This window comes from Flavobacterium antarcticum DSM 19726 (assembly GCF_000419685.1).
GTDB lineage: Bacteria > Bacteroidota > Bacteroidia > Flavobacteriales > Flavobacteriaceae > Flavobacterium > Flavobacterium antarcticum.
This window is the reverse complement of the sequence record NZ_ATTM01000002.1, coordinates 1-461,373: the sequence shown is the minus strand read 5'-3', so window position 1 is coordinate 461,373 and position 461,373 is coordinate 1. Positions and strand designations below refer to the sequence as shown.

At 35.1% G+C, this 461,373-nt stretch carries 427 protein-coding genes, 5 tRNA genes, 1 other RNA gene, 2 pseudogenes and 2 riboswitches (1 of these 437 only partly in view); of the genes and pseudogenes, 203 read left to right on the top strand and 232 right to left on the bottom strand.

All coding sequences use genetic code 11. The annotated features are described in order from the left end of the window. From YWA_RS0105175 to YWA_RS0105160, 4 genes are all read right to left on the bottom strand, one after another. On the bottom strand, nt 1–804 hold the 5' portion of the coding sequence (locus tag YWA_RS0105175; RefSeq protein WP_026718602.1) for an efflux RND transporter permease subunit. It extends 2,289 nt beyond the left edge of the window; only the first 804 of its 3,093 coding nucleotides appear in the window; its start codon is at nt 802–804; its stop codon lies off the left edge, out of view. Nucleotides 805–855: 51 nt separating this feature from the next. After that, nucleotides 856–1,908: an efflux RND transporter periplasmic adaptor subunit gene (locus tag YWA_RS0105170; protein WP_022827436.1), complete on the bottom strand. Its 1,053-nt coding sequence runs from the start codon at nt 1,906–1,908 to the stop codon at nt 856–858. A gap of 101 nt (nt 1,909–2,009) precedes the next feature. Further along, complete coding sequence (gene recG / locus YWA_RS0105165; RefSeq protein ID WP_022827435.1) at nt 2,010–4,112, bottom strand: ATP-dependent DNA helicase RecG; 2,103 nt, start codon at nt 4,110–4,112, stop codon at nt 2,010–2,012. Between the two features lie 125 nt (nt 4,113–4,237). Beyond that, nucleotides 4,238–4,630 (bottom strand): hypothetical protein, encoded by a 393-nt coding sequence (locus YWA_RS0105160; protein WP_022827434.1) that lies wholly within the window; start codon nt 4,628–4,630, stop codon nt 4,238–4,240. Between the two features lie 69 nt (nt 4,631–4,699). Between YWA_RS0105160 and YWA_RS0105155 the strand changes: the two genes are divergently transcribed. From YWA_RS0105155 to YWA_RS0105145, 3 genes are read left to right on the top strand one after another with little or no spacing between them, the layout of a single operon-like run. Continuing rightward, entirely contained in the window at nt 4,700–5,245 is a 546-nt protein-coding gene (locus YWA_RS0105155) for a DUF1697 domain-containing protein (RefSeq protein WP_022827433.1), read from the top strand. A 36-nt stretch (nt 5,246–5,281) separates the two neighbouring features. Next, a complete protein-coding gene (locus YWA_RS0105150) occupies nt 5,282–7,360 on the top strand; it encodes a M1 family metallopeptidase (protein WP_022827432.1) in 2,079 nt (692 codons plus the stop codon). Further along, nucleotides 7,357–8,256, top strand: a complete 900-nt coding sequence (locus YWA_RS0105145; RefSeq protein ID WP_022827431.1) for a patatin-like phospholipase family protein — start codon at nt 7,357–7,359, stop codon at nt 8,254–8,256. The genes YWA_RS0105150 and YWA_RS0105145 overlap by 4 nt, the downstream gene beginning before the upstream one ends. Nucleotides 8,257–8,333: 77 nt before the next feature. On the opposite strand, the gene cphA is transcribed toward YWA_RS0105145, so the two are convergent. Next, nucleotides 8,334–10,958 (bottom strand): cyanophycin synthetase, encoded by a 2,625-nt coding sequence (gene cphA, locus YWA_RS0105140; protein ID WP_026718601.1) that lies wholly within the window; start codon nt 10,956–10,958, stop codon nt 8,334–8,336. 258 nt (nt 10,959–11,216) lie between these two features. Between cphA and YWA_RS0105135 the strand changes: the two genes are divergently transcribed. From YWA_RS0105135 to YWA_RS0105120, 4 genes are all read left to right on the top strand, one after another. After that, the gene (locus tag YWA_RS0105135) at nt 11,217–12,113 is read left to right on the top strand and encodes a cyanophycinase (protein WP_022827429.1); all 897 of its coding nucleotides are present in this window, start codon (nt 11,217–11,219) and stop codon (nt 12,111–12,113) included. Between the two features lie 40 nt (nt 12,114–12,153). Next, entirely contained in the window at nt 12,154–12,996 is an 843-nt protein-coding gene (locus YWA_RS0105130) for an isoaspartyl peptidase/L-asparaginase (protein ID WP_022827428.1), read from the top strand. A gap of 164 nt (nt 12,997–13,160) precedes the next feature. Next, the gene (locus tag YWA_RS0105125; RefSeq protein WP_022827427.1) at nt 13,161–13,817 is read left to right on the top strand and encodes an HAD family hydrolase; all 657 of its coding nucleotides are present in this window, start codon (nt 13,161–13,163) and stop codon (nt 13,815–13,817) included. A gap of 5 nt (nt 13,818–13,822) precedes the next feature. Beyond that, complete coding sequence (locus YWA_RS0105120; protein WP_022827426.1) at nt 13,823–14,509, top strand: HAD family hydrolase; 687 nt, start codon at nt 13,823–13,825, stop codon at nt 14,507–14,509. A 35-nt stretch (nt 14,510–14,544) separates the two neighbouring features. On the opposite strand, the gene YWA_RS0105115 is transcribed toward YWA_RS0105120, so the two are convergent. From YWA_RS0105115 to YWA_RS0105105, 3 genes are read right to left on the bottom strand one after another with little or no spacing between them, the layout of a single operon-like run. Then, the gene (locus YWA_RS0105115) at nt 14,545–15,831 is read right to left on the bottom strand and encodes a cryptochrome/photolyase family protein (protein ID WP_022827425.1); all 1,287 of its coding nucleotides are present in this window, start codon (nt 15,829–15,831) and stop codon (nt 14,545–14,547) included. A gap of 10 nt (nt 15,832–15,841) precedes the next feature. Next, on the bottom strand, nt 15,842–16,534 hold the full coding sequence (locus YWA_RS0105110; protein ID WP_022827424.1) for an SDR family NAD(P)-dependent oxidoreductase: 693 nt from the start codon (nt 16,532–16,534) through the stop codon (nt 15,842–15,844). Nucleotides 16,535–16,543: 9 nt separating this feature from the next. Continuing rightward, entirely contained in the window at nt 16,544–17,008 is a 465-nt protein-coding gene (locus YWA_RS0105105) for an SRPBCC family protein (RefSeq protein WP_022827423.1), read from the bottom strand. Nucleotides 17,009–17,151: 143 nt separating this feature from the next. On the opposite strand from YWA_RS0105105, the gene YWA_RS0105100 reads away from it, so the two are divergent. Further along, on the top strand, nt 17,152–17,997 hold the full coding sequence (locus YWA_RS0105100) for a DUF2911 domain-containing protein (RefSeq protein ID WP_022827422.1): 846 nt from the start codon (nt 17,152–17,154) through the stop codon (nt 17,995–17,997). Nucleotides 17,998–18,059: 62 nt separating this feature from the next. Here YWA_RS0105100 and YWA_RS0105095 read toward each other — a convergent pair whose 3' ends face one another. The 8 genes from YWA_RS0105095 to YWA_RS0105060 all read right to left on the bottom strand — a co-directional run bounded on the left by YWA_RS0105095 (nt 18,060) and on the right by YWA_RS0105060 (nt 26,855). Further along, nucleotides 18,060–19,799, bottom strand: a complete 1,740-nt coding sequence (locus YWA_RS0105095; protein ID WP_022827421.1) for a sodium:solute symporter — start codon at nt 19,797–19,799, stop codon at nt 18,060–18,062. A gap of 114 nt (nt 19,800–19,913) precedes the next feature. After that, a complete protein-coding gene (locus tag YWA_RS0105090) occupies nt 19,914–22,418 on the bottom strand; it encodes a PIG-L family deacetylase (RefSeq protein ID WP_022827420.1) in 2,505 nt (834 codons plus the stop codon). Nucleotides 22,419–22,519: 101 nt separating this feature from the next. Next, the gene (locus tag YWA_RS0105085; RefSeq protein WP_022827419.1) at nt 22,520–24,454 is read right to left on the bottom strand and encodes a BamA/TamA family outer membrane protein; all 1,935 of its coding nucleotides are present in this window, start codon (nt 24,452–24,454) and stop codon (nt 22,520–22,522) included. A gap of 116 nt (nt 24,455–24,570) precedes the next feature. After that, on the bottom strand, nt 24,571–24,942 hold the full coding sequence (locus YWA_RS0105080) for a hypothetical protein (RefSeq protein ID WP_022827418.1): 372 nt from the start codon (nt 24,940–24,942) through the stop codon (nt 24,571–24,573). Next, the gene (locus tag YWA_RS0105075; RefSeq protein WP_022827417.1) at nt 24,929–25,291 is read right to left on the bottom strand and encodes a hypothetical protein; all 363 of its coding nucleotides are present in this window, start codon (nt 25,289–25,291) and stop codon (nt 24,929–24,931) included. The genes YWA_RS0105080 and YWA_RS0105075 overlap by 14 nt, the downstream gene beginning before the upstream one ends. 14 nt (nt 25,292–25,305) lie before the next feature. Then, on the bottom strand, nt 25,306–25,638 hold the full coding sequence (locus YWA_RS14690) for a YtxH domain-containing protein (RefSeq protein ID WP_022827416.1): 333 nt from the start codon (nt 25,636–25,638) through the stop codon (nt 25,306–25,308). A 101-nt stretch (nt 25,639–25,739) separates the two neighbouring features. Continuing rightward, nucleotides 25,740–26,393: a porin family protein gene (locus YWA_RS14685; RefSeq protein WP_022827415.1), complete on the bottom strand. Its 654-nt coding sequence runs from the start codon at nt 26,391–26,393 to the stop codon at nt 25,740–25,742. 27 nt (nt 26,394–26,420) lie between these two features. Next, nucleotides 26,421–26,855, bottom strand: a complete 435-nt coding sequence (locus tag YWA_RS0105060) for a hypothetical protein (protein WP_022827414.1) — start codon at nt 26,853–26,855, stop codon at nt 26,421–26,423. 290 nt (nt 26,856–27,145) lie between these two features. On the opposite strand from YWA_RS0105060, the gene YWA_RS0105055 reads away from it, so the two are divergent. From YWA_RS0105055 to YWA_RS0105030, 6 genes are all read left to right on the top strand, one after another. Further along, the gene (locus tag YWA_RS0105055) at nt 27,146–28,168 is read left to right on the top strand and encodes a quinone-dependent dihydroorotate dehydrogenase (protein ID WP_026718599.1); all 1,023 of its coding nucleotides are present in this window, start codon (nt 27,146–27,148) and stop codon (nt 28,166–28,168) included. A 76-nt stretch (nt 28,169–28,244) separates the two neighbouring features. Further along, the gene (locus YWA_RS0105050) at nt 28,245–29,108 is read left to right on the top strand and encodes a hydroxymethylglutaryl-CoA lyase (RefSeq protein WP_022827412.1); all 864 of its coding nucleotides are present in this window, start codon (nt 28,245–28,247) and stop codon (nt 29,106–29,108) included. A gap of 50 nt (nt 29,109–29,158) precedes the next feature. Then, complete coding sequence (locus YWA_RS0105045; protein ID WP_022827411.1) at nt 29,159–31,087, top strand: tetratricopeptide repeat-containing sensor histidine kinase; 1,929 nt, start codon at nt 29,159–29,161, stop codon at nt 31,085–31,087. Between the two features lie 84 nt (nt 31,088–31,171). Beyond that, nucleotides 31,172–32,644 (top strand): IMP dehydrogenase, encoded by a 1,473-nt coding sequence (gene guaB, locus YWA_RS0105040; RefSeq protein WP_022827410.1) that lies wholly within the window; start codon nt 31,172–31,174, stop codon nt 32,642–32,644. Nucleotides 32,645–32,962: 318 nt separating this feature from the next. Beyond that, nucleotides 32,963–34,747 carry a 30S ribosomal protein S1 gene (gene rpsA / locus YWA_RS0105035; protein ID WP_022827409.1) on the top strand — a complete coding sequence of 595 codons (1,785 nt, stop codon included), beginning with the start codon at nt 32,963–32,965 and terminating at the stop codon, nt 34,745–34,747. A gap of 137 nt (nt 34,748–34,884) precedes the next feature. Beyond that, nucleotides 34,885–35,445: a fasciclin domain-containing protein gene (locus YWA_RS0105030; RefSeq protein ID WP_022827408.1), complete on the top strand. Its 561-nt coding sequence runs from the start codon at nt 34,885–34,887 to the stop codon at nt 35,443–35,445. Nucleotides 35,446–35,549: 104 nt separating this feature from the next. On the opposite strand, the gene YWA_RS0105025 is transcribed toward YWA_RS0105030, so the two are convergent. Both YWA_RS0105025 and clpB read right to left on the bottom strand, forming a co-directional pair. After that, nucleotides 35,550–36,620, bottom strand: a complete 1,071-nt coding sequence (locus YWA_RS0105025) for a PAS domain-containing sensor histidine kinase (RefSeq protein ID WP_022827407.1) — start codon at nt 36,618–36,620, stop codon at nt 35,550–35,552. Nucleotides 36,621–36,820: 200 nt separating this feature from the next. Next, complete coding sequence (clpB, locus tag YWA_RS0105020) at nt 36,821–39,415, bottom strand: ATP-dependent chaperone ClpB (RefSeq protein ID WP_022827406.1); 2,595 nt, start codon at nt 39,413–39,415, stop codon at nt 36,821–36,823. Between the two features lie 137 nt (nt 39,416–39,552). On the opposite strand from clpB, the gene ytxJ reads away from it, so the two are divergent. Further along, nucleotides 39,553–39,939 carry a bacillithiol system redox-active protein YtxJ gene (gene ytxJ, locus YWA_RS0105015; protein ID WP_022827405.1) on the top strand — a complete coding sequence of 129 codons (387 nt, stop codon included), beginning with the start codon at nt 39,553–39,555 and terminating at the stop codon, nt 39,937–39,939. Between the two features lie 66 nt (nt 39,940–40,005). Here ytxJ and YWA_RS0105010 read toward each other — a convergent pair whose 3' ends face one another. Further along, the gene (locus tag YWA_RS0105010) at nt 40,006–41,466 is read right to left on the bottom strand and encodes a nicotinate-nucleotide adenylyltransferase (RefSeq protein ID WP_026718598.1); all 1,461 of its coding nucleotides are present in this window, start codon (nt 41,464–41,466) and stop codon (nt 40,006–40,008) included. A 92-nt stretch (nt 41,467–41,558) separates the two neighbouring features. On the opposite strand from YWA_RS0105010, the gene YWA_RS0105005 reads away from it, so the two are divergent. After that, entirely contained in the window at nt 41,559–42,323 is a 765-nt protein-coding gene (locus tag YWA_RS0105005; protein WP_022827403.1) for an MBL fold metallo-hydrolase, read from the top strand. Nucleotides 42,324–42,332: 9 nt separating this feature from the next. Further along, complete coding sequence (locus YWA_RS0105000) at nt 42,333–42,836, top strand: hypothetical protein (RefSeq protein WP_022827402.1); 504 nt, start codon at nt 42,333–42,335, stop codon at nt 42,834–42,836. A 13-nt stretch (nt 42,837–42,849) separates the two neighbouring features. Here YWA_RS0105000 and YWA_RS0104995 read toward each other — a convergent pair whose 3' ends face one another. From YWA_RS0104995 to YWA_RS0104980, 4 genes are read right to left on the bottom strand one after another with little or no spacing between them, the layout of a single operon-like run. Continuing rightward, nucleotides 42,850–43,509 carry an alpha/beta hydrolase gene (locus tag YWA_RS0104995; protein WP_022827401.1) on the bottom strand — a complete coding sequence of 220 codons (660 nt, stop codon included), beginning with the start codon at nt 43,507–43,509 and terminating at the stop codon, nt 42,850–42,852. A 2-nt stretch (nt 43,510–43,511) separates the two neighbouring features. Continuing rightward, the gene (locus tag YWA_RS0104990) at nt 43,512–43,835 is read right to left on the bottom strand and encodes a DUF4870 domain-containing protein (protein WP_022827400.1); all 324 of its coding nucleotides are present in this window, start codon (nt 43,833–43,835) and stop codon (nt 43,512–43,514) included. A 2-nt stretch (nt 43,836–43,837) separates the two neighbouring features. Further along, nucleotides 43,838–45,091 carry a dihydroorotase gene (locus YWA_RS0104985; RefSeq protein ID WP_026718597.1) on the bottom strand — a complete coding sequence of 418 codons (1,254 nt, stop codon included), beginning with the start codon at nt 45,089–45,091 and terminating at the stop codon, nt 43,838–43,840. Then, nucleotides 45,088–47,013 carry a vWA domain-containing protein gene (locus YWA_RS0104980; protein WP_022827398.1) on the bottom strand — a complete coding sequence of 642 codons (1,926 nt, stop codon included), beginning with the start codon at nt 47,011–47,013 and terminating at the stop codon, nt 45,088–45,090. Before YWA_RS0104980 ends, YWA_RS0104985 begins: the two co-directional genes overlap by 4 nt. A gap of 187 nt (nt 47,014–47,200) precedes the next feature. On the opposite strand from YWA_RS0104980, the gene YWA_RS0104975 reads away from it, so the two are divergent. Both YWA_RS0104975 and dnaK read left to right on the top strand, forming a co-directional pair. Then, nucleotides 47,201–48,310: a lactonase family protein gene (locus YWA_RS0104975; RefSeq protein WP_022827397.1), complete on the top strand. Its 1,110-nt coding sequence runs from the start codon at nt 47,201–47,203 to the stop codon at nt 48,308–48,310. Between the two features lie 143 nt (nt 48,311–48,453). Then, nucleotides 48,454–50,343, top strand: coding sequence for a molecular chaperone DnaK (gene dnaK, locus YWA_RS0104970; protein ID WP_022827396.1), 1,890 nt, complete (start codon nt 48,454–48,456; stop codon nt 50,341–50,343). A gap of 152 nt (nt 50,344–50,495) precedes the next feature. Here the strand turns inward: dnaK and pepT are convergent, their stop codons facing one another. The 12 genes from pepT to YWA_RS0104910 form a co-directional block, all read right to left on the bottom strand. Further along, the gene (gene pepT / locus YWA_RS14680; protein WP_022827395.1) at nt 50,496–51,863 is read right to left on the bottom strand and encodes a peptidase T; all 1,368 of its coding nucleotides are present in this window, start codon (nt 51,861–51,863) and stop codon (nt 50,496–50,498) included. Between the two features lie 122 nt (nt 51,864–51,985). Beyond that, nucleotides 51,986–53,107 (bottom strand): ABC transporter permease, encoded by a 1,122-nt coding sequence (locus YWA_RS0104960; RefSeq protein WP_022827394.1) that lies wholly within the window; start codon nt 53,105–53,107, stop codon nt 51,986–51,988. Between the two features lie 54 nt (nt 53,108–53,161). After that, entirely contained in the window at nt 53,162–54,268 is a 1,107-nt protein-coding gene (locus YWA_RS0104955; protein ID WP_022827393.1) for an ABC transporter permease, read from the bottom strand. Nucleotides 54,269–54,305: 37 nt separating this feature from the next. Next, nucleotides 54,306–55,040 (bottom strand): ABC transporter ATP-binding protein, encoded by a 735-nt coding sequence (locus YWA_RS0104950; RefSeq protein ID WP_022827392.1) that lies wholly within the window; start codon nt 55,038–55,040, stop codon nt 54,306–54,308. 1 nt (nt 55,041) lies between these two features. Beyond that, complete coding sequence (locus YWA_RS0104945) at nt 55,042–55,959, bottom strand: ABC transporter ATP-binding protein (protein WP_026718595.1); 918 nt, start codon at nt 55,957–55,959, stop codon at nt 55,042–55,044. A 47-nt stretch (nt 55,960–56,006) separates the two neighbouring features. Beyond that, nucleotides 56,007–56,885 (bottom strand): HlyD family secretion protein, encoded by an 879-nt coding sequence (locus YWA_RS0104940; RefSeq protein ID WP_022827390.1) that lies wholly within the window; start codon nt 56,883–56,885, stop codon nt 56,007–56,009. Nucleotides 56,886–56,909: 24 nt separating this feature from the next. Then, nucleotides 56,910–58,160 carry a TolC family protein gene (locus tag YWA_RS0104935; RefSeq protein WP_022827389.1) on the bottom strand — a complete coding sequence of 417 codons (1,251 nt, stop codon included), beginning with the start codon at nt 58,158–58,160 and terminating at the stop codon, nt 56,910–56,912. A gap of 2 nt (nt 58,161–58,162) precedes the next feature. Further along, nucleotides 58,163–58,774: a TetR/AcrR family transcriptional regulator gene (locus YWA_RS0104930; protein WP_022827388.1), complete on the bottom strand. Its 612-nt coding sequence runs from the start codon at nt 58,772–58,774 to the stop codon at nt 58,163–58,165. Nucleotides 58,775–59,140: 366 nt separating this feature from the next. Then, nucleotides 59,141–61,402 (bottom strand): acyl-CoA dehydrogenase family protein, encoded by a 2,262-nt coding sequence (locus YWA_RS0104925; protein ID WP_022827387.1) that lies wholly within the window; start codon nt 61,400–61,402, stop codon nt 59,141–59,143. A 64-nt stretch (nt 61,403–61,466) separates the two neighbouring features. After that, nucleotides 61,467–61,952, bottom strand: a complete 486-nt coding sequence (locus YWA_RS0104920) for a nuclear transport factor 2 family protein (protein ID WP_022827386.1) — start codon at nt 61,950–61,952, stop codon at nt 61,467–61,469. Continuing rightward, nucleotides 61,952–62,473 (bottom strand): hypothetical protein, encoded by a 522-nt coding sequence (locus YWA_RS14675; protein WP_022827385.1) that lies wholly within the window; start codon nt 62,471–62,473, stop codon nt 61,952–61,954. Before YWA_RS14675 ends, YWA_RS0104920 begins: the two co-directional genes overlap by 1 nt. A 10-nt stretch (nt 62,474–62,483) precedes the next feature. Continuing rightward, nucleotides 62,484–62,951 (bottom strand): hypothetical protein, encoded by a 468-nt coding sequence (locus YWA_RS0104910; RefSeq protein WP_022827384.1) that lies wholly within the window; start codon nt 62,949–62,951, stop codon nt 62,484–62,486. Nucleotides 62,952–63,164: 213 nt separating this feature from the next. On the opposite strand from YWA_RS0104910, the gene YWA_RS0104905 reads away from it, so the two are divergent. From YWA_RS0104905 to YWA_RS0104895, 3 genes are all read left to right on the top strand, one after another. Continuing rightward, nucleotides 63,165–65,204 (top strand): dipeptidyl-peptidase 3 family protein, encoded by a 2,040-nt coding sequence (locus YWA_RS0104905; RefSeq protein ID WP_022827383.1) that lies wholly within the window; start codon nt 63,165–63,167, stop codon nt 65,202–65,204. A 121-nt stretch (nt 65,205–65,325) separates the two neighbouring features. After that, nucleotides 65,326–66,111 (top strand): sulfite exporter TauE/SafE family protein, encoded by a 786-nt coding sequence (locus tag YWA_RS0104900; RefSeq protein WP_022827382.1) that lies wholly within the window; start codon nt 65,326–65,328, stop codon nt 66,109–66,111. Between the two features lie 41 nt (nt 66,112–66,152). Beyond that, complete coding sequence (locus tag YWA_RS0104895; protein WP_022827381.1) at nt 66,153–66,773, top strand: class I SAM-dependent methyltransferase; 621 nt, start codon at nt 66,153–66,155, stop codon at nt 66,771–66,773. Between the two features lie 75 nt (nt 66,774–66,848). Here YWA_RS0104895 and YWA_RS0104890 read toward each other — a convergent pair whose 3' ends face one another. The 31 genes from YWA_RS0104890 to YWA_RS0104740 all read right to left on the bottom strand — a co-directional run bounded on the left by YWA_RS0104890 (nt 66,849) and on the right by YWA_RS0104740 (nt 93,955). Then, complete coding sequence (locus tag YWA_RS0104890; protein ID WP_211214218.1) at nt 66,849–69,353, bottom strand: cation-translocating P-type ATPase; 2,505 nt, start codon at nt 69,351–69,353, stop codon at nt 66,849–66,851. A gap of 89 nt (nt 69,354–69,442) precedes the next feature. After that, nucleotides 69,443–69,934 carry a hypothetical protein gene (locus tag YWA_RS0104885; RefSeq protein WP_022827379.1) on the bottom strand — a complete coding sequence of 164 codons (492 nt, stop codon included), beginning with the start codon at nt 69,932–69,934 and terminating at the stop codon, nt 69,443–69,445. A 566-nt stretch (nt 69,935–70,500) separates the two neighbouring features. Continuing rightward, nucleotides 70,501–71,421, bottom strand: coding sequence for a DUF6252 family protein (locus tag YWA_RS0104880; protein ID WP_022827378.1), 921 nt, complete (start codon nt 71,419–71,421; stop codon nt 70,501–70,503). 275 nt (nt 71,422–71,696) lie between these two features. Continuing rightward, entirely contained in the window at nt 71,697–72,950 is a 1,254-nt protein-coding gene (locus tag YWA_RS14670) for a serine hydrolase domain-containing protein (RefSeq protein WP_022827377.1), read from the bottom strand. A gap of 284 nt (nt 72,951–73,234) precedes the next feature. After that, nucleotides 73,235–73,579, bottom strand: a complete 345-nt coding sequence (gene rplT, locus YWA_RS0104870) for a 50S ribosomal protein L20 (RefSeq protein ID WP_022827376.1) — start codon at nt 73,577–73,579, stop codon at nt 73,235–73,237. A gap of 175 nt (nt 73,580–73,754) precedes the next feature. Beyond that, nucleotides 73,755–73,952, bottom strand: coding sequence for a 50S ribosomal protein L35 (gene rpmI / locus YWA_RS0104865; RefSeq protein ID WP_022827375.1), 198 nt, complete (start codon nt 73,950–73,952; stop codon nt 73,755–73,757). 105 nt (nt 73,953–74,057) lie between these two features. Continuing rightward, complete coding sequence (gene infC / locus YWA_RS0104860; RefSeq protein WP_084682995.1) at nt 74,058–74,609, bottom strand: translation initiation factor IF-3; 552 nt, start codon at nt 74,607–74,609, stop codon at nt 74,058–74,060. Between the two features lie 22 nt (nt 74,610–74,631). Beyond that, complete coding sequence (gene thrS, locus YWA_RS0104855) at nt 74,632–76,578, bottom strand: threonine--tRNA ligase (protein WP_022827373.1); 1,947 nt, start codon at nt 76,576–76,578, stop codon at nt 74,632–74,634. 378 nt (nt 76,579–76,956) lie between these two features. Continuing rightward, the gene (locus YWA_RS0104850) at nt 76,957–78,747 is read right to left on the bottom strand and encodes an ABC transporter ATP-binding protein (protein WP_022827372.1); all 1,791 of its coding nucleotides are present in this window, start codon (nt 78,745–78,747) and stop codon (nt 76,957–76,959) included. A gap of 120 nt (nt 78,748–78,867) precedes the next feature. Further along, nucleotides 78,868–79,551: a DUF421 domain-containing protein gene (locus YWA_RS0104845; protein ID WP_022827371.1), complete on the bottom strand. Its 684-nt coding sequence runs from the start codon at nt 79,549–79,551 to the stop codon at nt 78,868–78,870. Between the two features lie 23 nt (nt 79,552–79,574). Next, nucleotides 79,575–79,775 (bottom strand): hypothetical protein, encoded by a 201-nt coding sequence (locus YWA_RS0104840; protein WP_022827370.1) that lies wholly within the window; start codon nt 79,773–79,775, stop codon nt 79,575–79,577. A gap of 12 nt (nt 79,776–79,787) precedes the next feature. Beyond that, nucleotides 79,788–79,946 carry a hypothetical protein gene (locus YWA_RS15655; protein WP_022827369.1) on the bottom strand — a complete coding sequence of 53 codons (159 nt, stop codon included), beginning with the start codon at nt 79,944–79,946 and terminating at the stop codon, nt 79,788–79,790. Nucleotides 79,947–80,050: 104 nt separating this feature from the next. Then, nucleotides 80,051–80,995 (bottom strand): L-histidine N(alpha)-methyltransferase, encoded by a 945-nt coding sequence (locus YWA_RS0104830; RefSeq protein WP_022827368.1) that lies wholly within the window; start codon nt 80,993–80,995, stop codon nt 80,051–80,053. Between the two features lie 7 nt (nt 80,996–81,002). After that, a complete protein-coding gene (egtB, locus tag YWA_RS0104825; protein ID WP_084683008.1) occupies nt 81,003–82,208 on the bottom strand; it encodes an ergothioneine biosynthesis protein EgtB in 1,206 nt (401 codons plus the stop codon). A gap of 143 nt (nt 82,209–82,351) precedes the next feature. Further along, a complete protein-coding gene (locus YWA_RS15650) occupies nt 82,352–82,510 on the bottom strand; it encodes a hypothetical protein (protein WP_022827366.1) in 159 nt (52 codons plus the stop codon). A 22-nt stretch (nt 82,511–82,532) separates the two neighbouring features. Beyond that, a complete protein-coding gene (locus YWA_RS14665) occupies nt 82,533–82,862 on the bottom strand; it encodes a DUF488 domain-containing protein (protein WP_157505301.1) in 330 nt (109 codons plus the stop codon). 34 nt (nt 82,863–82,896) lie between these two features. Continuing rightward, nucleotides 82,897–83,061, bottom strand: coding sequence for a hypothetical protein (locus YWA_RS15645; protein ID WP_022827365.1), 165 nt, complete (start codon nt 83,059–83,061; stop codon nt 82,897–82,899). An 87-nt stretch (nt 83,062–83,148) separates the two neighbouring features. Then, nucleotides 83,149–83,613, bottom strand: a complete 465-nt coding sequence (locus tag YWA_RS0104805; protein ID WP_022827364.1) for a hemerythrin domain-containing protein — start codon at nt 83,611–83,613, stop codon at nt 83,149–83,151. Then, on the bottom strand, nt 83,613–84,335 hold the full coding sequence (gene ric / locus YWA_RS0104800) for an iron-sulfur cluster repair di-iron protein (RefSeq protein ID WP_022827363.1): 723 nt from the start codon (nt 84,333–84,335) through the stop codon (nt 83,613–83,615). The genes YWA_RS0104805 and ric overlap by 1 nt, the downstream gene beginning before the upstream one ends. A 48-nt stretch (nt 84,336–84,383) precedes the next feature. Continuing rightward, nucleotides 84,384–84,788 carry a hypothetical protein gene (locus tag YWA_RS0104795; RefSeq protein ID WP_022827362.1) on the bottom strand — a complete coding sequence of 135 codons (405 nt, stop codon included), beginning with the start codon at nt 84,786–84,788 and terminating at the stop codon, nt 84,384–84,386. A gap of 4 nt (nt 84,789–84,792) precedes the next feature. Next, nucleotides 84,793–85,062, bottom strand: coding sequence for a hypothetical protein (locus tag YWA_RS0104790; protein ID WP_026718591.1), 270 nt, complete (start codon nt 85,060–85,062; stop codon nt 84,793–84,795). A gap of 8 nt (nt 85,063–85,070) precedes the next feature. After that, nucleotides 85,071–86,066: a cbb3-type cytochrome c oxidase subunit II gene (locus YWA_RS0104785; RefSeq protein ID WP_022827360.1), complete on the bottom strand. Its 996-nt coding sequence runs from the start codon at nt 86,064–86,066 to the stop codon at nt 85,071–85,073. A 10-nt stretch (nt 86,067–86,076) separates the two neighbouring features. Further along, nucleotides 86,077–87,840, bottom strand: a complete 1,764-nt coding sequence (locus YWA_RS14660) for a cbb3-type cytochrome c oxidase subunit I (RefSeq protein ID WP_022827359.1) — start codon at nt 87,838–87,840, stop codon at nt 86,077–86,079. Between the two features lie 48 nt (nt 87,841–87,888). Continuing rightward, nucleotides 87,889–88,323, bottom strand: a complete 435-nt coding sequence (locus YWA_RS0104775; RefSeq protein WP_022827358.1) for an RrF2 family transcriptional regulator — start codon at nt 88,321–88,323, stop codon at nt 87,889–87,891. Nucleotides 88,324–88,542: 219 nt separating this feature from the next. Further along, nucleotides 88,543–88,755 (bottom strand): HU family DNA-binding protein, encoded by a 213-nt coding sequence (locus tag YWA_RS0104770; RefSeq protein WP_022827357.1) that lies wholly within the window; start codon nt 88,753–88,755, stop codon nt 88,543–88,545. 36 nt (nt 88,756–88,791) lie between these two features. Then, a complete protein-coding gene (locus YWA_RS0104765) occupies nt 88,792–88,998 on the bottom strand; it encodes a dodecin family protein (RefSeq protein ID WP_022827356.1) in 207 nt (68 codons plus the stop codon). A gap of 317 nt (nt 88,999–89,315) precedes the next feature. After that, the gene (locus tag YWA_RS0104760; protein WP_022827355.1) at nt 89,316–91,610 is read right to left on the bottom strand and encodes a DNA topoisomerase 3; all 2,295 of its coding nucleotides are present in this window, start codon (nt 91,608–91,610) and stop codon (nt 89,316–89,318) included. Nucleotides 91,611–91,814: 204 nt separating this feature from the next. Continuing rightward, a complete protein-coding gene (locus tag YWA_RS0104755; protein ID WP_022827354.1) occupies nt 91,815–92,198 on the bottom strand; it encodes a DUF3037 domain-containing protein in 384 nt (127 codons plus the stop codon). After that, on the bottom strand, nt 92,176–92,958 hold the full coding sequence (locus YWA_RS0104750; RefSeq protein WP_022827353.1) for a HipA family kinase: 783 nt from the start codon (nt 92,956–92,958) through the stop codon (nt 92,176–92,178). Before YWA_RS0104750 ends, YWA_RS0104755 begins: the two co-directional genes overlap by 23 nt. Before the next feature lie 64 nt (nt 92,959–93,022). Continuing rightward, nucleotides 93,023–93,217 carry a DUF3185 family protein gene (locus YWA_RS0104745; protein WP_022827352.1) on the bottom strand — a complete coding sequence of 65 codons (195 nt, stop codon included), beginning with the start codon at nt 93,215–93,217 and terminating at the stop codon, nt 93,023–93,025. Between the two features lie 183 nt (nt 93,218–93,400). Next, nucleotides 93,401–93,955, bottom strand: coding sequence for a porin family protein (locus tag YWA_RS0104740; RefSeq protein ID WP_022827351.1), 555 nt, complete (start codon nt 93,953–93,955; stop codon nt 93,401–93,403). Between the two features lie 353 nt (nt 93,956–94,308). Between YWA_RS0104740 and cls the strand changes: the two genes are divergently transcribed. Continuing rightward, the gene (cls, locus tag YWA_RS0104735) at nt 94,309–95,763 is read left to right on the top strand and encodes a cardiolipin synthase (RefSeq protein WP_022827350.1); all 1,455 of its coding nucleotides are present in this window, start codon (nt 94,309–94,311) and stop codon (nt 95,761–95,763) included. A gap of 3 nt (nt 95,764–95,766) precedes the next feature. Here cls and YWA_RS14655 read toward each other — a convergent pair whose 3' ends face one another. Then, a complete protein-coding gene (locus YWA_RS14655) occupies nt 95,767–96,561 on the bottom strand; it encodes a hypothetical protein (RefSeq protein ID WP_022827349.1) in 795 nt (264 codons plus the stop codon). 403 nt (nt 96,562–96,964) lie between these two features. On the opposite strand from YWA_RS14655, the gene YWA_RS0104725 reads away from it, so the two are divergent. Next, complete coding sequence (locus YWA_RS0104725; RefSeq protein ID WP_022827348.1) at nt 96,965–97,507, top strand: ferritin; 543 nt, start codon at nt 96,965–96,967, stop codon at nt 97,505–97,507. A 69-nt stretch (nt 97,508–97,576) separates the two neighbouring features. On the opposite strand, the gene YWA_RS0104720 is transcribed toward YWA_RS0104725, so the two are convergent. Beyond that, nucleotides 97,577–98,575, bottom strand: a complete 999-nt coding sequence (locus tag YWA_RS0104720) for a metal-dependent hydrolase (RefSeq protein WP_022827347.1) — start codon at nt 98,573–98,575, stop codon at nt 97,577–97,579. Nucleotides 98,576–98,763: 188 nt separating this feature from the next. Here YWA_RS0104720 and YWA_RS0104715 point away from each other — a divergent pair, with 188 nt between their 5' ends. The 12 genes from YWA_RS0104715 to YWA_RS15515 all read left to right on the top strand — a co-directional run bounded on the left by YWA_RS0104715 (nt 98,764) and on the right by YWA_RS15515 (nt 111,319). After that, nucleotides 98,764–99,798, top strand: coding sequence for an META domain-containing protein (locus tag YWA_RS0104715; protein ID WP_022827346.1), 1,035 nt, complete (start codon nt 98,764–98,766; stop codon nt 99,796–99,798). 256 nt (nt 99,799–100,054) lie between these two features. Beyond that, the gene (locus YWA_RS0104710; RefSeq protein ID WP_022827345.1) at nt 100,055–100,501 is read left to right on the top strand and encodes a c-type cytochrome; all 447 of its coding nucleotides are present in this window, start codon (nt 100,055–100,057) and stop codon (nt 100,499–100,501) included. Between the two features lie 15 nt (nt 100,502–100,516). Next, nucleotides 100,517–101,854: a cbb3-type cytochrome c oxidase subunit I gene (locus tag YWA_RS0104705; RefSeq protein ID WP_022827344.1), complete on the top strand. Its 1,338-nt coding sequence runs from the start codon at nt 100,517–100,519 to the stop codon at nt 101,852–101,854. 98 nt (nt 101,855–101,952) lie between these two features. Further along, entirely contained in the window at nt 101,953–102,738 is a 786-nt protein-coding gene (locus YWA_RS0104700) for a CbbQ/NirQ/NorQ/GpvN family protein (RefSeq protein ID WP_022827343.1), read from the top strand. A gap of 10 nt (nt 102,739–102,748) precedes the next feature. Continuing rightward, nucleotides 102,749–104,512 (top strand): nitric oxide reductase activation protein NorD, encoded by a 1,764-nt coding sequence (locus tag YWA_RS0104695; RefSeq protein ID WP_022827342.1) that lies wholly within the window; start codon nt 102,749–102,751, stop codon nt 104,510–104,512. A 1-nt stretch (nt 104,513) separates the two neighbouring features. Continuing rightward, on the top strand, nt 104,514–105,482 hold the full coding sequence (locus tag YWA_RS0104690; protein WP_022827341.1) for a DUF438 domain-containing protein: 969 nt from the start codon (nt 104,514–104,516) through the stop codon (nt 105,480–105,482). Continuing rightward, on the top strand, nt 105,473–106,045 hold the full coding sequence (locus YWA_RS0104685; protein WP_022827340.1) for a cytochrome c oxidase subunit 3: 573 nt from the start codon (nt 105,473–105,475) through the stop codon (nt 106,043–106,045). Before YWA_RS0104690 ends, YWA_RS0104685 begins: the two co-directional genes overlap by 10 nt. Nucleotide 106,046: 1 nt before the next feature. Continuing rightward, complete coding sequence (locus YWA_RS0104680) at nt 106,047–106,286, top strand: cytochrome C oxidase subunit IV family protein (RefSeq protein ID WP_051126919.1); 240 nt, start codon at nt 106,047–106,049, stop codon at nt 106,284–106,286. A gap of 301 nt (nt 106,287–106,587) precedes the next feature. Further along, nucleotides 106,588–107,913, top strand: coding sequence for a D-serine ammonia-lyase (locus YWA_RS0104675; protein WP_022827338.1), 1,326 nt, complete (start codon nt 106,588–106,590; stop codon nt 107,911–107,913). Between the two features lie 148 nt (nt 107,914–108,061). Continuing rightward, nucleotides 108,062–108,733: a 7-cyano-7-deazaguanine/7-aminomethyl-7-deazaguanine transporter gene (locus YWA_RS0104670; protein WP_022827337.1), complete on the top strand. Its 672-nt coding sequence runs from the start codon at nt 108,062–108,064 to the stop codon at nt 108,731–108,733. A 970-nt stretch (nt 108,734–109,703) separates the two neighbouring features. Then, nucleotides 109,704–110,447 carry a hypothetical protein gene (locus YWA_RS0104665; protein ID WP_022827336.1) on the top strand — a complete coding sequence of 248 codons (744 nt, stop codon included), beginning with the start codon at nt 109,704–109,706 and terminating at the stop codon, nt 110,445–110,447. Between the two features lie 710 nt (nt 110,448–111,157). Beyond that, complete coding sequence (locus YWA_RS15515) at nt 111,158–111,319, top strand: TM2 domain-containing protein (RefSeq protein WP_022827335.1); 162 nt, start codon at nt 111,158–111,160, stop codon at nt 111,317–111,319. 1,047 nt (nt 111,320–112,366) lie between these two features. Here the strand turns inward: YWA_RS15515 and YWA_RS0104650 are convergent. From YWA_RS0104650 to YWA_RS0104640, 3 genes are read right to left on the bottom strand one after another with little or no spacing between them, the layout of a single operon-like run. Beyond that, complete coding sequence (locus YWA_RS0104650) at nt 112,367–113,035, bottom strand: DNA-binding transcriptional response regulator (protein ID WP_022827333.1); 669 nt, start codon at nt 113,033–113,035, stop codon at nt 112,367–112,369. Nucleotides 113,036–113,044: 9 nt separating this feature from the next. Continuing rightward, a complete protein-coding gene (locus YWA_RS0104645; RefSeq protein ID WP_022827332.1) occupies nt 113,045–114,751 on the bottom strand; it encodes a tetratricopeptide repeat-containing sensor histidine kinase in 1,707 nt (568 codons plus the stop codon). A gap of 54 nt (nt 114,752–114,805) precedes the next feature. After that, entirely contained in the window at nt 114,806–115,015 is a 210-nt protein-coding gene (locus YWA_RS0104640; protein WP_022827331.1) for a hypothetical protein, read from the bottom strand. A gap of 344 nt (nt 115,016–115,359) precedes the next feature. Between YWA_RS0104640 and YWA_RS15310 the strand changes: the two genes are divergently transcribed. The 7 genes from YWA_RS15310 (at nt 115,360) to YWA_RS0104600 (ending at nt 125,873) form a co-directional block, all read left to right on the top strand. Continuing rightward, nucleotides 115,360–116,247, top strand: coding sequence for a hypothetical protein (locus YWA_RS15310; protein ID WP_022827330.1), 888 nt, complete (start codon nt 115,360–115,362; stop codon nt 116,245–116,247). A 508-nt stretch (nt 116,248–116,755) separates the two neighbouring features. Further along, nucleotides 116,756–119,185 carry a TonB-dependent receptor gene (locus tag YWA_RS0104625; protein ID WP_245557696.1) on the top strand — a complete coding sequence of 810 codons (2,430 nt, stop codon included), beginning with the start codon at nt 116,756–116,758 and terminating at the stop codon, nt 119,183–119,185. A 12-nt stretch (nt 119,186–119,197) separates the two neighbouring features. Further along, nucleotides 119,198–120,553 (top strand): hypothetical protein, encoded by a 1,356-nt coding sequence (locus YWA_RS0104620; protein ID WP_022827328.1) that lies wholly within the window; start codon nt 119,198–119,200, stop codon nt 120,551–120,553. A 105-nt stretch (nt 120,554–120,658) separates the two neighbouring features. Further along, nucleotides 120,659–122,137, top strand: a complete 1,479-nt coding sequence (locus YWA_RS0104615; RefSeq protein ID WP_022827327.1) for an ankyrin repeat domain-containing protein — start codon at nt 120,659–120,661, stop codon at nt 122,135–122,137. 63 nt (nt 122,138–122,200) lie between these two features. After that, nucleotides 122,201–122,686: a DUF2271 domain-containing protein gene (locus tag YWA_RS0104610; RefSeq protein ID WP_026718585.1), complete on the top strand. Its 486-nt coding sequence runs from the start codon at nt 122,201–122,203 to the stop codon at nt 122,684–122,686. A 7-nt stretch (nt 122,687–122,693) separates the two neighbouring features. Then, nucleotides 122,694–124,892, top strand: coding sequence for a PepSY domain-containing protein (locus tag YWA_RS0104605; RefSeq protein ID WP_022827325.1), 2,199 nt, complete (start codon nt 122,694–122,696; stop codon nt 124,890–124,892). 9 nt (nt 124,893–124,901) lie between these two features. Beyond that, nucleotides 124,902–125,873 (top strand): FAD:protein FMN transferase, encoded by a 972-nt coding sequence (locus tag YWA_RS0104600; RefSeq protein ID WP_022827324.1) that lies wholly within the window; start codon nt 124,902–124,904, stop codon nt 125,871–125,873. Nucleotides 125,874–126,148: 275 nt separating this feature from the next. On the opposite strand, the pseudogene YWA_RS15870 reads toward YWA_RS0104600, so the two are convergent. Together YWA_RS15870 and YWA_RS0104590 are read right to left on the bottom strand one after the other, a co-directional pair. Continuing rightward, nucleotides 126,149–126,757 (bottom strand): annotated as a pseudogene (locus YWA_RS15870) (DUF6607 family protein); the annotation flags it as partial. Nucleotides 126,758–126,962: 205 nt separating this feature from the next. Then, the gene (locus tag YWA_RS0104590; protein WP_262493608.1) at nt 126,963–127,619 is read right to left on the bottom strand and encodes a sensor histidine kinase; all 657 of its coding nucleotides are present in this window, start codon (nt 127,617–127,619) and stop codon (nt 126,963–126,965) included. A 235-nt stretch (nt 127,620–127,854) separates the two neighbouring features. Next, nucleotides 127,855–127,953, top strand: a riboswitch (TPP riboswitch). Nucleotides 127,954–128,068: 115 nt separating this feature from the next. Between YWA_RS0104590 and thiS the strand changes: the two genes are divergently transcribed. From thiS to moeB, 8 genes and pseudogenes are all read left to right on the top strand, one after another. Then, nucleotides 128,069–128,272 (top strand): sulfur carrier protein ThiS, encoded by a 204-nt coding sequence (thiS, locus tag YWA_RS0104585; RefSeq protein ID WP_022827322.1) that lies wholly within the window; start codon nt 128,069–128,071, stop codon nt 128,270–128,272. A 47-nt stretch (nt 128,273–128,319) separates the two neighbouring features. Then, nucleotides 128,320–130,179 (top strand): phosphomethylpyrimidine synthase ThiC, encoded by a 1,860-nt coding sequence (thiC, locus tag YWA_RS0104580; protein WP_022827321.1) that lies wholly within the window; start codon nt 128,320–128,322, stop codon nt 130,177–130,179. Nucleotides 130,180–130,212: 33 nt separating this feature from the next. Further along, on the top strand, nt 130,213–130,800 hold the full coding sequence (locus YWA_RS0104575) for a thiamine phosphate synthase (RefSeq protein ID WP_022827320.1): 588 nt from the start codon (nt 130,213–130,215) through the stop codon (nt 130,798–130,800). Then, entirely contained in the window at nt 130,793–131,572 is a 780-nt protein-coding gene (locus YWA_RS0104570) for a hydroxymethylpyrimidine/phosphomethylpyrimidine kinase (protein ID WP_022827319.1), read from the top strand. The genes YWA_RS0104575 and YWA_RS0104570 overlap by 8 nt, the downstream gene beginning before the upstream one ends. A gap of 15 nt (nt 131,573–131,587) precedes the next feature. Next, on the top strand, nt 131,588–132,241 hold the full coding sequence (thiE, locus tag YWA_RS0104565) for a thiamine phosphate synthase (protein WP_022827318.1): 654 nt from the start codon (nt 131,588–131,590) through the stop codon (nt 132,239–132,241). A gap of 3 nt (nt 132,242–132,244) precedes the next feature. Further along, a pseudogene (locus YWA_RS14640) lies at nt 132,245–133,017 on the top strand (thiazole synthase). After that, entirely contained in the window at nt 133,010–134,131 is a 1,122-nt protein-coding gene (gene thiH, locus YWA_RS0104555; RefSeq protein ID WP_022827317.1) for a 2-iminoacetate synthase ThiH, read from the top strand. Before YWA_RS14640 ends, thiH begins: the two are co-directional and overlap by 8 nt. Nucleotides 134,132–134,142: 11 nt before the next feature. Beyond that, nucleotides 134,143–135,198: a molybdopterin-synthase adenylyltransferase MoeB gene (gene moeB / locus YWA_RS0104550; RefSeq protein WP_022827316.1), complete on the top strand. Its 1,056-nt coding sequence runs from the start codon at nt 134,143–134,145 to the stop codon at nt 135,196–135,198. 265 nt (nt 135,199–135,463) lie between these two features. Here the strand turns inward: moeB and trhA are convergent, their stop codons facing one another. Both trhA and YWA_RS0104540 read right to left on the bottom strand, forming a co-directional pair. After that, entirely contained in the window at nt 135,464–136,102 is a 639-nt protein-coding gene (gene trhA, locus YWA_RS0104545) for a PAQR family membrane homeostasis protein TrhA (RefSeq protein WP_022827315.1), read from the bottom strand. A 102-nt stretch (nt 136,103–136,204) separates the two neighbouring features. Beyond that, nucleotides 136,205–136,771: a YceI family protein gene (locus YWA_RS0104540; protein ID WP_026718582.1), complete on the bottom strand. Its 567-nt coding sequence runs from the start codon at nt 136,769–136,771 to the stop codon at nt 136,205–136,207. 1,109 nt (nt 136,772–137,880) lie between these two features. Here YWA_RS0104540 and YWA_RS15640 point away from each other — a divergent pair. Continuing rightward, nucleotides 137,881–138,039, top strand: a complete 159-nt coding sequence (locus YWA_RS15640) for a hypothetical protein (protein WP_022827313.1) — start codon at nt 137,881–137,883, stop codon at nt 138,037–138,039. Nucleotides 138,040–138,157: 118 nt separating this feature from the next. Here the strand turns inward: YWA_RS15640 and YWA_RS0104530 are convergent, their stop codons facing one another. Then, nucleotides 138,158–139,120 carry an HNH endonuclease gene (locus YWA_RS0104530; RefSeq protein ID WP_022827312.1) on the bottom strand — a complete coding sequence of 321 codons (963 nt, stop codon included), beginning with the start codon at nt 139,118–139,120 and terminating at the stop codon, nt 138,158–138,160. Nucleotides 139,121–139,127: 7 nt separating this feature from the next. Further along, the gene (gene dndC / locus YWA_RS0104525; protein WP_245557699.1) at nt 139,128–140,438 is read right to left on the bottom strand and encodes a DNA phosphorothioation system sulfurtransferase DndC; all 1,311 of its coding nucleotides are present in this window, start codon (nt 140,436–140,438) and stop codon (nt 139,128–139,130) included. A gap of 642 nt (nt 140,439–141,080) precedes the next feature. On the opposite strand from dndC, the gene acnA reads away from it, so the two are divergent. Then, nucleotides 141,081–143,879: an aconitate hydratase AcnA gene (acnA, locus tag YWA_RS0104520; RefSeq protein WP_022827310.1), complete on the top strand. Its 2,799-nt coding sequence runs from the start codon at nt 141,081–141,083 to the stop codon at nt 143,877–143,879. A 389-nt stretch (nt 143,880–144,268) separates the two neighbouring features. Beyond that, nucleotides 144,269–145,075: a T9SS type A sorting domain-containing protein gene (locus YWA_RS0104510; RefSeq protein ID WP_022827308.1), complete on the top strand. Its 807-nt coding sequence runs from the start codon at nt 144,269–144,271 to the stop codon at nt 145,073–145,075. A 325-nt stretch (nt 145,076–145,400) separates the two neighbouring features. Here YWA_RS0104510 and YWA_RS14635 read toward each other — a convergent pair whose 3' ends face one another. Further along, nucleotides 145,401–145,733, bottom strand: coding sequence for a GNAT family N-acetyltransferase (locus tag YWA_RS14635; protein ID WP_316928395.1), 333 nt, complete (start codon nt 145,731–145,733; stop codon nt 145,401–145,403). 603 nt (nt 145,734–146,336) lie between these two features. On the opposite strand from YWA_RS14635, the gene YWA_RS0104500 reads away from it, so the two are divergent. The 4 genes from YWA_RS0104500 (at nt 146,337) to YWA_RS0104485 (ending at nt 151,301) form a co-directional block, all read left to right on the top strand. After that, on the top strand, nt 146,337–147,461 hold the full coding sequence (locus YWA_RS0104500) for an NADH-dependent flavin oxidoreductase (RefSeq protein ID WP_022827307.1): 1,125 nt from the start codon (nt 146,337–146,339) through the stop codon (nt 147,459–147,461). Nucleotides 147,462–147,820: 359 nt separating this feature from the next. Beyond that, a complete protein-coding gene (locus tag YWA_RS0104495) occupies nt 147,821–148,189 on the top strand; it encodes a hypothetical protein (RefSeq protein ID WP_022827306.1) in 369 nt (122 codons plus the stop codon). 111 nt (nt 148,190–148,300) lie between these two features. Continuing rightward, nucleotides 148,301–149,155 carry a hypothetical protein gene (locus YWA_RS0104490; protein ID WP_022827305.1) on the top strand — a complete coding sequence of 285 codons (855 nt, stop codon included), beginning with the start codon at nt 148,301–148,303 and terminating at the stop codon, nt 149,153–149,155. 157 nt (nt 149,156–149,312) lie between these two features. Continuing rightward, nucleotides 149,313–151,301, top strand: coding sequence for a TonB-dependent receptor plug domain-containing protein (locus tag YWA_RS0104485; RefSeq protein WP_022827304.1), 1,989 nt, complete (start codon nt 149,313–149,315; stop codon nt 151,299–151,301). A gap of 647 nt (nt 151,302–151,948) precedes the next feature. Here the strand turns inward: YWA_RS0104485 and YWA_RS0104475 are convergent. From YWA_RS0104475 to YWA_RS0104440, 9 genes are read right to left on the bottom strand one after another with little or no spacing between them, the layout of a single operon-like run. After that, on the bottom strand, nt 151,949–152,383 hold the full coding sequence (locus tag YWA_RS0104475) for an RrF2 family transcriptional regulator (RefSeq protein WP_022827302.1): 435 nt from the start codon (nt 152,381–152,383) through the stop codon (nt 151,949–151,951). A 60-nt stretch (nt 152,384–152,443) separates the two neighbouring features. Continuing rightward, nucleotides 152,444–153,766 (bottom strand): cbb3-type cytochrome c oxidase subunit I, encoded by a 1,323-nt coding sequence (locus YWA_RS14630; RefSeq protein WP_022827301.1) that lies wholly within the window; start codon nt 153,764–153,766, stop codon nt 152,444–152,446. Further along, nucleotides 153,766–154,197: a c-type cytochrome gene (locus YWA_RS0104465; protein WP_022827300.1), complete on the bottom strand. Its 432-nt coding sequence runs from the start codon at nt 154,195–154,197 to the stop codon at nt 153,766–153,768. The genes YWA_RS14630 and YWA_RS0104465 overlap by 1 nt, the downstream gene beginning before the upstream one ends. A gap of 11 nt (nt 154,198–154,208) precedes the next feature. Continuing rightward, nucleotides 154,209–155,741 (bottom strand): L-aspartate oxidase, encoded by a 1,533-nt coding sequence (locus YWA_RS14625; protein WP_022827299.1) that lies wholly within the window; start codon nt 155,739–155,741, stop codon nt 154,209–154,211. Nucleotides 155,742–155,746: 5 nt separating this feature from the next. Then, on the bottom strand, nt 155,747–156,673 hold the full coding sequence (gene nadA / locus YWA_RS0104455; protein WP_022827298.1) for a quinolinate synthase NadA: 927 nt from the start codon (nt 156,671–156,673) through the stop codon (nt 155,747–155,749). 39 nt (nt 156,674–156,712) lie between these two features. Then, complete coding sequence (locus tag YWA_RS0104450) at nt 156,713–157,180, bottom strand: RrF2 family transcriptional regulator (protein ID WP_022827297.1); 468 nt, start codon at nt 157,178–157,180, stop codon at nt 156,713–156,715. Continuing rightward, complete coding sequence (locus YWA_RS0104445; RefSeq protein WP_022827296.1) at nt 157,181–157,915, bottom strand: anaerobic ribonucleoside-triphosphate reductase activating protein; 735 nt, start codon at nt 157,913–157,915, stop codon at nt 157,181–157,183. It abuts the gene before it with no gap. Next, complete coding sequence (nrdD, locus tag YWA_RS15850) at nt 157,863–158,024, bottom strand: anaerobic ribonucleoside-triphosphate reductase (RefSeq protein ID WP_157505300.1); 162 nt, start codon at nt 158,022–158,024, stop codon at nt 157,863–157,865. The genes YWA_RS0104445 and nrdD overlap by 53 nt, the downstream gene beginning before the upstream one ends. Next, nucleotides 158,005–160,122, bottom strand: a complete 2,118-nt coding sequence (locus YWA_RS0104440; protein ID WP_022827295.1) for a ribonucleoside triphosphate reductase — start codon at nt 160,120–160,122, stop codon at nt 158,005–158,007. The genes nrdD and YWA_RS0104440 overlap by 20 nt, the downstream gene beginning before the upstream one ends. Before the next feature lie 213 nt (nt 160,123–160,335). Here YWA_RS0104440 and YWA_RS0104435 point away from each other — a divergent pair, with 213 nt between their 5' ends. Then, the gene (locus YWA_RS0104435; protein ID WP_022827294.1) at nt 160,336–160,548 is read left to right on the top strand and encodes a hypothetical protein; all 213 of its coding nucleotides are present in this window, start codon (nt 160,336–160,338) and stop codon (nt 160,546–160,548) included. 64 nt (nt 160,549–160,612) lie between these two features. On the opposite strand, the gene YWA_RS0104430 is transcribed toward YWA_RS0104435, so the two are convergent. After that, nucleotides 160,613–161,443: an endonuclease/exonuclease/phosphatase family protein gene (locus YWA_RS0104430; protein ID WP_022827293.1), complete on the bottom strand. Its 831-nt coding sequence runs from the start codon at nt 161,441–161,443 to the stop codon at nt 160,613–160,615. A 309-nt stretch (nt 161,444–161,752) separates the two neighbouring features. Between YWA_RS0104430 and YWA_RS0104425 the strand changes: the two genes are divergently transcribed. Further along, a complete protein-coding gene (locus YWA_RS0104425) occupies nt 161,753–162,454 on the top strand; it encodes a hypothetical protein (protein WP_022827292.1) in 702 nt (233 codons plus the stop codon). On the opposite strand, the gene YWA_RS0104420 is transcribed toward YWA_RS0104425, so the two are convergent. After that, nucleotides 162,455–163,279, bottom strand: a complete 825-nt coding sequence (locus YWA_RS0104420) for a hypothetical protein (RefSeq protein ID WP_022827291.1) — start codon at nt 163,277–163,279, stop codon at nt 162,455–162,457. A 287-nt stretch (nt 163,280–163,566) separates the two neighbouring features. On the opposite strand from YWA_RS0104420, the gene YWA_RS0104415 reads away from it, so the two are divergent. Next, nucleotides 163,567–164,202, top strand: a complete 636-nt coding sequence (locus YWA_RS0104415; RefSeq protein ID WP_022827290.1) for an NAD(P)H-dependent oxidoreductase — start codon at nt 163,567–163,569, stop codon at nt 164,200–164,202. Nucleotides 164,203–164,311: 109 nt separating this feature from the next. Here the strand turns inward: YWA_RS0104415 and YWA_RS0104410 are convergent, their stop codons facing one another. Further along, complete coding sequence (locus tag YWA_RS0104410) at nt 164,312–164,710, bottom strand: DUF2452 domain-containing protein (protein WP_022827289.1); 399 nt, start codon at nt 164,708–164,710, stop codon at nt 164,312–164,314. Nucleotides 164,711–165,029: 319 nt separating this feature from the next. Between YWA_RS0104410 and YWA_RS0104405 the strand changes: the two genes are divergently transcribed. Further along, a complete protein-coding gene (locus YWA_RS0104405) occupies nt 165,030–165,653 on the top strand; it encodes a TlpA family protein disulfide reductase (RefSeq protein ID WP_022827288.1) in 624 nt (207 codons plus the stop codon). A 92-nt stretch (nt 165,654–165,745) separates the two neighbouring features. Here YWA_RS0104405 and YWA_RS0104400 read toward each other — a convergent pair whose 3' ends face one another. Then, nucleotides 165,746–169,603 (bottom strand): T9SS type A sorting domain-containing protein, encoded by a 3,858-nt coding sequence (locus tag YWA_RS0104400; RefSeq protein ID WP_022827287.1) that lies wholly within the window; start codon nt 169,601–169,603, stop codon nt 165,746–165,748. A gap of 511 nt (nt 169,604–170,114) precedes the next feature. Here YWA_RS0104400 and YWA_RS0104395 point away from each other — a divergent pair. From YWA_RS0104395 to YWA_RS0104380, 4 genes are all read left to right on the top strand, one after another. Next, nucleotides 170,115–171,392 carry a DUF445 domain-containing protein gene (locus YWA_RS0104395; RefSeq protein WP_022827286.1) on the top strand — a complete coding sequence of 426 codons (1,278 nt, stop codon included), beginning with the start codon at nt 170,115–170,117 and terminating at the stop codon, nt 171,390–171,392. Between the two features lie 102 nt (nt 171,393–171,494). Continuing rightward, nucleotides 171,495–172,340, top strand: coding sequence for a thioredoxin family protein (locus YWA_RS0104390; protein ID WP_157505299.1), 846 nt, complete (start codon nt 171,495–171,497; stop codon nt 172,338–172,340). Between the two features lie 126 nt (nt 172,341–172,466). Beyond that, nucleotides 172,467–173,813, top strand: a complete 1,347-nt coding sequence (locus YWA_RS0104385; RefSeq protein WP_022827284.1) for an SLC13 family permease — start codon at nt 172,467–172,469, stop codon at nt 173,811–173,813. A 107-nt stretch (nt 173,814–173,920) separates the two neighbouring features. Continuing rightward, nucleotides 173,921–175,174 carry an NAD(P)/FAD-dependent oxidoreductase gene (locus YWA_RS0104380; RefSeq protein WP_022827283.1) on the top strand — a complete coding sequence of 418 codons (1,254 nt, stop codon included), beginning with the start codon at nt 173,921–173,923 and terminating at the stop codon, nt 175,172–175,174. Nucleotides 175,175–175,208: 34 nt separating this feature from the next. Here the strand turns inward: YWA_RS0104380 and YWA_RS15845 are convergent, their stop codons facing one another. The 7 genes from YWA_RS15845 to YWA_RS0104345 form a co-directional block, all read right to left on the bottom strand. Next, a complete protein-coding gene (locus YWA_RS15845; protein ID WP_262493605.1) occupies nt 175,209–175,340 on the bottom strand; it encodes a hypothetical protein in 132 nt (43 codons plus the stop codon). Nucleotides 175,341–175,524: 184 nt separating this feature from the next. Further along, complete coding sequence (locus YWA_RS0104375; RefSeq protein ID WP_022827282.1) at nt 175,525–176,331, bottom strand: SRPBCC family protein; 807 nt, start codon at nt 176,329–176,331, stop codon at nt 175,525–175,527. Nucleotides 176,332–176,561: 230 nt separating this feature from the next. Next, entirely contained in the window at nt 176,562–177,023 is a 462-nt protein-coding gene (lysM, locus tag YWA_RS0104370) for a peptidoglycan-binding protein LysM (protein WP_022827281.1), read from the bottom strand. A gap of 369 nt (nt 177,024–177,392) precedes the next feature. Next, entirely contained in the window at nt 177,393–178,355 is a 963-nt protein-coding gene (locus YWA_RS15300) for an MlaD family protein (RefSeq protein ID WP_022827280.1), read from the bottom strand. A gap of 39 nt (nt 178,356–178,394) precedes the next feature. Then, on the bottom strand, nt 178,395–179,129 hold the full coding sequence (locus YWA_RS0104360; RefSeq protein ID WP_022827279.1) for an ABC transporter ATP-binding protein: 735 nt from the start codon (nt 179,127–179,129) through the stop codon (nt 178,395–178,397). After that, nucleotides 179,129–179,890 carry an MlaE family ABC transporter permease gene (locus YWA_RS0104355; protein WP_022827278.1) on the bottom strand — a complete coding sequence of 254 codons (762 nt, stop codon included), beginning with the start codon at nt 179,888–179,890 and terminating at the stop codon, nt 179,129–179,131. Before YWA_RS0104355 ends, YWA_RS0104360 begins: the two co-directional genes overlap by 1 nt. 224 nt (nt 179,891–180,114) lie before the next feature. Then, nucleotides 180,115–181,191 (bottom strand): AI-2E family transporter, encoded by a 1,077-nt coding sequence (locus YWA_RS0104345; RefSeq protein WP_022827276.1) that lies wholly within the window; start codon nt 181,189–181,191, stop codon nt 180,115–180,117. Nucleotides 181,192–181,602: 411 nt separating this feature from the next. Here YWA_RS0104345 and YWA_RS0104340 point away from each other — a divergent pair, with 411 nt between their 5' ends. Then, nucleotides 181,603–182,487, top strand: a complete 885-nt coding sequence (locus YWA_RS0104340; protein ID WP_022827275.1) for a L,D-transpeptidase — start codon at nt 181,603–181,605, stop codon at nt 182,485–182,487. 401 nt (nt 182,488–182,888) lie between these two features. Here YWA_RS0104340 and YWA_RS15630 read toward each other — a convergent pair whose 3' ends face one another. Then, nucleotides 182,889–183,065: a hypothetical protein gene (locus YWA_RS15630; RefSeq protein ID WP_022827274.1), complete on the bottom strand. Its 177-nt coding sequence runs from the start codon at nt 183,063–183,065 to the stop codon at nt 182,889–182,891. A 145-nt stretch (nt 183,066–183,210) separates the two neighbouring features. Here YWA_RS15630 and YWA_RS0104330 point away from each other — a divergent pair, with 145 nt between their 5' ends. Beyond that, nucleotides 183,211–183,780 carry a hypothetical protein gene (locus tag YWA_RS0104330; RefSeq protein ID WP_022827273.1) on the top strand — a complete coding sequence of 190 codons (570 nt, stop codon included), beginning with the start codon at nt 183,211–183,213 and terminating at the stop codon, nt 183,778–183,780. Nucleotides 183,781–183,782: 2 nt separating this feature from the next. Here the strand turns inward: YWA_RS0104330 and mnmE are convergent, their stop codons facing one another. Continuing rightward, complete coding sequence (gene mnmE / locus YWA_RS0104325) at nt 183,783–185,183, bottom strand: tRNA uridine-5-carboxymethylaminomethyl(34) synthesis GTPase MnmE (protein ID WP_022827272.1); 1,401 nt, start codon at nt 185,181–185,183, stop codon at nt 183,783–183,785. Between the two features lie 331 nt (nt 185,184–185,514). Here mnmE and YWA_RS0104315 point away from each other — a divergent pair, with 331 nt between their 5' ends. The 3 genes from YWA_RS0104315 (at nt 185,515) to YWA_RS0104300 (ending at nt 189,923) form a co-directional block, all read left to right on the top strand. Further along, entirely contained in the window at nt 185,515–186,354 is an 840-nt protein-coding gene (locus YWA_RS0104315; protein WP_022827271.1) for a universal stress protein, read from the top strand. Between the two features lie 58 nt (nt 186,355–186,412). Continuing rightward, on the top strand, nt 186,413–188,179 hold the full coding sequence (locus YWA_RS0104310; protein WP_022827270.1) for a MutS-related protein: 1,767 nt from the start codon (nt 186,413–186,415) through the stop codon (nt 188,177–188,179). Between the two features lie 373 nt (nt 188,180–188,552). After that, entirely contained in the window at nt 188,553–189,923 is a 1,371-nt protein-coding gene (locus tag YWA_RS0104300) for an NAD-dependent succinate-semialdehyde dehydrogenase (RefSeq protein ID WP_022827268.1), read from the top strand. An 87-nt stretch (nt 189,924–190,010) separates the two neighbouring features. On the opposite strand, the gene dnaN is transcribed toward YWA_RS0104300, so the two are convergent. The 5 genes from dnaN to YWA_RS0104275 all read right to left on the bottom strand — a co-directional run bounded on the left by dnaN (nt 190,011) and on the right by YWA_RS0104275 (nt 194,828). After that, the gene (dnaN, locus tag YWA_RS0104295) at nt 190,011–191,129 is read right to left on the bottom strand and encodes a DNA polymerase III subunit beta (RefSeq protein WP_026718572.1); all 1,119 of its coding nucleotides are present in this window, start codon (nt 191,127–191,129) and stop codon (nt 190,011–190,013) included. A gap of 100 nt (nt 191,130–191,229) precedes the next feature. Next, entirely contained in the window at nt 191,230–192,894 is a 1,665-nt protein-coding gene (gene gldG / locus YWA_RS0104290) for a gliding motility-associated ABC transporter substrate-binding protein GldG (RefSeq protein WP_022827266.1), read from the bottom strand. Beyond that, nucleotides 192,894–193,619 (bottom strand): gliding motility-associated ABC transporter permease subunit GldF, encoded by a 726-nt coding sequence (gene gldF / locus YWA_RS0104285; protein WP_022827265.1) that lies wholly within the window; start codon nt 193,617–193,619, stop codon nt 192,894–192,896. The genes gldG and gldF overlap by 1 nt, the downstream gene beginning before the upstream one ends. A gap of 51 nt (nt 193,620–193,670) precedes the next feature. Continuing rightward, on the bottom strand, nt 193,671–193,967 hold the full coding sequence (locus YWA_RS0104280) for a putative quinol monooxygenase (protein ID WP_022827264.1): 297 nt from the start codon (nt 193,965–193,967) through the stop codon (nt 193,671–193,673). Nucleotides 193,968–193,979: 12 nt separating this feature from the next. Continuing rightward, the gene (locus tag YWA_RS0104275; RefSeq protein ID WP_022827263.1) at nt 193,980–194,828 is read right to left on the bottom strand and encodes an SAM hydrolase/SAM-dependent halogenase family protein; all 849 of its coding nucleotides are present in this window, start codon (nt 194,826–194,828) and stop codon (nt 193,980–193,982) included. Nucleotides 194,829–194,932: 104 nt separating this feature from the next. On the opposite strand from YWA_RS0104275, the gene YWA_RS0104270 reads away from it, so the two are divergent. Together YWA_RS0104270 and YWA_RS0104265 are read left to right on the top strand one after the other, a co-directional pair. Next, the gene (locus YWA_RS0104270) at nt 194,933–195,883 is read left to right on the top strand and encodes a PhoH family protein (RefSeq protein WP_022827262.1); all 951 of its coding nucleotides are present in this window, start codon (nt 194,933–194,935) and stop codon (nt 195,881–195,883) included. A 91-nt stretch (nt 195,884–195,974) separates the two neighbouring features. Beyond that, nucleotides 195,975–196,934, top strand: a complete 960-nt coding sequence (locus YWA_RS0104265; protein ID WP_026718571.1) for a phosphoribosylaminoimidazolesuccinocarboxamide synthase — start codon at nt 195,975–195,977, stop codon at nt 196,932–196,934. A gap of 79 nt (nt 196,935–197,013) precedes the next feature. On the opposite strand, the gene YWA_RS0104260 is transcribed toward YWA_RS0104265, so the two are convergent. From YWA_RS0104260 to YWA_RS0104210, 10 genes are all read right to left on the bottom strand, one after another. Continuing rightward, nucleotides 197,014–198,363, bottom strand: coding sequence for a DEAD/DEAH box helicase (locus tag YWA_RS0104260; protein ID WP_022827260.1), 1,350 nt, complete (start codon nt 198,361–198,363; stop codon nt 197,014–197,016). Between the two features lie 64 nt (nt 198,364–198,427). Then, on the bottom strand, nt 198,428–198,799 hold the full coding sequence (locus YWA_RS0104255) for a response regulator transcription factor (protein WP_022827259.1): 372 nt from the start codon (nt 198,797–198,799) through the stop codon (nt 198,428–198,430). An 8-nt stretch (nt 198,800–198,807) separates the two neighbouring features. Further along, complete coding sequence (locus YWA_RS0104250; protein WP_245557695.1) at nt 198,808–201,033, bottom strand: DUF4838 domain-containing protein; 2,226 nt, start codon at nt 201,031–201,033, stop codon at nt 198,808–198,810. A gap of 82 nt (nt 201,034–201,115) precedes the next feature. Beyond that, nucleotides 201,116–202,381 carry a YaiO family outer membrane beta-barrel protein gene (locus tag YWA_RS0104245; protein WP_022827257.1) on the bottom strand — a complete coding sequence of 422 codons (1,266 nt, stop codon included), beginning with the start codon at nt 202,379–202,381 and terminating at the stop codon, nt 201,116–201,118. Further along, nucleotides 202,378–204,762 (bottom strand): LTA synthase family protein, encoded by a 2,385-nt coding sequence (locus YWA_RS0104240; RefSeq protein WP_022827256.1) that lies wholly within the window; start codon nt 204,760–204,762, stop codon nt 202,378–202,380. The genes YWA_RS0104245 and YWA_RS0104240 overlap by 4 nt, the downstream gene beginning before the upstream one ends. Nucleotides 204,763–204,774: 12 nt before the next feature. Continuing rightward, a complete protein-coding gene (locus YWA_RS0104235) occupies nt 204,775–206,205 on the bottom strand; it encodes a glycosyltransferase family 2 protein (RefSeq protein WP_022827255.1) in 1,431 nt (476 codons plus the stop codon). Between the two features lie 2 nt (nt 206,206–206,207). After that, nucleotides 206,208–207,308: a hypothetical protein gene (locus YWA_RS0104230; protein ID WP_022827254.1), complete on the bottom strand. Its 1,101-nt coding sequence runs from the start codon at nt 207,306–207,308 to the stop codon at nt 206,208–206,210. 31 nt (nt 207,309–207,339) lie between these two features. Then, complete coding sequence (locus YWA_RS0104225; protein ID WP_022827253.1) at nt 207,340–207,708, bottom strand: response regulator transcription factor; 369 nt, start codon at nt 207,706–207,708, stop codon at nt 207,340–207,342. Nucleotides 207,709–208,060: 352 nt separating this feature from the next. Next, on the bottom strand, nt 208,061–208,822 hold the full coding sequence (locus YWA_RS0104215) for a TIGR02757 family protein (RefSeq protein WP_022827251.1): 762 nt from the start codon (nt 208,820–208,822) through the stop codon (nt 208,061–208,063). 4 nt (nt 208,823–208,826) lie between these two features. After that, nucleotides 208,827–209,489: an ABC transporter ATP-binding protein gene (locus YWA_RS0104210; RefSeq protein ID WP_022827250.1), complete on the bottom strand. Its 663-nt coding sequence runs from the start codon at nt 209,487–209,489 to the stop codon at nt 208,827–208,829. 227 nt (nt 209,490–209,716) lie between these two features. On the opposite strand from YWA_RS0104210, the gene msrA reads away from it, so the two are divergent. Together msrA and YWA_RS0104200 are read left to right on the top strand one after the other, a co-directional pair. Continuing rightward, a complete protein-coding gene (msrA, locus tag YWA_RS0104205) occupies nt 209,717–210,361 on the top strand; it encodes a peptide-methionine (S)-S-oxide reductase MsrA (RefSeq protein WP_022827249.1) in 645 nt (214 codons plus the stop codon). 39 nt (nt 210,362–210,400) lie between these two features. Continuing rightward, complete coding sequence (locus YWA_RS0104200; protein ID WP_022827248.1) at nt 210,401–210,691, top strand: hypothetical protein; 291 nt, start codon at nt 210,401–210,403, stop codon at nt 210,689–210,691. 8 nt (nt 210,692–210,699) lie between these two features. On the opposite strand, the gene YWA_RS0104195 is transcribed toward YWA_RS0104200, so the two are convergent. The 5 genes from YWA_RS0104195 to YWA_RS0104175 form a co-directional block, all read right to left on the bottom strand. Next, nucleotides 210,700–211,014 carry a DUF6787 family protein gene (locus YWA_RS0104195; protein WP_022827247.1) on the bottom strand — a complete coding sequence of 105 codons (315 nt, stop codon included), beginning with the start codon at nt 211,012–211,014 and terminating at the stop codon, nt 210,700–210,702. Nucleotides 211,015–211,044: 30 nt separating this feature from the next. After that, entirely contained in the window at nt 211,045–211,461 is a 417-nt protein-coding gene (locus YWA_RS0104190) for a DUF6146 family protein (RefSeq protein WP_022827246.1), read from the bottom strand. Nucleotides 211,462–211,582: 121 nt separating this feature from the next. Continuing rightward, the gene (locus YWA_RS0104185; RefSeq protein WP_022827245.1) at nt 211,583–212,536 is read right to left on the bottom strand and encodes an NAD(P)-dependent oxidoreductase; all 954 of its coding nucleotides are present in this window, start codon (nt 212,534–212,536) and stop codon (nt 211,583–211,585) included. 31 nt (nt 212,537–212,567) lie between these two features. Continuing rightward, nucleotides 212,568–213,641, bottom strand: coding sequence for a 3-phosphoserine/phosphohydroxythreonine transaminase (gene serC, locus YWA_RS0104180; protein WP_022827244.1), 1,074 nt, complete (start codon nt 213,639–213,641; stop codon nt 212,568–212,570). A 31-nt stretch (nt 213,642–213,672) separates the two neighbouring features. Beyond that, the gene (locus tag YWA_RS0104175; RefSeq protein WP_022827243.1) at nt 213,673–214,731 is read right to left on the bottom strand and encodes an acyl-CoA reductase; all 1,059 of its coding nucleotides are present in this window, start codon (nt 214,729–214,731) and stop codon (nt 213,673–213,675) included. A gap of 115 nt (nt 214,732–214,846) precedes the next feature. Between YWA_RS0104175 and YWA_RS0104170 the strand changes: the two genes are divergently transcribed. Further along, on the top strand, nt 214,847–215,197 hold the full coding sequence (locus tag YWA_RS0104170) for a 4Fe-4S dicluster domain-containing protein (protein ID WP_022827242.1): 351 nt from the start codon (nt 214,847–214,849) through the stop codon (nt 215,195–215,197). Nucleotides 215,198–215,324: 127 nt separating this feature from the next. Here the strand turns inward: YWA_RS0104170 and YWA_RS0104165 are convergent, their stop codons facing one another. Both YWA_RS0104165 and YWA_RS0104160 read right to left on the bottom strand, forming a co-directional pair. Next, on the bottom strand, nt 215,325–215,705 hold the full coding sequence (locus YWA_RS0104165; protein ID WP_022827241.1) for a RidA family protein: 381 nt from the start codon (nt 215,703–215,705) through the stop codon (nt 215,325–215,327). 17 nt (nt 215,706–215,722) lie between these two features. Continuing rightward, nucleotides 215,723–218,500: a putative LPS assembly protein LptD gene (locus YWA_RS0104160; protein ID WP_022827240.1), complete on the bottom strand. Its 2,778-nt coding sequence runs from the start codon at nt 218,498–218,500 to the stop codon at nt 215,723–215,725. Between the two features lie 34 nt (nt 218,501–218,534). Here YWA_RS0104160 and YWA_RS0104155 point away from each other — a divergent pair, with 34 nt between their 5' ends. The 8 genes from YWA_RS0104155 (at nt 218,535) to YWA_RS15295 (ending at nt 228,020) form a co-directional block, all read left to right on the top strand. Continuing rightward, nucleotides 218,535–219,704 (top strand): N-acetylmuramoyl-L-alanine amidase family protein, encoded by a 1,170-nt coding sequence (locus tag YWA_RS0104155; RefSeq protein WP_026718568.1) that lies wholly within the window; start codon nt 218,535–218,537, stop codon nt 219,702–219,704. Nucleotides 219,705–219,755: 51 nt separating this feature from the next. Continuing rightward, a complete protein-coding gene (locus tag YWA_RS0104150) occupies nt 219,756–220,715 on the top strand; it encodes an MlaD family protein (protein WP_022827238.1) in 960 nt (319 codons plus the stop codon). Between the two features lie 13 nt (nt 220,716–220,728). Continuing rightward, entirely contained in the window at nt 220,729–222,057 is a 1,329-nt protein-coding gene (locus YWA_RS0104145) for a (Fe-S)-binding protein (protein ID WP_022827237.1), read from the top strand. 87 nt (nt 222,058–222,144) lie between these two features. Beyond that, nucleotides 222,145–222,936: a (Fe-S)-binding protein gene (locus YWA_RS0104140; protein ID WP_022827236.1), complete on the top strand. Its 792-nt coding sequence runs from the start codon at nt 222,145–222,147 to the stop codon at nt 222,934–222,936. Between the two features lie 40 nt (nt 222,937–222,976). Then, nucleotides 222,977–223,459: a hypothetical protein gene (locus tag YWA_RS0104135; protein ID WP_022827235.1), complete on the top strand. Its 483-nt coding sequence runs from the start codon at nt 222,977–222,979 to the stop codon at nt 223,457–223,459. 7 nt (nt 223,460–223,466) lie between these two features. Beyond that, nucleotides 223,467–226,373: a glycoside hydrolase family 3 N-terminal domain-containing protein gene (locus YWA_RS0104130; protein ID WP_026718567.1), complete on the top strand. Its 2,907-nt coding sequence runs from the start codon at nt 223,467–223,469 to the stop codon at nt 226,371–226,373. 79 nt (nt 226,374–226,452) lie between these two features. Next, nucleotides 226,453–227,589, top strand: a complete 1,137-nt coding sequence (bshA, locus tag YWA_RS0104125; protein WP_022827233.1) for an N-acetyl-alpha-D-glucosaminyl L-malate synthase BshA — start codon at nt 226,453–226,455, stop codon at nt 227,587–227,589. Further along, nucleotides 227,586–228,020, top strand: coding sequence for a protease complex subunit PrcB family protein (locus tag YWA_RS15295; protein WP_157505297.1), 435 nt, complete (start codon nt 227,586–227,588; stop codon nt 228,018–228,020). Before bshA ends, YWA_RS15295 begins: the two co-directional genes overlap by 4 nt. Nucleotides 228,021–228,098: 78 nt before the next feature. Here the strand turns inward: YWA_RS15295 and YWA_RS14605 are convergent, their stop codons facing one another. The 3 genes from YWA_RS14605 to YWA_RS0104105 all read right to left on the bottom strand — a co-directional run bounded on the left by YWA_RS14605 (nt 228,099) and on the right by YWA_RS0104105 (nt 231,293). Further along, a complete protein-coding gene (locus tag YWA_RS14605; protein ID WP_022827231.1) occupies nt 228,099–228,440 on the bottom strand; it encodes a DUF5763 domain-containing protein in 342 nt (113 codons plus the stop codon). 218 nt (nt 228,441–228,658) lie between these two features. After that, nucleotides 228,659–230,059 (bottom strand): di-heme oxidoreductase family protein, encoded by a 1,401-nt coding sequence (locus tag YWA_RS0104110; RefSeq protein ID WP_022827230.1) that lies wholly within the window; start codon nt 230,057–230,059, stop codon nt 228,659–228,661. A 64-nt stretch (nt 230,060–230,123) separates the two neighbouring features. Further along, complete coding sequence (locus tag YWA_RS0104105) at nt 230,124–231,293, bottom strand: imelysin family protein (protein ID WP_022827229.1); 1,170 nt, start codon at nt 231,291–231,293, stop codon at nt 230,124–230,126. A gap of 186 nt (nt 231,294–231,479) precedes the next feature. Here YWA_RS0104105 and YWA_RS0104100 point away from each other — a divergent pair, with 186 nt between their 5' ends. The 4 genes from YWA_RS0104100 (at nt 231,480) to YWA_RS0104085 (ending at nt 237,673) form a co-directional block, all read left to right on the top strand. After that, complete coding sequence (locus tag YWA_RS0104100; protein WP_022827228.1) at nt 231,480–232,703, top strand: DUF4856 domain-containing protein; 1,224 nt, start codon at nt 231,480–231,482, stop codon at nt 232,701–232,703. Nucleotides 232,704–232,767: 64 nt separating this feature from the next. Then, nucleotides 232,768–233,883, top strand: coding sequence for an imelysin family protein (locus YWA_RS0104095; protein ID WP_022827227.1), 1,116 nt, complete (start codon nt 232,768–232,770; stop codon nt 233,881–233,883). A 6-nt stretch (nt 233,884–233,889) separates the two neighbouring features. Next, nucleotides 233,890–235,257, top strand: coding sequence for an HTTM domain-containing protein (locus tag YWA_RS0104090; RefSeq protein ID WP_022827226.1), 1,368 nt, complete (start codon nt 233,890–233,892; stop codon nt 235,255–235,257). A 4-nt stretch (nt 235,258–235,261) separates the two neighbouring features. Continuing rightward, nucleotides 235,262–237,673, top strand: coding sequence for a TonB-dependent receptor domain-containing protein (locus tag YWA_RS0104085; protein WP_026718565.1), 2,412 nt, complete (start codon nt 235,262–235,264; stop codon nt 237,671–237,673). On the opposite strand, the gene YWA_RS0104080 is transcribed toward YWA_RS0104085, so the two are convergent. From YWA_RS0104080 to YWA_RS0104055, 6 genes are all read right to left on the bottom strand, one after another. Then, a complete protein-coding gene (locus YWA_RS0104080) occupies nt 237,670–239,631 on the bottom strand; it encodes a heavy metal translocating P-type ATPase (RefSeq protein ID WP_022827224.1) in 1,962 nt (653 codons plus the stop codon). The two genes, YWA_RS0104085 and YWA_RS0104080, sit on opposite strands and share 4 nt — an antisense overlap. 54 nt (nt 239,632–239,685) lie before the next feature. Further along, complete coding sequence (locus tag YWA_RS0104075) at nt 239,686–239,946, bottom strand: heavy metal-binding domain-containing protein (protein WP_022827223.1); 261 nt, start codon at nt 239,944–239,946, stop codon at nt 239,686–239,688. A 26-nt stretch (nt 239,947–239,972) separates the two neighbouring features. Then, on the bottom strand, nt 239,973–241,166 hold the full coding sequence (locus YWA_RS0104070) for an efflux RND transporter periplasmic adaptor subunit (RefSeq protein ID WP_022827222.1): 1,194 nt from the start codon (nt 241,164–241,166) through the stop codon (nt 239,973–239,975). Nucleotide 241,167: 1 nt separating this feature from the next. Then, the gene (locus tag YWA_RS0104065; protein WP_022827221.1) at nt 241,168–245,511 is read right to left on the bottom strand and encodes a CusA/CzcA family heavy metal efflux RND transporter; all 4,344 of its coding nucleotides are present in this window, start codon (nt 245,509–245,511) and stop codon (nt 241,168–241,170) included. Between the two features lie 94 nt (nt 245,512–245,605). Then, on the bottom strand, nt 245,606–245,932 hold the full coding sequence (locus tag YWA_RS0104060; RefSeq protein WP_022827220.1) for a DUF6660 family protein: 327 nt from the start codon (nt 245,930–245,932) through the stop codon (nt 245,606–245,608). Between the two features lie 121 nt (nt 245,933–246,053). Beyond that, nucleotides 246,054–246,395 (bottom strand): hypothetical protein, encoded by a 342-nt coding sequence (locus YWA_RS0104055; RefSeq protein WP_022827219.1) that lies wholly within the window; start codon nt 246,393–246,395, stop codon nt 246,054–246,056. A gap of 230 nt (nt 246,396–246,625) precedes the next feature. Between YWA_RS0104055 and ung the strand changes: the two genes are divergently transcribed. Next, nucleotides 246,626–247,300, top strand: a complete 675-nt coding sequence (ung, locus tag YWA_RS0104050; protein WP_022827218.1) for a uracil-DNA glycosylase — start codon at nt 246,626–246,628, stop codon at nt 247,298–247,300. Between the two features lie 121 nt (nt 247,301–247,421). Here ung and YWA_RS0104045 read toward each other — a convergent pair whose 3' ends face one another. From YWA_RS0104045 to nhaC, 20 genes are all read right to left on the bottom strand, one after another. Next, entirely contained in the window at nt 247,422–248,228 is an 807-nt protein-coding gene (locus tag YWA_RS0104045; protein WP_026718563.1) for an SDR family oxidoreductase, read from the bottom strand. 630 nt (nt 248,229–248,858) lie between these two features. Next, nucleotides 248,859–249,104 (bottom strand): DUF4288 domain-containing protein, encoded by a 246-nt coding sequence (locus tag YWA_RS15290; RefSeq protein ID WP_022827216.1) that lies wholly within the window; start codon nt 249,102–249,104, stop codon nt 248,859–248,861. Nucleotides 249,105–249,124: 20 nt separating this feature from the next. Next, a complete protein-coding gene (locus YWA_RS15840) occupies nt 249,125–249,256 on the bottom strand; it encodes a hypothetical protein (RefSeq protein WP_022827215.1) in 132 nt (43 codons plus the stop codon). A gap of 123 nt (nt 249,257–249,379) precedes the next feature. After that, the gene (locus tag YWA_RS0104030; protein ID WP_022827214.1) at nt 249,380–249,802 is read right to left on the bottom strand and encodes a hypothetical protein; all 423 of its coding nucleotides are present in this window, start codon (nt 249,800–249,802) and stop codon (nt 249,380–249,382) included. Between the two features lie 477 nt (nt 249,803–250,279). Continuing rightward, the gene (locus YWA_RS0104025; RefSeq protein ID WP_022827213.1) at nt 250,280–251,212 is read right to left on the bottom strand and encodes a hypothetical protein; all 933 of its coding nucleotides are present in this window, start codon (nt 251,210–251,212) and stop codon (nt 250,280–250,282) included. 21 nt (nt 251,213–251,233) lie between these two features. Further along, nucleotides 251,234–252,082 (bottom strand): substrate-binding domain-containing protein, encoded by an 849-nt coding sequence (locus tag YWA_RS0104020; RefSeq protein ID WP_022827212.1) that lies wholly within the window; start codon nt 252,080–252,082, stop codon nt 251,234–251,236. Between the two features lie 52 nt (nt 252,083–252,134). Further along, nucleotides 252,135–252,668, bottom strand: a complete 534-nt coding sequence (locus YWA_RS0104015; RefSeq protein WP_022827211.1) for a GNAT family N-acetyltransferase — start codon at nt 252,666–252,668, stop codon at nt 252,135–252,137. An 11-nt stretch (nt 252,669–252,679) separates the two neighbouring features. Then, nucleotides 252,680–253,546, bottom strand: coding sequence for a nucleoside phosphorylase (locus YWA_RS0104010; RefSeq protein WP_022827210.1), 867 nt, complete (start codon nt 253,544–253,546; stop codon nt 252,680–252,682). Between the two features lie 74 nt (nt 253,547–253,620). Next, a complete protein-coding gene (locus YWA_RS0104005; protein WP_022827209.1) occupies nt 253,621–253,953 on the bottom strand; it encodes a translation initiation factor in 333 nt (110 codons plus the stop codon). A 141-nt stretch (nt 253,954–254,094) separates the two neighbouring features. Next, on the bottom strand, nt 254,095–254,490 hold the full coding sequence (locus YWA_RS0104000) for a GxxExxY protein (RefSeq protein WP_022827208.1): 396 nt from the start codon (nt 254,488–254,490) through the stop codon (nt 254,095–254,097). Nucleotides 254,491–254,657: 167 nt separating this feature from the next. Next, nucleotides 254,658–255,608, bottom strand: a complete 951-nt coding sequence (locus tag YWA_RS0103995; protein WP_022827207.1) for an isopenicillin N synthase family dioxygenase — start codon at nt 255,606–255,608, stop codon at nt 254,658–254,660. A 284-nt stretch (nt 255,609–255,892) separates the two neighbouring features. Beyond that, a complete protein-coding gene (gene trxA / locus YWA_RS0103990) occupies nt 255,893–256,192 on the bottom strand; it encodes a thioredoxin (protein WP_022827206.1) in 300 nt (99 codons plus the stop codon). Between the two features lie 3 nt (nt 256,193–256,195). After that, nucleotides 256,196–256,390, bottom strand: a complete 195-nt coding sequence (locus tag YWA_RS14595; protein WP_040472101.1) for a hypothetical protein — start codon at nt 256,388–256,390, stop codon at nt 256,196–256,198. A gap of 58 nt (nt 256,391–256,448) precedes the next feature. Further along, a complete protein-coding gene (locus YWA_RS0103980; RefSeq protein ID WP_022827204.1) occupies nt 256,449–257,042 on the bottom strand; it encodes a hypothetical protein in 594 nt (197 codons plus the stop codon). Further along, the gene (locus YWA_RS0103975) at nt 257,029–257,526 is read right to left on the bottom strand and encodes an RNA polymerase sigma factor (protein WP_022827203.1); all 498 of its coding nucleotides are present in this window, start codon (nt 257,524–257,526) and stop codon (nt 257,029–257,031) included. The genes YWA_RS0103980 and YWA_RS0103975 overlap by 14 nt, the downstream gene beginning before the upstream one ends. Before the next feature lie 145 nt (nt 257,527–257,671). Next, nucleotides 257,672–258,523: an alpha/beta fold hydrolase gene (locus YWA_RS0103970; protein ID WP_022827202.1), complete on the bottom strand. Its 852-nt coding sequence runs from the start codon at nt 258,521–258,523 to the stop codon at nt 257,672–257,674. A 165-nt stretch (nt 258,524–258,688) separates the two neighbouring features. After that, nucleotides 258,689–258,946, bottom strand: a complete 258-nt coding sequence (locus YWA_RS0103965) for a DUF6952 family protein (protein WP_022827201.1) — start codon at nt 258,944–258,946, stop codon at nt 258,689–258,691. A gap of 6 nt (nt 258,947–258,952) precedes the next feature. After that, nucleotides 258,953–259,267, bottom strand: a complete 315-nt coding sequence (locus tag YWA_RS0103960) for a thioredoxin family protein (protein WP_022827200.1) — start codon at nt 259,265–259,267, stop codon at nt 258,953–258,955. A 75-nt stretch (nt 259,268–259,342) separates the two neighbouring features. Next, nucleotides 259,343–259,981 carry a peroxiredoxin gene (locus tag YWA_RS0103955; RefSeq protein ID WP_022827199.1) on the bottom strand — a complete coding sequence of 213 codons (639 nt, stop codon included), beginning with the start codon at nt 259,979–259,981 and terminating at the stop codon, nt 259,343–259,345. Nucleotides 259,982–260,086: 105 nt separating this feature from the next. Then, the gene (gene nhaC / locus YWA_RS0103950) at nt 260,087–261,562 is read right to left on the bottom strand and encodes a Na+/H+ antiporter NhaC (protein ID WP_022827198.1); all 1,476 of its coding nucleotides are present in this window, start codon (nt 261,560–261,562) and stop codon (nt 260,087–260,089) included. Nucleotides 261,563–261,737: 175 nt separating this feature from the next. Between nhaC and YWA_RS0103945 the strand changes: the two genes are divergently transcribed. Then, nucleotides 261,738–263,303, top strand: a complete 1,566-nt coding sequence (locus tag YWA_RS0103945) for a L,D-transpeptidase family protein (protein WP_022827197.1) — start codon at nt 261,738–261,740, stop codon at nt 263,301–263,303. 73 nt (nt 263,304–263,376) lie between these two features. Here YWA_RS0103945 and YWA_RS0103940 read toward each other — a convergent pair whose 3' ends face one another. Further along, nucleotides 263,377–264,579 (bottom strand): aminotransferase class I/II-fold pyridoxal phosphate-dependent enzyme, encoded by a 1,203-nt coding sequence (locus YWA_RS0103940; protein WP_022827196.1) that lies wholly within the window; start codon nt 264,577–264,579, stop codon nt 263,377–263,379. A 157-nt stretch (nt 264,580–264,736) separates the two neighbouring features. On the opposite strand from YWA_RS0103940, the gene YWA_RS0103935 reads away from it, so the two are divergent. Both YWA_RS0103935 and lpdA read left to right on the top strand, forming a co-directional pair. After that, nucleotides 264,737–265,195, top strand: a complete 459-nt coding sequence (locus tag YWA_RS0103935) for an Lrp/AsnC family transcriptional regulator (protein WP_022827195.1) — start codon at nt 264,737–264,739, stop codon at nt 265,193–265,195. Nucleotides 265,196–265,289: 94 nt separating this feature from the next. After that, nucleotides 265,290–266,693, top strand: a complete 1,404-nt coding sequence (lpdA, locus tag YWA_RS0103930; protein ID WP_022827194.1) for a dihydrolipoyl dehydrogenase — start codon at nt 265,290–265,292, stop codon at nt 266,691–266,693. Nucleotides 266,694–266,766: 73 nt separating this feature from the next. Here lpdA and YWA_RS0103925 read toward each other — a convergent pair whose 3' ends face one another. Next, nucleotides 266,767–267,672 (bottom strand): DUF4349 domain-containing protein, encoded by a 906-nt coding sequence (locus YWA_RS0103925; protein ID WP_026718561.1) that lies wholly within the window; start codon nt 267,670–267,672, stop codon nt 266,767–266,769. 521 nt (nt 267,673–268,193) lie between these two features. Between YWA_RS0103925 and YWA_RS0103920 the strand changes: the two genes are divergently transcribed. The 15 genes from YWA_RS0103920 to YWA_RS0103850 all read left to right on the top strand — a co-directional run bounded on the left by YWA_RS0103920 (nt 268,194) and on the right by YWA_RS0103850 (nt 283,952). Beyond that, nucleotides 268,194–268,661, top strand: coding sequence for a hypothetical protein (locus YWA_RS0103920; protein WP_022827192.1), 468 nt, complete (start codon nt 268,194–268,196; stop codon nt 268,659–268,661). Between the two features lie 242 nt (nt 268,662–268,903). Next, nucleotides 268,904–270,469, top strand: a complete 1,566-nt coding sequence (locus YWA_RS0103915; protein ID WP_022827191.1) for a hybrid sensor histidine kinase/response regulator — start codon at nt 268,904–268,906, stop codon at nt 270,467–270,469. A 13-nt stretch (nt 270,470–270,482) separates the two neighbouring features. After that, complete coding sequence (locus YWA_RS0103910) at nt 270,483–274,049, top strand: response regulator (RefSeq protein WP_022827190.1); 3,567 nt, start codon at nt 270,483–270,485, stop codon at nt 274,047–274,049. A gap of 19 nt (nt 274,050–274,068) precedes the next feature. Then, nucleotides 274,069–274,434, top strand: coding sequence for a response regulator (locus YWA_RS0103905; protein WP_022827189.1), 366 nt, complete (start codon nt 274,069–274,071; stop codon nt 274,432–274,434). A 4-nt stretch (nt 274,435–274,438) separates the two neighbouring features. Then, complete coding sequence (locus tag YWA_RS0103900; protein ID WP_022827188.1) at nt 274,439–275,248, top strand: CheR family methyltransferase; 810 nt, start codon at nt 274,439–274,441, stop codon at nt 275,246–275,248. After that, the gene (locus YWA_RS0103895; RefSeq protein WP_022827187.1) at nt 275,230–275,811 is read left to right on the top strand and encodes a chemotaxis protein CheB; all 582 of its coding nucleotides are present in this window, start codon (nt 275,230–275,232) and stop codon (nt 275,809–275,811) included. The genes YWA_RS0103900 and YWA_RS0103895 overlap by 19 nt, the downstream gene beginning before the upstream one ends. A 96-nt stretch (nt 275,812–275,907) precedes the next feature. After that, the gene (locus YWA_RS0103890) at nt 275,908–276,444 is read left to right on the top strand and encodes a pyridoxamine 5'-phosphate oxidase family protein (RefSeq protein ID WP_022827186.1); all 537 of its coding nucleotides are present in this window, start codon (nt 275,908–275,910) and stop codon (nt 276,442–276,444) included. A 140-nt stretch (nt 276,445–276,584) separates the two neighbouring features. Beyond that, nucleotides 276,585–278,492, top strand: a complete 1,908-nt coding sequence (gene acs, locus YWA_RS0103885; RefSeq protein WP_022827185.1) for an acetate--CoA ligase — start codon at nt 276,585–276,587, stop codon at nt 278,490–278,492. Nucleotides 278,493–278,618: 126 nt separating this feature from the next. Beyond that, nucleotides 278,619–279,749 carry an NAD(P)/FAD-dependent oxidoreductase gene (locus YWA_RS0103880; RefSeq protein WP_022827184.1) on the top strand — a complete coding sequence of 377 codons (1,131 nt, stop codon included), beginning with the start codon at nt 278,619–278,621 and terminating at the stop codon, nt 279,747–279,749. Beyond that, a complete protein-coding gene (locus YWA_RS0103875) occupies nt 279,746–280,459 on the top strand; it encodes a methyltransferase domain-containing protein (RefSeq protein WP_022827183.1) in 714 nt (237 codons plus the stop codon). Before YWA_RS0103880 ends, YWA_RS0103875 begins: the two co-directional genes overlap by 4 nt. Then, entirely contained in the window at nt 280,456–281,508 is a 1,053-nt protein-coding gene (locus tag YWA_RS0103870) for a type III polyketide synthase (protein ID WP_026718560.1), read from the top strand. The genes YWA_RS0103875 and YWA_RS0103870 overlap by 4 nt, the downstream gene beginning before the upstream one ends. A 2-nt stretch (nt 281,509–281,510) precedes the next feature. Continuing rightward, nucleotides 281,511–281,942, top strand: coding sequence for a 3-hydroxyacyl-ACP dehydratase FabZ family protein (locus tag YWA_RS0103865; RefSeq protein WP_022827181.1), 432 nt, complete (start codon nt 281,511–281,513; stop codon nt 281,940–281,942). A 3-nt stretch (nt 281,943–281,945) separates the two neighbouring features. Further along, entirely contained in the window at nt 281,946–283,223 is a 1,278-nt protein-coding gene (locus tag YWA_RS0103860) for a beta-ketoacyl-[acyl-carrier-protein] synthase family protein (protein ID WP_022827180.1), read from the top strand. Then, nucleotides 283,216–283,461 carry a phosphopantetheine-binding protein gene (locus YWA_RS0103855; protein WP_022827179.1) on the top strand — a complete coding sequence of 82 codons (246 nt, stop codon included), beginning with the start codon at nt 283,216–283,218 and terminating at the stop codon, nt 283,459–283,461. Before YWA_RS0103860 ends, YWA_RS0103855 begins: the two co-directional genes overlap by 8 nt. Next, complete coding sequence (locus YWA_RS0103850) at nt 283,458–283,952, top strand: 4'-phosphopantetheinyl transferase family protein (protein WP_022827178.1); 495 nt, start codon at nt 283,458–283,460, stop codon at nt 283,950–283,952. The genes YWA_RS0103855 and YWA_RS0103850 overlap by 4 nt, the downstream gene beginning before the upstream one ends. On the opposite strand, the gene YWA_RS0103845 is transcribed toward YWA_RS0103850, so the two are convergent. From YWA_RS0103845 to YWA_RS0103825, 5 genes are all read right to left on the bottom strand, one after another. Next, nucleotides 283,938–284,531: a 3'-5' exonuclease gene (locus YWA_RS0103845; RefSeq protein ID WP_022827177.1), complete on the bottom strand. Its 594-nt coding sequence runs from the start codon at nt 284,529–284,531 to the stop codon at nt 283,938–283,940. The two genes, YWA_RS0103850 and YWA_RS0103845, sit on opposite strands and share 15 nt — an antisense overlap. A gap of 1 nt (nt 284,532) precedes the next feature. Continuing rightward, nucleotides 284,533–286,446, bottom strand: coding sequence for a DUF294 nucleotidyltransferase-like domain-containing protein (locus YWA_RS0103840; protein WP_022827176.1), 1,914 nt, complete (start codon nt 286,444–286,446; stop codon nt 284,533–284,535). Nucleotides 286,447–286,725: 279 nt separating this feature from the next. Next, nucleotides 286,726–286,799 (bottom strand) — tRNA-Arg (locus YWA_RS0103835). A gap of 150 nt (nt 286,800–286,949) precedes the next feature. Next, nucleotides 286,950–287,090: a hypothetical protein gene (locus YWA_RS0103830; RefSeq protein ID WP_026718559.1), complete on the bottom strand. Its 141-nt coding sequence runs from the start codon at nt 287,088–287,090 to the stop codon at nt 286,950–286,952. Between the two features lie 68 nt (nt 287,091–287,158). Further along, on the bottom strand, nt 287,159–288,238 hold the full coding sequence (locus tag YWA_RS0103825) for a glutaminyl-peptide cyclotransferase (RefSeq protein ID WP_022827174.1): 1,080 nt from the start codon (nt 288,236–288,238) through the stop codon (nt 287,159–287,161). 88 nt (nt 288,239–288,326) lie between these two features. Here YWA_RS0103825 and ffs point away from each other — a divergent pair. Continuing rightward, an RNA gene (gene ffs / locus YWA_RS15510) (signal recognition particle sRNA small type) lies at nt 288,327–288,424 on the top strand. 188 nt (nt 288,425–288,612) lie between these two features. Beyond that, the gene (locus YWA_RS0103820) at nt 288,613–289,416 is read left to right on the top strand and encodes an SDR family oxidoreductase (protein WP_022827173.1); all 804 of its coding nucleotides are present in this window, start codon (nt 288,613–288,615) and stop codon (nt 289,414–289,416) included. Nucleotides 289,417–289,540: 124 nt separating this feature from the next. Here the strand turns inward: YWA_RS0103820 and YWA_RS0103815 are convergent, their stop codons facing one another. Continuing rightward, nucleotides 289,541–290,419 carry a Brp/Blh family beta-carotene 15,15'-dioxygenase gene (locus YWA_RS0103815; RefSeq protein ID WP_022827172.1) on the bottom strand — a complete coding sequence of 293 codons (879 nt, stop codon included), beginning with the start codon at nt 290,417–290,419 and terminating at the stop codon, nt 289,541–289,543. Between the two features lie 109 nt (nt 290,420–290,528). On the opposite strand from YWA_RS0103815, the gene YWA_RS0103810 reads away from it, so the two are divergent. Together YWA_RS0103810 and fsa are read left to right on the top strand one after the other, a co-directional pair. Continuing rightward, nucleotides 290,529–291,269 carry a bacteriorhodopsin-like gene (locus YWA_RS0103810; protein WP_026718558.1) on the top strand — a complete coding sequence of 247 codons (741 nt, stop codon included), beginning with the start codon at nt 290,529–290,531 and terminating at the stop codon, nt 291,267–291,269. 138 nt (nt 291,270–291,407) lie between these two features. Next, on the top strand, nt 291,408–292,064 hold the full coding sequence (gene fsa, locus YWA_RS0103805; RefSeq protein ID WP_022827170.1) for a fructose-6-phosphate aldolase: 657 nt from the start codon (nt 291,408–291,410) through the stop codon (nt 292,062–292,064). Between the two features lie 70 nt (nt 292,065–292,134). Here the strand turns inward: fsa and YWA_RS0103800 are convergent, their stop codons facing one another. The 6 genes from YWA_RS0103800 to YWA_RS0103775 form a co-directional block, all read right to left on the bottom strand. Continuing rightward, nucleotides 292,135–293,406, bottom strand: a complete 1,272-nt coding sequence (locus YWA_RS0103800) for an adenylosuccinate synthase (protein ID WP_022827169.1) — start codon at nt 293,404–293,406, stop codon at nt 292,135–292,137. Nucleotides 293,407–293,450: 44 nt separating this feature from the next. Next, nucleotides 293,451–293,927: a Fur family transcriptional regulator gene (locus YWA_RS0103795; RefSeq protein WP_022827168.1), complete on the bottom strand. Its 477-nt coding sequence runs from the start codon at nt 293,925–293,927 to the stop codon at nt 293,451–293,453. A gap of 149 nt (nt 293,928–294,076) precedes the next feature. Beyond that, nucleotides 294,077–295,846 (bottom strand): sensor histidine kinase, encoded by a 1,770-nt coding sequence (locus YWA_RS14590; protein ID WP_022827167.1) that lies wholly within the window; start codon nt 295,844–295,846, stop codon nt 294,077–294,079. Between the two features lie 3 nt (nt 295,847–295,849). Continuing rightward, nucleotides 295,850–296,302, bottom strand: coding sequence for a response regulator (locus YWA_RS0103785; protein ID WP_022827166.1), 453 nt, complete (start codon nt 296,300–296,302; stop codon nt 295,850–295,852). A gap of 11 nt (nt 296,303–296,313) precedes the next feature. Next, nucleotides 296,314–296,874 (bottom strand): helix-turn-helix domain-containing protein, encoded by a 561-nt coding sequence (locus YWA_RS0103780; RefSeq protein WP_022827165.1) that lies wholly within the window; start codon nt 296,872–296,874, stop codon nt 296,314–296,316. A 199-nt stretch (nt 296,875–297,073) separates the two neighbouring features. Continuing rightward, a complete protein-coding gene (locus tag YWA_RS0103775) occupies nt 297,074–298,339 on the bottom strand; it encodes an NAD(P)/FAD-dependent oxidoreductase (protein ID WP_022827164.1) in 1,266 nt (421 codons plus the stop codon). Nucleotides 298,340–298,533: 194 nt separating this feature from the next. Between YWA_RS0103775 and YWA_RS0103770 the strand changes: the two genes are divergently transcribed. Next, complete coding sequence (locus YWA_RS0103770) at nt 298,534–299,742, top strand: multidrug effflux MFS transporter (protein ID WP_022827163.1); 1,209 nt, start codon at nt 298,534–298,536, stop codon at nt 299,740–299,742. On the opposite strand, the gene YWA_RS0103765 is transcribed toward YWA_RS0103770, so the two are convergent. After that, the gene (locus YWA_RS0103765; protein ID WP_022827162.1) at nt 299,739–301,277 is read right to left on the bottom strand and encodes a DEAD/DEAH box helicase; all 1,539 of its coding nucleotides are present in this window, start codon (nt 301,275–301,277) and stop codon (nt 299,739–299,741) included. The genes YWA_RS0103770 and YWA_RS0103765 overlap by 4 nt on opposite strands. A gap of 89 nt (nt 301,278–301,366) precedes the next feature. Further along, nucleotides 301,367–301,882: a DUF6155 family protein gene (locus YWA_RS0103760; protein WP_022827161.1), complete on the bottom strand. Its 516-nt coding sequence runs from the start codon at nt 301,880–301,882 to the stop codon at nt 301,367–301,369. An 84-nt stretch (nt 301,883–301,966) separates the two neighbouring features. On the opposite strand from YWA_RS0103760, the gene nhaA reads away from it, so the two are divergent. The 3 genes from nhaA to YWA_RS0103745 are packed head-to-tail and all read left to right on the top strand — an operon-like array spanning nt 301,967 to nt 304,896. Then, entirely contained in the window at nt 301,967–303,331 is a 1,365-nt protein-coding gene (nhaA, locus tag YWA_RS0103755) for a Na+/H+ antiporter NhaA (RefSeq protein ID WP_022827160.1), read from the top strand. A 2-nt stretch (nt 303,332–303,333) separates the two neighbouring features. Beyond that, complete coding sequence (locus YWA_RS0103750) at nt 303,334–303,609, top strand: DUF3817 domain-containing protein (protein ID WP_022827159.1); 276 nt, start codon at nt 303,334–303,336, stop codon at nt 303,607–303,609. After that, on the top strand, nt 303,610–304,896 hold the full coding sequence (locus YWA_RS0103745; RefSeq protein ID WP_022827158.1) for a mechanosensitive ion channel family protein: 1,287 nt from the start codon (nt 303,610–303,612) through the stop codon (nt 304,894–304,896). A gap of 47 nt (nt 304,897–304,943) precedes the next feature. On the opposite strand, the gene YWA_RS15755 is transcribed toward YWA_RS0103745, so the two are convergent. After that, nucleotides 304,944–305,111: a hypothetical protein gene (locus YWA_RS15755; RefSeq protein ID WP_022827157.1), complete on the bottom strand. Its 168-nt coding sequence runs from the start codon at nt 305,109–305,111 to the stop codon at nt 304,944–304,946. 219 nt (nt 305,112–305,330) lie between these two features. Between YWA_RS15755 and YWA_RS0103735 the strand changes: the two genes are divergently transcribed. The 4 genes from YWA_RS0103735 (at nt 305,331) to fumC (ending at nt 309,001) form a co-directional block, all read left to right on the top strand. Next, the gene (locus YWA_RS0103735; RefSeq protein ID WP_022827156.1) at nt 305,331–305,786 is read left to right on the top strand and encodes a hypothetical protein; all 456 of its coding nucleotides are present in this window, start codon (nt 305,331–305,333) and stop codon (nt 305,784–305,786) included. 14 nt (nt 305,787–305,800) lie between these two features. Further along, nucleotides 305,801–306,367 carry a cytochrome b/b6 domain-containing protein gene (locus YWA_RS0103730; RefSeq protein ID WP_022827155.1) on the top strand — a complete coding sequence of 189 codons (567 nt, stop codon included), beginning with the start codon at nt 305,801–305,803 and terminating at the stop codon, nt 306,365–306,367. A 485-nt stretch (nt 306,368–306,852) separates the two neighbouring features. After that, nucleotides 306,853–307,407, top strand: a complete 555-nt coding sequence (locus YWA_RS0103725) for a hypothetical protein (protein ID WP_157505296.1) — start codon at nt 306,853–306,855, stop codon at nt 307,405–307,407. Between the two features lie 196 nt (nt 307,408–307,603). Continuing rightward, nucleotides 307,604–309,001 (top strand): class II fumarate hydratase, encoded by a 1,398-nt coding sequence (gene fumC, locus YWA_RS0103715; RefSeq protein ID WP_022827152.1) that lies wholly within the window; start codon nt 307,604–307,606, stop codon nt 308,999–309,001. Nucleotides 309,002–309,056: 55 nt separating this feature from the next. On the opposite strand, the gene YWA_RS0103710 is transcribed toward fumC, so the two are convergent. Beyond that, nucleotides 309,057–309,758, bottom strand: coding sequence for a DUF1003 domain-containing protein (locus YWA_RS0103710; RefSeq protein ID WP_022827151.1), 702 nt, complete (start codon nt 309,756–309,758; stop codon nt 309,057–309,059). Between the two features lie 12 nt (nt 309,759–309,770). Further along, the gene (gene corA / locus YWA_RS0103705; protein WP_026718555.1) at nt 309,771–310,847 is read right to left on the bottom strand and encodes a magnesium/cobalt transporter CorA; all 1,077 of its coding nucleotides are present in this window, start codon (nt 310,845–310,847) and stop codon (nt 309,771–309,773) included. 145 nt (nt 310,848–310,992) lie between these two features. On the opposite strand from corA, the gene YWA_RS0103700 reads away from it, so the two are divergent. The 3 genes from YWA_RS0103700 (at nt 310,993) to YWA_RS0103690 (ending at nt 313,233) form a co-directional block, all read left to right on the top strand. Further along, nucleotides 310,993–311,274 (top strand): TIGR03643 family protein, encoded by a 282-nt coding sequence (locus YWA_RS0103700; protein ID WP_022827149.1) that lies wholly within the window; start codon nt 310,993–310,995, stop codon nt 311,272–311,274. A gap of 61 nt (nt 311,275–311,335) precedes the next feature. Further along, a complete protein-coding gene (hutI, locus tag YWA_RS0103695; RefSeq protein WP_022827148.1) occupies nt 311,336–312,583 on the top strand; it encodes an imidazolonepropionase in 1,248 nt (415 codons plus the stop codon). 200 nt (nt 312,584–312,783) lie between these two features. Then, nucleotides 312,784–313,233, top strand: coding sequence for a hypothetical protein (locus YWA_RS0103690; protein ID WP_022827147.1), 450 nt, complete (start codon nt 312,784–312,786; stop codon nt 313,231–313,233). 78 nt (nt 313,234–313,311) lie between these two features. Here the strand turns inward: YWA_RS0103690 and YWA_RS0103685 are convergent, their stop codons facing one another. Further along, nucleotides 313,312–314,202 (bottom strand): type IV pilus inner membrane component PilO, encoded by an 891-nt coding sequence (locus tag YWA_RS0103685; protein WP_022827146.1) that lies wholly within the window; start codon nt 314,200–314,202, stop codon nt 313,312–313,314. A gap of 148 nt (nt 314,203–314,350) precedes the next feature. Between YWA_RS0103685 and YWA_RS0103680 the strand changes: the two genes are divergently transcribed. Beyond that, nucleotides 314,351–315,397: a formimidoylglutamase gene (locus tag YWA_RS0103680; RefSeq protein ID WP_022827145.1), complete on the top strand. Its 1,047-nt coding sequence runs from the start codon at nt 314,351–314,353 to the stop codon at nt 315,395–315,397. Here the strand turns inward: YWA_RS0103680 and YWA_RS0103675 are convergent, their stop codons facing one another. Beyond that, nucleotides 315,398–317,260, bottom strand: a complete 1,863-nt coding sequence (locus tag YWA_RS0103675) for a mechanosensitive ion channel domain-containing protein (protein WP_022827144.1) — start codon at nt 317,258–317,260, stop codon at nt 315,398–315,400. 236 nt (nt 317,261–317,496) lie between these two features. Between YWA_RS0103675 and YWA_RS0103670 the strand changes: the two genes are divergently transcribed. From YWA_RS0103670 to YWA_RS0103600, 15 genes are all read left to right on the top strand, one after another. Next, complete coding sequence (locus tag YWA_RS0103670) at nt 317,497–318,105, top strand: flavin reductase family protein (protein ID WP_022827143.1); 609 nt, start codon at nt 317,497–317,499, stop codon at nt 318,103–318,105. Further along, the gene (locus YWA_RS0103665; RefSeq protein ID WP_022827142.1) at nt 318,105–320,438 is read left to right on the top strand and encodes an oxidoreductase; all 2,334 of its coding nucleotides are present in this window, start codon (nt 318,105–318,107) and stop codon (nt 320,436–320,438) included. The genes YWA_RS0103670 and YWA_RS0103665 overlap by 1 nt, the downstream gene beginning before the upstream one ends. A gap of 11 nt (nt 320,439–320,449) precedes the next feature. Continuing rightward, nucleotides 320,450–322,054 carry an AMP-binding protein gene (locus tag YWA_RS0103660; RefSeq protein ID WP_022827141.1) on the top strand — a complete coding sequence of 535 codons (1,605 nt, stop codon included), beginning with the start codon at nt 320,450–320,452 and terminating at the stop codon, nt 322,052–322,054. Nucleotides 322,055–322,088: 34 nt separating this feature from the next. Continuing rightward, the gene (locus YWA_RS14585; protein ID WP_022827140.1) at nt 322,089–323,672 is read left to right on the top strand and encodes an FMN-binding glutamate synthase family protein; all 1,584 of its coding nucleotides are present in this window, start codon (nt 322,089–322,091) and stop codon (nt 323,670–323,672) included. Between the two features lie 160 nt (nt 323,673–323,832). Then, on the top strand, nt 323,833–324,258 hold the full coding sequence (locus tag YWA_RS0103650) for an acyl-CoA thioesterase (protein ID WP_022827139.1): 426 nt from the start codon (nt 323,833–323,835) through the stop codon (nt 324,256–324,258). 106 nt (nt 324,259–324,364) lie between these two features. Further along, nucleotides 324,365–325,345 carry a carbon-nitrogen hydrolase family protein gene (locus tag YWA_RS0103645; RefSeq protein ID WP_022827138.1) on the top strand — a complete coding sequence of 327 codons (981 nt, stop codon included), beginning with the start codon at nt 324,365–324,367 and terminating at the stop codon, nt 325,343–325,345. Between the two features lie 57 nt (nt 325,346–325,402). Continuing rightward, nucleotides 325,403–326,512: a cupin domain-containing protein gene (locus YWA_RS0103640; RefSeq protein ID WP_022827137.1), complete on the top strand. Its 1,110-nt coding sequence runs from the start codon at nt 325,403–325,405 to the stop codon at nt 326,510–326,512. 15 nt (nt 326,513–326,527) lie between these two features. Next, complete coding sequence (locus tag YWA_RS0103635; protein ID WP_022827136.1) at nt 326,528–327,706, top strand: retropepsin-like aspartic protease; 1,179 nt, start codon at nt 326,528–326,530, stop codon at nt 327,704–327,706. 11 nt (nt 327,707–327,717) lie between these two features. After that, nucleotides 327,718–327,903 (top strand): hypothetical protein, encoded by a 186-nt coding sequence (locus YWA_RS0103630; RefSeq protein WP_022827135.1) that lies wholly within the window; start codon nt 327,718–327,720, stop codon nt 327,901–327,903. 3 nt (nt 327,904–327,906) lie between these two features. Then, nucleotides 327,907–328,815, top strand: a complete 909-nt coding sequence (locus YWA_RS0103625; protein ID WP_022827134.1) for a fumarylacetoacetate hydrolase family protein — start codon at nt 327,907–327,909, stop codon at nt 328,813–328,815. Nucleotides 328,816–328,894: 79 nt separating this feature from the next. Beyond that, complete coding sequence (locus tag YWA_RS0103620; protein WP_022827133.1) at nt 328,895–329,647, top strand: maleate cis-trans isomerase family protein; 753 nt, start codon at nt 328,895–328,897, stop codon at nt 329,645–329,647. Nucleotides 329,648–329,796: 149 nt separating this feature from the next. After that, a complete protein-coding gene (locus tag YWA_RS0103615) occupies nt 329,797–330,714 on the top strand; it encodes a DnaJ C-terminal domain-containing protein (RefSeq protein ID WP_022827132.1) in 918 nt (305 codons plus the stop codon). Nucleotides 330,715–330,716: 2 nt separating this feature from the next. Continuing rightward, nucleotides 330,717–331,007 (top strand): chaperone modulator CbpM, encoded by a 291-nt coding sequence (locus tag YWA_RS0103610; protein WP_022827131.1) that lies wholly within the window; start codon nt 330,717–330,719, stop codon nt 331,005–331,007. Nucleotides 331,008–331,101: 94 nt separating this feature from the next. Then, nucleotides 331,102–331,533, top strand: coding sequence for an SRPBCC domain-containing protein (locus tag YWA_RS0103605; RefSeq protein WP_022827130.1), 432 nt, complete (start codon nt 331,102–331,104; stop codon nt 331,531–331,533). A gap of 116 nt (nt 331,534–331,649) precedes the next feature. After that, complete coding sequence (locus tag YWA_RS0103600; protein ID WP_022827129.1) at nt 331,650–331,844, top strand: hypothetical protein; 195 nt, start codon at nt 331,650–331,652, stop codon at nt 331,842–331,844. A 32-nt stretch (nt 331,845–331,876) separates the two neighbouring features. Here YWA_RS0103600 and YWA_RS0103595 read toward each other — a convergent pair whose 3' ends face one another. The 4 genes from YWA_RS0103595 to YWA_RS0103580 all read right to left on the bottom strand — a co-directional run bounded on the left by YWA_RS0103595 (nt 331,877) and on the right by YWA_RS0103580 (nt 336,914). Beyond that, entirely contained in the window at nt 331,877–332,263 is a 387-nt protein-coding gene (locus YWA_RS0103595) for an acyl-CoA thioesterase (protein WP_022827128.1), read from the bottom strand. 2 nt (nt 332,264–332,265) lie between these two features. Beyond that, complete coding sequence (locus tag YWA_RS0103590) at nt 332,266–333,276, bottom strand: beta-ketoacyl-ACP synthase III (protein ID WP_022827127.1); 1,011 nt, start codon at nt 333,274–333,276, stop codon at nt 332,266–332,268. A 138-nt stretch (nt 333,277–333,414) separates the two neighbouring features. Continuing rightward, nucleotides 333,415–333,610, bottom strand: a riboswitch (cobalamin riboswitch). Between the two features lie 125 nt (nt 333,611–333,735). Further along, nucleotides 333,736–334,776, bottom strand: a complete 1,041-nt coding sequence (locus YWA_RS0103585) for a PLP-dependent cysteine synthase family protein (RefSeq protein WP_022827126.1) — start codon at nt 334,774–334,776, stop codon at nt 333,736–333,738. Between the two features lie 77 nt (nt 334,777–334,853). After that, on the bottom strand, nt 334,854–336,914 hold the full coding sequence (locus YWA_RS0103580; RefSeq protein WP_026718551.1) for a S9 family peptidase: 2,061 nt from the start codon (nt 336,912–336,914) through the stop codon (nt 334,854–334,856). 145 nt (nt 336,915–337,059) lie between these two features. Here YWA_RS0103580 and YWA_RS0103575 point away from each other — a divergent pair, with 145 nt between their 5' ends. Next, the gene (locus YWA_RS0103575; protein WP_022827124.1) at nt 337,060–337,383 is read left to right on the top strand and encodes a YbaB/EbfC family nucleoid-associated protein; all 324 of its coding nucleotides are present in this window, start codon (nt 337,060–337,062) and stop codon (nt 337,381–337,383) included. 450 nt (nt 337,384–337,833) lie between these two features. After that, complete coding sequence (locus YWA_RS0103570; protein ID WP_157505295.1) at nt 337,834–338,547, top strand: XAC2610-related protein; 714 nt, start codon at nt 337,834–337,836, stop codon at nt 338,545–338,547. 240 nt (nt 338,548–338,787) lie between these two features. On the opposite strand, the gene YWA_RS0103565 is transcribed toward YWA_RS0103570, so the two are convergent. Next, nucleotides 338,788–339,918, bottom strand: coding sequence for an IS91 family transposase (locus YWA_RS0103565; RefSeq protein WP_022827122.1), 1,131 nt, complete (start codon nt 339,916–339,918; stop codon nt 338,788–338,790). After that, on the bottom strand, nt 339,902–340,816 hold the full coding sequence (locus YWA_RS0103560) for a tyrosine-type recombinase/integrase (protein ID WP_026718550.1): 915 nt from the start codon (nt 340,814–340,816) through the stop codon (nt 339,902–339,904). The genes YWA_RS0103565 and YWA_RS0103560 overlap by 17 nt, the downstream gene beginning before the upstream one ends. A gap of 250 nt (nt 340,817–341,066) precedes the next feature. On the opposite strand from YWA_RS0103560, the gene YWA_RS0103555 reads away from it, so the two are divergent. After that, nucleotides 341,067–342,140: a carboxypeptidase-like regulatory domain-containing protein gene (locus tag YWA_RS0103555; protein WP_157505294.1), complete on the top strand. Its 1,074-nt coding sequence runs from the start codon at nt 341,067–341,069 to the stop codon at nt 342,138–342,140. A gap of 76 nt (nt 342,141–342,216) precedes the next feature. On the opposite strand, the gene YWA_RS0103550 is transcribed toward YWA_RS0103555, so the two are convergent. The 9 genes from YWA_RS0103550 to YWA_RS0103510 form a co-directional block, all read right to left on the bottom strand. After that, a complete protein-coding gene (locus tag YWA_RS0103550) occupies nt 342,217–342,696 on the bottom strand; it encodes a GbsR/MarR family transcriptional regulator (protein ID WP_022827119.1) in 480 nt (159 codons plus the stop codon). A 59-nt stretch (nt 342,697–342,755) separates the two neighbouring features. After that, on the bottom strand, nt 342,756–344,369 hold the full coding sequence (locus YWA_RS0103545) for an efflux MFS transporter permease (protein WP_022827118.1): 1,614 nt from the start codon (nt 344,367–344,369) through the stop codon (nt 342,756–342,758). A gap of 4 nt (nt 344,370–344,373) precedes the next feature. Further along, nucleotides 344,374–345,465: an HlyD family secretion protein gene (locus YWA_RS14580; protein ID WP_022827117.1), complete on the bottom strand. Its 1,092-nt coding sequence runs from the start codon at nt 345,463–345,465 to the stop codon at nt 344,374–344,376. Between the two features lie 27 nt (nt 345,466–345,492). Further along, a complete protein-coding gene (locus YWA_RS0103535; RefSeq protein WP_022827116.1) occupies nt 345,493–346,815 on the bottom strand; it encodes a TolC family protein in 1,323 nt (440 codons plus the stop codon). Between the two features lie 39 nt (nt 346,816–346,854). Beyond that, nucleotides 346,855–347,700: a universal stress protein gene (locus YWA_RS0103530; RefSeq protein WP_022827115.1), complete on the bottom strand. Its 846-nt coding sequence runs from the start codon at nt 347,698–347,700 to the stop codon at nt 346,855–346,857. Nucleotides 347,701–348,020: 320 nt separating this feature from the next. Continuing rightward, nucleotides 348,021–348,800: a glucose 1-dehydrogenase gene (locus tag YWA_RS0103525; protein ID WP_022827114.1), complete on the bottom strand. Its 780-nt coding sequence runs from the start codon at nt 348,798–348,800 to the stop codon at nt 348,021–348,023. A gap of 227 nt (nt 348,801–349,027) precedes the next feature. Further along, nucleotides 349,028–349,489: a hypothetical protein gene (locus YWA_RS14575; RefSeq protein ID WP_022827113.1), complete on the bottom strand. Its 462-nt coding sequence runs from the start codon at nt 349,487–349,489 to the stop codon at nt 349,028–349,030. Between the two features lie 345 nt (nt 349,490–349,834). Then, nucleotides 349,835–350,473: an HdeD family acid-resistance protein gene (locus tag YWA_RS0103515; RefSeq protein WP_022827111.1), complete on the bottom strand. Its 639-nt coding sequence runs from the start codon at nt 350,471–350,473 to the stop codon at nt 349,835–349,837. Between the two features lie 269 nt (nt 350,474–350,742). Continuing rightward, the gene (locus tag YWA_RS0103510; RefSeq protein ID WP_022827110.1) at nt 350,743–351,234 is read right to left on the bottom strand and encodes a GbsR/MarR family transcriptional regulator; all 492 of its coding nucleotides are present in this window, start codon (nt 351,232–351,234) and stop codon (nt 350,743–350,745) included. Between the two features lie 335 nt (nt 351,235–351,569). On the opposite strand from YWA_RS0103510, the gene YWA_RS0103505 reads away from it, so the two are divergent. Then, nucleotides 351,570–352,550, top strand: coding sequence for a tRNA dihydrouridine synthase (locus YWA_RS0103505; RefSeq protein ID WP_022827109.1), 981 nt, complete (start codon nt 351,570–351,572; stop codon nt 352,548–352,550). Nucleotides 352,551–352,784: 234 nt separating this feature from the next. Here YWA_RS0103505 and YWA_RS0103500 read toward each other — a convergent pair whose 3' ends face one another. Further along, the gene (locus YWA_RS0103500; protein WP_022827108.1) at nt 352,785–353,807 is read right to left on the bottom strand and encodes a threonine aldolase family protein; all 1,023 of its coding nucleotides are present in this window, start codon (nt 353,805–353,807) and stop codon (nt 352,785–352,787) included. Nucleotides 353,808–353,971: 164 nt separating this feature from the next. Between YWA_RS0103500 and prfB the strand changes: the two genes are divergently transcribed. Together prfB and YWA_RS0103490 are read left to right on the top strand one after the other, a co-directional pair. After that, nucleotides 353,972–355,070, top strand: a protein-coding gene (prfB, locus tag YWA_RS0103495) for a peptide chain release factor 2 (RefSeq protein WP_157505293.1) whose coding sequence is annotated in 2 segments (ribosomal slippage) — nt 353,972–354,034 and nt 354,036–355,070 — 1,098 coding nt in all. Because the reading frame shifts where the segments join, the coding sequence is not laid out codon by codon here. 53 nt (nt 355,071–355,123) lie between these two features. Continuing rightward, nucleotides 355,124–355,852, top strand: coding sequence for an energy transducer TonB (locus YWA_RS0103490; protein ID WP_022827106.1), 729 nt, complete (start codon nt 355,124–355,126; stop codon nt 355,850–355,852). Between the two features lie 227 nt (nt 355,853–356,079). Here the strand turns inward: YWA_RS0103490 and YWA_RS0103485 are convergent, their stop codons facing one another. Further along, entirely contained in the window at nt 356,080–356,973 is an 894-nt protein-coding gene (locus tag YWA_RS0103485; RefSeq protein ID WP_026718548.1) for a phospholipase A, read from the bottom strand. Between the two features lie 179 nt (nt 356,974–357,152). Here YWA_RS0103485 and lpxD point away from each other — a divergent pair, with 179 nt between their 5' ends. Beyond that, entirely contained in the window at nt 357,153–358,166 is a 1,014-nt protein-coding gene (lpxD, locus tag YWA_RS0103480) for a UDP-3-O-(3-hydroxymyristoyl)glucosamine N-acyltransferase (RefSeq protein WP_022827104.1), read from the top strand. Nucleotides 358,167–358,384: 218 nt separating this feature from the next. Further along, nucleotides 358,385–361,708, top strand: a complete 3,324-nt coding sequence (locus tag YWA_RS0103475) for a CotH kinase family protein (RefSeq protein ID WP_022827103.1) — start codon at nt 358,385–358,387, stop codon at nt 361,706–361,708. A gap of 42 nt (nt 361,709–361,750) precedes the next feature. Here YWA_RS0103475 and YWA_RS0103470 read toward each other — a convergent pair whose 3' ends face one another. From YWA_RS0103470 to YWA_RS0103460, 3 genes are all read right to left on the bottom strand, one after another. Next, the gene (locus YWA_RS0103470) at nt 361,751–362,170 is read right to left on the bottom strand and encodes a PH domain-containing protein (RefSeq protein ID WP_022827102.1); all 420 of its coding nucleotides are present in this window, start codon (nt 362,168–362,170) and stop codon (nt 361,751–361,753) included. Nucleotides 362,171–362,269: 99 nt separating this feature from the next. Then, a complete protein-coding gene (locus YWA_RS0103465) occupies nt 362,270–363,325 on the bottom strand; it encodes an inorganic phosphate transporter (protein WP_022827101.1) in 1,056 nt (351 codons plus the stop codon). A gap of 33 nt (nt 363,326–363,358) precedes the next feature. Beyond that, entirely contained in the window at nt 363,359–364,003 is a 645-nt protein-coding gene (locus tag YWA_RS0103460) for a DUF47 domain-containing protein (protein WP_022827100.1), read from the bottom strand. Between the two features lie 196 nt (nt 364,004–364,199). Here YWA_RS0103460 and YWA_RS0103455 point away from each other — a divergent pair, with 196 nt between their 5' ends. Continuing rightward, nucleotides 364,200–365,828, top strand: coding sequence for an acyl-CoA carboxylase subunit beta (locus tag YWA_RS0103455; RefSeq protein WP_022827099.1), 1,629 nt, complete (start codon nt 364,200–364,202; stop codon nt 365,826–365,828). Nucleotides 365,829–365,895: 67 nt separating this feature from the next. Here YWA_RS0103455 and YWA_RS0103450 read toward each other — a convergent pair whose 3' ends face one another. Both YWA_RS0103450 and YWA_RS0103445 read right to left on the bottom strand, forming a co-directional pair. Further along, nucleotides 365,896–366,363: an RES family NAD+ phosphorylase gene (locus YWA_RS0103450; protein WP_022827098.1), complete on the bottom strand. Its 468-nt coding sequence runs from the start codon at nt 366,361–366,363 to the stop codon at nt 365,896–365,898. Next, entirely contained in the window at nt 366,363–366,863 is a 501-nt protein-coding gene (locus YWA_RS0103445) for an antitoxin Xre/MbcA/ParS toxin-binding domain-containing protein (RefSeq protein ID WP_022827097.1), read from the bottom strand. Before YWA_RS0103445 ends, YWA_RS0103450 begins: the two co-directional genes overlap by 1 nt. A gap of 182 nt (nt 366,864–367,045) precedes the next feature. Between YWA_RS0103445 and YWA_RS0103440 the strand changes: the two genes are divergently transcribed. The 10 genes from YWA_RS0103440 to YWA_RS0103395 all read left to right on the top strand — a co-directional run bounded on the left by YWA_RS0103440 (nt 367,046) and on the right by YWA_RS0103395 (nt 376,783). Next, nucleotides 367,046–368,635: a S41 family peptidase gene (locus tag YWA_RS0103440; protein WP_026718546.1), complete on the top strand. Its 1,590-nt coding sequence runs from the start codon at nt 367,046–367,048 to the stop codon at nt 368,633–368,635. After that, nucleotides 368,625–370,253 (top strand): M1 family metallopeptidase, encoded by a 1,629-nt coding sequence (locus YWA_RS0103435; protein WP_022827095.1) that lies wholly within the window; start codon nt 368,625–368,627, stop codon nt 370,251–370,253. The genes YWA_RS0103440 and YWA_RS0103435 overlap by 11 nt, the downstream gene beginning before the upstream one ends. A 69-nt stretch (nt 370,254–370,322) precedes the next feature. Further along, nucleotides 370,323–370,721 (top strand): hypothetical protein, encoded by a 399-nt coding sequence (locus tag YWA_RS0103430; RefSeq protein WP_022827094.1) that lies wholly within the window; start codon nt 370,323–370,325, stop codon nt 370,719–370,721. A gap of 98 nt (nt 370,722–370,819) precedes the next feature. Continuing rightward, entirely contained in the window at nt 370,820–371,905 is a 1,086-nt protein-coding gene (gcvT, locus tag YWA_RS0103425; protein WP_022827093.1) for a glycine cleavage system aminomethyltransferase GcvT, read from the top strand. A gap of 188 nt (nt 371,906–372,093) precedes the next feature. Then, nucleotides 372,094–372,807, top strand: coding sequence for a YebC/PmpR family DNA-binding transcriptional regulator (locus tag YWA_RS0103420; protein WP_022827092.1), 714 nt, complete (start codon nt 372,094–372,096; stop codon nt 372,805–372,807). Between the two features lie 159 nt (nt 372,808–372,966). After that, complete coding sequence (gene porX, locus YWA_RS0103415; protein WP_022827091.1) at nt 372,967–374,520, top strand: T9SS response regulator signal transducer PorX; 1,554 nt, start codon at nt 372,967–372,969, stop codon at nt 374,518–374,520. 24 nt (nt 374,521–374,544) lie between these two features. Continuing rightward, entirely contained in the window at nt 374,545–374,961 is a 417-nt protein-coding gene (gene tsaE, locus YWA_RS0103410; protein ID WP_022827090.1) for a tRNA (adenosine(37)-N6)-threonylcarbamoyltransferase complex ATPase subunit type 1 TsaE, read from the top strand. Between the two features lie 82 nt (nt 374,962–375,043). Continuing rightward, nucleotides 375,044–376,237: an alanine dehydrogenase gene (locus YWA_RS0103405; RefSeq protein ID WP_022827089.1), complete on the top strand. Its 1,194-nt coding sequence runs from the start codon at nt 375,044–375,046 to the stop codon at nt 376,235–376,237. A gap of 36 nt (nt 376,238–376,273) precedes the next feature. After that, nucleotides 376,274–376,648, top strand: a complete 375-nt coding sequence (locus YWA_RS0103400) for a DUF4258 domain-containing protein (RefSeq protein ID WP_022827088.1) — start codon at nt 376,274–376,276, stop codon at nt 376,646–376,648. 60 nt (nt 376,649–376,708) lie between these two features. Continuing rightward, nucleotides 376,709–376,783 (top strand) — tRNA-Val (locus YWA_RS0103395). Nucleotides 376,784–376,950: 167 nt separating this feature from the next. Here YWA_RS0103395 and YWA_RS0103390 read toward each other — a convergent pair. Further along, entirely contained in the window at nt 376,951–377,649 is a 699-nt protein-coding gene (locus YWA_RS0103390; protein ID WP_022827087.1) for a hypothetical protein, read from the bottom strand. Between the two features lie 277 nt (nt 377,650–377,926). Next, the gene (gene ychF, locus YWA_RS0103385; protein WP_022827086.1) at nt 377,927–379,021 is read right to left on the bottom strand and encodes a redox-regulated ATPase YchF; all 1,095 of its coding nucleotides are present in this window, start codon (nt 379,019–379,021) and stop codon (nt 377,927–377,929) included. A gap of 179 nt (nt 379,022–379,200) precedes the next feature. Here ychF and YWA_RS0103380 point away from each other — a divergent pair, with 179 nt between their 5' ends. Further along, entirely contained in the window at nt 379,201–379,740 is a 540-nt protein-coding gene (locus tag YWA_RS0103380; RefSeq protein WP_022827085.1) for a hypothetical protein, read from the top strand. Nucleotides 379,741–379,804: 64 nt separating this feature from the next. Here YWA_RS0103380 and YWA_RS0103375 read toward each other — a convergent pair whose 3' ends face one another. From YWA_RS0103375 to YWA_RS0103355, 5 genes are all read right to left on the bottom strand, one after another. Beyond that, nucleotides 379,805–380,170 (bottom strand): methylglyoxal synthase, encoded by a 366-nt coding sequence (locus YWA_RS0103375; RefSeq protein WP_022827084.1) that lies wholly within the window; start codon nt 380,168–380,170, stop codon nt 379,805–379,807. A gap of 2 nt (nt 380,171–380,172) precedes the next feature. Next, complete coding sequence (locus YWA_RS0103370) at nt 380,173–381,024, bottom strand: N-acetylglucosamine kinase-like protein (protein ID WP_022827083.1); 852 nt, start codon at nt 381,022–381,024, stop codon at nt 380,173–380,175. A 425-nt stretch (nt 381,025–381,449) separates the two neighbouring features. Further along, on the bottom strand, nt 381,450–382,454 hold the full coding sequence (gap, locus tag YWA_RS0103365) for a type I glyceraldehyde-3-phosphate dehydrogenase (protein ID WP_022827082.1): 1,005 nt from the start codon (nt 382,452–382,454) through the stop codon (nt 381,450–381,452). A 64-nt stretch (nt 382,455–382,518) separates the two neighbouring features. Beyond that, entirely contained in the window at nt 382,519–383,505 is a 987-nt protein-coding gene (gene pfkA, locus YWA_RS0103360; RefSeq protein ID WP_022827081.1) for a 6-phosphofructokinase, read from the bottom strand. A gap of 162 nt (nt 383,506–383,667) precedes the next feature. Then, nucleotides 383,668–388,179 carry a translocation/assembly module TamB domain-containing protein gene (locus YWA_RS0103355; RefSeq protein ID WP_022827080.1) on the bottom strand — a complete coding sequence of 1,504 codons (4,512 nt, stop codon included), beginning with the start codon at nt 388,177–388,179 and terminating at the stop codon, nt 383,668–383,670. A 124-nt stretch (nt 388,180–388,303) separates the two neighbouring features. On the opposite strand from YWA_RS0103355, the gene tsaD reads away from it, so the two are divergent. From tsaD to YWA_RS0103325, 6 genes are read left to right on the top strand one after another with little or no spacing between them, the layout of a single operon-like run. Next, complete coding sequence (tsaD, locus tag YWA_RS0103350) at nt 388,304–389,326, top strand: tRNA (adenosine(37)-N6)-threonylcarbamoyltransferase complex transferase subunit TsaD (protein WP_022827079.1); 1,023 nt, start codon at nt 388,304–388,306, stop codon at nt 389,324–389,326. Nucleotides 389,327–389,328: 2 nt separating this feature from the next. Continuing rightward, nucleotides 389,329–390,039 carry a 16S rRNA (uracil(1498)-N(3))-methyltransferase gene (locus YWA_RS0103345; RefSeq protein ID WP_022827078.1) on the top strand — a complete coding sequence of 237 codons (711 nt, stop codon included), beginning with the start codon at nt 389,329–389,331 and terminating at the stop codon, nt 390,037–390,039. A gap of 3 nt (nt 390,040–390,042) precedes the next feature. Further along, on the top strand, nt 390,043–390,681 hold the full coding sequence (locus tag YWA_RS0103340; protein ID WP_022827077.1) for a DUF4159 domain-containing protein: 639 nt from the start codon (nt 390,043–390,045) through the stop codon (nt 390,679–390,681). Between the two features lies 1 nt (nt 390,682). Next, nucleotides 390,683–391,774, top strand: coding sequence for an AI-2E family transporter (locus YWA_RS0103335; RefSeq protein ID WP_026718545.1), 1,092 nt, complete (start codon nt 390,683–390,685; stop codon nt 391,772–391,774). A 1-nt stretch (nt 391,775) separates the two neighbouring features. Beyond that, nucleotides 391,776–392,960: a class I SAM-dependent methyltransferase gene (locus tag YWA_RS0103330; RefSeq protein ID WP_022827075.1), complete on the top strand. Its 1,185-nt coding sequence runs from the start codon at nt 391,776–391,778 to the stop codon at nt 392,958–392,960. Continuing rightward, the gene (locus tag YWA_RS0103325) at nt 392,957–393,529 is read left to right on the top strand and encodes a hypothetical protein (protein ID WP_022827074.1); all 573 of its coding nucleotides are present in this window, start codon (nt 392,957–392,959) and stop codon (nt 393,527–393,529) included. The genes YWA_RS0103330 and YWA_RS0103325 overlap by 4 nt, the downstream gene beginning before the upstream one ends. Here YWA_RS0103325 and YWA_RS0103320 read toward each other — a convergent pair. After that, nucleotides 393,526–394,164, bottom strand: a complete 639-nt coding sequence (locus tag YWA_RS0103320) for a M15 family metallopeptidase (protein WP_040472095.1) — start codon at nt 394,162–394,164, stop codon at nt 393,526–393,528. The two genes, YWA_RS0103325 and YWA_RS0103320, sit on opposite strands and share 4 nt — an antisense overlap. 227 nt (nt 394,165–394,391) lie before the next feature. Between YWA_RS0103320 and YWA_RS0103315 the strand changes: the two genes are divergently transcribed. From YWA_RS0103315 to YWA_RS14570, 5 genes are all read left to right on the top strand, one after another. Further along, nucleotides 394,392–394,478 (top strand) — tRNA-Ser (locus tag YWA_RS0103315). Between the two features lie 12 nt (nt 394,479–394,490). Then, a tRNA-Pro gene (locus YWA_RS0103310) sits at nt 394,491–394,565 on the top strand. 29 nt (nt 394,566–394,594) lie between these two features. Beyond that, nucleotides 394,595–394,668 (top strand) — tRNA-Arg (locus YWA_RS0103305). 218 nt (nt 394,669–394,886) lie between these two features. Continuing rightward, complete coding sequence (locus YWA_RS0103300) at nt 394,887–395,864, top strand: c-type heme family protein (RefSeq protein WP_022827072.1); 978 nt, start codon at nt 394,887–394,889, stop codon at nt 395,862–395,864. Nucleotide 395,865: 1 nt separating this feature from the next. Further along, the gene (locus YWA_RS14570; RefSeq protein WP_022827071.1) at nt 395,866–396,087 is read left to right on the top strand and encodes a hypothetical protein; all 222 of its coding nucleotides are present in this window, start codon (nt 395,866–395,868) and stop codon (nt 396,085–396,087) included. Here YWA_RS14570 and YWA_RS0103290 read toward each other — a convergent pair. Continuing rightward, on the bottom strand, nt 396,084–396,845 hold the full coding sequence (locus YWA_RS0103290) for an XRE family transcriptional regulator (protein ID WP_022827070.1): 762 nt from the start codon (nt 396,843–396,845) through the stop codon (nt 396,084–396,086). The two genes, YWA_RS14570 and YWA_RS0103290, sit on opposite strands and share 4 nt — an antisense overlap. A 99-nt stretch (nt 396,846–396,944) precedes the next feature. On the opposite strand from YWA_RS0103290, the gene dinB reads away from it, so the two are divergent. From dinB to YWA_RS0103270, 4 genes are all read left to right on the top strand, one after another. Continuing rightward, the gene (gene dinB / locus YWA_RS0103285; RefSeq protein ID WP_022827069.1) at nt 396,945–398,126 is read left to right on the top strand and encodes a DNA polymerase IV; all 1,182 of its coding nucleotides are present in this window, start codon (nt 396,945–396,947) and stop codon (nt 398,124–398,126) included. Nucleotides 398,127–398,263: 137 nt separating this feature from the next. Beyond that, nucleotides 398,264–401,320, top strand: coding sequence for a DNA polymerase III subunit alpha (locus tag YWA_RS0103280; protein ID WP_022827068.1), 3,057 nt, complete (start codon nt 398,264–398,266; stop codon nt 401,318–401,320). A 100-nt stretch (nt 401,321–401,420) separates the two neighbouring features. After that, nucleotides 401,421–401,711, top strand: coding sequence for a hypothetical protein (locus tag YWA_RS0103275; protein WP_022827067.1), 291 nt, complete (start codon nt 401,421–401,423; stop codon nt 401,709–401,711). 87 nt (nt 401,712–401,798) lie between these two features. Further along, nucleotides 401,799–402,758, top strand: a complete 960-nt coding sequence (locus tag YWA_RS0103270; protein WP_022827066.1) for a lipid A deacylase LpxR family protein — start codon at nt 401,799–401,801, stop codon at nt 402,756–402,758. A gap of 95 nt (nt 402,759–402,853) precedes the next feature. Here the strand turns inward: YWA_RS0103270 and YWA_RS0103265 are convergent, their stop codons facing one another. Both YWA_RS0103265 and YWA_RS0103260 read right to left on the bottom strand, forming a co-directional pair. Further along, on the bottom strand, nt 402,854–404,317 hold the full coding sequence (locus YWA_RS0103265; protein WP_022827065.1) for an AAA family ATPase: 1,464 nt from the start codon (nt 404,315–404,317) through the stop codon (nt 402,854–402,856). 153 nt (nt 404,318–404,470) lie between these two features. Next, a complete protein-coding gene (locus tag YWA_RS0103260; RefSeq protein ID WP_026718543.1) occupies nt 404,471–405,589 on the bottom strand; it encodes a vWA domain-containing protein in 1,119 nt (372 codons plus the stop codon). 112 nt (nt 405,590–405,701) lie between these two features. Between YWA_RS0103260 and YWA_RS0103255 the strand changes: the two genes are divergently transcribed. After that, nucleotides 405,702–406,271 (top strand): pentapeptide repeat-containing protein, encoded by a 570-nt coding sequence (locus tag YWA_RS0103255; RefSeq protein WP_040472080.1) that lies wholly within the window; start codon nt 405,702–405,704, stop codon nt 406,269–406,271. On the opposite strand, the gene YWA_RS15835 is transcribed toward YWA_RS0103255, so the two are convergent. From YWA_RS15835 to glyA, 4 genes are all read right to left on the bottom strand, one after another. Continuing rightward, the gene (locus tag YWA_RS15835) at nt 406,268–406,390 is read right to left on the bottom strand and encodes a hypothetical protein (RefSeq protein ID WP_022827062.1); all 123 of its coding nucleotides are present in this window, start codon (nt 406,388–406,390) and stop codon (nt 406,268–406,270) included. The two genes, YWA_RS0103255 and YWA_RS15835, sit on opposite strands and share 4 nt — an antisense overlap. A 12-nt stretch (nt 406,391–406,402) precedes the next feature. Further along, nucleotides 406,403–406,900 (bottom strand): GNAT family N-acetyltransferase, encoded by a 498-nt coding sequence (locus tag YWA_RS0103245; protein WP_022827061.1) that lies wholly within the window; start codon nt 406,898–406,900, stop codon nt 406,403–406,405. A 200-nt stretch (nt 406,901–407,100) separates the two neighbouring features. Continuing rightward, entirely contained in the window at nt 407,101–407,694 is a 594-nt protein-coding gene (miaE, locus tag YWA_RS0103240) for a tRNA-(ms[2]io[6]A)-hydroxylase (RefSeq protein WP_022827060.1), read from the bottom strand. 84 nt (nt 407,695–407,778) lie between these two features. Continuing rightward, nucleotides 407,779–409,053, bottom strand: coding sequence for a serine hydroxymethyltransferase (gene glyA, locus YWA_RS0103235; protein WP_022827059.1), 1,275 nt, complete (start codon nt 409,051–409,053; stop codon nt 407,779–407,781). 110 nt (nt 409,054–409,163) lie between these two features. Here glyA and fahA point away from each other — a divergent pair, with 110 nt between their 5' ends. Both fahA and YWA_RS0103225 read left to right on the top strand, forming a co-directional pair. Beyond that, the gene (gene fahA, locus YWA_RS0103230) at nt 409,164–410,447 is read left to right on the top strand and encodes a fumarylacetoacetase (protein WP_022827058.1); all 1,284 of its coding nucleotides are present in this window, start codon (nt 409,164–409,166) and stop codon (nt 410,445–410,447) included. 116 nt (nt 410,448–410,563) lie between these two features. Next, on the top strand, nt 410,564–411,742 hold the full coding sequence (locus YWA_RS0103225; RefSeq protein ID WP_022827057.1) for a hypothetical protein: 1,179 nt from the start codon (nt 410,564–410,566) through the stop codon (nt 411,740–411,742). A 199-nt stretch (nt 411,743–411,941) separates the two neighbouring features. On the opposite strand, the gene bcp is transcribed toward YWA_RS0103225, so the two are convergent. Further along, nucleotides 411,942–412,394, bottom strand: a complete 453-nt coding sequence (gene bcp / locus YWA_RS0103220; RefSeq protein WP_022827056.1) for a thioredoxin-dependent thiol peroxidase — start codon at nt 412,392–412,394, stop codon at nt 411,942–411,944. A 34-nt stretch (nt 412,395–412,428) separates the two neighbouring features. Here bcp and YWA_RS0103215 point away from each other — a divergent pair, with 34 nt between their 5' ends. After that, a complete protein-coding gene (locus tag YWA_RS0103215; RefSeq protein ID WP_022827055.1) occupies nt 412,429–413,103 on the top strand; it encodes an endonuclease III domain-containing protein in 675 nt (224 codons plus the stop codon). 12 nt (nt 413,104–413,115) lie between these two features. Here the strand turns inward: YWA_RS0103215 and YWA_RS15750 are convergent, their stop codons facing one another. After that, nucleotides 413,116–413,259: a hypothetical protein gene (locus YWA_RS15750; RefSeq protein WP_169627248.1), complete on the bottom strand. Its 144-nt coding sequence runs from the start codon at nt 413,257–413,259 to the stop codon at nt 413,116–413,118. Nucleotides 413,260–413,306: 47 nt separating this feature from the next. Continuing rightward, nucleotides 413,307–413,891 carry an RNA polymerase sigma factor gene (locus YWA_RS0103205; protein ID WP_022827053.1) on the bottom strand — a complete coding sequence of 195 codons (585 nt, stop codon included), beginning with the start codon at nt 413,889–413,891 and terminating at the stop codon, nt 413,307–413,309. A 272-nt stretch (nt 413,892–414,163) separates the two neighbouring features. On the opposite strand from YWA_RS0103205, the gene uvrA reads away from it, so the two are divergent. The 7 genes from uvrA (at nt 414,164) to YWA_RS0103165 (ending at nt 423,341) form a co-directional block, all read left to right on the top strand. Further along, nucleotides 414,164–416,965, top strand: a complete 2,802-nt coding sequence (gene uvrA / locus YWA_RS0103200) for an excinuclease ABC subunit UvrA (RefSeq protein ID WP_022827052.1) — start codon at nt 414,164–414,166, stop codon at nt 416,963–416,965. A gap of 63 nt (nt 416,966–417,028) precedes the next feature. Next, complete coding sequence (locus tag YWA_RS0103195; protein ID WP_022827051.1) at nt 417,029–417,895, top strand: DUF4238 domain-containing protein; 867 nt, start codon at nt 417,029–417,031, stop codon at nt 417,893–417,895. A 224-nt stretch (nt 417,896–418,119) separates the two neighbouring features. Continuing rightward, a complete protein-coding gene (locus tag YWA_RS0103190) occupies nt 418,120–418,635 on the top strand; it encodes a hypothetical protein (protein ID WP_022827050.1) in 516 nt (171 codons plus the stop codon). A gap of 341 nt (nt 418,636–418,976) precedes the next feature. Continuing rightward, a complete protein-coding gene (locus YWA_RS0103180; RefSeq protein ID WP_040472093.1) occupies nt 418,977–419,798 on the top strand; it encodes an SRPBCC family protein in 822 nt (273 codons plus the stop codon). A gap of 364 nt (nt 419,799–420,162) precedes the next feature. Next, nucleotides 420,163–421,257: a porin family protein gene (locus tag YWA_RS0103175; protein WP_211214217.1), complete on the top strand. Its 1,095-nt coding sequence runs from the start codon at nt 420,163–420,165 to the stop codon at nt 421,255–421,257. 166 nt (nt 421,258–421,423) lie between these two features. Then, complete coding sequence (locus tag YWA_RS15285; protein WP_022827046.1) at nt 421,424–422,440, top strand: tetratricopeptide repeat protein; 1,017 nt, start codon at nt 421,424–421,426, stop codon at nt 422,438–422,440. A gap of 10 nt (nt 422,441–422,450) precedes the next feature. Beyond that, nucleotides 422,451–423,341 carry a tetratricopeptide repeat protein gene (locus YWA_RS0103165; protein WP_022827045.1) on the top strand — a complete coding sequence of 297 codons (891 nt, stop codon included), beginning with the start codon at nt 422,451–422,453 and terminating at the stop codon, nt 423,339–423,341. 28 nt (nt 423,342–423,369) lie between these two features. On the opposite strand, the gene YWA_RS0103160 is transcribed toward YWA_RS0103165, so the two are convergent. The 4 genes from YWA_RS0103160 to YWA_RS0103145 form a co-directional block, all read right to left on the bottom strand. Next, entirely contained in the window at nt 423,370–424,833 is a 1,464-nt protein-coding gene (locus YWA_RS0103160) for an oligosaccharide flippase family protein (RefSeq protein WP_022827044.1), read from the bottom strand. Between the two features lie 6 nt (nt 424,834–424,839). Next, complete coding sequence (locus YWA_RS0103155) at nt 424,840–426,126, bottom strand: glycosyltransferase family 4 protein (protein WP_022827043.1); 1,287 nt, start codon at nt 426,124–426,126, stop codon at nt 424,840–424,842. Nucleotides 426,127–426,159: 33 nt separating this feature from the next. After that, the gene (locus YWA_RS0103150; RefSeq protein ID WP_022827042.1) at nt 426,160–428,610 is read right to left on the bottom strand and encodes a YfhO family protein; all 2,451 of its coding nucleotides are present in this window, start codon (nt 428,608–428,610) and stop codon (nt 426,160–426,162) included. Nucleotides 428,611–428,687: 77 nt separating this feature from the next. Beyond that, nucleotides 428,688–428,981, bottom strand: a complete 294-nt coding sequence (locus tag YWA_RS0103145; protein WP_022827041.1) for a DUF4834 family protein — start codon at nt 428,979–428,981, stop codon at nt 428,688–428,690. 133 nt (nt 428,982–429,114) lie between these two features. Here YWA_RS0103145 and YWA_RS0103140 point away from each other — a divergent pair, with 133 nt between their 5' ends. Beyond that, a complete protein-coding gene (locus tag YWA_RS0103140) occupies nt 429,115–430,083 on the top strand; it encodes a transporter (RefSeq protein ID WP_022827040.1) in 969 nt (322 codons plus the stop codon). Next, nucleotides 430,083–431,201, top strand: a complete 1,119-nt coding sequence (locus YWA_RS0103135; protein ID WP_022827039.1) for a hypothetical protein — start codon at nt 430,083–430,085, stop codon at nt 431,199–431,201. The genes YWA_RS0103140 and YWA_RS0103135 overlap by 1 nt, the downstream gene beginning before the upstream one ends. A gap of 1 nt (nt 431,202) precedes the next feature. Here YWA_RS0103135 and YWA_RS0103130 read toward each other — a convergent pair whose 3' ends face one another. Beyond that, a complete protein-coding gene (locus tag YWA_RS0103130) occupies nt 431,203–432,738 on the bottom strand; it encodes a YifB family Mg chelatase-like AAA ATPase (RefSeq protein ID WP_022827038.1) in 1,536 nt (511 codons plus the stop codon). Nucleotides 432,739–432,871: 133 nt separating this feature from the next. Between YWA_RS0103130 and YWA_RS0103125 the strand changes: the two genes are divergently transcribed. The 6 genes from YWA_RS0103125 (at nt 432,872) to YWA_RS0103100 (ending at nt 440,500) form a co-directional block, all read left to right on the top strand. Beyond that, nucleotides 432,872–434,074, top strand: a complete 1,203-nt coding sequence (locus YWA_RS0103125) for an NAD(P)/FAD-dependent oxidoreductase (RefSeq protein WP_022827037.1) — start codon at nt 432,872–432,874, stop codon at nt 434,072–434,074. Nucleotides 434,075–434,099: 25 nt separating this feature from the next. Next, nucleotides 434,100–434,477 carry a PH domain-containing protein gene (locus YWA_RS0103120; RefSeq protein ID WP_026718540.1) on the top strand — a complete coding sequence of 126 codons (378 nt, stop codon included), beginning with the start codon at nt 434,100–434,102 and terminating at the stop codon, nt 434,475–434,477. Between the two features lie 120 nt (nt 434,478–434,597). Beyond that, nucleotides 434,598–435,698, top strand: a complete 1,101-nt coding sequence (locus YWA_RS0103115; RefSeq protein ID WP_022827035.1) for a T9SS type A sorting domain-containing protein — start codon at nt 434,598–434,600, stop codon at nt 435,696–435,698. Between the two features lie 99 nt (nt 435,699–435,797). After that, nucleotides 435,798–437,099 (top strand): anthranilate synthase component I family protein, encoded by a 1,302-nt coding sequence (locus YWA_RS0103110; RefSeq protein ID WP_026718539.1) that lies wholly within the window; start codon nt 435,798–435,800, stop codon nt 437,097–437,099. A 24-nt stretch (nt 437,100–437,123) separates the two neighbouring features. Next, a complete protein-coding gene (gene tilS, locus YWA_RS0103105) occupies nt 437,124–438,431 on the top strand; it encodes a tRNA lysidine(34) synthetase TilS (protein ID WP_022827033.1) in 1,308 nt (435 codons plus the stop codon). Further along, a complete protein-coding gene (locus YWA_RS0103100) occupies nt 438,431–440,500 on the top strand; it encodes a protein-disulfide reductase DsbD family protein (protein ID WP_022827032.1) in 2,070 nt (689 codons plus the stop codon). Before tilS ends, YWA_RS0103100 begins: the two co-directional genes overlap by 1 nt. Before the next feature lie 86 nt (nt 440,501–440,586). Here YWA_RS0103100 and YWA_RS0103095 read toward each other — a convergent pair whose 3' ends face one another. Both YWA_RS0103095 and YWA_RS14560 read right to left on the bottom strand, forming a co-directional pair. After that, nucleotides 440,587–441,942 (bottom strand): FAD-dependent oxidoreductase, encoded by a 1,356-nt coding sequence (locus YWA_RS0103095; protein ID WP_022827031.1) that lies wholly within the window; start codon nt 441,940–441,942, stop codon nt 440,587–440,589. 120 nt (nt 441,943–442,062) lie between these two features. Then, nucleotides 442,063–442,536, bottom strand: coding sequence for a hypothetical protein (locus tag YWA_RS14560; RefSeq protein ID WP_022827030.1), 474 nt, complete (start codon nt 442,534–442,536; stop codon nt 442,063–442,065). Nucleotides 442,537–442,690: 154 nt separating this feature from the next. Between YWA_RS14560 and YWA_RS0103085 the strand changes: the two genes are divergently transcribed. The 3 genes from YWA_RS0103085 to msrB (YWA_RS0103075) are packed head-to-tail and all read left to right on the top strand — an operon-like array spanning nt 442,691 to nt 444,457. After that, nucleotides 442,691–443,554 carry an alpha/beta hydrolase gene (locus YWA_RS0103085; protein WP_022827029.1) on the top strand — a complete coding sequence of 288 codons (864 nt, stop codon included), beginning with the start codon at nt 442,691–442,693 and terminating at the stop codon, nt 443,552–443,554. A 9-nt stretch (nt 443,555–443,563) separates the two neighbouring features. Then, nucleotides 443,564–444,061 (top strand): peptide-methionine (R)-S-oxide reductase MsrB, encoded by a 498-nt coding sequence (gene msrB / locus YWA_RS0103080; RefSeq protein ID WP_022827028.1) that lies wholly within the window; start codon nt 443,564–443,566, stop codon nt 444,059–444,061. Nucleotides 444,062–444,067: 6 nt separating this feature from the next. After that, nucleotides 444,068–444,457, top strand: coding sequence for a peptide-methionine (R)-S-oxide reductase MsrB (gene msrB, locus YWA_RS0103075; protein WP_022827027.1), 390 nt, complete (start codon nt 444,068–444,070; stop codon nt 444,455–444,457). A 62-nt stretch (nt 444,458–444,519) separates the two neighbouring features. Here the strand turns inward: msrB (YWA_RS0103075) and YWA_RS0103070 are convergent, their stop codons facing one another. Then, complete coding sequence (locus YWA_RS0103070) at nt 444,520–445,209, bottom strand: SIMPL domain-containing protein (RefSeq protein WP_022827026.1); 690 nt, start codon at nt 445,207–445,209, stop codon at nt 444,520–444,522. A 50-nt stretch (nt 445,210–445,259) separates the two neighbouring features. After that, nucleotides 445,260–445,898, bottom strand: coding sequence for a rhomboid family intramembrane serine protease (locus YWA_RS0103065; RefSeq protein WP_022827025.1), 639 nt, complete (start codon nt 445,896–445,898; stop codon nt 445,260–445,262). A gap of 105 nt (nt 445,899–446,003) precedes the next feature. Here YWA_RS0103065 and YWA_RS0103060 point away from each other — a divergent pair, with 105 nt between their 5' ends. Beyond that, entirely contained in the window at nt 446,004–446,888 is an 885-nt protein-coding gene (locus tag YWA_RS0103060) for a lysophospholipid acyltransferase family protein (protein WP_022827024.1), read from the top strand. Between the two features lie 56 nt (nt 446,889–446,944). Here the strand turns inward: YWA_RS0103060 and YWA_RS0103055 are convergent, their stop codons facing one another. The 5 genes from YWA_RS0103055 to YWA_RS0103035 all read right to left on the bottom strand — a co-directional run bounded on the left by YWA_RS0103055 (nt 446,945) and on the right by YWA_RS0103035 (nt 451,515). Continuing rightward, the gene (locus tag YWA_RS0103055; RefSeq protein WP_022827023.1) at nt 446,945–448,435 is read right to left on the bottom strand and encodes an aminotransferase class V-fold PLP-dependent enzyme; all 1,491 of its coding nucleotides are present in this window, start codon (nt 448,433–448,435) and stop codon (nt 446,945–446,947) included. A 145-nt stretch (nt 448,436–448,580) separates the two neighbouring features. Continuing rightward, on the bottom strand, nt 448,581–448,868 hold the full coding sequence (gene yajC, locus YWA_RS0103050; protein WP_022827022.1) for a preprotein translocase subunit YajC: 288 nt from the start codon (nt 448,866–448,868) through the stop codon (nt 448,581–448,583). 25 nt (nt 448,869–448,893) lie between these two features. Next, on the bottom strand, nt 448,894–449,373 hold the full coding sequence (locus YWA_RS0103045) for a DUF1573 domain-containing protein (RefSeq protein ID WP_022827021.1): 480 nt from the start codon (nt 449,371–449,373) through the stop codon (nt 448,894–448,896). Nucleotides 449,374–449,386: 13 nt separating this feature from the next. Next, on the bottom strand, nt 449,387–450,292 hold the full coding sequence (nusB, locus tag YWA_RS0103040) for a transcription antitermination factor NusB (RefSeq protein WP_040472089.1): 906 nt from the start codon (nt 450,290–450,292) through the stop codon (nt 449,387–449,389). Nucleotides 450,293–450,408: 116 nt separating this feature from the next. Beyond that, nucleotides 450,409–451,515, bottom strand: coding sequence for a Glu/Leu/Phe/Val family dehydrogenase (locus YWA_RS0103035; protein ID WP_022827019.1), 1,107 nt, complete (start codon nt 451,513–451,515; stop codon nt 450,409–450,411). A gap of 200 nt (nt 451,516–451,715) precedes the next feature. On the opposite strand from YWA_RS0103035, the gene YWA_RS0103030 reads away from it, so the two are divergent. Then, a complete protein-coding gene (locus YWA_RS0103030; RefSeq protein ID WP_022827018.1) occupies nt 451,716–453,479 on the top strand; it encodes an ABC transporter ATP-binding protein in 1,764 nt (587 codons plus the stop codon). Between the two features lie 69 nt (nt 453,480–453,548). After that, nucleotides 453,549–453,932 (top strand): PUR family DNA/RNA-binding protein, encoded by a 384-nt coding sequence (locus YWA_RS0103025; protein ID WP_022827017.1) that lies wholly within the window; start codon nt 453,549–453,551, stop codon nt 453,930–453,932. Between the two features lie 69 nt (nt 453,933–454,001). Here YWA_RS0103025 and YWA_RS0103020 read toward each other — a convergent pair whose 3' ends face one another. Further along, complete coding sequence (locus YWA_RS0103020; RefSeq protein ID WP_026718537.1) at nt 454,002–454,349, bottom strand: tRNA-binding protein; 348 nt, start codon at nt 454,347–454,349, stop codon at nt 454,002–454,004. Between the two features lie 80 nt (nt 454,350–454,429). On the opposite strand from YWA_RS0103020, the gene YWA_RS0103015 reads away from it, so the two are divergent. Both YWA_RS0103015 and YWA_RS0103010 read left to right on the top strand, forming a co-directional pair. Next, nucleotides 454,430–454,984 carry a thioredoxin family protein gene (locus YWA_RS0103015; RefSeq protein WP_022827015.1) on the top strand — a complete coding sequence of 185 codons (555 nt, stop codon included), beginning with the start codon at nt 454,430–454,432 and terminating at the stop codon, nt 454,982–454,984. 36 nt (nt 454,985–455,020) lie between these two features. Beyond that, complete coding sequence (locus YWA_RS0103010; protein WP_022827014.1) at nt 455,021–455,398, top strand: hypothetical protein; 378 nt, start codon at nt 455,021–455,023, stop codon at nt 455,396–455,398. A gap of 108 nt (nt 455,399–455,506) precedes the next feature. Here the strand turns inward: YWA_RS0103010 and YWA_RS0103005 are convergent, their stop codons facing one another. The 3 genes from YWA_RS0103005 to YWA_RS0102995 all read right to left on the bottom strand — a co-directional run bounded on the left by YWA_RS0103005 (nt 455,507) and on the right by YWA_RS0102995 (nt 458,331). Beyond that, a complete protein-coding gene (locus YWA_RS0103005; protein WP_026718536.1) occupies nt 455,507–456,037 on the bottom strand; it encodes a hypothetical protein in 531 nt (176 codons plus the stop codon). Between the two features lie 133 nt (nt 456,038–456,170). Next, the gene (locus YWA_RS0103000; RefSeq protein ID WP_022827013.1) at nt 456,171–457,103 is read right to left on the bottom strand and encodes a peptidylprolyl isomerase; all 933 of its coding nucleotides are present in this window, start codon (nt 457,101–457,103) and stop codon (nt 456,171–456,173) included. Nucleotides 457,104–457,131: 28 nt separating this feature from the next. Beyond that, complete coding sequence (locus YWA_RS0102995; protein ID WP_026718535.1) at nt 457,132–458,331, bottom strand: MFS transporter; 1,200 nt, start codon at nt 458,329–458,331, stop codon at nt 457,132–457,134. A gap of 221 nt (nt 458,332–458,552) precedes the next feature. Between YWA_RS0102995 and YWA_RS0102990 the strand changes: the two genes are divergently transcribed. The 3 genes from YWA_RS0102990 (at nt 458,553) to YWA_RS0102980 (ending at nt 460,506) form a co-directional block, all read left to right on the top strand. Then, nucleotides 458,553–458,927, top strand: a complete 375-nt coding sequence (locus tag YWA_RS0102990) for a hypothetical protein (RefSeq protein WP_022827011.1) — start codon at nt 458,553–458,555, stop codon at nt 458,925–458,927. Between the two features lie 195 nt (nt 458,928–459,122). Further along, nucleotides 459,123–459,869, top strand: coding sequence for a DUF6602 domain-containing protein (locus YWA_RS0102985; protein ID WP_022827010.1), 747 nt, complete (start codon nt 459,123–459,125; stop codon nt 459,867–459,869). A 10-nt stretch (nt 459,870–459,879) separates the two neighbouring features. Beyond that, a complete protein-coding gene (locus tag YWA_RS0102980; RefSeq protein ID WP_022827009.1) occupies nt 459,880–460,506 on the top strand; it encodes a DUF4145 domain-containing protein in 627 nt (208 codons plus the stop codon). Between the two features lie 169 nt (nt 460,507–460,675). Here YWA_RS0102980 and YWA_RS14555 read toward each other — a convergent pair whose 3' ends face one another. After that, nucleotides 460,676–461,122: a hypothetical protein gene (locus tag YWA_RS14555; protein WP_022827008.1), complete on the bottom strand. Its 447-nt coding sequence runs from the start codon at nt 461,120–461,122 to the stop codon at nt 460,676–460,678. After that, nucleotides 461,112–461,373, bottom strand: a 262-nt coding sequence (locus tag YWA_RS0102970; protein WP_022827007.1) for an IS3 family transposase, incomplete at its 5' end; no start/stop codon positions are given. The genes YWA_RS0102970 and YWA_RS14555, both read right to left, overlap by 11 nt.

Genomic DNA, 461,373 nt, shown 5'->3' with positions numbered 1-461,373 from the left:
ATTTTCAGCTTCTAAAGCTGCTTTTCCAACATCAATTAAACGAACCACTCTGTCGCCATCTGCTAGAATAATGATGTTATTGAACTCGTCTTCTGTAGAAAGATTGCCTAATGTTTTAACGGTTAATTCAGTGTTGGCTCCGGTTAATTTCCCTGAAGGAAGTTCCACGTTTTGTGCATTCAAAGCCGTTCGAACATCCGAAGTCGTCAATCCGTATGAAGCTAATTTTGAAGGGTCAATCCAAAGTCGCATCGCGTATTTTCTCTGTCCCCAAATTTGAACACTACTCACGCCAGGAATCGTCTGAAGTCTTTGTGCAACTACATTTTCAGCATAATCCGAAAGTTCAATTACGTTCTTATTATCACTTTGAATGGTCATCGTAATAATCGCATCTGAATTGGCATCGGCCTTGGAAACTACCGGTGGCGCGTCAATATCTTGTGGCAAACTGCGAATCGCTTGAGAAACTTTATCTCGAACGTCATTCGCCGCTTCTTCTAGATTTTTATCTAAATTGAATTCGATATTAATATTGCTCGAACCTTGATTACTCGAAGAAGTTATATTCCGAATTCCATCAATAGAGTTGATTGCTTTTTCTAGCGGTTCAGTGATTTGAGATTCAATAATATCCGCATTGGCACCCGAATAATTGGTGCGAACTGAAATTTGAGCCGGGTCAATGGATGGGAATTCTCGAACGCCAAGATAGGTATAACCAATAATTCCGAACAGCACGATGGCAAGGTTCATCACAATGGTCAAAACCGGACGTTTAATACTTAAGGTAGATAAACTCATTAGATTTTAGATTTAGGATTTTAGATTTAGGATTTGACCTAGTTTGAAAATCTATTTTTGAAGTTTCACTTTTACAGGACTGTCGTTTTTCAACGTCATTACACCAGAAGTCAAAATAGTGTCACCTGCTTTCAGGCCTGAAGTAATTAGAATATCTTTATCGGTTCGAGCACCTGTTTCTACAATGATTTCTTTTGCTTTTCCGTTTACAGAAACAAATATTTTCTTACCATTTTGAATTGGAATCAAAGCTTCTGTCGGAACTAAAAGTGCGTTTTCTAGCTTTGCAAGCGGTAAACTCACATTTGCAAATGTTCCAGGAATTAGTTTTCCTTCTTTATTATCAGCAATTGCACGAATTTTTAATGTTCGAGTTTCAATTTCAATTTCGGGTTCGATTGCGTAAATTTTAGCATTGTATACTTCTTTTGAGCCTGAGGTCGTGAAAGTTAACGTTTGATTGACTTTCATGGTTTGGGCGTATTTTTCCGGAATAGAGAAAGTTATTTTCAGCTGATTGGTGTTGACCAACTTCGCAATCATCGTAGTAGGAGAGATGTAACTTCCTTTAGAAATGGAACGCAAACCTATTTTTCCTGAAAAAGGTGCACGAACGGTAGTTTTAGAAAGTTGTGCTTGAATGAGTTGCACTTGGGCTTGAGCCGATTTGTAGTCTGCAGTGGCAATGTCAAATTCTTCTTGACTAATTGCTTCTTTATCCAATAACAATTTTGCACGACGGGCATTTTCAGAAGACAAACCTTGAGCAGTTTGTACTTTTCGTAATTCAGCACGAAGTTCAATATCGTTGACTTTTATAAGTGCCTGACCTTTAGTCACGGAGCTTCCTTCATCAAAATTAATTTGTTCCACGACACCAGAAACTTCGGAACGCACTTCAATTTGTTCATTCGCTTCTAAAGTTCCCGTGAGACTTAAATTATCTGCAAATTCTTGTGGTTGTAACACTTTTCCGAAAACAACCGTTGGACCTTGCTTGAAGTTGGGGTCTTTTTTATCTTCTTTATTAGCGCTAATTCGGTAAAAAATTAAGGTTCCCAAACCTATAATGATTAAGGCGTAAACTAAGTATTTTATCTTCATGTGGAAATTTAAGAGGTGAAACAGACAAAACTAAAGGTTATAAATTGGAGTCTTTTTTAAGTTAGACTTTTTTTAACAAATGTTGTGTGTTAAAATTTGCTCTAACTTATATAATTCCAAATATTTTGCTTTTTAGCCATTTCAATGAACACTTTTCGTAAAGTTTCGTGTTCAGGTTTAACAAGTGGTGCGTCCGCTTTTAAGATCTTCAACGCATGATGACGTGCTAATTCTAAAATTTCTCGATCTTTGACTAAATCGGCAATTTTTAAGTTTAAAATACCGCTTTGTTGTTTACCCATAATATCTCCAGGACCGCGAAGTTTTAGGTCGACTTCTGCAATTTCAAAACCGTCATTTGTTCGCGTCATCGTTTCCATCCGTACTTTACTGTCTTCTGATAATTTATACGAAGTCATCAAAATACAATAACTTTGTTCTGCACCACGACCTACACGACCGCGAAGTTGGTGGAGTTGCGAAAGTCCAAAACGTTCGGCACTTTCAATAATCATTACACTTGCATTTGGTACATTCACGCCAACTTCAATCACCGTTGTAGCAACCATAATCTGCGTTTTTCCCTTGATGAATCGTTGCATTTCAGACTCTTTTTCAGCCGGTTTCATTTTGCCATGCACAATAGAAATTGCGTAATCTGGAAGTGGAAAATCTCTTGAAATGCTTTCGTAACCGTCCATCAAATCCTTGTAATCCATTTTTTCTGATTCTTGAATCAGTGGATAAACGATGTAAATTTGGCGTCCTTTGTCAATTTCATCGCGTATAAATTTCCAAATTCTCAATCGATTTGAATCAAAACGGTGTTCGGTTTGAATGGGTTTTCTTCCCGGAGGCAATTCGTCAATCACTGAAATGTCTAAATCGCCATACAAACTCATCGCCAACGTTCTTGGAATTGGCGTTGCCGTCATCACCAAAACGTGTGGTGGAATGGTATTTTTCTTCCAAAGTTTAGAACGTTGCTCGACGCCAAAACGATGTTGCTCGTCAATAATTGCCAATCCTAAATTCTTAAATTTAACTTTATCTTCAATTAAGGCGTGTGTTCCAATTAAAATATCCAAACTTCCGTTTTCTAGTTCTTCGTGAATAATTCGGCGTTGTGCAATTTTCACGGAGCCGGTTAATAGTTTGATATTTAAACCCAAAGGAGTTGCTAATTCTGAAAGTCCAACAAAATGTTGGTTGGCCAAAATTTCTGTTGGCGCCATTAAACACGCTTGAAAACCATTGTCTAAAGCCAAAAGCATACTCATCAAAGCCACAATCGTTTTTCCGCTTCCAACGTCGCCTTGTAAAAGTCGGTTCATTTGAGCGGGATTTCCCATGTCATTCCGGATTTCTTTCAATACTCTTTTTTGAGCGCCAGTCAAATCAAATGGTAAATGTTTGCTGTAAAATTCATTGAAATAAGTTCCAACGCTTGCAAACTGATGTCCCTTTATTTTATGCTTGTGAATCAGATTCTTCGTAATCAATTGCATTTGAATGAAAAATAATTCTTCAAATTTCAATCTGAATTGGGCTTTCGCCAAATCTTCCGTGCTTTGCGGAAAATGAATGTTGAAAATCGCCTTATTTTTTGAAACCAACTTGAGTTCGTTGATTAAATAATCGGGGAGTGGATCTATGAAATTTAATTGCGGTTCTGAAAATAACTGTTCCATCATTTTTACCAATGTTCTGTTGGTAACTCCTCGGTTTGAAAGTGTTTCAGTTGACGGATAAACGGGTTGCATTGCGGAACGTAAGCTTTGTTGGTGTTCAGCTAACAATTCAATTTCGGGATGTGGCATGTTGAAAACGCCATTAAAAGCGGAACATTTACCGAAAATTACTACATCAGTATTCAATTTCAAATTTTCCTTAACCCATTTCTGACCTTGAAACCATACAAGTTCCATTTGACCCGTTTCGTCTTTAAAAGTCGCTACTAATCGTTTGCCCCGTTTTTGTTCAATGGTTTTTAAATTCGTGATTTTGCCCATTAATTGTACTTCAGCATTTGTTGGCGTCAGTTCATTAATTTTATAATAACGGGTTCGATCAATGTATCGATTTGGAAAAAGCAAAGATAAATCGCCGTACTTGTATATTCCCAATTCTTTACGAAGCAGTTCACCCCGATTGGGGCCAACGCCTTTTAAAAATTCAATAGGATTTTGTAATACGTGACTCATTTATTCGCTTTCTGAACTAGATTTTTATGCGAAGCGAAGATAGATTTTAATTGGTGAATTTGAAAATTGAGGATTGTAAAATAACCTTATAAATTACCTGTTTCTATTTTTTAAACATAGAAGTATTATTGGTCTCTTTTTCCGAAAACACCTTCTGCAATCATAATTATATCGGACTCTTTCGAAGATTTATTTAAACCATTTGAACCCAAAACATCACCGATAGCATCGCCAACTTCTACTTTACGACTGCTAATTTCGTTGTTGCAGACAATATGTGCTTTAATTCCATTTTTATAAGTTTCCACATTTAAATAGCAATCTCCTTTGCTTTTTAATTCTGCAAGTAAAGATTTTAATTCAGTTAAAGCTTCGTTTTTAAGTTCTTCGTTATTCATTTTAATTGGTAATTTGGTTTTCGTAAATTTAGCATATAATTTTCTTTTTGCTGTGAAATGTGAAATCTTTAACGCTTTTCTTAAGTGACTTTCTAATTGGCGTTTAAGAATGAATTGCATACATTTCTGTTTTAATACAGAATTTTAGTTTCGAAAAACTTTATATTTGAAATTCTAAAATATAAATCAATGCAAACTCACCTTATTCTACTTCGAGGAGTCAATGTTTCTGGCCACAATATGATGAAAATGGACGCGCTTCAAAGCATGCTCGAATCTGTTGGATTTCAAAATGTGCAAACTTACATTCAATCCGGAAATGTATTTGTAGATTCGGAAGAAGAAAGTGCTGCTTCTGTTGGTTTTAAAATCAAACATGAGATTTTCAAAGCATTTGGTCATGAAGTTCCTGTGGTTGTGGTTAGCAAAGAAGACTTGGAAAAATGCTTGAAAACCAATCCATTTTTAAAAGAAAAAGACGTCGATACAAAAAAGTTATACGTCGCCTTTTTATCTAATACGTTGCGAACAGAAAGTGTCAATGATTTAAAAATCAGTCAGTTTAAACCTGATGAAGCAATCATAGATGGCAATAAAATTTTTATTAAATACGCAGTTGGCGCTGGTAAAACAAGATTGGATCAAAAATATATTGAGAAGAAGTTAAATCTAATTGCTACGATTCGAAATTGGAATACGGTAACGCAATTATTGAAAATGTATGAAGAACGTTAACCACGTAATTTTGTAACTTTGGTATTATTAACTTCTATGATGAAATTACAATCCTATCTTTTACTTTTAATTCCTTGCTTAATTTTCGGGCAACAAAACACAAAAGTTGATTTTAAAACAGCAACTTCAAACCTGACTTTAAACTTTGACCAACAATCGATTTCGGGAACTGTTTCGTATGAATTTGAAGTAAAATCTTCCATTGATACGATCAGAATTGATGCGATAAATATGAATTTCACCAATTTGAAAATCAACAATAAGGTGGTTGTTTTCAAAAATTCAGGCAAAGAATTGCAACTATTTAAAGGGTATAAAAAAGGGAAAAACACACTTACGTTTGAATATAAGGCGACTCCAAAACAAACGCTTTATTTTGTAGGTGAAGGTGATGGAAAACAAATTTGGACGCAAGGACAAGGTAAATATACGAGTCATTGGTTGCCCAGTTTTGACGACGAAAATGAAAAAGTAATTTTCAACAATACAATTACTTTTGAAAATGGTTATGAAGTCGTTTCTAACGGCGTTTTGGCAGCAAAATCTATAAAAGATTCATTAATTATTTGGAACTATCAGATGACGCATCCGATGAGTTCGTACTTGGTAATGATGGCGATTGGTAAATTTCAAAAGGAAACGAAAGTAGCAAACTCCGGAACGCCTTTAGAATATTACATCGCGCCAAACGACGTCTCTAAATTTGAGCCAACTTACCGCTATAGCCAACAAATTTTCGACTTTTTTGAAAATGAAATTGGCGTTCCTTATCCTTGGGAAGTATATCGTCAAATTCCGGTAAAAGATTTCCTATATGCTGGAATGGAGAACACTACTTCAACCCTTTTTGCGCAAGATTTCGTCGTTGATTCTATTGGATTTAATGACAGAAATTACATCAATGTAAATGCTCATGAGCTTGCTCACCAATGGTTTGGCGATATGGTTACTGCAAAATCTGGGGAACACCACTGGCTTCAAGAAGGTTTTGCAACGTACTATGCTTTATTGGCGGAAGAAAAAGTTTTTGGAAGTGAACATTTTAATTTTCAACTGTATGAAATTGCTGAAAGATTGATTGGCGCTTCTAGAACAGATACGATTCCAATATTAAATCCGAAAGCAAGTTCGTTGACTTTTTACCAAAAAGGAGCTTGGGCTTTGCATTACTTACGTGAAAATGTAGGTCACGAAAATTTTCAAAAAGCAGTAAAAAGTTACTTGTTGAAATACCAATTTAAAAATGTAGAAACGGATGATTTTCTAGCAGAAATCAATAAAGTTTCTGATTTTGACACCCAGAAATTCAAAAAAGAGTGGTTGGAAAGTGCTGTTTTTCAAACCAAAGATGCGTTGGCTGTTTTGAATAAAGGTCCGTTTATTCGTGCTTACTTTGAAGTTTCAGGATTGAGTGAAAAATCTTTTTCAGAAACCGAATTCACGTACAGAAACTTGCTGAAAGGAAATGGTTTTTATCCTTTGAAAGAAGAAGTAATTTACCAGTTGCAGTCCGTTCCTTACGAAAATAAGAAGGAGTTATTAAAGTTTGCGATGCAAAATAGCGGTATTCGAGTTCGACAAGCGATTGCGAAAACTACACGCGAAATCCCTGACGATTTCAAAAGCAATTATCTTACGTTTTTTGAAGATGCATCTTATATCACTAGAGAAATTGCATTGAATAAATATTGGTCGGATTTTCCCGAAGAACGTATTTCAGTATTGAATAAGTCTCGGAATTGGGTTGGCTTGAATGATAAAAACTTACGCGTTCTTTGGCTGACTTTGGCTTTGGCTACAAAAGATTTTGAACAAGACAAAAAGGTTGCTTATTACGAGGAATTATTAGATTATGCGACGCCAAATTATGAAAGTAATTTGCGTCAAAACGCGGTTACAAAATTGTTGTTTTTGGATAAAAACGATCAGAATACTTTGAAATATTTAGTGAATGCTTTGGTAAGTCACAAATGGCAGTTTGTGAAATTTGCCCGAGAAAATATTAGAAACTTATTAAAAAGTGACATTCATAGAACATTTTTTGAAAAAATGGTACCGCAACTTCCTGAGCGAGAAAAAATACAGTTGGAACGATTAATTACTGAGAAAATATGAGAGCTTTAGTCATTTCAGGTGGAGGAAGTAAAGGTGCATTTGCTGGAGGTGTTGCACAATATCTGATGGAAGTTAGGGGAAATCAATATGACTTATTACTGGGTACTTCTACAGGTAGCTTGCTGATTCCGCATTTGGCTTTAGGCAAAATAAATAAAATTTACGAAATCTACACGAGTGTAAATTCGGACAATATTTTTAATGTTTCTCCCTTTATTATCAAGGAAAAAGACGGCGTTGATATTGTAACGATTAATCACGTTAACGTTCTGAAACAATTTGTTAAGGGACGGCGGACATTTGGCGAAAGCCGACGATTACTGAAATACATTAAAGATAATTTTTCGTTGACAGAATTCAACCAACTTAAAGCGTCGAGTTGTGATATCGTGGTTACGGTGACGAACATTACTTTAAATCAAGTGGAATATAAATGCATTCGCGATTTTGAGTACGAAGAATTTTGTGAATGGATTTGGATTTCTTGCAATTACATTCCGTTTATGAGTTTGGTTAAAAAGGGTAATTACGAATACGGCGATGGAGGATTTTCAAACTTAGTGCCCATAACCGAAGCAATAAATCGTGGTGCTACGGAAGTGGATGTTGTAATTTTAGAAACCGAAACACAAACTGCTCCTCGGGTCATCGGTAAAAATCCATTTTCATTAATGGTCGATTTGTTTGGAACACTATTAGATCAAGTTGAAAAGCATGATATTGCCATCGGAAAATTAACGGCAACAAGCAAAGGAGTTAAGCTCAATCTTTTTTATACACCTACAAAATTAACGGATAATGCCTTGATTTTCAATAAAAGCAAAATGAAAATGTGGTGGCATCAAGGATACGAATATGCTCAAAATAAAAATGAGGATATGAGTGACCACCGATAAATTTTTAAAAATAAAACAGCATTGATTTCACTTTATGGGATATAAAATCAAATCAATGCTGCTCAATATAACTGTTTTTAAATTACGCCTTCTTCATTTTCTTTGTCTAAATAATGCTGCACAATTTCAATAGCATTTGTCACCACATCACTTAACGCCGTAATAAAAGTTCCTTCTTCTGCACTATTAATAGCGTGTCGGATGGCTTCAACTTCTTTAGGAATAATTTCATACGTGACGTTATTGCCGCTAAGCGAAATTCCTTCCAAGATTAAATCAATCAATTCTTGTTCCGTTCGGCCGCGTAAGTGTTTTTCTTGGCGAATGATGATGTGATCAAACATTCGACCTGCGATTTTGGCACATTCCTTAATGTCTTCGTCACGGCGATCGCCAACACCTGCTATAATTCCAATTTTTTTATTAGCATCAACAGAACTCAAGAAATCCTCAACGCCTAAATACCCCGAAGCATTATGAGCGAAATCGATCAATACCTTGAAACGTTTGAACTCAAAAATATTCATTCTTCCCGGCGTTTGTGCCACTCCCGGAATGAAAGTTTGCAAGGATTGACTGATATCTTCCGTTTTGAAACCCCATAAATAACTTGCCAAAGTTGCGGCAAGTGCGTTTGCAATCATGAATTTTGCTTTACCGCCCATCGTTAAAGGAACTAATGAAACACGTTCGACACGGATTTTCCACTCGCCTTTTTTAACGGTTAAATACCCGTTTTCATAAACAGCAACAATTTTCCCTTCTTTGGATAGTTTTTTTACAAAAGGCTGCTCTTCATCCATGCTGAAATAAGCCACATTGCATTTTAATTTTGATCCGATTTCAATACACTCCGGATCATCTGCATTTAAAACTGCCCACCCGTCTTTTTTTACGCTTTCAGCAACAGTGCTTTTTACACGTGCCAAATCTTTTAAGTTGTGAATGTCGCTCAAACCTAAATGATCTTCTTGGATATTTGTAATTACTGCAATATCACAGCGACTGAAGCCCATTCCTGAACGAAGAATTCCACCGCGTGCTGTTTCTAAAACTGCAAATTCTACTGTAGGATCTTTCAAAACATATTCCGCTGAAAGTGGACCAGTTGTATCGCCTTTTTCCATCAAATGATTTTGAATGTAGATTCCATCAGAAGTGGTAAAGCCCACTTTAAACCCGTTGTTTTTAACAATATGTGCTAGAAGTCGGGTAGTTGTAGTTTTTCCATTCGTTCCCGTTACGGCAATAATTGGAATCCGACTTGGTTTTCCCGGAGGATAAAGCATATCGATTACTGGTGCGGCAACGTTTCTTGGCAATCCTTCAGAAGGAGCCAAGTGCATTCTGAATCCTGGAGCTGCATTTACTTCTAGAATACAACCTCCATTATCTTTTAAAGGTTGCGTCAAATTTTCTGCCATAATATCCACTCCACAAATATCAAGTCCGATGATTCGTGAAATACGTTCTGCCAAAAATATATTTTCCGGGTGCATCATATCGGTGACATCAACAGAAGTTCCACCTGTACTTAAATTTGCAGTTGATTTTAAATAGATGATTTCACCACTCTTTGGGATGCTCTCCAACGTAAGTTCCGCTCTTTTAAGCAAATCTAACGTATCACGGTCTACATCAATTTGCGTGAGTACATTTTCATGTCCATAGCCTCGACGTGGATCTTCGTTTGTAATGTCAATAAGTTCTTGTAAAGTAGATTTTCCGTTTCCAATTACGTGAGCCGGAACTCTTTTTGAAGCCGCTACTAATTTATTATCAATCACTAAAACTCGGAAATCGAATCCCGTAATAAAACGTTCTACAATCACTCTTCGACTGTATTGTTGAGCATAAGCCAATCCGGCAACTGCATCTTCCCAATTTGTAATATTGATTGAAGCGCCTTTTCCATGGTTTCCGTCTAAAGGTTTTAAAACAATAGGATAACCAATTTTATCAACCGTTGTTTCCAAATCTAATAAATCAACGCAAATGCTTCCTGCCGCTACAGGAACTGAAGCCAAATCAAGAAGTCGTTTTGTTTCTTCTTTATTACAAGCGATATCAACCGCGATGCTGCTTGTTTTACAAGTTATTGTTGCCTGAAAACGCATTTGATTGATTCCGTAACCCAGCTGAACAAGTGAATTATTTCCCAGACGAATCCATGGAATGTCTCGCGAAACGGCTTCTTCTACAATACTTCCGGTACTTGGGCCTAAACGGACACGTTCTCTGATTTCTCGCATTTCTTGAATGTCTGCTTCAAGATCATATTCCGTTCCTGCAATTAAAGCTTCTGCAATTCGTACGGAAGATTCTGCAGCAAAAATACCTACGTTTTCTTCTGTGTAACTAAAAACCACGTTATAAATTCCGGGCGTTTTCGTTTCTCGCGTTCTACCGAAACCCGTTTCCATTCCTGCTAAAGTTTGGATTTCTAATGCAATATGTTCAATCACGTGACCCATCCAAGTGCCACGACGTACTCTGGAGAAAAAACCGCCTGGTTCTCCTTCAGAACAACGGTGTTCAAACATTGTGGGAAACATTGCTTCAATACGTTCGGCGAAACCATCAATTTTATCTGTTGGAAATTCTTCCATTTTTTCCAAATCAAGACGCATTTGGATTAGTTTTTTACGTGAAATACTCCATATATTAGGACCTCGTAAAACTTGTACTTTTAAAATTTTCATTGAATTTGCGGTTTTTTGGGTTTGTCGGACTAAATTACAATTTGAAATGGATTTCAAAAAAATTTAGTTTAGAAAATTAGTTAAATAAAATAAGTTTTCTGCATTTTTTCTATTTAATTTTAATCAAAGTGAATAAATTACAGTTTTCGTTTTGTAAATGAATAATAGGTCGTATTTCGTTAAGGATTACTTATAAAAACAGCGGTTATATTTGGTCATTTTCAAATTTTCGTTACTTTTACAAATTAACAAAGACACATGGAAATTAAAGGAAAGCTAATAATAATTGGAGGAGCAGTAGATAAAGGAAGTTTTACAGAAGGACACTTTGACCAAGACGTTACAAAAAATCTTAATTTTTTTGAGACTGGCATTTTGAAAAGATTAATCGATGAATCAAAACACAAGTCGGAATCACGTATTGAAATCTTGACAACCGCTTCAAAAATACCCAAAGAAGTTGGAGCAGAATATGTGAAAGCATTGGCACATCTGGGTGCTGATAATGTAGGCGTTTTTGATATTACGAAAAGAGAACAAGCAGCAGATCCAGAAATTATTGCACGATTAGAAAAAGCAGATGTAATTATGGTTACCGGTGGCGATCAATTGCGATTGACTTCTATTTTGGGAGGGACTTTGTTTCAAGATTTATTGCTAAAAAAATACCAAACGGAAGAGTTTATTTATGCTGGAACTTCTGCAGGTGCAGCAGCCGCTTCTAATAATATGATCTATCAAGGAAGTAGTTCTGAAGCTTTGCTTAAAGGTGAAGTGAAAATTACAGGCGGAATGGGTTTAATAGGTGGAGTAATAATCGACACGCATTTCGTGCAAAGGGGTAGAATAGGCCGTTTATTTCAAGCAGTTGTTAGTAATCCTAGGATTTTAGGAATTGGTTTAGGAGAGGACACGGGATTGCTTATTAAACATAACTCTACGATGGAAGCCATAGGTTCTGGCTTAGTAATCATCGTAGATGGTCGTGAAATTAAAGATACAAATTTAACGCAAATAGAATTAGGTCAGCCTATTTCAATCAATCACTTGGTAACGCATGTTTTAAGCAAGTACGATACGTACGATATTAAATTAAACAAAATGCACATCAACGCGTCCCAATATGCGGATGATTTAGGTGTTCCAACCGATTAATTACAAGTGAAATTTTAGAACATCATAATTAGAATTTACTATGAAAATTATTATACACGGCGGTTTTTTTTCAGAATCGTCCACCAATAATGAAACTAAAGTAGCGAAGCAAGTAGCGCTTTTGCAAATTGCGAAAGAAGGACATGCCTATTTACAAAATCATTCCGCTTTAGAAACGGTAATTTATACCGTGAGTTTACTGGAAAATAATTCGCTTTTTAATGCAGGAATTGGTTCGCAAATTCAAAGTGATGGAAAAATCCGAATGAGTGCTTCAATTATGGACGGAACTACTTTAAAAATGAGTGGCGTTATTAATATTGAAGAGGTGAAAAATCCTGTTTTTGTAGCCCAACACTTATTGGATTGTGAAGATAAAGTTTTGGGTGGAAGTGGAGCAACTGCTTTTGCACGCAAAAATGGATTTGAAGTATTCTCTACCGAAATTCCGCAGCGAAAAGCAGAATACGAAGCGAAAGTTTCAGGAAACGGACAAGGAACTGTGGGTTGTGTCGCTTTTGATCGTGAAGGAAAAATTGCCGTAGCCACTTCAACAGGAGGAAAAGGCTTTGAAGTTCCTGGTAGGATTTCTGATTCGGCGACCGTTGCAGGAAATTATGCAAACGAATTTTGTGGCGTGAGTTTGACCGGAGTAGGTGAAGATATCGTAAGTGGTGCGGTTGCGGCAAAGATCGTAACTCGTGTAACGGACGGTTTTGAAATGAAAGAGGCTTTCGCCAAAACTTTTCAGGAATTGAAACCAATTGACGGTTTTGCAGGAGCCATTGGTATCGATAAAGACGGAACTATATTCCACCAAGATTCGCATCCAACTATGGTTTTTGCAAGTTATGACGGAGAAAATTCAGAAGTTTTTCAATAGAACTTTTTTTAAAATATATTTTAAGCCTGATGATTTATTTTGTCAGGCTTTATTTTTGATTTTACATTAGCTTTCGTAAAAATATAATTTCATTGCAAAAGCAAGTTGGCAGTTGTATCAGTAAAACGTACCTTTGCCGCTTCAAATAACAACACAACTTTCAGATGATTAACACAGTAATTTTTGACATGGATGGCGTAATCGTGGACACAGAACCCGTTCACCGTTATGCTTATTTCAAACATTTTGACGAACTAAATGTTGCGGTAACAGACGAAATGTTTGCTACTTATACGGGAAATTCAACGCGAAATGTATTTCAAAAATTAAAAAGTACGTTCGAAATCAATCACGAAGTGGAAGATTTAATTCAGCGAAAAAGAGCTATTTTTAATGATGCTTTTGATACCAAAGAAGATTTGTGTTTAATTGAAGGCGTTGAAGATTTAATTAAAAATTTGCATGCGAACGGCTTTGAATTAATCGTCGCTTCTTCTGCTTCGAAAGTGACTATTGAGCGTGTTTTCAAAAGATTTCACCTGCATCAGTATTTTTCTCACATTGTCAGTGGAGAAGATTTTCCTAAAAGCAAACCACATCCAGCTATTTTTCTGCATGCGGCAAGTCTGTCAAAAAATCCCAAAAATGAATGTATTGTTATCGAGGACAGTTGGAACGGAATTGAAGCTGCTGTTGGCGCTGGCATCTTTTGTGTAGGTTATAATAGTGCAAATACGAAAATGCAAGATTTATCTAAAGCAAATATCATTGTGAATCATTTTGACGAACTGACTTTGGACCAAATTAAAAATTTAAAATAATTGCCTTGATAAAGACTGTGATTTTTGACATGGATGGTGTTCTGGTAAATAGTGAACCGCTTCACCATCAAGTTTGTAAAATTCAATTTAGAAATCTGAAAATCGATGTTTCTGATGAATTGTTCGCCACATTTACAGGCAGTTCAAACAAGATGATTTACAAGAAATTGAAAAATCATTTTAATTTGGATTCAAACGTTACCGAATTAATCGCTGAGAAGAACAGATTGTTCATTAAAGCGTTTGACGAAGATTCTACACATGCTTTAATTGCTGGTGTTAAGGATTTAATAATAGAATTACACGAAAATGGAATGCAACTTATTGTAGCTTCTTCTTCTGAAATGGAAATCATCGATGCTATTTTCGAACGGTTTGAGTTGAATAAATACTTTTCGCACAAAGTAAGTGGTGCGGATTTTCCTGAATCAAAACCCAATCCGGCTATTTTCTTGAAAGCAGTTGAATTATCCAATCATTCAAAGTCAGAATGCATCATTATTGAAGACAGTACGAACGGAATAAAAGCCGCGAATTCAGCAGAAATTTATTGTATTGCTTACAAAGCTGCTGAGGTCAATTCGCAAAATCAATCACTGGCAGATGAAATTATTTATAGTTATAAAGAATTAAATTACGATACTATTCGACAAATTTATTCAAAAATTAATCCGAATAATTCACAGAATTAATTAGTGAAAATTTGTGAAATTCGTGGCTAAAAACACTATCCAACAGCTTCTTTATAGGTTTTCAAGCAAAGTTCTCTTGCAGTTTTATGGTCCACAATTGGATTGGCATATTGAAGTGTTTCTAATTCCGGAACCCATTTCTTAATGTACTTCAAATCCTTGTCAAACTTCTTGACTTGCTCTGTTGGATTAAAAATACGGAAATACGGAGCTGCATCAACGCCTGATCCTGCAGCCCATTGCCAGTTTCCAACATTACTCGACTGTTCGTAATCTAATAATTTTTGGGCAAAATACGTTTCACCCCAACGCCAATCAATCAACAAGTGTTTCGTTAGAAAACTTGCCACAACCATCCGAACGCGATTGTGCATGTATCCTGTTTTATTTAATTGCCGCATCCCAGCATCTACAATGGGATAACCCGTTTTTCCCTGACACCATTTTTCAAATAATTTTTCATCATTTTTCCATTGAATGGCATCGTATTTTGGACGAAAACTTTGGTGAACTGTATGCGGAAAATGCCACAGTATTTGCATGAAGAACTCGCGCCAAATCAATTCTTTTAAATACGTTTCCTCTTGAAATTTTGCTGCATATTGGACTAATTTCCGAACGCTAATTGTGCCAAAACGAAGATGAACACTTGCGTATGAAGTTTGATCTATTGCCGGAAAGTTTCGGGTTTCATTATAATTTTCAATAATTTTTTTTGAAATGTCGTATGGTTTTACCTTGATTTTTGAGGCTTTAAAGCCAATTTCTTCTAAACTCAAAAATGGGTAGGAGTGCGTTGAAATATGCTCTAATAAACCTTCTGAATCATAGTTTACAATCGGATTGTTTTTCAACTTTTCTTTCCACTTATTTGAGAATGGTGTATACACAACATAAGGCAGACCATCGTCTTTAACTACTTCATTTCTTTCAAAAACAACTTGGTCTTTAAAGGTTTTAAATTCAATTCCTTTTTCGTTAAAAAAATTATTTAATTCGCCGTCTCTTTTTAACGCATAAGGTTCGTAATCGTGATTGGTGTAAACTGCTTTTACGTTATTTTCAGTTGATAATTTTTTAAAAACAACCGCAGGAGTTCCATAGAAAACCGCTAAAGACTTTCCGATTTTTTTAAGTTTAGAATTGATCTCGAAAAGCGATTCGTGAATAAAAGTTACACGAGGATCGCCTTTTGGCAACTCGTCTAAAATTGTTTTATCAAAAATAAAAATTGGTAAAACAGCTTTAGAATCTGATAAAGCTTCAAATAAACCATGATTGTCGTCTAATCTTAAATCTCTTCTAAACCAAAAAATCGTCATTCGTTGTTTTTTATATATTTAAAGTGGACATTCCTCCATCTACGTGAAATATTTGTCCGGTAATCCAAGAAGAATCATCGCTTAACAGAAATTGCGCCATTTGAGCGATATCTTGTGGTTGCCCTACTTTTTTCAAAGGGTGTCTTTCCGCAGAACGTTCCATTTTAGCCTCCGAATTTAAGAATTTTTCTGATAATGGCGTATTCGTTATGGAAGGAGCAATTGTATTTACTCTAATTTTTGGTGCAAATTCAGCAGCAATTGCTTTTCCAAACCCTTCAACAGCTGCTTTTGCACCTGCAATACTTGAGTGAAAAGGCATTCCTGTTGATGCAGCGACACTGCTAAATAAAACTACACTTGATTGAGAAGATTGTAATAATCGAGGTAAAATAGTTTGCACTATTTTTACCATGTGTAAATAATTAATTTCTAAGTCTTCTTGAAAATGCTCGATTTTCAAATTTTTAAAAGGTTTCAAATTAATGCTTCCAGGACAATACACAAATCCGTCTAGAACTTCAGGTAAAGAATCTAAATCTAAAGTGTCCGTTGCTGCATCAAATGTAAGATGTTTCACATTCAAATCTGCTAAATCTCCGGTCGTTCTTGAGGCAACAATTACATTGTGCTGTTGACTTAAATTTTTTGCGATTTCTAAACCAATTCCTTGTGAACCGCCAATTAAAAGTATGTTTTTCATAGTGTTGTTTTATTTTATAACTCCGAAAAGTTCAATTAATTTTTTTCTTTTGTATTCAAAAATTTCATCCAACTTTGGTTGAACCAAAAAAGGATGTACGAGTTGGCCAAGAATTCCCATTGGTACTTTGTAGTCAATAATGTCTTCCATTTCTACGCCACCGGGAATTTCTCTTATAAAATGTTTGTGGTGCCAAAAAGCGTAAGGACCAAAGCGCTGTTCGTCAACAAAATATTTTTTATGTTCTACATGCGTGATTTCTGTCACCCATTTTGCTTTAATTCCCATGATTGGAGTGACAATATACTGTATGAGTTGGCCAGGATACATCGCTCGATCTGCTCCGGAAATTATATTAAAACCCATGTAAGAAGGAGTTATTTCTTTTAGATTTCTGGGATTAGATAAAAAGGCCCAAGCTTCATCTATTGAAATGGGAATATTTTGCTTGCTACTTTTACTATAAATTTTCATAAAATAAATTTCAGTAAAAGTAGTTATAATGTTTAATCTTTGATGTGCTTAATTAAACAAAAAAGCTTCTTTATAATAATTTTAACTTTTATACTTCACTTAGAATACTATCTTTGAAATCTAAACTTTATAAGATTTACAACATGAAAAAAATGATCAGTACGTTATTGATGGCAGTCGTTTGTTCGACAGGCTTTTCTCAGGTTAAAACACCACAGTCAAGTCCTAAAGCAGTGATTTCTCAATCAGTGGGTTTAACGGATGTTTCTATAGATTACAGTCGTCCAAGTGCAAAGGGAAGAACTATTTTTGGTGATTTAGTTCCTTTTGGAAAATTATGGAGAACAGGTGCGAATGCTAATACAATTATTACCTTTTCAGACGATGTAATGATTGATGGTAAGGCTTTACCAAAAGGAAAGTATGCATTATACACGATTCCAAAAGCGGATATGTGGGATGTTATTTTTTACAAAGACACAGACAATTGGGGAAATCCTGAAAATTTTGACGAAGCAAAAGTAGCTTTGAAAACAACTGCAAAACCACAAATGTCGAACAATAAATTAGAGACGTTTACAGTTGCAATGAACAACTTGGATAATAATTTTGCTCACCTTGAAATTTCTTGGGAAAAAACGTTAGTTCCTGTTCGAATTGATTTTCCAACGGATAAAATTGCAATGGCAAGTATTGACAAAGCGCTAAACGGACCAACAGCAGCTGATTATTATGCAGCAGGAACGTATTATTTCCAATCAAATGGTGATATGAAAAAGGCGTTGGAGTATGTGGACAAAGCTTTAGGAATGAGCCCTCAAAAGGCATTCTGGCAATTGAGACAAAAATCATTAATTCAAGCAAAATTAGGTGATAAAAAAGGAGCTATCGAAACAGCAAAACTTTCTTTAGCTGCTGCTGAAACTGCAAAAAATAATGATTACGTTAAAATGAATAAAGACAGTATTGCTGAATGGAGCAAGAAATAATTTATTTTACTATACAGAAAAAGCGGCTATTACAGCCGCTTTTTTTATGCTTTAAAATGAACTTATGTAGTTGCAATCTGTTCCGGTTCTATAGAATTATCATCCTTGAAAAGTACTTGAAACAATACTGAAAAGATCAATGTCAATACCGCTCCAATAAAGTTTAACCACAGATAACCTAGTTTTTCTTGTCCGCTTGGATAAATGTGAATTGCGAAGTAGTAGATGAAGAATATTGTTAATTGGCTTAACGCGGCTCCCCAAAATATCGCTCTTCCTTTGACATATTTCACATAGAAACCGACAAGGAAAATCCCCAATACAGTTCCATAAAATATGGATCCAATGATGTTGACTAACTGGATTAGATTTTCAAAAAGCGTTCCAAAGCAGGCAAATAGAATCGCAATTATTCCCCACATTATCGTAAATAATTTAGATGCGGTGACAAAATGCTTATCGGATTTAGGCTTTTTTAAATTACGCTTATAAATGTCAATTACGGTTGTAGAAGCCAATGAACTCAATCCAGAAGCGGTGGAAGACATTGCCGCACAAAGAATAACAGCCAATAATAACCCAATCATTCCTTTGGGTAAAAAGTTTACAATAAAATGTATAAAGACATAATCGGCGTCGCTTGTTTTTTCCTTGTCTTTTGCCTTTCCAATAATAACTTTCGCCTCGTCACGGATGCTTCGTTCCTTCTCGTTTAACGCAATTATCCGATTTTTTAAAACCTTATTTTCTCGGTCTAAATTAAGTTGAGAAGCATAGGCCAAAGTGACTTCTTTCTTTTCGGTAGAAACTTTTACTAAATCATTTTCTAATTTTTCATAATCTCCCGCATATATTGAATTTTCAACCGCTTGTTTACTGTTTGGATTGAAGTTTATTGGCAAACTTTGGAACTGAAAAAACACATAAACCATTACTCCAGTAAGAAGTATGAAAAATTGCATCGGTACTTTCAAAAGACCGTTGAAAACTAATCCCATCTGACTTTCGCGGATTGATTTTCCAGACAAATAACGTTGTACTTGCGATTGATCGGTTCCAAAATAAGAAAGCGCTAAGAAAAAACCTCCTGTAATTCCACTCCAAAACGTATACCTACTTTTTGTGTCAAATGAGAAGTCGATAATGTTCATTTTATCGTTTACTCCTGCAATTTGAAGCGCATTTGAAAAGGTAACTTCTTCAGGTAAATAGCTCAATATGAGGTAAAATGCAATGAACATTCCCGACATAATGATGAACATTTGCTGTTTTTGAGTGACATTAACAGCTTTCGTTCCACCTGTAAACGTGTAAATTATCACCAGTGTTCCGATGACAATGATCATTTGGGTCAAATCCCAACCTAAAATCGTGGATAAGATAATGGCTGGAGCGTAAATTGTCAATCCGGTTCCTAAACCACGTTGAATTAAAAATAAAATCGCAGCCAAGGACCTCGTTTTTAAATCAAAACGTTGTTCAAGATATTCGTAGGCTGTGTACACTTTGAGTCGGTGGTAAATAGGAATAAACGTATAGCATATTACAACCATCGCTAATGGTAATCCAAAGTAAAACTGGACAAATCCCATTCCATCATTGAACGCTTGACCTGGAGTAGAAAGAAAAGTAATGGCGCTCGCTTGTGTTGCCATCACTGAAATTCCTACCGTATACCATGGTGTTTCGTTATTTCCTAAAATATAATCTTTTACATCTTTGCTTCCTTTGGTTTTCCAAACACCGTACGAAACAATAAATATTAAAGTGATACTGAGTATAATCCAATCTAATTCCTGCATAATTTAAGAAAAGTAGGTCATTATAATGTAAAAAATCAGAATATAAATGGCATTAGCAACAAGTACTAATGTGTAATTCTTTTTCCATGTTTTTATTTTTTGTGGCTCCATATATTAATTTGCATTTTTCAGGCTGATTAAATTGGCAAGCAAACGATGTGCTCCAGAAACTCCCGCAGGTAATTCTCTAAAAAAGCTTAATCCCGTGTAAATATAATATCCTTTTCCGTAAGGAGCGACTAATAATGCACCGTTTTTTGGTGTTTCATTTTCGTCGTGCGAAGAAATTATAGGAGTAAAGGCTTCGTCCCATTGATCAGGATAATATAAACCTTGTTCTTGAACCCAATTTTCAAAGTCATTGGTATTTATTTTATTTGGATAATTTAGAACATAATGGTTTGGCGCTAAAAATGTAACGGTAGCATCTTCTTCAGTCACACGGTCTCTTGAAACTCGCAAGGGAAATGGAGCAATTTTATCCGTAACTAATTTGCCCGTCGTATTGTATTGTACAATCATTGTTTTACCCGAATGAACTAATTCCAACAAGATAGGTTGTTTGAATGCTAATTCTTCAATGGTATTGTAGGCACGAATTCCCACCATAATTACATCAAAGTTCTGCAAGTATTCTTTTGAAATTTCAGTAGGTTTGACGATTGTCACAGCATAACCCATGTGCTGCAAACTTGTAGGAACTTCGTCTCCGGCACCCATAATGTAGGCGATTTTTTCACTACCCGTTTTTATGTCTAATTTTATAAATTTCCCCACAGAAGGCTGAAGAACCTGCTGATTTGAAATATGATCGTAGTTGATCATGATTTTTTCTTTGTCAAATGTGGCGTTGTTTACCGTTGCAACAGCTTTAACTTCAATTTCACTACTTGCTTTTGGAGGTGTTACTTGAAAAGTGTAGGTTTTGGACTGATTTTTCAATTCAATTGAAAACGGCATACTTTCGGGAGTCACTTTCCAATCTTTTGGGAGTTGTAATTTTAATTCACCATTCGTATTTGCCGCACCTGATTGTACTTTAACAGCAACCGTTTGTTTTGAATCAGTACTGAAAATTTTTACCTTGTCAACAAAACTTGTGGTTACGAGTGGTTCAATATCAAAAGGACGGTACACTTCACCTTTTACAGGATCGTTAAATTTGTAAATAACCGTTCGCTCAAATGGAATTAAAACGCCGTTGATTTTTACATTAAAAATTGTTTTTAGTTGTCTAATAATATCTGGTTTTCCAATATTTTTTTGATCATCAACACGATACATTCCTACAGTTCCTTGCTCTTTGAGCCAATATGGAGCAGTATACTCTAAGTTCTTTGGTAAATGAACTTGTAACGGAAAACTCTCATTCACATTATTTTTTAAATCTATATTTTGATTGAAAACGGTATTTTCTGGGAGAACGGTGATACTTTCTAGTGTCATTTTAACAGCACTGCGGTTTATCGCTTCAACGGTCAAATTAATATCTGAGTTTGGAGTTGAAGATTGATTTTCGGCAACAGTTTCTAAGTAAAGTCCTGCACAAGCAGCAATAATGTCTTTTATTTCTGACGTCTTAACCGTTTTCCAATGTTCGTTTTTTAAACTTTGTATCAGTTGGTACACTTTTGTCAAATCAGAAATACTTGCAGACGGATTTTTAAAATCATAGTTTTCTGCTATTTTTGAAACAAGAATGCCAATTGATTTTCCACCTTCAACGCGATTCCAAGAAGTGTCGATCCCTTCAAATAAATTGGTTTTGTCAGTTGGTTTTTCACCTTTAATAAATTCCAAATATTCCATATCATCACCTCGGACTCCAGAAGTTCCAAATCCTTGTGATTGATGACGGCTTCTGCTTAAAGCGGCAATTTCTTGATTGGATTTACCTAAAGCTTCATAAAACGTTCCTGTCGATAAATTGACCAAATTCGTTTTATCTGCCGAATCAAATTTATCCTTCGTGCCATAAAACCACCACGAAGTATTGAAATACATACGTTTTGGTTGCCAAGGTTGAACCAAATCTAATTGGCTAGGGAAAACAGTTTTATTGTTGGTTAAATCAAAAGCTTCTTGCGCCAATAAAGCCGATGAAGTATGATGACCATGAGTAGTTCCCGGAGTTCTATAATCAAATCGAGTCACAATTACGTCGGGTTGAAACTGTCTGATCACGAAAATCATATCGGCCAGCACTTCTGCTTTATTCCAAGTTTTCAAGGTTTCAGTTGGTACTTTTGAATAACCAAAATCATTTGCACGAGAGAAAAACTGTTCGCCTCCGTCTACTTTCCGAGCTTCAATTAATTCTTGAGTTCGAATAACGCCTAAAAGTTCCCGCAATTCTGGGCCAATTAAATTTTGTCCGCCGTCGCCACGCGTTAATGAAAGATAGCCTGTTCGTGCTTTTTGGGCATTCGACATATAGGAAATTAAACGCGTGTTTTCATCGTCGGGATGTGCGGCAATGTAAAGTACAGAACCTAGAAAATTTAGCTTTTCGATTTTAGCATAAATTTCAGCAGCATTATATTTTGCCGGGGCTTGTGCGTTAATTTGTAATGAAAAACATAGCAAGAAAAGCACAAATAAAGTAGAGCGTGATTGCATTCTAAATGGAATAGTAAGGTTAGAATGCCAAATATAAGAATTTAAAGAAAGTTAGAATTGTTTTGAAAAACCTTTAACATTACATTTCAAATTGTAGCATTTTATTGATAGGAGACGGTTCGTGGTTTTCCCAGCTCAAAATCTTGGAAGCCAAAATCAGTAGTTTCAAAAGAATTGGTTTGGAATATGTTGTAGCCTTGACCCGGAATTGAGGGATAATACGCCAATGAAAACTGAAATGAATTAAATACTAAAAAGTCGTTACTGATAATTATTCCCGTTACAAAAGACGCATAAAGCGGACTTTTATGTAAGCCGCGTTTTTCATTTCCAAGAAGTGCGGTAGTCATGTTGAAATAAGGATTCACACGAAAACCCCAAAGATTCCACGGAGAATAAAATTGCGTTTGTAGTGACAATACTAATTTTTTTGTCCCAAAAAGTTCGGTGTTGTAACCTCCAATTCCATAGGTATTTGTTCCAGCATAACCGGCACCATATTCACCTTGAAAACCACTTCGTTCATTAATACTAATTTGATCGTCTTTAATGTTTAAACGATTCCACCCCAATACAACTTGCGGTTTTACAAATTGACGCATTTTCCACCGTTCGCCTAATGGGATTAAATTTGTAAAATAATTGGCTTGAAAAGTAAATGCCGATTGTTCTAATTTTTTATCATTAAAAAAGGTTCCATATTCGAAGTTTGTACTTAAGTAACCAAATTTAAAATAATTTCCAAACGATGCTCGAGCTCCTAAATAGAGTCGGCCTTCATGGTTTTTCTGTTGGTAACCAGCTGTAAGGTTGTAAATTTTTCCAATGGGAACATCTTCAATAATTCCATAATTAAACAAATATTGGTCCTCAACGAACTGTCGGGAAGAGATACCAAATCCTGCCATTACGAAGTTTTCGCCGGAATAAAAATGCGTAGGATCATATTCAAGGGTCGGTGATTCGATATATCCGGTATGTAAAAATCGAGTCGCTAAAATAAAATTTGTAGTTCGATCTGCCTCTTTATTTCCTTTGAACAATTGAAAAGAGCGACCTGCCCAAATATCGTTTGAATTATACTTGAAATTTTGATTTGCAAAGTCGCCGGAAGAATTTGCTAAAGAATCCATTTGAAATTGTTGATCCACATAAAAACCTCCTGCCCATTTGGTAAAAGGAGAGAAAAACCGGCGTTCCATATTCAGACTTTTACCGTAACTTCCATCTAATTCTAAGCGGTATTCAATCGTTGTTCGAATATAAGTACTTTTAATTGTAGGTACAATCAGTCGTGTAGCATAACCGGTGATTCCAGAACTGTTCTCGTGGGTAACTTTATTGCTAAAATCAACACCTGAGCCGAAGAAATTTCGGTCAATTAACTCAAAGCGAGTTCGATTTGGTGATATGGAACCTTTTGGAATTATACTCCAAGAATCTAAAACGCGTACGGTAACGTCAACGGAATCAGAATTTTTACTTGCCAATTGAGCAGTAATTTGCACTTGGCTTACGAAACGTTGATTACGAATCAATCGCTCTGTTTCCCGAACAAGTAACGAATCAAGTGGTGTATTCTTTTTTAATAAAGTAAGGTTCCGAATGGCAAATTCCTTTGATTTTAAATGCAACTTGTTCCCTGTTTCTTCTGCCCAATTTTTAGGCTTTTTGGTCGTGTCTGCCACTGAGTAACCAAAAGGATCTAGGGTTTCGATGTTTATATTTCGGATGATCTTTCCTTCGTATTTTTTATATACTTTATTCTTAGGACGTCGAATGGGATTTGAACTTTTTGTTGACGTTCCTTCGAAAATAGCTTTGTGTAATAATTTAGTAAATTTGCTTTTTTTACTAAATTTTTCAATGTTTTTGTAAAGTGTAGTGTCCTTGGTTTCCTCCTCAACTTTTGCGGTACGCTTTATTATCTTCGTTTGTGTAGTATCTTTTACCTTGTCTTTTTCTTGTGCAACGGTAACACTCGAAAAAAGAGCTAATGCAACCACGAATGAATATAATGAAATTTTATTTATCATTAGAGTAGGAAATAGAAGTAAAATTTGGGGTAAAAAAAGGCACTATTACGGCGCGTCCAAGATAATTTAATTACAAAGAAAAAAACCGATTTCTATAAAAAAAACCGGTCTTCACTTTATGTATTTTTAAATTCATCTTCTTCAGGTAATTTCTTGATTACAAATCCGGAAACTGCTGCTTGAATTGCGGTTCCTAAAAGCCGCTTCATTATTCCGGCATTCGAACCCACTAATAGTTTTTTGGTTAAAAAACCAGTAGCTAAACCAATTCCAGTTTTCAATAATCCATTTTTGAAACCAGTGGATTGTACTGTTTCTCCAATGTTAGATAATCCGTCGTGAATTTTCTCTTTAACAATGTTGACCGGATTTAACTCATGTAAAGTTAATTCGGCGGTCTTTTTTAAAATTTCTAATTCTATAACACGTTGTGCTTCTAGATTACGGATGGCTTCTGCTAAACTTTTGTCGCTATTAATTGTGTACATTGTCTTTCTTTTTAAAAGTTTGATTAATAATGAAATCATTTAGTTTGCTTTCCAACCATGCACGACGATTCATCGCGATAATGATTGCAACTAAAGCGTAAAAACCTCCTAGTGCAAAGAAACCATAATACGTTTTTCCAAGTACTTCACCTAAATAAAGTGCTAAACCTACTGAAATTAAAATGAAGAATAAAGCAATAATAAGAGCAATAATCATTCCTGATGCAATTGTTGCAAACACATCTGTGATTTTATCAATCGCTTTCAGTCGATATAATTCTAAGGAGGTTTTTGTATATGATTCCACCTTCTCAAAAAGCATTTCTATTAATATTGCTTTATCTTTCATAATAGTACATTTAATTATTTAACTTGATTAGCAGCTCTGATTTTAGCTTCGTGGGCTAAATCTTTTCCACCTGAGTATAATTTTGAAGCATCGTCTTTAGCATCTTCTGCTAAATCTTTTCCATGTTCAAACAATTTTGAAGCATCTTTTTTTACGCTTTCCACTTTTGATGTTAAAGCACTGATAATGTCTTCATATTTTGCTTTGATATCTTCAACAGAATCTTTGCTTTTTTTAGCAATTTTCTTGCGAGTATCTTTTCCTTTTTCTGGAGCGAATAAAATTCCTAATATTGCACCTGTTGCTAATCCTGCGATTGCACCTAAAACTACTTTTCCTGAGCTCATAATGTTTGTTTTTAAAATTAGTATTTTTTTTTAATATTTTGAAAGATATAGCGGTCTTTCGGTTTTTTTTCTTTTTCAATAACAATTTCTCCCACTGTTCTTTAGAAACGGTATCCTAAAGTAACTTGAAATAATTGATTTTTATAGTTGATATCACTAGTATTGTTATCCTTGTTCATTTTGCTTAAATCCCATGATCCACGAGCAGAAATAAGGAAGTTTTGAACTGTGAAATCCACACCTGCAGAAATCCCTACAGTAGCTCTGTTGTTGTCATCTTCTAAATCTTTTTCATTTACAGCACTTAAAGATCCAAGTTCGTATTTTGAACTCAATAAGTATGAAAATTGTGGCCCTGCAAGAATACTAATGTTTTCTGTAGGTTTGATTTGTAAATGAATTGGCAAATCTAAATAGTTGAACGTTGCTTTATAGTCAATTCCTATAACTTCACCTTTGAATCCTTTTTGTGAATACATCAATTCAGGTTGAACACCAATTAATTGATTTAAAGGAATGGAAACAAATACTCCACCTGCGAATCCAGCTTTTCCGTCTGCAACAAAATCGTTACCACTTTCGCTGTACACGTTAGAATAGTTCATTCCCGCTTTAATTCCTACTTTTAGTTCTTCTCTAGCATCCATATTGTAAGGAGTACTGCTAGTTGTTTGATCTTGTGCAATAGTTGATTGTGAAGCGAATAATGCAACTGCAAATACAGGAGCGATAAATAATTTCTTTAAAGTTGTCATAATTGTATAAAATTTAATTTTGGGGTTTTATTTTCTGTTTTCTAATTCTTGAAACTCACGTTCTAAAGCATCTGCATTTTCTTGCAAATCACTTTTGAAAGTTTCATAACTTGATTCATCATAAGATGTGTAGGCATCAAGTTTTGATTTTAAAGCTTCATTTTTAGTTTGTAAATCGTCAATTCGAATCGTGTATTCTTCTTTTTCTTTCGAAGTACCTTTAATCTCTTTGACTCTTAAATCGCGAATCTTTTTGTTGTTACTAGATATTTTTTCGTAAACATCTAATTTAAATTTCTCCAAAGCTTCCGCAGCCGCATTTTTCGACTCCATCAAATCGACTCGGGCGTCTAAAACTTCTTCTTGAGTGTCCTTAACATTCGTTTCTGCATCCTTACAACTTGTAAGTGAAACTGCAAAAAACGAAGCAAGCATTCCTAAAGTTAAAACTGATTTTTTCATAGCGTTTTTTTAATTCTATAGGTTATTAAATCTATAGTACAAAGATGCTACGCTTTCCGACCAAAACTTTTACAGTACTTTTTTTATAGTTTATAATATTTAAACTTCTACGTGAAAATCGCCTTTTTATACGGTTCAATAAGGTGTATATAATGTAATAACAAATTTGTCGGATCGTTTTTCAATAGAAAAAAAACACGTATTAAAAGGGAGTTGCAAATTATTTGTTTAAAATACTCGTTCGTTTGCTGTGCGAATTTGTGTATTTTTGCGCAACTAACAACTGCAACATGTACAAACAACTCATTCGACCACTTCTATTTAAATATGATCCTGAGGAAGTGCACTACTTTACTTTTTCGTTGATTCAGAAATTATCAAAAATCCCAGGAGTTAATGCACTTTTTAAAAGTATGTATGAAGTCAAGGACACTCGATTGGAACGTGAAGTTTTTGGGCTGAAATTTAAAAATCCTGTAGGTTTAGCTGCGGGATTTGATAAAGATGCGAAATTGTATAAAGAACTCTCTAATTTTGGTTTTGGATTTATAGAAATTGGAACGTTGACACCAAAAGGGCAAGAAGGAAATCCTAAGAAAAGATTGTTTCGTTTAAAAGCAGATCAAGCAATCATCAACCGAATGGGTTTTAATAACGGTGGTGTTTTAGAAGCTGTGGAACGTCTAAAGAAAAATAATGGTGTATTAATAGGAGGAAATATTGGCAAAAACAAATTAACTCCAAATGAAGAAGCTGTTTCAGATTATGAAATCTGTTTTGATGCTTTATACGACTACGTTGATTATTTTGTTGTGAATGTGAGTTCACCAAATACACCCAACTTAAGAGCATTGCAAGATAAAGAACCGTTGCAAAAGTTATTGCAAACGCTGCAAAACAAGAACAATACCAAATCGAAAGCAAAACCAATTTTACTAAAAATTGCTCCGGATTTAACGGATGAACAATTGTTAGACATTATTGATATTGTCAATACCACTAAGATAGCGGGTGTTATTGCTACTAATACTACACTTTCTCGAGAAGGTTTGCAGTCTGAAAACAGAGACGAAATGGGTGGCTTGTCTGGAAAACCGTTGACAAAGCGTTCCACAGAAGTAATTCGATTTTTAGCAGACAAAAGCAATCGTTCGTTTCCAATTATTGGAGTGGGAGGAATCCATTCTGCGGATGATGCAATTGAGAAATTGGATGCTGGAGCCAGTTTAATCCAACTTTACACCGGTTTCATTTACGAAGGTCCTGCATTAATTAAGGAAATCAATAAAAAGATTTTGGCGACAAAAAAATAATTTTAGGTTTTTTTAAATCTTCAATTATCTAAAAAATCGATTTCGTAATTTTCAATACTTTACTATCTTTGGCACAATGAAGTCAATAAAAATTATAGAATGTCCGCGTGATGCCATGCAAGGTATTAAAGCATTTATTCCAACTGCGGAAAAAGTGGCCTATATTCAGTCGCTTTTGCGTGTCGGATTTGATACCATTGATTTTGGAAGCTTCGTTTCTCCAAAAGCGATTCCGCAAATGGTAGACACAGCGGAGGTTTTAGCGCAACTTGATTTATCACAAACTTCCAGTAAGCTCCTGGCAATTATTGCCAATACTAAAGGAGCGGAACTGGCTTCTCAACATAAAGAAATTCAGTATTTGGGTTATCCTTTTTCTATTTCTGAGAATTTTCAGATGCGAAACACACACAAAACCATAGCAGAATCATTAGTGACTTTACAAGAAATCTTAGATATTGCTAACGCCACTAATAAAGAAGTAGTTGCTTATCTTTCTATGGGTTTCGGAAATCCATACGGTGATCCTTGGAACGTAGAAATTGTAGGCGAGTGGACCGAACGTTTGTCAAATATGGGCGTTAAAATTCTTTCCTTGTCTGATACGGTTGGAAGTTCCACGCCTGAAATTATTGAATATTTGTTTTCGCATTTGATTCCACAATACCCACAAATTGAATTTGGAGCACATCTTCATACGACTCCAGACCGGTGGTTTGAAAAAGTAAATGCAGCATACAAAGCCGGTTGTTTAAGATTTGACGGAGCCATTCAAGGTTTTGGAGGTTGCCCGATGGCTAAGGATGATTTGACTGGGAATATGCCGACAGAAAAATTACTGTCCTACTTTACTGCCGAGAAAGCAAACACTCATACAAGCCCAATGTCATTTGAAAGTTGTTACAATGAAGCAACAAAAATATTTAGTAAATACCATTAGTAAAAGATAAAACTTTGTATCTTTAATAAATTTAATCGCAATTTATTTCTGTGAAAAAGCTTAATTTGAATGTAAAACATGTTGCAAAATCTCTTTTATTGAAGAGGTATTTTACGTTATTAATCATTCTTATTTTTGTCTTCAACACGCAAGCAGCCGTTACTTTTCAAAAACCGGAACAGAAAATTGATCAGCTGTTACAGCAAGCGGATGACTTAAAATACGAAGATTTTGACGCTGGGTTTGCAAAATTAAAAGAGGCACAACATTTAGCCCAAGAGCTCAAAAGCGACGAAAAACTTGGTGATGTTTATACCATGTTTGGAATCTATTACTACAGAAAGGGAACTTACGATCATTCCCTACAGATGTATTTGAAAGCGATACAAATTCATGAAAAGTACCATAATGAGAAATCACTTGCACGCTCACTTAACGGTGTTGCACTCATTCAAAGCGCCTTCAATCAGCTGGAAGAATCAATAATTACGTTCGAGAAATCGGTCGTTTTAGATCTTAAAAATAATAATTATCAAGGGATCGCAAGAAGTTATTTTAATATCGGAATTGCGCAAACAGATCTGAAGCAATACGACTTAGCAGCTAAGAATCTCAAAAAAGCACTTACTTATTCTAAGAAAAATAATTTAAATCAGGTCAACCACATGGTCGAAAGCCGTTTAGGAGACATCATGTTGGTTAAAAATAAGAAAGACTCTGCGTTTTATTATTATAATTTAGTTTTTAGTAATCCAAAGCAATTGCCAAATAATTGGGAAACTACCTATGTTCACGCAAGTTTAGCAAACGCTTATTTAACAATTGGTGAGTACGATAATGCTGAAAAAAATGGCATAATAGCATATGAAACAGCAAAAAAACTCAATGCAAATTGGGATCTATCTCGTGCCGCAAAAATACTTGCTGAGATTTACGAGAAGAAAAATAACACCGCAAAAGCATATAGTTTTCTTCAAATTAATAACGCAATAAACGACAGTTTGTACAGCGAACGACGCATCAACGACGTTAATTATCTTCAATTGAAAAGTAAAGAAGTTGAAAACGTAAAACTTAAAGCGAAAAATGAATTAAGCGCTCAAAAAGTTAAAAGAGACCAAATAATCATCTACTCATTTTTAATTCTGATTTTGTTTTTAATTGGAATTATATTTTTAAGACGCAGAAATGCAAGACTTAAAGACGTTTTTAATGAGGAGTTGCGTGTAAAAAATGCCGACATCGAAAATCAAAAGTTGTTGATTAGTCAACAAAACACAGAATTGATTGCCTTAAACGATACTAAAAATAAATTATTTTCGATTGTTTCTCACGATCTACGTTCGCCTATTGCAAATATTGTGCAAATGCTAGAACTTCAAAAAGACGATTCTTTAACGCCAGAATTGCAACAAGATATCTTTGATCAATTGCATTTGCAGACTGTAGCCACTTCAAACATGTTGAATAATTTATTACAGTGGGCCAATACCCAAATGGATGGTCAAATTGTCAATTTTGAGGTAATTGATATATACGAACTTTCAAAAAGTGTTCTAGAATTGTACATTTTAGAAATGAATAAAAAAAATATTACGTTTTCAAATGAGCTTCCCTCAACAGCACTTTTTATAAGTGCAGACAAAGGACAAGTTCGCGTGATTATTCAAAATATTATTGCAAACGCAGTAAAATTCACAGATGAAAATGGAACGATATCCTGCAGTTATTCTGAAAACGGAAATTTCATCAATGTGCATATAGCCAACTCTGGAGCAAGTATCGAAGAACGTCGAATTACTGAGATTTTAAAAAGCGACAAACGCATCTATTCGGAGCTTGGAACTTCTTTTGAAGAAGGGACAGGATTGGGGCTGCTTTTAGTAAAACAGTTTATCGCAAATAATAAAGGAACCCTTGATATTAAAAGTGGGGAAGAAGTAGGGACTGAATTTATTATTTCTTTTATGAAAAATTAAAAAATATTTTTATTTATTTTTAGTATATTTGCACGCAATTTAACCACAACTCTGAAATTACTTTCAGTATAACTACAACTGGCAATGATTGCACATCAAACAAAAATTATTGGAGAAGGACTTACGTACGACGATGTTTTATTAGTTCCCAATTTTTCTAGCGTACTTCCAAGAGAAGTCAATATTCAAACAAAATTTTCACGAAATATTACCTTAAACGTTCCTATTGTTTCTGCAGCAATGGATACCGTTACTGAAAGTTCTATGGCAATTGCTATGGCTCAAGAAGGCGGAATCGGTGTTTTGCATAAAAACATGACGATTGAACAACAAGCGGCAAAAGTACGTCGTGTTAAACGTGCAGAATCAGGAATGATTATCGATCCAGTAACTTTGCCATTAAATTCAACTGTTGCAGATGCTAAAAATGCGATGAAAGAATATGGTATTGGTGGAATTCCGATTGTTGATGAAAACAAGAAATTGAAAGGAATCGTTACAAATCGTGATCTGCGTTTCGAAAAAGTAGGGACGCGTCCAATTGTTGAGGTAATGACTTTTGAAAATTTAGTGACTGCTGCGGCAGGAACTTCATTAAGTGAAGCTGAAATTATTTTGCAAGGGCATAAAATCGAAAAACTTCCTGTTGTAGACGATAACAATGTTTTAGTTGGTTTAATAACTTTTAGAGATATCACAAAACTAACGCAGCGACCTAGTGCTAACAAAGACGTTTACGGAAGACTAAGAGTTGCAGCTGCAATTGGAGTAACGGGTGATGCAGTTCAACGTGCTGAAGCTTTGGTGAATGCTGGAGTAGATGCTTTAATTATTGACACCGCTCACGGACATACGCAAGGAGTTGTGAATATTTTGAAAGAAATAAAAGCAAAATTTAGTGCTATAGATGTAATTGTAGGAAACATCGCCACGCCAGAAGCAGCTAAGTTTTTAGTTGAAAATGGAGCAGATGGTGTAAAAGTTGGAATTGGACCTGGTTCAATTTGCACGACAAGAATTGTAGCAGGTGTTGGTTTTCCACAATTTTCTGCAGTTCTAGAAGTTGCCGCTGCAATCAAAGGTTCAGGAGTTCCCGTAATTGCTGATGGTGGAATTCGCTATACAGGTGATATTCCCAAAGCAATTGCTGCAGGAGCTGATTGTGTAATGTTAGGTTCACTTTTAGCCGGAACGAAAGAATCTCCAGGAGAAACCATTATTTTTGAAGGTAGAAAATTCAAGTCGTATCGGGGAATGGGCTCTGTTGAAGCGATGCAAGAAGGTTCGAAAGACCGTTATTTTCAAGATGTGGAAGACGATGTGAAGAAATTAGTTCCCGAAGGTATTGTAGGTCGTGTGCCTTATAAAGGAGAACTAAATGAAAGTATGCAACAATTCATTGGTGGACTTCGTGCCGGAATGGGTTATTGTGGCGCAAAAGATGTTCCTACTTTGCAGGAAACTGGTCGTTTTATCAGAATTACAGCAAGCGGAATCAATGAAAGTCACCCACATAATGTGACCATTACTAAGGAAGCGCCAAATTATTCAAGATAATATTTTTCCAAATTAGATATAAAAGTCCGACAGTATTGTTGGACTTTTTTATTTCTAGAAATCTTTTTGGTCCTAAATTGATACTCATATTTTTCACTCTTTGTCAAAGATTTGCACGTATTTAAAATTATTTCTGTTCAATATAAATTTCATCATCTATATTGTTTTGTAATTCAAAATATAAGTTTTACTTTTGCACACCTTTTAGCGAATAGCGTTTCCATTAGGTATCAAATATTTAAGTAAAACAACTTCTGTTTTTTTCTTATCGCATTAAGAAACGCAAGGAATGCAGAATACAAATTTTTATCAGAACATATGTCTGACGTTAACAAATCACAAGAAGAGTTTTTAGCAAATTTTGACTGGCACAATTTCCAAGAAGGAATTGACTTAGTTGATGAAAAAAACTTACAAGAATTTGAAGAATTAGTAGCAAAAACTTTTATTGCAACTGATCAAGAAGAAGTAGTAGAAGGAATCGTTGTTAGACTTACAGACAGAGATGCTATCGTTGATATCAACGCTAAATCTGAAGGTGTAATTTCTTTAAACGAATTCCGTTACAATCCAAACTTAAAAGTAGGTGACAAAGTAGAAGTATTAATTGACATCCGTGAGGACAAAACAGGTCAATTAGTATTATCTCACAGAAAAGCACGTACAATTAAAGCTTGGGATAGAGTAATTTCTGCAAACGAAACAGGAGAAATCGTTAATGGTTTTGTAAAATGCAGAACTAAAGGTGGTATGATCGTTGACGTTTTCGGAATTGAAGCGTTTTTACCAGGATCTCAAATTGATGTTAAACCAATTAGAGATTACGACGTTTACGTAAACAAAACAATGGAATTTAAAGTTGTGAAAATTAATCACGAATTTAAAAACGTTGTTGTATCTCACAAAGCGCTTATCGAAGCGGATATTGAAGTACAGAAAAAAGAAATCATCGGTCAATTAGAAAAAGGACAAGTATTAGAAGGTGTTGTTAAAAACATTACTTCTTATGGTGTGTTTATTGACTTAGGTGGTGTTGATGGATTGATTCACATTACTGACCTTTCTTGGTCAAGAATCAACCACCCAAGTGAAGTTCTTGAATTAGATCAGAAATTGAACGTTGTAATCCTTGACTTTGATGACGAGAAAACAAGAATTCAATTAGGATTGAAACAATTGAACGCTCACCCATGGGATGCTTTAGATGCTAACCTTGCTGTTGGTGATAAAGTAAAAGGTAAAGTAGTTGTTATCGCTGATTACGGTGCATTTATTGAAGTTGCTGAAGGTGTTGAAGGTTTGATCCACGTTTCTGAAATGTCATGGTCAACTCATTTACGTTCTGCTCAAGATTTCGTAAAAGTAGGTGATGAAGTTGATGCAGTTATCTTAACTTTAGATAGAGACGATCGTAAGATGTCTTTAGGTATCAAACAATTATCTCAAGATCCTTGGACTGATATCACTTCTAAATACCCTGTAGGTTCTAAACATTCAGGTATCGTTAGAAACTTTACAAACTTCGGTATTTTCGTAGAATTAGAAGAAGGAATTGATGGATTAATCTACATTTCTGATCTTTCTTGGACTAAGAAAATCAAACACCCATCTGAATTTGTAAACGTTGGAGAAAAACTTGACGTTGTAGTTTTAGAGTTGGATGTTGACGGACGTAAATTATCTTTAGGTCACAAACAAACTACTGCTAATCCATGGGACAAACATGAAGAAGCTTTTGCTGTAGGAACAATCCACAACGGTGAAATCTCTGAAATTGTTGACAAAGGAGCTACTGTAGATTTCGGTGATGATGTTGTTGCATTTATTCCAACACGTCATTTAGAAAAAGAAGACGGTAAAAAATTGAAAAAAGGCGAAACTGCTGATTTCAAAGTAATCGAATTCAATAAAGAATTTAAAAGAGTAGTTGCATCTCACACTGCTATCTTCCGCGAAGAAGAAGAGAAAAATGTGAAAGCAAACTCTGATAATAACAATAGTAATAGTTCTTCAAACAACAACAATGCACCTGCTTCTACTTTAGGAGACAGTAACGACATTCTTGCTGCATTGAAAGCTAAAATGGAAAAAGGAGGAAACTAATTTTCTGACTTTATTTCAATCAAATGAAGGCCTCACAGAAATGTGAGGCTTTTTTTATGCATAATTTTTAAAAATTTAAAACCATATCAAATCCATTCCCGTAAATGACTGTATAAACATCTAATAATAGAAATATCATGAAAAACAAAAATTTATTTAGCGTTGCAGTTTTCACAATTGCATTAGCATTCGGAACAAGTTCTTACGCACAAAAAACAGTTACCGTTGGAGGAGCTCCGATGTATCCAACTAAAAACATTGTTGAAAATGCAGTGAATTCAAAAGACCATACGACTTTAGTTGCAGCAGTAAAAGCAGCAGATTTAGTAGAAACTTTATCAAGCAAAGGACCATTCACAGTTTTCGCACCAACAAATGCAGCTTTCGATAAATTACCTAAAGGAACGGTTGAAACTTTGGTAAAACCAGAAAATAAAAAAATGTTGCAAAGCATTTTGACTTACCACGTTGTTGCAGGAAAATTGAATGCGAAAGACATCGCTAAAGCAATTAAAAAAGCCAATGGAAAAGCAATGTTGAAAACCGTTCAAGGCGGAACATTAACAGCTTGGATGATGAGTAAAGATTTATACATCACGGATGAAAATGGAAATAAAGCAAAAGTTACAATTGCAGATGTGAACCAATCAAATGGTGTAATTCATGTGATTGATGCAGTAGTTACTCCAAAAGCATAATGAAAAAGGTTTGATTTAAGGTTGATTGAGAAAGGGACTTGTAGTAATACAAGTCCCTTTTTTTTATTGTAATTATTTGAAATATTATCGTTAATGAAAATGAATTAACTCTTAAAAGAAATTGTAAATTGAGTTCCCACATTCACTTCACTTTCTACTGTAATTTGCCCTCCCAAACTGGTGATGTGATTGTGTACTAAATAAAGTCCAATTCCTCTACTGTCCACATGATTGTGAAATTTTTGATGCAGTCCAAATATTTTATCTTTCACAACTTCCATATTAAATCCCAAACCATTATCTGCAAAGATGAGTTGATATGTTCCATTGTGAATCTTCGAGGTAATTGAAATCTTAGGTTTTATATTTGGTTTTGCATATTTGATCGCATTTGTCGTAAGATTTAATAGTACGCTTTCAAGATTAGACTTGTTAAAGGATATGTTTTCAAAAGCAGAAAAATTGGTTGTGACGCTGGTACCTGAACTTTTGACTAATGAATTAATTGAAAGCAATACAGAATTTAAAGCTTTATTTAGATTCACAGGTTCTAGTTCTGCATTCAAATTATCACGTTGAATAAATAAATCAAGGTACTCGTTTAAAGTTTCTTTTAGATTTCCGCTGGTAGTTTCTAACATTTTTATAAACTCTAATGTTTCACTATCGTCAATTTTAGAAACATCTAACAAGCTGAAAATTGAAATTAAATTATTAACCGGAGATCTCAAGTCATGTGAACTCGTGTACGTTAATTGTTTTAAATCACTATTAATTCGAGTAATAGTGGTAAGTAGCGAATTACGTTCTTCCTCTAAAATTTTTTTATGCGTGATATTTTTAGCGATTGCAAAAACAAGTTCTTCTTCGCTAACAGGCATTGAAGTCCATGCCAACCAAACGATTTCGCCGCTTTTAGTCACATATCTATTCTCAAAATTTTGTAAAGTACTATTTTTAGTTAAATGCTTTCGAACATTCGCTGTTGTATCTCGGTCATCCGGATATATAAATTCGTTTATGGGTTTAGATAGTAATTCTTCTTCCGTAAATCCTAACAATTCAGATACCGAATTATTTACTTTTTTAAAATAGCCATCAAAACCTGCAATACAAAGTAAATCAGGTGAGATATCAAAGAATCTCTTGAAAATAGTATTGTTTTCTTCAGTCATTTGTCAAAAATAGTTTACGCTTCTTATTCTAATATATTCTTCCTCGCAATTTTACGTAAGGTAGAAGTTTGTGTTGAAAAAAATATCTTTTTCTTGGTTTATTGTTGCCGCTTATGCAAATTAAAAATCGCAAAAAAATTTAAATTAAAAAAGGACTTATGCTTAATTGCAAAAGTCCTTTTCAACACTATAAATTTTAATTACTGATTTCTAAAAACCAACTTTCCATCAAAAGCGTCCAGTAAAATAATACTGTCTGTTGAAATTTGATTACTCAAAATCTCTTTTGAAAGTGGATTCATTACGTCACGCTGAATAACTCTCTTCACTGGTCTTGCGCCAAATTCAGCATCAAAACCTTTCTCCGAAAGATAAGCCACGGCTTCGGGCGTTGCATCAAAAGTAATTCCCTGTTGTGAAAGCATCTTACTCACCGATTTCAACTGTAATCCCACGATTTTCTGGATGTTACTTTGAGTTAAAGGCGTAAACATTACAATCTCATCAATTCGGTTAATAAATTCTGGTCTGACCGTTTGTTTCAATACATTCAGTACTTCCACTTTTGCTTGTTCCGTTGCATCTTCGATTGCGACTTTAGAAGTTGCTTTTTCAAATTTCTCTTGAATAATTGCACTTCCCATATTCGAAGTCATAATGATAATCGAATTTTTAAAGTCGGCCAAACGTCCTTTGTTATCGGTCAATCGACCTTCATCTAAAACTTGCAGCAAAATATTAAAGGTGTCCGGATGTGCTTTTTCAATTTCATCTAAAAGAATAACGGAATACGGTTTTCTCCGAACGGCTTCCGTTAATTGTCCACCTTCATCATAACCCACATATCCAGGAGGTGCTCCAACTAAACGGCTCACGCTGTGGCGTTCTTGGTATTCGCTCATGTCAATTCGCGTCATCGCATTTTCATCATCGAATAAATATTCTGCTAAGGCTTTCGCCAATTCCGTTTTTCCAACACCAGTTGTACCCAAGAATAGGAACGTTCCAACAGGTTTCTTCATATCCTGTAAACCGGCACGACTTCTACGTACCGCATCAGCTACAGCCGTAATTGCTTCTTCTTGACCTACAACTCTTTGGTGCAATTCATTTTCAAGATTCAATAGTTTCTCACGTTCGCCTTGCAACATTTTCATAACAGGAACACCCGTCCATTTTGCCACCACTTCAGCAATATCCTCACGAGTAACTTCTTCTTTAATGAGAGAAGTTTCATTTTGATTCTCAGCTAATTCCTTTTGCAAAACATCAAGTCGCTCTTGCGTTTCCTTCATTTTTCCGTAACGAATTTCAGCTACTTTTCCGTAGTCGCCGTCGCGTTCTGCTTTTTCTGCTTCGTATTTTAAATCTTCAATTTCGGTTTTAACGGTTTGAATAGAATCTACAAAATCTTTCTCAGTTTTCCACTTCGTAAAAATTTCGTTTCTGTCTTCTTTCAGGTTGGCTAAATCCAAATGCAAACCTTTCAATTTGTTTTCGTCTTTTTCCCTTTTAATTGCTTCGATTTCAATTTCCAACTGCATGATTTTGCGATCCAAAACATCTAATTCTTCTGGTTTTGAATTGATTTCCATTCGCAATTTGGAAGCTGCTTCATCCATTAAATCAATCGCTTTATCCGGTAAAAATCGGTTGGTAATATATCGTTGCGAAAGTTCTACTGCAGCAATAATTGCATCATCTTTGATTCGGACTTTATGGTGTGTTTCGTACTTTTCTTTAATTCCACGTAGAATTGAAATAGCACTTTCAGTATCTGGTTCATCCACCATTACTTTCTGAAAACGACGCTCTAAGGCTTTATCTTTTTCAAAATATTTCTGATATTCGTCTAGAGTTGTTGCTCCAATTGCTCTTAATTCACCTCTTGCCAAAGCAGGTTTCAAGATATTCGCAGCATCCATCGCGCCATCGCCACCACCAGCTCCAATTAAAGTATGGATTTCGTCGATGAATAAAACGATGTCACCGTCGGCAGAAGTTACTTCCTTCACTACCGATTTTAGTCGTTCTTCAAATTCCCCTTTATATTTTGCACCAGCAATCAAAGCTCCCATATCTAAGGAGAAAATAATTTTGTCCTTTAGATTATCTGGTACGTCGCCATCTACAATTCGATGTGCCAAACCTTCTGCAATCGCGGTTTTACCAACTCCTGGTTCACCCACTAACATTGGGTTGTTTTTCGTTCTACGCGTTAAAATCTGCAAAACCCGTCGAATTTCTTCATCTCGTCCTATCACAGGATCAAGCTTTCCGTTTCGAGCTAATTCATTTAGATTTTTAGCATATTTATTTAACGAATTATACGTTTCTTCAGCCGATTGTGAAGTTACTCGTTCTCCTTTTCTTAATTCTTCGATCGCGCTTTCTAATCCTTTTCTGGTTACTCCTTGATCTTTTAAGGCTTGAGCAACTTTGCTTTTTGATTGGAAAATGGCTAAAATTAAATGTTCAATCGAAACGTATTCGTCAGCACCTTTTTTAGCAATAATTTCTGCTTCGTTTAAAGTAGCATTCGCTTCGCGCGAAAGGCTGATTTCGCCTCCAGAAACTTTTGGAAACGATTCAATCATTTTATCCAAGATTTGCTTGAATAAATCGACATTTACATTTAGTTTCTTGAGTAGGTATGGAGCGACATTTTCGTCTACTTCAAAAATAGCTTTGAAAATGTGTTCGTTTTCAATCTGTTGTTGGCCTCCCATTTGAGTCAACATCTGAGCTTTTTGAATCGCCTCTTGGGATTTGATTGTAAAATTGTTAATGTTCATATGTTGTGTCTTATATTTAAATTATATTTTTCTAACTTTGATAACAGAACGTCAATTTATATTCCATAGTAAAGTTAGCGCCATTTTGGTACTTTTTATTTTGAATTTAACGACAAATTGGCATAAAAACTGACAAAATGGGTATATTTGGAGGAATGTTTGCGAAAAGCGAAGGAAAAGAAAGTTCAAAATTAGCATGGAATTATTTAGAGTCCATGGAAGATTTAGATCATGCAGAACAACAATCAAACGAAAAAGTGGTAGTGCTTTTTAAACACAGCACAAGATGCAGCATCAGCCGATTTGTGTTGAAAAGTTTTGAAAATACATACGCGATTCCAGCAGATAAAATGGAAATTTATTTTTTAGATTTAATTGAATACCGACCTATTTCAAACGAAATTGCAGCACGTTTTGACGTCACGCATCAATCGCCTCAGATGATCGTATTGAAAGACGGTAAGTCAATTTATGACGCTTCGCATGAAAGTATTGATGCAAGTTCATTAGAACAGTTTGCTTAAATCAATTTCAAAAAAAATCTCCAAAACTTTTTAAAGCGTTGGAGATTTTTTTATTCTAATCTGAAATTAATTTGTCTTTTCAAGTAATTTAGTTTCACCATAACCAAAAAGGTGGTGTTCTTTAATTAACTCTGCAATACCTTGAGGAAGCATTCCTTCCCAGCCAAGTTTTCCTTTGCTAATCATTTTCAGCACTTCACGTGAGAAAATTTGAAGGTGATTTTCGTCTACCTCTTCTATATCAATTACTTTTCCGTTGAATTTAAAGAATTTATACAATTCCTTCATTCTTGGATGTACCTTTAAATTTTCAGAATTGATCAATTGTCCTTCTTCGTCAATCATTGGATATAAGAATACTTTCAAATCTCGGTAGAACAATTTTCCAAAAGCTTCCAGTATTCCACCGCTTAAATGACGGTAATATTTTTCGTCAAAAATATCTACTAAATTATTTACTCCCATTGCTAATCCCATTCGGGCTTTGGTGTAATTAGAGAAATATTCAACCACTTTATAATATTCTTGGAAATTAGATATCATAACCGTGTGGCCTAACGAACATAAAAGTTCCGCTCGATCCATAAAATCACGTTCGTCAATTTCACCTTCAGAACGCAAGTTGGAAAGTGTAATTTCAAAAATTACCAAAGTATTTTTTTCATCGACCTTATTTTCTTGGACAAACATCTTATACGATTTCTCATACATATCAATGTTTACTTTGGTCACAGGTCTGAAGCTTCCTCTCAAAGCAAGAATATTCTTCTTATATAAAATGGAAGCAGGAAGAATGTTTTGTCCATCCGGATTGAACATTACCGCGTCAGTCATTCCGTTTTTAACCAGCTGTAAACTCATCAATCGGTTGTCGACTTCGCTAAAAAGAGGACCTGAAAAGTTGATGGTATCAATTTCCAACTGATCTTTGTCTAAATGATCGTATAAATAACGCAATAATCTTTTAGGATCGTTGTATTTGTAATATGCACCATAAATTAAATTCACCCCTAAAACTCCTAAAGTTTCTTGTTGCAAACGCGCATCCATTTCTTTAAATCGAATGTGAATGATAATTTCGTTATAATCTGCAGAAGGATCTAATTGGTACCGAATTCCAACCCAACCATGGCCTTTAAATTGCTTTGCAAAGTCGATAGTTGCTACTGTATTTGCATAACTAAAGAACATTTTATTAGGATGTTTCTCACGATTAAGTCTTGCTTCTATTAAGTTGACTTCGTGCGAAAGCATTTTTTTCAAACGACTTTCAGTTACATAACGACCGTCTGTCTCGATTCCATAAATAGAATCGCTAAAATCTTTATCGTAAGCCGACATTGCTTTAGCAATAGTTCCAGACGAACCACCTGTTCTAAAAAAATGCCGAACAGTTTCTTGTCCTGCACCAATTTCGGCAAAAGTACCGTAAATGTTTTCGTTCAGATTAATTCGAAGTGCTTTGTCTTTGATAGAAGGGATTTGTTCGATGACTTTATCACCTTTCAATATTATTTCAGTATCCATGAAAATAAGTTGCATTTTAATAAGTAACAAAGTTAGTAAAATAGGGCATTATAGAACGAATTTTATCTTATTTTTGTAAAAAATTATCACTTTTGAACGTTTATTTTTTAGGTACTGGAACTTCTCAAGGCATTCCTGTGATAGGATGCACAGATGCTGTATGTAAAAGTCTCGATCCAAGAGATAAAAGACTTCGCGTTGCCGTTTGGGTTTACGATGAAAACTTTTCAATTGTGATTGATTGTGGTCCTGATTTTAGGTATCAAATGCTACAATCGGGTTGCAGTCGTATGGACGCTTTGCTTTTTACCCATGAACATGCGGATCATACTGCCGGTTTGGACGACATTCGCCCTTTTTACTTTAAGCAAGGCGATATTCCGCTATATGGTCATCCAAGAGTTCTAGAGAATTTAGCAAAACGGTTTGATTACATCTTTAGAACTGAAAATAAGTATCCTGGAGCGCCATCAGTTTTGCCAATTCCTGTTGATAAAGACGAACCTTTTGAGGTTAACAACCAAACTATAATTCCAATAAACGCGTGTCATGGCGGTTTACAAGTTTTTGGATACCGCATTGGCGATTTTGTCTATTTAACAGACGTCAAAACTATAGAAGATGTTGAAATTGAGAAAATTAAGGGTGTAAAAGTCTTGGTGATTAATACTTTACGAAAAGAACCGCATCCTACTCATTTTAATTTGGAAGAAGCGCTTGATTTCATTAAAAAAGTAGCTCCTGAAAAAACATATTTAACTCACATTAGTCATAATTTCGGCATGCATGAAGCAGTTCAAAACGAACTACCTGCTAATGTTTATTTGGCTTACGACAATTTAGAACTTACTATTTAATTATCTTTTATGAGAAAATCGTTATTGTTATATCTTTTTATTTTAGCCCTTTTATTTAATGTGTTCACGTTTGCCTACTTTTCAAAAGATCAGAAATTTGAGAAAGAGCGATACAGCAAGTTGGATAAAAAGCTACATGATTCGTTGAGTGTTGTAAATAACAATTTGTTTGATGCCAATTATTTCTCATTGGAAACCAATCAAAATGCACAAGATTATTTTGAAGATAAACAAACGGGCGAATTTTTAGATTACCAAAAATTAATTCCTTTTGTAAAAGACCAATTGATTTCGTTTAATGATAAGCCTGAAGGAAATCCGTATACTGGATTTGAGAAATTATCAGAACGAAAATTCATTATCAATAAAGCAAAGGTTTTAAACCACCGATGGATCATTGCCGATTTTAACGATGGAACTACTTGGGGAGAATCAATAATTAAGTATTTTATCAACGATGATAAAACAGTTTCGTTTGAAGTTGCAGAAACGGTTATTTATCCGAAACGTTAAAACAAAAAAGCTCCTAATTGGAGCTTTTCGTTCTTTGTAACCAGTTTTTTAAATCAGCAAAGTTTTGCGGAGCAACTCCGTGTCCTACCTCATATTCTCTAAATTCATTTGGAATATTTAATGAAGTAAGAATTCCAGGCGCTTTTCTCGCCCAACTAATCGGAATCACTTGATCCACTGAACCGTGCGAAACAAATATTTTCAATTTTGAAAAATCATTGTTTTTATAATTTGTTGCGATAATTTCCTCATTCAAATATCCACTTAAAGCTACAACACGTTGTACTTTTTCAGGATAGGAAAGTGCTACAGCATAACTCAAAATAGTTCCTTGGCTAAAGCCTAATAATGTAAAATCATTTGAATCTATTGGATAATTCTGAATTAATTCGTCAATGAATTTTGAGATTAAATTGCGTGATTGCATCGCTTGATTGTGGTCTGAAAATTTATTTTCATCCGCGTCAAAATTGATGGCATACCAAGCGTAACTTCCGTATTGTAAATCGTAAGGAGCTCTTGCCGCAATCACATAATATTCTTCTGGCAATTCGCTTGCGAAGGAAAACAAGTCTTGCTCATTACTTCCGTAACCGTGCAATAATAAGATTAGTGGATTTTTGTCTGCTTTTATTTTCGGTTCTCTAACAAGGTATTCTAATGATAATTTCATACTTATTTTTTAGCTGTAAATAGTTTTTGATACAACGGTCCAACAATCGGTACTAATCGTTTTTTTCCTTCTAAAGCACCTAAAAAGCCGTACATCCAAAGTACGAAAATGAATACCCAAAATGCCGAGGTAATCATCCAACTGTTAAAATAGCCGATGATGTAACCAAATGCGAAAAATGTAATAAAAATTCCTAATGCTTGGCGAATATGAAACGCAGCAAAATCATTTTTCTTTTCGCTATTCATCGTAAAAGCGATAATTGTACCTATAATAGTAATGTAGCTTATAGTTGCTATTTTTTTTCCTTCTTGAAAAGTATCCATATTTATGCTAAAACTAATTTCTGATTGTTATATATTCCGTACACTTTTCCTTTCATTTCTGTACCAAGAAAAGCTGAATTTTTTGATTTTGATAAAATGTTTTCTTTCGTGAAAACGTGATTTTCGTCTGTCGAAAATAATGTAATATTTGCAGGCTTATCAATTTCGATTTGACTTTCAATATTCAAAAACAACTTTCTTCCTGCAGTTAATTTTTCAATTATAAGTTCCACAGGAAGAACGGTCATTAAAGCTCCAAACGCCGATTCTAATCCAATTGTTCCATTTTTAGCCAAGTCGAATTCCATCTTTTTGTGTTCAATATCCATCGGATTATGATCAGAAGTGATGACGTCAATTGTTCCATCTTTTACCGCTTCAATTAAAGCCAAACGATCTTCGTCAGTTCGTAAAGGTGGCGAAACTTTAAATCTAGTATCAAATGTTTCTAGTTTTTCATCGGTTAAAACCAAATGATGAACCGAAACGCTGCAAGTAACTTGCAAACCTTTTAATTTAGCTTCGCGAATTAATTGCGCAGATTTTGCAGTAGAAATCGTTGGAATATGTAGCTTCCCACCTGAATATTCAAGTATAAAAAGATTTTTTGCAAGCTGTAATTCTTCTGCTAAAGATGGAATTCCTTTCAATCCCAATCGTGTGGAAACAATTCCTTCATTGACAACTCCGCTTCCTTTAATATTTGGTTCTTGTGAAAAAGCGATAACTATTCCATCAAAATCAGCTGTGTATTGCAAGGCGATTTTCATCAAATTTGCATTGTCAATATTCCGATTGTAATCTCCAAAAGCGATTGCTCCGGCATTTTTCATGTCGAATAATTCGGCTAAATCTTTTCCTTCGCTGTTTTTAGTCAACGCGCCAATTGGGAAAACTTCAGTTGCAAAACCTTGTGCTTTCGTTTTGACAAAATTAATTTGCGACTGATTGTCAATTATTGGAGTAGTGTAAGGTTGTAATGCGACTGCTGTAAAACCACTTTTTGCTGCCACATCTAATCCATTTACTATGGTTTCGCGATCTTCGTATCCTGGTTCGCCAAAACAAACGCTAGTATCAAACCATCCCGATGAAATGTTTAAATCAGATAATTCAATTTCCTGAAATTTGTTTTTATTTTCAAGGTTTGCACCGATATTTTTAAAGATTCCATTTTCAATTTCCACATCAACAATCTGATTGTGAAAAGAACTTTTGGCATCTATAATTTTTGCTTTTCGTAGGATTAGATTCATTTGACAAATTTTTGAATAAACAATTCCGTGATTAAAAAAAGTAGGGTTAAAATGGCAAACCATTTCCAAATTTCATTATTCGTTCGATCGGTTTGCAACGTATCAATGATTGATTCTATTGAATTTGCAGTTTTAAATTTGCTTAAATCTGCTACAGGATCATTCAAGTTACTTTCAGTTCGAGCGTAATTGAAACTTATATTTTGTACCAAATCATCGTTTTGATAAATGCCATAATTGCCTGCAATTTCTGGTGCATTGTCAAAAGTCAGTTGGACTTTATTATTGCGAATTTGCTGCGAAGGTACAAAATCAGTCGCGTTTGATTGTTTAGATTGTTTTACTTTTAAGATTTCTTCTTTTTGAAGTTGTGCGTCAACAGTTAGCGGATTTTCAACTCCAATTTGCATCGCAGAAATTCCTGAACGATTTGTATTTTGCACCATATTATAAAAGGTAGGAACAATCAACGGTGAATTCTGAAAATTACTATTCTCTTTATTTAGCGCTGCCGAAAAAACATATACTTTTCCAATTGCAGTAAGAAATGGCGAATCGTCTTCAAATCTTAAAACTGGCGCTGAAGTTGTCGAAACTGCAAACTGCTTATTCACACTTGGAAATTGAAAATTAGTAACATTTTTTTCAAAAACATTTTTATATAATGGATGAGAAAAGGAGATTTTCGTAATCAATTTTTTATTGTTTTCATTTTGTGAAAATCGGATGTTTCCTAGATTTTTAAGCCAATTATTTAATTCGTCAATTTTGCTTTCTGAAGATGGAATTACAATTATATTCCCGTCTTTTTTAGCGAAATCTGATAAGGTAGTTTGTAAAGCTTGTGGAATTTCTGCTAACTCGTTCAACACAATCACATCTTGTTTTTCGAGTAAATTATAGTTCAACGCATTAAGTTCAACATTAGAATAGTTAAATTCAGAAGAATTGTAAATCTTTGATAAAAATTTACTTTTATCTGCCGAACCTATACTTAAAATATTCATTTTCTTTGGTTCAGAAATGCTGAAATACAATTCGTTATCGTAAGCTAAGCCGTTATCAGTTATCGATGCATAACCATTAAATGCTTGTTTTGGAAGTGTAAAAAAGACTTCTTTTTTTGCAGAATCAAATTTCACAACTGACTTGGCAACCAACTTATTCTCGTTGTAAATTCCTAAAGGTATTTCGGTTATTTCTGTGCCAAAATTGGTAAGTTGGAAACCAATCTCATAAAACTTATCGCTTGTTTCTTTAATGAAGACGCTGTCGATAGAAATATTATTTTTCTGTTCTGCTTTAACGGGAACAAGAAAAGTATTAAATTCTTTGTCGATTTTTTCTAGCGATTTTGTTTCCGTATTTATAAAGTCAGAAATGATAATTACATCTTTTTGAAAAGGTGTTTTTCTGGATTTTATTTGCGAAAGCACTTGGTTTAAAGAAAATTCTGACGGGCTGTAGTTTAAATTCTGAATTTCTTTTTGAGATGATTTGATGTCTGTGTCCCAAAAACTTTCGGAAGAAGTAATAAGTGAGAACGTTTGGTCTTCAGTAAGATGTTGTTGCAAATCTTCCAATATTCGCTTTAGAAGCGGACCTTTTTGGCCTTGAGCCTGCATACTAAATGAATTATCAACTACAATATAAGTTTCATTTGTGATCGCATTTGCATCTTTTGCGGCGAAAAAAGGTTGGGCGAAAGCAATAATCAAAGCAGTTAAAATCAACAACCTTGTGGCTAATAAAAGCCATTTCTTTATTTTTGAACTCTTTCGGGTTTGAAGACTTAATTCTTTTAAAAACTGAACGTTAGTAAAGTATTCTTTTTTAAAACGTCGCAATTGGAATAAGTGTACCAAAATTGGAATAAGCAACAGGAACAGAAAATAAAGAATCTCGGGATGTTTGAACTGCATTCTAACTTTAGTTTACTTAAATGGGTTTTTTCAGAAAAGCAACTGAATTTTGTTTGTCAAAAATACTACTTTTTATTTTGTAGCCTTGAAATATTATTTTAAAATCATAAAACGTTATTAACTTCGTTTATATTTAATTCTGATTCGATTTTTAGAATGTATGTTTGTCGTTTAATATAATGTAGCAATGATGAAAAATAGTTTACTTATAATGTTTTTGTTGACTTTCAGCGGAATGTATTCGCAGGAAAATCACGTGAAGTTTCTAGTGGGCACTAATACGAATACTTGTAAAAGCGAAGGTATTTATGTTTACGATTTAGATTTGCTATCCGGAAATGCTTCGATGTACAATCATTCTGATAAAGTTGTGAATCCAAGTTATTTGTCGGCTTCGGCGGATTCTAAAATCATTTATTCAGTGAATGAAAGTGGTGAAAAGAGTGAAGTTTCAGCTTTCAAGTATAATAAAGAAAGTGGAGCAGTTACTTTAATTAACAAGCAAAATGCGGAAGGTTCAGATCCGTGCTACCTTATTAATGACGATAAAAATGTTTTGGTTGCCAATTATTCAAGCGGTTCCATAAGTGTTTTTAAGAAAACAAAATCGGGCGGATTGAATCCTGCTTCGCAAATTATTTCGCATAAAGGAAGAAGCAAGAATAATGAGCGTCAAGCTTCCTCTCATGTGCATCAAGTTCAATTTTCGCCGGACGGCAAATATGTATTTGCAGCTGATTTGGGAACAGATAAAATCTACATTTATAATTATGACAAACTTTCTGACAAAGAAATGCTTACTATAAAAGATAGTGTTGCTGTGAGAAGAGGAGGCGGACCAAGACATTTGGCATTTAGCCCTAACGGAAAGTTTGCTTATATGCTGCAAGAGTTGGATGGAGTTCTAATCGCATTTAGTTACCACGATGGAATTTTGCGTAAGCTAGAAGAAACTCAAGTTGTGGATGATGATTTTAGAGGAGAAATTGGTGCTGCAGCAATTAAGTTTTCGCCTGACGGCAAATTTTTATATGCTACGAATCGCGGAACGGCAAATGACATCACGGTTTTTGTAGTACAAGCGGATGGAAGATTGAATTATAAAGCGAGTTATCCATCGGGTGGAAAAGGACCACGAGATTTTGCAATAGATCCATCAGGAGCTTATTTATTGGTAGCCAATCAAAATTCGAATGAAATAACGTTGTTTAAACGCGACATTGTTTCGGGTAAATTGACACTTACGAATAAAACAATTGGCATTTGTTCGCCAAGTTCTATTCTATTTATGCCGTAAACCGGTATGAAAATGTCATCTTGTCAGCCAATTACACGTGACAAAATAGTATTACTGACAATTTATATGGTTTTTTCCTGTGGCATAATCATTGCTTTTAGGTGGTTAGTAAAAAAAATCAATAAATTAAATAATACAATAAAATGGGTAAAATAATTGGTATTGACTTAGGAACAACGAATTCATGTGTGTCTGTAATGGAAGGAAGTGAAGCAGTTGTAATTCCTAACTCAGAAGGAAAAAGAACAACACCATCGATCATTGCTTTCGTAGAAGGTGGCGAAATTAAAGTGGGAGATCCTGCAAAAAGACAAGCAGTAACTAATCCTACCAAAACGATTGCTTCTATTAAACGTTTCATGGGACATACTTTTACTGAAGTGTCAGGTGAATCTAAAAAAGTATCTTACAAAATTGTAAAAGGAGACAACAATACACCACGTGTTGATATTGATGGTCGTCTTTATACTGCACAAGAATTGTCAGCAATGACACTTCAAAAAATGAAAAAAACAGCTGAAGACTATTTAGGTCAGACAGTTACAGAAGCGGTTATTACTGTTCCTGCTTACTTTAACGATGCACAACGTCAAGCTACGAAAGAAGCTGGAGAAATTGCTGGTTTGAAAGTAATGCGTATCATCAACGAGCCAACTGCTGCGGCATTAGCTTACGGATTGGATAAAAAAGGAACTGATCAAAAAATTGCAGTTTACGATTTAGGTGGAGGTACATTTGATATTTCGATCCTTGAATTAGGAGACGGAGTTTTTGAAGTATTGTCTACAAACGGAGACACTCACTTAGGTGGAGATGATTTTGACCACGAAATTATTGACTGGTTAGCAAAAGATTTCTTAGCTGAAGAAGGTATTGATTTACGTCTAGATCCTATGTCGTTGCAACGTTTGAAAGAAGCTGCTGAAAAAGCGAAGATTGAATTGTCTTCTTCTTCAGAAACTGAAATCAACTTACCATACGTTACAGCTACGGCTTCAGGACCAAAACACTTAGTTAAGAAATTAACTAGAGCTCAGTTCGAGAAATTAACAGATACTTTAGTAAAACGTTCTATGGAACCAGTTGCTAAATCATTAAAAGATGCAGGTTTAACTGTTTCTGATATTGACGAAGTTATCTTAGTTGGTGGTTCAACTCGTATGCCAAGAATCGCTGAAGAAGTTGAAAAATTCTTTGGTAAAAAAGCTTCTAAAGGAGTAAATGCTGACGAAGTTGTTGCAATTGGAGCAGCTATTCAAGGTGGAGTTTTATCTGGAGATGTGAAAGATGTATTGTTACTTGACGTTACACCTTTATCTTTAGGTATCGAAACTATGGGTGGTGTATTGACTAAATTAATTGAGTCTAATACTACCATTCCAACTAAGAAATCACAAGTATTCTCAACTGCTGCTGATTCTCAACCATCTGTTGAAATTCACGTTTTACAAGGTGAAAGAGCAATGGCTACTGATAACAAAACGATTGGTCGTTTTCACTTAGACGGTATTCCACCAGCACCAAGAGGAGTTCCTCAAATTGAGGTTACTTTTGATATTGATGCGAATGGTATCATCAAAGTTTCTGCAACTGACAAAGGAAGTGGAAAATCACACGATATCCGTATCGAAGCTTCTTCTGGTTTAACAGCTGAAGAAATCGAGCAAATGAAAAAAGATGCTGAAGCTAACGCTGGAGCAGATAAATTAGCAAGAGAAAGAGCAGAGAAATTAAACGAAGCTGATTCTATGATTTTCCAAACAGAAAGTCAATTGAAAGAATTGGGTGATAAATTAACTGACGCTCATAAAACTTCTATCGAAATGTCATTGACTGAGTTAAGATTAGCTCACGAAAACCAAGACGTTGACGCGATCCAAAAAGCACTTGATAACATCAATGCTGCATGGAAAGTTGCAACTGAGGCAATGTACGCTCAAGGAGATGCAGGACAAGCTCAAGGTGCTCAACCAGAAGCTAACGCTCCAGAAGGTGATAACGTTCAAGACGTTGATTACGAAGAAGTAAAATAATTATTAAGACGTAAGTGTTTTAAGAATTAAAACTTTAAATTTAGAATTAACCGAGTTAGAAATAGCTCGGTTTTTTTGTGTTCAATTTTGACAAAAAAAATAGCGCGAAGAATATAATTTCTTCACGCTATTTTTATATTATTTGAAAAGAATTATTTCTTTTTCAAAACCATTTTCTTCGACTTCTTTTTGTCTTTTCCTTTTTTATCTTTCTTGCTTTTAGACTTTTTCTCTTTAACAGGTTTTTCGTCCAATGTGCTATTCGCTTCTAAAGCTGCAAGGTCAGTTGAAGCAGTCAATTCAGCAATTCTGATGATAACGTCGATTGCTTTTTGCATACTTTCAGCTGGAAGATATTCATATTTTCCATGAAAATTATGACCACCCGCAAAGATGTTTGGGCAAGGTAATCCCATGTAAGATAATTTTGAACCATCTGTTCCACCACGAATTGGTTTAATCAATGGTTTTATACCTAAATCGTTCATTGCCATTTCAGCTAAATCAACGATGTATTTCATTGGTTCAACCTTTTCACGCATGTTGAAATATTGGTCGGTAATTTCTACATCTACAATGTCTTCGCCAAACTGCTTTGCGTATTTTTTGTTGATTTTATCAGCTAATTTCTGAACCGTTTTCTTTCTTTTTTCGAAGCTTTTGTGGTCAAAATCACGAATGATTAATTGAACAACTGTTTCTTCAAGACTTCCGTCAAAATGATGTACGTGGAAAAATCCTTCGTAACCAGAGGTTTGTTCTGGAACTTCACCTTTAGGTAATTTGCTGATGAATTTATTAGCAAGCAACATCGAGTTAATCATCTTTCCTTTGGCATAACCTGGATGCACGCTTTTCCCTTTGAAAGTCAATTTGGCTCCAGCCGCATTAAAATTCTCGTATTCCAACTCACCAATCTGACTTCCGTCCATTGTATAAGCCCATTTTGCGCCAAATTTCTCCACATCTAGTAAATCTGCTCCACGACCAATTTCTTCGTCAGGTGTAAAGCAAACTCTAATTTTTCCGTGTTTGATTTGTGGATTTTTAATCAAATGTTCCATTGCTGAAACGATTTCTGTCAAACCTGCTTTATCATCTGCACCTAAAAGAGTTGTTCCGTCAGTTGTAATGATTGTTTGCCCTTTGTACATCAATAAATCTTCAAAATAGTTTGGAGAAAGAATGATGTTTTGTTCTGCATTCAATATGATATCGCCACCGTCGTAATTGTGTACGAGTTGTGGTTTTACATTTAATCCCGTAAAATCAGGAGTCGTATCAAAGTGAGAAACAAATCCAATAGTTGGAACTTCATGGTCAACATTGCTTTCCAAAGTTCCCATCACATAACCATTCGCGTCTTTCGAAACGTCGGTCATGCCAATTTCATTCAATTCTTTTACCAATAAATCAGCAAGAACGTGTTGTTTCATTGAACTCGGTGTCGTGTCAGAATTTGGGTCCGCTTCTGTATCAATAATTGCATAACTGATAAAGCGGTCAATAAGATGTTGCATAAATATAGTGTTATAGATAGTTATAATTTCGTTGAAGTACAAATATACGCAATCAGCCGTTTAAGGATGTTAACATTATTATATTTTCTGACTATTGAAATGTGATTATCAGATAGTCTTCTCTAATTCGTCTTTTTATAACTTAAAACCGCTAATCCATTCATTAAAACAGCATATAAGGAAATGATTATTAGTTGGAAATAAATGTCTTTAAATCCAGAACCTTTCAACATTACCATCCGAATCACTTCAACAAAATATCGAATTGGATTGAAAAGTGTTATGTTTTGAGCCCACTTTGGCATACTTTCAATTGGTGTAAACAAACCGCTCATTAAAATGAAAATCACTACAAAAAACCAAGCGATAAACATGGCTTGCTGTTGCGTATCAGTATAATTTGAAATTAACAATCCCATTCCTAAAATCACAAGTAAGTAAACACTTGAAAACAAATAAATCAATCCGATATTTCCAATCAACGGAACCGCAAAAACGAATTTAGATATCAGTAATCCAATCGTCATAATTACCATTCCCAACACCCAAAACGGAAATAATTTGCCAATAATAAACTGATGTTTTTTAATAGGAGTAACGTTGATTTGCTCTAAAGTTCCCATTTCTTTTTCCCGAACAATGTTCATTCCCGAAAGAAAAAGCGTCAACATTGTAATTAACAAAACTAAAATTCCAGGAACCATATACGTTTTGTAATTCAACGTGTTATTGTACCAAAATGACGGAATTGTAGTGACTTGCATTGGTCTTGCCATTTGTCCTTGTTGCTGAAATGCTTTCAACATTATATTTTGATTGAACTGACCAACAATTTGGTTTACGTACACATTTTCGACACCTGCTTTCGCACCATCAATTGCATTTATATAAACAGCTAAATCAGCTTTTTTATCTTTAATTAAATTTTTTTCAAAGTGAAGTGGAATTTCTAAAACAACTTCAACTTTACCTTTTTCCATTGCTTCATCGGCTAATTTTTTTGATGGGAAACTTTCTAAAACAGCAAAGTAGGAGGAAGCTCTGAATTTGTCAACCAATTCTTTAGACGAAGTCGATTTGTCATAATCCACATAAGAAAGCTGAATATTTTTCACTTCAAAAGTAGCGGCGTTTGACAGAATTAAAAGTTGCAAAAGAGGCAATACAAAGATGATAGGTAGCATTCCTTTGTTTCGCATAATCTGCTTAAATTCCTTCTGTATAATAAATAGAATAGTTCTCATAAATGCGTGATTACATTTGCAATAATTGTTTGTTGTATTTCAATTGCCAATCGTTTATTCTAGTCGAATCTTGTATTTTTTGATACTAATTATTGTGAAAAACAGCGCCATACCTACCATAATCAAAGTCTCTTTCCAAAGCATTGAAAGTCCGACACCTTTCAGCATTATTCCTTTTACAATTATTATAAACCATTTTGCAGGGATAATATTACTGATAACTTGCAACGGCAATGGCATGCTTGAAAGCGGGAAAATAAATCCCGAAAGTATAATAACGGGAAGCATTAATCCCATCAATGAAATCATTAAAGCAGTCTGTTGTGTCTCCGAAATAGTCGAAATTAAAACGCCCAATGTAAGCGAAGTGATGATGAACAAAATACTTTCTAAACCGAGAAGAAATAAGCTTCCTTCAACGGGCATATTGAAAATAAAAATGCTCAAAACCACAATTACAACTGCATTAATCAGTGACAAGAATATGTACGGGAAAACTTTTCCAAGAATCACAACAATAGGTTTTAAAGGTGAAACCAGTAAAATTTCCATGGTTCCCAATTCTTTCTCTCTCGTTATGGAAATTGAAGTCATCATCGCTGAAACCAACATCAAAATAACAGTCATTACTCCAGGCACGAAATTGAAAACACTTTTCATTTCAGGATTGTAATACATTTGAGATTGCACCTGAATTTGATATGGAGTCTGTACGTCCTTATTTAATTCTTTTTGATATAATTGAAGAATTGCCTGCGTGTAATTTGTTATTGTATTAGCTGTATTCGGGTCGGTTGCATCAGAAATCACCTGAACTGTTCCGCTCTTTTGAGTGGCTAAATTTCTAGCAAAATCTTTTTCAAAAACTAAAACAGCTTTGACTTTTCCTTTTTTGAAAACCGACTCAATTTGACTCTCATTAAGAATATCATTTTCGATATTGAAATGTTTTGAAGCGCTTATTTTTCCAATAATTACTTTTGTTTCAGCATCTTTTGATTTATCTAAAATCGCGATATTTACGTTATTGATTTCATTGGTAATGGCAAAACCAAATAACATGATTTGTGCGATTGGCATTCCAAAAAGAATGAACATAGAGCGTCGGTCACGAAAAATATGATAGAATTCTTTTCTTACAAAACCGATAAATCTTTTCATTATTCTTTTTATTTAGGTTTAAATTTTAAACTAAAATTTATTCTATATTCCTTGCTAATTTTAGAAAAACAGCGTTCATCGAGTCGACATTAAACTGTTCTTTCAAATTTTTTGGCGTGTCGAGTGCTTCAATTGTTCCGTCAACCATAATGGAAACGCGATTGCAATATTCGGCTTCATCCATATAATGTGTCGTCACAAAAATCGTCGTGCCTTTGTTTGCTTCCGCATAGATTAATTCCCAGAATTGCCTCCTCGTAATAGGGTCAACTCCTCCCGTCGGTTCGTCTAGAAATACAATTTTAGGCTCGTGTAATAATGCGACCGAAAACGCTAATTTTTGTTTCCATCCTAATGGTAGTGAGCCAACTAAATTATTTGCGACTTGTTCTAAATCTAATTCTACTAAAACTTGTTTAATCTTTTCTTTAATTTGTTTTCGGGACAAACCATAAATTCCACCAAAAAAAGTGATGTTTTCTTTGATGGTCAAATCATCATACATTGAGAATTTCTGACTCATGTAACCAATGTTTCTCTTAACCAAATCAGCTTGGGTGAAAACATTAAAACCTCCAACCGTTGCAGAACCTGAAGTTGGCGTGGAAATCCCAATCAGCATTTTCATAGCCGTAGTTTTTCCAGCACCATTTGCACCTAGAAATCCGAAAATCTCACCTTTATACACATCAAATGTGATGCTTTTTACAGCCGTGAAATCACCAAAACTTTTAGTCAGATCTTTTACTTCTATGATTTTTTCTCTTTCCACTTTAATTCGATTTATTGGACGATGCTAATTCCATAAATACATCTTCAATAGTTGCATTCGTCAAGTGAACTTCAACATCTGAATGATTTTTTTCGAGTAAATATTTTACCAAATCAGCCGGTATAAAGTTGGTTTCCTTATCTGTATAATGAACAAATTCGCCAAAAGCATAAACGCTGTGCATCGTAGGATAGCTTTTTAAATCCAACAACAAATTATAAATATCGTGACTTGCGACATTGTAAATTTTATGAGAATAATTAGCCACAATATTTTGAGGCGTTTCAATTTCTAAAATTTTTCCGTCTTGAATTAACGCAATTCTGTCGCACAATGCAGCTTCGTCCATATATGGTGTCGAAACTAAAATTGTTATTCCTTTTTCTTTCAATCGTTTTAGCATCTCCCAAAATTCTTTTCGAGAAACGGGGTCAACACCAGTTGTTGGTTCGTCAAGGAAAAGCACTTTTGGTTTGTGAATCAAAGCACAACATAAAGCTAATTTTTGTTTCATTCCACCGGATAATTTCCCAGCTCTTCTATCTTTAAAAGGTTCTATTTGAACATAAATATCTTTGATTAAGTCGTAATTTTCTTCGATTGTTGTTCCAAAAATGGTTGCGAAAAAAGTCAGATTTTCTTCAATTGTCAAATCTTGATACAACGAGAATTTTCCCGGCATGTATCCAACTGATTTCCGAATTGATTTGTAATCTTTCACTACATCATAATCTGCCACAGTTGCTTGACCTTCATCAGCAATCAGAAGCGTCGTCAGGATTCTGAAAAGTGTTGTTTTTCCAGCTCCATCTGGACCAATTAATCCAAATAATTCGCCTTCAGCCACTTCAAACGAAATGTTTTCGACAGCTTTTACTTTCTTGAAGGATTTAGATATGTTCTTTACAGAAATTCCCATTATATTATCAATACTATTTTGGTTGAATTCTACCACTTAACCTCAAATTATTTAATCCACATTTCAGCAGGCATTCCAATTTTTAAACTGCCATCATTTTTTACTTTTACTTTAATCGCGTAAACCAAGTTGACTCTTTCTTCTTTTGTCTGAATGATTTTTGGAGTGAATTCCGCTTGAGCAGCAATCCAAGAAACTGTTCCTTTATACGTTTTCATTTCTTTTGCGTCATCAATTTTCACCGAAACTTCTTGACCTATTTTCACTTGTGGCAATTGTGTTTCACTCACAAAAACGCGCAAAGTCATTTCAGAAATATCGGCGATTTTATAAAGTGGCTTTCCAAAACCAGTTACTTCGCTAGGTTCAGCATATTTATTCAAAACCACGCCGTTGATTGGGTTTGTAATTTTACTTTTCTTGATTTGGTCGTTGATTTTTTCAATTTGAACGTCAATCGATTTCAAGTCGTTCAAAATAGGATTGTTTTGCGTTCCTACACTTTTCATTTGTTCCAAAATCACGCTAACTCGTCCGTTAATTTCATCCACTTGACGTTTTGTAGCTGCGTTTTCTGCAAACATACTTTCAATACGTTTTTGCTCTAATCGTGCGGTTTGAAGTTGTGCTGCCAAAACACTTTTCTGTGACATAACATTTCCTGACTTCGAATTGACCGTGTTTTTAGATGCAAATAATTCTTGTTTGGTAAAGTACAATTGAAGCGTGTCAATAAGTCCAACTTGTTTCTGTGCTTCTAATTGTTGCCCTTCTTCTACATTTAAGAATATAATTTTTCCATTAGATTCAGACGAAACGGTTATTTCTGTCGCTTCAAAATTTCCATAACCATCGGCTTTGTCCGAAGAATCGTTACAAGAAATTAATCCGAAGATTGCAATTATAAGTAAGCTTATTTTTTTCATTTTGTTACGTTTTTCTAGTATTTGTTAATTTCCTAAAATAGTTTGATAATTATGTTGTGCTAAACTCAATCCGACTTGGTGTTGAGCTAGACTATTTTTTGCTTCGAAAAGTCGGATGACATCAGTCAAATATTCTGAAGTAGTTATCACTCCATTTTTCATTTGGGCATCAGATGATTTTACGATTTTCTCATAAATTTGAATAATCTCTATGTCAGATTCTAACAGCTGTTGGATTTTTTTAATTTCATTGTCAAGTTGCTGCAATTCTATTTTGTTATTCAGTTCGAAAGTCTCTTTTTCTGTCTGCACGATTTCTTGTGCGATATCCAAAGTTTGTTTGTCCTTATTCATTTTTCCCCAATCAAAAACATTCCAACTTGTTTTTAATCCAACGATGTAAAAGGAATGAAATGAATTATCTAACATATTTAATCCTGGATTTCCGTACCCAGCTTGACCAAAAGCGAATACTTTTGGTAGATTTGATTTTGCCAAAACATTCTTTGAAGATTCAATTTGTTCGTTTTGTAAATCATAAAAAGCTAATTCTGGTCGTAAGCGATTACCTGTGTTTAATAGAAATGGAGGAGTTAATAAAACTGTTTTATCATCTATTATGCTATTAGTTAATTGTGACAAATTCTCCAGCATTTTATTATTTTCAAATTTAATTTCTGTCAATTGCTGTTTGATTTTAAATCGTTCAGCTTCTAAAACTAATTCAGAAGTAGGAAGAAGTGCTCCGTATTTTACGCCAACTTTTACCTCTTTTATTTTTGAAAACAACAAATCGTCTTTCGACAATAAGAGCTCTTTTTTTTGCTGAAGTAGTAATATTGAAAAGAAATAGTGATTGATTCTGTTCTGCAATCCATATAAGTTCAGCGTCACTTGCTGCTGTTGTGTTTTGGTTTGCGCTTGTTTTAATTTCGCATTAGCCTCAATAATTCCGCCGTTATAAATCAGCTGATTTACGTCTAAAGTTGCACGATATTGGTCTTTATTCGCTTGTTCAATTCCAGGAAGCGCCATTGGCAAACCAATAACTTCCGATTGATAAGTAGCTTGCGCATTCAAATCTACCTTTGGTAATTTCCCTTTGTTAATCGCTTCAATTTCAGAACTTGATCTCTGTTCTAAAAGACCAACTTGTTTAGCAAGCGGATAATTTTTTTCGACCAAATTATAACATTCGCCTAATGTCAAAGTTCGTTGTGCATTAGAAATCAATGAAATAAGGAAGATTGAGAGTAATATGATTTTATTTTTCATAATTATATTTTAATAGAATTGATGATAAAATCTGCTGCTTCTGTTTTACGATTTTGTAAAAGTTGGTCGTATTTAATTTTATCCACATTTATAAGTGCCATCAATAATGGTGTTCCGATGAACGGAAAGATATTAAGTGAGATAATGTTGATTAGCAATTGGTCAGCGTCAATAGGTTTAATCAGGCCGGTTTCAATCGCTTCTAAAACTTGTTGTTTAAATTTTTCTGTAGAGGGAAAACTTGCTTCCGCACGAAGTTTCAACACAAATTCCGGATTGCTATTTAATTCTTGAATAACAAAATTTGGCAAGTAAGGATGTTTGATTACAAACGAAACATAACTATCAGTGAAATTCCGGATCTTATCAAATAACTCGGTATCGTCATTCAGTACTTTTCCTATTTGCGGTGCTAACAGTCTAAATGCGTTTTTAAAAACGGCTTCAAATAATAGTTGTTTGCTTCTGTAATAATAATGAAGCAAAGCTTTATTAATTTTTGCTTTGTCTGCGATTTCTTGCATGCGAGCGCCAGCCATTCCTTTTTGTTGAAATACTTCTTTCGCCGCATTTAAGATTTCTTCTTCTGTATTTTCTATTTTCACACTAGCCATAGAGTTTAAATATTTGGTTTAACCATTTGGTTAACAAATGTAGTTTAAATAGTACTTAAAAAATTTTTAAAGTTTAAAAACTTTCAAAATTGTAATAAAAATTATTTTAATAAGCTGATTTATAAGTTATAACATCTATGTCGGAAGAGTGAGATTATTTATATAAAGAGAATGAAAATGGCCTCTGGTTTTAGACTTTGGTAAAAAGTAGAGCTTGAAATTAATTACAAAATAAATAATTACCTCGAAATTATATTTTTTTTAAAACAAAAAAAGCGAAAAATTTATTTGAATACACAGTTAAATGCCTTCAATAAATTACTCGCTTATTTTGCAATCAGAATCGAAATCTGATCAGTTCAATTACTAAATTTTCTTCGCAATAGGTGCCGCCAAACACGATTCAGGAATCGCAAAAGCATCGACTAAAGCAACTGCATCTGGTCGGATGTCCCAACAAAGTTGGTTTACCATTTTACGAATTGCTTTTGATTTAGAAGTTTCGAAATAATGATTTTCTAAATACCATGCTTTGTTTTCTTCCATTTTGTGCAATGCGAAAAGTTGTGCTAATTTTACAAGCATAGTTTTCGATGAAGAATCTTCTAAGGTTTCTATTTTTATCAAGAATTGCTCTAAAACTACACGATCTAAATAGGCTTTTGCCACGTCAATCATCTGATGTTGTGCAACATTAAAAGCATCGTAAGCATCTAAACCTGAATCAATTAATTTCTTAATTCTTTTTGCTGCTGAAGTTGTAATTTCATGTTCTCTATAATAAAAAGCTTTCAGGTGAAATTCGGTATCAAGTAAATGAGAATCACTTGTATCGCGGGTAGTAAACGGATTTTTTTCAGAGAAAAACACCTTCGTTTGATTCCATACATAACTAACTTTATCCATCGAATCCATTTCAGAAACTTGTCTTCTAAAAACGGCCAGTCTGTTTTTTGCTACTAATTGCATCAAAACGGTGTTGTCTCCTTCAAACGTGGTGTAGACTTCGGTATCATTTTTCAAACGGTCAATTCTGTTTTCTGATAAATAACCTTTTCCGCCACAAGCTTCGCGGCATTCTTGCAAAGTTGCCGTTGCATGCCAAGTTGTATATGCTTTCAACCCTGCCGCTAATGCTTCAATTTCCTGCATTTTTTCAGGTGTTTTATCAATAAAGCGCTGCGTTAAATATCTTAGTGCAAAATGTAAAGCGTACGATTGTGCCAAAGGTGGAAACAAACGTCTTTGATGCATTCTGTAATTTAAAATTGGAATTTCAGAACCGCCTTCTGGGCCAAACTGACGTCGCTGGTCGCTGTATCGAATGGTAATGGCTAAACCAACTTTGGCTGCAGCCAAAGCAGAACGCGGAATTCCAATTCGGCCGCCAACTAGAGTTCCTAGCATCGTAAAGAATCGTCTGTTGTCACTTGGAATTGGGCTTATAAAATCACCTTTTTCGTTTATAGTTGCAAAACGATCTAGCATGTTCTCTTTTGGAATCACGACATTGTGAAACGAAATGGTTCCATTATCCACGCCGTTTAATCCCATCTTCAAACCGCAATCATTGATTTCAACGTTAGATAACGGTTTCATATTCTCATCTCGAATTGGAACGATGAAAGCGTTTACACCATAATCTGTACCGTCGATAAGTAGCTTAGCAAAAACCGTCGCCATCTGACCGTGATTCGCTGCATTTCCAATATATTCTTTTTGGTCTTTTGGTGTGGGCGTATTTATAGTAAACGTTTTTTCTGCATGATTATAGGTTGCTGTAGTTTGCAATCCTTTCACATTAGAACCGTGGCCCGTTTCCGTCATTGCAAAACAACCTGGAATTTCAAGTTTTCCTATTTTATCTAAATATTTTCGGTAATGTTTTTCTGTTCCCAAAGACTGGATGCTCATTCCCCAAAGTCCAAATTGAACTCCAAATTTAATTACCAAACTCAAATCATGGTAACTCAATGTTTCCATAATGGCAAAATATTCTGGTAGATTTTCTCCACCACCATATTTTTTAGGATACGCTCGATTTCCTAAATTTTTCTCCGCTAAAATGAAACACCATTCAAGTACTTTTTCTCTGTAAACATTGACATCAGTAGAAGTTTCGTAGGCAAATTCAGGCGTACTAATTACTTTTTTTACTTCATTAATAGCATCCGCGACATCTCCATCTAAAATAGAGGTCATTTTGCCAACAGCAAAAGTGGAATCTGTTTCGTAATTATAGGTTTGATTTTTATCGTTCTGAGTGAACTTAAGCAATGCTTCAGAACCAAGAATTCCTAGTTTTTGCTCTAGTACTTCAAAATCTTCTCGATACAGTTCTAAAGAATCTGAGCTAGTCACTTTTAATTGTAGATCAAAAAGACTTAGCATTTTAGGATTAACTGCTACAATTTCGGCAATTTCTTTTCGCCAATTATTAAGTCCCGAACGAGTAGGAGGTAGCGCCAAATCAAGTTTGCTGTCTAAAAATTCCTTTTCTTCAGCAGAAAGCCAATCTTGGTTTTGTATGAAAGTGGAAAGTATTTTGAATTCGTCAGCCGTTAATAAATCATCAGACCAGACAATGTAAAGCAACGGTAGAAAGATCCGCGTATTGATTGTAAACATATGTGTCGTTTTATGTGTTGCTTAAAATTAAGCAATAAAAGTCGGCATACATTTTAAAGAACTGTTAATTAAGTGCTTTTTCTTTTTTTCGTTGAAAAGAGCGAAGTGATGAAATTGCTTGTTGCTGCACTTTATTCTTAAAGAAAGGAGTCCAACCTAATAAAACACCTTTTAATCCAAATGCTTGTTTAGACCAAGAATACAAATCAAAGGTATCAACATGTCTGTAAATTAGACCATCTTTGAATTCAAAATCTGCGTGAACTACATTCTTAACGTGCCGGTTCGTACTACTAAACATGTAATCTGCAGTCCAATCTGCAGAGCCAATTTTCCCATCTGAAATTACATTCGAAAACTTTATATCTAATAATCCATGACTTTTCTCAATCAACATTTCCCACATATCTCGTGCATCGTCACCTTGTAATATACCAAATACAGGATCTTCAAAAATCACTTCAGGATGGTAACAACTGCACATTGTAGTACTATTTGCCGCAGCAAAACCAGAATAAAATTCCTCGATAATTTGTTCTCTCGCTTTCATTAATTGAATACTTGTTTGATTTCGGTTACGGTATCATAGGTTTTATCTGGCAATCCAAACCTTCTGATTTTATTATGAGCGGTAAAAAATCCGGTTGGACTTGAAAATTGTGTTTCATTACCATTTATTCTAAAACGAATGTCGGTGATTTTAGTCTTTTTCAATAAATTAATTTCGGTGGTAGTTAATACATAGTAGGACTGAATCATTTTTCCCGAAATACTTCTTACATTTTTGTCTGTACATGTAATTACATTTCCGTCTTCTAAAAACAAATAAACATTTCCACCTATATAAAATGTAGGTTCAGATGATTCGAGTTGTACTAAAAGTGCTCCTTCCTTCCCATTGTTTCCAATTTGCACTTCTACACCTCCAGAATACGTATACGTGTCACTTGTAAATTTCCAAACTTCAGTGGCAGGAATCGATTTTTGATCGTTTAAAATCATTCTGTCTTGTGAAAAAACCGATAGAGAAATAAATAAAAACAAGAATAATGAGCCTATTTTATTTGGCATTTTAAGTGTTTTAATAAAGTTTATCAACCCAATCCGTTGATTTAATTGCTGAAACCTTCTGATTTTTATCCATGGTTACCCGAAGTTCCTTCTTTGCGAAATCTCTTTCGTATCTTGCTTTGTACCGAAATATATAACTGCCATCGCGGTTGTTTTTTAATACTTCTGCCAATTCAATTTCTTTGAAATCTCCATATTTTACTCTGAATTTGTGACACACCTTTGACAAGCGTTCTGCAGTCGTATTCTGAATTACTGAAGCAGTTGCTTCTTCCGTAGTAAATGGTTTGAATCGGGACGTATTGCACGTCATTAAAACACGTTTTCCTAACGAATAGGCTTTCGTTTTTAAACTTGGTGCAACTTCAGTGCTTGATATTACTGACATTGCTGGTAAAGCGGGAGCTTCAACTGTTTTCTGTTTTGTTTTACATCCTATAAGTAGGAGAATGAATCCGAGTACGAAAAGTTTTTTCATTGTGTATAAAGTTATGATTTGGTTTTTAAAATTAATTCTTAGGCAATCTACTAATAAAAAATACTATTCTTAACGACTTTTTAGAGTAAAATTGCATTTCTTTTTTAATAAATAAATGTAAAAATGAATTATTCGCGAACTCAAAAATATTTTGTCCGTCGCAAGTTAACTATATTTGTGTTCTATTAATTATCGAAAAAACATTTTTAGATTATGAAATTACACACATTTGTGGGCGTTTTTGCAGCAGCAACCTTGTTTGTTTCTTGCAAAAAAGAAGAAAGTACGGTTGTTGACGAAAAGAAAACCGCCGTTGAAACTCCTTTCGACTATGTGGCGGAACAGTTTGCAGACATTAAGGTGCTTCGCTATAAAGTACCAAACTGGGAAAACTTAACGCTGAAAGAAAAGGAACTGGTTTATTATTTAACTCAAGCAGGAACCGCAGGTCGCGACATCATGTGGGACCAAAACTACAAACATAATTTGAAAATCCGAAAAGCTTTAGAACAAGTTTACCAAAATTATTCGGGTGATAAACAAAGTAAAGATTGGGAAAATTTTGAAATTTATTTGAAGAGAGTTTGGTTTGCCAATGGTATTCACCACCATTATTCGATGGAGAAAATCAAGCCTGATTTCAATCAAGCGTATTTTGAAACACTTTTAAAGGAAACCAATACTGCATTAGCGCCAGAAGTTGTGGCTGTTTTATTCAACGATAAAGACAGTAAAAAAGTGAATTTAGATGAAAGTAAAGGATTGATTGCTGGTTCTGCGATTAACTTTTATGGTGAAGGAATTTCGGATAAAGAAGCAGAAGATTTTTATAAGGCAATCAAACCAATTGATCCGAAGCGTCCTTATTCGTATGGTTTGAATTCAAAGTTAGTAAGAAATGCAGCGGGTAAAATTGAAGAAAAAGTTTGGAAAAGCGGTGGAATGTACGGACCTGCAATTGATAAAGTAGTTTATTGGTTGGAAAAAGCAAAAACAGTTGCTGAAAATCAGAAGCAAGGAGACGCTTTAGGCTTGCTTATTAAATACTACAAAACAGGAGATTTAAAAACGTGGGATGATTATAATATCGCGTGGCTTCAAGCAACCGAAGGAAACATTGACTACATCAACGGATTCGTAGAAGTGTATAATGATCCGTTAGGAGCTCGTGGTTCTTACGAAAGTGTGGTGCAGATCAAAGATTTTGACATGTCGGCTAAAATGGAAAAAATTGGACACGAAGCCCAATGGTTTGAAGATAATTCCCCTTTATTCCCTGAACACAAAAAGAAAAAAGTAGTTGGCGTTTCATATAAAACAGTAATTGTTGCTGGAGAAGGTGGTGATTCTTCACCAAGTACGCCAATTGGTGTCAACTTACCAAACGCAGACTGGATTCGAGCAGAACATGGTTCAAAATCAGTTTCTTTAGGGAATATTGTGGAAGCGTATAACAATGCGGGTGGAACAGACCGTTTGAAAGAATTTGCCAACGATGCAGACGAAATTGAATTGGAAGAAAAATACGGACAAGAAGCAGATAAATTACATACTGCTTTACACGAAGTGGTAGGACATGCATCAGGCCAAATCAATCCTGGTATAGGAACGCCAAAGGAAACGTTGAAAAGTTATGCTTCTACATTAGAAGAAGGACGTGCTGACTTAGTGGGTTTGTTTTATTTATACAATCCTAAAATTCAAGAGTTAGGTTTAACTGACAACTGGAAAAACACCGGAATGGCGGCTTACGATGGTTACATAAGAAACGGTTTAATGACACAATTGATTCGTTTAGAGCCAGGAGCTGATATCGAAGAATCACACATGAGAAACCGTCAGTGGGTGAGTGCTTGGGTTTTTGAAAAAGGAAAGAAAGACAATGTAATTGAACGAATTGTTCGTGATGTAAAAACCTATTTCAACATTACAGATTACGATAAATTGCATACGTTATTTGGTGAATTGTTGAAAGAAACACAACGCATCAAATCCGAAGGAGATTACAAAGCAGGTAAAGCTTTAGTAGATACTTACGGTGTGAAAGTGGACCAAAAGTTGCACAAAGAAGTGTTGGAACGTAATGCTAAATTCAAATCAGCACCTTACAGTGGATTTATCAATCCATTATTAGTTCCGAAAATGGATGGCGATGGAAAAATTATTGACATCGAAGTAACGCAGCCAAAATCATTTGCAGAACAAATGTTGTATTATTCTAAAAACTTTGGTTTTTTACCAATGGATAATTAATTTTTAGTTTTAATAATTGTGAAAGGGCAGACTTCGGTTTGCCTTTTTTTATGTCATAAAAGTAACAGGAGAAACGTAGAACTTTACGCATCTTTGCACTATTAATTACAACAATGCAATCATGGAAGTTTTAGGTTATTTTGCGTCGCTTTTTATCGGAATATCACTAGGACTAATTGGCGGTGGTGGCAGTATTTTGACCGTTCCAATATTGGTTTATTTGTTTAATGTCAATCCTAAATTAGCTACCACTTATTCGTTATTTATAGTAGGATTAACGGCAGCATTTGGAGCTATTCGGCATTATAAAATGGGGAACATTAAAGTAAAATCGGCGGTCTATTTTGCCATTCCGTCATTAATAACCTTATTATTAGTGCGGAAAATCGTTTTGTTACGTATTCCTGAAATCATCACTATAACTGAAAATTATTCAGTCAAGCGTGGAATGGTGATTATGGTTTTATTTGCTATTTTAATGGTTTTGGCTTCGTATTCGATGATTAGAACACAAAAAAGCATCTTCAACGAAAATCAAATTAAACCACTTCATTTAATGTTTATTGGTGCTGCTGTTGGAATAATTACCGGATTTTTAGGAGCCGGTGGAGGCTTCTTGATTATTCCTGCTTTATTGTTTTTTGCCAAGATGCAAATGAAACAAGCCGTTGGTACTTCCTTATTAATTATCGGATTCAATTCACTTTTAGGTTTTTTAGGTGATGTAATAAACGGGGTTGAAATGGATTATATTTTTCTACTTTCGATTGCATTCATTGCCGGAATTGGAATTTTCATTGGTACATTTCTTTCGAAAAAGATGGATGGGGCACAACTCAAGCCTATTTTTGGTTGGTTTGTTTTAGTAATGGGAATTTACATTATCGCAAAAGAACTATTTTTGTAACAGAACTAAATTATTATTTTCAGTACTTAAAATAAAATCACATGACTAATTTTGACCGCAAATCCCATTGGGAAAATATCTATTCTACGAAATCTTTGGAAGAAGTGAGTTGGCATCAACCCATTCCTACAACGTCTTTGCAATTTTTCACTAAAAACAATATTCCGCTTGACGCCAAAATCATTGATATTGGAGGTGGAGATAGTTTTTTAGTGGATAATCTGTTGGAATTGGGTTACACAAATTTGAGTGTATTGGATATTTCTGCTGCTGCAATTGAACGCGCGAAAGTTCGATTGAATGAGAATGCTTCGAAAGTAACATGGATTGTTTCGGACATTACTCAATTTAAACCTGAAGTGTCTTATGATTTTTGGCACGACAGAGCTGTTTTTCATTTTTTAACTGAAGAAACAGAAATTGAGCAGTATCGCACATTAGTTGCTGATGCAGTAGTTTCAAACGGAACTTTAGCTGTAGGAACCTTTTCAGAAAATGGACCTTTAAAATGCAGTGGAATTGAAATCAAACGTTATTCTATCGTTGAATTGACAACTTGTTTTGAAAGTAATTTTGAACCGGTCGAAAAATTTCAAATCAATCACGATACGCCTTTTGGAACGGTACAGCATTTTACGTTTGTAAGATTCAAGAAGAAATAAAGATTGAAAGACAAAAAGATAGAAGGATGAAAGTGAAAGAGACCTTTTATAAATTGAAAATGTGCGTTTGCTCTATTATACAATTTCGTTACTGCTTTTTCTTCTCTTATTGAATTTCACTATTTCATACCAAATCACCGATACAAATCCAATCAATACCGCGATTAAAAGGTTTAAACTTGTCAAAGTTGCAAACCCAAAAAACGAAGTCAACGTCGGTACAAAAAGTAGTAGTGCCGTGATGAAGATGGTTATTCCAATCATCATTGGAACTAAATTATTCTTGTATTTCAATGTTGTGAAAATAGAATAATAAAAAGAGCGGTTTACGAGGGTTAAAAAGATGTTCGCCGAAATTAAAACGATAAACACCATTGTTCTCGTTTGTTCTTCGCCTAATCCATTGTAAACGGCATATTGATAACTGAATAAAGTTCCTACAGTAATTGCTAATCCTTGGATGATACTCGTTGTTAGTTCGCTCCAATTAAAGAATGAAGTCGCAAATGGTCTTGGTTTATTTGTCATCGTGTTTTGCTCCATTGGTTCGTTTTCGAAAATGATGGAACATGTTGGACCCATAATTAATTCCAAGAAAATAATATGTACTGGCGATAAAATATTCGGATAGATCCAACCTAAAGCAAGTGGAATAAATACCGTAAGAATAATGGGAATGTGGATAGAAATAATATATTGAATCGCTTTTTTCAAGTTGATATAAATGCGTCTTCCCATTGCAATCGCATCGACCATTTTAGATAAATCATCGTCGACCAAAATAAGTGAAGCGGCTTGTTTGGCTATTTCAGTTCCCTTTTTGCCCATTGCAATTCCTATGTGTGCCGCTTTCAATGCAGGACCGTCGTTCACACCATCGCCAGTCATTGCAACTATTTCATTATTTGCTTTCAGAGCATTAATAATACGCAACTTTGCTTCAGGAAACATTCTAGTGAAAATGTTGGTTTCAGTTACTTTTTCCTGTAATTCTTTGTCCGAAAGTTGCATCAATTCATCACCGGTCATACTGTGTTCATATCCTTGAAAGTCAACTTGTTTTGCGATTGCCGTTGTAGTTTCTGCATTATCACCGGTAACAATTTTTACTTTAATTCCTGCCTCGTAGAAGTGATTTAATACCTTATTTATATTCTCTTTTGGTGGATCATAAAAGGCAACAATTCCTTTGAAGTCAAAAAATAGCTCTTGCTGAGTTGCGGGAAATTCCGCTCCAATAAACGTACTTTCACCAACTCCTAAAACACGATATCCTTGGGAAGTTATGGTTTTTATGGCAGTATTTATCTGTTCTTTTTGTTCTTCCGATAAATTAGAAACCTGTATCAATGCTTCGGGAGCTCCTTTTGCCGCGATTATTCGTTGACCCAACTTGTTTTCAAATACATGCGTCATCATTGGTGGTTTTCCCCCCAACGGATATTCATGAATCATCTTGAAATTTGCTCGCTCATCAACGGAATTAAATTTGGCGTAAGCTTGATGCAACGCAATTTCCATAGGATCAAACGGAATGGGTTCGCTCGCCCACATTGCAGTTTGCAGTAATTTTTTCTCAGAATCTTCGGCGTCTTGCGGGTTTGAAATTTGCAACGTCTCTAATGAAAATACTTTAGCAAGGCTCATTTTATTCTCTGTAATCGTACCCGTCTTGTCGGTACAAATAACAGTTGCAGAACCCAGAGTTTCCACCGTTTTCATCTGCTTTACTACAACGCCCATTTTCATCAAACGCAACGCGCCAATTGCCATAAAAGCCGTAAACGCCATCGGAATTTCTTCCGGTAAAATACTCATTGCGAGTGTTAATGCTTTCAGTAAACTGTCTAAAAAATTATAGGAATGAAAGTAATTGATTGCCCAGACAATTAAAAATACGAACGCTCCAGCAATGACTAATTTCTTTACAAAACTGTTGATTTGAAGTTCTAAAGGTGTTTTTTCAACTTGGATATTTTCAAGGCTTTCGCCAATTTTCCCCAATTTTGTTTGATTGCCAATGTGTGAAATTGTTGCAATGGCTAATCCGCTTGCAACGGTTGTTCCTTTGTAAACACTATTGTCTTCGTGAAATTTATCTTTGAATACCGAAAAAGATTCGCCTGTAAGAATGGACTCATTCACTGAGAAATCGTTAGAATGAACAATAATTCCATCTGCTGGAACTGAACTTCCTTCCTCAACAATCAAACTATCGCCAATAACTAAATCTTCTGTTTTAATTTTAACCGAAACACCGTTTCTAATCACGGTGCAAGTGGGCATTGTAAAGTCTTTTAGTTTTTCTAACGCATTGCGACTTTTCGCATCTTGGTACAATGAAATAACTGAAACAATAACGATTGCTGATAACAGAAAGAGTCCGTCGTCTAGTTGTCCACTTATGAAGTAAATCAGAGACGCCACCAACAAAAGTGCAATCATTGGTTCTTTCGCAAGGCTTTTCAAAGCGTCGAATACTCCGTTTTCTTTCTTAAATTTCAAAACATTTCTGCCGAATTGAGTTCGAGAATGAAGTACTTCTTCGTCAGTCAAACCTTTGATGTCAAAATTTGTCATTGGCAAAATAGTAAAATAGAAAATCAGTATCAGTTATAAAAAAAGCAGCGGAAAATCTAGTTTAAATTATAATTGGTTACCAAATATAACTAGTAATTTTCACTGGGTAAATTCATTTCATTCAAATCTAAATTCACACGTTCCCATTTTGATTGATCAATAGTCGTCGTATCAATATCGGTAGTCCATTGCATAAAAGGAGCAATATTGTAAATAGCAATCACTCGTTTTTTGTAACCAAATGAAAACTTATCAGCTCGCATTTGAACATTCACAGTTTTATTTTTATCAGCGATATTTTGATACAATACGGTCTGCGTTTTCCAATCGCCAACCCAAGTAAAGAACGCTTTAATGAAGCAAAGAATTCCCACGATCACAAATGTGAGAATAATAGACTTCGTAGTTCTTAGTTTTTTAAAAATGTGGCCCACAATAATTACAAATGACGAAGCGGCAAAAAATAAAAAGAAAAAATGAACACGGTAATCAGTGAGCAAAAAATCAGTATACCGATTGAGCAGAATAATAGTCGCAGTAACAATAAAAATAAAATAAAGACTTATGTGCAGGTTTTTCATTTGAAATAGATTAGGAATTTGGATGTAATAATTAGCATTGAATACGACGCTTCTTCATAATATAAACGCAAAAATTAACGGTTGATTTTTATAGAGTGGATTAGCCTTCAAATACAATTTTGCACACTGTTTGAAACAATCAGTAGTATTATTTTTAACAATTGTACAAGATAAAGGTAGCCAAAAAACGGACCGAATCGCTTCTATTTTTTTAAAGTTTAAAAATAAGAGGATTATCCTTAATTAATGAAGTTTAGTTAATTGATTTACAGTATTTTAATTGTGTTATTTATTGTGAATTTAAGTAATGTTTTAGAAATTGGTACAGTTGAGGAAGATGTTCAGCTGCAATAAAAATAAGTTATTATTAAGGGGCTATTTTATTTCAGCTTGACAATCCCTTTGCAGACCGCTTGACAGAATATTGTGTATAAATTTGTAAAATAATGAAGACGTGTATTTCAGTAAAAATGCTTTTAAAAAGCAGCAGTAGAATTTAATATAAAGCAAAATAGGGAAACAGAACTTAGCGTTCTGTTTCCCTATTTTTATTTCACAAAAAACGTTTAGTCTAAATGTGTAATTTCAAATGAACCATCTGAAACGGTAACTGTAATATTTCCTTTTTTAGCTGTATAATTAAAGTTTGCTTTAACTACATTACCAACGTGAGAAACTATTGTTACACTTCCCGTTGATACAGTAAAATCGTCTGCTTCATTACCAGCATAAGAAGCTTGGTAATCTCCTGTAGCTGTAATTGGGTAAGTTCCTGCTGTAGCGTCTTTTGGGAATTTCACAGAGTAAATTCCAAAATTGTTGTCTGTTTTAAGTGCATATCCATTTACAGTAATTGAATTATCTACCGAATTTTCACCAATTAAGATCTTAGAATTAGCCTCATCATTCGCTGAAATGATAAAGTTTGGGTTGCCATTTTTAGAAAGACTCATAGAACCGTTACTGTATATTCCTGCAGTTTCAAATTTTACGTTTTGAAACGTACCATTGGTAATTTGTTTACTTGCTCCAGATTCCATAAGATCGTATAGTGTTCCAGAAAAAGTACCTGAAAGTGTTTTCTGTGCAAGATTTACATTAGAAATAGTTACTGATAATGTTCCATTTTCAGCTGATGAACCGTACAATGAAAATGAACTCAAATCCGTATAACTTAACATTCCTGCTTGATCACCCTGAAAAGTATACGTTCCTTCAACAAGATTATTGATCGGGAATTGTAAGGTTAAAACAGTTAAGTTAGCACTTGTAGCTACCATTTGCAATACATTTTGACTTACTCCTTCATCTTCAACACTAGTTACAGTAATGTTAACGCCATTAGGTATTGATTGCCAATTTTGACCATCTATTTTTGCGGAAACAGTTGAATTAGCAACTGCAGTTCCATCGCTGTCACTAGAACAAGAGGTAAAGGTTGCAATAAGAAGAAATGATAATAAGCCAATAAATTTTTGTGTTTTCATATTATATATTAAATTAAGATGCGAAAATAGCATAATAATATTAATAATTTAAAATTTTTGTAAATTTATATATTATTTTTATTGAAAGATTCTTAGGTTTTAAAGCTTTATTTTTCCAAAATCTCTACATTAAAATTGCTGATCTTATTTCTTCGTCGAATCATGCCGGTCTTACAATACAAAAGCTATTTGATCTAAAAATCTTAACTTACGTGACTTTAAAAAAATTAAGTTGGAAATTTTCTACTGGAGATTAAAATTTCAAATTTCACTTATTATTTAGACTTTAAAGTTGCGCTTTTTTTCGAAAAGGTCGAATGTGCTAATTTTCTAAATAATGCTAGATGAACATTTGAAGAACAATACGGATTACTGCTGTCGTAATAATTTTGATTCGCCGAATTTTTTACAATAATCGTTTTTGTAGTTGGATTAATGTAAATGTACTGATTGAAAATACCAATTGCCATAAATTCACCTTCGCTACCAAATGGAATCCACCATTGATAGCCATAACCTGTACCGCCATTAGTGGCTGGAAGTAAGTGTTTTTCAGTAGCTCTCACAGAGCTTTCAATCCATGCTGTAGGAATGATTTGTTCGCCATTGTATTTACCTTTGTTGAGGTAAAGTTGGCCTAGTTTAGCATAATCACGCAAACAAGCATTTAAACCTCCTAACGCCATTTCCATACCTTCGCCATCAACTAGCCAATACGCGTCATATTCGGTACCGATTTTTTTCCATATTTTTTCCTGTAAGTAATCGGTCAAGCTTCTTCCTGTAGCTTTTACTATAATCATTGCCAAAACATGAGTATTGATGCTAACATATTGGTTGTAAGTTCCTGGTGGTCGCTGATTGACTAATGTCTTTGCAAATTTGTCTTGTGACTTTCCAGAAACAAAGCCATTCCAATACACATTAATATCCGCATTTGGATCGCTATAATCTTCGTTAAAACCAATACCACTTGCCATTTGTAAAACATCTTTTATTTTTACTCCATTATACCCCGAGCTTTTTAATTCAGGCAAATATTCGTCTACAGTTTGATTGATGCTTTTGATATAACCCTCATCAATCGCAATACCAAATAAAGCAGAAACGTAAGATTTTGACATGGACCATGAAATATGTTTGATGTCTTCTTTTTGTCCGCGCCAATAATTTTCATATTGAATCGTATCGTTTTGAATCCATATTAATCCTTGCGTATAAGAAGAATCAATGAATTTTTCAGTGTTGTACTTCGTTCCCTTGTGCGAAAAATCCGTTGGAAGTACGCTGTTTTTAACACGAGGAAAAAGAAAAGGTTTTGCTGCTTTAGCTACTGTTTTAGAAGGAAAGTATTCCTGCATATTTAGGTAGGAATGAGCGATATTTTTCAAATCTAGAACTTGCTTGAGCGTTGACGCATCGTGAATCTTCGGACTGTGTATAATTTCTTTACTAATGATAGTGGTAACTTGTGCATTACCAGTTAAAAGACCAAAGCAAAGAAAATAGATGAAGTAGAGCTTGTTCATTTTTAGATGTTTTTAAGATAAGTGAATTGCGATTTTCATTTTAAAGATTGATTTTAAATGAATTGGGTCGTAAAGATAGGGTAGTAGAGTGATTTAAACTAAACTTTACGGTATTGCAAATAGGTGAAATCGCAAATACTTTACGACTTTGATTTGCAGTCAACTTACTTTACACTATTGATTTTAGCGAAATACGATACTAAAAATAAAAACAAAAAAAATCCCAATCTTTCGATTGGGATTTCTATATAAGTAAGAAGTAAATTAGTGTTTGACAAACGTTCTTATTTTACTTTGTTGATGACAGCTTTGAAAGCTTCTGGGTGATTCATTGCTAAATCAGCAAGAACTTTACGGTTCAATTCGATACCGTTAGATTTTACTTTACCCATAAATTGAGAATAAGACAATCCTTCCAATCTAGCTCCAGCGTTGATACGTTGGATCCACAATGCACGGAAAGTTCTTTTGTTCTGTTTTCTATCACGGTAAGCATAAACCATTGCTTTCTCTACCGCATTTTTTGCAACTGTCCAAACGTTTTTACGTCTACCAAAGTAACCTTTGGCTTGCTTCATTATTTTTTTTCTACGTGCTCTTTTAGCAACTGAATTTACCGATCTTGGCATAATTTTAATGTGTTTTTGTAGCAGGCGTCCTGAATTAAATCAAAGGAACTTAAGGCCATACTCCAAGGTTATTGAATAATTTGTAACCTAAAGAATTTTTAAATTGTGGTCAGTGTTCAGCATTTTAGTGTTCAGCTATTAACTGCCAACTAAATACTGCTAACTGAATACTGATTTAGATAATTCTTAATTGTTGTTTGATGCTTTTCATATCTGTCTTGTGAACAAGTGCAGAATGCGTCAAAGCTAATTTACGCTTTTTAGATTTTTTAGTCAAGATGTGACTTTTAAAAGCGTGCTTTCTTTTAATCTTTCCAGAACCAGTAACTTTAAATCGTTTCTTGGCGCTAGATTTGGTTTTCATTTTAGGCATTTTTCCTAGTGTGTATTTAATTTATTCTTACTTACTTATTATTTAGTTTTAAGTCGCAGTTTTCAGGTCACAGTTTGGAAACTGAAAACGGTGACTGCCCACTTTTTACTTGCTTTTCTTCTTAGGAGCGATGAACATAATCATTCGCTTTCCTTCTAATACTGGCATTGCTTCTACTTTTCCGTAATCTTCTAAGTCTGTAGCCAATCGCAATAAAAGAATTTGTCCTTGGTCTTTATAGATGATTGAACGTCCTTTAAAGAATACAAATGCTTTTAATTTTGAACCTTCTTTTAGAAACTTCTCCGCATTTTTTCGTTTAAATTCGTAATCGTGCTCATCTGTTTGAGGTCCAAAACGGATTTCTTTTACAGTAATTTGAGTAGACTTCGCTTTTAATTCCTTTTCACGCTTTTTTTGCAAGTAAAGAAACTTCTTGTAATCCATGATTTTACAAACAGGAGGTTCTGCATTTGGAGAAATTTCAACCAAATCAAACTCTTGTTCGTCAGCCATTCTTAAAGCGTCTGATGTTTTATAAACACCTGGCTCTATGTTGTCTCCTACAAGTCGTACTTCCGGCACACGAATTAATGCATTAATTCGGTGTAAATCTTTTTTTTCTACTCGAGGCTGGTAACCTCTGTTGTTTCTTATTGCTATGGCCTTAAAATTTAAGTTAAACGTTGAATGTTTTTAATGTTTTGCTGATCTCTTCTTTTACCATTGCCGCAAATTCTTCAATGGTAACGCTGATATTTCCTTTTCCTTCTTGACCGTGTCTACGTACAGAAATAGTACCATTTTTCTCTTCTTCCTCGCCTACAATCAGCATGAATGGGTACTTTTGTGTTTCTGCATCGCGAATTTTTCGACCAATAGTCTCATTTCGGTTATCAATCACGGCGCGAATTTCGTCATTTTCTAGCGAATCTAAAACTTTTTTAGCATATTTTTCATATTTCTCACTCAAAGACAATATAATAGCCTGTTCTGGCATCAACCAAAGTGGGAAATTTCCTGCTGTATGCTCAATTAAAATCGCAATAAAGCGTTCCATCGAACCAAAAGGAGCTCGGTGAATCATTACCGGACGATGCAATTCGTTATCTGAGCCTTTATATGTTAAGTCAAAACGTTCTGGCAAATTGTAATCTACTTGAATTGTCCCCAATTGCCATTGACGTCCCAAAGCATCTTTTACCATGAAATCCAATTTTGGACCATAAAAAGCCGCTTCGCCGTATTCCACGACTGTTCTCAAATTTTTATCTTTCGCAGCATTGATAATCGCGTTCTCTGCTTTTTCCCAATTCTCATCAGAACCAATATATTTTTCGCGATTTTCTTTATCACGCAAAGAGATTTGAGCAGTAAAATCTTCAAATCCTAAAGAACCGAAAACGTACAACACTAAATCAATTACTTTTTTGAATTCTTCATCCAATTGTTCTGGCATACAGAAAATATGTGCATCATCTTGCGTAAAACCACGAACTCGTGTCAAACCGTGTAATTCACCCGATTGTTCGTAACGATATACAGTTCCAAATTCAGCGTAACGCTTCGGTAAATCCTTGTATGACCACGGACGAACGTTATAAATCTCACAGTGATGTGGACAGTTCATTGGTTTCAACAAAAACTCTTCACCATCTGTTGGCGTTGTAATCGGTTGAAAACTATCCGCTCCGTACTTTTCGTAATGACCAGAAGTCACATACAATTCTTTTTGACCAATATGTGGCGTAGCTACTTGTTCGTAACCCGCTTTTTTCTGTGCTTTTTTCAAAAACTGCTCTAATCTTTCGCGCAAAGCAGCTCCTTTTGGTAACCATAACGGCAAACCTTGACCTACTTTTTGTGAAAAGGCGAACAATTCCAATTCTTTCCCTAATTTTCTATGATCACGGCGTTTTGCTTCTTCTAACAATAAAAGATATTCCGTCAAATCTTTTTGCTTTGGAAATGAGATTCCATAAACACGAGTCAACTGCTTGTTTTTCTCGTCACCGCGCCAATAAGCACCGGCAACGCTCATGATTTTAAATGCCTTGATTATTCCCGTATTTGGAATGTGACCACCACGACACAAGTCAAAGAAGTCAGCGTGATCACAAAAAGTAATCGTTCCGTCTTCTAGATTTGAAATCAATTCTGTTTTATATTCGTTGTCCTTGTAAATTTCTAAAGCTTCTGCCTTTGAAACCGAACGCATCGAAAATTCATGTTTTTGTCTTGAAACTTCTAAAACGCGGTCTTCAACTCTTTTAAAGTCGGCATCCGTAATTTTTTGGTCTCCAAAGTCAACATCGTAATAAAATCCGTTGTCAATCGCAGGTCCTAAAGTCAACTGCACTCCAGGCCAAAGTTCTTCTAAAACTTGTGCCATAACGTGCGAACTAGAATGCCAAAAAGCTTTCTTTCCTTCTTTATCGTTCCAAGAATATAAAATAAGTGACCCGTCCGTCGTCAATGCGGTCGTGGTTTCCACAGCAGTTCCGTTGAAAGAAGCCGAAATAATATTTCGAGCCAATCCCTCACTAATGCTTTTTGCCACTTCCATCGGAGTCGTTCCTATCGAAAACTCCTTAACTGACCCATCGGGTAACGTAATTTGTATCATCATGATTTATTTATGGTGCAAAGATAGATTTTTCTTAAAATCCCTACAAGGGGAAAATTTAGGAATTATGAGTTTTGAATTATGAATTATTATTTTCGATAGAAATCGAAATTAAATTTTTAGAATCACGGCTTTTGGCTTTTTTTTAGCCGTGTTCCCACCATCCTTCCGCATCTCGCTTGAAAGAAGCGAGGATGCTCCTTCCTGTCGGGGATATTAAAACATTCTTTAGGCTTCTTTTTAGCTTTTTGATCTTTTTCCTACAGACAATCCTGCTATCTTTTTTTCTTAATTCTTAATACTCCAATCTTAATACTTCCTGTCTTTCTATCTTTTAATCCTTCTATCTTTCTATCTTTTTATCTTAATTCTTAATAGCTACTCATTACTAAACTGCAACGTACTCAAATTCTTGTACATTCCATTTTCTAAAGCAATCAATTCTTGGTGTGTTCCTTTTTCGGTAATTCTTCCGTCGTCGAGGACAAAAATCTGATCGGCTTTTCGGATGGTGGAAAGTCGGTGAGCGATGATGAAACTTGTTCTGCCTTGCATTAAAACTTCTAAAGCTTCTTGTACTAATTTTTCGCTTTCACTATCTAGAGAAGACGTAGCTTCGTCTAAGATTAAAATACTTGGATTTTTCAATAAAGCTCTTGCAATCGCAATTCGTTGTCTTTGTCCGCCGGAAAGTTTAATTCCGCGTTCGCCAACTAATGTCTCCATTTGTTCCGGGAATCCTTCGATAAAGTTGAACGCGTTGGCTTGTTTTGCCGCTTCCATAATTTCGGCATCAGTAGCAGATGGTTTTCCGTAGGCGATATTTTCTTTAATTGTTCCTCCAAAAAGAATGACGTCTTGCGGAACAATACTCATATTTCCTCTTAATTGCTCTAATCCAAATTCGTTAATGTCTTTTCCATCAATCGAAATTTGACCTTTATCAATATTGTAAAAACGAAGTAGGAGAGAAGCAATCGTTGATTTTCCTGCACCACTTGGTCCGACAATGGCTATTTTTTGACCGAAATTAACTTCGAAATTCACATCTTTCAACACTTCAATTTCAGGTCGGGATGGATAACTAAACGAGACATTTTGAAAAACTACATTTCCCTTAATTTTTTCTGTTGTTGGATTTGGAGTCGAATTAATATCTTCCGGAACTTCATCTAACAATTCAAAAACACGTTCTGTTGCTCCAACGGCTTTTTGAATTTGAGCATACATTTCGGCAATTCCACCAAAAGAAGCTCCTATAAAAGTGGTGTATAAAATGAATGAAATCAAGTCACCGACACCTTCTACTTCGCCTTTAATCGTCAATGTAATTCCGTACCAAACTACGGCAACTACACAACCGAAGAGACATAAAATGATGAATGAAGCAAAATAGCCACGGTAAATCCCTCCTTTAATGGCAATTTGAACAATTTCCTTTATTTTGTTTTTGTAACGCTGAATTTCATACCATTCATTGGCGAAAGCCTTAACATTCGTAATTCCTTGTAAGGTTTCTTCTACAATTACTTGACTTTCGGCTACTTTATCTTGTGTTTTTTTACCGTACTTTCGAATAAAACGGCCAAAAATCACAGCTCCAATTGCAACTAATGGAACGATAGCTAACATCATCAAAGTCAGTTTTGGACTGATGCTTCCCAAAATGATGAATCCACCAATGATCAAAATCAATTGACGTAAAAATTCGGCAATAGTAGTCGTAAAGGTGTCTTGTAATTGTGAAATATCAGCACTGATACGGCTATTGAGTTCACCAACTCTTTTCTGTGAGAAAAATGTCATTGGTAATTTGACCAAATTTTCATACAAAGCAAAGCGAATATTTGAAAGTGAGTTTTCAGTAAAATTCACAAAAAGTGAAATTCGGAAAAATGAGAAAATGGCTTGTAGTACCAAAACGCCCATTAGCAATAACGCTACATAATTGGCCTGATCTAAATCTTTATTGGTGACACAATCCACTAACATTCCCATTAATTTTGGAAACGCTAATGCGGTTGCACTTGTAAGAAGTAAAAATACCAATCCAATATAAAATTTCCATTTATGGCCTTTACCGTATTTGAAAATCCGTAATGATTTTTGAAGGGAGTTGGAAGTTAATTTTGCCTTAGGTAAATCGTTTTCTTTAGAATGTCGCGCCATTATTTATATTTAGGAATGCAAAGATAAGCTTATCGTCACTCATTACAAAGTAACTTTAAATTCCCATAAAAGTAAAGAATTCCTATATTTAATGATCAAAAAATGCACTAAATTTTATAATTAGTTTGCTCTTTTGCAATTAATGGAGGCAACCCATTTTTCATGGTTACAATTAGGACAACTGTGTTTGATTGTTGGAGTTATAATCTCCGTGTAACCACAATAACTACAAGAATAATGGGCTTCTTTACTAATTATACAAAGCTGATTATTGTATAACGTAGGAAGAATTGGAAGGCCCCATAAAACGGCATCATCTTCATAATAATACAAACTGAGTTCACCAGAAATTTCTAAAATAGCAATATCAATTTGACCTAAATGTGAAACGCTTTTTTGACGCATTTCTGAGAAAAATTCGTCGTAACCTAGCGCTTCTTTATTGAAATTTTCTAAGGAAAAAACGCCATCGTCAATCAAATAAATAGGTTCTCCTTCCAAGACTTTCTCTACAGCCTTAAATTTGAAAACAAGATGAGTAGTGATTTTGTAGCAAACAATAATGCCAACAAATACTGCAAGTGCAGAAAGTAAACCCACTTCTCGATAGAACATAGGGTCACCTGCTGCAGAACCCAAACTAATGATAATGACGAGTTCAAAAACAGACAACTGTTTGACGCCACGCTTTCCTAAAATCTTTAGTGCGGTCAAGATTATAAAAAACATCACGACCGTTCGAATCCCAATCTGTCCTAAGAATGCTGCATCTAAATCACCCCACAAAAGCTCGTGCCAATCCATTTTTTACAATTTAAAAAGCAACTTTAAGCATTTGATTTAGAAGGCTCGTCATGAGAACCTTTCCTGTTTTCGTCTTCATCTAGTTTTTTGAAACTTTCTTCAATGTCTTTTTCAAAATCACGTTTGTCAGAAGTAATCCGACTCAAGTTAATATAGACTCCATCGGATATTTCTTTCACATTCGATCCTTTTTCAGTCGATTGTGCTGATTGGTTGTTTTTCATAGCTTTCGATTTTTATTTTTTTCGGCCACTGTGATTTTGTTCCGCGTTCCAATCCGTTAAACTATCTTCTAAATCCCGGTAATCTTTCTCCTCACTAACTTTCCTTTCAACAGGTTTAGAAGTTGTGGATTCGGATTTAGAAGGTGTTTTTTTGGTGTTTGAAATTTTCATAGCAATTTTTTTGAAGCAAATCACGCCTGCAACAAATTTAGACTACACTCGCGTAAACGCTTTATGCTTTTGAACCTATATATTGCAACATTTCAACACTTTATTTACTTTTTCCAAATGGCATTACAGTAATAATTTTTAGAATCGAAAAAATAAGATTGTTTGTGAAATCCAATTCTCGTAGCAATTCTATCAATATCGTATACCGCGAATTTTTGAGAAAGCTCCATGTCAATGGCTTCAAACGCATCAAAGTAAATGGAAGTTCCATCGCCAAATTTAACTTCTTGCGCTACTTGACTGATCAAAAAGCTACGACAGGCTCCAGTAAGTGGATTGTAAATTGGAAAATGCTCAAATTTGGAACGGTCAAAATTAGCCGCTAATTCCTGATTAATTCGGTCTAATAAATTTAAATTAAATTCTCTTGTTATTCCTTCTGAATCATTATAGGCTTTCAGAATCGTATGTGGATTTTTTTTCAAATCAAATCCAATTAGCACGACGTCATCCGATTGAATTTCATCGTACAATTTTCGCAAAAAATCATGCGCTTCATGAAGTTCAAAATTCCCAATGCTTGATCCTAAAAACAGGATTACTTTCTTTCGCTTTGAAATCCGATGCGCTTCTAAAACTTGTTCTAAATATTCACCCGTTAATCCATGGACTTTCAGATTCGGAATTCGCTTTGGCATTTCGTTTTCCAAATAGGAAATCATCGTTGACGAAATATCAATAGGGTAATAGGTAAAATCGGCTTCTGCATTTTGCCATTCTCTTAGTAAATACGTTGATTTTGTGGCATCTCCAGCACCTAATTCTAATACATCAAAAGGTTCGTTATTGGATGCTAATGCTTTCGCCAACTCTTTGGTTTGCTGAGAAAAAATTTCATTATCAGCATTCGTCAAATAATAATCATCGCAAGCCATTATTTTTTGAAAAAGAATGTCGCCTTTTTCATCGTAGAAATATTTAGAAGGAAGTGATTTTGGCGTGCTTTTTAAACCTTCGTAGATATCATTTTTAAAAGTATTTTTAGTCATAAATAGTTTATTGGGCAAGTCGGATTCCGGTAAACTGCCATTGTAAATTGGTTTGAAAAAAGTTTCGGTACGTTGGTCTAGAGTGATTTTCTGCGGTTGCAACAGAAGCACCACGAAGTACCATTTGGTTAACCATAAATTTGCCATTGTACTCGCCAGTTGCGTCGTCCGCTTTAGTAAATCCAGGATAAGGAAGATACGCACTTTGTGTCCATTCCCAGCGTTTTCCCCATTCGAAATACCCATTGGCAACTTCCCATTCGGCTTCGGTTGGCAATCGTTTTCCTGACCAAGAAGCAAATGCAAATGCTTCGTAAAAATTAATATGAGTAACGGGAGCGTTTAGGTCAACAACTTGCAACCCATTCAAGGTATAATTGTGCCATTGATTTTCAATGAAATACCAATACATCGGTGCTTTTGAATTGTTTTTCTGAACCCAATCCCAACCTTCTGAATGCCAATGACGGAAATTTTCATAACCACCTTCATTCATAAACTCAAGATATTCTCGATTGGTTACTAATTCGGAAGCAATTTGATAAGTATTCAAATAAACCTTGTGTTTATTGAGTTCGTTGTCAAAGCAAAACCCTTCGCCTTCAAAACCAATTTCATAAACGCCTTCATCAATTGAAATCCATTTAGAAGTTTTAACTTCAGATTTTGCTGTTTGATCCACTTTTAAATACGGAGGAAATAACGGGTTGTTTCCTAAAATATATTTAATGTCAGTGACTAATAATTCCTGGTGTTGCTGTTCGTGTTGCAACCCAAGTTCTAAGATTGAAGCTACTTCATCGGGATAATTTGTTTGCAAAAAAGCCTCCATCGCTTGGTCGACATATTTTCTATACTGATACACATTTTCAACCGAAGGTCGACTCAAATTTCCTCTATCCGTTCGAATCACTCGTGCACCAATACTTTCGTAGTAACTGTTGAAAATGTAATTATAATTGGCATCAAAAACTTTGTAATCGGCAAAATAGGGAAGGAGAATCATGGTTTCAAAAAACCAAGTGGTATGTCCCAAATGCCATTTCGGTGGACTCACATCAACGACGGGTTGGACCACATAATCTTCAATTTCAAGTGGTTTGCAAATACATTCCGTTTGTTGTCGAATTTTGCGAAAGCGTGTTGAAAAAGTAGTTTTCGCTGTATGAAATTCGGCAGTTGTAGTAGTAGGATGGTGGAGATTGTAAGACATAGCATTTTGAATCATTTGCTTGACGCCAAAATAAATTGGGTTGCAGCATTAATTTTGTCTTACTAATTTAGAATTTTTATATTAAAGTGGAGGGATTTTTAACAATACTTTTCGAGGTGTTTAGGTAAAGCGAGTACTTAAAATTATTGCTTTTTAGCTACAAATTTACCAGTCAATAAAAAAATAAGACCCGCACCTCCTAAGAAACCACCTAGGAAAGAATTTACATCATTCTCAAAATAAAAATAGATTATTACCGCTGCTAAAAGCAGTATCAGGCCAACTATTCTCGCTTTATTCATAACTAAAAAATTGGTTTATTAATTAAAATTCATTGACTAACACTTCTCTCAACACAACTGCTTGATTCATTGTACTATTTTTAGCACCATATAAAAGCGTTACTTTTTGAATAGTAGTAATTTGGCGTATTTTGTCTAATTCTGCAGTTTGTTGTTTTAGTTCTTCTCTATATTTTACTTCAAATTCGAGAAATCGTTCTTCTTTATGATCAAACCATTTTCGAAGTATTGTCGATGGAGCAACGTTTCTATTCCAATCATTTAGTTGAGCTGCTTGTTTTGCAATTCCACGTGGCCAAATTCGATCCACTAAAATGCGGTAGCCGTCATCAGCTGAAACTTCGTCGTAAATTCATTTTATAGCAATAGGATGCACGATAAGTAATTTAATTTGCTTTCGACTTTCGACTAAATCTACCCGAAAACAAGAGTGCTAATCCACCACCACCAAAGAATCCCATTAAGAAATCATTGCCGTCATTTTCAAACGCAAAGTATAAAACGATTGCGATAACAATCATTATAAGTCCCACTAATCGTGCTTTATTCATAGTACCCTATTATTTATGAAGCACAAGTTAAATATTTCTTCTTAATAATGAATTCTAACACACACTTTATTCTAACTATATTGGAATTTACAACCAGAACGCGTCTTCGTCATTATCCACAAACTTCTCTTCTGTGTGGTGAATTCTAACTTGTTCCAATTGTTCTTCACTTGCCACTTCTTGAATTTCATTGAATAAAACACGTTCTTCAAACCGAATGTGACTTTCTAATTCTTCTTCAATCAAATGAATGTTTTTCACCAAATCAGTATCAGATTCAAAAAGACGCATTAATCTTCGGTGTTCCGTAAGTGCTTTTTTTACTAATTCATGTTCGTTTCCAAGAATAGGGAAAATATGCTTTTCTTCAATTTCAAAATGAGGTAAAAGGTGTTCGGTATAAAACCAATCTAAATATTTTTTAATTCTAATAGGTTCCACTTCTTTCTTGACACCGGCTCTGATTTTCCAAGAAAGCAATAAGCCGTGATGGTGTTCACGACTTATTGCTTTTAGGTTTTCATTTCTTTTGATAGGCTTTTTTGTAGGCATTATATAAATGTTTTTTCGAGTTCAATTGCTTTAGGGAACAAGATATTGTTTTCTAGATGGATGTGCAAATGCAAGTCTTGTTCAAATTCTTTCAAAAGTGCAAAAGTCACGCGATACGTATTGCAAGCATCTTCTGGTGGCGTGTAATTATTGCTTAATTCATCAATCAATCTAAAGCGTTCGCCTTCATTTGTATGTTCGTCCATCATCGCTTGAATGGGAAACTGAATGGATTCAAAGTTAGGCATTGCCACTTTTGTACCTGCTTCTTTCGCTTTTACCATTTTTCTGATGAAAGGGAAAACCATTAATTCTTCCTTTTTCATGTGCATGGCAAGTTCTCCTGCTGTTGCATTGAAATGTTCACTTATCTCATGTAATTCGGGATGACGACCTCCGTGAACACGGCAAATTTTCTCCAAATAAGGTTTGATTTCAGTCGTTTTTTGTTCTACATAACGGTGGTGTTTCTTCTCGATGTATTCGGCAAGTAAATCTAATGGCCAACTCTGATAGTCAAGAGCACTGTCGGTTTTTGAATTTAAAAGCTCATTTAAATCGCCTACAACTAATTTGCCGTCAATGTTCTTTGCTTCGCAAGCGTCGTTAATTGTTCTGTTTCCTTGGCAACAAAAATCGATATTGTGTTTTTTAAATACGGATGCAGTTCGGTAGTCATTTGCTACCAATTCTCCGATGATTTGATCTTCTTGTATATTCATGATGTGTTTTATTATGGTTTACTGAATAATTTTATTTTAATAAATCTTCTACAGACTAATGTTCATTACAACATAGAAAGCAGCCCAACCCACAAACGCAACCAACAGTATCCACAACCAACTGGGAATAGTTTGCGGTGTTTCGCTACCTTCAATTATAAATTTTTTCTGGTCGCCTTTATCATAAGCATTAATCATCAACGGAACGGTTCCGTCAACGACTGCATTTTCTGATAATCCTTCAATAGAAATCGCAGGACCATTTCGGACAATGAATTTTATTTTGCGAATTCCTTCGCGACCTAATGCGGATTTACTCACCATTTTCAAGGTGTGTTCGCCGTCTGTTAATTTTCTTGTATCCAATTCAAATTGAACAGGTGCTAACAATTCAGCAATGGGTTGTAAATCGTCGTCAATGAACAGTGAAACTTTACTTTTATCTTCTTGCATCGTGTTAGTTGTTTAAAATGGATTGTTTAATATGGTCTGTGTTTTTTTCTCCTGGTTTGATTAGAAATTTCAAAGAAAAAACCAAGGTCAAAACTGTGATTAAAGTGATTACGCCAATGATGACCCAATCCCAATTACTACCTGGGCCGCCACCGTGTGTTAATCCTTGCGTGATTTTAGGTTGCTGTTTTTCGCAAGCCGGACAAGCATATAAAGCTAAATTCAAGCAGAAAAATGCGAGTACTGCCAACTGATATTTTAGTTTATTTTTCATCGCTTTATTTATTTAATGGATTCCATTATTTTCTTCACTTCTTCTAACGACACCGGTTTAGCATCGTTGCCCCAACTTGACCTTTCGTGATTAATAATCGCCGTTACTTCTTCAGCAGTCAAATTATTATCGGTTCCCACAGCGTTCATTACTGCATATTCTGCTCTTGCATCGTAACCTTTCATTATGATGGTTACAAATAAATCTAAATCATCACCTAAAACAATTGGACTTCCTTTAATTGGCGGAAAAGCGCCTTTCAATCCTTCGCCATTAGCTTGGTGACAAGCTGCACAATTTTGTGTGTAAAGTGCGCCACCGTCAGGCAAATTGGCTACAGCCGAACCGCCTGCCACAACAGGAACTTCTTTTTTCTTGTACAAAAATTCCATTGGAAGTTTACCGTCCGGAAGAGGAGTTTGTTTTAGACTTTGCAGATAATTAACCAACTGAATAGCTTCTTTGGTTGCCACTACTTTTCCGTTGATTCCTTTGCTAAATTCATCCGGAACAACAACTTCCACTTCATCCTTGCCAACGGTTTGTTTGATTTCAAAAAGCCAAGGATAAGCCGGCATGATTGATGATTTCACAACCGCACGAGGTTGGTAAAGATGAAGTAAATTCCAAGCCATACTTGGTTGACGCGTTCCAATATTCGTTAAATCCGGTCCTGTTCGTTCAGTTCCCATCAATGTCGCCGTATTTCTCAAGAAGTCGATTCGTGTATTTGCGGCATAATCAGCTGCAATTCCTGGTCGGCTTCCCCACGGTTTGTCCATGTCTACATTTCGAACTTGTTGCGTATGACAAGCGACACACCCGTTTGCGATGTAACTCAATTTTCCTTGATGTGCATCAGCACTCATTGGTTCTGCATTGGGCAAAGGAGCATTATCCATTTGGTTATTCAATGCGGGAAGAATGGCCACAAAGATTGTCAAGAGGACAAATAAACCCAAAGCGGATAAGAATAGTTTTTTATGATTGTCGAAAAATTCCATTTCTTGTAAATTAATTAGTTAGACCTTGATTGTCCAATTCTTGTTGTTCCAATTCTTTTTTAGCTCTCAAAATATCAATTGCCGAAGTCGGAATGATAATGTCATCGTTTCGCTTAATCATTCTGTAGAAATTATAAGCAAATAAGATATGCGACAACCACATTAACGAACCACCGATGGCACGCCACAACCAGTACGGCGCCATTAATTCGACACTTTCAATAAATGGTTTTCCATCAATCCACATCAATCCACGAAGTGTTGAACCGTACATTAATGGGAATGTATAAAACAATAAGCCGATTAATGCCAACCAGAAATGCGCTCCAACTGTAATTTGCGGTGGTTCTTTTCCTGTTAATCTTGGCACAAGCGTATAAATGAATCCCCAAAGCATAAAACAGATAATTCCGTACATGGTTAAGTGTGAATGCGCGACTGTAAAATCAGTAAAGTGCCAAACTAAATTTGTAAATCTAAACGCTTCTGCAGTTCCTTGTAGCGAACCTGTGAAGTAAAATATAATTCCAATTAAGTAAAATGGAAGCGTATAACTGCTTGATAATTTGTGCCAAGAACCTTTAAAAGTCATTAAGAAATTTGTCGTTCCCGCAACTACAGGAATCACCATTCCAACACTTCCCACGATGGCAACTGTTTGCAACCACCACGGAATCGCACTAAAAATAAAGTGGTGTGTTCCAATTAAAGTGTAAAATAAGATCTGTGTCCAAAATGCCAAAATTCCCAAACTATACGAATAAATAGGTCTGTTTAATTGTTGTGGTAGGAAATAATACATCAAACCTAAACTGAAAAGCATAAACCACATTCCAACGCCTTGGTGCATGTAATATCCTTGAACGATGGTTTCGCCCAAACCATTTTGCCAAGTTGGCCAATACGCAACAATTGCAATTACCAGTACAAACATCATTGCGGAAACGATGTACCAGTTAGAAACGTAAATCTCCTTGGTGGTTTTTTTGGCAATTGTTTTTATAAAATTGTAAAGTGAAATAATGACTGCGATTCCGAACAATGCCATAACCGGCCAAACATATTCTCTATATTCTCCGCCACTATTATTGATTCCTGCCATAAGGCAAAGTGTTCCAAGAACTACCGAAGCATTAATCAGGATAAGTGAATAATAACCGGTTTTAATACTGTGAAGTGCGACATTACTTACTCTCGCTACCACATAATAACCGAGTCCAATCATGGCAATGGAAGCCCAACCCCAAAATACGGCATTGGTATGAACCGGTCTTAATCGACCAAAACTCAACCAACTGATATGGTCTGCATCAGGAGCGACAAATTTAATTCCCAAGTATTCTCCAACAGTTGTTCCGAATACAAGCCAAAAAGTAGCACAACCCAAATACCACAGAATCATTGTGGTCAATTGCGGGTCGACATCGTGTTTAGGTTGACTTTTTCGTTTTTCTTCAATGAAACGAACACTTCCTGCTTCATTAATATTATTAATCAATCCTTTTGAATCGACGGCAGGGGAGTTGCCCGAAAGTTCATAATTTGAAAGGCCGTATTCTAATTCTTTTTTGCGTTGTTCTAATTTGGACACTTGTTCCGGATCTAAATCTTTGACATACGCGTTAAAACGTTCTAATTCTTTTTTCTTGAGAAATTTTTCCATGATGGAATACAATTTCATGATTAGAATTCCAATACCGATTAGGACGGGTATTAGAATCAGTATAATCGTGATGATGATTCCGGATTCACTAAAGATGTTGGTAGTTTTCATTGTTGTCGTTGTGGGATGTTTCTATCCTCTATTAAATTAAAAATTTTGTTACCTTTTCAAGAAGGTGAGTCCTTTTTCTAAATCGTCGGCAAGTGCTTTAACGGTCGTCCTCTCGAGCATCATTTTGAGTTCTTCGCGGATGAGTTTGAATTGATCGTGTAACGGACAAGGCATTTCTTCGTTGCATTTGCTTAACCCTAAACCGCAACCCGTATAAATGTTGTCGCCGTCAATTACCTTTACGATGCTGCTTAATTTGATGCAATTCAACTCTTCTTTATCCATAGAAAAACCACCTAGAGGTCCCTTCCCAGAGTTGATGATTTTATTGCGTGAAAGTAATTGAAGAATTTTGGAAGTATATGCTTCGGGAGATTCGATGGCGTCGGCCACTTCCTTTAAACCTACTTTTCGGTCCAGTTGGGATTGTTCTGCAATATAAATGCAGGCTCTAATTCCGTACTCACAAGCTTTTGAAAACATAGATTTGAATTTTCGGTTTTACAAAGGTAAGTTATTTTTTTAGTAGTGGACAAGTTTGTCTGATACTATTTTTTGACTACATGAATATTTTAATTTCAAATAAAAGCTAAAATTCCTAAATATCAGTCACTTGTTCTTACGCTTTTAATTTAAAAAAAAGCACAAAAAAGGGCATTGTCTTTGAACAACACCCTTCAGCATTCTATTTTAAAAAAACAATTATTTCCCGAACATTCCGCCTAAACTGTCTTTAATTCCGTCGGCCATATTGCCTAAAGAAGAAGTATCGCCTTTCAGCAAACCATCTAATTGTCCGCCCATTCCTGCGGGAAGTTTTTCCTTTAGGAAATCGGTAACTACATTTACGGCAGTTTCTGCTTGTTCGTTCGAAATTCCTGTTTTTTCAGTAATCATTTTGATTATTTGTTCCATATAGTATGTATTTTAAATTTATAAATATTATTTTAATTACTCTTCACCAACCCGGAAGGATACTTTACAAATTACACCCCACGAATGAATCTTTCCGTCTTTAACGTGCACTTTAGTGTCTTTAATATAAACAGAATCAATATTGCGAACAGTTTTTGAAACCTCTGTTACTGCTTGTTGTACTGCGTCTTCAATTCCTTTTGTAGATGATGCGATTACTTCGATAACTTTTACAATTGCCATAATTTTTTAATTTTAAATGATTATTAATTTTATTGGTTGATTTATAGTTCGGATTTTAAATACAAGATGATTTTAAAAAAACTTCGTAGTTAAAAAACCGATTCTTAAAGATAGTAATTTCTTTTGAGGAGGGAAAGGTCGATTAAAACTTTTAATATTTTTTTGACATTATTTGGTGGATGAAAAATCTTTACCGCAAAGTTTCGCCAAGTTTACAAGTGTAGGTTTGATTTTGATCCGATTTAAGTTCGCAAGGAGATTTGCCTTAAAATGGAATGAGAGGAAATTATGAAGTAATAGCGATTATATTATAAACCTTACCTAACCGAATTCTTCAAAATAGCATACACTAATTCCTTGGATACTTTCTGATCGGCTAATTGATTCCGAACTTCTTCAAAAGTTACTTTAAAATCACAACCACTTTTATAACCGCTACATCCATAAGCCGTTTTTCCTTTTAAAACAGTTCCATTCTTGCATTTCGGACAAGTTAAAGAGTCGGGAGTTGGTTTCTCAATTGTCTTTTTTGGTTCTAATTTTAGTTGGAAGTTTTCATCAAAGCGAAGCAAACCTTCCACAGTTCCATTTTCTGTTTTGAAATCTTTTAAATTTACTGTCGAACCTTTTTGAAGTAATCGAACATACTGATTCTCCGATATTTTTTTGTCGGCAAAAGTAAAAGGCAGTTTAAAATCACAACCTGATTTGTATTCGCTGCATCCGTAAGCCGATTTTCCTTTTAGTAAATTTCCTTTTTTGCATTTCGGACACGTTTCAGCAGAAATTCCTGAAGTTTTTTTCTTTTCAACGACAGCTACTTTTTTCGGTGTATTTTCAGTGTGTGAAATATTCGCGCCTTTACGTTCCAATCGAACTTCAGCAACTAAATTGTCCACCATCTGCTTCATGTTTCTGATAAAAGCAGCAGCAGTAAATGTTCCTTTCTCAATGTCTTTCAACTGTTTTTCCCAAGAACCTGTCAGTTCTGCCGATTTCAGTAGTTCATTCTGAATCGTATCAATCAATTGAACGCCGGTTGGAGTTGGCAACAGCTGTTTTTTATTTCGAACAATATATTGCCGCTTGAACAAAGTTTCAATAATATTCGCTCGAGTGGATGGTCGGCCAATTCCGTTTTCTTTCATCAAATCGCGTAAATCTTCGTCGTCAATTTGCTTTCCTGCCGTTTCCATCGCTCGTAATAACGAAGCTTCTGTATAGTAATTTGGCGCTTTTGTTTCTTTTTCTAAAAATGAAGGTTGATGTGGTCCTTTTTCGCCGACGGTAAAACTTGGTAATAAGTCCGCTTCTTTTTCAACGGCATTTGGGTCTTCAAAAACAATGCGAAATCCTTTCTTCAGAATTTCTTTTCCAGTTGCTTTGAATTGAACTTCAGCTGCCTTTCCAAAAACTGTCGTATTGGCAACCAAACAATCGTCGTAGAAAACTGCAATAAATCGTTTGGTAATAATATTGTAAACCAGTTGTTGGTTGTATTGTAAATTTTGCTGAATCCCCGTTGGAATAATAGCATGGTGGTCCGTTACTTTTTTGTCGTTGAAAACTTTCGGTGACTTCTTAATTTTCTTTGCTAAAAGTGGCTGCGTCAAATTGGCGTAAGCCGTCAACTTTTGCAAAATACCAGGTACTTTTGGATAAATATCGTTAGGCAGGAAAGTCGTATCCACTCTTGGATAAGTAATTACTTTTTGCTCGTACAAAGTTTGTGCAATCTTCAACGTGTCTTCCGCTGAAAAGCCAAATTTGGTATTGCAATATACTTGCAAACCAGTTAAATCAAAGAGTTTTGGTGCAAATTCATTTCCATTCTTTTTTTCAACAGCGACAATTTCAAAATCACTTTCTTGGACTTTTTGTGCCAATAATTCACCCGCATCTTTTTTCAAAAGACGACCTTCTTCATAGCTGAAAAGCGTGTCTCGATATAAAGTTTGCAATTCCCAATACGGTTGAGGTTTGAAGTTTTCTATTTCTTTAAAACGGTCCACAACCATTGCCAATGTTGGCGTTTGCACTCTTCCAATAGAAAGAACTTGTTTGTAACCGCCGTGTTTGACCGTATACAATCGGGTAGCATTCATTCCTAAAAGCCAGTCGCCAATCGCTCGAGAAAAACCTGCATAATACAAATTATCGTAATTGGCAGACGGTTTTAAATTCTCAAAACCTTCCCGAATTGCTTCTGTAGTCAATGATGAAATCCACAATCGTTGCACTTCACCTTTGTAATTGGCTTCGTTCATCACCCAACGTTGAATGAGTTCTCCTTCTTGTCCAGCATCGCCACAATTGATAACCAAATCGGCTTTGTCAAAAAGACTTTTTATAATTTTAAATTGCTTCAAAATTCCGGCATTGGGAACGACTTTGGTCTCAAACTTTTCAGGAAGCATCGGTAAGTTGTTCAAATCCCAACTTTTCCAATACGGTTTGTAATCGTTCGGTTCTTTTAGCGTGCACAAATGACCAAAAGTGTAAGTAACCGCATAACCATTGCCTTCATAATAGCCATCTCGTTTGGTATTCGCTCCTAAAACGGATGCAATTTCTCGTGCGACACTTGGTTTTTCAGCAATACAGACTTTCATTTTGGAGTGGAATTTTGGAAGCGCAAAGTAAGAAATTGAATTCTTAAAAAGGTCTAAAAATTAAGGTTTAAAGTTTAAAGGTTTAGGTTTTAAAGTTTGAAGTTTTGGAAGGCAAAAATTTAATTTACTTTATCGAAACCTCTATCTTTTCAGGTAATTGTACAATCTTTTGTAGCTCAAGTCTTTCAATCTTTCAATCCTTTTTTACAAAACTAATTCTTGAAACAATTTCTCAAAAGTTCCATCTAAATCTTCGGACAATCCAGCATGTGGTCGCGAAGTTTGCAGTACTGAACTTCGCACCGCCGTCAACCATCGAAAGCGTTCGGGTGTTTCTAACTGTCCAATTCTTCCTCCTAGTTTGTTTCCTTTAGCTGTATTTTGAAACGATTCGAGATAAGTTTTTACATCTTCAAGCTCGATTTCAGTATTGAAAAGATTGAACTTCGATTCGTTGATTTGAAATTCCATGCGGATGTAGCGTTGTCTTTTGCAAAACAAAATGAGGCCGACATTGATGAACTCTTCGCGTTCTACTTTTGGCACCACGCGAACTACGGCATACTCATATAAGTGAGGCTCTTGCATTTTGTGCTTGGTTTACAAAAGTATTTGCGTGTGATTTTCGCAACACTAAAAATTGATAATAAATAGCTCGTATTTCGTCAGGAGTTTGTTCGTTTCCTTCCCAATCCAACCAGTCATCGGGAAGATGATCAACAATGGATTTTAACTTTTCGTCGGTTAAAAGTGTTTGAAATTCTGTATTGATTTCTTCAAGTAAAGTCGCTTGCGGAAGCAACACATGATCTTTAATTAACGCAAACGGACTCATCGCGTGCTTTTCCCAATTCTCCCACGAATGGTGAAAATAGAAAGCGGCTCCATGGTCAATGAGCCATAATTCTTTGTGCCAAAGTAAAAGGTTGGTATTTCGAAAAGTGCGGTCGACATTCGTAATAAAAGAGTCGAGCCAAACTACTTGCGAAGCTAATTTGGCATCAACTTCTTGTGTATTGGGATCAAAATTTAAAGCACCCGAAAGAAAGTGCAAACCTAAATTAAGTCCACGACTTTTTTGTAATAATTCTTGAATTTCCTCATCAGCTTCGGTGCGACCAAAAGCTTCATCAAGTTCAATAAAAACCAACTCAGGAACGGGTAAACCCATTGCTCGAGCGATTTCACCACCTAAATATTCGGCTATTAATGCTTTTGTTCCGTGACCGGCACCTCGAAATTTGAGTACGTATTTAAAATCGTCATTGGCATCAGCCAAAGCCGGTAACGAACCGCCTTCGCGAAGTGCTTGAATGTATCGCGTAACGTGAACTGTTCTTAATTTCATTTCTAATTGGAATTAAAACCATCAAAGAGAAAAGCTCTCGATTTGGCAGACACAAAAATACAGCTTATTTTTTCTTAACCATCGCAAATAATCCAGCAATAGCAACGACTACACCAATAATTAAAAAGGTCAATCCCGTTTTATCTTCCATTCCAAAGAATTCTTTGATTTCAGATCCCGCTGAATTCATGTGGTTGAATCCGTAACCTGCTAGTGCGATTCCTACTACTAAAATGATGATTCCTGCTGCGTTTTTCATAATGTTTTGTTTTTATTGGTTAAAAATTTTATTAAAACTAACTAAATTTAAATAGAATTGCAAGATAATTTTTGAAAGGAGTGGAAGATAGAAGGATAGAAAGATAGAAGGATTGACAATTATTCAAAGAAAAAACTCGAAGCTTTTCAACTCCGAGTTTTATCTATTAAATAATTTTATTTTTTATAAGAAGAAATATCCCACTGAAAATTGGAATACTGAATTTTTATTACTGTCGTTCAGTCCCTTAATTTCGTTTACATCTGATAAACCAAAATTATAACGCGCTCCAAAATTCAGTCCATTATCCAATTTATATCCTAAACCGACATTTAGACCTAAATCTACTTTCGCTAAATTATCTTTGACATCGTTACCTAAATATTTAGCAGAAACTAAAAAGCCAACTTGCGGTCCAGCTTCAAGACTTAAACCTTTTGCTACATAATATTTCGCCATCAATGGAACATTAATATACCTTAGTTCTATAATATCATCATTAAAACTTGTTCCCTGACCAGAAAATAATACTTCGGGTTGGAACGAAAATTTCTCTGTTAACTTTATTTCCGCCATTGCACCAATGTGAAATGCGGTTACTGCATCAAAAGAACTTGAATTATCACCCGTTGCCGTTGCGATATTAATACCTCCTTTAAGTCCGTAGTTCAAGTCTTGTGCGTTCATACTTGCAAATCCCAAAATAGTAAAGGCTGCGACTGTCAAAATTTTTTTCATCTTGTTTGTTTTAATGATTTATTTAAGCCAAATTAAAAACATTATCTTACTACGAAAATTGATTTTAAAGTAGTTTTAACGAATTTAACTGTAAATTAAGAATTAAATTAACGTAATAACTTCTAATGATGGAGATAACGCTTCATTCCATAGCTGTGAAGTGAAGTTAAATACCAAAGGACTTTTAAGTTTTGCCGTTTAATAGAATATTGCAAATATAAAATAGAGACTTTATCGGGAGTAGTTTAACTACGAAAGAAGGAAAATATTTTAGCAATTAAAAAGTAGGTATCAAATCGCATTCATCTGCAATTTTTTATAGTACCTTCACTTTTAAATAAATTATAGTGCAAATGACTTGGCTCATTCTTATTCAAATTCTATACGGTCTCTTGGTTTTTTTAGTAATTGCGAAAGTGTTGTACGACACCCGAAGTGGAACGAAAGCGCTGGCATATATTCTGTTTATTGTCTTGGTACCGGTAGTAGGAATGGTGTTTTACTTTTCCTTTGGTATCAATTACAGAAAGAAAGTATTGTACGACAGAAAGATGGTTGACGACGAAGTACTGCTGCAGAAGATTATAAATAAAGTGCGCAATTATTCGCAAGAAGTAGCCGATTCACATTTGATGAACAAGCAATATCGTGGCTTAGCAAAGCTGATTTACAATGTAGGGAATAGTCCGCTGACTGCAAATAACAAAGTCGAATTGTTGCGCAATGGTGAAGAAAAGTTTCCCAAAGTTCTTGAGGCACTTCGGAATGCGAAATCAAGTATTCATTTAGAATATTACATTTATGAAAATGATACAACAGGCAATCAAATTGTGGATGTATTAATTGAAAAAGCAAAGGAAGGAATTGAAGTTCGCTTTATGTACGATGATTTTGGAAGCCATGGATTGAAAAATAATATCATTAAGCGACTGACCGAAAATGGTGTACAAACGGCTCCTTTTTATAAAATTAAACTTTATGCGTTCGCTAATCGGATCAATTACCGGAACCACCGTAAAATCATTGTTATTGATGGATTGACTTCTTTTGTGGGTGGAATTAACATAAGTGATAAATATCGGAATGATTTAGATAACGGAAACAAATTGTTTTGGCGTGATACGCATTTGATGCTTCAAGGTCCGGCAACTTTTTATTTGCAATACACTTTTTTGTGTGATTGGAATTATTGCAGCAATCAAAAATTAATATTCGATCCGAAGTATTTTCCTACGCCAGAAAATCAACAAGAAATTGAGGGCGAAATTGTCCAAATTGTTTCTTCAGGTCCCGATTCTGATTTGCCTTTAATTTACTATTCTTTGATTGATGCTTTGGCTTCAGCCAAAAAACAAATTTGCATCACAAGTCCGTATTTTATTCCCAGTGAAAGCTTAGTAGACGCGTTAATTATGGCATGCGAAAAAGGAATAAAAGTCAAAATTCTTGTGCCAGGCATTTCCGACTCCAAAATGGTGAATGCTGCAGCTCGAGCGTATTACACCGAAATTTTGCAACACGGTGCCCAGATTTATTTATACAATAAAGGATTTGTGCACGCCAAAACAATGGTCGTGGATGAAGATTTGGCCATCATCGGTTCAGCAAATATGGATTACCGCAGTTTCGATTTGAATTTTGAAGTGAATGCAATGGTGTACAGTTCTAAAATTGCACGCCAACTCCTTGTGGCTTTTGAAGATGATTTGAGTTTCTCAGCGAAAATTGATGCAAAAGCATGGCTCGCGCGACCAAAAAGGTTTCACCTCTGGGAGAAATTAGTGCGGTTGTTATCGCCCTTTTTATAGTATTTATTTTAGTAAAAAAAAGGAACTAAAACCACCTTTACGAAATTTAGAAAAAGCATCAACAGCACACGCCAGGAGTAGCGTAACCGCCCCGATATAAGCAATGTTCGCTACATTTTCGGCGGCTTCTTGATTCCGAACGCCAATGGCAATCAATGCCCAAGCACCCACAACTGCAAATTCACGTAAGTTTCTGCTTTTAATTGCCCAAATGTTGACCAGTACTGCTACCACAATCATAACAATTGCCCAATTGTCTGCTGCAATTCCAAAGCCGTCCCAATTGATTTTAAATAAATAGGCTGAAATGTTCGCGATACTTGCCACAGTTACCCAACCCGCATAAAAAACAAACGGCCAAGCTATAAAAATCATTTTTGTGAACGGTTCTAAATCCAACTCTAATCGGCATCTAAAGATAATTTGCAGTAGCGAATAAAGAAGGAGCAGGATGAACAAACACGAAAGTCCCGTATAACCATAAATCCAGAGAAATACCCAAGCGCTATTGGCAATGCAAGAAATAACAAACCACCATCCAATCTTTAAAACGACTTCATCCGATGAGGTATTTGACGAAAATAAACTCTTTCCTTGGTAGAAAATAAAGCCAATAAGGAGTAGATAAATAAATCCCCAAATGGCAAAAGCATAACCCGCTGGTGTAAATAAGGTGGTCAAACCATTAGATACATCACCAATCGTTTTGCCGTTGAGCAAACCAGTATTCGATAAATAATTAATGATTATAGTAGCAACTAAGGCGATTCCGTTGGCAATTTGTAAGGTGCGTTTCATAAATGGTTTTTATTGAATTTAAAATTACAATATTTTAGAATTAGAAACACTAAATATGGAAAGTGAATTTTTATCACGAAAAAGAAAGGTATTTTCACACTGATTGCACCAATTAACACAGATTGAAAATAGTTTGATGTGTTTTGATGATGTTCAAAAAAGGTACTAAATCGTTGATGAATTAAATAATTTTAAAAAATTGGTAACATTCGTATGAAGAAAAATAATCGTGGTGTTGCATTTATTTGAAGACAACTAATTATTTAAAGACATTTTAAATTGTTGATTTTAAAGGCTGTAATTCTTAAATTTATTATAAAAAAAATAAGACCACGGCTAATAATTTGTAATTTAGATACCGTTTCAAAAACGAAACACACTCTATAATCAAAAATTCAACGCTATGAATGACAGAAGAATCTCCGAAAAAATGGAACAATTACTCAACAAACAAATGACACGCGAGGCTTATCAAGCACAAGTGTATTTGTCTTACGGCTCTTGGGCAGAAGTAAATAGTTTTCCAGGAATTTCGACATTTTTATACAAGCACTCGAACGAAGAGCGCGAACACATGTTTAAATTTTTAAAATATATCAATGATAGAGGCGGAAAAACCACGATTGAGGCGATTCCGGCTGCTCCTGTAAATCCAAAAAATATTGGCGAATGCCTGAATGCAATTTTAAAACATGAAATTGAAAATTCTAAAGAAATTGATAAAATCGTCAATTTAGCACACGAAGAAAAGGATTGGGCTACGTTTAATTTTGGACAATGGTTTGTAAAAGAGCAGATTGAAGAAGAAACGTTAATTAAAGACGTGATCGATAAATACAATTTGGCTTCGACCGAAACGGCGAAGAATAATAACTTGTATGAAATGGATAAAGATTTAGCCGTTGCTTCTCAAGAGGGAACTTTGCCTCGAGAAGAAACGCTTTAAGTTTGTTTTTAAATGGGTGAAAAAGGGTGTGGAATTAAATTTTACATCCTTTTTTTTTTGTTTGAAATATTAATTTCCTTGCAGCCGTTTCCATAACTTTTGTAGTAAAAGTTTGCCGTCTCGCTTCGCTTTTGGAACTTCCACTACTGTGAAACTTCCGTCAGTATTTGGTTTGAATTCATAGCTAAAAGCAAACTGTGGATTATCCGGATTATCATTTAATAAGCCAAAACGCAAATCATTAAATAGAATCCTATCGTTTTGCTTATTCACAATATACCAACCTTCTGAGATTGTAGTCAGCTTTTTAAAATCCAATGCATTGCTAATTTTTTGTTCCATTAATTTGTCGCCTTTGTATAATTTGAATGAAATTGGTTTTGTATCAAATAGCGAATAATCACCTAATAAATAACCTTCGGCAGTTGCGATATTTGCATTCCATAGTATTGTGTTGAAAGCTGTTGGTTTAACGATGATTTCACGGTATGAAATGTTTTGGTTTTGCAGGGCGTTTTCAAATTTATGCAACGCAAATAATTTGATGCTACAACTGATAATAAGATAAGCAGAACTAATTATTATTCCTCGCCACATAAACGTGCTACGTAATATTTGTGTTTTGGATCGGTAGACATAAATGAGTGAAATTAGTAAAGGTATTGTATAAAATAGGTCTACTACAAATATGGTCTTCAACGCATAACGGTGCGACAAAGGCCACAGAATTTGAGTTCCCCATGATGTAAAAGAATCCAAAAGTACATGTGTAAATAAACCAAAAAAAGCTACAAGCGTTGCCCTCTGAATATTAATTTTCCCCCGTTCAATTTTGGCAATAGCCCAACCAAAAATAGGAGATACGAGTAAAAATAGAAATATAGAATGACTGATGCCCCGATGAATAGCGACTCCAGAAACGGGATCCATGAAAAGTCCAACGATTACATCTAAGTCAGGAAGCGTACCTAAAATAGCACCGTAAATAAAGGTTTTGTTTTTGAGTTGGCGTCCAGCGATAACTTCAACTGTAGCAATTCCTAAAAGTACTTGCGTAAATGAATCCATGGTTTAAATGTGTGGAATAATAGTAGGCTGCAAACCTATTAAAAAAGCCTTGGGTTGCAAAAGAATAGTAGCGAATTATTAAAATAAGATCGAAGAATACGACATGTTGTATGTTCTTTGGCAGACTAATTGCAAACAAATTCTTAAATTTAAAGAAACCATAAATACAAACTTCTAATTTTATAACTATGAACTTAAAAACCATCGGAATATTAGTCACGATTGTGCTCTTGCAAGCCTGCGGAACAAAGAAAAACACACACACTGCAAACAAGATTTTTTGGGTAAGCGGTTATAAAACCGAATGCGATGCTGGAGCTGGAAAAGGCGAATGCTTGTTAGTAACAACCGACTCTGATTTGGCGGAAGCCAAGTGGGAGAATTTCTATGCAACTATTGAAGGTTTCAGCTTTGAAGAAGGTTTTATGCAAAAAATTGAAGTGAAGGTAAAAGACGTATCCAATACTAAAATTGCTGCAGATCAATCCTCTTTAACCTATACACTCGTAAAAGCGTTGGACAAAACTAAGGATACAAGAATAGCTTTGCAAGGCGATTGGACGTTAAACAAAATTAGAGGAGTTGTTTTAAAAGAGTCCGATGAAATTCCACATGTGAACATCGATTTGACTAAAAATCGATTTTCAGGTAATAACGGGTGTAATAGTTTTTCGGGTGTGATTTATAATGTTACTTCTGATAAGTTGTTGTTTGAAAATACGTCAACCACACTGAGAGATTGTATGGATATGCCACTTACAGATGCATTTGATATTGCGGTAAAAGACATTTATGTTTATCAAGTGGAGCACAATATTCTGTCGTTCTGTAATAAGGCGAATGAAGAAGTTTTATCTTTTACCAAAAAATCACTTTCAACACCGGATATGAGAATACACGACATCTATGTTGCAGTAAAAATTAGAGGAGAAGCAATAGGACAGAGGGAAGAAATGCCACGGTTTGAAATCAATTTGAATACGATGGAAATATTTGGAAACAATGGTTGTAACGCTTTTAACGGAAAGATTACGTCTGTAACGGAAAGAAATATTACGTTTGGCGGCATGGCAATGACTCGAATGATGTGTCAGGACATGGTTCTTCCGGGTAAATTTGACCAAGCTTTACAACAAACCGCTAGTTATAAGTTTGAAGATTTGCATTTTACGATGTTCGACAAAGACGGAAAAGAATTAATAACTTTCCTGAAAGTGGATTAAATAAGTCACCAGATCATATCTATTAAGAACCGTTTTAGCGCTCTGCTAAAACGGTTTTTTTTTCTTTTTTGACCAAAAAGACCTAATTAGAACTAATTTTCAGCTTTTACAATCTCTAAACTGCTAAAGGACAAATATATCCTTTATTACTTTTAATAATATGATTTAAGTCATAATAGAGCTTTAATTTTCTCTTTTAATTTGCACTATTATAGAAGATAAAAAAGTCTTTTATTGTCTAACTAATCTTAAAATTATGTTATCAAAATCACAAGCAAGAACGTTTTTCCTGGGTGGTACTGTGGTAACCTTTCTGGTCTTTATAGGCCTGACGGTTTATTCCTTCATGCCCAGTAACGACCAGACGCACCATGAGAAGATTGATGCGCAAGTTATCCGAGGTAAGGAAATCTGGGAAAGTAACAATTGTATGGGTTGCCATACGATTATGGGTGAAGGAGGCTATTATGCTCCTGAATTGACCAAAGTTGTGGAGCGAAGAGGCGAAGGCTACATAAAAGCTGTGCTTCAATCGCCAATTCCATGGGGTCCAAAAGGACGTAAAATGGTGAAATACGAAATGAACGACGCTGATACGGAAGCGATGATCGCGTATTTCAAATGGATTGGTCAATTGGACTTGAATGGTTTTGACCGCGTAGTTTCTCCATTGGCACAAGATGAAGAAGAAGTAACTGAATAATTTAAAAGAAACATTATGAAATATAAATCTCAAAAAGTAGCGTATTGGTTCTTTGCTTTATGCATGTTATTGTTTGCATTACAAATTATCTACGGTTTTATCATGGGCTTTGCCCGTATCGGAATGGACGGTTTACACGACTGGATTCCATTTAACACAGCAAGAGCAGTTCACACGAATTTACTAGTAGTTTGGTTATTAACCGGATTTATGGGTGCGGCTTATTATATTATTCCGGAAGAAGCACAACGCGAATTGATGAGTGTAAAACTGGCATATGTACAATTAATTTCGCTTGCCATTGTTGGAGTCGCAGCCATTGTAGGTTTTCACTTCAATATTTGGGAAGGTAGAAAATTCCTTGAGATTCCACGTGAGCTTGACTTTTTAGTAGTAATCAACGTGTTGTTATTTTTAGGAATTATACTCACCACACTCTGGAAAGCAGAACGTCGAACTACAACAGCCTTGGTTTTAACTATGGGACTTGTTTTTGCAGCTTTGCTTTATTTACCTGGAATGATTTGGTTTGACAGTCAAGTAACGGATTCATTTTTCCGTTGGTGGGTTGTTCACCTATGGGTTGAAGGGGTTTGGGAATTGATTATGGGTGGTATTTTATCTTACCTATTGATTAAATTGACGGGTGTTGATAGAGAAGTTATAGAGAAATGGTTGTACGTAATTGTAGGTTTAACTTTCCTATCAGGATTGTTAGGAACAGGTCACCACTATTACTACATCGGAGTAAATAAAATTTGGTTAATCGTAGGAGGTGTATTCTCTGCATTGGAACCGTTAGCGTTCTTGGCAATGGCATTATTTGCTGTGAATATGTACCGAAAAGGCGAGAAATCACATCCCAACAAAATTGCTTTATTCTGGACTATTGGTGCGTCAATTGTATCGTTCGTTGGAGCTGGATTGTTAGGATTTGCACATACTTTACCGCAGACAAACATCTTTACACACGGAACTTTAGTTACAGCCATGCACGGACACTACGCATTCTGGGGTGCTTATGCCATGATTGTTTTAGCAATTATTAGTTATGCGTTGCCAAATATGACTGGTCGAAAACGCTACAATACGACTCAAGGTCACATGGCTTTTTGGTTATCCAATGTGGGAATGTTAGGAATGACCGTTGCGTTTGGAGTTGCTGGAGTTGCTCAAGTTTATTTGGAGCGTAAGCAAAAACTAGACTTTATGGATGTTCAAAATGAAGTAGCAGTTCACTTTGTAGTTTTATTACTTTGTGCGTCTTTATTTACGACTGGAATTGTAATGTTCATCATTGAATTCATCAAATACGGCCGACCAACAGACGAAGCGTTAGAAAAAGAAATTTAAAATATTAGGGGCCAAATTTATTTTGGCGTTAAGCCGAGACCAATTGAACAGAGTTGTCGCTGTGACTTTTGGTTTCGGTTTTTTAAAACAAAGAAATTATGCTAGTACAAGAAACCACTGTTTTTTATAAAGCCATCGGCTCGGAAATAAGCGTGTTCCAACAAATTAACGCACTCAAAATGCCCTTGCTGATCAAAGGTCCAACAGGAACTGGGAAATCCCGATTCGTTGAATTTATGGCGAATGAAGTTGGCAAAAAACTAGTCACAGTCAGTTGTCACGAGGAAACTTCTGCAACGGATTTGATCGGAAGATTCATCATCAAAGGAGCAGAAACCATTTGGATTGACGGCCCACTTTCAATCGCTGTCAAAAAAGGTTACATCTTATATTTAGATGAAATTGCAGAAGCTCGACCGGATGTTATCGTTGCGATTCACTCGTTAACGGACCACAGACGCGAATTGTTTATTGATAAATTAGGCGAAACCATTAAAGCACACGAAGAGTTTTTACTAGTTGCCTCTTTTAATCCTGGTTACCAAAAAGGATTTAAAGAATTGAAACCCTCTACGAGACAACGTTTTGTAGCACTTTCATTTGATTACCCACAACCTAAAATTGAAGTTGAAATTTTAGTAAACGAAACAGGTATTTCAGCTGATATTGCTTCGAAATTAGTTGGCATTGCTTCGAAAATTAGAAACTTAACCGAGTTGGGATTGACAGAAACGGTTTCCACACGCTTATTAGTGGATGCTGCAAAGTTAATTCACAACGGTCTGCCGAAACGATTATCGGTTCACGTGGCGATTGTTGAACCGTTGACAGACGAATTGGAAACCATTCAAGCACTAAAAGATTTGTGTGATTTAATGATTTAAATACAGTATTATGGGATTTGAATTAGACGAATACATTTTTGAAAAAGCTACAAAATATTTCAGAAACCGAAAATACAACAATGCAGAAGTACTAAGTCGGCAAGTGAATTTGGTGGATATCAAACAACGATTAACACTATTTGCTCGTGCGTTATCGGCTCGAGCTATTGAAATTTTCCCTGCTGAACGTGAAGGCGGTTATAAAAACAAAAACTTTTTTCTACCGATTAGTTGCGCTTTATTTTCAACCAAAGAAGAAAATCTACAATACTATTTTTACCGTGTGGTTTATTTGTGTGTTCAACAAAGTTTAGACTTAAATTGGACAGAAAGCGGTCAAACTGAACTTTTATCTTCTGAAAAAGCGATTGAAACAGCGCCACAAGTTTTGACAAAACTCTTCGCAGATTATCCGTCGTTGCATCTTTTTTACGAAAATGCAGTTCCACAAATTCCTTTGCATCCCAAAACCAAAATGCCTGATGTTTCATGGCTTTATGGCAAATGGATGTTGAATACGATTGAAATAGAAGTTGCTGATTCGCTGCATAATTTTGACGACCAAATCAAAAAAGCAAATAATGTAGTTGCCAAAACTACTTTGCAAGCAAAAGCGGTGGAAGAAATCAATTCATTGGCAATTGACAAAAAGCAACAAGAAGATTATGTGTTGATGCACAGTTTTGAAAAGATTGAAACTGCTGAAGAATTCAATGGAAACTGGCGTGATTTCGACGGAAAAGACGAATTAAAAAGTCACCAAGAAGCGTTGGAAGACATGAAAATGAAATTTACCGTACGAGTGGACGACACGGTTCATTCGGTTTATCAAGCGGATTTTATTGAGAATACTTCGATTGCAGAAAGTGCCGAAATTGATGCGACTGGCTTTCACCTCAAATACAACGAGTGGAATTACAAAAAGCGCGCGTATCTGGATGATTTTTGCAAAGTGTATCCAAAAACACAATTGAAAACGCACGATACGTATTACAAAAACACAATCAATAAATATAAAACGACGCTGAATGGTTTGCGAAAAATGTTGACGAGTGTCAACAATAAAATGCAACAACAACGCCGCCAATTGCAAGGCGAGGAGTTTGATTTGGATGCGTTAACCGATTTATATTCGGATTTGCATTCGGGGAAATCACCGGACGAGCGGATTTATTTGGCAAACCGAAAAAAAGACAAGGAAATTGCCATTTTGGTATTGCTCGATTTGAGTTTGTCAAGCGACGGCTATGCGGCTGGAAACCGAGTGATTGATGTCGAAAAAGAAGTATCGATTTTGTTTGGAGAAATTCTACAAGAGTTTGATATTTCATTTGCCATCGATGGATTTTATTCGAAAACTAGAAACTTCACGACTTATTTAACGGTCAAAGATTTCAACGAAAAATGGCAACACGCCAAAGATAAAATAGGTTCCGTTCAACCCAACGGCTACACTCGAATTGGTCCTGCATTGCGACATGCTGCAGCTAGAATGGAGAAAGTCGACGCGAAGAACAAATGGATTATTTTACTTTCGGACGGGAAGCCCAATGATTACGACAAATACGAAGGCCAATACGGCATTCAAGATATAAAACAAGCGTTGCGGGAACTCAACGAGAAAAACATCAATACTTACGCGCTTGCGATTGAAAATCAAGCCAAATATTACTTACCGCAAATGTTTGGACACAACCATTACCAAATATTAACCTCGCCACAAGCTTTGCTGAAATCGATGGTCAAGCTGTACGAGAAAATTAAACACCAGTAACATGGACACAGATATACAAACCCCCAAAATTACCGAAGGGCATCCGATTCACACCTACTTTTTGGAAGCCGATTTAATCAATGGATTACTCAACGAATTAAATGCAATTGACGTTCGCGAAGAGTTTCAGAAATTCTACAACGTATTCAATCATTTGGCCACGGTTGAAAAAAGATTTGAACGCAAGGAAAACCAATTATTCCCTTATTTAGAGAAGAAAGGTTGGACGGGACCTTCGCAAGGAATGTGGTCTTTTCACGATACGATTCGGGAGATCTTTAGAATTATAAGAACCAATTTGGACGACAAGGATTTTACTTCCGTTCAACACAACACAGGCATGCTGACGCAAAATTTGCAACGTTTATTAGACGTTGAAGAAAGCAAACTTTTTCCAAACTCGATGGATTTATTGACCGATGAAGATTGGCAAACCATGAGAAAAGGCGAAGACGAAATTGGTTGGATGTTGAAAGAAACACCGAAAAACTATCCTGCCGAACAAGCGTACATTCATCCTTCCGAAGATATAACGCGTAGAACAGATGTTGTGTTTTCAGAAACGGCTTCGCATTTTGACGAAGGAATGATGACGGTGGAACAAGTCAATTTATTGTTCAGAACTTTGCCGATTGACATTACTTATGTGGACGAAAACGACAAAGTGATTTTTTACAATCGGGGAGAGGAACGTGTTTTTCCTAGAAGTCCTGGAGTAATTGGTCGGGAAGTGCGTTTTTGCCATCCGCCGAAAAGTGTGGACACGGTTTTGCAAATCGTAGAAGCATTTCGTTCGGGGAAACAGAATGAAGCTTCTTTTTGGATTACCTACAAAGAACGGCTGATTTACATTCGGTATTTTGCCGTAAGAGATGCACAAAAAGAATACAAAGGCGTGGTTGAAATGTCGCAAGATATCACCGAATTGAAACATATTGACGGACAAAAAAGACTATTAGAATGGAAATAAACTATAAATCAATTTACTATCCTCCAGGAGGAATTTTAATTTGGATTGTCATTTACTTGGAATTATTCACTTTTGGAATGGCACTTTTGGCGATGGCGTATTACGGTTCACTTGAACGTGAAATGTTCCATGAAAGCGCCCAATTATTAAACAAAGGAATTGCAACGGCAAACACAGTTTTGCTTTTAACCAGCGGATTTTTTGTGGCGCGAGGCGTTCACTTTTTTAAAGGAAAAGAGTGGGATAAAGCAGGGAAATTCTTCAATATTTCCATGCTTTTCGGACTGGCGTTCTTACTGTTGAAATTAGTGGAATACTATCAAAAACTTCAAGCAGGACTCGATATGGACCACAATTTATTCTTTACGTTCTATTGGTTTTTGACCGCTTTTCATTGGCTTCACGTATTGACCGGCGTTGTGATCTTGTTCTTCGTTAGACGCTCCATTGTAAAAAAGAAGGAAAACGTTTTACTAGAAGATGTTGAAGCGGGTGCGTCGTTTTGGCATTTATGCGACCTCATTTGGCTGTTATTATTTCCGATAATCTATTTACTATTTTAAGATGAAACTTACACTAAACTCTACTTATCTAATTTTGTTGGTATTAATTCTACTCACGGCTTTGACCGCCACATTTGCAAACCCAACGTATATGGTCCCTGTAATTATGGGCCTTTCATTGCTCAAATTTTGGACCGTAGCGTTCCAATTTATGGAGCTAAAAAATGGAAATGTATTTTGGAAGGTTTTAATTATTGCCTTTGGTGCTTTTGTAGGATTAGTCGTTATACTGTTGCTTTAAAGCAGGAATTTAAACGCCACAAAAAGTAGCACCTCTTTTTATTTGAAAGACACATTCTGGTACAATAAACGACCAAAAACAAATTGTATTTTTATACGGGAATGGCAAAAAGCTGAAAGTGGTGACTTTCGGCTTTTTTGTTAGGAATAAAAAACATTGATCTGAACAAATGAAGAATGGATGCGAAAACGCTTTTTTTTCATTAATTATTTAAGACTAATTTTAATTGCAATTGAAAACTTATTATTATCTTTATTCATTCTAAATAACGAAATTATTTAGTGAATTAAATAACAATACGATGTACTCAAAAGACAAAATAAAAGACTTGGTTCAGCAGTCGCCCGTTCTGAATCAAATCATCAATACCGAAGCTATTTCTTGGTTGAATCCAAACTTAAAACCCTTCAAAAACACCCCAAAATACGACCTCAACCTCAATGACATGCGAGAAGCGGAACAACTATGGAAGCGTTTCGCACCGTTCTTTGTAAAAGCATTTCCCGAAACTGAAAAAACGAATGGTTTTTTAGAATCACCTTTGCGTGAAATTCGAGGAATGCAGTCAGTTTTAAGCAAAGATGCGGTTCCAATTCAAGGACGGTTATTTTTAAAATGTGATAATGAACTTCCCATTTCAGGTTCTATAAAAGCACGCGGTGGATTTTTTGAAATCATGAAATATGCTGAATCCTTGGCGTTGAAAGCAGGAATGTTAAAACATAACGAGGACTATAGTATTTTTACTTCGCCACGATTTAAAGCTTTTTTCAGTCAATACTCGATTGGCGTAGGATCTACGGGAAATCTCGGTCTTAGTATTGGAATTATAAGTGCAAAGTTGGGTTTCAAAGTTACCGTATATGTTTCTGCAGATGCGAAGGAATGGAAAAAAGACTTATTGCGCGAAAAAGGAGCTGCTGTCGTTGAATTTGCAGGCGATTTTAGCGAAGCTATTTCTGCCGGACGGAAACGAACACAATTGGATTCTAACGCTTATTTTGTCGATGATGAAGATTCTAAGGATTTATTTTTGGGTTACAGTGTGGGAGCGCTCCGAATTGCCGAACAATTAGAAGAGCAACAGATCAAAGTGGATGCTATTCATCCGTTATTTGTCTATTCGCCTTGTGGCGTCGGTGGTTCTCCAGGAGGAACTGCCTTTGGCCTGAAACAAATTTACGGTGATCATGTGCATTGCTTTTTTATCGAGCCGACGCATTGTCCTGCAGTTTTGACGGGATTGGTTACCGGGGAAATGAGTGGCATTAGTGTGCAAGATATTGGACTTGATAATAAAACAGAAGCGGATGGATTAGCGGTGGGACGTCCTTCTCATTTTGCGACAGCCATTAGTAAAGACCTGATAAGTGGTATTTTCACTATCGAAGACGAAGTGCTTTTTACACTTTTAGCCGAATTAAAAGATTCTGAAAATATATTCCTTGAACCTTCTGCCACAGCGGGATTGATAGGTCCTCAACGCATGCAAGAATCCGGATATGCACAAATACACCAACTCCATTTGAAAAACGCAACACATGTTGCTTGGGCAACGGGTGGACTATTGGTGCCTCTAGAACAGAGGGAATTATTTTATAAAAGAGGATGTAAATCACTTGCATAGTTAAATAAATGGCCTCCGTTTTTTTCGAAAGGGTATTGTAGTCGCGGTAATATGGTAGAAAAGTAGTAAATTTGCATTTCTTAAAGTAAGGCACTAAAGCCAAGCTGTGTGGTTCGAAATTCCCCCACGTTAAAAAACTACGAAATAAGTGAAGTATTCCAAAAAAAACAAGCGGCTGTTACTGCTATTAGTCGTTTTCCATATTCTTATTATTGCCTCGAGCAATTATCTGGTTCAATTCCCATTATCCATTTTTGGATTTAAGGCGACTTGGGGTGCCTTTACTTTTCCCCTTATTTTTTTGGCTACCGATTTAACGGTCCGCATTCTGGGTGCTAAATTGGGACGACGCATTATCTTTTACACCATGTTTCCCGCACTACTCGTTTCCTACCTCATCACTGTTGGCTTTCAAGATGGGAGTTGGCTTGGAATCGACAGCATCTTCCGTTTTAATCTTTTTGTAGCACGAATTGCTATCGCTAGTTTTGCCGCTTATGTGGTGGGGCAAATTTTGGACATTTATGTTTTTAATACACTTCGGCAACACAAACAGTGGTGGCATGCTCCGTTTGCCTCGGCTATATTCGGAAATTTATTGGATACATTTACTTTTTTCACCATCGCATTTTATAAAACGTCAGACGTGTACCTTGCTGAAAATTTGGTCGAAATTGCCACTGTTGATTACGTTTTTAAAATGGTTATCAACGCCTTGTTTTTTCTGCCGCTTTATAAAGTTATTTTAAATCAGATTTTAAAAAGGATACAAGTGCGGCTGTTAGAAAATAAAGAAATTCTTGCCGCAACTGAAATATAATCGTGGCTAAGGGTGGCAAAGCTCTACCTTTTATTTTATTTTAATTATTAAAAATATTAACCATATAGACCGGATTTTAAGCGATGGTTTATTTTTACCTATTTTTCTAGCCGGATAAATCAAGGGTAATTCAGTAGTTGAGTACCTGATCAGTTTTCGTTTTCTCGTTTGGTAGTGTGCTATTATTTGTATTTCATCGATGCAGTACTGATACACTATCCATACATTATCCATACACTATCCTTACTCTTGATCAGTTACTGATACGTTTTAAAATGACCGTAGGGATTCCTACTTTAGCTGTACACCTATAATTAGCAATCCTAAACTTACTGGTTACGTGCTGTTGCATCGTTACCGTAATTAGCATACTTGTTTCTCTTTTCTTTAGGATGTCTGATTGCAGATGCGCTTGCTTTTAGGTTAGATAATGGCAATTAGAATGTGGTTTTATTTCATTTCGGACTGTACTACTTCTCTTTATCTGTTTATGCGTTTGTTCAGCACCCAATTGACTACTGTGCAGATTGGATACTGTTTGAATGATTCTCTTTTTACGATTTTTTACTTCATTTTCCTACAGGTCTTCGAGTTAAGTAGTACCAATTCCACTATTTTTATAATCCTATAGCTTTGCTAATTGTTGCAGGACGCCTACCGTACTCGTGTGTTTTTTCTATATGGACTTTCCTCGTGTGTCAGTAGTTCAGGATCGGGCTGTTTTTGAGTTTTAGTTAGGGTGCTAATTACTACATTTTTTTAAGCTTAGGACGATGCAATTCAATACTAGTTTGCATAATAAACGTGGTCATTTGTGTCGATTTCTGCCATTTGTGTCGATTTGTGTCAGATGGTACGTGGCGTGTCTTGGTATTCTAAAAATTATTGTAATGTTTGTTTCAAGTACGGGTTTTGAATTGTGCTGAATCATTCAAAATTGTTGGCATCGTGATTTTAAATTTTTAAAAATATGGCAAAGCAAGTGGGTTTATTAAAATTACGAGGTGCGATCGGTGGCATTACATATTACAAAACCCGTCATGGGTATTTGGCTCGTGAAAGCAGCCGTATTGATGTGGAGCGTGTTGCAACAGACCCTGTTTTTCAACGTACACGAGAGCATGCTTCGGAGTTCGGACGTTGTGTTCGTTATGGTGCCCTTTTGGTTCGTGCTTTTAAAAGTGTGGTTTTAAATGCATCGGATGGTAAGGTTGGCAACCGTATGACACAACGCATGTTTAAAGCAAAAAACGCGGACTTTAAGAGTGCACCTGGTTTTAGAAATTGCATTGATGGCGACTTGGGTTTTGTAGAAGACTTTGAGTTTAATGATCGGAGTTCGTTTGCGTGTGTCTTTGGTGCACCGGTATTGACTACTATTGACCGTACCTCTGGTATAGTGTCTTTTTCTGTTGCTTCTTTTCTTGCGTCTAAAGTTGTTTTTGCACCAACTGGCGGTACGCATTTTAAAATTATTTCTGCTGTTGCCGCGGTGGATTTTGATGCAGGCACTTTTGAAATTTCATCAACAGAAACAGCTGCCTTACTATTGAATTCAATTGACAGTGTTGCTGTACATCATCTTCATTCTGTTCTGAGTGTTCATCCCCTGTTTCTGGTTGTAGGTATTTCTTTCCATCAGGAAATGGAAGGAAATTTCACTGCGTTGAATGGCGGTTTGCATAATGCTTTTCGCATTGTTGCCATTGCTTAAATTACTACTGCTGCTTTTTGGAAAGGAATAGGGCAATAATTGTGTTATAGTAGAGATTGAGACCTATTATTAGATTAAGTGTGCATACTATTTTATAAAATTTAGGATTGCAAAAGAAACAATTAGTGTAACTAAATGAAGGTCCATCTTTCAAAAAGTGAAAGTCAATCATTGGATTTTTCAGCACAACGAAATTTTAATGTAAAATGCATTTGGCAATTTTAAAACGATGACCAAAGAGTTGGGACAATGGAACGTGGTACATCTAATCGTTTTTGCACTACAAACCTTGAATCTCGTTTATTATATTCTTACTACCAATTCTATTTGCCTTCTAATCGGATAAAAATTAGTTTTTTTAAGGGTTATCCAACTCAATTCTAAAACGCATTTGTATCGAGCAGTTTCTTTTGAAGTGAACTTCTGACTTCTAGTGTTCTGAAATAAAGGTGTATACACTTTACGTGAAGGCCGATCCGAAACCTTACATAAATCGGGCTTCGCATTACATTTTAAAAATTATTTTCATTGGATACGGAAAACCGTAAAAAACATACTTTTTATCAAACTAAATTTGACGCATTGAATTTCACGTACCATAAAACAAAGGTGTACGTGTAAAACGAGAAAAGATAACGGTTACCTGAAACCGCGAAATAAAAGGGGAGCTACAGAAAATCCATAAGAGTACGGTACTAATTTAAATAAATATGAAAAGTAAATCAACAGCCGCAATTTTAGCCTTCTTTTCAGGAGGAATAGGTGTTCCTCGATTTTATCTAGGACAAGGAGGTTACGGAGTGCTTTTCCCACTGTTTTGTTGGACTTTCAAAATTGAAGTAATTGATTTAATAGATATTAATGCCACGTAAAATAGTCAGTACTGATTTTAGAGAACGCTTACAAGCCAATAAAAGTAAATCAAATTCATTTCGTTGCGTCATTTATCATCAATGTTGCAAAAAGAGAAACGGTCGTACATTGTTTCTAGAACTAAAATAGGAAAGAGGAGTGCAAGTACCTTGTACACAAATAAAATAGAATATTCTAAACCATAAAAAACGTAAATAAAAAAAATGCGTGATACTGGAATACTTAATCTACCTCTTTCTTTTTTTTAATCTCGGCTATATAATCTCAGTATCAATACCCTATAAATAACGGCCCACAAGATCCCTCGGAAATTAAATTAGTTTATGTTCCTAGTTATTGGGCGTCTTCAATTTTGGATTTAGCTCGTGGATTTCTGATGCAAGAACAAAAGCGGGAATCATTGATTTTATGGCAAGTTTGTGCGTAGGCTTTTATATGCTTTAGCTTCATTACTTCTTGACTCCGAAAAAGTTCTAAAAATCGTATTACAATCCATTTTCTTTGCTATTGCAGTTGCACTATTATTTTGAACTTTAGGCTTCATTTACGGAGTTGTATTTTTAAAAGCTGAAAATCTCACTTGGTACATTCCTGAACAAACGAAATAATATGTAAGATTTTGTAAATGTTGGCTCAATCCACAACTTTAAAAATGTTAGTGGCTTAGCCGGATTATGTAATAGAATTTAGTATTAAATAAAACAGGCAACGAAGACCATTTAATAAATGACAAAGCTTCGTTGCGTCTGTAAGACGAACATCAGCGTCTTTAGCCGAATTGAGGAACTAATCGGCCCAGCGGAACAGCCTTTCCCGTTCTTTCTGGATTACCAATTTTATGCCGATCACATTTATAGCGTTATCTTAATGCGTTTTGCCGATTATCACGGCCCGAAACTTTCGGATATTTACCAACGCTTCTACTCAATAAACATCCAATCACTTTTGCTTTCAATTCGAATCGTATTCCTTTTACTATAAGGGAAAAAGCCTTGGAATACCGAGAATGAGAACCTTAAGAATGTGTGTATTGAAAATTTAATAAATTACACAATTCCTAAATCCTTGGCAATCGCCACTAAATGCACCGTATTATTTGCTTTAAAATAAATTTTGAGTTTGTTGAGGTGCTTTTCAATGGAGCTTTTACTGTGCGGATGAATGCCTTCTTTCTTGAATACCGATTCAATATTTTCTTGAGAAATGCCCAGCGAAAGATGCTTAATCAATTGGACATCATACGTGCCAATTTCACTGGTCGTTCGGTCCTGTAGCACGTGCAACAGCTCAGGCGAGATGTTTTCGGGCGCGTTTGTGTATGCATTTTGAATGACTTTTTTAAGATCGCTAACCGTATTTCTGCCCTTTACTACGAAACCGTCAATACCAAGGTCGTCGAACAAGAGTTTGATGCGATGTGCCCGGTCTTCAATTGAAAATACAATTACTTGGATGCTGGGGAATAAGTCTTTTACGGTTGCAATCAGTTCTTCTCCTGAATTAAGTTGGTTGACCCGATGGTCGCTTTTAAAGGATAAATCAGAAATAAGGAGTTGGAACGGGTTGTCGTCGTGATGTGCCTTTTTGATTTTCAAGAGTGCATCATCACAATATTTAGCATATTCGATCGAAGGCACACCTAGCTCCTGAAGCGTCAATACAGCGCCAACATCATTAAAATCAATATCATCTGCAATCAAAACTTTTGTAAACATATCTATCGCTTATTTAGGAAGAAGTATTTTTGCTCTAAAACCTTTATTAGGTTCGGATTCAAATGTAAGTATTCCATTTACAGCTTGAATACGGTTTTCCGCATTTTGAAGTCCATTTTTAAAAATTAGCTTTTCGGAAAATCCAACTCCATTATCAGAGTAGTCAATTTGGATCCCATGTTGGTCCCGATCAAAACCAACGACCACGAAACCTGCTTGACTGTATTTTTTCATATTGATCATCAATTCTTGAAGAACGCGGTACAAGGCGATCTTTTTCTCAGGAGCCACTTTGAACCAGTCGATTGGTTGGCCGTTTTTGATTATAATTTCAGTCGCGCTGCATTTATAGCTGCTGAGCATCTGCTTGACATCCGCCTCAAAAGCAACGCCCGTATCGATTGGACTGTTTTCTTTAGAAAAATTTCGGGTCCTGCCATAAATTTTATCAAGCTGTGCTAAAAGAATTTCTTTTTTTGGAGGTTGCTGCAAATCTTGGGTTTCTGCAAAATTCAAGACATAAAAAACATCATTTGCAAGTTCATCATGTAGGGCTTTTGAAATGCGTGTTTCGGTAGCATAACTTGAGGCCAAACGTTCTCGTTTGTTCTTGCGTTTGTAATAATTTAGTGCATATAAAGTACCGATGAGCAACAGTATAAAACTAAAAAAAGAGATATTCTTTTGGTTTTTTTGACGTTCAAGTTGCAAAAGAGTGGCGGCTTGTTCGCCTTTAATTATACTATTTTCTAAGGCGGTTTTTCTGGCGTCGTACTTTATTTTTGCAAACTGATATTTGGCATTATTGTTTACTTTTTTCACACTGTCGTTCAGATGTAAAAACTGTGAGGCATACGTATTTGTTGCTCCTTTTTCATTGGAAGTCATTAGAAGAGCTAAAGCCTCTAACCGTTCGTCAAGACTATTGTTTAGGCGGGCGACCTTGTATGCCAATAGGGCATTTTTATTTGATTCTTGTGGATGGGTGTCCTTATAAAAATCAGCCAAGTGCAAATAACTTTCAATGCTGCCGTAGGAATCAGCTAACTTCTTTCGCAAGGCCAATGCCTGATTCATCAATTCTAAACCTTTGGTCCCCTGTGCATATTTCGCGTAAGCAAATCCTAAATTATCCATAACTAATGCTTTCTTGTCGGGTAACTGGTCAAGAAGCGTAGCGTGTACAAGAGGAGACAAAAGTGCGATTGCCTCGCTGTATCGTTCTTGTTCAATATAGACAACGGCAATATTATTGAGAGGGCTCACACGTAATATGGGATCTGTAGTTGCCACTAAAGCGCTGTTGTAGTAGGCCAACGCTTCCGTGTAGTTTTTGAGTTCTTTGGCTGCAATTCCAAAAAGATTATTTGTCGCGTTTTGATAGGGTAAATTGTGTTCAATATAAGGTAGCACTTCGGTTAGCGTTTCTTCACTACTGCCGTAATCGCTAAAGGTTTGTTGAATGCGTGCCAACTGAATTAGCGTGTACGCCACATAAGAACTGTCGTTCGCCAATTCAAAAAGCTCTTTCGATTTGTTGTAATAGTAGTAGGCAGAGTCAAACTTTTTTGCAGCGTAATGCGAATCGCCTAAAGCAGAGAATTGAGTTGCCAATTCGTTATTTTTAGTCTCTAAAACAACAACAGATTTTACCTCTTTTTGACAAGATACAACGGTTACTAACAAAAATAAAGCGAAAATCAGGGAACGAGTCATTGGTAAGATTCTTTCCCCGAAATTAACATTATAATTAGAATTACTTGTAATTCATTATGGTTTTTTTGGTGGTATGATGATAATCACATCATCGCCAGGACCTTCGCCAGGTTTCGGATCTCCTACAACAGGCCCGTTATCATCAAGAGCGTCTGCGTGAACCTGCTCGAATTGAGGGGTAGGGTCGGTAAGAGCATCTGGTTCACAAGATACCAATGTGCATCCTGCTGCTGTTAAAACAGCTGCTAAAAGTAATTTTTTCATAATTTTGATTTTTAGAAATTGAACACAGGCAGGGCCCTACGATTACTTTAATCGTATTTTGAGAGCCACCAGTTTGTTAAAATGAATTGGGTTTATATACCTTTAGGGAAGTAAAGTGAGCCCATGCAGCACCGAAGTACTATACTTCCCGGAATCAAAATTCGGGTTTGCACAGCAGCATCTTATAGAAGTAGTTTCTTATATTTGTTCCTGTCGCGAAATAGAACAAAAACTAATTCTTTGGCAAAGTAAAGGGCTTTGCGCAGTAGAAAAGACACGGAATTCCGATGATTCCCGCGGATTCCGAGAATTCCTAAGAATTCCTCCTAATTCCTTTTAAGTTTATGGTAAAAAATACGTTAGAAGATTATAAAGCGGCTATTAAAAGGAAGTACAGCTCCGAAAAAACGGGAGTTGCTGCTCCTTTTTTAGCGCATCCTTCTCGTGCTAAATTAAGGAAGTGGTGTGCCGAGATCTTTTTGCAAAATACAAGCGTTGCTGATTTAAAAAGTTTCTCCGCTTTTTTTAAATTTGATTATGGCCCAAATTGCTGCAATAAATTAAAAGAACAAACAGACAAATTCAGACCCATTGAAACTTTTTTTAAAGGAGAAACGGATTTGACAGATATAGAAGCAATGAACATTGCGGCAATATTGGTCGATTTCCAACCTAGACCTTTTTTTAAATTTTCAAAGGAAGTAGCGTTCAAGACTGATCCTGTGATTTCTAATAATTTAGAGGTAACGGATACCGTTCCATTTGCCAAGATGGGTGTTGAAACCGATAATAGAAGTGGTGGAGTAGACCCCTTTTTACAAAAAGTCCCCGCTCACCTAAAAATTAGGCGTGCTTTTTATAAAAAACAGATTGTGCCTTTTATACTTCTGTTCAGTATTTTGTGTGGTTTTGGATACTTACTTTCACCGAAAAAGAAATGTATGCAGTGGCAAAAAGACCACTATATTGCCGTTGATTGTGAAACCAAATCAACTGGTATTTTAGACTTGTATACCACAATGCCTTTAAATAACGAGCTGCTCAATTTGAGAAAAATACAAGTTTGTGACACCACCATTTTTTTCAGGCACAACAAACCAGTTGTGTGGTACAGTAAAACTAACAATAATCTGGAGTTTTTTAATGGACCGGGCTTTCACCCTGAAAACGGAAAAGTCTTAAAACCAATCACGTTCTACATGATCCATACACATATAAAACCCGCTCATTAATTCAATTTAAAATGCATTACTAAAGAACGTTTCAAAGTCGTTTCTAAAAAGATAATTGAACTTCGTGATGGGAATATTTAGCCACTAGCGCTCGTTTATCCGTTTCTCTAGTGTATTCTATGATAAAAAAATAATGAAATTTTAGTAGAAACGAGTAAATGAATAGGTATTTATAAGTGGAGTTTGTCTATTAATTAAAGCGAAGACTCGTATATTAACTGTACAACGAATATTATTTAAAACCGACATTTTTTTTTTTCAGTTTTCTTTTTTTACCACTAATTAATCGGATTCTAGTTCTTTTCAACGGATAAACTTTCATTATTTAGAATGAGTATTGATATCTTAATCAAAATGTCGTTTAAAATTAACTGAATAAAAATGTATTTCGACTTTTATATTGTGAAAATCTGTGGTTTTTGTATTAAGCGTAATTAGGAGCAACAGACTTCGCAATTCGCAGCTCTATCCTCTTTTCTATTTGGAAGTAGTCTAAATAAACATAAATTTGCAAACAACAATTGCACTTATTATGTTTAGATCGGGTTTTATATTCTTCAGTTTTTTACTAAGTCTTTCCGCATTCGCACAGAATGGGATCATTTCGGGAACGTTATTATTCGAAAATAATGAACCAGCTGTTGCTGTTCTGGTCTTTCTTCAAGGAACGCAAAAATCGGCGGTAACCAATGAAAATGGCGCATTTAAAATCAACGACGTTAGTTTTGGTATTTATGTTTTAGAAACCAATTCAATGGAAGCGGAAAACAGTTTGCAAAGTGTCAACTTGAATGTTCCCTTTTTAAAATTAGACTTAAAGTTACAGAAAAGAAGTTCTGAAGAATTAAAAGAAGTTGTTGTAACTGCTTTATCTGAAAAGAAAAAAATAGAAAATAAGGGTTTTGCGGTAAATGTCATCGAAACAAAAGTAGCAGGACTTCGAAATTTGCAAACCAATGAACTTTTAGACCGAACGACCGGTGTTCGAATTCGTCAAAATGGTGGATTAGGTTCAGAAGTAAAATATGCGATTAATGGTTTGTCTGGAAATGCAGTTCGTATTTTTATAGATGGAATTCCAATCTCCACTTACGGTTCTTCCTTTGATTTAAATAGTATTCCGCCTGCAATCATTGAGCGAATCGAAGTGTACAAAGGTGTTGTTCCTGGATATTTGTCTGATGATTCATTAGGAGGCGCCATCAATATTGTATTAAAAAATTCGTTTAGAAATAATTTTAATGTTTCGGCTTCCTACGGCTCTTTCAATACGGCTCAAACTAATTTCAGCGGATTGTATCGTATGGAAAAATCAGGTTTGACTTTTAAAGCGTCTGGCTTTTTGAATTATTCGGATAACGATTATGAGGTTTGGGGTAAAAACGTTTATAATATTTTGCCAAACGGCCAATACGATTATGTTCGAGCAAAACGCTTTAACGACAAATTCCGTTCGTTGGGAAGTGTTGTGGAAGTTGGCTTTACGGATGTAAAATGGGCTGATTCGTTCTTTATCGGTTTTACAACTTCTGATTCGTACAAGCAAGTGCAGCACGGAACTTTTATGACTACGCCTTACAAAGGTCGATTTTTAGAATCGGATGCGAATTTGCTTCATTTGTCTTATACTAAAAAAGGAATTTTCACGAAAGGTTTAGATTTTAATTTTCATGGTGTTTATGGCGAAAGAAATCGCGTAATAAATGATACTGAAAAATGGAATTACAACTGGTTTGGCGAAAAAAGTTTAGACTTAAATGGAACGCCAATTCTCCGACCGCAAGGTGCTCAACAAGGTGCGCCAACGCTTGCAACTATTAAAAGAAAAGTAGCAACAATCAGAACAGGTTTGTCTTATGCAATTAATGACAATCATAAAATATTATTGAACCACTTATTTTCGGTTGTGGATCGAAGTGATGACGATGAATTGAAATCAGTTTTGGAACGCAAGTTTTTTGGAACACGAGATTTAACTAAAAACATTACTTCTTTAAGCTATGAATTTACTGCTTTAGACAATAGATTGAGAACAACGCTTTTTGGGAAGTATTACCAACAACACATCGAGCGAATGAATCCAATTGTTCAATCCATTGACGGTGTGCCAACAAGAGTTGAAGATATTGTAAAGAGCAATGTGAATACAGACGGTTACGGAATGGCAGTTTCTTATGCGCTTTTGCCGAAAGTTACCCTTTTAGCTTCCGCTGAAAAAAGTGTGCGGTTGCCAAGTGAAAATGAAGTTTTTGGAGACGCAGGAGATAATATTTCTGAAAATCCAAACATAAGACCTGAAATTAGTAAAAACTATAATCTTGGAGCAAAATTTGGAAATTTCACAGTAGAAAATCACGATTTTTCAGTTGGAGTAAATGGTTTTATTAGAAATGTAACCGACCGAATTGGAACGCCTGTGCAAACTAGTTTAAATTCAAACGTACAAACCTTGCCTTTTGTCAATCAAGGAAACACGAAATCAACTGGTTTTGACGTCGAACTGAATTATTCATTTAAGAAAAATTTGAGCTTTGTATTGAATGCTTCAAAATTTAATTTGACTACTAAAGATGTGTACGGAATCGAATATCAAATCCCGAACGAACCTTTTTTGACTGCAAATGCAAGCGTTCAATATGGCGTTAAGAATGTTATCGGTCAAAATTCGCAATTGAATTTATACTATCATTTTATGTTTGTTGATACGTTCAGCTACATCAGGAAATTATATGGCAATACTTCCGGTACTGAATTTTTTGACATTCCACAGCAATATTTGCATGATTTGGGCGTAAGCTATGTTTTTCCAAGCAAAAAATATATTGTGAGTTTCGATGCCAAAAACATTTTTAACGAACAAGTGTTTGACAACATGGCTGTTCAGAAACCGGGTAGAGCATTCTACTTAAAATTAAACTACGTAATCAATAATTTTTAATACTTATATATAATGAAGAAAACCGTATTCAAATTCGTAACCTTAACTGCACTTTTCAGTACATTAATTTTCACAACTGCTTGTAGTGACGATGATAAAGGTAGTGGAACATCTGAACCACCAATAACGGAAGGACGATGGATTACTGTAGCAGGCGCTGTTATGGGAACCAAAAATGGAACGCCTGGAGATGGAAATGGCGGAACAATTGTGTATTCCATTAGTAAGGAAAATGCTAAAGACCCAAGTAAATCTTATGATGTTTTTGAAAATGGATTTGTAGTTCCATCGAACAGAACTGCACGTTTACAAGCATCTCAAGACGGTAGCCGACTTTTCAGCATCGCTTATGCAGGTGCAAATGGTGGTGAATATTCAAAATATATTGTGGGTGGTGGACAAAACTTTACGCCAACGGGAGCTTTAGTAAACATCTCTCAATATGCCGGACCTGCTCCAAGATGGGCAAAATTATTTGACGGTGACAAAACAGGAATTGCTGTGAATGTTACTAAACCAACGGTAATTACAGGCGAAGGTGACTCTTATTTAAGAACAAGAGGAACTGCAAATGTATTGTCTCTTGATTTACAAAACTCACTTATTTCTCAAGTAAAATCGTATGAAATTGCTTTGAATGATGCCGAAGAAATTCAAGGACACCACATTTTTAGATTAGACGCTCCCGTTTTAAATAAAGCAGGAAATAAATTAATCATCGGTACATGGATGCGTAAAACGGACCCAGCTACAGGTGCAAACCAATCAGACTTTACACGTTTAGGTTCAAAATCAGTTGTAGTTGATTTTCCAACACTAGATAATCCAGTGGTAATTACTTCTACAGTAGGCTTCGGAGACACAAGTGGTTACAGAAGTTTTAATGCTTTTTTAGGTGACGACGGCAGTATTTACCAAGCTACACAAAGAGATGCTCAAGGTTCTCACATCTTGAGAATTGGTCAAAATAACCAATATGATAATTCGTACGTTTTTAGTTTAGATGCCGCATTAGGTGTAACGGGTTCGTATATTGAAACTTGGAGGTATGCAGGAAACGGAAAAGCAATTGTAGCATATACACACAGCGGTTCTGCAGTTTCTGGCTTAACAAATCAGTCGCAAAGTTTCTTGGCACTTGTAGATTTGAATACTAAAACAGCACAAAAATTAGATCTGCCTTATGATGCTGATTTGTATTTATTCCAATACCAAGGATTTGTAGTCGATGGATTTGACATTTATGTGACTTTAGCACCAGTAGGAAAAGACGGTCGTATTTACATTATTAACAGTCAAAATGGTACAATTACTGAAGGAGCTAAATTAATCAACAAACCTGGAAATCACTTTTCAGGTGCGTTCTAAAGTTTGTTCGTAATTTATAATAATACAAATTCCGTGTAGTTTTTTGCTACACGGAATTTTTAAGTAGTAATAGGAGAATTAGTAGTTCTCGCAAAAACGCAGAACATGAAAAAAATATTGTTTATCGCACTGCTTTTAACGGCCGGTTTTTCAAATGCTCAAAATTCATTATTGAATGCTGATTTTTGGAAAAAAAATCCAGAATTAAGCACCGTTCAAGCAGAAATCAAAAAAGGGAACAGTGTTTCTGAAGCAAACAAAAACAACTTTGATGTTGTGACACTTGCTATCAACAACGACGCTTCGTTAAATACGATTAAATTTTTAGTAGAGCAAGAAGGAAATAGTGTAAAAAAATTGACGCATGATGGTCGGATTTACTTGCATTGGGCTGCTTACCGTGGTAATGTAGCATTGGTAAAATATCTTTTAGAAAAAGGTGCGGACATTAATTTAACTGATGACAAAGGCGCGACGGCTCTTGTATTTGCAGCTTCAAATGGACAAGCTAATCCTGATTTGTATGAATTGTTTTTTAAAGCAGGAACCAATCCAAAACAAAAATATAAAAACGGTGCCAACTTACTGCTTCTTGCTATTTCAAACGACTCCGATTTGAAATTAGCAGATTATCTTGCTACCAAAGGACTTTCTTTAAATGATAAAGATGATTTAGGAAATACCGCGTTTAATTATGCGGCAAGAACTGGTGATGTTGCGCTTTTGCAAAAGCTAAATAAAAAGGGAATTAAATTTGACGGAAGAGCGATGATTATTGCTTCACAAGGAACAAGGTCTTCATCTGCTGGTTTGGACGCTTATAAATATTTGGTTGAAGATTTAAAGGTTAGCCCAAATGCTGAGGGAGATAATGGCGAAAATGTATTGCACAATTTGGTTCGGAAACAAAAGCAAGATGAAATCATCGCTTATTTCTTATCTAAAAATGTAGATGTAAACCACCAAGATAAAGAAGGAAATTCGGTTTTGATGAACGCCACTCGTGGAAGTATTGATTTGGTAAAAAGCATTATTTCAAGAGTAAAAGACGTGAATGCGACAAATTCAAAAGGCCTTTCGGCATTGAATTTTGCAGTTGAAAATGGTTCTTCGGATATGGTTGCATTTTTATTGGCAAATGGCGCAAAAGCAAATGTAATTGACAAAATCGGAAATAATTTAGCTTATTATTGGATTCAATCTTATAGACCGGCATCAGCTAAAAAAGAAGCAAAAGACGAATTTCAAGCTAAATTTGACTTATTGCAAAAAGCAGGTTTAAACTTTACAATACCACAAAAGGATGGAAATACCTTGTATCATTTAGCTGTAGCAAAAAATGATTTAAACCTTTTTACAAAATTAGCAGAATTAGGTGGCGACATTAATGCAAAAAACAAGGAAGGAATGACCGCTTTGCATAAAGCTGCGTTAGTTGCAAAAGAAGATACGGTTTTGAAATATTTAATATCTAATGGGGCTAAAAAAGACATCAAAACTGAATTTGACGAGACGGCTTATGATTTGGCGTTAGAAAACGAATCGCTTAGAGCAACTAATGTTTCTGTAGAATTTTTAAAATAATACAATTGGAGGATTTTTTGAATGATTTCCGTTCAAAAAATACTTTTATTTAAATAGTACAATATGAAAAATAATCTAAAATTATGGATGGTTGGTTTACTAGTACTTTTAGTAAATCTGAATGTTTCAGCACAAGAAGCTAAATATAAATGCATGCTTCAAATGACGAATTACGACGGATTAGAAGCGTATGTAATTGTTTCATTGATCGATGCTCAAGGCAACTACGAAAAGACTTTGTACGTTATGGGTCCTGATAAACAATGGTATAACGGCTTCAAGGAATGGAATAAAAAATTGGGTAAAAAGAAGGAAAATTTGAGTGCAATGACGGGCGCTTCCATTGCAGCTGGAAATAGAAGTATTACGACTTTTTCACTTGATGAATCTAAAATGAATAAAGGCTACAAATTGCGTTTTGAAACCGCTGTTGAAGATGATATGTACAACGTAAAAGATGTTGAAATTCCTTTAACAACAGAAGGAATTTCAACAAAAACAGAAGGTAAAGGTTACATTAGATACGTAAAACTTAACAAAGTTCAGTAAATAAAATATGACAGCATCAATTTGGAGGTATGCACATTTGGTGCTGGCTATTTTAGCATCATTCGTTTTAGTAATTGCTTCTTTAACTGGAGTGGTACTGGCGATTGATACGGCAAACGAAAAAACTAACCCGTACGGTGTTGCTAATTTCGATGAAATAACGCTGCACCAATTTTTACCGGCATTAAAAGCTAAATATCCTGAAATTACTAACATTTCAGTTGACCACAATCAGTTTGTTTCACTTGAAGCATTTGATGCAGAGGGTAATGAAATCAAAGGGTATATCAATCCCAATTCAGCTGAAATTCTTGGAAAAACAATCGAAAAAAGCGAATTTGTAAAGTGGAATATTACTTTACATCGGTCTTTATTTCTCCATGAAACTGGTCGTTTCATCGTTGGTTTTGCCTCCTTTCTCTTTTTTCTAATTGCAATTTCTGGAGCCATATTGTTGATTAAAAGACAAAATGGAATTTTAAAATTCTTTTCTAAAGTCAGCTCTGATTCTTTGTCGCAGTATTTACACGTTGTGACTGGGAGAATTATGCTGATTCCCGTTTTGATTATTGCTTTAACTGGAACTTATTTATTTTTAATTCGCTTTGAAATTATTCCTAAAGAAAAAGTTAGCAAAACATCGTTCGCCGAAAATAAAACTCTAGCAAAACGTACTATAAGTGATTTTGCTGTCTTTAAAGAAATAAAACTTGCGGAAGTTTCTAAAATCGAATTTCCTTTTATGGAAGACGATCCGGATGAATTTTTCGTATTGAAATTGAAAGACCGCGAACTCACGCTGAATCAAATTACCGGTCAAATTGTAGCTGAAAGAAAATATCCTTTTACCCACCTTGTCGAAAAGTTTAGTTTTGATTTGCATACTGGCCAAATACATTGGGTTTGGTCACTTATTTTAGCGTTTGCGTCACTCAACATTTTGCTGTTTATTTATTCCGGATTTGCCATTACTTTAAAGCGTACGAAGACGAAAGTAAAAAATAAGTATAAAGCCAAAGATTGCGAATTCATTCTTTTAGTTGGTTCGGAAAACGGGACGACTTTTGGATTTGCAAATCAGATTCACATTCAATTGCAAGCTAATGGAAAGAAATCGTATTTGACGGATATGAATCATTTTGCTGCGTTTCCAAGGGCAAAACAGTTGGTTGTTTTTACGTCCACTTACGGTATAGGCGAAGCACCGACAAACGCTTCTAAATTTGAAAAACTAGTAAATCAATTTTCTCAAAACCAAAAAATCGCTTATTCAGTTGTTGGATTTGGTTCAAAATCGTATCCTGATTTTTGTGAATATGCCAAAAAAGTAGATGAATTATTGGCACAACAAAGTTGGACTCAAAAAGCACTTGGACTTTATACCGTAAATGATAAATCGGCAGAGGAATTCACGAAATGGGTGGCTGATTGGGCAAATATAAATACGCTTGCCATTGCAACAGCTCCGTCTTTGTACAGTCAGAAATTACCAAAACTACAGCAGTTGAAAGTAATTGATAGAGCGGAAATTACTTCAGACGACGTCACGACTTTCCGAATTAATTTGAAACCAAATTTGTTTACCAAATTCAAATCAGGTGATTTATTGGCTATTTATCCGAAAGGCAATTCTATTGAGCGTTTTTATTCGGTTGGAAAAGTCAATAATTCAGTACAATTAATTGTTCGTTTGCATCGAAATGGTTTGGGTTCTCCATTTTTATATGATTTGGAAAATGGCATTGAAATTAAAGCACGATTAATTAAAAATTCGCATTTTCATTTTCCGAAGAAAGCGTCCAAAGTGGCTTTGATTTCAAATGGAACCGGAATTGCGCCTTTTTTAGGTATGCTTGACGAAAATAAAAAGAAGATAGAAACGCATTTGTACTGTGGTTTTCGCAAAGAAAATGAGCTTACGAAACGCTATGTTGAAATTGCTGACAAACATCTACAAGACGCGAAATTGAAGTCTTTTCATCTCGCTTTATCTCGACAAGATTCGCCTCAATATGTGATGGATTTGATTCTTCGCGACCAAGAATTTTTCCTGACCTTATTGAAAACTAATGGCGTTATTATGATTTGCGGTGCTTTAAAAATGCAAAAAGATGTTGAATCGGTGTTAACTTGCATTTGCGAAAAAGACGGATGCGATTTTCAAACATTTAAGTCAAATGGTCAAATTTTAGCCGATTGTTATTAAATTTATAAAATGAAAATTTCTCAATTCAGTTTCACTATAAGTCTACTTTTCTTTACTTTCTGCACATTAGCTCAAGTTCAAGAAACAAAAACAGCCAATTTGATGGGAAGCGTTTTTCAAATCACAATTGTGGACAAAGACAGTTCTTCGGCTCGAGAAAACATTCAAAAAACCATTGACGAAATTGAACGAATAGAAAATTTAATTTCGGAATGGCGGCCGGAAACACAAATTTCGCAAGTCAATCACAATGCGGGAATAAAACCGGTAAAAGTGGATCGAGAAGTGTTTGAAATTACCAAAAAAGGCATCTTGTTTTCAAAAATAACAAACGGTGCTTTTGACATTAGCATTGTGGCTATGGACCGAATTTGGATATTTGACGACAGTATGGAAAAATTACCTTCCAAAAAAAGTATCAAAAAATCGGTTGAGAACGTAAACTACAAGAACATTGTTTTAGACTCCATTAATTCTACCATTTATCTTTCAAAAAAGGGAATGAAAATCGGTTTTGGTTCCATTGGTAAAGGATATGCCGCAGATAAAGGGCGACAGTTGATGCAATCTTTAGGTATAAAAGGAGGAATTATAAATGCTGCTGGAGATATTTCGACTTGGGGTACTCAACTCGATGGTCAGCCGTGGAAAATTGGCGTAAACAATCCTTTTGAAACCGGAGAAACAATTGCTGTTTTAGCATTTTCGACTGATAAAGCTGTTACCACTTCTGGCACTTATGAAAAGTATGCTGAAATAGATGGCAAACGCTATTCGCACATTATCAATCCGAAAACTGGTTTTCCCTCCATGGGAATAACTAGTGTCACAATTATTGGCGAAAATGCCGAAATGTGCAATGGATTCAGTACTTCGATATTGGTTTTAGGTCTGAAAAAAGGACTTAATTTGATTAAAAAATATCCTGAATATGAGTATGTTATTTTAACTAATGAAGGTAGCGTGATTCGGAATTTTTAAGTCGTAAGAAGTACTTTCGTTTGAAATTATTCACTTAAGAATTATGCTGTGTTTCTTTTCGTCGGAAATAGAAGTCTTATATTAGCTACAACTTCTATTTGTATCCTTCTCTAATGGTTAAAATACTTTAGTGGTTCAAGCCATTTATTATTTAAATTTAAAAAGCCATTTACTGCATACTTTGAAAATTATAAGTCGAAATTTACATCTTGTTTAAAAACTAAAAAGCCTCCAATTCTGCTGAATTTGAGGCTTTTGTATTTAATTGTTATTAGTTAGCTTTTCACGAAACTATCAATAATTTTATCCGTTTCTGCTTTCGGCGTATCAGCTTTCAAGTCGAATAAATAGGAGTATAGTGGTTTTTTGTTCACTCTGTTTTCTAAATTCAAATCCATTTTACGATTAAAAACGGTTTGCCATTTATCGCGAACGTTTTTCCACATTGCCGCATTTTCTTTCCAGTATTTTTGACCTGCAAGACATTTTGAATCGGCTACTTTTCTGTAGTAATCGGTTCCTTTTTCTTTCGCAATCATCACGTCTTTTCCGTTTTCTTTCCGCAATATTTTAACGTTGTCCTGGTCGTGAATCCATCCGTCTTTAGTGATTTCATGCACGTTTGTACGGTTTAAAACGTTGTAATCTTTTCGGATACTTTCTTCTCTTCTTGGCAGTGGCGCGTCCGTATTGTCTTCCCAATAATGACGGCCGTCAACGTGAACCCAGCTTGCACTTCCCTCGTAACGCGGACTGTCATCTACTTGAAAAACACGTTGTGTCCATTGTCCTTTTACGTCATTTTTAGAAAGCGTTTGGTATTTCCATGTTTTGTCTTTGTAAAATTGGTAAAAAGAGGTGTTTTCAAATTCCCAATCTTGTCTCCAGTGTTTTACTGGATATGCAAATTAAAAGACGGAAAGATTGATATAGGTAGGGGAATTGGAATTTAAAGCTTCTAGGGTAGGGAACGATGGCTAGTTCTATAGACCTTGGAAGGCAAAACGGTATGGGAGAACTTTCTTTTATGGAGGTTATTTTTGTTACGAATCCACTCCTTTACGCTACAGAAACGGGTGCGCTGTTTTGCTACACCCTTTTAAGAGAAACAGTGAACGTACTACCTGATCCAAATTCACTTTCAACTGTGATTGTACCTTCTTGGGTTTCGATAAATTCTTTACTGATGGCAAGTCCAAGGCCAGTTCCCTCTTTTTTTGTACTAGGTACGAGGAAATAGCGGTTAAAAATCTTCGTTTGGTACTGTTCTAAAATGCCTTGGCCATAATCGCGAATGGAAAATGCAACCTTGTTTTCTGCTGTTTTCAATGCAATTAAAATGGTGGCATTTTCATAGGAATACCGAATTTCATTTGATAAGATATTGGTAAAAACCCAAACTGTTTTTTCAAAATCAGCTTGAACGTCTGGCAAATTTTCACTAAAGTCAGTTCGTATGGTAATGTTTTTTTGTTCCGCCTGTATTTGCGTAGCTTCCATCGCTGCTTTTATAATTTTGGTGGGTTCGTTTGACGTCATTGTCAATTCCATGTTTCCACTTTCTAACTGTGTCATGTTGAGCAATTCGCCCGTTATTTTCAGGAGTCGGTTGCTTTCGTCCGTGATGCTATCAATTAAATGGGCTTGTTCTTCATTTAGTGTTCCAATTTTTGTATTTTTCAGCAGAGCGGTACTCATTTGGATTGATGAAAGTGGTGTTTTAAATTCGTGTGTACCACAAAACAGCTTTTCACTTGAACAGCTGTTTTTTTATGCATTTTAATCTGAAGTGCTTCTCGAAGAAAACAAATTTGTATGTGGGTTACTAACGGATCTACTAAACTACCAAGGACTGAAATTACGTAGAAAATGCCGTATTCTTTCCGCTTTTAAATACAGCTCAAATCGCACTTCTGCCGTACTAGTTTTTTTAAAAATAAGTTAAACGTGTACTTGTATACTTTTTTGTTTACATTTGCGGCGTAAACTTTAGGGGTGTTCTAAAATTCTTTAGATCTGAGAAAGACCCTTTGAACCTGACATGGCTAATACCAGCGAAGGGAAAAGTTGAAAACATCCAGGCAGGTGTTTACGCGTCTTTTCATAAACGTACATTTCTTAAAATGTAAGTTCATTTCATCGTAATTTCTCATTAAAAATTCCCCATTTACAGTTTACCTTTAAAACACTGTAAAATGATAACGATCCGCGTCAACGACCAAATTTTAGAAACCCAGAAAGAGTGCAATCTCCTACAAGTACTACAAATACTCCAAATTTCAGGGGACGGAATTGCTATTGCCGTTAACGAAACGATTGTTTTAAAATCCCGCTGGTCCTCCACAACTTTAGCTCAAAACGACACACTTCTAATTATTGAAGCTACCCAAGGTGGCTAAATAATTCATGCTACTTCTATACATAAACTACTAAATAACAACTTATAATGAAAACCAAAGACACAGCGCCTAAAGAAGGACAAATTACACGAAAGCCTTTTCCCAACTCCACAAAAATTTACGTTCCCGGTGTTTTGCATCCGCAAATTAAAGTTGCGATGCGCGAAATTCACTTAAGTGACACTACAGATTCGATGACAAAAAAGAAAACGCCAAACGAATCGGTTACTGTTTACGATACTTCCGGTCCGTACACAGATCCAAATAAAACGATCAATGTGCATGCAGGAATTGAACGTATTAAAGAATCTTGGATCATGGATCGCGATGATGTTGAGCGTTTAAATGAATTTTCATCAAACTATTGCAATGAAAGATTGAACGATAAAAGCCTCGATCACATGCGTTTTTCTTTATTGAAAAAACCGTTACGTGCCAAGAAAGGGCAGAATGTAACCCAATTGCATTATGCTAAAAAAGGAATAATCACGCCTGAAATGGAATACATTGCTATTCGTGAAAACCAGCGAATTGATGAGATGACCGAAATTAGAAAGCAACATCCCGGAGCGCATTTTGGAGCGTCTATTCCTGCGAAAATCACACCCGAGTTTGTCCGTTCTGAAGTGGCTCGAGGACGTGCAGTTATTCCTTCAAACATCAATCATCCCGAAGTAGAACCGATGATATTAGGTCGGAATTTTTTAGTAAAAATCAACGCTAATATTGGAAATTCAGCGGTAACTTCTTCGATTGAAGAAGAAGTTGAAAAAGCAGTTTGGGCATGCCGTTGGGGAGCCGACAACATTATGGATTTATCCACGGGACAAAATATTCACGAAACCCGCGAGTGGATTATTCGTAATTCGCCTGTACCGGTTGGAACGGTTCCCATTTATCAAGCTTTGGAAAAAGTGAACGGAGTAGCCGAAGATTTGACGTGGGAAATTTTCCGCGATACATTAATCGAACAAGCAGAACAAGGCGTTGATTATTTCACCATTCATGCCGGCGTTTTACTGCGATACATTCCGATGACTGCAAATAGAGTGACGGGAATTGTTTCGCGCGGCGGATCTATCATGGCCAAATGGTGTTTGGCACACCACAAAGAAAGTTTTTTATACACACATTTTGAGGACATTTGCGAAATTTTAAAACAGTACGACGTTGCCTTTTCGTTAGGCGATGGTTTACGTCCCGGTTCTGTGGCTGATGCCAATGACGAAGCGCAGTTTGCGGAATTAGAAACCTTAGGAGAACTGACGCAAATTGCCCGTAAACATGAAGTCCAATGTTTTATCGAAGGTCCCGGACACGTTCCGATGCACATGATTAAAGAAAATATGGAGCGCCAAATTGAAGTCTGCGATGAAGCTCCTTTTTATACTTTAGGTCCATTGACTACAGATATTGCACCTGGTTACGACCACATTACGTCTGGAATCGGTGCGGCAATGATTGGTTGGTACGGTTGCGCAATGTTGTGTTATGTGACACCAAAAGAACATTTGGGTTTGCCCAATAAAGAAGATGTTCGCGTAGGAGTAGTAACTTATAAATTAGCCGCACATGCTGCAGATTTAGCAAAAGGGCATCCGGGATCGCAACATCGGGACAATGCGTTAAGTATGGCGCGTTTTGAATTTCGTTGGGAAGATCAGTTTAATTTAGGTTTGGATCCAGAGCGTGCTTTGGAATACCACGATGAAACTTTACCAGCTGATGGTGCTAAAATCGCGCATTTTTGTTCGATGTGTGGACCAAAATTCTGCTCGATGAAAATTTCACAAGAAGTAAGGGATTTTGCTGCAGCAAATGATATTGTGGACAACGAAGTTATTCAAAAAGGCATGCAAAGTAAATCCAAAGAGTTTAACGACAAAGGTTCCGAAGTATATTTGTAACTCAAATCTGAATGTTTTTCAAAATAAATTAAAATGATAATAGTAATCGCGCCCGAAAATGATATTCCCAATGAAATTGAACTACTGCATCAATTATTTGAAGCGGGTTTACAGTATTATCATTTGAGAAAACCAAATAAGAATTATGATGAACACGTGGCTTTTTTAAACCAAATTGACGTGCAATTCCACAACCTAATTGTAGTGCATTATTTTCATGAATTGATCAATGATTTTCCGCTGAAAGGAATTCATTTTCAGGAAGCAGCAAGAGAACTGCATTTGGAAGTGCCAAGTGACTATTTTATGAAATTAAACATGTTTGGAAAGACAATCAGCTCGTCGTTTCATCATCCAGAAGATATAGCAAATGCTTCATTTGAGTTTGATTACCATTTATTGAGTCCCGTTTTTTCATCCATTTCAAAGGTGGGTTATGAAGGCAAAGGCTTTGACGTGAATGGAATTAGAAAAACCATTATTGGAATGGGAGGCGTTACGGCAGAAAACTTGGCAGATTTTACAAAATTGGGTTATAAAGGAGTGGGTGTTTTAGGCGGTATTTGGCATTCAGAATCTCCCGTGGAAACATTTAAAAAAATGAAAACGTATTTTGAATAAATTAAATTATATACTCACCATTGCCGGACATGACCCCAGTGGCGGTGCGGGTTTGACTTCAGATATTAAAACATTTGAAGCACACGGATTGTACGGACTTTCGGTTTGTACAGCGGTTACGGTTCAAAATGACATTGCTTTTAAACACTGCGAATGGATTTCTTTAGAAGTAATTCTTGCACAAATAAATTCACTTTTTGAAAGATTTCAAATTGAAGTAGTCAAAATCGGAATTGTTGAGAGTTGGCAAAGTCTTTCTGTTATTACCAATCATTTGCGTCAACTCAATCCGGAACTAAAAATAGTGTTGGATCCGGTTTTAAATGCAAGTGCGGGTTTTGATTTTCACAACGACGAATCACTAGATTTTTTGGACAAAGTGCTAGCCGATTGTTATTTGATAACACCGAATTACCAAGAAATACAAGCATTATATCCAGATAAATTAGTTGAAGAAACGCTAGAATACATTTCAAATAAAACAAATATCTATTTAAAAGGAGGTCATCGAACTGATAAAAAGGGTTGGGATTTCTTATATTACAATAAAATAATCCAACTCAATATTCCCCCTTTGGCGGAAGCCGTAAACGAAAAACACGGCAGCGGTTGCGTATTATCGTCCAGTTTGGCAAGTGCAATTGCTTTAGGCCATTCGATTGAAGGGGCCGCTTTTCATGCAAAAAAATACACAGAAGCCTTTTTAAATTCACATCCGAGTTTATTAGGAATTCATACTTATCCAGCGTTGCCAAAAAAGGCATCGTTCTAAAAAATAACAACAACAATGATAGTACCTAAATTACAGTACATTTCACAAGGAGCAACGACGCAAGAACATTTAGAACACATTCAAAAAGCGTGTAGTGCCGGCGTTGAATTAGTTCAATTGCGATTGAAAAATATTTCCGACGAAGCTTTTTTAGCTGCTGCAAAAGAAGCGCGAACAATCACCGCACATTTTCAAACTAGATTAATTGTCAACGACAATTATAAAATTGCCAAAGAAGTCAACGCAGACGGCGTACATTTAGGTCAATCCGACAGTGATCCAGGGGAAGCACGCGCTTATTTGGGTAATTTTTACATGATCGGCGGAACGGCAAATACGTTAGAAGAATGTCAGATATTAATAGAAAAAGGAGTGAATTACATCGGTCTTGGCCCTTTTAAATTTACGACTACGAAGCAAAATTTAGGTCCTGTTTTAGGACTTGAAGGTTATGAAGCGATTTTGGATGAGTTGAAAACAGAGACACCAATTTTTGCTATCGGCGGAATTGCTTTAGACGATGTAACCGACTTAATGCGTACTGGAATTTACGGAATCGCGACTTCGACGATGTTGACGGCCGACTTTAATAACGTCAGCAAGCTCCATACTTTTCTGAAAGGTGCTGATTTTATGGAGGAAGTTTGGAACAATAATTCACCCGAATAAGCGATGAACGATGTATTAAAAATTGCCGATAAAACCTTTCAATCCAGGTTGTTTACGGGTACGGGAAAATTTAGCAGTTCGGAATTGATGCGCGAAACTTTACTTGCTTCGGAAAGTGAGTTGGTTACTGTCGCTTTAAAACGCGTGGATTTGTCGAATGAATCTGACGCTATTCTGACGCATTTAAATGCAAATCACATTCACTTATTGCCCAATACTTCTGGTGTACGAACGGCGAAAGAAGCTGTTTTGCAGCACAATTGGCTCGAGAAGCTTTGGGAACCAACTGGATAAAATTAGAAATTCATCCCGATCCGCGTTATTTATTGCCGGATCCGATTGAAACACTAAAAGCGGCAGAAGAATTGGTCAAATTGGGTTTTGTGGTTATGCCTTACATTCATGCTGATCCTATACTTTGCAAGCGTTTGGAGGATGTTGGCGTACAATGTGTGATGCCTTTGGGAGCGCCAATTGGAAGCAACAAAGGTTTGCGAACGGTTGATTTCTTGGAAATTATAATTGAACAAAGTAATGTGCCGGTAATTGTAGATGCCGGAATTGGCGCACCTTCGCATGCGGCTTTTGCAATGGAATTGGGAGCGGACGCGGTTCTAGTCAATACGGCAATTGCGGTTTCTCAAAATCCTGTTGCGATGGCAATTGCTTTTAAGAAAGCGGTGGAAGCGGGACGAATGGCTTATTTGGCCAAATTAGCTCCGATTCGGAAGCAGGCGGAAGCGAGTAGTCCACTAACTTCTTTTCTAAATGTCTAGTTTTAAAGAAGTTTTCGAAACCTACGATTGGGATGCCTTGGAACAAGAAATTTATGCGGTTAAAACAGAGCAAGTTCGCGCTGTTTTACGCAAACAAAAAATTACGTTAGAAGATTTTAAAATCCTGATTTCTCCGGCTGCGAAACCTTTTATCGAGGAAATGGCACAACGAAGTAATGCAACTACTAAAAAGCGTTTTGGCACGACGATGCAAATGTACATTCCGCTTTATTTGTCGAATGAATGTCAGAACATTTGTACGTATTGCGGTTTTAGTATGACCAATAAAATCAAAAGGAAGACGTTGACGGATGCGGAGATTTTAAAAGAAGTCAGACACATTAAAAGTTTGGGTTACGACCACGTTTTATTGGTTACTGGCGAAGCAAATCGCACGGTGGGAACGGATTATTTAACAAATGCAATTGAGTTGATTCGACCTTATTTTTCAAATATCAGTATGGAAGTGCAGCCGCTGGAGCGGGAGGAATATGAAATTTTAAGGCAATCTGGACTGTATGCCGTTTTGGTTTATCAAGAAACTTACCATAAAGCGACGTACAAAATGCACCATCCCAAAGGCAAGAAATCTAATTTTGATTATCGTTTGGAAACGCCTGACCGACTAGGGAAAGCAGGAATACATAAAATTGGAATCGGCTCTTTGTTTGGTTTAGAAGATTGGCGTGTGGACAGTTTTTACACGGCTTTGCATTTAAGATATTTACAGAAAACCTATTGGAAAACTAAATATGCCATTTCATTTCCACGTCTTCGACCGCATGAAGGAGAAGTGCAGCCGAAAGTGGAAATGACGGATGCCGACTTGGTTCAACTCATTTGTGCGTACCGAATTTTAGACGAAGATGTGGAATTATCGATGTCCACGCGCGAAAGTGAAGTGTTCAGAAACCACATCGTTCCACTGGGAATTACGTCGATTAGTGCCGAATCTAAAACAAATCCCGGAGGTTATGCAGTGGAAAAAGAATCGTTAGAACAATTTGAAATTTCCGATGAAAGAAGCACTGCTGCAATCAAAGAAATGATTCAATCGCAAGGTTATGAGGTAGTTTGGAAAGATTGGGAACGTAATTTTACCAATGGATTTTGAAGCCAAAAACTATGGAATTAGCACACGAAGAGCAGGAACAATACAGTCGGCATTTACTTCTTGACGAAATAGGAATTTCAGGTCAGTTGAAACTCAAGAATGCTAGCGTTTTAGTAATTGGTGCCGGCGGATTAGGGTGTCCAACGTTGCAATATCTATCGGCAGCTGGAGTGGGAACTATAGGAATTGTGGATGATGACGTAGTTGAAAAAAGTAATTTGCAACGCCAAATTCTCTTTACTCAACATGACATTGGACAAAAAAAAGCAACGGTTGCAGCAAGCCGACTTCAAGCTGTAAATCCACATGTACATTTTGAAATTTATCCTCAACGTTTGTCTGTCGGAAATGCAATTTCAATTTTCGAAAACTATGACATTATTGTTGATGGAACTGATAATTTTTCCACACGTTATTTAATTAATGACGCAGCGGTTTTAGCGAATAAACCGGTCGTATTTGGTTCGATTTACAAATTTAGCGGACAAGTAACCGTTTTTAATTACAAGCAAGGACCTACGTACCGTTGTTTATATCCAAATCCGCCCAAACCCGATGCGATGCCCAATTGTTCTGAAGTGGGCGTTTTAGGCGTTTTACCTGGAATCATCGGTAGTTTGCAAGCGAATGAAGTTTTGAAAATGATTTTAGAAATAGGTACCGTTTTATCGGGAAGGTTGTTGACTTTTGATGCACTTTCGATGAAACAAAATTTGCTCACTTTTGAGAAAAATCACGAAATATACATTGCTAGTTTAGCAGCTGATTATGAAGGTTTCTGTGGTATACCTAAAGAAGTTGTAGAATTAAGTTTGGAAGCATACAAAGCAAATGGGGCTGATTTCAATGTGCTTGACGTGCGTACTTTTCTAGAACGAGAAGCTATTCAATTGGACAGTATTCACATTCCGCTTGACGAATTAGAAGAAAGATGGACGGAATTGGCTGTGGACAAAAGTCTTTTGGTTTTTTGTAAATCCGGTATGCGAAGTAAGAAAGCAATTGCCATTTTGCGCGAAAAAGGTTTTAAAAGAGCGATGGTAAATTTGAAAAATGGATTGGGCTAAGCAGTGTTACACTTGTTAAATACAAATTTATGCAATTCGGTGTTTCGTCATTTCTGATGGGACATTTCACTTTAGCTCGTTTTAGAAAAGAGTAAAGAGATAAAATAACAGGACGTTGTTGTAAAAATTAATTACTTTTAATTGCAATGATGTGCACACTTGTGCCATTTAATTTCAGTCAGGTATTTGAAAAAAAGGTACTAGTTTACCATTTTTCAATGAAGAAACCCTTTAGATCTATCTTAGAATTCCCCTTATTTGGATGCTAAACCGCCATTAAAATGGCTACATAATGGCAAACGGCCGCTGCTAAAACGAAGAAATGCCAAATGGCATGGTTGTAGGGATACTTTTTCCAAACGTAGAATACAACACCCATTAGGTAAAGTACCCCTCCGATAAGAATCATTGTTAAGACACCAAAAGGAATTGCCTCAAAAAAAGTACGCCCGCCAACGACCATAATGCAACCCATAGCGACGTAAGCGAGCGTAGAAACAATTTCCCATTTCCCCGTAAAAAAAATCTTAACAATAATGCCAATTGCAGTCAGACTCCAAAGCACAGTTAGCAATGTAATTCCAAACGTGTTGTTCATGTAAATCAATAAAAACGGCGTGTACGTTCCCGCAATTAAGAAGTAAATGCTGATGTGGTCCAATATTTTAAATACCCGTTTTGCTTCTGCATGTTGGAACCCATGGTAAAGTGTGGACGAGGTAAACAATTGTAAAAAGCAGAATCCGTAAATCGCGGCTCCTACAACGCCCACGGTGTTATCGCTTTTTAAAGCAAAGGCAATCAAAATGGGAATTCCTACGATTCCAAACAGGATCCCGAAACCATGTGTGATGCTGTTTACAAGTTCCTTCTTGATTTCTGTGTGTTGATTATTGACTTGCATAAAAGTGGCTTTTGATGTAGTATCGTGGATTCCTACTACTTTAGGTGTACTGAATGGTTGGTTTTCTTGGGTTCAAGTTTTGAAACTATGGTCAAAATATAATTAAAGCGTACATTCTTTCATTTTCTGCAGATTTGCATTTTGCGCTTCTTTTACAAATTGAATTTTGGCACTTAATTTAATTTCGTCACCAACGAAAATTTCGCCTGCGGCATTTGTTCCATCCCAAGTCAATCCAAAATCCCTGCGGTTTATTTTTCCAGATAAGGATAATTCGATTTTGTCTGATTTGTCTTCGGTAATTGTTTTTTTATACGAATCGATTGCAAGTACGATTGCTTTTGTGGTATTTTTAATCGTTAAATTCGTGTGCAATTCCTTATCGTTTATTGCGAAATTTTCAGCAACAAATAGGAGGTAAGGAAACTGTTCTCTATCGAAAAAGTCGGCTGATTTTAAATGTTCGTCGCGCTTTGGATCATCCGTTTTTATTGAATTTATGGCCGCTTTAAAACAAATTCTTTTAATGGATTCAAAATCTTCGGTTGCTGTTTCGGCTTGACCTTCAATAGATTTGAATTGCCCAATAACATTTGTAACCATTAATTTTCTTACTTTAAAAGTGGCTTCTGTATTTGTAGGATCTATATTCCATTTTGTAATTTTCATGATTTTTATCTTTAGAATTATGAGTACAAAGATAGATAAAATTAAGTAAAGGACAATAATGTCCACTACTAAAATAACAGTTGAAGTATAAAATTTATTTTTTGTTAAAATTCGTTTTTGGTTTCCGAGTTTTACAATAGGGAAGATAGTAGTGTCAAATCCTATTTGGATACGCAGATTCTTACTTGCAAAGCGTTTTTGATTTTGGTGAAGTTTACCGTCATTTTCTTTGACTTTCTTCAATTATAAATCACGTTTCATGCATATTACTTTTTAGCTAAAAATAAAGCCTCAAAACGCTTGATTTATTTTTTAGGTTCGAATAGTTTGCATGCTTTTTCTTTTGAACTTGAGGAACCGCCAACCTGTTGCGTCAACTTTATTTTAGGTGCTACGTTGGAGTAGTGTAGTAGTGTCGTTGTATGATCGTTGTAAAGTAGTAGTTAGTTGGTCACTACTTCGAAGCTTTGTCGTAACCTCCACGTAACCTGTACGTAACTTGTACGTAATTTGGTCGACAATCGACGTAATGAGTACGTAATAGGGTCGTAACTTGCACGTAGTTTTGTGGTGGTTTTTTTGGGTTTAGGAAAAGTTGAGGTGGTAGAAAAGGATAATTGTAATATTGTTGGAAAGTGGATATTGATTCATTTGTGATAAACTTTTTTTAACTTTTGCGTCGAATTTTTGATTTTTTGTAGAAGTTGAAATAGTATGGAAAGTTGAAATATATTGCAATAAAGTGCTTATAATTAGTTTATTAAAATGATTCAGTGATATATAAACAGATATAAAAACCCCAATTTTATTATGGCATTAGATTTCTACAATCTTTAATAATTGGCATTAAATTAAGTAATGTAGGCAATTGTCTATTGTACACAAGTCTACTAAATCCGACTTTGGCTAAATGGAAGATCTTAGAATCAAATTTGTACAACGTGTTAAAGAATTAAGAATATAATACATATTCTCAAATCGAAAGTAGAACAACAAAAGTTTACTTATAAATTACAAATAAACTTGCAAAATAGTTTGAAATTCATAAATAATTTAAATAAAAATTACTATTGAATTAATTCCGCTTTTTAAAAAATAAAGTATAAATTATGGAAGATAAAAATCTATTTGATATTGAAAACAATTTTAAAGTTTATATAGATCATAAAAATTCAATATTTATTGATGATACTAAAAATTATTTAAATTTTAGAATTAAAAAACATAGAGAGTTTTTAAATATTATTAAAAAAAAATATTTTAGATAATAATGATTAGGCTGAAACAAATAAAATTATCGCAAGGAAAAAGAAAATAAATGAATTAACCGATTTACTAGAATATACATTTGCCGAAAATATAATTTGGACAAAAAATTTTTATAATTTATTCAAAACCAAATCGTTTTCTGTGATGTTTGAAATTTTCTAATGAAGGATGAAATTCATTATTTTTAGGTAAATTAAGTAATTTATCTTTAAATTGATTCAAATTTAAAGTCGAATTTTTGTTTTCAACAAAATTATTATTTATAACTACTTTATAGTCGTTTGAAATAGAAATTAAGCCTCTGTCAAATGCCCGATGAAGATTTGGACATAAAGCAAAACCATTTATTAAAGTATCATTATATCCTTCAGAAAATGGAACTATATGGCAAGCATCAATCATTGAAATATTTAAAATAGCATCTACTCTCAATCCTGAAATTGCACAAGTATTGTTATAAATTTTTGGTATTTCTCTTTTAAATATTCCACTTCTTAGAAAAACTTCTTCTTGAAAAGCATTTTCATCAAGTCTATTTTTTAATTCAATAATTTTTTGCCTGTATATTTCTGTGGGTTCATTTAAAACATCAATGTTTTGTGAGTTATCTGCAATACTGCCAAATAACATTTTTGTTTCGGGAAAATACTTATCTAAAATTGCAAACTTTAAAACACTTCTATTTTCTTTAATTTCTAATAACTCTCTTAATTCATTATCAATCAATGTAAAATTTACAGCAGTAGTCAAGTTATTGAAACTTCGCATTGAACTTTTACTTTCAATCCATTTTTCACATCCAAGATTTGGGATTAATTTCCAAAATGGTTCAGAATTTAAATGATAAAAAGGTAGAGCAAAAATTGGGTGATGATTTGTTTTTACTAATTCATTCCAATGCGTTTTAAAACTAGAAACTAATTCTGGTAATATGTAAATTTGATTATTATAAAATATTTGTGTTTCAAACATTTCAATCAGACCAAGTATTAAAATGGGTTTATGTGGCGCACCACCATTTTTCATATCTCTTTTCAAATGGGTAAAACAGTAGATGTAATAAGGTAAATCTTTCTTCATTTTGATTTTAAAATTGATTTACGAAACTTTCAATTCGTTTTCTAACATCATTATGAATACCAAATTTAGAAATCATCAATGTTTTTGTCTCTTGCAAAGCTATAAGATTATCAATCAAACTATAATAGCCTAGTTGTTCTGCATAAACTTCTTTCAAAATTCTTCGTTCAGTGTCGTCAAGCGATTTGATGTTGTTTGTACTAATTTCCTTATTGTAAATCTTTTTATATAAGTCACCAGCGGTATGTTCAAAGTATCCGTCTCTATTCCAAGTAACTTGAATTGCAATTAAATCTTGGTTATTAATTAATGTTATATATGGTCTTTCTTTTTGAACTTCTTTTTGAACTAAAAGTAAGTCTTTAAGAATCTGATATCTATATTCCACAGTATACGTCCCATTATTTGTTCCATCTTCGCGTACAGCTGCTTGCTTATTTCTTCTCACATCCATTCTGTTTTCGGAAACATTTCTGTCTTCAACTAATCTATTTCTAAACTCCATCAGAGGTTGCATCCAATTTTGACCGTTATTTACTAATGAGGCCATTGATTTATCATTTTTTACAACTGTACAAGTCCAACATCCAAAACGACTTTGTCCGCAAGAGCTATGTTCTTTGTCAACGACTACAGTTGGACATTCGTAATCATCTGCACTGGCATCTGCGTAAATTTTGAAAAGAATTGAGTTATCAAAACCCCATGGTGATTTTACTGCATTAATGATATACCAAATTTCATCGATAATCATTTCTCGAATTGGTGCATAAACATAAGTATTTACAGTAGTTTGATGCTTTGATAAACGACTACCTGTAACTTCATGTTTTCTCATGGAACGTTCTCTAGTCGCGCTCTCTTCATATCGCGTTCCAAGTAAAACTATAGCTTCTCCTTTTTCATCAATTTGCTCTACCAAAAAGCTTGAAGTTGGTCTAATTTTTAATTTATCGGTACACCATCTGAAAGCGTTATTTGGAACGGGGTAGCCTTTTCCAATAACACTAGTAAAAAATGTTTCTTCTAATTTCGGAGTCGTTTTCTGCACAAATATTGGTAAATCTTGATCTCTTGCAGCTTCTGTGATTTTTGCTAAAACATCGTCAACATAGTTAGCTATGATTGGATTTTCAACCATTGTATCATTACAAACGACATATACTTTCCTTTTCAATTGAAACGGAAATGGCATTTCTTGTCTAATTCTTTGAAGTGCAATCCAAACCAGCATTAGTAAGACAGTAGAATCTTTACCTCCACTAAATCCAATAATCCAAGGACGGTCAGAAGTATCCGCATAGGCATATTGGTCGATTATCTCAGCGATTATACCTTCTACTTTTTTTTTTTTATAGGAGTCATTTATAATTTTTCAGATTTTTAAAAATAACTAATATTTATTAGTATTCAAATGCAAATTTAGGTTTAATATAAACAATTGTGAAGCAGAATCAAACATATATTAGCGTTGTCTAGCGCTATGGATATTGAGGTGTAAAATTTTATTTTAATTCAATTGTTGAAAAGTATATTTTTAAAAAATTAAGCTAGCCTTTCAATTCATAACATATCCCATTCAAAGTACTAGATTTTGTCTAACTATATTGTCGTACTAAACTTCTGCTCATTTTTTTTTAAATTTTACTTAAAAGACGCAGGAGATAAACATATTTATAAGTTCGTTATTCAACCTATTAAGTCCTACGTTTTTACATTTTATAACCAAAATCAACTAAAAAGTAGCACATTTCTCATTTACAAAATCCCAAAAATTGCTAATTATTGATTAACTTACAGCACATTTAAATTAAAAAATAGAAAGGTTTTTAAAGCGCTAAAATAGCATTCCTTTAAAACGCTACAGCTAAAAGAGGATAAAATGATCCTCAAATCAAGGCACTAATTGAAAGTAAAAACAACAGTTCCCGACTTTGGGAATTATAAATATAAAACGAATATGCATACGACAGAAAAAGATCCATTTAAAGTAAAGCGTACAATCGCATTGTTGGGAAAAGAATTTGGCTACTACAGTCTTTCGGTTCTCGAAGAACAAGGACATAAAATAAGCAAACTTCCGTTTTCAATTCGAATCTTATTAGAAAATGCGTTGCGAAATTACGATGGTTTTACCGTAACCGAAGAACACATTCAAACGCTACTGAATTGGCAACCGGAAGCCTCTTCAAAAGACATTCCCTTTAAACCCGCACGAGTCCTGATGCAGGATTTTACAGGCGTTCCCGCTGTAGTGGATATTGCCGCTTTGCGGGAAGAAGTTGCACGAAAAGGAAAGAATCCGGGCATTATAAATCCCTTGGTTCCTGTCGATTTGGTGATTGATCATTCGGTTCAAGTTGATTATTTTGGTACCGAATATGCCTACGACCGGAATATGGATGAGGAATTTGAACGCAATACGGAACGGTACCAATTTCTAAAATGGGCCCAAAACTCTTTTGATAATTTCCGTGTTGTACCTCCTGGAATGGGTATTTGCCATCAGGTCAACTTAGAATATTTTTCTAAAGGTGTCATTGAGCGGGAAGGCGAATTATTTCCGGACACGTTAGTGGGAACGGACAGTCATACACCGATGGTGAACGGAATTGGCGTTGTGGCATGGGGTGTGGGTGGTATCGAAGCCGAAGCCGCTATTTTAGGTCAACCCCTTTATTTTATAATGCCAGAAGTGGTGGGACTTAAACTTACCGGAAAATTACCTTTAGGTTCTACAGCAACTGATTTGGTGCTTACTATTGCCAATCTTTTGCGTAAGCAAGGCGTGGTGGGAAAATTTGTTGAGGTTTTCGGACCCGGTTGCAGTCATCTTTCGGTGCCCGATCGCGCGACGATAGGGAATATGTCACCAGAATTTGGTTGTACCATTACTTATTTTCCTATTGACGATAAAACGTTAGAGTACATGACTTTGAGTAATCGTTCCGAAGAACAGATTGCAATGGTGGAGTCGTATTGCAAAACCAATATGTTGTGGCGTGAAAACGAAGAGCAAATTCAGTACACAACTGTAGTTGAGTTGGATATGTCGACTATTGAACCCACAGTGGCAGGTCCAAAACGTCCACAGGATAAAATTTTGTTGCGTGAATTCAAACCGAAGTTTGTTGATTTGTTACGCGATTCCTTTGGACGGGAATACGTTGAACATGATAAGAGAGATCGTATTGTACAATCCATTGCAGATTGGAATGCAGAAGGAGGTGACCAACCAATTTACGATTCAACCGTTCCTGTTAATTCAGGAACTATTGAAACGGTTGTAAAAGACGGACTTAAAACGATTTGGATTGATCGCGGAGACGATAAATTTATGTTATCTGACGGTTCTGTTGTAATTGCTGCAATTACTTCTTGTACCAATACATCGAATCCTTTTGTGATGATTGGAGCGGGATTAGTGGCAAAGAAAGCGCGTGAACACGGCATAAATGTAAAACCTTGGGTGAAAACTTCTCTCGCACCGGGTTCAAAAGTGGTGACTGATTATTTAGAAAAAGCAGATCTGATGAAAGATCTAGAAGCATTGAAGTTTCATTTGGTCGGATACGGTTGTACGTCTTGTATTGGAAATTCAGGTCCATTACCGCAAGCGATTGCCAAAGCGGTGGAAGAGAATGAATTGGTTGTGGCTTCGGTACTTTCGGGAAATCGGAATTTTGAAGCACGGGTCCATCCACAAGTAAAAATGAATTTTTTGATGTCGCCGATGTTGGTTGTAGCCTACGCCATTGCAGGAAGAGTTGATATTGATTTGGTCAATGAGCCTATTAGCTTCGACAGCAATTTGATGCCGGTTTATCTTAAGGAGATTTGGCCATCAGACGATGAAATTAATGAAGTGATGCGTCGTGTGCTTTCGCCAAAGGATTTCAAAAAGAATTACGACACGATCTTTGAAGGCAATGAAATTTGGAAAAATCTGCAGGTTCCGGGGGGTGACTTATACCACTGGGACAACAAGTCAACGTACATCAAGGAAATTCCGTTTTTTAAAGATATTTCAGAACAAGCGCCAGAATTGCAAAACATAACAAATGCGCGAGCATTACTAGTTTTGGGAGACAGTATTACTACCGACCACATTTCACCTGCAGGCTCTTTCAACGAACATTCTTCGGCTGGGAAATATTTGCTTGAGCAAGGTGTTGCGAAAGAAAATTTCAATTCCTACGGAAGTCGTCGTGGTAATGATGCCGTGATGGTTCGCGGTACTTTTGCCAATGTTCGCATCAAAAACAAACTTGCAGATCGAGAAGGAGGGTACACCCGGTATTTGCCAACTGGTGAAGAAATGACCGTTTATGAAGGAGCGATGAAATACAAAGAGCAAAATACACCACTGGTGGTTCTTGCTGGAAAAGAATACGGAAGCGGTTCGTCCCGTGATTGGGCTGCCAAAGGCACGTTCTTATTGGGAATCAAATGTGTGCTTGCCGAAAGTTACGAACGCATTCACCGAAGTAATTTAGTAGGTCTTGGAGTACTTCCGCTGCAGTATAAGTTGGGAGATACTGCTGAGAAACTCGGAATTGACGGTACGGAAATATTTTCGATCGTTGGTATTTCAGAAAACATTAAACCGTTAAAAGAAGTACAGGTGATCGCTGAAAAAAGTAACGGTACCAAAATAGAATTTGGCGCTATTGCACGTTTGGATTCTCTGATTGAAATTGAATATTACCGCAACGGCGGAATTTTACAATACGTGTTGCGTCAATTTTTGGACAATTAAAATTAAATGCTAAGTAAATAAAAATGAAGCACTGTGAAGCAGATTACTCAAATGACAAGGGAACTGAATGAAAAAAAAGCTGCTTTGGCTCCTAACATTTTGATGTTTGGTGAAATTTTAGCAGTTCGGTGTTTAAACCAGGTGCTGTGGAGGCGATTTGGGTTGCGGTTGAAATAAGAGTAGGTGCGGCTTATGCGACATTTGCAATGGACGAGTTGGAGAACTACTAAGCTATTACTTTTGCTTCAAAATGCTGCAATGGTAGCAATTAGCAAACATAAAATACCTTAAGAGCAAGTGCATTTATAATTGTAAAGAATTACATATCGCAAAGAATAATTTTCTTTAATGCTTATTTTTTATATCTTGTATAGCTAAAATAGAACAATATGAAAAAAATTACTCTTGCAATTGCATTATGCTCTCTAGGTTTAAATGCACAAAGTTTTCCCGCCCCATACTGCGATATTAGTGCAACTGGGACTACAACGGAAGCAATTACTATTGTGAATTTCGCGGGAACTGTCATTAATAATTCCGATGTAAACTCAATATTAATAAACCAGACGGCTGTTTCTGTTTCTGTAGTTCCCAACCAAGTTTATACACTTCAAGTGTCGGGAGATACGAAAGGAAACTTTGGTAACGATGTTGTTGCCTTCATTGATTGGAATAACAATGGCGTCTTGGATGATGCTGGTGAAGTTTATGAGATAGGAACTTTAGAGAATAGCACTGGAGCCGATGGTGCTTCTGTCAGCATGGACATCACAGTACCAGCCGGTACAATTGATGGTATAAAACGAATTCGGTTGACTAAAATTTACGGTGATCCCACTTCTGAATCTATAATTAACCCGTGTGCTATTTCTTTTGATCCATTTGGTTTTGGAGCAAATCCAGGCTACGGTCAAGCGTTAGACTTTACACTAAATGTGGAAAGTTTGAGTGTTTCCGGGTTTGATAAGAGTGCACTCGCCGTATATCCAATACCGGCGACAGATCATCTTACGATATCCTATAATTCAACTATTGAATCAGTATCAATTTATAATTTGTTAGGCCAAGAAGTGTTCGCAGGTCATCAATCAGGTACAATCTTACACGTAGACGTGTCTAATTTTACTGCTGGAACGTACATCGCAAAAATTATTAGCGGTGGTAACACCGAAACTGTAAAAATTATTAAGAGGTAAATTTCATCAAATAATCCCTATAAGAAATCCTGCCATCTTGCTGATTGTAGGATTTCTTATTTATAATCGTTGTTGAAAAAGCCAACAGCACACTCTGCAAGGATTATACATAACGCTTCATTTTCCAAAGATTTACTAATTTTGTAATTTGGTCGGTAGTTGATTTATTATAGAGCAAACGCTACTTACACCTTCAGATGCTTTACCATCTTTATATTTGCACGTTCATACAGTCCGGGTTCTAAGGGAACGGCGGTAAAACCATATTTACGATACAGGTGAACAGCCGCTTCTAATTGTGTGTTCGAGTACAAAATCAAGGTTTTTATTTGTTTTGTTTTGCAAATTTTATGCAGTGTTCCAATAATAGTGTTCCAATTTTTTGTCCATGAACTTTTTCAGCAACTGCCATTTTTCCTACTTCAAAAACAGCATCGCTTTTTTTTAATAGGGAAGCAGTCCCGACAATTTCACCGTTCATTTTTGCGTAAAAAACAAATCCTCCTTTATCAATTATTTCTGCTTTGGGATTTGAAAGCGACAGCACATCAGTGGGCTCTACTTTAAAATATTTTTCGAGCCATTGGTAATTCAGCGTTTTTATAGGAAGTTCAAGTCCCTTAGCGAAATCTATTATTTCAATCGTATGTTGATTCATTTTTAGGAGTATAGATTTGCAAAAATAATACAATTCAACCTCTGTATTTCCGTATCGTACTCTTTTGCGTCTATTTTTTCAATGTGCTGTTTTTATTGTTATTCATTTACTCAAGTCCGCTTATTTTACAGTGTCGGACCTATACAATACTTATAGTTGTAGCGCAAAAAAAAGCGCCTCTAATCTGCTGATTTTTTGGATAATAAAATTCTTGTATCGCTGCAATTAATTAAATTTAGTAGTTGCCTTCAAAATTCAGATGAGTACCTTTAATTTTCCGCAATGGAAAAATTAAGATTGAAAGGGTGCTATTATTCGTTTAATCACTTCCTAAATCGCAGTTAATACTAAATGAACGTTCATTTATTATTGATAATTTTGTGCTTTCCACTTAAGTCTTTGTTTTGAATTGAGCAGGAGTTTTTGGTTACGGGATGTTTAGCATATTTAATAATGAAACACTTGAACTAGACCACATCGTGCTACTAAAAGAAAACATAAAAGTTTAAAAAAGTACTTTGCTAAATACAACGCCAACTTAAAGAAGCGCATCTCATTCCAAACAAACTTTAAAAAAGGATAAAAATTTACATCTAAATAAAAATGAATTCAAATTATAAACACATTTTGTCCCCTTTTACTTTCCCAAATTCTGGAATTGAAATAACAAATCGAATTGTATTGGCTCCTATGACTACTTATTCTGGTAATGAAGATGGAACGGTTTCCGATGCTGAAGTAATCTACTACCGGGAACGGAACCAATCTGCTGGATTATTGCTTACCGCTTGTGCGTATGTGAATAAACAAGGTAAAGCTTTCAAGGGCCAAATAGGAGCTGATTCAGATGAATTAATTCCAAGTTTGACGAAAATAGCTGAGACCCTAAAGGAAAATGGTAATAAAGCAGTACTTCAAATCCACCACGGAGGAAGGATGTCGGCTCCCGAAGAACTGGTTGATGGGCAATCCGTCAGTGCCAGTGCTGTTGCTGCAGAGCGTGAAGACGCACAAACTCCACGGGCGATGACGACCGCTGAAATAGAAGAAACAATTGAAGCATTTGGTGAAGCAACGCGTAGAGCAATAGCGGCTGGTTTTGATGGTGTAGAAATACATGGGGCAAATACTTATTTGCTGCAGCAATTCTTTTCACCACATTCCAACCGTAGAACAGACACATGGGGTGGAAGCTTAGCGAACAGAATGACTTTTCCGTTAGCAGTGGCTGATTGTGTGATAAAAGCAGCTGCACTTTCGCCACGTCCCTTTCTGGTTGGTTATCGAATTTCACCAGTAGAAGTCGAAAACCCAGGAATTACAATGAATGATACCCTTCAGTTGGTGGAAGCACTTTCTAAGAAAAAACTGGATTATCTTCATGTTTCTGTACAGGATTTTTGGGAAGGTTCTATGCGAGATGCAAAAGACACAAAACCGCGTACAAAAGTCATTGCCGAGAAGATAGGTGCCGTACTTCCTGTAATCGGTGTTGGAGGCATTCACACACCAGAAGAAGTGCAACGCGTACTTGGTATTGGCATTCCATTGGTCGCCATGGGAAGAGAATTGTTAATGGACCCGCATTGGCTGATCAAAGTTGCAAATAATAATACTGAACAAATTAGAACCGAACTGGATGTAGATACACAAGATTTGTTGAAAATACCAAATCCACTTTGGGAGTTATTGGTTTCACGAGAAGATTGGATGCCTCTAAAAAAGTAATTATTCGGACGCTTTAATTCAAAATTATTTTACAAAACACGAGATTTACAAATGTTACTCCGTTTAAAATTTTAAAACGGGAAAAGTTTAAATGTGTTGTTATAGAAAGTTTAGCCCGTTATGAATCAAGTGATTGATGATTTCGGGTTTTTTTGAAAAGTAAGTAGAACCGAATTTTGGACAGTTATTCGTGGTTTTGCTTCTAAGTGCATTGTGCCCTAATCAGCCTGCGTTTAAATTAAATAGCTTTTCACTACAGAAAAATTAGGGACTTTTAAAAGAGAAAATAAATTACTTTTATTCCCACAATCATGATTTTAATCAGGTTTTAATAGTCCTTTTCATACTATATTTGCACTATGAAATTGCTATTCATCATAGTGTCACTGACTTTACTACTCAAACCGGTATTTCCCGTTTTAGAGTATTTTTTCAATTATGATTATATCGTGAAAGAACTTTGTGAAAATAAAGCAAAGCCGGAACTTAATTGTAATGGAAAATGCCATCTTGTTAAAGAATTAGCGAGTGCTTCCAATAGCGATGCAACGAATTCTACCGATAAAAAAGTAGTTGCGCAACAATATGAAGTCGTCTATTTTCAAGAGATTGAATCAATAACTTTTCGTTTCTTAAATGCCAACTTCACTCCCGAAGTACTAAATTCCTATACCGATAACTACTTCCATCTGGGAATTGATTTTACGTTTCATCCGCCCATTTTATAACAGGTTTCATGTAAAGTATTCAATACGATAAAGTAATCGTATGCATTAAAAATCAGTAGTTTGAATAATTTTATTCAAGCTGCATCACTTCACCTTTTATTTAAATTACAGATGAAAACTTCATTAAACTATTTTGTGGCAGTAATTGCCATGGTCTTTACTTTTGCTTCTTGTTCAAGCGACGATAACAACACCACTAACCCAACAAATGAATTGGACGGATTGGTAAAAATCCAACAATTCGATAACGATTCGCATACGATTGAATTGTATTCAAAAAATGGATTGCTACAGCAAGGTTACAACGACATCAACATTCGAATCAAAGACAAACAATCTGCGGCATACGTAAAAAACGCAACGATTACATGGAAACCATTGATGCACATGACCATGATGACGCACGCTTGTCCGTATTCTGCACTAACTAAAACGAATGCAGCGGGAACTTTATACAACGGATTTATCGTATTCACGATGCCTCAAAACACCACAGAATATTGGGATTTGGAAATCAACTATATTATTGATGGTGTAAATTATACAGCAATTTCGCAAATTGATGTTCCAGCTTCCGCAAAAAGAACACTCAACACCTTCACGGGAACTGATGGTACAAAATACGTAGTGGCCTATATCGAACCTACAGCACCAAAAGTAGCTGTAAACGATTTAAAAGTGGGTGTTTGGAAAATGGAAAACATGATGAATTTTCCAATGGTAAATGGTTATACGGTTAAAATTGACCCAAGAATGCCAAGCATGGGAAATCACACTTCGCCTAATAATGTCAATGCTGTTCAAGCAAATCCAGGGGAATTGTATACTGGAAAATTATCGCTTACAATGACGGGTTATTGGAAAATTAATTTGCAATTAGCCAATACTTCTGGTGAAATTTTAAAAGGAGAAACCGTTACTGATGCCGTAGAAGCAAGTAGTATTTTCTTTGAAATTGAATTCTAAAACCTAAAGATTTATAAGAGTCGCTATCTGAAAAGTATTCAAATTGTCGTTCTGAACGTACTTCAGAATGTAAAACCATTTCCAGATCGAATCTGAATCGAGTTCAGATTGGTAAATGGTTTGCTTTTTCAGGCAGCATCTTATAAAATGAAAGCTTATGAAAACTATATTTTCCTTTCTATTTACTGGTTTCATTGCCTTTTCGTACGGCCAAGAAATCCAGAAAGATACCTTACCTGCAAACGAATTGAGTGAAGTTATTGTCGTAGGAACCAAGACGCCTTTGCACGAAAAGCAATTTAAAACCTTAGCTTCCGTAGATGAGTTTCTGCAAAAATCAAATAAAATAGATTTAATTAAAAGAGGGGCTTATGCATGGGAACCACTCATCAACGGGATGGCAACTGAAAGAACCGTAATTACTATTGAAGGAATGCGAATCTTTGGTGCATGTACGGATAAAATGGATCCTATTACTTCGTATGTAGAAGTTTCTAATCTTGCTGAAGCAACCGTTTCTTCAGGACAACAGGGAACTTCTCATGGAAATACCATTGGCGGTGCTATTGATTTACGACGACGCGATGGTTCGGTTCAGAAGCCAGGTTTGGATATTGCTTTGCTGACTGGATATGAAAGCAATAACAACCAAAAAATAGCAGGAGCGGGAATTAATTATAAAAACGAAACGTTCTACATCAATACAGACGTGATGTTTCGCGATGCCGATAATTATAAGGCTGGAAATAGCAAGGAAATTTCCTTTTCCCAGTTTACCAAAATGAATCTTTCCGCAACAAGCGGATACAAATTATCGGAAAATAAATTAATTGAAGGCTCCGTAATTTACGATAAAGCGACCGATGTGGGTTATCCGTCTTTACCCATGGACGTTTCTTTGGCGGAAGCCTTAATTACTTCGTTGAAATATGAGGTAAAACCACTGGGAGGAAAGATCAGAAGTTGGGAATCAAAAATCTATTTCAATACCATAACGCACACGATGGACGATACAAAACGACCGTTTGTTCCCATTCACATGGATATGCCGGGTTGGAGCGACACGTATGGTTTTTACAGCAATGTGAAAGCACATTTTAACGACCACCATCTTTCAGGAAATATTAACGGATTCTACAACCGTTCTGTAGCAGAAATGACGATGTATCCAGCTGATCCCAATGAAAATTTAATGTTTATGTACACATGGCCTGATGTGCGAACGCTGTATTCAGGCATTCATTTGGAAGACCATTGGCAATACAATTCCAATTCAGCTTTGACTTTTGCAACTACTTTAGGATACCATGGAAATGAAGTTGCAAGCGAATTTGGTTTGCAAAGTTTGCAAATATTCTATCCCGAAATGTCTTCTACAAAATCAAGATTCCTTAAAAGTTTTTCTACCAACTACAGCTACGAGAATAACGGATTGATAAGTGGAGGAGGAGTCGCTTTCGGCGAAAGAGCTCCGTCTGTTTCTGAAGGATATGGTTTTTATTTGTACAATAGTTTTGACGGCTTTGATTACATTGGAAATCCAAATTTGAAAAACGAGCAATCCCTAGAAGCCAATGTCTATATCGGAAAAACCTACAAAAAATGGTCTGCCAAAGTAACCTCGTCCTATTTCCACATTAAAAACTACATCATTGGAATCCCAGATCCGAATGTAGCTCCGATGACCATTGGTGCGAATGGAATTAAGATTTATGCAGCTTTGGATTATGCATCTATTTGGTCCAATGATTTGACTTTGAAATGTACCCTAAACGACCACTTCACGTGGACTTCAAAACTGCAGTATTATCTTGGAAAAGACAACGACAACGGAAATTTACCGTTTATGAGTCCGCTTTCGTATGCTTCCTCACTTGGCCACAGCCAAAATAAATGGAATGGAATGTTGTCTGTAAAAGGAAATGCGACACAAACGAATTTCAACCCGACTTATGGTGAAGACCGAACGCCTTCTTTTGCAATATTAGACGCTAGTATTGGTCGAAAATTCAATTGGAACGCCAACCGAATTCAAGTAAACGCTGGGGTTGAAAATATGTTAGACGCTTATTACAGTACGTTTACGGATTGGAACAATTTGCCTCGAATGGGAAGGAATTTCTTTTTGAATATTTCTTTTCGATAAAAACACGATGAATGATTATAAAAATTTTACCGCAACGAACGCAAGGGTTTGATTGCTGATTATTTTAGAGTAGTAGTTTTTCACCACGAAGAACGCAAAGTTGATCAGTTTTAAAGTGTATAAAAATTACCACAAAGAACCCAAAGTTTTGATTGATGATCATTTATGGAGATTGTTTTTCACCGCAAAGAACGCAAAGTTGATCAGTTTTGAAGTGTATAAAAATTACCGCAACGAACGCAAAGAACGCAAAGTTTAAGTTGTATTCGTAACGTTTACTGTGTTTTAATCTCGCAAATCCCGAAGTATCGGGATTTGCGAGATTTTTTAAAACATAAAATTCGTGAAAATTTGTGCAATCTGTGTAAACCCTTTCTTGCGAATTATGTTTATCAAAGTACTCCAAAAAAATCCGTGTCAATTTCTCGAATTTCTCAAATCTGCGTTCCAAAATCGCTCACAAAACAGCAACTCAAAAAAAGCATATAAATTATTCTAATCTGTGTAAAAGATAATTCTTGAATTAAAAACTCCGTGCAAATTTCTCGAATTTCTCACATCTGCGTTCCAAAACGCTCAACAACAAATCAATTTTAAAAATCCGCGTAAATCTGCGTCATCCGCATTCATCCGCGTTCCAAAACTAACTATGATTTCAAAAATGTAGTTCCAGATTTAATCCCCAAAGCCAATTCCTCCAAATTGGTAGTATGCAACATAGCCGAAAGTTCATCCCGTATGCTTTTGAATTTATCATGAACCGGACACGGATGGTTTTCATCACATTGATTTAGTCCCAATCCACAGCCGCTGAAAACAGCATCTCCATCAATAGCGTGGACGATTTGTACTAAATAAGTAGCAGCAATTCTTCGCATAGGAATATAAAAGCCACCATTCACGCCTTTTACGGAATCAATAATCCCTGCCTTTACTAAAATTTGCAAGATTTTAGCCGTAAAAGCCTGAGGGGAATCGATTTCTTTGGCCACATCAACAAAGCCGACCTTCTCGTTTTCCAACGAATATTTCGCAATAAAAATGCTTGCTTTAATGGCGTAATTACATGATTTTGAAAACATAGCGATGCGGAATTGATGACTTGCAAAGATAGAACAATTATTAACAAACTTACACTTATTTCAATCCGCAGGACAACGGTTTTTTCGCCAGGATTGCACCAGTATATAAACAAAGAAATAACCCATCGAAACCGCTAAAAGTAAGCCGGCAGTAATAAAGGAAAGCGACCACGTTTTTGAACCGTCCATCATTTGGGAAAACGAATCAGTTGATAATCCCGCTTGCCAAATTGCACGATGCACACCCATTCCCATTAAGGAAATTAGAAATAAAAATAAAGTGCCTTGAACAATCCAGAACAACGTGGAGTTAAATTTCAGTGCTTTACCATTTTTAAATGAAGGTTTGAAAAAGTAAAATGCCGAAGCCAAGATAATCATCACATTAATGCCAATCGTCGTTCCCATAGCGTGTCCGACGGTAATATGCGTTCCATGGGTGTACAAATTAATTGCAGGAATGGACATCAAAATACCCATTGCCAAATTGATAATGACCCAATAATCTGCCGCCATTAAAAAACGGTACGGAAAGAAAAAGTAATGTTGTTTGTTTTCTTTGATTTGTCCACTCCATTTGTAAAAAATACGCAAAAGGATAATCCATTCCGTCATACTTACGCCGTAAGCAATGTAATGAATGTACTTTTCGGTTGGCAACAAGTAAATATGATGACCCCAATTGAACATCAAATTAAAAAGCCCGAGAAAGTAAAAAGCGTAGGATAATTTCTGAAAGGAAGTTTTGTTATTACCACTAATTTTTTCCATCAAATAAAACGCAACGCCATAAATCAATTGGTTTACAGCACCCACTAGCGAGCCATTTACTTTCCACTGAATCGTCATATCCGTGATGAATTGAGCACGAAAATACGGAATCACCCATAAATAATTTTCAACGAAAGTGAAGATGAAAAAGATGATTCCCGTGAGCCACATCCACTGATAAACGGGCCATTTTTCTTTCAGTTCCACTTGATGTAGAAAATAAATCAGAAAAACAATAAAAGATAAAAACAACGGAATCGCCCAGATTGGATCGAATTCCCAATATTCCCGTCCACCAAAATTTCCAGTAAAGTAACTGTGAAAAATTCCCGTTAAGGCCAAAACCCATAGAGCCAATTGAATATATTGCAATCGCCGACCAAAAGTGGTACTTTTTCTACTTTGTAAAATCATACTGACAAATCCAATTCCAGCTGAAATAATTCCCAAATAAGCACAACTCACATGCAACGGCCGAAGCGATAAGAATCCCATCACGCCATCTTTAGCAGTAGTTTGATTGTAGGATTCCGAAGCCAAATGACCAAAAAGCAGTCCTGCAATCAGCAGCACAAAAGCAATTCTGACAAACCAAATACCTGTATTTTTCATTATTTTGTAAGCGTAAAAGTTCCTATCGATTCCGGTTGGTACTTCGTAACATCCGCGTTTCCTGTGGCGTCTAAATTTTTCAAGAACGCCAAAAGAGAAGTCATTTCTAGTTCCGACATTTTAAAAGCAGGCATTTGCCGAACACCTGAATGAATTATGGCTTTTAAATAGTCTTCATTTTGGTTTCTTCGTGAATATACGTTCGTCAAATCAGGCCCCAAATAACCGCCCAAACCATAAATCTGATGACACGTATGGCAATTGTATTTTTGCAAAACCAATCGGCCTTCACTTACTAAATTTTGCTCGCGTGAAGTCAATTGATTAGGCTTAAAATACGGCACCGAATAAATCCAAAAACTGTAGGTTAAAAAGCAACACACTAAAAAAACAAAGAAATGTCGGGTGCGGATTTGTGGAAATGTAGCCATAGATTGTTGATTTACAAAATTATATAAGGCTGATTTATACTTGAACTTGTATTTGAAATAAGCGTTACGTCAATTGCTTTTTGGCTTAAAATCAAAACCGCAGTTTGAATTAAATTATATGTTTCACACAAATGAGGATTTTCGGAATAATTTGGAAATTTATTTTCAAACTGCTTTGCAAGCAAAAGAACCGCTTTTGTACTTTCGAAAATCACTTCATCCGAACCATAAACCGAATCATAATTCATGATATTTTTTAATTCACTTCTAAAAAATCCAACGTCATTTCTACCAATTTCTTGGTAAGTAATTTCAGGTTCTATCGAAAAACGAAAGACTGCTGATTTCAATAAAATGGAAAGGCGTCCCGCTAAATCATGCGAATAAACGACCGCTTCTAATAACGAATTGGATGCTAATCTGTTGGAGCCATGTAGTCCAGTGTGACTGCATTCGCCAATGGCAAATAGATTATTCATTGAAGTAGCTCCAAATTGATCCACCGTTATACCCCCACATTGGTAATGAGCTGCAGGTCGAATTGGAATTAAATCGATAGTAAAATCCCAGTTTTTCTGTTTGCAATAGTTGGTGATTTTTGGAAATTTAAGACGCAACTCCTTTGGATTCAAATGACTTAAATCAAGCCATACATTGTCTGAATTTTCTTTATGCATTTCGTCACAAATCGCTTTTGAAACAATATCGCGAGTCGCTAGTTCGGTATCCGGATGGACTTTCTGTAAAAAACGTTCCCTTTTTCTATTCAGAATATGAGCGCCAAAACCACGAATCGCTTCCGTAATTAAAAAAGCTTGTTCGTTTTCAGGTTCGTAAACAGCCGTGGGATGAAATTGAACATACTGCATGTTTTCAATTTTAACTTTAGCACGAAGAGCCATGGCAATACCGTCACCTGTTGCTACAGAAGAATTCGAAGTGGTAGAAAAAACTTGTCCTGAACCGCCTGTTGCTAAAACAGTAGCTTTCGCATTTATAAAAACCGATTCATTTTCACTATTATAACCAATAATTCCAACACATTTTTCATGTTCTACAACTAAATCCGTTGCGAAAAAGGAAGTTTGAATCGAGACATTTGGTAGATTTTGAACGACTTGAATTAATTTTGTTTCCAATTCCCATCCCGTTTGGTCTTTGTGATGTACAATCCGGTTTTGTGAATGTCCGCCTTCAAGACCTAAATCTAAAGCGCCAGAGTCATTTTTATCCAATTCAACGCCCCACGATAGTAATTCTTGCAATCGGGCAGGAGCACTCGTGATAACATGTTTTACGACTTCTTCGTCGCACAATCCTTTTCCGGCTGCAATTGTGTCGGCAATATGTTGTTCGTAACTGTCTTTAATGAAATCATGAACGACTGCAATTCCACCTTGTGCATAATAGGTGTTGCATTCATCCAAAGTCGTTTTACTCAATAAAAGAATGGAAGTTTTCGGATTAATTTCACTTAAATATTTTGCCAACGACAAGCCTGCTAAGCCCGTTCCGACAATTACAACGTCTGTGGAAATTTTCATAGAAATTAGTTTATGGCCAACATTCGTTCGATAGGAATCAATGCTTTTTCAATCACTTCTTCACTCAAAAGTACTTCGGGTTGTTCTGAAAGTAAACAATCATATAATTTCTGTAACGTATTGATTTTCATAAATGCACATTCGCTACAAGCACATGTGTTGTCTTCTTTTGAAGGAGCAGGAATCAACGTTTTTGCTGGATTTTCAAATTGCATTTGGTGCAAAATTCCCGCTTCCGTTGCGACTATAAATTCTTGTGCTTCACTTGCTTTTACATAGTTCAACATACCGGAAGTGGAACCGACATAATGAGCGACTTGCAAAATATGCGTCTCTGATTCGGGATGTGCAACGATTTTCGCAGTAGGATTTAGTTTATACAATTCCACTAATTTCTCTAATGAAAATGCTTCATGGACAATGCATGAACCTTCCCATAAAACCATGTCGCGACCGGTTTCAGCAATTAAGTATTTGCCTAAATTTTTATCGGGTGCAAAAATAATCGGTTGGTCAAGCGGAATTGTGTCAATCACCCTTTTTGCATTCGAAGAAGTACAAACAATATCCGTCAACGTCTTGATTTCAGCGGTACAATTGATGTACGTCACTACTTTATGGTTGGGATATTGTGCGAGAAACGCTTTGAATGCATCGGGTGGACAACCATCAGCTAATGAACATCCCGCTTTCAAATCGGGAACCAAAACTTTCTTTGTTGGATTCACAATTTTTGCGGTTTCTGCCATAAAGTAAACACCTGCAAAAACAATGATGTCAGCGTCAACAGTGGCTGCTTTTTGAGATAATTGCAAACTATCACCAACAAAATCAGCAATTTCTTGAATGCCTTTTTCTTGGTAATAATGGGCTAAAATAACGGCGTTCTTTTTCTTTTTTAAAGTGAGAATACTTTGTTGCAATTCAGTCATAATAAAAGAGTTTTTTGTCTTCTAAATTGGTAATTTTTTTTACAATTTCAAATACGTATCACCAGAATTGAATTTCAAAATCAAATCCGCTAATGAAGTATCGCGTAAAGTCTTTTTCAAATTCTCGCGAATTGGCTTGTACTTGTGGTGAAAGGGACATGGTTGGTCGTCTGAACATTCGTGCAAACCCAAGCTGCAACGGTTGAACAAATCATCACCGTCAATAGCTCTGACGATGTCCTCCATCTTAATTTTCGTAAATTCTTCTTGCGGAATTTCAAAACCACCGCCATTTCCTTTGATGGAATGAATGATGTTTGCTTTCACTAATCGCTGTAAAATTTTTCCGGTAAAAGGTTCAGGAGATTCAATTTTTCGTGCAATTTCCTTAATACCACAACGTTTGCCGTCAGAAGATTCTGATGCAATATAAATTGTAGCTCGAATGGCGTATTCACACGTCTTTGAAAACATAGTTGAAATTTGTGCAAAGTTAGGCAATTCCATTCATCGGAATATGATTTTGGTCATATTCGACGAAAGATTTGTTTCATTTAGCGGAATAGAATCGGGCAGTGGCTCAATTGTACTTTGATATCTTCTGAAATTTTGAACATAAAATGGATTGGTGTAACCTTCGTTTTCGAGAACATTTTGCATTTCTAAAATATCAGCTTTTGTCAATAATTCGGAATGAAAAGTGGTGCGAATTTCAAATGGAATACTACTTTTTTTTAACTGAAGTAAACAGTTCATAAACCGTTCGTAACTATCTAATTTTGCAATGTTTTGAAATTTTTCTTTTGTGCCTTTAAAATCCATTGCTACGTAATCAATTAGCTTTTCTGTTAGCAACTTTTCTAGCACTAAAGGTTTACTACCGTTGGTATCAATTTTCACCGAAAAACCCATTTGTTTCACTCTTCTTACGACTTCAACAATGTCTTTGTGCAGCAAACATTCGCCACCACTAAAAACGACAGCATCTAAAAGTCCGATTCGCTTTTTCAAAAAAGAAAAGAGTTCGGAAAAGGAAATAATTCCTTTTCCGAAAACTATTTCAGGATTATAGCAGTAGCCACATTTCATATTGCAACCCGAAAACCACAAAATACAAGCGGTTTTGTCCGGATAATCCAATAAGGTGAAAGGTGTAATACTGTGAATCGCTTTTTTGAACAGAAATTCGCTAGTTGGATTCTGTAAAATGAGTGCGTTGTCTGTGTTCGCCTTTTTTTCCAATGTTGAAACTTTCTACGGGTCTGTGATAACCCATTACACGTGTATAAACCAGACATCTGGTTCTTTTTTCAGTTGGCAATAATGCATTTTCAATGATTTGTGTTTTCATGTTGTTCTATATTTAGTTGATTTAATAATTCAGTATCACATTTAGGGCAAAATTCATGTTCGCCGTTCAAATAGCCGTGTTTTGGACAAACGCTAAAAACAGGAGTTACCGTAATGTAAGGCAGTTTGAAGTTGGTTATAACCTTCTTTACAAAATTCCGACACGCTTCCACAGAGCTCAATTTTTCGTTCATATAAAGATGCAAAACGGTTCCGCCGGTGTATTTACATTGCAATTGGTCTTGTAGCATTAAAGCTTCAAAAGGGTCTTTTGTATAATCCACAGGAAGTTGCGAACTATTGGTATAATAAATATTTTCCCCTTGACCGGCTTGCAGAATATCAGCATATCGTTTCTTGTCTTCTTTTGCAAAACGATAGGTTGTTCCTTCTGCAGGAGTGGCTTCAAGGTTGTAAAGATTCCCTGTTTCTTCTTGGTATTGCTTCATTTTTGTACGGATGAATTCCAAAATTTCAGTGGTCATTTCCATACCAAAATCAGATACGATGTCGTGTGTTCCGTTGGTGAAATTCGTCACCATTTCGTTCATTCCGTTTACACCAATGGTTGAAAAGTGGTTTCTGAAATGAGGCAAATAGCGTTTTGTGTACGGAAATAAGCCGCGGTCGTACATTTCTTGAATAAAGATGCGTTTTTTCTCTAAAGTCGATTGTGCCAAATCAAGCAAATGTTCCAATTGGATATATAATTCAGGTAGATTTCCTTTGTTCAAATAACCGAGTCTTGCCATGTTGATTGTAACTACGCCAATACTTCCTGTCATTTCCGCACTTCCAAACAAGCCATTACCCCGTTTTAGTAATTCACGCAAATCAAGTTGCAATCGGCAACACATACTTCGTACGGCATTGGGTTTATAGGCTTCCGGATTTTCGACTTTATTTCCGTTTTCATCGAATAAGTATTGACTTCCGATGAAGTTTTGGAAATAAGAAGAACCAATTTTTGCTGTATTTTCAAATAAAATATCGGTGTTTTCTCCATACCAATCGAAATCTTCTGTAATATTCACAGTTGGAATTGGGAATGTAAACGGTTGGCCATGAGCGTCACCTTCGGTCATTACAGTATAATACGCTTTATTTATAGTATTCATTTCAGGTTGAAAATGTTCGTAACGCATTTCTATTAAATCAGCTACACCTCGTTCTTGTGCTCTTTGAAGTAAGGATTCGTTTTTAATATCTTTGAAAAGATGATTGTCGCTTCTTGTAGGAACTTGTACTTTTAAATCATCTGGAACGACCCAATCCAAAGTGATATTGGTAAACGGAGATTGACCCCAACGAGCGGGAACATTTAAATTGTAAACAAAACTTCGAACGGCTTTCAAAACATCCTCGTAGCTCAAATTATCCTTGAACACATAAGGCGCTAAATAAGTATCAAACGAACTGAATGCTTGTGCTCCAGCCCATTCACTTTGCAAGATTCCAAGAAAGTTTGCCATTTGCCCCAAGGCTTCTCTAAAATGATTCGGAGGCCGACTTTCAACACGACCCCGGACGCCGTTAAATCCGTCGTTTAGTAAAACACGCAAACTCCAACCTGCACAATAACCAGTCAAACAATCTAAATCGTGAATGTGCAAAGAACCTGTTCGATGCGAAGCGCCTTCTTCAGGGGAATAGACTTTATCCAACCAATAATTGGCGATCACTTTTCCAGCCACATTATTCACTAATCCAGCATTGGAGTAGGACGTATTCGCATTGGCATTAATTCGCCAGTCGGTTTGACGAATGTATTCTTCAATGGTTTGTGTACTGTCCACATAAGTAGTGGAATCGGTTGTTCCCAAAACGTGTTCGCGCTGCATTTTCCGCGTATGTCGGTACAACATAAACGAACGCATGACTTCATAGTGATTGCATTCAAACAATAATTTTTCAATTTTATCTTGAATTTCTTCAACGGCCCAAGTGGTTTGATTGTTGAGTTGTTGAAAAATCAGCGAAATAAGTTTTTCGTCGAAAGGAATAGAAGCACTTTCAAACGCCTTTCGAATGGCTTCTTCAATTTTAAAGAATTCAAAGGGTACATATTCGCCGTTTCTTTTGATTACAAATTGATTCATGAGTTATAATTTTGAAGGATTCACGACAAATCTATATATTAAAAAGACTTTTTAGTCTTGTTTGATTAATTAGTAATCAACAAATTGAAAATTAAATTGTTGATAAGTTTATCGAGGATGTATTTAGTGTAAAAAAGATTTGAGTAGGGAAATCAATAGTATTGATTTATTCGTAAATTGCTTTTTTTATCACTTTAACAGAAAGAAGCAACCATGAAATCAAGTAAGAGATGGGTTTTTATCGTTACATTAAGCGTTTGGACATTGCTTCTTGGTTTGATGATTTATGCCATTGTTTATGCTCCACTTGGTAGTTGGCCGAAAAATTATGCCTTTATCATCGGCTTGTTTTTTATCACTTTTACGCAAGTGGTAAAACGGGCCTATCGGTATTCGTATCGCACCGAAAGAAGAATTCGAAAATAAGTTTTGGAATCGAGTGGTAGAATTAGAGCGCTAGTACGAGAAATAATTCACCTTTAAAAAATAATTAATTGAACGAAAACTCCATCCAAATTGGAATGTGGTCCGAAACTTTTCGGGCTTCCGCTAAAGAACAGAAGTGTTCATAAAACCGAAGAACGCCGCCGTTTATTTTAGTTACTTTTGGTGCGTAAAACATATTATCAAATTCAGAGGCTAAGTATTCACCGTGTTTTACCTGCTTTTTCAAAGTTGTTTTCTGATCGATAAGTAAAGGTACATAACCTATTTTTTTCAAAGGATTAAAAACCGAGTTGGATTGGGGACAATTGAAATCGCCTACAAAAATCAAGTTCAAATCAGAATATAAGGCGGGAAGAAATTTGAAGTATTTTATTTCGGTTTCGGGTTGTCTCTTTTTTGTTATGGCGTGAAAATTTACCACCGTAAACGATTTGTTTTTATATTCAAAGGTGCTGTAAAAAGGCTCGCGGTCAATTTCCAACGCATACGTTTGTTCAAGCCAAGCTGTACCTATTTTCTTTACAGCAGCCGTTTTCCACAAAAAAGCGTAGCGTTCTGTTTTGTAGGCACTACTCGAAGTAGGTTCGCTAATTTCATAATCCCATTTAGAACCCGTCCGATTCAATTCGTCCGCTAGTTTTGCAACCGCTTGAATACCTCCATAACCTGCCACGACTTCTTGCAGTGCCACCACATCATAATTTTTCAAGGTTTGCGCGATGAATTTAATTTCTTGTTCCGACTTTGATTGGCCAAGATTTTCAACATTCCAAGAAACCAGTTTTATTTGTGAAAAGCTAACTCCAGAAATGGTAATCCAAAGTAGAAACGATAGAATGTAAAGCGTTTTAATTTTAAATAAATGTACAGGCATGGCATTTAGCGGTAAGTGGTGCAAGATACTTATTTTAAGAATCAGTTTGAAAGCTAATGATAAGGAGCACAAATAATTTATTTTGCATTATTTTTAAGGGAACGCTTCGTTTTCGTATGAAATTATTTTCCAAGGGTTTATTTATAATCCAATTACTAAAAAAGTCATTTTAATCAGGAATTCATAGGTTGTTTTTCGCCTGTTTGTTTATATTTGTTAGTCGAATTTTAGTGCGCAATACAGTGCATCAAAATTTAATTTATTTTAATACAATACTACCGTACAAACCATTTATCTCCCAATTTGACTATGAAAATACTTGTGGCATGCGAAGAAAGTCAGGCAGTTACTAAAGAATTACGGCTTCTTGGTCATGAGGCATTCAGTTGTGATTTATTGCCTTGCAGTGGAGGACATCCGGAATGGCATTTTCACCACGATGTTTTTGAAGTCATTGAAAATAAAGGAGGTGCGGTTCAAAATGGCGATATTATAAAAATAAAAGGAAGTTGGGATATGATGATTGCACATCCGCCGTGTACTTTTTTGGCGGTAAGTGGAGCGCGTTGGTATTACCATCCGGACGACAGCGATATGCCTTTTGACCAAAGACGGCCCCATCCACGATTTCCAAATCGTGCCGTGGATCGGGAAGAAGCACTTGCCTTTTTCATAAAATTGCTTGAAGCTCCAATTGAACGAATTGCGGTCGAAAATCCAGTAGGAATTGTCAGTACCCGCTACCGAAAACCAAACCAAACAGTGCATCCCTGGATGTTTGGTGACGAAGCCTCAAAAGCGACGTGTTTGTGGTTAAAAAACCTTCCGCTATTAGAGCCCACTAATGTGGTAGGAAAGGGAGAGCGACTTGTTTTGAGCAGTGGGAAAAGTTTGCCGAAATGGTATTCTGATGCTTTGACACTTTCTAAAAGTGATGCCGAACGACGCACGATGCGAAGCAAGACCTTTGAAGGAATGGCAAAGGCAATGGCCGATCAATGGACAAAATAGTCACATTCGAGCATGCATCCAAAGCTTTAATTCTTCTGAATTATTTTCAAAAATGGTATGGTACGGTTTTGCATCATTCAAATAAGTAAGGCCATTTTCCTTCGAAATATTTGTAATTCGCGTAACACCCACCTGAGAATGATCGCTGGTGTCAAAAGTAAGTAAGAAGAGTCGACAGCTTAGTGTTCGCGCTAAATTTCCGAGCACATTCCATGAAGGAAAATCGCCTTTACGTTCGGTTGTACCAAAAAAATACTTGTTGGGATCGTAATTAGAAACATTGTAAGCCGTTTTGCAGGTGCAAATTCGTTTCTCGTAAATGGCATTAACTACGTGTTGATTTTCTTTGAATGAAAATCCATCAATGTTTACACCCCAAGCCAGTTTGTTTTCAAATAAAACACAATCTATCATACTGTTTTTAATTCGATCAGCGGCATCGTACATGGGTTTTGTTTGGGTGTAAGGTTGTCGGTCGCGCCACCACACAATAAATTCAGAAATTGTGAGTTGGCATTCTTCTTGAAATATTATTTTGCTTTCAATGAGAAAAGTGTTGAATATTTTAAAGCATTGCTTTTCAACCACTGAAATAATGGTGTAGTAGGGAATTTGCAAGTGCTGGCAGAAATAGTATCGTGCTATTTCAACCTCGTTTTGTAAAATCCCAAAATCTATTTCGCTTATTTTATTCACTTGATAATTCTCAACTCCGCACTGATAAAGGGAATCCTTTTTTAAAACACCTTGTAAATCGAAAATGCCCAACTCACGAAATAGTGTGTTGGAATAAGGATGAATGCGTTCGCTGTCTCGTCGTTTCATAATTTGATTTTTTGGCGTTGATGGTATTTTTCTTAATTAGCAAATTTTTAAGTATAACTAATTTAGAGTAAAGCTAGTAATTTAAATGGTACTTCGTTAAAAGTCTTTTGTTTATTTCAAACATAGAATCATTTAGCAACGACTTCATTAATTTGCTATAAAATTCTAGTGGCTAATTCTATTTTGAATCAGGAACTAATTACAGCACGCTGATTCTTTTTAATAAAACTTTAAAACTCTTTTCTCTAATTAATTCTTAACATTACAAAAATTGAAAAACAAGAGTTATGAGTTTAATTGAAAATTTGAATTGGCGCCATGCCACGAAAGCATACGACCCCACAAAAAAAGTAAGCGAAGAAGACTTACAAAAAATTTTAGAAGCAGCCCGATTAGCACCGACCTCATCTGGATTGCAGCAATTTAGAGTACTTGTTGTTGAAAATCCAGCAATTCGAGCGCAATTGGTGGATGGATCGCTTAATCCGGAATGCATGGTAGAATGTTCACACGTCTTGGTTTTTGCCGCGTGGAATGAATATACGCCTGAACGAATAGATGCGATTTACGACCGAACAACTGAGGAGCGGGATTTGCCACAAGGCAGGTTCAATTCGTACACGGATAAGATAAAGGAAATGTACGGCAATCAGTCAAAAGAAGCGCATTTTAACCATGCAGCGAAGCAATCGTATATTGGTTTAGTATTGGCAATGGCTCAAGCGGCGGAACTTAAAATAGACACTACGCCTGCGGAAGGCTTCGACAATAAGCGAATTGACGACGTTTTGGAATTAGAAAAACGGGGTTTAAAAAGTGTAACTTTATTGTATATGGGCTACAGCGACAAACAACGCGATTGGCTTTCTACGATGAAAAAAGTAAGAAACCCTATGGAAGAATTCGCTATACGAATCAAATAGTGAACGAACGAAAGCAGCTGGATTGAATTGAGCTGAACGAACAGCATCTTTGAGAAGTAGACTTTTACCTTTCAGAGATGCTGTTTTTTTTTAATTATCTAGGTAAAAACTAATACAAATGCAACCATTTCTTATCACTGTTCATCTTGAACGTGCCGATGTGTTCTCTGTTCCATTCGTCTGGACCAATCAGCGAAAGGAAATTTAAACCATCTTTACCGCGGTATAAATGATACATCTCGCCAAATACAGGTTCAAAAGAAAATTTAGAATTGTAGACGATTTCATTCCATTCAAATTCTTGAATCAGACTTTCATATTGCAGTTTTAAGTCGTTGAACTTTGCCTCAAACTCTTTATTTACTGCCGTAATTCCTCGACTTTTCCACGATACCAAGTCGTCAATTCTGATGGCTGGTGCACCAACACTTGTCGCATAAGGCAATAAATGGGCGTTGTAGCCTTCGGTTTTTGAATACACCACATTATCCGGTTTTTTGTCTTCCATAGAGCTGATTTTTATTTTTGAAAAGGACCGAAAAGAGGTGCCTTCAAAATTTTATTTTATAAGTATTTAAAGAATCAAATTAGTAACGATACTGAACATCTTTTTCCAACTAAAATTACGTAGTCAGTTTGATTTGTATGCAAAGATAAATTATATTTTCTGTTTATCAATATGTTTTTAATGTTAAACAAAATTGAATGTTTTGGTATAATTGAAGTGGGAAATCGTAAATTCCTTTAATTAGAGGCAAATTTGAAAAATAACAAGGAAGTGCCGTACTTATAAAACAACGGACTTTCTGCACTAAATAAAATCTGAAATGAATTCCGATAATAACTCCAAGCCACTATCTACGAAGCAAAAGGCGATTCAATTTATTAAAAAACATGGTGGTTCCCTTCTCATGGTAATTGCATTTGTCACTATTATGGTGAATCCGGATGCCAAAGCCTGGGTATTGCAGAAAATAATGTTAACAGGAATTTTCAATGCTAAAATTGAAAATGAAAGTACCACGGCAGAACTTGCTCAATCAAATGATTTTGATTTTGTGAACCAAGACGGTACGGTTCAAAATACAATTGAATTAAGAGGTAAAGTCGTTTTTATTAATTTTTGGGCTTCTTGGTGTGGACCTTGTCGTGCTGAATTTCCTTCCATTGAGAAACTATATTCGAAATTTAAAGACAATCCAAACGTCTATTTTTTAATGATCAACCAAGACAAGGACATTTCAAAAGCAAAAAACTATATGGAGAACGAGCAATTTTCGTTTCCGCTTCAGACATCAAATTCCTACATCCCTTATGCTATTTATACGGGTAGTTTACCAACAACCGTTGTGTTAGATAAAAAGGGAAAGATTCGCTTTCACCATGAAAATTTTGCGAATTATGCTTCTGAGAAATTCAGTAAGCAGATGGAGGATTTGTTAGCAGAATAATAGCTAGTTTCACAAACGGTACGGATCCGCTTTTTTTAGAGCAAAAAAAAGCCACCCGAAGGTGGCTTGAAAAAAGTCTTAAAATAAAAAACTTATTTTTTAATCACTTTAAAAGTCTTCATTTCGTTTTCTGCTTGTACCTTAACTAAATAAGTTCCCGCAGCTAATTCGGACATGTTAACTTGACCCTTGTTTGCATTCAGATTTACGGATAAAACTTGTTGTCCTAAAAGATTGTAAACTGCTACAGTAGAAATAGTCGTAGTATAATTCAAATTCAACACATCTTGTACCGGATTTGGGTACGCTGTAAATGAATTGTTTTCAAATCCGTTTGATCCTAACGCTTCTTGAATTACAATGTTATCTACAAACAACAAACTTTGAAATTCATCCGAATACGCTTGAAATCCAATTACATATTCACCACTTGCTGTTGGGGTAAACGTCGCGATATTGGATTGCAATGTACCTTGATTAATCGCTGAATGATTGGCAATTTCAGTAGTCATTGCGGCAGCATTTGCCGTAGTTCCGAAGGCTACTTTTAATTTTTCAGTATAAAGGTCATCGTCATTTCCATACTCGTAAGATATCGAATACGTTGTTCCTGCAACTAACGTTACCTTGTTTGTGTAGAACCATGCATTTGCATCGTAGAACGCCCATTCAAATGAAAGAACTTTACTGTTAAAACCGAAATTAGATAGTGATTCAGTCGCCCAAGAATTTCCAAAACCAAGTACTTGACCTGTCGTACAAGTCGGTAAGTTTGGTACTACTGCATTTTCAAAATTAATCGTGTATGGTAAAGTTGCAGTCACACAATCTGTGGTCAATAAACCTGCATTACTCCAAACACTAAGGTCATTTGCATTGCAAATACTTCTTACAAAAAGGCGGTGAATAGCACCCGTAGCCAAATTTGTTAAATTTGCAGTAGTAATTCCTGCACCAACGGTTCCTGATGGCGTTGTAGCCACGTTTGGTACCAAAGCCAAATCTGTCGTATAAAAATAATCGTATCCATTTGCAGGCGCTGGAACTGATGCCGTCCAGTTAATGGTTGCCGTAGTGGTCGTTACGTTAGTGGCTGTTGGAGCTGAAGGTTTAAGACAAGAAGGTATTGCTTCCCATATTACATCGTCAATACTTACGGTTTGGTACGTTCCTGTTCCTACAAATTTAAACGCAACGTGAGCGTTGGTTGTTGCAGCAGTAAACGATACTGAATATTCAGTAAAAGTTGTTGTTAAAGGAAGGGTTTGTACATTGGTAAAAGTACCTTCTACACTTGGATTCGCCATCGTACCAACCATAATACTTGTACCTGCTGATCCTTTTGCTGTGAATTTTACGCGGTGTGTACTAAGCGGTAAAGCGGTTAACGACGGTGTAATTAGATACAATGCTGCAGCGGCATCACCAGAATTTGAAAGCTGTACATAATCAGAACTAGCACTAATTTGAACATATGCTGATGCTGAAGTACTGTTTTTAAGCGTATACCAGCATTCTACAGAAGGTACTGTATTTTCTACTGTGAAATTTTCAGTAAAATCACCAAAACTGCTACAAGCTGTTTTGAATGCATACGGTCCGTTCCATGGACTTAAATTCGTAGAACCACAGTTTGCTTGAATATAATACACGTAAGAAGTTTGAGCAGTTAAGTTGTTTAAAGTAACTGTCTCAGCTGTTACATCACTACTAACTAGGCCCGTTCCTTGTGTAAAGCCTGTTATGCCATATTCCACATTTACAGAAGGTGCTTCTGAAATCCATTCTAACTTCGCAGAAGTTGCCGTAATATCCGAAACGGTATTCATTGTCGGTGGAAAACACGTTGGTGCTTCAAGAATCGTTACTTTAAAGTCTAATGATACGCCATAAGTACCGCTGTAACATGGATTTGCTGGTGTAGCGTTCGCGTAAGTTGAAAGTACTCGCATTCGGTGTTCGCCCAATTGCGCTGTTAGAGGAATGTCAAACGAAGTGTTTAAAAGCGAAGGGATAAGATTTGACATGACTTGACCTGTATAAGCAATTTCAGATACATCAAAGTTAAAGTCGTTGTTGTAATCAATCCAAATCGTAGTATAGTAAGGAGATCCTGTTGAAAATTCAATATTCATTACATTATTAACGCCTCTTGTTAAAGGTAAGGCAGTCCCGGTGATAAAGTCCGCATGATATACGTCTGTCACAGGAAAGTTCGCGTTCCCAATTTGAACATTTGAAATTCCAGCTCCGTGATTTGAAGTTGGTAATGAACCACAGTAACATCCAAATTCATAGGTTGTAAACGTATCTTCCCAACAATCTTGGGTTCCATTCAAGTTATATGCTTTAATCTTGTAGTAATAAGTGGTATTTGGAGCTCCCACGTAAGAATAGGTAAGTGCCGTTGAAAGATCTAAATCGTTAATACCTAAATCAGTTCCGTTAGGTGTGGTTGCAATTGAAATGGTGTAGCCACTTGCAGTTGCAACAGGAGTCCATGTGAAAGCAGTTGCAAAATTTCCACAACCGCTCGCAGGTGTAGCCATAAATTCAGTAATGCAATCTGGGACTGTAGTTGGGCTTTCTTCCCATTTCACGTCATCAATATAAATGCTACGAAACGTTCCGCCTAAACCATGTTTAAAAGCGATGTGACTCGCAGTTGTAGAAGTATTTAAAGTTAATAAATAATCTTTGTAGACATTAGTCAATGCAATTGTTTGTAAGGTTACAAAGGTTGTTGGATCTTTTGGATCACTCATTGTACCCATGATCAAGACTTGATTATTAGCACCACCTCTAGCTTTAAATTTTAATTGATGTGTGTCCAGTCCAATCGCATCTAATGCAGGTGTTACGAATAGTACTTGTGCATTAGCATCACCAGAATTTGACATCAACACCGTGTTTGGCGTTGAAGATACCGTGTAGCTAATTACAGATATGTTGGCACTTGCACTTGTTGATTCAATCGTTTTAATCCAGCAAAGCGGTAATGCACCAGTAGCAGTGGTATCAAAATTCTCATCAAAATTTCCAAAAGGAGGACAAAGCGTTCTGAAATTAATCGGACCTGTCCAGCCACTTCCCATCGTTTCTGAGCACATACTTCTTACATATACACTATAATCTGTTTCTGATGCTAAATTTGATTGTAGAGAAGTAGGCGTACCTGTTACCTGATCTCCTGAAGTAGCACCCGATGGAGCAGGACTTCCTGCCGTTACCACATATACTTCCCAATCCGTTTGTCCTGTAGCAGCAGTCCAGTTAATAGTTGCTTCACTTGCAGTCGCATTATTTGCTGTGATCAGTGATGGAGCAGGACAGGCTTGCTGAATACCTCCTAAAATAATATTTGGAACAAAAGAACCTGAACCACGAACAGTAAGTTCATTTGGATCATTTGTTGGATTAGCAGGATCAATATTCATTTCATCCGCATACACATAAATAGTTCGATCTGTACTTACGGGGCTGAATCTGAATTTATCTGCAAAAGCGTCAAACTCGGCCATGTTTTCGTCTACGGCAACTACTAAATTGGATCCACCGTCAAAAGCAAAGGGAGTGGTTAACGTGATGGTTTTCCATCCTGGAGTACTTCCGGTTGTAATTCCGCCCGTATACACTTGAGTAAGTTCTGATAATGGAACGAAATCAGCAGATGAAGTGAAACTACTTTTACCTGTTTCGGCAAAATAAATAGTCAAATCCTGGCTGTTTGTCAACGCACCTGATCCGGTATAATACCACTGAATGGATGTGATGAAACCTCCTGCATTAATTTCAGATCCTAAATAAATGGTCTGAGCGTACGAATACTTAGCAAACGGATTGAATGGAGCATATTGTCCCGTGCTTAGACTAGTTCCTACAGCAACTTGACCGTATCCAGTAAGGATTGCTGATAAAAAAAACAACACCAATAGCGTAAATTTTTTCATAAAAGATATATTTGTGTTAATAATTTGTAAACTTACCTATTTGCTGCCATTTAGCCAATGGCAATATGCGGATTCAACAAATCAAACACGATGTGTGATATAGGGTATTTGTTGAAAAAACTGCTTTGTTTATGTAAAAATACTGCAGTTAGTCGATTTTATTTTGTTATTTATAACTAATTGTTAGAAAATTTAAAAAGGAATGTATTTATACATCTAAATTGATTTTAAAAATAACGTCATATAAAGCCTTCATTGAGGAAGAAAAAGAAAGCGTACTGCAGCTAACTTAATTTGTATTCAATTATAAAAAGTGAATGAACCAAGAATTATAAGTCGAAAGGCTGCTCATAAAATGCGAATTACGTTTACAATGTCATAACGGTTTTAAAGTCATAATTCAGCGTTATTTCTATACAGTGCGTTACTAAATTAAACAACTATTTTTATCGTTTTTTCAGTTACTTTTCGTGACTTTTTTCTTACATTTAAAATAAATTACCACTGTTACATGAAAAACAACCTTGGATTTACCTCTTTACTAATTGCTTTCTCCGGATTGCTTGTTTTTGAAGTGCTCATTTATATGGAAATCTTGACCCATTCCGGTTGGCACATTGTAAAGGCCGGTTTTGAAGCGGCAACGATTGGTGGCGTAGCCGACTGGTTTGCTGTGCGAGCTTTGTTTCACGAAATTCCAATTCCTTTCATTAGAAAACATACCAATATCATTGTAAAAAACAGAGAAAAAATGACCGAAGGCATTGTTGATTTGGTAACCAATGAATGGCTGTCACCCGAAGTGATTTCAGAGAAGCTGAACGAAGTTGATATCGCATCCGCCATTCTGGAATTTCTTCAAAATCCCGAAAGTCAACAGAAATCCATTGGCTTTATCAGGGAAATTGCTTTGAAACTGACCACAGAATTAGACCATCCCGAGTTTGTAGCGACGCTGCAAAAGATGTTGAACAGTCAAATAACCAACTTGGATTTAGCTTCGCCAATAGGCAATTACCTTGAAAAAGCAGTGAACAATGGAGAACACCATAAATTGTGGGAACTCTTAATTGAAGCAAGTGAAAAATCCATCAACAATGCCGAAACAAAAGAACTCATTCTTTCTAAATTAGAGGAAGCCATCAAAGAATACGGAGAACAAGGCTTTTTCAAAAAAACAACAATGTTCCTTGCTCAGAAAACAGGCGGTCTGAATATAAACAGTTTGACTGCGGAGTTGCTTTTTAAAACAAATGAAATGTTAGTGGAAGCCAAAGAAAATCCGCAACATCCCATTCGAATTAAGTTTGACGATTGGATCATTGAATTCGCACAAAATTTAGTAAACGGCCGCGAAAATGAAGTGCTTATTCTGGATAACATCAAAACAAAATTGATTGCCTACATGGAAACAGAACAGACGGTCCAAAATCTAGTGCGCAAATTTAAACAAACTTTTGCATCCCAGCTGGATACGGATGATACGCCACTGATGCAATTTTTTAAAACCAATTTCAACCGAATCGTTCTTGATTTACAAAATGATAAAGAAGCGCAAAGAAAAATCAATACATGGATTACAGAATCCATTTCGGCACTTTTGACTAAGTTTCACAGCGAAATTGGCAATATGGTGCGGTCGAGTATGATTAAATTGAATAACGAAGAATTGGTGGAACAAATAGAAGGGAAAGTGGGAAGTGATTTGCAATACATCCGACTCAACGGAGCGGTAGTGGGAGGAATGGTCGGCGTTCTTTTGGCAACAGCCAAATTACTACTGCAATAATGAAAAAACCATTCTTAAAATGATAAGGAATTCTAAAAGTGATAGTGAATTTGAAAATACTTTGCTAAGTTGCCCATTCGTACAATTTAAATATCGTTCACCATGAAAAATATATACCTAGCGTTTTTTATACTATCAGGCTTGTTGCTCAATGCACAAGTTGTTTTTGAATCTTCGCTTGTCATGGCTTTCAAAAAAGCAAAACAACAAAACAAACCGGTTTTCATTGAATACTACAATTCAGATTGTTCGGTTTGCAAGCGCTTGGGTGCTATTCTTCGGGAAGATGCGGCAGTTGCAAGCTATTATAACGCCAACTTCATAGGCTATGCGATGAATACCTACGACGACCTTTCTAAAGAAGATAAAATGTTTATGGAAGAGGCAAATCTCAATTTTGAAAGTGTTCCTGTATTGTTGTATTTTGACCAAAACAAAAACTTTCTACACCACAGTAACGGACAGATTGACGAAGAAACCGTTGTTAACGAAGCTAAAAAAGCACTGAATCCGATGTATAATTCTTCGGGATTAAAAACCAAATATGAAGCAGGAGACCGATCCGTTCGAACACTTTATGCCTATAGCGATGTGTTGCGAATCAATAAAAACGAGGCGTTACTGCAAAAAGTAGCACAAGAACTTTTTGAATCATTTAATAAAGCAGAATTGCCTACCAAGAAAAGTTACATCATTTTAAAACAAGTAGTCACCACTTCTGACAATGGTTTCTTTCAATATTGGATCAACAATTTAGACGGCTTAAAAGGTTTTGAAAAAGGCATTCACGAGGGAACGGAACAATCGCATTTGCAAACGATCGTTTTAAAAGAGTTGACTGATCCAAACCTGAAAAGTTGGAATACCACAAAGATAAATCAGTTTAAAGCATACATTTTAAAACTGAAAATTACGGATAATCCGAATGTCTTTTTCGAGCAATCCTAGTGAATCTCCACTGTGCAATTTTTTTAAAGAAGAATTATAATTTTACAGCTTTTTTAGCCTTATAAGTGGCTACCTTTCCCTTTCATTTAAAGTTGTCTTTTTTAGTCGACACCAAGCGTATTTGCTATGCACCAAAAGTTAAAATGGAAAGGCCTACTTTTTTCAACCATCGTCCTGATCGGTGTTCTTGTTGTACCGGTATTTGATGAAGTAAAAGTCAACAGTGCTTTTGCCATTTTGATTTTCGCAGCAATTCTTTGGATATCAGAAGCAATACCTCTAGCAATGACGGCTTTACTCATTCCTGTACTCGCTGTAGTGCTCAATATAGCCACGCCAGCCACTGCTTTTAGTGAATTTGCAAATCCCATCATCTATTTGTTCATGGGTGGTTTTGTCCTTGCAGGTGCGTTATCGGTTCACGCTTTAGACCGATTACTTGCTCATAAACTGATGCTTTTTGCAAAGGGAAATTTCTACAAATCGGCTATTTTATTAATGCTTGCCACATCTTTAACGGCCTGCTGGGTCAGCAATACCTCAACTGCAGCAATAATGATTCCGTTGGCGTTGGGGATTCTAGCCGTAACAGACAGCCATAAATCTACGGCGGAAGCCAAATTCTTATTGTTGGGAATCGCGTATGCAGCGAATATTGGAGGAATTGTAACCATGATTGCAAGTCCACCCAATGCGATTGGGGCAGCCTTACTGAAGTTGACCTTCTCGCAATGGTTGCTGTATGGCATTCCGATATTCCTGATTACATTTCCAATTATGGTGTTGGTGTTGACGTTGTACTTCAAACCAAATCGCCAGATGCTTGTTCCCACTGTGGCGCTACCCGGAAAGAAAAGTAAACAACGGACCGCATTAATCGTAATATTTGCGTTTACAATTTTATTGTGGGTTTTTGAAGGTGTGTTGTCGCCTTTGTTAAACATAACCTCTGGCTTTAGTTCACTAGTAGCCATCGTCGCTATCTTATTACTTTTCACCTTCAAAGTATTGGATTGGGACCAAATAATTACCGCAATACGTTGGGACATTCTACTGCTTTTTGGTGGTGGACTTACATTGGGTTTACTTGTAGAAAGTACGGGTTTGGGAACTATTTTAATTGGTGGAATAATGACTTTGAGTCAACAAGTTCCACTCATTCTTTTTTTATGGTTGATTGTATTGGGCAGTATTATTATGACTGAATTCATGAGCAATACAGCGAGTGCAGCGCTAATTTTGCCTTTACTGTACACCTTAGCTCAGGAAACGCAAATCAATCCCATGATCTTAGTCCTTCCGGCGACTATTGCCGCATCGTACGGATTTATGATGCCTGTGGGAACACCTCCAAATGCCATGGTGTTTTCCACAGGACTTGTACCCCAAAAAGAAATGATGAAAGCTGGTGTGGGTTTGAATATTATTTTCTCCATCGTTTTAACGCTGTTTTTCTATTTGCTTTTTCGATAAGAACGATGCAACCACAAAAAAAGAAGAAAATGGCGATCGTATATATGCCTTTTTAAAGTGCCAGATCTGCTGATGATACTTATATTTGTGAAAGCAAAAAAACAACCATGCAAAAAGAAGCCTATAAAATACACATCATTGGTGCCGGAATAAGCGGATTGATTGCCGCAAAGGTGCTTGAAGACAACGGTTACCGTCCTACAATAATCGAAGCTACAGAACGCGTTGGAGGTCGCGTGAAAACGGATGTAGTCAATGGATACCAACTCGATCACGGATTCCAAGTTTTGTTAACTGCTTATCCCGCTGCTCAAAAGTATTTGAATTTTGAACAATTGGAATTGCAATCCTTTTTATCCGGTGCCGCAGTATTCATAAAAGGCAAACAGAAAATCATAGGCGATCCCTTTCGTGATTTTTCGCTTTTAGTACCCACTTTATTTTCAGGAATTGGATCTATTGGAGACAAAATCAAAGTTTTGAAATTAGACATGCTTTTAAAGAAGACGTCAATTGAAAGCATCTTTCAAAAACCCGAACAATCTACGGTTGCGTATCTGAAAGAATTTGGCTTTTCAAACGAGATGATCCATACTTTTTTCAAACCATTTTTCAGCGGTATATTCTTAGAATCCGAATTGGAAACATCCAGCAGAATGTTTGAATTTGTGTATAAAATGTTTGGTGAAGGTGTCGCGGCATTGCCAAGAGCAGGTATTGAAGCCATCCCAAAACAATTGAAATCAAATTTGAGTACGACCGAATTCTTGTTCAACACAAAAGTAGAAAAGGTGGAAGGCGATCAGCTTATTCTTGAAAACGGTACTGCCTTGCATAGTGATTATACCATAATTGCAACGGAGGCAAGCCAACTCGTAAAAAACTTGCAAAATCAGGAAGTACAATGGAAATCCTGCGACACCCTATATTTTGAAATAACTGATCGCGTAATTGAAAAACCACTTATTGGGTTAATACCTGATGCAACAGCATTGGTAAACAACATCTTTTTTCACACCGCATTAGAAACAAAAACGACCGGCAAAAGAGAATTGCTTTCGGTGACCGTGGTAAAAAAACATGATTTGACGCCAGAAGCATTACAACAACAGGTTGCAAAAGAACTGCAACAGTATTGCGGAATAAAAGAAGTTTCTTTTTTAAAACAATATACGATTGCAAAAGCACTTCCTAAATTGGACGATTTGCAATACGAACTGAGCCCTTCGGAAACGAGATTAAATTTCAATATCTTTTTAGCTGGTGATCTCTTATTAAATGGCTCGTTAAATGCAGCAATCATTGCAGGAGAACGTGCGGCATTAGGTCTTATTGAAGCGATAGAAGGAGACAAATACTAAATAAGTAATCAAGTTTTATCTTTATAAATTGGATTTATTCTTCTAAAGATGTTTTGGATGTATCCTCTTTTTTTGGTTTGCTTTTCTGAATTTCTAATTTGTAAAACAACCAACCAAAGCCGGCAACGAGATGGAGCAATATGACGCCAAAAATGAGGTAATTCATAACGGTGGTATTTAGTAATTAATACTTTATTTAGCAGGCGCTCTTTTACGCAAACAATCTAAAATAAGTAGGTTAAAGTTATAAAATTTATTTATTATAAGAGACACTAAATGTAGAAAACACAAACACCTGAACGCAACTATTAGTCCGTTCAGGTGTTTGTGTTTGTATGGTCAGGTACAACCTAATTTACGCTTGTGCCACTTTCAAGAAATACTTTTAAACTTTCAATATCCTTTTTTACCATCTTCTCAAAATAGGGATTTAGAAATTTAGCAGCACTTTCGCCCGCGACTCCAAAAGGAGCATGATACGAAATCGTAACATCCAGTTCAGTTCCGCCGTTGTTGCTTTCTTTGAAAACCACTTTTCCGGCATTGTCAACAGTAGAGTAGGGAAGTGAGTGCCAACTCAGTATTCGGTTTTTTTCATCCATCAAGATTTCAGCGTCCCAACTTACCGTCCCAATTCCTGCTGGACCTTTAGCGACCCAATGGGAATGCGTAGTGTCTTTTTCAGTAACCGACTCCAAATGGTTCATAAACGCAGGTAAGTTTTCAAGCTTTCGCCAAAAGGCATACACTTCATGAACTGGTTTATCAATACGGATACTCGTGCGAATGTTGACATTCGTACTTTTCATCGATCCTGCATTTTCTACGGCGTCATAAACAGGGCAATAGCCGCTAATTCCTCGCGCAAGCATCGTTGTTCCGGCAATGCTTTGGGCAACGTTCTTTTTAGAACCCGTTAAACCTCGGTACAAAAGATAGCCTCCAGCGGCAACCATCAGCATTCGTTCAATCCTTCCGACATTGACGTGTATTCCTGAACCCGTTTTTGTTTTTAATGGAGTAGTAGGTTGGGAGAGTCTTTCTGCTTCTGCAACAGTATTACTGCTTGAATATCTGTTGGGATCTGTTCCACTAGTATCCTTACTTGATATCGCCTCTTTTTGATTATCGTTTTGAAATCCACTTAAAAGATCCATAGCTGTGTATTTTTTTAAAGTTGAAATTTATTTTTTAATTCTTAACCTCAAATCTAATGCATAACTATTTCATTATTATTACAGTATACGTTTATTTTATTGTAAAATTTCCTATTTCGACTTCGGTTTAATGCAATTAAATAAAATACGAGCGGTGAAGGTTACTTTTAAAATTTCGTAAAAAAAAGAGCTACAAATGCAGCTCTTTTATATTTAAATTGGTATTGAATTTACAATTCAGGAATTCGCAATACCTGACCTGGATAAATTTTATTGACGTCTGTCAGCATCGGTTTATTTGCTTCGAATATCGTGTTGTATTTCATGGCGTCACCATAATAGGTTTTGCTGATTTTTGAAAGTGTATCACCACTCACTACGGTATGCATTTTTGAAGCAGGAGTGGGTACGGAAACCGTCATTTTGTTGTCAACGGTGTCTACACCTTCCACATTTCCTACTGCAAGTGTAATGCGTTCCGAGTCAGCCTGATTGGCTACTTTTCCTTCAAGTACCACATCATCGCCGCGAAGGGTAATGGTTAAGATTTCATACTTCAACCCTAATTTCTTAACATACTCCATCAATTCACTTGATTTGAGTTGGTGTTTTTCTGCTTCAGGAGTCGTGGTGTCGTTTTTCTTTGAAAAAATGGAAGTTCCAACGGTTTTAATAAATGAAAATAAGCCCATAGTTTTATTTGATTTTATTGTTAGTAAATAGCTTTTACGAAGTTACTTCACAACATCTTTTAAATAATTACAGTATCACGCCGTTTTGTTGCGATATTTCAATAAACCGCTCAATAGTAGTATTTTTCGCCTGATCACAAGAAGTTTCTTTAGTATGCAATCTTTTCCATGATTCAATAGTCGACGAACTTGTAGAAGCATACATTATAAAAGAAGCAGGTGTAAATTAAAAATCAATTCCCTAAAAAGCATCCTTTAATTAGCAGCTTTAGGTTTTAACCATTCCCATAATTTAACACTCCGTCACAGTTATTTTCAAAAAAGACATTCTTAAAACAACGCAAATTTTCACATTCAAAAAATCTTTTATTACTTTTCACTACTCTTTTTTAGCGCTTCTTTTTCTTTCTTTGCTTTTGCTTTCTCCTGCTTTCTGAAATAGCCTCTCAACAAAAAGTTATGTTTTGCAGCTTCTTCCAGTTCATTGAGTTTTTCTGTACCCGTTTGTATATTGATTAAAGTGGAATCAAGTGAATTAGCAAGCCGTTCGCTGGTCAATAATTTAGAAACAATGCCGTTTTCATTATTGAGTTTAGCAGTAAAGACATTGACATCAGAGGCACTTTTTTCAAAACCGGAAAGCGTATTTTTAATGCTGTTGGCGTAAAAAGGATCGTTCATCAATTTTGACAACGTACTGTTTTTGTCGTTTAACGTTTTGCTAAAAGAAACCAATTCATTTGAACTGGTCTCAATATTGGCCATGGTAACATCAATGCGTTCGGCAAATGCTTCGTCTGTTAACACCTTAGACAACGCCCCTTTTCCATTGTTGATTTTGACACTAAATTCCGAAAGTTCTTTTGTTATAACCGCAGCATTATCAATACTTTTTTTTAGTCCCGACATTAAGTCTTGGAGTTCGACAGCTTCTACAGTTGCAATGGTAGCTTGATCACTTACTATTGTATGGGACACTACACCAGGTGAAATCGTAACCACTTTATCGCCCATGAGTCCGTCCGATCCAATACTTGCCATCGCGTCGGTCTTGATGTATTTTTGCACCTCGGTTTTTATGACCATATTGACTACTACAATCGAGTCGGTGATGAATTCAATTCGACTTACCGTGCCAATCTGAATACCGGACAACAGTACATTATTGCCTACTTTTAACCCACTGACATTTTTAAATTTTGCATTGAGGTGAAAGTTAGAACCAAAAAGGTTTTGGCTTTTGCCAATAAAATAAAGAGTCACAAAAAAGAGCGCCAATCCGATTACGACGAACATTCCCAATTTCCATGTATGTTTTGATTTTTTTTCCATGACCTTTTTATCGTATTACTACTTTGTTATTGTGAATGATTATATGAAGAACGAGCGTACCCATTCGTCCGAACTTTTTTCCAATTCATCATACGTTCCTGCGGCATTGATCACGCCGTCTTTTAGAATCATGATTCGGTTTCCCGTACTTTTGGCGCAGGCCATATCATGCGTGATGATAATTGAGGTTGTTTTGTATTTTTTCTGTACGGCTAAAATTAAATCACTAATTTCTCGCGAGGTTATCGTATCCAATCCCGCAGTTGGTTCGTCGTACAGTATGATTTCTGGTTTGATAATAAGTGTTCGTGCAACAGCGGTTCTTTTCACCATTCCGCCTGACAATTCAGAAGGCATTTTGTCAATAGATTCCGCTAAACCAACATTTTCAAGTACTTCCAAAATACGCGTTTGCACTTCCTCATTTGATAGTTTTGGAGAATGGTGTTTGAGTGTGAACGACAAATTATCGCGGACAGACATGGAGTCGTACAAAGCACCTCCTTGAAACAAGAAACCAATGCGCAACCGAATTTCATTCAGCTCTTGGTAACTCAATTGTGCTACATCGGTCCCAAATACCTTCATTTCGCCTTCGTCTGTTGGTATTAAACCTACCAAACATTTTATAGTAACCGATTTTCCTGAACCTGAACGGCCCAGTATCACTAAGTTTTCGCCTTCGTTTACAGAAAAATTTACGCCTTTTAAAACTTCGTTTGTTCCGAAGGATTTGCGCAAATTAGTAACGGCTATTAGTGGAGTTGCTGTCATTAGGAGAAAAATAAATCAGTTATTTGAACCGCCAGCATATCAATGATAAAAATAGAAAGTGATGCCGTTACCACTGCTGAATTTGCGGCATGACCTACACTTGCTGTACCGCCGGAAGCGTTGAAACCTTTATAACAACCAATCAATCCAATAAAAAAACCAAAGAAAAAGGTCTTGATTGTAGCCGGTAAAATATCTAAAAACTCCAGGTGCTCAATTACGTTAGTGAAGTAGCTGTACATACTTGCGTTTCCATGCACATTGTAGCCAATATAGCCTCCAAGAATACCAATAAAATCAGCGTAGAAAACCAAAATAGGCACCATAATGGTCGTTGCCAAAACACGTGTGACTACCAAATACTTATACGGGTTGATTGCCGAAACCTCCATAGCGTCAATTTGCGATGTCACTTTCATGGAACCCAATTCCGCTCCAATGCCCGAAGCGATTTTTCCTGCACAAATTAAAGCCGTGATTACCGGTGCAATTTCGCGAATAAGAGAGAGGGAAACCATACTGGGCAACCAAGATTCAGCACCAAATTTAGACATGGTAGGTCTGGACTGAATCGTGAGCACCAAGCCCATAATAAATCCAGTTATGGTTACCAATGGCAATGATTTGTAGCCGATCACGTAACATTGACGCAAAAACTCATTCAGCTGAAAGGGCCACTTAAAAACTTCTTTGAAAAACCGCGCCGTAAAAAGCGAAAGTTTGCCAGCGTCGTCAAAACTATTTTTTATTTTGTCAAGCATCGATTTATTTTTAAGCGTAGTACGTTACTGGATTTTCAAAATCCACCTAATGCGATGCAGTTTAGTACAACGAATGTACACCTTATTAAATGGAATTGTATGCAATTAGCAGAATACCTTTTATCTATTTTTAAAGTTGCAATCGTTTTTAAAATTGGTATGGTGAAACTAAATATGATATAAGTACTTTGCCTGATAACGAAGTGTAAAACTCTTTACTACTGTCATTTGCCTTGGTAGCCTTCTGCACGATTTAAGAGCAAGTTCACGGGCTTCCACTGCGGAATATAATCAGAAACTATTTTCAATATTGCGAGTAAAGGAGTAATCAAAATCATTCCGGCAATTCCCCAAATAATAGTACCTATAACGATGCCCACTAAAGTTGCCCAGGTACTTAAGTTGAGTTGAGCACCCACTACTTTTGGATAAATGACATTCGCTTCTAAATACTGTACGAGCGTGAAAATAACGATCACACCAATGGGATACCACATGGAATCTTTAGTCAAGTAAGCAATTGAAACGGGAATGGCAGCGCTTATAAAGATTCCGATGTAGGGAATAATAGTCATTAGAGCGGCAATTAATCCATAAACAATTGCGTTTTCAATACCCAGAAGCAGTAATCCAATGGAATTTAAAACGCCTACAATGCAGTACACGTAAAAGGTTCCTTTTGCAAATTTGAAATACGATAAGATGCTTTCATTTACAATTCGATGTAATTTTTTGTGGTGTTCTTTGCTTACAATACTTTCTAAAAACCGAACAAAGGTGCCCCGGTGGTATAAAAATAATGCTGAAAAAATGGGAGTTAAAAGCAACAAGACTAAGGTAGAAATGGTAGCGCTGAAAATACTGGTCACAATTTTTCCAACACTGCTTTCTGCATTTTCTGTAAATTTATTAAAGAACACCGTTTGATCAGAAATGCCAATTCCGAATGCCTCTTCCAACCAAAACATCGCCTGTTCAGAAGTGCCAGATAAACGCTCGGTGAGCAACGGCAGTTTGTCTAGAAATATGTGGACTTGCACATTTAGCAACCAAATAATAGCAACCATTAATGCAGTGACAAAAAGTAAAATAATGCTAATTGCTACCGTACGGGAAAGTCCCTTTGTCTCCATCTTCTTGCAAGCCGGATACATTATCATCGCAATGAGTAATCCGAAGAGCAACGGTGTAAAAAATACTTTTCCGTAATATAAAACCAGACTGCCAAAAAAGACAAGTAAAATCCATTGCAAAGGTTTTGAAAGAAAATCAACGGTTGGTAACGGATTATTTAGCGTCATAATTGGTTTTTTTAATTAATAGCGGTCGCCTAATTTTAAAAAGCGGTGCCCTTTCAAAGGTAGTGACATCTGCATCTAATTGGTCCACTATTATTTTATAACGCTACGCAACGAAATAAGAAAATTAGTAGAAGGGTAATTTGTCCATATTTGCTTCTAAAACATGGATTGTCTTTTTTCTAGGTTTTCTATATATTGTATTTATGTCGCATATACGGAAGTTGTAAAGCTATTCTGTATGGCATTTTATAACTTTTAGTTGCAATACTGTAAACGAGTTTAAAAATGATTTTCTAGTAGCGTTTTTTTCTTAAAAGAGACGTTAATTAGTTGGCTAAACTTGATTTGCAATCCTATTTTTACCCTAATTGATCTTCAGTTGATCTAAAACTTACATTTTAAAATACAATTATGAAAAATACAGCAGTAGCATTTGGCCTTATTTTACTGGTAACATTGGGATCGTGCAAGGAAAAAGTAGGAGAGGGAGTAGAGCACGTCGAAAAAGAAAATACAAAAATTATTTTGCCGACACGAACAGCACCCAAAGACCCTTCTTTTACGATGGTGTTGACCAAAGAGTGGCTTGCTTCGAATAAGGAGGACGAACAAAAAATGAATTTAGTCTTGGCTGCAAATCGCACCGACGCTACCCATATTTCAACCATGGATTCAATTATTGTTCCCAAAGATTTTTCCGGCGACATCGCTTACTACTTGCCCTTTCCTCTTGAAGTCCAAGGATTACAGAAAGTCAATAAAATTATATTTTTCTCTTACGCAACCCAAACTTTTGCAACGTATGAAAAAGGTGCTTTGACACATACAGGGCCTACTAATATGGGAAGTAAAAAACACAAGACACCGACGGGCTTGTTTTTTAGCAATTGGAAAGCAGAAGAAACAATTAGTACTTTTGACGACGAATGGGAATTGAAGTGGAATTTTAATGTCGAAAATTTAGAAGGAATTGGATGGCATGAATATTCATTACCAGGTTATCCCGCTTCACACTCTTGCATGCGGTTGCAAGAGAAAGATGCAAAAGTATTGTACGAATGGGCCGATCAGTGGGTTCTGGCCGACGCTGAAACTGTAAAGGTAAAAGGAACGCCAACCGTAATATTTGGTACTTACGATTTTGAGGCGAAGAAACCTTGGTTGAAGTTGGTTCAAGATCCAAAGGCGTTAACAATAACTTCTGCGGAATTAGAAACAGTAGTAGCTCCTTTTCTATCTGAAATTTATACCGCTCAGGACAATAGAAAAGCGCAAAAAGAAGTTGCTGTAAAGTAATATTGTTCCAGAACGCATTTTAAGCCTTTCAATGGAAAGGCTTTTTTTGTATCCTTAATTTTTAGTAGGCCAATTGCTTTTATAAATCTACGGGCTGTAGCTTTATAAGTAGCGCTATTTTAATATATGAGTTGCTTTTAAAGTGTTTTATTTAAATTTGAAATTAGGGTTGATTTGCAATAAATAAAAAGGCGTAGATCCATCTGCAGAACAGTGGTTCAAAAGAAAACTAAAAGAATACGCTCTTCAAGGTTTTAAATAAAAACAAGTACGCATTTTGTAATGCAGCAGACCTGCCTCTAAATGGTGGCTCATGGAAATGCTACAAAAATAAAGCCCTCGAAAAGAAGTTGCATCTTCCGAGGGCAATTGATTTTTGAAACACTATTTTCCAAATCCTGTTATACCGCACTTCCCGGGCTACTTGGTGCCGGTCCTCCTGCAGGATCTACATCGCCCCAGTCGCTGCTTTGTTCCGTTTCTTCATCAGACTGTTCTTTGTCTTTACGGTCGTCGTCCATTGCATTACTGAAATAAATAGCGTTTTCTAAGTTGTGTAATTCGTTGAAATTATCCATGGTTTATTGGTTTTTAAACGAGTCGGTTTCCTCGTTGGTTAGCGTTATAAATATAGTAAAATAGTGAGGTGTTTTTTTATATAATTTTAGGAAAAGTTTTCGAAAGTGAACTACCTTGTCAAGGTGAATATTTAAAAACATAAAAATGATTCTAGTCGTACTTTTATTGGCCGTCCTACTCACTTCAATCGTGTGGTATTTTATCTATACACATAGGATTAAGAATTTAGAAGACCAAAAGGCAGCCTTAGAAAATGAGTTGCATAATCTGAACGTGCACATTGAATACAAAATCAATCAGGAAGCCCTCGAAAAAACGCAACATTTAAAGGACCAAATCACCTCTTTGAAAGAGGAAAGCCTGAAAGCTGAAAAAGAAAGTTATTTCAGTGGAAGAAACGAAGCCATTGAAGAATTCAGAAACGATTTTAAGATCCAAATTCAACCGTACAAACGCACGTTCAAACAGAAAAGGGACGGTATTTTAGCCATTGGCGAAGTTGAAAAGATAGAAATAGGGTACCAATATCAGTTGTTTATCAAAGGATCGCCGTCTTTAAGTCCTGCAATTATCATTTTAGAAACCTACGACCTCAAACATTTCAAGTTAAATGAGGAAGCCATTCAAGATTTAGTAAATGCAACCATCGGAGCTAAACTGCAAACCGCTGGCAAAGTGATTGAGATTGTGAGTAAAGTGATCAGTAGGAAGTAAGGTTATTTTCCAATACAAAAATTAGCAAATATATTCCCCAACAACTCATCGTTCGTAACCTGACCCGTAATTGTACCAAACTCAAACAAAGCATCCTTAATATCAAGCGACATCAAATCAGCAGATAAATCCGACTGCAAGCCCCACTGCACTTTTTGAATCGCTTCTAAGGCTTTGATTAACGAATCGTAATGGCGTGAATTCGTCACGATCGTTTCATTATTGCGCAAAGCACCCGTATTTACAAATGAAAGCAACGTGTTCTTTAATTCGTCGATTCCTGTTTTCTCCTTAGCCGAAATCGTTTCTAGTTTCACGTCTAAGGTTTCAAGTTGATCGCGTAAATGAGCAACATCTTCAGCAGAAAGCAAGTCCACTTTATTTATAATGACAACCAGAGGTTTTAGCGGAAACTTGTTCTTAACCTTTTCGATTTCAGTAACGTACTCCAAACCTGAAACTTTAAACTTTAAACCATCAAACAAAAACAAAACAACCTGTGCCTGTTCAATTTTCTCAAACGTCTTTTTAATCCCAATGCTTTCCACCACATCCGTAGTTTCGCGAATTCCGGCGGTGTCAATGAATCTGAAACTCATGCCGCCAATGATTAATTCGTCTTCAATAGTATCTCTAGTCGTACCTGCAATTTCAGAAACAATCGCACGTTCTTCATTCAACAACGCATTCAGTAAGGTTGATTTCCCTACGTTTGGTTCGCCCACAATCGCTACGGGAATACCATTTTTGATGACATTTCCCACCGCAAACGAGTCAATTAAGCGTTTCAAAACAAACTCAATTCGCGTAACCAAGTCGTTAAATTGCGTCCGATCGGCAAATTCGACATCTTCTTCGGCAAAGTCTAGTTCGAGTTCAATAAGCGAAGCAAAGTTTAATAATTCTTCTCTTAATTTGGCAATTTCATTACTAAAGCCACCCCGCATTTGCTGCATCGCAATTTGGTGACTCGCTTCATTATCAGACGAAATCAAATCAGCAACTGCTTCCGCTTGTGATAAATCTAGTTTTCCGTTCAAGAAAGCACGCAACGTAAACTCACCCGCTTGTGCCATTCGAGCTCCTTTTCGCAATAATAATTGGATAATCTGTTGCTGGATAAAGGTCGAACCGTGGCATGAAATCTCAATTGTGTTTTCACCGGAATACGAATTTGGCCCCTTAAAAAGCGTCACTAAAACCTGATCTAAAGTCTTCTGACCGTCCATAATATGCCCCAAGTGTACGGTATGTGTGTTTTGCTTGCCCAAGTCTTTTCCTGAAACCGACTGAAAAACCGAAGCGCCAATAGCAATCGCGTCCACTCCCGAAATTCGTATTACAGCAATCGCTCCAGCACCAGAAGGCGTTGCCAAAGCCACAATCGTATCTTGATAAATCATATTGTTTTAATTTGTCGCAAAAGTACGCATTTTCAAACAAGGAATAAAACAGGATTTTTAATAGGAAGCCGACGTCAAAAAGAGTTTGGATCACGGCTTTAGGGCATTTTTTGATCCGTATTCCCGCCATCCTTCCGCATCTGCCCAAAAAAGGGCAGGATGCTCCTTCCTGTCGGGGATATTTAAACCAACTGTTCGCTTCTTTTAATCCATTTTCGCATTGCATCATTCAAACTTTTCATTAACTTTATAACTAAAATTTCAAATTTCAAATTTCAAATTTCAAATTCCAAATTCCAAAATCTAAAGTCCGTAAACCAAAAATAATCCTATGAAAAAAATACTCTTTCCCACCGACTTTTCTGAAAAAGCAAACAACGCATTTGTTTACGCACTGAAATGGGCTGAAAAGTTTGACGCCGAAATTATTACGCTGCACGTGTACGAATTGCCGATCCTTGACATGAGTTATGTAGACGTGCCTATTTATCAAGCGGAGGTGTACCAAAGCTTAGAACTCAATTCCTTTCAGAATTTTAAAGATCAGATTCCTGTTTTGCGAGAAATTGCAAGCCGACATAAGCTGGAACACATTCAAATAAGCAATGTGCTCCTGAGTGGTGATTTGGTTTCCAATATTTTACAATTGGTAGAATCAGAACACATTCACTTTGTGATCATGGGAACTTCTCGTGTCAGTGGTTTTAAAGAAATGTTTTTAGGCACCAATACCGCCAGTGTCATGACGGGTAGTGACGCCTGCATCATCGGAATTCCCGACGATTCTACGTTCCGACCGATACATAAAATTTGTTATACCACACAATTTTCGGATGAAGAGCAAGACGCACTGCGAAAACTGATTCCTATTGCTAAAAAATTCAATGCTGCAATCGAATGCATATTTGTACAAACCAGTGATAACGAAGTAAAAGAGGTTGTAGTTGCGAATTGGAAATTATTATTTGAAAACGAAGACATTAAATTCAACACTATCAAAAGCGATAATGTCGAAGATTCAATTTTGGATTTCATAGCAGCAAACAACGTTGACTTATTGGCTGTAGCCAAACACAAACGCGGCTTTTGGGACAGTCTTTTCCATGCAAGTTTGACTAAAAAATTGGCCATGCACATCCACATTCCACTTTTAGTATTACACGACCACTGATTTTCTAGTATTTCGCAATAGGTTCGCTTATATTTGTCGGACTTACACCAGCGATAAAATGTACAAAGGATTACAGCACGAATACAGCAGCACACTCAAGTCAATAAATAGAAAGTACAACACGATTAGCCTGTTCAGGTTAGTCGTCGCTGTACTTTTTTTGGTGAATGCGTATTTGGCAATTGACAATTATCAAAATTACCACTTCTATATTGGTTTTTTATTAATTGCCGTATTCATAGCCGTAATGCGGTTTCACAAAGCCGTGGATACCAAAAGAAGGCTGATGCAGCACTTGGTCCAAATCAACACAACAGAATTAGAATACGTATCGGACAGCAAACTTCCCTTTGAACACGGAGCGGAATACATTGATTTTAAACACGAATATGCGTACGATTTAGATATTTTTGGTGCGGAATCATTGTTCCAACACCTCAATCGAACTGCGACGTTTATGGGAAAAAAAACCTTGGCTAATCAGTTGCTTTCACAGCAATCACAAGAACAAATTCGGGCGAATCAAGAAGCCATTGAGGAACTTGCTGCTGATTTGACGTGGCGTCAAGATTTTGAAGCACATGCAAAACTAAGCAGTGATTCAGAGCAACTCGTTCAAAAACTAAAAACGTGGAGTACTGCTCCAAGTGCTCCAATAGGAAAATACATGCAACTTCTCACGTATTGCACACCTTTACTTTTTGTGGCAGCGATAACGACCTATTTTATCACAAAAGAATACGTTTTTCTTTCCATCAGCAGTTTTATATTTGTGTTCAACTTAGGTTTGCTCGGCAACTTTTTCAAAAGAATCATGCTTGAAAACGCCAATTCTGAGGCAATTGATAAAGCCTTACTGCATTACAGTTCTTTGCTTAGTAAAATTGAAAAGAGCACGTTCAAGGCACCTCATTTACTCCAATTGCAACAACAATTACTACTGGATAATCAGAGAACTTCTGTTAAAATCAAGAAGCTTTCCGAGTTGTTTGCCCGATTAGACAGCATCGGGAATTTAGTTACCACGCCCGTACTCAATGGTATCGGACTTTTTCACGTACATACTTTAAAAGCGTTGATTGATTGGAAAAAGAAAAACGGAAGCCAACTCATGACCGCACTTGAAATTATGGGAGAAGTGGAAATGCTGAACAGCTTCGCTAATTTTGCTTACAACAATCCCGAATATGTTTTCCCAAAATTAAACGACTCCTATCAAATTCAATTCACCGATTTGAGTCATCCGTTACTGAATAAAAAGAGTAGAGTAGGGAACGACGTCGATTTTTCTAAAGAAAATTTCATTATTCTTACGGGTTCCAATATGTCGGGGAAAAGTACCTTTTTGCGAAGTTTAGGAATCAACATGGTATTGGCGGGTACTGGAGCTCCGGTTTGTGCTGCTGAAGCGAACGTACATCCGTTGAACGTATTGGTTTCCATGCGACTTTCAGATTCCTTGTCGGACAGTACTTCCTATTTCTTTGCAGAAATAAAACGTTTAAAACAAATCATGGACCGTTTGCAAAACGAACGTTCGTTTGTTTTGTTAGATGAAATTTTACGAGGCACAAACTCGGACGACAAACGAAATGGAACTATCGAAGTCATTAAGAAAATGATTAACAAGCATGCCATTGGAGCAATTGCCACGCATGATACGGAAGTGTGTTTGACCACCAATGCATTTCCAACGCAATTGGCAAACAAGTCCTTTGAAGTCGCCATCGTCGATAACGAATTGTATTTTGATTACAAATTACGCGATGGTATTTGCCAAAATAAAAGTGCTACCTTCATTATGAAAAAGTGGGGCGTGATTTAAGCGTATTTCATCACCACAGCTAATTTTCACACAGATTGCACGAATTAGCACAGATTCATTGTGTAAAATCGTTAATGCATCTGCTTCGCTAGCCCTAATTGAACGGGCGAAATAATTCCGTATCGTTTTAATTTACATTGATTTTTGACGATTTTATAGTATATCTGTTGATCGTCCATCTTCCATCTTCTTTCTTCCTTCTTCCATCTTTCCATCTTTCCATCTTTCCATCTTTCCATCTTTCCATCTTTCAATCCTTCAATCCTTCAATCTTTCCATCTCCTCTACACAACTGTTAAACTTGAATTAAGCGCTCGTATTTTTCCTCTACTAATTTGTAATTTAGAGGTGCAAATGAAAAATAAAAAGCAAAATGAGTATTCAAACAACCAATCCGTACACCAATAAAGTAGTCAAAACATTCGATCCTTTAACTGAAGATCAATTGGAACAGAAAATTGCAAACGCCCACAAATCCTATGCTTCTTGGAAAACTACTCCAATCGCAGAAAGAGCAAAGTACCTTCACAAAGTTTCAGAATTGATGTTGGAACGCAAACACGAACTCGCAAAAATCATCACACTCGAAATGGGTAAATTAATTGCCCAAAGTGTCGGAGAAATTGAAATGTGCGCTTCGGTTTACAACTATTATGCAGCTCATTCTGCGGAATTCCTAAAAGACAAAGAAATAAAAGACGACGGCGGAAAAGCCTTTATTCGCTACACGCCAAAAGGAGTTGTTTTAGGTGTTGAACCTTGGAATTACCCTTTCAATCAAGTAGGCCGTTTTACCGCTCCGAATTTAATGGCAGGAAATACAGTAGTAGTGAAGCACGCATCGAATGTGCCACAGTGTGCCCAAATGATTGAAGATTTGTTTCATGAAGCAGGGTTGCCGAAAGGTGTTTTTACCAACTTATTTCTACCAAGTAATCGCATTGCCCAACTTGCCGCAGACGACAGAATTGTAGCCATGGCACTTACGGGAAGTGAAAAAGCCGGTGCAAGTCTCGCAGAAAATGCGGGTAAAAACTTAAAGAAATCAGTCCTAGAATTAGGAGGAAGCGATCCTTTTATTGTTTTAGAAGATGCAAATATGGACTTGGTCATGAAAGAAATCATGATCGGTCGGTTTGGAAATATGGGACAAGCCTGTACTTCATCCAAACGAATTATCATCCACGATTCCTTAGCTGAAGATTTTACCGAAAGGTTGAAAAGCGAATTGGCTACACTTAAAGTGGGCGATCCTATGGAGGCTTCCACTTCTTTAGGTCCAATGATAAGTCAAGAAGCAGCAGATAATATTGCAAAGCAAGTGGCAGATACGGTAAAAGCGGGTGCTAAGATTGTTGCAGGTGGAAAGAAAATGGATCGGGAAGGAGCGTTTTACGAACCAACCATTTTGACTGATGTGAAATCAGGAATGAGAGCGTACCACGAAGAATTATTTGGACCTGTCGCAGTAATTTACAAAGTGAAGAATCAGGAAGAAGCCATTGAGTTGGCCAATGATTCTACCTTTGGTTTAGGAGGCTCTGTTTTCAGCGAAGATATTGATAGAGCGATTGAAGTCGCTAGTTTAATTGATACGGGAATGGTTTTCATTAATGAACATTCGGCTTCAAAACCTGATTTGCCTTTTGGAGGAACCAAACGTTCGGGTTACGGAACGGAATTATCTCCTTCAGCAGTTACCGAATTTGTGAATGAAAAATTAATTCGGATCAAAACGAGATAAGAATTTAATAGTATTCAATACGCATAAAAAAAACCGTTTCATTATTAAATGAAACGGTTTTTCTATATGACAATAATAAGTTGTTTCTTAATTGTTCAACATAACAGGCATAACCAACATTGTTACCGTTTCTCCGTCTTCTAATCCGTCAACTGGCGTTAGAATACCGGCACGATTGGGCAACGACATTTCAAGCATGATTTCGTCTGATTGTAAGTTGGTCAACATTTCTGTTAAGAAACGAGAGTTGAAACCAATTTGCATGTCATCACCTTGGTAATCACAGGTCAATCGTTCTTCTGCTTTGTTTGAATAATCGATGTCTTCTGCAGAAATATTCAATTCAGTTCCTGCAATTTTCAATCGGATTTGGTGCGTTGTTTTGTTAGAGAAAATCGCCACACGTTTTACAGAACTCAAGAATTGTTGTCTATCAATCAATAATTTGTTTGGATTTTCTTTTGGAATTACCGCTTCGTAGTTGGGATATTTACCATCAATCAAACGACACATCAACACATAGTTATCAAAAGAAAATGTTGCGTTCGAATCGTTGTATTCAATCTTGATTTCAGCATCTGAAGTAGAAAGAATATTCTTTAAGATGGTCAATGGTTTTTTAGGCATAATAAAATCAGCCACTTGAGAAGCTTTTACATCTGTTCGTGCATATTTTACTAATTTATGAGCGTCTGTTGCTACGAAAATCAATCCTTCTGGTGAAAACTGGAAGAACACTCCTGACATTACAGGACGTAAATCATCGTTTCCTGCAGCGAAAATCGTTTTGCTAACGGCTGTTGCCAAAACATCAGCGGGAACTAAAGTTACCGATGGATCTTCTAATTGTACGGATTTAGGAAATTCCTCTCCTGGAGCGTACGCCAAAGCATATTTACCTGAGTTGGAACTGATTTCGATCGTACTGTTTTCTTCTACTGTAAAAGTCAAAGGTTGTTCTGGAAAGGTTTTTAAGATTTCCAATAATAATTTAGCAGGTACGGCAACACTTCCTGTACTTGTTGAATCAATATCAATCGTAGACGACATGGTTGTTTCCAAATCAGATGCGGAAACAGTCAAAACGGTAGTGTTTAATTCAAACAAAAAGTTATCTAAAATGGGTAAAGTATTGTTACTGTTGATAACGCTACCCAAAACTTGCAGCTGTTTTAATAAGTACGAACTCGATACGATGAACTTCATTTTCATTTATTTTTATGTCTTGACCTCATTTAAGTCGAAGATTTTATATTGCACAAATATATCTTAATTGATTTAATTAAAATAGTAATTTTTTAAAATTTTAATGGTATTTCCTTTTTCGAATATACGTAAAAGCAAAACCAAAAACAACAAGCAAAACAAGTGGAATTCCTACCGTAATGACTTGCGAAATCGTATATTGTTCTCTTACTTTTTGCTCGTCCAGCAACGGCAATTCAATATTCTTGCTTCGAATGTTGATCAATCCGTCGTCGTCTAATAAATAATTGATACTGTTGATCAAGAAATCTTTGTTTCCATAGACTTGTTGGGTCCATTGATCGTATCCATTTTGAACTGGTTTTTTATTGATGTAGGTATAATTCACAATATCACCATCAGCAATCACAATCATTTTCGTGTCAACACCTTGGTCTTTATTGTCCGCGATTTTAAACGGCTTCACACGGTTGTTAAAAGCAGACGTAAATTTACCTTCTAATAAAGTTCCTATAATTTGATTGCCTTCCTTGTACTGACTTTCGTCCAAATGATCCATAAACTGATTCAAACCTACTAAAAGTGGCGCTCCAACCGCTTTAGATTGAGGTGAACTTTTCAATAAAACTGTTTTTTTAATACCGTTTTTCAAGGTGTCCATTTGATTGGCAAATTCGAGTTTGACCAAATTGATGTTTTTATTAATCGGATGATTCTCTTCAGAACGCACTATAGGCGAATACAACCAATCAATTGGGAAATCTTCACCCGTTGGCGATTGAGCAGTCACAGGCGTCGAAAGTAAATCTTGAATCAAACGCGGATTAATTCGAACGCCGTATTTAAAAAACAGGTCGTCTAAATTCAAATCACGTGGATAAGCTAAAGCTTGACGGTCTTGATTGTGCAAACTGTCTAAATCAATGGCCACTTGATCCATCAACCACATCGTTTTACCACCTTGCATTACATACTGGTCTAAAATATATTTCTCCTCGTCTGAAAAGGCCTGAGTAGGTTTCACAATTAAAGCCATGTCAAAACGTTTCAAATTGGCTAACGTTTTAGGTAAATCATTGGTTAAGGAATCCATATTAAATTCACCCAAGGCGTAATACTCTTTTGCATTCAGCAATAAATCCGACATGTATTTGTCCGAAATTTCGCCGTTGCCTTTTAGGATTGCAATTCTCTTTTTCTTTTGCGAAATCAATTTTGTAATCGCATCGGTAAAAGCGTATTCCAACAACTGAACCGATTTATTGATGTTTTCCTCAGGTCGGTTGCCGTAATTGTTTACTAAAAGCGGTACACGAACAGATTTTTCGCCCACATTTGCGATGGCCCACGGGAAAATTTGAATCAGCTCTTTCTTGCCTTTTATATTTTGATTGATATTAGTAGGAGTGAAGCCCAATCCGATCAAATCACTAGCAAATTGTTCGGCATTTGATGCATCGCCGTTTGGATTATTGAATTTGAAAATGATATTGCTGTTGTACGCTTTGTATTCTTCTAGCAATTGATAGGTTTCACTTTGCAAACGCTTGAATTCAACAGGAAAATCGCCATCGAGAAAAACGTCAATGTTGATGGGTTCTTTCACTTGTTTCAACGTGTTCAAAGTCGTTTCCGATAAGGTATATCTTTTGTCAGATGTCAAATCAAAACGTTTGAAAAATTGCGAGCTCACCACGTTTACCACGATTAAAATCACGATAATTAAAGCTATATTTTTGCGGTTGTTTTTAGTATAAGTTGTCATTAGGATTTCAGTGCTTTTAATTTGTAAACCGTTAATGCTAAAAATAAAACCGTGATGCTTATGAAATAAAGGATGTCTCTCGTGTCTAAAACGCCTCTTGCCATACTTTTAAAATGAGCGTCCATTCCCAATCCAGAAACGGTAGGTTGGAATGTTCCAAAATAACTTGCAATTCCTTCAAATCCAAAGTAGAAGATGAAGCACAGAAACACAGCTACTATAAATGCTACGATTTGGTTATCTGAAAGTGTAGAAGTAAAAATTCCAATAGAAGCGTAGGCGGCAATTAAGAAAAACAATCCAAAATAGGAGCCAAGTGTACTTCCTAAATCGATATTTCCTTCCGGTAATCCAAGTCCGTAAATAACCCAAACGTACAATAAAGTGGGTAGTATAGCAATGGCAATTAAAAGCAACGCTGCAAAAAACTTTCCGTTCACAATAGCCGAAATGGAGAGCGGTTTGGTTAACAAAAGTTCTAACGTTCCTTGTTTCTTTTCATCCGAAAAACTCCGCATTGTTACGGCAGGAATCAAGAAAATCAGAATCCATGGAGCCAAAGTAAAAAACGGACTCAAATCTGCGAAACCACTATTCAGAATGTTAAAATCACCGTCAAAAACCCAAAGAAATAATCCATTGAGAATCAAAAAAATGGCGATGACTAAATAACCTATTGGTGAACCAAAAAAAGAGTTAATCTCTCGTAGTAATATGGCTTTCATTTAATTAAAGGTTTAAAAGATTTAAGGTTTAAAAATGTATCGAATCAAACTTTAAACTAATGAAACGAGTTTGTCCACACTCCACGCTTGCGGTTTATCGTTGAATAATTTTTTTGTAAAGGACCACACGCCTTTAAACAATTCCGAATGGCGGTAATTTTCTAAGTCGGCTTCGGTTTCCCAATAACTGTAGGTAAAAAACAAATCCGGATTGTCCTTATCTTGGTACAATTCTAATAAACGGTTTCCGGGAGCATTTCGTATTTTATCTTTATTTTCTTCAAAATTTTCCAAGAAAGCAGGAATGTGTTCTTGGTGAAAAGATAATTTGACAATACGTACAAACATATATTTTATATTTTATTTAAAAATGATTTCGACTGTGTCTCGGTAAGTTAAACCAAATAAACTGGATGCACTTCCTAAAGACCGCGGATTACTTCTGTAAATTCCCAACTCCAAATAATTGGCTTCGTTAAAAATGGCGACACGAATTCCGTCGTACGTACTGCTTGAATAGTCGTCGTTGTTGACTATTTCTGAATACTTAGGATAAATGGTTTTAATAGGATTTTTCTTCTTCTTGAGATTTGATTTTGCATTAAAAAAGATTTCATACGGGCGTTCTTGACCCATTTCCAAGAACATTTTCTTAGTGATATTGGTCACCACGTTTCCAAAATGGTCGATGTAAATTACACAACCTTTAATGATCGTATTATTTTCGACACTTGGTTGCAATTGTGTAATTTCCTTTAAAGCAACTATTTCTTTACCAATGACATTCAGTAAACCGCCTTTTGATAAATGCGTAGCAACAGTAATTAAAACGTCCATATCAGTCGCTTCCAAGTGCAAACGATCGTGAATATTAATGGCATAAATCTTTTCAGGTATGATCTTCTGCGTCAGAATACTCAAAATTCCATTATCTGCAGCAATAAAGTAATGTCCGTTCCACTGCAAAGCGATGTGTTGGTTTTCACTATTCATTTCGGCGTCAACACCAATCAAGTGAACGGTTCCTTTTGGAAAACTGGCGTAAGCCGATTCAATGAGGTAACTTGCTTGAGCCACATTAAACGGATCTACCTCGTGAGAGATGTCAATGACAGTAGCATTTGGCAATTGCGATGCGATTTTCCCTTTCAAAGCACCTACAAAGTGGTCCTTCAATCCATAATCGGTCGTTAAGGTAATAATTGACATAAAATTGTTTAATATTATAAAAAATGTAACTCAAAAAATGCTAAATTTGAGAAACGCAAAGCTAATAATTATCAGCGACTATTTTTAATTAAATACTATCCCATTTGAACGAAAGAACTATTGAACTTGTAGATATTGCCCCAAAAGATTTTTGGGGTGCTCAAGACATCCATCTGGAAACCATTAAAAAATACTACCCAAAGCTAAAAATTGTCGCTCGTGGTACTACTTTGAAAGCCTTTGGAGAAAAAGAAGTGTTGGACGAATTTGAAAACCGCTTCAACCGCTTGTTGGTTCACTTTTCACGCTACAACCGAATTGACAACAACGTGATTGAACGTGTCATTGAGGGAGAACACCACCAAACCGAACGAATGTCTGATATGGACAAAATTTTGGTTCACGGTGTGGCGGGTAAAATCATCAAAGCGATGACGCCAAATCAGCAAATTCTTGTCGACACCGTTACTAAGAATGACATGGTTTTTGCCGTAGGTCCTGCTGGAACTGGTAAAACTTATACAGGAGTTGCAATGGCTGTTAAAGCGCTGAAAGAAAAGCAAGTAAAGAGAATCATCTTAACGCGTCCTGCAGTTGAAGCTGGGGAAAACTTGGGTTTTCTTCCTGGTGACATGAAAGAGAAACTTGATCCGTACATGCAACCTTTATACGATGCTTTGCGTGATATGTTACCCAACGAAAAACTCGAAGATTATATGTTAAAAGGCATTATTCAAATTGCTCCATTAGCATTTATGAGAGGAAGAACGCTTGATCATGCATTTGTAATTTTAGACGAAGCACAAAACACCACCCATTCTCAAATGAAAATGTTTTTGACCCGTATGGGTAAAAGTGCGAAGTTCATGATTACGGGTGATCCCGGACAAGTGGATTTACCAAGACGAACAATCTCTGGGTTGAAAGAAGCGTTGCTGGTTTTGAAAGATGTGGAAGGAATTGGAATTGTATATTTAGATGATAAAGATATCGTACGCCACCGATTGGTCAAAAAAGTGATTGACGCATACAAGCAAATTGAAAATATCGAATAATATTTCACAATAATTAAAAAGACACTTTACAAAGGTGTCTTTTTTAATTAAATTTGCAACCATAAAAGAACAACACAACAACACAACGACAATGAAGGCTACTATAACTGCAACTAATTTTAATTTTCCAAAACAAAAAAACGCATACCACGGAAAAGTGCGCGATGTTTACAATATCAACGACGAATTGTTGGTGATGATTGCCACAGACCGACTTTCTGCTTTTGATGTCATTTTGCCTAAAGGAATTCCCTACAAAGGACAAATTCTGAATCAAATTGCCACTAAAATGATGGATTTGACTAAAGATGTGGTTCCAAATTGGTTAATCGCGACACCAGATCCCAATGTTGCTGTAGGTCATTTATGCGAACCTTTCAAAGTTGAAATGGTCATTCGTGGTTATCTTGCCGGTCATGCTGCAAGAGAATATGCGTTGGGAAAAAGAATGCTTTGTGGTGTTGAATTGGCGGAAGGTTTAAAAGAAAATGATTTGCTTCCTGAGCCTATTATCACCCCTTCCACAAAAGCCGATAATGGTTCGCACGACGAAGATATTTCTCGTGAAGATATTATCTCAAAAGGAATTGTTTCTGAAGAAGATTACATCGTTCTAGAACATTATACCCAAAGTTTATTTCAAAGAGGAACAGCAATTGCAAAGGCAAGTGGATTGATTTTAGTAGATACAAAATATGAATTTGGTAAAACCAAAGACGGAAAAATTGTATTGATTGATGAAATTCACACGCCAGATTCTTCGCGTTATTTTTATGCAGAAGGATATCAAGAACGACAAGACAACGACGAAGAGCAAAAACAATTGTCGAAAGAATTTGTACGTCAGTGGTTGATTGCAAATAATTTTCAAGGAAAAGAAGGTCAGCAAATTCCAAATATGACGGAAGAATATGTCGCTTCTGTTTCTGAACGCTATATTGAATTGTATGAAAAAATTGCAGGACAAGAATTTGTAAAAGCAGCTATTTCTGATATCAATAATCGGATTGAAAAAAATGTATTGTCTTATATTGAAAACTATTTTAAATAATAATTAAAGTATTATAAATTAAAATGCCTCCAAAAGTAACTTACTTATGGAGGCATTTTTTATAGGATGTGAAAAGTAATTACTTCTTGTCTTTTCTTTTCTTTGCTTGTGTTTTAAGCATATTTCGGTTTACAGAACCGTGTGTTTTCTTCTTGGTTTTTGAAGGACCACCTAAGTTGACTTTCTTGTTTTTCTTTGCTTTATCATGAAACGCTCCGTCGCCATCTAATTTCGCTTTTTTCATTAGAAATTTAATCGGCTGTTTGTCTTTTTCAGGACCAATTAACAAACTTGATACTTCTACAGTTTCTGGAAATGGAAGAACCGGCACCTCATAATTCATTAAAAGTTCTGCTTCTGCTTTAAAATCTTGTTCACGTTGTGTTACAAAACTCAAAGCTGTTCCCTTTGCATCGGCACGACCTGTTCGACCAATTCTGTGCATGTACAACTCAGGAAGTTCAGGCATTTCAAAGTTGATCACGTGGGAAATATTGGAGATGTCCAGACCACGGGCCATAATATCGGTCGTGATAATTCCTCGTAATTCGTTATTTTGAAAATTTGCCATCGTTGTCAGACGGTAATTTTGCGATTTATTCGAGTGAATCACACCAAACTGATCTTCAAAATGAGGTTCGATGCGTTCGTGCAACATATCAGCAATCTTCTTATTGTTCACAAAAACCAAAACCCTTTGCATGGTTTCATCTGTTTCTAATAAGTGCTTTAGTAAATTAATTTTAGTATTGAAATTGACCACATCATACGATTTCTGGTCAATGTTTTCTAAAGGAGTTCCTGAAGCGGCAAGGGTAACTTCTTCTGGATAATCAAAATAATCTTCCAAAATAGCATCCACTTCATCCGTCATGGTTGCGGAAAATAAAATGTTCTGACGTTTACGATCCATCATTGCTAAGATAGAAGTCAACTGCGTTCTGAATCCCAAATTCAACATTTCGTCAAATTCGTCAATCACTAACTTTTGAGCTTCCTCAAAACGAATGACACTGTCCAACGCTAAATCCATTACACGACCTGGCGTTCCGACTAAAATATCAATTCCTTCGTTGACCGCCTTTTTCTGTGTATTGATGTTAACACCACCAAAGATTCCTAATGTTTTAACCGACATGTATTTGGTCAATTTTTCCACTTCAGCCACAACTTGAACTACAAGTTCACGCGTTGGCACAAGAATTACAATTTTCGGAGTATTGGTAGGAGTAAATCGGTATAATTTTAAAAGAGGTAGGAGATAGGCAAAAGTTTTACCCGTTCCTGTTTGAGCAATTCCCATCATATCGCGACCAGACATAATTGTTGCAAAGGATTTTTCCTGAATTGGCGTTGGAATCGTAAATCCTAATTCATCAATTGCTTTTTGTACTGATTTGGGAAGATTAAATTGTTCAAAAGTTGTCATTCGCTATTTTTGGGCAAAGGTACACTTTTAGAATTTAAATATTTTAACAAATTATTGAAAATAATTACTTGTCGATGAGTCGTTTAACACGGAGTATCAATTCGATGGGATTGAAAGGCTTGGCAATAAAATCATCAGCACCAAGTTCGAATGCTTCAATAATTGTTTGTTCTTCATCTCCCAAAGCGGAAAGAACGATCACGGGTATTTGAGGAAAGTCATTCTTTAAAAGGGTGACAATCTCTAAGCCGGAATTTATGGGAAGCATTATATCGGTGATGACCAAATCGGGTTTATACTGTGTAATTTGGACGATACCGGTTGCACCATCTGTAGCAATTTGAAATTCGTACTGTTCTTTCTTTAAAATAAATTGTAAGATTTTAAGCTTCAACTCATCATCTTCAATAATCAAGATTTTTTTAGGACTATTCATCTTTTGATTTATTTGTTATAAAGTTCAATTTCGTCCAGCATGACCATTGGCTTTTTGTTCTTTCGCTTCCGCCAAAGTGGCAATTGCTTTTGATTTTCTACTGCAATTTTTATTTTTTCGAAATTAGAAAATTCGGAACTGGAGACGACAATCCTCTTTGACTCTACTGTATAATTTTCTTCTAAATCTAGTAATTTTTTCTCAGTTATTAAATGCCATTCTTCATTTTTAAAGCCAAACACTTCAATTTTTTTTGGTAAAAAAATCCAGTTCCGCTGACTGTTTAAAAAATGAAGTACAATTTGATTAAAGTTAATTTCGTTCGTCTCCAGTTCTATCTGTGGATTTATGCCGTACCAACCGACCCAGTTGATGTTGTAGTCTGTATGTCCCCTAATTCCGTCTACGAGTGATTTAGTTCCCTTTGCTGCATATTCAATGGCAGGCTCCGAACGAAAGTTAACGGTCAACTTTTCGCCGAGATGTGTTGCCGTATTTTTTGTAATTTCAAGCCAGTTCGATAGGTATTTATTTGGGGCAATTCCTTCTTCACTCAATTCATAAATACCCAATTTATTGCAGGTGTTTGCAAATTGTACGACTCGTTCTGTTAAGCTGGATTGAATTACTTTAACGCCTTCTTTATTAGTAGCGAACATACCATTTCTCTCAAAACCATAAAATTTTGATTGCTCGAAATAAACGTATTCTAAAGCCAGTCGGATTTTGTTAACTCTCGAAAAAAGGGACGGATTTTCTTTTACTGCTTCTTCGGCTTGAGCAATTATTTGATCGTATTCATGCATTGCTTTTGGTGTCAGAAACGTCGTTCGCTCCTGAATTGGTCCTGAATAAATGTCTAATTTTCGATCGGATCGTTTTTGGTTTTCTGTCAATTTATTCAAATAATTCTTTACGAATGGAGCTGCAGGTCCGTAAAATCCATTCAAGAAATCATCCGTAGTTGCTTCAATATCTATGTCAGAATTCCACAATAATTTAGCTAGAAGGTATTGCCGTAATTCAGACAAATCTCCGGGAACATCAGCATATCCTTGAGCAAAAATCCCTTTTACATTGTTTTTTTGAAAGAATGTATAATTGTCCGAAAAGGTATGGAAGTTTGGAAATGGCGAGAGGTAGTTTGAAAATTGAACGGTGTAATCCCACACGTACAAATTATTGGTTGCTTTGTTCCAACCGTCTACTATTTGCAAAAACGAACTATTTGAATCTTCGTCTAAAATGGATTTACCTCTATTTAAATCAATTGGACAAAGTAGCGTGTAAATATTAGTTTGAATTTTTAAATGTGTAGGCGGCCGAAAGGTATGTTGATATGCCAAAGTGGTGATTTTTTGTTTTGGAAAATGTTTTGCCACTTTATTTAAGAAATAATACAACGAGCCAGAAGGTCCACCGTGCTTTACATTTAAGCGGGTACAATGATCACATTCACAAAAAACAGCTTCATCGTTTTGACTTACTGAGATAAAAGTGGTGTTTGGATGTTCTGAAATGATGGTAGCTATCTTTTTAATTACGTTTCTTAGCACCTTTTTATTGGTCATGCAAAGTGATTCAGATCTTCGTTCGCCTTCGTACCAAGCAAAATATTCCGGGTTGGTTTTGAAAAATTCTTTTGCAGGTAAAAGTTTATCGAATGAATGTCCCCAAACGCTAAAATCGTCGCGGTGCCAATCTAGTTTATGCCAGTCTCTAAAATCTTGATCAAATGCATCCGGATAATAGAGCACACGGTATTCAAAAGAAGGTAGGTGAATTGTTTCCGAATTTTTTGGGAAAGTAATTTCGCTTAAAGTTGGAATCAATACTTCCTTTGCTGTAAATTTTCTAAAGCCTATATTTTCTAGAAAAGTATACACTGTATAACTTAGTAGTTTTTCATTGGGTGCGATTAAATAAATGGTATTTTCATCGCTGTTAATGCTAAAACTATTTTTATCTTTTGAATTTTCAATTACAAGATGAATTGATGACACTTTTTCATCAAAATTATTTTTATAGTAGCGTTTAATTGAGAACGGAGACTTCCAACTTTGATCTAAATATGTTTTTAAAATTACTGCAGCAGCATTTGAGCGTTCACTGTTTATAAAAATTACATTTTCTTTATCTGGCAAATTTTGAATTGATAATGTTGCTTGTGCCATAGAAATCAAATTAAAAGTCATTAAAAACAAGAAAAGAAAATACAACCTGATTTTACGCATATTCTATATTTTTAAGCACTGCAATTTGTATATCAATTTATTACTTTACGCAAATTCCATTTAATAATTATGTACAAGAAGCTTATCTAAATTTCATATCCCAAGACACAGCCAAAGAATAAATCCAGAAGAAATTTCCTTGATCAAAAATAATTTCTTGGTGTGAAATTCCGGCTTGAACACCCCAAGCGTTTCGTTTATTTCCAGTTGTAAAATTATAACTCACATTCAACTTTTGAGATTCGAGGTTCACAACAGGATCATCGTTTGCATTAAAGGCATATTGATTGAATTCCGGAGAAAGTCCCATTCCGAATGAAATTCCGAAATAATTATCAGCATCACTTCGGTATTTCCGATACGTTAATGTGGCAGAACCACTTGTTCCCGTTTCGCTAGGCGTAAAATATGGACGCAACGACCAATAACTATTTCCATAATACCAACCGACAGAACCGGTATAAATATTGGTCGTAGAGGAATATTTTAAAGTTCTAAAACCTGCTGAAATTTCAAAGCTTTTAGGCAATGACTGGTATAATTCAGCACCATATCTGTAATCTGGAAACAGAAAAGAATTAGATACACCAAAATTTACATAAGCATACAAACCTTTCCAAATTTTTGGATACATATCGACTTCAAATTGGGCGCCAACTTCGTTAAAACGTCTGTTTAAGTTGACTTTTGGTGTAATACTTCCGTATTTTGTTTGTCTGCTGTATTTTAAAGTATAATACTGCATGGGATCAAAAACAGATGAATATAAATCTATGGAAGCACTGATTCCAACGGTATTCTTTCTTAGTACACTTTCTAAACTTTTTTTATAATCACGCGCTTTTAAATCTTCTGGATTTTTGTCAATGATCATTTGAATCGTATTTAGAGCTTCTTGAGGATCGCTACTGTTTTCCTCGGCACTCGCTTTTAAAAATAAGATTTCAGGATCTTCGGGGAAAATTGCAAGCGCTTTTGAAGTCATTCGTAAAGCCGCATAAGGTAAATCGGCCCACAATTCGTTTTTAATTGCAGCAATCCATGTTTCTTTACTATCTGAATTTTTTTCAAAAATAGTAGTAAATTCCTTTCGAGCTCTTTTATAATCACCATCCCAAGAATAAGTGGTAGCTAAAAAAGATCGAATTTCATGGTAATCTGGGTATTTAGTTAAAATATTCCGCAAAGTATCCTGGGCTTGTGTTCTTTGTTCGTTGAATGCTAATTTACGTGCGGTTTCAAACGAAACATCTGGATCACCATTGTATGCGCTATCTTGTGCTTTCATTTGAAAAGCACCTAATAAGGCTAAAATAACGACTAGTTTTATATTTATCTTTAAAATCATTTTCTCAGAGATTTTTTAAAATTTAGGTATTCTTTTTCATTGGGGTAAAGTACTAAAAGACTGTCAATCATTTTTCTAGCACCTGATGAATTGTTATTTCTTTTGTAAGCTTCAGCTAATTTCAAACCTAAAATAGGATTGTCAATCTGATTAGCCAATCCTTTTTTACCAATTGCGATACCCTTTTTATCTTGTCCCGACCACCAATAAATATCCATAATTGCAAGATACGAATCGCCGTAGAAGGGAGTTCGGTTTATCACTTCTAGTAATTCTTTTTCTGAATTTTTATAATCGCCGTCCCATGCTAATATGCGTCCTTTTAAAGTTCGTACATCTCCATAATTAGGAAGATCGTTGAGGATGTAGTTGCACAGTAATTTGGCATTAGCCCTATGTTTGTTGAACGCTAATTCTCGTGCTAATAAGAAAATCTCGTCACGGTCTAAGCCTTTCGTTAAATTTTTTATGGTCGCGAGTTCTTCTTTTGTAAATTCATAAGCAGGCTTGTTGAAATTAGTAGCCGTATCTGTAATCTTATCTTTTGTCGTTACGTAAGAATTTAATTTTTTAAAATCGTTAAACGAACTGTTGATGGTGCTTTTCATCGAACCTCCGGATTCTTCTAAATTAAACTTTTCGTCAATTTTCGAAACTGTACCATCGGAGTAAAAATATTCTTTATAAATATAATCATTTATACTTCCTTTATACCGCATTAAAGCAATCGTATGCTTATTCCTAAAATCGCGAACGGTGTCGAGTCCATCAGCAATCCAGGTTGTTTTTTCAATTTTATTTAATTTATAACTATTTGTTAAAAATGAAATTAAACTGGGTGTAACATTGGTATGGGCCGAAATTGATTTAAAAATGGCCGTTTTCTTTAATAATGGACTGTAAATATAAAAAGGAACATGAAAACGCGACAAGTTGTCTTTTTGCGGTACCGGAATTAAGCGGTGATCGCCTGTAATAATAAAAATAGTATTTGCGTAATCAGCTCGTTTTGAATATTCTTTCATGAAATTTTTCAGTGAAGTATCCGTGTAAAGCAAACAGGCAAAAATATCTTTGTATTCGCTCCATTTCTTTTTGTTTGGATTTGAACTCAGTTGCCGCTCTACTTTTTCCAAGTAGGCTTTTTTAGCCGGAAAATCAAAAGGTTCGTGGTTGGTCAAAGTCATGATGATGTCTAACCGAGATTGGTTTGAATTTTTTAGCTCTGACAATGTTTTACGGTAAATTTCAGCATCTGGATAACCCCAAGAAAAACCACCTGAATTGGCTTTTGTCATTTCATATCCGGGACCAAATTTATTAATATCGATGATTTTATCAATACCGTTGTATTCTAAAAAATTACTTTTTCGATCAAATGTGGATTCATCGCCACAATAATAACTGGTTGAATAACCGTTCGATTTTAAAATACTGATTAAGGAATTGTGTTTTGGAATTGGGTTTAATTCCATGAAACCATTTTCACCAAAAGGGAGCGATCCCATTAATGAAGGCAATGCACCAAATGTTCGTCCTGCATTACTGACAAAATTTTTCCAGTAAAGTGATTTGGTAGTCAACGAATCTAAGAACGGAGTGAAACCGGCATATTCGCCACCATCTGTAAAGTCGCTTCCCAATCCTTCAATAATGATAAAAACGATATTCGGTCGCTGTGATTTAATGTTAAAAAACGGCGACAAAACATCTGGAGTTTCTTCCGAGGAACGCTGTAACGGAAACTCTTGTTTAAAAGTAACGTTTGCAGAAGAAGAAGCGGCTTTGTCATTTTTAGCTCGAACAATATCAGACAGTAGAAACTGTAATTTATTTTGATTAGCAGGTTTTTCAGCAGCTGAAAAAATAAACGTCAATCCAGCAAACAATACGAAAACTGCCAGAATAATTATTGTATTTATTTTGGGTCCAAACTTTTTCAGCAATTTTCGTAATCCAAAATAGAGAAGGAGAACGACAAAAAAGGGCAGAAAAGTTGCCAAAGAAATAGTTAATGAGGCGGTGACTGTAGTGTACATATCATCAAGGGAATATCCTAAAAGATCTGCTCCAAGATTGATGTGAGTGGTAAGGCTGTAGCCAATTAAACCAAGTTGAATGACTAATACAATTGAAAATAATAAATTGATAAATTTAATTCCAAGTCGGTTATTGATCAATTTAAAAAGGAAATAAACAGGAAAAAAAAGTAGCCCAATCGCTACACCAGTAAACGAATCGTTCAGTATTTTATATGCAAATGTTTGTACATCAAAATCGTTGAAAATTTCGATCATACTCATTAAGTAGAATAAGACGACTAGCGAAACAACCGCATAAACGTACTCTAAACTGTCTTTAAAATTAGACTTTAAATTCATTGATTAATAAAATTAAGCTTTAGTCATTCCTTTTCGGGTCATTTCTCCCCACTTTTTCTTTTTATTGAAATAATAATCAATATTTCCTTTAATTGCGGCATATAAAACAAAAGGGTGGATCACGAATGGTTCTAAAAATGCAATTTTCACAAGTTTAACTCCAGTTCCTTTTTTCTTATACTGATTGTAGGTCGTCTCTTCAGTAATTAATGCAATTAAGGAGAATACTACGGTAAATAAGTAAGCCAAAATAATAAAGCTGAAAGCGTAATCCCATCGAATTTTATCGGTGATTATTAAGATTCCAAAATAAATGATTCCCACAAATTCTATAATTGGCGCCATTCTCTCGTAAAAAAACCAATACGGATAACTCAACATTCCCAGAAGATTATACTTAGAATTGAATCCGATATTCCGATGCTTCTTTAACGTTTCAATTGTGCCACGAGTCCATCTGTTTCGCTGTGATATGAATATTTTATAACTATCAGGTGCTTCGGTCCAACAAAGTGGATCTGGAATATAAGCAACACGGTAATCTATTTTTTGCTCTTCCATGTAACCTCTCATTCTGACGACAAGTTCCATATCTTCACCCACTGTATTGCGATCGTAACCGCCTACTTTTAGAGCAAGTTTTTTATCAAATAAACCGAAAGCTCCAGAAATAACGAGCAAGCCATTCAGCCGACTCCACGCCATTCTGCCCAATAAAAACGCTCGAATGTACTCTAGAATTTGGCCTTGCTCGAGAAGTTTTGTTGGGAAATTTACATCGTGCAATTTTCCGTCTTTAACAATACAGGAATTTGAAATTCGGATTACTCCTCCAGCAGCAATTACTATTTTATCTGTACTTTCAAGAAAGGGTTTAATCATTTTCTGTAATGAATCTTCCAATAGAAGACAATCCACATCAATGCATGCTACAAATTCACTGGTACTTATATTCAGTCCGGTATTTAAGGCATCCGATTTACCACCATTTTCCTTGTCCACAACAATTAATTTTTCAAATGCAGGATTTGTTGATTTGAATACTCCATGTCGAAGCGGCATCGTAGGAATTTGCTCATTGATGAGTAAATCAACAGGAACTAAATTGTAGACTGAAATTAATTTCTCCAAACTGTCGTCTTTACTTCCGTCATTTACAATAATTACGTCGTAATTGACATAATGATTGGAAAGCAACGAACGAACATTTTCAACGATGTTTAAACTTTCATTGTACGCTGGAGCAATAATTGAAATGGAAGGAGATTTGCTGGAAGACATGATTTCCTTATAATTGACATAGCTGTTTTTTCGCTTGTATTCTCTTGTTTCAAGTTCAGAAATAGCTGTTAAAATAAGGTAAAAAGCGATAGAGCTTACTGTGTAAACCAGAAAGAGGTAGTGAAATAAATCAATTAGTATTTGAAAAATATAATTTAGCATACTTAATTTTTCTCTATGAAAGTAATTATTCTCAAAAAGTGCGGATCAGTTGACTCTGTTTTTAAAGCATCAAATTTTGCTCTATTAATTACTTTTAAAATTTTTAGAGCAGAAACTTTAATCTCAAACACAGGATGATCAACATAAGCACTAATAAAAGATTCGTCTGAAACATCAAATAAATTTTCCATCATCGCAAAAAAAGCAATTTGCTCTTCAGTACTTCGGCTTTCTATATCCGCTTTTAATATATATTTAGCCTGAACTGCATTTAAGACACTTAGAACCCTTATCGACTCCACTCTAATTCTTTGTTCAATGTGATGTAGCAATTTCAAAATTTCATCAATTGATTCAATATCACTGTAGATTTCAGCTAATTTTAACGCAAAGCAAACAATAGAATGGTTATTTGATTTAAGCCAAGATTTAATATTCAGATTCTCCTGATTTTCCAATTGTTGTAACACACGTAAAAGTTGGATCTGGTCCCACTCCGAAAGTTGCATTTCCAACTGTGCTAAAAAGTTCAACCCTTCCGCATGGAACAAATTCACCATGTACAACTGCATTTCTTTACGAACTTCTCTTCGCGGATGATTGATATGCATCATTACATCATCGTGAGCTGCTTTAACCTGAAACTGATTTAATTCTCGAATCCCCTTTGCAATTACATACCATTTCTTGTGGTACAATCTTGCTACTGCATAATCTACTAAGCCAATCTGGAAATAAAGCCTTTGAACTGAATCTGAAATTTCGCCGGATACTTCCTGTTTCAATTTAACAAGTAGCGAAAGCAAAATTTTGCGGATGAACGGATCTTTTGTTGATTTCTTTAATTGGCTGATTATTACTTTTTGCGAAGCCGAAATTTCTTCATCTGATTCCGAATATAAATAGTTCAAAAGATACGCTTCGTATTTTTTTTCGTATAAAGCAATTGTTCTTCCTTTACTTCTCAAACCCTTTCTCAAGGATCTTAAACGAAATATAAGAAAAATGATGATGATAATAAACAACCCGGTCATGATCCACAAAATCTGAATAATAAGCGGAGACTCTTTTAAATAGTCAATTAAATCATGGTAAATACTCATCTACTAACTTCGTGGTAACTAATTTGTATAATTATCGCAACAATCTTTTTATCCTTAAAACCAACTCATTAGGACTTAACGGCTTTGTCATAAAATCAGTGGCACCTAAATCAAAAGCTTGAAGAACAATTTTTTCTTGACCCGCTGCCGAAAAGACAACAATTGGGGTTTGGAGATTTAATTTATTTCTGACATGACTGATCACCTCGAGTCCACTAACAAATGGCATCATAATGTCTGTCAAAATTAATTCTGGATTGTGCAGTTCAATTAACTCAAGTGCTTCTTTGCCATCAGCTGCAACTAAAAGTTTGTATCCTTCTTTTTCAAGCCGGAATTTCAGCACCATAGAAAGCATTGAATTGTCTTCCGCTAAAACAATTTTTTTAGCACTATTCATAGAAAATTCAGTTTAGATTCCACAGTAAAGATATTATATTTCTGACCAGAATAATCGGTACTGCTGTAACATCTGTTATCTATTTTGTGTTTCTGTAAGAACATAATTTTAATGATTCATTTAGTTAAATTCAATAAATACTTTTTAGTACTTACGTAAAATTATTAATAATAGCTTTCTTCTCGAAATATTTAATAACCTGTAATTGAAAATGAATGGAGTGGAGATTTAATTTTGAAATGGTACTGACTATTAAAAGTACAAAAAATATACCACAAATTATAAAAGTAAGTCAATTATATATGGGTTTAACAAAGAATTTTGTTTTTATAGCAAAATAAAATTTTCACATCTAAAATCCTTCAAAAACACCTAATCCAAATAAAGCAAAATCATATTTTGTTGGGTCGTTTGGATCTAAAATTCGCAGATTGGTGTCTAGTTCTAAAACTGCTTTCGCATCATTTTGCTTTCTTGTCAATAATCCCAGTTTCCGAGCCACATTTCCTGAATGTACATCAAGTGGACAAGATAAAAATGCAGGGGAAACAGTGTTCCAAATACCAAAATCTACTCCGGCATTGTCGTTTCGAACCATCCATCTGAGGTACATATTGATTCTTTTCGCAGCGGAATTATTCAAAGGATCGGAAATATGTTTTTGCGTTCGTTGCAAATGATTGATTTCAAAAAATTTCTTTTTAAAATCGCTGATGTTTTTCTGCATTGAATGTGCTTCTGTAGTACTAAAAACACCTTCTAGTCCTTTATGATTTGTATAAATGTGTTGCAAACCAGTTATGAACGTTTTAAAATCAATCGCATTAAAAGTACGGTGTACAAAAGAATCAAATCGCTCTAACTGATTTGGAGAATGCGACATCACGAAATCGTAAGGCGAATTCCCCATTAAATCCATCATTTTAGATGCATTTCGTATAATCATCGTTCTATTTCCCCAAGCAATTGTAGCACTCAAGAAGCCTGCAATTTCAATATCTTCTTTTATTGAAAAACGATGTGGAATCTGAATCGGGTCGCTTTCAATGAAATTTGGATTATTGTATAGAAGCACCTTTTCATCAAGAAAATCTTTTAAGTCGCCTTGATTCATTGACTTAATTTGAAATTAAACCATCAACCATCACTAATTTCCGATCTGCCATATTTGCAAAATCTTCGTTGTGGGTTACAATGACAAAAGTTTGTCCAAACTCATCGCGCAAGTCAAAGAATAATTGGTGTAAATTCTCAGCCGAAGCGGTATCTAAATTTCCCGAAGGTTCATCTGCAAAAATAATGGCTGGTTTATTGATTAATGCTCGAGCTACTGCCACTCGCTGCTGTTCTCCACCGGAAAGTTCATTCGGTTTGTGGTGTACTCGATGGCCTAAACCTAAATATTCTAAAAGTCGAATTGCTTCTTTCTCCGATTCTTTCTTGTCCTTTTTTGCAATATAAGCAGGAATACACACGTTTTCTAACGCCGTAAATTCAGGAAGCAATTGGTGAAATTGAAAAATAAATCCCAAGTTTAAATTTCGAAACTTTGAAAGCGCTTTGTCGTTCATATTCAAAACATCTTCGCCGTTAATTTTTAGAGAAGTAGACGGTTTTATTGATGGTAAATCTAAGGTTCCTAAGATTTGCAGTAGTGTAGTCTTTCCCGCACCTGACGCGCCAACAATCGAAACAATTTCGCCTTTTTTTATGTGCAAATCCACGCCTTTCAGCACTTGTAAATCGTCGTAAAATTTTTCAATATGAAGCGCCTCAATCATAATTTAATTTTTCACAAAGTAACAAAGTTTTTCGTTAATCCAAATCTACAATCGACCTTTGTTTCGTAAGTAAGTTATAAAGTTGCGTTAATAGACCTTTAATTTGTTTAATTAATAATTAATTTTGATGAACAAAAAAGCAGTAGGAACGCTTCACAAATCAGTTGTTGTTTTAGGATGATTAAATTCCAAAAGGGCAACTTAATTTTAAAAAACCTATTTTACAAATGAAAAAATTAATAGCAATCGCATTGGCATTTTCCACTATGGCGTGCCAATCAAAAGAAAAAGTAACAATGACAGAATCAAATGCGAATAACGAAACCTTAAAGCAAGAAAAATTAGAAGTGGCCACTTTTGCAGGAGGATGCTTCTGGTGTACGGAAGCTGTTTTCTTAGAAATTGAGGGAGTAAAAACCGTTCTACCAGGTTACATTGGTGGAAAAATTGAAAATCCAACGTATAATGAAATTTCTACTGGATTAACCGGTCATGCCGAAGCAATAGAAATTGTATTTGATCCAAATGTGGTGAGTTTTGGTGACTTATTAGAAATATTTTTTGCGACACACGATCCCACAAGTCTTAACCGACAAGGTGCTGATGTGGGAACACAATACAGAAGTGAAGTTTTTTACCACAACGACACACAAAAGCAAATTACGGAAGATTACATTGCGTTAATGAATTATGAAAATACATTTGGCAAGCCATTGGTTACGGCGGTTTCAAAAGCACCTAAATTTTATGTTGCCGAAGATTATCATAAAAACTATTACAAACGAAATACAAGTCAGTCGTACTGTACGTATGTGATTACTCCAAAAATTGATAAATTGAAAAAGAACTTTCAAGATAAGTTGAAAAAGTAAGCACAATAAATTAGGCATGTTTTTTGTTTTATAAATAGTATGAAACAAATTGAACAACTTACTGATAAGAGAAATCAAACGCGAGACTTAGTTTTAAGTCTCTTGTTTGACGCGATAGGAATGATGTCTTTTTCAATTCCACTGATTGGCGAATTTGCCGACGTAGTTTGGGCTCCGTTATCAGGTTTGATAATGGTTTGGATGTACAAAGGTACGATGGGAAAAGTAGCAGGTGTCGTTTCTTTCGTTGAAGAACTTCTTCCCGCCACGGATATTATACCGTCGTTTACATTAATGTGGTTTTACAGTTATTTTATAAAAAAAAGCTAGAAGAAATTCTAGCTTTTTTGTTTTGGTAGTAAAAATCCCAATTTCATACTTCGTATCATTTTTGTGGCAAATGGTGTAAAAAATTTAGATTGGCCAAAAAGCCATCCAAAAAACATCAGCATAAATGGATAGAGTGGAAGTACTAAAACAAGTAAAATAATATAATAGATAATGACGTTTGTATTTTCTTTAGTCATTCCCAACTCGTCTAAAAAGAAAGCAGATATTCTAGCGGATAAGGAACCGTTTATCGCAAAAACTATAAAAATAATTGCGAGTTGAAAATTAGATGTAATTCCCCAACGGGTCTTAAGCTTATTCATTTGGTGCTAAAATATACACAAAAGTAGTACTTATAATCGAGCCTTAAAACCACCCAATTGAATATTATTAGTTAATTGAAAATACGTCAAATAGTTGTACAATAAATAGTTTACTTCGTAACCATAATCAATATTACTTTGATAATTGATGGTCATTTCAAACAAATCGCGTCTTGGTCCTGAAATCACATTTTGATTCCACTGGTTTACCCAAAGACGGTTTCTTTGTTCCATGTAATTTTGCGTATAATAATTTCTAGGTTTGGCATAGCTCGCTAACCAACCATTAAAACCGGCATCAATAATTATTACTTCATATTCCAATTCGTCGTTTGCAATGCGAATGGTATCGTTTTTTGAAGTACCAGTATCAAAAGTGGTCGTCTTTTTTGTTCCGCAAGCCACTGCGAAAAATAAAGCGACAATTATAACGAAGTGTTTTTTCATAATTATTATTTTCACTAAAAATACAATTTTTTGTAGATATAGTAGCCGACTTTATTTGATTTAACAAAAATTGCCAAACGATGAAGTTTGGCTAGTTTTTAATTTCTTGAAAAATCTATTGTTATTTTAGAAGCTGAGCGACTTTTTGTACCAATTCAATTTCCATTCTCTGCTGTGTTTCTACTGTCGTACTTCCAATGTGAGGTGTCAACGAAACTTTTGGATGCATCAAAACTTGAACGGCAGGAGTCGGTTGCTCTTCAAAAACATCTAATCCAGCAAACAGTACTTTGTTGTCGTCTAATGCTTTTAATAATGCCACTTCGTTGATGATTCCGCCTTGTGAGACGTTTACAATTCCCACATTGTCCTTCATTAATTTGAATTCTGGTTCACTGATCAAATATTTCTTTTCAGACGCAGGAAGATGTATCGTAATAAAATCCGAGTGCCTTAAAAGTTGGTTTAATTCTACTTTCTCTACTTTTACAATCACCGACTTTCCGTTGTAGAAATTCAGTTCAATCTCCGTTTCTTCAGTCGAACCATCAGCAACGATTACATGCATTCCTAAAGCTAATCCTATTTTTGCAACTTCAATTCCAGAAGCTGTAAAACCAATGATTCCAAGTGTTTTTCCTCTTAGTTCTATTCCGCTTGAGTATGCCTTTTTCAAGCTATTGAAATTACTATCTCCTTCTAAAGGCATATTTCTGTTGGCATCGTGCAAAAAACGAGCACCTGAAAATAAATGTGCAAAAACCAATTCTGCCATTGCTACGGCGGAAGAATCGGATGCATTTACAATTGTTTTTCCTTTAGATTTCGCGTAGTCAATAATCTTATTGTCAATAGCTTCTTCAGCAATTCCTATTACTTTCAGCGAAGGACAATCGTCTAATAGTTCAGTTGAAATTTTTGTTGCAGTACGAACGAATAAAACATCAATTTCATTTTTATTGATATAAGCGGCAACTTGCTCTTGCGCGACTTTCGTAGTGATTACTTCAAATCCGTTTTGTTCTAAAAGTTGGATTCCATTTGCTGAAATTCCATCGTTAGCTAATACTTTCATTTTAATTTATTTGTGAGAAAATCTTATGTAATTAATTTGTATATTTTTCTAATTCTTGCATCGCATTTACTAAAACGTGCACACTTTCCAATTGCAATGCGTTATACAGCGAAGCACGATAACCGCCAACCGTTCGATGTCCAAGAATTCCAGAGATTCCTTTGCTTTCGCAAATTTGTGCAAATTTATTAGTTAGCCGTGAATCTTTTAATACGAAAGTTGCGTTCATCATCGAGCGATCTTCGGCATTTGCTGTTCCTTCAAATAGTGGATTTCTGTCAATTTCTGTGTATAATAAATTAGCTTTCGCTTCGTTTTTTTCTTGTAATTTCGAAATTCCACCACTTTTTTTCAGCCATCTCAAATTTAACAATGAGGTGTAAATTGCAAAAACATTTGGCGTATTGAACATGCTTTTAGCATCAATGTGTTTTTGATAATCTAAAATACTTGGAATTTTTCTGCCTGATTTTCTTAAGATATCTTTTTTAATAACGATTAAAGTTACTCCAGCAGGACCCATATTTTTTTGAGCACCAGCATAAATTAGATCAAAATAGGAATAATCAATTGCTTTTGAAAAAATATCGGAACTCATGTCGCAAACTACGGGAATGTTTGTCTCAGGAAAATTTTTCATTTGTGTTCCGTAAATAGTATTATTTGAAGTGCAATGAAAATAGGCTGCGTCTTCGGGAATTTTATAATTCTTTGGAATGAAATTATAATTTTCATCTTTTGAAGAAGCTATAATTTCAACCTCACCAAAACTTTTTGCTTCCTTAATTGCGTTTGCTGCCCAAAGTCCGCTATCTAAATAAGCTGCTTTTTGATTTTGTGCCAATAAATTGTAGGGAACACGTAAAAATTCCATACTTGCTCCACCTTGCAAAAACAAAACTTCATATCCTTGATTTTCCAAATTCATCAATTCTAACACCAATGCTTTCGCTTCTTCTAAAATCGCAATAAAAGCGTCACTTCGGTGTGAAATTTCTAAAATTGACAATCCCGAATTGTCTAAATTTAAGACGGCTTGTGCTGCTTTTTCAAACACTTCCTGGGGAAGGATACAAGGTCCTGCACTGAAATTATGTATTTTCATAGAATAGCAATTTTAGAAAAGAAATTTTATTTTATAGTTTCAATAGAAATTCTAATGTATCCACATTATCTGCATAATCCCACAATTCAGGTTGTTGCGTTTTCCCGAAAGGAATGCTATTGGGCACTAAATTATTTGATGATATGCATTGAATTTGGTCTTTCTCATCGGCAAGTTTTGCTTTCAAAGTATCTAAATCATCATAAAATTCATAGAACACACTTGATATAGGAGAGGCGTAACTTGCATCTTCTTTAATTGTCAAAAATCCGTTATCTAATAGTTTGAAATTACTCATCAAGAAAACGGCCTTATTATAATCGTAATTATTGGCGTATTTCTCGTAATGAATTACATCTTGGTATTTGAAAATTCCTTCAAAGAATGAATCAAAAACGTAACCCTTTGGCACAAAAATCTTAGAAATATTTCTGCAACCTAATCCAAAATACCTGAAGATATCTTCACCTAAAGCTTCAAAATCTGCTGCAGTTTCAGAGCCATTTAAAACGGCTACAGAATTTCTATTTTTGCGAATAATAGAAGGTTTGTCTTTAAAGTAATATTCAAAATAACGCGCTGTATTGTTACTACCTGTTGCAATTACGGCGTCAAAATCAGTTAGCTTTCCTTCTGAGAAATGAATACAATTCAACAAAGCAGGTTCAACAGAAGTTAGATAATTGGCCAAGAATGGTAATAACATTTGGTCGTTAGAAGATGTTTTTACTTGTACATGATGACCTGAAAGCAAGACGCAAATAAAATCGTGAAAGCCAACTAGCGGAATATTTCCGGCTAAGACTAATCCAACGGTTTTTGGATTCACATTATCAAAATTATATTTTGAAAGCCATTGTTCTAAATTATCCTTAGTAAGTGCTTTAGCCCACGATTCTACAGCAAAATAAACGTTTTCTTGTGTGTACCAACCGTTGTGCGATTGCGACAATTCAATTAAGTCTAAAAAGGCAGTATAAAACAAATCGTTTTTTAAAACTTCGGGATTAGGTACGCTTTTTTCCAAGTGAAATTGGGAGAGGAATTTACCTAATTCGACTAAAGTATTTTTTTTATGTTCTAAGGTCATATTGATTTGCTTATGAAATGTTTTGGACGTAATTTTGCACAAAAATAAACCTTTTCTAAGCAATAGACAATAAGTACTTTTTTAAACGCTTAAAGTCTGTTTTAAAATATAAAAAATGGCAATCATAATAACTGATGAATGCATCAATTGTGGTGCATGTGAACCGGAATGTCCAAACACTGCAATTTACGAAGGTGCTGACGACTGGAGGTATAAAGACGGAACAAAATTAACGGGTAAAGTTGTTTTACCGGACGGAACAGAAGTGGATGCGGATGCAGTTCAAATCCCAGTTTCAGACGATTACTACTATATTGTACCAAGTAAATGTACAGAATGTAAAGGTTTCCACGACGAACCTCAATGTGCGGCTGTATGTCCTGTAGATTGTTGTGTTCCTGATGATAATCACGTTGAAAGCGATGAAACGTTACTGAACAGGAAAGCGTTTTTACACAACGAATAGATGTAAGAGAGATTATTTAATTATAATCTCTTTTTTTTTAAGAAAGTTTTTAATTTTCACAAACACAAAAAAGCCATTTCTAAACAGAAATGGCTTTTCGATATTTTATAAAAAGAAAAGTCCAAGACTACAAAACTGCAATCATCGAAATTTCAATATTTACATTTTTAGGCAAACACGCCACTTGAATTGTTTCTCGTGCAGGAGCGGTTTTTTCGTCAAAATAGGTTTCGTAAACATCATTTATTTTTCCAAAATCACCCATATTCATTATGAATATAGTAGTTTTCACTACATTTTCAAAAGTCATTCCAGCGGCTTCTAAAACTGCTTTCATGTTTTCCATCACCTGCTTGGTTTCGATTTCAATGGTTTCCGTTATCAGTTCCATTGTTACCGGATTTAAGGCAATTTGACCGGAAGTATATAATGTATTTCCTACTAAAACCGCTTGATTGTAAGGGCCAATTGGTGCGGGAGCTTTGTCCGTATAAATTATTTTTTTCATCTTTATTTGAATTATAATTATTTGATTAAACGTGCAGGCTGTGTTCTTTTTTCCCACTTAATGTCGCTCAGCATTCCTGATTTGATACCGATGAAGAATCCCCAATATGCATTTTCACCAAAAGGAGTCCAGTTGAAATCCATACGCCAACTCAATAAATCACGTTCGAAGCGAAGTTGGGTAAAAGTAACGCCTTGTTGCACAAAGTCATATCCAGTTGAAACACCTATTTTCCATTTTGGACTGATGTCAATATTTCCAGAAATCATAATTGAATTTCCTATAATTTCATTTTGACGCGTCATATTTCCGTAGGTCAATGAATACGCAAAGGTCAAATCCCATGGTAAGTCTGTTGTGAAAAACTCGGACTGTTCTTTGTTTTTGTTTTCTTCGGTAAATTGGCTTTCGCGTCGTTCACTAAAATCGACATTTGTTCCAAATAAATCATCTTCGCGACCACCATTTCTTGCACCTTGGGTGTTGTCTTTCTCTTTTTTACCGTCTCCAGTGCTGCTTAAGGAATAATTAATCGTCATATTGGCACTTGTCATTCGGAATAAACTTCCACCGTTGTCAATGTTGTATTTTTTAATTCTTTTTCCTGCATTATCAATCGCATAAGGATCAAAAGTGGCACCAAAATTAACATTCATTTTATCTTTAAACAACAAAGTTCCACCGCTTACTCGCAAAGGATCCCACTGCAATGAATCTGCCGCAATGTTATAACTTGTAGCGAAAAGAAGGTTGTTCAGCAACATCACTTTTCGCGGCGCTGCAGAAGTTGAATCCTTGCTTGTTACTTTTGCTTCAAACGTATTATTCAAGGTAAAGCCTACATTATTAGAGTACGTTTTTCCGGGTGCACCAAAAATACCGCCTTCAAATCGTGTATAGTCTTTTTGCATCGTACCACTTGCATCAAGTGCATAGGTGTCAAAATATTTCTCAAAACTCGGTGTGTAATTGTACGAAACTGAAGGCCTCATCACGTGGCGAATGGATTGAATTTTTTTGCTTTCGCCAAAGTCAAATGTTCCATAGACCGTCGTACCCACGCTGCTCGAAAAAGAATAGGTACGGTAAGCGTCAAACTTATTCACTTCGCTTTCCACGACACGTCCTTGATCTTGATCAAACTCTTTACGCAATGTTTTCAAATACCAAACTTCGTTGTAATTCACACCTGTAGAAACACTAAAATGCTTAAATACCTTAAAATTCGTATTGATTGGAATTGAATGTTGGAAACCTACTTTTGCATCTCTAAACATTTCAGATTTGAAAAACAGCGAGTCATTGGTACGAATCCTATTTTCACCTCTTAAATTATACTGAAAGTTAATGTTTTTTATGAAACCTTTTTTAGGTTGGTCTTCGGAAGCGAATGGAAAAACACGATCTACACTCAATTGTAAAGTAGGCAAAGTCATGCTTATTTCTTCCGTTTGGGTATTTTGAGAATGATTTGCAGTTACCGAAAAATTTACGCTTGGTACTGAATTAAAGGTTTTTGAATACGAGATGGACGAACTTAAGTTGTTGTTCAATTGCGATCCGACATTCATTTGGTTCAGCGAATTTCGGAAATAGGTACTACTTCCTAAGTTGACCGACGCTGAAAATCTAGAATTTGGATTTGATTTGGGATCTTGTGAATGGGTCCATTGAATGTTGTATTCATTGCTTTTTGCGTAATCCGGAAAACCGCGTTCACTTGTAATCTGGTTTTCAAAACGAATATTGACATTTCCCGTAAAGCGGTATCTTTTTGCGTAACTGGATTCAAAACGCATTGCATAACTTCCGTTCGTATAATAATCACCTAGAAATGTCAAATCATAATTATCGCTTAATGCGAAATAATAACCACCATTTTGCAGTGAATATCCTTGACGTCTTGTGTCGTTAAATGTAGGAAGAATGACTCCAGATTGACTCGTTTCTGTCATTGGAAAAAAAGCGAATGGCAATCCTATTGGTGTAGGAACGTCAGCAATGTACATATTTGTCAATCCTACTACGACTTTTTTCTTAGGAACGAATTTTGCTTTTCGCGCTAAAAAATAATATTCCGGATCATCAATATCTTCCGCAGTCGTAAATTTTACATTTTCCATAAAATAAACCGAATCATTTTCCTTTTTTGCTTTTTGAGCAATGAAATTTAATTCTCCTTGTTTACTTCGGGAATTCCAAATTAATACTTTCTTGGTTTTAAAGTTAAAACGAATGGAATCAGGTTCAACGACATTAGAACCTTGTGTAAAAACGGGACGTTGCGTAAAATTTCCTGCAGAGTCCTTGATCCTTCCTGCATAAACTTCATTCTTGGCATAATCCATTACAATGATGCCTGATTTCAGCACAACATCTAAGTAATGCAATTCAGCTTGGTTATATAAGGTAACAAGTTTCTTTTTTTGGTCGATTCGTTCGTAATCAACAGCCGTACGTTTTACAATACCTTCTAAAACAGACTTTTTCTTCTTAACGGTGTCTGATTTAGTGCTATCTAATTCTTTTTTAGGTACTTGTAAAGGTTGGATTGAAATTGTATCAGCAGCAACTTCTTTTTTTTCAGGAATTGGAACGCTTAATTTTTTAGGTTTTTCCTGCGAATGTAAATTTGAAGTTCCTAATGTTAGGAAAATGGCCGATAAAACGATATGAAATAAGTTTGTTCGCAAGAGTTTAAATGCTATTTTTGTAAAAATATGGCGTACTATTTGATGTGTCAAACTTACTATATTTTTTTCATCAAAATAAGTATTTTTATAAATTATAACCATACTGTTTTTAATTAAATTAACTTTTCTGATTCTTATGCGTATATTCAACAAGTGTAACCTTTTTATTATCATATTGTTAACTGCTGTTTCAATCAATAGTTTTGGACAGTCGACTAAGTTTAAAGTCGTACTGGATGCAGGACATGGCGGAAACGACTTTGGTGCCAGTTATCATGGTTTAGCGGAGAAAAATATTGCTTTAAGCGTGACATTAAAGGTGGGCAAAATTCTTGAAAAAAACCCGAATGTCGATGTTATTTATACTAGAAATAACGATGTTTTTGTAGAGCTAAATGAAAGAGCTCATATTGCAAATAAAAACAACGCTTCCATATTTGTTTCGATTCACTGTAATGCAAACGAAAATACTTCGGCTGAAGGATATGAAACCTATGTAATGGGTATGCACCGAAATGCATCAAATTTAGAGGTTGCAAAAAAGGAGAATGAAGTAGTGACCATGGAGAAAGATTATAAGTTGAAATACAACGGTTATGATCCAAAATCTCCGGAAAGCGCCATTGGAACTTCGTTGTTGCAAGAAGAATATATGGCAAATAGTATCTCTTTAGCAAGTCGGGTTCAGAATGGCATGGCTACTAATTTTGGACGGAAAGATAGAAGAGTGAAACAAGCAGGATTTCTTGTATTGCGTCAAATTTCAATGCCAAGAATATTAGTGGAAATGGGGTTTATTTCTAACAAGCGAGAAAGTGGTTACATGAATTCTGAAGACGGACAAGGCGAAATTGCTGCGGGAATTGCAAATGCCATCATCAGTTATAAAAATGAATTTTATGGTTCGGGTAAGAATGAACCTGCACTTGAAAAATATGTACCACAAACACCAGAAAAAGCAGAAGTAAAGGAAGTAGTTGCTCAGAAAGTTGAAAAACAAGCAGAACCGGAAGTAAAGCAACCGAAAAGCGAAGTAGATTCAACTGATAAGGGAATTGTTTTTAAGGTGCAACTTGCTGCAAGTGGAAAAAAAATTGACTTGACACCTGGTAACTTTAAAGGATTAAATGCTATTTCAGTTACTACAGATAATGGGACGCTTTATAAATATATGTACGGAAACGCGACGAATTATAACGATGCGAAACAAAATTTAGCGGAGGCAAAATCAAAAGGATTTGAAGGAGCTTACATCGTTGCATTTAAAGATGGGACGAAAATTAATTTGCAGGAAGCCATTAAATAGGCTCATCTTTCAATATTTTGTTATAAATTTGTCTATAAAAAGCGCTACATTTTGAAAATTACAAGAGAAATTAAAACCGCAATACTTGTTATTGCTTCGATATTATTATTTATTTGGGGATATAGTTTTCTTCAAGGTAGAGATTTACTGACTTCATACCGCATGTTCTACGTTCAGTACGACAATGTTGAAGGACTTGCTACTTCAGCTCCTGTCACCATTAACGGATTGATTGTTGGTCGAATTACTAAAATTGAATTGGTTCCTTCTACAGCTAAATTACAAGTAGAACTTCAAATTAAAAACGATTTTCCAATTTCAAAATCAAGTACAATTGATATTTATGAGCCAGGATTAATTGGTGGTAAACAAATTCAGATTGTTCCAAATCTACAAGACAACGATATGGCTGAATCAGGTCATGTATTTACCGGCCGTATCATTCCTGGACTGACTTCATTAGTAGGTGAAAAATTAACTCCTCTGCAGGAAAAAATTGAGAAAGTAGCCGTTAGTGCGGATGTACTTTTGAATAATTTAAATCAGGTTTTAGATGATAAATCTAAAGCGAATTTAAGAGAAAGCATTGCCAAGTTAAATAGTTTAATGGATGAATTTGCAAAAGCGGGTAAAAATGTAAACCAAATCATCGATAAGAATCAAGCGAATATTGATGGTTCATTGGCGAACTTAAAAAAGACTACTGCAAATTTTTCTAAAATCTCAGATACATTGGCGAAAGCTAAAATTGGTCAGGCCATCAAACATTTTGAACATTCTTTGAAAAGTGTGGACAATATGATCAGTAATTTGGATAAAGGTAAAGGTTCCTTAGGCAAACTATTGAATGACGATGCATTGTATAAAAACTTGAATTCGACTTCTACTGAATTAGAATTGTTATTACAAGATTTGCGTTTAAATCCTACTCGATACATAAATGTTTCTTTATTTGGTAAGAAAAACAAGCCTTACGTCGCACCCAAACCTCAAGACACGATCTCAAACTAACAGCGTATAAACGATGAATTACTTAGACAATATATTATTTGCAATTTTACTTATTCTGGGAATTGGTTATTTTACAATTAATGTTAAAAAGTTAATTAGAAATATAAAATTAGGAAAAGATATTGATCGTTCTGACCGAAAAGGGGAACGATGGAACAATATGTTTATGATTGCTTTAGGCCAATCAAAAATGGTTAAAAGACCAGTTGCAGGATTCTTGCATGTTATCGTTTATGTAGGTTTTATTGTGATCAATATTGAAGTTTTAGAAATTGTTATTGATGGACTTTTTGGAACGCACCGTGTATTTTCATTCATGGGAAGTTTTTACAATGTACTAATTGGCTCTTTTGAAATTTTAGCGGTTTTAGTTTTGGTAGCTGTTGTGATCTTTTTCATCAGAAGAAATATTATCAAACTGAAGCGATTTGTCAGTTCAGATTTAAAAGGATGGCCAAAATCAGATGGTAACATCATCTTGTATTTTGAAGTCGTATTAATGAGTTTGTTTTTATTAATGAATGCTACTGATTTCCATTTGCAAAACGTTGCTGGTGGTTTTATGCATTTTCATCCTGCAGGTTCATTTCCGATCAGTCAATACATTTCTGCACTTTTCGAAGGTGTACCAAATGGAACAGTTTACGTTATTGAACGTGCGGCTTGGTGGTTGCACATCACTGGTATTTTGATTTTCTTAAATTATTTATACTTTTCAAAACACCTTCATATTTTATTGGCATTTCCAAACACTTATTTTGCGAATTTAAATCCGCTAGGTAAGTTTGAAAATTTAGAAGCAGTTACTGCCGAAGTAAAGATGATGATGGATCCAAATGCGGATCCGTATGCTGCAGCACCAGCAGATGCAGTTCCAGCAAAATTTGGCGCATCAGATGTAGAAGATTTAAATTGGGTTCAATTGCTGAATGCGTATACGTGTACGGAATGTGGTCGTTGTACCAGTGTTTGTCCGGCAAATATTACAGGCAAGAAATTATCTCCTCGTAAAATTATGATGGATACGCGTGACCGTTTAGAGGAAGTAGGTAAAAATATTGATGCAAATAAAGGCGTTTTTATTCCAGATGATAAAACACTATTAAATGATTACATCACACCAGAAGAATTGTGGGCTTGTACTTCTTGTAACGCTTGTGTTGAAGAATGTCCTGTAAATATCAGTCCGCTTTCCATTATTATGGATATGCGTCAATATTTAGTAATGGAGCAAAGTGCTGCACCAATGCCTCTAAATGCAATGATGACAAACATTGAAAACAACGGAGCGCCATGGCAATACAACCAGCAAGATCGCTTGAACTGGAGAGACGAAAATTAAGTTAATGCAATCAGGAAATTATTCGCAAAAAGAAAAGTAAAACGGTTTTAGTAAAGCCAATTATTATACTATAAAATAAAATTTACAATGTCAGAAAATATAGTGGTACCAACAATGGCAGAAATGTTAGCACAAGGCAAACAACCAGAAGTCCTTTTTTGGGTAGGTTGTGCTGGAAGTTTTGACGATAGAGCCAAAAAAATCACCAAAGCTTTTGTAAAAATTTTGAATCGTGCAAATGTTTCGTTTGCCGTTTTAGGTGCTGAAGAAAGTTGCACTGGAGATCCAGCAAAAAGAGCGGGGAATGAGTTTTTGTTCCAAATGCAAGCGATGATGAATATTGAAGTTTTAAACGCTTACGAAGCTAAGAAAATTGTAACCGCTTGTCCACACTGTTTCAATACGATTAAAAATGAATATCCTGAATTAGGTGGTATTTATGAAGTAGTTCACCATACTCAGTTTTTAAAATCATTATTAGACGAAGGCCGATTATCTATTGAAGGTGGTAAATTCAAAGGTAAGCGAATTACTTTTCACGATCCTTGTTATTTAGGTCGTGCCAATAAGGTTTATGAAGCACCACGTGATTTGATTTCAAAATTAGATGCTGAACTTGTTGAGATGAAACGCTCTAAAGCAAACGGATTGTGTTGTGGAGCAGGTGGAGCACAAATGTTTAAAGATGCTGAACCTGGAGATAAGGAAATCAACATCGAAAGAACAGAAGAAGCTCTGGAATTAAAACCTGATTTTATTGCTACAGGCTGTCCTTTTTGTAACACAATGATGACGGATGGTGTGAAAGGCAAAAATAAAGAAGGCGACGTTAAAGTAATGGATATTGCGGAAATGATTGCTAATGCTGAAGATTTATAAGAATAGCTGTTCTATTCTTGATTACTAAAAAAAATATATTATGTACGTTCCTTTTGATACACTTCCCGAAGAATCCAAAATTTGGATTTACCAATCCAACCGAAAATTTTCAGATGATGAAATGGCTGAAATTGAAACAGATTTGAAAGAATTTGTCGAAAATTGGGCCGCTCACGGAACAGGATTGTCTGCTTCGTATTTGTTAAAATACAACCGATTTATAATTTTAGCTGTAAATCAGGAAGAGCAAGCGGCAACAGGTTGTTCAATTGATTCTTCTGTGGCTTTCATTCAAAGTCTAGAGAAAAAATACAACGTTGATTTACTGGACAAAATGAATGTTACGTTTAAAGTAGGCGAACATGTAGCACACAAAACATTGATTGACTTCAAAAAAATGGCTAAAGACAAAGCGGTTACAGGCGAAACCATCGTCTTTAATAATTTAGTCAACAACATCGCCGAATTTAACGAATCGTGGGAAACTCCAGCATTGGATAGTTGGCACGGACGTTTTTTTTAAAATACATATGAACAAATTTATACTGATGCTGATTTTTTTAAGTCAGCTTTCTTTTTCTCAGACCAATTCGTTTTCAAAAAACACTTCAGAATCCCAAGTAAAATGGGTTGACAGCGTTTACAACCAGATGACTTTAGACGAACGTATTGGCCAATTATTTATGGTTGCAGCCTATTCTAACAAAGATTCTGTCCACGTAAATTCCATCGATAAATTGGTGTCCAATTATAAAATAGGTGGACTTATCTTTTTTCAAGGTGGTCCAAAACGCCAAGCACGATTGACAAATCGTTATCAAAAGAAATCAAATCTTCCTTTATTTATAGGAATAGATGCGGAATGGGGTTTAGCCATGCGATTGGATTCTGTGGCACGTTTTCCTTGGAACATGACCTTAGGAGCGATTCAGGATACTTTATTGATTGAAAAAGTGGGTGAGGCCTACGCCAAACAAAGTAAGCGAATGGGCATTCAGTTCAATTTTGCTCCGGTTTTAGACATCAATACCAATCCTAAAAATCCAATCATCGGAAACCGTTCTTTTGGCGAAAGCAAGGAAAACGTAACCCGAAGTGCAATGGCATTGATGAAAGGAATTCAGAACAACGGCGTTTTTGCAACCGGAAAACATTTTCCAGGTCATGGCGCGACTTCCACAGATTCGCATTATTCACTTCCCACAGTCGATTTTACTAAAGAACATATTGAAGAAGTGGAACTTTATCCGTACAAAAAACTTTTTGCAGCCGGACTTGCTTCTGTTATGGTGGCGCATTTGAATGTACCTAGTTTAGAATCTCGTGAAAATTTTCCTTCGTCGTTATCATACAATATTGTAACTAATATTCTCCAAAAACAACTGGGTTTTGATGGACTGATTTTTACGGATGCATTGAACATGAAAGGGGCAAGTAATTTCAAAAAACCAGGCGAAATTGATCTTGCAGCATTCATGGCAGGAAATGATATTTTGCTCTTTCCAGAAAATGTTCCTTTAGCTTTAGAGAAAATTTGTGTAGCCTATCAGGACTCATTGATTTCTGAAGAGCGTTTGCAACATTCGGTTAAAAAGATTTTGAATTTCAAATATAAAGCTGGTTTGAATAATTATAAACCAATTGATACATTGAATTTATATGAAGATTTGAATCCGGCAAAAGACAAAGCATTCCAATATCAATTGTATGAAAATGCAATCACGGTAGTTCGGAACCGAGATGAAATTTTACCACTCAAAAACTTCGACAAAGAGCGAATTGCTTATGTAAAAATGGGTGACGACAGTCATTCTACTTTTTTATCTACTTTGCAAAATTATACAGAAGTAACTGAAATAAAGGACGACAATATTGATTCTCTATTGGTAAAATTACAGCCGTTTACAAAGGTAATTGTTGGCTTCCATAAAGCAGATGGCGCTTGGAAAAGTCATGATTTTAAACCGAATGAAATGGCTAGATTGGATTCAATTGCAAAATACAAACACATTATTTTAGACGTTTTTGCAAAACCATATTCACTTCTTTCTTTCGACGGTTTCGACGACTATGATGCTTTAGTAGTTTCGTATCAAAATACGGATGTAGCTCAAATTGTTTCTAGTGAAATAATCTTTGGAGCCGTTAGTTCTAAAGGAAAACTTCCGGTTTCAATAAGTAAATTATATCCGGTAAATCACGGATTAGAAACAAAATCAATTAATGTATTGGGTTTTTCTGCTCCTGAAAATGTGAATATGAGTTCCGTAAAATTGGCACAAATTGACAAAATCGTTCAAAAAGCGATTGCTGCTAAAATGACACCAGGAGCTCAAGTGCTGATTGCAAAAGATGGAAAGATTGTCTACCAGAAAGCATTTGGTTCACCTACTTATGAAAATAAAGTCAAAGTCAAAAATACTGACTTATATGATGTGGCTTCTTTGACTAAAATCATCGCTACCTTGCCAATTGTAATGCAAGAATTTGATAAAGGTAAAATCAATACCAACACTACTTTAGGTCAAATGCTACCCGATTTTAAAAATTCAAATAAAAGCAGTATTACCTTTACTGATTTGCTTTCACACCAGGCTCAACTGCAAGCTTGGGAACCTTTTTATAAAGCAACTTTAAATGAAGAAGGAAAGCCGAGTGAGAAATACTATAGAAAATTTGTCAACGAACAGTTTAGTAAAAAAGTAGCGGATAGTTTATACTTGAGAAATGACTACCAAGACACGATCATCAACAAAATTAAGATCAGTGCGCTTTTACCGAAGAAAGAATACAAGTACAGCGATTTTACTTTTATTTTGTTGAAAGAATATTTAGAGAAGTTAACGCATCAACCGTTGAATATTTTGGCTTACGATCATTTCTTTCAGCCGTTAGGAATGAATTCAACTTTATACAATCCGCTGAATAAATTTCCTGCAACAAAAATAATTCCAACTGAAATTGATACTTATTTCAGGTACCAAAAACTACAAGGTTATGTGCACGATATGGAAGCGGCAATGGAAGGTGGAGTAGCAGGTCATGCTGGAATTTTTTCGAACAGTATGGACGTGGCGAAATTGATGCAAATGTATTTACAGAAAGGCAATTATGGTGGGAAAACCTATTTTTCACCTCGTACTTTTGATACTTTTAATACCCGTTATTTTGAAGCAACAGGAAGTCGTCGTGGGCTTGGATTTGATAAGCAACAATTACCTGGAACTTCGGGGCCAACATGTGGTTGTGCTTCTGCAAGTAGTTTTGGACACACTGGGTTTACAGGAACTATGGCATGGGCCGATTCTGAACATAATTTAGTATATATCTTTCTATCAAACAGAACGTTCCCTGATTCGAATTTGCCAAATGAACTTTCAAAGGCAAATATCCGTGAAGATATTCAAAAAGTGATTTATGAAGCGATCGAAAACTAAGTATAACACACGTTAAAGTTATTTAAAAAAAAGAGAACTAGGTCGTAATTTTGTACATTCGTGAGATTAAAAAATTCGAATGAAAATTGCAATTGTTTGTTATCCTACCTTTGGTGGAAGTGGAGTAGTGGCTACAGAATTAGGTTTAGAATTAGCACGAAGAGGCCACGAAATACACTTCATTACGTATCGGCAACCTGTTCGATTAGCGCTATTAAATCCAAATGTGTTCTACCACGAAGTAAATGTTCCCGAATATGCTTTGTTTCATTACCAACCCTACGAATTAGCACTTTCGAGCAAACTTGTAGACATGGTGAAATTATATCAAATTGAATTGATGCATGTTCATTATGCAATTCCACATGCTTATGCAGGTTATATGGCGAAGCAAATGTTGAAAGACGAAGGCATTGACATTCCAATGGTCACTACGCTTCACGGAACGGATATTACTTTAGTAGGAAGCCATCCCTTTTATAAATCAGCGGTTACTTTTAGTATCAATAAATCAGATTACGTGACCTCTGTTTCAGAAAGTTTGAAACAAGACACGTTGAAACTTTTCAATATTAAAAAGGAAATTGAAGTAATTCCGAATTTCATTGAATTGGTAAAAAATACTGAAGACCACACACTTCCTTGCAGTCGTTCTGTTATGGCTACAGAAAATCAAAAAATCCTTACACACATTAGTAATTTTAGAAAAGTAAAACGCATTCCAGATGTGATTGAAATTTTCTATAAAATTCAACAAAAATTAGACGTAAAACTAATGATGGTTGGCGACGGACCAGAACGTGAAAAGGCAGAAATTCAGTGTGAAGAATTGGGTATCACCAATAAAGTTATTTTCTTTGGAAATAGTAATGAGGTGGATCGCATCTTAAGTTACACAGATTTATTTTTATTGCCTTCTGAAACTGAGAGTTTTGGTTTAGCAGCTTTAGAAGCAATGGCTTGGGGGGTTCCTGTAATATCAAGTAATTCTGGTGGTTTGCCTGAAGTAAATTTTGAAGGTGTTTCGGGGTATTTAAGTGATGTTGGCGATACAGATGATATGGCTAAAAAAGCAATTTCTATTTTAGAAGACGACGACAATTTGTGTCTGTTTAAAAAGAACGCATTAGAAGTGGCAAAGAAATTTGACATCATCAACATTTTACCTTTATACGAATCGCTTTATGAAAAAGCGCTAAAAGCTAAAGTAAAGTGAAAAGTAGCTACTTAATTCCTTTCGTATTTTTACTATTTGCATGCAACACGAAGAAAGATGCCATGACCGATAAATCCAAAAAAGCAAGTTTAGTTACCACAATTTATACGTCACAATATCAGGGAAGAGAATCTGAATCCAATATAATTATTGATAATCAAAAAGATTTAGTTGCATTATTCAAATCCGTTGGAGCTGAAGAGATGCCAAATATTGATTTTTCTAAAAACCAAGTTGTAGCTTTATTCTTAGGAACAAAAAGTACCGGAGGTTTTCGAATTTCCATCGATCGGGTAGAAGAATCGGAGGGAAAGATCTATGTGTTTAAAAAGATTGAAACCCCAAAAGCAGATGAGATGGTCACAATGGCATTAACAAATCCATTTGTAATTGCAGAAATTCACAGTAAAAAGGAAATTGTTTTTGAATAAATTACAATCCGTATTTTTAAAGAATGTCTGTTTTTGTTGGTATTAAAAACAAAGCGAAAATTACTTTTACGATTTGTTTTAATCTGGATTGTGTTGAAAGCAATAGCCATTTCCAATAGAGGTTTTGTGTTTGCATCGCGAACCAGCTTTCGTTTTTCCTTTGCATTGAACCGTACTCGAACTTCCTTTGGTACTTTTCTTTATGGATAGTTTCGAATTATTTTGTAGTGGAGGTTTGCAAATTTTACACGGCAATAAGCCAAGTTCTAATGCGGCACCAATTGTAATTCCTTTAGAAACATTTGTCACCATTCTGCAGTTAGCCAAATGATATTTTGTGCCTGAAGGTGTTTTATAAACCGTTTGACTGCTAGCGTTAAAAGTAAAGAGTATCAGAAAAAGAAATGCAATTTGTTTCATTTTTTCATTTAAAATTTATTCAAAAAAATAGCAGTCAAATTTGCGATTACAGTTGGCAATGGCAAATAGAATTACGTTACAAATATATAACTATTTTAAAACGAAAAAGTTGACTTTCGAATTGTACAATTAATAGTTGGCAATATTAATTTTGTACTCTAAAAAAAATCCCAAGAAAAAAATCTCTTGGGATAATCAAACTAACTATAAATAAAAAATCAAAGCGTATTCATAAACTGCAATAAGTCTTTTCTGTTTTGTAGTGAAAGCTTTTTGTAGTTGGATTTTGAAACCTGAGCTTCACCACCATGCCACAAAATTGCTTCTTCAATACTTCTTGCTCGACCATCGTGCATTAAAAATGTAGATTTATTAACGGTATTCAGTAAGCCAATACCCCATAAAGCAGGAGTTCGCCATTCGGTTCCACTTGCTAAAAAATCAGGAGCATTATCTGCTAAATCGTTTCCCATATCGTGCAAAAGCAAGTCAGTATAGGGACGAATGGTTTGATTTCTTAATGCGACAATCGGATGTGTATTTCCTGTTTGCAATTTAGGAATGTGACAATTTGCACAACCAATAGCATTAAATGTTTTCTTGCCTTTCAAAACATTTTGATTCTTGAAATCACGTTGTACCGGAACTGCTAACGTACTGGCGTATAAAGCGACTTTGTCTAAATTGCTATCTGTAATTTCAGGTGAACCGCCGTTAGGAATGGCATCACAATCCATTCCTGGAGGACAATTTTCGTTCGGAAATAAAACGGAAGTTATTCCCATATCGCCACTAAATGCAGCAGCAACTTGCTGTTTGACATTCGGTTGATTTGCTTTCCAGCCAAATCGTCCCATTACCGTTTTATTCTTGGCAATATCATGGACGTAATTTGGCCGACCTGAAATCCCGTCTCCATCCATATCGTTTGGATCTGCCAAATTCAAAAGCGTTTGTTCCTCCAAAGCTTCCAGTAATCCCAGTCCAATAATTTGATTGGCTAATCGAGGTGAAATTCGAATTCCCGAAGTAAGATTTCCGTAACCAGGAGTAGCAATATTATAAACTGGTTTTTTAAGTACAACTTGAGTTCCATCGGCAAAATATTCTGTGATATCTTGGTACGTAATGGTAAAATTTCCTTTCACGGTTTGTCCTAAAATAGCGTTGTCTTGCAATTGATGCCCATAAATAGGATCGGGAAGCGTCGATCCATCAGATGCGAATCCATCTGTACTCAATCGCAGTAAAAGTCCGCGAGCTGTTTCTCCATCAAAACTCGGTGGTCTTCCTCGTCCGTCTTTAAAGTGACAACTTGCACATGCAACTGCATTGAAAAAGGGGCCTAAACCATCTCGAGCGGTTGTGGATGCAGGAGCAGAAACCCAACTTTGGCGAAAAAAAGAATTTCCTGTTCCAAAAGCTGCTCGTTCTTCAAAAGTCAACTGAGAAGCTGCAAAACCAAATGCTTCTTCTGATGCATTGAAAACAGTCGTACTTCCGCCTAAGAGTTCTTCACCACTTTCAACGGAAATTGTTTCATAGTCGTCGTCTTTTTGACATCCCACAAATGAAATCAACGTTATAAATAAAACTACTTTTAAGCACTTCTTTATCATTTTTTAAACTGTAAAAAGTGGCCTTGACTAAAGACCACCTTTGTTATTATTTTATTTTAGAGTACTAATTATTAACTAAAATGCCAATCTTTGCGGCACCAGCTAACAAATTTGATCCGTAATCGTCCAACTGTAATACGGCCGCTTGTACTTTCAAACCTTCAGCGGTCGACGGACCTCCTGCGATTGCCAAGTCAAAAGGAGTTAAAATTTGAGCTACTTTTGCTAGCGCTTGTGTTTCTGCAGTTGCTGTAGCATTAAAAATAGTAGCATCTGCGTTTTCAACTAAATCTGCTAAAGACGGACCATTAATTGAACCGTATGTTCCTTGATATACGTTAACGACACCTTTCAGGTTCAAATAAATATCACGGTGTGTATAGTCACTAAAGCACGAATGTTCGTCTTCTTGATCTGCATTTCCCAAAGCAACATTCATTCGTTCAATAGGCAATTCTGCTAAAACGAGCGTGGTTATTCCCAAGTACATATTTTTTAAAGCTGTATTTTCCGGTAAAGCTAAAAATATCGTTCTGTACGCACCACCTGGTTTCCATTGGTTCACCATATATTGCAAATGATCAGTCAATAAATCTGCACAAACATTTAAGTAAGTCGCGCGTCTTGCTTGATTTTCAGCAGTACCATTCACTAAATAATCTGTATAAGGTCTTTGCCCTGGTAAGTTGTCAGCCGGATCTGTTAAATCTTGGCCCCATAATAAAAATTCAATCGCATGGTAACCCACACTAATGTTTTTCTCTCCACCATTTTCATTCAAGTCCGTTAGAAGTTCTTTTGAAATTATAGGATACGTATTTGTTGCATTAATGATTCCTGCATCTAAATTACCAACTACATAATCCACAAAATTTTCGTCCAGTGGCCAAGCATTCATCAACGCTTCTGGTCCATTTTCGTCATCGATGGGTCCATTTGCAAAACGGAAAGCTTCGGTAGTTCCGTAACTTTCACGTGCTTCTTTCCATTTCTTTTTTGCAAACGTAAAATTTGCGTCGGTAGGATTGGAGGTGAATGTAGTGATGGAATTTTCTAAAACTGCAGCATCATCATACGCTTTCTTATAATTGTTATAAGCAATATCAGCATAATTTTCGATAACCTCTTTTTTTGTAACGTTCTCATTTGTAACTGAATTATCGTCGTTACTGCATGATACTATTAAAAATGTTCCTGCTAAAATGAATGAAACCTTGAAGTACAATCTTTTCATTGTAGAATGTTTATTTGGATTAATTAAATTTAAGCAAATATATAATGTTTAAAAAATACTTGCAAATTTATTTAGAACTAATTTAAATAGCTTAAAAGTTATTTAGAATTATTATAAATATTTCTTGCAGAATATAAAATCAGCTAGTACATTTGCACTTTATTTTAATTAAATCTAAATAACTATATGAAACGTATTACGTATTCTTTTGGAGCAATTGTATTGAGTTTATCGATGTTGACTTCATGTTCTAGCGATAATGATGATGCTACAAATCCTGTCACTTATGAGATTCCATCTACTTATTCTTTTGATAGAAATGGAGTAACAACTGTTGAATTTGACGGACAAACCACTCGTTTAAATATGTTAAATGAAATGGGTGCTAAATTTACAGATGCTGGAACCAACGGTACGGCATTAAATGTACTTGAGTTGCAAAATATGTTTTCGAATACTAATAATGCCTTTTCTTCTGCAGCATTAAATAGTTCAGGAAAAAATATAAAAAGTAAAACGGCTGCATCAAATGATTATTTCACATTGTTTTTAGGTGGCGGATCAACAGCTGAAAAAGTAGCAGTTCAATCGTACTTTGAATCTCAATTTACAATTGGAAACGTTGCAAGCCTTGGAAATTCGGCTTCAGCAGGAGTTGCAGGTTCTTATTTAGACGGAAGTAAAATGCGATTATTTGCTGCAAATGGTTTAGAGCCACAACAAATTCTTTTAAAAGGAATGATGGGTGCTTTAATGATGGACCAAATCTCAAATCAATATTTATCCGTAAATACATTAGACAAAGCGTCCACAAGAATCGAAAATACAAATAAAGTATTGGCTGAGAATTCAAATTTCACAACAATGGAGCATTACTGGGACGAAGCATACGGCTACGTTTATGGTGCAGATGATGTGGCGACTAATTCATTAAAATTTTGGAGTTCTTATATCAAACAAGTAAACGAAGATGCTGATTTTAATACCGTTAGTACTGATATCAATTTAGCATTCCGGAAAGGTCGTGCTGCAATTGTGAATAATGATTATTTAGTTCGTGACCAACAAACAGCTATTATTCAGAAAAATTTAGCTTTAGTTGCTGCAGTTCGTTCGGTATATTACTTACAAGAAGGTAAAGCGAAGTTGGTACAAGATAATGGTGCCAAGGCGTTTCACGCTTTATCTGAAGGATATGGTTTCATTATGTCATTACGATACACGCGCCAACCAGGAACTGATAATCCATATTTCAGCAAAGTAGAAGTGGATGCGATGTTGGCTTCCTTAGTTAGTGGACCGAACGGATTGTGGGATATTGACAATTTAAGTCCTAAACTTGATGCTATTTCTGCTCAAATTGCGAGTCGTTTTGGTTTCAGCGTGGAACAAGCAGCTACCGTAAATTAATTTAGAATAAATATAGATAGATTCTTTTTGAATTCGTATTTTTGCATTAAATTTAGTACCCTTTATGAAAAAATTGATTGTATTAGTTAGCTTCGTAGCGTTTTTAACGGCATGTTCCTCTAGTGACAACGGACCTTCAGGAAGTGGAGACAATTTTAACAGAACAACGTTGTTGACCCATTGGGCAGATAACATTATTATTCCTTCGTATCAAAATTACAGTAATAAACTTGCTGCTTTTTCAGCAGATGCGAATGCGTTTACAAATAATCCTTCCGTAGAGAACTTAGCTACAGTGCGAATTTCTTGGACGGCGGCATACGAAGCGTATCAGCAAGTAATGTTATTTAATATCGGAAAAGCAGCTGAGATTAATTTCAGTGAAGCAACCAATACTTATCCAACAGATGTGATCGGGATTGAGCAGAATATTGCTGCCGGAACTTATAACCTTGAATTGTTTTCACAGTATTCTAAACAAGGATTCCCTGCATTAGATTACCTGCTGAATGGTTTAGGAACCACGGATGCTCAAATCGTAGCATTTTATACTTCTACGCCAAATGCAGCAGCTTACAAGCAATATTTATTGGATCTAACCACTGTTTTAACTGCAAAAAGCAACGCTATTTTAATCGATTGGAACGGTTCGTACCGAAATACATTCATCTCAAATAGTGGAACAGCAGTGAGTAGTTCAACCAATAAAATGACTAATATTTTCGTAAAGAACTTCGAGAAAAGTATTCGTACCGGAAAAATTGGAATTCCAGCAGGCATCTTTTCTAACGGAACTTTATTTGCAGAGAAAGTGGAAGCATTTTACAAAAAAGATCTTTCTAAAAAGCTGTTGAACGTTGCCATTCAGTCTCAACAAGATTTCTTTAATGGAAAATCATTTAACGGAACGGCTACCGGACCGAGTTTGAAGTCGTATTTAGATGATGTGAAAGCAATTCGCAACGGTCAAAATTTAAGCACAATTATCAATAATCAGTTTGCTACAATTTATACTGCAAATGCAACTTTGAACGATAATTTCGCACAACAAGTAAGTACGAATAATGCTAAAATGATTGACGCGTATGATGCTTTGCAGCAAAATGTAGTTTACTTCAAGTTAGACATGATGCAAGCCTTAAATATCACCATCGATTACGTGGATGGCGATGGAGACTAATTCCTTATGAATCAAAGACTAAACGCATATTTTAATACGTATACATCAACCGCAACGCTAGCTTTTTTTAGGCTAGCGTTTGGTTTAATGATGCTTATGAGTTTGATCCGATTTGTGTCTTACGGGTGGATTGATCAGTTTTATATTCAGCCTAATTTTCATTTTACCTATTACGGTTTTGAATGGGTAAAACCACTTGGAATTTACACGTATTTGATCTATTTAGTTGCAGGAATAGCAGCATTTTCTGTTGCAATGGGGTTTAAATACCGCCTATCAATTGTTACTTTTTTTTTAGCATTTACTTATATTGAGTTGATGGATAAAACCTATTATCTCAACCACTATTATTTTATTTCGCTTGTCAGTTTTGTCTTGATTTTTTTACCGGCAAATGCGTATTTTTCTGTTGATTCCTATAGAAATAAAGATTTGGCTTTCGCTAAAATACCGCGTTGGAATACTGATATTTTAAAGGTAATGCTGGCTGTTGTTTATTTTTATGCTGGTTTAGCCAAAATTAATTCCGATTGGTTACTAGAAGCAATGCCTTTGCGAATTTGGCTTCCAACAAATGCTGATTTGCCTTTGATTGGCTCCTTTTTGAAAGAAACTTGGGTAGCTTATGTGTTCAGTTGGTTTGGCATGATTTACGATTTAGGAATTGTGTTTTTACTTTTAAATAAGCGAACGCGCCTTTTAGGATTCTTTTTTGTAGTTGTTTTTCACGTGCTAACCCGAATTCTCTTTCCAATCGGCGTTTTTCCGTACGTCATGATTATAAGTACGCTTATTTTCTTCGATGCAAGTTTTCATCAAAAAGTGCTTTTCTTCTTTTCACGTTTGTTTAAAATTTCAATAGATATTTGGGAAAACGGTAAAACCAAAATCGCTTCTATTTCGAATATATACAAAACAAAATTGGTCTTTTTAAGTACCTTTTTACTCTTGCAATTGCTCGTTCCATTCCGCTATTTAGTGTATCCAAACGAATTGTTTTGGACCGAAGAAGGCTTTCGGTTTTCTTGGAGAGTAATGCTAATGGAAAAAGCAGGCTATACCGAATTTCAAGTAACGGATGCAATTACAAGAGAAACAATTCACGTAGATAATGATGAATTTCTGACCCGATTTCAAGAAAAGCAAATGTCTTTTCAGCCGGATTTCATCATTCAGTATGCCCACTATTTACACGATTATTATCAAAAACAGGGTGTCAATGATCCAATAGTTACCGTTGAAAGTTATGTGGCTTTAAACGGACGATTAAGTCAAAAATACATTGACCCTAACATTAATTTAGCAAAAGAATATGATACATTCCAACACAAAAACTGGATTTTACCTTTTAATGACACCATCAAAGGCTTTTAGTTTTTTGTTCTTTCTCCTTTTTTCGATTACTCTTTTTGGGCAAAGTCGGATGAGTGGAACGATTCAGAATTCAAACAATACACCCGTGAATGGAGTAGAAGTGTACAATACAACTTCTGCGGCAAAGACTGTTACGGATGCAAATGGAATGTTTTCAATCGAAATAAAAGACCAAGTTGCGAATCAAATTATTTTATATAAAGAAGGATATGAATTAGTTGAAACTACGGTTTCTCCTGATCAAACCAATCCGATTTTTACCTTAGAAAAGATTAATAATTTATCTGAAGTAGTGATTCAAAATCAACGTGCTAAATTATTTAATTTGAATCGATTACGTGATGTGGAAGAAACGGCAATTTACGCTGGAAAAAAGACAGAAGTGATTGCAATATCTAAATTGACAGCCAATAAAGCGATTAACAATACACGACAAATTTTTGGTCAAGTAGTTGGCTTAACTATTAATGAAGGTTCAGAAGGTGGCTTGCAATTGAGCATTGGTGGTCGTGGATTGAATCCAAACAGAACCTCGAATTTCAATACAAGACAAAATGGTTACGACATTAGTGCCGACGTTTTGGGCTATCCTGAAAGTTATTATTCCACACCAACAGAGGCATTGGAAGAAATCCAAATTGTTCGAGGTGCGGCTTCTTTGCAATACGGAACGCAGTTTGGAGGATTGGTTAACTTTAAAATCAAATCACCTTCTAAAAAAGAGATGGAAATTACGACTCGAAACACATTTGGTTCCCATAACTTATTTACCAATTTTACGTCGTTAAGTGGTACAAAAGGAAAATTCAGTTACTATACATTTTTTAATTTTAAGCAAGGTAATGGCTTTCGCCCAAATTCGGAATTCAACAGTAAGAACTTTTTCGTGAATACCAATTATCAATTTAATGAAAAAACATCGGTGCATTTTGATTATACTCATTTTAATTACCTAGCGAAACAAGCCGGTGGATTGACCGATTTTATGTTCAACGAAAATCCCAACCAGAGTAATAGAGACCGAAATTGGTTTGCCGTGAATTGGAATTTATTTGCGTTAAGATTGAAACATAAAGTTTCTGAAAAAGCCGATTTTTCATTGCAATTATTTGGTCTAGATGCAAGTCGGAAAGCGGTTGGATATAGAAGTAACCGTGTTTCCAGTACCGATCTTGAGGGAACGGTTCGTGATTTAATTATTGGTGATTTTGTGAATTGGGGTGCGGAAGTGCGTTTTTTACAACGCCATGATTTCCTGGGAACCGACAATGCTTTTTTAATTGGTGCCAAATATTACCAATCTAAAAATGGAGGACTTCAAGGAGCGGGAAGTTCGGGCAAAGGTCCTGACTTTTCATTGGCAACAAGCGAATTTCCAAACTACCCAAGTCAATCGAATTACGAATATCCCAACTTGAATTTATCACTTTTTGGTGAAAATATTTTTAGAGTTTCTCCAAAATTTTCCATTACACCTGGCTTTCGTTACGAGAAAATCAGAACGGAAGCAAAAGGGTCTTACCGAAGAATTAATTTTGACTTAGCAGACAATGTGATTTTTGACGAAACGATTGAGGAAGACAACATCAAAGAACGCGACTTTCTTTTACTTGGAATTGGTTTAAGCTACAAACTTAAAAATCGTTTAGAATTGTACGGAAATGTTTCGCAAAACTACCGTTCAGTCACCTTTAATGACATTCGAACAGCAATGGCAAGTCAAGTGATTGCTGAGAATATTGGTGATGAAAAAGGATATACGTCTGATATTGGAATTAGAGGACAAATAAGCGATAAAGTAAGTTTTGACGCAAGTGTTTTTGGACTCTATTACAACGATAAAATTGGAGAATTTGAAGCACAGAATCCCAATGGAAGTGCCGCTGTTATTCGTTTCCGTGATAATCTTGGAACTGCGGCAACTTATGGTTTTGAAGCATTGATTGATTGGAGTTTAAGTAAAACTTTTTTTGCGGATAACGACCAATTTGTATGGAATGTCTTTACCAATTCTGCGATTACAGATTCGAAATATTTGAAATCGGATGCACCAAATGTAGAAGGAAATAAAGTCGAATTTGTTCCGCTGTTAAATTTAAAAACGGGAACTTCAATTGGGTACAAAAACTTCATGACAAGCTTGCAATTGACTTATGTTTCTTCTCAATTTACAGAAGCTAGAAATAGTATTACGGACAGAAATGACAATACGTACGGGATTTTTGGTGAAATTCCATCATATTATGTAGCGGACTTTTCGGCTTCTTATAAATGGAGAAAATTCAAATTGGAAGCAGGAATTACTAATTTTACAAACAACAATTATTTTACCCGTCGTGCCACTGGATATCCAGGACCAGGAATTATTCCTTCCGAAACGAGAACGTTTTACAGTACTTTAGAATATACTTTCTAAAACTTCATTTTCTGAATTCGAATCGCGTTTAAAATGGCGAGTAAAGCAACGCCCACATCAGCGAAAACAGCTTCCCACATCGTTGCTAAACCTCCGGCTCCTAAAATAAGAACTAGACCTTTGACTACAAATGCAAGCGTAATATTTTGCCACACAATTTGTTTGGTCTTCTTACCAATGGCGATTGCAAGTGGGATTTTACTCGGATTGTCGTCTTGAATAACGACGTCAGCGGTTTCAATGGTGGCGTCACTTCCCAAACCGCCCATCGCAATTCCGATGTCGCTTAACGCTACAACAGGGGCGTCGTTAACTCCATCGCCCACGAAAGCAACGATTTTGTCTTGCAGCTTTATTTTAGTCAAATGCGACACTTTATCTTCGGGTAGTAAATCCCCAAAAGCAGTTGCAATTCCTAAAGTGGTAGCGACTTCTTGAACAACCGCGTTTTTATCACCACTTAATAGTGTAGTTTTAATTTGTAATGCATTGAGTTGGTTAATCGTCGTTTGTGCTTCTTTTTTAATGGTATCTGAAATGGTCAAGTAGCCCACAAATTCATTCTGATAAGCAACGGCAATCGTCGTAAACACAATAGACTCTACATTTATTTGGTGATTAATGGAAAATTTATCCATCAGTTTGAAATTTCCAACCAATAAATCAGCACCATTATAAACTCCTTTCAAACCTAAACCAGGAATTTCTTCCACTTTACTGAATTGGATTTCTGAATCAACGGCTCCGATATACTCGTGAATTGCAGTTGCCACAGGATGCGAACTTTGACTTTCCAACACATTCACTAAATTCAAAATCTCCTTTTCGTCAAATTTCGATTTAAAAGCCACTTGTTGGACTTTGAAAACGCCTTCGGTCATCGTACCGGTTTTATCCATCACCACGTGGTTTACTTGTGCAATTAAATCCAAGAAATTACTTCCTTTAAATAGAATTCCGTTTTTACTTGCAGCACCAATTCCACCAAAATAACCAAGCGGAATACTAATTACCAACGCACACGGACACGAAATAACCAGAAATACCAAAGCACGATACAACCAATCGCTAAACACATAATTTTCAACAAAAAGTGCGGGAACAAAACAAATTAAAATGGCTAAACCAACAACAATTGGCGTGTAGATTTTAGCGAATTTGGTAATAAACAATTCGGTTGGTGCTTTTCGCGAAGTCGCATCTTGTACCATCAACAATATTTTAGACAGTTTACTATCTGAAAATTTGGTCGTCACTTCAATATGTGAAACCGAATTCAGATTAATCATTCCTGCCAAAACAGTTTCCGTTTTTACTTTTGAATCCGGCACACTTTCACCCGTCAACGCCGAAGTATTAAACGAAGATTTCTCCGAAAGTAAGATACCATCAAGCGCCACTTTTTCACCCGGTTTGAGTTGCATGATTTGACCAATAGCCACTTCTGCAGCTTTTACAACCGTAGTTTTATTTTCCGAATCAATAATCGTAACCTCTTCCGGACGCGAATCCAATAAGCTTTTGATATTTGCTTTCGCACGGGTGACTGCCATTCCTTGAAACAGTTCACCAATCGTATAAAACAACATTACAGCGACTCCTTCTGGAAATTCACCAATCGCAAATGCACCCAAAGTTGCAATCGTCATTAGAAAGAATTCTGAAAACACATCGCCTTTTTTAATGCTGACCCATGCTTCTTTCACAACGGGAAAACCAACAGGTAAATACGCAAAACTATACAAAATCAACCGATAGGTTTCAGTAAACCAAAGCGGTTTTAGCAGATAATCCAATACTAGACCTACAATCAAAAGTGCAAACGAACCTAAAGCAGGTCCAAAAAGAGCAAGTTTGTTTTCAGTATTGATTTCGTGGTCGTGGTCGTGCGAATGTTCGTGGTCGTGTTTGTTTTCTTCAGGAGAGGTCGAACAGCAGTCAGAATGAGGGTGTTTCATGCAAAAGAAGTTTAAAAAATCCCCTATCAAATGAATCAATAGGGGAAGTTAGTTTTAGTGGTTGTGGCCTTCGTGCGATTCAGTTGCCGTGTTATCGACAGCTACTAAATCCATTTCACAAACCGGACACTTTCCTGGTTCAGTATAGGTTTTTCCTTTTTCGCAATCCATCGGACACGAATATGCAACTTCTTCACTCGTAGTCTTAATTATGGTTTCTGTTTCTGTAGCCGTTTCAGTTTTTACTTCGGATTTGCAGGAGGTCATTGAAAAAGTAGCTAAAGCTAAAGCGAACATTAAAATTGTTTTTTTCATAGTTTTCTATTGTTTTAAATTAGTTATTAATGAGCATGACCGCCACCACCTTGGCTTTTGGTCAAATGACTTTGAATGTAATAAGCACCGTCAACTGCAATTTTAGCATCGGGATTTATTTGTTGCAACACATCAACTTGTACGAATCCAAGTTGGGAAGCGCCTTCTTTGACTTCAATTCTTTTGAAATGATATTCGTTATCGCCCGAATCGTTTTTATCCAATACAAAGATAAACGACCGACCATCCGCTTTTACAACTGACTCTAAAGGTAATGCAAAAACTGCATTCGCACCAAGGTCAATCAACGCATTTACATACATTCCTGAAATTAATTTCTCATCCTTATTGTCAATTTCGGCATGAATGGCAACCGCTTTTGTATCGTTTTCAAATGCTTTTCCCACACCAAAAATCGTTCCTACAATTTCATTTTGATTCTGATTCGTCAAAATAAAACGTATTTTTTGTCCTATTTTAACCTTGTATAAATCCTTTTCATACACCAATAAATCGACGTGTAATTTCGAATTATCTACAATATTCAAGAGAGAAGTTCCCGCGGTAATTGCCGTGCCAATGCGAATGTGAATTTCTGTCACATAACCACTTATTGGGGCTAAAACCGGAACTGTTGCCGAAGCATTTTCTCCCAAATTAATGTTCAGCAAAGCCAATTGTTTTTTCAATGAAGCAAATCGGGCTTGTTCCATTTCATAATCTGACTTGGCTTTCTCATACGTTTTGTTTGCATTTACTGCTTCTTCATTAAGCGTTTTCTGACGTTCGTAATCGGCTTTTAGAAAAGTCAAGTTGCTTCTTGAATGCAAATACGCCTCTTTCAATTTTGCAAATTCAGGACTTTCAATTGTGGCAATTACTTGTCCTTTACGTACTTTTTCGCCTTCTTCTACCAAGATATTTTTGACAATTCCACTTGAATGTACGGAAACATCGGCTTGATTTTGCGGAGGTAATTTGGTATACCCATTCGAAGAAATAACTTCATTCAAATTCTTTTTTGAAAAGGTGCCTAAAACAATTTCGGCAGCCTTGAATTGTGCTTCGTTCAAATGCACTTCATTTTCTTCCATGTGCGGTTCTTCAGCGGCAACAGGATGGTCGTGTTCATCTTCGTGGTCGTGACCAAATTGAATGTAAAGCAGTAATCCCACTACAATTACAATCAAAATACTTATATATATACTTGTCTTTTTCATTTTATTGATTGGTTAAATAATGCAAATTAATCACATTTTGATTGTATTTATAAACCGCCTCATTGGCACTCAAACGCACTTCATATGCCGTTTGAATACTCTCCACATATTCCACATACGATATCGCTCCGTTTTTAAAACTCTTATCGGCGTTGGTGTTGATTTCCTTCGCGTTCGGAAGTGCGATTGTTTTATAGAAATCCATTAGTGATTTTGCGGTTGCTAATTTTGTCGTTTCTTGTTGGAAACTTGCTTTGATTTCACTCTGAACAAACGCACTGTTTTTCTCTTCCACTTCCGTCTGAATTTTAGCAGCTTTCGCTTTTGAAATCGAACTTCCTGCGAAAATAGGTACGGCAAGTCCAACGGTAAAACCACTGAAATCCAACTCACTTCCGTAAAACGCACCTGAATTATTGGATTTTTCAGCACCAATCATCGACTGCATAAAGTAACCTACTGAAAATTCAGGGTACAAAGATGCTTTTTCTAATTTGTGATTGGCTTTTGCCAAATTAATTTGCAGTTCCGCCACTTTTAAATTCAAATTCGCATCAGTTGCATTTTCCGAAAGTGTGTATTCCAACGCAATTAATTCTTTTTCCGCTATATCGAAGTCTTCGTTGATTTGCATGAAATGTGCCAATTTGCTTTTTTCAATGTCCATCAAAGCAGTATTCGTTTTGATGTTCTGTTCCAATTGCATCTGTTTTACAACGGCTATGTTTTTTTCCAACGCATTAGTTTCACCCAAATTGTAGCGTAGTGTAGCAGCATTTGCAAATTTCAATAGAATTTCATTTTGTTCCTGCAACAATTTATTTTGAGATTTGTAAAACAACAAACTGTTCCAAGATTGCCTAATTTTAAACACCAAATTTTGTTTGGCTTTCGCCAATTCCAGCTGACTTACAGCGTTGTTTAAGTTCAATACTTTTTTTCTCGCGCCAATTTCAAACGGATTAAACTTCTGATTTATTTCAAAATTCTTATCATTTTCCGTAGAATTCAATTGTCCAAAAGAAACATTCAATTCGGTTTTAGGTACTTCCCAACCGGATTTGGTCAATGCTTCTGTTTTTCGAGTTTGCAATGCCGCCACTTCAATTTGTAGGTTGTTTTGCAATCCCAATTCAATTGCTTGTTGTTGATTAAGTGTTTTAATCTCCTGTGCTTGAGAAACGGTAATTCCTGAAATCAAAAGTAGTAGCGTAGTGGCAGTCGTATTCATTTTAATCGAATTTTTAAACATGGTCTCTAAATAATAATACAAAATAGGCAAAACAATTAAAGTCAGCAAAGTTGCCGTCAGTAAACCTCCAATTACGACTGTCGCCAATGGTTTTTGCACTTCAGCTCCTGCAGAAGTACTCAATGCCATCGGTAAAAATCCCAGCGAAGCTACGGCAGCCGTCATGATAATGGGACGCAAACGTGTTTTGGTTCCCATTTTTATTCTAGTGGTAATATCTGTAATTCCTTCGGCTTTTAATTGGTTAAAATAGGCAATCAAAACGATTCCGTTTAATACGGCCACGCCAAATAGTGCAATAAAACCAACTCCAGCAGAAATACTAAACGGCATATCGCGCAACCACAAAGCGAAGATTCCTCCAATTGCCGAAAGCGGAATCGCTGTAAAAATTAATAACGATTGCTTGATGGAATTAAAGGTGAAGTACAATAAAATCAATATCAATCCCAACGCCATTGGAACGGCAATCATCAAACGTTCACTCGCTTGAATTAAGTTTTCAAACTGTCCACCATAAGTGACGTAATAACCGTCGGGTAGTTTTAATTCGGCGTCTAGTTTCGTTTGGATTTCTTCTACAACACTTTTTACATCTCTATCACGAACGTTGAAACCAACCACAATCCGTCTTTTTCCTTCTTCGCGGGAAATTTGCATGGGACCGTTTTCCATCTTGATATCGGCGACTTGATGCAGCGGTATTTGATTGCCAGAAGGCAACGAAATAAACAACTGTTCTAAATTATTCAAATCTTGTCTACTTGAGTTTTCTAGACGAACCACTAGGTCAAAACGTTTTTCGCCTTCATAAACGACACCTGCTTTTTCGCCCGCAAAACCCATTTTTATTACGCGATTTAAGTCGCTTACTTTTAGTCCGTAAGCGGCCATTTTATCGGAATTGTACCGAATGGTAATTTGAGGCAATCCCGCCACACGTTCTAGTTCAGCATCTGTAACTCCGGAAATACCGCTGATTTTACGCATTACTTCTTCGCCTTGACTCACAAGCATATCAATATCGTCACCAAAAATCTTTATTGCCACGTCGCTTCGCACACCCGTCATCAATTCGTTAAAACGCATTTGTATCGGTTGTGAAAATTCGGTGGTGACGCCCGGAAGGTTTTCAAGTGCTTTTTCCATTTCTTGCGTCAACTGTTCTTTGGTTTTCCCCGAAGTCCATTCGCTTTTGTCTTTCAAAATAATCATCATATCGGCGGCTTCCATCGGCATTGGATCCGTCGGAATTTCAGATGAGCCTATTTTTGAGACAATCATCTTTATTTCGGGAAACTTGGCTTTCAACAACTTTTCTGCTTTTGTAGTCGTTTCAATTTCTTGCGAAAGTGAACTGCCAGAAGCGATAATAATATGGGTGGCAATGTCACCTTCATCTAAATTCGGAATAAATTCGCCTCCTAAATTTGAAAACACAAGCAATGAAATCGCTAACAATCCTAGTGAAATTGCAATAATTAAACCTTTAATTTCCAACGCTTTTTCTAAAATAGGTTGGTAAAAGCTATTCAATTTGTCAATGATTTTATCACTGAAATTCCGTCGTCGGTCGATGGTTTTGCTTAAAACTAACGACGTCATCATTGGCACATAAGTCAAAGACAACAGGAATGCGCCAAGAATCGCGAACGAAACCGTTTGTGCCATGGGTCCGAACATTTTCCCTTCAATACCCACCAATGCTAAAATCGGTAAATACACAATTAAGATGATGATTTCTCCAAAAGCGGCACTTGTTCTGATTTTTGAAGCTCCTTTATACACTTCCTCGTTCATTTCGGCGGTAGAAAGTTTCGTTTTCTTGCCCAAATGGAGTCGGTGTATGATGGCTTCGACAATGATTATGGCTCCATCGACAATCAATCCGAAGTCAATCGCACCAAGACTCATCAAGTTGCCGCTGACGCCAAAAAGTTTCATCATCGAAATCGCAAACAACAACGACAAGGGAATTACAGAAGCAACCACTAATCCGGCACGCCAATTTCCCAATAACAAGACCAAGACAAAAACAACGATTAAAGCGCCTTCAAGCAGGTTTTTTTCAACGGTACTAATGGTTCGGTCGACCAACATCGAACGGTCTAGAAAAGCAGTCACTTCCACGCCTTCAGGTAAGGATTTCTTGATTTGCTCCATCTTTTCTTTGACGCGTTGAGTGACTTCGCCGCCATTTTCGCCTTTTAACATCATGACCATTCCAGAAACATCTTCGCCTTCACCATCTTTGGTAACGGCACCATAACGCGTGCTACTTCCTATTTGTACTTTAGCCACGTCACGAATGAGTATCGGAATACCGTTATTGTTTTTGACGACTATCTTTTCGATATCGCTGATGCTTTTCACCATGCCAATTCCACGAATGAAATAGGCATAGGGTTTCTTGTCAATATAAGCGCCACCTGTGTTTTCGTTATTTTGCGAAAGCGCGTCAAATATCTCGGTTATCGAAGTATTCATACTGTTCAATCGGTCGGGTTGAATGGCAATTTCGTATTGTTTTAAATGACCGCCAAGCGTATTTATTTCGGCAATTCCTTTGATTCCCATCAATTGAGGTTTGATAATCCAGTCTTGTATTGTACGCAATTCTGTAGCGTCAAACTTGTCTTCAAAGCCTTTTTTAGGATGAATGATGTATTGGTATATTTCGCCTAATCCTGTAGAAACGGGTGCCATTTCAGGCGTTCCCATATCAGGTGGAATCGCATTTTGAGCTTCTATTAGCCGTTCTGCGACTTGTGTTCGAGCCCAATAAATATCTACGTTTTCTTCAAAAACAAGTGTAATTACACTTAAACCAAATTTACTTATAGAACGTAATTCCACCGTTTTCGGAATGGTCTTGAGCGATTGCTCAATTGGATACGTTATAAATTGCTCAATTTCTTGAGTCGCTAGGGTAGGAGATGTTGTAATAATTTGCACCTGATTATTAGTAATATCCGGCAAGGCATCAATTGGCAAATGGACAGCAGAATAGCTACCTACCAAGATTAATGCTAATGTGAATATTCCAATAATAAACTTATTATGGATGCTAAAATGTATGATTTTATCTAACATGTAGAAGGTATAAGAAAGGTAAAACAATAAGAAATACCCTGATTTAAGTCAGCACATACAAGATGACTGCTTCAATACAGGTTGTTTTAGTTCATTATACGAGTTGGGGCGGTTGCCAAATGCTACCGGAATAGGTATCGCTTAAATTAGAAACGTAAAAAGATTCCTTTAAAGGAATGGCTTGGAAAGGAATTGGAAATTCAAAAGTAACGGTCGAAATATAGTTTAACATTTGCATACCACAACAATTGCAAACGCAAAACGGGGGACACGTATCATGGTGTTCGTCGTGCGAATGACTTTCGTGTTCATGAGTGGTTTCTGTAGCAACTGAAGCCATAATCGTTTTATCCGTATCACTACACGGATAAAAAGACACTGCCATAAGATAGATTGCCATTAGGAAATGCGTCCACTTCATGTTGCAATATTAAGGAAATTATGAGAAACTTGACTTAGGAATCGCGTACTATTTTTACTTAATTAGCGATTTAGATGTATTCAAAGTACTACTTTAGGAATACTGTAACTTTTTTGCTTTCTTAATTAGACGATTGGTTTGCGTGGTGTGTTTCCAATAACTCAATTAATTTAGAGGTGTTTTCGTCGTTAGAAATGCCGTACCCGTTCACTAAAACACCTTTTAAACTGTATTTTGGTGAGGATATCGCATACAATATTGCTTGGTCGTCTGGATTTGAAGCGCCTTCAAAACGGTATACTTTGTCGATTTGAAAATCTTCTGGTGACAAGCTATCGTTGGTTTGGCGACACACGATGCACTCTTCATGCATGTTGAAGTCGTGTATGTAACCAACGCCAATTAGGCCGTTTATTGTTTCAGAAAGTGTGCCGAAGCTTTCGCTTAATTGATCGGTGTTCATAATTATATTTTATTAGTGTAGGTTCTAAAAAAGCTGTCGCAGCAGTTGTTGATTCATGTAGGAATCGGTTTTGCTAAGTTAAGTTTTTTATATTGAATTGCTTGATGAATCTTGGAAATGTAATGTTGCAATTTGGTGTTTTTTTGCAAAGTTGAAAATAGTATTTTAAATAAATAGTGCAATTGTTTACCTTCGTAAAATAGATGTAATAACCATTAAACGCTAAAAATTTGACCGCTGAAACATTAAATATTGATCCAATTTGGTACAACCAACTCCAATCCGAATTTGAGAAGCCTTATTTTGATAAATTGTGGAACGAAGTGCAGCAAGCCTATGCAACCACAACTTGTTTTCCTCCGAAAAGATTGATTTTTGAAGCCTTTAATCAATGTGAATGGGATAATATAAAGGTTGTAATTATTGGACAAGATCCATACCATGGAATTGGCGAAGCAAATGGACTGTCGTTTTCTGTTCATGATGGTACCCGAATTCCACCTTCTTTGCGCAATATATTTAAAGAGCTGAATGAAGATTTAGGAACGGAACTCCCTATTTTTGGCAGTTTAGAACGTTGGGCGAAACAAGGCGTATTGTTATTGAATGCGGGACTTACCGTTGAAAAAGACAAAGCAAATAGTCATAAAAACATGGATTGGAATGTTTTTACGGACGCGGTTATTGAATTGATTAACAGCGAAAAGGAAGGTGTTGTGTTTTTGTTGTGGGGAAATTTCGCACACAAAAAAGGAGCTAAGATTGATGGCGAACGGCACCTTGTTTTGCAAAGTAGTCATCCGTCGCCGATGAGTGCTAATCAGGGAAAATGGTTTGGAAACAAGCACTTTAGTTTGGCTAATAAGTATTTGCGGAAGAGGAAATTGAAGGCTATTAAGTGGTAATTTTTTTACACGGATTTCACGAATTTACACGGATTGTTTTTTATTTAAATTTGTAAAATTGATGCGAACTTTTAACGCTGATTATTCGGATGACCCTGATAATGCGGATTTTTTAGTCGTTTTATTTTTTTCTACCTGTGAAAAACTCCATAGTTTTGTAGATTCCGAGAACATCGCCTGCGAACCAATCAAAAACATTTATCGACATAATTGCTTGACCTAAACGGGTGAATCTGTAAATATAGCCTGGAATAGTGACCATTTTTTTATTGTTTTCAATCGCCTTGATGATTGTAAATGCTGCTGCTTCTGGATCAAGAATTGGTATTTTTGATTGTACGCCATCAAACATTCCGGTGTTGATGTAATACGGCATTATTGTCGTCACATTTACGTTTTTATTCAGTTGCTTCATCTCCAAACGCAAACTGTCCGACCAACCGATAAGTGCCCATTTACTTGCTGCGTAAACCGACATTTTAGGGTTTGAAACCAATCCTCCAGAAGAGGCGATGTTGCAAATATGTCCTGAATTTTGGTATACCATATCACCTAGAAATTCTTTTGTGATGAACATGGGTGCATTTGCATTTATTTCCATGGTTTTTGAAATCTCCGCTGTTGTGTGCTCGCTGAAATATTTGCCCACAATTATTCCGGCGTTATTGATCACCACATCCACAATCCCTATTTCTTGCTTTACTTTTAGGGCGGTTGCTTGAATTTGATCCACAATAGAAATATCTACAGTAAAGCCAGTAAGACTTCCTTTGTGCGCGAATTCGGCAATTGTCTCGTCAATTTTTTCTTGATTGATGTCCCAAATAATAACCTTTGCTTTTCGCTCCAGTAGTAAGCGAACCATTATTTTACCAATACCTGATGCTCCTCCTGTTATTAATACTGTTTTTGCTTCTAAGTTTTTCATTGAATTAAAATTTGGTCCGTATAGTGGCAAAGTTAAAGAAGTAATTGCATTATTTCTGATTATAATCATTAATTGAAATGCTTTAAAGTGGGTAGCCTTTGAAGAGCTTGAGGACCTTTAATGCTCTGAGACTCGAATAGAACTTTTTTTACACAGATTGCACGAATTTACACGGATTTTATTTTTAAATGTTATTCATTTTAGAACATTAAAAAGTTGACTTTCTTAATTAATTTAATGGATGCGTGTTGAAATAAGTGCTTTCTAAAATTTAGTGATGAAAAAGTCTGTAAAATAATTTCTTTTTTATACTTGTTATTTCATAAGTTGCGTCGTCATCCTTAACGGTTGGCAACACATATTTGTCTGCTTTTGTGCTGTTCTTATTTTGTTTTTATGTTTTGATAAATTAGCTTCAAATACTCAGGAAATATTAAAGCGTATAAATTTATTTGAATTCGAAAATCTAGAGAAAGTTAGAATGAGAAGTAGTCGGATAGTTGGTCCAACGTAAAAAAAAACATAGACTAAGCATGAAGACCACGATAAGAGATTGGACTCGGAGCTGTACCTTTATTTGTATTTTTTTTTATTTAAGAACAAGAAAACTATACAGCACTATTTTCTCAATCATATTTCTTTCTTTTTGTTTAATTCTTCTAAAAGATTTTCTTCACTAATTGGAAATTTCATCGCTCTTCGATTACTGATATTTCCATAATTTTCCCACATTATTTCACTTCCATCTTCAATATCTTTGGAAATTGGAAGAAGATTTCCGATCCCAATAAAAATCCATTCCATTTGTAAATTGTCAGAATTAATAAACTTATATTCTGCAGCCTTTCCAATTTTTACCGCTTTGTCATATGCCATTTTTGGTGTTTCGGCTTTAATTAAATGGAAATTACCCCAAGTTTAACTCTTCGTAATTCTTGAGCTTCGTTTCTATTTGTGGGTTCACATTTTTCAATGATTTCAGCGATATACCACTTTCCATTTTCAACAGATATTTTTTCGTTTTCCATTTTTTATTGCATTAAGACCTACGTCAGTGATTCGCGTTAGAGGTGGTTTGGATAGGCTGATCAATACAGGTTTCATTGTTCGTTGTTCTAATACAAATACAACTTTATTTGGTATGACTAATTCTATTCTTCGACTTTTCTAAAAACAAAAGTTTTCCATTGTTCGTCTTTTGAACGTATTTTTATCAATTTATCAATTTTGGCTGTCTCTAAAATTTCTGTATAAAATGTTTGTCCAATTATGACTTCGTAACCAGGAATATTGGATTCTAAAACTTTAATTTCATAACTACATTCTGAAGTGTAGTTGATTTTAGATCTCAAATAATATTTTCCATTTTCAATCTTCTCTATAACGTTTTCGCCACGAAATTCTATTGAGTATCCTTTCGTAATTTTACCTCCAATTTCTTCATTAACAAATTTCCCTGATTTAATAAAACTACAATCAGTAATCGAATCTTTGTTTATTAACCAATGCACATTTTCTTGTGATTTGGCATTAAAAGAGAAGAGAATCAGAGCAATTAAATAAATATATTTCATTTTTCGGTAGTTTTATGGTTAGTTCTTCAAAAAAGACTGCCAAATTTATATCTAAACTTAATTTTGAACTAAATGTAACGGATTTCTCGAAGAATAAATTCTGCTTATAAAAAATCAAGTACATTTTACTCCAAAAAATGGAAGGATATATAATCCTCGTGTTATTTCTAAAAATGATTTACGATAATGTTATTGGCGAAATTAACATTTGTAAATAGATCTATTAGATGTATGAAGGTATTTTCTACCAAATATATTCTTTTTCTTGTACATCGTCAGATTCTTTTCTGATTTGAAGAACTTCATAAATAATTCTTTTAAAATTTCGGTGTTTTGAAATCTATTTATTTTACTCAAATCTTAAAAGTTAAGAGCAGCCTAGCGCTTTTATTATAGCCGCGGTCCTATCTTTTGTTACGGCATGGAAGGATGTCGGGAAAATGAATTAAAATGAAAACAAGCGATTTACTCCAAAAACTAATTTAGAGTCAAAGCACCTAATATTTCTTCAGACATGAATGGGCCTCCGGGATATCGGGCAGTGTAGTCAAGGTTGAGCCATATTTGGCCGCGTTCGTCAATGTGGTAGTGGATTTCTTTGCCTTTGCTTTCGTTTATGAACAGTACTTCTTTAATCAGGTAATTGATGGCTTCTAAATCTTTCTTGTCGCCAATTAACATTTCGGGATAAATATGGCCACCGGTGTGAATGAGTCGGGGAGTGCCGCCAACTGCCCGAATGCACGCTGCCATAAATATGGCGTGGTCGTCACAATCGCCAGAAAAGTGCTGGACAGTTTCACTTGCAGCAGCGATGTATTCCCGTCCTTTTGGGTCATCGACGTAATTCCAACGGCCTTTGATTTCTTTGAAAACAGCGAAACATTGAATGATCATTCGGTATTCATGATATCCTTTTACATCTCTAAAGTTTTTTGCAGTTGCCATTAAAGCAAAGTTCCGCACTTTTGGATTCTGATAGTCAATGGCATTTAGAATTTTTGACTTATTGGGAAACGGAAGTAATTTTGAAATAATTAAATCTTGCGGGTTAGCGTTGTCAAGCATGAGGTACATCATGGAACGGTAATCTTCAAAAACATCGTTAAATCCGTAATTTCCGATGGTACTTCCGTACAAGAGTACAAGTAAATACAGACCCATACAAATGATAATAATGGTTCGTAACAGTCTTAAAATTACATGAATTACGGAAACTATTAAGAGAATGAGCAGAATACGGTCAATTTGAAACGGCCATTCAGGATCGATAAGGTTCTGGTGGATGATGATGAAGACGGGAATGGTAATCAGGATGTTAAGAATCAAAATGGCGATGTTGTTCCACGGCTTTTTGAGCTGGAATTTACTTCGAAGTTCTTGAAATTTCTTTTTTGTTTCCTGAATCATATACCGTTACAAGGTCGCTTTTTAGCTAACTGTCATTTGAGCAAAAGTACCTTTTTTATCGATAATGCCGAATTCAAACAGTTGATTTTGAACATTGTTTAACATTTCAGCATTAATGGGTTCTTGTGACCATTCGGTACGTGAAATCCAATCGGCTATATCGGCTGGTTTCTGATTGAACCGTTCGGCAAGTATGGTTTTAATATTTGGAATTTCTTTAAACGATTCTGTTTTTGCGTTAATGATTTCCAAGACTTTATGAACGATATGAGGTTGTTGTTGCAGTAATGCATCTGTGGTTGCAATTACGAAACTTGGCCAAGGCGTCAAGCAATCGTCTAAACGTCTAAAAATCCCTTTGTCCACTAGGGGCTTCGTCATGAAGCGTTCCCACATGAAGTAATCTGCTTTTTCGGCTGTCAAAGCTTCAACCGCTCCGTCGATAGTGTTGATGATTTCAAATTGTAAATCAGCTGTAGGCCACTTTTGATTGTGCGCGTTGACATAAGCCATTAATTCTGAACCAGAACCTTTTCTAGAAATGGCGCATTTCGTGTTTTGTAAATCGGACAGCGTTTGATATTTGGAATTATGGGCTACGTGAATACCCCAAATCAGTGGACTTTGTACGAAAACTTGTGCTATTTTAGAAGGGTTTCCGGCGAGAATGTCCTTGATGATTCCTTCGGTTAAAATTACGGCTAAATCGGTTTCGCCGTTGCGAAGCATTTCACACAGTTTGCCGGTTCCTTCGGGAACATTTGTCCATTGCAGATCGATATTTTGATCTTTGAATTCATTATTTTCAATGGCCAATTGCCAAGGAAGGTTGAAATGTTCTGGAACTCCTGCTATATTTATTGTTTTCATTTTATTTTTTTACACAGATTATACAATTTAGATCTGATTTTTCTATGAATTTTCACGCTTGCTGTTTTTTTATTTGCCACCATTTCCAAGTCACGTCGTTTTCATCTTGATAATTTTCTACAAAATTAAATCCTACTTTTTGTAAAACATGGTTTGATGCTCCGTTTTCTGCATGGGTGTACGCGTTCATTTCAGGAATATTCATTTGGTTGAAAGCGTATTCCAACCAAGCTTTTGACGCTTCTGTAGCGTATCCTTTGTTCCACGATTTAACGTTCAGTCGGTAACCATAATCGTAGAAATTGGTTTTTCCATTTTCTACGTGATCGTTTATGTATTTAATGCCGGTCCAACCAATAAGCTCGTTTGTTTCCTTAAGTATTGTAGAGAAACGTCCAATTCCATTATCTTGATATTGCTTTCTTATATAAGTAATGTAATCGTGAATCTCCTCGATTTTTGTAAACGGTTTTTGCCACAGATATTTATGAACATCGGGATTTTTATCCATGTCAAATAAAGCGTCAGCATCTTCGTGCAGCATTTCGCGGATCAGAAGGCGTTCTGTTTCTAGGATTAAATCCATATCGGTTGAAATTAGTGTGCTAATTTATCCAGCGTATATGCAATTAAATCATCGACTGCTTTGTACGGATCTTCGCTGAAGGTACCGTTGGCACGATTGGCTATAATGGCATTTAACGACAAAGCTTCGTGCCCAAGAAGTTTGCAAAGCCCGTAAATAGCAGAAGTTTCCATTTCTAAATTGGTAATTCTTGTACCTTCAAAATTGAAATTATCCATTTTGTGGTTCAACTCTGGATCTTGAATTGCCAAACGCAGCACACGACCTTGTGGACCATAAAATCCGGGTGCTGTTGCTGTGAAACCTTTAAAAATTTGGTCGCTTTCGATTAGTTTTTCTAGTTTTTCACTGCAAGAAATCACGTAAGGTCTTCCTTTTTTCAAGTCCCAATTGGTTTGTTGAATAAAAGCATCTTCAATTTCGGGATGTGTGATTTCTTCAATTAAATAGGAGTGGAGCATGTTGTCTAACCCCAATCCAAATTTAGACATTACTATACTGTCCACCGGAATATCTTCTTGAAGTGAACCGGAAGTTCCTACGCGAATGATATTTAGTGAAACTAGGTCTTGTTTGGGTTGACGGGTTTCGAAATCAATATTTACTAACGCGTCTAGCTCGTTAAATACGATGTCAATATTGTCGGGGCCAATTCCTGTTGAAATTACAGAAATACGCTTGCCTTTGTACATTCCTGTTTGCGTCTTGAATTCTCTTTTTTGGGTTGAAAATTCAATTGATTCAAAGAATTGTGTAATTTTTTCTACTCTATTTTGATCTCCTACCACAATAATAGTATGGGCAAGGTTTTCGGGTTTCAAGTTTAAGTGGTAAACACTTCCATCTGGATTTAATATAAGTTCTGAAGATTGTATCATTATTTTTTTTGTTTAAAGTTTAAGGTTTAAAGTTTCACAACTGATTACTAATAATCTGATTACTGATCGCTTTTTTAACCTCCAACACGTTTTGTTTTAAATCCTTTCTCTTGAAGGAATTTCATTATTTTATCTCTATAATCGCCTTGGATGATGATTTCGCCTTCTTTGAAACTTCCGCCTACGGCAAATTTATTTTTTATTTCTTTAGCTAAAATTTTAAAGTCTTCGTCTTCTCCTTCATAACCAGCGATAATGGTGGTTGGTTTTCCTTTTCGCTTTTCGTATTTGCAAATCATGGGTTCTTTTTGAATCCAAAGTTCTTTGGGTTCGGTAGAGAATTCCTCTACTTCGTTGGAAGGTTCGTGGTCGGGGAAGAGGTTTTTTAATTGGTCTTGTAAGTCCATTATTATAATTGATTTGGTGTTGTGGAACACAGATTTTAGAAATTAGAGAAATATTTATAATCTTTTAAAATCTATTAATTTTTAGAAATACTTGCTTTTATCTAAAGTTTGGAACACAGATTTTAGAAAGTACAGAAATCTTTATAATCTATTTTTCTTAAAATCATTGGTAAATATTTTTCTTACAAATTGTGGATCTTTTCCAAAATTTAATAATATGCCAACTTCGCATTCTGTTGCTTTGAGATAATTTAAAAGTTGATTTTCATGTGCTTCAATAAGTTGCTCAACAGCTTTTAATTCAAGTATAACTATATTATTTACGATAAGATCTGGATAGTAATCTCCAACGATTTCATTTTTATAATAAACGATTAATTTCTTTTGGCATTCAACTTTAAAACCTCTCTTTTGTAACTCAATTACCATTGCATTTTGGTACACTCGTTCCAAAAAACCATATCCAAGTTCATTGTAAACATCATAATAAATACCAATAATTTCTTTTGTTAATTCTTGATGCGGAAAGATCTTCATAAAAATTATATTTATCGTAAATCCGATATGATTTTAAAACCTAAAATAAAATTTCTATAATTTTTCTAATTTTTAAAATCTGCGTTCCAAATTATTATATTTAATTAAAAACAGAAAAGACATCAAGCAAAACTCAATGTCTTTCCTTTATACTATAAAAGTAAAACTTATTTTTTGATTAATCCCAAATCAACTAAACGTTCGTGCAAGAATTCTCCTGCTGAAATATCTTCATATAATTTTGGATTTTCATCATCAATGCAATTTTCTAAACAATCCAATCGCATGTCGCTAACAGGATGCATGAAAAAGGGAACTGAGTAACGGGAAGTGCCCCACAATTCTCTCGGAGGATTTACCACTTGGTGAATGGTAGATTTTAATTTATTATTCGTGTGACGTGAAAGCATGTCTCCCACATTTATCACTAACTCGTCTGGTTCTGCAATGGCATCTAACCATTCGCCGTCGTGATTTTGAACTTGCAAACCGCGGCCTTGAGCACCCATTAAAAGAGTTATCAAATTGATGTCGCCGTGAGCTGCAGCACGAATTGCATTTTTAGGTTCTTCCGTAATCGGAGGATAATGGATTGGTCGTAAAATAGAATTTCCTTCTTTGGCGTATTCGTCAAAATAGAATTCGTCCAAACCTAAATGCAAAGCCAACGCTCTCAAAACATAAATCCCTGTTTTCTCAAGCATTTGATAGGCTTTTTTCCCTGCTTTATTAAAGTTAGGCAGTTCTTTTACTTCTACGTTGTCTGGATATTCATTTGCCCATTTGGAATCTTTGTCCACATATTGTCCAAAGTGCCAAAACTCTTTTAAATCGCCTTCTTTTCGACCTTTAGCATGTTCTTTTCCAAAAGAAACATAGCCTCTTTGTCCGCCAATTCCGGGAATTTCATAGGAATATTTGGTTTCTACGGATAAGGCGAAGAAATTTCTAATTTCTCCATACAATTCACCTACCAATTGGTCATCTAAGAAGTGACCTTTTAAAGCGACGAAGCCAATGTCTTCAAAAGCTCGTCCGATTTCATTTACAAATTTTTGTTTACGTTCCGGGTTGTCCGAAAGGAAATCACGCAAGTCAACACTAGGAATATTTTGCATACTCTTTAATTAAAATGTTAATAACTTTGCTAAGGCTTACACCTTGTTGTCACAAATATATCAATTAAAACGGAAAACAAATCTCAAAAGTTATTAACATTAGGGAATTCTGTTTTTCGATGAAAATGTAGTATTTGTACTAAGAATAATAATGTTTGCGAATTTGAAAGGATAAAAGCGTAAAATATTTAAACACAAAAACCATTTCAGTCCAAGAATGGTTTGAAATGGTTTTTCAATTTCCTATGAGGATTATTAATAAATAGAAAACAAGTTTATTAAAATTAATTGCTCTTCCCAATTATAGTTCGAATGATTTCATCTTTTGTCAACACACCTGATTGACGCCAGATTTGTTTGCCATTTTGAAACAATACCATGGTTGGAACGCCGCGAACTTGAAACTGTGCCGCAAGTTCTTTATTTTTATCTACGTCAATTTTTAATATCTTGACGCGTTCGCCCATATTGTCTTTGACCTCTTTTAAAACGGGCATCAACATTTGGCATGGACCACACCACGTGGCAAAAAAGTCGACTAGAACTGGTGTGTCTGAATTGATAAGTTCGTTGAATTTACTCATGTTTTATCTTCTTTTATTTGGAACAGCACAGTTATTTCTTTCGCAACCTGCATTAAATAAAGCGATAGCGATAAAGATTACGCCGGGAATCAACAACCAATAGTTACTGATGCTTACCGCTTCGAAAATCATAAGGCCGCCAAAAATCAGGCGAACCCATCTAAAAACAGACCAATTGGTCCATAAATTATGTATCATGGCTTCAAATTTTAAATGTTGATAAATATACGAAAAAAAGTTCAATTTAACAAGCATACTAGGCGTCGTAATGTTGTTCGATATCTTTAATGATGTCAATTATAATTTGGGTTTTTAACTGTTCTTTCTGTTTGTGTTTTTTGCCTAAATAGAAGTAAGCAAAAAACATCCAAGCTAAATAAACAACGATGATAATGACTTGATATAAAAAAGGAACGGGTTGTAGTACTTCACTAAAATAAAGCACAAAGGCAAGGTTCATCAAAACAAAATAAATTAAAGTATATCGGGTATTTACTAGGTTTTGAAACTTATAATATTTTTCTAAATCTAAAAGTAAAATGCGTGGGTTACTTGTCAAATTAATATTTTTCATTTGAATTACTTGGTACAAGCGAATAGCTGAAAAGACTAAAATAGTACTTGCCATTAAACCAATTCCAAGGAAAGTGGTTGCTTCTTTAAAAGGAATCACTTGCATTAAGGCTACTATAAAAATCACGACGGCTATTAAAATACTAATTTGAATTATGATCTTAGAATTCAAATCACGCTGTACTTTTTTGGCATCCGCCAAAACACTATTTACGTCTGGTAATTGAACTGATTTCTGGTCGCTCCACAGATTTTGTAAGTCGCTAAAGTCTTTCATATTTCGCGTAAATTATACTTAATTGTTGTTTGATTCGGTGAATTTTCACTCGTAAGTTGGCTTCTGAAATTTCGGTAATTTGTGCGATGTCAGGATAAGAAACTTCTTCAAGTAAAAGGGTGATTATAAGACGGTCACTTTCTTTTAATTCGCTGATTGCTTTATGCAATATCTGAATTTGTAGTTCTTTGTTATCGCTTTCAGATTCAAATAAAGCAGGTGCTTTTTCGAGATCCACACTTTTCTTATTCTTGGAAGATCGAATTTGGTACAAACACGTATTAACAGCAATGCGGTATATCCAAGTACTGACTTGTGAATCCCCTCGAAACGTATGCAGATTCTGCCACACTTTTACAAAAACTTCCTGCAATAAGTCTTCCGCTTCCATCGTATTTCCCGTGTAACCGAGACAGAGCCGTTGCACTTTTGGGCCGAACTTTTGGTAAAGGTCTTTGAATTGTTGTTCTTGATTTTGGTTCACTTTGTTTTTAATTTTCTATTTGCCACAGCTTAAAAAGACGAAAAGGATTTAATCTGTGGAAATTGAATTAATCTGTGGCTAACTTTGATAAATACTTGCTTATTAATACTCGTTTAAATGAATTCATTTGAATTACTATCTGTTTTTATTTCAAAAAAGCATCTATTTGAGCGTAAAACCAATCCGGTTGGTCGTACATGATGAAATGTTTGCTGTCGGCAACTACTAATTTTTTATTTTGCAATAATTCATATTGTTTGCCATACACTTTCTCGCTATTTTCTTTGGTTCCAAAAATACTTGCTAAAATTAGTATTTCTTGTTTGATTTTCGGCAATTCGGGACGCAAGTCGGTGGTGGACATTTCAACAAGTGTACTTCCTAATGTTCTTCGATCGCTTTGAAAACTCCAAGTGGCTATTTTACGGGCACGAAGTGTATCGTTGACTTGATATGCCATTGCTTTAGTCATATTATCGATGTACCCTTCATTAGGCAACTTTTTAAAATTTTCTATTACCATTGCTTTATCAAATTGTGGATTTTCCCTAACCGATGTTGCAGTAGCTTCGGTATTATATATTGATGAAATAAATGGAACACCATCGACACAAATGCTTTTTCCAAACAAATCGGGTTCGTTACTGTGCAACCACAATGTCATAAAAGCGCCTAAACTGTGACCAATAATCATTGGTTTGATTAGTTTTTTATCTTTTACATACTGAATAATTTGGTCGCGTACGGTTTTAAGGATTTCTTCGTCCTGAATGGGTTTTGCAGTGCCAAAACCGGCTAATGTTAAAACGTGGAGTTGGTACTTGTTTTTCAAATGATCAACGGTTTCGTTCCAAACTTCGCCACTGCAAGAATAACCGGGAATGAGAATGATGGGATCGCCTTTGCCAATGACTTTTACTTCAAAAGCTTTAGCGTTTTGCGCGAAACTTTGAAAAACGAAGAATACTAAGGTGAAGGTTGTTAAGAGATTTTTCATGATAACTGTTTTTTGAATTTCTCTTTTGATACCTCCGCATTTGATTTGTTACAAAAATAAATAGATTTATTTTCAAATGAAGAAACTCTTCTTTTAAATAAATCAATTTGGCACAAAAAAAACAGCATCATTTCTGATGCTGTTTTAGTTTATAAAAAAAAGCTCTTATTTATCAATAGAACCTAAAACACGTTTCATAAAAGAATTTAAAGCAATTTTTTTATCTGTTCCGTTTTTGATCATTTTATGCACCTCTAAAGCGCCGTACATATTTGAAATCAACTCACCAATGACGTCTAATTCCTCATCTTTCAAAGATGGAACTTCAGTCAATGCTTCTAAAACTTCGATTGTTTCAACCAAATAATCCTGGTCGTTCTCTTCGATAAACTGTGTTAAGTGTTTAATTACAGGTAGTTTCATGTGGCTTTAATTTGAAGAAATTTCACTTACTAATTCAGCTAAAACATCTGCTTTATTCGTTTGTGTTTCGTTTAGTAACTTTCCATTTACGAAAGTGGCAAATGTAGGTAAGTTAGAAACATTGGCTAATTTTCTTGATTCAGGCGAATTCTCCGCGTCAATTAAAACGAAAGTGATGTTTTCGTTTTCAGTAGCCATCTTTTTAAATTTTGGCTTCATGATTCTACAGTTTCCACACCATGATGCGGAATATTGTACTACCACTTTTTCATTTTTAGTGATTAAATCAGCTAAAGTATCTTCGTTTAATTCAATTAACATATCATTTGTTTTTAGTGTGAAAAAATAGAACGCCAAGTTTGAAAATTCTCACTTGGCAATTCCTACTGTTTTTTATTAGTGTGAAGCTAAATAAGAAGCCGTACTGTTTCTGTCAGCACTCATTGCATCTTTACCTTGTTCCCAGTTTGCAGGACAAACTTCACCTTTTTCTTGAACGTGTGTGTAAGCATCTACTAAACGTAAATATTCGTTTACATTTCTACCTAACGGCATGTCGTTTACACTTTCGTGGAAAATTTTTCCTGTTTCGTCAACTAAGTAAGTAGCTCTGTACGTTACGTTAGAACCTTCCACCATTACTGAATCTGTAGTTTCATCGTAAGACGTAGATTCGATGTCTAGAATTCCTAGAATGTTAGACAAGTTACGGTTTGTATCCGCAAGAATTGGGTAGGTAACGCCTTCAATTCCACCGTTGTCTTTTGCAGTGTTCAACCAAGCAAAGTGCACTTCGTTTGTATCACAAGAAGCACCAATTACCATTGTATTTCTTTTTTCGAATTCAGGCAAAGCAGCTTGGAACGCGTGTAATTCTGTTGGACAAACGAAAGTAAAATCTTTTGGGTACCAAAACAAAAGTACTTTTTTGTTGTTGTTTACTGCTTCTTCAAAAATATTGATTTTCATGTTATCTCCCATTTCAGAAATCGCGTCTACTGCAATACTTGGGAATTTTTTTCCTACTAATGACATAAATATAAGTTTAAGTGTTATTATTTTCTGATGCAAATATACCACGGATATAAAGTACCTACAATCAATTTTAATTATATCTTTCTATATAGCAATAGTATTTGGCTATTTTGTATCTGAAAGTTGTTTAATTTTAATCCTGAAAGCCGCATAAATCAACGTCATGAAAGGACTTATAATATTGAAGAATGCATAAGGCAAATAACTAAAAGTGGTAACGTCTAAAACACCCGCATGATACGCTCCACAAGTATTCCACGGAATTAATACAGAGGTAACAGTTCCTGAATCTTCTAAAGTTCGGCTTAGATTTTCGGGAGCAAGACCTTTCTCTTTGTAGGCTTTAGCAAACATTTTACCAGGAACTACAATGGCTAAATATTGGTCTGAAGCGGTCAAGTTCAACGCCAAACAACTTACCACTGTACTTGCAAACAATCCAAAGACAGTGTGAAACATTTTCAATAATGAATCAGTTATTCGCGCTAATGCACCAATAGCTTCCATAATTCCACCAAAAACCATCGCACATAAAATCAGCCAAACAGTTCCTAACATGCCTTGCATTCCTTTTGCAGTAAATAAATCATTCAACACTTTATTACTCGTTTCAATTGAAGTGTCTACTGTTATTGCATTCATCACTCCTTTATATCCGTTCACAAAATTTAGTTCGGTTCCTCCGCCAATTTTTGCTACTAAATCCGGTTGAAAAATTAAAGCAAATACACCTCCTAATAATATACCGACTAATAACGCGATAAGTGGTTCTGTTTTTTTTACGATCAAAACAATCACCAAAACGGGTACAATAAATAAAAGTGGAGTGACATTAAACGTTTCTTTTATGGCTGCCAAAGTGGTTCCGTCGTTCGCCATTAGACTTGTGTCCTGCATCAAACCAAGAATTACAAATAGAATTAAAGTAATTGCCATCGTAGGAACTGTAGTAATTGTCATGTACCGAATATGCGTAAATAAATCTGTTCCTGCCATTGCAGGTGCTAAATTAGTGGTGTCAGAAAGCGGAGAAAGTTTGTCGCCAAAATAAGCACCAGAAACAACAGCTCCAGCAACCATTCCAAGCGGCATTCCCATGGTAGAGCCAATTCCAATTAAAGCAATTCCTACCGTTGCAGAAGTAGTCCAGGAACTTCCTGTAGCAATTGAAATAATCGAACAGATGATGACACAAGCGGGAAGAAATATGGATGGATGTAAGATTTGCATTCCGTAAAAAATCATCGTTGGAATGATACCACTTAAAAGCCAAGTTCCGGACAAAGCACCCACCATTAGTAGAATTAATATCGCGCCAGCTGTAGATTTGATGTTTTCCGAAATCTCCTCAATCATTTTTGAATAAGTGATTTTATTTCGGAAACCAACGATTGCAGCGACAGCAGCTCCAATTATTAATGCAAACTGATTGGGACCAGAAGTAGCGTCACTTTCGTAAATATAAACATTATAGCCTAGGATTGCGATCAGTACAACAATGGGAATCAGTGCTTCCCAAATGGAAAGATATTTATTCGTAATAATTCGTTCGTCTGCATGATTCAGGCTATTTTGATCCATATAGTTATTTTAAATGACGTTGCAATATAATGAAAAAAGAAGAAAATTGTATAACACCATATTCATTTAAGAGTCGGAACATTGTAAGGTGAAAATTAAATGAATTTTTGTGAAAAATAATTCCTGAAATTCAAGAATTTAAACAATTTAAATACCCTTACTTAAAACGAAAACTATGAAAAACATCAAAAACAAAATGCTGATTGGGCTTTTTAGCTTATTCATTGTTGCAGCTTCTTGTAAAAAGAAGACGGACGGAGTCATCACTCCTGAAGATAGAATTGCATTTGACAGTGCAAAATTAGAAACTTTTTTTAAGTCGCATCCCGATTTCAAAAAATACGAAAAGGACATTAATGAACTGTACAATAAAGAAGATTTCCATTACGTATGGTACGATAAAGACGGTCGAGTGGACTTTGCCGAAGTACTTTATGGAAAACTAAATGAAATCAAAGAAGAAGGTGTTGTGGTAAAAATGCCATATAAAGCGGAGTTGGATGAATTGTTTTCTTCAAAAAGCGGCGACAAATCAACTTTAGAAAATGACTTATTGGTGAGTGCGATGTATTTTTATTATACCAATAATGTTTTAGCTGGTGTCGATACTAAAACGAGTAAAAAAACAGGTTGGTACTTGCCGCGTCCTAATGTTTCGTATGTTGATTATTTGGCGGAACTAATGAAAGATCCTGAGAAATTAGAAAAAGACGAAGCAGAAAACTTTAGTCAATATTATTTATTGAAAAAAGGATTGAAACGTTACCAAGATATTCAAGCAAAAGGAGGTTGGGGAAAAGTTGACTTTCCAGCAAATGTAAAAACGTTGAAAGAAGGGGATTCTGCGGTTGCAATTGCTCAAATCCGCAAAAGATTGTTTATTACAGGAGATTTGACAAATGACAATGGAAAAAAGGTATTCGATAGTGAATTGAAAGACGGTTTAGCAAAATATGAAACACGTCACAATCGTAAAGTCGATAACATTATTACCGCAACATTAGCAAAAGAATTAAGTATTCCTGTTGAAGACCGAATTAAAACGATTATCGTGAATATGGAACGTTGCAGATGGATTGATCCTGAAATCATGAATTCACCGGAATTAGTTGCCGTTAATATTCCTTCGTATAAATTGAATTATATGAAAGATGGAAAAACGGTTTTAGAATCGAATGTTGTAGTAGGTAAGGAGTTGAATAAAACCGTAGTTTTCAGTGGAAAAATGAGTTATATCGTTTTCTCACCGTATTGGAATATCCCAAAAAGTATTATTGAAAAAGAAATCAAACCGGGAATGGAAAAGAATCCTAATTATTTAGAAAGTAAAAACATGGAATGGAACGACGGAAATGTCCGTCAAAAACCAGGAAATGCAAATTCTTTAGGTTTGGTGAAATTTATGTTTCCAAATTCAAACAACATTTACTTACACGATACACCTTCTAAAAGTTTGTTCAACAAAGAAAGTCGTGCTTTTAGTCATGGTTGTGTTCGTGTGGAAAAAGCCAGAGATTTGGCCATTGCCATAATGGATGAGCAAAATAAAATGAGTACTTCTCAGATTGATGCGGCAATGAATGCGGGAACCGAACAAAGCGTTTCTTTAAAACGGAAGATTCCAGTTTACATTTCGTACTTCACCGCTTGGGCTGATAAAAACGGTAACGTGAATTTTTATGAAGATGTGTACAATAGAGACAATCGTTTAGCACAATTGTTGTATACGACCAAGAAATAAATAGTAATATAGTAATGAGAAAGCCGTTTGAAGTTAAATTCAAACGGCTTTTTTTATGAAAAAAAATTATTAATTAAAGCACTGAAACGTCTTTCATACATTGATGCATCATTTCGAATGTACGTTTGATGTCGTTGTCTAAACCAATTGAAAAACGAATTAAACCATCGGTCAATCCCATTTCTTTTTGTTCCTTCATTGGAATTTCGCTTGACGTAGAAGAACCTGGAGCGCTAAATAATGTTTTGTAAAAGCCTAAACTTACTGCTAAATAACCCAAGTTTCTTTCTTGCATCAATTCCATCAAAGCGTTTGCTTTTTCTAAACTTCCTGCATCAATCGTCATCATTCCTCCAAAACCATATTCTGGATTAATCATTCCTTTATACAATTCGTGAGATGGGTGACTTTTCAAACCTGGATAAACCGTTTTCAATCCTAATCCTTCAAATTTCTCTGCTAAATATTGCGCGTTGAAACTGTGTTGTTTCATACGTAAATGCAAAGTTCTCAAGTTTTTCATCACACTTGCAGAACGCATACTGTCCATTGTTGGCCCTAAAAGCATACTTGCTCCAGAGTTGACATTTTTCAAATCATTGATGAACTCTTGTGAAGCACAAACTACACCACCCACTGTATCGCTACTTCCGTTGATGTATTTTGTCAAACTGTGAATTACGATATCAGCACCAAACTGAACAGGCGTTACTGATAAAGGCGAAAACGTATTGTCAACTACTAATTTTAAGTTGTGTTTCCTAGCGATTTTTGATAAACCCGCTAAATCAGCCACTTCTAATAATGGATTAGAAACCGTTTCACAATACAAAACTTTCGTTTCAGGCGTAATTGCAGCTTCAACAACGTCTAATTTCGTAATGTCCACAAATGCAGTTTTAACGCCAAAACGAGGCGCTAAATTTTTCAAAAACGCATAAGTTCCACCATAAATAGTTCTGCTTGAAACGATGTGATCACCGTTTCCGCATAATTGCAATAGAGTAGGAGTAATCGCACCCATTCCTGAAGCGGCAACGTTTGCAGTTTCCGTTCCTTCCATTGCTGCAAGGGCTCTGTCTAAATATAAATTGCTTGGTGAAGAGTGACGGGAATACAAGTAACAACCTTCTGCATTTCCTTCAAAAGTATCAAACATTGTTTTTGCCGAAAGGAATGTGTACGTGGAAGAATCTGAAATAGATGGATTTACGCCGCCAAATTCACCAAAATATTGTAAATCTTGAATGTTGTCTGCAGGATTGAAATTACTCATAATTGTTTTGTTTTAAATTCAATTCAAAAAAACAGATTTCGAAACGATTAAACAACATAACTATAAAAATTTAGATTTTAGAACTGGGTATTTTTATTTATATAGATTTATTTTAAGGTAAATCGATAAAAATTGTATTTTTGGTGAAAACTATTTTATGAATTTTGATGCAATTGACACCAAATTATTAGAATTATTGCAGAATGATGCAAAGCAAACTACGAAACAACTGTCTTTAAAATTGAATCTATCGGTTACAGCTGTTTATGAACGGATTAAGAAACTGGAACGCGAAGGAGTTATTGAAAAACAGGTGGTTTTGCTAAATAGAAACAAAATCGGGAAAGCGTTTGTCGTTTTTTGTCATTTGAAATTGATGCAACATACGAAAGAGTTTATTTCACAATTTGAAAGAGAAGTGGTTAAACTAAATGAAGTCTTGGAATGTTTTCACGTTAGTGGCGACTACGATTATATTTTAAAAATTTGCGTCGAAAATATGGAAGAATACCGTGAATTTATGGTGACAAAATTGACTACTTTGCAACATATTGGAAGTACACACAGTACATTTATGATTGGAGAAGTTAAAAACACTACTGTTTACACACTTTAAAATCAGCTGTAAAAGTTCAAATTAAACAAGTCTTAAACAAAAAAACTTCCGTAAATTTGCGTTGAAAAATTTAAACACACAAAAACAATATATCATGAGTTCATTTGACGTAGTCATTATTGGTTCAGGTCCTGGTGGATATGTATCAGCTATTCGTTGTGCACAATTGGGTTTCAAAACCGCAATTATTGAAAAATATTCCACTTTAGGAGGAACTTGCTTAAATGTAGGATGTATTCCTTCGAAAGCACTGTTGGCTTCTTCGCATCATTATGCTGAAATTAAACATTTTGCAGATCACGGAATCGAAGTGACTGGAGAAGTAAAGGTGAATCTTCAAAAGATGATTGATAGAAAGCAAGCCGTTGTAGATCAGACAAGTGGTGGTGTTAAGTATTTAATGGATAAAAACAAGGTGACCGTTTTTGAAGGAACAGGTTCTTTTGAAGATGCAACGCATGTTAAGATTGATAAAAATGATGGTTCTTCGGAAGTTATTGAAGGAAAAAACATCATAATCGCTACAGGTTCTAAACCGGCAAATTTACCTTTCATTACTTTAGACAAAGAACGAGTAATTACTTCTACGGAAGCATTAAAGCTTCCTGAAGTTCCTAAGCACCTTATCGTTATTGGTGGTGGGGTTATTGGAATTGAATTAGGTCAAGTATATTTACGATTGGGGGCACAAGTTTCTGTAGTAGAATATTTAGACCGCATTATTCCTGGAATGGACAGCTCACTCTCAAAAGAATTAACAAAAGTGTTGAAGAAACAAGGAATGAAATTTTATGTTTCGCACAAAGTACAATCTGTTGAAAGAAACGGCGATGCTGTAACTGTGAAAGCAGAAAATGCAAAAGGCGAAACAATTTCTTTAGAAGGTGATTATGCTTTAGTTTCTGTGGGAAGAAAACCATTTACAAACGGTTTGAACGCTGAAAAAGCGGGTGTGAAAATCACTGACCGAGGAATGGTGGAAGTAAACGACCATTTACAAACAAATGTTTCAAATATTTATGCAATTGGTGATGTAGTTCGTGGCGCAATGTTGGCACACAAAGCCGAAGAAGAAGGTACGATGGTTGCTGAACTCATCGCAGGACAAAAACCACATATTGATTACAATTTAATTCCTGGAGTCGTTTACACATGGCCAGAAGTCGCTGCAGTGGGTAAAACTGAAGAGCAATTGAAAGAAGCAGGTGTAGACTATAAAGCAGGAAGTTTTCCATTCAAAGCATTAGGTAGAGCGAGAGCTGGAGGCGATTTAGACGGATTTGTAAAAATTCTTGCTGATAAGAAAACCGACGAAGTTTTAGGCGTTCACATGATTGGAGCTCGTTGTGCAGATTTAATTGCAGAAGCAGTTACTGCAATGGAATTTAAAGCATCAGCTGAAGATATTTCTAGAATGAGTCATGCTCATCCAACATTTGCAGAAGCGATAAAAGAAGCGGCTTTAGCAGCAACTGATAATAGAGCTTTGCACGTTTAGTAAAATAAATTTCAATAATTTAAATCCCAAATTCCAAACTGTTGATAGTTAGAATTTGGGATTTTTTATGGTGTTATTCTTTTTTTGTTTTCAATCTTTTGTAACCAAAATATCCAAGGAATCCAAAAAGCAGTATTGGCCAAATTAAAACGATGAATGATATTATATTTTCAAGCATAAACCAACCCGTTTTTAAACTATCTAGAAGTTGTAATCCAATATTTGGTCGGTAGGAATTGATGCTTTTTTCATTCGCTACCATTTCTTGAGTGATGCTTTCATCTTGATAAATATTTAAGGTAATTGTGCTGAAATCAACTTGATCTTTTAAGGATAGATTTTGAATTTTAGCAGCATCATTTTGCTCCTTTTTATCAGTCAAATTTTCTTCTGCATCAGTAATGTTCTTTAATTTTTTACCTTTATTATCAATCGCATTTTCCAATCTCTTTTCTGATAAATGGCTTCTTTTTTGTGCCATTTCATTCGAAAGCATTGTTAAAGAAACGTCGTCTGCTTTAATTACTCTATAATTTAAAAAATGAATCTGCTTCGAAATCGTTTTGAGCAGGGTGTCAAGTTTAGTATTGGGAACACGAATGGTAATATTATTTTCAACTTTATATTTCGTAGAAACTAAAGTACTGTCAGGACTTATTTTAGTTTGGTTCTCACTGTAAATATTGCTTTCCAAATTAGTGTAAGTAACGTATCCGCCAAATTTTGAAGTGGCATCTTCAATTGCATAAGTGGTTTTCGCAACGCTTTTGACTTTAAATTTTACATCGGCAGTTCTAATAAATTTACGACTGCTGTTTTTATCAACTTTAGCCGCCGAAGAGGAAAGATTACTGGCGCTTTCAACAGATTCCATTTGATCTTGCATCGAAGAATTTTCCGCTGATTCAGGACCTTGTTTGCAAGCAAATAAAATGGTGAATAATACAGCTACCCACATAATTTTAATATGATTTTTCATAAACGTTTACTTTTTAGATTAATATATCAATAATCAGAAAATTAAAATTTCTGCAGAAAGTATTTAATTTAAGGTTTATTTAACTAATGAATGTGCGACTAAAAAGCGTGCCAATTAATTTGAATATAATAATCTTAATAGTTTCCCATATAACTAATGTGTCTATTCGATTACTATTTAAAGAAAAATAATATTTAAAAAAAAATCCTCGTTTAATTCTAGTTTGATATTAAGAGTGTTGGCTAAAATGAATTCGTAAATTGAAAACCGCATTTCGTAAACTAATATTGGGTATTCATCTGTTTTAACAGTTTGAAGCACAGGCAATTTGTATCTTAGCTCAGTAAGCGCATTTTTAGAATATTTAATTGTACGTAGTAGCCCCAAAATACGTCATTCTACTTATTGAACTACTTAATTACTTCATATAATTTTGAAGAAAATCAATAAGTACGAATTATTAGAATGTAAAAATGGGTTTTGCAACAGCCATCTGAAAATTATTTTAAAATACACCAGCTATGATACAATTACAATACACAGGACAAAACTACGCCATACGGAAAGCTGTTAAGAAAGCAAATGAAATTTTGCAAAGTTCCGCATTTTATGATAAAGTAGCGGCATTACCTCAAATGTCGAATACGGACTTGTCGTCAAGAGAAATCGCCACCATTTTACAGGAAAGTAAGCAATCAATTTTAGTGGGAACCTATTGGAATCCATTCAGTACAAGAACTAAAATTGAAAAGCCGTGTTTGTTTAAAGTCAACACCTATAAAATGAGCAGAATTACTGCTTTTGCAGTCAATATGCTCATCAACGAATCCATCTTGTCTCTGGCAACAAAGTGTGAAGGCTTGTGTTTTGAAGAAACCGTTTACGAAGAAATGGAAAACCCAAATGTTTTTCCTTGGCGGATCGGTGAAATAGCTGAAATCCTGACGAGAAAAAATAAACTACGAACGTTACAAGCACAATATCAGTAATTTTTGCCAAGTAAATCAAAACAGGTTTTATTTTTATGAAAGGTTTTTAATTTGACGTATTTTTTCACTATTTTTGGATGTGAGTAAAATATACCTTTATTTTAAATAATTAGATCTAAACAACAACAATCGCTTTGTGCTTTTTAGTGCAGAAGCGATTTTTTTTACTTTATTTAATTCGTTTTGGTACATTGTTGCCTATTTTAATTCTCTACGAGAGCTAATTAATGTAAATTATTATTATGATACTGATTGTTGATGACATTGATGCTAACCTGATTGCTTTGCAAAAAACGCTTGAAGTGCATCGGCTGAAAGTAGAAACAGCAAATTCAGGTGAAGAAGCGCTAAAGAAAATCCTGAAGTTTGATTACTCTTTAATTATTTTAGACGTTCAAATGCCAGGAATGGATGGTTTTGAAGTGGCTGAAATTTTGGCACAAAGTAATCGAACAAAAGACATTCCCGTGCTTTTTTTATCGGCAATAAGTAAAGAAAAAAAATACATTTCCAGAGGATATGCATCTGGTGCGGTTGATTACATCACGAAACCAGTTGATCCGGATTTATTGATTTTAAAAGTAAAATCTTTCTTAAAGATTTCTGAACAACAACAAGAGTTAAAACGCATTCAAGAAATGCTTTTTAAGGAAGTCGAAATCAGAAAAGCAGCTCAGGAAAAACTATCTGAAGAAATGCATCAACTTCAGTTTGTGCTTGAATCAGTACCACAGATGGCTTTTGTACTTTCAAAAGATGGTGCTTTAGAGTATGTAAACAAGCAATGGTCTGATTATTCAAATGATGTGAATCAGTTTCCAACTAAACATCCAGATGACTCAGAAATTTGGAATAAGTGGAAGCAACATTTGATGCAAGGAAAAGAATTTCAGTCGGAAATAAGATTGCAACATTTATCTTCAAGTGAATACCGCTATTTTATGATGAAAATTGTTCCAATCCAACCTTCCGGATCCATTACGAAATGGGTAGGAACCTTTACAGACATTCACCAGCAAAAAATAACGAATGAAAGTTTGGAAAAAATGGTGCTCAAACGCACGAAAGAATTAACCATAAAGAATGAAGATTTAGAATTCAGTAACCACGAATTACAACAATTTGCTTGGGTAGTTTCGCACGATTTAAAAGAACCCATACGAAAAATTGAGATGATTGTAAAGATGATCAAAGACCGCTTTATTGAAAAAGACAGTCCAGCAGTTGATTATATTGATCGTGCGGTAAATTCAGCGCGTAGAATGCGGTTACTTATTGACGATTTGCTTGTGTATGCAAGATTATCGGCTCAAGTTGATTGTGAACCTACGGACTTAAATGTAGTTATAAAGGAAGTTCTGGACGACTTAGATGCTGAAATGCATCCCAAACAGCCTACAATTACAGTCGCAATTCTGCCGGAAATAATGGGTATTCCAAGTCAATTACGCCAAGTATTTCAAAATTTAATTGGGAACGCACTCAAATTTACAAAACCTGGAGTTCCACCCATAATTTCGGTAACTTGGCAACAAATTGCTGACAGATCAATTGACAGTCCGGAAGATCCTAACGGTAAATTTTGTAAAATAATTGTGACAGACAATGGAATTGGATTTGACGAAAGTATGTTGCACAAGATTTTTATCATCTTTCAGAGTTTGAATAACCGACAAGTCTACGAAGGAACGGGAATAGGATTGGCTATTGCCAAAAAAATAATAGAGAAACACAACGGAATAATTACGGCTAAAAGTAAAATCGACGAAGGATCAAGCTTTATAGTAATTTTACCGTTAAAAAAATAATACGCACATTTCCATGGAAAGTAATTTTAGAAGGAATCTAATTGTAAGCTCTACAATATCGGTTGTAATCTTAATCATAAGTTCAACGGCTTCATTTTTAAGTATTAACAGTTTATTAGAAAGTAACTCGCTGGTAAACCATACTCAAAAAATCATTTATCACTTGAATGATTCGCAACGTATTGTCCTTGATGCTCAAGGCGGAGTACGAGGCTATATGGTTACAGGAAATGATATGTTTTTAAATCGTTATTTACAAAGTAGTGTGGTGCTGGACAATGTTGTAAAAGATTTAGAAGTACTTACTGCTGGAAATACCGTGCAACAATCTCATATAAGGGCAATTAAGACAGAACAACAAAAGTTTTACAACTATTTAAAAGAGAAAGTTTATTTAAAAAGGCAAGGCGTTCCCATTGGTTCTGAAGATTTAAATCAAGGAAAAGCCATCATGGATGATCTTCGTAATTTGTATAATAAAATGGAAAACGAAGAGCTTGCATTATTAAAAGCTCGGACAGACAAATCTAAAGATTACGGCGTTTACAGCAGTATTTTAATTATACTTGCCGCATTAATTGCAATAACACTTAGTGTTTTGTTTTTTGTTAGAATTTTAAATGATTTCAAGAAAAGAGCGTTATTAACTAGAATGCTAGAAGACAGTGATCGTGAAACTGCCCGTCGGATCAATATGGTTAGTGTTGCCGCTGATAAAATTTTGAAAGGTGATTACTCTATTAAAGTAGAAGGCCACGATGGAGATTTAGGAAGTATAGGTGTTTCGTTAAATTTAATGAGTGAGTCTCTGCAAACCAATTTTGACGAGCTTGCAAGTAAAGAGTGGATTAAAAGCGGTATTGCCGAGTTGAACAAAGTAATGATCGGCGAAAAAGATTTATATGTTTTAACAAAAGATATAATAAATTACATCTGCGAATATACAGGAAGTAGTGCAGGAATTTTTTATTTATCGGAAAAAGACGGTCTATTTGCTGCATCAGGATTCAGTTATATTCCAGATAGTTCAAGAGAACGATTAAAATTTGGAGAAGGCTTAACAGGTCAAGCGGCAGTTTCTCGAAAGATGATCGAACTGCAGTCGTTTGATGAAGAAAATGTCCGAATTACGTATGCTTTAGGCGAAATTAAACCAAAACACATTCTTGCATTCCCAATAATAGATGGTTTTGTGGCAGGTGTAATTGAATTAGCATCGCTAAGAAAATATACAGATTTGGAAATCGATTTTTTAAATAGTGTTGCCAATAATATTGCGATTGCCATTAAAGCTGCTGAAAACAGAAAACGTGTTCAGGAATTATTGGAAGAAACAGAAGCTCAATCTGAAGAGTTAAAAGCACAACATTCTGAATTAGAAGGAATGAATGCGGAACTTGAAGCTCAAACTGAAAAGTTACAAGCCTCCGAAGAAGAGTTGAGAGTGCAACAAGAAGAACTGCAGCAGACAAATGAAGAATTGACGGAACGAGGTGTTTTACTGGAACAACGGAATGTAGAAATTCAAAAAAAATCAGAAGATTTAGAGTTGACCACACGTTATAAGTCGGAATTTTTAGCAAATATGTCGCACGAATTACGAACACCGTTAAACTCCATTTTGCTTCTGAGTCGATTATTATCCGAGAATAACGATAAAAACATGAATCCTGAACAAGTTGAATTTGCAACTGTAATTCAAAGTTCAGGAAATGGATTATTAGGATTGATTGATGAGATCTTGGATTTATCAAAAATCGAAGCAGGAAAAATGGACTTGGAAATTACCGATATTCTTGTAAACGACATTGGTACGAATTTGCATAATTTATTCAACATTGTAGCGAAGGAAAAGAAGATTGATTTAACAATAACTACTACTCAAGCACCGATTTTAATAAAATCAGATCAAGTGCGACTGGAGCAGATTCTGAAAAATTTAATTTCCAATGCAATAAAGTTTACAACTGAAGGTTCCGTTACGGTGGATATTGTAAAAGTAAAGAACGAAAAAAATAAAGTTGCATTTATTGTAAAGGACAGTGGAATCGGAATTCCATTAAAAAAACAACCATTAATATTTGAAGCGTTCCAACAAGCTGATGGTTCTACAAAACGCAAATATGGAGGAACAGGACTTGGCTTGTCCATTAGCCGCGAATTGTCAAAATTACTTGGGGGTGAAATTAAATTAAGTAGTGAAATTAACGTAGGAAGTACATTTACATTGACAATACCTATTAGTCCTTCTTCACACAAATCAACGGCCGATCAAAATTTAGAGGAAGAAGAATATACCTTAGAAGAGCGAGAAAACGAATTGCGTTCTAAAAAATTAGAAGATCGTGGAAAATACATTAGCAATGTAATTCCCGAAGCTATTCCGGACGACAAAGAGTCAATTACGGAAGCTGATAAGGTTATTTTAATTGTGGAAGACGACGTTAATTTTGCCAAGTCATTGCTTGAATTTACAAGAGCAAGAGGTTACAAAGGAGTGGTAACTGTTCGAGGTGATTATGCTTTAAACTTAGCATTAACCTACAAACCTTTGGGTGTTTTATTGGACATTCAATTGCCAATTAAGAGTGGTTGGGAAGTAATGGATGAATTAAAAGCGAATCCGCTTACAAAACATATTCCTGTACACATTATGTCTTCACACAAATTGAAGCAAGAAAGTTTACTAAAAGGAGCCGTTAACTTTTTAGATAAACCAGTTGCTTTTGAAAAACTACCGGAAGTATTTAAAAAGATTGAGCATTATGTAAATCGTGAAAGTCAAAAAGTGCTAATCATTGAAGACAACACAAAGCATGCAAAAGCATTGTCGTCATTCTTAGAAAGTAACAGCATCAACTCTGACATCAAAAGCAAGATCGAAGATGGAATCGAAGCGCTACAAAAGCCAGAGGTGGATTGCGTCATTTTAGATATGGGAATTCCCGACAAACACGCTTACGAAATATTAGATAATATCAAAAAGAATAAAGCATTTGAAAACTTACCCGTTATTGTTTTTACCGGAAAAAGTTTATCGATGATTGAAGAGCAAAAAATACGAAAATATGCAGATTCAATTGTTGTCAAAACAGCGTATTCATACCAGAGAATGTTAGACGAAGTTTCCTTATTTTTACACTTAATGGAGGATGGCAAACAAGACAATATTAAAAAACTTAATAAGGTTAATAATCTATTGCACGGAAAAACAGTTTTAGTTGTTGATGATGATGTTCGTAATATTTATTCATTAACAAAAGCGTTAGAGTCTGTAAAGATGAAAGTTGTAACTGCAATAGACGGGAACGAAGCCATAAAAGCAATGCATGAAAATAGCAATATTGATGTTGTTTTACTTGATATGATGATGCCTAACATGGATGGATATGAGACTGCTACGGTTATCCGTAAAAATAAAGAATGGAAAAACTTACCTGTTATCGCAGTTACGGCTAAGGCAATGACTGGCGATCGTGATAAATGCATTAATGCTGGTGCTTCTGACTATATTACAAAACCTGTAGATGTAGATCAGTTGCTGTCTTTGTTACGAGTGTGGTTGTACGATAAAGTTTAAAATTTAATAAATTATTTAAATGAACCGGAAAAAGGTGTTAATTATTGATGATGATTCTCGAAATATTTTTGCATTAACGGCAACGTTAAAATCAAGATCATTCGAGTGTATTTCTTGCTTAAGTGCTCCCGAAGCTATAGAACTTTTGCAGAAACAAAAAGACATCGATATCATATTAATTGATATGATGATGCCTGAAATGGATGGTTATGATGCTATTCCATTAATTAAAGAATTGCCCGATTATAAACAAGTACCTGTCATTGCAGTTACAGCTCAAGCGATGACGGGAGACAGAGAAAAATGTATAGAAGCAGGAGCCGATGATTATATTTCTAAACCTATAAATGTTGACAAGTTGATGCTTGTTCTTAATCAGTTGTAAACTTATGTTGGAAGACCGCGAAATAGCCATTTTAATTGAGGAATTATACAAATACCACGGATACGATTTCAGTGGTTATTCCGCGGCGTCTTTTCGCAGACGAGTCGATCGCTTGTATCAAATGGACGGATTCGAGAATTTTACTGAATTACTATCCAAAGCGCGATCTGATGAAGAATATTTCAAGCACATGATTGAAGAAATTACCGTCAACGTGACTGAAATGTTCAGGGATCCTACATTTTATAAAACACTACGAACTGAAATATTACCTACATTAGCAACTAAACCCTTTATAAGGATTTGGCACGCAGGATGTTCCACTGGCGAAGAGGTTTTTTCCATGGCAATCTTGCTTAAAGAATTAAATTTACTGCATAAGTCGTTACTGTATGCGACTGATTTAAATCCTGCTGTTTTGGATGTGGCTAAAAAAGGTCTTTTTCCGTTGCGAACGATTCAACAGTATGCAGAAAATTATAGAATTGCAAGTGGCAAAAATGATTTTTCAGACTATTACACAGCAAATTATGGTTATGCGAAATTTAGTGATGAATTAATCAGTCGAATGGTTTATTCACAACACAACCTGATTACAGACGGTTCATTTAATGAGTTTGACTTGATTTTATGTCGTAATGTGCTGATTTATTTTGACAACGATTTTCAAAGGGTCGCTTTAGAATTATTCGATGAAAGTCTATCTAAATTGGGGTACTTAGCTTTAGGAACAAAAGAAACGATTAAGTTTTCATCAATTCAACATCGATTTAAACAACTTGATAAAGAAAAAATATGGAAGAAAATGATCTAAAAAAACACTGTAAAGTACTCCTTATCGGGGGTTCAGCTGGAAGTTTAGAAGTTTTAATGGCTATCCTTCCAAATTTAAAGCCTATTATTAACTTTGCAATAGTGGTTATTCTACATCGAAAAAGTGCAGAAGATTCTACTTTAGAAAATCTAATTGCTATGAAATCTACAATTCCGGTGGCACAAGTAGAAGATAAAGAAGTACTTAAATCAGGTTTTATTTATGTCGCGCCTTCCGATTACCACCTTTTATTTGAAAAAAATAAACAATTATCGCTTGACGTTTCTGAAAAAGTGAACTACAGTCGACCAAGTATTGATGTATCATTCGAATCTGGTGCTATTGCTTTTGGAAAAAAATGTACCGCTATTTTACTTTCAGGTGCTAATGCTGATGGAACAGAAGGTTTGAAAGCCATTCAAAAAGCAGGAGGAATTGTGATTGTACAAAATCCGGAAAATGCCGCAATGCCATTTATGATTCAAAGTGTACTTTCCACAATGACACCCAATCATATAATGGAAGTGGACGAACTATTAGACTATATTAACAAAATACAGTAGTCTTACTGTTCAAAATTCAGATCTTAAACATTTTACCTCAAATTATATAAGACCTAACACTTAAAATAGGCTTAATTTTAATAAAAAAATAAAGCTATGAATAGTATTGACAAAAATCAGAAAGAAAAAAACCTAGAAGACTTAATTGGTAAAGAAGGTGTTGAAAAAATTAAAGAATTGGTAGATAAAGCAGATACCTGTCTTTTCTGTACCGCAATTGAAACCAACAAAGCATTTGAAACTAGACCAATGGCTCAGCAAACCGTTGATGATAATGGTCATATTTGGTTCTTGAGTGCCAAAGACAGTCATAAAAATTTAGAATTACAAGAAGATCCAAAAGCGCAACTTTTATTTCAAGGTTCTTCATTCAGTAACTACCTTTCCCTTTATGGTCGCGTGATTATTTCGCAAGACAAAGCTAAAATTCATGAATTGTGGCAACCTACAATGAAAACGTGGTTTACTGAGGGTGAAGATGATGCGAGAATCACAGTTTTACAATTTATTCCTACCGAAGGATATTATTGGGATACTAAAAATGGAATTGCTGTGGCAACTGCAAAACGTCTTTTTGGCGCAATTGTTGGAGAAACCTACGACGATTCAATACAAGGAACTATTAAAGTATAATAGTCTCCGATCCTAAATCTACAAAATGTCTTAATTAGAAATAAATAGGACATTTTTTTTATGTCGAATTTTAATTGATGTAATTGTGCAGTGAAATCTGTTTTGGTATATTTACAAGATTAATAAATGCATACCAAATTATGAGCTATTACAAAATTGACAGTCTAGAACAATATTTCAAGCACTACAATAAATCGATTCGTGAACCTCGAAAATTTTGGGGAAAAATAGCAGAGGAAAACTTCACTTGGTACCAACAATGGGATAAAGTGGTCGATTTTAATATGGAAGAAGCAGATATTAAATGGTTTTCTGGAGCCAAAGTGAATATAGTAAAAAACGCCGTAGATCGTCACCTTAATAAACGAGGTACTAAAACAGCCATTATTTTTGAGCCGAATAATCCGGAAGAACAAGCACAACATATAACTTACAATGAACTTTACGTTCGTGTAAATAAAATGGCCAATGTGCTTCTAGACCAAGGAATTAAAAAAGGAGATCGCGTGTGTATTTATTTGCCAATGATTCCTGAATTGGCCGTTGCAATTTTAGCTTGTGCCCGAATTGGTGCAATTCATTCCGTAGTTTTTGCTGGTTTTTCATCCAATGCAATTGCCTCAAGAATTAATGATTCTGAATGTAAAATGGTAATTACTTCTGACGGCGGTTACCGCGGAAATAAAACGATTGAACTTAAAAGTATCGTAGATGAAGCGTTGAAGTCTTGTCCGTCAATCGAAAAGGTTTTGGTTGTAACACGAACTAATTCGGAAGTTTACATGCAAGAAAACCGTGACTTGTGGCTACAGCCTCTTTTAGAAAATGCATCTGAAAATAATGTTGCACAAATTATGGACGCCGAGGATCCACTTTTTATTCTCTATACTTCCGGTTCTACAGGGAAACCAAAAGGAATGGTGCACACGATTGCTGGATATATGGTGTACACAGCTTATACTTTTAAAAATGTTTTCAATTACGAAGAAAACGATATTTATTGGTGTACGGCTGATATTGGTTGGATTACCGGGCATTCGTATATTTTATACGGTCCATTATTGAATGGCGCGACAACCGTAATTTTTGAAGGTGTTCCTTCTTATCCAGACCACAGTCGATTTTGGGAAGTGATTCAAAAACATCATGTTACGCAATTTTATACAGCGCCAACAGCAATTCGTGCGTTGGCGAAGGAAAGTTTAAATTTTGTGGAACGTTTTAAGCTAGATTCGCTAAAAGTAATTGGATCCGTTGGAGAACCCATTAACGAGGAAGCTTGGCACTGGTACAACGACCACGTAGGAGGAAAACGGTGTCCACTAGTTGATACGTGGTGGCAAACAGAAACCGGAGGAATTATGCTTTCGCCAATTCCTTTTGTAACGCCTACAAAACCAACGTACGCAACTTTGCCACTTCCAGGAATTCAACCCGTATTGATGGACGATAAACGGAACGAAATTGAAGAGAATCAAGTGTCCGGTAGTTTGTGTATTAAGTTTCCTTGGCCAGGAATTGCTCGAACGATTTGGGGTGATCACCAGCGGTACAAAGACACTTATTTCAGTGCTTTTCCAGGAAAATATTTTACGGGAGATGGTGCTTTGAGAGATGAAGTAGGCTATTACAGAATTACAGGTCGTGTTGATGATGTAGTAATTGTTTCCGGTCACAATCTTGGAACAGCACCAATTGAAGATGCGATTAACGAACATCCAGCGGTTGCAGAAAGTGCAATTGTAGGATTTTCACACGACGTAAAAGGAAACGCACTTTACGGTTTTGTAATGCTAAAAGAAACAGGAGAAGGTAGAAATCAAGATAATTTGAGAATCGAAATTAACCAAATGATCGCTTCCCAAATTGGACCTATTGCGAAGTTAGATAAAATTCAGTTCGTTTCTGGTTTACCAAAAACGCGTTCTGGAAAAATTATGAGACGAATTTTAAGAAAAATAGCAGAAGGTGATTTTGCAAGTTTCGGAGATACTTCTACGTTATTAAATCCGGAGATTATTGACGAAATTAAAGATGCAAAACTTTAAAAAATATATATGAATGAAGACTCCTTATGATAAGGAGTTTTTTTTGTTTCAAATATTCAAATACTATAAAATTTATAGCTAATTTGTGAACTGTTGATGACTTGCTTTTCCTATATTTACTAAAATATGAAAGTTCCAATTCTCATTCTAGGTGGCGGTTTAGCGGGATTAACGGCTGCAATTCATTTATCCAAAATGGGACATGAAATAACAGTTGTTGAAAAAAGTGAATACCCCAAACATAAAGTGTGTGGCGAATACATTTCCAACGAAGTGGTCGACTACTTTAATTGGCTTGGACTGCAGCATGTTTTGGCACAAAGCCATCCCATTCATAATTTTAGATTAGAAATTGATGAATCAAATGTGTCCGAAGTGAAATTACCGCTAGGAGGTTTCGGAATAAGTCGGTATTCGCTAGACGATTTATTGTATCAAAAAGCAAAAGAACAAGGCTGTCAGTTTATTCACGAAGCAGTTGTAAGTGTAAAGTTTATAGATGATTTATTTCATATTATTTTAACTTCAGGTTTAGAGATTGAGACTCCAATCGCAATTGGAAGTTTCGGAAAGAGAAGCACTATTGATGTCCATTTACAGCGGGATTTTATTCAGAAAAAAGCACATTGGCTTGCCGTAAAAGCACATTACGAAGGTTTATTTTCTGATAATCTTGTTGGTTTATATCCATTTCAAGGAGGATATTGTGGCGTTTCTAAAGTTGAGCAAAATAGACTGAATATTTGTTATATTGTGCAAACGGACGTTTTTAAAAAATATAAAAACATCTCTGATTTTACTGAAAATGTTCTTTTTGAAAATAAAGGTTTGAAAAAAATTATGAGTGAATCAAAATCCGTTTTTGAAATGCCCTTAACAATTAGTCAAATTTCATTTGATGATAAAAAAGCAGTGGAAAATCATGTTTTGATGATTGGTGACGCCGCCGGATTAATTCATCCTTTATGCGGAAACGGAATGGCAATGGCAATTCACAGTGCTAAAATTGTTTCCGAATTGGTTCATAAATCATTAAATAATCAGACATTTAGCAGAGGAACGTTGGAACAAGACTATCAGAAAATTTGGAATACTACCTTCAAGAACCGTTTAAATACAGGAAAAATGCTTTCAAAATTATTACTGAATCCCTCTTTAACGAAAGTCAGTTTGAAAACGGTCGCTAAAATTCCATTGTTATTTAAATATATAATCAAAAAAACGCACGGCAACCCAATTACGATTTCAATTTCATGAGCATTAATACTAAATACCGTACGGACGAACCTGAAATAATGGACGACTTTTCGCTCGAAGGCGACGAATTGAGAGACGCTCTAGATAAAATTGCAAAAATCAACCAGCTATTAGGTGGAAATAAATTGACATTGAACGGTTTGAAAATTTTTTTAAGCAAGAAAGATAAAAATCGTTTGCTTACCATAATCGATGTAGGTTGCGGAAACGGAGATATGTTGCGAAAGATCGCTGATTTTGGAAATGAAAATGGATATAATTTTAATTTAATTGGTATAGATGCAAATGCTTTCACTATAAATCACGCCATAACATTATCTACTAAATATCAAAATATCAGCTATTTATGTGAAGATATCTTTACAATCGATAGTACAAAAATAAAATGCGACGTTATTTTATGTACGTTAACGTTGCATCATTTTAAAGACGATGAAATAATCGAAATTCTAAATGTTTTTAAAAAAGCAGCTAATTTAGGAATTGTAATAAATGATTTACAAAGAAGTGCAATCGCTTACCGATTGTTTCAGTTATTATGTGTAACTTTTCGATTGAACAAAATGTCGCGTGAAGACGGGTTAATTTCTATTTTAAGAGGTTTTAAAAAGAAAGAATTAATTGCATTTTCAGAAAAATTAAATTTTAAATATTATACTATTCAATGGAAATGGGCTTTCCGTTACCAATGGATTATTCAAAATATATGAGTGTAAAAATTGTACAAGTTGCCAAGCAATTGCCGAAATATTCAAGAACTACTGCCGAAATAATTCCGTTTTTAGATGTTTGGCTCCAAGGCCAAGACGAACGTTTTATACGAAAAGTAAAGAAGATTTTTGAAGGAGCTGCAGTAGACAAACGCTATTCTATTATGGATCCCGTAGAGGTTTTTACGGCGACTTCATTTGAAGAAAAAAATGATATTTATGCGAGAGAAGTTACGATTTTAGGCGAACAAGTTTTACAAAAAGCCTTGGAAAAAGCAAATTGGAAAGGCGAGGAATTGGATTACATCATCACGGTCAGTTGTACCGGCATTATGATTCCATCCTTAGATGCTTATCTAATCAATAAACTGAAATTACGACAAGACATTGTCCGACTTCCGGTGACGGAAATGGGTTGTGCAGCAGGAATTTCAGGCATAATTTACGCTCAAAATTTTCTTAAAGCAAATCCAAATAAAAAAGCGGCTGTTATTGCCGTTGAAAGTCCGTCTGCTACTTTTCAATTGAATGATTTTTCGATGCCAAATATTGTAAGTGCTGCTATCTTTGGAGATGGAGCTGCTTGCGTTTTATTGTCTTCAGACGAAAATGACGAAGGTCCAACAATTATTGATCAGGAAATGTATCATTTTTATGATAACGAACACATGATGGGATTCAAATTGACGAATTCCGGACTGCAAATGATATTAGATATTGAAGTTCCAAACACCATCGCATCCCATTTTCCGGATATTATTCATCCTTTTTTAGCAAAAAATAATTTAAAAATTGAAGAGATTGACCACTTAATATTTCATCCAGGAGGAAAGAAAATTGTTCAAACCGTAGAAGAATTATTTTCTGATTTGGGAAAAAATATTGATGCAACCAAAGAAGTTTTGAGGTTGTACGGTAATATGTCAAGCGCGACCGTTTTATATGTTTTAGAACGAATTATGGACGAAAAACCGAACAAAGGAGAAAAAGGTATTATGTTGAGTTTTGGACCAGGATTTTCAGCGCAACGTGTTTTATTAGAATTTTAAAGATGACAAATCAAGAAATTTTAGATAATTTACCTTATTCAAAACCTTTTCATTTTGTGGACGAAATTGTTTCCATATCCGAAAATGGAGTAGAAGGCACTTACTTTTTTGATGAAACATTAGACTTTTATAAAGGACATTTCAAACATAATCCTGTAACTCCAGGCGTTATTTTGACAGAGACAATGGCACAAATTGGAGTGGTTAGTTTAGGGATTTATTTGCTAAATAATAAGTTTAGTAAAAATAGTGTAATAGCTTTGACATCAAGTGAAATAGAGTATTTAAAACCTGTTTACCCAAATCAAAAAGTGAAAGTGATTTCTGAAAAAATATACTTCAGATTTAATAAATTAAAGTGCAAAGTTTCGATGGTCAACGAAGCAAGCGAAGAAGTGTGTCGTGGTACAATAGCAGGAATGATAATTTCGTAAAAAATGAAAAGAAGAGTCGTTATTACAGGAATCGGAATTGTGGCTCCAAATGGGGTCGGGAAAGAAGCATTTCGTATTGCTTTAGAAAATGGCGATTCAGGAATAATGTTCGATGCTCAATTAGCAGATTTGAAATTTTCGTGTACCGTTTCAGGAAAACCGCAATTAACAGATGAGTATATCAGTACCTTTTTTACGGATTTAGAACTCAGAAATTTTAATGCTTCGGGCATTTTATACGGTGTAATTGCTGGAATGCAAGCTTGGAAAGATGCGGGACTACCGATATCTTCCGCTGAAAAACCGGATTGGGATAGTGGAACCATTTTTGGCTCCGGCACTTCTGGAATAGATAAATTTAGAGAAAGTATTTATAAAATTGACGATTTGCAAACACGTCGTTTGGGAAGTACGGTTGTGGCGCAAACCATGAACAGTGGCGTGAGTGCTTTTCTAGCAGGAAAATTAGGTTTAGGGAATCAAGTGACGACCAATTCTTCCGCGTGTACAACGGGAACCGAAAGTCTATTAATGGCTTTTGAACGTGTTCAATCAGGGAAAGCAGTACGAATGTTAGCAGGAAGTACGAGCGATTCTGGACCTTATATTTGGGCAGGTTTTGATGCAATGAAAGTGTGTACTTTTAAGCACAATGAAAATCCCGAACAAGCGTCAAGACCAATGAGTGCATCAGCGTCTGGTTTTGTTCCTTCAAGTGGTGCAGGAGCATTTATTGTCGAAGATTTAGAAACGGCCTTAGCTAGAAATGCTACGATTTACGCGGAAATTCTTGGTGGAAATGTCAATTCTGGCGGTCAAAGAGGTTCAGGAACAATGACTGCCCCAAATGCAGAAGCCGTTCAGAAGTGCATTAAAAATGCTATCCTAGATGCTGGAATTGAAGCAATTGAAATTGACGTTATTAATGGTCATTTGACTGCAACTTCTAAAGACGCGTTGGAAATTGAAAATTGGACTATTGCATTAAATAGAAGTGGAAGCGATTTTCCCTACATTAATTCTCTAAAAGGAATGGTGGGTCATTGTTTGTCAGCCGCGGGAAGTGTTGAACTTGTTGCTTCTATTTTAGAAATTCACCATCAATTTATTTTTCCATCAATCAATTGTGCTGACTTAAATCCGGAGATTTTAAAACTAATTACGGCAGAAAAAATACCACATGAAACAATTTATCAACCGATTGAAATCTTAGCAAAAGCGAGCTTTGGATTTGGAGACGTGAACGGTTGTGTAATCTTAAAAATATATAAGAATGAATAAAATAGACCAATTAAAGGAAATTATTAAACCTTATGTTCCAAATAGGGAACGGCTTGAACATCTGACTCCTGAAACTGATTTTATTAAAGATTTAGCGATAAATTCGGCTAATTTGGTTGATATTATTTTAGATATCGAAGAGCAATTTGAAATCACAATAGACAACGATGGTATGGAAAAAATGATGGATGTGAAATCTGCCTTAGCTATTATTGACGAAGAGTTAGCTAAAAAATGATTGGGAACGACATTGTAGATTTGCAACTGGCTAGCGTCGAAAGCAATTGGCGGAGGCCAAAATTTCTAAATAAAATTTTCACTGGAGATGAACAAGATTTTATAAAGCAATCCGCTAATCCTGAAATCGAAATTTGGAAATTGTGGAGTAGGAAAGAGGCAGCCTATAAAATCTATAATCGGGAAACAGGAATTCGGGGTTTTTTTCCGTGGAAATTAGCATGTAGTTTGGAAGAAAATGATATTGCAAGGAATAGTGGAGTAGTAGCGATCAATGCAAAACAGTATTATACCAATACAGAAATTACTGAAAATTATATTTATACGATTGCTGTAAATTCAATTTTAAATTTTGAAAAAATTACTGAAGTACATCAGCAGCAAAAAATTATTAAAATTAATGGAATACCTTTTCTTGAAAATTACTTACAACCACTATCTATTACGAATCACGGCCGGTTTGAACGAAAAATTACTTTAATCGATTCGTAGGTATTTTTTCAATTTCAAAAAACACAGTCCCATTGCATACGCTTCTTCAATAGTTGAATCGGTATCGTTTTTAGGTAATTTTAAAGCTTGTGCAATTTCTTCAATGGTGAACTTCTTATCATCGCTGGATTCTTTCCATTTTTTGAACATAATTTCTAAATCAAACGCTTCGTTCCGGAGCTTTCCACAATCCATTTTTTCTAAGCCGACATAAATTATTTCCAAATCAAAATCGACACGATGACCGATGATGGTTGCGTTTCCGATGTATTCAACTAGTTTTTGTAAACCTTCCGATTGAGGTGATTTAGGCATTTTAGACTCAATAATAAACTCATTAGAAAAACCATTATCATGATTGTAAATGTATTGCAGCAGAATAATTTCAAATGAATCTCTAATCACCAACTCATTATTAACAACCGCGACGCATCCAATAGTCAAAATCACATCTTTCTGTGGGTTTAATCCAGTTGTTTGAACGCTTAAAGTAACGTAACGTGCTGATTTTTCTTCTTGCAGTTGCAAATAAGTGTTCCAAAATTCAGGATATTTTTTATTTTTTAACCAGTCAAGCATATTACATAAAATAAGTAAGTTGAAATTTATTCTTAATAACCTCTTCCAATTCCTTCATTGGAGCAAATGCACTTCTCAGCTTTTCACGGTCTGATTTTGAAAGTTCTTCTAATAAAATATACTGTCCAGTACTGTTGTTTTTCAATCCTTCTTTTGTTCTTAATTTGGAGAAAAACATAAACGCTTCCGCAGCATTTAAGTAAATATCAGCATATTTGGGTTCAATCATTGCCAGTTGTTTAAATCTTAAAAAAGTATTATTTATACCTTTAATTTTATGACTCATTGTGAGCAATCGAGCGGCATCGACTAATGGTAAAATAGCGCGGTTTTTAATGTCAAATAAATTTTTATGAGCACCTTCTTCCTCGACGTTGAACTGCTTGAAAAAAGTAAATGGAGCTGGTTTTTTTAAGGTTTCGGCACCTAAATAAGCGTAAAACTTTTTAGCATTTTCTAAGTTTTTAAAGACGACTTCGTTAAGTTGTTCTTCAATTTCAATAGCACCAAAAGCTAATTCATAATCGAAAAATAAGGTCGCAATCACATTTGATTTTTCGCCGGGAAAATTCATCCATAAATTAAACTGGTTGACCCATTCTGTATACGATTTACACCAATCGGGATTACTGGCCAAATACGGAAGAGTAGTAGCATTGTACCCTACGACTTCTAATATTGCAATCACTTTCTTCGCAAGTCGCAAAAAATATTCTTTCACCATTAAATTGTTTTCCGCTGCTACATCTTCGTATACAAGAAAACTATTTTGATCTGTAAAAAGCAATTGTTCCTTACGTCCTTGACTACCAATGCTGAACCAGGAAAAACGAACAGGTGCAGAACCTAACTCTAAGATGGTCAAATCAATGGCGCGTTTAATTAAAGCATTATTTACTTCTCCTGCAATCGTATTTATATGCGAAAGGGGAATTTTTTTCTGAATTGAATTCTGAATAAAATCTTCAAATTTAATTCGGATTTTATGTAAAGCGATCGCATTTGGAGCTCGTTTTATTTCCTTAATCAAAACACCAGGATTACTTGCTTGTGCAAAAATCAGATCTTGCTGCGAAATGACTCCTACAATTCCTGTTTTATCAGTGCCATCACTGGTTACGCATAAATGAGTTACATTATTTTGCAACATCAGCAACTGTGCTTCCGCTAAAGAAGTATTCTCCGGGACCGTAATCACTGGCGAAGACATAATTTTTTTTACTAATGCGGTTATAGTAAAACGTCCAGTCGCAATTTTAGAACGCAAATCAACATCGGTAACAATACCAATCGGCAGATTACTTTCATGAATCAAGGCCGAACCTACTAAGGAATCACTCATCTTTTGTGCGACTTCTTGAACGGTTTCTTCCGAATGTACAAGAAGCGGACTTTTATTGTATTCTAAAGATTGAAAAAATTGAATTTCGCTTTGCGTTTCATAGGTTTTGCCTCCTTCATTTGTAAAACCCAATCCTAAATTTTCAGTAGAATCAGAAGACGATGAAGCAAAATTTTGCAATAAAAAATCTAGAATTTTTGTATTATTAGCTATAAAGGGTTTAAACGCGAAAACTGGAATGGCAAAAATAATTGAGTCTTGAATTGCTTTAGCATTAGTTGCATAATTATTTTTGGCAAAAAAAGGACGTAAGCCAAAAACTTCTCCAACTGCAGGTTTGTCAATTAGATTTTCTTCTGCATCGCTAATTAATGAAATGTGCATCAATCCAGAAGCTACAACGTAAAACCGATCGTGTAGTTTATCACCAATTTTAAAAATCGTTTCGTTCTTATCTATAGTCAAAACGTTAACAGACAAAGAAATAGCATACAGATCTTCGGCAGACAGTTCTGAAAATGGAGTATAGAACGATAAAAATTCAGAAATACGAGATGCTAAACTGTTGGTCATATAAATAATAAAGTTTAAAATTAAGCAATATTTACTGCATTTGAAAGGTTTTAAATCGAATTATTTTGAACTAAAAATATATTTCTTCGCCGATAAAACACCTCTTTTATTAGATGAATTTTATAAAAATTTGAACGCTATAATATTGTAAAAGAGCTATTTATTGAAGAAGATAAACTTTAAGACAACAAGCAATAGGCTGAAGATCTAAAGTACAATGAGGTCTTAAATTAAAAAATCCTAAACTACTCTTTACAAGTTGTTTAGGATTTTATTTTGTGACCTTGACTGGATTCAAACCAGTAACCTCTTGAGCCGTAATCAAGTGCGCTATTCAGTTGCGCCACAAGGCCTTTATTCCGGGTGCAAATATAAGGAAATATAAGTATCACGCAAACTAAAATTAGAAATAAATCCAACTTAAGAAACTAAATAAAAATAGAGCTCTGATTATCAATCGTTTTAAATCTAAAATATAAGTAATTATTTTACTGAGAATCAACTTATCCCAACGCTCGGGTAGTTACAAAGTACTTCCAAGCAATAATTGCCTTTTGAAGTTTCGTGGCTTTTCCTAAATCGAGTTGCTCTTTTGTATAATTTGGCAAAAGAACTTTGTTGATTTTTGCAAGTATTTTGAACATATCATTTTCATTTAAAGATAAAAAAAATGCAGGAAGTTCCTGCATTTTAAAATTATAAAAATCTTCGACTATTCTGAGATGCTGATTTCAAACATTTTGTCCCAGTTTTTTCCAGTTACAAAGAAGGTTTTGGTTTTCGCATTATAAGCAATACCATTCAATACATCTAAGTCGGGATGCTGCGTAACTTTAGATTTTAAATCTTTCAAATCTAAAATAGCTTCTACCGCACCAGTTTGTGGATTAATTTTAGCAATGGCGTCGCGCAAATATACATTGCCATAAATTCGATCGTTCACCCATTCTAGCTCGTTTACATTTTTAACCTTATTAGCACCAATATAAATATTAATGTAATCGATTTCCTTAAACGTTTCTGGATTTACAATCCAAATCTTCTCACTTCCGTCTGACATGTAAAGATTTTTACCATCATTAGTCAATCCCCAACCTTGCATTTTTTCTTTAAAATAGGGAAATGATTTCAAACGCTTGAATGTATCTGCGTCATAAACAAAGGCGGTCATTTCTGTATAGGTCAGTTGTACTATCTTATTATTTAAAACGGTCATTCCTTCGCCAAACATTGCATTCTCTAAATCAACTTGTTTGTACACTTTACCCGTTTTGTAATCCGTTTTTCTCAAACTTGAGATGCCTCGAATTCCTGTTCCGTTTCCAGCGCCATTTCCAGTACTTTCATATAAAGTATCTCGGTAAAATTCTAAACCTTGTGTATAGGCTTTCACATCGTGAGGATAGGTATTTAAAATTTTGTAGGTCAATAATTTGGGTTGAATATCAGAAATCATTTCTACACGGGAACTCGTTTCATTTGCTATTCCTTCACTATATACGATTGCTTTAATTGCAACATATCCTAACTTTTGATTCTTCCATTGGTATTCAAAAGGCGTAGCATCTTTCTTTGAAACCACTTTCTTATCGTTTAGAAAGTACACAATACTATCGATTTTGACGTTTTCTGCGTTGTCAATTTGAAGTTTTAAGGCGTCATTTGACGTATATTGACTCTTTAATTCCTTTTGATTGAAGCTAAATGAATTTGTTTTACTCTTTTTTGAACCATCACAGTTCACTAATACGCTACCTAAAATTATGAGGGCGAATAACTTAAGATTTTTCATGATTTGAATTAAATTTTAAACAATATACAAACTTAATTAATATAGTAATTTGCATTTGCAAAAATACAAAAAGATTGTATATTTGCACCGGCAAGTCCTACACGACCAGCTCCTGCAGACTCCCCCAGGGTGGGAACGCAGCAAGGGTACGTGGTTGAGCGGTGCGATGTAGGTAGCTTGCCACTTTTTTATTTTCAATTCAGTATCTTCCCTTTGGAAGATTTTTTTATTTTTAGACGAATTGATTTTGGAGCTTTTTCCTGCTATTCGTTTCAATCTTTTATTTTCTAAAGAAAAAAATAAAAGGATTTCCACTGCTATCAGGGCTATGTCCAAATTTGAACTTAAAAATTTATTTTCATAAAAAAAATAAAATGTCAAAAGTTGTATTAATCACAGGTGGATCTTCAGGAATCGGTAAAGCAATTGGTGAGTTTTTGCACCACAAAGGTTTTACGGTTTACGGCACAAGTCGGAATCCCGAGCGAATTTCTAATGCTATTTTTCCTTTATTGCAACTTGACGTCAGAAATGCTGAAAGTATTCAAGCTGCAGTTGCTCAAATTATTAAGATATCGGGTAGAGTAGATGTGGTAATCAATAATGCGGGTGTTGGAATTACAGGACCTTTGGAGGAAATTCCAATGCAAGAAATAAAAAACAATTTTGAAACTAATTTCTTTGGACCAATAGACGTTATGAAAGCAGTTTTGCCCCAAATGCGTTTGCAAAAATCGGGATTAATAATCAATATTACTTCAATCGCAGGATATATGGGTTTGCCTTACCGAAGCGTTTATTCGGCTTCAAAAGGCGCCTTGGAGCTAATTTCTGAAGCTTTACGAATGGAAGTAAAGTCTTTTGGGATTACGATTACAAATGTTGCACCAGGAGACTTTGCAACCAATATCGCTGCTGGTCGTTTTCATGCACCATTAATTAAAGGTTCCGCCTATGAAAAAACCTACGGTAAAACACTTGCCACCATGGATGAACATGTGACTCAGGGAAGTAATCCAAATGAAATGGCGGAAGCTATTTTTAAAATCATCCAAAGTCCTTCCCCAAAAATCCATTATAAAATCGGTTCCTTTTTACAGAAATTTTCTATTGTATTAAAGCGCATTTTACCCGACAAGCAATATGAAAAAATGTTGATGAAACATTATAAATTGTAAGTAATGCAATGCTTTTTGATTACGTGCTTAAAGTTCTTCATCTCTGAAAGTTTAATTTAGGAGCAACAAATATTCTAAGAGGAATCTTTTTAATTCTTTAGAAATTAGTTTTGAAAATATTTTTCTATTTTTTATACATTTTCACGATTACTATAAAGTGCGGAAAGGTAATAGAAGCTAGAAAAGAGAAAAATAAAGCGTCAAAAATGATCATATCTTTTGATACGAAATAAAGAATAAAAACACCTACTAAAGAAACGATCCAATACCAAAATGCCGATCTAAAATACTTTTTGAAGTTCTCAACATTATAAGAGCCGTACATAAATTTTATTTGATCGTACAGCGAAGGAATGCTGTGCCATAAAATAAAATAGATGGCAAAACCTAAAATCAAACTTGCTGCCTTAAAAATGATGCAAAGTATTAAAATGTAAAATGATTGCTCTATAATAGGAGATAAAATTTGCTTGTTTTGAACAACTAAGATGATTGCCGCAATTAGATACATTACGATTGCAGTTAGAAACAAAATCAGAAACTGCGTTTCAGTAATAGATAGTGCAGTAATCTTTAAAATAATCTTTTCGACTTCAACCGTGTTGAAATAAAAAATTGAACTCAAAATCAGTAATCCGTAACTGCATTGCATTACAATACTGATTACTTTATTAGAGTTTTGCAGGATTTGTTGCCAATTTTGCTCTCCAAAATGATAGGAACTTACTAAAATAAAAAGTATCAATGCGAAGAGCGGCACTTTCATAAAAAGTAGTACCGATAAAAGCACCAAAAGAACGTAAGCTCCTAAAATTTTTATAAAATTTACTTTTTTCACTTCTTCAATTTGATTAATCAACTGTAAGTCGTTCGCGCCATGTAAAATACCAAAGCTAAATATCAGACTCAAACCCAAGAGCATTTGAATTTCCACACTTAAATAAGAGGTCAACCATAACCCTAAAAAGCTTAAAAGTATAATTGTTTTATGTCTATTCTGCATGGAACATATTTTTGTTTAATTTATTTCGAAAATTATTAAACAAATATTAGTTTATTTTGTCTAATCTTTTGTAAATTTACTCAAACAAATTAATTTAATCTTTATAATTATGTCAAACTTTATGATTCTTTCGGCAGGTGTAGCGCGATTGCTACCAAATGATTATGTTGGGTTTACCTTTTTCGTAGGAAGTATGGCGATGATGGCTGCTTCTGCGTTTTTCTTTTTATCATTAAACCAATTTGATAAAAAGTGGCGAACATCGGTTTTAGTGTCAGGTTTAATTACGTTCATTGCTGCAGTACATTATTTCTACATGCGTGATTATTGGGAAGCATTCCAAGAATCGCCTACTTTCTTCAGGTACGTTGACTGGGTTCTAACCGTACCATTGATGTGTTTAGAATTTTATTTAATTTTGAAAGTTGCAGGAGCAAAACAAAGTTTATTGTGGAAAATGATTTTCTACTCAATCGTGATGCTTGTTACCGGTTATTTGGGTGAAACGGTATTTAGCGATCAAGCAGCATTTTGGGGCTTCATTTCTGGACTTGCTTACTTTGCAATAGTTTATGAAATATGGTTAGGTGAAGCGTCCAAATTAGCGAAAGCTGCTGGAGGAAACGTTTTACAAGCACACAAAATTTTATGTTGGTTTGTATTAGTAGGTTGGGCTATTTATCCTTTAGGATATATGTTAGGGACAGACGGTTGGTACACAAGTGTTCTTGGTAAAGGTAGTGTAGATGTAGCCTACAATATTGCTGATGCAATTAACAAAATTGGTTTTGGTTTGGTAATTTATACCTTAGCGGTGAAGTCTACTACCACAACGCATGTTAATGTATAATTTTTACTAAATGTAAATTAGAGGAAACCGTTTCAAAAACTGAAACGGTTTTTTTATACCGTTTTTTAAGGGCTAAAATCACAATTCATTTCTTACTTTTGTATTTCAAAACAAGGTATAATTAAATAAATATAAAAGATGAAGTTTTTTATCGACACAGCAAATTTAGCGCAAATTAAAGAAGCCCAATCATTAGGAGTTTTAGATGGCGTAACTACGAATCCATCTTTAATGGCAAAGGAAGGAATCACCGGGAAAAATAATATATTAAAACATTACGTGGATATCTGCAATTTGACGGAAGGCGAAGTCAGTGCTGAAGTAAACGCAATTGATTACGACGGAATGATTCGCGAAGGAGAAGAGTTGGCTGAACTGCATCACCAGATTGTTGTAAAACTACCAATGACAAAAGACGGTATTCGTGCTTGTAAATATTTTTCAGATAGAGATATTAAAACAAACATGACGTTAGTGTTTTCAGCGGGTCAAGCTTTGTTAGCTGCGAAAGCTGGTGCAACATTTGTGTCGCCATTTATAGGCCGACTTGATGATATATCTACGGACGGTTTAAATTTGATCCAAGAAATTAGAGAGATCTATGACAATTACGGATATGAAACCCAAATATTAGCAGCTTCTGTTCGGCATACCATGCACATTATCAACTGTGCGAAAATTGGTGCAGATGTAATGACTGGACCACTTTCAGCAATTGAAGGACTATTGAAACACCCGTTAACGGATATTGGTCTAGCTCAGTTTATTGCTGATTTTGAGAAAGGAAATAAATAAAAAATTTCAACTCATAAAAAAATGCGATTCTCAAAAGAATCGCATTTTTTATATAAACTATTTTAAAAAATTATTTCATAATCGTCTGTTTTCGATCCGGACCGACAGAAACAATTTTTATTGGAATCTGTAATTCATCTTCAATAAACTGAATGTATTCTTTCAATTCAACAGGAAGTTGGTCATAAGTAGTCATTCCTGTCAAATCTGCTTCCCAACCTTTAAAAGATTTGTAAATTGGAGTCACATTTTCTTCTTCAATATTATAAGGTAAATGTGAAATTTCATTTCCTTTATAATTGTATGAAGTTGCCACTTTTAAGGTATCAAATCCAGAAAGAACATCTCCTTTCATCATCATCAATTGCGTAACACCATTTACTTGAACCGCATATTTTAAGGCTACTAAATCCAACCAACCGCAACGTCTTTGACGACCTGTAACTGAACCAAATTCATTTCCTATTTTCGCCATTGCTGTACCCACTTCATCAAAAAGTTCAGTAGGGAAGGGGCCACTTCCAACACGAGTAGTGTAGGCTTTGAAAATTCCGTACACCTCGCCAATTTGATTTGGAGCAATTCCCAAACCAGTACAAGCTCCTGCAGCAGTTGTATTTGAAGAAGTTACGAAAGGGTACGTTCCAAAATCGATATCCAATAAGGAACCTTGAGCTCCTTCAGCTAAAATAGATTTTCCCGCTTTCTGAGCTTGGTATAAATATTCTTCGCTGTCAATGAAAGTTAATTTCTTCAAATCTTCAATCGATTCAAAAAATTCCTTTTCTAATTCAGCTAAGTTGTATTGAATGTTAACATTGTAAAAGTTAATCATCGCTTCATGTTTGTCAGCTAAAGCACGGTATCGTTCTTTGAAATCTGCTAATTCAATATCACCAACACGAATTCCGTTTCTACCGGTTTTGTCCATGTAAGTTGGACCAATTCCTTTTAACGTAGATCCAATTTTTGCTTTTCCTTTAGCAGTTTCTGAAGCGGCATCAAGTAAGCGATGCGTAGGCAAAATTAAATGTGCCTTTCTAGAAATAATTAATTTGGAAGTGATATCAAGATTGAATTTAGCCAATCCTTCGATCTCTTTTTGAAAAACGACTGGATCAATTACAACACCATTTCCAATTACATTTATTGATTTTTCGTGAAAGATCCCAGAAGGAATTGTTCGTAAAACGTGTTTGATGCCGTCAAATTCTAATGTATGTCCTGCATTTGGTCCACCTTGGAAACGGGCAATAATATCGTACTTTGAAGTAAGAACGTCAACAATTTTTCCTTTGCCTTCGTCGCCCCACTGCAATCCTAATAATAAATCTACGGTCATTATGTATGTGTTAGTTGTTTGTTTTTAAAGTAGAAGTGAAGTAGTTATTCACTTATTTGAGTATTGTTCTCCTCATTTTTAACTGCATAAAAATACAGGGAATGATTGATGACCTTAATATTGAACACTTCCTCAATTGTTTGCTTAATAATTTGAATCCTTGGATCACAAAATTCGATCACCTCACCAGTATCGGTCATGATAATATGATCATGCTGCTTGTCAAAGTATGATTTTTCGTAATGTGCTTGATTTTGACCAAATTGATGTTTTCGCACCAAGGCACAATCTAACAAAAGTTCAATAGTATTATACAAAGTCGCTCGACTGACGCGGTAATTTTTATTTTTCATTTTGATGTACAGATTTTCTATATCAAAATGTTCTTCGCTATCATATATCTCTTGCAAAATTGCATAACGTTCAGGCGTTTTGCGATGGCCTTTGTGCTCAAGGTATTTTGTAAAAACATTTTTTACAATTTCCTGATTTTTATTATTGTCAACTGATATAAGTGTCATATCCTGCAAAGATAACGAATTAGTTTTAATGTTGAAAGAGTAGCTCAAATAGGGAAATCATTTTTCTATAAATTTGAACGTATTATAGCAATTATTTTACATTCTATTTTACATAATATAAATTATGATTCATTTATAATATTTAGGAATTAGGCATCTTTTTCCTTTTTTAGTAAATACACTGTAAATACGCATCCCTTATTTGGGAATCCTACCGCTGTTATAAAACCTTTATGATTGTCAACGATTTTTTTGCATATCGCTAGGCCTAATCCGGTTCCTTTGTAAATTTCTTCCGTTGGTAAACGTTTGAATAAAATAAATAATTGATCAGCATACTTTTGTTCAAAACCTATTCCGTTATCCGTAATCGTTATTTTGTGGTATTCTGCACCTGTAATCGTTTTGTCGTTAATTACATCAGAATCAAGAGTCTCGAGCTTTACAGCGATGTTTGGTTCAACACCTATTTTAACATATTTTAAAGCATTGGAAATCAAATTAATAAATAACTGTTGGATTTGGAATCGCGTTCCTGAAATAATGGGAAGTTGATCTACAGTGATCTTCGCATTCTTTTCTTCAGTCGTAAAGGCTAATTCTTCTTGTATTTCGCTTAAAATAAAATTTAAATCTACTTCTTCAAACACCCGACCGGCTTTTAACGTTCGCGTATATTCGACCAAGTCAGTCATTAAATTTTGCATGCGTGCGGAAGCAGCTTTAATTTTTTCAAAATAAGTAACGGTCGTTTCTGATGCAGATTCTAAGAATTCTTTACTTTCTATTCTTGAGATAAACATCTGTATTTTGCGCAACGGCTCTTGTAAATCGTGACTAATGATGTTATTAAAGGATTCTAATTCCGAATTAATACTAACTAATTTTGCATTATTTTCTTCTAATTCCTTTGTTTTCGTCATCAACTCTGAAATATCTTGATTCACACCAATTTTTACCAATTCACCTTTAGAATTATTTAAAAATTTACCAGTAGAAACCATGTGTCTGATAACGCCATCAGGCAAAAGATAACGGTACCACAATGTAGTAGTTTCTTTATTTAAAAAAGACTCTTTATGCAATTTTACAACGGCTTCTCGATCTTCAGGATGAATATAATTCATTACTTCTTCCACTGTAAATTCACGTTCACGTGGCTCTAAATTTAACATTCGATAGAAATTATCAGAGATGATAAATTTATTTTGAACTGTATTTATTTTCCAACTACCAAAACCCGCAACCATTTCAGCATTGCTGAGCGTTTCATTCATGAACAATATTTCGTCATTGATTTTACGCAATTCGTATAAATCTTCATTCATCTTTACATAAGATAATATGAAAATAACAAGCGAAATTAACGCGATTAAAAACCCGGAAGTTTTGGCATTATCAATTCGTATATCATAATTATCATTATATATTCTAATCTGTGATTCAAGATACGTACTGTAATTACTGATACTTCTATTCAAGGCAATTACGGAAGAATTGAAAACACCAGCTCTATTCGTATGACTATTTGTAAATAACTGATTTTTAGCATTATTATACTCGTGAACTAATTCTTTAATTCTAGCATTTCGATCCAGTACTTCTGCATCAATGTCATTTAAAAGATTGTTTTTTTCTAAAAATGTGTTGATATAATTGACGTCTAAATTTGTCTTTTGTGGGGACAGATTAAAGTTTAGTACTTGTGTTTGCGCAAAATAACTGTCGCGTTCTATTTCAGATTCTAAATGCAAAATATTCACATTGGCCGTATTGTACATCACAATTCGATGCTTGTACTCTTTTAAATCATCCATTTGAAAATAAAACATGGTAATTAAATAACCAATAGAGAAGATAGAAATCCCCAAGGCAATTTTAAGCATCGTCAAATGATTGAATTTTTTTAAAAATTTCATAAATTATAGGCTTAAAAAAAACGTTTCTTTATTCAATCCGTCTGTGTGGTACTGCCAGTTAATATTTAAAACATGATGAATTGCCTTCTTTAAAAGGGAAAAATCCGAAGGTTTTTTTATAAAAATATTTGCACCATTTGTAAATGTCTCTTCGATATCTTCCTCTGAATTTGAAGTCGAATAAATTGCGATCACTAGATTCTTAAATTTCGCATGTTCCCGGATTTCTTTCAAGCACTCTAAACCTGATTTACAAGGCATATTGATATCTAAAAACAATATATGCGGAAGCAACGTGTCGGGATGATGCAAATAATCCATTAATTCAGAACCATTTTCAAAAACTTTTAGATCGTTTTGCACTTTTAATTCTGTCATTGCCTCCTTAAAAAAAAGACGGTCGTCAGCATCATCGTCACACAGCAAAATGTTCATTTGCGAATGTGTAGTATCCATATTTTTACTCTTTATGCGTTTTGTGAAAGTTCCCGTCTTTTATCTACAATTCTCTTAAATAAAGAAGGTGTTAATCCCGTCACTTTTTTAAATTGTGCCGATAAATAAGCGACACTGCTGTAATTTAATTTATAGGAAACTTCAGTTAAAGTCAAACCATCTTCTACAATCAGCTTTTTAGCACGTTCAATTTTTTGAATAATGATGAAGTTTTCAATCGAAGTATACGTGTATTCTGAGAAGACATTAGCAATATAGCCGTAACTCAAATTCAATTGATCTGCTAAATAATTCGAGATGGTCGTTGTAGGAAGTTTGTCTTTTTCATAGATCATATCAATAATGGTGTCTTTAATGCGTTGAACCAACTGACTTTTTTGATTATTGATAATTTCAATTCCGTAACGTCCTATGTTGCTTTGCAACAGGCTAAATTGTTCGTCTGTTACGGAATCGCTTATTTCGATTTCGCCAAATTCCATCAATTCATACTTAATCTGCAACGCTTCTAATTGTTCTTGCAAAATCACGCGGCAAGCTAGATTAATATCATATTTTATGTACAGTTTCATCTTATTTTTGGTTTAAGTTATAAATATATAAAATTTGTTGTTCTTACTAAATCAAAAAGCGAAAATATCACTTTTGATATTCTCGCTTTTTTTTGGAGGTAGTAAAAATACTTCTCTTTTTTAATTGTCCAAATTTCCTGATAATATTGAATTATAAAGTTATACTATTTTCAAAATAGTTTATACTTTATAAATAGCCTTACCTAATTTCTTGTTTGTTAGGGCGAATAATCATCCGGTACGACTGATCTTTTGCAAAATAAGCAACCATCCAATTGTAAAAAGTTTTAAATCGATTTCTGTAAGTAATCAGCGAAATCAAGTGAATAAATAACCATACCATCCATGCAAAGATTCCTTTAAAGTGCATTTTAGGTTTCGGAATATCAACAACTGCTTTATTTTTACCAATAATCGCCATCGAGCCTTTATCATTATAAACAAAAGTATTTAGCGGTTTGTTTTTAAGCATAAAAAGAAAATTCTTAGCTAAATTTTTTCCTTGTTGAATGGCAACTTGTGCTACTTGAGGATGTCCATCTGGGAAATTTGCATCAGTTGTCATTATTGCGGTATCACCAATAGCGTAGATGTTTTGTGTTCCATTTACACGATTGTACCCGTCCGTTGCCATTCGTCGTCCACGACCGTAACTTTCTGCTGAAATACCTTCAAATTGTTTTGCAGAAACTCCAGCAGCCCAAATTAAATTTTTAGTCGCAATTGTTGCTCCATCAGCAAAATAAACTAGGTCATCTTTAAAATCGGTAACTCGGGTATTCAACTTGACGACCACTCCCATTTTTGTCAAGGCCTCATAGGTATCTTTTTGAGACGCTTCCGACATTGGCGAAAGCAACGCGTTTCCACCGTCTACTAAATATAAATTACTTGCCGCAGTTTCTAATTCGGGATATTCTTTTCGTAAAATTCCATTTCGCATTTCAGCTAACATTCCCGAAACCTCTACTCCTGTTGGTCCTCCTCCTGCTACAACAACTGTCAATAATTTACGACGTTCCCGAATATTCTTCGTCAAAACTGCTTTTTCCATGTTTTGTAAAAGTCGGTTTCGCATTTCAATCGCGTCCGTAAGCGTCTTCATAGGAATGGCATTTTTTTGCACATTTTCCATTCCAAAGTAACTCGTTTCCGCTCCGGATGCAAAAATTAATCGGTCGTAAAATAATTCACCATTACTAAGAATCACTTTATTTTCAGCTTGGTTGACACTTAAAACTTCGCCCAATCTAAATTGTAGATTTTTCTTTCCGGCAAAAAATTTTCGAAAAGGATAACTAATACTCGATGGTTCCAAATAAGCGGTTGCTACTTGGTATATTAAAGGCGGAAAAAAATTATAATTGTTTTTATCTATTAGTGTTACTTGAATATCAGGAACATTGGTCAGTTCTTTTGCCAAATTAATTCCGGCAAACCCACCTCCTACTATAACTATCTTCATTTCTGTGTATTTAAAGTTTTGAAAATGTGATTTTTACATAAAAAATCTTCATTGCCTTAAAATTACAGCTTTTTATAATCTTAAACTATTTGCCTCCACATTTTATAAAAAGTTTATGAATAACCCAACACCTTTTGTAGCTCAAAGTTTTTTTGCATCACTTACCTTTGCACGCTCAAAATAAAAACAAATTCATGGACAAGAAAAAATATGTCTCGCTGGTGTTGGTTCTCGGAAGTTTAACGGCTCTAGGACCTTTTTCTATCGACATGTATTTACCAGGTTTTACAGGAATCGCAGAAGATTTGAATACATCAGTGAACAATGTTTCACTCACTTTATCAAGTTATTTCATCGGAATTTCTGCAGGTCAATTGCTTTATGGACCATTGTTAGACCGTTTTGGTAGAAAAAAACCGTTATATATTGGCTTACTCGTTTACATTTTAGCTTCATTGGCTTGCTATTTTGTAACTTCAATTGACTACTTCATTGGGTTGCGTTTTATTCAAGCCGTAGGAAGTTGTGCAGCTTCTGTTGCTGCAATGACAATGGTTCGCGATTTATTTCCAATTAAAGAAATCCCAAAAGTATTTGCAAAATTAATGTTGATTCTAGGGCTTTCGCCAATGTTAGCGCCAACACTTGGTGGTTACATTACAGCAGATTTCGGTTGGCACATGGTTTTTCTAGTGTTGACATTCATGGGAATCGCAGTTTTACTAGCGTCAAAATTTTTGCTGCCAAGCACGTATCAACCAGATACGACGATTTCGTTAAAACCTAAACCGATTATTAGCAACTTTCTATCGGTAATAAAGCAGCCTCAATTTTACACGTATGCGTTTACAGGAGGTATCGCATTTTCCGGATTGTTTACTTATGTAGCAAGTTCACCGGTCATATTTATGGACATTTTTGACGTCGATGAAAAAGTATATGGCTGGATTTTCGCTTTTCTATCGATCAGTTTTATTGGTACAAGTCAGTTAAACTCTTATTTATTGCGGAAATATACGAGCGAACAACTTATTGGAATTGGTTTAAAATTACAAGTGCTGGTAAGCATTGTTTTTGCTATAGGAATTTTCTACGACTTTTTTGATTTATACGGCGTGATCGCTATGTTATTCCTGTTTTTAGGATGCTTAGGTTTTTGCAACCCAAATACAACAGCATTGTCATTAGCTCCATTTGAAAAAAATGCAGGAAGTGCTTCAGCCGTTATGGGTGCTGTTCAGATGGGATTGGGTTCTTTAGCTTCTGTAGCGGTAGGGATTTTTGTAACAGATTCTATTTTTCCCGTTACAATGATTTTTATAGGATCTTCTATTTTGGCCTTACTGATTTTACACTTTGGCAAAAAGAATATTACGAATGAAAATTTACAGAAGACGTATTAATCGTCTTCTGCAAAGATTTTCTCTCGGTATTTTTTACCTATTAATAGAGTAAGTTTTAATTTGTAATCTTCCACAAGCCATTCGCGGTAGTTTTTACTGCAATGACTTAAACAATTGGAATAACGTTTTATGCGGCATTCAATATCGTCGTGCAATTCTCTCGCTAAAGCTTTTGCTTCATTCAGCGTTTCTGTATTATAAACACACATGATAGAATGCTGTTCAAGCGATTGGTCTAAAACCACTTTTGAACGTTCATTTTGAGCAATTGCTACTTTGTGAATTTCATCTACATCAAAATCAATATCAGGCGTATTTTTGAATTTAAGACGCAAGTCATGTGGCATTTGGTATTTAAAGTGCAGTTCAATTTCAGCGTCAGCCCGAAGGTTTTCTAGATAATATTCGGGTGATTTAAAAATATGTTGCCAGTTTACCGGTTCACTCCAAAGTCCAAAACGAGCGGCATTGTTTCCTAAATCAATTACGTTAAAAGTATTCTTATGGTCTAATTTCCTTGAACCCCGACCAATCATCTGGTAGTAAAGTGTCAACGATTTTGTCGCCCGATTTAAAATAATTGTTTCTACTGTAGGTTCGTCAAATCCGGTGGTTAAAATCCCAACAGAAGTCAAAATAGCATCAGGCGTTTTTTTGAACCAACTTAAGATTTCCTTTCGATCTTCGTTGTTGTGCGTGTTATCTAAATGTCGAATTTCATAACCAGCAGCTCTAAAAGTTTCATAAACATAAAGAGAAGTGCTGATTCCATTATTGAAAATAAGTGTTTTCTTACCGAGTGATTTTTCAGTATAGGAATGCAAAAGCATCTCTTGCATCACCATATTCGAATACAAATCATCTGAAGATTTTACCGTATAATCGCCATTGATTCCCACTTTCAGCGAACTTAGTCCTACATTATAAGTGTAAGTGACGGCTTTCGCCAAAAATCCTTTGTTGATCAATGACGTAATGGTGTCACCAATAATTAATTCATTATAGTTTTCGTTCATCGGTTTTTTGATGTTCGAACTCAACGGTGTCGCAGTTACTCCTAATATGAATGCATTGCTAAACGAACCAAATAATTTTCGGAACGAATTGTAATGGGCTTCGTCAATAATCACTAAACCAACATTTTCAATGGCAAGAAGCTCATCGTTCAGACGGTTTTTAAGGGTTTCAACCATCGCTACGAAACAAGAATAATCTTCTTGATCTTCCAGCAACTTAATTTTGCTATTGATTACTTTGTTTTTCACACCAAACCCTTTTAAGATTTTTGAAGTTTGTTTACAAAGTTCAATTCTATGGGTCAAAACCACTACTTTCTTGTCGTGGTATTCCAAGTAACGGCGGACGATTTCGGAGAAAATAACCGTTTTCCCACCACCGGTTGGCAATTGGTATAACAAATGATAATTGGGTGGCGTATTGTCCATTCTATCAAAAATGGCGTCAATGTCGCTTTTTTGATAATCGTAGAGAATTTTCTTTTCTTCTTTTACTGGAATGTTGTCGTTGTGTAGCATTAAATAGCGGTGGATTTTTGCAAAAATACGCTTAAATAAAGCTATAACACCAAAATTTAATTTTTTTTTGGTAAAAAATAAACTGTATACTAGTAATCGAGACGCTCTAAAATGGCATTAAATTCATACTGATTCGGCCATTTTTGCTTTATTGTAAGAGAAACAATATTATGTAAACGAATCTTAAAATCATCTAAAATACCTTTTTCAATCATAAAAGAAACACTTTGATTGAACGAATTCAGAAAGCTTTTGTAAAACGCTTCATTGTTTATTCTGTTGCTTTCTGAAAAAACTTGCGCAATTTCAATAGTATAAAGCATGACATCAGCAGTTACAAAAGCGTCTACTCCTAAGGATAAAAAATGTTTGATGATTTTCTGAGAAGTCGAACGCCGCGCTTTTGGACGCTTACTTTTGGTAGGAAAATATTCATTGCTGATTTTAATTTTAGCTTCACGCTGCAGCTTTTCCTCATTGGGATTGAAAACAAAATCATAGTATATTTTGACATCAGGAAATTTAGCATAGAGTTCAAGGATTTGCTCCTGGATTTGCTCTTTGCTTAATTCCGTTAAATATTTCTTTAAATCCCGCTTACTCATTGAAAGTTCTTAAAATCTGTAGTAGGTTTGTACTTGAAAAATCAATGATAATACTTATTTTTGTAAACCACAAGAGAAAAATATATGGAAGAAGGAGTAAAGTTCACACCCGCCGACAAGTACATTATCAATCCTGTTAATAGTTTCATTAGTAAATCAACAACTGGAGGAATCGTGCTGTTTGTTGCCGCGTTAATCGCGATAATATTAGCAAATTCACCACTTGCAGAATGGTACCATAACATTTGGGAACACAAAATAGGTTTATATTTTGACGGGCAAACCTACTTGAATTACTCTATTCACCACTGGGTAAATGATGGTTTAATGGCCGTTTTCTTTTTTGTGGTAGGTCTAGAACTCAAGCGGGAACTCATCGGAGGTGAATTATCCAACCCTAAAAATGCAATGTTACCTATAATTGCAGCAGTGGGTGGAATGGTAGTTCCTGCATTAATTTATACTTTTTTCAATTACGGAACAGAATCAGCTCACGGTTGGGGAATCCCGATGGCGACTGATATTGCGTTTGCATTAGGTGTTTTATATTTATTAGGAGATCGGATTCCGCTGTCTTTAAAGGTGTTTTTGACCGCGTTAGCAATTGTTGATGATTTAGGTGCGGTAATGGTTATTGCCATTTTCTACACGGCCGAAATTGATTATTTCATGTTGTTTACAGGGTTAGGATTCGTAGTTTTCTTGTTTTTAAGCAAAGCCTTTGGAATCAGAAATACGATTTATTACGCAATTATTGGAATTTTTGGAGTTTGGTTGCCGTTTTTACTTTCCGGAGTTCACGCAACAATTGCTTCGGTTTTAGTAGCATTTATGATTCCATCAGATTCTAAGATTAATGAAAATGCGTATGTTGAGCGAATCAAATTGTTTTTAAACCAATTTAGATATGCCGATCAAAATCAGAAAGTACCTACGTTAACGAGTGATCAACTTCATGTTCTAGAAGACATTCGGATTACTACAAAAGACGCGATGACGCCTTTGCAACGATTAGAACACAGAATGCATCCTTTTGTAAGTTTTGTAATCATGCCCATTTTTGCTTTGGCAAATGCCGGAGTTACTTTTTCAAACGATATACTAGCAGAAACAACAAGTAACGTAACTTTAGGAGTCGCTTTTGGACTAATTATCGGAAAAATACTAGGTGTTTTTGGTGTGTCAATGGCGGTTATTAAACTCAAAATTGCAAATATGCCGGAAGGATTAACACCGAAACATTTATTTGGAGTTGGGTTTCTTGCTGCAATTGGATTTACGATGTCCTTATTTGTAACCAATTTAGCTTTTACAGGACCAACACCTGAACTTGTAGCAGAACACCAATTGCAAGCAAAATTAGGAATCTTTATGGCTTCTCTTGTTGCAGGACTTATCGGATTTTTTATACTTAAAACAATTAAACCTAAAACACCAATTACTCAATAATAATGCTGAAAATTTTTAAAATAGTCGCGATTCTCGAAGGAATTTCTTACTTGGTTTTATTCGCAAATATGCTAGCAATTAAGCCCAATTATCCAGATTTGTACAAAACATTATTATACCCAATTGGGATGGCTCATGGTGTTTTATTCATTGGTTACGTAATTTTAGCGATACTTTTAAAGTACGAACAAAATTGGGATTGGAGTAAACTAGGAGTTATTTTAGTAGCTTCGCTTTTACCATTCGCCACTTTTTGGGTAGAAAAAAAATACTTATAAATGATTGATTCAAATATTGAGAAAGTGATTGATTTCACAGATGATATAATGGTAAAAGTGGGTTTTAATCCCACTTTTGCTTCTTATATGAGTGCTATAATTAACATCTTCGTCTTGCTGTTAGTTGCTTATTCAATATATTTAATTTGCATTTACACGTTCAATAAGGTCCTTAAATATGTGGCCTTAAAAACGAAAACAACCTTTGATGATTTATTGATTTCCAATAAAACAGCAAAGTATATCTCGCATTTAATTCCGCTACTTTTCGTGTATAAAGCGGTTCCTCTAATTCTGCAGAAGTTCATTCTTTGGGAAGGTTTTTTTGGAAAAATAATTGATATTTACATCGTCATATTAATTTTATTAATCATCCGAACTGTTTTTAACGCGCTTCGAGATCATTTAAAATTAATGCCGCGTTACAGCGACAAGCCAATTGACAGTTACATTCAAGTCATCATGATTGTGCTTTGGGTTTTTGGCGTTACGGCAATTATCTTAATGTTGTTTAATTTAAAAATTCAAACTTTATTCGCAACATTTGGTGCCATTTCCGCCATTGTACTGCTCATCTTCAGAGATACCATTTTAGGATTTATCGCGAGTATTCAAGTTTCTGTCAACGATATGGTTCGAATTGGCGATTGGATTACCATGGACAAATTTGGAGCAGATGGTGATGTTATTGAAATTAATTTGGCTACGGTTAAGGTTCGGAATTTTGACAATACAACTTCAACAATTCCCACCTACTCGCTTATTTCAGATTCATTTAAAAACTGGCGTGGAATGTTTAATTCTGATGGAAGACGAATCAAACGACACGTTTTAATTAAATCAAGTAGCGTTCGGTTTTTGCTTGAAGAAGAACTTGATGATTTGAAAAAAATTCAATTAATTTCAAATTATATTGATGAACGGCAAACTGAAATCGCAACATTTAATAGTTTACGTGCTGTGGACAAATCCTTGTTAGTCAATGGAAGAAACTTAACTAATTTTGGACTGTTTAGAAAATACATCAACGAGTATTTACAAAACTACCCGGGTTTAAATAAAAACATGGTTTTGATGTGTCGCCAATTGCAGTCGAATGAATTTGGTATTCCACTTGAGATTTATGCGTTTTCTGAAGATAAAACTTGGGTCAATTACGAATATATTATGGCGGATATTTTTGACCATCTGATCGCCAGTGTCGTTTATTTCGACCTTGAAATTTACGAATTACCTACCAGTAAGAGTTTGGTACAATTCGCTCGCGAGTCCAACAGACTTACTTAAAATAAAAAAAGGAAGTCGTTAGACTTCCTTTTTTATAAAGCAAGAATTTACAATTCTTCTAACTTTCTTTTGTTTCTCTTTTCTTTAATAAGTTCAATTACAGAACCTCCGAGCCAATAGGATACGAAGCTAACTAAAAAGAACATTAACCAAAATCCCATTGTCAGGACGGTTAAGAAAAGAAGGAAACCTAAATACTGTTGAAATTCAAACATGATTTTTCCGGAATTAGTGAATTTACGTCAAAAGTAACGCATATATTCAGATTTACCAATAGAATCAAGGAAATATTTCAAATAAATTGACTTTTTGAAAATAGTCAGAAATAGTCAAGCTATGTGAAAGGTAAGTGGTATTTTTGTTAAACATCTGTTGACCATTAGAACTAATCGAAAACAGTATGACTAAATTTAATAACCATAAATAATTATAACATGAAGCAGATTTTTATACTAGCAGTTACTGCTGCACTTTTAATGAGTTGTAAGGACGAAGTAAAAACGACAGAAACAGATAAAACAACTGTTATCGAACACGTTCAAACTACAGATGAAACTTCTGATGCAATTACATTAAATAACGGAGAACAATGGGTTGTAAACGAAGAGATGAAACCTTTCGTAATGAAAAGTGAAGCAATATTAGACGCGTACGTTAAAAATAACGGAACCGATTATAAAAAATTGGCACAAGACATTAAAGACCAAAATGATTTATTGATTAAAAGTTGTACAATGGAAGGTCCAAGTCATGATGAATTGCACAAATGGTTGCATCCACATTTAGAGCTTGTGGGTAAATTAGCGGAAACGGAAGACGCAGCGAAAGCAAAAGAAATGGTTGCCGAACTTCAGACTTCGTACCAAATGTATCACCAGTACTTTAACTAATAAATACATCTTATATGGAAGGAACACAAAAATTTACAGTCATTCACAGAATCTTACATTGGACGATTGCTTTTGTAATGCCTGTTTTATTTATTACTGGTTTTTTACGCATGTTTTGGCTCAATAAAAATGGAATGGCCGCGGTCATTGATAGTAAAACAGCCGCTTCTCCCCTGCCGAAAGAGGTCGTGACGGACATCGCTAAAACAATTCGTGCACCTATGTGGGAATGGCACGAACTTTTTGCAAACATCATGGTGGTTGCTTTTATTGCACGAATTATTTACATGATTGCAAAAGGAATTCGGTTTCCGAATCCGTTCCGTAAAAATAATTCCTTAAAAGAGAAATTACAGGGATTTGTATACATTTACTTTTATGTATTTGTGTTTATTTCAGCATTTACAGGGATTTGCATTCAGAAAGAATTCTTTACTGATTATGCCGATTTATTTGAAACCATACACAAATGGGGCTTGTATTGGTTTCCCATCTACATTGTTTTACACTTAGCGGGAATTGCAATCGCGGAAAATTCCAACAAAAAAGGTATTGCTTCAAAAATGATTGGAGGAGAATAAATATAATTTAACGTACGTATTATATTAAAGTCCCTTGGTATTCAGGGGACTTTTTTTTATGAACCCTAAAATGAGTAACTTCTGAAACCACTTCCTGACTAGGATGTGTTTACATATACAGGTTATGTACCTACTTTTCTAACTCTTTTGGACTATATTTTAAGAAATTTGTAGTTTTTCTGGAACACCGATTTAAAAAATTAGAGAAATCTTTTTAATTGTATCGGTTTGAATAAGTCCTTTTGTTTTTTTGGAGTTAAAATGTATATATTTGGGATTGTCAATAATATGAAAGCTGTATAAACTATTGTAGATTTGGCACTTGATAGCCATTATAACTCAAGCGACTAAAAAGCAATAATTTAATTTTTGGAATCGCGTTTCAGAAGCTTGGTGCTGGCTTTAGCGGAGAAAAAGTGCTTGTGATAGACTAGTAGTTGTTCGAGATTAATTAAGTTAAAAGTAATTTTAAAAAGTGCCGTTATTTGAAGTCATTACATTTAAAATATAATAGTAAGAAAATAATCAGTTCTATCTTTTTATCAGTTTTGTTATTAGTATTGTTTAGTTATACCATGTTTAATGCTGAATATTTATCATTGCGAGAACCACCTCAATCAGGAAGATATAGATGGGTTGGACAATTAGGCTATAATAATGAACACCTCATTTTTACAGGTTCTCTAATTTTCAATATTTTATTTTTAACGATTTTAATTAATCTTATTATTAAATTTTTTCGAAAGAATATGACATTATCATTTGAAAATAACATACTCTATTTAAATGGTCACTATTTTTTAAGTAGAGAAAATATAAAAAAAATAGAAATTGTAAATAAAAATTCGCTTGTTTTAATATCAATTAAATACCCCAAAAAAGCTGTTGAAGAAAGAACTAAAATCATCGATAAGCTTATATTTAAATTACGTTTGTTATTCAATAAAAATAAATTAATAATTAACATTTCCTATTTAAATGAACAACCTAGTGCTGCATTCAATAAAATCAAAAATTTTATAAAGGGACCATTGTACTAGCGGAGTTATCGGAAAGTATTTACAAAAGATTTGAAGAGGACATTTAGTCCTCTTTTTTAATTTCAAAATGATTCAAAAATTCCTACACCACCTCTACTAATAAATCCTTTCAAATATTTTTTTAAAACTGCTTTAATCGTTAAATTTGATGGCATTTAAAAAAACAACATTTTCACATTAAATAAATACACACACAATGGAATACAGAATAGAAAAAGACACGATGGGTGAAGTAAAAGTTCCCGCAGATAAATATTGGGGAGCTCAAACGGAACGTTCTAGAAACAACTTTAAGATTGGTCCATCGGCTTCAATGCCCAAAGAAATCGTTGAAGGTTTTGCTTATTTAAAGAAAGCTGCGGCTTACGCAAATTGCGATTTGGGCGTTTTATCTACTGAAAAAAGAGACGCTATTGCAGCCGTTTGCGATGAAATTTTAGCAGGAAAACTAGACGATCAATTTCCATTGGTTATTTGGCAAACAGGTTCAGGTACGCAAAGCAATATGAATGTGAATGAAGTAGTTGCGAATCGTGCACAAGTTTTGGCTGGTTTTAAAATTGGCGAAGGCGAACCGGTTTTGAAAGCAAATGACGATGTGAATAAATCGCAATCTTCTAACGATACGTTTCCTACAGGAATGCACATTGCCGCTTATAAAGCCGTGATGGAAACTACTATTCCAGGTGTGGAACAATTGCGCGACACATTACATGCAAAATCGCAGGAATTTATGAATGTGGTAAAAATTGGTCGTACACACTTAATGGATGCCACTCCCCTAACTTTGGGTCAGGAACTTTCCGGTTATGTGGCCCAATTAAATTACGGTTTGAAAGCATTAAAGAATACACTTTCGCACTTGTCAGAAGTAGCTTTAGGAGGAACAGCTGTTGGAACAGGATTGAACACTCCCGAACATTACGACGTAAAAGTGGCTCATTATATTGCTCAATTTACAAACCAACCTTTTGTAACAGCGCCAAATAAATTTGAAGCCTTAGCGTCTCATGATGCCATTGTAGAATCGCATGGAGCGTTGAAACAATTAGCTGTAGCCTTAAATAAAATTGCAAACGACATCAGAATGTTAGCGTCCGGTCCTCGTTCAGGAATTGGAGAATTAATCATTCCTGAAAATGAACCAGGTTCCTCAATTATGCCCGGAAAAGTAAATCCTACCCAATGTGAGGCGTTGACTATGGTTTGTGCTCAAGTAATGGGTAACGATGTAGCAATTTCTGTGGGTGGAATGCAAGGTCAATATGAATTGAACGTATTCAAACCAATGATGGCGGCGAATTTCTTGCAATCGGCTCGTTTAATTGGCGACGCTTGTAAATCTTTCGACGAACATTGTGCTCAAGGTATCGAACCAAATTACACAAGAATTAAAGAATTAGTAGACAATTCATTGATGTTGGTTACTGCTTTAAATACAAAGATTGGTTACTATAAATCAGCTGAAATTGCGCAAACGGCTCATAAAAACGGAACTACTTTGAAAGAAGAAGCGGTACGATTGGGTTATGTGACTGCAGAAGATTTTGATGCTTGGGTAAAACCAGAAGAAATGGTGGGAAAATTGAATTAAGTTTGTTTATTGAAAATAGTAAAGCCTGAAAATTAAATTTTTCAGGCTTTTTTTATTACTTTTTATTGGGAAGTTGGTCGAGTATTTCTTTCATCATGTCCATCTGAACACGTTGAATTTCAATCATCGATTGTTCTTGGTGCATAATCAAGTGGTCTACTTTTTCATGGAGAATTCGGATTTCAAGTTCTGATTTTAGGTTAATCATGTAGTCTTTTTTAGCCCGTTCTCTATCGCGTTCTTCCGTTCGGTTTTGACTCATCATAATTACTGGCGCTTGAAGTGCGGCAATACAGGACAGAATTAAATTCAGCAAAATAAACGGATAAGGGTCAAATCCTTTGTCTGTTAGAAAAAGAACATTGACTAGAATCCAAACGATTAATAACCCTAAAAAGGATAAGATAAATGTCCAACTTCCGCCAAATGAAGCGACTTTATCTGCAATTTTTTGTCCAAAACTGATGTTTTTAATATCATCGTCTAGTTTGTCAGAAAGCAAGGTGTCGTTTTTTAAAGAAGCAATTACTTTCGTTTCTAAATCGGATAATTCTCCTGATTCGCTAACCAACATTTGGGTTACATAATCTTCTCTAAAAGAGGCCAATTCACTTAAAGAAATACTTTTTTCTAGTGAGAAATCAGGATTCGATTTTATGATGAAATCTACAATTTCTTTTCTAATCGCATTTCCTTGTACACGCTGATGCAGCGGAAATTGTTGTCCAGAAACATCACTTATAAATTTTTTAGTCATACAATTTTTGGTCTAAAACCACTTTTTTCTTTTAAAATAAAAAACCATTCCTATGGTAATCAAAATCATCACCATCCAAGTGACGTAGTAGCCGTTACGGGTTTCGATTTCGGGCATGTATTTAAAATTCATTCCGTAAACGCCCACAATAAAAGTCAGTGGCATAAAAATTACGGAGAATACCGTCAAGGTTTTCATGATCTGATTCATCCGTTGATTTTGTGTGGAATAAAATAAATTAGAAGCACTTTCAAGTGTATTAATGTCGTATTCTGCTTGTTCAAGAAGTTCTAAACTCTTTTGGTGTAAACGAGTAAAAAAAGTAATATTTCCTTTGCTGATTCCATTGAAATCATCGTCGTCTTGCGTACTTTTCAATGAAAACAAAGCGTCTCTTAGCGGAATTATTGAACGTTTTAGGTAATTCAAATTTTCCCTTTGCTTTTCGATTAATTCTAATAAATGCGTCGCATCATCCACTTTCACATCGATTAATAATTGCTCAATACGCGTTTCGTAATTTTCAATAGTGATGAAAAAGTTTTCCATAATTGCATCAAGTAAAAGAAACAATAAGTAATCAGCTCCTTTTTTACGAACAATTCCTTCGCTGTTTCTAATGCGTTCGCGGATAAACATAAAGTAATCACTTTTGATTTCTTGAAACGAAACCAGTAAATTGTCTTTCAATAGAAAACTAATTTGTTCCACTTTGACCTGTTCTGATTCTTCTTGTAAAATAGATTTTACACTGAAAAACAAAAAATCATCTAACTCTTCAATTCGCGTTCGTGCAGCGACATTTAGAACATCACTAATGATGTAATTGTCAATATTTAAAGCTTCTTTGATTTTTAATATTTTAGGCACATCGTGCAAACCGTGTACATTGAGCCAAGCCGTTGCTGTTTTAGGTAATTCTGCTAATTTCTTTTGAATATCAACCGTTGAAATATTGTTGAATTCCAGCAATTTTTCAGCATCGTAAATAAATAATTGAAACGCGACAGGTTCTGTAGTATGAATTCCCGTGTATTCAAATATGCTGCTTTTTGATTTTCTCCCTTTCTTGTATCGTACCTTTCTCAAAATGAAATTGCTTTTTTTAACGGTTTTGTCTTCCAAATTTCGGCAATTAACTTTGTTTATTAATCAAATTCAAAACTATTTTTTTTAAAATTAATTTAACTACTGTTGAATTTGAAAGTGAATTATTTTGAAATAATTTTACTTTATGGATAAAAGTACTTTTTCAGAAATAGAATTAGACCGTATTATAGAAATGGCGTGGGAAGATCGTACTCCTTTTGAAGCGATTACTTTTCAATTTGGTATTTCTGAACGACAAACGATTGACATCATGCGAACAGAAATGAAACGATCAAGTTTCAATATGTGGCGCAAACGCGTTCAAGGTCGTGCGACAAAACATGCGAAACTTCGCATTGACGGCATCGATCGATTTAAATGCACGTTGCAACGGCAAATCACCCACAATAAAATTTCGAAGCGATAATTTAGCTTTAAAAAATAGGTCGTTCTAAAATTCCCTTTTATTTTTACAAAAAATAGAACTTATGCGAATTTTATTGACCCACATACAAGAACTACTTCAAGTTCGAGAAACTCCAATTGATAAAGTTTCAGGTGCAGCAATGGCTGTTTTGCCTACGTTGAAAAATGCTTATTTAGTAATTGAAGACGATTTAATTGCCGATTTTGGCTTGATGACCGATTTAAAAGAAATTACATACGACCAAAAAATAAATTGTGATGGAAGAGTTGTTTTACCTACTTGGTGCGACAGCCACACCCATATTGTATATGCCGGAAGTCGCGAACAAGAATTTGTAGACCGAATCAACGGACTTTCCTACGAGGAAATTGCCAATCGTGGTGGTGGAATTTTAAATTCAGCAAAAAATCTAAATGCGACTTCTGAAGAGGAAATTTACAACCAATCTAAAAAACGGTTGGAAGAAGTAATTTCGCAAGGAACGGGTGCCGTTGAAATCAAATCAGGCTACGGACTTTCAGTTGAAGGTGAATTGAAAATGCTTCGGGTAATCAAACGTTTGAAAGAAAATTATTCTCTTCCAATTAAAGCAACATTTTTGGGAGCCCACGCCTTCCCTACTGCATTCAAAGAAAATCACCAAGGTTATATTGATTTGATCATTAATGAAATGTTGCCAAAAATAGCTGCTGAAAATTTAGCGGATTATATTGATGCATTTTTAGAAACAGGTTATTTTTCTGTAGATGAAACGAAGCAGATTATGGAAGCTGGAACGAAATACGGCTTAAGACCGAAAATTCACGTCAACCAGTTTACTGCAATCAACGGAATTAAAGCGTGTGTTGACTTTGACGCACTTTCTGTAGATCATTTGGAAATTGTAACGGATGAAGACATTGAAGTGCTTAAAAATTCAAATACAATTGCGGTTGCTTTGCCAAGTTGTTCCTTCTTTATAAGCATTCCCTACACTCCTGCTCGTAAAATGATTGATGCTGGTTTGCCTTTAGCTTTAGCAACCGACTTTAATCCAGGAACAACTCCTTCAGGAAATATGAATTTAGTTGTAGCAACAGCTTGTATCAAAATGAAAATGACGCCCGAAGAAGCGATTAACGCGGCGACGATAAATGGTGCTTATGCCATGGGAGTTTCAGATACACATGGAAGTATAACTATTGGTAAAAAAGCGAATTTAATTATTACAAAACCCATCTCTTCGTATTACCAAATTCCATACGCTTTTGGAAGTAATTTAATTGAAGACGTAATCATTAACGGAGTGATTACTTCGAAACAGTCTTAAATTTTTGATGCGATTTGAAATTTAATAAATAACTACTATTACTTCAAAAAATTAAAATGATTTAGTTAAATATCTAAATTTTTTAGTAATAAAAAAGTCGAAAAGTTGTTATAGAGATGATAAGAAAACATTTTCGCTAAAACAGTGCTTAATTCGCGCTTTGAGAGTGAAAAAAATCTAAAATTTAAAACAATCTCATTATGAAAAAACAGATTTCAATTGCCGTCGTTTTACTTGCTACCCTTTCTTCAATGGCACAGACAGAACCTATGCTCGGAAAATGGAGTGAAGTAAAATACAGTTTTGTGGACACGACAGATGCTGGCAGAACAGTAATTCTTTCAGATTACGATGCGTATCGCAGTGGAAAGAAAGTCTTAGATTCTAAATATATCGCGATCCAAAACGGATATACGGATAAGAATGAAAAATCACTGTTCGTAATAAAGAAAGAAAAGGATGAGTTTTGGGCTGTAGATAAATTTAATAGTAGCCATAAAATAACTTTTGACGCGAAAGAGCGTAAGTATTTCATAACCATGAATGGAACAAAATTAGAAGTCAAACATGATTTAAAAACTAAAAACCTCTATTTTGTTGATCCAAAAACCAAGATAAATTTCTACGAGTTCAAAAGAAAAGCATCTTGATTTAAAGAGTATATAAATATAAAAAGAGCGTTTGTAGAAAATTACAAACGCTCTTTTTTTGAATTAATAACAACCAATTTATCTTAGAGAAAAACTTGTTTTAGAAACCAATTCTGCTTGATCAAAAATGTTTACAAAGTAAGTTCCTTTTTCAAAACCCTTACCTTTTCCATCTAAAAACTCACAAACATCAACTGCTTTATTATCGTACGCTACAGTTGTAGTGAAGCTGTACGTCAAAGTCATATCTCCAAAGTTTTCAATTTTCTTGTCACCTAACACATTATTCTTGCTGTCGATAATTTGAACAAAATAGGTTTTGTTACCTGACTTCGCAATTGCATTTGCAGCGATTGCAAAGCAAACTTTCAGTTGGTCTGCACGACTTGCTTTATCCGTATCAATTTGCTTTCCTGAACTACGTACTTTAATCGCTTGTGTTCGTAAGTTCATAACACTAAGTTTAGATGCTTTTTCAACGGTCTTGGCTAAGTTTTCATTCTGAACAACTAATGTGTCGTTGAAACGTTTTTGCTCTCCTAAAACAACAACAGTACTGTCTCGCTGAGTCGTTAATGTTTCGTTTTTCTTTTTCAACAGGTCATTTTCAGCCAACAATTGCTTCATTTTCGAATTCAAATCGTTATACTGATTGCGGTATTTTTGCATTGAAATAGCATCGCCTTTTGATTTTTTTAAATCAGCAATTAAGTTGATTACTTTTTCACGTTCGGCTTCTAAATCGTCAGACAAGGTCGTGTTTTCCTGTAATGCATTGTCGTAAGATGCTTTTAAGTCTTCCAATTCCGTTAAGAAAGTCGCTTTTTCCGTTTTTTCTTTCGTTAACTCGGTTTGCATAGATTTAGAATCCGTCGTCATTTTGAAAATGTACGCCAAGCTACCTGCTAATAAAAGAGCAAGTACCACAACAATTGCTTTAAGACTCGAATTTTTTCTTTCGTTTTCCATTTGTAAAAATTAATTTAGTATTTGGTATTAATTAAAGGTTTTTCCTACGGGCCCAAAGAAACAAAAATAATTTATTATTGAGCAATCCTTTTCAAATTAACGTAAGTTTATATAATATTAGTATTTTTGAAATCAAAAAAATCGATCGATGGAAAATTTAATTCCCTTTACTTCTTCTGATTTGGCCAAAATCACAAACCACCGAAGTGGAGAAATAAAGTTTGGTGAGAAAATGCTCACCTTTCCCAAAAATGCAAACATTATAAAGTTCCTTGAAGAAAGTGAAGCGAAATATGTTTTGTTTGGAATTCCAGAAGATATTGGCGTTCGAGCCAATTTAGGTCGACCGGGAACACGATCTGCTTGGGAAAGTGCTTTAAAAAGTATTGCAAATATTCAACACAATAAGTTCTGCAAGGGAAATCGAATATTAATCTTAGGCCAACTTGATGTTTCTGCTGAAATGCAACAAGCAGATGAAATTAATACTGAAAATGCAGAAAACAGATTACAATTAAGTAAGTTGGTTGAAAAATTAGACAAAGAAGTAACCCACATCATTTGCAACATTGTCAAAGCAGGAAAAATTCCAATTATAATTGGCGGCGGTCATAACAACGCGTACGGAAATATTAAAGGTACGGCTTTAGCCAAAGGGAAGTCGATTAATGCAATCAACTTTGATGCACATTCGGACTTTCGAATTTTAGAAGGTCGACATAGTGGCAACGGTTTTTCGTATGCGTACGAAGAAGGTTTTCTTAAAAAATATTTCATTTTTGGCTTGCACGAAAGCTATACTTCAAAAAGCGTTTTGGACTTGATCAAAAAAACGGAGCAACGGGTAAAATACAATACGTACGATTCAATTAAGATTACCAAAGAAAAATCATTTGAGCAAGAACTTATAAATGGACTGAACCATGTGAAAACAGATTACTTTGGTCTTGAAATTGACTTAGACGCGTTGCCAAATGTAGCAAGTAGCGCGATGACATTAAGTGGTTTTTCAGTAGAAGAAGTGCGGCACTTTATTCATTACTTTGGCAAAAGCCAAAATGCAGCTTATCTTCATATTTGCGAAGGCGCTCCCGATTTGGCGGAAGCCAAAAACACGCATTTGATTGGAAAATTAATCGCCTATCTTGTCACAGATTTTATAAAAGCAAATTACGTTGAACCGGAAAATTCCTAATTAAGGTTTGGTGATATTGAAGTTAAAAGGAGGTGCTTTATAATCTTTTGGTAAATAAGATTCGGGGATTGTAGTTTGACTTCCGTCCCTTCCCGCTCTGTAATGAGGCGACATGATTTCTATTCCGGCTTCGTTAAAACAATCTTGAATGTGCGTGTGCAAATCAGAATAGATTGAACCTTGTTGATTGGCATTTTTAGTATATGCGTTAATTTCATAACCCACATAAAAGTCCTCTAGACTATTTTGAAAAACAAAAGGTTTTGGTTCTTTTAAAAGGAATTCGGTTCGGTTTGCAGCTTCAAGTAAAGCATTATGTACCTTCTGCCAAGGAACATCATATCCAATAGTTACGGTCGTATGTAAAATCAATCCACTATCAACAGTTTCGCTGCTGTAATTGATGGTATGACTACTCATCACGGTTGAATTGGGTATGGAAATAATTTCATTATGAGCTGTTCGAACGCGTGTTACCAATAGTGATTTTTCAATCACGTCGCCAAAAACATCTCCAATTTTTACCCGGTCACCTATTTTGAAAAGCCGCATGTAAGTCAACACTAATCCTGCAATTACGTTCGCCAATGAACCTGCGGAACCAAAGGTAAACAGGAACCCTAAAAAAACAGAAACACCTTTAAAAATAGGCGAATCACTTCCTGGCAAATAAGGAAAAATCACGACAACCATAAAAGCGTACACTAACACACGTACAATTTGAAAGGTAGGATTTGCCCAATCCGGATAAAAACCGGGAAACTTCAAGTTTTCATTCTTAATTTCTTCTTTCAAAAAATGAATGCCTTTCATCACATACCTGAAGAAAATCACGATCACGATAATCGTAATCAAGTTGGGTAAGTAATTCCAAATTCCCGATGTAATCTTCCGAAGTGGATTTAAAATATAGCCAAAAAGAACTTCTGCAAAATTTTTAGTCCACGGGAAAATGCCGAAAAGAATAGGTAAAGCAATATAAATGAGCAGCAGAACGATAAACCACTTTACGATTTTATTGACGAGAAGCAATGCATTGACTTGACGTTTTGCATCAAACAACGTATAATCTTTAAGCTTGATTTCTTTAATGGATTTTTCTTCATTCAACTCAATTTTAGAAGCCGTCCAAGTGAACAGCTTTCCAGTAAAATAAATTAAAGCAGAAAACAAAAGAATTACTAATAATGCCAAGCCGATTTCCTTCATTAACGTTGGAAAACTTGTTGCTTCTTTATGTTTTTCAAAATTCGCGACGATGATTTGTCTATACGTCTCCGCTAATTCTTCGGGAGTTGCATCGTTCCAAATGGCATCATTTTCGGAAACACTGAACAGGATTTTCTCACCTGTGACAATATCGGTATTGGTTTCCGAATTGATTATTTTTAAACTTTTGGGATCAAAATTATAATCGCCTTCTAAAACACGTAATCGATTAGAGACTGCCTCTGCCCGATCTTGTGCGGAAAAACTACCCAAACGATTGTACAGTAAAAACAAAGTGTCACTGAAAGTGCCTATAACTGGATACCCTTTCGCCGAAACTTTTAAAGATTCGATTTGTTTCCTCTTAATCGCTAATCGATTGGTTTCTGCGTTTTTTAATTCCTCTAATTGCTGCAAAAGATTTTGCTTCTTCAGATTATCAGTAGTTTTTAAACTCAGTAACTCTTCTTCTAAAATCGATTTTTTAATCGAATCTAATTTCAGTTCTTTCGAATTTGAAATTTGCTGTAATTTATATTCCTTTAGGATTTTACCGTTAATGGAATCCGTTTTCTTCAAGCTATCCGTTTGAGAAAAAGCAACTACACTTACTAAAAGAGTAATAAATACTATAAAATTGAAACGTGTATTCATAAGTTACAGGCTGAATTTGATTTAAAAGAGGAATATTTTAAAAGTCTAATACGAAAGTAAACTATTGTTTTAATGAAATCAGAAAATTATTTTGAAAAAACAGCGCATTTAAACTCAACAGTTGTTAAACTTTTAAGTAGAAAATTGTTATACCAGTACTTTTAAGTGGATATTTAATTTATTCACCAAATAAAATTCTAAAAAAATTCTTTAATTTGTAGAAACAACGACAACATATGCAATTTAATCCGGACGACCTTCAGCAAAAGGAGGTTTATAAATTATTAACAGGCTTAATCATACCTCGTCCCATCGCTTGGGTTTCCACAGTAAACGAGGAAGGAGTTCCAAATCTAGCACCATTCTCGTACTTTAATGCTGTTGGCGATGATCCGCCTCATTTAATGTTTTCCATTTCACGAAGTGGTCACCTAAATAAAGATACTTTAAATAACATACTAAAAATTAAGGAATTTGTAGTGAATATGGTTACTGAAGAACTTGCTGAAAAGATGAATTCAACGGCACATCCTTTGCAACCACACGAAAGTGAATTTGAATTCGCCGACGTGAAACCACGTGTCTCTGTGAAAGTAAAACCGCCGTTAGTTGCAGAAAGTCCTGTTTCTATGGAATGCGTGCTTGTGCATCATTACAATTTAGAACAACATAAAAATGGGGGTTCAACGATTATCATCGGACGTGTAATTCACATGCATGTTACCGATGAAATTTTGTTAGATAATTTTCACATAAATTTAGATAAATACCAACCAATATCCCGTCTAGCTGGAGCTAATTATGCTAAACTGGGCGAACTATTCACTATCAAAAGACCAACTTAATGACCTTAACTTCCGCAGAGAATGCAAATTATGATCAACCAAAATCTATTGCCGTTGTAGGCGGTGGACCTGGAGGTTTGTATTTTGCAATTTTAACTAAAAAAGCTTTACCTGATTGCCAAATTGACATCTACGAACGCAATAAAGCGGACGATAGTTTTGGCTTCGGCGTTGTGTTTTCAGATGAAACGCTGAGCGAATTCTTAACGCGTGATCCAAAATCATACGATTTAATTCGCCACCATTTTGCGTATTGGGACGATTTAGATGTCGCGCGAGATGGCGAAATTGTTCGAATTACAGGAAATGGATTCTGCGGCTGTTCACGTAAAAAATTACTTCAGTTGTTGCAACAACGCTGTCGAGAAGAAGGTGTGAATTTGCATTTTGAACATCCAATAGATAATGTTTTAGATCTTAAAGCTGATTATATTGTCGCTGGAGATGGAATAAATAGTGCAATCAGAACTCAATTTGAAACTGATTTTGGCACAAAAACCGAACTGAAGAAAAACAAATTCGTTTGGATGGGTTCTACGAAACCACTTGACGCCTTTACTTATTTTTTCAGAACAACTGAATTTGGTCCTTTTGTCGCGCATTCCTATCAATACGAAGAAGGAATGAGTACTTGGATTTTTGAATGTTCTGACGAAACGTATCAGAAAGCAGGTTTTGAAACTACCAATGAAGAAGATACGATTGCTAAAATTAGTTCGATTTTCGCAGAAGAATTAGACGGACACGGATTGATTTCAAATCGTTCGCATTGGCGTCAATTTCCTGCCATTACGAATGAAAAATGGCATAAAGACAACATTGTATTGTTAGGCGATGCGAAAGCAACTGCTCATTATTCAATCGGTTCTGGAACAAAATTAGCAATGGAATGTGCGATTGCACTTTCAGATGCTATTGTGAAATTTGGGACCAATAAAGAAGCCGCTTTCTCTGAATATGAAAAACTACGACGCAATCGCGTTGAAATGATCCAATATGCCGCAAATGTATCTTTAGAATGGTTTGAAAACATGGATCGCTACATCGATTTTGATTTCAATCAGTTTGCTTTTGGCGTAATGACGCGATCTAAGAAAGTTACTTTTGAAAATTTAGCCATTCGTGATGCATCTTTTCCGTCGAAAGTTTTACAGGAATTCAATAAAAAAATTCAAAGCGAAAATATAAATACGCCCGCTGCTTTTACGCCTTTCCACATTAAAAACTTAAAGTTGGAAAACAGAATAGTAATGGCACCAATGGGACAATATCAAGCAGAAAATGGTTTGCCTAATTCATGGCATTTTGGTCATTATACGCAACGGGCTTTAGGCGGATTGGGATTGATTATTACTGAAATGACTGCAGTAAGCGATTCAGGTCGTATCACTTTAGGTTGTACAGGTATTTACAATGAAAATCAAACAGTTGAATGGAAAAAAATAACTGATTTCATTCATAAAAGCTCGTCAACAAAGGTTGAAATTCAGTTGGGTCATTCCGGTCGAAAGGGAAGTATTAAAAAACCTTGGGACACAGAAAAACTATCTTCTTCTGAAGAATGGGAGTTAATTTCAGCTTCTGCAATTCCATTTGTGGAAGGCGGAATTATTCCAAGGGAAATGACGTTGGAAGACATGGATTTAGTTGTAAGTCAATTTGAAAATGCGGCGAGTAATGCAGAGAAAGCGAATTTCGATATGATAGAATTGCAAGCACATCACGGATTTCTTCTAGCTTCATTTTTGTCGCCATTGACAAACAAAAGAACGGATGAATTTGGCGGAAGCATATTCAATCGACTTCAATTTCCATTAAGAGTTTTCACAGCTATTAGAAATGCTTTCCCATCAGAAAAGCCTATTTCAGTACGAATTTCGGCTACAGATTGGGCAGAAAACGGAATTAGTGAACACGATGTTTTGACCATTGCCGAAGCTTTTAAAATGGCTGGCGCTGATGTAATTAATGTTTCAACAGGAAATACTGTTGCAAATCAAAAACCGCTAACGGGAAGAATGTGGCAAACGCCTTTTTCTGATTTAGTGCGAAATACACTTCATATTCCAACAATTACTGCTGGTTCGATTACAGATATTGACCAAATAAACACAATTATATTAAATGGTCGTGCTGATTTAGTTGCTCTTGGAAAACCCTTATTATTAAATCCTTATTTTGTGAGAAATGCTCAAGCATACGAGAATTTTGAACCAAATGACATTCCAAATTCCTACAAAATGGGAGTTCAACCTTTATTTTCGGAGACCAAAACAAATCGGAAAATGATAGAAGGAATGAAGAAAGCATTGAAGCCAAAAAGTCATAAATAATAAGGTAAACTATGAAAAATTACAGTGATAATTTTGCCGAAAGGCATCTTCCACATGTTGATTTACAGCCTGATTATTTAAACGATCATGCTGATTTCGACTTTTCGGATCTAAATAATTGTGTGGATAGATTACTCGATATTCATATTCGAGAAGGTCGCGGAAATACGACTGCGATTCAAACTTTTGAAGATAAATGGACGTTCCAAGATTTGTATGAAAAAGCAAATCAAATCGCTCATGTTTTAGTTGACGATTTAGGATTAAAATCTGGAAATCGAGTTTTGATTCGTTCGGGAAATAATCCAATGTTTGTTGCCATTTGGTTTGCCGTTTTAAAAGCGGGTGGAATTGTAGTTTCAACAATGCCTTTACTGCGTGAAAAAGAGTTGACTACAATGATTGACAGTGCCGAAATTAGTCACGCTTTTTCTGAATATAATTTGGTAGACGAATTAAAATCGGTACAATCTTCTTTTATTAAATCAATTACGACTTTCAGTTCTCACTTAAATGATTTTTCAGAATTAGAAGCTTTGATGGCAAATAAACCAACAGAATTTCAAAATTTCGATGCCGGTTTTGAAGCGATTTGTCTCATCGGATTTACTTCAGGAACTACTGGAAAACCGAAAATGACTGCTCATTATCACAAAGATATTTTGCTTATTTGTGAAGCATTTCCAAAATATTCTTTGAATGTAACTCCAAATGATATTTTCACAGGAAGTCCGCCGTTAGGTTTTACTTTTGGTCTTGGAGGGTTGGTTTTATTTCCGTTTTATTATGGTGCTTCGACTTTTTTAATTGAAAAACCATCACCTGAATTATTGTTAAAAGCAATTCAGGATTACAAAATCACTATTTGTTTTACAGCACCAACAGCTTGGCGAATTATTAGTACGAAAGTTAACGAATACGATGTTAGTTCGTTACGAAAATGCGTTTCAGCTGGCGAAACTTTGCCTTTAAAAGTGTGGGAAGATTGGTACAATTTGACAGGGTTAAAAATTATAGATGGCATTGGTAGTACAGAAATTCTCCATATCTTTATATCTTCTACCGACGAGAATATGCGAAAAGGCGCTACAGGTTTACCAATTCGTGGCTACGAAGCAAAAATTGTCGATCTAGAAGGAAATGAAGTCGCTGTAAATCAGCCGGGAAGACTTGCTGTTAAAGGAATTACAGGTTGCAAATATCTAAATGCCGAAGACAAGCAAAAGGAATATGTTGAGCAAAAATGGAATATTACGGGTGATATTTTCCGTAAGGACGAAGACGGATATTACTGGTTTGTTGCACGTGGAGACGATATGATTATTTCTTCGGGTTATAATATTGCAGCAATTGAGGTCGAAAGTGTTTTGTTAACACACGACGCCATTTTAGAATGTGCGGTTGTGGGTTTGCCAAATGAAGAACGTGGAATGGTGGTTTGTGCGTATGTTGTTTTGAAAGATTTGACAAATGCATCAGATTTATATTCATTAGAAATTCAAAATTGGTTTAAGCAAGTCGCCGCTCCTTATAAATATCCACGTGTCATTCACTTTGTGGAACAACTTCCTAAAACAGAAACCGGTAAAATACAGCGCTTTAAGTTAAAGAGTTGAATTTAGAATGACATTTTTGTCTTAAAAAATTAAAATGAGAAAAGTATTTTTAGTTGTCAGTTTTACGTTATTGTGTATTGTGGGTTGGATGTCAACCATAAATATAAAATCACTTTATCTATTATTGATATTATTACCGTTGATTGGATTAGGTCTTTTTGATATGTTTCAATCGAAACGTACCATTAGGCGAAATTTTCCACTTTTGGGCAGAATGCGTTATTTATTAGAATCAATTGGACCTGAAATACGTCAGTATTTCATCGAAACGGATTTAGAAGGGAAACCTTTTAATCGTTTAGAGCGAAATTTGGTGTACCAACGAAGTAAAAAAGAAATGGATTCGTATCCATTTGGAACACAATTAGATCTTTATGAGGTTGGTTATCAGTGGATCAATCACAGTATTAAAGCAATTCCTTTTTCGCACGTAGATTTGCATCCGCGAGTTAAAATTGGATCTTCTCAATGTGAAAAACCTTACGAAGCGAGTTTGTACAATATTAGTGCAATGAGTTACGGTTCATTAAGTAAAAACGCAATTTTAGCACTTAATTCTGGAGCTAAACAAGGTGGTTTTTACCACAATACGGGTGAAGGTGGACTTTCTCCTTATCACTTGCAATTTGGCGCAGACGTGGTTTGGAACATTGGAACTGGATATTTCAGTTGCCGAAATGAAGATGGAACGTTTAATTTTGACGAATACTCAAAACGGGCACAATACGAACAAGTTAAAATGGTTGAAATCAAATTTTCTCAAGGTGCGAAACCGGGTCATGGTGGAATATTACCAAAAGAGAAAGTTACAGATGAAATTGCCGAAATCCGTTTGGTTACTAAAGGTCACGATATTATCTCACCTCCATCCCACTCTGCTTTTAAAAATCCGTTAGAATTAATGGATTTCATAAAATTACTGCGAAAAGGTTCTGGCGGAAAACCAATTGGAATGAAAATCTGTATAGGAAATAAATCTGAATTTATTTCCATTTGTAAAGCAATGGTTGCGACAAAAACCTATTTTGATTTCATTACCGTTGACGGTGGTGAAGGCGGAACTGGTGCAGCACCAATTGAATATTCAGATCACGTGGGAATGCCACTTCGCGATGCATTGGCGTTTGTTTACGACTGTTTGAATGGTTTTGGAATCAAAGATCAAATCAAAATTATTTGTAGTGGAAAGATTGTAACAGGTTTTGATATCATAAAAACATTGGCAACTGGTGCAGATTTATGTAATTCGGCTCGTGGAATGATGTTCGCTTTGGGTTGTATTCAAGCTTTGGAATGCCACGCAAATACGTGTCCAACAGGAGTTGCAACGCAAGATCCTAAACTAGTTAAAGGTCTTGTTCCAGAACAAAAAAGCGTTCGAGTAGCTCGTTTCCAATTCGAAACCGTTAAAAGTGCGATGGATTTAATGGCTTCTGCCGGAATTGCGCATCCAGACGAAGTGGACCGTCATGTAGTAAGTATGCGAGTAGATCGTACAACGATTCAGACTTTTGCAGAAACTTATCCAGAGCTTGAAAAAGGCTGTTTACTTGACGAAGATACCGTACCAAAAAAGCTTAAACCATTCTGGAAAAAAGCAACTGTCGAAAGTTTTTAATTTTCTCTAGAGCTGAATCCGGCTGTACGCTTCAATCTTTTGTTTTTTAAAGAAAAAAACAAAAGGATTTTCACTGCCATCCGGGCTAAACCATCCGAATGTTCAGTTTTGAATGAATGTTTATTTCTAACCAAAATACCAATTGACTAAAATATAAAACATGAACCAAACTTTTAGCAAACAAGAAAAAATTCGTTTCAAACACGTGGATTACGCCGGAATTGTTTTCTATCCCCGATTTTTAGAAATGCTCAACGACCTTGTAGAAGATTGGTTCGAAGAAGCTTTAGAGAGACCTTTTTCAAAAATCCATGAAACGAATGGAATTCCTACAGTCGACTTAAAAGTGCAATTCAAAAAAGCCGCTCGTTTAGGCGAAATACTGACTAAAAATTTATGGGTAATTCGCTTAGGAAGTTCATCCATTAATTGTGGATTTGAGTTTTTAGACGAACAAAGAAAAACGTGTTTAGAAGGAGAAGTTACTTTAGTAAACGTAGAATTTGTTGAAGGTCGCCACCAAATTAAATCAGCTCCCTTTAATGAAGAAATGAAAAGTAAAATAGAAAAATATCAATTGCAATAACAATTACAAAGTATTTTATAATAGTATTATTTGCAATTTCAATCAGCACCTATTTAATTGTTTAGATTTTTCTAATTTCTTAAATCAGTGTTCCAAATAAAAAATAATGGAATTTAAAAAGTTCAAAGCAGCCACAGTTCAAACGTCTCCTGTTTTTTTAGATGTAGAAGCAACAATTGCTAAAGCCATCTCCTTTGTCAAAGAAGCGTCTGAAAATGGCGCCACTTTAATTGCTTTCCCAGAAGTTTTTATCGCAGGTTATCCGTATTGGAATTGGATTATGACACCTGTTCAAGGAAGTAAATGGTATGAAAAACTGTATAAATGTTCCGTTAAAGTTGAGGATGAAAGTATGAAACCTTTGTTTCAAGCGGCAATCGATTATAACTGTCATATCGTAATAGGAATCAATGAACGCGGCGACAGTTATGGGGAAATTTATAATACAAATCTAATTATCGACGATAAAGGAATCGTAATTGGAAAACACAGAAAGTTAGTGCCAACATGGGCCGAAAAACTAACTTGGACTTCGGGCGACGGTTCTTCATTAAAAGTATACGACACAGAAGTTGGACCTCTTGGAACTTTAGCTTGTGGCGAAAATACAAATACTTTAGCACGTTTCACCTTACTTTCTCAAGGCGAATTGGTTCACATTGCAAATTACATTTCACTTCCAGTTGCTCCACCAGATTACAACATGGCTGAAGCAATTAAGATTAGAGCTGCAGCACATTCTTTTGAAGGAAAACTTTTTACAATTGTTTCGTGCTCCACTATTTCTCAAGAAATTATGGACGCTTTAAAAGATGATGTTCCAAATGTAGAAGAATTATTGACTCGTAAAAATTCCGCTTTCTCTGGATTTATCGGTCCAAATGGCGCTGTAATTGGCGAACCATTAATTGACGAAGAAGGAATTGTCTATGCCGAAATTGATTTGGAAAAATGCATTCAGCCCAAACAAATGCACGATATTTTAGGTCATTACAATCGGTTCGATATTTTTGATTTACGAGTGAATGTCGCTCCTACTCGCAAAATTACTTTTGTAAATACCCATGAGGAGTTTAATAAGAGGTAACAATTCAACCTTTGTCAAAGTTTAAAACTTTGACAAAGGTTTTTTAATATAAAACACATGAACAACAACCATTCAGACGACCAAATAGGAAGAGCAAGAGTGCAAGACTCTCCGGAATTACAAGCATATTACAAAGATTTAGAATCGCTTGGAGCAGGTGCTTTGTGGACTGTTGCCAATGATATCGAACCATGGGAACCGCGAAGTTCTTCAGTTCCAATGTTGTGGAAATACGACAAGTTAAGAGATCTAGTTCTAAAATCGTCTGAATTAGTAACACCGGAACAAGCGGGACGTCGTGTTGTTTATTTGGTAAACGACAAAAGAAAAGACGTTTCGGCAGCTGTGGGTTGGTTATACACAGGAATTCAGGTAACGCGTCCTGGAGAAAGCACTTCGGCTCACCGACATAAAGCTTCGGCATTACGTTTCATTATGGAAGGTGAAGGCGGTTATACTGTGGTCAACGGAAACAAAATTACCTTTGAAGTAAATGATTTTGTGATTACGCCAAATTCTGCATGGCACGAGCATGGAGTTGATATTAATGGAAAAACTTGTATATGGCAAGACGGACTTGACATTCCTTTAGCTAACGCTTTGGAAGCAAATGATTATGCCGTTTTGGATGGAAAACAAGAGTTAAATGCGCCAGTTAATTACTCACCTATAACTTATGGATTATCAGGTCTTTTAGTTGCTGATAAAGTTTGGAAAGAAAGCTATTCTCCGCTATTCAAATTTGAATGGAAAAAAGTATATCCTGCACTTTTAGAAACAGCAAAAGTGAACGATTTAAATCCTTTTGACGGAATCATTATGCAGTATTCAAATCCATTAACGGGTGGCCATGTGATGCAAACAATGGGAGGTTCGATGCAATTATTACCGCCAAATTTTAAAGGAAAAGCACATAAGCATACGGGGTCATTTGTGTACCAATGTGCGAAAGGTTCGGGATACACAATAATTGACGGGAAAAGATTTGATTGGAAAGAAAGAGATATTTTCTGTGTTCCTTCATGGGCTTGGCACGAACACCACAATGATTCGGATTTAGAAGATGCTTGTTTATTCTCTTTTAATGATTTGCCTGTAATTGAGAAACTTGGTTTCTACCAAGATAAAGTTTATTCTGAAAATGGCGGACATCAAACGGTTTTGTAATTAAATCCTATCAGAATGAAGATCAAATTTGTTCTTTTCCTTATATTTTCTTGTTCCGAATTATTTTCTCAAAATATAAATTTTGATAAGGGTTTTATAAAAGAAAGAAATTATTTTGCAGAAATTGCATACGAGCTGATTAATGAGAAAATAATTGTACCCGTAGCTATAAATGGAAAAATTTATAAATTTTTATTAGATACAGGTGCACCAAATATAATTTCTACAAGAATATTTGAGGAATTAAATTTGGTTAAAATAAGTGCCGGTAAGATTAGTGATGCCAACAACGTACTACAATCAATGCAGGTCACTGAGATTCCCAGCATAAAAATCGGTACTTTAAATTTTGAAAAACAGCCCACATTAATTTATGACTTTGACAACAATACTTTGTTTAGCTGTTACCAGATCGATGGTATAATTGGAAGTAATTTATTGAGAAAATCAATTTTAAAAATTAATACAAGTCAACAAAAGATTTATATTACTAACAATGTTAAAAACGTAGAACCAAAGACAAAACCCACAAAGATTACATTAGTAGGAAGTCAAAAATCACCTTTAATGCAAGTTGGTTTCATTGGGAAAAACAATAAAAAAGCAAATGATATCGCGTTAATTGACACTGGAATGGACGGGTATTACGACATGTCTAATCGGGCATTTAATTATTTCGTCGAAAGTGAGATTTTTGAAACGGTTGCAAAAGCAGAAGGCGTTTCAGGAATAGGAATTTTTGGAGCAGGAACAGTTGCCACTCAAAGATTACTGAAAGCAGAAACTACAATTTTAAATAATACTTCAGTCAAAAATCTGCTGATTGAGACCACAGATGATACGAATTCACGAATTGGATTAGCATTTTTGAATCACGGCAATTTAATCATTGATTTTAGGCATAAAAACGCGTACTTTGAGGCAAGTGATACAATTGTTTTAGAAAATAACATACCAAAGTACACGCCTACAATTATAGACAACAAGTTTGTTGTTGGAATTGTTTGGGATGAAAATTTAGCAAAAAAAATGAGTCATGGTGATGAGATTATCAGCATTGACTCTCAAAAGCTGAGTAAAATGCCATTTTGTGACGTTTTAAATCTAGGAAAAGAACTTAAAAACAAAGAAAAAGTTACAATTGACTATCGGAATAAAGAGAATGAAATACGATCAATAGTAATTGAAAAATAAAACGACCAACTATGAACAATTTTAAACCACTTTTAGGATTTGTAATGGCAATTGGATTCCTGTTTCTCGGATTTTATTTAATCCAACAGGAGGAAAATTATAAAGTAATTTTTGGCTATATTTCAATTGTATTTTGGAGTGGTCTCCTACTTTTCACCGTTTATAAAAAAATTACAACTAAAAAAACAAACAACTAAAAAATGAAATTAGCTACTTATACTACAGCAGAGTCAGAACCACGATTGGGTTTTCTATCCAATAATTCCATCGTTGATATGGAAGATTTTGGAGACATCTCTAATTTTCCATTGCCAAACGATATGTTGGAATTGATTGACATGGGTTTTGAAGTCATTGCTGAAATCAATGATCTAATTGCAAATACTTCTAAAGAGGATTTGAAAGAAGTTTCTTATTCATTAGCAGAAATTACGCTTTTGGCACCAATTCAGAAGCCAAGAAAAAACATCATTGGAATTGGTTTAAATTTCACAGAACATATTGCTGAAAGTGCTAGAACTTTAGATACTACAGGAAAACTTCCTCAAAAACCAATTATTTTTTCAAAACCTCCAACGACGGTTACGGCTACAAATACAGATGTTTTATTAAATACAAAACTGACACAACAACTCGATTATGAAGTCGAATTAGCAGTGATAATGGGTAAAAAAGGAAAATACGTATCGGCTGAAAATGCGTTGGATTATGTATTTGGTTATTCGGTCATCAACGATATTTCTGCACGAGATTGCCGTCGCGAAGGACAATGGATTGTTTCAAAAGGACAAGATACATTCGCACCAATGGGACCATATTTAGTCACAAAAGATGAAATAGAAAATCCACATAATTTGAATTTGTCGCTAAAATTAAACGGCGTTCAAAAACAAAATTCAAATACAAAATTGATGCTGTTCAACATCAATGAATTAATCGAAGATTTAAGTACTGTTTTCACATTAGAAGCTGGTGATATAATTGCAACCGGAACTCCAGCAGGTGTTGGTGCTGGTCAAAATCCACAGCAATGGATGAGAGACGGCGATGTGATGGAAGCTACCGTAGAAGGTATTGGAACAATAGTAAACACCGTTAGAGAAATATAAATACAGAAAAGCAACACAGATATAAGAAATTAGCGAAATTTTTAGAATTTTTAAAATCTGTGTTCCAAAGAATAATACTATGACTAAAAAATATCGAATTGGACAAATCGTTCCCTCTTCAAACGTAACCATGGAAACCGAAATTCCGGCGATTTTTAGAAGTCGGGAATCCATTTTACCCGAGCGTTTTACATTCCATTCAAGCCGAATGCGAATGAAAAAAGTGACCAAGGAAGAACTTGAAGCCATGGACGCGATGAGTTTAAAATGTGCTCAAGAACTTTCAGACGCTCACGTGGATGTGATGGGTTATGCTTGTTTGGTAGCAATTATGAGCATGGGTCGCGGTTATCATTGCGTTTCTGAAGTAAATTTGCATCAGGAAACAGTTGCAAACGACTTCCCTACTCCAATCGTTACTTCAGCAGGAGCATTGATTAATGGATTAAAAGTTTTGGGAGCAAAACGAATCTCGATTATTACGCCTTACATGCGACCGCTAACCGATATGGTTGTGGATTATATCGAAAACCAAGGGATTGAAGTGAAAGAAAGTATTGCACTTGAAATTCCGGATAATCTTGAAGTTGCCGCACAAAACCCGATGAATTTATTAGAAATTTACAAGCAATTAGATCTGACAGGCATAGATGTTTTAGTGGTTTCCGCTTGTGTACAAATGCCCTCACTTGAAGCAATTGATTTGATTGAAAAAGAAATTGGAATTCCCGTCACTTCTGCAGCGGTTTGTACCACGTATGAAATGATGAAAAAACTCGGAATTGAAGCAAAATCGGCTATTGGCGGAAGTCTACTTTCAGGAAGGTATTAAATTTAAATCTAATTTTTTCATATCAAAAGGCAATTATGTATTTCTTAATTGCCTTTTTTTATTTCAATAAAGTATTTTAACACTGCTTTAAATTTCCATGGCTATAATTTTCCTTACCTTAACACTAATCAAATAACCTATTAAAAACTATGGAATTCATTGATTATTATAAAGTTTTGGGAATCACAAAAAGTGCCACCGATGCAGAAATAAAGAAAGCCTATCGGAAACTAGCACGAAAATTACATCCCGATTTAAATCCCGACGATAAAGAAGCCCAAGCCAAATTTCAGCAACTCAACGAAGCAAACGCCGTTTTAAGTAATGCCGAAAACAGAAAGAAATACGATAAGTACGGCAAGGATTGGGAACGCGGCGAAGAATACGAAAAATACCAGCAACAAAATCAAGGCCAACAAAGTAGACCATATGCAAATTCAGGTCAACAATCCTACGGGAATTATGAGGGTGAAGATTTTTCAGATTTCTTTTCTTCAATGTTTGGTCAAAGTGGCGGCCGCCAAAGTCAAAGAAGTCAAGGTCAATACAGAGGACAAGATTTTAACGCACAACTTCAAATTGACATTAAGGAAGCGTCGCAAACGCATAAAAAAGAACTTACTGTTAATGGAAAAAATATCAGGATTACCATTCCGGCAGGTATTGAAGACCAACAAACCATTAAAATCAAAGGTTTTGGGAGCGACGGACAAAATAACGGTCCAAAAGGAGATTTATACATAACCTTTTCGATTGTAAATAATACCGACTTTAAACGAGTAGGAAACGATTTGTATTTGAACTATGAATTGGATTTATACACTGCAGTTTTAGGAGGAGAAATTACCGTTTCTGATTTTACTAACGCAAAATTAAAATTGAAAGTTGTTGCGGGAACGCAAATTGGTACTAAAATTAGATTGAAAGGAAAAGGATTTCCAATTTATAAAAAAGAGGGTGAATTTGGAGATTTGTATGTAACCTATCAAATAAAAATTCCAACGACACTTACAGACAAAGAAAAAGAGTTATTTCAGGAATTAGCTCAAATTTCAAAAAAGAATTAATTATGGAAAATACAGAATTAATAATAGTTGAAGTTTTTTGTGCCGAATATCGAGTGGAACCAGCGTTGATTGAGGAACTAAATGAATTTGGTTTAATAGATTTTGTGCAAACCAATGGACAGAACTACATCCATTCAGATCATTTGAGACAAATAGAAAAAATCATTCAATTTCACAATGAACTAAACATCAATAAGGAAGGAATTGAAGTCATTCTTGATCTATTAGAGAGGATAAATACAGCTAATCAACACGCAAAATACTTACAAGATAAATTAAGATTGTACGAATAAATGAAATTTGGCACATTGCAAATCATTTTTAAATTAATAAAAATTGTAATTTCACACTGATTATTTTTTAACAGAGAATTTAAAACATCCTATTATGGAAGACCGAATTAAAGTTGTTGTTCAAACAGTTATTACTGTTCCTATAGAAAAAGTGTGGAACTACTGGACGGAACCAAGACACATCAAGAATTGGAATCATGCTTCGGAAGATTATTATTGTCCAGAAGCGAAAAATGACTTTAGAGAAAAAGGAAAATTCTCATACACAATGTCTGCAAAAGATGGGTCAAACAGCATTGATTTTAACGGAACTTACATTGATATAATAGAGGAAAAACTAATCAAATATGAACTACAGGATGGACGTATCGTTACAATTGTTTTTAGCAAACAAGGTAATGAGACTGAAATTATACATGCTTTTGAGGCAGAAGAAAGCAATTCAATTGAAGAGCAACAAAGCGGTTGGAATGCTATTTTAGAAAATTTTAAAAAATACTGCGAAAACCCGGAAACGGTTGAATAGACACAAAATTCCTCCATTGCGATGGATTATAGAAATTTCAAAACTTTAGAAAGTGATTTCGTAACAACAAACAGTGCATCGAGTAGTATCTTTAAATGAATTTAAAAACATAAGCTATGAAACCGACAAACCACAGTTCTCAAAATCAAAACAACAAAGGAAGTGATAACCGTAGTGACATGAGAAAGCACGAATACAAAGACCACGATGAAGTATTGACAAATGATGAAAATTACGATGTCGACACACAGAAATTCAAAGGTGAAAAACCCGACTTCGATGATAAATTGAATAACGAAGAAAAAAAATAAAACAAAATGCCTCAATTAAATTGAGGCATTTTTTATTTAATTACAGAAACTGGTTCTTTATTTTCGTTAAGTGCCACAAAAGTAAAAACGCCAGAAATGGCCTTCTCACGTTCCAAAGAATACATTTGCTCTACGTAAATATCTACATGAACTTTCAAACTTGTATTTCCTACATGTATCACTTTTCCAATTAATTCGGCAAAAGTTCCAGCTGGAATTGGTTTTTTAAAATCAATTCGGTCGCTACTAACGGTAACCATTCGTTGTCTGCTAAAGCGTGTGGCTGTAATGAATGCTACTTCATCCATCAATTGCATTGCAGTTCCTCCAAATAAGGTATCGTAATGATTGGTAGTATTTGGAAACACCGCTTTAAAAATATGCGTTTCTGATGCGTTAATTTTTTGTTCTAATGTCATAATTATATTATTTTTGAATGTAGTTTACCCCATTTTAAATACGTACTTCCATACGTAAATCCAGCTCCAAATGCGGTAATTAATAATTTGTCGCCTTCTTTAAAATCTTCTTTGAAATCCCATAAGCAAAGTGGAATTGTTGCCGCTGTTGTATTGCCATACTTCTGAATATTTACTTTCACTTTGTCCATCGGAAAATCTAAATGCTTACTAACCGCCTCGATAATTCTTAGATTTGCTTGATGCGGAATAATCCAGTCTATCATTGCAGTGTCCAATTGATTTCGCTCCATAATCTCACTACAAGTAGAAGTCATCCCTAAAATTGCATTTTTAAATACGTTTTTTCCGTCCTGTTGTATAAAGTGTTTTTTATCAGCCACCGTTACTAATGACGCAGGATAAAGCGAGCCTCCACCAGAAACGGATAAAGAGGAACTGCCTTTTCCGTCAACTTTAAACACATTGTCAATCAAACCACTACCATCCGATGAAGATTCTAATAAGACTGCTCCTGCTCCATCGCCAAAAAGCACACAAGTATTTCTATCTTCATAATTGACAATTGCACTCATTTGATCGGCACCTACGACTAATATTTTATGATAACGATTACTTTCAATAAAACTTGCACCAACAGATAATGCGTATAAAAATCCAGAGCAAGCGGCATTCAAGTCAAATCCCCATGCAATTGTTAATCCTGCTTTCTCACAAACTAAAGTGGCGGCTGGTGCTAAAATATGATCTGGCGTAGATGTGGCTAAAATTAGACAATCTATTGTTTTGGGGTCAACTCCCGATTCATGCAGAAGATCTTTAATTGCAAAAGCGGCCATATCAGAAGTAGCCAAAGTAATGTCGCTCAGAATCCGTCTTTCCTTAATTCCAGTTCGAGATGTGATCCACTCATCGCTAGTGTCTACATAACTTTCGAGCATTTTATTAGTCAAAATTGTGTCCGGAACATAGCCTCCTACTGCGGTAATGGTTGCATTTCTTTTGTGAATCATTCGTGATTAGAGTTGGTAGTTTTTAATTTTTAAAAAGTACTGACTTATTAAAAACACTTTAACGAATGAAAATAATTTATGTTACGAATAGATACACGTATCCCGTAAAATAAACCAATAACTCCAAATCGCGAAAGCATTGTCAAATAAAAAAAGGCAGGTCTCCTGACTTACAGCATTTTTATCGTCCTTCCCAAAAACAAAAAGTTGTTTTTCAGTGGATCTAATTGATAAAAACTATAAAGCTGATTACAGTTGCGCGACAGTTCGTGAATTAAACACGATTCCCTATTATCTTCGATAAAAACCGAAGACCTTTTTCTTGAGATAAATAAGCAAAGAACTTACCAACAAATATAGCCACAAACGCAGCACAGTCCATAACTATTTAACTTTTAGAATAAAAAAAAATACCGTTTCAAAGATTGAAACGGTATTTTATATATTAAAGTGATGGATCTATTTAATAAATTCAATTTTCTGAGCTTCCTCTAAATTAACGCTGTCAAAGAAACCTTGGTCGCTCATCCAGTCGTCACTGAATACTTTACTCATGTATCTTGAACCGTGATCAGGAAAAATTGCGACAACATTACTGTTTTTGTCAAATGCTCCTTCTTCCGCATATTGCCTGATAGCTTGTAAAACAGCACCCGACGTATAGCCTACGAACAACCCTTCTCTTTTAGCAATTTCTCTAGTGGCATGTGCACTTTGCTCATCAGAAACCTTCATGAATTGATCAATCAAATCAAAATCAGTAGCAGATGGAATTAAGTTTTTACCTAAACCTTCAATACGGTATGGATAAATTTCATCGTTGTCAAATTCTCTCGTTTCATGGTATTTTTTCAAAACCGAACCAAAAGCATCAACTCCTAAAATCTTTATGTTTGGATTTTTCTCTTTCAAATACTTTGCAGTACCTGATATTGTTCCTCCCGTTCCGCTACAAGCTACTAAATGTGTAATTTGGCCGCCTGTTTGCTCCCAAATTTCTGGACCCGTAGTTTTGTAATGGGCGTCAACATTCAACTGATTGAAGTATTGATTGATATAAATAGAACCTTTCGTTTCTTCGTGTAATCTTTTAGCAACATTGTAGTACGAACGATCATCGTCTGCCGAAACGTGAGCGGGACAAACATATACTTTAGCACCTAAACTGCGCAACATGTCAATTTTATCTTTCGATGATTTTGAACTTACGGCTAAAATGCAATTGTATCCTTTAATAATACTCACCATAGCTAAACTAAAACCCGTATTACCAGATGTAGTTTCTATGATGGTGTCTCCCGGCGAAAGAATGCCTCTTCGCTCTGCTTCTTCAATGATATATAATGCAATACGGTCTTTTGTGGAATGTCCTGGATTGAATGCTTCAACTTTAGCATAAAAATTACCTTCTAATTCTTCGGTAACTTTCTTAATTTTAATCAGTGGTGTATTACCAATTAACTCCAGAACATTATCGTAAGCTTTTATTTCCTCTTTCATAAAAAAATTGTTAGTCGAGGCATTTCAGTATTCGAAATCAACCTCAAAACGTTGCAAATTTAACAAAAAAAATCCAATTACTTGGTAATTCCTTCTAAATCTAATAAAAAAGCAAACTCTTTAGCAAGCTCTTTAAGTGCTTCAAATCGTCCTGAAGCCCCACCATGACCGGCATCCATGTTGGTATCAAGAAATAAAACATTTTTATCAGTTTTTGTGGCTCTCAATTTGGCAACCCATTTTGCTGGTTCAAAATATTGCACTTGCGAATCGTGTAATCCTGTAGAAACATACATGTTAGGATACGCTTGTGCCTTCACATTGTCATACGGAGAGTACGATCTCATGTAATCATACGATTCTTTTTCATTTGGATTTCCCCATTCGTCGTATTCGCCCGTAGTCAAAGGAATAGAATCATCTAACATCGTGGTCATTACGTCCACAAAAGGAACTTGAGCAATAACTCCGTTGTATAATTCTGGCGCCATATTTACAATCGCACCCATCAATAAACCTCCAGCAGAACCACCTTCAGCATACAAATGTTTAGGTGAAGTAAATTTCTGGTCAATTACAAATTTCGAACAGTCGATAAAATCAGTAAACGTATTTTTCTTTTTCAACAACTTTCCATTCTCGTACCACTCTCTTCCCAATTCCTCGCCTCCGCGAATATGTGCAATCGCATAAACAAATCCTCGGTCTAAAAGTGTCAAACGCGTTGAACTAAAATAAGGATCCATGCTTGCTCCGTAAGAACCGTAAGCATAAAGCAACAACGGATTCTTTCCATCTTTCTTAATTCCCTTTTTGTAAATTACAGAAATTGGAATTTTTGTTCCGTCAGTAGCAGTTGCCCAAAGACGTTCTTCCGTATAATTATTTTTGTCAAATTTCCCACCTAAAACAGACTGCTCTTTTTTAACTTCTTTCGTTTTAGTTTTCATATTGAAATCTATAATTGAAGAAGGAGTTCCCATCGACTGGTAACTGTAACGCAGAATATCCGTGTCAAAATCAACGTTTGTAGTTGGCGAAGCCGTGTACGTTTCAATTTCAAAAGGCAAATAATATTCGTCTTTTCCGCTCCAAGGCATGATGCGAATTTTACTCAAACCATTGCTACGTTCAGAAACAACTAGATAATCTTTAAAAATTTCAATATCTTCTACCAATACATCTTTACGGTGCGGAATCAAATCTTTCCAATTGTCCTTTGAAGTCGCATTTTCGGGCGTTTTCATTACTTTGAAATTCGTTGCTTTGTCTTTATTCGTTAAGATATAAAAACTGTCTCCATAATGAGAAATTGCATATTCTAAACCACGAAGTCTTGGTTGAAATACTTTAAAAGTTCCCGTTGGATCATCAGTCAATAAAGTCTGATACTCCGTCGTCAAAGTACTCCCCGACTCGATTACGATATATTTTTTAGATTTTTCTTTACCAATAGAAAGATTAAAAGTATCGTCTTTCTCTTCAAAAATTAACGGATCCTTTTTATCAGCCGTTCCTATTTGGTGACGGAATACTTTATCCGAACGCAATGTTTTTTTATCTTGGGTAACGTAGAAAAAAGTTTTGTTATCATTAGCCCAAACGCCACCGCCATCTACATTTTCAATTTTGTCCGCTAATAAATTTCCAGTTTCCAAGTCTTTTACTTGCATCGTGTAAATTCTACGTCCCACAACATCTGTTGAAAACAACGCCAATTTATTATCTGGACTGATGCTCATTCCACCTAAAGCGAAATAACTTTGTCCTTTTGCTAATTCGTTGCAGTCGAAAAGAATTTCATCTTTGGCGTCAAGCGAACCTTTTTTTCGCGAATAAATGGGGTAATCTTTTCCTGTTTCGTAACGGGTTAAATAGTAATATCCGTTTAAAAAGTACGGAACAGAAGAATCATCTTCTTTAATTCGGGACTTCATTTCGTCAAACAATTCTTTCTGAAGTGTTTGCGTATGAGCCGTCATTTTCTGGTAATACTCATTTTCTTTGTTCAAGTAATCAATCACTTCTGGATTTTCGCGGTCGTTAAGCCAATAGTAATTATCAATTCTAACATCGCCGAATTTTTCAAGTGTTTTCGGAATTATCTTTGCCACAGGAGGCTGTATATTTTCAGACATTTTTGAGTCGTTTTTTTTGTTGCACGAAGTTGCAAAAATAAAACAAAGACCAAGTAAAACAGGTACGTTTTTCATAAAATTAAAATATGTTATAACGATGCAATTTAATAAATTTGTACTCATATAAACTTTAAAATTATAAACAATGTTTGGAGACTTAATGGGAATGATGGGCAAACTGCAAGAAGCTCAGAAAAAAGTAGAAGAAACAAAGCAAAGATTAGATACTGTATTGATTGACGAGCAAAGTAGCGACGGGCTTTTTAAAGTTACCATCACTGCAAATCGCGCTATTAAATCAGTAAGTATTGATGATAGTTTATTGGAAGACAAAGAGCAATTAGAAGACTACTTTGTATTAGTTATGAACAAAGCAATCGAAAAAGCAACCGCAATTAACGAAGCAGAATTAGGTGCAGCAGCAAAAGATGGCATGCCGGAAATCCCTGGTATGGATATGTTTAAGTAGTGAGAATTATGATTTAAGAGTTATGATTTTATCATCATAGACCTTTGTCAAAGCTTAAAACTTTGATAAAGGTTTTTTTTATATTTCCAACTTCGGATTTAGTAATCGTCTTAATTTCTTAAAACACAGATTTAGAGTAGTTATAAATTCATAACTCATAATTTATTTTCTGGGGCGTGCCCTGTTTTGGTCTCGTTTTTAGGAACGATACCATAACAGGTCAGGCTGTTCGTTCCCGCTTTTATTGTCTCGTCCCAAAATACGAGACAATAAAGAGCTCCTCTTCCATCCTTCACGCAAGATGAGTTCTAAGGCTGGAGATTGTTTTTTAGAAATAATATTCTTGTGGAATTTAGTTTTGTAGTATAAGTATTTCAAATAATTACTTTTATTGATTTATTTCGAAATGTTTAAAATCTTGACTACTGTTAGAAAAAAATTAACGTATTTTTGAAATATAAAGCGAAACAAACCTCTGCATATAGAACTGACGTAAGACATGTTTGCGCAAGTTTGTTTCGCACATATGTAATTTACCTGACATTTCCGAAAAACGATATGAGACAACATTTATTTACATTAATTGCATTTGGCATTTTTAATTTCGGTAATGCTCAAAATTGTATTGACTTTCATCTATCAAAAACTTTTGATTTTGATATTTTGCTTAAATCTAAAGACCAAAATAACTTGGGTAAAGCTGAAATTATCATAAAAATATTTGATAAATGGAAAAAGATAAAAATCCAAACAATACATATTAAAAGTGAATTTATTTTGAAATCAAAAAGTTTCAAAGCATGTGAAAACAATAATTTATATTTATCAAATATGTTCTTAAAATCCAATGAAAATGACTTTGGAGATTTGATTGTTGCTGATTTTAATTTTGATGGAAAGGAAGATATTGCAATAAAACGTGAAGAAGGTGGAAATGGTGGTCCACTTTATAATTTTTACATTCAATCTGAAAATCAACAATTTATTCTTGATACATACTTGTCAACCGAAATGACTTACTTTCCAGATTACATAGACAGCGAAAAGAAAACTTTGCATGTATATGTTAGAATAGATAGTTTAACCGAAGAAGGAATTACATATTCTTACGCAGAAAATACTAAAAAGTGGAACGTGGAGAAAAAAGTAATGTACAGAAATTAGAAAAGAAACGTCAGGTAACAGCAAAGGCTTCGTTGCGTTCGGAGAACGAACAATGAAGCCTGTGTTGAACGGAACCGATTACATACCGTCAACACTTATGGAGTTATCGTAAAGCGTTTTGAAGAATATTACGAGGATTAATTATCCTCTTTTTTTATGCAGTAAAATCTGGTTCATTTTTTAGTGTTTACCTTTCCCGAAGTCTCGGGATTGCACACAAATGCCCTTACCCATTCCAAGTTAACTTTGATGGGACTTTGCCTTTTGGCTAACGCCAAGATACCAAGTCGGTGGACCTCTCGTGTCAAAAGCCAATATCGTATGCAGATTGCCTGTTTTGCAACATTGACACTTTCTGATTGTAGGTTCTTTATTGGGTTTGGCTACTAATTGAATTTTGAGTTTGCGTTGTAAATCTTTCAACTTTTGGCGTTTCCAAGTACTGCTCAAAAAACCGTAATGCCTTATTTTTACAAAGCGTTTGGGCAAAATATGCAACGCAAAACGACGGATAAATTCTCCATGTGAGAGCGTCATGTGCTTTTTAGTCTCGTTTTGCTTGTAATCTTTGTACTTAAATGTTACGTTTTCATTGTCAATGTTTTGGATTCGGTTGTTGCTTATAGCTATTTTATGAGTATATCTTCCCAAGTATTCCACCACAGAATGCGCATTTCCAAAAGGCTTTTTGGCAAAAACCACCCATTGTTTTTGCCAAAGTTGCTGTTGTAGTTTTACATAGTCCAGCGGACTCTTCTCTTTCAGTTTCTCACAATATTTCGCCCTAAAAACTTTGGACAAAGCCCTTACGGGAAACAAAAAATTGCCATCGCTTCGGATGTTTTGCCACTTGCCATTTTTGTCCACGCCACCGCCTGGAACAATGCAATGCAAGTGCGGATGCAGACTTAAATTCTGACCCCACGTGTGCAAAACGGCAATCATTCCGCTTTGAACGCCTTTGTTTTTACCAAAGGTTTTCAGGGTTTCCCAGGCCGATTCAAATAGCAAGTCGTACACCAATTTTGGATTGTGAATCGCTAAAGAATTAATGCTATCGGGAAGTGTAAAAACAACGTGGAAGTACGGTACTGGCAATAGTTCAGTGGTTCGAGCTTGTATCCAATCGTCTCGGTTTTTGCCTTGGCATTTGGGGCAATGACGGTTGCGGCACGAGTTATAACTGATGGAGATATTTCCGCAATCGTTACAAGCGTCAATGTGACCGCCTAAAGCCACGGTTCTGCATCTTTTTATGGCGGATAAAGTCCGCAATTGCCACGTGTTGAGTCCTAGATTTTCTACATTCTTACCAAGTTTCTCAAGTACATGGGCTACCTCATTTCGACTTCGCTCAATGCTCGTTTCCATTGGAACCGCATTGATCAAACAAAGTATCTAGCGGACTAAATGCTTTCTGGGTGTCGAGTTGAGCAATTTGCAAATACAGCATCGTAGTTTCAATATCCTCGTGTCCCAAGAGATTTTTTAAACTGATAATATCGAGTCCATCTTCGAGTAAATGCGTGGCAAACGTATGGCGAATCGTGTGTACACAAACATCTTTAGCGATTCCAGCGGCTTTGCAGGCTTGCTTTACCGCCCATTGAACGCCTCTTGCAGAATATCGAGAGTCAAAGTCGCCTCCAGCTCGGCCAACAGGTTGGCCATTGAACAAATACGTTTTGGGTTTTTCGGCGTCAATGTAGATTTTTAGACCCCGAATTAAGTGTTTTGAAAGTGGCACATAACGGTCTTTCTTGCCTTTTCCTTGCACTACTTTGAGTTGTAAACGATCAAAATCCAAGTCCTGCAAACGAATTGCACGAACTTCTCCACAACGCAAACCACAACCATACAAAAGTCCGATAAGGACTTTGTGTTTAAGCAATTGACAGCTTTTAAGAAGTCGCCAAACTTCTTCTTTACTGAGAACCGTTGGTAGTTTTTTCTCGTGTTTAATGGAAGGTAAATGCAGAAATTCATACGGCAATCCTTCGGACTTGAGCATAAATCGAAGTCCGTAAACGGTATGTTTAAAATACGTTTGTGAAGGCGTTTTGGAACGCTTTTGGAGCATATACAAGTATTCTTGGACTTGCTCTACATCCAATTCGGTTGGAATTTTTCCAAAGTGTAATGCTATTGCCGCTACATGTTGGGCATAATTCCTGTAGGTACTTTCGCTCCTGCCTAAAATGGACATCGCTCGTTTAAATCGGTGGAGTAATTCTTCAAATTCAGGAACTTGAGCAACGGCTCGACTCAGAATTGTGTTGGATCCAACTAACTCATCTGCTTTTTTTTGTCATTGTAATTAATTTTTAATTAGTTTTACAAAGGACTAACATTTTCAGGTTACACGCTACCGAAGGTTTAGTTCAACAGCTGTTTCTCGCAATTGCGAATTTTGTGGTTAATTCAAGATTACGTTTCGCAAGAATTTTTATCTTTAATAGAAAATAATTCGTTCCGAACTTCGCAACTGACGTAATCACACCTTAAAAATCTAACACTAAATGACAAAGAAAATAATTATAACAATATTTATTTTGCTTAGCATTATATCTCTGTCATCATGCACATCAAACGATAAAGAAGAAAGCGGAGTTACAGGTTCCGTAGTGGACGAATCAGGAATTCCGCTTAATGATGTTTCAATTTCCTATCGCAACTCTTTGATAACTGTAAAAACAGATGCTGTAGGTGCTTTTGTAATCAATCAACCTAGAACTTTGTTTATTAAATTTGAGAAAGAAGGATATCAAACTTTATCTGCTAAAATCGATAATTTTTCAGAAGATGCCTTTTATGATTTTAAAAGGATTACTTTAAATAAAACAAGCAATTCTTCTGCTAACTACAATGATGTTTCATTAAATACAGATCCAAAATTCATCGATTTAAAGTTATATGGAACCGTACTAAATTCTTTTGGGCAACCTTTAAAAGATGTTAGTGTGACTTTAAAAGATTCTACTATTGAATCGTATAGCATGAACGACGAAGGTAATTTTAATTTTAAAATATTTGACAATCAAATTTCAATTGAGAAAGAAGGATTTAGAAAAGTTGCAATCCAGCTGCCTTATTACGAAAAAGATAAACAAAATATTACGTTAGTAAAAAACAGTAATAAGTCGGGAATTTATATTTTAAAAGAAGATAAATATATTCCGCTTCCAAAAACGAAACTTACTTATAAATCAGAGGAAAAAATTGGAAGTGTCCTTTGGGGTGGAAATTTTGCCTACAACATCACTGATTTTTATTATCCCAAAAACACCAAGGATTTTAAAATAGAGAGCGATTCGATAATACGTTTTATAATTTTTGAACCAAGTTTCGCCAGTGGGCTTTTTGAAGCACAAAATGTGGAAGGTTATTTATGCACTGCAAATTATAAATTAACCACTACTCCTTTCCCCTCTTCAAAAACAGAATCACTTCCTATTACAGAAATTTATCCGCCAAGATTTAGTCCAAACTCAATTGATGAACCTAAAATAATTGAGTTTAAACCTTCAGATAGAAATAAGAACTATGTCTTTGTAAATTCTACAACTAAAACAGGTTATTACTTTACTTATTAAAAGATATATGATTATTAAAAGTTCAATTTTTTCATTTTCAATTAAAATACTTAAAATAGATTTCTCCGCTATTAGTTTAATTATCTAACACGCTTATTTCTCTAATTTTTCTTCTAAATTCTTCTGTAGTATCAATCAAGTGTTTTTGATAAATTGTACCCATATACCTTTCACTTTCAAATCGTTCAGGATTATTTATCTTATTGAAACTATTTATCTTTTCGAGTACTTCAATTTCTTTTTCAAACATTTGATTGTATTTTTCCATAGCAGATTTCACGTAAAATCTTGAAGCTCTGTAAAATCTTTTCCGTTGACCTGTTTTCGTATAATATTCAATGTATTTTAATTTTATAAGCACATTCAAATTATTAGAAACGGAACTTTTACTTGCATGATGCATCGTAACAATGTCTTCAAAAGTTAAACCCTCATCAGATGACAATATCAATGTAGAATATATTCGGGCAGAAAGTGGTGATAAATCAGCACGCTCTTCCAGCGCCAAACCTATATCTTCAATTAATAAAATGTTTTCGTTAGATAATTTTTCCATATTTTTTACTTGTCTACACAAGTCTTTTTTTTTAAAATAGCGTTATTCGCTTTTCATTGTTAAACCGCCACGGCACTTGCCGATTTTATTTCCTCTGCAATTACTTCTTCATTATCAATTTCAACTTCTCTCAAATAACCCTCAACCGATTGTCCTCGTAATCGTTTTTTTAGAATCACTAATCGTCTTTTACTTAAACCATCTAGATTTAGGAAAGAGACATATACTAAGACTGCAAAACCTACTAAGACAAGCATACCGTAAATTCTTTTTGTTGAAATCATCAACGCATCAAGGTTAATGGTTCGAAACAAACTCATGGCTTGTTGACGCGAATAAGCCGAAGCATCAATCTTTCCAGCCATATTAGTTAATGCTTCTAATTGCCAAATTCCATCAATATAATTAAATGCTAAACTCCACATTCCTGGCCCAATCATCGTTCGCACAATAATCAATACTGCAGCTGCACCAAGCATCGATTGTGGCGGTAAATTACCTAGCGCATAAAGCCAAATTCCGATGAATAAAACGGCCATCCCAAAACCACGAATTATATTTGGGATTATAAGTTGGTCGTAACTTAAACCTGGTGAAACCAAGAAATACATAAAAATGTAATAAAATATAAATGCTGAGAATCCTGCAAGAATATAGATTTTTAAGGATTTTCCCCTAACTAGCCACACCATACTAAATCCAATAGCAAGTAATAATCCGGGAATCATCCAAAGGTTAAATGAGTTATCCATCACAGAATCAAAATCCAAAATTCCAATGGTTATCTTACTTTGTAAAGAACTTCCCGCCAAGAAAAAACCCAGCATCAAAAGCATCATACTTCCATGAATGACACTGTAATTTTTAAAAAAACTAAAATCAATAAAAGGTTCATCTTTTAGCTTCTGATTTATTAAATATAAAATGCTTCCAAAGAATATAATGGCTAAAGCAAGTATTATGTTATCTGACCTAAAATAATTTTGCTGCTTTGCAAATGAAATAACATAAGCTAATGCTAAAAATACCGATGTGAATAAAAACATTCCAGTCCAGTCTATTCCTTTTCTAGAAAGTTTTTTGTCATAGCGTTTATTATGCATAAACACAATCGCTAATGCCGCAAGAAAAAGCATTATCACTGCAATTAGAAAATTTGCGTTTTCCCAATACGTACTAAAACCGATCCGTGTCATTAAATAACCTGCTAATTGCGGAAAAACAATCGCAGACGGATAAAAGATGGCGTAAAATAGCGGACGATTTCCATCTGGACTGATGATTAACATTGCAGGCATGATAAATTCAATTAGCGCAAACATCTTCAAAAATCCAATGAAAAAAGCACTTGATACAATAACGATGTTGCTATCTGTGGTACCGATCATAAAATTGGCTAAAGCCAAAAAAAGTAATGTTCGCACCATTAAATATTTAGTATGAAATCGCAATTTATATCTAAATATAATTGGCAAGCTGACACCCATTCCCACAACACCTGCATAATTAGCAAAAACCAACCATTCGTTATGAGAACCTAAACTACTTACCATGTAGCTCAGGTTTCCTGTATAAATTCCGCTCACTACCAATATTGGCAGTAGAAATACAAGAAGTAAAACCATCATTAACGGCTTGGAAACCCAATCTGCAAATAAGCCTTTGTTATACATTATATTAGTCTTTTAAAGTCATAACCACGTTCATACCAACACGTACGTTATTCATTAATTTAGCATCATTGTTTTTTGTAAATTCAATTTTTACTGGAATACGTTGTTGCACTTTTACAAAATTTCCAGCAGAATTATCAGTCGGAACCGCGGAATATTCTGAACCAGTTGCCGCAGAAATTGAGGTAATTTTTCCTTCAAATTTTTCTTTTCCGATAGCATCCACAGTGAATTCTATTACGTCACCAATTTTTACTAATGCTAATTGAGTTTCCAATAAATTAGCTTCTACCCACTTCGTATCTTGCTGAACTAAAGCTGCAATTTGTTGTCCCGGTTGAATGTATTGTCCTGCAGTAATTGATCTACGTCCCATAATACCGTCTTCTGGTGCCGTAATTACAGTATAACGTAAATTTAGTTTTGCTCTTTCTAAAGTCGCTTCTGCTGATTTTATTTGAGCATCACTTACTGCTAATTGACTTTCAGTTTCACTGGTAGCTAAAGCAGCTGTATTTTTCTGTTTGCTAAGTGCATTATATTGCGACTGTAATGTTTTTACTTGCGTTTCAATTTGTTGATACTGCTGGAGTGTAACGGCATCATTTTCTAAAAGATTTTTGTAGCGTCTTAAATCAGCTTGTGCGTTATTTAGTTGTGCTTTAACGCCTAACATATTTGCTTGAACTGTACTTTCGCCACTTCCCACTCGAACCACAGAAGAAGCTACTGAAGCTTTTCCTGCTTTTGCTTGAATCAATCCTGCTTCTGCTTGTAAAATGGCATTTTCAAATTCGGTTTTATCCAAAATAAGCAAGGTGTCCCCTTTTTTTACTGCCTGATGTTCTTCAAAATAAATATCGTTGATGTAACCAGGAACTCTTGAATTTACCGGACTGATGTAAGCTTTGACTTGTGCATCACTCACATAAGTATCATCATTTATATGCAGATAGTTTTTTAGTACGAACCAGATAACTACAAGAGTAATAATAAATACAAAAGCATTTAAAAGTGTTAAATACAGTTTGTTATTTTTCTTGGAGCTTGGTTCTGGATTTGTTTCCGTCGCTGGTGTTGATTCTGTTGTTGCCATAACTTTTAATTCTTTAAATGATGATTTTTATAGTTGTCCTGTTACTCGAAGAAGTCTCACATAGTTTAATATGATGTCTGTTTGATCATCAAGCACCTTTAAATCAGCTTGCAATTTTGTGTTTGAAGCGTCAATAATTTCAAGGTAAGTAATCAGTTGATTTTTATATTTTAAATCTGTAATCCGGTAATTTTCATCCGCCGCGTCTCGGTTTATAATACTTACTTCTCGCTGCTCAACCGCTTGCAAATAATTTTTATAAGCAGCATTTACATCCGCTTCAATCTGTTGCCTTACGGATTCCTTCTGTAATTCTGCTTGGTCAATTAGTACTTTGTCAACAGCTTCTCTTTTACGGTTTTTAAAAATCGACTCGATGTCGTAGGACAGACTTAAACCAACTTGATACGTATTAGAATATAAATCAACAGGAGTTCCGGAAGTCTGCGGTCTACTTGAATTGTAACCTGCAAATGCTGCAAGCACTGGTAATCTATCCGTTCTTGTTAGTTCCAAATTTTTCTCTGCAATGACGATTTGTGTATCACTCGCATTCAGCTGTGGATTTTTGGCGAAAGCAATTTGACGATAATACTGCTCGTTTTGTTCTCGAACATTATGTTGAATATTATCAATAGTTGGAACAATTAGAATGTTTTCGTCTAATCCTGCTAGCAACGTCAAATTTTTATTAGTAATCAAAATAGCATTTTGCACTTGAAGAATGCTTTGCTCCAATTGACGTTCCAAAACTTCTGCACGAAGCATCTCATTTTTAGTAATCATATCCTGATCGTAAAAAAGCTTGGTGTTTTGTGTACGTTTTGTGGCCAAGCTTTTATTGTTTTCAAGAATTACTTTTTGATTCTGAAGATTGTAAAGACTCAAATATAATTCAGTTGCATTTAACTTGACACCTTGTTCAGTATTGTTAAGTTGGTCTTCACTTAAGGTTTTACTAAGTTCAGCTAGAGCAATGGATTTGTTAATTTTACCTCCGGCAAAAATAAGTTGACTCGCATTTAAATTAAATTGATTACCAAAATTGGGAAGGTCAACAGTTTGCAATTTTTTAAAACCAGTATTATAAATAGTCACATCACTTAAATAAAAAGCACTTACATCTGTTGAAATATCAGGCAACCTGTTGGTTTTTACCTCGCCAATTCGTGCGTCTGCAACTTTGATCGAAGTATTTGCAATTTTTAATTGAATGTTGTTTTCCCTCAAACTCTTAGCTAATTCTTGAACCGTCATCTGGCGCTCTTGCATTTGTTGTGCAGTGGCAAATTGGTTACCAATACCAAAAAGCATTATACCTAAAAGATTTAAAAATAGTACCTTTTTCATTTTGTAAAGTTTCAAATTAATGACAAAATTTTTCTACGTTTATATTTTAATAGTTAAGACAGGAATCATTGAATGATTAGCAACATCAGCTGAAAGACTTCCTTTTAAAATGTGTGCAATTCCTTTTCTAGCATGTGTAGGAATGACAATAAAATCAGCATTTATGTCTTTACTATAATTAAAAATCCCTTCTTCTATAGAATGTTCTGAATATATTTTAACGCTATTTTTGCATGCTAAAATTTCTTCCGCTTCTACTTCTGCTTTTTGAAAAAATTCAATTAACATAGTGTCAATCTCACGCGTATTTTTAAATTTTCGCCCTGTAGGATTTACGTATAACATTTTCATTTCTGTTTGCCAATCCTTGAAAAAGTTCTTTGCTTTTTTATAAGCTTCGATACTTTCTTCTGAGAAATCAGTTGTGTAAACGCCAACGCCCATTTTATAATTAGAGGCTTCACCTTTAATAACTAAAACCGGTACATCTGAAAACCGAATCACTTTTTCAGTATTTGAACCAATGATAAAATCTTGCAAACCACTGGTTCCATGAGAACTCATCACGATTAGCGAAACGTTATGTTCTTCAAGTATAGAATTAATTTCACTAAAGTTAGTTTCTTTTTTTATAACTTGAAACACTTGTAATCCTTTTAAATACGATTTATCTAAAAATTCTGAAAAGTTTTTCTCTGCTAGCCTGATTTGAAATATTGTTTCTTCTAAATTCTGACTTTTAGCTTTTATTAATGAAGTTCCGCTAATTCCTGCGATGTGAACTACTAACAGTTTTGCATCTTGATGTTTTGCAATTAATGCTGCTGCTTTTAAAGCATTTTCGCTGTGTCGTGAGAAATCTGTGGGAACTAATATCGTTTTCATAATAGATGATTTAATTATTATCTGAGCACAAATATACGATTAGTTCGTAACGATACGAACCAAATAGAAATAAACTTATGTTAAATTAAAACCTAGGTAGCATCGCCGATAGCGAATACTGGAATTTCACTTGCTACGAAATTTGTTAATCCATCCAAATCAATCAACTAACATGGAAATTTATTATAATTTCCCTACTAACCATTTTAAGTAATGCTGACTTTAATCTCTCTTGTTTTACATTTTAGTGCAAATAAAAAACCCCACAGCTTTTGAAAGTTGTGAGGTTTGTTATGAGTAAAATATTTTGAACTCTAAATTTACATGTCTAAGGTTTGTTCTCCTCCACCATTGATAAATATAACTTGTCCGCTTGTCCAGCTTGAAATTGGAGCTGCAAAGTAAAGTACTGCTCCTGCAATATCTTCTGCTTCTCCTAAACGATGAATTGGCGTATGTTTCAGCATTGCTTTTTCCAACTCAGGAGTTAAAACTGTACTTAAAGCATGTGTTCTTGTTGCTCCAGGTCCAATTGCATTGATTCGGATATTGTCTGGTCCGTAGTCAAATGCTAAGTTTCTGGTCATGTGGTTAATTGCTGCTTTTGAAGAAGCATAGGCACTAATCGCAGGACTTTTATTAATCGAGGCCATTGAAGACATATTAATTATACTTCCATAACCTGCTTTTTTCATATGTGGTGCCACTAATTGGCACAAACGCCACATACTAAATACATTCATTTCAAAAACTTTCTTAAACTGTTCCACTTCGATATCGTAAGGACTTTCTTTTCCTGCACCTCCGCCACCAACATTATTGACAAGGATTTCGATGCTTCCAAATGCCGCAACAGTTTTCTCTACTAAGTTTACTAATGCTTCATCTTTAGTCACATCACAATCAATAGCAATTGCTTTCCCGCCGTTGTCATTAATTTCTTTAGCGGTTTTTTCTGCCGCTTCAAGATTGTAATCTGAAACTACAACATTTGCTCCAAATGCAGAAAGCATTTCGCAACTTGCTTTACCTATTCCTGCTGCACCACCAGTGACTATTGCAGTTTTTCCTGTTAAATCAAACAACTTTTTAGTATCCATATTTTTTAATTTTTAATTATAAATGTTTCATCACGTTTCTCATGATATTTTTTTCTAAGATTCTACTTCCGCAACTTTTACCATTTGAATTCCGGTCTTTTTGTCAGAAATAATAAATGCGGAAGAACTATTTTTAAATCCTATAACAATGTTTTCTCTTTATTTCAAATTGTATTACTCTTGTAATCTTTAAAGTTCTATTTTAATTTAACTAGTTTATTTTCAAATTATGCGCTAACTAACGGATTGGTTTTTACACATCCTTTTAACGTCAAATAATTTACCACTCCAGAAACAACTCCAGATATAACACCTATAATAATCAGAGCGGTTAGTAATGGGACTTGTACAGTGCCCATATATTTTTGCCATAAAACGGCTAACGATGTTAATACTCCAAATGTGAAAAAACCATGTTTGATAATTAGCCAAAATGCATTTGGAAAAAACGCAACTTTTTCTTGTTTTACAGTAAAATAACCAATAACAGTTAGAATCATTGCCAATGTTATGGACAAAACAACAGCTGTGCCTAAAACGGTTTCGTCAGTATTGGTAATTGAATCTACGGTTATTGAAATTAAAGTGCGGTCTTTTAATAAAAAATATTGAATTCCACCGTTGATAAAGCCATTGATAATTGCTGTTTTTATGGCACCTTTGATTAGTTTTTGATTAGTACTTTCCATATTATTATTTTTTGTCCTCTACCACTTGTAAAAGCTTTTGTTAGGATAATATTAAATTGAAATTGAAATTGATTTTGCCACATACTTTTGAAAATTTACATTTGACACAATCGATGAAACCTTCGCTTCAACCTTAGATCAATTTGGCAAAAACTCAAAAAATGCAACAACTCATTTATTTGTATCGTTATTTTGAAAAAGTATGCTAAAATACATACTTCCATTTTTCAAAATATTAAATACCTGCGAGTTTTAACGACCTCTATTTTTACTTCGGTAACGAGCTACACTAAATTAAACTTTTTAATTGGAATTTTTAACGGACTGAAAATTTAATAGTTTTTTTTAATTCCTCCACTCTTCACGCAGTTCTTGTTGTAAATCCTCAAAACGCATTCTTAAGTTTGCAGAAATCTGCTTTCTATTTTTGTGTAAATTTTTTAGTTGGAACGATAATGCAATGCTAAATAATCCTGCAATCATGAAGGTTATTGAAATTAACCAAATAACGCTTAACCCAGCAAAGATCGGATTCCATATAAGTATAAAAGAGAATATGATTCCTAGAATTCCCAAAGCTAACAGCATAGCCCAATTTTTACCTCCACGACTTTTAATATCTAACGAAAAACTAATCGCAGAAGCGGAACGAAATAAGATTACAAAACCGATGTAAAATGCCATTACACCTATTGAAATCGCTGGATGTATTAATAATGAAAATCCGACCAAAAGTGTGATAATTCCGAAAGTAAGTGACCAACCCCAATTGTCCAACTGATTTCTATTTACAATTGAAAATAGAACTTCTGAAATACCTCCAAACAAGAATGAAATTGCAAAAAGCATCGATAGCGTAAGTAATGAACTTATCGGAGAAGTAAAGGCAACAATACTTACTACAATAAAAAATATACCTATTAAAAGAGGTACGTACCAATGTTTAATAGCTGTTTTGATAGAATCTAAAAATGATTTTTCCATGATGTAGTAATTTTGCTTTTAAGTTAAATTGTTTTTGATTGTTGTAAAACTTGTTTTATTAGGAGAAGCTTTTTTATAAATTATGGCAAGGCTTTATTTGCCGACGCCAACTTACTAGCGAATATTTTAATAAAGTGAATAAAATCAAATTACTATTCTAAAACCGTAGTTTAAAAGTTCACAATTCAAAGCACAAAGATATTGTTAGTTCGTAACAATACGAACCAAATTAGTTTAAAGGTTTGTTAAAGTTTAAAATTCATATTTAGTTAATGCTTTTTCTCGCTTTCTCTAAATTCTTTCATCTTGCTTATTGTCCGCTCCACAAGCTGCTTTTTCTCTTCTAAGTAACTTTCAAAAATTTGGCCTACAGATTCTTCGTTTGTAAATTTTTCTGGAAAATAATTTCTGTTGTAATCATTAATCTTTTCAACCATCTCCATTTCCATATCAGTTCCGTCAAGATAAGCTTCTAACAGTACCAAAGACGAGTATTTTGCAAGTTTAAAATACCGTTTTCTGTCGCCAGGTTTTGTATAAAATAAAATATAATCTAATTGTAGCAGTACATTAATATTTACCGAAGTTGAACTTTTACTTGACAAAATAATCGCTCTTATTTCTTCAAAAGTTAGACCCTCCTCGGAAGACAAGATGATTAAGGCGTAAATTCTTGCTGCTAAAGGCGATAAATGTAGATTGCCTTCAATTCCTAAGCCGATTTGTTCAATAAGTTGTTCTTGTTTTTTTTTCTGCGACATGATTGCTTGGATTATTTTACAATTGCTAATTTACGATTAGTTCGTAAACTATCGAACTACTAAGTTATTAAAATTTTAATATTTATTAAAAAGACCTGACTTTCAGTATGTTGACAAGCTACTTAAAAGCAAGCATATCGACTTTCACTATTTTTGGAGGCTAATAATCCATTCTTAAACTATCTATAGAACTCTATTGTAGCAACATTAAATATATTTCAAACTGTATTTAAAAGCATGTGTATTGTATCAAAAAAATAGCTCTAAACACAGTACAGAAAATAGTGCAATGATAACAACTCATTTCCCCTATCTTTGCCCCACTAAATAATACTATGTCCTTTACCCTACTTTCTTCGCCTTTACAAGGTTTTACTGATTTCCGATTTCGTAACGCGTTCAATCATTACTTTGGTGGGATTGACACGTTTTATTCTCCCTACATTCGATTAAATGGTAAATTGAAAATAAAGCAGTCTTACGAAAATGATATTTTGCCGGAGAACAACACAACTATTGAAGTCATTCCTCAAATCATTACGAATGACGCGGAGGAGTTTCTATTTGTGGCGAAATACGTTCAGAGTTTAGGCTACAAAGAATTAAATTGGAATTTAGGGTGTCCCTATCCGATGGTGGCTAAATCCGGAATGGGTTCGGGACTGATTTGCAATACTTCTAAAATCAATGAAATCTTGCATCGTGCTCATAACGAAACTGATATTTTAGTTTCTATGAAAATGCGGATGGGTTATGACAATCCAACAGAAATTCTAGATGCATTTGAAATTTTAGACCAATATCCGCTTAAAAATATCGCCATTCACGCCCGAATTGGAAAGCAACTCTACAAAGGACCAGTAGATTTAGATGCTTTTGAAAAATGTCTAACCGGTACGAAACACAAATTGTACTACAATGGAGACATAACTAGCGTTCCAGCTTTTAAGAAAATTCAAGAGCGCTTTCCATCAATTGATCATTTTATGATTGGCCGAGGCTTAATTGCTGATCCGTTTTTACCGAGCATGATTAAAAATAATACTACTGAATATCCGGAAAAGCGATGGTCTATTTTTTCTGAATTTCACGATACGATTTACCAACAATACGACGAATATTTGAGCGGGCCAACTCCTATCCAAATGAAGATGCTTGGCTTTTGGGAATTCTTCTCGCAATCTACTTCGAATCCGCAGAAAACGTACAAAGCAATAAAAAAAGCAACAAACGCTTTCAAATACAAACAAGCGGTTGCGGAAATTTTAAGTAAAGAAATAAAATTAGAAAAAGAAGCCCGAAGACTTGAAAGGTAAGATGCTGAAAAATTCAGCATGACAATGATTGGCGTTTTGTCATTCTGAACTTGTTTCATAATCTAACTACGATAATCGAGTTGCTGAAATAAACTTAGCATCACAAGGAATTGTACGTTATTATTCTAAACTTGCTTCAGAATATTGCTGTACTAACTTTAGATTTGAAATAAATTCCGTGACAATAGAAGTTTGTTTATGCAAAAACTATTTTTTAGAAAAATATAATATTTTTTACTGCAACTTCTGTAACGTATCTAATACATAATTATGCATGACTTCTTTATAATCCAAATGGGTTACAATTCGCAGCTTCCCTGGTCCCATTGAACTGATGAAAATACTTTTTTGTTTTAACTTTTCAATTAATAAGTTTTCGTCAAAGCCTTTTTTAAGAGAGAAAATAAGAATATTAGTTTCAACAGGCTCTACTTTTTCAACCCACGGTAGTTTTTCCAGAAGGTCGCCTAATTCCTTCGCACGTCGATGATCGTCGACTAACCTATTTACGTTATTTTGCAAGGCGTAAATTCCGGCTGCAGCTAAATAACCCACTTGTCGCATGCCGCCACCTAGAATTTTACGAATTCGTAAAGCACGTTTAATTGTTGCTTTATCGCTTACTAAAAGTGAACCTATTGGCGCTCCCAAACCTTTTGACAAACAAACAGATATGGTGTCGAATACTTTTCCATATTCAGTTGGGTTTTCTTTGTTGTGGACTAACGCGTTCCAAATTCGGGCTCCATCCATGTGGAATTTCAAGTTATTTTCGTCACAAACCTTACGGATGCGCTTGAACTCTTCAAAATCATAGCAAGCTCCTCCTCCTTTGTTGGTCGTGTTTTCCACGCAAACTAAACTCGTCAAAGGACTGTGATAAAACTCGGGATTGTTGATTGCTCCTGCAACTTGTTCAGCAGTAATCATTCCACGATCGCCGTCAAGCAAACAGCACGAAACGCCCGAATTGAACGATGCACCACCGCCTTCGTAATTGTAAACGTGTGCGTATTTGTCGGCGATCAATTGTTCGCCGGGTTGTGTATGTAATTTTATTGCGGTCTGATTTGCCATGGTTCCCGACGGAAAAAAGAGTGCCGCTTCCATTCCGAAGATTTGAGCGACCATACTTTCAAGTGCAATAACGGTTGGGTCTTGTTTGTATACGTCGTCACCTACTTGAGCTTGAAACATATACCGAAGCATTTCGGGTGTTGGTTTTGTTACCGTGTCGCTTACTAAATTTATTTCCATATATTGAAAAGGATGTCTTATTTTTGTATTTAAATTTGATGAATTACGGATACTTTTTTAGCCCCGATAGAAGAGAAATCCTTTTTGTTCTTTCTTTAAGAACAAAAAGATTGAAACGGATAGCGGGATGAGCTCCAAATTCTTCACAAAAATAAAACTAATTTATGACAAATACCGAACAAATTAAAGGTATTGTAGAGCGTCTTGGTGCGTTGAGGAGGTATCTTTGACGTCGATAAGAAGATAATCGAAATTACCAACGAGGAAGAAAAAACATTGGCTCCCGATTTTTGGAACAATGCGAGAGAAGCGGAGGCATACATCAAAGTTTTGCGTTCTAAAAAGAAGTGGATTGAAGACTACGACAAAGCGGTGTTGCTTGGTGATGAGTTGCAATTGGCTTACGAGTTCTACAAGGAAGGCGAATTGACCGAAGAGGAAGTTGACGAGCAATACGAATTGACCAACTCACATTTGGAGAATTTAGAATTCAGAAATATGCTTTCGGAAGAAGGTGATAATATGAGTGCGGTTTTGCAAATTACAGCGGGTGCTGGTGGAACGGAAAGTTGCGATTGGGCCTCAATGTTGATGCGAATGTACATGATGTGGGCTGAAAAAAGCGGCTATAAAATCAAGGAATTGAACTTTCAAGAAGGCGATGTTGCGGGAATTAAAACTGTGACCTTAGAAATTGAAGGTGATTTTGCCTTTGGTTATTTGAAAGGTGAAAATGGCGTACACCGATTAGTCCGAATTTCTCCTTTCGACAGTAACGGAAAAAGACACACGTCTTTCGCATCCGTTTATGTTTATCCGTTAGTGGACGACACGATCGAGATTGACATAAATCCCGCCGATATTGAGATTATAACGTCTCGTTCGAGTGGTGCTGGAGGTCAAAATGTGAATAAAGTAGAGACAAAAGTCCAACTGTTTCACAAACCTTCGGGCATTCAGATTCAGTGTTCAGAAACGCGTTCGCAACAAGATAACCGACAACGAGCGATGCAGATGTTGCGTTCGCAATTGTTTGAAATTGAGTTGAAAAAACAAATGGCACAACGTGCCGATATCGAAGCTGATAAGATGAAAATTGAATGGGGTTCGCAAATTCGGAATTACGTTTTGCATCCTTATAAATTGATTAAGGATGTTAGAAGTCAACATGAAACAAGTAATGTGGACGATGTTTTAAACGGCGAACTTGATGAGTTTTTGAAAGCTTATTTGATGATGATGGGACAAAAAGAAGAAGAATAAAATAGAATCCTGCGAGAAATTAATTTTGCAGGATTTCATTATTTAAAATTGATATGAAAAACACGTTGATAGCCTTTTTATTTTTTTTTACAGTCCATTTTTTTGGTCAAGATACTATTCCGTACAGGTATTATGACAAAACATTTTATAAAACTAAATATTTAGATGTAGCTGCATTCTATAGTTTTACTGAATATGATAAGACTATTGACAAGAATAATTTAATTTATTATGATCTTAATGGAAAAGTTCGAAAGTATGAGCGGTATTCTAGTTTATCAAAAGAAATTTTAGACGGTATTACGGAAGAGCTTTATCCAAGTGGAAATGTTTTAACACAAGTCAATTACGTTCAAAATAAAAAGAATGGACAATCGGTCAGATATTGGGAAAGTGGAAATTTAAAAAGAGTTGATGTTTATAAAAATGACAAGTGGATAAGCGGAACGTGCTACGATGAAAAAAATAATTTAGTTGAATATTATCCTCTATCAGTCAGGGCAGATTATCCTGGCGGAATGAAAAATTTTTATAATTACATCTATCAAAACATTAAAAAGGTCAACATTCATAAATCGGGTGAAATGTACTTAAATATCATGATTGATAAATCAGGGATTATTACAGATGTTTTTATTTACAAAGATATTGACGACACATATTTAAGCAATCATATAATAAATATTATAAAAAAATCTGCAAAATGGAATCCTGCTAGTTACGACGGTGAATTTATCGATGTTTCGTATTCCATTCCTTTTAAATTCCCAGGTAATCGGTAAAATTTACAAAAGGAGTTAATTTTTGATCGGCTAATGTCTTTTGAAAATTACAATTAGTAGGGATTTACAGTAAATAATACGTGTGAAAAATTACTTTAAGAAAATCATACAATTAACTAGCATTATAAAGTTAAGTGTATGAATGCAGTACTTTGGCAAGCAAGATATAAGCCCTTTCTTTGTCAAAATATTTTAATACAATTTTTGATATTAGTTGTAAATCATTTTTACAACCACTCTACTAACGAAATACCAACTCCTATAGTTGTTTGCAAATTGTTATAATCAATCAAGGTTTCGCCAAACCCGTGCGAAATTTGCAATTGTGCTTTTAAATTTCCTTGAATGGGATACGACCAAGAAAAAGTTCCCGCTCCGCGAAGCGTTCTGTCAAATTGTAAATTGTGGCTTCCGATGAACGAAAAAACATTTCCATTAGTGGTATAAATCACGTTGACATCCGCTTTCCCAATGTATTTATTGATGTCAGGATTTTCATCTTTTTCTGCACGAAGCTTCAGCCACGGTCGAATATAGAAACTCCAGTCGCCACTTTCAAATCCGGCGTGGAAAATAATACGGTTCCAACTTCTTGAAAAAGGCAAACTTTTTCCATTGGACTCGTGATTGAACGCCACACCAAACATTTTAGCATCAACGCCTAAAATACTAAAGTTAACGGGGAAATTTAAGATGACTTCCGGTTCATAATTAATTTCTCGAAAAGGTCTTGACAACTCGTTATTATAAAGTTGCCAATGCGATTTCTGCGTATAAGCAACCCAAACATCTGCTTTACCCCACAACACTTTCTCCAACACTTTCACTTTGAAACTCAACTGAAATTTAGTTTCAATATTATTGTAGTCTACACCTGGTTCAGCGATGTAATCCGGATAGCCATTTCCGGAGTATGGTTGTTCATTTGGTTTCGAAGACCATCGAGTCGGCAATACATACACAGGTTTATAAGGAGAAAGGAGAAATGTCCCTCTCTTATCAATGGAATCCAATTCCCAACGTTCACTCATCGTTCTTTTACGATTTTCCTTTAAAAATAACGACTGTTTTTGAGGGTAACAAAATAAAGGTAGAAACAGAAACATTAACAAAATTCTCATAGATTTTTTATTTGATTTTGGTAAATTTACTATGCAAGCATATAATCCGCGAAAATATACCATTTAACTTAAATTAATTTGTTAAAAAATTCGATAAGATTATAATATTTGAAGGTTACGCTTTGTAAAACAAGATTAAAATACTTTATTTGTTTTCTACTTTATAAACTAATGTATCAATGCAATCAAAATCGTTTTCACTAGCAGAAATTAATGATATAATAAAGGGAACACTTGTTGGTTCCACTGATCATTTAATAACGGCTCCACAACAATTGGAAAACGCGAAATTAAGCGAAATTTCGTTTATAGGAAATAAAAAGTATGAGCGTCTGTGGAATTCCTCAAATGCATCTGTGGCAATTGTCAATGAAGATATTGCAATTGAACCGGGTGAAAATCGTGCTTTTATTAAAGTGAAAAATGCAGATTTAGCGCTGTGCCAAGTTTTAGAACTTTTCGCGGAAGCTCCTCCTCTATTTCGTCAAAATATACATCCAACCGCGGTTATTGATGCTTCGGCAATTATTGGTGAAAATGCAGAGATTGGCGCCAATGTTTATGTTGGTCCAAAAGCAACCATTGGTGCAAACGCACGAATTTATCCGAATGTTACTATTTTGGATGAATCGACTGTTGGTGAACGAACCGTAATTTGGTCCGGAACTGTAGTTCGAGAACGTTGTCATATCGGGACGGATTGTATAATTCATCCCAATGCAACAATTGGTGCAGATGGTTTTGGGTTCCGACCTTGTCCGGAAAGAGGATTGGCGAAAATCCCGCAAATTGGGAACGTAGTTATTGGAAATTGGGTTGAAATTGGTGCGAATAGTTGTGTGGATCGAGGTAAATTTAGTTCGACAATTATCGGCGACGGATGTAAAATTGACAATTTAGTTCAAATTGGCCACAATTCGATTTTAGGAAAATATTGCATTATGGCAGGAAACAGTGGTTTAGCCGGCTCAGTAACATTAGGAAACGGCGTAATCATTGGCGGAAGCGCTTCTATAAAAGACCATACTACTATTGGCGATGGAGCAACAGTTGGCGCTGGTTCAGGCGTAACTGGAGATATTCCTGCTGGAAAAGTCGTTTTGGGTTATCCCGCAATTGATGCTCGAGATGCATTGAAGCAATGGGCCATTTTGAAACGATTAGTACGCGAATCAAGTCAGAAAAAGGAATAGTCGCATGAATACTATTTCTATTCGCAAATTAATTATTTTTATACTAGTAATTTAAGACTTGTTATAAAAAATGTTGAAGTGCTTTTTTAAAAGTTACTTCTAAAAATTTAATATAAATGCATTTAAACGATTAAATGATACCTTTCGTCGGATAAGTTGTAATGTTATAACAATTTAATTTTTCTTTATAATATTATTTAATTAAAATATTATATACCATGAGAAAAATTTACTCTTCGAAATTAAATTTTTTAGCAATCCTTCTGTTTTTTAATTTGTCGATTTTCTCGCAAAATATTGCGATAAACGAAGTGATGTCTTCTAATAATACTACAATTTTAGATGAAGATGATAGTCCTTCCGATTGGATTGAATTGTATAATTATGGAACTGAATCCATTAATTTAGAGGGTTTTGGTTTAACGGATGATGCAGCCTTTCCTTTTAAATGGACATTTCCAAACGTCGTTTTAAATCCTAATACTTATCTTCTAGTTTGGGCCTCTGATAAAAACCGAAAAATTATTGGCCAACCATTGCATACTAATTTTAAAATTGGTTCGGGAGGTGAAGAAATTCGATTAACAAATCTAAATGAAGTTTTAGTAAGTCAGTCGCCTTCAGTTGCATTGCCTTCTGATGTTTCTTATGGCCGTCAACCTGATGGGACTGGACTATGGTATTATTTTTATGAATCTACACCTAACGCGACTAATGGTGGTTTAGGCTTAACTGATTTGTTAGTTCCACCTCTGTTTTCACAAGATTCTGGTTTTTTTACAGAAGCATTTGATTTAACCCTTTCCCATCCGAACCCAAATGCTACAATTATTTATACTTTAGATGGTTCGGATCCTGATATCAATAATTTATCTGGAACCACTTTTCAATATAAAAATGTGTATCAGACTGAAATAGGCGATTTACCTGGACCTTTCCTATCTGAAATTTATAAATCTTTTCAATATAGTTCTCCTATAAATATTGTTGATAAATCTGCACAACCCGATAAATTAGGTACTAAAAATACAAGACAACATACTATTTATGTTCCATTAGTTCCTCTTCGAAAAGCGATGATTTTAAAAGCAAAATCATACGTAAATGGTATTCCTTCTAAAACTATTTCAAAAACGTATTTTGTTTGGTCTAACGGAAATCCATACAATTTACCCGTAGTTTCTTTACAAACACAAGAAAATAATTTATTTGATTATAACTTGGGAACGTATACCGCTGGTGTTGATTTTGATACATGGCGTCTTGAAAACCCTACTAATAATCAATATTACAGACCTGAATGGTGCAATTATGCTCGTAAATCGAGTACATGGGAATATCCAATGAATGTACAGATTTTTAATAACTCAAATTCAGTACTGAGCCAAAATGCAGGATATAGGATTCACGGAAATAATTCTAGAACCTATTTAGTAAAAAGTATGCGTCTGTATGCCGATACAGACTACGACGAAAATGATTATTTTCAGCACAATTTATTTACTATTCCCATTTTTGACGCGCCAAATGCAACAAATAATAAGTATAAAAGAATATTATTACGGCCAAATGGTTCGGGTGGAGCAGTTACTTATGATGTAGTTTTCAATCGAATAATGCAACCTTTCTATAATGGTGTTACAAGAATTCAACCTGTTATACAATTTTTAAATGGTGAATTTTGGGGCCTCTCTACGATTAGAGATCGATTTGACAAATACCACTATGCTTATAATTTTAATTTAAATAAAGATAATATTGTTCAAGTAAGTTGTGGCGGAAACAATTGTGAACTTGATGAAGGACTTAGCGAAGATTACAGCGATTATAACAATTTAAGAAATTATATTATTGCGAATGATATGGCTAATGAAACATTCTATGCAATTGCTGCAAATCAGTTAGACATTACTTCCTTTATTGATCACATGGTTTTACAGATTTATTCAGGCACAAATGGATATGAACACAAATTTTGGAAAGCTAAAGTGCCAGAAAATAACGATTATGGAGACGGAAAATGGCGAACAACTATTCAGGATTTTGAACCTGCATTAACTTCAGGAACGGATTGGCTGCAACATTGGGGAACAATTTCAGGTTCACCTAATGAGGCTTTGTTTGCCAATTTATTAGCTAATGAAAATTTTAAAAAGCAGTTTATAAATCGATTTGCAGACATGCTAAATTCCGCATTCACTACATCAAATTTTCTATCAGTCGTGAATAAAACCTACGAAGAAGTCACTCCTTATCTTGCCGAAAATTTTAATCGGACTCCTGCTACAAATTTTTATACAGCAAGTAACAAAACAAAGCTAATAAATTGGGGAACAAATCAACCGACAGTTCAGCGAAATGCAATTAATACTTTTTTTAACATTGCTAACACTGTAGATATTGTGCTTAGCTTGTCAAGCAGCGATGCTGGAATAATAAAAATGAACACGATTGACATTACTGCTACAACTCCAGGTATTACTCAAAATCCATATCCATGGACCGGAACTTATTTTAAAGGTATTCCAGTAAAATTAGCAGCAAAAGCGGCACCAGGATTTATCTTTTCGCACTGGTCTGGAGATTATTCCGGAACAGATTCAGAGATTGTTTTTTCACCTGAAACTAATAAACAAATTCAAGCTAATTTTGTCCCAGATGTTAGTAATGTAGCCGTTACATATTTCTGGTTTATGGATGGCTCTATTCCGAATAACGTACCATTGTCAAATCTAAATTCTACTTACTCCGCAAATAGCTTGACAGCATCTTTACTGTTTGATTCATGTTTATCCGGTTATCCATTTACCAGTACGCATCCAAATTGGCGGAAAGCTTCTATGGAACGGAAAAATTCGCCAACAGCAGTTAATTATTTTCCTACCGCAAACGATAACCTTCCTTACGATAGCGATGCTATGAAGGGTATACAAATTAAACAACCCTTTAAATTTGGAACATTAGAAAATGCAATTCGTCTCGTTTTTCCTACAACTGATTTAGAACAGATAAAAATTTCTTTTGCAGTTGAAAATAGTGGAGCAGCAAGTTCGCTTCTATTTGATTATTGGAGTGGAAGTGATTGGATTACTACTGGAATTGCAAACCCAATAGCGCAAATTACCCAAGAATATCAAGCGATAGCAATAGATTTGAGTTCAATTTTAGAGGTAAATAATCAAGCACAATTTCAATTCAGAATCAGATTTGATGGTGATAATATGTTTTTGTCAGAAGGTAATAAAGTAAACTTTAATAATTTTGCAATCGAAGCACAGGAAACTTTAAAAATTGCTAATCCTGAAACGAATATCAAATTTACAGCTTATCCAAATCCGGTACAAACAACCCTTCACATTGCATCAAATACAGAATTATTAAGTGCTGAATTATATAATTTATACGGTCAAATGGTTCGAAAAATACAACCTAATACAACGTTAACCGAAATTGATGTCCGAGGTTTGCCAAACGGAATTTATATTTTAAAAGTAAAAAATACGTCTCAAGAAGAAAAAGCAATAAAAATAATTAAAAACTAAAAGATAAAGCAAAAAAGCATTTCAATTCGAAATGCTTTTTTGTTATAAATCGCTTCTCATCACCACATGAATTTTGGGATTTATTTTTAGTAAATGTGTAATAAATTCTTTCTTTTTCTTTGGTGAAATAACTACGCTGTCAGAATCATTATAGATAAGTTCTAATCGATCAATTGATTCTGCTGGAGCACTCATCGGATTATAAGTTTCTTTTATGCGGCGAATAGAAGAAATTTCGATATCCTGATTAATTAAAAAACTGCATTTTACATTTAAATTCGATCCCGTAATTGTATACTCCGTTTTCCAAAATATATAACCAATGAAAGCAACAATTAATAAGTTAATTAGTAGCGGTGAATGATCCCCATACATTACCATTGCAACACCAACAGATCCAAAAGTCACCCCCAGAATTAAAATAATCTCAATCCCAATTTTCGATTTGTAAACTTTGGTCATAACTATAATTTTACAGGTGTAATTCAAATATAAGAAACTTAAATGCATAAAAAAAGTCCAATTTTTCAATTGGACTTTACGTATAAATAATTTTTTATTTTAAAACAATGTGACAATATAGTAAATAAATGCCGCGATTAATGCCGAAACCGGAATAGTTAAAACCCAAGCCCAAAGCAAGTTAATCGTAACGCCCCAGCGTACTGCTGAAACTCTTTTTGTAATTCCAACCCCAATAATACTACCCGTAATAGTATGTGTTGTAGAAACAGGAATTCCGAAATGTTCGGATAAAAATAAAGTAACAGCTCCCGCAGTTTCCGCACTCACTCCTTCTAATGAAGTTACTTTTGTAATTTTTGAACCCATGGTTTTTACAATTTTCCATCCACCACTCATTGTTCCAGCAGCAATAACCGTAAAACTGACAAAAGGAACCCACGCATAATCATCTACAAAATATTTAAAAGTATCCTCAGCATTTACATAATTGGGATCAAAGTCAATTTTTAAATGGTAATAAATTACGGCTGCACCAATAATTCCCATTACTTTCTGAGCATCATTTGCACCATGACCTAAACTAAAAAGGGCTGATGAAACAAGTTGTAATCTTTTAAACCACTTATCTGCTTTACTGGGATTGGCCTTTCGGCAAATATTCATAATCAAGATTGTAATAAAATAGGCCATAATCATACCTATTAAGGGTGCCAAAAAGATAAAGGCGATAATTGGAATTACCTTCACATAATTTACCACATCCACTCCATTAACAGCCAAAGCTCCGGCATGAGCCAATGCAGCTCCCATAAATCCACCTAGTAAGGTGTGCGAAGAAGAAGAAGGAATTCCTAATTTCCATGTTGCTAAATTCCAAATGATGGCTGCTATAAGTCCTGCAAGAATTACTTCTAAAGTGATAAAGTTTTCGTTGACTGATTTAGCAATGGTGTTTCCAATTTTGAATTCACCGATCCAATATTTCGAAATAAAGTAAGCCACAAAGTTAAAAAAAGCGGCCCAAACTACAGCTTGAAACGGAGTTAGTACTTTCGTAGCTACAATCGTTGCAATGGAGTTTGCTGCATCGTGAAAACCATTGATGTAGTCAAAAATTAAAGCAAGAATAATAATAATTATAAGTAAAGTCATATACGTCTTTTGAGATTGAAACTCCGAAAATGATTAAGAATGTTTTACAGCAATTGATTCTAAAACATTGGCTGCACTTTTACATTTGTCAGCTGCCGTTTCTAGTGTAGACAATACTTCCTTATATTTAATGATGTTTTTAGCATCCGTTTCATTCTCAAAAAGATCGGCAACCGCTTTATCATAAACGGTATCCGATTTATTTTCTAACTTATTAATTTTCGCGCAAGCGTCCGTAATATTTTTAATTTTTTTCAAATTACGCAATTCGCGAACCGCAATGTCAATTTGGTGACACGCCTCTAAATTAATTTCCGTTAATTTTCGAATGGATTTCGTGATTTTATCCACTTGATATAACTTCATTCTGTTCGAAGCGCCGTGAATATTTCCAGCAATATTATCAATAGCAGTGCTTAATGAGTAAATATCTTCGCGGTCAAACGGAGTGATAAAGTTACTACTCAATTCCAAATTAATTTGTCGAGCAATGTCCTCTCCTATTTGTTCTAGTTCTTCAATTTTTTGAAACAAATCATTCCGTTCCGCAACTGGTAAATTTACCACTTCATGTAGTGTTGTAGCCATCAAAATCAAATTACTCGTTGCTTGTTCAAAAAAGGGAAAGAATTTTTTATCTTTCGGTACAAAAAACTGGAAAATGCTATTTATGTTCATAGTGATCGTTTTACAGCGACAAAAGTAAACCTCCAATGTTAAGTTAACATTAACTAAACGTAAAAAAGAAGTCGCTAATTGATATTTAATGAAGCTATTCGGATAATATTTTTCACATTTTCAAAGGTTTTCGTACTTTAGCCAACGGAAAATTAGATATTTCAGTTTACAAATATAAAAGACACACAACGCGATTATGGATTTGAATTTCAATAAAAATGAAGACCACAATAAATTATTAGTTTCCGACTTGAAGCACCGATTTTCGAAAGTTAAATTAGGTGGTGGCGAAAAACGAATTGCAAAATTGCATGCGGAAGGAAAAATGACGGCTCGCGAGCGAATCGATTATTTATTGGACGACAAAACAGACAGTATTGAGATTGGTGCTTTTGTAGGAGAAGGCATGTATGCCGAACATGGCGGCTGTCCTTCTGGTGGAGTTGTAATAAAAATGGGATATGTGAGTGGAAAGCAATGTATTGTTGTTGCTAATGATGCTACCGTAAAAGCGGGCGCTTGGTTTCCAATTACAGGAAAGAAAAACTTACGTGCTCAAGAAATTGCAATGGAAAACCGGTTACCTATTATATATTTAGTAGATAGTGCCGGCGTTTATTTGCCTTTACAAGATGAAATTTTCCCGGATAAAGAACATTTTGGCCGTATTTTTAGAAATAATGCCATCATGAGTAGTATGGGAATTACCCAAATTTCAGCAGTTATGGGAAGTTGTGTTGCCGGAGGTGCTTATTTGCCTATCATGTCGGACGAAGCATTAATAGTGGACAAAACAGGAAGTATTTTCCTTGCTGGAAGTTATTTAGTGAAAGCGGCTATTGGTGAAAATATTGATAACGAAACACTTGGTGGAGCAACAACTCACTGCGAAATTTCAGGCGTTACTGATTATAAAGCGAAAGACGACAAAGATGCTTTAGATAAAATTAAAAAAATCGTTGACAAAATTGGGGATTTCGACAAAGCAGGTTATAGTCGTGTAAAATCGGTTAAACCGGCAATGGATGAAAAAGAAATCTACGGAATTTTGCCGAAAGCACGAAATGAACAATATGACATGATGGAAATCATCAATCGTTTGGTCGATAATTCTGAATTTGAAGCCTATAAAGACGGTTACGGGCAAAGTTTAATTACCGGTTATGCAAGAATCGACGGTTGGGCTGTTGGAATTGTTGCCAATCAACGAAAAGTAGTAAAGTCTAAAAAAGGCGAAATGCAATTTGGCGGTGTAATCTATTCCGATTCTGCAGACAAAGCGACTCGATTTATTGCGAATTGCAATCAAAAGAAAATACCTTTGGTTTTTGTTCAAGATGTTACTGGATTTATGGTAGGTTCTAAATCAGAACAAGGCGGAATTATTAAAGACGGCGCCAAAATGGTAAATGCGGTTTCTAATTCTGTAGTTCCAAAATTTACAGTTATTGTAGGAAATTCCTACGGTGCTGGAAATTACGCCATGTGCGGAAAAGCATACGATCCAAGATTAATTTTTGCTTGGCCAAGTGCCGAATTAGCCGTTATGGGCGGAACACAAGCAGCAAAAGTGTTGGCACAAATTGAAGCTTCTTCACTAAAATCAAAAGGAGAGATTGTAGATGAAGCCAAAGAAAAAGAACTTTTTGATAAAATTAAAGCACGATACGACGAACAAGTTTCTCCTTATTATGCTGCTTCAAGATTATGGACGGATGCGATTATTGATCCTTTAGAAACGCGTACTTGGATTTCTATGGGAATCGAAGCTGCCAATCACTCACCTATTGAAAAGAAATTTAATTTAGGTGTTATTCAGGTGTAAAGATTCTCTTCTATTTATATAAAAATGGTTCTCAAATATTTGAGAACCATTTTTTTTAGAATTTGATTTAATGCAGATTTTGTGTTAACCTTTCGTCAATTGGCATTTTAATAAAGTCAAGAATTTCTACTTTTCCGAAATCTTTGTACAAGGGATTGAGAATGATATTTGATTCTAAACCAACTACAGAAGAAGGAACGCGTAACGCAAAGAAATTGCGGTCCTTTGCAAGATTTGTAAATAGTTCTGTTGTTTTAGAATTATACGGATATTGACTCCAATTTACTGGTAAATCAATGAGTTCTTCTATTGGAAAATCGTCTGGGAAATATATTTTAGCTAACAATATTTCTTTTGGTAAATAAGCTATATTTGCGGAATGTACGTAATATTCCAGCAACGCTAATGATATATTTTCAGAACAATAAACAGCTCGAGTACCAACTTCATTCCACCTTCCTCCTACTTTTTCAGCACCAATTCCAGATAGCGTAGCGTCCTTGTATTTTATATTTGCAATTCGGTAAACGATCATTAACTATAAACATTATACTGAATTCTTACTATTTCATTTTCTACAATTTCAAAACCAATACTACTGTCTAATAATTCAAAAGGAACTTTATTTCCCAAAGATTTTGAAGGTGTCATTAACCAATTTTTAAAGTCAGCTTTAGAATCAAAAACATCGTAACCTAAACCAAATAAGCGAGCCAATTCATAAATTCGTTCAGAAGTTTCTTTATTATACACCGCATTTTTTTGCATGCTCGATATAGATGCTGGCAAAATATTCTCAAACTCTTTTTCTGTAGAACTTGTAAATTGCAACAGTTGTTTCCAATCTGTTTTTTTTACGCCTTCTCTTATTTTATCGATTAAGTCTAATTTAAAATGTGGTGCATTGGTAGTGTTTGAAATTACCCAAGCAGGTGAAAATTCTGATACAAAGTTTAACTCTTCTTCTCTATCTGAAGGATATTCAACTACTTTCGTTTTATACAATTTTTCTTTATTGTGGTGTTCAGTTTTCATAATTGTATTTTTACATTTAACTGATCGTAAATTTACAATTTTTATTTCGGTTTTTCACATCTTTCCCTATTTTTAACCTTTTACGATTCGTTTTTTTTACTTTTAACATGCTTATAAAAACGAGTCAATTATTACTAATTTATTTATTACTTTCGAAATTCTTAATATACATCAGAAATTCAATGAAAAAATTAATTTTTCAAGTACTACTTTTATTACTTTTTATCACGAGTTGTACATCAGTAAAAAAACACAATAGTCTAGTAAATAAACCTATTGCGGTTGATAAATTAAAAAGTGATGTTGATTTTGCATACTTAAAACTGCAGAAACTACATCCTTCTCTATATTGGTACATATCCAAGGAGCAACTCGATTTTAAATTTGACAGTTTAAAAACTACAATAAATAAACCACTAACTAGTTACGAGTTTTACACTAAAATTACTCCTGTCCTGAACGAAATCAGACAAGGTCATTTAGGCGTTTATCCAAATTCTAAAATTTGGTCGAAGAAGGAAGCAAATGAATTAATAAAAAAGGGCATCGGTCCATTTTCACAATTTGAATTCATGATGTTTGGTGACAAATTATATGTAGAAAAAAACAATTCGATTGATTCTACAATTGCTGTAGGAAGTGAGATTGTAAGTATTGACTCCATTTCAACAGAACGCCTTTTGAAAAAATACCGAAAATTGATGACTTCAGATGGATACAATACTACTTTTTACAAACATCAATTACCTAAAAAATTTTCTAATTTATACGTCTTTGAAAATGGTATAAAAGATAGCTTACTTTATCAATTCAAATTTAATGATTCGATCAAAAACATTTGGATAACAAGAAAAAAAATGGCTGAATCAAAAGTAATTACTAAAGATTCCATTGTAAAAAAGCAAACTAAAGCTGAAAAAAAGAAAATTGCACTCGCAAATAAAAACAGAATAATTTACAACAGCACGAATGGCTATGATGCCGCGACAAAGGAATTTCAACGTACTTTAAGTTTTATGGAAAAAGACAGTTCCGTGGCTGTCTTAAAAATAAAATCATTTTCAATTGGTAATTACGAACCATTTTATAAAGACGCTTTTAAAAGAATTAAAGAGAATAAATCAAAATACCTGCTATTAGATTTACGTGGAAATCCCGGAGGACGATTGAGTGAAATTAACAACCTCTATTCATTTGTTGCTGATTCTGCAATCGCTTTCGCTGACAAAAGTGAGGTCGCGACGAAAACGAGTTTTCTCAAAAGAGAATATTTTAACGGCGGAATCACTACGAAAGTACTCAAATCAATAGTTTATCCATTTTATGTTAGCTTTATGTATTTGAAAGTTAAAAAAGAAGGCGATAAGTACTATTATTATACAAGTGAAAATAAGGTGAAACCAATTCGGGAAAATCGGTTCAAAGGTGAAATGTATGTTTTAATTGACGGTGGCAGTTTTTCAGCTTCATCTATAATATCATCTAATTTAAAAGGATCAAAACGAGCCACCTTTGTCGGTGAAGAAACCGGTGGCGCTTTTAACGGAACAGTTGCGGGACAAATGCCTATTATTGAACTTCCCAACTCCAAAGTTAAAATGCGTGTCGGCTTAATGAAAATTGCCGCTCATTATAAAACTGAAGAAGTAGGTCATGGAATCCGACCAGATGTCGAAATTATTCCGACTTTAGAAGACAAAATAAATGGAAATGATCCTGAAATGAAATGGATTTTAGACAATATCAAAAACCAAGATTCGGATGCAAAATAAATGGTTCACGATTATTCTTTTTTTTATAATAAGTAATGCTGTTAATGCGCAAAATTTCACTAGAAAAGATTCACTTCAAGGTGGTTTTTCATTTGAAAGAATGTGCTTTGATGTTCAAAAATATGATTTGAATATTACGGTGAATCCTGAACAGAAATTCATCACAGGGTCAAATACTATTTCATTCAAAATGCTTCAAGAATCAAGTACAATCCAATTGGATTTATTTGAAAACATGCAAGTGGATCGTATCGTTTTTGAAAATAAAAATTTAAAATTCCGTAGAGAATTTGGCGCCGTATTTATAGATTTTCCGAAACAGCTTAAAATTACAGATTCTATTTTAAAACTTGAATTCTTTTATTCAGGAAATCCCATTATTGCAAAAAATGCACCTTGGGACGGTGGCTTTGTCTTTTCAAAAGACAGCAATGGCAATCCGTGGATTTGTGTTGCCGTTCAAGGTACTGGAGCAAGTTTATGGTATCCTGTAAAAGATTCACAAAGCGACGAGCCGGATTTAGGCGCTTCAATAAAAGTCGCTGTTCCTAATGGCTTGATGAACGTTTCAAACGGAAGATTTAAAGGAAGTTTAAACTTAAATAACGGATACACACGTTGGGATTGGGAAGTAAAAAATCCAATCAATTCCTACAGTATTACACTGAATATTGGCGATTATGTTCATCTTCATGAAAAACATAATAAACTGGATTTAGATTATTATGTTTTACGTGGAAATGAGGAAAAGGCTAAAATCCATTTTGCAGAAGTAAAACCAATGATGGATTGCTTTGAAAGCAAGTTTGGAGCTTACCCTTTTTCTGAAGATGGCTATAAATTAATAGAAAGCAACTATTTAGGTATGGAACATCAAAGTGCTGTAGCTTATGGAAATAAGTACTTAAAAGGATACTTAGGAAAGGATCGTTCAGGGACTGGAATTGGAATGAAATTCGATTTTATCATCATTCACGAATCGGCTCATGAATGGTTTGGAAACAGCATTACTTCGCGCGATATTGCTGATATGTGGATTCACGAAGCATTCACTACTTATGCAGAATCGGTTTTTGTAGAATGTCAATTTGGGAAAGAAAAAGCAATTGAATACATCAATGGACAAAAGAAACTCGTTGAAAACAAATCGCCTGTTTTAGGAAAATACGGTGTCAATAACGAAGGTTCAGCAGATATGTATTATAAAGGTACCCAATTATTAAACACGTTAAGAAATGCGATTGACGACGATGAAAAATGGTGGTCCATTATGAAGAACTTTGCGGTAACGTATCGGCACAAAATTGTTGAAAGCAATGATGTTATTCAATTTTTTTCAAATGAATTTGGATATAATTTAGCCCCATTTTTCCAACAATATTTACAGGAAACAACTGTTCCTGTTTTAGAGCTAAAAATATGCGGTAAAAAAATTAAATATCGTTTTACGAATACGGTTTCTCATTTCCAACTTCCAATTCATCTTTTAATTGACGAAGTAAAAACACCTCTTCTACCTACTAACAGTTGGCAATCCATGAAAATCAAAGAAAACTCGACAGTGAAATTTCCCGAAAACCTTTTTTACATTGACTTCAAAATAGTACAAAAAAAATAAATTAGTGAAAAGATAACAGTAGTTATAGCAACAGCATAGGTTGAGTTTTGTATTTTTAAATAAAAAAAAATGACAACAAGAGAAGATTTTATAAAAAAATTTCGAGGAGATGCGTTTGGTACAGTAACTGCTGAAACATCCGCGGAAGAATTTTTTCAAAACGAAACGCTTCGGCCTATTATGAAATTACAAAATGAGCTTTTATTGGCTGTTTTCCAAAATTATATAACATCTAGCAAAGTTGATTTTACGCAAATTTCCACAGAAAAAAGAATGAATTTCATCGAAAATGCGATTAAGAAAGATATTAAATTTCAAAATCTACTCAAAGGAATTGTTATCGGTCTTTTTACTTTAGAAGAAAACGCGAGATACATTCAAAACACAGCTGCATTGAGTAAGCGAATTACCAATTTACTCGTTGAACGAATCAAGTCACAAGTACAATTACTTTATAATCCGTATTAAATACGCGTTTCATTTTGTAAAAATTAGGTTACGAAAAGTTTTTAAAACCCTAAAAAAAACGATAAATTAGCACCCAAAATTAAACTATTAAAAACAACATGAAAGATATTCCTTTAATACACATACATGAAAAATTAGGCGCCAAAATTCTTCCATTTGCCGGTTATAATATGCCTATTTTATACGAAGGCGTAAATGCAGAACATGAAACGGTACGAAATGCGGTAGGCGTTTTTGACGTTTCACACATGGGTGAATTTATGATTTCCGGTCCAAATGCTTTGGCTCTGATCCAAAAAGTTTGTACAAATGACGCGTCAACATTGACTATCGGGCGTGCTCAATATACTTGTTTACCTAATAATGAAGGTGGAATTGTAGATGATTTAATCGTTTACAAAATGAAAGACGAAGAATATTTACTAGTTGTAAATGCTTCAAATATCGATAAAGATTGGGAATGGATTTCAGCACACAATGATGTAAATGCCGAAATGAAAAATCTTTCAGACGACTATAGTTTATTAGCTATCCAAGGTCCAAAAGCTATTGAAGCAATGCAAACGCTTACTACTATTGAATTAGCTGAAATTAAAAACTACCATTTTGAAGTGGGCACTTTTGCAGGAATTGAAAATGTAATCATTTCAGCTACTGGTTATACCGGTTCAGGTGGATTCGAAATCTATTGCAAAAACGACGAAGTAGAACGCATCTGGATGAAAGTTTTTGATGCAGGAGCATTTTACGGAATTAAACCTATTGGACTTGCAGCTCGCGATACCTTGCGTTTAGAAATGGGATTTTGTTTGTACGGAAATGATATTAACGACACTACTTCTCCTTTTGAAGCTGGTTTAGGATGGATTACGAAGTTCACAAAAGAGTTCGTAAATTCTGAAAAATTAAAACAACAAAAAGAATTAGGCGTTACTCGTAAATTAGTTGGTTTTGAATTAGTGGATCGTGGTGTTCCTCGTCAAGATTATGAAATCGTTGACAAAGACGGAAATACAATCGGAATTGTAACTTCTGGAACAATGGCTCCTTCATTAAATAAAGGAATTGGTTTGGGTTATGTAACAATGCCTTTTACCACTCCTGACAGCGAAATTTACATCAGAATCAGAAAAAATGATGTTTTAGCAAAAGTGGTGAAATTACCTTTTTATAAGAAAGAGTAGTTCATTTATAATTTAAAGTAAAACCGACAGATGAAAATTTGTCGGTTTTGTTTTTAGAAGTTAGAAGAAAATCTACATTTGTAGGACACAGATTAGATTTTCGCAGAAAAAATCAATTCTTTTTGTTCAAAAAACAGAATTAGAATTTCAGATGTTTTATTTTTGCAACATTAAAATTAGTTTAAGAAATGGGAAGAGCTTTTGAATTTAGAAAAGGTAGAAAAATGAAACGTTGGTCAGCAATGGCTAAAGCATTTACCAGAATTGGAAAAGATATTGTGATGGCGGTAAAAGAAGGAGGCCCAAATCCGGACGCAAATTCACGTCTTCGTGCTGTAATTCAAAATGCGAAAGCAGCAAATATGCCTAAAGAAAATGTCGAGCGTGCCATTAAAAAAGCAACGGACAAAGATACGGCCAACTATAAAGAAGTTTTATTTGAAGGTTATGCACCTCACGGAATTGCACTTTTGATTGAAACTGCAACGGACAATAACAACAGAACTGTAGCAAATATTAGAAGCTATTTCAACAAATGCAACGGAACAATGGGAACGCAAGGTTCAGTTGAATTTATGTTTGACCATACTTGTAATTTCAGAATTCCAGCAGAAGGAATTGATGTTGAGGAAATGGAATTAGAATTTATCGACTTTGGTGCGGAAGAAATTTTTGCAGATGAAGAAGACGGCGTTTTAATTTATGCTCCTTTTGAAAGCTTTGGTGCCATTCAAAAAGAATTAGAAAACAGAAAAATTGAAATTTTATCTTCTGGTTTTGAAAGAATTCCACAAATAACGAAAGAATTGACTGAAGCTGAAGTCGCTGATGTTGAAAAATTATTAGAAAAGATTGAGGAAGATGACGATGTTCAAAACGTGTATCACACCATGAAAGAATAGGTTTCAACCATCTTTAAATGTATAAAAACTCCCGTTAATCGGGAGTTTTCTGTTTATAGAACCAATTAATCTCAAAAGTAAAGTTTACAAAAATATTAAGAATTTCCGCAGTCAATAAATGTTAAATTGCAGTACTTTAGTACATAAATAAAAAGAAAAATGAATCAGATAAAAATACTTTGGGTAGACGATGAAATTGATTTACTCAAGCCACATATATTATTTTTAGAGAAAAAAAATTATAACGTAACGACTTGCAATAACGGTCGAGATGCCGTTGATATTTTTGACGAAGGCGATTTTGACATTGTGTTTTTAGATGAAAACATGCCTGGAATGAGCGGTTTAGAAACCCTGCAAGAGATGAAAGAAAAAAAATCCTCCACACCTGTAATTATGATTACGAAAAGCGAGGAAGAATATATAATGGAAGAAGCAATTGGTTCAAAAATTGCCGACTATTTGATAAAACCGGTAAATCCAAACCAAATTCTTCTGAGTTTAAAGAAAAACTTAGACCATTCACGATTGATTTCTGAAAAAACGTCTTTAGATTATCAGAAGGAATTCAGAAAAATAGCTATGGATTTATCAATGGTAAATTCTTATGAAGATTGGGCTGAATTGTATAAAAAATTAATTTACTGGGAAATTGAATTGGAAAATATCGACGATCAAAATATGATTGATATTTTAGAATCGCAGAAAGTGGAAGCCAATTCTCAATTTGGAAAATTCATCGAGCGAAATTACGAAGATTGGTTTGACCCAAAAGCTTCAAAACCAATACAGTCCCATACTTTATTCCGTGAACTTGTAGTTCCCGAATTGGTAAAGAAAGACAAGCCTGTTTTGTTTGTTGTGATTGATAATTTGCGTTACGATCAGTGGAAAGTATTTGAAAGTGTGGTCAATAATCACTACAAATTAGAAAAGGAAGTTCCCTACTACGCAATTTTACCAACAGCAACTCAATACGCAAGAAACGCCTTATTTTCTGGCTTACTACCAATTGATATGGAGAAAAAGTTTCCTCAATATTGGAAAAATGATGTCGATGAAGGAGGTAAAAATTTATACGAAGCTGAATTTTTAACCGAACATTTGAAACGTTTGGGTTTAAACATCAAGCAAGATTACTTTAAAATTACAAATTTAGCAGCGGGAAAAAAATTAGCAGAAAATTTCAAAGCTCTAAAAAATAACGATTTAGTAAGCGTTGTGTACAACTTTGTTGACATGTTGTCACATGCTAAAACGGAAATGGATGTTGTAAAAGAATTAGCATCAGACGATAAAGCATACCGTTCGCTGACTTTAAGTTGGTTTAAAAACTCGCCTTTATTAGAAATAATTCAGCAAGCACAAAAAATGAATTTTAAATTAATAATAACGACGGATCACGGAACAATTAACGTAAAACATCCTTCAAAAGTAATAGGCGATAAAAACACAAGTTTGAATTTGCGCTATAAAACAGGCAGAAGTTTGACCTATGAAGATAAAGATGTATATGTAGTAAAAGAGCCAAAAACAATTGGATTGCCAACTATTAATATGAGTAGTTCTTACATATTTACAAAAAATGATTTGTTTTTAGCTTACGTAAATAATTACAACCATTACGCAAGTTACTATAGAAACACGTACCAACACGGTGGAATTTCGTTAGAAGAAATGATTGTCCCTTTTTTAGTTTTTCAACCAAGATAAATTAATATATAGTACTGATTTTTAATGGAAATACTATTCTCAATTGAACAAATAGATCAAGCTGTCCAAAAGGTGTTATCTGCTAATCCAAAAAAGGTAATTTTATTTAATGGCGAAATGGGTGTTGGAAAAACTACGTTTATTAAATCACTTTGTACCGCATTAGATGTAGAGGAAGCGACGAGTAGCCCAACATTTTCGTTAGTAAATGAGTACTATACTACTACGGGAGATTTGATCTATCATTTCGATGTTTACCGTTTAAAAAGTGAAGAAGAAGCTTACGATATGGGAATGGATGAATATTTATATTCAGGTGCGTGGAATTTTATTGAGTGGGCCGAAAAAATTCCATCGTTAATTCCCGAACAATATTCGGTGATTGAACTCACAAAATTAACAGATGGATCAAGAAAATTGGTGTTAACAAACTACGAATAATACTACTAAACATAATCTAATTTTTTAATAAAATAACAACCGCTTTTTTTTTGTAAATTAGAGGTTTCTTAATTTGAATTGTATGTCATTATCTCCGTTTACGAAACAGCAACTTATTCCACAAGAAGAAAAACTTGAAGTGCAACGTCACAAGAGTGAACTTTTCATCGGAATTCCAAAAGAAACTTCTTTCCAAGAACGTCGTATCTGCTTAACTCCTGATGCTGTAAATTCGTTGGTTTATCATGGACATCGTGTAATGATTGAGTCTGGAGCTGGCGAAAGTTCGAGCTACACTGATAAAGAATACAGTGAAGCAGGAGCAGAAATCACGAAAGACACAAAGAAAGTGTATGGCTGTCCTATTCTTTTAAAAGTGGAACCTCCTACCCTTTCTGAAATTGAATTGATGAATCCGCAGACCATTTTAATTTCTGCTATTCAACTTAAAACGCGTAAAGCAGATTATTTTGAAGCTCTACATAAGAAAAAAATTACTGCATTAGCTTTTGAATTTATTAAAGATGCTGACGGAACTTACCCAGCAGTGAAATCGCTTAGTGAAATTGCTGGAACTGCTTCGGTCTTAATTGCTTCTGAATTAATGATTAATAGTCAATGTGGTAAAGGACTATTATTTGGGAATATTGCCGGCGTTGCGCCAACTGAAGTAGTGATTATTGGTGCCGGAACTGTAGGTGAATTCGCAGCACGAACGGCAATTGGTCTTGGAGCAAGCGTAAAAGTTTTTGATAATTCTATTGTGAAATTGCGTCGTTTACAGAACCAACTTAATCAACGTATTTTTACATCTACTATTCAGCCCAAAATGCTTTTAAAAGCCTTGAGAAGATGTGATGTTGCTATTGGTGCAATGCGAGGCAAAGAACGTTGTCCAATTATTGTGAATGAAACAATGGTGGAACACATGAAAAAAGGTGCAGTAATTGTTGACGTCAGTATTGACACTGGTGGTTGTTTTGAAACTTCTGAAGTGACTTCCCATCAGAATCCCACTTTTGTTAAGCACAATGTAATTCATTATTGTGTGCCAAATATTCCTTCCCGCTACTCAAAAACAGCTTCTTTATCTATTAGCAATATCCTTACTCCCTACTTGTTGCAAATTGCGGAAGATGGTGGTATTGAAACTGCAATCCGATGTGACAATGGACTTAAAAACGGCGTTTACTTCTACCACGGAATTTTGACTAACAAAGCAATTGGGGAATGGTTTGGACTCTCCAATAGTGATATCAATTTAATTGTTTTTTAAAGTTTCTTTAATGTAACTTTGCAAAAAAATAAATTCATGAAATTTTATCAGCGTTTTGCCTATTATTCTTTTGGGATGATCATTGGAATGGTTTTTCTATTTATGTTTTTGAGCGGAAAAGACATGAGTTGTAGTTACTTCCCGAATTCACGAGTTTTAAAAGACTTGAGAACGAAACCATTTCATTACTCTGATGAATCTAAAGAAAAACTAAATCAAAAGTGGGTTGATACGAGTGACATTCGGAGAACTTTAACCTATGGCGACGTTATTTTCGGCAAAAGTAATATTCCAACGGGAAGCGGAAAATTATACGTTATTGAAGGTAAAAATTCTAAAAATGAACCTATTACGCTTGAAGTAATTAATTACAGCGACAGAGCAGTTTTAAAAGACATAATAAAAGATTAAATTTTATTAACAAAGATGTTGCAGATTTCAAATGGTATTGTATATTTGCACTCGCATTCAGGGCGATTAGCTCAGCTGGTTCAGAGCACCTCGTTTACACCGAGGGGGTCGGGGGTTCGAACCCCTCATCGCCCACAAAAAACTGCATAAAAGCAGTATATTATTAAGGTTTTAATCAATATTTAGACAACGAAAGTTGGCAGATAAAGATTAAAACCTTTTTTTTGTTACTAAATTATCATTTACTATTCGCTCACTAATGAAATAGTTATATTATTTACGCAGAAATATAAATTCCTACTCTAATTGTACAGCTGCATTCTTAAACAACCATTTGCAGTTACAGTAACGGTTCCACTCCAATTGTAACTTGAACAAGAAGCTGTAAAATTATATGTCCCCGCGGTTAAAGTAAAATTTGCACCATAAGAAGCTCCACATTCTGGTGATCCGCTGGAATAATAACCTGCTATACTTCCACTTGAACCGTTTATAGAAACGTTAATGACACCGCAACCGAGATCAGATGAGGTCCAGAACAATACTTTTCCTGTTGTTGAACCACCTCCAGTTCCTCCACCCGTTCCGCCACCACTTCCTCCACCACCGCCTCCATCACATGGAAAATCCTCGGAGCGGTAATAAATCATCGCTGTATTAGTATCAACAGCTTGGTCCGGAACGCCAACTAATAACAAATTGTTAGAGTTGAATTTCAAGGGAAATTTTATTACTTCGCCCTGTACAACGTAAGTCATTGAAGGCTCAGAAGCATTAAAAGTTCCAACCGTAAGATTTCCATTACTACAGTTACTTACTGTTCCCGTGCCAAACTTTAAGTAAGAGTCTTGCCCGTCTCCACGCACCCAATTTCCATACGGATTGACACCTGGATCATTATCTCCAAGGTCAGTTGACGCTTCTTCAGACTCACAACTTGCCATAAATGTAAGCGCTACAATAAAAAATAATTTTACTGTTTTTGTTAAAATTTTTTTCATTTTAATCCTATTTATTAATTAAACAAAAAATTTATTAATATGTTAAGCACTTAAGCTAAAATCATCTAAGCGCTTTAACATCTATTTAACAAAACTAAAGTGTTACCATGTATTTTACAATACCTACTTGTAGGTATTTTATACTATTGATTTAAAGCATTTTATAAACTTCGAAAGTAATTAATTATATATTTTGAAAAATCTAGGCACCTCTATTTTACTGCAATAAAAAAGGAGCCCGATTGGACTCCTTTAAATTTATATTTGTTTGTAAAAACTACACGTTAAATCTGAAGTGCATTACATCACCATCTTTTACAATATACTCTTTTCCTTCTACTCTTAACTTTCCTGCTTCTTTTACTTTTGCTTCTGAACCGAAAGATTCAAAATCGGCAAAGGCAATAACTTCCGCACGAATGAACCCTTTTTCAAAATCAGTATGGATAACTCCTGCAGCTTTTGGAGCCGTATCGCCAATATTGATTGTCCAAGCACGAACTTCTTTTACACCAGCGGTAAAATAAGTCTGCAACTTCAACAATCTGTAAGCCGCACGAACTAAAACCGCTGAACCTGGTTCAGACAATCCCATATCTTCCAAGAACACTTGACGTTCTTCGTAACTTTCTAATTCTGTAATATCTGCTTCAGCACCAACGGAAAGGATAATTACTTCAGCATCTTCGTCCTTAACCAATTCTCGAACTTGGTCCACATATTTATTTCCTTTCACAGCAGATTCTTCATCTACATTACAAACGTATAAAACTGGTTTTGCTGTAATTAATTGAAAATCTTCCATCAACACTTCTTCATCATTGTTTTGAAGCGTAATGGTTCGAGCTGATTTTGCTTGCAAAAGTGTTTCTCTAATTCGGTCTAATAAAGCTTTTTCAGTAATTGCTTCTTTATTACCCGTTTTCGCAGCACGATTTACTTTTTCCAAACGTTTTTCAACGGTTTCTAAATCTTTCAACTGCAATTCGATATCAATCGTTTCTTTATCGCGAATTGGATTTACATTTCCATCAACGTGAATAATATTGTCATTGTCAAAACAACGCAAAACGTGAATAATCGCGTTACATTCTCTAATATTGCCCAAAAATTGATTTCCTAAACCTTCTCCTTTACTTGCTCCTTTGACTAAACCTGCAATATCCACGATATCTACAGTTGCCATCTGAACACGCTCTGGTTTTACGAGCTCTTCTAATTTCGCAATTCGCGGATCTGGTACGTTAACTACTCCAATATTAGGTTCAATGGTGCAAAATGGAAAGTTGGCACTTTGCGCTTTTGCATTTGACAAACAATTAAATAAAGTTGATTTTCCTACATTAGGCAATCCTACAATTCCTGCTTTCATTACGTTCTATTTTTAAAAGTGTGCAAATATACATTTTAAGTTGCATAAATGAAGTATCAAAATCAATCGATTTTTGGATATTCCATACTATTTATTATAACATTTTACTGTAATTGAGTAACTTATTTTGAGGAATCACGTTGTAAATTTGTTTTAATAAAAACTAAAAATTAGTAATCATGAAAAACATAATGACTTTAACTTTAGCTTTACTTCTAGGAGTTGGTTTACAAGCGCAAAATACAAACGTTACTAACGTAACAAAAAAGACGGTTACAACTGTAAAAGATTCTGATGGAGTTAAAAAAACTGTGAAAGAACAAAACATTCAAGCTAAACAAAAAATAGAGTTAGAGAATGCAGATTCTAAGACATTGAATAAAAATCTTAAAGATTCTCCAGTAGAAATGATTTCAACTACAACTGTAACTAATCCTGACGGAACAACGAGAACAGTTGCTATCGACCGTTCTTCTGCTTACCAATTCAATGGAAATAATTATATGTTATCTTTAGATCCTTCCGGTTATATTGTGACTGATGTTGACAATAATAAAATTGGAATCTTAAGAGCAACAACAACAAACAGCTATATTTTTAGAGGTGAAAAATCAATTTCAATTGGATATTTTGATGTCGATGGAAACATGGTTTTAGAAACGTATGACGACGATTCAGATACGGTAACGACAAGAACATTTGTTAGAATGCAAAAATAATTGCTTCACATCAATATTTTTAGAAACTCCCATAACTTTCAAAAGCTATGGGAGTTTCTTTTTTTTATTCAATTGCTTTTAAAAGTAACTGAGCAGTTGCCTCATTGGTTGCAAGTGGAATATTATGAACATCACAAACCCGTATCAACATATTAATGTCAACTTCGTGAGCGTGACTTGAACTCGGATCTTTAAAAAATAAAACCATTTGCGTTTTTCCTTCTGCCACGCGAGCCGCAATTTGTGCATCGCCTCCCATCGGTCCAGAAAGCATTTTCAAGACTTTAAATCCTGCATTTTCTGCTTTACTTCCTGTCGTTCCTGTTGCGACAATTTGTATGTCCGAACGAGATAGTAACGATTTGTTTTTGTTTAAAAACTGAACCATGTCCGCTTTCATTCGATCGTGTGCGATTATTGCAATTTCCATAGTTATCGATTTAAAATGTGGTATTGGATTAATCCATCAATAGGACGACGTAACACATTTCCAATTTTTAAATTGTTTTCTTCCAAAACAACTTGTAGTTCATCCTTCAAATAAAAAGCGATAGAACCTATAAAATGAACAGGAACTTCATGGCAATTTTCATATTGTGTGATGTAAAAATTTACAAAATCTTGCATCGCCGATTTTATAATTTTTTGACAAAATACGTGGTCTTTGTGTTGAATTAAAAATTTTGCAAAAGTGGCCAAATAAGCGTTTGGGTTCGCTTCTTTGTATAAGTTGTGCTTAATTGCATCAGCATCTAAATCGTATTCTTTTTCAAAAATAACCGCGAGGTCTGAAGGCATTTTATTGAAATAATAACTGCGAATTAGTTGGCGTCCAAATTGATTTCCGCTGCAATCGTCCATTGCGATATAACCCAATGATTGTACTTTCTGATGCAGCACACTTCCGTCAAAATAACTGCAATTTGAACCCGTTCCTAAAATAGAAACAATAGCCTTTTCCCCTTTTGGAGTTGTAGCATAAACTGCAGCATAGGTGTCTTCTTGTACTACCACATTTGCTTTAGAAAAATATTCTTGAAAAACTTGCGTCAAGAAGTTTTTCATTCGATCTGTTCCGCAACCTGCTCCATAGAAATACAGATGAGTCGCGCTGTTTTTATTGTGTAAAATGTCAAAACGGTCGTCTAAACGAGCAATTATTTGGTCTTTTCCGAGTACTTCCGGATTTAATCCCAAAGTTTGTGTGGTAAATAATACTTTGCCTGAATCGTCTATGGCAATCCAATCGGCTTTAGTGGAACCACTATCTACAAGTAATTTCATTTATTTTTCATTATTAGTTCTGAAATATAGCACTTTTTAGTTAACTAATTTTCTTTAAAATTTTTATAAGTAGTTAAGATAATGTCTCGCAAAGACGCGAAGGCGCAAAGTTGTTTGGCTTTTTATGGTATTTCTAAATTGTATCGCTCACCTATCTTTTATTACTTCAATGCGTTTTTTTTTAAATATATTTTATGCTAGAAAATCAATGATCTGTTATCCGAAAATCCCTAGCCCCGAATGAAATGGAAAGCCCGGAATAGGAGAAGCTAACTTTTTCCTGCTCAAAAAGAGCGACCAACGGAAGCTCCTTTTTCAGCTTGGAAAAATAGCGTTTCAGATGAGGACTTGCAATGGAATGCGGGAAATAGCTCCAAAAAACAAAAATCCCATTGAAATAGATCAACGGGATTTTGAAATTTAATTTATTTTAAACCTGCAATATGAACGGACAAATCGATTAATTTACAAGAATAGCCGTACTCGTTATCGTACCAAGAAATGATTTTGAAAAAAGTAGCATTCAGTCCAATTCCCGCTTTAGAATCAATAATTGAAGTACGTGAATCGCCTATGAAATCTTGGGAAACTACGTCGTCTTCAGTGAATCCTAAAATGCCTTTCATAGTAGTTTCCGAAGTCTTTTTAAGCACGCTCATGATTTCTTCGTACGTCGTTTGTTTTTCCAACTTAACGGTCATATCCACTACAGAAACGTCGGCAACGGGAACTCTCATTGACATTCCGGTTAGTTTACCGTTTAATTCTGGAATTACTTTTCCTACCGCTTTTGCAGCACCTGTGGAAGCGGGAATAATATTTAAACCTGCCGCACGACCGGCACGAAAATCTTTTTTAGAAGGTCCGTCAACGGTCAATTGTGTTGCAGTTGTAGCATGAATTGTAGTCATCAAGGCCTCTACAATTCCGAAATTATCATGCAAGACTTTTGCCAACGGCGCCAAACAATTCGTTGTACAAGATGCGTTTGAAACAATCGTATCTTTTGAGGTTGCTTTATCTTCATTAACACCCATCACAAACATGGGAGCGTTTGCCGATGGAGCCGAAATCACAACTTTTTTAGCACCACCATCAATATGTGCTTGAGCGGTTTCTAGCGTTGTGAAAATTCCCGTACAATCAGCGATAATTTCAGCACCAACTTCATCCCACTTCAAATCCGCTGGATTTTTTTCCGCAGTTACACGAATGTAGGTATCGTTAACGTATAATTTTCCTTCTTTTACTTCTACATTCTGATTGAATTTTCCGTGAACTGAATCGTATTTTAGCAAGTAAGCCAAGTGATTTACTTCAAGCAAGTCATTAATTGCTACTACTTCTACGTTATCTCTGTTGAAACTTTCTCTAAAAACAAGTCGGCCGATGCGTCCAAAACCGTTAATTCCTAATTTTACTTTTGACATTTTGTATTTGATTTTTTCTTAAAGTTGGAACTTTAAAAAGTGTTATTATTTTTAATTTTAGTACTTAAGTTGACATGATATCTGAAACGCGAAGCAATTCCATGTCAATTGGATAATGTCCTTTAATCGCTTGTTCTAAAGGCGTTAAAGTCACTTCATCTTTGCTAATTCCCACCATGAAATTTGATTTTCCTTCTAATATCGATTCGACGGCTTTCACTCCTAATCTACTGGCTAAAACGCGGTCAAAACACGACGGTGCTCCACCTCTTTGCATGTGTCCCAAAACCGAAACGCGAATGTCGTATTCCGGCAAATGTTCTTCGATATAATCTTTCAATTCGAATACATTTTTACCCATTTTATCGCCTTCTGCAACGACAACAATGCTGGATGATTTTCCTGAAGCCTTACTTTTTTGAAGCGATTCTAACAATCGGTCTAATCCCAAATCTTCTTCAGGAATTAGAATTTCCTCGGCACCTGAACCTATTCCGGCATTTAATGCAATATGACCCGCATCACGACCCATAACTTCGATGAAAAACAAGCGGTTGTGCGAACTTGCCGTATCTCGGATTTTATCGATGCATTCAATCACCGTATTTAAAGCGGTATCGTAGCCTAAAGTGTGGCTTGTGCCAAAAATATCATTGTCAATCGTTCCTGGAATTCCCATGACAGGAAAATTAAATTCCTTACTAAAAACTTGAGCACCGGTAAAACTTCCATCTCCGCCAATAACAATTAAGGCAGAAATTCCGGCTTCAGTGAGATGTTTATAGGCCAATTTTCGACCTTCAGAAGTTTGAAAATCTTTCGAACGAGCCGATTTTAGAATCGTTCCTCCTTTATTAATAATATTATTAACGGTACGAGGTCCCATTTCTTTAAAATCACCCTCAATCATTCCTTGATAACCGCGGTAAATTCCTACACAATCGATTCCGTGATAAGCACACGTTCGAACTACAGATCGAATGGCAGCATTCATTCCTGGAGCGTCTCCACCCGAAGTCAGTACTGCTATTTTTTTAATCGTATTTGACATTCAATGACTAATTTAATTGCTAATTTAACAAAGATTACCCACTTTAAATGGATGTCGAATACTTATTTAATAAACTGTTGTGATTTCAAACGTTTTCGTTAATAAGTTTTTGAAAACGTAAATTTCTGTAGTGAAATGTTGGATGACTTAATGAAGAATTAATTAATCCTCTTTTGACGGAATTGCTTCAGAATTGTGTTTTTCTTTTGGCTTTTTATTCTTTTTCTCAGGGAAATTCATAAAATCAGGGTTTGGATCTGAATCCGGAACAAGATGGTCAATGGTCAATTTATCAATCTTCTGTTTTTTGAAAAAGCGATTTACTAATTCTTGAAAGGTATTAAAATCCACTTCGTAAGTAATACCCACACCTTGCGTATATCCAATTCCTTCTCCTATATAATTAATGTCGTTTTCACGGTTGAACACACGTAAATTCATACTACCATCCTCATTAACACGGTATTGCACTTCCACATTTCCTACAATTGCCGATTCGTTAATTCCACCTACAGGAACTCCAAGTTTTCCATTAACGGTAATTCGTTCATTAATTTGTGTTGAAACTGTAAAACCTACAGAACCATCTGATTCTCGTCCTGGAGTTCTATCTGCGGAAACGATGTCAATTCCTACTTTCAATTTATCATCCGGGTTTTGGAAAATATCGTCGAAAATTCCACCGGCAGTTTCAAATAAATTTCGCGTCAATGCATTTTGATCTACACCATCTTGACTTAAAAATCCACCGGTACTTAATAACGTCAAAGCTTGCGTTTGCCGAATGTCTTTATCACTTAATTTGGTTTGAATTTCAGATTTCAAAACGGAACTTACCGTTGGAAAATTAATTTGAAAATCCGGTTCAGGACTGCTTAAACTCCCTGTGATTCCAATACCTACTTCCACAGGAACACGTCTATTAATCGAAGGATTGTCTAGTAAAACAGATGGGTTTGCACTTGTTTTGTAAATTGCCTCTAAATCCAAACGCGCTCGTAAAGGATCACCTTCCCAAACAATTGTGCTGTATTTTTTTACTTCAAATCGCTTGTCAATCAAACCACCGTATTTGAAATTATAACTTCCTTCGTAGATTTGGTAATCTCCAATCATGTTGAATTTCCCAAGCGTGTTGATCTCAAGCAGCAAAGTTCCATTTCCTTTGGCTTTCATTCCATGACCTGTTTCGCGATCAAGAATTACTTCAATTTCTGCTTCCGTAGTAATGTCCAGATCAAACTTCAATTCTAACCCTTTGTAATCTCGTGAAGAAGTGAAAATTCCGTTTTTCAAATTGTCCTTTTCAGCAGGAGATAGAAAATGCATAAAACTTTTATTACCAACCGATTCCGAATTATTAATTGGAATTTTAATCGCCGTTCCTTGTTTCGATTCGGCTTGTACTTCAATAACCAAACCATCTGTAGGTCCTTTAATTGTGGCAACGCCATCGATAAAGGCGGTTCCGTAATAAGCAGCGTCTTCTGAATCTTTGGTGTCCAAAACTAATAGTCGGTTAGTGTTTATGGTCAAATCTAATTTCCAATCTCCGAAATTTCTATGCCCAATAAAGCCGTTTAATCTTCCTTGCGTGTTGTATTTTGTGTCCTCAATTATTGCATTTTGAATGATAAATTGACTTGAAGTCAAATCGACAATTGAGTTTTCTTTGAAAGCCAAATCAACGTTAAGATACGGGATTTTCAGTCCTGCCTTATCCAAAAACAATCTTCCATTAATATCCAGATTTTTTACATTTCCCGCAATATTTGCCGTTCCCGAAACCAAACCTCGAATGTCAGAAATCACAGTGCCACCAAGTGGACTCAACGATGCGGCATTAAATTTATTGAGTCGGACATCCAGATTCAGTATCGTTTCTTTATTTTCAATAGCAAAAGTTCCTTCTGCTAGAAACGATTGCACTTCTTTGTTTTCTAAATTTGAAAAAACAGTAAAGTTTTTCAACGAATCATCGCCTTCAATATTCAAATTTAAATTTCCCAAATCAATTGAATTCATCTTCAAACTATCCACTCGAATTTGAGCGGTAGGTTGGTACACTTGTTTGTTTTGCTTGAAATTTATTTTCCCATTCAAGTTTCCATCCACTTTGAGACTATCGACGGTTGGGACGATTTTAGCCAAATCGACATTCGCAAAATTCAACTCTAAATCTTTATATGTAGAATCCTTCAGCTGTCCGAACAATTCAATTCGTTGGTCTTCGTGCGTCATCACAAAATTCTCGATATCAAAGTTTTTCAAACTTTTGTCGAAAACTACTTTATTATCGGCATTCTCTTCTTCATTTAAAAACCACATATAATCTTTAAAATGAACTTCGGATTTTTTAAGGCCAATAACACTGTTTTTTTCAGGATTGATGGTATGGTATAAATTCAGATTATAAAAATCTTCGCCTTTATTTCCACCTTTAAATTCTGTTCGTACAAACAAAGTATCTTTTGCAGTTACATTAATAAAGCTGAAATCACTGATCTTATAATACTTCGTCTTGATGGTGTCCATCTCAATATAAGTATTATAAAGTGGGTTTTTATTGTCAATATCGACTTTAATTCGGTCTATAATATTGTCAAAAGCTTTAATATTAGGCGAATTAAAAACCATTTTAAATTCGTTTTTATCCGAATTAATAGCACCTCGAATCGTGGTGTTCAATCCCAATTCAATTTGCGGAACGAACACTTCAATAATCTTATTGTAAATACTGAAATTAAATTTGACGTATTGTCCTTTCGAAACTTTATTAGGCTGATAATTCGCGTATAAACTTCCGGCAGCGTTTTCTAAAATAGCACGTAATTCTTTGAATTTAAATTTACCAACCATTTGGCCTTCAATAATATCAGGAGAATTTACAGTAATTGTACGTTCGTTATCAGCGTCAAATGAAGAAGTGATCGTGAAATCCTCAAAGATATAATTGTCCTTGTCATTATTATAAGCCGTTTGAGAAACATTAATTTCACCGGATAAATCATCAAGTGAATTTCCGTAAATATTCATGGCGACATTTCCTTTAAAAACGGCAATGGAATCGGTTACAAAATTCAATTTGGATAAATTGGCGTAATCAATATTGGTTTTGAAGTCGTAATGCAATACTTTCTTACTCAAATCCACCAAACCTTCAAAATCCATAAATAAATTTGGATCGTTCACATTTATGATTCCTTTAAAAATAGGACGTTTGAATTGTCCTTCAATTAAAATATCGGAATAATTATAATTGTTATAGCTCAATCGTGAAATTCCACCTTTAATATAAGTGTCTACATATTTCTCAGTAAAACCTTTTCCTTCAATGGCAACATCTAAACTGACAATTCCAATATCTTTTATACTCAAAAAGCGACCAATATTGAATTTATCCAATTCCACATTTCCCGAATACGTTGCATTGTCAATGTTTTCAATATTGGCCATAGCCAAATTCGATTTTATATTTCCAATTTCGGTTTTCATGAAAAAGTCGGTCTTGATTTCAGACGCTGTAATTTCTGCAGATCCTACCACCATGAACTTCCCTAGCTTTCGCAAAATTTCAGGAAGTTTCTTTCCAAGAACGTTAGGCAAAATTTCAGTTAAATTGTCGTAATCAGAACTTACGCGGTAAAAATCACCTTTCATGTAAAAACGTTGTTCATTTTCGCCAAAGAGATTTCTGAAATTTACGTTTCCAACGATTTGACTTCCCTTGTCGTCAACTAGTTTCAAGTTATCTAACTTCAAATCGTTTAAAGTTCCGGTCAAATGTGTTTTAATATTGAACGTTTTATTTTTACCCAGTTCATCGTAGAAATACCTAATGTCATTGGTTGAAATAGTGGCTTTTTCAAAATTCACATCGAACTTTACTTTATTGATGAAATCGCCAAAATCTTCGGGTTCGTAAGTCAATTTAACATTCCCTTCAAAATCAGAATCTTTCGTACTGAAAAGCATGTCGTCGAGAATAATATTCGTTGGAGAATAGGTAAATTGACCACTCAAATTGTCCATTTTTAAACCGCGATGGTCTTTAAATGACATCTTATTAATCTTCGTCGTAATATCAGGTCCGTAAATTTTGAACATACTTAAAGAAGCATCTATTTTAGTAAAATCGACACTTTTAGGCGTTTCTAAATTTTCGTTGATGACTCTAAAATTGGTATTCGTCAAATAGGCGTTTGTGGCTTTCATTAAGAATTTCTTGCCACTAGAAGGTGTATCGGAATCGAAAAGGGAAACGAATTTTACAATATTTGTTTCATCTTCGCCTTTATAAATTTTCAAATTAAAAGTGGCTCCGTCGACTCTAATGTCGCCAAATAGCAAGTCACCATTCAACATTAATCCCAAGTCAAGAATATTGGTTTTGATTCTATTGGCAAAAATAAGCGTGTCTTTGTGGTGGTCTTTGATTAGAACGGTTTTCAATTTTACACCGCCAAAAACAGAAATATTAACTTGGTCCACACTAATATCTGTTCCAAAATCTTTGTTGAGCATTTCAGTAACATAATGACCAATACGCGTTTGCACAAAAGGCAACGAAAGTACAATTGCCGAAACCAACAAAAGCAATATCAGTCCAAGTAAAACTCGGAATGTGTATTTTTTGAGGCGTTTAATGGCAGATGTTTTTTGTACTTTTTCCAATAATTATATTTTGCAGGTGGAAAGGGAAAACCTTAAAATAAAAAACGTTATTTTTGTTACGTTGTAAAAATACAGTTTTTTCTAACGTTACAACCGATTCTAACTCAAAATTCATGCCTTTTATATGACGATTTCGCCTGTTTTTATACTTGCAATTGAAAGTTCGTGTGATGATACTGCAGCAGCCATTTTGCAAAACGATAAAGTCTTATCTAATGTAGTTGCTAATCAGTTGATTCACAACGAATATGGAGGTGTAGTTCCTGAACTTGCTTCCCGAGCCCATCAGCAAAATATTGTTCCCGTTATTGATGCTGCTTTAAAAAAGGCAAACATCGAAAAGGATCAACTTTCAGCGATTGCATTTACGCAAGGACCTGGCTTAATGGGTTCACTTTTAGTAGGAAGTTCCTTTGCAAAATCACTTTCAATGGCATTAGAAATTCCGTTGATTGCTGTAAATCATATGCATGCTCATATTTTGGCTCATTTTATTGCAGAAGAAGGTTTTGAAAAACCCACTTTTCCATTTTTAGCCTTAACAATTTCTGGAGGTCATACGCAAATTGTGGTCGTTCGTGATTTTTTTGAAATGGAAATTATTGGAGAAACTACGGACGATGCGGTTGGGGAAGCATTTGATAAAAGCGCTAAAATTTTAGGATTGCCATATCCAGGAGGCCCATTAATTGACAAATATGCCCAATTGGGAAATCAAAAAGCGTTTGCTTTTACAAAACCACGAGTGCCTGGATTGGACTTTAGTTTTTCAGGGTTGAAAACGGCTATTTTATATTTCATTCAGAAAAAAGTTGCTGAAAATCCTAATTTCATTGAAGAAAACAGAGACGACGTTTGTGCTTCAATTCAACATACAATTGTTGAAATTTTAATGGACAAATTGAAGTTGGCTGTGAAAGAAACAGGTATTAATCAAATCGCAATTGGAGGTGGCGTTTCCGCTAATTCAGGCATTCGAAAAACGCTAAAAGAAGCCGAACAAAAATATGGTTGGAAGACATTTATTCCTAAATTTGAATACACTACTGATAATGCTGCAATGATTGGAATTGTAGGTTATCAAAAATATTTACACGAAAAATTCGAAGACACATCAGTGGTTTCTAAAGCCCGAATACAATTTTAATTATGCAATTATTTTACAATCCCGCTCTTACAGAAACCACAGAAAACTTTACTTTTGACCGTGAAGAAAGCAAACACATTGTTAAAGTTTTACGTAAACAAGAAGGTGATATTTTACACGTTACAAATGGTTTAGGATTTATTTTTACTGTTCAAATTGTCATTGGTATGGATACAAAATGTCAAGTGAGAATTATTTCGGCAGAAAGGCAAAAAACTTTAGATTACAAATTGCATCTTGCGGTTGCACCCACAAAAATGAACGACCGTTACGAATGGTTTTTAGAAAAGGCAACTGAAATTGGCGTGACAAGCATCACTCCAATTATTTGTGACCGTTCCGAAAAAAAACACATTAAAAGTGACCGTTTTGAAAAAATAATTCAGTCGGCTGCAAAACAGTCTTTGCAGAGTTACTGTCCTCTTTTGAACGACGCAATTTCATTAAAAGAATTTATAAAAAACAATTCTAAAAACGGAACGTTACTTATCGCTCATTGTGAAGAAACAGCTAAAAAATCGTTGAAAAGTATACTTAAAAAAGGAGACGAAATCACACTTTTAATTGGACCAGAAGGTGATTTTTCTGATAATGAAATTAAGTTGGCCATTGAAAACGGTTACATTCCTGTGACGTTAGGCGACACAAGATTGCGAACAGAAACGGCTGCGATTGTTGGTTGTCACAGTGTAGCTTTTGTAAATCAAGATTAAATTATGAAGAAAATAGTTGTGTTTTTTTTATTATTTCCAACGCTATTTTTTGCGCAAGAAATCGCTTTGTTAAAATACAATGGTGGTGGCGATTGGTATGCAAATCCAACATCTTTACCCAATCTAATTAAATTTTGCAATCAAACCATTAACACAAAAATTAAAGCAAAGCCCGCTACTGTAATGCCTGATAGTCCTGATTTGTTTAACTATCCGTTCCTTCACATGACTGGACATGGAAACGTAGTTTTTAGCGAAAGTGATGTGAAAAATTTAGAGGATTATTTAAAATCAGGCGGATTTCTGCACATTGACGACAATTACGGAATGGACCAATATATTCGGAAGGAAATTAAAAAATTATTTCCAAATGACGTTTTAACTGAAATTCCAGCTTCGCATATTATTTTTCAAAAACCAAATTCTTTTCCAAGTGGTTTACCAAAAATCCACGAACACGATGGAAAAAGAGCACAAGCATTTGGAATATTTATCAAAAATCGTTTAGTTTTACTGTACACCTACGAATCGGATTTAGGAGACGGTTGGGAAGATGAAGAAGTGAACAATGACCCATTTGAAGTCCGACAGAAAGCATTAAAAATGGGTGCGAATATTATTAATTACATTTTTACAAATTAGTATGATGAATTCAAAAATAATTGGAAACGGAATTGTTCGTGGCGTCCTTATTCTAGCAGGAATTGTCTTGTTATTGTATGTTTTATACTTGATACAATCAGTTCTTATTTACCTTGTTGTTTCGCTAATTTTAACTTTAATTGGTATTCCAATCATTGCATTTTTACGCAAGCGATTGAAATTTAATAATATTTTCGCAACGATAACCACCTTACTCGTTTTTGTCTTGATCATTGCCGGATTTGTGATGATGTTCATTCCTTTAGTTTTGAATCAAGGTCAAAATTTGTCTATTTTGAATATTCAAAGTATTGAAACAACGATTACGAATTTAACAGATCAAGTTACTGTTTTTTTAGACGGCCATGGAATGGATTCTTCGAAAATTTTAAAACCTTCAAACTTGACTTCACAGCTGAATTTAAACTTTATTCCGAATTTTCTAAACAGTATTTTAGCAACCGTGAGTAGTTTTGGAATGGGATTAGCTTCGGTTTTATTCATTACTTTTTTCTTTTTGAAAGACCGCCTACTGTTTACTCGAATGTCAAAATCTATTTTACCCGAAGAACATTCAGACCGGATTATACACTCGTTAGATAAAATCAATCATTTACTTTCTCGTTATTTTATTGGGTTACTGCTGCAGCTTTTTATTGTATTTATACTTTACTTAATTGTGTTACTCATTTTTGGAATTGACAATGCTTTTGTAATTGCCTTTTTATGTGCGGTATTGAATATTATCCCCTACATCGGACCCTTAATTGCCTCGGTTTTAGCTGCTATTTTAACAATGATTAATAATTTAGGAGGTGATTTTCAAACGGAGATATTACCTACTACGATTTACGTGATGATTGGTTTTTGGATTGTCCAAGTCATTGACAACAACGTTTCGCAACCGTTTATTTTTTCAAACAGTGTAAATTCTCATCCATTAGAAATATTTTTAGTCATTCTAATTGCGGGATTTTTGTTTGGAATTATGGGAATGATAATTGCCGTTCCTTTATACACTATTTTAAAAGTGGTAGGAAAAGAGTTTCTGCCGGATAACAAAATTGTACAAATACTGACTAAAAACATCTGATTTGTTCGACTCTATTTTACAAAAAGAAGTACAAGATTTTATAAATTCAAATCTTTTTTCAGATATCCAAAAATTGGCATTGAAGAAAAATCCTTTTCCTAATTTGGACTATAAAATGTTGTTAAACCAAATCGTATCTAAAGGGAAATCAAAGGAAAAACTACCTACATGGTTTACAACCGATGGAATCATTTATCCCGAAAAAATATCTATCGAACAAACTTCCTCTGAAAAAACTGCTCAATATAAAGCAACACTTGTATCAGGTGCTCGATTAGTCGACTTAACAGGTGGCTTTGGAATTGATGATTATTATTTTTCAAAGAAAATAGAAAAAGTTATTCATTGCGAAATCAATGCCGACTTATCATCTGTAACCAAACATAACTTTAAACAGCTTGGCGCTACAAATATCGAATGCAGTTCAGGTGACAGTTTTGATTTTTTAAAAAATACTGCAGACAACTACGATTGGATTTACATTGACCCTTCGCGGAGAAGTTCCGAAAAAGGAAAGGTTTTTCTACTCGCTGATTGTTTGCCCAACGTTCCTGAACTTTTAGATTTTTATTTTGAAAAAGCAAATCGCATTTTAATCAAAACCGCACCAATTTTAGATATTTCTTCTGCTTTGAGGGAGCTAAAGTTTGTAAAAACGATACATATTGTTGCTGTCGATAATGAAGTGAAAGAATTGCTTTTTGAACTTGAAAGAAATTATACAGAAAGAATTTCAATTAAAACGATTGATTTCGGTAAAACCACAACCAGATTTGATACTTTTTTATCAGAACAAACGCCTAATTTACAATTTGGTTTACCCCAAAAATATTTGTACGAGCCCAATAGTGCCGTCATGAAATCAGGAAGTTTCGAGTTGATAAGCAGCCGATTTTCGTTGGAAAAATTACATCCTCACTCCCATTTATATACTTCTGATGCGTTGATTGATTTTCCAGGAAGAGTATTTCAAATTGAAGCTAATTTCGCTTACAATAAAGAAAATTTAAAGCACTATCTTCAAAATCAAAAGTGCAATATAACCACGCGTAATTTCCCTGAAACCGTTGAAAACATTCGAAAAAAGTGGAAAATCAAAGATGGAGGAAATCAATACACCTTTTTTACGACCGATATTAATAATCAGAAAATAGTATTACTTTGCACAAAAATTCAACAAACATGAGAATCGTTATTTTAGTTTTAAGTTTATTTATTGGATTGCAAACTTTTGCACAAAAAGATTGCGAATATACGACTGAGGTCAATGACAGCATCGGAACTTATAGAGAAACGAAATCCTATTTGATGCATGAAAAAGTATTTGGAGGAAATGCAACGTACTTGTTTTTTTCACTTGCAAATGAAAATGGAACGCCGTTTTTACAAGTACAGAAAATTGAAAAAAGTACTGACTTCATCCCAACAAGTTGTTTTGACCGCCAATCAAAAATATACATACAGTTATTAAATGGAAAAATTATTACCTTAATATATCAAGACCAAGAGACTTGTGCAAATCTAATTCAATTGCAAAATGACCCAATTAGTAGTAGAATTATTACGGGAAATTTTCTGTTTTTAAAAGGAACAATTGACGATTTAAAAAGTTCTCCAATATGGGAAATCAGAATTCGATATGCAACAGGAACTGCTGATTTCGCTATAAAAAAAGAATTAGTTTCAGAATTAATGAACGAAACTTTTGCTCCTGAAACCTATTTCATGAAGTACTTACATTGCGTAACCGATTAATTACAATCCCAATTAAAATTAGATACTTTATCGGCTAAAGCGTCCGAAAAATCGTAGTGCCACCATTCCGATTCTAACGCTTTAAATCCATTTTCCTCCATTATTTTGCGAAGGAATTTTCGGTTATTTATAATTTTTTTATTCAATTTTTTATAGGAATGCGAAGCTTCTTTTCCAAAGAAATCGAAATCGGTTCCAAAATCGATTTCATTTCCTTCTAAATCTACCAAAGCTATATCGACCGCTCCTCCTCTATTGTGAATGGAACCTTTGGCAGGATTAGCCACATACGACGGGTTTGGAACGATTTTCCACATTCTTTTTTGAATGGAAAGCGGTCGGTAACAATCAAATATTTTAATAGTATATCCAAGCTTTTGAAAAGACTCGTTTACAGCAATTAGTGCTTTTACCGTTTTCAGTCTTAAATAACATTCGGCACAATCATATACTTTCGCTTTTAGAAAATTATCTTCTGTAGCGTACCTCATATCATAGATAAAATCATTGCTATAATCCTTCAAGTTTACAAAAGTAGAATCTGAAGTATTCGTTTTGGTTTCTTGTCCAAACGCAAAATTTGAGCTGAAGAAAATTACAAAAAACAGAAATAGTAACGACTTAAACACTTTCATAAGATGGTCTCTAAAAAAATAAATATACGATAATTGTACTAATTTCAACATAGAAACAGAAATGTTAATGGATTGGCCAAAATTTACTCCAATAGTAGTTCGTTGATACATAGATAATTTGCATAAAGGACGAAAATATTTTTTAAAAATCATCGTTTTTAGTTGTGAAATAGATAATGTTACCTTACATTTGCAACCGCTTAAAACAAGTACGTTCATTGAGTGTTGGAGAGTTGCCTGAGTGGCCGAAAGGACTTGTTTGCTAAACAAGCGTATGGGAAACTGTACCAAGGGTTCGAATCCCTTACTCTCCGCTTTTTGCCTCTCGGGGTGTAGCGTAGCCCGGTTATCGCGCCTGCTTTGGGAGCAGGAGGTCGCAGGTTCGAATCCTGCCACCCCGACATTTAAGTTTTTACATTTATTGTAAATTGGAGATATAGCTCAGCTGGATAGAGCACCTGCCTTCTAAGCAGGCGGTCGAAGGTTCGAATCCTTCTATCTTCACAAAAAGCCTTATAATCGTATGATTATGAGGCTTTTCTGTTTTAAATTAATGTATTGTCTAAAACTGTTTTTTACAATTTATTTAACCTTGTTATCTTCTTTTTTAAATTTTCTACACTATTAAATTTTAGAATAACACGTTATCCCATTTGTTTGTAACATTAGTTACGTTGTTTCAAGATTATAGTAAGTATTTTTGAATAAAATATAATACTCCTATGAAATATTTTATCTTCTTAATCGCATTCATCACATTATTCAGCTGTCAGAAAAAAAATACGGATTACAGTGAAATTTCTGAAAATGATGTCACTACTTCAACCCATCCATTGGAAGGAAAAAAACTAATGGAAACCCATTGTTATTTATGCCACAGTCCAAATGCAGCTGAAGGTGAAGGCCGAGTTGCTCCTCCGATGGTTGCAATTAAAGCAAGATACATTGACAAAGAAGGTTACAATAAAGAAGAGTTTATAAAAAACTTTACTGCATTTGTAAAAAATCCTACAACTGAAAAAGCATTATTACGTGGTGCGGTAAAAAAACACGGGTTGATGCCAAAACAAGATTTTCCAGAAGGAAGTGTTGCGAAAATAGCTGCATATTTATTTGACTATCAAATTGAAGAACCAACTTGGTTTAAAGCCCATTGGGAATCACACGGAAATAAGGATTGGAAACAATCTGGAGCGAAATTAAAAGAAGTTTCTACAGAAAAAACGTATGCTGATATTGGTTTAGAATACGCTTTAGAAACAAAAAAAGTATTGGGTAAAAATTTGATGGGAACCATTCAGAAAAAAGGAACGATTGCTGCATTAGAATTTTGCAACATTCAAGCCATGCCTTTGACTGACAGCATGTCCGTTCATTATAATGCCACCATTAAACGCGTTTCAGACAAAAATAGAAACCCAAACAATAAAGCGAATTTTGAAGAATTATACTACATTAATTACTTCAAAAACTTAATCGCCGAAAAACAACAAATCCAGCCCGTTGCGTTAGAAAAACTAGATAAAATTCAATTTTATTATCCTATTGAAACCAACACTATGTGTTTACAATGCCACGGCACTCAAATTAAACCTGATGTTTCAAAACAAATTTTAAAATTATATCCAAAAGATTTAGCAGTCGGCTACGCAGAAAATGATGTGAGAGGAATTTGGAGTATCACTTTTCAAAAAAAATAAAATGACAAAAAGAGCCTATATTATTACGGGAATTGGAATTATAGTTGGTCTAATCGCTGGATACTTGTATTACCAAGAAATTGGTTGTGTTACGGGAACTTGCGCCATTACTTCAAAGCCTATAAACAGCACTTTATATGGTGGTTTAATGGGCGGATTATTGTTTAATTTATTTGTTTCTAATCCAAAGAAAAAAGAGAAACAAAACGAACAGGATAATTAATTCACTTTCAAATTAATCAATTCTTTTTTCAATTCTAAAAACATTCCTTTTACGCTTTCTTCATCAATGGCTTCGGGTTTTTTATCTTCCCGTCCTATATGCGCTACGTATTCCCAAATCTCAATGATGTCCGACAATTTAATATCATACGGACTGTAAATAATATTATCGGGAACAACCGTTAACGAAGTTGGATTTTTACTTCCCAAACGTTTATACGTAATTCCTTCATTTACGGTAATTAAAATATACGTCCGTTCCGTACGAACTTCCCCCAAATTCTCTACATATTTACCAATCACAAAACTTTTATCGGTATGAGGCGGCATCGAATCTCCACTAATTGGGAATGCTCTGAATTTTCCATTGCCCAAAAAAGGCAACGCCATTTGTTCCAAACTTTCAATATATTCATAGTCGGCATATCCGGTCAAATAACCCGCTTGCGCTTTATGAGGAATTACTTCAATTAAATTATTCCCCAAACTATCCACCGTTATCGGAAGTACAATTCGGTTGTCTTCTAATTTTAGCAAATTGTCAATCGGTATTTTCCGAAGGTCAACAGTTAACAGTAAATCAATACTGATGTGGTAAAATTGCGAAATCACAATCAACGATTCGGCGGGCGGAATATTTTTGCCGTACTCGTATTTTTTGTAACGGTCGCAAGGCATCTTCATTCCATCAGCGGCTTGTTGTTGCGATAAATTTCGCTTTCCTCTCAAATATTTCAAATTATCAGCAATTGGCAGCATATGTTAAAGGGATTTTAAGTCACTACAAACATAATCAATTAAGGGATTTAAAAGTATAATTTTGCAAAATAATTTTCAAACCTACTTTTCCCAAACAGTATGAATCGTGCAATTGTCCACATGGATTTAGATACTTTTTTTGTCTCTTGCGTCAAACTTAAAAACCCACAATTAGAAGGAATGCCTTTGATTGTAGGCGGTGGTGACAGAGGTGTTGTAGCTTCGTGTTCATATGAAGCGCGGCGTTTTGGCGTTCGTTCGGCAATGCCAATTAAGATGGCGCTCCAACTTTGTCCACAAGCAAAAGTGATTAAAGGCGATATGGAATTGTTTTCCAATTTATCCAACACAGTTACGGAAATCATCGAAGAAAAAGCGCCTATTGTAGAAAAAGCAAGCATCGACGAGTTTTATCTGGACATAACCGGAATGGATAAATTTCACGGCTGTTACAAATGGACCAACGAGCTTTCGCAGAAGATTACCAAAGAAACCGGACTTCCCATTAGTTTTGCACTATCAGTCAATAAAACCGTCTCTAAAATCGCTACAGGCGAAGGAAAACCGAGAGGCAATCTTGAAGTTGTTCAAAATAATGTACAATCGTTTCTAAATCCGCTTTCCATTCGGAAAATACCTGGAATTGGTGACCAAAATTTTAAATCCTTATCGCAATTGGGAATTAGAAATATCGAAAATCTCTCGGGAATGCCTCAAGTGTACATGCAAGGTTTATTTGGGAAAATTGGACTTGAATTATGGAAAAAAGCCAACGGAATTGACAACACGCCCGTCCAACCTTATGTCGAACGAAAATCAATTTCTAAAGAACACACGTTTTTGCAAGACACAATTGATTTAGTCAAAGTAAAATTCTTGCTGATTAGCATGGTCGAACGACTCGCGTATCAGTTGCGACAAGAACAATGGCTTCCTTCTGTTGTGGTGGTGAAAATCAGGTACGCAAATTTTGATACAGAACCCAAACAATTGAAAATTCCGTACACTTCTTGCGACCATATTTTGATTAAATATGTGTTGGAATTGTTTGATAAATTATACAACCGACGAATGCGAATTCGGTTAATTGGCGTTCGTTTTAGTGGATTGGCACGCGGGACTTATCAAATCAATATGTTTGAAGATACCGTCGAAATGATGGCGTTGTATCAAGCAATGGACAAAATCAGAAATCGTTTTGGAGCGACTGCAGTAAGCCGTTGTGCAGGAACAAATTTGAAATCTAAAACAGAAGATATGGAGGAAAACGATAGTCTTTAAATGAAAAACTAATTGTCATAATTATTTAAAAATATGCTCGAAAAGTCGCAAAGTCGCAAAGAAAAACAACTTAAGCTTTGCGTCTTGGCGACTTTGCGAGACAAAAATAAATATTTGGAAAATAAAATAAAACAAAAATGTACCTCAATTGCCACTCTTTTCATTCCTTGCGTTACGGCACAATTCCACTTACGGATTTGGTCGAACAAGCACATTTGTGCGGAATTAAAGCAATGGCATTGACCGATATTAATACCGTAACGGGCATTTACGATTTTTTGAAACTGTGCGAAAAATTTCAAATAAAACCATTAGTTGGTATTGAATTTCGAACCGAAAACGACCTACTTTACATTGGCTTAGCCAAAAACCAAAATGGCATCGCAGAAATGAATCGGACAATTACGCAACATAATTTTGGAACAACTCCTCTCCTATCTCAAGCTCCTGTTTTTAAAAATGTATTCGTAATATATCCGTTAGAAAATTGTCCTAATGTTTTAGATGAAAATGAATTTATCGGCATTCGACCGGAAGAATTACCAAAATTATACAATCCAAAATGGAAGATTTTGATTACTAAAATGGTAATTTTACAACCTGTAACGTTTAGAAATAAGAGAGAATACAACTTACACAAAATACTTCGGGCAATTGAAAAAAACGTGATTGGTTCAAAATTGGCGGAAGCCGATTATTGCAAAACCACCGAAGTCATGATTCCGTTGGAGAATTTAATGCGAAAATTTGAAGATTATCCACAGATTATCAGCAACACTGAACGCATTATCGCCGAATGTAATTTTGAATACGATTTCAAAACGCCTAAAAACAAAAAATTCTACACGAAAGACCGAAAATCCGACATGGAATTGTTAACCAAATTGGCTTATGAAGGCTTAATTTGGCGTTACGGAACAAATAATGCTGTTGCGAAAGCAAGAGTCGAAAAAGAGTTAAAAGTAATTGGTGAATTAGAATTTAGCGGTTACTTTTTAATCACTTGGGACATCGTACAGTACAGCATGAGTCAAGGTTTTTTGCACATTGGTCGTGGAAGTGGCGCGAATAGTATCATCGCTTATTGCTTGAGAATTACCGACATTTGTCCTGTAGAATTGGACTTGTATTTTGAACGTTTTTTGAATTTAAATCGCAAATCACCACCTGATTTTGACATCGATTGGTCGTGGCAAGAACGCGACACAATTTTGAATTATATTTTCAATAAATATGGAGCCGAACATGTAGCTTTTTGCGGTACGAATGTGGAATTTAAATACCGTTCCATCTTTCGAGAAGTAGGAAAAGTATTCGGTTTGCCCAAAGAGGAATTGGATGCTTTGGCTAAAAATCCGATGAGTAAACATTCCTCAAATGCAGTGGTGGAACAAGTTCAAAAATACGGTTTGATGCTCGAAAAATATCCCAATCAACGAAGCATGCATTCTTGTGGAATCATCATTTCGGAAGAACCCATTACGAATTTTTCTGCTTTAGAAATGCCTCCAAAAGGGTTTCCCATTGTGCAATTTGACATGCATGTCGCGGAATCCATTGGTTTTGAAAAGTTCGATATTTTGAGTCAACGCGGAATTGGACACATTGACGACACAGTAAAATTAGTCCGAAAGAACCAAAATATTGACGTTGACATTCGCGATACTTCGATTTCGAAAGACGAAGCAAAATGCAACACATTTTTAAGTCAAGGCCGAACCATTGGTTGTTTCTACATCGAAAGTCCCGCCATGAGAGGTTTGTTACGACGCTTAAAATGTGATAATTATAAAGTTTTAGTTGCTGCTTCTTCGATTATTCGACCCGGAGTTGCTCAATCGGGAATGATGAAAGAGTATATTTTTAGACACAATCATCCAGACAAATTTGAATATTTTCACGACGTTTTTAAAGAACAATTAGGCGAAACCTACGGTATTATGGTGTATCAGGAAGACGTTATTAAAATTGCTTTGCATTATGCCGGCGTTCCCGCTTCGGATGGCGATATTTTAAGGCGTGCCATGAGTGGAAAAGGCCGTTCGAAAGAAGCGTTGCAAAAAGTAAAAGATAATTTCTTTGCGTGTTGTGCCGAAAAAGGACATCCGTTAGAATTGAGTCAGGAAATTTACCGGCAAATTGAATCTTTTGCGGGTTATTCGTTTTGCAAAGCACATTCGGCTTCGTATGCGGTGGAAAGTTACCAAAGTTTGTACTTGAAAGTCCACTACCCGATTGAGTTTATGACGGCTGTGATTAATAATTTTGGTGGTTTTTATCGAACGGAAGTTTACATTCACGAAGCGAAAATGTCAGGTGCGAAAATTCACAATCCGTGTGTGAATAGAAGCGACTTTCAAACTACAGTCAATGGTATCCATATTTATTTAGGCTTTCAACACCTGAAAAGTTTGGAGTCTAAAATCGCTTTATTGATTGCTAAAAATCGCGAAGAATTTGGTTTGTTCCAATCGATTGAAGAGTTCATACAACGCATTCCCATTGGTATAGAAACGATTCAAATACTGATTTTAATTGGTGCTTTTCGATTTACGGGAAAAGCAAAAAGTGAATTATTAGTCACGGCCCGAATGATTTTAGTCAATTTCAAACTACAAAATAGAAATTGGCTTTTGCTTCAAGAACCGGTTAAGGAATATAAAATGCCGATTCTTCCGCGGTCTGTTTTTGAAGATGCTTTTGATGAAATTGAATTGTTGTCGTTTGCGGTTTCTGTGACACCATTTAATTTGTTGCAAACGAGTTATCGAGGCGATGTGATGTCGAAAGATTTACTACACTACCACAAGAAAACGGTAAAGATGTTGGCTTACCTGATTTCGCGCAAACACGTTCCTACTAAAAAAGGCGACATGTTTTTTGGCACTTGGATTGACGTGGAAGGCAACTTTTTTGACACTGCTCATTTTGCCGATTGTTTGCAAAAATATCCGTTTCAAGGCGGCGGCTGTTATTTATTGTTGGGACAAGTGGAAGTCGATTATCATTTTCCCACGATAACCATTTCAAAAATGGCAAAAATGCCGTTTATTGCCGACCCACGATATGCAAGTACGGAGGAAAAACGATTTGAAACCCAACGCCAAATCAAGGAAGACGTAAGTATGACGCAACGAAAACCGTATCCTCAAGAACATGAAATTAATTTGCCACGGTATAAGATAAATGGTTAATAAAAAGAAAAGCTAACTATGCTAATTTTAAATTAAAAACATTGATTTTCAAATGTATGAACACTAACTTTATACTTATTAACTTAAAAAACCAATTGTTATGAGTGCGAATGAAAACCAACCAATGGATGAAAATTTTTACATCGAAAAAGAAAAACGTGAATTTCAAGAAGCCAAAGATCGGATTGAATTAAAACATGGAAATCAGCATTTAGATGTTGAGCATATGTCCGGGATTAATGAAAATGTTTCGGGAGATAATCGTTCCGAATTAGGTCAAGAAGAACGCCACCATCAAGAAAAACATGGAAATAGAAAGTATAAAGCTTTTACAAATCACGACTCTTCTCACGATCAACCAAAAACAAATACAGGACCAGGAACGGTTTAAAAATTTCAAACTATAAGTAAGCAATAGGTTTTAAAGTCTATTGCTTTTTTTTATGAACTTGTAGCGCAATAATTTCGTACATAGAGTATGAAACACTTCCAACTTTTCGCTACGTTACTATTTCTGGTCTCACTTCAACTATTTGCTCAGAAAATAGATAACTTTTCTTCCTACCACAAAATAAATGATTCGTCTTATTTTAGGTTTCATTACGACAATGATTATTTTACTTCCACCGACGAAAACTACACACAAGGCTACAGTTTTGAAATCGTTTTACAAGATTTGAAAAAAAATCCATTGAATGCATTTCTCCTAAATGATGCAAATGCTAGCCAACAATTTGGATTGAGTATCGACCACATCGGCTATACACCATTTAATATTGGAAGTACTGAAATTCAATTTGGTGATCGGCCTTTTGCTTCTGCAATCATGCTCAAAAGTTTTAAAATAAATACGAATGCTGAACGCAAATCACGCTTAATTTCTGCCATTCGATTGGGTTTAATTGGTCCTGGTGCTTTTGGAAAAGAAATGCAAGTTGGCATTCACGAAGCCACAGGAAACACAATTCCCCAAGGTTGGAAAAACCAAATTAAAAATGATGCAGTTGTGAATTATGAAGTTATTTATCAGAAAGAAATTTTTGCTATTCCACGTTATTTTTCCTTTCAATATGAGGCTTCCGCCAATCTAGGAACACTTAATACTAATGCTTCAGCAGGAATTGTGGCAATGGCTGGACTGTTTAACAATCCGTTTTCAAATAAACAAAACCGAAAGTTTCAAATTTATATTTACTCCAAACCACAGGCTACTTTTGTAGGCTATGATGCATCACTTCAAGGAGGCTTGTTTAACCGAAAAAGTCCCTATACCATTGCTTCTTCGAATGTAGAAAGAGTGGTTGGGCAAAATCACTTTGGAATGGTTGTTCAAACAAAAACACTTTATTTTGAATATACTACAACTGATATCACTAAAGAGTTTTCTTCAGGAACATCAGCAAGTTGGGGTGGAATAAAAATTGGGTTCACTTTTTAGAGAAATAGTTTTTTAATAGTGTTCAGCCAAAAAAAAACTCCGTTCAGTCCTAAAACCAAACGAAGCTTTTTCAGTATCAAAACCAATTAAAATACTTACAATTTACTAATATAGCTTCCGTATAAATCTTTGAAAGCCGTTCCATCTGCATAACGTTCCTTACTCAGTTTCTTATGCTCTACCAATCCCCATAAAACAAATTCCTTCATGAAATAAGCATCTTCAGGGATCAAATACGGTTGGTATTTCTGAACCAATGCATTTAATGGATTAATACCATCTAAAATTTTTCTGTAGGCTTCATCTGTGGAATCGTCCAACAATTCAAAACCACTTTCGTTGAAGAACCAGTCGGCAACTTCGCTGTATTCATCATTTGCATCAGGACGTTTTAGTTTTTCTATTTCAGGAAAATATTCCGGAAACAACGTTTTAATGGAACTTCCTAATAAATTTTGAGCTACAAATGGCGCACCTTCTTGTTCCCCTTCATAAACCAATTCGACTTTCCCTGTTATAGAAGGAATAATTCCCATAAAATCAGTCAATCGAACTGTAGTTTTTTCTTCACCATTCATCAATGCACGACGTTCGGCAGTACTTAATAAATTTTCAAAAGCAGTAATACTCATTCGAGCACTCACGCCACTTTTAGCATCTACATATTCACTATCACGTGCTTCAAAACTGATTTGTTCCAATAAGTCTTTCGCTAAATTTGGAACATAAACTAATTCCGATTGACGTGCGTCTAGTTTTGCTTCTTGTTCCGTAATCGTTCGTGCCGTTTTGATATCTTCCGGATAATGCGTTAAGATTTGAGAACCAATCCGGTCTTTCAATGGTGTCACGATACTTCCACGATTCGTATAATCTTCAGGATTTGCTGTGAAAACAAATTGCATATCGAGTGGCATTCTCAATTTAAAACCTCTAATTTGAATATCGCCTTCTTGCAAAATATTAAAAAGTGCCACTTGAATTCGTGCTTGTAAATCGGGCAATTCGTTAATCACAAAAATGCAACGGTTCGCACGTGGAATCATTCCGAAATGCAACACTCTATCATCTGCATACGAAAGTTTTAAATTGGCTGCTTTAATTGGGTCGATATCTCCAATCAAATCCGCCACAGTAACATCAGGAGTTGCTAGTTTTTCGAAAAACCGCTCGTCGCGATGCAACCACTCAATTGGCGTTTCATCACCATGTGCTGCAATTAAATCTTTTGCAAAACGGGAAATCGGATGAAACGGGTCGTCGTTAATTTCTGAACCCTTCACAAACGGAATGTATTCATCTAAAAGCCTTACCATCATTCGTGCCAGCCTAGTTTTGGCTTGACCACGAAGTCCCAACAAATTAATATTATGTCGTGATAAAATCGCGCGTTCCAATTCAGGAATAACCGTATTTTCAAAACCATGAATTCCCTTAAAAATCGATTCTTTTGCCTGAATACTTTTCTTCAAATTATCCCGTAACTCGTCTTTAATTGGTTTCGATTGATAACCTGATTTCTTTAAATCACCGAATGTTTTTATATTTTCTGTTTTCATATTTATAATTATTTTGCCACGAAGGCACAAAGTCACAAAGTTTTTTTTTATACTTAAACTGTTTTCGAATCGATATTTTACTTATCATTAAAATTGAAATTCAGTTCGCAAGGGAATTCTCAAACTGCAAACTAAAAACGGACCACTGAATACTTACTTAACTCTTTTCCTCCTGTTTGTCTCGTAATCTTGAAAAATCATTTCGCCCAAACCTTTCAATCCCGTGTAGAACGCTTTACCTTGATTGGCTTCCGTAAAATTATTTACAAACTTTTGCAAATACGGATCGCTTGCAATCATAAAAGTCGTTATGGGAATATGAAGCTTTCGAGCTTGAGCGGCTTGTGTGTAACATTTTTCAACAATATACTCGTCTAGACCGTTGCTGTTCATATAATACGAACCGTCTTTTTCTCTGACGCAACTTGGTTTTCCGTCCGTAATCATAAATATTTGCTTGTTGGTGTTTCGCTTTCTACGCAAAATATCCATCGCCAATTGCAATCCTGCCACAGTATTGGTGTGATAAGGCCCAACATTCAAGTACGGAACATCTTTCAAGGAAATTGACCACGCATCATTTCCAAAAACAATAATATCTAACGTATCTTTTGGATAACGCGTTGTGATTAATTCGGCCAATGCCATAGCCACTTTTTTGGCGGGAGTAATTCGGTCTTCGCCGTACAAAATCATGCTGTGACTGATGTCAATCATCAAAACCGTACTCATTTGAGCTTTAAAATGAGCGTCCTCCACAATCAAATCGTTCTCGGTAATCTTGAACGAATCCATTCCGTTATTTATTTGCGCATTTTTCAAACTTTCGGTAAGCGAAATCGTTTCTAGGCCGTCGCCAAATTGATATTCGCGCAATTCACCGGTCAACTCATCTCCTGCTCCACTTTGCTTAGTCTTGTGATTTCCAGAACCACTTTTATTCAAGTTTCCGAAAATTTGATTCAACGCTTGCTGACGAATTAAACGTTCTGTTTTGGCGGTCAATCCAACTCCAGAACCTCCGTCGCCTTTGGCTTCTTCTCGAATATATCCTTTCTTTTTTAAATCTTCGATGAAGTCATCAATCGTGTATTCAGCCGTGGTAAGTTGGTATTCCGTATCCAATTCTCGCAACCAATCAATTGCTTCCTCAAAATCGCCCGAAGTGTGTACAATTAATTCCTTGAAAATCTCGAACAGTTTTTCAAATGGAGAAATATTCTTCGCCTGATAGGAAGTGAATTTAAACCCTTTTCTATTAATCGTTTTCATATAGGTTAAAATTACAGCATACTTCATAAAATCCAAACTTAACGATTAATAATGTTTAGTTAAAGTAGTCAACGGAATTTAGTAGCTTTACGCCAAATTGCAAATAAGACTAATGGCGGACTATATTTTAGATAAAGAATTTGACCAAATCGTTTATGAAAGAGATGAATTAAATCATCTTGAATTCGAAGCTTGTACCTTTATCGACTGTGATTTTAGCGCGTGTAATTTTCACGACCTTACATTTATAGATTGTAATTTTAACAATTGTAATTTTAGTAAAGCACAAATTAATCACGTGAAATTTCGAAATGTATTCTTTAATTCGTGTCAATTTAAAGAAGTGAATTTTGCGATGTGTGACCAACTTATTTTCCAAATCAACTTTAATACTTGTAATTTAGATTTCGCTAAAATGTATGCTTTGAATTTAAAGCAATGCAAATTTTACAATTCCAGTTTGATTGCCGTTGATTTTATGAAAGCCGATGTTTCACGAATTACATTTCTAAAATGCGATTTATACCGAGCGGAATTTGAACAAGCAAATGCACAAAAAACCGATTTCAGTTCAAGTAAAAATTACACTATAAATCCCGAGTTGACTAAAATAAAAAAAGCAATCTTTTCACTCGAAGGAGCGAAAGGATTGCTTTCTCATCATACTATTATCGTTACCTAATTCCCCAATTCCGCACTTGATGCGGAACCTCCGCTCCAAAAAGCAGATTCTGAAATTAATTCCAAATCAATCAAGAAAATACAAGCTAAAACAAGTAGATGCTGAAATAAATTCAGCATGACAAAAGTAACTTATTTCAACAATTTCTCCATCCGATAATCCTCCATTAAATAACCAAAATCTAACTCAACATCTTCTTCAAAAGCTATCTTAAAGCTTTGACTTTCGTAGAAACCTTTTGCTTTATTAAAACGATTTACATTCAATGATAGCTTTATATTATCATTCTCTAACGCTTTATTTTTAATGAATTGAATTAATTTTTTGCCCAAACCTTTTCCCTGTGTTTCGGGTAAAAGATAAATCTTATGAATTCGGGTTGTATATTCTTTTTTATAATGCAATTCGTAATCTGCAAAACCTACAATCTCATCGTTTTCTTGAATCAAAATGAAGTTGTGATTGTCATTAATATTCTGTTGCAATGCTTTTTCATTATAAAACAATTCAAGCATATAAGCCAACTGTTTTTCAGACAAAATTTCATCATAAGTCGCAGGCCAAATTCGATATGCTAAATTTTTTATAGTGGACAAATGGTCAGAAGTCGCAGGGAAAATTTCAATCATAAATTTATTTTTTTTGCCACAGATTTAAAGGATTAGAATGATTTTTTTATTATGAAACTGACTCTCTATTATAAACTTTAGAACACAGATTTAAGAAATTATTAAAATTTTAATAATTTCTTAAATCTGTGTTCTGAAAATATTTAGTTATTATGCCAAATCTAAATCTGCGGAAATTCGTGGAATCTGTGTAAAAAGTTTTACCCATGAACTGTAGAACCTTTACCATAACTTGCAATTATCGAAGCTTCAAATTCCAACCACTCTCTCCAGCGTTTTTCAACGTCAATTCCCGTTCCGTATTTTCTCGCGTAAGTGATAAAAGTAGTATAATGACCGGCTTCACTTTCCATCAAATCCCAATAGAATTTAGACAATTCTTCGTCTTGAATATTTTCAGAAAGCACTTTAAAGCGTTCGCAACTTCTAGCCTCAATCATCGCCGAGAATAACATACGTTCTACAAAACCAGAAACACGACTTCCCGTATTACTTTGCTTCATATACTTTGCTAATTCGCCAACATATTCGTCCTTTCGTTCACGACCTAAAACCAAACCCCGTTCTTTGATGATTTCATGAACCATCTCGAAGTGCTCCAACTCTTCTTTGGCCAAAGCCAACATATCCGTAACCAAATCAGGATATTCAGAGTTGATTGTAACTATTGTAATGGCATTTGTTGCTGCTTTTTGTTCGCACCAGGCGTGATCTGTAAGAATTTCTTCTAAATTTTTCTCGACAATATTTACCCATCTTGGGTCGGTTGGTAATTGTAATCTTAAAACTGACATTTTGAGTAATTTTTAAAAAAGATTAAAGGTTTAAGAATCACATCGCTGCAATTCTTAAACCTTAATAATATATGATTTCGAAACCTAGAAAACGAACATCGCTCGCTCGCTCATCATTTCATTTACTTCATTTGCTACTTCTTCGATAACGTCATCGTTCGTATGATCCATTAAAACGCGGTCAATAAGTTCCACAATTTTGTCCATATCTGCTTCAACCAAACCTCTTGTTGTAATTGCAGGAGTTCCAATTCTGATTCCAGAGGTAGTAAATGGCGATTTATCATCAAAAGGAACCATGTTTTTATTCACCGTAATTTCAGCTTTTACTAACGCGTTCTCTGCTTCTTTTCCTGTGATATTTTTGTTTCTCAAGTCAATCAACATCATGTGATTATCAGTTCCACCAGAAACTAAATCATATCCTCTTTTTACAAATGAAGCCGCCATTGCTTTAGCGTTTTTCTGTGTTTGAAGTGAATATCTGAAAAATTCATCGGTCAACGCTTCGCCAAATGCTACCGCTTTTGCAGCAATAACGTGCATTAATGGTCCACCTTGATTTCCTGGGAAAACGGATAAGTCTAACACTGAAGACATCATTCTGATTTCACCTTTAGGTGTTGTTAATCCCATTGGATTTTCAAAATCTTTACCCATCAAGATCATTCCACCTCTTGGACCTCTTAAAGTTTTGTGCGTTGTCGTTGTAACAATATGACAATGCGGAATTGGGTCGTTCATCAAACCTTTGGCAATTAAACCTGCTGGGTGCGAAATATCAGCTAATAACAAAGCGCCAACACTGTCGGCAATTTTGCGGAAGCGTTCAAAATCCATATCACGACAATAAGCTGAAGCTCCTGCAATGATTAATTTTGGTTGCTCTCTTGTTGCTATTTCTTGAATTTTATCGTAGTCAAATTGTCCCGTTTCACGTTCAACGCCGTAAAAAGAGGGATTGTACAATTTACCAGAAAAATTTACAGGCGAACCGTGTGTCAAGTGTCCTCCGTGTGACAAATCGAAACCTAATATTTTATCGCCTGGTTTCAAAATTGCAGAAAAAACAGCTGTATTTGCTTGCGAACCTGAATGCGGTTGCACGTTTGCATATTCTGCTCCAAATAAAGCTTTTGCTCTGTCAATGGCAATTTGTTCTACGACATCAACCACTTCGCAGCCGCCATAATATCTTTTTCCAGGATAACCTTCTGCATATTTGTTGGTCAGGCAAGAACCTTGGGCTTCCATAACTTGGTCGCTCACAAAATTCTCTGAAGCAATTAATTCTAATCCGTGTATTTGTCTGTCTTGTTCCTCAAGAATAAGGTCGAAAATTTCTTGGTCTTGTTGCATGTAGATAATATTTAGTTAAAAACTGGTCAAAAATACGAAAATCGTTTGTTAAATCCACTTATAATAATACATTTGATAATTCAATTTAAAACAACTTAACAACATACAAAATGCCTATATCAGCAAATGACCCAAGTAGAAAATCTTGGCTTGATGTTCCGCAAAATTCCGACTTCCCAATACAAAATATTCCATTTGGTGTTTTTTTAACTAAAGATGATGTGATTACGATAGGAACACGAATTGGAGATCACGCTATTGATTTAGGTGCTTTACAACAACTCAACTACTTTGAAGGAATCGAATTGACGGACGACATGTTTATGCAAGACACGTTAAACGATTTCATTTCTGACGGAAAAAAAACGTGGCGATTGGTGCGAAACCGTATTGCTGAAATTTTTGACGCCGAAAACCCAAAATTGAGAGATAATCCAAAACAACGTGATATTATCATTTTTACGATGGACGAAATTGAAATGCAATTACCAGTTTTAATTGGCGATTACACTGATTTCTACTCGAGTAAAGAGCATGCAACAAATGTTGGAACGATGTTTCGTGATCCAAATAATGCATTACTTCCAAACTGGCTTCACATTCCGGTAGGTTATCACGGAAGAAGTTCAACCATTATTCCTTCTGGAATTCCAATTCACCGACCAATGGGACAAACGTTACCAAATGGAGAAACTTCTCCAGTTTTTGGGCCTTCGCGTTTAGTGGATTTCGAATTGGAAACTGCCTTTATCACAACAGATGCGAATGTTATGGGCGAAAATATTCCAGTTCATGAAGCGGAAGAATATATCTTTGGAATGGTTTTGTTGAATGATTGGAGTGCGAGAGACATTCAAAAGTGGGAATATGTGCCATTAGGTCCATTTTTAGCTAAAAGTTTTGCTTCGTCGATTTCACCTTGGATCGTAACGATGGAAGCTTTAGAACCGTTTAGAACTAAAGGACCGACTCAATCTCCAACACCTTTACCCTATTTGCAATCGAAAGGAAAAAATTCATTTGATATCCATTTGGAAGCGTATATTGAACCTGAAAATGCGGAAGCAACTTTAGTAAGTCAATCCAATTTCAAATATATGTATTGGACAATGAGTCAACAATTGGCACACCACACTTCTAACGGTTGCCGCGTAAATTCGGGAGACATGATGGGTTCGGGAACTATTTCAGGGCCTACGCCAAATAGTTATGGCTCGATGTTAGAACTAACTTGGGGTGGAAAAAATCCAATTAAAATGAGCGACGGAACCGAACGAAAATTCATAAATGATAACGATACCGTTATCATGAAAGGTTTTTGTAAGAATAATGAGGTTCGTATCGGATTTGGGGAAGTTTCAAGCAAATTGTTACCTCCTTTCACAAGAAAGTAATATTTTATATAAAATAAGGGGAAGTTCGGCTATTGAAAAATAGTCGGACTTTTTTTATGGCATTATAATTGAATTTCACAAAAAAAACGAATTATATTTGTCTAAAACCAAAAACCATGAACAAAACTACTATTTACCTCTTCTTACTCATCATAGCTTCGGCTTGTGGAGTAAAAAACACTAAAAACATGATTAGTGAAGGCGACTATGATGCCGCGATTGAAAAAGCAACACATAAACTCTTAAAAAACAAAACCAATAAAAAAAGTAGGGAATACATTATTCTTTTAGAAGATGCGTTTGCCAAAGCGAAACAGCGTGATAATAATGAAATTTCGTTTTTAGTTAAGGATGCAAATCCGCAGAAATTAGAACAGATTTTTAATATTTATAAAAATCTAAATGCACGTCAAGAGAAAATCCGACCACTTTTACCTTTAAATTCGAAGGGATCTGAAGCTGTTTTTGTATTTGAAGACTATTCAGACCAAATTATAAGTAGTAAAAAAGCACTTTCAAAATATTTGTACGACAACTCTAAAGCTCTTTTATCTACAAAAGATAAAATGAATGCTCGTCGGGCTTATGCAGATTTAGTTTACTTAAACGAACTGACTCCGGGCTATAAAGACATCAATAGTTTAATAAACGACGCACAGTTTAAAGGGACTGATTTTGTACACGTGTACACCAAAAACGAAACGAAAATGGTGATTCCTGTAAATCTAAATAACGCGTTATTGGATTTTAGTACATACGGCTTGAACGACAATTGGACAGAATACCACGGCGGAAAACAAAAAAATGTTACTTACGATTACGGTTTAAGCATTTCTTTCAGACAAATTAATATTTCGCCTGAACAAGTTAAGGAACGTGAATTTACTCTCGAAAAAGAAATCATTGATGGAAAGAAAAAATTGCTTGACGCAAGAGGTCGTGTTGTTAAAGACAGTTTAGGAAAAGATGTAATCGTTGATAATATCAAGATTGTAAAAGCTTTAATCAACGAAGTACGTCAGTTTAAAACGGTACAAGTTGTGGCAAAAATTGATTACATCAACTTAAACAGTAACCAACTGTTGGAAAGTTTTCCAATCAGTAGCGAATTTGTTTTTGAAAATTTCTACGCTAAAATGAAAGGCGATAAAAGAGCCGTTGATTCTAAATATTTGCCGAATTTCAGAAACGGTCCTGTGCCGTTCCCGAATAATCAACAAATGGTTTTTGATACCGGAGAAGATTTAAAAAATCAATTGAAGGGCATTATAAAACAACATAAATTTAGAAAGTAGTTTTTTGCCACTGATTTAAAAGATTAAAATGATTTAATTTTAAAATCAGGATTAATGATTTAGCCACGAATTTCACCAATTAGCACTAATTTAATTAGTGAAAATTAGTGGAATTCGTGGCTTATTTTTTAACTACTAAATTGTATCGATAATTCTCAAAATTATTGGTGAAAATTCGTGGAATTCGTGGCTTATTTTTTTATTTTAAAATCTGGGAAGCATGTACTTTTGTTTTCACATCTGAAATGACTTCTTCGATAATTCCTTTTTCGTCAATAACAAAAGTAGTTCTGTGGATTCCATCGTACGTTCTTCCCATAAATTTTTTTGGACCCCAGACACCAAAAGCTTCAATAACAGATTTGTCTTCGTCTGCAATCAATGGAAATGGAAAATTATATTTGTCTTTAAATTTAGCTTGCTTCTTCTGGTCATCAGCACTTACACCTAAAAGCGCATAATTATTTTCTTCAAATCTTGCAAAATTATCTCTCAAATCACAAGCTTCAGCAGTGCAACCTGGCGTACTCGCTTTTGGATAAAAGAAAACGACTAATTTTTTTCCTGCGTAATCAGAAAGTTGGTGGAATTTATTGTCTTGGTCAAAACCAGAAAAATCCGGAGCCTTATCTCCTTTTTTTAATTGTGTCATATCGCGTATATTTGTTTGACTAAAAATAAAGAAAATGAACAAAGAAGCACGTGTGGCATTTGTTATAAATACGTTAAAAGAATTTTACCCTACAATCCCAATTCCGCTGGACCACAAAGATCCTTATACTTTATTAATTGCGGTTTTACTTTCAGCACAATGTACGGATGTTCGGGTGAATCAGATTACTCCACTTTTGTTTGCCAAAGCAGACAATCCGTATGATATGGTAAAAATGACTGTCGAAGAAATTCGGGAAATCATCAAACCTTGTGGATTATCACCAATGAAATCGAAAGGTATTTATGGCTTGTCTAAAATGATTATTGAGCAATACGATGGAATTGTTCCCCAAAGGTTTGAAGCATTAGAATCATTTCCAGCGGTTGGTCATAAAACCGCAAGTGTGGTAATGTCACAAGCTTTTGGTGTTCCTGCTTTTCCTGTTGACACACATATCCATCGACTAATGTACCGTTGGAATTTATCGAATGGAAAGAATGTGGTACAAACCGAGAAAGATGCAAAACGACTTTTCCCTCGTGAGATATGGAACGATTTACACCTACAAATGATTTGGTACGGTCGGGAATACTGCCAAGCTCGAGGTTGGGATTTAAAAAATGATATTATCACACAAACAATTGGAAGAAAATCAGTTTTGGAAGAATACGATAAAAAAACTCCCATTAAAAAAATAATTCTTTAATGGGAGTTCAAATTAGTTTGCTATAACTTCTACTTTTAAACCGCTTACTTTCAAGTAACTTAATGCTTTTGAGTAATTTAATAAAAAAGAAATGGTCTCTTTTTTTGGTTTCATATTCGAGTCAGCTACTGATTTTTTAGAGTAAATTTTTGCCATAAACTTTATATATTTTAAGATATAACGCCAAAGCAAAAACTATATTGTCAGTTGGCCAACATAATTTTATTTTTGTCAATTACTTTGCGAAGATTCAACAACGCATAACGCATTCTACCTAAAGCCGTATTAATGCTAACACCAGTTTGCTCTGAAATTTCCTTGAAACTCAAGTCTTGGTACATTCTCATAATCAACACTTGTTTTTGATCTTCAGGTAACTCTTGAATTAATTTTTGCAAGTCATTTTCTATCTGCAGCGTGATCATCTGTTTTTCAATATTGGGAACATCGTCGCTCATAATTGAAAAAATTGAAAACTCTTCGGTTTCTCGAAGCATCGGCATTTTTTTGTTTTTTCTGAAATGGTCAATAACCAAGTTATGAGCAATTCGCATCACCCAAGGTAAAAATTTACCTTCTTCGTTATAAGAGTTTGATTTCAAGGTTTTAATCACCTTAATGAAGGTGTCTTGAAAAACATCGTCGCAGACGTCTCGGTCGTTGATTTTTGAAAATATAAAATTGTAAATTCGGGATTGATGTCTGGTAATTAATGTACCTAAAGATTTTTCGTCTCCAGCAATGTAATTCTTTACCAATAAGGCATCTGGGATTTGTACATTAGTCATAATTATCTTTTTAGAGTTAGGGTCGCTTTGTGTGTGCTAAAAAGTAATTTTGTATATAGGCTAACGTTTGTTTAAGTGATTTTGTATGTTCAAATATAACATAATAAAATCTTAAATTCCAAACATGAAATCAAAATTTAACAGTTTTCATGCAATAAAAGATTCTTTTAACAGTGTTTTAAAACAAGAAAGTCAGTGAAAAAGTTGATAAAGCACTTGTATTAATTTAAAACTCGAATTGATTATCTTTGTGAAAATTGCACGTATTTACTATGAAGACTGACATTTCTAAATTAGACCCTCGAAAAAATATCATTATAAAAGGCGCTCAAGTTCACAATTTAAAGAACTTGGATGTTGCTATTCCGCGAAATAAATTAGTAGTCATTACAGGTTTGTCCGGTTCGGGGAAATCGAGTTTGGCTTTTGACACTTTATATGCCGAAGGTCAACGGCGTTATGTAGAAAGTTTGTCTTCGTATGCACGACAATTTCTTGGTCGTTTAGACAAGCCAAAAGTGGAATACATTAAAGGTATCGCTCCCGCAATTGCTATTGAGCAAAAAGTAAACACCACGAATGCGCGTTCGACGGTGGGAACTTCTACTGAAATTTACGATTACTTGAAATTACTTTACGCCAGAATTGGAAAGACCTTCTCTCCTATTTCAGGTTTAGAAGTGAAAAAAGATACCGTAACGGACGTGGTAAATCAAGTGAAAAATTTTGAAATTGGAAGTCGATGGCTTTTGCTTTCGCCCATACATATCGAGAAAGGTCGAACTTTAGAAGAGAAATTAGGTGTTTTATTGCAACAGGGTTTCTCTAGAATTTTGGTAAATAATGAAGCGGTTCGTTTAGATGATTTTGCGGAAGCAATTGAAAAAATCAAGAAAGTTAAGAAATCTGAAGTACTTTTAATCATCGACCGAATAGTGGTTAAGGAAGAAGAAGAATTCTACAATCGATTGTCTGATGCGATTCAAACTTCGTTTTTTGAAGGAAAAGGCGTTTCGTATTTGCAAGAAGTAGAATCAGCAAAACGATTTACCTACAGCAATAGATTTGAGTTAGACGGAATTGATTTTTTAGAACCAAATGTCCATTTATTTAGCTTTAATAATCCGTATGGTGCTTGCCCAGTTTGTGGCGGTTACGGAAATATAATTGGCATTGATGCGGAGTTGGTCATTCCAAATACTTCATTATCAATATATGAAAATGCTGTTTACGCTTGGCGTGGCGAAAGTATGAGTTGGTACAAAGACCAATTGGTCAACAGTGCTTACTTGTTTGATTTCCCCATTCACAAACCTTATTTTGAACTTACCGAAGAACATAAAGAACTGCTTTGGAATGGAAATAAACACTTTACAGGTTTACACGCTTTCTTTAAAGAATTAGAAGAAAAAAATTATAAAATCCAAAATCGCGTGATGCTTTCGCGGTATCGTGGAAAAACCAAATGTTACGCTTGCAAAGGCAAACGTTTGCGTCCCGAAGCTTCTTATGTGAAAATTGCAGGGAAAACAATTTCGGATTTGGTGGATATGCCCATCAAACATTTAGCAAACTTCTTTCCGACATTGGAATTATCCGAATTTGACCAGCAAGTGGCGAAACGACTTTTATTGGAAATAAACAACCGTTTGAGTTTTTTGGTGAATGTTGGATTAGATTATTTGACTTTGAATAGAAATTCGGCTTCGCTTTCGGGTGGTGAGTCGCAACGTATTAATCTTGCTACCTCTTTGGGAAGTAGTTTGGTGGGTTCGATGTATATTTTGGACGAGCCGAGTATTGGTTTGCATCCCAAAGACACCGAGCGTTTGATTCACGTTTTAGAAGATTTAAAAGCTTTAGGAAATACCGTAATTGTGGTAGAACACGATGAAGATATTATGAAAGCGGCTGATATGATTATTGATATCGGTCCGGAAGCGGGAACTTTTGGTGGCGAATTAGTCGCTCAAGGAACTTATGACGAAATTTTAAAATCAGATTCGTTGACGGCAAAATATTTGAACGGCGAATTAGAAATTTCAGTGCCAAAAAAACGCAGAACTTCTAAAAGTTATATTGAAATTTTAGGCGCTCGTGAAAACAACTTGAAAAACGTGGATGTCAAATTTCCATTGGAAATGCTGACGGTAATCACGGGTGTTTCAGGAAGTGGAAAAAGTACGTTGGTCAAGAAAATTCTCTTTCCAGCGATGCAAAAGCAGTTGGACGGAATGGGTGAAAAAGCCGGTCAGTTTACTGAATTGCGAGGTTATTACCACCAAATTCATCACATAGAATACATTGACCAAAACCCAATTGGTCGAAGCTCGCGGTCCAATCCGGTGACGTATATTAAGGCGTATGATGATATTAGGGAGTTGTTTGCCAAACAAAAGTTGTCTAAAATTAGAGGTTATCAAGCCAAACATTTTTCGTTTAACGTAGATGGCGGTCGTTGCGAAACCTGTAAAGGCGAAGGAACCATCAATGTGGAAATGGTTTTTATGGCAGATGTTTCGCTTCCGTGTGAAGTATGTAACGGAAAACGTTTCAAAAAAGAAGTGTTAGAAGTGCAGTTTCAAGGAAAAAACATTGATGATATTTTGACAATGACGGTTGACGATGCCGTTGCATTTTTCACTGCAAATAATGAAACAAAAATTATGCAAAAACTACAACCACTTCAGGATGTAGGTTTGGGATATGTACAATTGGGTCAATCCTCCTCTACTCTTTCGGGTGGTGAAGCACAGCGAATTAAGTTGGCTACTTTTCTAGTAAAAGGAACGACAAAGCAGAAAGCCTTGTTTGTTTTTGACGAACCTACCACAGGATTACACTTTCACGACATCAAGAAATTGTTGGCTTCCTTTAATGCTTTGATTGAGAAAGGACACTCGGTTATCGTGATTGAACACAACTTGGATTTAATAAAATGTGCCGACTGGATTATTGATTTAGGTCCCGAAGGTGGCGAAAACGGCGGTTATATTCTTGCCGAAGGAACGCCTGAAGACGTGATGAAGAATAAGAAGAGTGTGACTGGGAAGTATTTGAAGGGGAAGTTGTAGGGAGATTTTATTTAAAAAATTGTAAACTTGTGAAAGTTTATTATTTATTCTATACATTCATCTATGAACGTACCGCTAAATCATCATTACGTTTCACAAGTTCATCTTAAAAATTTTTTCAATCTTTGTGAAGGTAAAATTTTTGTTTACGATAAACTCAAAAATAATTTTTTTAGTAAAACAACAACAAAAACTCTTTTCAGCGAAAAATATTTAAATTCAAGGTTTAATAAAGGAAATGTTGAACATGAAAGTTTAGAAAATGATTTAAATAATCATTTTGAAAATGATTTTAGTAAACATTATCAAGTGATAATTTCATTTATAGAGCATCAAAAATTTACTATCCACGTTGAAGCTGCATTAACTTATTTTGCAAAATACGGGATAATTGCAGACATGAGAACTCCACGTTATAAAAAGCAAATAGACGATTCTCTATTTAATACCTTTAACGAGATTACCAAGAATGCAACTACAGAATTTAAGCAGCGAGTTGATGAAGTTTTTGAATTCAGAAAAGTTACCAAGTACAGTAATTTATTAGATTATTCAAAAACAGCTGACAAAATACTTGCCCTAATGGGAAATCTTATTTTTAATATTGAAATTCCAAAAGATGAAAATGACTATTATATAATTCCAGATATCGCTGCCGCAACATCAAGAGCAAAAATTAATAAATATTTTAATCCTGATATTGAAGAAATTGCTTATATCGGTATTCCGTTGAGCAGTAAAATTTACATTCATTTTCATTCTGAAAAGCTATTTGGCAAAAACAAGCCTGATTCTTGTATTTCTTATTGCAATTCAAGTACAGTGGAAAAATTTAATATGGCTAATCTGGATTATTCTCAAAGTAAAATTGCCTGCGAAAGTAAAGAATACTTGATAAACTTTATCGAAGAAACTAACATACAACGCTAGCGAGAGCGCTTCGCTTTTGACAATCACCACTATCCCAAGTCTCACTAATTACAATTAATCTTTAGAACCTGAATCACCCCAAAAACTACATTTAAAAAAATCTATTTCAGCATTACCATATAATCTCATTATCGTATAAAAACCAGCTCTCCGAAGTTTCGTTCCAATCCACCGCGCTCTGCGAATGTCTCTGACTTCTCAGCACATCAAACCACAATTAAAAAATGAATGCTGAATTTATAAATCAACCAATTTCTGGAGCATACGAAGAAAAGACTTTCGACTTAAATGCCCTTTCGAAAAGTCCAATATGGAGTTGGGCAAAATTTATAACAAATAACGGAAAGGAATGGGTTGGAGCATTTCCTGGTGAACCGAAAAAAATAGCAGTCGCAGAAAAAATAAATCAAGTTGCAGTACTAACAAGTGATGGCCTATATATTTTAGATATTGAGAAAAGAGAAGTTCTCTTTTACGACGAACAAACCGACTTGCAAATAATAGCTGAAACACCGACAAAAGAAAAATTTGTAGTTGCCGACTATTGTCAAATTGGCACAATGGATAAAAATTTCAACATAACATTCTTCGAACTGGAATATGACATTGAGAATGTAGAATTTGGAGCTTATGATGGAAATAAATTAGAAGTAAGTTTTGCAATAATGCCTAATTATTATATTGTAAACGGATTTTTAGATACCACAAATTGGAGAATTGAGTTATATTACAAGAGTTAACTTGTTTGACACCGCTATCGCGCGAATCCTTTCGCGTAATTTTGTAAATTAACTAATCAACTATCGGGGTTTACTACACTTAAATAACGATTTAAAACTCTGTTCGAAGTCGCAACCATTACTTTCTCTAAAATTACCAAACAATAAATTACGTTTACCATCACTTTTTTTTCTACGAAACCTTTCAAATTACAGACCTATTTCAACTTCAGTTTTATAAAACTTTACATCACTGTAATTTTCTAATTAAAAATTTATATTTTATTTATGATTATAGTTTTGATTTTGTTTAATTGTTTTATATTTTTGTTAAACAAATTTTACTAATTAAAAATTCAAAAATGAAAAATTTAAAAAATCTAATGATTCTATTTATGGGTGTAGCACTAGTTACATCTTGTAGCGACGACGACACCAACACATTCGTGGGTCAGAAAAAAGTGTTTGCACTAAGCTCAGTAGCTGTTCCTAGTATTTCTGGAACTGCAACGTTTATTGAAAACGCAGATAATTCTACAACAGTAGAGTTGAAACTTAATGGAACTCCTGATGGAGGAATGCATCCAGCTCATATACATTTCAATACTGCTGCGGAAGGTGGAGACATTGCAATCACTTTAGGCACAGTAAATGGCACAACAGGTTTCAGTACAGTAACATTTTCAAAGCTAGACAATGGAACTGCAGTAACTTTTGACCAAATTCTTGACTTTAATGGTTACATCAACGTACATTTAAGTGCAACAGAACTTGGAACTATTGTAGCGCAAGGAGATATCGGACAAAACGAATTGACAGGTACTTCAAAAGCGTATGTTTTAAATGAGAAAGATGTTCCGGGAATTAATGGAACTGCTACTTTCTTTGAGCGTAAAAACGGAGACGCACTTGCTGTATTAAATATTGTAAATACACCAGCTGGTGGAATGCATCCAGCACACATTCACATGGGAAGCGTTGCAACTTCACCTGGAGCTATTACATTTACTTTTAATCCTGTAAACGGAGATACTGGAATGAGTAAAACAAATGTGTCCAAATTAGACAATCAAACCGCTTTTGGATACAGCGACGTACTGACTACAAATGGATATGTAAATGTACATTTAAGTGCGGAAGCATTAGGAACAATCGTTGCTCAAGGCAATATTGGAGTGAACTAAACTTCCTTTTTAACTTTTTGAAGGCAAATCGAACCAACTAGGTTCGATTTGCCTTTTTTTATTTATATTAATTACTTTCTAAATGAAATGTACTGCTATTCAGTAAAATCAGTTTTACAATGATGGAAATTTGTATTATTTATTTTAGACAAAATAATAATCCGTCGCAATAAATGATTTAATTTGCACAAGTTTATAACAAGTAACTAAAAACCAACAAACCAGAAATTTACCACAGATGCTAAAAAAATTACTATTTCTTGTCACTCTATTCTTTTCGATGAGCAGTTTTTCGCAAATTATTTTTGAACAAGGCTATTACATTGATAATTCTAATCAGAGAGTGCAGTGCCTTATAAAAAATATGGATTCTAGAAAAAATCCTACTGACTTTGAATATCGTTTAACAGAAGAAGGGGAATCTAAAAAAGGAACGGTTAAGACGGCGTTAGAATTTGGGATTTCGGGCGTTTTTAAGTATGTCAAAGCAAAAGTAAACATTGACAAATCAAAAAATGATTTGACTAAAATGAGCAAGAATAATGATCCCCAATTTATTCAAGAAGAACTTTTTCTAAAGGTGATTGTTGAAGGCAAATCAACTTTATTTCAATATGTAGATGAGAACATAATAAGGTACTTTTACAGTAAAAAAAATGGGACGGTTGAACAATTAATATTCAAAAAATATTTGACAGCAGATAATCAAATCGCCACAAATAATGCATTTAGAGAACAACTTTGGAACGATTTAAAGTGCAGCAACTTCACAATAGATAAGGTTGAAAATATCAAGTACAACAAGAAGGATTTAGTTCGCTATTTTTCAGAATACAGCGCTTGCAATGATGTTGCATTAATTGATTTTGCACCAAAACAGAAGCGTGATTTCTTGAATATAACTTTCAGACCCCGCATTAATAGCTCTTCGCTGTCCATAGAAAATTCAATGACAAACAATAGAAGTGTTGATTTTGGTAATAAAGTGGGCTTTGGATTTGGTTTGGAAGCTGAATTTATTTTGCCTTTTAATAAAAACAAATGGTCCATTGCGGTAGAACCAACCTATCAAAATTTCAAGTCAGAAAAAACGACTGCTTCAGTTGATGTTGTTGGTGGACAGTTTACCACAAAAATTGATTACACATCAATAGACCTTCCGATAAGTTTAAGACATTATTTTTTTCTGAATAGCAATTCCAAGCTGTTTTTGAACGCTTCAATCGTACTTGATTTCAGTTCAAAATCAACCATTGATTTCACTAGAGCGGATGATTCGCTTCTTGATTCTCTTGAAATTGAAGCACATGATAATTATGCATTCGGGTTTGGATATAAATTATATGATAAGTACAGTGTAGAATTTAGATATCAAACGAGAGAACCATTATCCACTTACGCGTTTTGGGGTTCAAGCTATGGTACAAGTTCACTGATTGTAGGCTATTCAATATTCTAAGAAAACTTGTAATTACTTTACTTTTCTAGGGAAATACTTCTTCCACTGCTTATCAAATAACGCATTGATATCAATTGTATTTTCGTTTATCACAATCATTATTATTAAAGTTGGGAGATTTTCTTACGAAAGGATTTCAATTTCAATAAAAGCTAAATTAAAAACCATGAAAAGACTTTCATTCCTTATCATTCTTCTGATCTCAATCACTGCATTCAGTCAAGTTACAAAAGAGGACAAACCAGTAAATGGAGTAGAAAACAACGTTTTAAAAGAATCGTTTTCAAAAGAAAAGGCGTTAGCTGAAAACGTTGCTATAAGTTGCACGTGCATTGATTCTATCTCAATTCAGAATAAAAACGCAAAAGAAACGGCTGTTGAAGTAAAACACTGTATAGATAAACAAGTTGTTGGTTACCAAACTACTGTAAAAATAGGCGAATTATTAAATTCAGTGCAAGAGAATGTTGGAAGTATGAAGGAAGGAGAAAATTTAGAAATTACATTAGCGAACAATCCTGATTCAGAAGATTTTAAAAAGTATTATTACGAAATAGAGCGCGAATTAATGGCAACTTGTCCTGCAATAAAATCAGTTACAGCGATGAATAATAAGGAAGGCCAAAAATCGGTTTCTACTAATTCATTGGCAATTGCCGAATATAATAAGGGAAATGCATTTATCAGAGAAAACAACTATGAGAAAGCACTACCATTCTATCAAAGAGCAGTTTTGTTTGATCCAGAATTTGTATTTGCTTGGGATAATATCGGAATCTGCAACAGGAAATTAGGAAATTTTGACGAAGCGCTGAAAGCTTATAAAACATCGTTGAAATTAGATCCGAAAGGAATAACTGCATTGCAAAACTTGCCTGTGGTTTATATCAGCAAAAAGAATTACAAGAAAGCGATTGAATCGTATGGCGAATTAGAGAAAGTAGAACCAGATAATCCAGAAGTTTTTTATGGAAAAGGCGTCGTTTATTATCAAAATTTAAAAGATTATGAGAAGGCATTAGATAATATTTGTAAAGCCTATAATTTATACATAAGTCATAATTCACCTTACAGAACGGATGCCGAAAAACTGATTCAAAATTTATACAATGAGTTTAAAGCAAAAGATCAAATTGCAAAGTTTGATACAATTTTAAAAGCCAATAACATTTCTCAGAATTAAAGTACACCACATGAAAATCATTTTTACGATTCTATTTTTAGCGCTATGTAATCTTTCGATGTCACAAAATTTCCAGCAAGAATTTGGCGAAGCTTTCCGTGCAAATGATACTTTAGAACAGTTAAAAATTTTGAATTCTTGGGAAAAATCTTCGCCGAAAAACCCGGAACTTTTTACAAGTTTCTATAATTATTACTTCCGTCTTGCTAAAAAAGAAGTAGTCAGTTTAACGAAACAACAACCAGATGGCGAAAGTTTTGCTTTAAGAGATAGTTTAAACCAAACTGCTGGATACATGGGAAGCAAGATTTATTATGATGCTAATAATCTAAGAAATGCATTTCTAAAAATAGACAAAGGAATTACACTTCATCCCAATCGGCTAGATATGCGGTTTGGAAAAATTTATGCTTTAGGTACAGTTGAAAACTGGGAAGAATTTACGAATGAAATAATAAACACTGTTAACTATTCAAAAACCAATAGTAACAAATGGTTATGGACGAATAACGAAGAAAAACAAGATGGTAAAGGTTTTATGCTTTCGTCGATTCAAAGTTACCAACTGCAACTTTACAATACAGAAGATGATGCATTGTTAAGTAATATGCAGCGGATCGCTTCGTCAATTTTAGCAATTTACCCGGATAATATTGAAAGTATGTCAAATCTTTCAATTACTTATTTCCTGACGAAACAATATGACAAAGGAATTGAAATTTTATTAAAAGCAGAGAAAACAAATCCGAAAGATTACATTGTGCTGGCTAATATCGCTCACGGTTATAATCTCATTGGAAACAAAGCAAAGGCTATTGAATATTACGAAAAGACAATCTTACATGGCAATGACGATACTAAAGCTTTTGCGAGGGAAAAAATACAGCTGTTGAAGAAGTAGAAAATTAGCTGTTTTACACAAAATAATTTTACCTAACATACTTCTTCCACAATCCATCTACCAACTCATTGATATCAGTGGAAATTTTGAATCTGTAATTCAAATACACATAAGCAATAGTTATCAAAATTGACTTTAAAATGATATTAATCAATGGTTCAAAAGGAAATTCCCAAAAATAGAAGACCGCTAAAATAACTGCGATTATGCCAAAAGATTTTAATGTTGTAGGTCCAAACGGAAACAAATCCATTTTCTTTACAATGAATAAAAGCTTGATGGTATTGTAAAAAACAACTGAAATCAACGTTGCCAAAGCACTTCCGGTAATGCCATAAAGCGGAATCAAAAACATGTTTAAACCCACCATCATTAGCACAAGCACCACTCCAAAAAGTAAAACCATTCGGTAATACTTTGTATTTAATAAAATTGCGTTGTTGTTTCCTAAAATGACATCGTAGAATTTGGCTATTCCAATTAGGAATACCGCCATTAACCCACCGCTGTAATCGTCAGGAATAACGAGGTACATTTGATTGATGTTTAAAAAGATACCTACTAAAATCAAACCACCAAAAACCTGCAAGTTGATCGCGCTCTTTTTATATAAAACGTCCAATTCTTGCATTTTATTTTCGCTCATTAACTTTGCCGTAATGGGATAAATAATTTGCAACATCGCACGGCTTGGAACAGCAATTACAGTAGCAATAAAAATCCCAACTGAATAAACAGCCACTTGTTCAGGACCCGTATAATAAGGAATCATGAGCTTATCTAAATCCAATAGAAAAACTGCAACGCTTCCTGACAAGATGATAAAAAAGGAATAATTGAAGATTTCCTTCGTGTTTTCTGGTAGGACAAAATGAAATTTCGGCTTTTTTAAATAAACGGCATAACCCATCATGGCCAACATCTGGAAGCCGTAAGCAAGCGTAATTCCGTATATGAAAGTTGTAATTTCAATCATTTTGAAATAAACCATAAAAAGCAAACCTGTGGTAATGACACGGACGAAAACTTCACTGATAAAGTTTCCAAAAACCGACTTCATGTGGACTTTTACCCATGCATAAAAGATTTCAAAGTAGCCCATGAACAAGCCTATTATAGGAATCAGCCACAAATAAGGCTCCGCTAATTCATTTTTTGCTGGAAGTAATGAGATAATTAAATCATAGCCAAAAAAGGCGATGATAGAAATGGGAATAATCAACAGCAACGGCATTAAAAGCATGAAACTCATGAAGCGTTCCCGCTCCAATTCGTCTTTATATTTGGCATAAAATCGAATCAATGTGCTGTGAACGCCAAAAGCCATCAAAGGCATCATGACATTTCCAGCAGACAATAGAAAAGCTACAATTCCGTAATTTGTTTTGCCAAGAAAACTCGTGTATAAAAAAAGTGCATTTACAGCACCAATTCCGAAACCCAAATAAGTAACTGCAATGTTTTTAGCTGACTGATTTAATACAATTCCCATAAAAATTTACTTTTTGGAATGGATTATTTCAGCCAATTGTTTCGTCAAATTCTTCCGACTGTATTGTTGCAAACCTACCGCTTGTACTTTTAACGCATTGCTTTTATACTTTTCGTAGAACGCTAAAATCGTTTGTTTCAACTCATCATATTCATCGTATTGATGAAAAACACCCGTATTTGTAGATTTAATAATCTGTTCAAAATCTGAATTCTCAGGTCCTAACGCTAAAATTGGACGTTCAGAGACCATGTATTCAAATAATTTTCCGGGAATAATATTTTTCGTTGCTTCTGAATTAATTTCGATCAATAATAGAACCTGAGAAGATCGTTGTTGCGAAACGGCTTCATTGTGGGAAACATACCCAAGGTTATTAACAAAAGAATCCAATCTGAATTCCGAAATGGTTTCTAAAACCTCCTGACTAACAGATCCTATTAATTTCAATTGAAAATCACTTTTAAATGAAGGATTTTCCTTGATGATTTCTTTCAAACATTTCCATAAAATTCGTGGATTTCTTTGCGAAAGAAAGGAACCAATATGTGCTAATGTGAACTTCTCATCTAAAAGAAGTTTTTCAATTTTCTCGACATCGTACCCATTTGTAATCACGTGAACAGACTTCGTCGTAACCAATTGAAATTCCTTCTTAGTTGTTGCACTTGTAACCAAAATGGAATCAGCCGTATTCAGTACTTTTGATTCTAAATCGGTGTGTTTTTTTTGCGAACTTGCTGATAGTTTCAGTTCACTGTGATAGCCAATTGTCGTCCATGGATCGCGAAAATCAGCAATCCATTTTACGGCTAATTTCTGTTTCAGACCTAAACCTATTAAATGCATACTGTGAGGCGGTCCCGTCGTTATAATGGTATCAATTTTATGTTCTTGAATATACTTTTCGAGAAATTTAATCGAAGGTTTTACCCATAAAACACGAGCATCGGGAATAAAAGCATTTCCACGAACATACAGCAACATCTTCTGTAAAAAGGATTGTTTTCGTTCATTGGGAATAATTCCTGAACTGATTTTTTGAGTGTTTTTCTTTGAAAAAAAAGAAGCTAAACCATACGGTTCGAAGATTCTTTGCTTAATTACAATTGCTTTTGCAGAAACCTCTTTTTCTAACTCAAGATCTATAATGGGATACGTTGGGTTTTCTGGAACGTACACATGCGGTTCGATTCCGTTTTCAGGTAAATACTTGACGAATTTCAACCACCGCTGAACGCCAGGACCTCCGGAAGGTGGCCAGTAATAAGCGATGATGAGGACTTTTTTCACACGTCAAAAAATTAAATATTATTGAAAATCGAATTAGACTAAATTATTCTTGGTGCGTCTTTTATTTTCAAAATAAATTCCACCTGCAATTAAAAGTAACATTCCTAAACCACTAATCAATACAATTGTGCTTCCCGTTTTTACGACTTGCGGTTCAAATTTGAATTCTACCGTATGTTTTCCTGCAGGAATTTCTAAACCACGTAACGTATAATCGGTTCTGAAAATAGGCACTTCTTTACCATCAATTGTTGCAATCCATCCTTTCGGATAGTAAATTTCAGAGAAAACAGCTACGCCTTTGTTTGCGTTTTCAGTGGTGTATTTAATGAAATTAGGTTTGTATTCAATCAATTTTATTTGTGCCAAACTATCGCGTTGATACGAAGTCTCCGTACTAATCGTAAACTCTTTATTGTTAACAATAGCTTCATTTTTACTGTCAAATTTGTCTAAAGCTTTCATCTCTTCATCAGCAGAAGTAACAAATTTCACTGTTTTCACAAACCATGCATTTCCATTTGCTTTGTCGTTCAATGCGGGAAATTCTTGGTTTTTATCATCCACTTGAATCACGTATTTTGTATTCAACATGTTTAGGACTTCCATGTTTCCATTGTCGATTTGGTAATTGAAAATTTGATCCATTCTTCTTGGACGAACGGCACTATAACCCGATAATGACTTATGAAAATAAGAAGTTCGCGCTTGCAAACGACCATTGACTTCATATACTCGAAAGTGCGAAGTGTCTTCTAATATTTGCAAATCAGACTGTGTAGGTTGGAACGGCTCTCGAACCTCTCTAGCGGAAACAAACCCTGAAGTATCAACGTAATTACGGTCAACAAGTACTAAATCACCTACCATAAAAACACCAACTAAAACGACTGTCGTCACTTGTGATAATTTATCTTTCGTATAAAACCACAAGATTCCCAAAGCAACTACTATCAGAACCCCTGAACGAAGTAAATCTGCCGAATACATGTTTTTTCGGTCGTTGCGCAACGCATCTATAAACTCATTTGAAAATGTTGGATCACCAATTTGTGCAAACATTTGTTGCAAACGCGCGTCAATTGGTCCTGCAAAATCAAATAGGAATTTGGCGCCAAATAAAAGCACTACTACTCCAACTGAAACCATTGCTGTCTTTTTTAACCCTTCAAGTTGCTCCTTTTTATCGGCTTTGAAGAACGACTGCAAGCCCATTATTGCTAACAAGGGAATGCATAATTCAACGATCACTTGAATAGAAGAAACAGCTCTAAACTTGTCGTACATCGGAACCAGATCAATAAATATATTGGTTAGAAATGCGAAATTTTTTCCCCAAGAAAGCATTAATGTAAAAATAGCACCAATTAAAAAAGCATATTTAATTTTACGTTTATCAACGAACATTGCCAAAACGAAAAGCATAAAAACTACCGCACCAAGATACGCTGGAGCAGCAACGATCGGTTGGTCTCCCCAATAAGTAGCTCCGTAATTATGCGTAAAATCTAAAGCTTCATTTGGCGAAGCGCCTTTTTTAGATATAAATTCAAAAACGTGTGATTCCTTTCCAAGCTTTTCAGAATTTCCACCACCAAATAAACGTGGAGCAATTAGGTTTAAACTTTCAGCAATTCCATAACTGTATTCAGTGATATAGTCATAATCCATTGCAGAAGTAGTTTCGTTTTTACTTCCGTCCGGGTTAAAAGTCAATTCGCTTTTTCCACGCATACTGAAATCCGTATATTCAGCGGTTGCTAATAAATTCGTAGCATTCGCTCCAATAGCAAAGATTCCTGCAATAAGAAAAATTCCAAAAGCAGTTAAAAGTGGTTTGTATTCTTTACTTTTTATAAATTGGTAACTGTAGAAAATTGTGATGATAAGCAGTAAAATCAACAAATAATACGTCATTTGAAAATGATTCGCATTAATTTCTAAAGCAGCTGCAATCATTGTGAGAATTCCTCCAGCCACATATTTTTTCCTGAAAACCAATAATACGCCTGCTAGAACCAAAGGCATATACGCAATTGCATGGGCTTTTGCATTGTGACCAACCCCTAAAATGATAATCATGTAAGTGGAAAACCCGAAAGCTAATGCACCAAAAAAGGCTTTTAAAGGATCTACTTTTAAGACTAACAGTAAACCATAAAATCCCAGAAAGTATAAAAATAAATAATCGGCAGGTCGTGGTAAAAATCGTAAGAAATCATCTAAAGCACCTATGTAATCATTTGGATAATTCGCCCCCATTTGGTACGTTGGCATTCCACCAAACGCAGAATTTGTCCAAAAAGGTTCGGTATTTTCAGCAGCGCGAAAGTCGTTTTGCTCTTTTGCCATTCCTGTATATTGCACAATATCAGACTGCGACAATGCTTTGCCTTGCAAAACAGGATAAAAATAGAAAAGTGAGATGATTACAAATCCAAAAAAGGCTAAAAGATGGGGATAAAACTTATTCAAAAATTTCATTGATACAGCTTAAAATTAAGGTTTCCAACGCTATAATTCATAAAAATAATACTTTATGAAAATAGGATCATGCAAACTTACTCAATTTCTTCATAATCTACGTACTCTCCTACTTTTTTGGTTGATTTAGGATTATTCGATTTACCCGTTTCTAAAATAATTTCATCCTTAACGGAACGATTGGGTTGTGGATTATTATTATAATTTTGTTGAGCTGACTGGTATTGTTGTTTAAAAGATTCTTCCGCTTTTGAAACTACTTTTCGCACTACAATTGGAAAAAACAATCGTGCTAAGAATTTTACCACATAATAAGCAATTATGAGGTAAACGATTGTTTTTATTAATCCTGTTGAAGATGCTGTATCCATTTCTATACTAAAATTTTGACAAAATTATTTTGCAAAATTAGCCATTTTGCATTTTAAAAGTAAATTATCATTCATAAATTATTAATAAAATACAGTACTTTTGGGTTTGAATGCATTCAAAAAATTTGATATTATGACGAATCTACTAAAAAACGCACTCTTACTACTTCCCTTTTTAACCGTATGTTCTGCAAATGCACAATATACGGACGTAATAAATTCCAACCGACCTGGTGAATCTCAAGCTGCATTTTCAGTTGGACAAACTGTTTTTCAAGCAGAAACCGGATTTTACGGAACAAGAGAAGAACACAGTTTATTGGGTACCAAAACAAATGGTTTCGGAGTAGATTTAGCGTTGCGGTATGGTGCTTTTTTAGAACAATTAGAATTTAATATAGAATTAAAACACCAATGGGATCAATTTCAAACCGGTTTAGGAACAGAAAACAGAGGTGATTTTAAAAAAATAACTGTTGGAGCGAAATATTTGATTTATGATCCTTTTAAAAATTATGAGGAAAAAGTTAATATTCTAAGTTGGAAAGCAAATCATAGATTCAAATGGCGTCAATTTATTCCTGCTGTTGGTGTTTATGCAGGTGCAAATTTGAATTTTAACAGCATTTATTTACCTGAAAACGAAGCATCGATTTCTCCTAAATTGATGGTTATTACTCAAAATCAATTCAGCGGTGGTTATGTATTTGTAACGAATATTATTGCCGATCGGGTTACATCAGAATTCCCGAGTTATGGTTACATTGTAACTCTAACGAAAGGATTTAATGAGAAGTGGTCGGGATTTATTGAAAATCAAGGATTCAAAAGCGATTTTTATTCTGATTCTGTTTTAAGAGCTGGTGCCGCATATTTGATTAAAGAGAATATCCAAGTGGATGCTTCAATAGGAGGGAATTTTAAAGATACACCTTCGATATTGGTTGGCGGAATCGGTTTGTCCTGGCGTTTTGATAAAAATTACAAACCAATTTTAATCCGCAGTGGAAAAGAAGATGGAAAAGATAAGGACAAAAAAGATAAAAAAGACAAGAAGAAACGCAAGGACGAAGTAGAAACAATTGAAGTAGAAAAACCATAATGATAACGATAAAAGAAGCCAAAACTAAAGCTGAAATCACTGAATTTGTAAAATTCCCATTCGAACTGTATAAAAATGAGCCGAATTGGGTTCCACCCTTAATTAATGATGAGGTAAATTCGTTTGACAAACAGCAGAATCCATTGTTTGAAAATGCAGATGCACATTTTTATTTGGCCTACCAAAACAATAAAATAGTAGGTAGAATTGCGGCAATTATCAATTGGGACGAGGTCAAAACACAAGGGAAAAAGAAGGTGCGTTTTGGCTGGTGGGATGTCATCGACAATCTTGACGTCACAAAAGCGCTCTTAGAAAAGGTTTATGAATTGGGACAACAAAATAGTCTTGAATTCGTTGAAGGCCCGATGGGATTTTCAAACTTAGACAAAGTTGGCGTTTTAACTCATGGCTTCGATCAAATGGGAAACATGATTACATGGTACAATTTCCCTTATTATATTGAACATTTAGAAAAACTAGGTTACACTCCTGAAAAAGAATACATTGAAAGTATATTTCCGTTCTCAAATGTGAATCCCGCTTTATTTGAAAAAGCAGAAGTGCTGATCAAAAAAAGATATAAATTACATTCGAAAGATTTTACAAAAATCAAAGATGTGATGCCGTACGTTGACGAAATGTTTGATTTATTCAACAATGCGTATTCTGTTTTAGCTTCTTTTGTAGCCATCACTGATTTGCAAAAAGAGTATTTCAAAAAAAAATATATAAGTTTAATAAATCCGGAATACATCAAATTTATTTTTGATGAAAACAATAAATTGATTGCTTTTGGGATCGTAATGCCCGACTTCTCCGAAGCATTGAAAAAAGCGAATGGAAAACTTTTTCCATTTGGTTTCTACCACATGCTGAAAGCTAAAAAACACAGTAAAACAGTATTGTTCTATTTAATTGGAATTGCTCCAGAATATCAGAACAAAGGAGTTACGGCAATTATTTTTAAACAATACTACGACACTTTTACTCAAAAAGGAATTACGGATTGTATCCGAACACCTGAATTACTGGAAAACACTGCGATTCATGCAATTTGGAAACATTTTGATCCAATTATTAATAAACGTAGAAAAACGTTTACGAAGTCGCTTTAAATTACCCGAGCCAGCCGTCGCGGTCTAAACTTCGGTATTGAATTGCTTCGGCAATGTGGATTGATTCAATGTTTTGAGAATTCGCCAAGTCGGAAATAGTTCTCGAAACTTTTAAAATTCGGTCGTAGGCTCGAGCGGATAAATTCAGCCGTTCCATTGCGGTTTTTAAAAGTTGGTTTGAGGTGTCGTCCAAAGCACAATATTCTCGAATTTGTTTTGAAGTCATTTGAGCATTGTAATTGACTTTTTCTGAACTTTCGAAACGAAGGGTTTGTAATTCTCGTGCTTTCGTGACTCTTTCCCTAATTGTAACGCTTGATTCTGCTTTATTTTTATCAGAAAGCTTTTCAAAAGGTACGGGAGTTACTTCAATGTGAATGTCAATTCGGTCTAATAAAGGGCCTGAAATTTTGCTTAAATAACGTTGCATTTCATAAGGAGACGAAGTCGATGGAGCGCTTGGATCGTTAAAAAATCCACTCGGACTTGGATTCATACTCGCCACTAACATAAACGATGACGGATAGGTAATGGTGAATTTAGCTCTAGAAATCGTAACTTCGCGGTCTTCTAAAGGTTGACGCATTACTTCTAACACATCGCGTTTGAATTCTGGTAATTCGTCTAAAAATAAAACGCCGTTGTGTGCCATGGAAATTTCTCCTGGTTGAGGATAACTTCCACCGCCAACAAGCGCCACGTTAGATATGGTATGGTGTGGACTTCTAAACGGCCGTTGATTCATCAGACCCACTTCTTTTAACTTTCCAGCAACACTGTGAATTTTGGTTGTTTCCAAAGCTTCTTTTAATGTCATTGGCGGTAAAATACTTGGTAATCTTTTAGCCAACATTGTTTTTCCGGCACCAGGTGGCCCAATTAAAATAATGTTGTGACCTCCTGCCGCGGCAATTTCCATACATCTTTTTATAGATTCTTGTCCCTTGACATCGCTAAAGTCGAATTCTGGAAAATCTAACGTTTTGTAAAATTCTTTCCGCGTATCAAATACGGTTGGTTCAAGTGTACTCTTTCCGTTGAAAAAATCGATTATTTCTTTAATATTTTCAATTCCAAAAACGTTTAAATCAGAAACTATCGCTGCTTCTTTTGCATTTTGAATGGGTAGAAAAAATCCTTTATAACCTTCTTCCTTAGCTTTTATAGCTATTGGTAAGGCTCCTTTTATGGGTTGTAAACCGCCGTCGAGCGAAAGTTCGCCCATAATAATGTATTTATCGATTTCCTCTGTTTTCAATTGTCCTGAAGCAACTAATATTCCCATTGCTAAAGGTAAATCGTAAGCCGAACCTTCTTTTCGTAAATCGGCTGGAGCCAAATTGATGATGATTTTTTTTCCGGGTAATTCGTAGCCATTATTTTTTAACGCAGCGGCAATTCGGTAACTGCTTTCTTTAATGGCGTTGTCTGGTAAACCCACGAGGTGGTAGCCAATTCCTTTATCAATATTAACTTCAATGGTAATTGTGGTAGCTTCTACTCCAAAAACCGCACTTCCAAAAACTTTTACTAACATGGCGTATACTTTAAATTAATTTAAAATTAGTGATTTTTTCAACTCAAAAACTAATTTGTAAATATTTTCTTAATTTTTTTTAAATTTAGATACAAAGAGCAATTTTTAAATTAATTTTAAAATAAAAAAAACTATGGATTTAAAATCAGGATTGCCTTTTTGGCTCATAAAAAATGGTTTGTCAGAAAATTATAAACGTCTCGAAAAAGACATTGAAACGGAAGTGCTGATCATAGGATCAGGAATAACTGGTGCTTTAGTAGCACACTTTTTATGTGAAAACAACGTCAAATGTGTCATCGTAGACCGGAGAATGGAATCTACGGGAAGCACAACTGCAAGTACGGCCCAGTTGCAATATGAAATCGACATTTTCCTTTATGATCTAATTGAAAAAGTAGGAGAAAAAGAAGCAGTTAAAGCTTATAAAATGTGTTTAGAATCCATTTCAACTTTGGAAAAGATAATTAAAAAGCTAAAAATTAAGGTCGATTTTCAACGTGTTCCTTCGTTATATATTGCTTCCGATGCGAAAGGTAAAAAAGATTTAGAACTTGAATTTGAAACGAGAAAAAAACACGGTTTGCCCGTGGAATATTTATCGGAAAAGGAATTGGTGTCAAAATACGACATCAAACGAAAAGCAGCATTGTATAATAATGAATCTGCACAAGTAGATACTTATAAATTGTGTCAAGCAATTTTAGATTACCATCGCGAACATTCTGGATTAGATGTATACAGCCATACGGATATTAAAAAAATAAAATCAACGAAGGATTCCATAACTGCGACAACGGACAAGAAGATTTCAATAAAAGCTAAAAAAATTGTTGCCGCACCAGGATTTGAATCGGAAACTTTATTGGACGAAAAGGTAATGCAACTTCATTCTACTTACGTCCTAGTGAGTCAGCCGATGCATCCTGACGATTTATGGAACGAAAAATGTCTGATTTGGGAAACGGCTCGACCTTATATTTATATTCGGACGACGGTAGACAACCGAATAATGGTTGGCGGTTTTGACGAACCTTTCCAAAACCCAAAGAAACGAGATGCTTTGATGGACAAAAAGAACGAAGACATTTTAAAACGTTTTAAAGAGTTTTTTCCAAAAAGTAAAATAGAAATGGATTTTTACTGGTGCGGTACATTTGGCGAAACCAAAGACGGTTTGCCGTTTATTGGCGAACATAAAAAACATCCCAATATGTATTTTGCTCTTGGCTACGGTGGAAACGGAATTACTTTTAGCGTAATTGCAGCCGAAATGATAAAAGATATGTATTTAGGTAAAAATACAGACGAAAATATATTTAGATTTGACCGATAATACGCAACGTAAAAAAAAACAAACTATGGGATTATTTAATGCGATTTTAGGAAATGCTTCAGAAGCAAATCAGCAAGATGTGGAGAATGAATTTCGACCTTTATTAATTGAAGGAGAAGAAATTGAAGGCGCTTTTAAAGTTATTAGAGACATGTTTATCTTTACAAACAAACGTTTAATTCTTGCGGAGAAACAAATGGTGGGAACGAAAGTAGAATATTTGTCAATTCCTTATTCAAGTATCAAGAAATTCTCAAAAGAAAGTGCTGGAATAATGGATATGGATGCTGAATTGAAAATTTGGCTTTCCCATGAAGATTTACCCATTAAAAAACAATTTGGTAAAGGAGGCGATAATATTAATCAAGTTTATAAGATATTGAGCATGCATATTTTAAAGTAGTACTGCTTAAAATAGACCACAAATATTTAACTCGTAAAATTCTTATAAAAATTTAACATTTTGCGTATTGTTTGTTCATTTTTTTGATTATTTTTGATTCGAATTATAAAACTAAATAAAATGAAAAGAATTCTACTTACTTTAGCTTTGTCAGCATCGACAATTGCTTTTTCTCAAACTTTGCAAACGGAGAGTTTTAATGCTCTTACGATTGGAAACATTGGAACAGATATTACAGGTACTACAATTGGACAAGGAAGCTGGTTAACATTTTCTTCAGATGGTGCTGCACCAACAACATCAACAAATTCAGCAGCAAACAATTATCAAGTTGTTGCAACTGGAAATGGTTCGACCCAAGGATTACAAATTACAAGTCCTAATGGAGACAAAGGGCAACGTTTTATGTGGAAAGATGGTTTAGACGCTTCATGGGCATCAAGAACTACAGGAAATAACATCATTGAAGTAGAATATGATTTCTTCACAGGACCAGTAACGGACAGTAGAACTCAAATTGGAATGAGAGCTTATGGTGATGAGACAGTTGGAACAGTTGTTACTTCTAGAACAATAGTTGGTTTTGTATATACTACCAATACTAGAGTACTTGGTGGAGTTGCCTATTTAAAAAATGGCGCTAGTAATGGTACATTTTTAATAACTTTAGGAGCAACTCCTTTAATTTTAAATGCTAATACTTGGTATACAATTGGGTGTTCTTACAATACTATAACAGGAGAAACGATGTGGAAAACAAGTCCTACAGCAACTCCAAATGGATTACCTGCTGTAAACTGGATTCCAAATATGGTTCCTAATGAAGTAGATTTCGTTCAAGTGGTTGTAGGTGCAAATGCAACAGCTGTGCCTCCAGTACCTGCAAATACAGTAACTTCAAACATGTTATTTGATAACTACGTAGCTAGAGCTTCTGCAACAAATACATTATTAGGAGTGAATGATTTTGTTTCAGTTGAAACGAACGTTATCTCTGTTTATCCTAACCCTGCAACAGATTTATTAAACGTTGCAACGAATGGTTCTGACACTATTAACGCTGTTCAAATCGTTGACTTAAACGGTCGTGAAGTATTTACTAAATCGTTCAGCAATGTGTCTGATGCACAAATTAATGTAAATGACTTATCAGCTGGAATGTATTTAATCAACATTAAATCAGGTGACAAATCAGTAACTAAAAAGTTCTTGAAACAATAGTTTTAAAAACAACTTTATACTTAAACTCCTCAATCATTTGAGGAGTTTTTTTTTGTAAAATGTTTTGATGTAAATTTGAATTTTAAAACTGTACTAAAATTGAGAACTGCATTAACCCAAACTATTGAAAATCCAACGCTGCTGAAAAAGCAGTTGTTGCAATGGTCACAACAATTTAGAGAAATCATTTTTTTAGATTCTAATGAGAATGATTCTACCTACTCCTCTTACGATTGCATTGTTGCCGTTGACGCATTTACCGCAATTCAAACCGACTATACAAATGCTTTTGACGATTTAAATGTGTACCAAACCATCACAAAAGATTGGCTTTTTGGTTATTTTTCGTACGATTTGAAAAATGATACTGAAAAACTAGTTTCACAAAACAAAGACGAATTAGATTTTCCAGATTTGTTCTTTTTTCAACCTAAAAAAATTCTTTTTTTAAAAGGGAATCAATTAGAATTGAAGTATCTCAATGTTTGTAATGACGAAATGGAATCTGATTATCAAGAAATCATTCACTTCGAAATTTTAAAGCAGACTTTTCAAAATGAGATTTCCATTCAACAGCAAGTTTCAAAACCGGCATATATTGAGAAAGTAACTAAAATGCTTGATTACATCCAAAACGGAACTTTGTATGAAGCCAATTTCTGTATGGAATTTTTTGCACTAGAAACCATTATAAATCCTGCAGCAACTTTCGAATCATTGAATGAAATTTCAAAAGCACCTTTTTCATCTTTTTATAAGAATAACAAGCATTTTGCAATTTCAGCTTCCCCCGAACGGTATTTAAAGAAGATAGCAGAAAAATGTATTTCACAACCCATAAAAGGAACTTCAAAACGTTTTAGCGATCAGATCGAAGATAATTTAAGCAAGACAAACTTGGCAAATGATCCAAAAGAACGTGCTGAAAACATTATGATTGTCGATTTAGTCAGAAATGATTTGTCAAAAACAGCACAAAAAGACAGTGTAGTTGTGGAAGAATTGTGTCAGGTTTACTCTTTCTTGCAAGTACATCAAATGATTTCGACGATAAGTTCTTTAGTAAAACCAGAATTTTCAGCTGTAGATGTTTTAAAAACGACATTTCCAATGGGAAGTATGACAGGAGCTCCAAAAATTTCGGCGATGAAGATTATTGAAGAGTTGGAAGAGACAAAAAGAGGTTTGTACAGCGGTGCGATCGGTTATTTTACACCTGAAAATGATTTTGATTTCAACGTAGTCATCAGAAGTATTCTCTACAATGAAGCTAAAAAGTACGTGTCTTTTTCTGTTGGAAGTGCCATTACTTCAAAATCGGAACCTGAAAAAGAATACGAAGAATGTTTATTAAAAGCGCGGGCGATGCGACTGGTTTTAAATGACAAAGAATTGCTGTAACTATTAATTTTAGTACTTTTGAAAATGCATTCGAAATTCCACAACACACTTTTAGAACATTTCCCTGAAATCAAAACTAAAAAAATTCTTTTGGCGGTTAGTGGCGGAATTGACAGTATGGTTTTAGTCGATTTATTCCGTCGAAGTGAAATCAGTTTTGGAATCGCACATTGCAATTTTAAACTTCGAAATGAGCAAAGTGATTTAGACCAAAAATTTGTTGAAAAGTATTGCGACTCCTTTAACATTCCTTTTTTCACAACAAGTTTTGATACCCAGGCTTTCTCCAAAGATTTCAAATTATCCACACAAATTGCTGCACGAAAATTACGCTACGAATATTTTTACGAAATTCTTGAATCTCAAAAATATGATTTTGTTGCAACCGCACATCATTTAGACGATAGCATTGAGACGTTCTTAATCAATCTTTCTCGTGGAACAGGAATTGATGGTTTGACGGGAATTCCATTACAAAATGAAAAAACCATTCGACCCTTGTTGTGTTTTGATAGAAATGAAATCCTGAATTATGCGAATGAAAACAATATTAATTGGCGCGAAGACGCTTCAAACGCTACCGATTATTACATTCGAAATAAAATCAGACACCACCTCACTCCTATTTTACGGGAAATTAATCCGTCTTTTTCCAATTCGTTTCAGCAAACCTTAGAAAATTTGCAACAAGCAAAATCGTTAGTTTACGACGCTTCTCGAATTGTTTATAAAAAAGTAGTAGAAGATGAACTGGATTATAAAAAAATCAACATCACAGAATTAAAACAGTTGCCCAATTTTAAAGCGTATTTATATCAGTGGCTTCATCCGCTGGGATTTACGGCTTGGGAAGATATTAATAATTTGGCGGAAGCCGAAACAGGAAAACAAATTTTTTCTGAAAACTACCAGTTACTAAAAAATAGAAACTTTTTAATTATTGCACCAAAAAGTAAGGGTATTGATTCTGAGCTTCGTATTAATAGAGGAACGTCAGAAGTTAATTTTCACATAAAACTGCTTTTTTGTAAAATTACAAAACCTTTTTATAGCACAAATACGACTATATTTGTCGACGATGAAAAATTAAATTATCCTCTGACATTAAGACGTTGGAAAAGTGGCGATGTTTTTCAACCCTTAGGCATGAATGGAAAATCTAAGAAAGTAAGTAAACTTTTTAAAGACGATAAACTTTCACGCATCGAGAAAGAAAATGCTTGGCTTTTATGTTCCGGAACTGAAATAGTCTGGATTGTTGGAATAAGAGCTGATGAGCGATTTAAAATTAATAATGCAACCAACAACATATTACAAATTGATTTAATATAATGAGAAAATTAATCTATCTACTACTCGCTTTTTTTGCAGTGCATTCGTTATCTGCTCAAATTTTAGATCCTGTAAAATGGAAAACTAAAGTTATTCAAAAATCAGACACCGAATTTGAGTTAGTCATGGAGGCCACCATTGAAAATGAATGGCACGTTTATTCGCAATATACTCCGGAAGGTGGTGCACAACCATTAGAATTTACATTCAAAGATGCTAAGGGAAATTATACTACTGTAGGAAAAACAAAAGAAAGCCCGTACAAAAAAGTCTTTAATGATATTTTTGAAGTGGATGAATATTATTTTGCAAAAACAGCTCAATTTAAGCAAATTGTAAAAGTTACAAATCCAAATTTAAAAACCATAAAAGTTGACCTTTACTACCAAGTATGTAAAGAACAATGTATTCAGCAAGACAAAACGCTGACATTCAACTTACCACCTATAAAAATTACTGAAAAAGCAGCCGTTACACCAGCAGATAATTCGACTGTAGAAACTATAGTTCCTATCGCAGAAACTACTGTAGATACTGCAACGACACAAAATACAGAAGTTAAAGTGGAAGTTGCCTCAACGGAAAATGATGCAGTTGCACCAGTAGTGAAAGAAAAAAAATCAGAAGAAATTAATCTTTGGTTGCTATTTCTAGGAACTCTTTTCGCAGGAATTTTAGTAACATTCACACCTTGTGTCTTCCCTATGATTCCTATGACAGTAAGCTTTTTCTTAAAACAAAGTGCTGCTGGAGACAAGAAAAAAGGAAGAATGAATGCATTGATGTACGGTTTCTTCATCATCATGATTTATGTACTGATCTCATTGCCATTCCATATCTTTCAGAGCTTGAGTCCGGATATTTTTTATGAAATTTCTACAAATCCCTACTTGAATATATTTTTCTTTATCATATTCCTAGTATTTGCTATCTCGTTTTTAGGTGCTTTTGAAATAACAATGCCTTCTTCGTTAGCAAACAAAGTGGACAATGCCTCAAACAAAGGCGGTTTTGCTGGAATTTTCTTCATGGCATTGACCTTAATCATTGTTTCATTTTCATGCACAGGTCCAGCTTTAGGAGCTGTAATTGGTGGTGTTTTATCTACAGATGGTGGTGCAACATTACTGACAATTGCAATGCTTGGTTTTGGCGTAGGATTGGCATTTCCTTTTGTAATATTTGCTTTGTTCCCAAGTATGATGGGCAATTTACCAAAGTCAGGTGGATGGTTGAATACCGTTAAAGTTGTATTTGGTTTTATTGAATTAGCATTGGCGTTTAAATTCTTATCGATGGCCGATTTAGTTATGGATTGGCATTTGTTAGAACGAGAAACATTCCTTGCCGTTTGGATCGCAATTTTTGGAGGTCTAGCGCTTTATTTACTAGGAAAAATTACATTGCCACACGACAGTCCCCTATCTAATATTTCAGTGGGAAGACTATTATTAGGATTGCTAACACTTACCTTTACAATTTATTTGATTCCAGGTCTTTGGGGTGCCCCTTTGAACATTATTAGTGGTTTCCCACCTCCAATGAGTTACAGTGAAAGTCCTGATGGCGTAGGTTTTAAAAATGCAGGAGCTGCAAGTACAACAACCGGAACTTTACCAGAGCATGCACAATACGGTCCACATAATATTGTTGCTTTTCATAATTATGACGAAGGTTTGGCTTACGCCAAAAAAGTAAACAAACCCGTAATGATTGATTTTACAGGTGTTACTTGTGTAAATTGCCGTAGAATGGAAGAAAAAGTATGGTCTAAGCCTGAAATTTTATCCATCTTAAAGGATGAAGTAGTATTGATTTCACTGTATGTTGATGATCGCACTCCTTTGCCAAAAGACGATGTTTATACAACTGCAAATGGTAAAGAAATTAATACATATGGAAAAAAGTGGAGTGACTTTGCAATTACAAAATACAAAGCAAACATTCAGCCGTATTATATTTTAATGGGCCACGACGAAGAAAACTTGAATACTCCTGTAGGTTACACACCAGAAGTAGAAGAATATAAAATGTGGTTACGGGAAGGTATTTCAAACTTTAAAAAATAACCTATTATCATAATTAAAAAATGCACTGATGCTAAATTAATAGCGTCAGTGCATTTTTTTTATGTCTTAATTTCAAATAAAAACTTTTATATCATACCAATTAATTTTCGAGCAGCGGTCTGAACTGGATCCCAAACCGGCGAAAAAGGAGGTGCATAGGATAAATCTAAATCAATTATATTTTGCAATGTAAGATTACTTGATAACGCGGTTGCCAAAACATCAATTCTTTTTGCGGCTCCTTCTTCTCCTATGAGTTGACCTCCTAAAAGTTTACCTGTTTTCTTTTCTGCGAGTAATTTTACGAAGATATCTTTTGCACCAGGAAAATAACCTGCTCTTGTTTTTGACCTTATTATTGTGGTAACATAATCAATTTTGTATTCTTTACATTCACTTTCCAGCAGTCCCGTTCTGGCAATTTCATAAACACAAATCTTACAAACCGCCGTTGCCACTACTCCAGGAAATTTCAAATTACCTCCTGCAATATTCGTTCCTGCGACTAAACCCGTTTTGTTGGCAACAGTTCCCAAAGCAATATAAAAAGGCTTTTTGCTTACTAAATTTCTCGTTTCTGCACAATCACCGGCCGCCCAAACATTTTTCACATTGGTTTGCTGGTATCGATTGACTTTAATTGCTTTCCGTTCTGATAATTTAATTTTGGAATTCGCTAAGAACGATGTATTCGGTGATGTTCCCATTCCTAGAATTACCAAATCGGTTTTAATCGTTTTTTTGTCCGTTACCACAGCTGAAACAATTCCGTCCTTTTCTTCAAAATAGGAAAGTGATTCTGAATTATAAATAGTTACACCAAGATTTTGCAAAGCATCATGTACTTTTTTCCCCATATCAGGATCTAAACTATTCATGACTTCTTTGGAACGATTCACAATGGTTACTTTAATTCCTTTTAAAATTAGCGCTTCAGCCATTTCTAATCCGATATAACCACCACCAATAATCACTGCTTTTTTAGGTTGGTGTTTTGAAATAAAAGCATCTACTTTAATTCCACTGGTCAAGGTTTGTATTCCAAAAATTCCATCTGAAGTATGATTTTCAACAGTCGGACAAAATGCTTTTCCTCCAGTGGCAATTAGCAACTGATCGTACGGTTCCCAAAACTGTGTTTTATCCGCATAATTGTGCACCAAAACTTTGTTATTATCGGTATCGACTTCCAGTACTTCATGCAATGTCTGCACTTTTATATTGTACTTTTTAATAAATTCTGAAGGTGATCGGACAATTAATTCTTCTATCGTTTCCACTTCTCCCGAAATAAAGTACGGAATTCCACACGCAGAATAAGATGTATATTCGGATTTTTCAAAAACAATTATTTCAAAATCTGGTTGTTCTCTTCGGACTTTCGAGGCGGCTGACATTCCGGCTGCATCTCCTCCTATAACAACGAGTTTATTTTTTTTCATAGCAAATTATGTTCAGAATTTTATAGAGAATTCTAATGAACAGTAAATTACGGATAATAATTGAAGAATACTTAATTTAGTTAAGATGAATGCTATATTTCGTTGAAGTCAATTTCAATTTTAATAATCATCTTCAGAAAAATCATCCATTCCAAAGTAGTCGTCGTCGTACGTATTGGGTGGAAGTGCATCTGAAGGATTGAACATTCCCCACTCGTCCCAAATGTGATTTGTAGTATCAAATGATTCAATCCACTCTACAAATAGAAGTCGGAATTCATCTAGTTCTTGCCGAAGTAACGTCACATATTCTAAATCTTTAAATTTGGAATGAAATCTTAAACTTCCAATTTGTGCATAAAGATGTAGTGCATGGGTTCTAATGATTGCGGCATTTTGCATTCGGATACTATATAAATCGCCTCCTTCAGCAGCCGCAATTTTAGCAGGAATAATGATGGCGTCCTCCATCATTAAACTTTTTGAATGATGCAGAAAAACGTCTTCTTGCGGCAACGCCAACATAAAACTCTCTACTAATTTATTAATGTTCAATGCTTTTTGATAAATAGGTAGTTGTTCAACTTTCTGCATGAGATACTTTTTCCAAATATAATATTAAAATTGAAAATAGGAAGTTTCAATACGGACATTTCTTATAATTTGCGTCCTGATTTTATATATTATTTATGAAGTTTTAAACGCGCGTTCTTTGAATAAAATAATAACTTGCATAAAATTCATTTTCATGTCTAAATCTAAATCAAATTCCAAAAACGCATTAAAAGTACCCAAAGCGTTACTTTTAACTGCCGGAATTTTAGAGAAAATTTCTACTCCATTAACTGTTTTATTTGCAGCAAAATTATTTACAAGTCCAATCAAACATAAAATGCCAAGACGGGAATTTGAGATGGATCAAAACAGCAAACAATCCCTTTTGAATGTTCCGGCAGTCAATAAACAAATTGTAATTTATGAATTAGGTAATGCTCCTAAGAAAGTGCTTCTGGTGCACGGTTGGTCGGGCCGCGGAACACAATTGTTTAAAATAGCCGAAACTTTGCAAGAACATGGTTATTCAGTGGTAAGTTTTGACGCTCCTTCTCATGGAAAATCGGCTGGAAAATCGTCTATTATGTTGGAGTTTATCGCGTCGATAAAAGAGATTGATGCTAAATTTGGCCCTTTTGATAGCGCAATTGGACATTCTCTTGGTGGTATGGCATTATTTAATTCGGTAAAAGATGGTTTTAAAGTAAATCATCTAGTAACCATAGGAAGTGGTGATGTTGTCAAAGATATTATCGACGAATTTGTTTCAAAATTAGCACTCAAGAAATCAATGGGATTATTGCTTAGCCAACATTTTGAAAAAAAATACGGGAAAACCATGGACAGTTTTTCTGCGTATCTATCTGCAAAGGAAGTAAGCATTCCTGTTCTCGTCATTCACGACGAAGATGATGAAGATGTGCCGGTTTCGGCAGCAATTCACATTCATGAAAATTTGAAAAATGGTTCGCTTTATATTACAAAAAAGTTAGGGCACCGAAAGATTTTGGGAGACGAACAGGTACTTGCTAAAACTATTGAATTTATTAAAAATTAAATTTTAATTATGAAAAAGATTCTATTTATGTTGACTGTATTATTGACATTATCATCTTGTCAAGGTCAAAGCAAACGAGCATCAGAACGAAATGCAGTTGCTAAAACAAGCGAAGCTTCTCAGAAAACGGATGCGGAATGGAAAGCGGAATTAACGCCTGAACAATACCAAGTTTTGAGAGAAAAAGGAACGGAACGTGCTTTTACAGGAGAATATTGGAACACCTTTGAAAAAGGAAAATACGTTTGTGCAGCATGTGGACAAACCTTATTCAATTCCGATTCAAAATTTGTTTCTGACTGTGGGTGGCCTTCGTTTGACAAAGCAATTAAAGGAGCCGTAACGTATCACAAAGACATTTCTTATGGTATGAATCGTACGGAAGTTTTATGTTCCAATTGCCAGAGCCATTTGGGTCACGTTTTTGACGACGGTCCGAAAGAAACAACTGGTGAACGCTTTTGTACAAACTCTGTATCAATAAAATTTGTTGCAGCAAAAAAATAAAAAACTATGAACTATTCAGTAAAAAAAACCGAAGAAGAATGGAAAGCCGAATTGGGCTTAGAACGCTATAGAATTTTACGTCAAAAAGGAACCGAATTTCCTAATTCAGGGGAATACAACATGCATTTTGAAAAAGGAACGTATTGTTGTGGTGCTTGTGAAGAACCGCTATTTGAAAGTAGTTCAAAATTTAATTCAAGTTGTGGTTGGCCATCGTTTGACGAATCCATTCCTGGCAAAGTCGAATACATTAAGGATACCACACATGGAATGATTCGCACGGAAGTGGTTTGTGCGAATTGTGGCGGTCATTTAGGCCACGTTTTTGACGATGGACCCAGTGAAACAAAACAACGTTATTGCGTAAATTCACTTTCCGTAGATTTCAAAAAATAAGATAAAAAAAAGCCTTTCAAAGTTTAATTTGAAAGGCTTTCTTCTAATCATTTAAGACGTGATTAGTTTATTAGAAAACTTACAGAGACATTTGCTGTAACGTCAATTTCGCCTTCTGCTAAAGTTTCGTTTCCACCTAATATTCCATCCGCCATTTTCATTGCCATCATTTCATATCTAGGTCGTGGAAAATTATCTTGTGAATTATCTACAACTGTATATGCCATTCCTAATTTTTGTCCTAAAGCTCCAATATAATCTTGGGCTTTCATTTTAGCATTTTGAATGGCTAATTTTCTAGCTTCTGATTTATGAATTTCAATTTTGGACGATTTAAATTCGATGTTTCCAATATTATTAATGCCTGAATCTACTAAACCTTCCATAAGTTGGTCGTACTTCGCTAAATCTTTTATCAAAATTTGAATCGATTGAAGAGCAACATAATTGTGTTTTTTCTTTTCATAATCGTATTGATCGTTTAGTGAAACACGTGTAGTTTGAAAATCTTCGTTAGCGATTCCCATCTTTTTGATAAATTTCAGAACGCCATCAATTTTGGTGTCGTTCGCTTTTTTAACTTCCGCAGCTTTTGTTCCTTTAGATTCTACAGAAACAGAAATGCTCACTTGATCTGGTACGACTTTTACTTTACCTTCACCTGTAACGGTAATCAACGGTTTTACATCTTGTGCGTGAATTTGGCTTACAGCCATAAAAAAAGTCAAGGCAATTAATAAATTCTTTTTCATTTTTATTGGTATTTGTGATTAATCAATTGTTAAAATCAAATTTTATGCCATTATAATTTCCCCAATCGAGCCATTACAAATAAAATTACAATTGGAATGGTAAGAAGTACAACCATCAGTGTATTATCAGTCAACATTTCGGGTTGTTTAATGATCGTAAAAACATAGCCACCAATTGCTCCACCAAAATGAGCTGTATGTCCGATATTATCATTTTTAGCTCTCATGCCGTAAATGGAGTACAGTAAATAAATAATTCCAAACAAATAAGCCGGCATAGGAATAATGAAGAATATACCCAACATCATATCAGGTTGCAACAAAATGGCCGAATATAAAATTCCTGTCACCGCTCCTGAAGCTCCAATAGCACGGTAATTAAGATCGTTCTTGTGTAAATAAAGCGTAAGTAAATTTCCAAAAATCAAACTCGTAATATAAATGAGAACGAAAGTCAACTCTCCTAAATGAGCGATTACAACTGGTGCAAAGAAATAGAGTGTAAACATGTTAAAGAATAAATGCGTTACATCAGCATGTAAAAACGCAGACGAAAACATCCGAATTTGTTCACCTGCTCGAATGCTTCCAATATGAAAATCGTATTTTCTAAAGAAAAGAAGGTCATTAAACCCTTTGAAACTAAACAATACGTTTGCGAGAATAATGACAATAAAACTAGTGCTCATAAATTGATTTTTTGAATTGCAAATTTAAGCAAATACAGCTCATGCACTGTTATAAATACCCTAAATCCAAAGAATAAAAGTATCTTTGCAAAAATATTTTTCTTCATGCAATTACTCGTTTATATACTGATGTATCCCATTTTATGGTTCATATCAATTTTACCTTTCCCAATATTATACTTCTTATCAGACCTTGTTTGTTTTTTCGTGTACAATATTTTTGGCTATCGGAAATCGACGGTTCGTAAAAATTTAGCTTTGACGCTTCCCCATTTGAATACGAAAGAGCGATTGGACATCGAGCGAAAATTTTACACGCACATGTGCGATATGTTTTTAGAAATGATCAAGACGATGAATATTTCCGATAAGGAAATCAACCGCCGGTTTGTGGTCACTAATATTGAATTGATCAAAGAATACGAAAACAAAGGAAAAAGTGTTGTTTTACTTTGTGCTCATTATGCAAGTTGGGAGTGGCTTATCAATATTGCAAAGAAAATCAATTTCAGCAGTATTGGTATTTACAAGAAAATCAATAATAAATATTTTGACCGATTAATTCGGAAAATTCGCTCTAAACTAAAAGCAGAATTGGTTGAAACCAAAAAAACCGTGGAGTTAATGGAATACAATCAAAAACACAATATCAAAGCGTTTTATGGTTTTGCAAGCGATCAATCGCCACAATTGAGTCGAGCGAAACATTGGGATAAATTCATGGGTATTGAAGTTCCCGTTTATACCGGTGCTGAAATGCTTGCTAAAAGATTAGATATGAATATGGTATACATCCGCGTTAATAAGATAAAAAGAGGATTTTATGAAGCGGCTATTGTACCAATTGTTGAAAATCCACGCGATTATCCTGATTATGAAATCACTTCGCTTTTCTTAAGAGAAGTTGAAAAACAAATTTATGCTGCTCCAGAATACTACTTTTGGACTCATAAAAGATGGAAACACATGGGTAAAAAACCCACTGTATAAACCAAAAAAAAACTAGAATTTTCATTCTAGTTTTTTTTTACCTCAAAATTTTAATGTTACATAAACCATTTATTCACGAGATCTTTCTCAAAAGTAGTGGCTTGTTTATGTGTAAACTCATTCGTTCTATTGTTATAATTGTAATCATTAATCCACTGTTTATGGTTTTCTGCGACTGCGATAATTGAATCACAAACAAATTGAATTTCAGCAGTTGTCGTCGTTGGGTGAATAGACATTCTGATCCATCCTGGTTTCAGCATTAAATCGCCAGAATCAATTTTTGAAGTCAATGCGTCTGATTGTTCTTGATCTACATGAAGCAAATAATGACCGTACGTTCCTGCACAACTGCAACCACCACGGGTTTGGATTCCAAAACGGTCGTTTAGCATTTTCACACCAAGGTTAAAGTGTAATTCATCAATGTAAAAAGAAATTACTCCCAACCTATTTTGATGTTCTCCTGCTAAAATATGCAAGTTTGAAACCGACTCAAATCGACTGAAAACGTAATCAACAATTTCTTCCTCTCTTTTTAACATATTGTCAATACCCATTTCTTCTTTCAATTGAACCGCCAAAGCCGTTTTAATTACTTGAAGAAAACCAGGTGTTCCACCATCTTCACGGTCCTCAATGTTGTCTACATATTTATGTTTTCCCCAAGGATTTGTCCAACTTACCGTTCCTCCTCCTGGATTATCAGGAACCATATTTTTATATAATTTCTTATTAAAAATTAAGACCCCCGAAGTTCCCGGACCACCTAAAAATTTATGTGGCGATAGAAAAATCGCATCTAAATACGACTCAGCATCTTCAGGATGCATATCAATATGAACGTAAGGTCCGGAACAAGCAAAGTCTACAAAACATACGCCATTATTCTGGTGCATTAATTTTGCAATCTTGTGGTACGGTGTTTTAATTCCTGTAACATTTGAACATGCCGTTACAGAAGCAATTTTAACGCTTCGGTCTTTATATTCTTCTAAAAGTGCAGTAAAATTATCTAAACAAAACAAGCCTCTTTCGCAAGAAGGAACCACTACAACATCTGCAATAGTCTCCAACCAAGTAGTTTGGTTTGAGTGGTGTTCCATGTGTGTGATAAAAACAATAGGACGTTTTTCTTGTGGAATCTGAACAAAATCTTTTAAATCTTCCGGTACTTTCAATCCGAGAATACGTTGAAATTTATTCACAACTCCCGTCATTCCAGTTCCGTCGGTAATTAATATATCGTCTTGATTTGCATTGACATGATTTTTAATAATATGTCTTGCATGGTGATAAGCCATAGTCATTGCCGTTCCTGAAACCGTAGTTTCAGTATGCGTATTTGCAACGAAAGGCCCGAAGTCATTGACTAATTTATTTTCAATTGACTGATACAACCTTCCACTTGCAGTCCAGTCAGTATAAATTATTTTCTTCTTTCCGTAGGGTGATTCAAATTCTTGGTTGATACCAATAATGTTCTTTCTAAATTTTTGGAAATAAGTCTCTAATTCGGTGGCTAAAGCGGTTTCAGTTGAAATCATAAGTTGAAAATTAAATTCACACAAAGGTACTTTATTTTATGAAGAAATCCTTTCATATTAACCTTTAACACGATTTTTCTAAATTTTGTGCAAAAAAAAAAATCGAGCTATTTCTAACTCGATTATACTTTTTTACGGCAGTAAATTATTTCTTTACTACAGGAGCTGCATTGATTTTTGAACTCATTTCCATAGAAATAGAAGAACGTTCCATTTTCAATTTTCCTGACATCGTTTCAATTACTATCGTTTTCTCTGATAATTCAGAAATCCGACCGTGAATACCACTTTTTGTAATTATTTTATCGCCTACTTTTAACTGGCTTTCAAATTCTTTTTCAGACTTTGCACGTTTTTGTTGTGGTCTAATCATTAAGAAATAAAAAACACCAATCATTAAAACGTACGGTAAAAACTTAACTATATCTTCCATTATTTGTATTCTATTTTAAAATTAATTATTTAACAATATTTGCTTTTACAGTAAGCATCTCCATACCTTTTGCAGTATTTGTAGTCAAAGTTACTGTTTTATTTTGCATCCCATTTTTTCCCTTTGGACTGAATGAAACTTTAATATCTGCTTTTTCTCCTGGTGCAATAGGTTGTTTAGGGTATTCAGGAACAGTGCATCCACAAGAACCTTTTGCATTTGAAATTACTAAATCTGCTTCGCCTGTATTGGTAAAACTAAAAACAGTCTCCACCTGATCCTCACCATTTATGGTTCCAAAATCATGTTCTAATTTTGAAAAACTCATTTGAGCATATTTCGCATTTGGATCAACTACTTTTAGTTCTTGCGTAACCTTTGCTTTACTACTTTGATCCGTTATAATTTCTGTACCTTGTGTTACATTTTTAACTTCAACTTCTTTTTTACAAGAAACGAAAGCTAAAACTGTCAAAGCAAGAAAACCAATTGATTTGTAATTCATAACCTGTATATTTTTACATTAAACCACGACCCACTTTTAAAAGGGTATTATTCGCTTGAAATTCTTTAACTAAATTATCTAAAATTCCATTGATAAAAATACTACTTTTAGGAGTACTATATTCTTTCGCTACTTCTAAATATTCGTTAATAGTTACTTTTACTGGAATTGACGGAAACTTCAAAAATTCACAAATGGCCATTTTTAAAACAATCGTATCCAATTCTGCAATACGTTCAGTATCCCAGTTTGGCGTTTTGTCAATATAATGTTTGGCTAATTCTTTTTCGTTCAAAATTGTTTTTCTAAACAAGTTTTTAGCAAAATCCTTATCGTCTACATCTTTATATAAACGCGGCATTCTCACTTCAGTCGTTTCCTTAATGGCTTTCAACTGTTTAATGATTTCCGTATTCACTAAAGGAATGTCATCAATCCAAGTCAACTTATTGTCTTCTAAATAATCGTACAACTTTTCGTTTGGAACAATAATTTCTGTAAAAACATCCACAATAAATTGTTTGTCTTCTTCAAAATTATTTTCGCGAGTAGTCATGTATTTTGCATACAAATCACTTTCCTTAATCAGTCGAAGTAAGAGTTGGATATAATCGTCGTGAATTTCCCAGTTGTCAATTTTTCTATTCTCTAGAGAAATTGTCAAATGATTTGATTCCGTAAGTAAACCAATTACTTTATTTTCTACAAATTTTCGGTTTGGATTTCGCTCTTCAGTAGTAACTAAATGTTTTTTGCTAGACTTATCTAGAAACACTTCCTCCATTTTTTTCAACTCAAGGAGTGTTGAAATCATGACAAGGTATAAATCTTGAATACTTTCTAAACTGTAGAATAAGAATTTTTCTTCTTTTTCAAGATCACCAGATTGGCTTTGGTGTAATGCATAGATGGATTGCATTACTTTCACACGGATATGTCTTCTGTTTAGCACGGATAAGAACTTTTATAAAATTAACAAAGCGAAAGAAGGTTCTTTCGCTTTGCAAAAATAAATAATATTATTGAAATTGCTTCTTATTTAGATGCGTTTTCTTTTTTTCTTTGGTCAATAACATTTTGAGCCATACGCATTGCTGCATCTTGCGTCGTAATACCACTTTCTTTTGCGAAATTTAAAATCTCTAAAGTTGTATTGTAGATGTTTTCTGTTCTTCTCATTGCTTCAGCACTGTCGTAACCTACGATTTCTGCATAAACATTGATAATTCCACCAGCATTAATTAAGAAATCAGGAGCATAAGTAATTCCTTTGTCTTTCAAAATTTGTCCGTGAACAGCATCATTTGCCAATTGATTATTAGCAGCTCCAGCAATAACTTTCGCTTTTAATTTATTGATTGTTTCATCATTAACCGTTGCACCAAGAGCACAAGGAGAATAAATATCTACATCAGCACTATATATATCAGCTCCTGTAAAAATAGAAGCACCGTATTTACTACTTACTTCTTCTAAACGTGCTTGATTCAAATCAGTAATTTGAATGATTGCACCTTCTTTAGCCAAATGACTCACTAAAGTTTCACCTACATGTCCAATTCCTTGAACCAAGATTTTCTTTCCGCTTAAGTTTTCAGTACCAAACTGAAATTTTGCAGCAGCTTTCATTCCCATGTAAACACCGTAAGCGGTAACTGGAGAAGGATTTCCTGATCCACCTTTACCTTGAGAAATACCTGTTACGAAATTAGTCACTCCTTTGATATTATCCATATCTTCAGTAGTTGTACCTACATCTTCCGCAGTGATGTATCTTCCACTCAATGAATTTACGTACTCACCGAATTTTCTGATCATCTCAGGTGTTTTATCAATTTTAGAATCACCGATAATAACGGCTTTTCCTCCACCAAGATTTAAACCTGAAATAGCAGATTTAAAAGTCATTCCACGTGACAAACGCAAAACATCATTTAAAGCTTCCCATTCGTTGGTGTAATTCCACATACGAGTTCCACCTAAAGCAGGTCCTAAAACGGTATTGTGAATACCAATTATTGCTTTTAATCCAGTATCTTTGTCGTTACAAAAAACAATCTGTTCGTGATTATCAAACGACATTTGTCCAAAAACTGGATCAATCTTATGAAGCTCACTTGGTTTTAATACTTCTGTAATCATAGTTGTGACTTATTAAATGATTTATGACTTTAATAAAAAAGACGGGGCAAAATTACTGTTTAATTCAAAACATTGCAATAAATTTGTGTTTTTTTAGCAATATAATAATTAATAGAACAGTAGAATTTGTTTCAATAATTCACAGTTAATTAATAATTTAACACTTTATCAATATAAAAACTTTTTCGACCCAATAACCTATGAAGGAACTCCAGTATTTAAATAAATATTTTGTAAAATATAAATATCGATTTATTCTCGGTATCGTAATTACAATCGTTGCTCAAATTTTCATGCTCTTTACACCAAAGCTGATCAGCCAATCTTTTAAAGCGATTGAAGAATCCATGAAAGCCAATGGTTTAGTAGATAAATCAGCCATTGCAAGCGAATTATTAGAGAATATCATCCTAATTGTAGTCACCACTTTAATTGCCGGACTTTTAACTTTTTTGATGCGCCAAACATTAATTGTGATGTCACGGTTAGTTGAATTCGACTTGAAAAATGAAGTTTTCAGTCATTATGAAGTGCTTACGCAAAATTTCTACAAGAAAAACAGAACGGGCGATCTGATGAATCGGATTAGTGAAGATGTTGGAAAAGTCCGAATGTACGTTGGTCCAGCCGTCATGTATTCCATAAATACGTTGATTCGTTTTACGTTCGTAATCGCATATATGTATAATGTTTCTCCAAAATTGACGCTATACACTTTACTTCCACTACCCTTTTTATCCTACGCAATTTTCAAGTTGAGCAAGGAAATCAATAAAAGAAGTACTTTATTCCAGCAAAACTTATCAAATCTGTCTACATTTTCACAAGAAATTTTCTCAGGAATTCGAGTGATAAAAGCGTATTCTTTAGAACAGAAGCAGCAAGTTTCTGTTGAAAATTTGTCGGAAGAAAGCAGAAAGAAAAGCATGAGTTTGGCAAAAATAAACTCCTTTTTCGGACCTTTATTAATGGCAATGATTGGAGTCAGTAACTTAGTGGTCATCTATTTTGGTGGGATGATGTACATCGATGGTACCATTTCAAGTATCGGGATCATTGCTGAATTTATATTATATGTCAACTTATTAACTTGGCCGGTTGCATCTTTAGGATGGGTTTCGTCCATGATTCAAGAGGCAGAAGCGTCACAAAAACGTATCAATGAATTTTTGAAAATCGAACCTGAAATTCAAAATAGAAATCCTGAATCGACTCCAATCAATGGAACGCTCGCATTTGAGAACGTTGGCTTCACGTACGAAGACACAGATATTGTAGCGTTGAGAAATGTCTCATTCACATTAGACAAAGGACAAACATTAGCGATTATTGGAAAAACAGGTTCTGGAAAATCAACGATTCTAACATTAATCAGTCGACTATATGATGTAAACGAAGGAAAGATTACGATTGACGGAACAGACATTCGCGACTTGAATTTGTTTGACTTACGAAACAGCATTGGTGTCGTTCCACAAGATGCGTTCTTATTTTCCGATTCGATCAAGAACAATATCAAGTTTGGAAACGAAGATGCAACCGACGAAGAAGTTTTCGAAGCTGCTAAAAAAGCAGTGGTTCACGACAACATTATCAATTTCAACTTGAAATACGAAACTGTTCTTGGCGAAAGAGGAATCACCCTTTCTGGTGGACAAAAACAAAGAGTTTCAATTGCTCGAGCAATCATTAAAGACCCGAAAATTCTTTTATTAGATGATTCACTTTCTGCAGTGGATACGGAAACAGAAGAGCAAATTTTGAATAACCTTTTGGAATTTTGCAAAGACAAAACAAATATCATCGTTACGCATCGTGTTTCTTCTGCTAAAAATGCGGATAAAATTATCATTTTAGAAGAGGGTAAAATTATCCAACAAGGTTCTCATAATCAATTATTAAACCAAGACGGGTATTACCAAGAATTGTATAATAAACAACTTTCTGAAAAAGAAATGCCGTAATTGTTGGTCAATTAACTTTTTTTTCTGATTTTTGGGTACCATAAAACAACAAACAGTTACACAAGGATTATGAGAGAAAATGATATGTTAGAAAAGGAAGAAATCTTTTCTAAAGTTTTAAGAGCAGGTCGAAGGACCTATTTCTTTGATGTAAGAGCCACAAAAGCAGATGATTATTATATTACAATAACCGAAAGCAAGAAGTTTACAGAAGAAGATGGATCATTCCACTTCAAGAAACATAAAATTTATTTGTACAAGGAAGATTTTAGCGCTTTCGCTGAAATTTTAGAAGAAATGACTTCTTACGTTTTGAACCACAAAGGAGAAGAAGTGATTTCAGAACGCCACCAAAAAGATTATAAAAAAGATTTTTTCTCTGAAAAAGAGGAAACAATTGTAGCAGAACCAAAAATAAATAGTTTTACCGATATCCGTTTTGAGGATATCTAAATTATAGCATACAACCAAACCAAAAAAACCATTAATTAGTCTGAAAGTCATATGATTTTCAGACTTTTTTTATGCAATAGCAGTTCCGTTTTCTACTTTGATATCTGCATTTAATAAAACTACATCGCCTTCTGCTCCAACAGCTCCCAAAACCAAACATTCACTCATAAACTTCCCAATCTGCTTCTTTGGAAAATTTATGATTGCCACAATTTGCCGTTGCACTAATTCTTCTTTTGAGTAACGCTTCGTAATTTGAGCAGAAGTCTTTAAAATTCCAATTTCAGTTCCGAAATCAATATGCAATTGATACGCTGGTTTTCGTGCTTCGGGAAAATCATTTACTTCTAAAATAGTCCCGACTCGTAAATCTATTTTTTCAAAATCAAGCCAACTGATATCATTCTTTTTTTCCATAGCAAACATTCGTTAAGTAATCCAAATATACAATTTGAACCGTATTTTTTTAGTACATTTAGCTTCAAATTAATTTCACAATGGCTCAAACTCCTTCTAGCATGTTACCTCTTGGAACGGTCGCTCCTTCTTTCAGATTAGAAGACACCAATTCTAATTACCATTATTCGTACGACGAATTAAAAGGAAGCAAAGGAACTTTAGTCGTTTTCATTTGCAACCATTGTCCGTACGTGATTCACGCGATTGAGGAAATTGTGATGATTGCGAATGACTACCGCGTTCAAGGAATTGGAATTATCGCTATTTCAAGTAACGATGCAGTGAAATATCCGCAAGATGGACCCGAAATGATGACCGAATTTGCTTTTCACCATAAAATGGAATTTCCCTACTTATACGACGAAACCCAAGAAGTAGCTAAAGCTTTTGACGCCACTTGCACGCCAGATTTCTTTTTGTTCGACGCGCAAGACAGGTTGTTTTATAGAGGACAATTAGACGACTCTCGTCCCGGAAACGGTATTTCAACCGGCGGAAGTGATTTGAGAAGTGCCATTGACAGCTTGATTTACAACAGAAGCTTAGCCCTGTTGCAAAAACCAAGTATGGGTTGTAATATCAAGTGGAAGTAGGAATTAATATTCATTATTTTTTAAAATTAATTTACAATGCTGAAACTAAGTAAATATAAAAAAACAGCATTAATAATTTTTTGTCTACCAATTATTGCATTACTTCTATCTTACATTACAAAAAGCTACAGAGCTTCTAATCTTAGATATATTTATTTAATAGGAATTAGCACAGTTTATTTATTTTGGCTATCGTCTTTTGTTTTAGGAATTATAAATTCACTATTTATTGTGCAAATCAAAAATGAAAAAATTTACATTAAAATGTTTTGGATTTTTATTAGTTTACTACCCATCATTTATATAAGCATATCTTTAATATTAGTAATAGTTGCAGATTATTATTTTAATGATGATATTATATTGCCAAATGGAGAAAGAATAGATAACCATTATTACGATGAAATCAAGTAATAAACAAGCGAGATGATTTTAGCTTTATTATACAAATAATTTTATTGTCTGTATTTCTACTTTTTTCAAATTAAATTTGTGAAAATTTGTGAAATCTGTGTAAAACCCTCACTCTCTCCTTTTCATAACCACATTAACCGGCTTATTCACTCTCGCACCAAATTGCTGTGCTTTTTCAGCTTGAGTCGTACACAAAACGTACATATTAAATGGATATAAATTAATCAGCTGCGTTTGAAAAGTAGGCTTTTCAGAAACATCTTCAATTTTCGCACGTATGCCTTCAATAGGAAATTCATTTGTGATAGAAATGATGTACGTCGCTTTTGCAAAAGGAAAAAACCAACGTACCTTTTCTTCCGTTGCATCATCCGTTAATTTATTTCCTTTACTGTCAATTTTATAATTTTCGTAGAAAGTCATTACTTCACTGCGATGGGTCCAACTGTATTTATTTCCAGTATTCACCAACTCGTTACCAAAAAAGTCAATCAAAGTCACTTTCAAATTCGGAATGTTTTCTGGCTTTCCATCTTCGTGAATATGCAAAACTAAGAACGACGAAAAGTCATAACCACAATGTTGTTGGGCATTGGCAGAAAAGAATCCTAGAAATAAAAACAGATAAAGAAATCGCATTTTGTAATGTATTTTAAAAGTACAGCAAATCTACAAAAAACAAAAATCCCAATGCAAAATTGCAATGGGATTTGTATTTTAAAAATTTGAGTTTAGATAATATCAAATACCATTCATAACTCATAATTTATAATTATTTCACATCCATCAACTCTACGTCAAAAATCAAGTTCGCATTTGGAGGAATTGCTCCACCAGCTCCTGCAGAACCGTATGCTAAATGAGATGGAATTGCAAAACGAGCTTTGTCACCAACGCTTAACAATGCGATACCTTCGTCCCAACCTGCAATTACATGTCCTTTTCCTAGAGGAAATTCAATTGGTTTTTTTCTTGGATACGAAGAATCAAATACTTTACCGTCAGGTAATTGACCAGTGTAATGTACCGAAACTGTTTTGCCCGCTTCTGCTCTTTTACCCGTTCCTTTGTTAATCATTTTATAGCGTAAACCGCTTGCTGTTTTTTCAAAACCTGCCGCAATTGCTTCCATTGCAGATTCTCCCGCTTCACGTTCCGCCGCTTCTCTTTTCGCTCTTGAACCTTCAAAAACTCTAAACGCTTCAACAGCATTCCATTTTTGAGCTTCCTCACCTACTCTGATAATTTCAACAGATTCTAAAATATCACCTTGAGCAACAGTATCCACTGTATCTTGACCTTCCACTACATGTCCGAAAACAGTATGTTTGTTGTCCAACCAATCCGTAGGAATGTGCGTGATGTAAAATTGAGAACCGTTTGTTCCAGGTCCTGAATTAGCCATCGCTAAAACTCCCGGTCTGTCGTGTTTCAAAGAAGGATGAAATTCATCGTCAAATTTATAACCCGGATTTCCAGTTCCTTGACCTTGTGGACAACCACCTTGAATCATAAAATCTGGAATTACACGGTGAAATTTTAATCCATTGTAAAATGGCTCTCCTTGTTTGCGTGCTGTGTTTTCTAAATTTCCTTCTGCCAAAGCAACGAAATTACCCACCGTTCCCGGCGTCAAATCGTGCGTTAATTTTACTAAAATTGAACCTTTTGGCGTATTAAATTTAGCATATATTCCGTTTTCCATAGTGTATGTTTTTTGTTAAAGGGCAAATTTACAAATTAATTTCTGAATTCTGAAGGTCGTTTTGTCGTTTTCGTTTTGATGTATAAGTAAATCCATAAACAGCAAATGCCAAGGCAACAAGTGCAATTCCGCCTAAACTTACCGCTTCCCACGCTCCTATTTTCCACAATAAAAGTCCAAATGCCGATCCTAAAGCAGTTCCAAAAAAACTAAAGGACATAAAAACGGTGTTCATTCTATTTCGTGCTTCTGGTAAAATCGAATAGACACGCGTTTGATTTGAAATGTGAATGGCTTGCAAACCGATGTCAATCAATATAATTCCGATGACAATTCCAACGATACTTTCTGCCGAAAAGTAGAATACGATAAAGCTTAACAACATTAATAAAATCCCGTAACCAATAACTATTCTTGAACTTCCTTTGTCGCCAATTTTCCCCACAAGTGGCGCTGCCAATGCTCCTGAAGCACCAACGATTCCAAATAAACCAATGGTTGCACTGTTGAAATTAAACGGCGCTTCGGATAAAAGCAAAACCATCGTAGTCCAGAACACTCCAAATTGCGCAAAACTAAATACATTGATTAAGGTAGCTTCCCGAAGAAGTGGTTGTGTTTTTATCAAACTAAAAAGCGACTGTATTAACTGTCCATACGAACCTTCAAACGTAGGTTTATTGACTGGAAATTGATTTCTAATTACAAAAAACAAAATCAAGCAAAATCCCGCTGCAATCCAGAACATGGAACGCCAACCCCACCATTCGCCTACAAAACCGCTTAAGGTTCGCGATAGTAAAATTCCCACAAGCAATCCGCTCATGATCGTCCCAATTACTTTTCCTCTTCGTTCCGGAGCGGTCAACGAAGCTGCTAAAGGCAAAATGAGTTGCGGAACAATGGATGTAATACCTATTAATAAGGAAGCAATTTCTAAGACTAGAAAACTCTTAGAAACAGCAGCAAGAATTAAAGCCAAAACCGAAGCAAACGTGGTGACTAATATCTGTTTTTTACGTTCTATTTTATCGCCAAGCGGCACCATGAAAAACAATCCGATGGCATAACCGGCTTGCGTTAAGTACGTAATCGTTCCCGCTTCCGTTTCGGGAACATTAAATTCGCTTGCAATAAGCACGATTAACGGCTGACAGTAATACAAGTTGGCAACAATAATTCCCGTTGCAACTGCCATAAATAAGACTTTCGACTGTGATAAATTCATTTTGCAAAAGTACTCCTAAAGTAAAGATGGTTTTTTTAAAAGTTTCTTAAAGTTTGTGGGGATATATTGTACGTACATTGATGTAGCAATTAACTTATATTTTAACATTTATAGTATTGCTTTATAAAATGTTAAAGAGATTTGTATATATTTGAAAATGAAATAAAACGAAACAAACTTTTGCCTCTACATCGAAAATCGATAAAGGAAACCTATTCCAAATGAAAACTTACAAAACTTATATCTACATTTTTTTAGCATCTATTTTGTTTAGTTGTGAAAAAAATGCGTCAGATTTAAAAAAAATTAATTTAGGTCAAAAATTATCTGTTTGCGTTTCTAAATTTGAATTAAATGCTAACGATTTACATTCAATTCAAGAGCCTCCATTAATTTCTCATGGTTTCTCTTTTAATTTTAAAAATGGTGATATAGGTTATTTCATAATTAATAGAATGCCTATCGAACCTCAAAATTTAGTTGATGATACTATATATGAACAATTTAAAGATGAATCAATTATTGGAATTGCGTGGAAAATTAAAGACGGTCTGAAAGGACATATTGGTGTTTGTCCTCCCAGGTGGAAAGAATAGGAATATAACAGAGCCGCTTTTAATTCACCTCGTGCTAGCTTGTCGCTCGTGTATACTAATAAATCTTAAAAGGTTTTGTATATATTTGAAAATGAAATAAAGGGATACGAACTTTCTCAAATACATTTAGATGTTGGCTTTGCAAAAGTTTGTTTCGTATATAAGTAAATAAGCACTAATTTTAAAACAACTATAATGGATACAATTGAATTTCATAAATCAACAGCAAAGGAGTTGCTCGCTATTAAAGACAGAGTAAGAAACTTGGTAAGTCATTGGGGAGAAGATGGACGACATCAGGAAGCTGTGATAAAAACCATGATTCAAAGGTTTCTTCCCGAAAAATTTAAAATCGGGAGTGGATTTATTGTAAGACAAACGCGACAAAGAGGTAGCCACGAACCTTCAAAACAAATTGATTTAATAATTTATGATACGTCATATCCTGTTCTGTTCAAAGATAATGACTTTGTTATTTTAACTGCTGATTCAGTTTTGGGAATTATTGAAGTTAAGGCGAATGCAACTAATCAAGGATTGGGCAATGTTGTTAAAAAAGCAAATGAAAATGGTAAATTCATTTTTGATGCAAGAGTAGACAAATCAAAACCATTATTCAATGGAATTTTTTCCTATGAATCAACAGTGAATAGTGTTGATACAATCTCAAAACAAATAAAAGATCCTTGGGACGAGTTAGGTGAAAATCGTCAATTATTTAGTGTTAATCATATTTCCCTCAATCAAAATTGGTTTTATAAATTTTGGGAGCACGAATTTACAGATGGTAACCAACCACATTATTTATACGAAATAAATGAACTTTCCTTTTCATTTTTTATCTCAAACTTAATGGATTGGATAAGTGGAACGTCAGTTATTGAAAACAGCAATTTGTGGTTCCCCATTGACAAGTCGATTGAAGTTAGAAAAAGATTTTAAATAAGACAAAATGAAATATATACAACCCAATGTTTACGCAAAATCTTTTACCTGTCCTAACTGTGGTGCAATTGCAAAACAAGATTGGTGGCATCGTAGTTTTGATGCGAATAATTATGCTGAAAAAGAACAAAACCCTTTAAAAATTGGCACTTGTCAGCATTGCAATAAAAGTACAGTTTGGATTACTGACAAAATGTATTTTCCTGATTCTGGGAATGCACCATTTCCTAATCCTGAAATGCCAGAATCAGTATTGCGACTATACATTGAAGCTTCAGCTATAAGCTCTAAATCACCAAGAGGTGCGGCTGCTCTATTACGCTTATCAATCCAAGTTTTATGTAAAGAACTTGGAGAAGATGGAAAAAACATTAATACTGATATTGGTAATCTTGTTAAGAAAGGACTACCAATTATTGTCCAACAATCACTTGACATAGTACGAGTGACAGGCAATGACGCTGTTCATCCAGGACAAATTGATACAGACAATCCCACGACAGTTAGTCAACTTTTTGACTTGGTGAACATTATAATTGAATATATGATTTCTTTACCTAAAAAAGTAAGTGGAATTTATAATGGACTACCCGCCGACAAGGTAAAAGGAATAAATGATAGAGACGGAAAATAAAAAACTGGAGCTAACGGATCCTAGCGCATATTTAAGCCCCCTCCCCACTTCCAACCAACAATAATCCATCCTTCACAAAAACGCAACATAAAAAAAGCCCTAATTTCACAAAGAAATTAAGGCTTTCTAATTTTAAGCATTCCATGTATATAAGAGTTTTCACCAAACATTACCCAGCAACAGTGCCGGATATAACCGTACTCCACGGACCTGTTTCGCCACGGGAATTTTCCCAGCGAAGCCAGTAATGAATCGTTTTGCCAACATCAGATACATCAAACTTGTTTAAATAAGGCGAAACAGTATCGGTAGCCAAGAACAGCAATTCTTTGACCGAAAGAACAGGCTCGCCCTGTTTGCACCAAATTTGACAGCCCCTCACTCCCCCCGGTTTTCCGTGTTTGCCATCTTCATCCGTAAATGAAATGGTGTGCTCTAAACGGACATTGCCATTCAATTGCCCTACCGGAAACGTAGTAGGTACAGCTGCAGGAGTACGCGAAGTACTTCGCTCGAATAAGTTTAAAACAGTGCGATCATCGTGCGTCAATGCACTTTGCGGAATATCGCCAAACTGGATATGCAAATAAAAAGTGGAGTTTAAGTTAAGCGACATTTTTGTAATTATTTGATTGTTTGTTAAATTCCTTTATTGTCATATATTTCAAAGCTGAATGTCTTCTTTTTTGATTGTACCAGATTTCGATATATTCAAAAACTTGCAGTTTCATTTGTTCCTTTGAAATCAGTTTATTGCCATAGATTAATTCTGTTTTAAAGGATTTAAAGAAACTTTCAGCTACTGCATTATCCCAGCAATTCCCTGTTCTACTCATGCTACGTGTTACTTTATATGAGTCTAAAACA

Coding starts and splice junctions, on each gene's coding strand:
- YWA_RS0105170 (WP_022827436.1), bottom strand. CDS start 1,908: ATGAAGATAAAATACTTAGTTTACGCCTTAATCATTATAGGTTTGGGA.
- recG (WP_022827435.1), bottom strand. CDS start 4,112: ATGAGTCACGTATTACAAAATCCTATTGAATTTTTAAAAGGCGTTGGC.
- YWA_RS0105160 (WP_022827434.1), bottom strand. CDS start 4,630: ATGCAATTCATTCTTAAACGCCAATTAGAAAGTCACTTAAGAAAAGCG.
- YWA_RS0105155 (WP_022827433.1), top strand. CDS start 4,700: ATGCAAACTCACCTTATTCTACTTCGAGGAGTCAATGTTTCTGGCCAC.
- YWA_RS0105150 (WP_022827432.1), top strand. CDS start 5,282: ATGATGAAATTACAATCCTATCTTTTACTTTTAATTCCTTGCTTAATT.
- YWA_RS0105145 (WP_022827431.1), top strand. CDS start 7,357: ATGAGAGCTTTAGTCATTTCAGGTGGAGGAAGTAAAGGTGCATTTGCT.
- cphA (WP_026718601.1), bottom strand. CDS start 10,958: ATGAAAATTTTAAAAGTACAAGTTTTACGAGGTCCTAATATATGGAGT.
- YWA_RS0105135 (WP_022827429.1), top strand. CDS start 11,217: ATGGAAATTAAAGGAAAGCTAATAATAATTGGAGGAGCAGTAGATAAA.
- YWA_RS0105130 (WP_022827428.1), top strand. CDS start 12,154: ATGAAAATTATTATACACGGCGGTTTTTTTTCAGAATCGTCCACCAAT.
- YWA_RS0105125 (WP_022827427.1), top strand. CDS start 13,161: ATGATTAACACAGTAATTTTTGACATGGATGGCGTAATCGTGGACACA.
- YWA_RS0105115 (WP_022827425.1), bottom strand. CDS start 15,831: ATGACGATTTTTTGGTTTAGAAGAGATTTAAGATTAGACGACAATCAT.
- YWA_RS0105110 (WP_022827424.1), bottom strand. CDS start 16,534: ATGAAAAACATACTTTTAATTGGCGGTTCACAAGGAATTGGTTTAGAA.
- YWA_RS0105105 (WP_022827423.1), bottom strand. CDS start 17,008: ATGAAAATTTATAGTAAAAGTAGCAAGCAAAATATTCCCATTTCAATA.
- YWA_RS0105100 (WP_022827422.1), top strand. CDS start 17,152: ATGAAAAAAATGATCAGTACGTTATTGATGGCAGTCGTTTGTTCGACA.
- YWA_RS0105095 (WP_022827421.1), bottom strand. CDS start 19,799: ATGCAGGAATTAGATTGGATTATACTCAGTATCACTTTAATATTTATT.
- YWA_RS0105090 (WP_022827420.1), bottom strand. CDS start 22,418: ATGCAATCACGCTCTACTTTATTTGTGCTTTTCTTGCTATGTTTTTCA.
- YWA_RS0105085 (WP_022827419.1), bottom strand. CDS start 24,454: ATGATAAATAAAATTTCATTATATTCATTCGTGGTTGCATTAGCTCTT.
- YWA_RS0105080 (WP_022827418.1), bottom strand. CDS start 24,942: ATGTACACAATTAATAGCGACAAAAGTTTAGCAGAAGCCATCCGTAAT.
- YWA_RS0105075 (WP_022827417.1), bottom strand. CDS start 25,291: ATGAAAGATAAAGCAATATTAATAGAAATGCTTTTTGAGAAGGTGGAA.
- YWA_RS14690 (WP_022827416.1), bottom strand. CDS start 25,638: ATGAGCTCAGGAAAAGTAGTTTTAGGTGCAATCGCAGGATTAGCAACA.
- YWA_RS14685 (WP_022827415.1), bottom strand. CDS start 26,393: ATGACAACTTTAAAGAAATTATTTATCGCTCCTGTATTTGCAGTTGCA.
- YWA_RS0105060 (WP_022827414.1), bottom strand. CDS start 26,855: ATGAAAAAATCAGTTTTAACTTTAGGAATGCTTGCTTCGTTTTTTGCA.
- YWA_RS0105055 (WP_026718599.1), top strand. CDS start 27,146: ATGTACAAACAACTCATTCGACCACTTCTATTTAAATATGATCCTGAG.
- YWA_RS0105050 (WP_022827412.1), top strand. CDS start 28,245: ATGAAGTCAATAAAAATTATAGAATGTCCGCGTGATGCCATGCAAGGT.
- guaB (WP_022827410.1), top strand. CDS start 31,172: ATGATTGCACATCAAACAAAAATTATTGGAGAAGGACTTACGTACGAC.
- rpsA (WP_022827409.1), top strand. CDS start 32,963: ATGTCTGACGTTAACAAATCACAAGAAGAGTTTTTAGCAAATTTTGAC.
- YWA_RS0105030 (WP_022827408.1), top strand. CDS start 34,885: ATGAAAAACAAAAATTTATTTAGCGTTGCAGTTTTCACAATTGCATTA.
- YWA_RS0105025 (WP_022827407.1), bottom strand. CDS start 36,620: ATGACTGAAGAAAACAATACTATTTTCAAGAGATTCTTTGATATCTCA.
- clpB (WP_022827406.1), bottom strand. CDS start 39,415: ATGAACATTAACAATTTTACAATCAAATCCCAAGAGGCGATTCAAAAA.
- ytxJ (WP_022827405.1), top strand. CDS start 39,553: ATGGGTATATTTGGAGGAATGTTTGCGAAAAGCGAAGGAAAAGAAAGT.
- YWA_RS0105010 (WP_026718598.1), bottom strand. CDS start 41,466: ATGGATACTGAAATAATATTGAAAGGTGATAAAGTCATCGAACAAATC.
- YWA_RS0105000 (WP_022827402.1), top strand. CDS start 42,333: ATGAGAAAATCGTTATTGTTATATCTTTTTATTTTAGCCCTTTTATTT.
- YWA_RS0104995 (WP_022827401.1), bottom strand. CDS start 43,509: ATGAAATTATCATTAGAATACCTTGTTAGAGAACCGAAAATAAAAGCA.
- YWA_RS0104990 (WP_022827400.1), bottom strand. CDS start 43,835: ATGGATACTTTTCAAGAAGGAAAAAAAATAGCAACTATAAGCTACATT.
- YWA_RS0104985 (WP_026718597.1), bottom strand. CDS start 45,091: ATGAATCTAATCCTACGAAAAGCAAAAATTATAGATGCCAAAAGTTCT.
- YWA_RS0104980 (WP_022827398.1), bottom strand. CDS start 47,013: ATGCAGTTCAAACATCCCGAGATTCTTTATTTTCTGTTCCTGTTGCTT.
- YWA_RS0104975 (WP_022827397.1), top strand. CDS start 47,201: ATGATGAAAAATAGTTTACTTATAATGTTTTTGTTGACTTTCAGCGGA.
- dnaK (WP_022827396.1), top strand. CDS start 48,454: ATGGGTAAAATAATTGGTATTGACTTAGGAACAACGAATTCATGTGTG.
- pepT (WP_022827395.1), bottom strand. CDS start 51,863: ATGCAACATCTTATTGACCGCTTTATCAGTTATGCAATTATTGATACA.
- YWA_RS0104960 (WP_022827394.1), bottom strand. CDS start 53,107: ATGAGAACTATTCTATTTATTATACAGAAGGAATTTAAGCAGATTATG.
- YWA_RS0104955 (WP_022827393.1), bottom strand. CDS start 54,268: ATGAAAAGATTTATCGGTTTTGTAAGAAAAGAATTCTATCATATTTTT.
- YWA_RS0104945 (WP_026718595.1), bottom strand. CDS start 55,959: ATGGGAATTTCTGTAAAGAACATATCTAAATCCTTCAAGAAAGTAAAA.
- YWA_RS0104940 (WP_022827390.1), bottom strand. CDS start 56,885: ATGAAAAAAATAAGCTTACTTATAATTGCAATCTTCGGATTAATTTCT.
- YWA_RS0104935 (WP_022827389.1), bottom strand. CDS start 58,160: ATGAAAAATAAAATCATATTACTCTCAATCTTCCTTATTTCATTGATT.
- YWA_RS0104930 (WP_022827388.1), bottom strand. CDS start 58,774: ATGGCTAGTGTGAAAATAGAAAATACAGAAGAAGAAATCTTAAATGCG.
- YWA_RS0104925 (WP_022827387.1), bottom strand. CDS start 61,402: ATGTTTACAATCAATACGCGGATCTTTCTACCGTTGCTTTACATTGTC.
- YWA_RS0104920 (WP_022827386.1), bottom strand. CDS start 61,952: ATGAAAGCGAGAGAACAAATTATCGAGGAATTTTATTCTGGTTTTGCT.
- YWA_RS14675 (WP_022827385.1), bottom strand. CDS start 62,473: ATGCCAAATAAAATAGGCTCATTATTCTTGTTTTTATTTATTTCTCTA.
- YWA_RS0104910 (WP_022827384.1), bottom strand. CDS start 62,951: ATGAAAAAACTTTTCGTACTCGGATTCATTCTCCTACTTATAGGATGT.
- YWA_RS0104905 (WP_022827383.1), top strand. CDS start 63,165: ATGAAATTACACACATTTGTGGGCGTTTTTGCAGCAGCAACCTTGTTT.
- YWA_RS0104900 (WP_022827382.1), top strand. CDS start 65,326: ATGGAAGTTTTAGGTTATTTTGCGTCGCTTTTTATCGGAATATCACTA.
- YWA_RS0104895 (WP_022827381.1), top strand. CDS start 66,153: ATGACTAATTTTGACCGCAAATCCCATTGGGAAAATATCTATTCTACG.
- YWA_RS0104890 (WP_211214218.1), bottom strand. CDS start 69,353: ATGACAAATTTTGACATCAAAGGTTTGACTGACGAAGAAGTACTTCAT.
- YWA_RS0104885 (WP_022827379.1), bottom strand. CDS start 69,934: ATGAAAAACCTGCACATAAGTCTTTATTTTATTTTTATTGTTACTGCG.
- YWA_RS0104880 (WP_022827378.1), bottom strand. CDS start 71,421: ATGAAAACACAAAAATTTATTGGCTTATTATCATTTCTTCTTATTGCA.
- YWA_RS14670 (WP_022827377.1), bottom strand. CDS start 72,950: ATGAACAAGCTCTACTTCATCTATTTTCTTTGCTTTGGTCTTTTAACT.
- rplT (WP_022827376.1), bottom strand. CDS start 73,579: ATGCCAAGATCGGTAAATTCAGTTGCTAAAAGAGCACGTAGAAAAAAA.
- rpmI (WP_022827375.1), bottom strand. CDS start 73,952: ATGCCTAAAATGAAAACCAAATCTAGCGCCAAGAAACGATTTAAAGTT.
- thrS (WP_022827373.1), bottom strand. CDS start 76,578: ATGATACAAATTACGTTACCCGATGGGTCAGTTAAGGAGTTTTCGATA.
- YWA_RS0104850 (WP_022827372.1), bottom strand. CDS start 78,747: ATGGCGCGACATTCTAAAGAAAACGATTTACCTAAGGCAAAATTAACT.
- YWA_RS0104845 (WP_022827371.1), bottom strand. CDS start 79,551: ATGGATTGGCACGAGCTTTTGTGGGGTGATTTAGATGCAGCATTCTTA.
- YWA_RS0104840 (WP_022827370.1), bottom strand. CDS start 79,775: ATGAAAAACAACCAATCAGCACAATCGACTGAAAAAGGATCGAATGTG.
- YWA_RS15655 (WP_022827369.1), bottom strand. CDS start 79,946: ATGAAAATTTCAAACACCAAAAAAACACCTTCTAAATCCGAATCCACA.
- YWA_RS0104830 (WP_022827368.1), bottom strand. CDS start 80,995: ATGACTAAAAATACTTTTAAAAATGATATCTACGAAGGTTTAAAAAGC.
- egtB (WP_084683008.1), bottom strand. CDS start 82,208: ATGTCTTACAATCTCCACCATCCTACTACTACAACTGCCGAATTTCAT.
- YWA_RS15650 (WP_022827366.1), bottom strand. CDS start 82,510: ATGAATAAAGCGAGAATAGTTGGCCTGATACTGCTTTTAGCAGCGGTA.
- YWA_RS15645 (WP_022827365.1), bottom strand. CDS start 83,061: ATGAATAAAGCACGATTAGTGGGACTTATAATGATTGTTATCGCAATC.
- YWA_RS0104805 (WP_022827364.1), bottom strand. CDS start 83,613: ATGCCTACAAAAAAGCCTATCAAAAGAAATGAAAACCTAAAAGCAATA.
- ric (WP_022827363.1), bottom strand. CDS start 84,335: ATGAATATACAAGAAGATCAAATCATCGGAGAATTGGTAGCAAATGAC.
- YWA_RS0104795 (WP_022827362.1), bottom strand. CDS start 84,788: ATGCAAGAAGATAAAAGTAAAGTTTCACTGTTCATTGACGACGATTTA.
- YWA_RS0104790 (WP_026718591.1), bottom strand. CDS start 85,062: ATGAAAAATAAACTAAAATATCAGTTGGCAGTACTCGCATTTTTCTGC.
- YWA_RS0104785 (WP_022827360.1), bottom strand. CDS start 86,066: ATGGAATTTTTCGACAATCATAAAAAACTATTCTTATCCGCTTTGGGT.
- YWA_RS14660 (WP_022827359.1), bottom strand. CDS start 87,840: ATGAAAACTACCAACATCTTTAGTGAATCCGGAATCATCATCACGATT.
- YWA_RS0104775 (WP_022827358.1), bottom strand. CDS start 88,323: ATGTTTTCAAAAGCTTGTGAGTACGGAATTAGAGCCTGCATTTATATT.
- YWA_RS0104770 (WP_022827357.1), bottom strand. CDS start 88,755: ATGGAACAAATAATCAAAATGATTACTGAAAAAACAGGAATTTCGAAC.
- YWA_RS0104765 (WP_022827356.1), bottom strand. CDS start 88,998: ATGGCAATTGTAAAAGTTATCGAAGTAATCGCATCATCTACAAAAGGA.
- YWA_RS0104760 (WP_022827355.1), bottom strand. CDS start 91,610: ATGAAAGTCTGTATTGCTGAAAAACCAAGTGTCGCACGAGAAATTGCA.
- YWA_RS0104755 (WP_022827354.1), bottom strand. CDS start 92,198: ATGCAAGAGCCTCACTTATATGAGTATGCCGTAGTTCGCGTGGTGCCA.
- YWA_RS0104750 (WP_022827353.1), bottom strand. CDS start 92,958: ATGAAATTAAGAACAGTTCACGTTACGCGATACATTCAAGCACTTCGC.
- YWA_RS0104745 (WP_022827352.1), bottom strand. CDS start 93,217: ATGAAAAACGCAGCAGGAATCATCATTTTAGTAGTAGGAATCGCACTA.
- YWA_RS0104740 (WP_022827351.1), bottom strand. CDS start 93,955: ATGAAAAAAATTTTGACAGTCGCAGCCTTTACTATTTTGGGATTTGCA.
- cls (WP_022827350.1), top strand. CDS start 94,309: ATGACTTGGCTCATTCTTATTCAAATTCTATACGGTCTCTTGGTTTTT.
- YWA_RS14655 (WP_022827349.1), bottom strand. CDS start 96,561: ATGAAACGCACCTTACAAATTGCCAACGGAATCGCCTTAGTTGCTACT.
- YWA_RS0104725 (WP_022827348.1), top strand. CDS start 96,965: ATGAATGACAGAAGAATCTCCGAAAAAATGGAACAATTACTCAACAAA.
- YWA_RS0104720 (WP_022827347.1), bottom strand. CDS start 98,575: ATGGATTCATTTACGCAAGTACTTTTAGGAATTGCTACAGTTGAAGTT.
- YWA_RS0104715 (WP_022827346.1), top strand. CDS start 98,764: ATGAACTTAAAAACCATCGGAATATTAGTCACGATTGTGCTCTTGCAA.
- YWA_RS0104710 (WP_022827345.1), top strand. CDS start 100,055: ATGTTATCAAAATCACAAGCAAGAACGTTTTTCCTGGGTGGTACTGTG.
- YWA_RS0104705 (WP_022827344.1), top strand. CDS start 100,517: ATGAAATATAAATCTCAAAAAGTAGCGTATTGGTTCTTTGCTTTATGC.
- YWA_RS0104700 (WP_022827343.1), top strand. CDS start 101,953: ATGCTAGTACAAGAAACCACTGTTTTTTATAAAGCCATCGGCTCGGAA.
- YWA_RS0104695 (WP_022827342.1), top strand. CDS start 102,749: ATGGGATTTGAATTAGACGAATACATTTTTGAAAAAGCTACAAAATAT.
- YWA_RS0104690 (WP_022827341.1), top strand. CDS start 104,514: ATGGACACAGATATACAAACCCCCAAAATTACCGAAGGGCATCCGATT.
- YWA_RS0104685 (WP_022827340.1), top strand. CDS start 105,473: ATGGAAATAAACTATAAATCAATTTACTATCCTCCAGGAGGAATTTTA.
- YWA_RS0104680 (WP_051126919.1), top strand. CDS start 106,047: ATGAAACTTACACTAAACTCTACTTATCTAATTTTGTTGGTATTAATT.
- YWA_RS0104675 (WP_022827338.1), top strand. CDS start 106,588: ATGTACTCAAAAGACAAAATAAAAGACTTGGTTCAGCAGTCGCCCGTT.
- YWA_RS0104665 (WP_022827336.1), top strand. CDS start 109,704: ATGGCAAAGCAAGTGGGTTTATTAAAATTACGAGGTGCGATCGGTGGC.
- YWA_RS15515 (WP_022827335.1), top strand. CDS start 111,158: ATGAAAAGTAAATCAACAGCCGCAATTTTAGCCTTCTTTTCAGGAGGA.
- YWA_RS0104650 (WP_022827333.1), bottom strand. CDS start 113,035: ATGTTTACAAAAGTTTTGATTGCAGATGATATTGATTTTAATGATGTT.
- YWA_RS0104645 (WP_022827332.1), bottom strand. CDS start 114,751: ATGACTCGTTCCCTGATTTTCGCTTTATTTTTGTTAGTAACCGTTGTA.
- YWA_RS0104640 (WP_022827331.1), bottom strand. CDS start 115,015: ATGAAAAAATTACTTTTAGCAGCTGTTTTAACAGCAGCAGGATGCACA.
- YWA_RS15310 (WP_022827330.1), top strand. CDS start 115,360: ATGGTAAAAAATACGTTAGAAGATTATAAAGCGGCTATTAAAAGGAAG.
- YWA_RS0104620 (WP_022827328.1), top strand. CDS start 119,198: ATGAAGAAAACCGTATTCAAATTCGTAACCTTAACTGCACTTTTCAGT.
- YWA_RS0104615 (WP_022827327.1), top strand. CDS start 120,659: ATGAAAAAAATATTGTTTATCGCACTGCTTTTAACGGCCGGTTTTTCA.
- YWA_RS0104610 (WP_026718585.1), top strand. CDS start 122,201: ATGAAAAATAATCTAAAATTATGGATGGTTGGTTTACTAGTACTTTTA.
- YWA_RS0104605 (WP_022827325.1), top strand. CDS start 122,694: ATGACAGCATCAATTTGGAGGTATGCACATTTGGTGCTGGCTATTTTA.
- YWA_RS0104600 (WP_022827324.1), top strand. CDS start 124,902: ATGAAAATTTCTCAATTCAGTTTCACTATAAGTCTACTTTTCTTTACT.
- thiS (WP_022827322.1), top strand. CDS start 128,069: ATGATAACGATCCGCGTCAACGACCAAATTTTAGAAACCCAGAAAGAG.
- thiC (WP_022827321.1), top strand. CDS start 128,320: ATGAAAACCAAAGACACAGCGCCTAAAGAAGGACAAATTACACGAAAG.
- YWA_RS0104575 (WP_022827320.1), top strand. CDS start 130,213: ATGATAATAGTAATCGCGCCCGAAAATGATATTCCCAATGAAATTGAA.
- thiE (WP_022827318.1), top strand. CDS start 131,588: ATGATAGTACCTAAATTACAGTACATTTCACAAGGAGCAACGACGCAA.
- thiH (WP_022827317.1), top strand. CDS start 133,010: ATGTCTAGTTTTAAAGAAGTTTTCGAAACCTACGATTGGGATGCCTTG.
- moeB (WP_022827316.1), top strand. CDS start 134,143: ATGGAATTAGCACACGAAGAGCAGGAACAATACAGTCGGCATTTACTT.
- trhA (WP_022827315.1), bottom strand. CDS start 136,102: ATGCAAGTCAATAATCAACACACAGAAATCAAGAAGGAACTTGTAAAC.
- YWA_RS0104540 (WP_026718582.1), bottom strand. CDS start 136,771: ATGAAAATTACAAAATGGAATATAGATCCTACAAATACAGAAGCCACT.
- YWA_RS15640 (WP_022827313.1), top strand. CDS start 137,881: ATGGAAGATAAAAATCTATTTGATATTGAAAACAATTTTAAAGTTTAT.
- YWA_RS0104530 (WP_022827312.1), bottom strand. CDS start 139,120: ATGAAGAAAGATTTACCTTATTACATCTACTGTTTTACCCATTTGAAA.
- acnA (WP_022827310.1), top strand. CDS start 141,081: ATGCATACGACAGAAAAAGATCCATTTAAAGTAAAGCGTACAATCGCA.
- YWA_RS0104510 (WP_022827308.1), top strand. CDS start 144,269: ATGAAAAAAATTACTCTTGCAATTGCATTATGCTCTCTAGGTTTAAAT.
- YWA_RS14635 (WP_316928395.1), bottom strand. CDS start 145,733: ATGAATCAACATACGATTGAAATAATAGATTTCGCTAAGGGACTTGAA.
- YWA_RS0104500 (WP_022827307.1), top strand. CDS start 146,337: ATGAATTCAAATTATAAACACATTTTGTCCCCTTTTACTTTCCCAAAT.
- YWA_RS0104495 (WP_022827306.1), top strand. CDS start 147,821: ATGAAATTGCTATTCATCATAGTGTCACTGACTTTACTACTCAAACCG.
- YWA_RS0104490 (WP_022827305.1), top strand. CDS start 148,301: ATGAAAACTTCATTAAACTATTTTGTGGCAGTAATTGCCATGGTCTTT.
- YWA_RS0104485 (WP_022827304.1), top strand. CDS start 149,313: ATGAAAACTATATTTTCCTTTCTATTTACTGGTTTCATTGCCTTTTCG.
- YWA_RS0104475 (WP_022827302.1), bottom strand. CDS start 152,383: ATGTTTTCAAAATCATGTAATTACGCCATTAAAGCAAGCATTTTTATT.
- YWA_RS14630 (WP_022827301.1), bottom strand. CDS start 153,766: ATGAAAAATACAGGTATTTGGTTTGTCAGAATTGCTTTTGTGCTGCTG.
- YWA_RS0104465 (WP_022827300.1), bottom strand. CDS start 154,197: ATGGCTACATTTCCACAAATCCGCACCCGACATTTCTTTGTTTTTTTA.
- YWA_RS14625 (WP_022827299.1), bottom strand. CDS start 155,741: ATGAAAATTTCCACAGACGTTGTAATTGTCGGAACGGGCTTAGCAGGC.
- nadA (WP_022827298.1), bottom strand. CDS start 156,673: ATGACTGAATTGCAACAAAGTATTCTCACTTTAAAAAAGAAAAAGAAC.
- YWA_RS0104450 (WP_022827297.1), bottom strand. CDS start 157,180: ATGGAATTGCCTAACTTTGCACAAATTTCAACTATGTTTTCAAAGACG.
- nrdD (WP_157505300.1), bottom strand. CDS start 158,024: ATGAAAACACAAATCATTGAAAATGCATTATTGCCAACTGAAAAAAGA.
- YWA_RS0104440 (WP_022827295.1), bottom strand. CDS start 160,122: ATGAATCAATTTGTAATCAAAAGAAACGGCGAATATGTACCCTTTGAA.
- YWA_RS0104435 (WP_022827294.1), top strand. CDS start 160,336: ATGAAATCAAGTAAGAGATGGGTTTTTATCGTTACATTAAGCGTTTGG.
- YWA_RS0104430 (WP_022827293.1), bottom strand. CDS start 161,443: ATGCCTGTACATTTATTTAAAATTAAAACGCTTTACATTCTATCGTTT.
- YWA_RS0104425 (WP_022827292.1), top strand. CDS start 161,753: ATGAAAATACTTGTGGCATGCGAAGAAAGTCAGGCAGTTACTAAAGAA.
- YWA_RS0104420 (WP_022827291.1), bottom strand. CDS start 163,279: ATGAAACGACGAGACAGCGAACGCATTCATCCTTATTCCAACACACTA.
- YWA_RS0104415 (WP_022827290.1), top strand. CDS start 163,567: ATGAGTTTAATTGAAAATTTGAATTGGCGCCATGCCACGAAAGCATAC.
- YWA_RS0104410 (WP_022827289.1), bottom strand. CDS start 164,710: ATGGAAGACAAAAAACCGGATAATGTGGTGTATTCAAAAACCGAAGGC.
- YWA_RS0104405 (WP_022827288.1), top strand. CDS start 165,030: ATGAATTCCGATAATAACTCCAAGCCACTATCTACGAAGCAAAAGGCG.
- YWA_RS0104400 (WP_022827287.1), bottom strand. CDS start 169,603: ATGAAAAAATTTACGCTATTGGTGTTGTTTTTTTTATCAGCAATCCTT.
- YWA_RS0104395 (WP_022827286.1), top strand. CDS start 170,115: ATGAAAAACAACCTTGGATTTACCTCTTTACTAATTGCTTTCTCCGGA.
- YWA_RS0104390 (WP_157505299.1), top strand. CDS start 171,495: ATGAAAAATATATACCTAGCGTTTTTTATACTATCAGGCTTGTTGCTC.
- YWA_RS0104385 (WP_022827284.1), top strand. CDS start 172,467: ATGCACCAAAAGTTAAAATGGAAAGGCCTACTTTTTTCAACCATCGTC.
- YWA_RS0104380 (WP_022827283.1), top strand. CDS start 173,921: ATGCAAAAAGAAGCCTATAAAATACACATCATTGGTGCCGGAATAAGC.
- YWA_RS15845 (WP_262493605.1), bottom strand. CDS start 175,340: ATGAATTACCTCATTTTTGGCGTCATATTGCTCCATCTCGTTGCCGGC.
- YWA_RS0104375 (WP_022827282.1), bottom strand. CDS start 176,331: ATGGATCTTTTAAGTGGATTTCAAAACGATAATCAAAAAGAGGCGATA.
- lysM (WP_022827281.1), bottom strand. CDS start 177,023: ATGGGCTTATTTTCATTTATTAAAACCGTTGGAACTTCCATTTTTTCA.
- YWA_RS15300 (WP_022827280.1), bottom strand. CDS start 178,355: ATGGAAAAAAAATCAAAACATACATGGAAATTGGGAATGTTCGTCGTA.
- YWA_RS0104360 (WP_022827279.1), bottom strand. CDS start 179,129: ATGACAGCAACTCCACTAATAGCCGTTACTAATTTGCGCAAATCCTTC.
- YWA_RS0104355 (WP_022827278.1), bottom strand. CDS start 179,890: ATGCTTGACAAAATAAAAAATAGTTTTGACGACGCTGGCAAACTTTCG.
- YWA_RS0104345 (WP_022827276.1), bottom strand. CDS start 181,191: ATGACGCTAAATAATCCGTTACCAACCGTTGATTTTCTTTCAAAACCT.
- YWA_RS0104340 (WP_022827275.1), top strand. CDS start 181,603: ATGAAAAATACAGCAGTAGCATTTGGCCTTATTTTACTGGTAACATTG.
- YWA_RS15630 (WP_022827274.1), bottom strand. CDS start 183,065: ATGGATAATTTCAACGAATTACACAACTTAGAAAACGCTATTTATTTC.
- YWA_RS0104330 (WP_022827273.1), top strand. CDS start 183,211: ATGATTCTAGTCGTACTTTTATTGGCCGTCCTACTCACTTCAATCGTG.
- mnmE (WP_022827272.1), bottom strand. CDS start 185,183: ATGATTTATCAAGATACGATTGTGGCTTTGGCAACGCCTTCTGGTGCT.
- YWA_RS0104315 (WP_022827271.1), top strand. CDS start 185,515: ATGAAAAAAATACTCTTTCCCACCGACTTTTCTGAAAAAGCAAACAAC.
- YWA_RS0104310 (WP_022827270.1), top strand. CDS start 186,413: ATGTACAAAGGATTACAGCACGAATACAGCAGCACACTCAAGTCAATA.
- YWA_RS0104300 (WP_022827268.1), top strand. CDS start 188,553: ATGAGTATTCAAACAACCAATCCGTACACCAATAAAGTAGTCAAAACA.
- dnaN (WP_026718572.1), bottom strand. CDS start 191,129: ATGAAGTTCATCGTATCGAGTTCGTACTTATTAAAACAGCTGCAAGTT.
- gldG (WP_022827266.1), bottom strand. CDS start 192,894: ATGACAACTTATACTAAAAACAACCGCAAAAATATAGCTTTAATTATC.
- gldF (WP_022827265.1), bottom strand. CDS start 193,619: ATGAAAGCCATATTACTACGAGAGATTAACTCTTTTTTTGGTTCACCA.
- YWA_RS0104280 (WP_022827264.1), bottom strand. CDS start 193,967: ATGTTTGTACGTATTGTCAAATTATCTTTTCACCAAGAACACATTCCT.
- YWA_RS0104275 (WP_022827263.1), bottom strand. CDS start 194,828: ATGTCAATTATTACCTTAACGACCGATTATGGATTGAAGGACCACTTT.
- YWA_RS0104265 (WP_026718571.1), top strand. CDS start 195,975: ATGAAGGCTACTATAACTGCAACTAATTTTAATTTTCCAAAACAAAAA.
- YWA_RS0104260 (WP_022827260.1), bottom strand. CDS start 198,363: ATGACAACTTTTGAACAATTTAATCTTCCCAAATCAGTACAAAAAGCA.
- YWA_RS0104255 (WP_022827259.1), bottom strand. CDS start 198,799: ATGAATAGTCCTAAAAAAATCTTGATTATTGAAGATGATGAGTTGAAG.
- YWA_RS0104250 (WP_245557695.1), bottom strand. CDS start 201,033: ATGCGTAAAATCAGGTTGTATTTTCTTTTCTTGTTTTTAATGACTTTT.
- YWA_RS0104245 (WP_022827257.1), bottom strand. CDS start 202,381: ATGATTTTAAAGATAAATATAAAACTAGTCGTTATTTTAGCCTTATTA.
- YWA_RS0104240 (WP_022827256.1), bottom strand. CDS start 204,762: ATGAATTTAAAGTCTAATTTTAAAGACAGTTTAGAGTACGTTTATGCG.
- YWA_RS0104235 (WP_022827255.1), bottom strand. CDS start 206,205: ATGCTAAATTATATTTTTCAAATACTAATTGATTTATTTCACTACCTC.
- YWA_RS0104230 (WP_022827254.1), bottom strand. CDS start 207,308: ATGAGTATTTACCATGATTTAATTGACTATTTAAAAGAGTCTCCGCTT.
- YWA_RS0104225 (WP_022827253.1), bottom strand. CDS start 207,708: ATGAATAGTGCTAAAAAAATTGTTTTAGCGGAAGACAATTCAATGCTT.
- YWA_RS0104215 (WP_022827251.1), bottom strand. CDS start 208,822: ATGAATCAAGGCGACTTAAAAGATTTTCTTGATGAAAAGGTGCTTCTA.
- YWA_RS0104210 (WP_022827250.1), bottom strand. CDS start 209,489: ATGATTGAGGCGCTTCATATTGAAAAATTTTACGACGATTTACAAGTG.
- msrA (WP_022827249.1), top strand. CDS start 209,717: ATGAAAAAATTAATAGCAATCGCATTGGCATTTTCCACTATGGCGTGC.
- YWA_RS0104200 (WP_022827248.1), top strand. CDS start 210,401: ATGAAACAAATTGAACAACTTACTGATAAGAGAAATCAAACGCGAGAC.
- YWA_RS0104195 (WP_022827247.1), bottom strand. CDS start 211,014: ATGAATAAGCTTAAGACCCGTTGGGGAATTACATCTAATTTTCAACTC.
- YWA_RS0104190 (WP_022827246.1), bottom strand. CDS start 211,461: ATGAAAAAACACTTCGTTATAATTGTCGCTTTATTTTTCGCAGTGGCT.
- YWA_RS0104185 (WP_022827245.1), bottom strand. CDS start 212,536: ATGAAAGTATTAGCTAACGATGGAATTTCAGCAAATGGAATCCAACTT.
- serC (WP_022827244.1), bottom strand. CDS start 213,641: ATGAAAATACATAATTTCAGTGCAGGACCTTGTATCCTTCCCCAGGAA.
- YWA_RS0104175 (WP_022827243.1), bottom strand. CDS start 214,731: ATGACCTTAGAACATAAAAAAAATACTTTAGTCGAATTAGGTAAATTC.
- YWA_RS0104170 (WP_022827242.1), top strand. CDS start 214,847: ATGGCAATCATAATAACTGATGAATGCATCAATTGTGGTGCATGTGAA.
- YWA_RS0104165 (WP_022827241.1), bottom strand. CDS start 215,705: ATGAAAAAAATAATTTATACGGACAAAGCTCCCGCACCAATTGGCCCT.
- YWA_RS0104160 (WP_022827240.1), bottom strand. CDS start 218,500: ATGGTTATAATTTATAAAAATACTTATTTTGATGAAAAAAATATAGTA.
- YWA_RS0104155 (WP_026718568.1), top strand. CDS start 218,535: ATGCGTATATTCAACAAGTGTAACCTTTTTATTATCATATTGTTAACT.
- YWA_RS0104145 (WP_022827237.1), top strand. CDS start 220,729: ATGAATTACTTAGACAATATATTATTTGCAATTTTACTTATTCTGGGA.
- YWA_RS0104140 (WP_022827236.1), top strand. CDS start 222,145: ATGTCAGAAAATATAGTGGTACCAACAATGGCAGAAATGTTAGCACAA.
- YWA_RS0104135 (WP_022827235.1), top strand. CDS start 222,977: ATGTACGTTCCTTTTGATACACTTCCCGAAGAATCCAAAATTTGGATT.
- YWA_RS0104130 (WP_026718567.1), top strand. CDS start 223,467: ATGAACAAATTTATACTGATGCTGATTTTTTTAAGTCAGCTTTCTTTT.
- bshA (WP_022827233.1), top strand. CDS start 226,453: ATGAAAATTGCAATTGTTTGTTATCCTACCTTTGGTGGAAGTGGAGTA.
- YWA_RS14605 (WP_022827231.1), bottom strand. CDS start 228,440: ATGAAACAAATTGCATTTCTTTTTCTGATACTCTTTACTTTTAACGCT.
- YWA_RS0104110 (WP_022827230.1), bottom strand. CDS start 230,059: ATGATAAAGAAGTGCTTAAAAGTAGTTTTATTTATAACGTTGATTTCA.
- YWA_RS0104105 (WP_022827229.1), bottom strand. CDS start 231,293: ATGAAAAGATTGTACTTCAAGGTTTCATTCATTTTAGCAGGAACATTT.
- YWA_RS0104100 (WP_022827228.1), top strand. CDS start 231,480: ATGAAACGTATTACGTATTCTTTTGGAGCAATTGTATTGAGTTTATCG.
- YWA_RS0104095 (WP_022827227.1), top strand. CDS start 232,768: ATGAAAAAATTGATTGTATTAGTTAGCTTCGTAGCGTTTTTAACGGCA.
- YWA_RS0104090 (WP_022827226.1), top strand. CDS start 233,890: ATGAATCAAAGACTAAACGCATATTTTAATACGTATACATCAACCGCA.
- YWA_RS0104080 (WP_022827224.1), bottom strand. CDS start 239,631: ATGAAACACCCTCATTCTGACTGCTGTTCGACCTCTCCTGAAGAAAAC.
- YWA_RS0104075 (WP_022827223.1), bottom strand. CDS start 239,946: ATGAAAAAAACAATTTTAATGTTCGCTTTAGCTTTAGCTACTTTTTCA.
- YWA_RS0104070 (WP_022827222.1), bottom strand. CDS start 241,166: ATGAAAAAGACAAGTATATATATAAGTATTTTGATTGTAATTGTAGTG.
- YWA_RS0104065 (WP_022827221.1), bottom strand. CDS start 245,511: ATGTTAGATAAAATCATACATTTTAGCATCCATAATAAGTTTATTATT.
- YWA_RS0104060 (WP_022827220.1), bottom strand. CDS start 245,932: ATGAAGTGGACGCATTTCCTAATGGCAATCTATCTTATGGCAGTGTCT.
- YWA_RS0104055 (WP_022827219.1), bottom strand. CDS start 246,395: ATGAACACCGATCAATTAAGCGAAAGCTTCGGCACACTTTCTGAAACA.
- YWA_RS0104045 (WP_026718563.1), bottom strand. CDS start 248,228: ATGAAAAACTTAGAAGCAAAAACAGTATTAATAACAGGAGGAGCATCA.
- YWA_RS15290 (WP_022827216.1), bottom strand. CDS start 249,104: ATGGCATATGACAAAGCGGTAAAAATTGGAAAGGCTGCAGAATATAAG.
- YWA_RS15840 (WP_022827215.1), bottom strand. CDS start 249,256: ATGGAAAACGAAAAAATATCTGTTGAAAATGGAAAGTGGTATATCGCT.
- YWA_RS0104030 (WP_022827214.1), bottom strand. CDS start 249,802: ATGAAATATATTTATTTAATTGCTCTGATTCTCTTCTCTTTTAATGCC.
- YWA_RS0104025 (WP_022827213.1), bottom strand. CDS start 251,212: ATGATTCAGGAAACAAAAAAGAAATTTCAAGAACTTCGAAGTAAATTC.
- YWA_RS0104020 (WP_022827212.1), bottom strand. CDS start 252,082: ATGAAAACAATAAATATAGCAGGAGTTCCAGAACATTTCAACCTTCCT.
- YWA_RS0104015 (WP_022827211.1), bottom strand. CDS start 252,668: ATGGATTTAATCCTAGAAACAGAACGCCTTCTGATCCGCGAAATGCTG.
- YWA_RS0104010 (WP_022827210.1), bottom strand. CDS start 253,546: ATGATACAATCTTCAGAACTTATATTAAATCCAGATGGAAGTGTTTAC.
- YWA_RS0104005 (WP_022827209.1), bottom strand. CDS start 253,953: ATGGACTTACAAGACCAATTAAAAAACCTCTTCCCCGACCACGAACCT.
- YWA_RS0104000 (WP_022827208.1), bottom strand. CDS start 254,490: ATGAAGATCTTTCCGCATCAAGAATTAACAAAAGAAATTATTGGTATT.
- YWA_RS0103995 (WP_022827207.1), bottom strand. CDS start 255,608: ATGCAAAATATTCCTAGTGTTGACTTGCGTGATTTCCTTTCGGACAAC.
- trxA (WP_022827206.1), bottom strand. CDS start 256,192: ATGAGTAAATTCAACGAACTTATCAATTCAGACACACCAGTTCTAGTC.
- YWA_RS14595 (WP_040472101.1), bottom strand. CDS start 256,390: ATGATACATAATTTATGGACCAATTGGTCTGTTTTTAGATGGGTTCGC.
- YWA_RS0103980 (WP_022827204.1), bottom strand. CDS start 257,042: ATGAAAGACTTTAGCGACTTACAAAATCTGTGGAGCGACCAGAAATCA.
- YWA_RS0103970 (WP_022827202.1), bottom strand. CDS start 258,523: ATGAAAAATCTCTTAACAACCTTCACCTTAGTATTCTTCGTTTTTCAA.
- YWA_RS0103965 (WP_022827201.1), bottom strand. CDS start 258,946: ATGAAACTACCTGTAATTAAACACTTAACACAGTTTATCGAAGAGAAC.
- YWA_RS0103960 (WP_022827200.1), bottom strand. CDS start 259,267: ATGTTAATTGAATTAAACGAAGATACTTTAGCTGATTTAATCACTAAA.
- YWA_RS0103955 (WP_022827199.1), bottom strand. CDS start 259,981: ATGTCATTAGTAGGAAAAAAATTCCCAAGTATTGCAGTAGACGCGATT.
- nhaC (WP_022827198.1), bottom strand. CDS start 261,562: ATGGATCAAAATAGCCTGAATCATGCAGACGAACGAATTATTACGAAT.
- YWA_RS0103945 (WP_022827197.1), top strand. CDS start 261,738: ATGAAAAACATCAAAAACAAAATGCTGATTGGGCTTTTTAGCTTATTC.
- YWA_RS0103940 (WP_022827196.1), bottom strand. CDS start 264,579: ATGAGTAATTTCAATCCTGCAGACAACATTCAAGATTTACAATATTTT.
- YWA_RS0103935 (WP_022827195.1), top strand. CDS start 264,737: ATGAATTTTGATGCAATTGACACCAAATTATTAGAATTATTGCAGAAT.
- lpdA (WP_022827194.1), top strand. CDS start 265,290: ATGAGTTCATTTGACGTAGTCATTATTGGTTCAGGTCCTGGTGGATAT.
- YWA_RS0103925 (WP_026718561.1), bottom strand. CDS start 267,672: ATGAAAAATCATATTAAAATTATGTGGGTAGCTGTATTATTCACCATT.
- YWA_RS0103920 (WP_022827192.1), top strand. CDS start 268,194: ATGATACAATTACAATACACAGGACAAAACTACGCCATACGGAAAGCT.
- YWA_RS0103915 (WP_022827191.1), top strand. CDS start 268,904: ATGATACTGATTGTTGATGACATTGATGCTAACCTGATTGCTTTGCAA.
- YWA_RS0103910 (WP_022827190.1), top strand. CDS start 270,483: ATGGAAAGTAATTTTAGAAGGAATCTAATTGTAAGCTCTACAATATCG.
- YWA_RS0103905 (WP_022827189.1), top strand. CDS start 274,069: ATGAACCGGAAAAAGGTGTTAATTATTGATGATGATTCTCGAAATATT.
- YWA_RS0103900 (WP_022827188.1), top strand. CDS start 274,439: ATGTTGGAAGACCGCGAAATAGCCATTTTAATTGAGGAATTATACAAA.
- YWA_RS0103895 (WP_022827187.1), top strand. CDS start 275,230: ATGGAAGAAAATGATCTAAAAAAACACTGTAAAGTACTCCTTATCGGG.
- YWA_RS0103890 (WP_022827186.1), top strand. CDS start 275,908: ATGAATAGTATTGACAAAAATCAGAAAGAAAAAAACCTAGAAGACTTA.
- acs (WP_022827185.1), top strand. CDS start 276,585: ATGAGCTATTACAAAATTGACAGTCTAGAACAATATTTCAAGCACTAC.
- YWA_RS0103880 (WP_022827184.1), top strand. CDS start 278,619: ATGAAAGTTCCAATTCTCATTCTAGGTGGCGGTTTAGCGGGATTAACG.
- YWA_RS0103875 (WP_022827183.1), top strand. CDS start 279,746: ATGAGCATTAATACTAAATACCGTACGGACGAACCTGAAATAATGGAC.
- YWA_RS0103870 (WP_026718560.1), top strand. CDS start 280,456: ATGAGTGTAAAAATTGTACAAGTTGCCAAGCAATTGCCGAAATATTCA.
- YWA_RS0103865 (WP_022827181.1), top strand. CDS start 281,511: ATGACAAATCAAGAAATTTTAGATAATTTACCTTATTCAAAACCTTTT.
- YWA_RS0103860 (WP_022827180.1), top strand. CDS start 281,946: ATGAAAAGAAGAGTCGTTATTACAGGAATCGGAATTGTGGCTCCAAAT.
- YWA_RS0103855 (WP_022827179.1), top strand. CDS start 283,216: ATGAATAAAATAGACCAATTAAAGGAAATTATTAAACCTTATGTTCCA.
- YWA_RS0103850 (WP_022827178.1), top strand. CDS start 283,458: ATGATTGGGAACGACATTGTAGATTTGCAACTGGCTAGCGTCGAAAGC.
- YWA_RS0103845 (WP_022827177.1), bottom strand. CDS start 284,531: ATGCTTGACTGGTTAAAAAATAAAAAATATCCTGAATTTTGGAACACT.
- YWA_RS0103840 (WP_022827176.1), bottom strand. CDS start 286,446: ATGACCAACAGTTTAGCATCTCGTATTTCTGAATTTTTATCGTTCTAT.
- YWA_RS0103830 (WP_026718559.1), bottom strand. CDS start 287,090: ATGTTCAAAATACTTGCAAAAATCAACAAAGTTCTTTTGCCAAATTAT.
- YWA_RS0103825 (WP_022827174.1), bottom strand. CDS start 288,238: ATGAAAAATCTTAAGTTATTCGCCCTCATAATTTTAGGTAGCGTATTA.
- YWA_RS0103820 (WP_022827173.1), top strand. CDS start 288,613: ATGTCAAAAGTTGTATTAATCACAGGTGGATCTTCAGGAATCGGTAAA.
- YWA_RS0103815 (WP_022827172.1), bottom strand. CDS start 290,419: ATGCAGAATAGACATAAAACAATTATACTTTTAAGCTTTTTAGGGTTA.
- YWA_RS0103810 (WP_026718558.1), top strand. CDS start 290,529: ATGTCAAACTTTATGATTCTTTCGGCAGGTGTAGCGCGATTGCTACCA.
- fsa (WP_022827170.1), top strand. CDS start 291,408: ATGAAGTTTTTTATCGACACAGCAAATTTAGCGCAAATTAAAGAAGCC.
- YWA_RS0103800 (WP_022827169.1), bottom strand. CDS start 293,406: ATGACCGTAGATTTATTATTAGGATTGCAGTGGGGCGACGAAGGCAAA.
- YWA_RS0103795 (WP_022827168.1), bottom strand. CDS start 293,927: ATGACACTTATATCAGTTGACAATAATAAAAATCAGGAAATTGTAAAA.
- YWA_RS14590 (WP_022827167.1), bottom strand. CDS start 295,846: ATGAAATTTTTAAAAAAATTCAATCATTTGACGATGCTTAAAATTGCC.
- YWA_RS0103785 (WP_022827166.1), bottom strand. CDS start 296,302: ATGGATACTACACATTCGCAAATGAACATTTTGCTGTGTGACGATGAT.
- YWA_RS0103780 (WP_022827165.1), bottom strand. CDS start 296,874: ATGAAACTGTACATAAAATATGATATTAATCTAGCTTGCCGCGTGATT.
- YWA_RS0103775 (WP_022827164.1), bottom strand. CDS start 298,339: ATGAAGATAGTTATAGTAGGAGGTGGGTTTGCCGGAATTAATTTGGCA.
- YWA_RS0103770 (WP_022827163.1), top strand. CDS start 298,534: ATGGACAAGAAAAAATATGTCTCGCTGGTGTTGGTTCTCGGAAGTTTA.
- YWA_RS0103765 (WP_022827162.1), bottom strand. CDS start 301,277: ATGCTACACAACGACAACATTCCAGTAAAAGAAGAAAAGAAAATTCTC.
- YWA_RS0103760 (WP_022827161.1), bottom strand. CDS start 301,882: ATGAGTAAGCGGGATTTAAAGAAATATTTAACGGAATTAAGCAAAGAG.
- nhaA (WP_022827160.1), top strand. CDS start 301,967: ATGGAAGAAGGAGTAAAGTTCACACCCGCCGACAAGTACATTATCAAT.
- YWA_RS0103750 (WP_022827159.1), top strand. CDS start 303,334: ATGCTGAAAATTTTTAAAATAGTCGCGATTCTCGAAGGAATTTCTTAC.
- YWA_RS0103745 (WP_022827158.1), top strand. CDS start 303,610: ATGATTGATTCAAATATTGAGAAAGTGATTGATTTCACAGATGATATA.
- YWA_RS15755 (WP_022827157.1), bottom strand. CDS start 305,111: ATGTTTGAATTTCAACAGTATTTAGGTTTCCTTCTTTTCTTAACCGTC.
- YWA_RS0103735 (WP_022827156.1), top strand. CDS start 305,331: ATGAAGCAGATTTTTATACTAGCAGTTACTGCTGCACTTTTAATGAGT.
- YWA_RS0103730 (WP_022827155.1), top strand. CDS start 305,801: ATGGAAGGAACACAAAAATTTACAGTCATTCACAGAATCTTACATTGG.
- fumC (WP_022827152.1), top strand. CDS start 307,604: ATGGAATACAGAATAGAAAAAGACACGATGGGTGAAGTAAAAGTTCCC.
- YWA_RS0103710 (WP_022827151.1), bottom strand. CDS start 309,758: ATGACTAAAAAATTTATAAGTGATGTTTCTGGACAACAATTTCCGCTG.
- YWA_RS0103700 (WP_022827149.1), top strand. CDS start 310,993: ATGGATAAAAGTACTTTTTCAGAAATAGAATTAGACCGTATTATAGAA.
- hutI (WP_022827148.1), top strand. CDS start 311,336: ATGCGAATTTTATTGACCCACATACAAGAACTACTTCAAGTTCGAGAA.
- YWA_RS0103690 (WP_022827147.1), top strand. CDS start 312,784: ATGAAAAAACAGATTTCAATTGCCGTCGTTTTACTTGCTACCCTTTCT.
- YWA_RS0103685 (WP_022827146.1), bottom strand. CDS start 314,202: ATGGAAAACGAAAGAAAAAATTCGAGTCTTAAAGCAATTGTTGTGGTA.
- YWA_RS0103680 (WP_022827145.1), top strand. CDS start 314,351: ATGGAAAATTTAATTCCCTTTACTTCTTCTGATTTGGCCAAAATCACA.
- YWA_RS0103675 (WP_022827144.1), bottom strand. CDS start 317,260: ATGAATACACGTTTCAATTTTATAGTATTTATTACTCTTTTAGTAAGT.
- YWA_RS0103670 (WP_022827143.1), top strand. CDS start 317,497: ATGCAATTTAATCCGGACGACCTTCAGCAAAAGGAGGTTTATAAATTA.
- YWA_RS0103665 (WP_022827142.1), top strand. CDS start 318,105: ATGACCTTAACTTCCGCAGAGAATGCAAATTATGATCAACCAAAATCT.
- YWA_RS0103660 (WP_022827141.1), top strand. CDS start 320,450: ATGAAAAATTACAGTGATAATTTTGCCGAAAGGCATCTTCCACATGTT.
- YWA_RS14585 (WP_022827140.1), top strand. CDS start 322,089: ATGAGAAAAGTATTTTTAGTTGTCAGTTTTACGTTATTGTGTATTGTG.
- YWA_RS0103650 (WP_022827139.1), top strand. CDS start 323,833: ATGAACCAAACTTTTAGCAAACAAGAAAAAATTCGTTTCAAACACGTG.
- YWA_RS0103645 (WP_022827138.1), top strand. CDS start 324,365: ATGGAATTTAAAAAGTTCAAAGCAGCCACAGTTCAAACGTCTCCTGTT.
- YWA_RS0103640 (WP_022827137.1), top strand. CDS start 325,403: ATGAACAACAACCATTCAGACGACCAAATAGGAAGAGCAAGAGTGCAA.
- YWA_RS0103635 (WP_022827136.1), top strand. CDS start 326,528: ATGAAGATCAAATTTGTTCTTTTCCTTATATTTTCTTGTTCCGAATTA.
- YWA_RS0103630 (WP_022827135.1), top strand. CDS start 327,718: ATGAACAATTTTAAACCACTTTTAGGATTTGTAATGGCAATTGGATTC.
- YWA_RS0103625 (WP_022827134.1), top strand. CDS start 327,907: ATGAAATTAGCTACTTATACTACAGCAGAGTCAGAACCACGATTGGGT.
- YWA_RS0103620 (WP_022827133.1), top strand. CDS start 328,895: ATGACTAAAAAATATCGAATTGGACAAATCGTTCCCTCTTCAAACGTA.
- YWA_RS0103615 (WP_022827132.1), top strand. CDS start 329,797: ATGGAATTCATTGATTATTATAAAGTTTTGGGAATCACAAAAAGTGCC.
- YWA_RS0103610 (WP_022827131.1), top strand. CDS start 330,717: ATGGAAAATACAGAATTAATAATAGTTGAAGTTTTTTGTGCCGAATAT.
- YWA_RS0103605 (WP_022827130.1), top strand. CDS start 331,102: ATGGAAGACCGAATTAAAGTTGTTGTTCAAACAGTTATTACTGTTCCT.
- YWA_RS0103600 (WP_022827129.1), top strand. CDS start 331,650: ATGAAACCGACAAACCACAGTTCTCAAAATCAAAACAACAAAGGAAGT.
- YWA_RS0103595 (WP_022827128.1), bottom strand. CDS start 332,263: ATGACATTAGAACAAAAAATTAACGCATCAGAAACGCATATTTTTAAA.
- YWA_RS0103590 (WP_022827127.1), bottom strand. CDS start 333,276: ATGATTCACAAAAGAAATGCAACCATTACCGCAGTAGGAGGCTATGTT.
- YWA_RS0103585 (WP_022827126.1), bottom strand. CDS start 334,776: ATGAAAGAGGAAATAAAAGCTTACGATAATGTTCTGGAGTTAATTGGT.
- YWA_RS0103580 (WP_026718551.1), bottom strand. CDS start 336,914: ATGTCTGAAAATATACAGCCTCCTGTGGCAAAGATAATTCCGAAAACA.
- YWA_RS0103575 (WP_022827124.1), top strand. CDS start 337,060: ATGTTTGGAGACTTAATGGGAATGATGGGCAAACTGCAAGAAGCTCAG.
- YWA_RS0103565 (WP_022827122.1), bottom strand. CDS start 339,918: ATGGAAACGAGCATTGAGCGAAGTCGAAATGAGGTAGCCCATGTACTT.
- YWA_RS0103555 (WP_157505294.1), top strand. CDS start 341,067: ATGACAAAGAAAATAATTATAACAATATTTATTTTGCTTAGCATTATA.
- YWA_RS0103550 (WP_022827119.1), bottom strand. CDS start 342,696: ATGGAAAAATTATCTAACGAAAACATTTTATTAATTGAAGATATAGGT.
- YWA_RS0103545 (WP_022827118.1), bottom strand. CDS start 344,369: ATGTATAACAAAGGCTTATTTGCAGATTGGGTTTCCAAGCCGTTAATG.
- YWA_RS14580 (WP_022827117.1), bottom strand. CDS start 345,465: ATGGCAACAACAGAATCAACACCAGCGACGGAAACAAATCCAGAACCA.
- YWA_RS0103535 (WP_022827116.1), bottom strand. CDS start 346,815: ATGAAAAAGGTACTATTTTTAAATCTTTTAGGTATAATGCTTTTTGGT.
- YWA_RS0103530 (WP_022827115.1), bottom strand. CDS start 347,700: ATGAAAACGATATTAGTTCCCACAGATTTCTCACGACACAGCGAAAAT.
- YWA_RS0103525 (WP_022827114.1), bottom strand. CDS start 348,800: ATGGATACTAAAAAGTTGTTTGATTTAACAGGAAAAACTGCAATAGTC.
- YWA_RS14575 (WP_022827113.1), bottom strand. CDS start 349,489: ATGGAAAGTACTAATCAAAAACTAATCAAAGGTGCCATAAAAACAGCA.
- YWA_RS0103515 (WP_022827111.1), bottom strand. CDS start 350,473: ATGGAAAAATCATTTTTAGATTCTATCAAAACAGCTATTAAACATTGG.
- YWA_RS0103510 (WP_022827110.1), bottom strand. CDS start 351,234: ATGTCGCAGAAAAAAAAACAAGAACAACTTATTGAACAAATCGGCTTA.
- YWA_RS0103505 (WP_022827109.1), top strand. CDS start 351,570: ATGTCCTTTACCCTACTTTCTTCGCCTTTACAAGGTTTTACTGATTTC.
- YWA_RS0103500 (WP_022827108.1), bottom strand. CDS start 353,807: ATGGAAATAAATTTAGTAAGCGACACGGTAACAAAACCAACACCCGAA.
- YWA_RS0103490 (WP_022827106.1), top strand. CDS start 355,124: ATGAAAAACACGTTGATAGCCTTTTTATTTTTTTTTACAGTCCATTTT.
- YWA_RS0103485 (WP_026718548.1), bottom strand. CDS start 356,973: ATGAGAATTTTGTTAATGTTTCTGTTTCTACCTTTATTTTGTTACCCT.
- lpxD (WP_022827104.1), top strand. CDS start 357,153: ATGCAATCAAAATCGTTTTCACTAGCAGAAATTAATGATATAATAAAG.
- YWA_RS0103475 (WP_022827103.1), top strand. CDS start 358,385: ATGAGAAAAATTTACTCTTCGAAATTAAATTTTTTAGCAATCCTTCTG.
- YWA_RS0103470 (WP_022827102.1), bottom strand. CDS start 362,170: ATGACCAAAGTTTACAAATCGAAAATTGGGATTGAGATTATTTTAATT.
- YWA_RS0103465 (WP_022827101.1), bottom strand. CDS start 363,325: ATGACTTTACTTATAATTATTATTATTCTTGCTTTAATTTTTGACTAC.
- YWA_RS0103460 (WP_022827100.1), bottom strand. CDS start 364,003: ATGAACATAAATAGCATTTTCCAGTTTTTTGTACCGAAAGATAAAAAA.
- YWA_RS0103455 (WP_022827099.1), top strand. CDS start 364,200: ATGGATTTGAATTTCAATAAAAATGAAGACCACAATAAATTATTAGTT.
- YWA_RS0103450 (WP_022827098.1), bottom strand. CDS start 366,363: ATGATCGTTTACCGAATTGCAAATATAAAATACAAGGACGCTACGCTA.
- YWA_RS0103445 (WP_022827097.1), bottom strand. CDS start 366,863: ATGAAAACTGAACACCACAATAAAGAAAAATTGTATAAAACGAAAGTA.
- YWA_RS0103440 (WP_026718546.1), top strand. CDS start 367,046: ATGAAAAAATTAATTTTTCAAGTACTACTTTTATTACTTTTTATCACG.
- YWA_RS0103435 (WP_022827095.1), top strand. CDS start 368,625: ATGCAAAATAAATGGTTCACGATTATTCTTTTTTTTATAATAAGTAAT.
- YWA_RS0103430 (WP_022827094.1), top strand. CDS start 370,323: ATGACAACAAGAGAAGATTTTATAAAAAAATTTCGAGGAGATGCGTTT.
- gcvT (WP_022827093.1), top strand. CDS start 370,820: ATGAAAGATATTCCTTTAATACACATACATGAAAAATTAGGCGCCAAA.
- YWA_RS0103420 (WP_022827092.1), top strand. CDS start 372,094: ATGGGAAGAGCTTTTGAATTTAGAAAAGGTAGAAAAATGAAACGTTGG.
- porX (WP_022827091.1), top strand. CDS start 372,967: ATGAATCAGATAAAAATACTTTGGGTAGACGATGAAATTGATTTACTC.
- tsaE (WP_022827090.1), top strand. CDS start 374,545: ATGGAAATACTATTCTCAATTGAACAAATAGATCAAGCTGTCCAAAAG.
- YWA_RS0103405 (WP_022827089.1), top strand. CDS start 375,044: ATGTCATTATCTCCGTTTACGAAACAGCAACTTATTCCACAAGAAGAA.
- YWA_RS0103400 (WP_022827088.1), top strand. CDS start 376,274: ATGAAATTTTATCAGCGTTTTGCCTATTATTCTTTTGGGATGATCATT.
- YWA_RS0103390 (WP_022827087.1), bottom strand. CDS start 377,649: ATGAAAAAAATTTTAACAAAAACAGTAAAATTATTTTTTATTGTAGCG.
- ychF (WP_022827086.1), bottom strand. CDS start 379,021: ATGAAAGCAGGAATTGTAGGATTGCCTAATGTAGGAAAATCAACTTTA.
- YWA_RS0103380 (WP_022827085.1), top strand. CDS start 379,201: ATGAAAAACATAATGACTTTAACTTTAGCTTTACTTCTAGGAGTTGGT.
- YWA_RS0103375 (WP_022827084.1), bottom strand. CDS start 380,170: ATGGAAATTGCAATAATCGCACACGATCGAATGAAAGCGGACATGGTT.
- YWA_RS0103370 (WP_022827083.1), bottom strand. CDS start 381,024: ATGAAATTACTTGTAGATAGTGGTTCCACTAAAGCCGATTGGATTGCC.
- gap (WP_022827082.1), bottom strand. CDS start 382,454: ATGTCAAAAGTAAAATTAGGAATTAACGGTTTTGGACGCATCGGCCGA.
- pfkA (WP_022827081.1), bottom strand. CDS start 383,505: ATGTCAAATACGATTAAAAAAATAGCAGTACTGACTTCGGGTGGAGAC.
- tsaD (WP_022827079.1), top strand. CDS start 388,304: ATGACGATTTCGCCTGTTTTTATACTTGCAATTGAAAGTTCGTGTGAT.
- YWA_RS0103345 (WP_022827078.1), top strand. CDS start 389,329: ATGCAATTATTTTACAATCCCGCTCTTACAGAAACCACAGAAAACTTT.
- YWA_RS0103340 (WP_022827077.1), top strand. CDS start 390,043: ATGAAGAAAATAGTTGTGTTTTTTTTATTATTTCCAACGCTATTTTTT.
- YWA_RS0103335 (WP_026718545.1), top strand. CDS start 390,683: ATGATGAATTCAAAAATAATTGGAAACGGAATTGTTCGTGGCGTCCTT.
- YWA_RS0103325 (WP_022827074.1), top strand. CDS start 392,957: ATGAGAATCGTTATTTTAGTTTTAAGTTTATTTATTGGATTGCAAACT.
- YWA_RS0103320 (WP_040472095.1), bottom strand. CDS start 394,164: ATGAAAGTGTTTAAGTCGTTACTATTTCTGTTTTTTGTAATTTTCTTC.
- YWA_RS0103300 (WP_022827072.1), top strand. CDS start 394,887: ATGAAATATTTTATCTTCTTAATCGCATTCATCACATTATTCAGCTGT.
- YWA_RS14570 (WP_022827071.1), top strand. CDS start 395,866: ATGACAAAAAGAGCCTATATTATTACGGGAATTGGAATTATAGTTGGT.
- YWA_RS0103290 (WP_022827070.1), bottom strand. CDS start 396,845: ATGCTGCCAATTGCTGATAATTTGAAATATTTGAGAGGAAAGCGAAAT.
- dinB (WP_022827069.1), top strand. CDS start 396,945: ATGAATCGTGCAATTGTCCACATGGATTTAGATACTTTTTTTGTCTCT.
- YWA_RS0103280 (WP_022827068.1), top strand. CDS start 398,264: ATGTACCTCAATTGCCACTCTTTTCATTCCTTGCGTTACGGCACAATT.
- YWA_RS0103275 (WP_022827067.1), top strand. CDS start 401,421: ATGAGTGCGAATGAAAACCAACCAATGGATGAAAATTTTTACATCGAA.
- YWA_RS0103270 (WP_022827066.1), top strand. CDS start 401,799: ATGAAACACTTCCAACTTTTCGCTACGTTACTATTTCTGGTCTCACTT.
- YWA_RS0103265 (WP_022827065.1), bottom strand. CDS start 404,317: ATGAAAACAGAAAATATAAAAACATTCGGTGATTTAAAGAAATCAGGT.
- YWA_RS0103260 (WP_026718543.1), bottom strand. CDS start 405,589: ATGAAAACGATTAATAGAAAAGGGTTTAAATTCACTTCCTATCAGGCG.
- YWA_RS0103255 (WP_040472080.1), top strand. CDS start 405,702: ATGGCGGACTATATTTTAGATAAAGAATTTGACCAAATCGTTTATGAA.
- YWA_RS15835 (WP_022827062.1), bottom strand. CDS start 406,390: ATGCTGAATTTATTTCAGCATCTACTTGTTTTAGCTTGTATTTTCTTG.
- YWA_RS0103245 (WP_022827061.1), bottom strand. CDS start 406,900: ATGATTGAAATTTTCCCTGCGACTTCTGACCATTTGTCCACTATAAAA.
- miaE (WP_022827060.1), bottom strand. CDS start 407,694: ATGTCAGTTTTAAGATTACAATTACCAACCGACCCAAGATGGGTAAAT.
- glyA (WP_022827059.1), bottom strand. CDS start 409,053: ATGCAACAAGACCAAGAAATTTTCGACCTTATTCTTGAGGAACAAGAC.
- fahA (WP_022827058.1), top strand. CDS start 409,164: ATGCCTATATCAGCAAATGACCCAAGTAGAAAATCTTGGCTTGATGTT.
- YWA_RS0103225 (WP_022827057.1), top strand. CDS start 410,564: ATGAACAAAACTACTATTTACCTCTTCTTACTCATCATAGCTTCGGCT.
- bcp (WP_022827056.1), bottom strand. CDS start 412,394: ATGACACAATTAAAAAAAGGAGATAAGGCTCCGGATTTTTCTGGTTTT.
- YWA_RS0103215 (WP_022827055.1), top strand. CDS start 412,429: ATGAACAAAGAAGCACGTGTGGCATTTGTTATAAATACGTTAAAAGAA.
- YWA_RS15750 (WP_169627248.1), bottom strand. CDS start 413,259: ATGGCAAAAATTTACTCTAAAAAATCAGTAGCTGACTCGAATATGAAA.
- YWA_RS0103205 (WP_022827053.1), bottom strand. CDS start 413,891: ATGACTAATGTACAAATCCCAGATGCCTTATTGGTAAAGAATTACATT.
- uvrA (WP_022827052.1), top strand. CDS start 414,164: ATGAAGACTGACATTTCTAAATTAGACCCTCGAAAAAATATCATTATA.
- YWA_RS0103195 (WP_022827051.1), top strand. CDS start 417,029: ATGAACGTACCGCTAAATCATCATTACGTTTCACAAGTTCATCTTAAA.
- YWA_RS0103190 (WP_022827050.1), top strand. CDS start 418,120: ATGAATGCTGAATTTATAAATCAACCAATTTCTGGAGCATACGAAGAA.
- YWA_RS0103180 (WP_040472093.1), top strand. CDS start 418,977: ATGAAAAATTTAAAAAATCTAATGATTCTATTTATGGGTGTAGCACTA.
- YWA_RS0103175 (WP_211214217.1), top strand. CDS start 420,163: ATGGATTCTAGAAAAAATCCTACTGACTTTGAATATCGTTTAACAGAA.
- YWA_RS15285 (WP_022827046.1), top strand. CDS start 421,424: ATGAAAAGACTTTCATTCCTTATCATTCTTCTGATCTCAATCACTGCA.
- YWA_RS0103165 (WP_022827045.1), top strand. CDS start 422,451: ATGAAAATCATTTTTACGATTCTATTTTTAGCGCTATGTAATCTTTCG.
- YWA_RS0103160 (WP_022827044.1), bottom strand. CDS start 424,833: ATGGGAATTGTATTAAATCAGTCAGCTAAAAACATTGCAGTTACTTAT.
- YWA_RS0103150 (WP_022827042.1), bottom strand. CDS start 428,610: ATGAAATTTTTGAATAAGTTTTATCCCCATCTTTTAGCCTTTTTTGGA.
- YWA_RS0103145 (WP_022827041.1), bottom strand. CDS start 428,981: ATGGATACAGCATCTTCAACAGGATTAATAAAAACAATCGTTTACCTC.
- YWA_RS0103140 (WP_022827040.1), top strand. CDS start 429,115: ATGACGAATCTACTAAAAAACGCACTCTTACTACTTCCCTTTTTAACC.
- YWA_RS0103135 (WP_022827039.1), top strand. CDS start 430,083: ATGATAACGATAAAAGAAGCCAAAACTAAAGCTGAAATCACTGAATTT.
- YWA_RS0103130 (WP_022827038.1), bottom strand. CDS start 432,738: ATGTTAGTAAAAGTTTTTGGAAGTGCGGTTTTTGGAGTAGAAGCTACC.
- YWA_RS0103125 (WP_022827037.1), top strand. CDS start 432,872: ATGGATTTAAAATCAGGATTGCCTTTTTGGCTCATAAAAAATGGTTTG.
- YWA_RS0103120 (WP_026718540.1), top strand. CDS start 434,100: ATGGGATTATTTAATGCGATTTTAGGAAATGCTTCAGAAGCAAATCAG.
- YWA_RS0103115 (WP_022827035.1), top strand. CDS start 434,598: ATGAAAAGAATTCTACTTACTTTAGCTTTGTCAGCATCGACAATTGCT.
- tilS (WP_022827033.1), top strand. CDS start 437,124: ATGCATTCGAAATTCCACAACACACTTTTAGAACATTTCCCTGAAATC.
- YWA_RS0103100 (WP_022827032.1), top strand. CDS start 438,431: ATGAGAAAATTAATCTATCTACTACTCGCTTTTTTTGCAGTGCATTCG.
- YWA_RS0103095 (WP_022827031.1), bottom strand. CDS start 441,942: ATGAAAAAAAATAAACTCGTTGTTATAGGAGGAGATGCAGCCGGAATG.
- YWA_RS14560 (WP_022827030.1), bottom strand. CDS start 442,536: ATGCAGAAAGTTGAACAACTACCTATTTATCAAAAAGCATTGAACATT.
- YWA_RS0103085 (WP_022827029.1), top strand. CDS start 442,691: ATGTCTAAATCTAAATCAAATTCCAAAAACGCATTAAAAGTACCCAAA.
- msrB (WP_022827028.1), top strand. CDS start 443,564: ATGAAAAAGATTCTATTTATGTTGACTGTATTATTGACATTATCATCT.
- msrB (WP_022827027.1), top strand. CDS start 444,068: ATGAACTATTCAGTAAAAAAAACCGAAGAAGAATGGAAAGCCGAATTG.
- YWA_RS0103070 (WP_022827026.1), bottom strand. CDS start 445,209: ATGAAAAAGAATTTATTAATTGCCTTGACTTTTTTTATGGCTGTAAGC.
- YWA_RS0103065 (WP_022827025.1), bottom strand. CDS start 445,898: ATGAGCACTAGTTTTATTGTCATTATTCTCGCAAACGTATTGTTTAGT.
- YWA_RS0103060 (WP_022827024.1), top strand. CDS start 446,004: ATGCAATTACTCGTTTATATACTGATGTATCCCATTTTATGGTTCATA.
- YWA_RS0103055 (WP_022827023.1), bottom strand. CDS start 448,435: ATGATTTCAACTGAAACCGCTTTAGCCACCGAATTAGAGACTTATTTC.
- yajC (WP_022827022.1), bottom strand. CDS start 448,868: ATGGAAGATATAGTTAAGTTTTTACCGTACGTTTTAATGATTGGTGTT.
- YWA_RS0103045 (WP_022827021.1), bottom strand. CDS start 449,373: ATGAATTACAAATCAATTGGTTTTCTTGCTTTGACAGTTTTAGCTTTC.
- nusB (WP_040472089.1), bottom strand. CDS start 450,292: ATGCAATCCATCTATGCATTACACCAAAGCCAATCTGGTGATCTTGAA.
- YWA_RS0103035 (WP_022827019.1), bottom strand. CDS start 451,515: ATGATTACAGAAGTATTAAAACCAAGTGAGCTTCATAAGATTGATCCA.
- YWA_RS0103030 (WP_022827018.1), top strand. CDS start 451,716: ATGAAGGAACTCCAGTATTTAAATAAATATTTTGTAAAATATAAATAT.
- YWA_RS0103025 (WP_022827017.1), top strand. CDS start 453,549: ATGAGAGAAAATGATATGTTAGAAAAGGAAGAAATCTTTTCTAAAGTT.
- YWA_RS0103020 (WP_026718537.1), bottom strand. CDS start 454,349: ATGGAAAAAAAGAATGATATCAGTTGGCTTGATTTTGAAAAAATAGAT.
- YWA_RS0103015 (WP_022827015.1), top strand. CDS start 454,430: ATGGCTCAAACTCCTTCTAGCATGTTACCTCTTGGAACGGTCGCTCCT.
- YWA_RS0103010 (WP_022827014.1), top strand. CDS start 455,021: ATGCTGAAACTAAGTAAATATAAAAAAACAGCATTAATAATTTTTTGT.
- YWA_RS0103005 (WP_026718536.1), bottom strand. CDS start 456,037: ATGCGATTTCTTTATCTGTTTTTATTTCTAGGATTCTTTTCTGCCAAT.
- YWA_RS0103000 (WP_022827013.1), bottom strand. CDS start 457,103: ATGGAAAACGGAATATATGCTAAATTTAATACGCCAAAAGGTTCAATT.
- YWA_RS0102995 (WP_026718535.1), bottom strand. CDS start 458,331: ATGAATTTATCACAGTCGAAAGTCTTATTTATGGCAGTTGCAACGGGA.
- YWA_RS0102990 (WP_022827011.1), top strand. CDS start 458,553: ATGAAAACTTACAAAACTTATATCTACATTTTTTTAGCATCTATTTTG.
- YWA_RS0102985 (WP_022827010.1), top strand. CDS start 459,123: ATGGATACAATTGAATTTCATAAATCAACAGCAAAGGAGTTGCTCGCT.
- YWA_RS0102980 (WP_022827009.1), top strand. CDS start 459,880: ATGAAATATATACAACCCAATGTTTACGCAAAATCTTTTACCTGTCCT.
- YWA_RS14555 (WP_022827008.1), bottom strand. CDS start 461,122: ATGTCGCTTAACTTAAACTCCACTTTTTATTTGCATATCCAGTTTGGC.